Here is a 461,373-nt window from a genome sequence, read left to right on the forward strand (position 1 = left end):
CTCGCCTGCCGTGTCCGCCAGAAGCCCGTCCCGGGGCTTCGTTAGTTCACCAACTCCCTTGATTCCAGGCATGGTTCGCCCGCCAGGGCGCTTCGCCGGCTGTGCCGCACAGGGTCGTCGGTCGTCCGCGGCGTCATCGTGCTTGATCGCGCTCACGCCGCGGAGCCGCATGTCGACACGGCTCGCACCCTTCCGGGGCGCTGCCGAACCGCCTGCGCCGGCGCAACGACGAGAGAGGTTCCGTGCAGGACTTCACGCCCCTCGTGATCGGTATCGACGTCGGCGGCACCAAGACGCATCTCCGCGCGTACGCGGGGGACGGCCTGGTCGCCGATCACGTCCGCACGAGCAGCGGCTGGCGGCCGCACGATCCGGTGGCCGCCGCCGGATGGCTGGCGGCGCTGGTCGCCGGCGCCCTGCCGAAGGGGGTGCGTCCGGCCGCCCTCTCGGTGGGCGGACACGCCTGCGAGACCGCGCGCCAGTGCGCCCAGATCCGTACCGCTCTCCAACTGCACTTCGACGCGCCCGCGTCGGTGGTCGGCGACGCCGAACTGCTCGTTCCCGCCGCCGGGTTGGACAAGGGCGTCGGCCTGGTCGCCGGCACCGGTTCCGTCGCGGTCGGCCGGCTGACCGACGGCACTTCCGTCCAGGTCGGCGGCTGGGGCGCGGTCCTCGGCGACGAGGGCGGCTCGGCCGGTCTCGTCCGCGAGGCCGCACGGGCCGTATGGGCGGCGCACGACCTCGGCGAGGAGCCCGACGCACTGGCGGTCGGGCTCATCGACGCGTTCCAGGTTCCCGAAGTACCCGCGCTCGGCGCGGCGTTGGAGGGCGCGAAGAGCCCTTCCGCGGACTGGGGCCGGCACGCTCCGGTGGTGTTCGCCGCCGCGGCGGCCGGTTCACCGCTCGCCCGCGCGGTGATCGACGAGGGCGGCAGGTCGCTGGCCGCGCTGGTCGAGCAACTCGCCGCGCGCGGGGTGCCGGTGGACGACGTCGTGATCGCGGGCAGCACGATTCTCGCCCAGCCCGGCCTGTACGACGCGTTCGCCGCCGCGCTCGCCGACAGCGTACCGGGGGCACAGCCACGGCCCCTGGAAGTGCCGCCGGTGGAGGGGGCCGTGGCGCTCGCGCGTTCACTCCTGTGACATCCCCCGGACGCCGGGCCATCCCGGGTCCGACACGACCCGCCCGTAGATCTTCGCTCGTAGGACTCGGCCCCGACCGCAGCGCGCCCCGTGCGCCGCACGCCCTTTCGCCGCGTGCCGGCCGGTCGAGCCGATCGTTTCGATCTCCTCCCGGCCGTTCGGCCGGAGAATCCGAGAGAGGCACTCATGCCGTCACCCTCCGGGGACCTGGCCACCCCGACCATCGATAGAAGGCGCTTTCTCCTGACCTCCGCCGGAGGCGGCGCGGCGCTCGTCGTAGTGCCCGCCGTCGCCGGCTGGCTGCCCGCCGCCGATGCCAAGACCGCCGTACAGGCGGCCGCGTTCGTGGACGACTACAGGACCAACGTCGTCGCGAACCAGACGCCCGAGACCAACGCGGTGGTCCGGATCCTCGGCGGCTTCGCGAAGGTGTGGAAGACCGGCGGCGCCTGGAACACCGGCACGCCGTTGATGCCCGAGGTGCTGCGCGCCAACATGCGCTACTGCGCCCGCGTCACCGCCTCGCGCACGGACGCCCAGGCCAGGGAATCCTTCATCGTCGACCGTCAGCACCAGAGCTACTCGGTCATCGCCGGGCTCGGTCCGCTGGCTGAGCTGTACAGGACCGGCGCCAAGGCGGTCACCTCGATCACCGGCGCCCCGGACGGCACGCCCGCCGGGAAGATCAGCGACGCGGTGCCCGCCGGCGCTCCGGCCGGTTCCGCGATCGGCGCCGGTTCCTACGACTCGGACCTCGGCCAGGTGGCCAGGCTGGTCGACACGGTGCGCGGCCCGTTCGCCTCCGGGAACCCGGCCAAGTTCGCCTTCCAGTACCCGCGTCCGTGGCGGATGAACGAGGACAGCGAGGTCGTCGACACCGGGGCGAAGGACGCCTTCGGCTTCCCCGTCTACGACTCGCGGGTGAGCGTCGCCCCGCAGCTGCTGCGCCAGCGGGCCGAGACCCCGGCCGAGGACGGCGGCTTCCCCAGCGGGCACACCAACGCCCTGCACCTGGCGGCCCTGGCGTACGCCTATGCCGTGCCCGAACGCTTCCAGGAGCTGGTCACCGGCGCCTTCGAGCTGAGCCACACCCGGATCGTCGCGGGCATGCACTCCACCGTCGACGTCCTGGGCGGCCGCGTGATGGCCACGGCGTTGGCCGCAGCGGCCCTCACCGACCCGGCCAACGCCGAGCTCAAGGCCGCCGCCCGCACCCAGGCCCTGGCCTACTTCCGGCAGCACACCGGCACCACCGCCGACACGCTGTACGCCTACGCCCACTCGGGCGGCACCGACACCGACCCGTACGCGGACCGCGAGGCCAACGCCCGTACGGTCCGTCCCAAGCTGACCTATGTCCTGACCCGGCAGGGCCGTGACGTGCCGCTGACCGTGCCGAAGGGCGCCGAGGTGCTGCTGGAGACACGCCAGCCCTATCTCACCGCGGCCCAGCGCCGCGAGGTGCTGCGCACGACCGCGCTGCCCGCCGGGTACGTCCTGCTCGACGCCTTCGAACAGTGGGGGCGGCTGGACCTGTTCTCGGCCTCCGACGGCTACGGCGCCTTCGACTCCGACGTGACCGTCACGCTCGACGCGGCCGCCGGGGGCTTCGGCGCGGCGGACAGCTGGCGCAACGACATCCGCGGCGAGGGCGGCCTGACCAAGCGCGGCACCGGCACGCTCACCCTGTCGGGCCACAACCGCTTCCACGGCGGCACGGTCGTCGAGGGCGGCGTGCTCGTCGGGGCGTCCGCGAACGCCCTCGGCCAGGGCGACGTGCGCGTCGTGGGCGGCACGCTGCGCGCGGACGAGGTGCTGCGGGTGCGCGGCGCGTACGTCCAGGAGGGCGACACACGCCTGGAGCTGCCGCTGCGCAGGAACCACGGCCCGGCGCTCGAGGTGTCCGGCCGAGTCGTGCTGGGCCGCGGCGCCGTGCTGTCGCTGCGCCTGGACCCCGAGCGCCCGCCGGTCGCGGGGAGCACGGTTCCCGTCGTCGAGGCGCAGCGGCTGCGCGGCCAGTTCGACCGGATCGAGGTGAACTCACCCGCTCTGCGAGCCGTACCCGTCTACACGACGGAAGGTCTGTCGGTACGACTCCTGAGGCGGTAACCGCGTCCCGGGCGGAAGCTGATGCAGAGTGGGCACATGGGCCGCCCGAGAATCAGCTTCCGCCGTCCCGGGGCCGACGGTGCCGCGGAGCGGATGATGGCGCTCGAACAGCAATCGGCCTCGCAGCCGGTCACGGCCCCGACCACGGCTCCGACTCCTCGGGGACTCGCCGGTCCGCCCGTCGCCCGGCGCCTGCTCGTCCCGCTCCTGGTGGTCCTGCTGCTCGGTCAGATGGCCGTCGCGATGGTGACGACCGCAGTGCGGCAGACGCCGACCATCGACGAACCCGTGTACGTCGGCACGGCGGCCGAGTATCTGCACGAGCACGAGGTGGTCCACAACCCCGAGCATCCGCCGCTCGGCAAGCTGGTCATCGGCGCCGGTGTGGCCCTCGCAGATCCGCGTGTCGATGCCTCCTTCACGGGCGATCAGGGCCGGTTGGGTCGGCATCTGCTGTACGAGTCCGGGAACGACCCGTGGCGGGTGATGCTGTTCGCGCGGCTGCCCGTGATCGCTCTGACGCTCGCGTTCGGGCTGGTCGTGTTCGCCTTCGCCCGGGAACTCGCCGGTGCGGCGGGCGGTTTGGCGGCGCTCGGCCTGTACGCCTTCTCCCCCGACCTCGTCGCGCACGGCTCGCTCGCCACGCTGGACGTGCCGGCGGCCGGTTTCGTGCTGACGTCGGTGTGGCTGCTGTGGCGGGCCCGTCATCGGCCCCGGCTGTACGTTCCCTTGGCCGGGGCAGCGCTCGGGGCGGCCCTGGCGACGAAGATGAGCATGCTCGCGGCGATCCCGGTGCTCATGGCGCTCGCCGGCCTGTCGGTGTGGTGCGCGCGAGCGCCCGCTCAGCCTCGTCGGCGGGCGCTGGGGCGGGCCGCGGCCGGCGCCGGCGTTCTGGTGCTGGTCGCGATCGCGGTCGTATGGGCGTCGTATCTCGTGGTGGATCCGCGGTTGCGCTGGGCGCCGGAGGAGCCCGTGCCCGCGGTGCGCGGATTGCGCGGGCTGGTCGTGGACCTGCTGCCGTTCCCGGAGGCGTACCGGGACGGCATGCGCGTGCAGTTCCACTTCGAGGACTACCCGTGGCAGGGCTTTCTGTTCGGCCGGCTCTACACCGGGTCGCTCTGGTACTACCTGCCGGCGGCGCTGCTGGTGAAGACGCCGCTCGGCATGCTCGCGCTGTGGGCCGCCGGCGCCGTCACCCTGGTGGCCGTGCGGCGGCTGCGGCCCGTGGCGCCGTATCTGCTGGTACCGACGGCCGTGCTGCTCGGCGCGGCCATGCTCGGGTCGCGGGACTTCGGCACGCGGTACGCGGTGTTCGTGCCGATGTTCCTGGCGGTGGCGGCGGGTTGTGTCCTGGTGGTGCGCCGGCGGTGGGTGCAGGCGGCGGTCGGCACGCTGGTGCTGTTCGTCGCCGTGAGCTCGCTGCGCACCTACCCCTACTATCTGCCGTACTCCAACGAGGCGTTCGGCGGTCCGGCGAAGACCCATCTGCGGCTGCACGACTCGAACGTCGACTGGGGACAGGACCTGGGCCGGCTCGCGGACCGGCTGCGTGAGCGCTACCGGGGCGAGCGGATCTGGCTCGTCTACAAGGGCAGCGGGGTGCCGTCGTACTACGGAATCCACGCCTCCGATCCGCGCCGGGCGGACCCCGGTGACGTGCGCGGACTGCTGGTGGTGTCGGACTCCGCGGCGGCCAAGGCGACCGGACGGCTGGCCGAACTGATCGAGGGCAGTCGGCCGATCGACGGCGTCGGTCATTCGATCACGATCTATCGTCGCTGAGTAGAGCGCATGAGGGGACCGGGTCGACACGGTGTGTGAGCTATGTTGAGGCACTGTGGGAGACAAAAGAGGCGCACCGGCGCCATCGCCCCAGCAGGCACGCGCACAGGCATCCGCCATCACCTCCGGAAAGACGGTGCCGGAGACCGGGGTGTCCCCGAGTTCCCAGCTCAGGACGCTCTTCGACCAGCCCCGGCTCTCCCCCGGGCAGCGGCGCATCGCGCAGTACCTGATCGAGCACATCACCGAGGCGGCGTTCCTTTCGATCACCGACCTCGCCGAGCGGGCCGGCGTCAGCCAGCCCTCCGTGACCCGGTTCGCCGCGGCCGTCGGCTTCAGCGGTTACCCGGCGCTACGGGAGAAGCTCCAGGCGATCGCGCTGGGAGCCCTGTCGGGCGGCCCGGTGGCGGCGGAGGAGAACGGCGCCAACGAACTCCAGTCGGCCGTGGACGCCGAGATCGACAACCTGGAGAACCTGCGGCGCGACTTCGCCGACCCGGACCAGTTGATCGACGTCGGCCGAAAGCTGTCGCAGTCGACCCCGCTGACCATCCTCGGGCTGCGCATCTCCGCCTCGCTCGCCGAGTACTTCGCCTACGCCGCACGACGTATCCACCCGGACGTCCGGCTGGTGACGCGGGGCGGCAGTGTCGCCTACGACGCGCTGCTCCAGTCACGGGAGGCCGGCGGCACCTGGGTGCTGGCGTTCTCCATGCCGCGGCACGCCCAGGAGACGCTGACCGCGGTGCGGGTCGCGCGCAGCGCCGGGCTGCGGGTCGCCCTGGTCACGGACCTGGCGCTCGGCCCGGTGGCGGACACGGCCGACGTGGTCTTCGCCACCGGCACCGGATCACGGCTGGTCTTCGACTCGTACGCCGCGCCCGGTGTCATCGCCGCCGCGCTGCTCCAGGCCATGACCGACGCGGACCCGGAGCGGACGCAGGCTCGGCTGGAGGACTACGAGCAGATCTCCGACCAGCACCAGTTCTTCCTGCGCGACTGACCCTCGTACCGCCCGCCCGACAGGGCACCCCTCGCACACCGGCGAATACCGGAGCACACGGGAACCTTTCACATCAAAGCACGCATGAATGTTTTCATACGTCTTGCAAACCAGACGGCATATATAAATACTTCACACCGCACCACCCGCCCGCCGAAAGCAGTCGGACCGCTCATGCGCACGTCACCCCATCCGTCGTGCGACTGCCGTCTGCCTTCCGGGCTCCATTGCGAACAGCCGTGGCCGCCGTCTCCTACCCGCGTCGGCGTTCGGGCTGTTCGGTCGGGCATCGCCTGCGCGAGCGCCCGTGGCGGCGGCCCCGGTCATCCCCTAGGCCGGGGCCGCCCCGACCCCGTCGGACACCCAGACGACGCCGCACACCGGAAGCGATGACCATGCCCCTGACGACCACGCGCATCACCCCGGACTGGCCGTGCCAGGTCAAGACCCCCGGGTCCTACGACTGGGAACGCTCGGCCGCGAAGTGGCTGCGCGAGCTGGTGCCGGCCCGTTACGCCAGCTATCCGGCGCTGATCCGCCACCCCGTCCTACTCGCCCGGCACGCGCAGATCCAGGTCCAGAACGAGATCCGGGTCGCGCGCACCGCCCTCCAGACCGCCCGCGCCGACCTCCCCGCGCTCGGCATGCCCGAGTCGGTCATCGAGCACACCATCAAGATGTACGCGGCCGAGGTCATGCAGCTGCAGCACATCGCCCGCAGCGTGCGCGCCGTGTCCCAGGCGCTGGTCGACCGAGGGCGCTGAGCCGGCGCCCCGGTGCCGACCGCACCGGAGCACTCCGCCGAGCCGTCGGGCGGTCAGGAGTCGCCGGCCGTCGCCGCGCAGGTGACTGTCGCCGACGGCTCCCCGACCTGGCCCGAAGTGGCGGCGAGGAACCCGAAGGTGACGCTCGCGCCGGGTTCCAGGGTGCCGTTCCAGGACGCGTTGGAGACCGTCGCCCTGCCGTCTGCGGTCGTGGCGAGGGTGCCGTCCCAGACCTGGGTGAGCCGGGCACCGGCCGGCGGCACGACCGTCGCCGTCCAGCCGGAGGACGCCCCCGAGGGCGCGTTGGTCACCGTCACCTCGCCCTGGAAGCCGCCCTGCCAGCTGTTGACGGTCCGGAAGGACGCCCTGCAGTCGGGGTCCTGCTGCGCGCCCCCGCCGGGTGCGCCGGACGCGGGAGGCTCGGGCTCGGCCGAGGCGGACGCGCTCGCCGACGGATCCGGCTCGCGGGCCTGCGAGTCGTCCCCACGGCCGGCCAGCAGGAGCGCGCCGCCGAACCCGACCACGGCCGCCGCCGTCACGGCGACCGCGACGGCGGTACGGCGGAATCCGGGACCAGGACCGGTACGGTCACCGCGGCGCCGCGCGCCTTTCATGTCCTCGGCGACGGCGGGCAGTTCCTGGGTCGCGTCCTCGGTGCCGGGCAGCGACCCGGGCACGGCCACCGTCTCGTAGCCGGCGTTGCCTTCCTCCCACTCGCGGAACAGTTCCGCGAGGGCGTCCGTGCGGCGCGGGCGCAGGACGCGGATCGGTTCCAGGACCGGGCCTTCGTCCGGCTCCGCGGGGTCGGGCCGTGTGGACACAACCGCACTCCTTCCGTCCCCGTCTGCACGGGGCTCGCCAATCCCCGAGGAGTGATACGGGGCACACGTCCCGCCGGTTCAGCCCGGCGCGGGCGCGGTTGCCGCGGTCAGGCGGGCGCGGCGAGGAAGCGGTGCAGGGACGTCTTCATCGCGGCCACGAACGCGTCACGGCCGGCGTCGTCCAGGGCGCCGAGCGACAGGTAGGGGTTGAGGTCCTCCAGCTCGACCAGCAGCAGTTCACCGCCCGGCGCGCGGCAGGCGTCCACGCGCTGGATACCGTGGCCGAGGCCGTTCCACTCGACGAAGCGCCGGGCGAACTCCAGGTCGCCGTCGGTCGGTTCGTACCGCTCCAGCTGCCAGCGCCGGTCGGTGTCCGGCGCGTACAGGGCGTATTGGAAGTCGTGGTCGACGAAGTAGAACGAGACCTCGTAGGCGAAGTCGACGCAGGGCTGGACGAGGACGTCCCCCGCGACCGAGTCGCGCACCTCCTTCGCCGGCACGATCCGCAGCCCCATCGAGTCGGCGCCCAGCTTGGGCTTGACGACATAGCGGTCGGCCTCGGGCAGCCGGTGCAGGTCCTCGGCGCGGTCGACGGTGGGGATGACCGGGTATCCGGCGGCGGTCAGGTCGAGCAGGTACTGCTTTCCGGCCATGTCGGCCCTGCCGGAGAGCGGGTTGTACACCCGGGTCCCGTCGGCGCTGGCGCGGCGGCGGAAGTCGTCGTAGGCGTCCTGGTAGGTCAGGACCGGGCCGCTGTTGCGGACGACGACCGCGTCGAAGGCGCCCATGAGCGCGGCCGCGTCCCGGGGGTGGCACAGGGCGAGGTCGAAGTCGTCGCGCAGTCGGGAGGTGAGGAAGATGTCCTCGTCGCAGTAGCGGCGCCCGCGGGCCGGGTAGGCCAGGTCGGTGACGTACAGAATGCGGGGTCGGGCGGACGGCATGCGGGGCTCCTCGGCTGCGGCGGCAGGCGATCGTAGGCAGACGGAGGGCCGCCGGACAAACATCGGATCGCCCGGATGTCCGAAGCACTCAGTTCCCTCCTCTCACTGCACTGAGTGCCATTGACGCAGCTCCGGGTGCTACGTTCCGTCCATGAGCTCCAGCAGCACGAAGCCCCCGATGCGGGACGCCCTGGTCGCGGCGGCCTTCCAGCTGTTCCTGGAGCGGGGCTACGAGCAGACGACCGTCGACGACATCGTCGCGCTGGCCGGCGTCGGACGGCGGTCGTTCTTCCGCTACTTCCCGTCCAAGGAGGACGTGGTCTTCCCGGACCACGAGCGCTGCCTGGCAGACATGACGGCGTTCCTGGCCGCGAGCGGCGAGGAGCACGAGCCGGTGCGCCGGGTGTGCGACGCGGCCCGGCTGGTCTTGCGCATGTACGCGGAGAACCCGACGTTCTCGGTGCAGCGCTACCGGCTCACCAAGCAGGTGCCCGGGCTGCGCGCGTACGAGCTGTCGGTCGTCTGGCGCTACGAGCGGGCCCTGGCCGAGTATCTGCGCGAGCGCTTCGTGGGCCGGCGGGACGGCACGCTCCAGGCCGACGTGATCGCCGCCGCAGTGGTCGCCGCGCACAACAACGCCCTGCGTTCCTGGCTGCGCTCGGACGGCCACGGCGACGCGAGCGCCGGAGTGGACCAGGCCCTGGGCTATGTGCAGTCCACCTTCGGCGTCGCCCCTCCCCCGCCCCCCTTGCGCGCCGAGGGACCCGAGGACGTGGTCGTCGTCGTGTCCCGGCGGGGCGCCCCGCTGTGGCGGGTGGTCCAGGAGATCGAGGCGACGCTCGACCGCGGCTGAACCTTCCGCGGTCGGACCTCGCCGGATTCCTCACCAGATTCAGGGAACGCAGTGCCTTTACCTGTGGCACTCAGTGCCATACGCTGACGGTGTGCACGGTGGCACGGTGAACCGGGCACGTGCGTGCTCGGGCGACCCGCGCACGCGGGATTCCGGCCGAGCGCAGGGAGTTGACAGCGTGTACCACCACTCAGGAAGCGTTGCTCGTCAGGCCGTCGGCTCCGGGGCGGGTGTTCTGGACCGCACGGCGCCCGACACGGAGGCCATCGTCTTCCAGCGCTGTACGTGGTGCGGCACCGCCACGTACCACCGCCTGCTGTGTCCGGTCTGCCAGGGCAGTGAACTGCGGACGGAGCGCAGCGAGGGCGTCGGGACGGTCCGCCACTCCTCGGTGGTGCACCGCAACACCCCCGCCGCGCGCAATGTGTCGCTCATAGAGATGGCCGAGGGGTTCGTCGTGCGCGGCAGGGTCATGGGCCCGCCCATCGGCATCCACAGCGGCGACCGGGTCCGGCTGTCGACGGCGAAGGACCCAGTCCGGGGCGAGCCGGTGTTCCAGCTGGTCGACGAGCCCTACCGGGCCTGGACCTGATCCCCCTGCTCTCCCTCTTCTCCCTGATCCCGGTGCGCCCCTGACTCGCCCCGGATCCCGGGCACCAACTCCGCCACGGCGACGGGCAGTCCGGTCTCGAAGCACCGGTTCGCGGCGAGCCCGACGGCCAGGGCCAGCGCGCCGTCCCGCTCGGTCGCCGTCGGATGCGCCACCGCACCCGGGTCGGCCGGCCGCGCGCCGTCGACCGGGCCGAACAGGGCGTCGAGCATCCGTGGGTCTCCCCCGCCGTGCGCCTCGTGGGCGGTCACGAGGGGGATGTCCAGCGGGGCCCGCCACAACGGCCGCAGGGTGAGCCGCGCCCCGCCCGCGTGCTCGGCGGCCGTTTCCCCGTGCAGCGCGCCGCCGGCGGAGCCCATCCGGGTCGTGGGCCGCTGCCAGCGGCTCTCCTCCACCTCCAGTTCCAGCCGGCCGGCGCTGCCGTTGAACATCACGCGGTAGCCCTCCCACGGGGAGTACGCGGTGAGGTGGTACGTCATGGTGGCGCCGCCGGCGTAGCGGACGAGGACGGCCATGTCGTCCTCGATGGTGACGGGGCCGCCGAAAACGTTCCGGTCGCGCACGTACCCGTCGTCCCGCTCGGCGTCGAGGTAGAGCGCGCGCAGGGTGTCGTTGGCCGACAGGTCCAGGGCGAAGGGGTCGTCGGCGGCCCGGTCGGAGCCGTGGGCGCGGTCGTAGTCCCGGCGCAGCCCGTGGCGTTCGCCCGCGGCACGGCCGTAGAAGCCGAGCCGGCCGTAGCCGAAGACGTCCCGCGGCTCGTCCGCGAGCCACCAGTTGACCAGGTCGAAGTGGTGGCCGGCCTTGTGCACCATCAGTCCGCCGCTGCGGTCCTTCTCCCGGTGCCAGCGGCGGAAGTAGTCGGCGCCGTGGCGTACGTCGAGCAGCCACTCGAAGTGGGCCGAGAGGATCTCGCCGATCGCGCCGTCGGCGAGCAGTTCGCGGACCTTCTCGTGCACGGGGTTGAAGCGGTAGTTGAAGGCGACGGTGAGGGAGTTGCCGGTCGACCGGACCGTGTCGAGGATGCGGGCGCAGCGCTCCGCGTCGACGGTCATCGGCTTCTCGGTGACCACCCGGCAGCCCGCTTCGAGGGCGGGGACGATGTAGCGGTCGTGCTCGGCGTCGACGGTGGTGACGACGACCTCGTCGATGCCCTCCTTGACGAGCAGGTCGGCGAATCGGCCTGGCTCCCACTCGGTGGCGGCGGGCTCGCCCGCGCCGGCCAGCAGCCGGTTGTGGAAGGCCATCCGGGTCGGGCTGGGGTCGCAGAGGGCGGCGACGAGGTGACCGGGGCGTTCGGCGAGGGCGCGGGCAAAAGTCTGGGCGCGGTGGCCGGTGCCGACGACTACGGCGCGGCGCTGGGGAGTTCGGCTCATTGTGGTGGCCTTTCCCGTCGGACGTCCGGCCAGTCATGCCCGCCGACCGGCCGTCCCGCCACTGATCCCTTTTCCCGCTCGCCACAGGCAACGCACGACCAACTCCTTCCGTCCTCCCGGGGTGAGAGCCCGGGACCCTCCGTCCCGGAGCGAACGGAAGGAGGGGCACGTGATTCGTGCCCGGCGAATATGGGTCACCGCCGTGGCGGTGCTCGCGATCGTGGGGGCGTCGCCAGGGTGGGCCCAGGCTCAACCGACGTCCGCGACAAGACCGTTAGCGGACGTTGCCGACAGCGGTGGGAATCTGCCGCCGGACTGGAGCGTCACCGGCGAGGGACCGGCACGCAAGCTGGTCTGGCGCTCGGACGAACGGGTGCCCATGGGGGACGCCCGCGTCGAGTTCTACGCCGGTGACCGGCTGCTCGGCCACCCGGCACCGGCCAAGGACGGCCGGACGTTCCGGCTCGGCCTCGACGGGCTCCGGCTGGACTCCGTGCAGGACCTGCAAGTGCGGGCCGCGGGGCGCAGGTTGGACGCACCCGACGACACCCCCGGCTCTTCCTCCGGCCCCCGGGCGGGATCGGCCGTCCCGCCCCGGCTGCCGGCGAACGCGGTCGACCCCGGCAAGCCGGGCTCGTACCGGACCGTCTCCGGCGAGTACGACCTCGACCCGGTACGGCTGCCCGGCTTCCCCCAGCCGGTCGAGATGCGTGCCGTGGTGGTGGCGCCCAAGGGTGCCGAGGGCCGCCGTCCGCTCGCCCTGTTCCTCCACGGGCGCCACTCCACCTGCTACACCCCGCAGGGCGAGACCACCGGTGACTGGCCCTGCGCGACCGGCTCCAAGCCGATCCCCAGCCACCGCGGCTACCTGCGCGACCAGCGCCTTCTCGCCTCGCAGGGCTATGTGACGGTGTCGATCTCCGCCAACGGCATCAACGGCCAGGACTGGCAGGCCGACGACGGCGGCGCACAGGCCCGTTCGTCGCTGGTGCGGCAGCATCTGGCCCGCTGGGCCGACTGGTCCGCCCGGCCGGGCACGGGCCCGGCGGCCGTACGGCAGGCACCCCGCGCCGATCTGTCCCGGGTGCTGCTCGTGGGGCACTCGCGCGGTGGCGAGGGCGTCAACCGGGCGGCGATGGACAGCCTCTACGCGCCGCCCGCCGCGCAGGACGGCTATCACGGCCCGGTGCGCTGGCGCATCCGCGGCACCGTGCTGATCGGCCCGACGATCTTCGGCCAGAACCCGGTAGCGGACGTGCCGTCGATGACGATCCTGCCGGGCTGCGACGGCGACGTGTCCGACCTCCAGGGCGAGGTGTACGTCGACGGTACCCGCCAGGTCAGTCGCGGGACCGCCCTGCACAGCGCGGTGTACGTGGTGGGCGCCAACCACAACTACTTCAACAGCGAGTGGACGCCCGGCCAGGCCGAGGCGCCCGCCGACGACGACTTCTGGAACGACGAGGAGCAGCGCGACCCGGTGTGCTCCCCCGGCACCGGGACCCGGCTGACCGCCGACCAGCAGCACAAGGCCGGCGCGACCTACATCGCGGCGGCGGCACGGCTGTTCGTCGCCGGTGACGACCGGGTGCGCCCGCTGCTCGACGGCTCGGACCGGCGTGCTCCCTCGGCCGACCCCGCCCGTGTCCTCACCCATGCGGTGGGCGCCCGCCGCGGCGCCGGCTTCCTGCCGGACGGCAAGGTCACCGTGAGCGGAGCCCGGCTGTGCTCTGCGGTGGATCCCGACACGGCGAAGGCCTGTCTGTCGTCGGAGACGGCAGGTGTCTCACCGCACTTCGCGCGCTGGGAGACCGACCGTGAGCCCGGCCGCCGCGCGGTCGCGCTGCGCTGGACGGCGGCCGGATCGGCCGCGCGGATCAGCCCTGACCGGCCGGCGTCCCTCGCCGGTTCGAAGGCGCTGGCGCTGCGCGTCATCGTCCCGCCGAACACCACCGGTACGCAGCTGGACGTCTCCGTCACCGACACCGCCGGACGGCACCGGACCCTCGGCCGCGTCAAGGTCGACGGGCTGCCCGGGACGGACCGGACCGCCTCGTACTGGGCACGTGAGGTGCGCGTGCCGGTCGGGTCCGACGACGCGGCCGCGCTCGACCTGCGGCACGTCAAGTCCCTGACGCTGACCCCGCGCACGCGCTCCGGGAAGGCCTGGCTGATGGACGCCTGGGCCTGGCGGCCTGGCACTCCGGCGGTCTCGGCGGCCCCGCTGCCCCGGGTCGACATCGGCCGGCTGACGGTCAAGGAAGGCGACTCGGGCGTTCGGACCTACCGGGTGCCGGTGAGTGTCTCCGGGCACGGCAGCGGGCAGGTACGACTGTTCGTCCCCGACCCGGTCACCGACCGCGTCACCAGCCGCCTGGTGACGGTCCGGCCCGGCACGAACGTCATCGACGTGCCGGTGAAGGTCGAGGGCAACACGCGCTACGGCTACGACTCGGGCCAGGACATCTTCGTGAAGGCGGTGCGCACCGCCGTGGTCGGCGCCCACCTGGGCGGCGTGACGGTCCAGAACGACGACCCGATGCCGTCGGTCGCGGTGGCACCGCTGGCCGACCGGGTGACCGAGGGACAGCCGCTGAAGTGGCGTGTCTCGCTGTCGGCGGTCGCCGACGCCGACGTCACCGGTGTGTACGCCCTGCTGCCGGTCACGGACGGCCGGGAACTGTCGACGAAGGACGTCGACCCCCGCTGGCTCGACGAGAACACCGGTCAGTCGCCGGACCCGGAACGGCCGTTGTCCAAGGTGGACGGGCTTTCCCTGTGGGTGAACGTCGAGGCGGGCAAGAAGTCCGCCGACTTCGTGATCCCGACGGTGAAGGACCAGGTGGCGGAACAGGCCGAGTCGGTCAGCTTCCAGGCGGTCGACGACTCCGGTCGGCCGCAGCCCGGTGCGCCGGTGATCACGGGCACGGTGCTCGACGCCTCGTGACCCGCTCGCGCTGACGCCCCGGCCCGCCGGGTCAGGGCGTCAGCGTGATCCGCACGCCGACGGTGCCGTTCGCACCGCGGCGCAGTCGGCTGCCGAGGAGCGTGAGGCGGCCGGTGATCCCGTACTTGCGGGCGATGAGCCCCCGGTAGCGGGCGCTGGTCGCCTCGTCGCAGATCTCGGCGGTCGCGGGGACCGAATCGCCCGTGGGCCTGCCGCGCAGGTCGCAGGGGCCGACGAGGACGTCGCCGCGGGCCCTGATCCGCTTGACCTTCCAGGAGTCGGCGACCGTCCACACGCCCAGCGCGTCCCCGTCCCGGACCACCCAGACCGGCGTGGGAACTCCGGTGCCGTTCTTGCGGTAACTGGTCACGAGCAGGTACTTGCCCGCGCCGAGCTGCTCAAGCGACGTGTCGTCCATGGCGGGAAGTGTAGGCCGCGGGGCGGGACACGGAACCCCGGCCCGCCCCGGCCGGCTCAGTCGAGCGCCGCCGCCATCCGCCGTACGCCCTCCTCGATCAGTTCGGGCGATGTCGCCAGGTTGAGCCGTACGTGCCCGGCGCCGCCGGTGCCGAAGGGGATGCCGGAGTTGAGGGCGACCCGGCCCCGGCGCAGGAAGACCTCCGCGGGGTCGTCGCCGAGGCCGAGGGCGCGGCAGTCGAGCCAGGCGAGGTAGGTGGCCTCGGCGGGGCGGTGGGTGACGGCCGGGAGGTGCTCGGCGAGGAGGCCGGCGAGCAGGCGCCGGTTGTCGTCGAGGCCCGCCCGCAGGCTGTCGAGCCAGTCGGTGCCGTCCCGCAGGGCCGCGCTGTGGGCGATGATGCCGAGGTGGCTGGGCCCGTGGCTCACCTCTTCCGGCATACGGGCCAGGTCCGCGGCGGCGCCGGGCCCGGCGATGGCCAGGGCCGCCTTGAGGCCGGCCAGGTTCCAGGCCTTCGACGCCGACATCAGCGACAGCCCGTTCTCGCCGCCGGCGACGCTCAGATAGGGCACGAAGTCGACCCCGGCGGCGGTGATCGGCGCGTGGATCTCGTCGATGACGACCCGTACGCCGTGGCGGTCGGCGAGGTCCGCGACGGCGGCCAGTTCGGCGGCGGTGTGCACGGTGCCGGTCGGGTTGTGGGGGCTGCACAACAGGAAGGCCGCGGCGCGGCCGCCCTCGGTCACCCGCCGAAAGGTTTCCTCCAGTACGTCGAGGTCGATGCGCAGGTCGGCGCCCAGCGGGGCCTCTACCACCTGCCGGTCCATGTGCTCGACGAACTGGAAGAACGGTGGATACACGGGCGAGTTCACCACGACCGGGTCGCCCGGCCCGGTGACCAGCTTGAGCATCTCGACCACGCCGAGCATGACGTCCGGCACGATCGCCGTCCGCTCCACGGCCAGTCCGTCCCAGCCCCAGCGCTTCTCCGCGAAGGCGGCGAGCGCCTCGGCGTAGCCGGTGCCGGCGGGGTAGCCGGTGTCGCCGAGTGCGAGGGCGTCGGTGATGGCGCGGACGACGGGTTCGGCCGGCAGGACGTCCATCTCGGCCACCCACAGCGGCAGGACGTCGTCGGGGTAGGCGCGCCACTTCATGCTCGTACGACATCGCAGGCGGTCGAGGGTCAGGGCGCGCAGGGGATTCGGTTCACCGGACGGCTCGTGCGGGATCCTCGTCATGGATCACAAGATAGGTGGGCTTTACAGGAACCGGGAACGGGCGCGGCGGGCAGTGGCCGGTGGATGCCCGGGAAGTGGCCCGGTGCCCGCCGGCGCCAGAAAGATCACCTGGGCCGTGAACGCGGGCGGGCCGCGCTGCGTATGGAGAGAGGGTGCTCAACTCCGGGAGGGCCCCGCGGCGTTGATGCCGCGCTGTACTTGGTTCGGGAGCCATGCATGAGGCACGCACGACGACGTCTCGTCCGGCGAGTGACACGGCTGGCGGCCGTCGGCGGACTCCTCCTCGGCGGAACGATGGTCACACGCGCCGTGGCGAGCGAGCCGGACGGCACCTCCGTCCCGCGCACCTTCGCCGCCTCGGCAGCCGACACCGGCAGTGAGCTGGTCGCCCGTCTGGGCGCGTCCCGTACGGCGGGCAGCTGGTTGAACGCCGCAGGGAAGCCGGTCGTCGCGGTCACCGACGAGGAGGCCGCGGCCGCGGTCCGCAAGGCCGGTGCCGAGCCGAAGATGGTCGACCACAGCATGGACGATCTGAAGTCGGCGACGTCGACGCTGCGCTCGGCACCCCGGGTGGCCGGTACGGCGTGGGTGATGGACTACCGGTCCAACGAGGTGGTCGTGAAGGGCGACAGCACCGTCTCGGCCTCCGACTGGTCCCGGATGACGCAACTCGCCGACGGCATGGGCGGCTTCGTCCGGATGGAGCGCACCGACGGCACGTTCACGACCCGGCTCAACGGCGCGCTGCCGCTGCTGTCGACCGCCGGGCGCTGTTCGGCCGGGTTCAACGTCACCGACGGGCAGCGCGACTTCATCCTCACGGCCGGGCACTGCGGGCCCGACGGTTCGGTGTGGTTCGCCGACACCCGGGGCACCCAGCAGATCGGGCAGACGGTCAAGCAGAACTTCCCCGGCAGTGACTTCTCGCTGGTGCAGTACGCGAGCGGCAAGGCCGGGGCCGGCGCCGAGGTGGTGTCCATCGGCGAGGGCAAGGGCGTGCGGATCACCGGCGCCGCCGATCCGGCCGTCGGCCAGCGGGTGTTCCGCAGCGGCAGCACCAGCGGACTGCGCGACGGCGAGGTGACGGCACTCAACGCCACGGTCAACTACCCCGAGGGGACGGTCACCGGGCTCATCGAGACGAACGTGTGCGCCGAACCCGGCGACAGCGGTGGCCCGATGTTCTCCGAGGGCGTCGCGCTGGGCGTGACGTCGGGCGGCAGCGGCGACTGCACCTCGGGCGGTACGACGTTCTTCCAGCCCGTGACGAAGGCCATGGCCGCGCTGAACGTCAAGATGATCGTCGCGGCGCCGAACGGCTCGGGTCAGGGCGCCGCGCCGGCACCGTCGGCGACGCAGAGTGCCATCGCCCCCGGTGAGGCGTCCCCCGGCTCGTCGGCGCCGATCACCGGCGAGGGCGCCGCGACGCTGCTGGCCCGGCTGGCGGACCCGAAGAACGCGGGACCCGGCCTGCTGGTCATCGCGGGCAGCCTGTGTGCCCTGGTGGCGACTCGCTTCATCCGCGCGGAGCAGGACCGCAAGGCGTACCGGCGGTACTACTCGACGACCTGGGGGTGATGGGCCCCGGCCCGCGCATCTGGGCCGGCCGAGGTCTGTGTGAGAGAGGTCATCGTGAGAAAGGCACCCCTCGGAACGGGGGTGCCTCGGGAGGATCAGGTACGCGGCGAGGTGGCCGAGGAGAGAGTGCCCGGACCTTTGGTCGAGTGGGCGCTCAGGCCGCCTTCACCGTCTGCGGGGCCGCCTTGGCCCACTCCATGACGAGGCGCTGGTACTCCTCGCGCTGCTCGACGCTCAGTGTCCCGCCCGCCCGGCGCCACAGCGCCCGGATCTCCTCGTTGACCTCGTCAGCCGATCGATCGGAGGCGATTTCAACAGTGGTGGACATGCTGTGAAGCATACGGCCCGGGACGTGAAGGCGCTGTGAGTAAGCACACTCAATACGGACATAACGGACCGTGTTGCTGATCACGTCATATGTCAATGGCGAACGTCGAGTTCAGGCGTCCGCGGCCCCCAACACCAGCACCTGGATGGCGAGAACGGCGGCGCCGCGGGCCCAGTCGTGAAAGTCGGACACCTTCGTCTCCAGGTCGATCGGCGCGGCGAGCGGATGCCGGTGGGCGCGCATGGTGTCCGCCACAGTCCCGCCGGCGACGTCCATCAGGCCCACTCCCTCGCCGGCGAGAAGGATCTTCTGCGGCAGCACGAAGTTGGCGATCTGCGCGACCAGGACGCCCAGCGCACCGGCCGCCTCCCCGATCACCCGGGCGGGCATCGGCTCCCCCGCCGCCGCGAGCTCCAGGATCTCCTCGTACGTACGGTCACGGCCGGTGGCGGCCCGCACCTGATAGCGGATGTTGGGGATGGTCAGCAGTGAGACGGCGCTGCCCCGCGCCCCGTCCGGGGTCAGCGGGCCGTTGGGGTTGATGATCCAGTGCCTGCCGAAGCCACGGTCCTCCTCGGCGTAGGGCACCCGCTTGCCGCCCAGGACCAGCCCGTAGCCGATGCCGGCGCCGATGGTGAGGACGACGAACCGGTCGAGGCCACGGCCGGCGCCGAACCAGGTCTCGGCCTCGACGAGCGCTGCGACGTCGTTCTCCACCACCACCGGCAGTCCGGTGCGCTCCTCCACCAGCTCGGCGAGCGGCACGTCCCGCCAGTGCAGGAACGGCGACTCCCCGACCACGGCACGGTCCTCGACCAGGCCGCCCACGCCGATGCCGATGCCGGCGAGCCGGGGGTGGCTCGCCGCGAGTTCCTCGGTCATCTCACCCAGCAGGGCCACCACTTCGCCCGGTTCGTGGGAGGTCACGGGGCGGTCGTAGCGGGCGACGATCTCGCTGCGGAGGGTGGTCACGACGCCGTAGACCATGTCCTCGGTGATCTTGTAGCCGACGAAGGACCGTGACTCGGCGACGACGTCCAGCGGCTGCGAGGGGCGCCCCTGGCGCACCTCCATCACTCCGCCCGCCTCGGGGACCTCGATCAGGAGGCCCGACTCGATCAGCGGTTTGGTCAGCCGGGTGAGGCTGCCGGCGGAGAGGTCGAGTCGCCGGGCGAGTTCGGTACGCGACAGGGGGCCGGCGAGGAGCACCTCGATCGCCACCGAGCGTTCACCGGGGCTGAGAGGAAGCCAGCTGGCGGCTACTGCGGTCATGGTCGTCAGGCTCCCACATCCGTTATTTCTTTCTCCTCAAAACCAACCAGGCCAGTCTATGGCGATAACGGCGGCTTGAAGAAGATGTTCGCAGGGACTCTTGACGCTGGATTCTTCCGCCGCAAAAGTAAGTGGCCGAGGACGAGCCGCAGACGAGGGAGTCTCCCGATGACCATCGCCTCCAGCAGCCCACCGTCGCGTCTCCCATTGGGCGGCGCCGCGGGGGCAGGGACCGAACAGAGGACACGCCGGGCGGCGACCCGCGAGAACCGGGGCGACGGACGGCTCGCCGCGGTGTTCATCGCCCCGGCGCTGCTGGGCTTCGCCGCCTTCCTGCTCTGGCCCACGCTGCGGGGCGTCTACCTGAGCTTCACCCGCTTCAACCTGCTCACGCCGCCGCAGTGGGTGGGCCTGGACAACTACGTCCGGATGGTCCACGACCCGATCTTCTGGGACTCGCTGCTGGTGACCGTCGAGTACGTGGTCATCAACATCGGCGTGCAGACGATGTCGGCACTCGCCATCGCCGTGCTGCTCCAGCGGCTGACGCAGTCGGCGGTGCTGCGCGGGATCGTGCTCACTCCGTACCTGATGTCCAACGTCGTCGCGGGCATCGTCTGGCTCTGGATGCTCGACACCCAGCTCGGCATCGGCAACGAGATCATCGCCGGACTCGGCTTCGACCGGATCCCGTTCCTCGCGGACGAGACCTGGGCGATCCCGACGATCGCCCTGATCAATGTGTGGCGGCACGTCGGCTACACCGCGCTGCTGCTGTTCGCGGGGCTCATGGCGATCCCGAACGACGTGTACGAGGCCGCGAAGGTGGACGGCGCGAGCGAGTGGCGGATGTTCTGGCGGATCACGATGCCGCTGCTCAGGCCGGTCCTGGCGGTCGTGCTGATCATGACGGTGATCGGTTCGTTCCAGGTCTTCGACACGGTCGCGGTGACGACGGCCGGCGGCCCGGCGAACGCCACCAACGTCCTCCAGTACTACATCTACGGCGCCGCCTTCGGCCGCTTCCAGTTCGGCTACGCCTCGGCGATGTCGGTGGCCCTGCTGGTCGTGCTGAGCGCCATCACCGTCCTCCAGTACCGGATCACCCGGGCCGGACAGAGCGACCTCGGCTGAGGGAAGGAGACACCGACATGGCTGCTGTGGCAGACACGACGACCGTACGGCGCGTCAGGCGCCGGCCCTCTACCGGGCGGATCGTGGCATGGGCGGTGATGGCCGCCATCGTGCTCATCACGCTGTTGCCGTTCTACTGGATCCTGCGCACCGCGCTGTCCTCGAACACCGCGCTCGCCGCCCATCCCGGCGACCTGCTGCCGGTCGACGCGACGACCGGGGGCTTCGAGCGTGCCCTCGGCCTCCAGTCGACCGAGGAGGCGATAGCCCAGGGCGGTTCGGGCGGCGGGCTCAAGTTCTGGCGCTATCTGATCAATTCGGTGGTCGTCTCGACGCTGATCACCGTCTGCCAGATCTTCTTCTCCGCCATGGCCGCGTACGCCTTCGCCCGGCTGCGCTGGCGCGGGCGGGAGAAGGTGTTCGGGCTGTTCCTGGCCGGGCTGATGGTGCCGGCCATCTTCACCCTGCTGCCGAACTTCGTGCTGATCAAGCAACTCGGCCTGGTGGACAGCCTGCTGGGCGTGGCCCTGCCGACGATGTTCATGACTCCGTTCGCGGTGTTCTTCCTGCGCCAGTTCTTCATGAACGTGCCCCGGGAGGTGGAGGAGGCGGCGCTGCTGGACGGCGCCGGGAAGATACGGATCTTCTTCCGGGTGATGCTGCCGATGGCGTCCACGCCGATCCTGACGCTGGGACTGCTGACGTACATCACCGCCTGGAACGACTACTTCTGGCCGCTGATGGTGTCCTACAGCGACAGTTCGCGGGTGCTCACCGTGGCGCTGGCCATCTTCCGGGCCCAGACACCGCAGACCGGTTACGACTGGTCCGGCCTGATGGCGGCCACCCTCATCGCCGCCCTCCCGATGCTCGTGCTGTTCGGCTTCTTCGCACGCCGCATCGTCGGCTCCATCAGCTTCACCGGCATCAAGTAAGGGGACAGGGATGCGAGTTCGTATGCGTACGGTCCTGGCGCTGACCGGGGCGCTGGCGCTGTCCCTGGCCACCGGGTGCGCGCAGGGCGGCACGGCCGGGTCGGGCGGGAACACGGTGACGTACTGGCTGTGGGACGCCAACCAGCTGCCCGCCTACCAGGCCTGTGCCAAGGGGTTCGAGAAGCAGAACCCGGGCCTGAAGGTGAAGATCACCCAGATGGGCTGGGCCGACTACTGGACCAAGCTCACCGCGAGTTTCATCGCGGGCACCGAGCCGGACGTCTTCACCGACCACATCCAGAAGTTCGGCCAGTTCGCCGACCTGAAGGTCCTCGAACCGCTCGACGACCTGGGCCTGGACGACTCCGCCTACCAGACGGGCCTCGCCGCCAACTGGAGGGGCCAGGACGGCCACCGCTACGGAGCGCCCAAGGACTGGGACACCGTCGCCCTCTTCTACAACCAGAAGCTGGTCGAGGAGGCCGGGCTCGGCAGCGAGCAGCTCAACAGCCTCTCCTGGAACCCCGAGGACGGCGGCACCTTCGAGAAGACCATCGCGCATCTGACCGTCGACAGGAACGGCAAGCGCGGTGACGAGGAGGGCTTCGACAAGAACAACGTCAAGGTGTACGGCATGGCGACGGGCGGCGCCGGGGACGCCGACGGCCAGACCACATGGAGCCCGTTCGTCTCCTCGGCGGGCTGGAAGTACACCGACAAGGCGCGCTGGGGCACCGAGTACCAGTACGGCAGCAAGACGTTCCAGTCGGTCGTCGACTGGTACTTCGGCCTGGCGAAGAAGGGCTACCTGGCGCCCTTCACCGACTACACCGACGGCGCCAACCCGGCCAACGCCCAGGTCGCCTCCGGCAAGGCGGCGACCTCGTTCGACGGTGCCTGGATGATCTCCACCTACTACGGCACCAAGGGCCTGAAGGTCGGCACCGCGCCCACGCCGGTCGGCCCGACCGGCAAGCGCGCCACCATGATGAACGGCCTCGCCGACTCCGTCACCAAGAACGCCCGCAACAAGGAGGGCGCGAAGAAGTGGGTGCGGTACCTGGCCTCGAACGAGTGCCAGAAGACCGTCGGCGGCTACGGCATCGTCTTCCCCGCCACCCCCGACGGCACCCGGGCGGCCGTGGCGGCGTACGAGAAGAAGGGCATCGACGTGTCCGCGTTCACCGAACCGGTCACCGACAAGAAGGACTCCGCGACCTTCTCCTTCCCGATCACCGACTACGCGGCGGACGTGTACTCCCTGATGCGTCCCGCCATGCAGGACGTCTACGCGAACGACGCCCCGGTGAGCGGTCTGACCAGGACCAACGACCAGATCAACCTCATCCTCGGCCAGTGAAAGGCACACACTCCATGACGTTCTCCCTCGGCATCGTCGGCGCCGGCCAGTTCTCCGGCCAGTTCGCCACGCTGTTCCAGGCCCACCCCGGTGTCAGCGACGTGTACGTCACCGATCTGCTGCCCGAGCGGGCCGAGCAGCTCGCCGACGCACAGGGACTGGCCGGCACCTTCCCCTCGTACGAGGCGATGCTGGAGTCGAAGGCCGTCGACGCGGTCGCCATCTTCACCCAGCGCTGGACCCACGGCCCGCTGGTGCTCCAGGGCCTGAACGCCGGCAAGCACGTCTACTCCGCGGTCCCCATGGCGATCACCACGCAGGAGATAGCCGCGATCATCGACGCGGTCCGGGCGACCGGCCTGACGTACATGATGGGCGAGACCAGCCAGTACAACCCGGCGACCGTGCACGCCCGCAACCAGATCGCCGAGGGCGCCTTCGGGCGGCTCTTCTACGCCGAGGGCGACTACGTCCACGACATGGACCTGGGGTTCTACGAGGCCTACCAGTACAGCGGCGGCGAGAACTGGAAGGCGACCGCCTCGTATCCCCCGCTGCTGTACCCGACGCACGCGGTGGGCGGGGTGCTGGGCGCCTGGCAGACGCACGCCGTGAGCGTGTCGGCGATCGGCGTCGTGGACGACCGGGGCGACGGGGTCTTCGACAAGGAGGTCAGCCAGTTCGGCAACGACGTGTCGAACGCGACCGCGCTGTTCGAGGTCGCGGGCGGCGGCTCGTTCCGTACGAACGAGTTCCGGCGCGTGGGATACCCGTCCCACATCAGGGAGTCCCGGTTCCGGTTCTTCGGCACCGAGGCGAGCATGGAGCAGCTCGCCACGGTCGCCCTGTGGCAGGACAAGAAGGGCGTCAAGGACATCAGCGAGCTGCTGGAGCCCAAGCCCACCCTGTCGCCGGACGACCCGTCGCTCCAGCACATCGCGCCGGAGCTGCGAGCCGCCTTCACCTCCGGGTCGGCGCCGGTGCACGACCGCGCCCGGCTGCCCAGGCAGTTCGACAACCTGCACAACGGTCACGAGGGCAGCCACCACTTCCTGGTGGACGACTTCGTGACATCGGTCAACTCCCGCACCCTGCCGTCCGTGAACGCCTGGGTGGCGGCCCGCTACACCCTGCCGGGCATCGTCGCGCACGAGTCCGCGCGGCAGGGCGGGGCCAGGCTGGAGATCCCGGACTTCGGGGACGCGCCCGAGGCGTGACGTTTCCCCGAGACCGACCCGCGAGCCGGGTACCTGTCCTGACTCAGGTGCCCGGCTTGCGGCCGTACACGTAGACGTCGTCGCCGTTCTTCAGCAGCGACCAGTACTTCTTGGCGACCGTCTTCGTCATGTTCACGCAGCCGTGGGAGCCCGGCGGGTTCCACATGCTGACGCCGACGGAGTGGAAGGCCTGGCCGCCGTCGAAGAACTGCGCATAGGGCATCGGCACGTTGTAGATGCTCGACACGTGGTCGATGTTGCGCCAGTAGATCTTCTTCAGGCCGGTGCGGGTCTCGTAGCCGTTACGGCCGGTGCGGACCGGGACCGGGCCGTACACGAGCCGGCTGCCGTCCTGGATCCAGCTCAGCTGGAGCGTGAGGTTCACACAGGCGATGCGGCCCTTGTTGACCGGGCACTTGCCGTCCTTGTTGGGGTTGTTGCCGACGGCCTTCTGCTTGTTCATCAGGTTCATCACGCCCCAGGTCACCGGACCTGCGTAGCCGGCGTTCGGGCTGATGCCGTGCTTAGTCTGGAAGGCCTGGATGGCCTTGCAGTCGGCGCTGGACTGCTTGCCGTCGACCGGACGGCCCAGGAACTTCTCCACCTGCTTCTGATACGGGCCGGCCTGGGTCGTGCAGCTCGGCGCCGCCTGCGCCGGAGCGGCGGCGAGCGTGAGCGTGAGCGGTGCGACCAGTCCGCCGGTGATGCCGAGTGCGACGGCGCGCCGTCTGCGTATGTCCCCCATGGCCGGGCCTCTCCCTGACGAGTTCTTTGGACTTCTGCCAGGTAGACCCGTATGTGGGGGCATCGGTTGTGCTGCCGGCCCGGCTGTGACCGAACAGTGAAATTTCGCCGGGCGACAGGGTGGGGTCCGGCCAGGACGCCGGACCCGTCAGGCGTCGTCCGCGCGCCTGACCGCTGCCAGGAATCCGGTGTTCACCGCGGTCAGGCCGCCGTCGACGGTGAGCGTGGTACCGGTGATCCAGGCCGCGTCACGGGACGCCAGGAAGGCGACGGCCGCGGCGATGTCCTCGGGCTCCCCGACCCGGCCCAGCGGGTACAGACCGCGGATCGCGTCGAGCTCCTCGTCCCGCCCCTCCCACGCCGAGGTGCGCACCGTTCCCGGCGTCACGAGGTTGACCCGGACGCCCCGGGCGGCGGCGTGGCCGGCGAGGGTACGGGTGAGGGAGAGGAGGCCGGCCTTGGCCGCGCTGTAGGCGTGGTTGCCGAAATCCTGGAGCCCGTTGACGGAGCCGATGTTCACGACGGCACCGCGGCCGGAGGCGGCCAGGTGCGGCAGCGCGGCGCGGCAGCAGCGGTAGGTGCCGGTGAGGGTGATGTCGAGGTCGAGGGCCCAGGCGTCGTCCGGGCCGTCCTCGAAGAGCTCGGTGTCGGGTGTGCAGGAGGCCGCGCTGTTGACGAGGACGTCCAGCGAGCCGAAGGCGGCGACGGCTCGGGCGACGGCCGCCTCGACGGACACCCGGTCACCGACGTCGCACGCCAGCGCCTCGGCCACGAGCCCGCGTCCGCGCAGCTCCTCCGCCGTCCGCTCGGCCTCGGGTCCGTCCCGGTCGGTCAGCAGGACACGGGCGCCCTCCTCTGCCAAGCGGCGCGCGGTCGCGGCGCCGATACCGCGGGCGGCGCCGGTGATCAGGACTGCGTGGTCTGCGAAGCGCTTCGTGTCCGTCATGGGCGAACCGTAGTGCCGGGACGATCATCCGGGCAGATAGCGTGCGTCCATGTCGGTGTTCCTGCAGCAACTCCCCGCGCTCATAGGCGTCGTGGTCGGCGCCCTCGGTTCCTACGTGGTGGTCGTGCGGGGTGACCGGATGAGGTTCGGACGGGAGCAGGCGGCGCGGTGGGAGGAGCGGCGGCTCGGGGTGTACGCCGACTATGCGCAGTCGGTGAAGAAGACGGTCACGGTGGCCTACCGGATCTCCGCCGGGAACGGCATCGGGCACCATCCGGACCCTCTCACCCTCGCCGATGCCGAGCCGCTGCTGGCCGAGGCCAATCTCGAGCGGGATCCAGCGGGTGAGGCGCTGATCATGCTGGGCAGCGTCGACGTGGCGGAGAAGGGGCGTTCCTGGGTCGTGACGGTGATGGAGATGGAGCGCTTCGTACGCGCGGGCGATCAGGACCAGGAGGCCTGGCGGGCGCTGCTGGACAAGCAGCGCGCCAGGCGTGCGGACTACTACGCGGCCGTGCGGGAGGACCTCGGCCTGCCGCCCGGCCACTCGGCGCGCTGGCCTGTCCGAACGGACGACCCGGTGCCGCCTCAGCGGTAACCCGTCGTGTCCGCCGGCTTCCCCGCGTCCTGTACCTCCACGAGGTACCGCCAGGCGTCGGGGCGGCTGCCGTCGAGGTCCGTGAAGCCGTAGACCTGTGCCAGCTGCCCGCTGGAGAGGGACTCGCCGTTCCAGCGGGCCAGGTCGGGGTCGGCGGCGAGGGCGGCGACGGCCCGGCCGATGTAGCGCGGGGTCTCGGAGATGGCGAAGTGCGGGACGCGTGCGACGGCGTCGCGCCAGTTGTCCTCGCGCACCTCGAAGGCGTCGAGCATCATCTCCGAGCGCAGCCAGCCCGGGGTCAGCGCGACGGCGGTGGCGCCGCGCGGGCCGAGCTCGTGGCCGAGGGAGAAGGCCATGCGCAGTACGGACGTCTTGGCGAGGTCGTAGAAGAAGGAGTTGCGGTAGTTGGCGCTGTTGTAGTCCGCCGTGCCGTCGGTCATCTCGACGACCAGTCCGCCCGGATTGCGGAGGAGCAGGGGCAGGGCGTGGTGGCTGGTGATGGCGTGTGTCTCGACGGCGAGGCGGAGCAGCCTGAGGCCCTTGTCCAGGTCGTGCTCCCAGACGGGGCTGTCCCAGGCGAAGAGCTTCTCGCCGCCCCAGACGTCGTTGACCAGGACGTCGAGGCGGCCCTGTTCGTCGGCGATCCGGTCCACGAGGGTGCGGACCTGCACCGGGTCGAGGTGGTCGGTGGGTACGGCGATGCCCCGGCCGCCGGCCTCGGTGACCAGGTCGGCGGTGTCCTCGATGGTCTCCGGGCGGTCGTACTCCGAGCGCCGGGCGCGGGTGCTGCGTCCCGTCACATAGACCGTGGCGCCGGCCGCTCCGAGTTCGACGGCGATGCCGCGTCCGGCTCCCCGGGTCGCCCCGGCGACCAGTGCGACCTTGTCCTTGAGCGGCTGTGACATGTCCGGCCTCCGGTGCCCTCGTGTGTGGTGTCGTCATCGAGGGTGCCGGGGAAGCCGGACATCTTCTGTCGTCTTTTTCGGGAGGGTGCCGCCTTTCACGGCAGGGTCACCCGGCCGGGTGCCGCCGTACGTCATGGCCCGGCCGTCGGCGCGCTCAGTGGCCCCGGTCGAGCCACTCCTGGAGGTGCGGTGCCTCGTCGCCGATGGTCGTCGGGTCGCCGTGGCCGGTGAGGACCTTCGTCTCGGGCGGCAGGGTGAGCAGCCGGTCGCGGATCGAGCCGATGATCGTCGGGAAGTGGGAGTACGAGCGGCCGGTGGCGCCGGGACCGCCCTGGAAGAGGGTGTCGCCGGTGAAGATCACGCCGAGGCCGGGGTCGTACAGGCAGACCGCGCCCGGCGCGTGCCCCGGGGTGTGCAGGACCGTGAGGTCGGCGCCCGCGGCCTCGATGACCTGGCCGTCCAGGAGGTGCGCGTCGGGGTCGCGGTCCGGGTGGGTCAGCTTCCACAGCGGCATGTCGTCGGGGTGCAGCCAGATCGTGGCGCCGGTGCGGTCCGCCAGGGCGGGCGCGGCGTCGATGTGGTCGTTGTGGGCGTGGGTGCACACGATCGCCGTCAGCCGCCGGTCGCCGACGGCCGTGGCGATGGCGTCGGCGTCGTGGGCGGCGTCGATGACGATCACCTCGTGGTCGTCGCCGACCAGCCAGACATTGTTGTCGACGTCCCAGGCGCCGCCGTCGAGGCTGAACTGCCCGGAGGTGACGAGGCGTTCGATACGGGCGGTCATCAGAACACCACCACCGAGCGCAGGACGTCTCCCTGGTGCATCCGCTCGAAGGCCTTCTCCACGTCGGTGAGTTCGATCGTCTCGGTGACGAACGCCCCGAGGTCCAGCCGGCCCTGCAGATGCAGGTCGATCAGCATCGGGAAGTCCCTGCTCGGCAGGCAGTCGCCGTACCAGGAGGACTTCAGGGACCCGCCGCGCCCGAAGACGTCCAGCAGCGGCAGCTCCAGCTTCATCTCCGGGGTCGGCACGCCGACCAGGACGACGGTGCCGGCGAGGTCGCGGGCGTAGAAGGCCTGCTTGTACGTCTCCGGGCGGCCGACCGCCTCGATCACGACGTCGGCGCCGAAACCGCCGGTCAGCTCGCGGATCGCCTCGACGGGATCGGTCTCGCGCGAGTTGACCGTGTGCGTGGCGCCCATGGAGCGGGCCTTCTCCAGTTTCCGGTCGTCGATGTCCACCGCGATGACCTTCGCCGCGCCGGCCAGGTTCGAGCCCGCGATGGCCGCGTCACCGACCCCTCCGCAGCCGATCACGGCCACGCTGTCGCCGCGGCCGACGTTGCCGGTGTTGATCGCCGCGCCGATGCCGGCCATCACGCCGCAGCCCAGCAGTCCGGCCACTGCCGGGGCTACCGCCGGGTCGACCTTGGTGCACTGTCCCGCCGCGACCAGCGTCTTCTCGGCGAAGGCGCCGATGCCGAGCGCCGGGGAGAGTTCCTGGCCGGTGGCGGCGAGGGTCATCTTCTGGCCGGCGTTGTGGGTGGCGAAGCAGTACCAGGGCCGGCCGCGCAGACAGGCACGGCAGTTCCCGCACACGGCACGCCAGTTGAGGATCACGAAGTCGCCGGGGGCGACGTCCGTGACGCCGTCACCGACGGACTCCACCACGCCCGCCGCCTCATGGCCGAGCAGGAACGGGAAGTCGTCGCTGATGCCGCCCTGCCTGTAGTGGAGGTCGGTGTGACAGACCCCGCAGGCCTGGACCCGTACGACGGCTTCTCCCGGCCCCGGATCCGGCACGACGATCGTCTCCACGCGCACGGCCTCGTCCTTGCCCGGTGCGATCACGCCCCGCACTTCCTGCGCCATGGTGCTCAGCCCTTCCCTCCGCGGATCTCCGTCCACTTCCGACCCTAGACGCAACTGATCAGTAAGGGCACGAAGAGGGGGTCTTCCCATGTGCTTCCGGCCACCTTCCCTCGAATACCCCCGGGGGTACCCTGCTACTGTGGATTACATACCCCCGGGGGTAAATATCCCGCCCGGGGTGGGCACGGGCTTCACCAGGACAGGAGAGGAGTGCTGCCGTGTACTTCGTCGACACCATCGAGGTGCCGGGACTGGGCAACCGCGGCTATCTGGCGGGCGGCGCGCACAGCGCCGTGGTGGTCGATCCGCCGCGGGACATCGACCGTGTGATCACCGCTGCCGCACGGCGGGGTGTGCGCATCACACATGTGGTGGAGACACACGTCCACAACGACTACGTGACCGGCGGCCTGGAGCTGGCCCGGCTCACCGGCGCCGCCTACCTCGTCCCCGCCGCGGCACGGGTCGCCTACGCGCGCGTGCCGGTCGCCGACGGGGACCGCACGCACATCGAGGACGACCTGGTGCTGCGCGCCCTGGCCACCCCCGGGCACACCCCGCACCACACGTCGTACGTGCTGGAGGAGGCCGGGCACGCCGTGGCCGTCTTCACGGGCGGCTCCCTGCTCATCGGCACCGTGGGACGGCCCGACCTGGTCGAGCCGGGGCTGACCGGCGGGCTGGCGCGGGCGCAGTACGACTCGGCGCACCGGCTGGCGGCCGAGCTGCCCGACGAGACGAGGGTCCTGCCCACGCACGGCTTCGGCAGTTTCTGTTCGGCCGGCCAGTCGGCCGGCGGGACGGCGACGACCATCGGGCGTGAGCGGCAGGTCAACGACGCCCTGGTCAAGGACGTCGACACCTTTGTCGCCGAGCTGCTCGCCGCGCTGGACGACGTACCCGCGTACTACGCCCACATGGGGCCCGCCAACACACAGGGCCCTGCTCCTGTGGATCTGACACCGCCCCGTCAGGCCGACGCCGAGGAGATCGCGGCACGGCTGGCCGCCGGGGAGTGGGTGGTGGACCTGCGTCATCGCGTCGCGTTCGCCGAGGGCCATGTCGCCGGGTCGGTCAACTTCGAGGCGGAGGGCCAGCTCGCCACCTATCTGGCCTGGCTGCTGCCCTGGGGCAAGCCGGTGACCCTGCTCGCCGAGTCGCCCGCCCAACTCGCCGAGGCCCAGCGCGAACTGGTCCGCGTCGGCATCGACCGGCCGGCCGCGGCGGCCACCGGTTCCCCGGCGGACTGGGTACGCCCCGGTGAGCGCCCGCGCTCCTTCCCGCGCGGCACCTTCGCCGACCTCGCGGCCCAGGACGGCGTGATCACTCTGGACGTACGGCGCGACTCCGAGCGCCACGCCGGCCACATCAAGGGTTCGCTGCACATACCGGTGCACGAGCTGCGCGGCCGTCTCTCCGAGATACCGGACGGCACCGTGTGGGTGCACTGCGCCGGCGGTATGCGCGCAGGCATCGCCGCCTCGCTCCTGGACGCGGCGGGCCGTGATGTCGTGGCCGTCGACGACTCCTTCGACTCGGCCCGTGCGGCCGGGCTGCCCATGGCCCGGGTCACGCCGGCCGAGGCGCGGGAGCGGACGGACGCGGGCGCGGTCCTCGTGGACGTCCGCGAGGCACCGGAGTGGGCCGAGGGCCACGCCCCCGGCGCCGTCCTCGCTCCCCTCTCCGCCCTGACCGCCGGGGAGCCGCTGCCCGAGTCCGCACGGTCCCGTCCGGTCGTGGCCATCTGCCGCTCCGGCAAGCGCTCCCGCGAGGCGGCGGCCCTGCTCTCCGCGCGTGGCGCGGAGGTCGTGGACGTGGTCGGAGGGATGCGCGCATGGACGGAGGCCGGGCTTCCGGTGGTGGCCGAGGCGGGCTTCTCCGAGGTGGCGGAATCGGGGGCGTCCGGTGCGGAGTGAGGTCCGGGTCCACGGCTCTCATCGCATCGCGCCCGCCCCCGGAGCGACCTCGTGACCACCCTGCTCCTCGGGCTCCTCGCCGGTGGCGCGACCGGGCTCGCGCTCGGGGCGCTGGGCGGGGGCGGCAGCGTGCTGGCGGTGCCGGCGCTGATCTATCTGCTCGACTTCAGTCCGGCCGCCGCGGCCACCGCGAGCCTGCTCGTGGTCGGCGTCACCTCCGCCACCGCGCTCGGCGCGCACGCCCGTGCGGGCACCGTGCGCTGGCGGGGCGGGGCGCTGTTCGCGGCGGCAGGGCTGGTCCCGGCGGCGATCGGCGGCGCGGTGTCCGGGTGGCTGCCCTCCTGGCTGCTCACAGGCGCCTTCGCGGTGATCGCCGCGCTGGCCGCGGTGCGCATGCTGCGGCCGTCGGCGTCCGTACGGGACGAGGACGTGCCGGTGCGCTCCTGGCAGGTCGTCCGGGCCGGGGCGGGCCTCGGCGCGGTGACCGGTGTGCTGGGGGTGGGCGGCGGCTTCCTCGCCGTACCGGCCCTCGTGAACGTCGTCGGGCTGCGGATGCGGGCCGCCGTGGGGACCAGCCTGCTGGTGATCACCGTCAACTCGCTGGTCGCCCTGGTGGCGCGGGCCGGCACGGACGCGCGCATCGACTGGGCCGCCGTGGCACCGTTCGCGGCGGCCGCCGTACTCGGCGCATGGGACGGCAAACGCCTCGCCGGGAAGGTCTCCGGCGACCGGCTGAGGCAGTTGTTCGCCTGGGCCCTGCTGGCGGTGGCCGCCCTCATGCTGGTGGACGCCGTCGTATGACCCGAGTACGGACCGTGGCTACGCCAGGGACAGGAAGAGCTTCTCCAGACGGGCCTTCATCTGCTCCGTCGTCTCGCCGTTGGCGCGCCCCTTCTCGGTGTCGGTGAGGCACTGCTGCAACCCGGTCGCGATGATCGCGAAGCCGGCCCGGTCGAGGGCGCGGGAAGCGGCGGCGAGCTGGGTGACCACGTCCTCGCAGTCACGGCCCTCCTCGATCATCTTGATCACTCCGGAGATCTGCCCCTGTGCCCGGCGCAGCCGGTTGAGCACCGACTTGAGGTCATCGCCCTCGAACTGAAGCTCCACGATCACTCCTCTACATACCCTTGGGGGTATTTTACCCCTCCTCTGAAAGGATCTCACTCCACATGACCTCTCCCCTCGACCCGCGCACCCTCGACGTCGACGCCGCCCGCACCCGGCTGCCCGGAATGACCGTCATCGACGTCCGCACCCCCGGCGAGTACGCCGCCGGACATCTGCCCGGCGCGCTGAACGTCCCCCTGGACCAGCTCGACCGCGCCCTGCCCGCGCTGCGCCGGCACTACGGCGAACTCCTGGTCGTCTGCGCCTCCGGAGCCCGCTCCGAGAACGCCTGCCGGCTCCTCGCCGAGCACGGCATCGCGGCCATGACCCTGACGGGCGGCACCCAGGGCTGGGCGGAGCGCGGGCACGAGCTCGACCGTCCCGCGTCCGGTGCGCGCCGCACGTGGTCCATGGAGCGGCAGGTGCGGTTCACCGCGGGCTCGGTCGTCCTGGTCGGCCTCGCGCTCGGCCTGCTGCACCCGGCCTGGCAGTTGCTGTCCGCCGGTATCGCGGGCGGCCTGGTCTTCTCGGCGCTCACCAACACCTGCGGGATGGCCGCGATGCTCTCGAAGCTGCCCCACAACCGCCCCCGCCCCGCCGACCTGGACGCGACCCTGGCCGCCCTGGCACAGCGCGGATAGACATACACCGCATGCGGCCCCCACCTCCGGGAAACCCGCGGGCCTCGCGGGAGGGAGCCGACGTAGCCTGAATGCTCCGTACGACTCCGGAGGAGCCCCGTGAGCATCGCCGACGCCCAACCCACCCCGCCCACTTGGCGGCTGCTCCTGGTCTATGTACGTCCGCACCGGTGGGCCCTGCTGGCGGGCGCGCTGCTCTCACTGGTCACCGGCGCGACCGGGCTGCTCCTGCCGCTGGTCGCCCGGGAGCTGATCGACGACCTGTCGCACGACCGGACCATAACCGGGACGCTGCTGATCATGTCGGCGCTGGTGGTGGCCAACGCGGCGCTGGGCGGGCTGGGTTCGTACGTGCTGCGGCGCACCGCCGAGTCGGTGGTGCTCGGCGCACGGCGTGCCCTGTCGTCGTATCTGCTGCGGCTGCGCATCACCGCCGTGGACCGCAGCGAACCGGGCGATCTGATGGCCCGCGTCACCTCGGACACCACCCTGCTGCGCGAGGTCACGACCGACTCGCTGGTGGGCCTCGGCACGGGCGGGCTCACGCTCGTGGCCACGGTCGTGATGATGGGCCTGGTGGATCCGGTGCTCCTCGCGGTCACGCTCGCCGTGATCCTGGGCGCCGGCACGGTCCTCGGGGTGATCGTGCCGCGCATCAACCAGGCCAGCCGGCAGGCGCAGGACGCGGTCGGAGTGATGGGCGCCTCGCTGGAGCGGATCCTCGGCGCGCTGCGCACGGTGAAGGCGTCCGGCGCCGAGCACCGCGAGGAGCGCACGCTGCACGAGGCCGCCGAGGAGTCCTGGCGGCAGAGCGTGCGGGCCGCCAAGTGGGCGGCAGCGGCGGGCAACACGGCCGGACTCGCGATGCAGATCGCCTTCATCACGGTGCTCGCGGTCGGCGGGGCGCGGGTGGCGACCGGCGCCATCGACATCGGCACGCTGGTCGCGTTCCTGCTGTACGTCTTCTATCTGATGTCGCCGATCCAGGAGGTCGTCGGCGCGATCACCCAGTACCAGACGGGTTCCGCCGCGCTCGCCCGGATCCAGGAGGCGCTGCGGCTGCCCGCCGAACCGGCCGCCCTGCCCGCGCCGTTGCCCTCCGCCGGGGCCCAGCCCGCCACGCTGGCCTTCGAGGACGTGCGCTTCCGGTACGCCGAGGATCTGCCGTACGTCCATCACGGGGTGACGTTCGACGTGCCCGCGCAGGGCATGACGGCGTTCGTCGGCCCGTCCGGTGCGGGCAAGACCACGGTGTTCTCGCTCATCGAGAGGTTCTACGACCCCGAGGACGGGACCATCACGCTCGACGGGCGGGAGCTGGCGGACTGGGAGCTGGTGCAGCTGCGTTCGGCCATCGGGTACGTCGAGCAGGACGCCCCGGTCCTGTCGGGCTCCCTGCGCGCCAACCTGCTGCTCGGCAATCCGGACGCGGACGAGGACGCCCTGACGCGGGTGCTGAAGACGACCCGGCTGGACGGCCTGGTCTCACGGCTGCCCGACGGTCTGGAGACGCTCGTCGGGCATCGCGGCACCAAGCTGTCGGGCGGCGAACGCCAGCGCGTGGCCATCGCCCGCGCCCTGCTGCGCCGGCCGCGGCTGCTGCTCCTCGACGAGGCCACCTCGCAGCTGGACGCGGTGAACGAGGCGGCACTGCGGGACACGGTCGCCGACGTCGCCCGTACGACCACCGTCCTCGTCGTCGCGCACCGGCTGTCGACGGTGACGATGGCCGACCGGATCGTGGTCATGGACGCGGGCCGGGTGCGCGCGGTGGGCACACATCGCGAACTCGTGGCCGCGGACCCGCTCTACGCGGAGCTGGCGGCGACGCAGTTCCTGGCGACGGCCGAATAGGGCTGCCGACAGCCCGTTTCAGCCTTCGAGGCGACGCAGCCGTTCCGCGTCGCAGGTGCGGGGGCAGGTGGCGCAGGCCTCGTCGGGCCGGATCGCGTAGTACATGCAGCATCCGGCGCGGGTGCGGGTGGGGTGGCGGCGGCCGTCGGCCGTCGTCAGGTGCCGGAAGTCGGCGCCGCCCGGGTACGGGGCCACCGCGGACGGCAGCAGTCGGCCGGCCGCCCGCACGGCCTCGTCCTCGCGGCCCAGCACCCGGCCGAGGTACCAGATGCCGGAGACCAGGTCGTCGGAGACCATGCCCCACAGGGCGCGGGAGCCGCGCCGAGCGACGGGGCCGATCGCGTCAAGCAGGGGCGCCATGTGATCGGCGACCGCGGCACGCAACTCCGCTCGCAGGGCCTCCTCATGAGGGACCGTCAGCACACCGGGCAGGGCCGCCGCCGGATCGTCGGCGAGACAGGCGAGGTCACTTCCGGGCGCCACGGTGAACTCGGCCGTGGCGAGGTCCAGCCGCAGATCCTCGGGCCGGATCCGCGGCACCCGGCGTTCGAGGTACCAGGCGCCGCTCATCAGGAGCGAGACCGACCAGACGTAGTCGTGCAGGGCGCGCGAGGCGGCGACATGGCGACGCGCGACCACCCCGTGACGGTCCTGGATTCGGGCCGTCTCGGCGGCCACGAAGGCGTCGAGCGCGGCTCCGTCCTTCACCAGTTCCGCCGCCGACACGCCGGCTCCGGCGTCGGCCGCTCCGGGTTCGGCGACCCGCACGGACAGCACTTCGCACAGGCCGGTGAGCCGCGCGTAGACGTCACCGAGCGTATGCGCGACGGCGGTGGTCATCGGGGCCAGGGACATCGTTGCTCCCCTGCGTGTTCATCAAGCCAGATAGGTAAGGCTTACCTTACACTTGCGATCAAGCAAGAGAACGCCAGGTGGGCCACTCGCGGGCGAGTCGATCGACTCGAACACCCCAGTGATCGCACGGCATTTGAGAGATAAAGGAAGGCTACCCTAAGCTCACCGTTTGTGACCGCGACCCGACGTGGCGCACCGATCGGTGTGCCCTTCCGTGCCCTCTGGTACGTCCCGCTCTTCCTCCGGCGCCGGCCGCGAACCCGATGACGGTTCCCGGCAGGAACCCTCTCCGGGCGCGGCCCGCGACCCCTCACCCGCTCAGCGGAAGTCAGTTCATCTCCATGCGTCTGTACCTGCTCGCCCTCAATCCGACCGACGCCGTCTCCGAGGGCTTCCTGCCCGCCGCGGCACGGCTCGGCCTGGACGTCACCGTCCTCACCGACCAGCCCGCGGCCCACCGCCGCGCCCACCCGGACATCGAGGTCCTGGAGTGCGACGTGCGTGACTTCCGGGCCGTGATCAGCCGTGTCTCCACCCATCACCGGCCCGACGCCGTCTTCACCAACAGCGACCATCTCCAGACCCAGGCCGCCCTGGCCGCCGACTACTTCGGCCTGCCCGGCAAGGACTGGCGGGCCGCTCTGCGCTGCAAGGACAAGGCGGAGATGCGCCGCCGGCTCGCCGCGGCCGGCGTGGACACCGTGTGGTCGACCGAGCTGACCGAACCGGTCGCGCCCGGCGACGCGCCGTACCCGTGTGTACTCAAGCCGCGCGAGGGCGTGGCCAGCGAGGACGTCGTCCTCGTCGACGGCCCGGAGGAACTCGTGGCGCACGCCAAGGAGATCCTGGAGCGCCGCCCGGGTGCCGCCCTGCTCGTCGAGGAGTACCTCCCCGGCGACCTGTTCACCCTGGAGACCCTCGGCGACGGGCGCGTCCGCCATGTCCTGGGCGGCTTCCGCACCGACCTGTCGCCACCGCCGTACTTCATCGAGGAGCGCCTCACCTACGTCCCCGCCCACCCCGGGCCGGTCGTCGCGCAGGTCTTGGAGCAACTGGACGCGCTGGGCGTCGGGTTCGGGGCGTGCCACACCGAGTTCGTGGTGCGCGCGGGGCGGGCGCGGATCATCGAGGTCAACTACCGCGCGATCGGCGACCAGTGCGACCTGCTGCTGGCGCGGCTGCTGGAGATCCCGCTCTTCGAGCACATCCTGCGCACCCACCTGGGCGAGCCCCTGCCGGCCGACCTCGGCGCCCGCCGGGACGGCGCCGCCCGCCTGGACTACCCGTGTGCCGATCGCGCGGGAACCCTCGTCGACGCTCCCGCGGCCGCGGAACTGGACGTGGAGGGCATGCATCTGACGTACCGTCCGCTGCGTGCGGTCGGCGAGCGGCACGAGCTGTACCGCACCAACCGCGACTACCTCGGCGTCCTGCGCGCAACCGGCATCGACCAGCCGGCGGTGGACCGGGCGGTGGCGGAGTTCCTGGCCGGGCGGCGCTGGGAGATCCAGTCATGACCGCGCCGACCACCACCACGGACACCTGCGAGGCGGAGCTGCTCACCCGCGTCCTCGGCGCCCTCCTGCGCGAGGATGTGGTCGGGCTGCGCAGCCGGGGCACAACGGTGCGGCGCCCCGACGGCGACTGGGTGCGCCTGCCCGTGCCGGACGACGCACTGCTGCTGCCCGTCACCGAGGACGGCTTCCAGGGCGTGTACGCCGCCCGGTTGCCGCTGCTCGTGCGCGAGTCGGACGGCGCCGAACTGTCGTCGTGCGAGAGCGTGCTCCGCGCTCTGCGTGCCCTCGCCGAACCGGAGGACCGGGCGGGCTTCGACGCCTTCGCCGAGGAGTGCCGCCAGACGCTGGTGACGATGCGGCTGCACGCGGAGACGCGGGACGAGGTCATGCGGCGGCTGACCTTCGGGACGGGCCTCGCGGGCAGCCTGGCGTACGACACGCTCGCCGCCCGGCTCGACCATCCCGTCTATCCGGCGGCCCGCGGTCGCTCGGGGCTGGACGAGGAGCAACTGCGGGCATACGCACCGGAGTTCCAACCGTCGTTTCGGCTGCGCTGGATCGCCGTACCGCGAGACGCCGTCTCCTTCTCAGGCACGCTGCCGGAGTTCTGGCCCACGCCCGAGGCACTCGGGCTCACGAATCCGAGCGGCGGCCACGTCATGCTGCCCGTGCATCCGCTGACCGTCGACGCCCTGCGCGCGGCCGGCCTGCCGGACGGGGCGGTGCTCGCCGAGCAGACCCACCTGGCGGTCGTACCGACGCTGTCCATGCGGACGGTGGCCACGGTCGTCGATCCGTCCCTGCATCTCAAACTGCCCCTCGCCACCGCCACGTTGGGGCTGCGCAACAAGCGGACCGTCAAGCCGGGGACGCTCGTCGACGGTGCCGTCGGGCAGCGGCTGATGGAGGCGGTGATCGACCGTGAGCCACGGTTCCGGGGCGTGATCCTGCACGCCGACGAGACGACGTACGCCCATGCCGGGCACGAGCTTCTCGCGGTGCTGTGCCGCCGCTACCCGGCCGGCCTCGACGATGCCGTGGTCGTGCCGATGGCGGCGCTCCTCGCGCAAGCCCCCGACGGGCGACCGGTACTGGACCACCTCGCCGACCGCTTCCACGGCGGCCACCCCCTCGCGCTGCTCGATTCGGTGCTCACCCTGCTGTTCGACTGGCAGACCACGCTGTTCGGCCACGGCATCGCCCTGGAGTCGCACCAGCAGAACATCTCCCTGGTGCTGACGTCCGACGGTCTGCGGCTGCTGTTCAAGGACAACGACGGTCCGCGCGTCAACACCGAGCGGCTGCACGCCGCGCTCCCCGGCCCGTGGGCCTTCGACGACGCCCGGATCCTCGGCACGGACGACGGGCCGGTCGCCGACTTGTTCACGACGATCACCGTGCATCTGTGCGCGGGTGCATACGCCTTCGGACTTCCCCGGCACCGCCGTGCGCTCCTCGATCTCGTACGGAACCGGCTGACGGAGTCCGTCGACCGGCTCGGCGGCGACCCGGCGGACGTCCTGCGCGCACGGGTCCTGCACGCGCCGGAGCTGCCGGTCAAGGCGATGGTGACGGCCGGGACCCTGCTCTCGAAGGAGCGGTCGGGCGCGGCCGACATCAACAAGCACTACACCAGCGGGCCCAACTATCTGCTGCGGAACGGGGGGTCGCCATGAGCGTCGGACCCCGCCGTTTCCCCTCCAAGGCCGGCGCGGTCGCGGGCACCGCCCGCTTCGGGCCGGCCGCACCCGTGCTGACCGGCGGTCACGGCCGGCCCCTTGTCCATCTCGCACCTGCGCACCCGCTGGAGCCGCTGATGCCCTCCCTGACCGACACGCTCCCCGAGCAGGGCACCGCCCCGGTCACCTCCGCCGAACTGCCGGCCGCCGACGAGGTCGTGGCCCACACCCTCCTCAACTGTCTGCTGCGCGAGGTCTCCGGCCCCGAGCGCCAGAGCGTCGTCATCGACGGCCGTCTGCTGCTGCGACTGCCACGCCGGGGCGTGGTGCTGCGCGTCGCCCTGCGCCGGACGTCCCTGCTCGGTGCGCACCGGTTCTCCGGGCCGGTGAGCGAGCAGCGGGGCGGCGTCTGGACGGAGGTGGACTGGCGCGGGCTGGCCGAGTACACGCACGACGAGCTGTGGCTGCGGACGGGTGTGCGCAATGAGGAGTTCCTGGAGCAGATCGCCTCCAGCCACGCGGCCGTCGCGACGGCGCTCACCGTCACGCGCCCGCCCCACGCCCCGCAGGACCGGCTCTCCGCCTATCTCGCCTCCGAGCAGTCCCTCGTCTTCGGCCATCGCTTCCACCCCACCCCGAAGGCCCGCACCGGCGACCCGCGCGCCTGGTCCGCGTACGCCCCCGAGGTGGGCGCGTCCTTCCCGCTGCGGCATCTCGCCGTGCGCAGAGGTCTGATCGCCGAGGAGTACACCGACCCCGCGTCCGTCGCGCCCCTGGACGCGCAGCGCCCGGACGTCCCCGACGGCTACCGGCTGCTGCCCGCGCACCCCTGGCAGTTCGAGACGCTGCGCGGGCATCCGCTGCTGCGGGCCGCCCTGGAGCGGGGCGACGTCCTAGACATGGGCTCCGGCGGCGCTCCGTTCGCCGCCACCGCCTCGGTGCGCACGCTGTACGACGGGGAGACGTTCCTGAAGTTCAGCCTGAATGTGCGCATCACCAACTGCCTGCGCAAGAACAGCAGTTACGAGCTGTCGGGTGCCGTCGCCCTGACCCGCGCCCTGGCCCCGGCGTTCACCGATCTCGCCGCGCGTTTCCCCGGCAGCGACATGCTCCGCGAGCCCGCCTACCGCACGCTCGCCCTGCCCGGCCCCGACGGCACACCGGACCGCGCGCTGCTGGAGGGCTTCGGTGTGATCGTCCGCGAGGGCCTGCGGGACCGGCTCGCCCCGGGCAGCACTCCCCTGCTCGCGGCGGCCGTCGCCGACGAGTACCCGACCGGCGGGGCGCACATCTCACGTCTTCTCGCCGGGGCCGACGAGCGGGCGGCCCTCGACTGGTGGTCGGCGTATCTCGGCCTCCTCGTCCCGCCGGTCCTGTCCGCCTACTTCGACCACGGCATCGTCCTGGAACCGCACCTGCAGAACGTGCTGATCTGCGTCGACGGCGACGGCCGGCCCGCGCAGGTGCTCTTCCGCGACCTGGAGGGCACCAAGCTGGTCCCGGCCCACCACCGGGACACCCTCGACGCGCTGCCGCCCGAGGTCGCGGCCCCGTTGACGTACGACGCGCAGCGCGGCTGGGACCGGGTCGTCTACTGCCTGCTGGTCAACCATGTCGCCGAGCTGCTCGCCTCCCTCGCCGACCTGTACCCGCAGGCGGAGGCCGCACTGTGGGCCCGGGTGCGCGACACGCTCCGGGCGCATGCCGGGGCCCACGGCCGCCCGCCCCGGATGGCCGCTCTCCTCGCCGGGGTGCCACTGCCCGCCAAGGCCAACCTCCTCACCCGCTGGGAGCGCAAGGCCGACCGGGAGGCGGGCTACGTCCGGCTGCCGTCCCCGCTGGCCGAGAACATCCTCCGTGACACGACCGGGAGCGCCGCCCGATGACACAGCCCACCGCCGCGGTCCGCGACCGCGTCCTGTCCCTGCCCCCGACCGAACTACCCGCGTACGTCTACGACTTGGCAGCCTTGCGCGCGCACGCGGCCACCGTCCGGGACGCCCTGCCCGAGCGGGTCGAGCTGTACTACGCCGCCAAGGCGAACCCCGGGCCGGAGATCCTCGCCGCGCTCGGCCCGTTCGTGGACGGCTACGAGGTGGCCTCGGGCGGTGAACTCACCCATGTCGCCACGGCCGTTCCGGGGCGCCCGCTCGCCTTCGGCGGTCCGGGCAAGACACCGGACGAGATCACCGCCGCGCTGGAGCAGGGGGTCGAGCGCTTTCACGTGGAGAGCGAGCACGAGCTGCGGATGCTCGCCGGGCTGGCCCGCCGGGTCGCGCCGGGGCGAAGGGTGGCGGTCCTGCCGCGGGTCAACCTGCGGGTGGCCAACGGCTCACTGACGAACAGCTCGCTCGCCATGGGCGGTCGTCCCACTCCCTTCGGCATGGACCCGGCGCGGGCCGAGCCGGTGATCCGGCAGCTGGCCGACGGCGCGTTCCCGGAGCTCGAACTGCGGGGCATTCACGGCCACTTGGCGAGCGGGCTGGAGGCGGCGGAGCAGGTCGCGGTGGCCGGGACCGTCGTCTCGTGGGCGACGGACCTCGGGGTCCGGCTCGGTGAGGTGAACGTCGGCGGCGGCATGCACGTCGACTACGGCGCCCCCGAGCGCCGCTTCGACTGGGCCGCCTACGGCACCGGGCTCGCCCGGCTCATTGAGCGGCATCCGCGGCTGACCCTGCGCATCGAGCCGGGCCGGGCGCTGACGGCGTACTGCGGCTGGTACGCCACGGAGGTGCTGGACGTGAAACACAGCCATGGTGAGGAGTTCGCCGTGGTCCGGGGCGGCACGCACCATCTGCGGACCCCGGCGACCAAGGGTCACGACCAGCCCTGTTCCGTGCTGCCGGTCGACGCCTGGCCGCATCCCTGGCCGCGGCCGGCGGCCGAGGGCGAGCGGATCACACTGGCCGGGCAGCTGTGCACACCGAAGGACGTGCTCGCCCGCCGCGTGCCGGCGGCCGGGCTGCGGGCCGGGGACCGGGTGGCGTTCGCGCTGGCCGGGGCGTACGCGTGGAACATCTCCCACCACGACTTCCTGATGCACCCGAGGCCCAGCTTCCACTTCCTCGACGCCGACGCCACTGTGTAGACGCCTCGTCACTCTCGGTACACACGAAAGGGCCGCCCGGCGATCGGGCGGCCCTTCCTTGTGCGGGCGTGCGGCGCCTCAGACGTCGACGGCGGGCAGCATCCTGGTGACCGGGGTGTCGACCGGCCGGAACTGCTGCGGCCGCTGCGCCCGGTTCAGTTCCTTGAGCTGGTCGAGGCGGGTCAGCTGCTCGGAGGGCCGGGGCATCTTGGCCCTGCGGTCCGCGGGCACTCCGGTGGCCGCGAGGGAGTCGAGGGTGGTCACGGGGTTGAGCATGCCGGCGTTCGGGGGGTCCACCGGGGCCGCGTTCGCCAACGGAGCGGCGAGGCCGGTGAGGCCGGCCGCGAGACCAACGGCGGTGGCGATACGTCGTGTTGAGATCATGAAAAGACCAACGCCGTCGGTCCGCCGCCGGACACGGCCGGCCGGCGTCCCTCACCCGTCAGGCCCAGCGCACCGGCAGCGCTTGCCGAGCCCCGCGCCTCGGAGGACGCTCGGAGGTGAGGCCCTCGCGGTCGCTCCTAGTCATGCCGCGGGCCTCGGAGGAGGTCACCATGGGCACAACCGCAACTCCGTCGTTCGACACAGAGACACTTCGCCAGGCCGTGGAAGGCCAGAGCGCGGACACGCTTCTTTCCCTGTACACGGACGACGCGCAGATCCGCCTCGTGAACCGCAACGCGCAGCCGAGCCACCCGAAGGTGGTCAGCGGCCGCAACCAGATCGCCGAGATGCTCACCGACGTCTACAGCCGCGACATGACGCACAAGCTGGAGGGATGCGTGGTCCAGGGCGACCGCGCCGCCTACAGCGAGTCCTGCGAGTACGCGGACGGCGTGCGCGTGATGTCCGAGTCGATGATCACGTTGCGTGACGGCAAGATCTCCGAGCAGATCATCATCGAGGCATGGGACGAGTAGGCAGGACGTGGCCGAAGGTCCAGGTCTCGGCCCGGTTGACCTGGACCTTCAGGGCACGAGCGGCAGCGGGCCGGACGCGTCCCGCCCGGCCTCGGCGGGCCTGGCCGATCGCCGTGGCGGGCCGGTTGATGTCCGGCGCCCTGTCCCGCAGGGCGCTGCGGTCGGCCCGGCCCCGGCAGCTGCCCCCGGTCAGCGCATCCAGGCGCTGTACGTCATCACATCGCCGGCTTTCACGCCGAACGGGGGGTCGTCCCTGGTGAAGGTCTGCTCCAGTCCCAGGACGGAACCGTCGGCGGCGTCCATGATCAGCATCCGACGGTTGTCCTCACCGTCGTACACGTACGCCTGTCCGCGCCGGCCCAGGCGGTCCGTGACCTGACCGACGGGCCGTAGCCCCTCGGCGTCCGCCAGCAGGTCGGCCAGCGCGGCCGACTCGCGGGGGCCGAGGGTCCAGTTGTCCAGCAGGATCTTGGTGGCGTCGAGGAGTTCGGCGGTGGACAGCGGCTTCGTGTGGTCCGCCAGGAAGGCGCGCTCGGCCTCCTCCAGGTAGTCGTGCAGGGCAGCCGCGTCGTGCGGCGGCGGGGACGAGGGCGGGGCGTCGCTCCAACTCGGCGGGTAGGTCCGGTTGCTCAGGACATGGCCGTCGTCGACCAGGCGCGGTTTGCCGTCCTCGTCGGTGAGGACCGGCCGGCCGGGGTGGCGCGGGTCGGTCGCGACGACGAGCTCCGTGTGACTGTCGTCGGCGTTCCAGCGCACGATCGTCTCCTGCGGGAGGGTGATCGGTGGCTCCCGGTCGCTCATGGCCAGGCTCCATGACTGCACGTGCGTGCCCTTGCGCAGCGCGGGCGAGTCCGCCGACGCCGCCTGCCCGGCCCGCTCGGCCAGGAGCGCCATGGGCACGGGCGTGGAGTCGGCCCGCACGATCAGCGGGCGCGGTGCGGCGGCCGCGGGGGCGGTGGTCTGGCCGGTGAACAGCAGTGCCGACACCAGCGCGGCGACCACGGCCGAGGCTGCGAGTCCCCAGACCAGCCGGGTGCGGCGGCGAGGAGCGGGCGGGCGCTCGTGCAGCAGCCGGTCGAGGTGTCGTTCGGCGTTGTGGTCCAGCGGGCCGTCGCCGTGGTGCGGGCCGTCGACCGGTACGGGGTTGGCTCGGCGCAACAGTTCGAGTTCGTCAGCCATGGCTTCGTTCCTTGGGCACGGTCGTGGGGCTCACACGGTCGATCTCGGCTCTCAGCCGGCGGCGGGCGCGGTGCAGCCGCATCGAGGCGGCCCGGCTTCCGCAGCCGAGGGCGACGGCGAGTTCGTCGACACCGAGTTCCTCCCAGGCCGTCAGCCGCAGCACCTCCTGGTCGGCCGCCGACAGCCGGGCCAGCGCCTCGTGCACCCAGGCGCCGGGTGCCTCGGTGTCGGGGCTGTCCACGATGTGCCGGCCGTGCGCGGCGTCGTCGTTGCCCATCCGGTCGACCAGCCGCCGCCGGCGTCCGAAGCCGCGTACCGCGTTCGCCAGGCAGTTGCGTGCCACGCCGTACAGCCAGGGCAGCGGGACGGCCGGGAGGTCGGCCCGGCGGCGCCACGCCACGGTGAACACCTCCGCCACCACTTCCTCGACCTCACTCGTACGCCCGTCCAGTCGCCGCGCGACATAGCGGCTGACCGCCCAGTAGTGCTCGCGATAGGCAGCGGCGAAGGTCTCGTCGTTGCTCATGTTCGGTTCGTGTCCGGCACCCGCCGGATCGTCACACCCTCTTCCGTGATTCTCGTCGCGTCCGTCGAGTGTGACGTGCGGGTCGGGTGCGGACACAGGCGGGGCGTGAAGAGGATCAAAGACTTCAAGGCCGTCCAGTGGCTGACCACCACGGATCACAAGACCATCGGCACGCTCTACCTGGTCACGTCGTTCGCCTTTTTCTGCCTCGGTGGCGTGATGGCGCTGTTCATGCGCGCCGAACTCGCGCGGCCCGGTCTTCAGATCATGTCGAACGAGCAGTTCAACCAGGCGTTCACGATGCACGGCACGATCATGCTGCTGATGTTCGCGACGCCGCTGTTCGCCGGTTTCGCGAACTGGATCATGCCGCTCCAGATCGGTGCGCCGGACGTCGCCTTTCCCCGGCTGAACATGTTCGCCTACTGGCTCTACCTGTTCGGCTCCCTCATCGCGGTGGGCGGCTTTCTGACTCCTGAAGGCGCGGCCGACTTCGGCTGGTTCGCCTATTCGCCGCTTTCGGACGCCGTCCGCAGCCCGGGCATCGGTGCCGACCTGTGGATCATGGGTCTGGCCTTCTCCGGCTTCGGCACCATCCTCGGCTCGGTCAACTTCATCACCACGATCATCTGCATGCGTGCGCCGGGCATGACCATGTTCCGCATGCCGATCTTCGTGTGGAACGTGCTGCTGACCGCGGTGCTCGTGCTGCTCGCCTTCCCCGTCCTGGCGGCGGCGCTCTTCGCGCTGGAGGCGGACCGCAAGTTCGGCGCCCACGTCTTCGATGCCTCGAACGGAGGAGCGTTGCTGTGGCAACACCTCTTCTGGTTCTTCGGCCATCCAGAGGTGTACATCATCGCGTTGCCGTTCTTCGGCATCATCAGTGAGGTCATCCCGGTCTTCTCCCGCAAGCCGATGTTCGGCTACATGGGTCTGATCGCGGCGACCATCGCCATCGCGGGTCTGTCCGTGACCGTGTGGGCCCACCACATGTACGTCACCGGCGGCGTCCTACTGCCGTTCTTCTCCTTCATGACGTTCCTCATCGCCGTACCGACCGGCGTGAAGTTCTTCAACTGGATCGGAACGATGTGGAACGGTTCACTGAGTTTCGAGACGCCGATGCTCTGGGCCTTCGGATTCCTGGTTACGTTCGTGTTCGGCGGCCTCACCGGCGTCATGCTCGCCTCGCCGCCGCTGGACTTCCCGACCTCCGACACCTATTTCGTCGTCGCTCACTTCCATTACGTCATCTTCGGCACCGTCGTGTTCGCGATGTTCGCCGGATTCCACTTCTGGTGGCCGAAGTTCACGGGCAAGATGCTCGACGAGCGGCTCGGCAAGATGACCTTCTGGACACTGTTCGTCGGCTTCCACGGCACCTTCCTGGTCCAGCACTGGCTGGGCGTGAACGGCATGCAGCGCCGTATCCCGGACTATCTGGCGGTGGAAGGGCTGACCACGCTCAACTCGCTGTCGTCCGTGTTCTCGTTCGTCCTCGGGGCATCCCTGCTGCCGTTCTTCTACAACATCTGGAAGACCGCGAAATACGGCAAGAAGGTCGAAGTCGACGACCCGTGGGGCTACGGGCGCTCGCTGGAGTGGGCGACGTCCTGCCCGCCGCCGCGGCACAACTTCCGCGCCCTGCCGCGGATCCGGTCCGAATCCCCGGCGTTCGACCTGCATCACGCCCCGGAGCGGCAGAAGGAGCTGACCACTCTGTGAGCCTCACCGATAAGGACCTCACCGGAAAAGGCCTCACCGGCAAGTTCCTCAATGACATCGAGGGGCATCTGCTGCTCGCCGCGACCTGTGAGGAGGGCCGCACGGCCGCCACGCGGTTCAGTACCCCGCTGCACTGGCTGACGGACGCGCAGCGGGGCGAGGTGGAGCGTCGGTTCGAGGCGGAGTACCTCGCACTCGCCCGCGTCTCCTGGCAGCACACCGCGGAGCGTGCCGGGAGACTGCGGGACGAGTACGAGGCGACCTACCGCGACCTGCGACGCCGGCTGCTGGCGGCCTGGCTGCTGACGTGCGCCGTGGCCCTCGGCGTCCTGGTCGTGTGCCTCGCCTAGGCAGACGCTAGCTCACCGTCCACTTCTGGTTGTCCTGGCCGTTGCAGGTCCACAGCACCAGTTTCGTGCCGTTGGCCGCGGCCGCGCCGTACGCGTCGAGACAGAGCCCGGCGTTGACGTTGGTGAGAGTACCGTCGCTGTTCACGTTCCACTTCTGGTTGTTCTGGCCGTTGCAGTCCCAGATGACGACACGGGTGCCGTTGGTGGTGCCGAGGTTGTAGGCGTCGAGGCACTTGTTGCCGTAGACCACGAGTTCCTTGCGGGTGCTGTGGTACTGCCACACCTGGTTCTGGCCGGCGGTGCAGTCCCACAGCTGGGCGTCGGTGCCGTTGGCGATGGTGTTGTCGTCGATGTCCACGCAGCGGCCGGACCCGGTGCCGGTGATCAGGGTGCCGTTCCTGCCGGGCAGCGGCCGGACGGCGATGCCTTCGAGGGGCGGGGCGCCGGTGAAGGCGATCGTGTTGGCGTTGCCCTTGGCCAGGGAGACGTTGACGGAGATGTTGCCCGCGGTGGCCCCGGTCGGCGGGAAGGAGACCTTGGTCGGGGTCTGGCCGTTGACGGTGAGTGTGGCCGCGCGGGCCGTGGAGGTGTTGTTGGTGTAGGAGACCTCGACCGTCTTCAGTCCGGCGCTTCCCGCGACCACGCCGGAGAAACTCGACGTGCCGCTGTAGGTGCTCGCGGACTGTTCGGTACCGCCGGTGACGGTGAGCAGCACGGAACCGCCCGCGGGCACGCTCGTGGTGTGGCTCGTGCCGGTGGTGGCGACGTTCTGCCGGGCCCACAGGTCGCGGACGGTGGCGGAGGCGTTGGTCAGGCCGAGGTCGGACCAGCGCACGGTCATGTTCTGGGTGGTCGAGGTGCGGTTGAGCAGGACGACGGCGCGGTTGCCGCTGCCGGCGAGGACCTTGCCGTACACCTGGAGGCCGGTGGTGTCCTCGGCGACCTCGACGCCCTGGAGGCCGCGCGGGTCCTGGTCGACGGCGATGACCTCGGGGTTGGTGAGGATGCCCGTCGTCTCGGCGGTGAGGGTGGTGAGGTCGACTCCGGCGAGCAGCGGGGCGCCGGAGATCGCCCACAGGTTCATGTGGCTGCGGTTCTGGGCGGTGGTCAGGCCCGTCATGCCGACGACCATCATGTCGGGGTCGTTGTAGTAGCCGGTGTGCTGGGCCGTGGGGTGGATGTTGCGGTCGTAGGCGGTCAGGACGTTGCCGTACGACGGTGTGCCGCCGTGGAAGAAGATGTCCGTGTTCGTGCGCCACATCGGGCCCATGCCGGGGGCCCAGTTCCAGGGGTTGTCGTAGCCCCAGTTGCACAGGGAGAGCGCGAGCGGGCGGCCGGTGGTGGCGGTCGCGGAGGCCACGGCGTCGCTGATCGCCTGGTAGGTCGTCCTCGGGTCGAGGCCCTCGGCGTCGCCGCCGCACCAGTCGACCTTCACGAAGTCGAAGCCCCAGCGGGAGAACTGGAGCATGTCCTGCTGGTAGTGGCCCTCGCTGCCCGAGCCGGGTGCGGCCGGGCGGCCGGTGGGGAAGTAGTAGCCGCAGCCGTCCTTGCCGGCGTCGGTGTAGATGCCGGCCTTCAGGCCCTTGCTGTGGATGTAGTCGGCGATGGCCTTCATCCCGCCCGGCCACTCCGCCTCGTCGACGGTGATGTTGCCGGCGCCGTCACGGGTGCCCTGCCACCAGCCCTCGTCGATGTTGATGTACTCGTAGCCGGCCTCGGGCAGCCCCGCCGCCACGAACGCGTCGACCTGCCGCTTGATCACGTTGTAGTCGACCTTCGCGGCGAACGCGTTCCAGGAGGCCCAGCCCATGGGGGCGGCGGGCACCGGGATCTGCCTGGCCGTCGTCGCCGCCCGGGCCGGGGCGGGAGCGGCGAAGAGCAGCGCGGCCGTGGCGGCGAGCGCGAGCACCAGGACGCGGGTGACGGCGGATCTGAAGCGGCGGGTGAGGCCGGTGCTGAGTGGGGAGTACATGCGGCTCCTTGGCGCGGGAAGGCAGGGATGGGTAGGTTCGTAATTTCGAACGCAATTCGGAACATCGAACACGTGGCGCCGAAGTTAGAACCGCGCCAGGGGGCAAGTCAACGGATCGGACAGACTTGAAGTCGCCCGTTCGCGCGTCCAGTTGGCGCTCGCGCGGGCCCGCGCCGCCATACTGGCGAGGTGAGAGTGGCGATCATGACTGCGGGCTCACGGGGCGATGTGGCTCCCTACACCGGACTCGGGTACGCCTTGTCGCGGACCGGGCACGAGGTGACCCTGGTGACGCACGGCTGCTTCGAGCGGCTGGCCGCGGACTCGGGCGTACGGTTCCATCCCCTGCCGCTGGATCCACGGGCGGAGCTGGAGTCCGAGCGCGGGCGGAACCTGCACCGCAGCGGCACCGGCCTGGGCAAGCTCGTGCGCGTGGTGGGGCTGGCGCGGAGCCTGGCCGGATCGCTGACGGACGACATGCTGGCCGCCGCGCGGTCGAGCGACGCCCTGCTTCTGGCCCCGTCCACCGCTCCGCTGGGACGTGTCATCGCCGAGGGCCTGTCCCTGCCGAGCATCGAGCTGCCGCTCCAACCGCTGGCGCCCACGCGGGAGTTCGCACCGGCGATGCTCGGCGGCGGCTCCTGGGGAAGCCTGCCGAACCGGGTCGGCGGGCATGCCGTGAACCTGGCCATCGAGCGGGTCTTCTCCGCCGCCGTACCCGACGCCCGCGCAAGACTCGGCCTGCCCCGCGACAAGGTCCGCGGCGGGCGGAGGGGCCGGCCCGCCGGCACCGTGCTCCATGGCTTCAGCCCCTTGGTGGTGCCCAAGCCGCACGACTGGGGCCCGCACCTGCGCGTGACGGGATACTGGTGGCCGTACGACGGCCCGGCTCAACTCCCGCCCGAGCTACGCGACTTCCTCGACGCCGGGCCGCCGCCGGTATTCGTGGGGCTGGGCAGCGCGACCGTCCCCGATCCGGCGGGGCTGAGCGCGGAGGTGGTGCGCGCGGTGCGTGCGGCCGGGCTGCGGGCGGTGATCCAGCGGGGCTGGGGCGGCCTCGCCGCTGCCGGGGATGACGTCCTGACCGTCGACGAGGTGCCGCACTCGGCGCTGTTCCCGCGGATGGCGGCAGTGGTCCACCACTGCGGTGCGGGCACGACCGCCGCCGGGCTGCGCGCCGGGGTGCCCGCGGTGCCGGTGCCCATCCAGTTCGACGAGGCTTTCTGGGGAGCCCGCCTGGTCTCGCTCGGTGTGGCGCCGCGCGTCCTGGGGCTGCGGAGGTTCACGGCCGACGCACTGGCAGCGGCGCTACGGCAGGCGACCGGCGACCCGTCCTACGGTCACCGCGCCCGCGCGCTGGCGGACGGGCTGCGCGCCGAGGACGGCACGGCTCCGGTACTGGAGGCCGTGCACCGACTCGGCGGCTGAGGCTCCGTCGACTGAGGCTCCGTCGGCGCCACCGCCCGCCGTCAGGGCCCGGTGAGCCGGGGACCCACCGGTTGCAGGATGCCGAGCAGAATGCGGACGAGTTCGTCGACGACCTCGTCCAGGGTCGCGTCCACCCACCCCGCGCTCCAGTCGTGCAGCAGCCCGTTGACGCTGCCGATGAACGCCGTCACGGCCAGCCGGTAGTCGCGCGGCGCCGCCTCCCCACGGGCCACCGCACCCGCGACCTCGGCGCAGACGAGATCGATCCAGCGGGCGCGGCGCGCGAGGCGCTGTTCCTCGAGGCGGGGGCTGACGCCGATGATCTCGACGAAGGTGATGCGGATGCGCCGCCGGTCGGAGGTGACGTTCGCGGCGTAGGCGCGGAAGATCACGGTGGCGCGTTCGGCGAGCGGCATGTCCTCAGCTTCGGCGACCGCGCCCAGGACGGCCTCCTCCGCCCACCCGTTGACCTGGAGGTGGAGGGCGGCCAGCACATCCTCCAGGGTGCGGAACTCCTCGTAGAACTGACGCGTCGACAGCCCGGCGGCCTCGCTGAGCGCCGCGACGGTCGTCCCCCGGAAGCCGGGGCCGTCGCCGAACAGTTGCAGCGCCGCGTCGAGGAATCGCCGTCGTCTCTCCGCCTGTCGCTCCTCGGCCGACTTGCCGCCGTAGCGGCCGGTGGGCGCCTTGATCCTGCCCGCCACGCTGTCCTCCCGCCGCCTCGCCGTCCCGACGATCAATTTTGTCGTGTACGCAGTCTTGTGGAGAAGGGCACCCCCTCCTTACTTTTCAGTAAGTTGACTCTGAAAGCACGTGTGTTCAGATTCGACGCTCCGCTTTGGCATGCCCCACTCATGACGCCCACCCCCTTTCAGAGGAAGAGAGAGCAGTCATGCCTGCCATCAGAACCAGGCACCTGTGCTCCGTAGCCGCCGCCCTCGCCCTGACCGTCTCCGCCTCCGCGACCGCCGCCACGGCCGCCGACTCCTCCGCCGCCGCCCTGCGCGAGGTGCTCTTCGTCGGCAACAACTGGGACGGCACCGCCGACGTCATCAAGTCGTCCGGCGACTTCGCGAAGATCGGCCGTATCAACGTCGTCCCCGACAAGGACCAGCGGATGGCGGAGATCAACGCGAACCCGATCAAGTGGATCTACTTCATGGCGATCCGCAACAGTGTCGGCGAGGGCCACGACCAGTTCGTCGACGACATGTACTCGACGCCGGACGGGAAGTCGGTCGTCGTCTCGCGCCCCAGCTTCGCCGACGTGGTGTCCCTCGACCTGGCCACGGGTCAGGTCAACTGGCGCTTCCCCGTGTCCGGTTACCGCGCCGACCACATGGCGGTCTCCCCCGACGGCAAGCGGGTGGCCGTGTCGGCCTCGACCTCCAACACCGTGCACGTCCTGGACATCGAGAACGGCAGGGAGCTGGGCAAGTTCGGCACCGGCGACAAGCCGCACGAGAACATCTTCACCCAGGACGGCAAGTACATCTACAACATGGCGATCGGCGACGTGAACACGCAGACCGACGCCCCCTGGCTGGACTGGACGAAGGGCGACCGGCGCATCACGGTCGTCGACGCGAACACGTACCAGCAGGTCAAGGTCATCGACATGCGCCCGAAGCTGGACGCGATCGGCCTGACGGACTACTCCGACGCGGTGCGGCCCGCCGTGTTCTCGCCGGACGAGTCGAAGCTGTACTTCCAGGTGTCGTTCTTCAACGGCTTCTTCGAGTACGACCTGGCCACCGACCGCATCACCCGCACCAAGACCCTGCCGAAGAACCCGGCGACCAGCGACGACCGCACCACGTTCGTCAACGACTCGCGCCACCACGGCATTTCGATGAGTCCCGACGGCAGCAAGCTGTGTGTCGCGGGGACGATGGACGACTACGCCACCGTCGTCAACCGCACCACACTCCAGGAGGGCCCGCTCGTCACCGCCTCCAAGCCCTACTGGGCCACGGTCAGCGGTGACGGCAAGTCCTGTGTGGTCTCCGAGAGCGGCACCGACCAGGTCACGGCCATCGACTTCGCCACCGGGCAGAAGCAGGTGTCCGTCCCGGTCGGCGACCACCCGCAGCGGGTCCGGCTGGGCCATGTGCAGAGCGGCTGGACGAGCCCTTCGGCTCGCTGATCAGCCCAGGGCCTTCAGTACCGCGCCCACCCCGTCCTCGGTCGCCATGTGCCGTGCGGCGACCGAGGCGGCACGGGCGTACGCCTGCTGCCGTACGACACGGCCGAGGGCGTCCGCGAGCCGCCGCGCGGTGAGCGAGGCGAAGGGGATCGGATCGGTGCCGGCGCCGATCGAAGCCAGCCGTGCCGCCCAGAACGGCTGGTCCGCCGTCACCGGCACCGGCACCGAGGGCGCTCCGGCGCGCAACGCGGCCGCCGTGGTGCCGGCCCCGGCGTGATGCACCACCGCGGCGACCCTGGGGAACAGCAGGGTGTGCGGCAGGTCGCCGATCGTCAGGACGTCGTCCGCGTCGACGGCGAGTCCGGCGCTGCCGGCCTGGACGATGCCGCGCAGCCCGGCACTTCGCAGCGCCTCGACGGCGAGCTCGCTCAGCCGCTCGCCGTGACCGGCCGCCATGCTGCCGAACCCCACGAACACCGGGCGCGCTCCGGCCGCGAGGAAGTTCTCCACGCCGGCGGGCAGCCGGCGGTCGGGGGCGAGGTACGGCCACCAGTTCCCGACCACGTCGAGTCCCTCGCGCCAGTCGGACGGACGCGGCACCAGCGCCGTGCTGAAGCCGTGCAGGACTGGCCGGCCGGCCCGCTCCTGGCGTCGGCGCATCCCGGTGGGCGTCAGCGGCGACAGGTCCAGGCGTCGACGGAGCGCGGTGACGGCATCCGTGTAGACACGGTCGGCCATGCGCAGGGCGAAGCGGCCGGCGACGCGGTTGCCGACGCGGCCGAAGGAGCGGGTGCCCATGACCGTGGGCGGGAAGTCGCCGGTCGGCGCGGTGGGTTGGAGGTAGGCGCTGAGGGCCGGGATGCCCATGGCCTCGGCCACGTGCAGGCCGAGCGGGGCCGTGGTGGTCGACAGCACGAGCAGATCCGTGTGCTCGTCCACCGCGTCGGCGAAGCCCTGACCGAGTTCGGTGACGAACTCGGCCGCGGCGCGCATCAGTTCACGCCTGCCCTGGACGCTGCCGTGCCCTTGCGGGCGCGTGGGCAGGCTCCGGAACTCCAGGCCCGCTTCCCTCACGAGGGGTGCGAAGGCGTCCGTCGTGGCCAGGGCGACGTCGTGTCCGGCCTCCCGCAGGCCCGCGCCGAGCCCGGTGTACGGGGCGACGTCGCCGCGTGATCCGGCGGCGGCGATCAGGATCCTCATCCGTCCTCCTCCTCGGGGTCCGCCCGGCGGGCCGCGTTCGCGTGGACGGCCCTGCACAGATAGGCGGCGAGGCCCGGCCGCTGCTGCGACGGCGGCACGACGAGCGCGAAAGCGCGCGGATCGGCGGCGAAGTCGTCCGCTATACGCCGGTGCATGTCCGACGGACAGATGGTGAACCAGCGGGCGATGTGCAGCCGGTGCTCCTCGGCGAGGTCCGTCGCCCGCTCCCCGCCGGCCGGCTCGCCCTCGTCGAAGGCCGCGAGCAGTTCCGCGCGCCAGGCCGCGGCCTCGCCCATGAGCTGCCGCCAGTCCTCCTTGGTGTGCGCGGCGGCACGGGCCATGGACTCCTTCTGCCCCGCCGAGTCCTGCCACTTGAGCTGGGCGTCGGTGGCGTAGGAGAGGTCGAACGCGATCTCTCCGAAGACGTCGAAGCGTTCCTCCGGGGTCAGTGCCACGCCCGTCTGCTGGACCTCGATCGCCTGCTCGGCGACCTCCGCCAGCCGCTGGAGCCGCCCGATCTCCTCGGTCAACCGCCCCACCCGGGACCGGAGATACTCCAGGGCGTTGGCCTGCGGGTCCTTCAGGATCTCGGCGATCTCGTCCAGGGAGAAGCCCAGTTCGCGGTAGAAGAGGATCTGCTGGAGCCGGGCCAGATCGGCGTCGTCGTACAGCCGGTAACCGGCGCCGCTGCGGCCGCTGGGCGAGAGCAGTCCCGCCCGGTCGTAGTGGTGCAGCGTGCGCACGGTCACCCCGGCGAAGGCCGAGACCTGCCCCACGGAGTAGCTCATTCACCTGCCCTTTCGTCGAGGTACAGCGTGCAGCCTGACGTAAGGGGAGGGTCAAACGGCTTTCTCATCCGGCGTTCCGCGCGGCCCAGGTGGAGAGCTCGGACCGTGCGGCGGTCAGCAGTGCGGCCGAGGGGGCAGTCGTCGCTCCGTTCGTGACCAGCGCGTAGTGCAGGACGCCGGAGTCGGTGTCGGTGAGCAGCAGTCGGCGGCTGCCCGTGCCGCCGGGTTCCGCGGCCACGCCGACCGGTGTGGCCGTGCCGTAGGACGGGGGCGCGTACGCCGTGCCGAGGTCGGAGACCACGGTGGTGGACGCGGTCGGGAAGGTGGCCGGCAGGTGCAGTTCGGTCGGTGCCGAGCCGCCGTTCGAGCGCCAGAGCAGCAGCCCGTACTGTCCCGAACCCACCAGCTGCGCCACGTTCGGCAGTGAACCGGGCACCGGATTCCAGGTCAGGGTCGTGGAGCCGTCCCGGGAGCGGTCCTCGTAAGTGAAGGCGACCGTCGTGCCGGAGGTGGCGCTCGGGTAGACCCGGTCGAGCAGCCGGGCGTCCTGCCGCAGCACCGGTGTGCCGGAGTCGTCGAGGCGTACCGCGGAGAGGTCCTCGCCGTTCCAGGCGTCGCCCGAGGTCTGCACCTTGTCCGGGTTGTCGTTCATCAGCTCGTGGTGACGGCCGTTGTAGATGTCCCACTGCCACTGGGAGCCGGAGAGGACGGGACCGGAGCCCGCCGGGTTCGACCACCAACTCGCGCCTTTCACACGGGAGTCGAGGGCCTGGTACATCGCCTTGCAGACCGTCGGCGCCTTGTCGGAGACGGATCCGGTCAGCGGGTGCCCGAACTCGCTGATGATCGCGGTCGTGCCGGTGGCGGCGGCCCGGTCGCGGACGGTCCCGAAGTCGCCCGCGTACTGCCCGTCCGCTGCCTTGCCCCACATGAAGATTCCGGAGATGGCCTTCTGGTCGTAGAAGTGGGTGTTGAAGACGTAGCGCGGGCCGAGGGTGCCCGCGTCGAGCAGTCCGCCCTCCTGCTTCTGGAAGTCGAGGTTGGCGTTCCAGAACAGGTTCGGCTCGGCGAAGAGCGGCTTGTCCTGCCAGCCGGCCGCGTCCATGCGGGCGCGGAACTTCTCGTAGAACGGCCAGAGCACGTCGCGCTCCCAGGTGCGGCTGGTCTGCCCGGAGTCGTAGCTGCCGGCGTGCGGCTCGTTGTACGGGTCGAAGCCGACGACGCCCGCGAACCGGTCGGCGGTGAGGTTCTGCCTCAGGTACGTCATCGCCTTCTGGGCGGTGTCGAGGAAGGCGTCCTGGAGGCCGTACTCGTTGTGCCAGAAGTCGTACGTCGACTGCTTCACGGCTTCGTTCGAGGTGATGTTCTGACCCCAGAACGGGCAGATCCCGCAGTACTCGTCGGGGTAGTCGCCGAGGTCGACGGCCCATTTGGGGGCGCCGTCGCCGGTGTACCAGCTGTCCGTGTCGAACAGCCAGCGGGAGTGGAGGTCCTGGTGGAAGTCCGGGTACACGCGGATCCCGGCGTCCAGGAAGGCACGCATCTGGTCGGTGGCCTTCGCGAGGTAGCCGGTGTCGACCTGGCCGCGCACGGGCTCCGCATAGGCCCAGGAGAGCAGGAAGCGCACCGAGTTGCCGCCGCCGAGGGCGCGCAGCGCGGTCGCGGACTTCTTCGCGTCGGCGGTCGACGCGAAGGGCAGACCGTTGTTCTCCTTCAGTTTCGTCTCGCCGGAGACGTTGTAGCCGCGCAGCACGACCTCGCGGCCGTTGCCGTCGACGAAGCGACCGCTCCGCACGGTGAGCGGCGTTTCGTCGAACCAGAGGGAGTCGGGGAGGGGGGCGGCGGTGGCGGGAGTGGGGCCCGCCACCGTCAGGGATCCGAAGAGGACGACCAGGACAACCAGTAGACGCGTCCGAATGTTCGGCATGTCCACTACAGTCCGGTGATATCAGGACACCGTCAATACTTCTGACTCACGAGTAAGTTGGTTCCCTGTCAGCTCAGTTGCCCACTCTGCGCGTCAGGTTCAACAGGTACTCCTTACGGTTCAGCGGGTTGAGGTCGGTGCGGCGGCGTTCCGGGAGCGTGCCGCGCGGGGCGGGTGCGTAGTGGTCGAAGGCGCTCTCCAGCTCGCCCTCGCCGCGGGTCAGCCCCGGCAACTGCTGTTCCAGTTCGTGCACATGGGCCGCGGGCACCGTCCCCTCCAGCCGGCAGTCGGCGCCCCGGGTCTCAGTGGTCTGCGGTGTGGCACGCAGCCTGGCCAGCACCGGCAGCAGCGCGGCCAGGGTGTCGCTCGGGGCCTCCAGCCGGAAGTGGTGCAGAGGTTCGTGCACCTGGGTACCGGCCCGGCGCAGCGCCTCGATGAGGACCAGCGGGGTCACACCCCGGAAGTCGTAGCCGGTACTGGACATGCTCTTGTCGAAGCCCTGGTGGGCGTGGCTCTGCCGGGGCGAGTAGCCGGAGTGGGTCATGGTGACAGTGCAGTCGGGGACCTGCCAGCCGTGCAGGCCCTGTCCGAGGGTCTCGCGGACGGTTTCCTCGACGGCCTTGAAGAAGGCGTACGGCATGGAGCCGAGCTCCACCTCCAGCCGGAACTCCACACCGGACCCGGCAGGCGCGGGGTCGACGCGCAGGCCGACCGTGGCGAGGAAGGGGTTGCCGTCCTTCTTGTTGAACTCGACCGCCGCGCCCGAGCCGACGGGCCGTTCGACGCACAGCGGTGTCGTCTCGCGGAAGGTGACGTCGAGGCCGAAGTCGTCGGCGAGCGTGGCCTGGATGACCTCCTTCTGCACCTCGCCGTAGAGGGACACGAAGGTCTCCTGGCGGACCTCGTCGTGGCGCAGGTCGATCAGCGGGTCCTGCTCGGCAAGGCGGGTGAGCGCCCGGTGCAGGGCCCGCCGGTCCACGCCGTCGGCCGGCGCGACGATCGTCTCCAGGGTGGGCGGGGAGAAGAAGTGCCCGTACGCCTTGCGGGGTTCGCCGATCGTGTCGCCGATCCTGATGTCGGCCAGGCCCCACAGCTTGGCGATCCGGCCCGCCGGGACCTGGTCGTCCCTGACGTCGGTGCCCCGGTCGAAGACGCTGATGGCGGTGACGCGGCCTTCCGCGCGGGTGTCGTCGGGGTCGGGCGTGGCCTCGCCGTGCGCGAGGTCGACGCCGTCGCCCGCTTCGGCGGACGGGCCGGACTCGCCGAAGCGGATCCGGTCCCGGGTGCGCAGCGTTCCCGAGAACATCCGCGCGAAGGCGACCTTCTCCCCCGCCGGGCCACGCTCCACCTTGAACACGGTGCCGGAGACCGGGCCGTCCCGGTCGCCGCCCGCGGCGGGCAGCAGTTCTCTGATGCCGTCGGTCAGCGCGTCCACGCCGGCACCCGTGATGGCGGAGCCGAAGTACACCGGGTGGACGAGTGCCTGCCGGGTCCGGGCGGCGAGGACGGTACGGAGCCGGTCGTCGGTGACCTCGCCCTCGACGTACGCGGTCAGCAGGTCGTCGTCGAGGTCGGCGAGGACGTCGAGCGCGGCCGTGCCGAGGCCGGGCAGGAAGCCGGCACCGGGGGTGCCGAGTGCGGTGGCCGTGCCCATCGGGACGACGGCCGCGGTGAGCCGTTCGGAGACGGCCCGCAGGACGGCGTCGTACCGGGCACCGCGTCGGTCGATCTTGTTGACGAACACGAGCGTGGGGATGCGCAGGCGTTGCAGCGTGCGCATCAGGACGCGGGTCTGCGGCTGGACGCCCTCGACGGCCGAGACGACCAGCACCGCACCGTCGAGGACCCCGAGCACCCGCTCCACCTCGGCGATGAAGTCCGGGTGGCCCGGGGTGTCGATGAGGTTGACGGTCACGTCGTCCAACGCGAACGACACCACGGCGGACTTGATGGTGATGCCGCGCTGTCGCTCCAGGGCGAGGGAGTCGGTCTGTGTGCTCCCGGCGTCGACGCTGCCGATCTCGTCGATCACGCCGGCCGAGTGCAGCAGGCGCTCGGTCAGGCTGGTCTTACCTGCGTCGACGTGGGCGAGAATTCCGAGGTTGAGCAAGTGCACGAAGCGTCATGTCCTTTGACGAGGGGGTGATTCCTTCCTGAGGGGACATGCACGCAGTTCGCATCTTCGCTCCTGGTCCTCCGACTACGGGTCCGTGCAGTGCAACAGACCCGGCGAGGCGGCGGCAACGCATTTAACGCGGCGGCGCGAGCCCGACGAGGGGGTGCGTCTCCCCCATGACCTGCGTTTCCTCGTGAGGTCGACGGGCACCCGGCGGACATACCTGCGAATCGCGGCCCGATCGCGACCACCCCATCGGCCCCGCGGCGAAGGGACACGCCATGAACCACCGAACGCGCTCCGACGCACACAGCCCCGCGCGGGCCCGCCACACGGGTGCTTCCCTGCTGGGCGTCTACCTCAACGACCATCTGGCGGGCGCCACCGGCGGTGCCGAGCGGGCCCGCCACATGGCCCGGTCGCACCGGGGTACGGACCTCGCGGCGGCGATGGAGCCGATCTCCGACGAGATCACCGAGGACCGGGCCATCCTGATCGAGATCATGGAGCGCCTCGACATCCCGGTGCGGCACTACAAGATCTACGCCGGGCGGGTGGCCGAGCGCGCGGGGCGGTTGAAGAGCAACGGCCGGTTCGTACGGCGCTCCCCGCTGAGCCCGCTGCTGGAGCTGGAGGCGCTGCGGGTGGGCGTGGAGGGCAAGGCGGCCGTATGGCAGACGCTGCGCGACCTCGCCGACGACGAGGACCGCCTCGATCCGGACCTCCTCGACAGCCTCCTCGAACGGGCCCGGCGGCAGCAGGGCACGCTGGAGGAACTGCGCCGCCGCCAGATCGGACCGGCGCTGCGGACGGCGTGAGCGGCGCTCACGGTTCAAGCCGCGCTAGTCGCACTGGAGCACGAGCAGGGCTATGTCGTCGAGGCGCTGGGCGGTGGTCTCGGCCTTGCTCAGGAGCGTGTCGATGAGGCCGTCCAGATCACTGTCGTCGGCGTCGGCGAGGTGCTGCGCGAGGCGGGTGATGGCGTCCTCCAGGTCGGCGCCCGGCCTCTCCACGAGGCCGTCGGTGTAGAGGGCGAGCAGCATGCCCCTGGTCAGCGGGATCTCGACGAGCGGGAAGACGGCGTCGGGGTCGACGCCCAGGAGAGGTCCGGGCGGGACGACGACGGCCCGGGTGGCGCCGTCGGCGAGGCGCAGCAGCGGCGGCGGATGGCCGGCGCCGGCGAGGGACACGCGTTCGCGGGCGAAGTCGAGGTGGACGTAGAGGCAGCTGGTGAACAGGTCGGGGGCGAGGTCGGTGAGCAGCCGGTTGGTCCGGTCGAGGACCTGGTCGGGAGGTGTGCCGAGGGTCGCGTGGGCGTGGACGGCGGTACGCACCTGACCCATCAGGGCCGCGGCGGCGACATCGTGGCCCTGGACGTCGCCGATGACGGCCGCCGCCGCGTCCGCGCTGTCGCCGAGCCGGATCAGATCGTAGAAGTCCCCGCCGATCTCCATGCCCCGGGTGGCGGGCAGGTAGCGGGCGGCGACCCGCAGGCCGTCGAGCGTGGGGAGGCCGCGCGGGAGCAGCGCCTGCTGAAGGCCGTGGGCGAGGTCGTGCTTGACGTCGTACAGCCGGGCGCGGTCGAAGGCCTGGGCGATGAGTCCGGTGAGCGAGGTCAGGACGGCTCGTTCCTCGGCCGGGAACTCGTGCGGGCTGTCGTACGACAGGATGCAGACGCCGACGGGCCGGCTGGAGATGATCAGCGGCAGGAACGCCCAGGCCTTCTTCCCGCTGACCACGGGTGCCTCGGGGTAGGTGCGGCGCATCTCCTCCGGGTTCGCGAAGAACGCGGGGATGCCGCTGCCGAGGGCCTGGCCTGCCGGGGTGAAGGTGGTGTCGAGAGGGAGGCCGTCCAGGCGCCGGATGGTCTCGGCGGGGTAGCCGCGGTGACCGGTGATGCGCAGCCGGCCGGCTTCGGCGGTGGACAGGACCAGGCCCTGGGCGCCGAAGGCGGGCATGATCTGGTCGGCGATCAGATCGACGACGTCCTGCACACCGACGACCTCGGTCAGGCCGGCGGCCAGGTGCGTCAGCTGGTACAGCCGTCCGGCGCGGGCCGGTACGGCGGTGGGCGTGGTCCGGCGGGGCGCCGGTGAGGGCGGCGCGTGGGCGTCACCGGTGGGGACGATACGGGCGCTGATGCCGCTGGCGTCCGGGTACAGGTGGATGTCGAGCCAGTGGTTCGGCGGGCGGCACGCGGTGAACGACACGGGCTCCCGGCTCATCACCGCGGCCCGGTAGCGGTCCTCGTAGGTGGGGTCGTCGAGCCAGCGCACGGACTGCCACGGCAGGGTGCCCAGCAGCTGACCGGCCTCGCGGCCGAGCAGTTCACAGGCGCCGGAGCTGACGTAGGTGATGCGCCCCTCCAGATCCAGGGCGCAGCTGCCACCGGGGAGCCGCTCGACGTAGTCGGCGGCGGCCGGCTCGGGGCTCACCTCCCGCCGGCCGGTCCCCGCGGAGACGGCACGCGGCTGCTCCCGGCGGGCGGCGGCACCGCCGGGCTCGGCGGACTCCTCCAGGAGTCGCGCCAGCCGCCGGCAGCTGGAGTTGATGTTGCCCCGCTCCCGTTGCGTCATGTACGGCGGGCGGGTGGCCGGCCACATCAGCAGCAGGGAGCCCCACCGCCGTGCGCCGGTCACCGGCGCCGCCACCAGCGCCAGCGGGTACGGCAGCGCCATCGCGGTGCGGGGGTAGCAGCGGACCATCTCCTCCTGGCTGCCGATCCACACCAGACGGTCCTCGCGGACGGCGTCGGCCACGGGTGCCGGGGAGGCCAACGGAACCCTCGTCCACGGTGAGGCGAACTCGACCGGCACCCCGCTCAGCACATCCAGGCACAGCAGCTTTCCGTCCGGCGCGAGCAGGTACAGGGCACCGATGGACGCACCGGTCCGGCGCATCGTCTCGGCGAACGCGGCGTCCAGTGCGTCGGCGTCGAGGGCCGGATCTCCCGTAGCGGTCATGCCTTCTGCTCCCCTCGGGACGCGGCGCCGGCTGCGCCGCGTCTGCCCGAGTTCATACATATGGGGACGTTACGCCGATGGGGAGTGCTCGGCACATGGCCGACGGAGCGGTCGGCGGCGGCCCGGAACACGGTCATCCGCTCGGCACAGCGAGCGATGGCGGCCCGGAACGCGGTCGGCGGGATGCGTCCCCCCGCCGCGAACCCCGGAACCGTCAGGCGCGGTCGCCCTTCGGCCTGCCGCGCTGGTCGGGGGTGCCGTGCGGTGGTGGGCTGAAGGGCTGGGCCGCGGTCGCGGGCGACGCCGGGGAACCCGACCGGTGTGCGCCGCTCTCGGGTCGCAGCGCGCCCGGATGGCCGGACGTCGGTTCGGCTCCGGCCTCCAGCTGTCCCAGGCGTGCGGCGAGCAGCGAGGTCACCGGGAGCCGGTCGCCGTGCGAGCGCTCGTAGGCCAGCAGCTCCTCCACCTCTCCGGATGACAGCGACCGTACCCGGCTCTCCAGGCCGCCGATCGGCAGGTGGTCGTAGTCGGGCAGCGGCAGGGTGTTACGGGCGGGATCCGCCATGACGTTCACTTCCCTCGGTACGACGGGACCCGGACCGCGAGGCGGTGCGGGCCCCGGTCGGACGGTCCGTTCCGCGGGTGGCGGTCGGGGTCAGCCCGAGCCTCCGCCGCCGAACGATCCGCTCCTGCCCTCGTTCCAGCGGCGCCGCCCCTTCAACGAGCTGCGCCGTGAGGGCATGTTGCCGTGCCCTGGCAGTTCGTGCGGGGTCAGCCGGCGGTCGCTCCTGGGCACCTCGGCGGGCTCCCGGCGCTCGCGGACCTCCCGGACCGGCCCGCCGTCGGGCAGTCGGGGCTGCTCTTCGGGCCGCGGCGGAGCGGATTCCCGGCGCCTGACCCGGATACCCAGCACGAATGCGCCGAGAAGCAGACCCACGACGACCAGACCGGCGACGACCAGACCGATGCCCAGCGCGCCTTCCGCGGCGATGTCCGTCCATGCGATGTCCATGGGCGCGCGAGTACCCCTGGCGACCCACGTGAACCTGAACGTCCGATCGGCCCGCCGGGACGACGGTCCTCGGACCCCTGCCGGCGCACGTGAACTTCGCCGCCGCAAGGTCGATACTGCTGACGCAGAGACCGTCCGTCGAGCTCACGAGGAGTACCCGCGACCATGCGTGAGATTCTCCCGGCGATCGGTGGCTGGTACGCGGCCCGGTTGCCGTTCGGGCTCGCCACCGTGGTCGCCACGAGCCGCAGCGCGCCGCGCGATCCGGGTGCCGCGATGGCGGTCGGTCCGGGCGACGAGGTCGTCGGCAGTGTGTCGGGCGGGTGCGTGGAAGGTGCCGTGTTCGAGCTCGCGCGCGAGGTGGTGGCGAGCGGCGAGGCCCGGCTGGAGACGTTCGGGTACAGCGACGAGGACGCGTTCGCGGTCGGGCTGACCTGCGGCGGCGAGATCACCCTGCTGGTGCGCCCCGTGACACCGGAGAGCGACCCGTCGTTCGGCGAGGTCGCGGCCTCGGTCGCGGCGGGCCGTCCGGTGACCGTGGCGACGGTGACGGACGGGCCGGCGCCGCGCGGTGCGACGCTCGCCGTGTGGCCCGACCGGGTGGCGGGCACGCTGGGCGCACCCGGCCTGGACATGGCGGTGAGCGCCGACGCACGCGGCGAGCTGGCCCTCGGCGCCACGGGCCTGAGGCACTACGGTCCGCACGGCGAGCGACGCGAGGACGCGGTCACCGTCTTCCTGCACTCGTTCGCTCCGCCGCCCCGGATGCTGGTCTTCGGCGCGATCGACTACGCCGCCGCCGTCGCCCGGATCGGTGACTTCCTGGGCTACCGGGTCACGGTGTGCGACGCGCGGGCCGTCTTCGCCACTCCACAGCGCTTCCCGCAGGGCGTGGAGGTCGTCGTGGACTGGCCGCACCGCTACCTCGCCGCCACCGACACCGACGACCGCACGGTGATCTGCGTGCTCACCCACGACCCGAAGTTCGACGTGCCCCTGCTCGAGGAGGCACTGCGGCGCCCGGCGGCGTACATCGGGGCGATGGGCAGCCGCCGTACCCACGACGACCGGATGAAGCGGCTGGCCGAAGCCGGGCTCGGCGAGCGGGAGTTGGCGCGGCTGCGCTCACCGGTCGGGCTCGACCTCGGGGCCCGTACGCCCGAGGAGGTCGCCGTGTCCGTCGCCGCCGAGATCGTCGCGCTGCGCTGGGGCGGCAGCGGTACCCCGCTGACGGCGACCGCGGGGGCCATCCACCCGCGCGCCACGGACGGCACCACCCCCGGGGAGCCGGGCGGACCCGGCGATGATCGGCCCGCGAATAGGCCGAATCGAGATGTGTAGGGCCGGCCCGAAAGGGTAGTCGCGGCACAACGGAGGCATCTCGTGCCCCCGAACACAGCCTCTGAGCGGGAAGGGGGTCCATGACAGCGCACTTGCAGCGCCCGGGCCGCTTCCCTGCACAAGGAGCGGCCCGGATCCTGTGTGGGGCCGCCGCCCCGCTGAAGCCGGCCGTCAGCGCGACGGAAGCCGGTGCAGCTCCACGTCCGTGAGGCCGTTCTCGGCCACGGTCGCGGTCATGTAGGTGCAGTGGGGCTGTCGGCGACGGTCCGTCGGGGAGCCCGGATTCAGCAGACGCAGACCCGTGGCGGCGGTCGTGTCCCAGGGAATGTGGCTGTGGCCGAAGACCAGGACGTCGAGGTCGGGGAATCGGGCCGCGCAGCGCGCCTCCCGGCCCTGGGCGGAACCGGTCTCGTGGACGACACCGAACCGCAGGCCGCCCAGCTCGACGTGCGCCACCTCGGGGAGCCTGGCCCGCAGGTCGGGGCCGTCGTTGTTGCCGTAGACAGCGACGAGCCGGGCGCTGCGGCTCTCCAGCAGATCGAGCGTGGCCGTGTCCACCCAGTCCCCGGCGTGGAACACCACGTCGGCGCGCGGCAGTTCGGCGAGCAGCGGCTCGGGCAGAGCCTTGGCGCGCTTGGGTAGATGGGTGTCGGACATCAGCAGCAGACGCACGGCGCCAGGCTACCGGCGACGGAGATCGCGGAGCCGGCGGTCCGCGGGCGCGGGCCGCTGACGGCCCGCGTATGCGCGATCTCCGCGTCACCCGTTTCGCCCCGCACGCGCGATCCCTCCCTTCACCCGTTTCGCCGCGCGCACGAGATCTCCGAACCGCGCCCTTCCCCGCGCGTACGAGAGCCCCGAGAAACCTGCTTTCCCGCGCCCGGGGGCCTTCTTGAGCCGCTGCTTGACCGCGCCATGTCGCGTCGTTGAGCGGTGGACAAAAGCCGTGACAGAGTTAGCATTTGGCCACGAGCGCCGAAATCTGACGCAAACGCCCAGCGACCCCTAGGGGGCTCGGAGACCGATGCCGATCAAGGTCAGCGTGGTCGTACCCGTGTACAACCCCGGGGTCTATGTCGAGGACTGCATCGACTCCCTGCTCCGCCAGTCGCTGCCGCCGGACGAGTACGAAGTGATCTTCGTCGACGACGGCTCCACCGACGACACGCCCGCCCGGCTCGACGCCCTAGCCGCCGCGGAGCCCCGGGTCACCGTCCTCCACCAGGAGAACTCCGGCTGGTCGGGCAAGCCCCGCAACGTCGGCATCGACACCGCCCGGGGCGAGTACGTGATGTTCGTCGACAACGACGACCACCTCGGCGACGAAGCCCTGCAGCGGATGTACGACTACGGCACGGCCAACGGCGCCGACGTCGTGGTCGGCAAGATGGCCGGCAAGGGCCGCGGCGTCCCCGTGGAGCTGTTCCGCCGCAACCACCCCCGGGCCACCGTCGAGAACGCGCCGCTGATCGACAGTCTCACCCCGCACAAGATGTTCCGCCGCGCCTTCCTCGACGACATCGGACTGCGTTTCCCCGAGGGCCCACGGCGCCTGGAGGACCACGTCTTCGTCACCGAGGCGTACCTGCGCGCCGCCAACGTCTCGGTGCTCGGCGACTACGTCTGCTACTACCACGTCCGGCGCGACGACGCCTCGAACGCCGGATTCCAGCGCTTCGACCCGGGCGGCTACTTCAAGAACCTCCGCGAGGCCCTCGACGTCGTCGAGCAGTACACCGAGCCGGGGCCGCTGCGGGACCGGCTCTTCCGGCGCTGGCTGCGGGTGGAGATGGTCGAGCGGATGCGCGCGCGGCGCCTGCTCGCCCTGCCCGCGGACTATCGGCGGGAACTGTTCGAGGAGATGCACCAGGTCGTCGTGGAGCGCTTCGGACCGGGCGTGGCGGCCGGGCTCCAGCCGACGCAGCAGGTCGTCGCCGCGCTGATGACCGCCGACCGGTACGACGACGTCGAGGCGTTCGCCGAGTGGGAGGCCGGGATCGCCCTCACGGCCGTGCCCGAGCGCGTGGCCTGGGAGGACGGCACGCTGCGGGTCGGTTTCAGCGCCGAGTTCACGTCCGGCGCCGAGCCGATGACCTTCGTGGCCGGGACGCCCCGCACGCCTCTGGACGGCCCGCCCGAGGACCTGGCCGCCGCGATCGCCTGGGTGAGCGCCGACACCGCCGCCCGGTTCGGGCAGGCCACCGCGGATCTGCTGGTGCGGGAGCGGGCCAGTGCCGCGCAGTACTTCCAGCCGGTGGAGTTCACCCGGGAGGAGGTGCCGGCCGGGGACGACGGCCGGATCCGCCTGGTACTGCACGCGACCGCGGCCGTCGATCCCGCCGCTCTCACCCGCGCCGGTGTGTGGGACGCCCTGGTCCGCGTCCGGCTGGGCGGCTGGACGAAGGAGTGCCGGCTGGGCCCGGCGCCCCGAGGCGCTCGCCCCACTCCTTCCGCCGCGCTGGCCGGCGGTCATGTGGTCCTGCCGTACTGGACCTCACCGCACGCGCAGCTCGCCCTGGACGTCGACCGGGCGACCGGCCGGCTGGGCCTGGGCGCGCTCTCCCTGGACGAGGTCACGGCCTCGGGCGACCGGCTGAGGATCCCGCTCCCCCTCCACGTCCCCGGCGACGGTGCCGAGGCCACCCTGCGCCTCACCTCGTCCCACGGCACCCTGGAGGTGCCCGCGACGCTGTCCCCCCAGATCTCCGGCGCGCTGCTGGAGGCCGTACTGCCCCTCGGCGAACTGCGGGGCGCGGCCTGGCGGGTGGCACTGGGCATGCCGGGACCACGCTTCCTCGCCCTGCCGTTCGTGCTGCGCGGCGGCGTGGGCGGAGTTCGTGTCGTCCGCGTTCCCGGACCCAACGCGCTGCGGCGACTTGTCCGCAGGGTCCGACGCACGCTCGGTACGGCGATGGGCCGCACTGCGACCCGGCTGCGGGCCCGGACCGGGAGGCGGTGACGGGATGCGCTCGCTCGGCATCGAGGGTGCGTGGGCGCTGGAGCCCAAGGTCTTCCCGGACGAACGGGGCAGCTTCCACGAGTGGTACCGGGGCGCGGAGTTCCGCGAGGCCACCGGCTACGACCTGTCCCTGGCGCAGGCCAACTGCTCGGTGTCCCGCTGGGGCGTCCTGCGCGGTGTGCACTTCTCCGACGTGCCGCCGGGGCAGGCCAAGTACGTGACGTGTCTGCACGGCGCCGTGCTGGACGTGGTGGTCGACATCCGCGTCGGCTCACCCACCTTCGGCCGCTGGGAGGCCATGCGCCTCGACGACGACAGCCACCACGCCCTCTTCCTCGCGGAAGGGCTGGGCCACGCCTTCATGGCCCTCACCGACGAGGCGACGGTGGTCTACCTGTGCTCGACCGGCTACGCCCCCGAGCGCGAGCACGGCGTACACCCGCTGGACCCGGAACTGGCCATCGCCTGGCCCGAACACATTCCACCGATCCTGTCCCCGAAGGACGCCGAGGCCCCGTCACTGACCCAGGCACGCAAGGCAGGCCTCCTCCCGAGCTACGAAGCCTGCACCGCGCAGTACAACGACCTGAGAAGCGGCCGGTCCTGACGCCGAGGCCCTGCAACGCCCCTTGAGGGGCGCGGGGAACTGCGCGACCAGCCACAACGGACCCGCAGGCACCCACCGGCAGAACCCGGCACCACCCACAACCGGCTCAACCGCCGGAGGCAACCCTCTCGACGGCCGTACGCAGCGGCTCCCACCCCCGGGACCGCCCGACGCCGAGCCGGCGGGCCCGCGCCAACGGCCGCCAGAAACTCGCCCCGAGCAACGCCTCGGGTGCCACCGCCGCCCCCCGGTCCAGGATCGTCTCGGGCACCTTCTGCGGATCGGGCACGTCGTACTCGGCGATGATCTCGTCGTACCGGTCGCGCAGCACCGTGTTGCGGCGGTCGGCGCCGAACACGACGAGCTGCCCGGTGGGCTGTGTGTCGACGAGCACCGTCACCAGGTCGGGGCGATGACGCCCGAGGATCTCGGCGAGCTTGTAGACGTCGCCGGTCCACGCGCCGGTGTGCCGGTCGCGGGCCGCCTCGTCGACGTTGCGCGGCAGCATGTCGTCGAAGACGATCACACTCGTCCAGTCCGAGTGCCGCTCGATGTTCATGAAGTCCCGCAGCACGTACTCGAACAGGTGCATCCCGTCGATGAACGACAGGTCGAGGACGGTGCGCCGCCAGTACGCGAACGGGCTACGGCCCCGGCGCAGGTTCCGCAGTGGATGGCGGCCGCCCTTGAGGTGGATGAGGGGTTTGGCACGGGCGAAGAAGTCGTCGCTGGTGGCCTTGACCAGATGGACGTCGCAGCGGATCTCCGTGACGACCTTGAAGGCCGGGTCGACGGCGATGGTGGGGACGCGCGAGAGCCGGAGACTGCGGCCGTCGTTGACCCCGATCTCCAGGTAGTTGCGGTTGCCGCTGACCTTGTGCAGTTCCTTCAGGAACTCATGGCGTTTCACGAAGGGTCTCCTTGCGGATCCGGGGCAGTGCTTCGTGCAGGGCGGTGCGCCAGTCGCGTACCGGTGCGGGGCCGAGCCGCTGCCGGCGGCCGTGCGCGAGGACGCTGTACGCGGGGCGGGGAGCGGGCCGGGGGAAGGCCGCGCTGGTGACGGGGCGTACCCGGTCGGGGTCGGCGTCCAAGAGCCGGAACACCTCACGGGCCAGGTCGTACCAGGTGGCCTCGCCGGAGTTGGTGGCGTGCAGGACGCCGTTCGTGTCGCGGCCGACGCGTGGGCCGAGGTCGGCGAGGAACGCGGCGACGTCGGCGCTCCAAGTGGGCTGTCCGCGCTGGTCGTTGACGACGTCTACGGTGTCCAGACGGGCCTCGAGCTCGATCATCGTACGGACGAAGCTGCGGCCGTGGACGCCGTACAGCCAGGCCGTGCGCACCACCGCGCTCGCGCCCGGGAGTTCGTCCGCGACGCCTTGCTCGCCGGCCAGTTTGGTGCGGCCGTAGGCGGTGCGGGGGGACGGGGACTCGTCCTCCGCGTAGGGGGTGTTGGCGTCCCCGGCGAAGACGTAGTCGGTGGAGACATGGATCATTCGGGCGCCGTGCGCGGCGCAGGCTCGGGCGAGGAGGCGTGGGCCGTCGCCGTTGACGCGCAGGGCGCGTGCCTCGTCCTGTTCGGCGTCGTCGACGGCCGTGTAGGCGGCGCAGTTGACGAGCAGGTCGGGGTGGTGGGCGGCGAAGGCGCGCTCGATGGATTCGGGAGCCGTGATGTCGAGGGCGGCGTGGTCGAGGGCGGTCACTTCCTCGCCGCGGGCGCGGAGTTCACCGACCAGGTCGTGGCCGAGCATGCCGCCCGCGCCGGTGACCAGCCACCTCATCCGTGCTCCTCACCGACGCGCCGTTTGAGGGGTTCCCACCAGGCTCGGTGGTCCCGGTACCAGGCGACGGTGGCGGCGAGGCCGGAGGCGAAGTCGTGGCGGGGCCGGTAGCCGAGTTCGGTGCGGGCCTTGCTCCAGTCGACGGAGTAGCGCAGGTCGTGTCCCTTGCGGTCCTCGACCTTGCGCACCCGGTCCCAGTCGGCGCCGCATGCCTTCAGGAGCAGGCCGGTGAGGTCCTTGTTGCTCAGTTCGGTGCCGCCGCCGATGTTGTAGATCTCGCCGGGGCGGCCCTCGGTGCGGACCAGTTCGACGCCCTGGCAGTGGTCGTCGACGTGCAGCCAGTCGCGGACGTTGAGGCCCTCGCCGTAGAGGGGGACCTGCTCTCCGTCGAGGAGGTTGGTGATGAAGAGCGGGATGACCTTCTCGGGGAACTGGTGCGGGCCGTAGTTGTTGGAGCAGCGGGTGACGCGCACGTCCAGGCCGTGGGTGCGGTGGTAGGCGAGGGCGAACAGGTCGGAGGAGGCCTTGGAGGCGGAGTACGGCGAGCTGGGCCGCAGGATGTCCTGCTCGGTGGACGAGCCGGACCCGACGGAGCCGTAGACCTCGTCGGTCGACACGTGCACGAAGGGTTCGACGCGGTAGCGAAGGGCCGCGTCCAGCAGGGTCTGGGTGCCGACGACGTTGGTGAGGACGAAGTCGCCGGCGCCCGCGATCGAACGGTCGACGTGGGACTCGGCGGCGAAGTGGACCACCTGGTCGGCCTCGGCCATCAGCTTGTCGACGAGCTCGGCGTCCCGGATGTCCCCTTGCACGAATTCCAGCCGGGGGTGGTCGAGTTCGAGGTTGTCGAGGGTGCCGGCGTAGGTGAGCTTGTCCAGCACGGTGATCCGGGGCGCGTCGGGCGCGTCCGGTGCGTCGCGGGCGAGCAGGGTGCGGACGTAGGTCGAGCCGATGAAGCCGGCGGCGCCGGTGACGAGAAGGTTCATGTGTGGATCTGCACCTTGCTGTGGTCGCCGAGGACGAGGTGGTGGGCGCTGGGGACGCTGGGCGCGGGCGTGACCTCGACGTGCCGGCCGATGAGCGAGGACTCGATGCGGCCCACCCCGTGGAGGGTGGAGTCCCGCAGCACGATGGAGAACTCCAGTTCGCTGTCGATGACGCGGCAGTTCTCCGCGACGGACGTGAAGGGGCCGACGAAGGAGTCCTCGACCAGGGTGCCGGCGCCGACCACGGCGGGGCCGACGATGCGCGAGTTGATGACGCGAGCGCCCTCCTCGACGACGACGCGGCCGACCGCCTCCGATGCCTCGTCGACCTCGCCGTCGATGCGGCGGCTGAGGCTCTCCAGGACGGTCCGGTTCACCTCCAGCATGTCGGCGACGTTGCCGGTGTCCTTCCAGTAGCCCTGGATGACGGTGCAGCGCACGTCGGCGCGGGCGTCGATCAGGTGCTGGATGGCGTGGGTGATCTCCAGTTCGCCGCGCCAGGACGGGGTGATGGCACGGACCGCGTCATGGATGACCGGGGTGAACAGATAGACGCCGACGAGCGCGAGGTCGCTCTTGGGGTGTTCGGGCTTCTCCTCCAGGCCGAGGACATGGCCGTCGTCGTCGAGTTCGGCGACGCCGAAGGAGCGCGGGTCCTGCACGTGCGTCAGCAGGATCTGGGCGTCGGGGCGGTTGCCGCGGAACTCCTCCACCAGGTCGGCGATGCCGCTGACGATGAAGTTGTCGCCCAGGTACATCACGAAGTCGTCGTCGCCCAGGAAGTCCCGGGCGATGATCACGGCGTGCGCGAGCCCCAGCGGGCGTTCCTGGGGGATGTAGGTGATTTCCAGGCCGAATTTGGAACCGTCGCCCACGGCGTCCTGGATCTCCGCAGCGGTGTCACCGACGATCACACCGACCTCGGTGATGCCGGCCGCTGCGATGGATTCGAGGCCGTAGAAGAGCACGGGTTTGTTTGCCACGGGCACGAGCTGTTTGGCCGAAGTGTGCGTGATCGGCCTCAGGCGCGTACCGGCACCACCGGACAGCACAAGAGCCTTCATCTGCTTCACCTTAGCCGCGATTCGGCCATTTTGACGGGGTCGGTTCGCCTGTGCGATACCCCGGAGCCGTCCCGAGTTCACCGGAATTCAGGCTTCAGTCGCTTGCCGCGATCTCGCTCCACACCTGTTTTCCGCCACTGACGGGCACCGTCCCCCACGCCGCCGACATGGCCTCGACCAGCAGGATTCCGCGCCCGCCCGTGGCCTCCCAGCTGAGACTGGCCGGCTTGACGGGAGTGCGGGGCGAGGCGTCGGCGACCGCGACGCGCACGCGGTGGTTGACGAACGTCAGGTCGAGGCGGACTCGGCCGTCCGTGTGCACGAGGGCGTTGGTGACGAGTTCGGACACGACGAGCAGCACGGTGTCCGCGTCCCGCTGCGGCACTCCCCAGGCCCGCAGGGTGCGGCGGGTGAAGCGGCGGGCGTGGCCCACGGCCTCCGGGACGCGCCAGACCGTCCAGCTCTCGCGCAGGGGCCGTACGGCCATGCCGTCGTAGCGCAGCAGGAGCAGCGCGATGTCGTCGTTGCGGCGGGCGCCGACCAGCAGGGCGTCGGCGACGAGGCCGAGGTGCGCGGGGTCGGAGCGGGCGAGTTCAAGGGCCAGCCGCTCCATCCCGGTGTCGATGTCGTCCTCGGCGGACTCGACGAGGCCGTCGGTGGTCAGGGCGACGATGGTGCCGGGGGTCAGCCCCAGCGGGCTCATCGGGAAGTCGGCCTGCCGCATCACGCCCAGCGGCGGGCCGCCCTCCGCCTCGGCGATCTCCGTCCCGCCGTCCGGCCGGCGCAGGACCGGCGGGAGGTGCCCGGCGCGCACGCACCAGCCTGTGCCCTCCTCCAGGTCGATGTCGACGTAGCAGCAGGTGGCGAAGAGGTCGGTCTCCATGTCCATCAGGAGGCGGTTGGCGTGGTGGACGACCACGTCCGGGGGGTGTCCTTCGGCGGCGTAGGCGCGCAGCGCGGTGCGCATCTGGCCCATGAGGGTGGCGGCCGCCGCGCTGTGGCCCTGGACGTCGCCGATGACGAGGGCGACGTGGTTGTCGGGCAGCAGGATCACGTCGTACCAGTCGCCGCCGACCTCCAGTCCGGCCGTGGTGGGCAGATAGCGGGCGACGGCCTCCGCGCCGGGCAGCCGGGGCAGGCGGCGCGGCAGCAGCTGGCGCTGGAGCATGCCGACGAGCTCGTGCTCGGCGTCGAAGGCGTGGGCGCGCATCAGTGCCTGCCCGGCGAGACCGGCGGAGGCGGTGAGCAGGGCGCGTTCGTCGGGGCCGAACTCGTGCGGGGTGTCCCAGCCGATGAGGCAGGCGCCGGCCATCCGGCCGCCGGCGGGCAGCGGCAGGACGGCCAGCCCGCCGGGGCCGACGTCGGCGAGGGCGGGTTCCAGCGGGGTGCCGGCCGGCCAGATCCGGGCGCGGCCCTCGCGCAGTGCGGCGGCGAGGGTGGGCATGGCGCGCACGGGCGCGTCCGGCCATTCGGTACGCCACTCCAGGCGCCACAACTCCGGCCAGGACTCGGGTTCCGGCGGGTCGAGGACGGTCACGACGAGACGGTCGTGCTCCAGCTCGGCCAGCGCGATGCGGTCGGCGCGCAGCGGCTTGCGCAGGGCGGTGACGACGGCGTGGCTGACGTCGCGGACGGTGCCGGCGGTGGCGAGGGCCGCGGCGAGGCGCTGGACGCGGGTCACGTCGGTGACCTCGGCGCGCAGGGTGGAGGCGTCGGCGACGGTGCCGACGAGGCGGGCGGGCCGGCCCTCGCCACCGGGCAGGAGACGGCCGCGGAGCCTGAGCCATCTGGGCGGGCCGGCGGGCTGCAGGACCCGGAACTCCAGCTCGCGGTCGCCGATGGACATGTGGTCGGCCTCGACGACCGACATCAGTGACGGCAGGTCCTCGGGGACGGTCAGGCCCAGCAGGGTCTCGACCCTGCCGTCGAACTGCTGCGGTCCGATGCCGAACAGCCCGAGGAGGCCGTCGCCGACCTCGACCCGGCCGGTGTCCATGGCGAGGCTGAACGCGTTGACCGGCAGCTCGCCCCCTTCGGCGGCCGCGGCCGGGGCGGGGTAGGCGATCGCCTCGGCGACCAGCTCCAGGCACACGCGGTCCTCGGCGTCGAAGCCGCCGGGCCGCTCGGTCACGGCGAGCAGACAACCGCCGTCGTCCTCGGCGGGCAGGACGGCCAGGGAGAAGTCCCGTGACGGTGCCCGCCGGGATTCCGCGCGGTCGGCGAGCTGCTCCGGGCCGAGCCGGACGGCACGGCCGGTGCGCCGGGCCTCGGCGAGCGGGGAGCGTCCGGTCGGGCTGTAGCCGTCTCGCAGGCCGTAGACGGTGCGGGGTACACCGGCGCACTCGACGAGGCAGAGCAGCTCGCCGTCCTCACTCGGTGTGTACACCGCGGCCAGGGTCGCTCCGGCGAAGACGAGCGCCTGTTCCAGCACCCGCCGGAGCCTCTCGGGCGAGTCCGGCTCGACGGAAAGCGCCTTCAGGGCCTCCTCGGCGCGCAGGCTTCTCGTCCTGCGTCCCGCGGTGCCCTCAGTGACCACGTCCGCCATTACAGCGCTTATGAGCCACCTGCGCAGCCCCTGTGAGCGTTCCGTGCCCGCCAAGGTGCGTGCGGCGCTCGAAAGGAGCCGAACATGACTTTACGCATGCGTTCCGCACGGTGATCTCGTGACAGCCGTGACTGTGCGTGGCCGCCGGCCCGCTGGAAAGCTCGGTGCCGGGCCTGCGGAGGGGGACGTATGGACAAGCGCTACGAGGTGTACGCGCTGGCAGACAGACACTTCTACGAGACGCCGGACCGGCTGTCCGCGGACGGCCAGGAGGCCGCGCCGCTGTACGAGGCGGCACGGCGTGCGGCGCCCGAGGGCTGGAAGGCCGCACGGATCGGCGACTGGCTGACCCTGGCGCCGCTCGGCCCGGACGGGACTCCGCTGCCGGACCGCGCCCAGGGCTGGAAGATCCATGTCTCGGCGACCCTCGCGAACGCCGAGCGGATCGCCGGGATCGTATGGGACTACTGCGTGCCGCGGGGCATCGCCTTCAAGTTCGTGCCGGGCCCGCACCTGGTGCATCTGCGCAACGCCAAGTACGCGGGGCGGGACTCCAGCGGCAAGTTCGTCACCGTCTACCCGGCCGACGACGAGCAGCTCCACACGGTGCTGCGCGAGCTGGGCCGGCTGCTCGAGGGTTTCGAGGGGCCGTACATCCTGACCGACCTGCGCTGGGGCGAGGGTCCGCTGTACGTGCGGTACGGCGCCTTCGCGCGGCTGTTCGTCGTCGACGAGCGCGGTTCGCTGGTGCCTGCGGTGCGGGACGGCGAGGGTCGGCTGGTGCCGGACCGGCGGGCTCCGTCGTTCCAGGTGCCCGAGTGGGTGACGCTGCCGTCGTTCCTCGCCCCGCATCTGGCGGCCCGCAACACCACGACGGTCGGCGAGCTGCCGTACCGCATCGAGAAGGCGCTGCACTTCTCCAACGGCGGCGGGGTGTACGCGGGCACCGACACGCGTGACGGACGCAAGGTGGTGCTGAAGGAGGGCCGGCCGCACGCGGGGCTCGCCGCGGACGGGGCGGACGCAGTGGCCCGGCTGGAGCGGGAGAAGTACGCGCTGGAGCAGCTGGCGGGCACCGGGGTGGTGCCCGAGGTACGGGACTGGTTCCTGCTCGGCGAACACCGCTTCCTGGTCATGGACTTCGTGCCGGGGCGCACCTTGAACTCGTTCTTCGCGGAACGCCACCCGCTGATCGGCCCCGACGCGGACCCGAGCGCGATCGCCGACTACACGGCCTGGGCGCTGCGCATCCACGGGGCGGTCGAACGTGCCGTGGAGGCGGTGCACGCGCGCGGGATCGTCTTCAACGACCTGCACGTCTTCAACATCATGGTCGCCCCCGACGAGGAGTCGGTGTCCCTGCTCGACTTCGAGGCGGCGGCGCCGGTCGGTGAAAACGGCCGCCAGGTCGTCGCCCATCCCGGCTTCATGGCCCCGGCGGACCGAAGAGGCGTGGACGTCGACCGCTACGCACTGGCCTGTCTGCGGCTGGCGATGTTCCTGCCCGTCACCACCCTGTTCGTCGTGGACCGCGGCAAGGCGGCACATCTGGCGGAGGTGATCGCGGACCGGTTCCCGGACGTGCCGCGGCAGTTCCTCGCCGAGGCGGTCGCCGAGATCACCCGGGACGTGCCCGGCGGTCGACCGCCGACGCCGTCCGCAGCGCGCTCCGTCCCGGCGTCGTTCGTGGAGCCCGGCGACTGGCCCTACAGCCGCGACTCGATGGTCAAGGCGCTGCTGGCCTCCGCGACCCCGGAGCGCGAGGACCGGCTCTTCCCCGGCGACATCGGGCAGTTCTCCGACGGCGGCGGACTGGGCCTGGCCCATGGCGCGGCCGGTGTGCTGTACGCCCTGGCCGCGAGCGGCGCCGAACGCTACGAAGAGGGCGAGCGCTGGCTGCTGGACCGCACGGACCCGCCTCCGGCGGGCACGCCGCTTGGCCTGTACGACGGTCTCGCGGGCGTGGCCCACGTCCTCGGCCTGCTCGGTCACCGGCAGCGGGCCCTGGACCTGATGGACACGATCCTGCGCGAGCGGTGGCAGCGGCTCTCCTCCGACCTGCGCGGCGGGCTGGCCGGACTGGGCCTGGTCCTCGACGACCTGGCGCACACCACCGGCGAGCCGGAGCTGCGCGAGCGGGCCGCGGAGGCCGCGGACATCCTCTTGCGGCGCCTCGGCGAACCGGTCGCGGACGGCCAACGCCCGCGTGCCGGGCTGCTGCGGGGCGCGAGCGGGCCCGCACTGTTCCTGCTGCGGCGCTACGAGCGGACCGGCGACCGCCGGCTGCTGGACGCGGCCGGCGAGGCAGTGCGCCGGGATCTCGCCGCCTGCGTCGAGCAGAAGGGCGGCTCGCTGGAGGTCGACGAGGGCTGGCGGAGCATGCCTTACCTGGGCGAGGGCAGTGTGGGCGTGGGAATGGTCCTCGACGACCATCTCGCCCACGCCGACGACGACACGGGCGCCTTCGAGCGGGCCCGCGCCGGCATCCTCACCGCCGCCACCTCCCGCTTCTACGCACAGCCCGGCCTGTTCCAGGGACGTGCCGGGATGATCCTGCACCTCAGCCGTACGACCACGCCGGGCGCGGACGCGGACCGGCTCGCCGCCCAGATCGCCGGGCTCGGCTGGTACGCGATGTCCTACCAGGGCCAACTGGCCTTTCCCGGGCACCAGATGATGCGGCTCTCCATGGACCTGGGCACCGGAACGGCCGGCTGTCTGCTGGCCCTCCGAGCGGCCCTCGGCACCGACGAGGCGGGTGCGGCCCCGGCCCACCTGCCCTTCCTCCCGCCGCCCGCGCGGCACACAGAACGCGGCTCCGCGAACTGACGGAGTCGTGACACAACCCCGTCCCCATGAAGAAGGAGAGGAAACGAGATGGCACTTCTCGACCTGCAGACGATGGAGACCGAGCAGCACACCGGCGGCGGCAGCACGCTCAGCCTGCTGCTCTGCGCCAGCCAGGCGAGCATCAGCCTCTGTCTCTGACACCTGGTGCAGTGACGGCTCCGGGCGGTTCCCCTCCTGCGCGGAGGGGCCGTCCGGGCCTTTTTTCACGACCGCGGAGCGAGGCCGGAGCAGCATGACGACCCCTGCCGACGACCCTTCCCGGACACTGGCCCGCTCGGCCACCGGGCACAGCCGCCCCCGTACCGTGACGCTGTGCCTGGTGAGCACCGCCGCGACCGGTGCGGGGCTGCTGCTGCCCGCCGCGCTCGGCCGCACGCTCGACCTTCTGCTGACGGGCGCCCCGGCTGCGGGCTGGGTGCTGTGCTGCGCCGCGCTCGTACTGTCGCTCGCCCTGCTCGACGCGTGCCAGAGCGTTCTCGTCGGCACCGTCGACGCCCGCACCACGGCCTGGCTGCGGCACCGGGTGACCGGGCACGTCCTGGCCATGGGTCCACGGGCCACCGGCCGCTTCGGGGCGGGCGACCTCGTGGCGCGGCTCGTCGGCAACGCCGCGCAGGCCGGCACCGCGCCGGCCGCCCGTGCCGTACTGGCCGCCGCGCTCGCCGGGCCGGTCGGGGGCGTCGTCGCCCTCGCCCTGATCGACCCCTGGCTCGCCGCCGCGTTCCTCGCCGGGGCCCCGGTACTGGCCCTGCTGCTGCGGGCGTTCGCCCGTGACACCTCCCGCTGCGTGAGCGACTACCAGCGGGAACAGGGCCGGATCGCGGGCGCGCTCGCCGAGGCCGTCGACGGTCACCGCACCGTCGCGGCGGCGGGCACGGCGGACCGGGAGACGGCACGGATCCTGCGGCCGCTGCCCGAACTCTCCCGCGCCGGGCACCGCATGTGGCAGGTGCAGGGCCGGGCCGCCGCCCGGGCCGTCACCGTGGCACCGCTGCTGCAGCTCGGCGTGATCGCCGTCGCCGGTGTGCTGCTCGCCCGCCACCGGCTGTCCGTCGGCGAAGTGCTCGCCGCTTCCCGTTACGTGGTCCTGGCGACCGGAGTCGGGATGCTGGTCGCCCAACTCGCGGGCGTGGCCCGGGCCCGGGCGGCGGCCGGACGCCTCGGCGAGGTCGTCGCCGAGCCCGCGCCCGCCCACGGCACGCGCCGGCTGCCTCCCGGCCCCGGCCGGCTGGAGCTGCGCGGGGTGACCGCACGGCGCAGTGGACGCACCGTCCTTGAAGGCGTCGACCTCGTCGTGCCCGGCGGGAGGACCCTCGCCGTGGTGGGCCGCTCCGGTACGGGCAAGTCGGTGCTCGCGGCTCTCGCGGGACGGCTCGCCGACCCGGACGAGGGCGTGGTCCTGCTCGACGGGGTGCCCCTGAGCGAGCTGACCCACGACGATCTGCGCCGGGCCGTCGCGTACGCCTTCGAACGTCCCGTCCTGCTGGGCGACACCGTCGGGGAGGCGATCGGCCTCGCTCTGACCGCCCCCTCCCCCACCCGTATCCGGCAGGCCGCCCGCACCGCCCGCGCCGACGACTTCGTCAGCCGGCTGCCGCAGGGGTACGCCACCGCCCTGGCCGACGCCCCGCGCTCGGGCGGCGAGTCCCAACGCCTCGGCCTCGCCCGGGCGTTCGCGCACGGTGGCCGCGTGCTGATCCTCGACGACGCGCTGTCCAGCCTGGACACGGTGACGGAGGCCCGCATCACCGAGGCCCTCGCCGGCGACGGCTCGTCCGCCACCCGCCTCCTGATCGCCCACCGCGCCGCCACGGCGGCCCGGGCCGACTCGGTGGCGTGGCTGGACGGCGGACGGGTGCGGGCGGTGGGGCGGCACGAGGAGCTGTGGCGGATCCCGGCGTACCGGGAGACGCTCACGGGGGCACCGGCCGATCCTGCCGCACCAACCGGGCCTGCCGGGCCTGCCGCGCCTGCCGCGCCAACCGATCCCGCCGGACCGACCGAACCGGCCGCGCCAAGCGGTCCTGCCGATCCCGCCCGGCCTGCCGCGCCAACCGATCCCGCCGCGCCTACTGATCCGGCCGCGCCAAGCGGTCCTGCCGCGCCTGCCGCGCCTGCCGCGCCAACCGGACCGACCGATCCCACCGCGCCAACCGATCCGGCCGCGCCAAGCGGTCCTACCGCGCCTGCCGTGCCGACCGGTCGTGCCGGTCCTACCGAGCCCGCCGCCCCAACCGATCCCGCCCGGCCTGCCGCGCCAACCGATCCCACCGGACCGACCGAACCGGCCGCGCCAACCGGCCTCACCCGGCCGACCGACCCCGCCGCGCCGACCAGCCCCGCCGGGGCGACCGGAAAGGCGGCCCCGTGACCGGCCGGCTTCCCGGGCGAGGGGTGCGGTTTCTGCGGGCCCGGTGGCGGGTCGTCGTGCGGCTCGGCCTGTGGTCGGTGCTGGAGACGGGGCAGAGCTTCCTCATCGGGTATGCCCCGGCCCGTGCGCTGGACGGCGGGTTCCTGGCGGGGCGGACGGCGACCGGGCTCACGTGGCTCGGGGTCGCCGGGCTCGGGGTCGTGGTCGGCGCGATCGGCACGGCTCGCGTGTACGCGGCCGTCGCGGCGCTGGTCGAACCGCTCAGGGACCGGCTCGTGCGGCGGGTCGTGGACCGCGGGGTGCGCGAGGCGGACCGCGGGGCGCTGTCCGGGCTCACCCAGCAGGTGGAGATCGCGCGGGACACCTTCGCCGGGCTGGTGATGGTCTCGCGGTCGTTCGTGTTCACCTCCGTCGGAGCGCTCGCGGGCCTGTTCTCGCTGGCCCCGCCTCTCCTGCTCGTGGTCCTGCCGCCACTGGCCGCGGGCATCGGTCTGTTCGCGGCGACGCTGCGGCCGCTGGCCCGCCGGCAGGAGGTGTTCCTCGCGGCCGACGAGGCCCTGGCCGACCGGCTCGGCGCCGTCTGCCCGGGACTGCGGGACATCACGGCGACCGGTGCCCAGGAGCGGACGGCCGCCGACGTGGGGCGCCTGGTGGACGCCGAGGAGCGGGCCGCCCGTTCCCTGGCCCGCTTCGGCGTCGTACGCGTGGCAGCCCTCGCGCTCGGCGGACAGCTCCCGATCGTGCTGCTGCTCGCGACGGCCCCCTGGCTCCTGAAGCACGGCGTCACCACCGGCGCCCTGGTCGGCGCCCTCTCCTACGTCACCCAGTCCCTCCTCCCCGCCCTGCACAACCTCGTCCACGGCCTGGGCACCAGCGGCTCACGCCTGACCGTCGTACTGCGGCGACTGGCGCCGGAGGGAGGACGGGGCGCAGGGGTAGGCCCGAGCGCCGAGAGCGGGGCGGCCGGGCCCCCGGCTCCGACCTCGACTCGACCACCCGCCCTGGCCCTCTCCTCCGTCACCTTCGCCTACGGCCCCACCGCCGTCCCCGTCATCGAGGCCCTCGACCTGACGCTGCCCGCCGGATCCCACCTGGCCGTCGTCGGCCCGAGCGGGATCGGGAAGTCGACACTGACGGCGCTGGTGGCCGGGCTGCTGGAGCCTCGGGGCGGCACGGTGCGGGTGGCCGGGGAGCCCGTGCGCGGGGCGGGCGCCCTCGCTCGGCGGGTGCTCATCCCGCAGGAGGCGTACGTGTTCACCGGCACCCTCGCCGAGAACCTCGCCCATCTGCGGCCGGACCCCGTCCCCGAGGCGGAGCTCCTCGCGGCCGCCGAGGCGGTCGGGCTCCTGCCGTTTCTCGAAGCGCTGGGCGGGCCGGAGGGCCGGGTGGATCCCGCGGCGCTGTCCGCGGGCGAGCGGCAGTTGATCGCGCTGACCCGGGCCCATCTGTCGCACGCCCCGCTGGCGCTGCTCGACGAGGCGACCTGTCACCTGGATCCGCGGGCGGAGGAACGCGCGGAACGCGCCTTCGCGGCCCGCCCCGGCGGCACCCTGGTCGTCGTCGCCCACCGCATCACCTCGGCCCGGCGCGCCGACCGGGTCCTGATGATGGACGGCCGCGACACGGCGTACGGAACGCACGACGAGCTCGTCCGGTGCTCTGCGCGCTACCGCGAACTCGTCGGTGCCTGGGCCCCCGTGCCGCACGAGCGTTCAGACCCATCCCTCGCCCTGCGAGATCCGGATGGCGTCGACGCGGTTGCGGGCGCCGGTCTTGCGGGTGATGGCCGCCATGTAGTTGCGCACGGTCCCGTGGGACAGGTGCAGACTCCCCGCGATCTCGGCGACGGACGCCCCTTCCGCGGCGAGGGATAACACGCTGAGCTCGCGGCGCGTCAGCGGCATCTCGGCGGCCTTGAGGAATCCGAAGCCCAGCGACTCGTCGACGAAACGTTCCCCCTGAGCCACGCGACGTATCGCGCGTACGAGATTGTCCGGTGAGCCCTCCTTGTCGACATAGCCGAGCGCCCCCGCCTCCAGCGCCCGCCGGAGCAGCCCCGGCCGCTTCGCACTGGCCAGTACGAGAAGGTGCGGCGGCGTGCGGCCGAACTCGCGCGCCCGCAGCTCGCCGAGCGGCGGGAGGCCGTACGCGTCGGAGTACTCCAGGTCCACCGCGCACACGTCCGGGCGCACCGACCGCGCCCGCGCCGGCGCGCTGCGCCAGGGCGTGTCGTAGACCCCCAGGTCAGGTGCTCTGCGTAACCACTCCGCCAGTACCGATCGCACGAGACACGCGTCGTGCACCACCAGGACACGGATCACTGCTCCCCCTCCAGATCGCATTCGCCGTTTCCATCGCTTTCATGGTGTTGAGCGCGTGCCCCATTCTTGGCGTTTGCGTCCTGCTACGGGCGCGAAGATCCGGCCATCAGGTTGCGCGGGGGCGCACGCGTGGCGCCCGCACGCCGCTTCGCGCATCGACTGTGGGGGCATGGGCACCCGGCCATGGGGTATGGACGGGCCCTCTCCGGCCTGTGTGGCGCCGCTCGCCGTGCGCGGCGCGACTTCTGGAGGCAGATTTGAGCCCTGGGACTCGTCGCGCGGCTCCGCGGAGGAGGTGGTCGGGGTGTCCGACGGGCAGACGTCCGCCCAGGCGCCTGCGGCCGCGAGGACGCGGGTCGGCCGGCCACTGCTGTCGCTTGCGCTGGCCTCGATGATGGACGAGGTGCACGCGCACGCCGGTGGCGTGTATCTGCTGGCGGCCGACGAGCCGGTCCTGGAGATGGCGGTGATGGCGGGGCTGCCCAGGGCGTTCGCGGCGCCCTGGGAGCGGGTCGGGCTGAGCGCGCCGATCCCGGTCGCCGAGGCGGTGCGCGAGCGGGAGCTCGTCTGGGTCGGCGGCGAGGAGGACATGGCGGCCCGCTTTCCGCGGATCGCGGTCGTGCTGCCGTATCCGTTCGCGCTGGCCGCGCTGCCCGTGGCCACCGAGTCCACCGTGTACGGCGCGATCTTCGTGACCTGGCCGGGTTCGCACCCGCCGCAGCTGTCGGTCCGGGACCGGGACCATCTGATCGCCGCCTGCCGACGGCTCGCGGTGCGGCTGGAGCGGGCCTTCGAGGCGAGCCGCCCGCCGCTGCCGGAGCCCGATCTGCTGGCCGCGCCGGCGTTCAGCGGCTCGGCCGGCCTGTTCGGCACGGTGGAGGCGGCGCGCATGGTGTCGCGGCTGCCGTACGGGCTGTGCTCGCTCGATCTGAACGGGCGGGTCGGTTTCGCCAACCCGGCGGCGGCCGAACTGATCGGCCTCCCCGTCAGCAAACTGCTCGGCAACCAGCTGTGGGCGGCGGTGCCCTGGCTGAACGACCCCATTTACGAGGACCGCTACCGGGCCGCGCTGTTCAGTCAGCAGACCACGTCGTTCGTGGCGCTGCGCCCGCCCGGCGACTGGCTGTCCTTCCGGATGTATCCGAGCACGACCGGTCTGAGCGTGCGGATCAGCAGGGCGCGGGCGGTGGCCGAGATGGCCCGCCGAGGGCCCCAGCCCGGGGACACGCCGTCCCGGCTGGTGACCATCTCCCAGGTGCTGAGCCTGGCGGGCGCGCTGACCGAGGCGGCGAGCGTGCAGGACGTGGTGCAGCTCGTCTCGGACGAGATCGCCCCGGCCGTCGGCAGCCAGGGACTGATCGTCCTCGGCTCGCGGTCCGGGCGGCTCCACGTCCTCGGCCATCGCGGCTATCCCGACCCGCATGCCGTGGAGCGGTTCGACGGGCTGCCGCTCGCCGAACGGACCCCGGGCGCGCAGGTCCTGAGCACCGGTGTGCCCGCGTTCTTCGACTCACGGCAGGAGCTGGAGCGGCTGTATCCGTCGCGGTACGCGGCTCCCGACGGGTTCGCGGCGTGGGCGTACCTGCCGCTCATCGCCTCCGGACGGCCGGTCGGCACGTGCGTGCTCGCCTACGCCGAACCGCATCCCTTCCCGGCGGACGAACGCGCGGTCCTCACCAGTCTGGGCGGCCTCATCGCACAGGCGCTGGAGCGTGCCCAGCTCTACGACGCGAAGCACCAGCTGGCGCACGGACTCCAGGCCGCCCTGCTCCCCCACTCGCTGCCGGAGCTGCCGGGCATCGAGGCGGCCGCGCGCTATCTGCCCGCGACCCAGGGCATGGAGATCGGCGGCGACTTCTACGACCTGGTGCCGATGGAGCCGGGCCTGACCGCGGCGGTGATCGGGGACGTGCAGGGCCACAACGTCACGGCGGCCGGGCTGATGGGCCAGATCCGCACGGCGGTACGGGCGTACACGACGGTCGGGTACTCCCCCGAGGAGGTCATGCGCAGCACCAACCGGCTGCTGATCGACCTCGGTTCGGATCTGTTCGCGAGCTGTCTGTATCTCTGCCTCGATCCGGAGCAGGGGCGCGCGGTGATGGCCCGTGCCGGGCATCCGCCGCCGCTGCTGAGGCGGCCGGACGGACGGGTCCGGGTGCTCGACCGCGCCGGTGGCCCGCTGCTGGGGATCGACGGTTCGCCCACGTACCCGACGGCGGAGGTGGACCTCACGCCCGGCTGTGTGCTGGTCCTGTACACGGACGGGCTGATCGAGTCCCCCGGCGTCGACATCGAGGACGCGCTCGCCGACCTCGGGCAGCTGCTCGCGCAGGCCGGGGACCGTCCGCTGGACGAGCTGGCGGATCTGCTGGTGCAGCACAGTGTGTCGGTGCGCGACCGGGTCGACGATGTCGCGCTGCTGCTGTTGCGTGCGCGGGGCTGAGGAGCCGTAGGAAGAAGGCCCGTGGGATGCCGGGCCGAAGGCCCCCATGAAACGGAGCGGTCCGGCCCTCCCGCCGGAGGGCCGGACCGCCTTGTGTCCGCGTCACTCGGAATGTTTCCGGATCACTTGGATCCGTGTACCGGTGTCAGGGCGTCAGTCGTTGCCCCGACCGTTGCCGACGATCTCGCCGAGGCCGTTGCCCGTGCCCTCGGCGTTGCCGTTGCCGACCTCTTCACCGGCTCCGGCTTCCTCACCGGCACCGGCCTCCTGACCGGCTCCGGCCTCTTCACCCGCACCGGCCTGCTCGCCGGCGCCGGCACCGGCGTCGTCACCGGCGCCCGCCTCGTCGCCCGCACCGGCCTGGTCGCCGGCGCCCGCGCCACCCGCGGCGTCGCCGAGGGTCGCGCCGACCGCCGCCAGGGCGGTGGTCACCGGCTGGAAGAAGGTCTCGCCGCCGACCGTGCAGTCACCGCTGCCGCCGGACGTCAGGCCGATGGCCAGCCCGTCCTGGGTGAACAGGGAGCCGCCGCTGTCGCCGGGCTCGGCGCAGACGTCGGTCTGGATGAGCCCGGTGACCGTGCCCTCCGGGTAGTTCACGGTGGCGTCGAGGCCCGTGACAGCACCGTCGTTCAGGCCGGTGGTGCTGCCCATCCGGAAGACCTGGAGGCCGACCTCGGCGTCCGCGGCCTGGCTGATCGCCAGGGTCTGGTCGCCGAGGTTGACCTCGCTCGGGGCCTGCGTCGCCGGGTCGTCGTACTTGACGAGGGCGAAGTCGCCGTCACCGGGGAAGGTGGCCTGGTCGACGGTGGCGATCGGCTGGCCGCCCTCGGCGTCCGACCACTGCTCGGCCGCGACTCCGCAGTGACCGGCGGTCAGGAAGGCGGGGGTGCCGTCGCCCGCGGTGACGTTGAAGCCCGCGGAGCAGCGTGCGCCGCCGGCGAAGATGGCGTCGCCGCCGGAGAGGAACGTCTTGAAGGTTCCGGCCGACTTCTTGATGGTCGCCATGCCCGAGCCGAGGCTGTCGACGGTCGTCTCCAGCGTGTCCCACTTGTCGCCGGTGACCGTGCTGTCGGCGGTGACGAGGATCTTGTTCGTTCTGGGGTCGACCGCCCAGGCCGTGCCGGGGATGGTCGCCTCGGACTTCAGGGTCTGCGCGCCGGACGCCAGCTCGGACAGGCTGTTCTCGACCTCGCGGACCTTCGCGCCGGCCTTCTTCGCCTGGACGATCACATTGTTGTTGTCGCCGGGGATGACGTTGACGACGAGCTGCTGGCTCTCGGCGTCGTAGTAGGAACCGGCGAAGGCGTCGCCGAGCAGGCCCGCGAGCTGCGAGGCGAGATCCGAGGCGTCCGCGGACTTCAGGGTCTTGGGAGCGGCGGCGGCGTCGTCCGACGCGCCGTCCTGCGAGGCGTTGGCGTTGGGCAGCAGGATCGCGGCCGCTCCGAGCGCCACCACGCTGCCCGCGGCTATCGCGGCCTTGCGCTTCGGGATTCGCTTGTGACTCAAACTTCTCGACCTCCTGGGGGACGGGGTCTGTGCCGCCGTTTCTGCGGCAGCTGTTCGGGGCGCCTGGTTGGCAGTTGGTACGCACGGGCCGGGTGGGGCGTTCAATTCCGTTTACGCGCACCCGACTCGGCACACCGAATCGGCCAGGGATCTCGTCCGGCGGGCCGGCGCCGGGAACAATCCCCCATATGACGATGACCAGCGCCGAAGCCGACAAGATCCTCTCCGCCAACTTCGCCCCCTGGGTGCTCCAGCTCGGGCTGACCGTCCAGACGGTGGCGGACGACCGCGTGATCCTGCGAATGCCCTGGTCGGACGCCTTGGCCCGGGAGGGCGGCGCACTGTCGGGACAGGCTCTGATGGCCGCCGCCGACACCGCGACCGTGATCGCCGTAGCGGCGGCGCGCGGGGCGTACGGCCCGATGACGACGGTGCAGCAGTCGACGTCGTTCCAGCGCGCGGTGATCGGTTCGGATGTCCTGATCGAAGCGGTCGTGACGAAACTGGGCCGCCGTATGGCATTCGCCGATATCGCGATGACGGACGAGAGTTCGGGGGAAATCGCGGCCCGCGCAAGCACCGTGTATGCCCTTCTGGGCTGACACGATCCGCCACCGATCAGTAACGGTCGGTAGAGAATCCCGAGCGGAATCTTGGCTTCAGGGAATCTGCACATTCAATGCTCAACCAAGTCACCGTGCGACGAGGTTCTGCACAAGGGGGCTACCGGCGGTCACCCCCTTGAGGCGGGAGTGTCGGATTCGCCACGCGTCGGGCAGAGGGACCCCGGGCGGACGCAACAGCTTGGCCGAGCCGATGCTGTGACGCATGTGAAGAAGTCGCCGACAAGACGTGCCCGGGTCTGCACGGAACGAGGCTCCTGAGGCTCAAGTTCCCTGGTGGGGCCTACGTTTGATTGGAAGGCCGCACCCGCAGCGTGCTTTGATCCATCGCACCGCGGGGGCCACGAACGGTTCCCGGAAACGGGCGCCGGACGCCCGCGGTTGCGGCCGTCATCTGTCCCCAGAGGGGGCCGCTCCCCCTTGTGAAATACCCATTAGGAAGGGAAGTTCCATCATGAACTCCACCCCCCAGGTTGCGACCGTCGAGATCTCCGACGCCGAGCTCGACAACGTCTCCGGCGGCCTTCAGGTCAACGCCGTGAACGGTGCCCTCGACGCTGTCAACGGCATCGCCCCGGTTTCCGGCCTGGTCGACACGGTCGTCGGCACCGTGGAGGGTGTCACCGGCCTGAACACCGCCCCGGTCACGGGCCTGGTCGCCGGTCTCTGATCGCACCTTTTCGTAACCGCTGAGTCCCGGAGCCGTTCCCCGGCTCCGGGGCTCTTCGGGTGCCGTGGGACGACCAGGCACCGCTCCGCAACACGACCGGTCCACGCGCGCCGGTCTCCACTCATCCTCAGGTGAGGGAAAGTTCCGTGCAGTTCCGCCAACAGGCCCTCGCCAAGCTCCAGTCACCGGAGGAGCTCGACCTCCCGGTGCGCTTCGCCCGCCCGCAGGGCTGGCTGGTGCTCTCCGTGACGGTGGTCGTCATGGCCGCCGCGTCCGTGTGGGCGGTGACCGGCTCGGTCTCCTCCACGGTCGGCGCGCCCGCCATCCTCACCCACGGCCAGGGCAGCTACATCCTCCAGAGCCCGGTTGCCGGCCAGGTCACCGCGGTCCTCGCCAAGCAGGGCCGGCAGCTGAAGGCAGGCGCCCCCGTACTGAAGGTCCGTACCGCCGAGGGCGAGACGGTCGTGCGCACGGTCGCCGCGGGCCGGGTCACCGGACTCGCCGCGACCATCGGGCAGATCATCTCCACCGGCGCGAACGTGGCCGCCATCGAGAAGGTCGCCCGCACCGGGGACCCGCTGTACGCGACGGTGTACGTCCCCGCCGAGAACGCGGCGTCCATCCCCGACAAGGCGGCCGTGGACCTCACCGTCTCCTCCGTGCCCACGCAGGAGTACGGCGTGCTGCGCGGCCATGTGAAGTCGGTGGACCGCTCCGCGCAGTCGGCGCAGCAGATCGCCGCGTTCCTCGGGGACAGCCAGCTGGGCGAGCAGTTCACCAAGGACGGCAGGCCGGTCGCCGTGCTCGTGAAGCTGGACCGCAGGTCGAGCACCGAGAGCGGCTACAAGTGGTCGTCCGCGGACGGACCGCCCTTCTCCCTCACCTCCATGACCATGGCCGACGCCTCGATCCGGCTGGCCGACGAGCGTCCCGTCGATTGGCTACTGCCGTGAGCCCCGCACAGGAGACGCGGAGCAGGCGCCGCGCCGCCCCGCCGAAGCGCCCCGTGCCCAAGGGCCGGGCGAAGACCGTCCGCACCCCCACCGTGCTCCAGATGGAGGCCGTGGAATGCGGCGCCGCCTCCCTGGCGATGGTGCTCGGTCACTACGGCCGCCATGTCCCGCTGGAGGAACTGCGCATCGCGTGCGGTGTCTCGCGCGACGGCTCGCGCGCCAGCAATCTGCTGAAGGCGGCCCGCAGTTACGGTCTGACGGCCAAGGGCATGCAGATGGACACGGCCGCCCTCGCCGAGGTGAAGACCCCGGCCGTCCTGTTCTGGGAGTTCAACCACTACGTCGTCTACGACGGCATGGGCCGCCGTTTCGGACGCCGGGGCGTCTACATCAACGACCCCGCCAAGGGCCGCCGTTTCGTGCCCATGGAGGACTTCGACGGCAGCTTCACCGGCGTCGTCCTGGTGATGGAGCCCGGCGAGGACTTCGCCAAGGGGGGCCGCAAGCCGGGTGTGCTCGGTGCGATGCCGGCCCGGCTGCGCGGCACCGCCGGCACGATGCCCGCCGCCGTTCTCGCGAGCCTGCTCCTGGTGGTGGTCGGCGCGGCGGTGCCCGCGCTGAGCCGCACCTACATCGACATGTTCCTCATCGGCGGCCAGACCTCGCTGCTGGGCGTGCTGTTCGCGTCGATGGGGACCTGCGTCGCGCTCTCGGTGGTGCTGACCTGGCTGCAACAGGCGAATCTGCTGCGCGGCCGCATCATCTCCTCCACCCTGTCCAGCGCCAGGTTCCTGCGCCATCTGCTGCGGCTGCCGGTGACGTTCTTCTCCCAGCGCAGCCCGGCCGACCTGGTCCAACGCCTCCAGTCGAACGACGCCGTCGCGGAGACCCTGGCCCGCGACCTGGCGGCGGCGGGCGTGGACGCGGTGGTCGTCATCCTCTACGCGCTCCTCCTCTACACCTACGACCCGCAGCTCACGTTCGTCGGCATAGGGGTGGCGCTCCTGAACGTGGTCGCCATGCGTGTCGTCATCCGGCTGCGCGCCACCCGCACCGCGAAGCTCCGCGCGGACAACGCCCGGCTGACGAACACCGCCTACACCGGCCTTCAGCTGATCGAGACGATGAAGGCGACCGGCGGTGAGGACGGCTACTTCCGCAAGTGGGCCGGACAGCACGCCACCACGCTGGAGGAACAGCAGCGGCTCGGCGTGCCCAGCGCCTGGCTCGGCGTCGTCGCCCCGACGCTCGCCACCCTGAACAGCGCGCTCATCCTCTGGATAGGCGGCATGCGCGCGATCGAGGGCGGCATATCCGTCGGTCTGCTGGTCGCCTTCCAGGCCCTGGTCACCCGCTTCACCGCCCCGATCACCCGGCTCAACGGCGTCGCGGGCCGCATCCAGGACTTCGCCGCCGACGTGGCGCGCCTGAAGGACGTCGAGAACTTCGAGGCGGATCCCCTCTACGGCCGTCCCGGCACCGGCGACTCCACCCGCCGGCTGCACGGCCACGTCGAACTCCAGAACATCTCCTTCGGCTACAGCCCCCTCGACAAGCCCCTGCTCACGGGCTTCGACCTGACGGTCGGCCCGGGCCAGCAGGTGGCACTGGTCGGCGGCTCGGGCAGCGGCAAGTCGACGGTGTCCCGGCTGATCTCGGGCCTGTACGCCCCCTGGGAGGGCGTCATCCGCATCGACGACCAGCGCATCGACGACATCCCGCGCGGCGCGCTCGCCGCCTCCGTCTCCTTCGTGGACCAGGAGGTGTTCCTCTTCGAGGGCACGGTCCGCGACAACGTGGCGCTGTGGGACCCCTCGATCCCCGACGACGCGGTGGTGGACGCGCTGCGCGACGCGGCGCTGTACGACGTGGTGACGCGCCGCCCCGGCGGCATCCACAGCAGGGTCGAGCAGGACGGCCGCAACTTCTCCGGCGGGCAGCGCCAGCGCCTGGAGATCGCTCGGGCGCTGGTGCGCCGGCCCAGCATCCTGGTCCTCGACGAGGTGACGAGCGCACTGGACGCGGAGACCGAACTGGTCGTGATGGACAACCTGCGCAAGCGCGGCTGTGCCTGTGTGGTGATCGCGCACCGGCTCAGCACCGTGCGCGACAGCGACGAGATCGTCGTACTCGAGCACGGCACGATCGTCGAACGCGGGCGGCACGAGGAGCTGGTGGCGCGCGGTGGCGCGTACGCGGCTCTGGTCAGGGAGCGGTGAGATGACCTCCGTCCACGAGGGTGACCTCGTCCTCGACGCGCTCGGTCAGATGGGCACGCGCATCGACTGCGCCGGTTTCAACCGGATCGACCTCGAAGGCCCGCAGGTGCTGTGGCTGGTCGCGTCCGGTGCGGTGGACCTGTTCGCGGTGGACGCCGGGCAGCAGGGCCACTGGCATCATCTGGGCCGCCTGGAGGCGGGCTCGCTGCTGCTCGGCCCGGTGCCGGGACCGCAGCACACCCTGGTCGCCCGCCCGCTCAGGGACTGCGTCGTGCACCGCATCGGGCTGCGCGAGCTGTACCAGCCCGCGAACACCCAGACCTGGTCCTACGACGAGTACGGCAACCCGCAGTACGTCCCGCCGCAGACCAGCCCCCTGGAGTACGCCCTCGCGCTGGGCGTCGGCCGCAGCCTGACCATCCTCTTCCAGGCGCCGATGGCCACCGAGCGGGCGGCCGAGGTCACCGACGACGACGTCTTCTGGATGCAGGTGCCGCCCGGCAGCGTGCAGTACGGCTCGCTGTACGGCGCGGAGGCGGCGGCCGATCTGCTGATGGATCCGGCGGTCTGGCAGTCCATGGTCGACCAGCAGTACCGCCTGCTGACCACGCTCGACCGCTGGATCGAGCAGCTGGAACGCACCCATGAGAACCGCACCGCCGAGGGCATCAAGGCCGGCGAGGCGGTGCGCGCGCAGGCTGACCGTACGCTGCTGGCGTCCATCGGCAAGCGCGGCGACAAGCGGACGACGGCGGCCGACGCGGACGCCAGCTACGCCGCCTGCAAGCTGGTCGCCGAGGCAGCCGGGATCACCCTGTCCGAGCCCGCGCAGAGCGGCACCGAGAGCGACCGGCTCGACCCGGTGGAGCGCGTGGCCATCGCCTCGCGGGTGCGCACCAGGGCCGTACGCCTGGACGGTCGGTGGTGGCGGGACAACGTCGGACCGCTCGTCGGCCACCGGGCGCTGTCCGGTGCGCCGGTCGCGCTGCTGTGGCGGCGCGGCGGCTATGTCGCCGTGCATCCGGCGACGGGCCGGGAGACGCCGATCGAGAAGGCGAACGCGGAGGAGTTCGAGCCGCGCGCGGTGATGTTCTACCGGCCGCTGCCGGACCGCGTGTTGAGCCCGCTGCGGCTGCTGCGGTTCAGCATGCAGGGCACCGGCGGCGACCTCACCAATCTGATCGCCGGCGGTCTGGTGACCGTCGGGATCGGTGCGCTGGTGCCGATCGCGACCGGCAAGGTGCTCGGTGAGTTCGTGCCGAAGGCGCAGACCGGGCTGATCGTGCAGTTCTGTCTGGCCGTGATGATCAGCAGTGTGGTGGCGGCGGCGTTCATGCTGCTCCAGAACCTGACGATCCTGCGGCTGGAGGGCCGGATCGAGGCGACGCTGCAACCGGCCCTGTGGGACCGGCTGCTGCGGCTGCCCACGAAGTTCTTCACCCAGCGCTCGACCGGTGAGCTGGCCAGCCAGGCCATGGGCATCAGCGCGATCCGCCGGCTGATGGCCGGAGTCGGGCCGGTCGTGGCCTCGTCGGTGACGGTGGGCGCGATGAACCTGACGCTGCTGTTCTGGTACAGCGTGCCGATGGCGCTGGCGGCGATCGGCATGCTCGTCGTCATCGCCGCGGTGTTCCTTGGGCTGGGGCTGTGGCAGGTGCGCTGGCAGCGGCGGCTGGTGGTGCTCAACAACAAGCTCAACAATCAGGCGTTCCAGACCCTGCGCGGACTGCCGAAGCTGCGGGTCGCGGCGGCCGAGAACTACGCGTACGCGGCGTGGGCGTCGCAGTTCGCGCACAGCCGTGAGCTCCAGCAGAGGGTGGGGCGGATCAAGAACCTCACCACGGTGATGGGCGCGGTGTATCTGCCGCTGTGCACCCTGCTGATGTTCATGCTGCTGGCCGGGCCGGCCCGCGGGACGATGTCGGCGGCGGCGTTCCTCACCTTCAACACCTCGGTGACGATGCTGCTGACCTCCGTCACCCAGCTGACGGGCGCGTTCGTCTCGGCGGTGGCCGCGCTGCCGCTGTTCGAGGAGATCAAGCCGGTCCTCGAGGCCACGCCCGAGGTGCGTACGGCGAGCACCCGGCCGGGCCCGCTGACAGGCTCGATCGAGGCGCGCCGCCTGTCCTTCCGGTACTCCGACGACGGTCCCCTCGTCCTGGACGACGTCTCCTTCGACATCCGGCCGGGTGAGTTCGTGGCGATCGTCGGGCCCAGCGGCTGCGGCAAGTCGACGCTGCTGAGGCTCCTGATCGGCTTCGACAAGCCGGTTTCGGGCAGTGTGCTGTACGACGGGCAGGACCTGGCGGCGCTCGACCAGTCGGCCGTGCGCCGCCAGTGCGGGGTCGTGCTCCAGCACGCGCAGCCGTTCACCGGGTCGATCCTGGACGTCATCTGCGGCACCGAGCCGTACACGCCGGAGGAGGCGATGGCGGCGGCCGAGATGGCGGGCCTCGCCGAGGACATCAAGCGGATGCCGATGGGGCTGCACACCATCGTGTCGGGCAGCGGCGCGATCTCCGGTGGGCAGCGCCAGCGTCTGATGATCGCCCAGGCGCTGATCCGCCGGCCGCGCATCCTCTTCTTCGACGAGGCGACCAGCGCCCTCGACAACGAGACGCAGCGCACGGTCATCGAGTCCACGCGGGCGCTGAACGCCACCCGCATCGTCATCGCGCACCGCCTGTCGACGGTGCTGGACGCCGACCGCGTCATCGTGATGGAGGACGGGAAGGTGGCCCAGCAGGGGCCGCCCGCTCAGCTCCTCTCGGACACGGGCGGGCGGCTGCACGAGCTGGTGCGGCGTCAGATGGCCTGAGCCCTCACGCGTCGACGCCGGGGACGGGGGCGCCGGAGGGGAATCCGGCGGCCACGTAGCTGTCGTAGACCCCCTTCCAGGGGGCCTCGGCCCCGGCGTGCGGCTCCTCGCGGCGCTCCCCGCGCGCGTGCGCGTCGAGTGCGGCGAGGCAGACCTCCCAGCCGGCGCCGTTGCGGGCGGCGGTGTTCTCGGCGTCGAGGACGTTGGTGAGGGTGAAGCGGGTGCGGCCCTCGTCCAAGGCCTCCAGGTCGAAGTGCAGTTCGTCGCCGCCCCACTCGAAGGACAGGTGGCGGGGCTCTTCGACGGCGATGACGCGGCCCGTGGAGTCCTCCATGTTCGGGTCGCCGCCGAACTTGATCGTGCCGCCGGGACGCAGCTCGATCTCGGCGCGGGACGGGAACCAGTGGGCCAGTTCGTCGACTTCGGTCACGAACCGCCAGACGCGCTCGACGGGATGGTCGTAGGTGCGGCTGAAGCGGATGGCGGGGCGGCCGTCGTCGAGGGTGAGATACGTGCCGGTGAGGTCGGCGGTCATGTGGATCAGTCCTTCGTGGTGGGTCCCTCGGGGTCGTACGAGGTGTCCTCCGGCGCTGTTCGCGCCGTCTCGTCGAGACGGCGGCCCAGGGCGTCCAGGCTGCGGTTCCACAGCGTTCGGTACGGAGCGAGCCAGGCGTCGAGCGCGGCGATCGGCGCGGGGTCGAGGGCGTAGACACGGCGTTGCGCGTCCTGTCGCACCCGCACCAGGCCGGCCTCGCGCAGCACCTTCAGATGCTTGGAGGTGCTCGGCTGGCTGAGCCCGCACTCCTCCACGATCTCCCCGACGGACCGCGGCCGCTCCAGGAGCAGCGCGACGATGGCCCGTCGGTGCGGATCGGCGAGGGCGCTCCAGAGGGAGGCGTCGTCGGACATGAGTCCAATATGCCTCGACGGTTATATGCCTGTCAAGGCATACAAGGACGAGACGGACGTGCGCCGAGGCGGACTCCCAGCAGGAGTCAATGGCTCACGGGCGAAATTCACCTGGTCGAGTGAACTAGATCTTGCGCAGGGCGTGGCAGGGATGCTCAACCCCGCCCACGGGTAACAACCCGGATCAAATGCGCCCCTGCCGAGGTGGAGCGGACATGACGCCGGACGCCGACGACCGCGCCCGCTATCCGACCGAGGATCCGGCCATGGACCCCACCGGTTCCGCGCCGCCCCCGGCGAATCCGTATGCCCGCACCCGCAGCTGCGGTCCGTTCACGGTCGTCGAGGTGACAGGCGAGATCGATCTGGCGTCGGAGGCGCTGCTCGCCGAGCACCTGAACGCCGCGGCCGGCGAACCGGAGGCGGACGTACTGGTCGATCTGCGGCGGGTGGCCTTCTTCGACTGCTCGGGGCTGCGCGCGCTGTGCCGGGCCGAGCGGCGGGCCAGGGACCACGGCGGCCGCCTGCGCGTCGTCTCGGAGGCGCCGCGGATACGGCGGCTGCTGCACGGCGCGGGCCTGGTGGGCCGTTTCCCCCTCCTCCCCGGGATCCCCGGGAAGGATGTGTGACGGTGCGTCACCACGAGGTGCCGACCGGGCGGCCCCACTCCGCCCGGCCGACCCCCGATACGAGATCGCAGGGGCCTCCTCGGCGCAGCTCGCACTCCCCATCCGCGAGCCTGCGCCGAACTGCACGGGGACCGTGCGATCCCGGTCCCTAGAACGCGAAGAGGCTGGCCCCGTAGGAGCTCTTCACGCACTCGTTCGCGAAGGTGCGCTCATAGGAGACGCGCTGGCCCTGCCAGACCCCGACGACCGTGACCACCACGGGGTCGTACTGCTTGGTGCACAGTGCGCCCTCTCTGGCTCTCAAGGCCTCGAAGTTCCCGTTCACTCCACGCAGTTCGGCACAGGCCGAGCCGGCCGCGGGGTGCGTGCCCGTGGCCGTCGGGGCGCAGCTCAGGGTGACCGCACGTGCCGGGGAGGACATGGCGGCGCTGTCGCCGTAGCCCATGGTGAGCACCAGGGCCGAGGGGGCGTAGAGAGAGGCGGGGGCGGCGTCGGGGGCGGCCAGGGCGGATCCGGTGAGGGGTCCGCATACGGCGGTGGCCGTGAGAGCGAGGGTCGCTGCCCAGCGCGCGGTGTTCCGCATTGTGTGCATCCTTCCGCTTGAGTCGAGGGTGTGTCGGATCCGGCGCGATCGGTGCCGGACGACGAGCGGGAGTCTGCCGAGTCCGGCTCCGAAACTCACATCGACACCACCGGTTTCGGTAACCTTGCGTATTGAATCAGTGGCGTGAAGTAACGGAGTTCGAACGTTCCAACGCCGAAACTTGGCGCCTCTTGATCGTTCCAAGTGGCCAAGTGGCCGGATCTCGCACACTGATTAATAGGCCTGAAACATTCCGGTTGAGCCCTCGGCGGACACGTCCGCCATGCCCTTGTGTGCGCCCGATGAGCGAGTAATGCTGATTACATGATTACCAGCGAACAGACAGAGAAGCTGCGCGGCTGGTTCGCCGGCCGTCTGCCCGACGACCTCTTCGAGGAGCTGACCGAGGTGACGGTCGACCGCGAGGAGATCACGGTGATCGGCCGCATTCCCGCACCCCGGCTGGCCGAGGACGTCTCGGCCACCGAGCGGGCGGCTGCCGTGGAGGGCCGGATCCAGGAGTTCCGGGAGCGCACCCGGGAGTCCCGGATCGAGGTGGCCCGCGAGGCCGAGCACAAGTTCCGCAGGAAGGTGTCCTGGGGCGTGGAGTGCGGCACGGAACGCGCCCTGTTCACCCATGTCGCCGCGCCCGTGATGACCCGGCTGCGGCAGCCCGAGCGACAGGTCCTGGACACGCTGATCGCCGGCGGGGTCGCCCGCAGCCGCAGCGAGGCCCTCGCCTGGTGCGTACGGCTGGTCCAGCGGCACACCGACGACTGGCTGAGCGAACTGCGCGAGTCCCTGGAGAACGTCCACCGGGTGCGGGCACAGGGACCTGACGCCGAACCGGAGGACACCCACCCGGACACCGAGTGATGGAGGAAACGTCCAGTCCCGGCGACGAAGATGGATGAACCGTCCTCTGGTGCGGGTCTTCGGCACGGCCGTACCGTCTGCTGATCCCCGAGAGGACGGCATCCGCGCTGCCCGCACACCCCAGCGGCAGGCACCGGCCGTCACCCACGCCGCGCCACAACGCGCTCCACCGCCCCGCCCCCGCTGGAGCCCCCGTGTCCCCTGAGCCCGAACTCCCCGCCCCCGCTCCCTCCTTGACGGAGGTCGAGTCCCACGGCGTCGACCGCATCCCCGACGCCGAGCGCACCGCGAGCCCGCTGGACCTCTTCCGGCTCGCCTTCGGCGGCGCGAACACCTTCTCCACCTGCGTCCTCGGCGCCTTCCCGATCCTGTTCGGCCTCTCCTTCTGGCAGGGCCTCGCCGCCACGCTCCTCGGAGTCGTCGCGGGCGCGCTGATCCTGTGCCCCATGGCCGTGTTCGGTCCGGTCAACGGCACCAACAACGCCGTCTCCTCCTCCGCGCACCTCGGCGTGCACGGCCGCGTCGTCGGCTCGTTCCTGTCCCTCCTCACCGCGGTCGCGTTCTTCTCGATCTCGGTGTGGAGCTCCGGCGACGCCCTCGTCGGCGGCGCGCACCGGCTGTTCGGCCTGGACCGCGGCAACCTGTCGTACGTCGTCGCGTACGCGCTCTTCGCCGGCCTGGTCCTCGCGGTGTGCGTATACGGCTTCCGCTTCATGCTGTTCGTCAACAAGATCGCCGTACCTTCGGCGAGCCTGCTGTTCCTGATCGGCGCCGTCGCCTTCGCCGGTGACTTCGACCCCTCCTACACGGGCGTGTTCACCGACTCCGCGGACGCGGCGACCCAGTCGCTGTTCTGGCCGTCGTTCATCGGTGCCGCGCTGATCGTGCTGTCCAACCCCGTCTCGTTCGGGGCCTTTCTCGGCGACTGGTCCCGCTACATCCCGGCGAGCACCCCGCGCCGCCGGGTGATCGGCGCCGCGTTCCTGTCGCAGATCGCGACGCTGCTGCCGTTCGTGTTCGGCCTGGCGACCGCGAGCATCATCGCCACCAAGGTCCCCGAGTACGTCGATCCGGCCGCCCCCGACTTCGTAGGCGGGCTGCTGGCGATCTCGCCGGGCTGGTACTTCCTGCCGGTGTGTCTGCTGGCCCTGATCGGCGGCATGGCGACGGGCACGACCGCGCTGTACGGGACCGGCCTCGACTTCTCCTCGGTCTTCCCGCGGCTCACGCGCGTGCAGGCCACGCTGCTGGTCGGCGCGCTGTCGATCGCGTTCATCTTCGTCGGACGGTTCGCGCTCGACCTGGTGCAGTCGATCTCGACCTTCGCCACCATGATCATCACCTGCACCACACCGTGGATGGTCGTGATGATGCTCGGCTACTGGACCCGGCGCGGCTGGTACGACCCCGAGGCCCTCCAGGTCTTCAACCGGCGTCAGCGCGGCGGCCGCTACTGGTTCGCGCACGGCTGGAACTGGCGGGGCATGACGGCCTGGTGGGTGGCCGCGGTGATCGGCGTGTTGTTCACCAACATCCCCGGACAGTTCGTCGGCCCGCTCGGCGATCTGGCCGGCGGGGTGGACATCAGCCTGCCGTTGTCGCTGGCCGTGGCCGCAGTGCTGTTCCTGGCCCTGCTGCGGCTGTTCCCCGAACCCCGGGCGGTCTACGGACCCGACGGCCCACGGCTGGCCCGGACCGCCGAGGTGCCGGTGCCGCCGATCAGCGGGCCCGGGGCGTTGTCAGTGCCGTCGGCTACGTTGCGGGCATGACCGATTTCGTGCTGGTGGCGGGGGCGTGGCTCGGGGCGTGGGCATGGGACGAGGTGGCCGCCGAACTGCGCGCGGGCGGCCACGGCGTCCATCCGCTGACGCTCAGCGGCCTCGCCGAGAGACAGGGCGAGCCGGCGCCCGGGCAGCAGACCCATGTCGAGGACATCGTCGCCGAGGTCGAACGCCTCGATCTGCGGGACGTCGTCCTGGTCGGGCACAGCTACTCGGGCGTCCCGGCCGGGCAGGCGGCCGTGCGGATCGGTGACCGGCTGAGTCGTGTGGTGCTGGTGGACGCGAACGTCCCCGTGGACGGGGAGTCGTTCCTGTCGGGCTGGCCCAGCGACGAGGTACGGGCGGCGATCGCGAAGAACGACGGCTTCTGGCCGCCGCTCACGACCGACGAGTTCGCGGGCCAGGGCCTGACGGACGAGCAGACCGCCCGCATCGTCGACGGCGCGACCCCGCACCCGGGCGCCACGCTCACCGGACCGGCGGTCATGCCCCGCCCGTTGAGCGAGGTCCCGGGCACCTACGTCAAATGCCTGCTCGACGGCGAGGAGCCGTGGGGTGCCGCGGCGGACCTCCTCAAGAGCGACCACTGGACCCTGGTGTACATGGACACCGGCCACTGGCCGATGTTCTCCCAGCCGCACGACCTGGCCCGCAGCCTGCACCTGTCGGTGACCGCCCCCTGATCCACTCGCACCCCTACCGGTCGGTATGGTCTGCGTACAGCGCGTTCTCAGTGACGAGAGGCGGGGCGTACGCATGGGCAAGCACTGGGCGGACTTCCAGTACGAGATCTATCTGAACGGGATGTCGGGAGCGGTACCCCGGCTGCCCACCGATCTGACGCGGCTGGAGGAGCTCACCGAGCAGCGGCTCGGTCCAGGTCCCGTCGGCTATGTCGCGGGCAGCGCGGGTGACGGCAGCACCGCCCGCGCCAACCGGGCGGCGCTGCGACGCCACCGGATCGTGCCCCGCATGCTGCGCGACGTGCACGAACGCGACCTGTCCGTCGAGGTGCTGGGCCGCGCCCTGCCCGCCCCGCTGGCCCTGGCGCCGATCGGCGTGCTGTCGATCATGCACCCGGACGCGGAGTGCGCGGCCGCCCGGGCCGCCGCCGCGCAGGGCGTGCCGTTCACCCTGTCCTCCGCGTCCAGCACGCCCATGGAGCAGGTCGCGGAGGCCATGGGCGACGCCGAGCGCTGGTTCCAGCTGTACTGGCCGAAGGACCCGGAGGTGGCCCGGAGTTTCCTGAACCGGGCGAAGGCCGCCGGGTTCAGCACGCTCGTCGTCACGCTGGACACCCCCATGCTGGCCTGGCGACCCCGCGACCTCGACCAGGCGTACCTGCCGTTCCTGCACGGCGTGGGCACCGCCAACTACTTCTCCGACCCGGCCTTCCAGGCGGGGCTCGCCAAGCCGGTGCACGAGGATCCGAACGCGGCCGTCATGCACTTCGTCGGCATGTTCTCCGACCCCGCGAAGACCTGGCCGGACCTGGCGTTCCTGCGGGAGCACTGGGACGGCCCGATCGTGCTGAAGGGCATCCTGCACCCGGACGACGCCCGCGCCGCCGCCGACGCCGGGATGGACGGCGTCGTCGTCTCCAACCACGGCGGCCGCCAGGTCGCCGGCTCCATCGGCGCGGCCGCCGCCCTGCCCCGCGTCGTGGAGGCCGTCGGCGACCGGCTGACGGTGCTGTTCGACAGCGGCATCCGCACCGGCGACGACATCTTCAAGGCACTCGCCCTCGGCGCGAAGGCAGTCCTCGTCGGACGGCCTTACGCCTACGGGCTGGGCCTCGACGGACAGGCGGGCGTCGAGCACGTCATCCGCTGCCTGCTCGCCGAACTCGACCTCACCCTCGCCCTGTCCGGGCACTCCGGCCCCGCCACGCCCGGCCCCGCCGACCTCATCGAGGAAACCGCATGACCGCCCGGCAGAACGTCCTCGCCGTCATCTCGCCCCACGTGGGCGGCCGCGGCATCGGCGCCGGCCTCGCCACGCTGTTCCCCGCGGACGCGAACGTCACCGTCGTGGAGGCGGCCGACGAGGACCCGGCCGCCCTGCGCTCCGCGCACGTCGTCATCACCGCGCTCTCGCCGGTGAGCGCCGAACACCTCGCCGCCGCACCGGAGTTGCGGCTCGTGCAGTGCGCGAGCCACGGCTTCGACTACGTCGACGTCGACGCGGCAGGCGAGCGCTCGGTACGGGTGTGCAACATCGGCTCCAGCGGCGCCGAGGCGCAGAACGTCGCCGAGCAGACCTTCGCCCTGATGCTCGCGCTCGCCAAGCAGCTGATCCCCGCGCACACCGCGCTCGTCGACGCCGACTGGGCACTCCCCCGCCTGCAGAACTCGCTGACGGAGCTGTGCGGCAAGACGCTCGGCATCGTGGGCCTGGGCCAGATCGGGCGGGAAGTCGCCCGGCGGGCGGTCGCGTTCGACATGAGCGTCGTCTACGCGGGACGCCGCCGGCTGCCGCCGGAGACGGAGGCCGCGTTCGGCCCGGCCCGCCACGTCCCGCTCGACGAACTCCTGAGCACCGCCGACTACGTCTCCCTGCACACCCCGCTCACCGACGAGACCCGGCATCTGCTCGACGCCGAGCAGCTGGCGCTGCTGAAGCCGACGGCGTTCGTCATCAACACCGCGCGCGGCGCCCTGATCGACCAGGACGCCCTCGCCGACGCACTGGAGAAGGGCGCCCTGGCCGGGGCGGGCATCGACGTCTTCGACCCCGAACCGCCCACCCCGGCCCTGCGTCTGCTCCGCGCGCCGAACGTGGTGCTGTCACCGCACGTCGGCGGCGTCACCCGCGAGACCCTGGTCCGTATCGCCCTGGCCGCCGTACAGAACGTGGCGGACTTCCTGGCGGGCGGGACGCCTCGGGACGTCGTGAACTGAGCGCTCCGCCGGGGGGGGCGCCGCATCGGGTTGTCGGTCGTCCGCGGCGCCGTCGTGGCCGGTCGCGCAGTTCCCCGCGCCCCTGGCCCGCGCTGCCGTAGCTGCTCGGACTACGCGTCCTCCTCCCCCAGCCGCACCGCCCGCGCCCCCGGCGTCTCCACCTCCGCGCCGGACAGCGACCCCGGGCTCGGCGAAGTCGCCGGGTCCGTGAACCAGCGCTGGCCCTCGGAGCCGTCGCGGACCTTGACGACGATGTCGGCGCCCGCGTCGGCCGTCGTGGCCGCCAGGGCGAGCTGCTCGTCCCAGCGGGGCAGCAACTCGCCCTGGACGGTGAGGTCGTAGCGCACGTCGTCGGCGCGTTCCGAGTCCTCGTCGACGCACTTGCCGAGGATCACCACACCGGCGTCCGCGTGCGAGTCCAGGCACAGATCGGGCTCCGCCACGCTGCGCAGCAGGCCGTCCTTCTCGTACGACCACTGCTGGGTGTCGTCGTCCGAGCACTTGGCCAGTTCCGTGCCGGCCCAGGCTTCGGCCGCGCCCCGGATGTCGAGGCACAGCTCGGACTCGGCGTTGCGCAGCCTGGTCTGCCGGGGCGCGTTGGGGAGTTGGGCGGTGCCGGGAGGTGCCGTGGACACGGCCGGGGGGAGCCCGGTCGCAGTGCCGCCGCCGGTGGCCGAGGCGGCCGGGTCGACGCCGTCGTCGTCCGAGAGAAGGCCGGCGGCGAGCATGATCGCTATCAGGCCGGCCGAAGCCAGGCCCACCCCCGTCAGCAGCGTCCGTGAGGAGCGCGGTCCGCCGGGCGGCCGGCGCAGCTGCGCCGGGATCCGCGACAGCAGCCGCCGGCGCCCCGCGCCGTGCCGGGCCGAGCCGCGCGCCCGGGCCGCGGCGTCCTTGTTGCGGCCCGGCCGGGTGTCCAGATAGCGGCGTGCGCCCCAGCCGAGCACCGACTCGGCGATGAGCCCGCCCAACGCGCCCTCGAAATGACTCAGTTGTTCGGCGGCGTTGCGGCAGTAACGGCACTCCGTCAGATGCTGCTGCACATCCGGCAGCAGGGCCCCGCCACGGCGAATCGGGACGTCGAGGAGACGGTTGTAGAACCGGCAATCCTTCGTGGGCGCGAGTTCCCGATGGGCATGTACACAACCTTCACGGAATTTATCACGCGCCTGTTCGAGCGCCGCCGCGGCGGTAACGGTGTCCATGCCCAGCAGTCCGGCGGGGACGCTTAGCGGCTCGGCTTCCACCTCGGTGTGCCAGAGGAGACATCGGGCAAGTCCCGGAAGCGCCTGGAATGACCGATCGGCAAGCCTCCGATTTTCGGGCGTCATGGACTTCGCGGCACGCATACCGCGACCGCCCGCGGGTTTCCCCAACTCCGGCAGAACGCCCGCTATTCGGTCGTCGGACGACCAGTGCCGGACGGTCTCCCGGACGGCGACGAGGAGCCTGGGCCGCAGTGCGACGGCCGGTTCGCCGAGCGCCAGACGGTCGAGGACCTGATGGAATGCGGCCGCGGTGACCAAATCCACGACATCGGCCGGGGAAGCGAGACAGATCACCGCGTATTCGCGGGCCGGCTGCCAGTGGCGTGCCATCAGCAGCGCGACGGACGGGCCGGCCTCACCGTCCGGCCGGCCCCGAAGTCTGGCGGCGAGGCCTTCGTCGGATTCCTCGGGAACCCCGCCGGGCGGGGGGTAAGGAGGACGAGGGGGGTGGGGGGTGGGCACTGAACGGATTCCTTCCCACGCGCAAGACACAGAAGTTCTGATCGCCGAAAAGGAGCGGTGACTTGGTGTGTACCTCTTCGACGCGTGCGCGGGGAGCACGAATTCACCGACGCCCATCCGCACCGGTTCCCCCGCGGAACGAATGAGCTACGGCCTTTTCCACCCCCCACGGGTACTTCACCCTTGCACAGCGCACTGATGACCAACAAGGCACTTGGGCAACATCAGCCCCATTGAAAGAAAGTCAGATACGGCGGCAACTCGCCGCACCGGCGCCACCTTTAGGCATTCCATGCACCCCGTGTGAAACCGACGCACACGCCGGAGCACCACGCACGCTCCCCGGCACACGCGCCGGCGTAGTCCACTGGGATCGGCCCTCTCGGAAGGCCCGGCGCAGATTCAGGAGGCTCTCCCCGCGCGCCATGGGCCGCCGACCCCGTTCCTTCCGCCCCCGGACGGCGGCCCCGGAGCGGAAGGAACGGGGATCGCAGGGCCGGCGTCGCCGGGAACCCTCGGGCGACCCCTAGATCTGCCAGGAGCGCAGCCGGTCGGCCGCTCCGTACACGTCCACCTTGCCGGAGATCAGATCACGGGCGAGGTCGACGAGGGCGCCGTAGGGCGGGTCGATGCCGACACCGCTGACGAACATGTAGGCCACCGCGGCCGAGCAGGCGAAGCGGGCGTTGGCCGAGGGCAGCGGCTTGAGCAGGGCGAGGGTGTGCAGCAGCGCGGCGGCCCGCCAGGCCGGGTCGGAGTCGATGCCCAGTCGGGGCGGATCCACGCGATGGCGGGCGACGGCGGCGACCAACGCCGAGAAGTCGTTGATCGTGGGCTGGTCGGGCAGGACCTCTTCGTGCCGCTGGAGCAGCCAGGGCACGTCGATGTGGATGACGGGTGCCATCGGTCAGGCGGCTCGTCCCTCGCCCTTGGCGGGCGGTTCGTCGTCGGGGAAGGCGGCCGCGAACTCGTCGGCGTGCGACGAGAAGAACCGGCGGAACGCCTCGGCACCTTCCTGTAGGGCCCGGTGCCGGGCTATGTCCGCCGCGGCGGCCTCCCGCACGAGCGCCTTCATCGACGTACCGCGTTCCTTGGCGATCTGCCGCAGGTCCTCTAGCTCGCGGTCGCTGAACTCCACGTTGAGAGCTGGCATGCTCCTCACGGTACCGCTCGGGTACTTACGCGTAAATACCAGCAGGTCAAGTGTGATGTACGCCGGTACCGGAGCAGCCGATCAGGCCGACCGGGCGCAGAGCTGCCGGGCGATCTGGCCGAGACCTGGGTCACATTCGGCCGTGAGATGTCACATTCCGGCCCCCGCCACCACTCGCAGTGGTGAGCACGCACCGGGAGGCCCCACGCATGTCCGACAACCCCGCAACCGTCACCGACGACGCGACCGCCGTATTCGTCCGGCATCGTGAGCTGATGTTCGGCGTCGTCTACAACATGCTCGGCAGTGTCGCCGACACCGAGGACGTCCTTCAGGAGACCTGGCTGTCGTGGACGGCACGGGGCGGCGGCGCCCCGCTCGACGGGGTCGAGAACCCGCGGGCCTATCTGGTGCGGGTCGCCGTCAACCACGCCCTGACGCGGCGGGCCGCGATCAGCCGCCGCCGCGAGACGTACGTCGGCCCGTGGCTGCCCGAGCCGCTGGTCGCGGAGGACCAGGCGACCGGCGTCGAGGATCCGGCGCTGCGCACCGAGTCCGTCTCGCTCGCGATGCTGGTGGTCCTGGAGTCGCTGACCCCGCTGGAGCGCGCGGTGTTCGTGCTGCACGAGGTGTTCGGCTACCCGCACACCGAGATCGCGGAGATCATCGAGCGCAGTCCGGCGGCCGTACGGCAACTGGCGCATCGCGCGCGCGAGCACGTGCACGCCCGGCGGCCGTTGTACGAGGCGCATCCGCGGGTGCGGCGGGAGGCGACCGAGCGGTTCGTACGGGCCGCGGTCGGCGGCGACATCGCCGAGCTGATGGAGATCCTCGCGCCCGACGTGACGGTGTGGACGGACGGCGGCGGCAAGCGGAAGCGGGCGGGGCTGCGTCCCGTGCACGGCCGGGACAAGGCGGTCCGGCTCCTGGACTCGTTCGCGCGCCGGGGCGGCGCGGGAGGCGCCCACCTGGACCTGCACTACCGGCGGGTGAACGGCGACGACGCGGCCGTGCTGTTCCAGGGCGAGGAGCCGTACGCCGTCCTGATCCTGGACCTCACGCCGGACGGCGAGCGGGTGTCGGGCGTCTACGTGGTGAGCAACCCCGAGAAGCTCACGCATGTGAAGCGGGGGGAGGCATGAGCACCCGAGAGCTGCCCGGGCGGGGCGAGCGGGTCGCGGACTGGTTCGACGGCCGACTCGGCATCCACACGCTCGGCCGGAAGTATCTGCGCAAGGTCTTCCCGGACCACTGGTCGTTCCTGCTCGGCGAGATATGCCTGTACAGCTTCGTCGTACTGATCCTGACCGGCGTGTACCTGACCCTGTTCTTCCATCCGTCGATGAACGAGGTGACCTACCACGGGAGTTACGTGCCGCTGAACGGCGTCCGGATGTCGGAGGCGTACGCCTCCACGCTGGACATCAGCTTCGACGTGCGCGGCGGGCTGCTGATGCGGCAGGTGCACCACTGGGCGGCGCTGGTCTTCATCGCCGGGATGCTCACGCACATGATGCGGCACTTCTTCACGGGGTCGTTCCGCAAGCCGCGCGAGGTCAACTGGGTGTTCGGCTGGAGCCTGCTGCTCCTCGCCCTGTTCGAGGGCCTGTTCGGCTACTCGCTGCCGGACGACCTGCTCTCGGGGACGGGCATGCGGTTCGTGAACGGGGCGCTGCTGTCCGTCCCGGTCGTCGGGACGTATCTGTCGATGTTCCTGTTCGGCGGCGAGTACCCGGGCCATGACATCGTGGCCCGCTTCTACTCGCTGCACATCCTGGTGATCCCCGGCATCATGGCGGCGCTGGTCGTCGCCCACCTCATCCTGGTCGTTTACCACAAGCACACGCAGTTCGCGGGCCCCGGGCGCACCGAACGCAATGTCGTGGGCACGCCGTTCATGCCGGTGTACCTGGCGAAGGCGGGCGGCTTCTTCTTCCTCGTCTTCGGCGCTCTGGCCCTGATGGCGGCCGTGGCGTCCATCAACCCGGTCTGGTCGTACGGTCCCTACCGTGCGGACCAGGTCTCCACCGGTGCCCAGCCGGACTGGTACCTGGGCTTCGCCGAGGGCCTGGTCCGGATCATGCCGGGCTGGGAGATCACCCTGTGGGGCCACACGCTCGTCCTGGGTGTGCTGATCCCGATCGTGGTCTTCCCGCTCCTGCTGGTCCTCATCGGCGTGTATCCGTTCGTGGAGGCCCGGGTGACGGGCGACAAGGGCGAGCACCACCTCCTGGACCGCCCCCGCAACCGGCCGGTCCGCACCGGGATCGGCGCCGCGTGGATCAGTCTCTATCTGGTGCTGCTGGCGGGCGGCGGCAACGACATCGTGGCGACCCGGCTGCATCTGTCGATCAACACGGTGACATGGGCGATCCGCATCGCCGTCCTCGTCGTCCCGGTGGCCGTGTTCGTCGTCACCCGCCGGATCTGCCTGGGCCTGCAACTCCAGGACAGGGAACGGGTGTTGCACGGCCGGGAGACCGGCGTCATCAAGCGACTCCCGCACGGGGAGTACGTCGAGGTGCACGAGCCGCTGAGTCAGGCCCAGCTCCACACCCTCACGGCACATGAACGGCCCGGCGAGCTCGTGCGGCACGAACCGCGGGGCAACCCGAGGTGAAGGGCGGTCGAACGGCGTGTACCGGGGTCGTACCGGCGATACGGCACCTACAACCCCGGGTGAGGTCCCGCGGTCAGACCCGATACCGACACCACCGGTGTTCCGGGCACCCCAACGGCTCATCTGACCAACGGAGTTCACGTGCACCAGCACTCAACGGCCGCCCGGCCGACCGCCGCCGCCGCTCTCGCCCTGGCCGCCGCCCTGGCCACCCTCGTCGCCGTGCCGCCCGCCCACGCGGCGGACGGCGACGACTATGCGGTGACCCTCGTGAGCGACACCGCCACGACCGACTACACCCACCGCACGGTCGACCTGACCGGCACCCTGACCCGCACCGACGGCACTCCCGTCGCCGACGCACCGGTCCGTCTCGAGGAGTCGGTGCTGTTCGACACCTGGAACCCGTGGGGCGACCCGATCGACCCCACCGAGTGGGAGACCCGCGACGTGGGCACCGTCCGCACCGACGCCGAGGGCAACTTCACCCTCCAGGACGTCCCCGCGGACCGCGTCGAGGACCAGCCCAGCCCCTTCCTCTTCCCGCGCCACCAGGTGATGTTCCGGGCGATCTACGACACCGACCCCACCGACAACCACATGGCGTTCGCCGACACCACGGTCAAGGTGCGGCCCGTGACCAGCGCCATCACCTACCGGGTGAACAAGACCACCGTGCGCAAGGGCGACACCCTCGTGGTGAAGGGCCGGGTCGCCTGGCCGGCCGGGCACGGCCCGATCGCCGGCACCCGGGTGTTCCTGCGGACGTACTACGAGAGCTCCTACAACGCCCGGACGACCACCGACGCGCGCGGCAACTTCACCGTCCGCGCCAAGATCCGGGACTACGACAACGAGTTCGTGGTCTTCTCGGCGCCGACCGACTACTACCTGGCCGGCGCGAGCAAGAACCTGCCGGTCAAGAACGTCACTCCGTGACCCGGACGTCCGGCACAGGGAGGCCCGCCGCCGCACCGGCCGGCAGCGGGCCTCCCGTCCGTCACGGCCCCTTCCTCACCCCTGGTCGGCGACGAAGGAGGCCATGCGGGTCAGGGCGGAGTTCCAGTTGATCGTGTGCTCGTTCGTCGACCAGGACTGGATGTCGTCGATGTAGCAGAACTGGCCCACGCAGCCCTGGAGTTTGCTCTGTGCGTAGGGGTCCTGGATGCTCGAGTTCGGGCCGCCCGCAAGCGTGCCGGCCGGCGGGTTCGGCTGGCTCGGGTCGAGCTGGTGGGCGTACCAACGGGCGTGCTGGTTGTGGGAGTTGACCTCGCCGTAGCCGGTCACGTACGAGATGTTCAGCGCGTTGCGCCCGAAGAGGTAGTCCATGCTCTGCACCGCGCCGTCCCGGTACTTCGAGGCTCCCGTGATGTCGTACGCGGTGGCGATGACGACGGCGTTGTGCAGGATCTGGTGGTTGGAGCCCCAGTCGTAGAGGTTGCCGTCGGGCGCGTACGCCATCCCATATGGCTGCGCCTTCAGCGTCGCGAGGTATCCGTCGGCGCCCTTGACCACGGACTGGCGCACCTTGTCCCTGCCGGGGAGCCTGCTCGGCACGGTCGCCAGGTCCAGCCTGGCCGCGGCGGCCGTCCTGGCCCAGTCGTAGCCCAGGGCGCCGAAGACGTCGGTCGTGTGGACGGGCGAGTTCAGAACGTGGTCCGCGAACTCCCTTTCCCCCGTGCTGAGGTACAGCTCGGCCGCGGCCCAGTAGAACTCGTCGGTGACGTTGTTGTCGGCGTAGGTGCCGCCGCCGATGCCGTCGCTCTCGGAGGCGTACCGGTCGGGGTGCGCGAGCGCGGCCGACCATGCCTTGCGGGCGGCGGCGAGCGCCTTCGCCGCGAACTGCCTGTCGTACGGCTTGTACAGGCGCGCCGCCTGCGCGGCCGTCGCGGCGAGGTTCAGGGTCGCGGCGGTGGACGGCGGGTGCAGTTCACGCTTCTGCGGGTCGTCGCTCGGCAGCAGCGGCAGGCCGGTCCACTGCTCGTCGTGGATCTTGTGGTGGGCCATGCCGGCCAGCGGCTGCCCTGCCGGGACCTGCATCTTCAGCAGGAACTCCAGCTCCCAGCGGACCTCGTCCAGGATGTCGGGGACTTTGTTGCCGCTCTCCGGGATGGCGAGCGTGCCGTCGCCCAGCCGCTCCGACTCGCCGGTGCGGGCGAGCAGTTCGCGCTCGTAGGTGCTCAGCAGCTCCCACACGGAGATGCCGCCGTTGACGACGTACTTGCCGTGGTCGCCGGCGTCGTACCAGCCGCCGGTCACGTCGAGCGCGTAGTCGCACACGCCCGGCTGACAGGGCACCGCGCCGTCGCCCCGGTTGGGTGCGACGTCCACGTGCCCGGCGGGACGGGCGTAGCCGGGGCGCAGGTCGTCGCGGATCGCGATGCCGCTGCGCTGGGTGTAGTAGTACTTCACGGCGTCCAGGCGCAGGCGCTCGTACGCGGCCGTCCCGATGTCGAAGGGGCGGCTCGCCTCTCCGTCGGCGACGAGCGTGAAGTCCTTGCCCTGCTTGCGGTAGGCGCCGAAGTCGATGGAGTGCACGTTCTGCGCGGAGGAGGCGTCGGTGCCGCGCGGCACGGTCCAGCCGTGGGCGACGACGGTCCCGGCGGCGTTCTTCAGCTGCCACGGCAGCTTGCCGCCGGCGTCGGTGACCAGCGTGGCGTTCTTCGGCCCGGCGGGCAGATAGGCGACCTGGTTCACCCGTACCCGCGGCCCGGTGTCGGGCTCGTACACCTCGGGCGGGACGCCGCCCAGCAGCGAGGCGTCGTCCATGCAGAACCGCCACGCGTCCGCACCGCCGCCGACCTGGAAGGCGACCTGGCCCTGCGGGGTGTCGACGGGTGAGGTGAAGGTGTACGAGTAGGAGTTCCCGGAGACGCTCAGCTCCGGGGTGACCTCGAAGTAGGTGTCGTACGGCGCCGCCGACAGTCCGACGATCGCCCGCACGGTATGCCCCTCGGGCGAGCCGTTCGCGGTGAAGGAGAAGCGGTACGACTCGCCCTTCACCAGCGTGATGTCGTTCTGGCCGACGGCGGCGTCCCAGGGGTTGGCGGTGCCGCCGGGCACGTCGGCGCAGAGCTGCCCGTCGGACAGCCCCGCGGTGACGTTGCCGGTGGCCCACCACGGGTCGGTGGTGCTGTCGAACGTCCCGTTCTTGAGCTGCTCGACCTCTTCGGCGCCGGCGGGAGCCGCCGGAACTGCGGTGAGGCCTGCGGCCAGCAGGGCCGACAGGGTCAGCAGGGTGATTCTGCGGCGTTTCACAGCTGGGCTCCTCGGGGGAGGTGCGGGGCGCTCGTCATGGGAGCGCTCCCAGATGCGGGTGCAGCCCATCGTTGTTGGCGACATGACAGTGCGTCAACGGTTCTGACGGCCGGCCTTTTCGTGCGGCGCCGTCGTGGCTGGTCGCGCAGTTCCCCGCGCCCCTTCAGGGACGCGGGTGAGCCCTGCGTCCGTCAGGTGGCCGGTGCCTCCAGTCTGCTGATGCGCATCGCTCCTCGCGCCTCCCCCGGATGGGCGCTGGTCAGGGTGAGTCGCAGCCGGGAGCCGCGTACCAGGTCGAAGGTGACGACCGTCGGGGCGTCCGACGTCGCTGCCCAATCCACGGCCGTGCTCCTCACCGGCACATACCTGCGGCCGTCCCACACCTCCGCCACGACCGACGCCGGCAGCGTGTGCGTCGAATCCACCGTGAAGGAGACCTCCACCCGGTCCAGGTTCCGTGCCCGGCCGAAGTCCACCGAGACCCAGTCCTCCTGCCGGGCTCCGTCGAAGGCGGGAAGCAGGGCCGTGGCCGCCTTGGTGAAGCCGTTGGACCAGCCGGTGGCGGGGTCACCGTCGAGCATCGCGGCCGGGAGGGTGTCCGGCCGTCCGGAGTAACCGGCGTCCGCGTAGGGGTGGTTCGGGGGCGTCGGGTGGTCGGGTTCGAATGCCTCGGCCGGGGTGAGGGCGGCCGACTTCGCGGGTGTCGTCCGCACGGTCGCGGAACCCGCCCGCAGGCCCTCGGCCCGTGCGGTCACCTTGAGGGTGCCGGCCTTCGTGCCGGAGCGGACGATGGCCAGCGCCTTGCCGTGGAAGGCCGTACGAGTACTGGCCTGGTAGCGCTCGGCGCTCTCCTGGCGCCCGTTGTCGAGGCCGGCGAGCGAGCCGCCCCGCACGTCGAAGGAGATCAGGTCCTCGGCGTCGGGCACCACGACACCGTGCGCGTCGACGACCTCGGCGGTCACGAAGAGCAGCGAACGGCCGTCCGCGACAAGGGATTCGCGGTCGGCGGTGAGTCGCACGGACCTCGCCGGGCCGGCCGTGCGCAGCACGTCGGTGGCGACCGCCTTCCCGTCCCGGCGGGCCACCGCCTTCAACTCCCCCGGCCGGTACGGCACCTTCCAGGTGAGGTGGAGTTTGCCCGCGCTGGCGTTGGGGCTGGTGTAGCTGCCGGGGAAGGGGCCGTCGGTGAAGGTCTTGTCGTCGCCGGTCGCCTCGGTGGTCTCCAGGTAGACCCGGCCGTCGACGGTCTTCTTGGTGTCGAAGGTGCGCGTGCCCAGGGACTTGCCGTTGAGGAACAGCTCGACGGTGTCGACGTTGGAGTACGCCCACACCTCGACCGTGTCGCCCTCCGGGTGGTTCCAGGTCATCGGCAGCAGATGGACCATGGGTTCGCCGGTCCACTGGCTCTGGAACAGGTAGTACATGTCCTTGGGGAAGCCGGCGGTGTCGACCGCGCCGAAGAAGGAGGCCTTCACCGGGAAGACGTCGTACGGCGTGGGCTCGCCGATGTAGTCGATGCCCGACCACAGGAACTGCCCGGTGAACCACTTCCGGTCGCGGTCCTTCTTGTGGCCGTACTCGCCGCTCATGGTCCAGGAGGCGAGGTTGTTGTCGTACGACGAGGTGGCCCTGCGGCCGGGCGTGTGGTTCTCGCCGGTGTTGAGGCGTTCGGGCTCCTGGTAGGCGCCGCGCGTGGAGGTCTCGGAGGACGACTCGGACTCGAAGAGGAACAGGTGCGGGTAGGCGGCGTGCAGTTGGTCCACCGACTTGGCGGTGTTGTAGTTCAGGCCGAGGCCGTCCAGCCTGGCCAGCATCAGGTCGGACGCCGAACCCTTGGCGGGCAGCCGGCGGTACTTGTCGGAGCCGATGACCAGGGGGCGGGTGTCGTCGGCGGCCCGGATGGCGTCGATGATCCGGTCGGCCATGGCGAGCCCGGCGGTGGAGGTGGAGTCGGGGACCTCGTTGCCGATGGACCACATGAGGACGGCGGGCGAGTTGCGGGCCGCCAGCACCATCTCGGTGGCGTCCCGCTCGGCCCACTCGTCGAAGAAGCGGCCGTAGTCGTAGCGTGTCTTGCCGGTCCGCCAGCAGTCGAACGCCTCGACCAGCATCACGATGCCGAGTTCCTCGCAGACCTGGACGATCTCCGGCGAGGGCGGGTTGTGGGAGGTGCGGAAGGCGTTGACGCCCATCGACTTCATGATGGTCATCTGCCGCCGGATCGCGTCGACGTTCACGGCGGCGCCCAGGGCGCCGAGGTCGTGGTGCAGGTCGACGCCTTTGATCTTGTGGTGGACGCCGTTGAGGTGGAAACCCTCGTCCGGGTCGAAACGGAAGGTGCGGAAACCGAAGCCCGTGCGGTGGGTGTCGGTCGTCCGGCCGGCCACGCGCAGCTCGGTGTCGAGGGTGTAGCGGTGGTGCGGGGTGGCGAGGTCCCACACCTTCGGTGCGGGGACGGTGAGTTCATGGGTCTCGGTCGCCCTGTCGGTGACGGCGACCGTGGAGGACGTACGGGCGACGGTACGGCCCCGGGGATCGACGATCCGTGAGACGACCTCGACATCGGTGCCGACACCGGCGGCGTTCACCACGGACGTCCGCACCCGGACGAGGCCGCGGTCCTCGGTGAACTCCGGTGTGGTGACGTACGTCCCCCAGCGCTCCACGTGCACCGGCTCGGTGACGACGAGGCGGGCTTCGCGGTAGATGCCGCTGCCCGAGTACCAGCGGCTGCTGGGCAGTCGGTTCTGCACCTTGACCGCGAGGACGTTCTCGGTGCCGCCGTCGGTGTGCAGCAGGTCGGTGAGATCGAGGGCGAATCCGGTGTAGCCGTAGGGGTGGCGGCCGGCCTCCGTGCCGTTGCAGAAGACGTACGCGTCCATGTAGACGCCGTCGAACTCCACCGATATCCGCTTGCCCGCGAGGGCGGCAGGCAGGGTGAAGGCCACGCGGTACCAGCCGAGGCCGCCGGGGAAGAAGCCGGTGCCGCTGGTGGTGCCGTGCTCGGTGGTCGGGGCGAGCTCGATGCTCCAGTCGTGCGGCACCGCCACCTCCCGCCAGCCCGAGTCGTCGTGGGCGGGGTCGGCCGCTTCGGCGAAGTCGCCGGTCGGGTCGGTGATGCCGCCCGGGTTCACCAGGGCGAAGCGCCAGCCGTCACGCAGCGGGACGGTGCGCCGGCCGGACGCGGCACCGGCGCCCTCCGCGGCCCGTGCGGTCGGGATGCCCGCCAGTGCTCCGGCCGCCGGGGCGGCCGTGGAGGCGAGCAGTAACGATCTTCTGGAGACTGTCATGGCGGCTCTCCCTCTTCAGGGCGCAGAAACACTCAGAATTGATCGTGAACAAACAGATTCTGACGCCGTGGTGCGCGGAGCAGTCAAGAGTGCGGTCACGGGTTCGCTCCGTGAATGGCGCCGAAGCACTAGGCTGGAACCCGAGTGAGCACGCTTGTTCACCGTGTGTGTGCGCGTTGGAGTGGCGACCATGAGCCCGGATTATCCGTTCGACGAGGCCGCGACGGCCCGGGCGGTCATCGACGACAGCGGTCTGCTCGTGGAATGGAACGCCGGTGCGGAGCGGCTGCTCGGCCACCCGGCGGACGAGGTCGTGGGGCGCCCGGCCGCGAGTCTGTTGGTCGGCGAGGTCGACCGCCGGACCCTCACCCCGGATGGCGACCGCTGGGACGGCGTCGTCACACTGCGCCATCGCGACGGCGGCACGGTCGCCGTGTGGCTGCTCGCCCATCGCGTACGGCCACAGGAGGACGGCCCCGAGCACTGGCTCGTGGTCACGCCGATCGAGGGCGACGACCCGCGTCCGCCCGGCGATCCGCTGGAGGACGTGGGGCTGCTCGCGTCCCCCTGCGCCATCGCGATCTACGACGACCGGCTCCGGCTGCGCAGAATCAACAACGTCATGGCCGAGGTCCTCAGCCTCTCCGAGGAGAACGTACGCGGGCTGCGGTCGACCGAGCTGACCGGCCGGCGGCAGAGCCACGACATCGAGCGGCGGCTCCTGCGCGTCCTCACCACGGGCCGGGGCACCGACGTACGGACGTACGTCCCCGTCGGCGGCGACAGGACCCATGCCTGGCTGGCCCGGATGGCTCCGATCACCGACGCCAAGGGGCGGGTGCGCGGCGTGTCCGTCGCAGCCCACGACTTCACCGACCAGTACCTGGCCCAGGAGCGGCTCCAGCTGGTCAACGAGGCCAGCGTGCGCATCGGCACCACCCTCGACGTGGCCCGCACCGCGCAGGAGCTGGCGGACGTCTGCGTCCCCGCCCTGGCCGACTTCGTCAGCGTCGATCTGCTGGACCCGCCGGAGCACGGCGGCGAGGCGCCCACGGGCCGGCTGTCCGCACCGATCGGTCTGCGCCGGGCCGCGCACAGCTCCGTCAACCCGGGCAGCCCCGAGGCGGTGGTCAAGCCCGGCCATCTGGACGTGTATCCGACTCCGTCGCCCCAGGCCGACGCGCTGCTGGCCGGCCACACCATCGTGGCCGCGATGTCGACGGGGGACCTCGAGGAGTGGCTCGCCTGGGACCCGGTCCGCTCGGAGCGGATCAGCGAGTACGGCATCCACACGACGATGTCCGTTCCGATCCAGGCCCGCGGCACCACGCTCGGCGTCGCCGTGCTCACCCGGTTCAAGAACCGCCAGCCGTTCACGCCCGACGACGCGCTGCTGGCCGAGGAGGTCACGGCCCGCGCGGCGGTCTGCATCGACAACGCCCGCCGTTACTCGCGCGAACGCGAGACCGCCCTCGCCCTCCAGCGCAGCCTGCTCCCGCGGACCCTGCCGCGCACCGCCGCGGTGGAAGCGGCGTCCCGCTATCTGCCGGCGGCGCGCTCCGGGGTGGGCGGCGACTGGTTCGACGTGATCCCGCTGTCCGGGATGCGGGTGGCGATGGTCGTCGGGGACGTCGTCGGGCACGGCATCCAGGCGTCGGCCACCATGGGCCGGCTGCGTACGGCGGTGCGCACCCTGGCCGACATCGACCTCGCGCCCGACGAGTTGCTCACCCACCTGGACGACCTGGTGGTGCGGCTGTCCGAGGAGGCGGGCACCGAGGCCGGGCCCGGCGAGGTCGGCGCCACCTGTCTGTACGCCGTGTACGACCCGGTCTCCCGGCGCTGCACGCTGGCCCGGGCCGGGCACCCCTCGCCCGTCATGGTCCCGCCCGGCGGCGAGCCGCACGGGATCGAGCTGCCGGCCGGACCGCCGCTGGGCCTTGGCGGGCTGCCGTTCGAGTCCGCCGAGATCGAACTGCGAGAGGGCACGGTGCTGGCGCTCTACACCGACGGCCTGATCGAGACCCGCGAGCGCGACGTCGACGCGAGCCACGCGCTGCTGTGCGACGCGCTGTCCTCCCCGTCCGAGTCGCTGAACGAGACCTGCGACCGCGTCCTGCACGCCCTGCTCCCGCCCGGCGGCGTCGCGGACGACGTGGCCCTGCTGCTGGCCCGCACCCAGGGCCTGCCCACCTCCCGGGTGGCGACCTGGCACATCCCGGCGGACCCGGCGCTCGTCGCGCCCATCCGCAAGCAGGTCGTGGAGCAACTGGAGGTCTGGGACCTGAGCATGGCTTCCTTCACCGCCGAGCTGGTGGTGAGCGAGCTGGTCACGAACGCCATCCGCTACGGCACCCACCCCATCCGGCTCCGCCTCATCCACGACGCGGCGACGCTGATCTGCGAGGTGTCCGACACCAGCCACACGGCACCGCATCTGCGCCGCGCCAAGACCTTCGACGAGGGCGGCCGCGGACTGCTCCTGGTCGCCCAGCTGACCCAGCGCTGGGGCAGCAGGCACACCACGGACGGCAAGACCATCTGGGCGGAGATCGGGCTGCTCGCCGAGGAGTGAGTAGCCGCCCTCAAAACGGGGAGTCGTGATTCATGGGACCTGCACGGGTTTTCCCCTCATTACATCGGGCGACTCCCCTCGTCGGCGCCGTCGCGCTGCTGGGACTGCTCACGGCGTGCGGCGGGGGCGGTGACTCGACGGGCGCGGTACAGACCCCGGCCGGCACCGGCGGCACAGCGACTTCACCGGCCGCGACCGACACCGGGGGCCCGCCGACCGGGCCGGCGTCCAGCGAGCCGGGGACGACCGGGCCGCCGTCCGTCGACACCACCAGCCCCGCGACCCAGTCGGGCGGCCCCGGCACACGCTGCCACACCTCCCAGCTGCGCGCCTCGATCGGCCGTCCCAGTCCCGGCGCGGGACAGCGCAACTTCCCGATCGTGCTGACCAACACCGGCGACCACACCTGCACCGTGCGCGGTTATCCCGGTGCCGCCTTCGTGGACGCCGCCGGCAAGCAGCTCGGCCCGGACCCGAAGCGCTCCCCCGACACACCCACGACCGTGACGCTGACGCCGGGCGGCAGCGCCTGGGCGGGGCTGACCTACGCCAGTCCCGAGATCAGCGGGGCCCGTACGGCGCTGCCGAAGTCGCTGCTCGTGACGCCGCCCGACGAGCGGGATTCGCTGAAGGTGGCGTGGACTGCCGGTGAGGTGCCCGTCGCCGGGAACGAGTCGTCGGTGTTCCTGACGGTGGTTCAGCCGGGCAACGGGGGCTGAGCCGCCGGCTCAGTGGTGACCGCCGCCGTGCCCCCAACCACCGCCGTAACCGCCGCCCCCGTAACCGCCGCCCCCGTACCCGCCGCCCGACCAGCCGTCGTCGCCGTCACCCCACGAGCAGGAGTACGGGTCGTCGTAGCAGGAGTCGTCGGACGGCGACGCGCTCGCGGATCCCGGCTGCGAGGCCGACGGCGTCGCGGAGGGGGTCGGCGTGGCCTTGGGGGTCTTCGACGCCTCGGGAGTCGGAGTCGGGGCCGGCGTGGCCGTCTTCGGCGTCTCGGCGGCCGAGTCCCAGTTCACGACCGCGAGTTGGAGTTCGGTCTGCGACGTGTCGATGACCCAGTGCTGGGCGTCGCTCTCGTCCTCGCGGGTCTTGACGACCAGGGCGCCGGAGCCGTCGGTGGCGGCGGGGCTGAGGGCCAGGTCCTGGTCGAAGCGCGGCACCAGGGTGCCCTGGAGGGTGAAGTCGTAACGGATGTTGTCCGTCTCGGAGTCGGGGATGCCCGTGCAGCGGGCGAGCCGCACCGAGTAACCGAGGTGGGAGTCGAGGCAGAGGCCCGGGTCGGCGCCGCTGCGCATCAGTCCGTCGGTCTCGTACGACCACTGCTGGCCCGGTGCCGAGGAGCACTTGGCGAGTTCGGTCTCGGCGCCCTCCACGGCCTTCCCGTCGGCGATGCCGACACACAGTCCCGAGCCGATGTTGTGCAGCCGGCCCCGCAGATCGCCCTTCGCGGCCTCGGCGGCGCCCGCCCAGGAGGGGTTCCTGGTGGCGGTGCCCGCACCGGAGTCGGGTGCCTCGGAGGGCCGGTCGCCGGCCGCCGCCGAGGAGTCGTCCCCGGATCCGCCGACGGACCAGATGACCAACGGCAGGACCACGAGGGCGCTGACGGTCGCGACGGCGGCGGTGAGATTGCGGCGCCGGGCGGCCCGGCGGGCGGCCTTGAGGGCCGCGCGACCGGTACAGGTGCGGGCGGCGCCGGTGGACGTGCCCGCATCGGTCCGACGGGCTGCACGGCGGGACCTGCGGGGCCCGGGCTCGGCGGGTGAGGAGACGGCGTCGGTGGCGAACGGCTGGTTCGCGGGCGCCTGGTGGGCGGGAGCGGAGAAGGCCTGGTTCGCGGAGGCGGCGAAGGGCCGGCTCGTGGGGGCGGAAGCCTCTCCCGCGGGCGCGAACGCCCCGGCCGCGAAGGGGTCCGCCGGGGAAGCGAAGGGCTCCCCGGCGTGGCTGAAGTCCTCGGCCGCGGGAGCGAAGGACTCGGCCGTGGGAGAGAACGACTCGGCCGACGGGACGAAGGCGTTGCCCGCAGGGGCGAAGTTCTCGGTCGCGGGCGCAAAGGCCTCGGCCGCCGGAGCGGGCGCGTGGCGCGGTCGTGCGGGGATGGGGGCGGGGGCGTCGGCGAAGAAGGATTCGCCCGCGATCGTCGTCGCAGCCGCTGCCGACGTCGGAACCGGCGGCGCCATCGACTCGGCATCGGCCGTCCCGTCCGCGAGGCTCGCCCTCTTCACGAGGTAGTCCCGCGCGCCCCAGCCGAGCACCGCCTCGGCCAGCGCGACGCCGAGCCCCTCGTTGAAGAAGGTGAGCTGGCAGGCGGTGTCACTGCAGTGCGCGCAGCGGTTGAGGTGCCCGCGCAGATCGGGGTCGACGTCGATGCCGCCCCGCCGGTAGGTCACGTCCAGCATTCGCAGGTACTGGCGGCACTCCTGCTCGGGGGCGAGCTCGCGGTGGACCTGGAGGCACTCCTCGCGCAACCGGTCGCAGGCGCGGGCGAGTTCGAGGCGTGCGGACTCCTCGTCGAGGCCGAGCAGTCCGGCCGGCACCGACAGCGGTTCGGCCTCGACCTCGGTGTGCCAGAGCAGACAGCGGGACGCCTGGGGAAGCCGCTGGAAGGCGCCCGACAGCAGCCTGCGGTCCGCCGGCGGCAGCAGTCGGGCGGCGACGCGCTCCGCGCCCTCCCCCTCGGATCTCAGCGCGGGGTGGAGCAGTTCCCGTCTGCGGTCGTTGTCCCACTCCGCCGCGATACGGCGCACGGTGACGAGCAGTTGAGGGCGCCAGGCGGCCGTCGGGCCGGTCTGCCGCAGGGTCTCGCCGAAGAGCCTGGTGAACGCCGCGGTGGTGAGCATGCCCGCCGACCGGGCGTCCGCCGTGCACAGCCGCGCGTAGGCGAAGCCCGCTTCCCAGTGCCGGTCGAGAAGTTCACCGACCGGGTGCAGCGCCGGCGACACCCCCGTCCACTTCTTGAGTTCGGCGCTCAGCTGAGCGTCCGTGACTTCAAAGATGCGGGCGTCGTATGGGGAATTCGACAGGCCTGCGTCATGCACGGCGGCATTCCTCCGGAGGGCATGCGGCATTGAAGGTCCGTACCAAGGGGTATGCTCCGGACACAGCTTGTGTGAACCTTGGGGCTTAAGGGAGCGAGGCACACCTTTGCACAGGTCAGGGGCAGAGAACAAGCGGCTCCGGTTTTTGTGCATTGCGTGCGGGCCGATCGCTATTTGACGACTGGTCAATAGCGCGCCTCGATCATTACGAAATACCGCCGAAGCAATTGGAAACGGTATTCACTCATCGCACCCCGAACGCCGGGACAAACCATTGAACAGCCGCGTTTCCACTTTCATGCCTGGTCATGCGGGCACACCCGTCTTCACCGGCCCTTCACAAGTCACATGCCAACCATTGGACCGCCCGACCGGTACGCCCCCGGCGGCCTTCCGTACCGTTCCCGGAACGCCCGGTTGAAGTGATAGGGGCTGGCGAATCCGGAAGCGGCCGCGACGCGGTCCACGGAGAGCCCGGTGGTCTCCAGCAGCCGGGCGGCGTGCCGCAGCCGTGCCTCGCGCAGCGCGCGCATCGGCGACCGGCCGACCTGCCCGGTGAAGAGATGGGCGAACCGCGAGGGCGAGAGCCTCACGTGCTCCGCGAGCGAGCGCACGGTGTGCGGGGCGGCCGGGTCCGCGTCGATCAGTGCCTGCGCCCGGTGCACCCGGGGGTCGACTCCGGGGTGGGCCGGCGCGGTCCGCGCGGTGCCGGCGGTGAGCAGGACGACCTCTTCCAGCGAGCACAGGGCGAGTTCGCGGGCCGCGGCGCCATGGGCCACGGCGACCGGCTCCTCCCCCGGTGCCGGTGCGGGCGGCGCGTCCGTGCCGGTCCAGCGGGCGTCCGCGAGCATCCGGCGGAACGCGGCCTCGACACGCCCGTGCACGGCGTCCGGCGTCGGCGTGACGACGTACAGCCCCTCACCGACGTCGTACGGGCGCAGCCACGACCGCCAGGTGGGGCGGGCCTGGCAGTGCGCCCACCAGAACTCCCAGTGAGGCGCGCCCTGTTGGACCCCGTAGCCGTGCGGCACTCCCGGTGCGAGCACCACTAGGTCTCCCGCTCCGGCCCGCGCCTCGGTGCTGCCGTGGCGCAGCCGCCCACGCCCGCCGGTGGTCCAGGTGAACAGCCAGCTGTCCGCGCCGCGCGGCCTCTCGACCCGGTACCCCGGCGGCTGGTCGTAGTGCCCGACCACGACCAGGCCGGGCGACGGGGCGGGGTCACCGGGCCCGGCAGCAGTCTGGGGCAATGCGTCAGCGCTCACGGTCATCCTCCTGGAACTGGCCTCGGCCTAGCGTGACAGGCACAGGACACCAGATGGAGGAGTGGACGCATGACAGCCATGGACATCGGAGCCGCCGGCGCTCCCATCCTGCCCGAGGCCGGACTCCGCCAGTTCCGGGAGGAAGGCTTCACCGTCGTACGCGGACTGTTCGGGTACGACGAGATCGACCGGCTGTGCGAGCGGTTCGCGGCGCTGCACGCGGCCGGGCCGGTGACCGGGCACTTCGAGCCCCGGCCGGAAGAGAGCGATCCGCTGCGGGTATATCCGCGGGTGATGCAGCCGCACGAGATCGACGAGCTGTCGCTGCGGGTGCTGCTCGATCCCCGGCTGCGCGGCGCGCTGGAGGCGCTCCTCGGGGAGGAGGTGCTGGCCGCGCAGAGCATGTTCTACTTCAAGCCGCCCGGGGCCCGGGGCCAGGCGCTGCACCAGGACAACTTCTATCTGCGGGTCGAGCCGGGCACGTGCGTGGCGGCATGGATCGCGTGCGATGTGATCGACCGGGACAACGGCGGTCTCGAGGTCGTCCCGGGCACACATGCGATGGACCTTTTCTGCCCGGAGGTGGCCGACGTCGAGGTGTCCTTCGCGCGTGAGTACGTCGCACCACCTCCCGGTCTGGAGGCGGTGCCCGTCGACATGCGGCCGGGGGACGTGCTGTTCTTCAACGGCAGTCTGGTGCACGGGTCGCAGCCCAACCGTACTCAGGACCGCTTCCGCCGCTCGTTCATCGGTCACTACGTGGGGCGTTCGGCCGAGCGGATCGGGGAGTACTACCGGACGGTGTCGATGAGCGGCGACCGGGTGCCGCTGGCCGAGAGCGAGGGTGCGGGGCCGTGCGGCACCGAGTTCGCGCCGCCCGGACCCCACTAGTGCTTCAGTGGCCGATGACCGGATGCGGAGCGTAGGACCGCTCCAGCTCCTCCAACTCCTTCTCGCTCAGCTCCAGTTCGACGGCCGCAGCCGCGTCCTCGATGTGCCGCGGCCGGCCCGCTCCGATGATCGGGGCGGTCACGGTGTCCTGGTGCAGCAGCCAGGCCAGCGCGACCTGGGCGCGTGGGACACCGCGTTCGCTCGCGACGCGGGTGACGGCCTCGACGACCACCTGGTCGCTGTCGACGTACAGCCGGCTGCCGAAGTCGTCATTGGCGCTGCGGTCGGTGACCGTGCCCCAGTCCCGGGTGAGCCGGCCGCGGGCCAGCGGGCTCCACGGCAGGATGCCGACGCCCTGGTCGGCGCAGAGCGGCAGCATCTCGCGCTCCTCCTCGCGGTAGAGGAGGTTGTAGTAGTTCTGCATCGAGACGAACTTGGTCCAGCCGTGCCGCTCGGCGGTGTACTGCATCTTGGAGAACTGCCAGGCGTACATCGAACTCGCCCCGATGTGGCGCACCTTGCCCGCCTTCACCAGGTCGTGCAGCGCCTCCATCGTCTCCTCGACCGGGGTGTGGGGGTCGAAGCGGTGGATCTGGTACAGGTCGACGTAGTCGGTGCCGAGGCGGGCGAGGCTGTGGTCGATCTCCGTCATGATCGCCTTGCGGGAGAGCCCGGCGCCGTTGGGGCCCGGCCGCATCCGGCCGTTGACCTTCGTCGCGAGCACGATCTCGTCCCGGCTCGCGAAGTCGCGGAGCGCCTTGCCGACGATCTCCTCGCTGGTGCCGTCGGAGTAGACGTTGGCGGTGTCGAAGAAGTTGATCCCGGCGTCCAGCGCCTGGCGGATCAGCGGCCGCGACGCCTCCTCGTCGAGCGTCCACTCGTGCGCGCCGCGGTCGGGGAGCCCGTAGGTCATGCAACCCAGACAGATCCGCGAGACGTCCAGGCCCGTCGAACCGAGCTTCACGTACTGCATCGTTGCTGCTCCTGCCTTCGGGGTGGGGTACCAGGGGGAGCGTACGTCGTGGTGCGCGCTCGGGGCCGGTTCGCCGACCGGGGCCGCACCGGTTCTCGTCAGCCGGCGTCCGCGTCGCGCTCCAGCAGGTCCAGCGCGCGTTCCCAGCCGAACTCCGGTCGTCCGCCGTCCTCCCCGGGCTCGCCCGTGTACGGCTCCCCGAAGCGCACGCCCATCCCGCGCAGCCGTATCAGGCTGTCCCCGTAGGCGGGGTGGGCGGCGAGGGCGTCGGCGACGCAGGGCAGGACGGCGATCGGCACGCCGAGGCCGTACGCCTCGCACAGGGTGCCCAGGGCGAGGGTGTCGGAGATGCCGGCGGCCCACTTGTTGATCGTGTTGAAGGTGGCCGGGGCGACGACGACGGCGTCCGGCGGCGGGAAGGGGCGCGGCTCGGCGGGAGTGCGCCACGCCGAGCGGATCGGGCGGCCGGACAGGGCCTCGACGGCGGCGGTGTCGAAGAAGCCGTTCATGGCGACCGGGGTCGCGATGACCCCGGTCTCCCAGTCCCGCTCCTGCGCGGCGCTGATCAGTTTGCTGACGTCCGCGGCGATCCCGGCGGCGCAGACGACGACGTAGAGGAAGGGTTTCCGGGCCTGTTCGGTCACCCGGGAACCCTACTCAACGGGCCTAGCGCACCGGGAAGGTGAGCCCGCGCTCGTTCTCCGGCCGGGGGCCGAGGATGCGGCGCTCCTTCTCCTCGATCGGCACGTCGTTGATGCTCGCCTCGCGACGGGTCATCAGGCCGTGCTCGTCGAACTCCCACAGCTCGTTGCCGTAGGAGCGCCACCACTGGCCGTCGGCGTCCCGGCACTCGTACTGGAAGCGGACCGCGATGCGGTTGCCGTCGAAGGCCCACAGGTCCTTGCGCAGCGCGTACTCCTGCTCGCGCGCCCACTTCGCGGTGAGCAGCTCGACGATCTCGGCGCGGCCGGTGACGAAGGTGTCGCGGTTGCGCCACACGGAGTCCTCCGAGTAGGCGAGCGACACCTTGTGCGGGTCGCGGGTGTTCCAGGCGTCTTCGGCGGCCTGCACCTTCTGCACTGCGGTCTCGTGGGTGAACGGGGGCAGGGGCGGGCGGTCGGTCATGTCTTCCTCCGGGCGGTATCGGCGGTGGGCGTGCGGGAGAACGTGCGTTCTCCGGCTGGCTGCTACCGTAGGAGAACGCACGTTCTCACGTCAAGGAGAGGCCAGCACATGGACAGCGCGACCGCCCGGGAGCAGGCACTGGACGCAGCGGAGGGGCTGTTCTACGGACGCGGCATCCAGTCCGTCGGCATGGACGACATCCGGGGCGCTTCCGGGGTCTCGCTCAAGCGGCTCTATCAGCTCTTCCCGGCGAAGGAGCAGCTGGTCGAGGCGTATCTGGAGCGGCGCGACGTGCGCTGGCGCGGCGGGCTCGCCGCGTACGCGGAGCAGCAGCCGGACCCCGAGCGGCGGATCCTCGCCGTCTTCGACTGGCTGGAGGAGTGGTTCGCCGAGGAGGACTTCCGCGGCTGCGCCTGGATCAACTCCTACGGCGAGCTGGGCGCCCGCTCGGAGCGGGTGGCCAACCAGGTCCGGGCGCACAAGCGGGCGTTCCGCGACTACCTCGCCGCACTGGTCGCCGACGCCGGACTGCCCGGCGCGCTGACCGGACCGCTGTATCTGCTGGCCGAGGGCGCGATGGTCACGGCCGGGATAACGGGTGACACGCGGCCGGCGGGCGAGGCGCGGGAGGCGGCGCGGACACTGCTGGCGGCGGCCCGCTGAGCGGGCGGCCCGCGGCACCCGCCGGTGGGCGGGCCCTGGTACGGACCCGCCCACGGATACGGGCGTACGACGTGGTCGCCCGGCGTCAACTCCCCTCTACCGACACGGTGATGGCGCTGACCGGGCAGGCCCGGGCAGCTTCCCGCACCATGGGGTCGCCGCCGCCGTCCTCCCGGCCGGGGAGCAGGGCGCTGAAGCCGTCGTCGTCCTGGGTGAACACGGACGGGGCGGCCAGGGCGCACTGACCGGCGCCCACGCAGACGTCGTGGTTGATGTCGATGTGGATTTGGCCTGATTCGTGTGTTTCGTTGTCCATGACCGGAGCCTCTTACCAGGTCACGGGGAGTTCCAGCATCCCCTGGATCGTGTCGCCGGGTTTGAAGGGGATTTCCTCCGCCGGGACGGCAAGCCGCAGGGTCGGCAGGCGCTCGAAGAGCGAGTGCAGGGCGATCTCCATCTCGGCGCGGGCCAGGTTCTGGCCCAGGCACTGGTGGATGCCGAACCCGAAGGCGACGTGATGGCGGGTGGGGCGGTGCCAGTCCAGGGCGTCGGGGTCGGGGTAGACGGACTCGTCGCGGTTGATGACCGAGGTCGAGAAAACCACTCCGTCGCCCGCCCGGATCGTGCCGCCGTCCGTGTCGATGTCCTCGACGGCGACGCGCAGCAACCCGTCGGCGATCGACAGCATCCGCATGAGCTCCTCGACCGAGGCGGGCAGCAGCCCGGGGTCGGCGCGCAGCTCGGCCAGCTGTTCGGGGTGCTGGAGGAGGGCGAAGGTGCCCAGCGAGATCATGTTGGCGGTCGTCTCGTGGCCGGCGACCAGCAGGATGGTCGCGAAGGCGACGACCTCCTCGCGGTCGAGGTCGCCGTCGCGCAGCTGCCCGTGAACGAGCTCGTCGAGGACGCCGTCGCCGGGCTCCGGCTCCTTCTGCTTGCGGTCGATCAGCTCGTTGAAGTAGGCCTCCAGCCGGTCGCGGGCGTCCATCGTGTCGGCGGCCCTGGGGCCGCGCAGCAGGCGTCGCGACTGCCCCTCGAAGAAGTCGTGGTCGGCGTACGGCACGCCCAGCAGCGCGCAGATGACCATCGAGGGCACGGGCAGCGCGAAGGCCGTCACCAGGTCGGCGGCCGGCCCCTGGGCGATCATCGCGTCGAGCCGTTCGTCCACGATCCGCTGGATCTGCGGGCGCAGCTCGGCGGCGCGGCGCAGGGTGAAACTGGGGACCATCATCCGCCGCTGGACCCGGTGTTCGGGGTCGTCGACGCCCAGCAGGGCGGACTTCCGGTCGCGCACCGCCGCGAACCGCTCGTTGGGCGCGGGGAATTCGGGCCGGGAGCGGTCCGAGGACAGCCGGGGGTCGGCGAGCAGGGTGCGGGCGAGGGCATGTCCGGTGACCAGCCAGGCCGGACGGCCGTCGTAGAGGGTGATGCGGGCCAGGGGTCGGGTGTCGCGCAGGGGGTCGTAGGCGGTGGGCGGGTGGTAGGGGCAGGTGCGGTTCTGGGGGAAGGCGACGGTGGGGGGTTCCGTCATGTCCGTCATCGAAGACCTCGCAGACGAAGAGTGCGTCGTGCCGATCTTCATTAGATGCCTGGGGCATCTAGCTGACGACGTCAAGTTCGGCCAGATCAGGCGCGCGGGCAATCTGGCCGGGGATCGTCGCACAGAGCTTCGGTCCGGCGGGCGCCGGACCGGTGCCGCGCGGCCCTCCCGCGAAATTCGCTTGTCGGAGGGCCGGGCCCACCCCCAGAATCCGGCCATGCCTACGATCCTCGCCTTCCTGCCGCCGACCGCCGCCGCTCGTCCGGTGCGGTCCCAGCAGCAGCCCGGCCGCCCGTGGAGGCCCTCGCTTCCCACGTCGTGACCGCCGCGCTCGTCGCGGGGCTGCTCGCGGGCTACGGCATCGCCGTCCCGGTCGGAGCGGTCGCGACCTATCTCGTCTCCCTCACCGCCCGTACATCCCTGCGGACCGGGGTCTGCGCCGCGCTCGGCGTCGCGACGGCCGACGGGCTCTACGCGCTGGTGGCCGCCCTCGGCGGTTCCGCGCTGGCCGCCGCTCTGCGTCCGGTGCTGGTGCCGCTGCGCTGGGCCTCCGCCCTGGTGCTGGTGTTCCTCGCGGCACGGGGCGCGGTCACCGCCGTACGCCACTACTGCGGCCACCGGCTCGCCACCCGCTCCACGCCTCCTCCCCCGAGCCCGGCGCGCGCCTATCTGGCGCTGCTCGGCATCACCCTGCTCAACCCGACCACCGTGATCTACTTCGCGGCCCTGGTCCTCGGCACCCGTGCCGCGGATGCCGTCTCCCCTCCGGAACAGGGCGTGTTCGTCCTGGCCGCCTTCGCCGCTTCGGCGAGCTGGCAGCTGCTGCTCGCCGGGGGCGGGGCGCTGCTGGGACGGCTGCTGACGGGGAGCCGGGGACGGCTGGTGACGGCGCTCGTGTCGAGCGGCGTGATCCTGCTGCTGGCTGTGAGGATGCTGCTGTAGGACCGGCAGGATGAATCACGCACCGGCCGGTGTTGAAGCACGGTGTCAGTCAGCACAGGACACGACGATGGGACCGATGACATGCCTCTTGAGGGCGAGTACGAGCCCAGCCCGACCGATTGGGTCCGCAAGCAGGTCGAGTTGTACGAGAGCTCCGGCGGGACCCAGGGCACGACCCTCATGAACACGGGGATGCCCGTGATCCTGCTCACGACCCGCGGTGCCAGGAGCGGCAAGATCCGCAAGACGCCCCTGATGCGCGTCGAGCACGAGGGCAGCTACGCCGCCGTCGCCTCGCTGGGCGGGGCGCCCAAGCACCCGGTCTGGTACCACAACGTCAAGGCCGACCCCCATGTGGAGCTCAGGGACGGCACGGAGCTGCGCGACATGCGGGCCCGCGAGGTCACCGGCACGGAGAAGGCCGAGTGGTGGGAGCGGGCCGTCGCTGCTTATCCGCCGTACGCGGAGTACCAGCAGAAGACGGACCGGGTGATCCCGCTGTTCGTCCTGGAGCCCTTCGACGAGGGCTGATCAGGGCTCCGCAGATTTTTTTCCGACGGGACGCATGAACCCGTGTCCGTGGGGCACACGTGCGTCAGGCCCCGCCGCGCTCCCCCGTCGCGGCGGGGCTTCCGTATGCCTCCTGGGCGGAGCGCTCGGTCACGTCGAGGAAGATCTGGTCGGCCTCCTCCACCTCGTCGCCGACGGCCCGCTTGATGCGGACGGCGACCTCCTCGACCTCTTCGCTGTCCAGCCCGGGCACCAGATCGACGCGGGCCGCCACCAGAGCGGTGTCCAGGCCCGTCTTCATGGTGAACAGGGCCTCCACGCTGTCGATCTCCGGCTGTGCCGCCAGCAGCGCACGGATCCTGGCGTCCGCCTCGGGGTCGGCGGCCTCCCCGATCAGCTGGTCGCGGGCCTCGCGACCGAGCCGGTAGGCGACGTAGACGAGCAGCGCGCCGATCGCCAGCGACGCGGACGCCTCCCACACGACCTGCCCGGTGACCATGTGCAGGGCCATGCCCGCGAAGGCGAGCGTCACGCCGAGCACGGCCGTGGCGTCCTCGGCGACGACCGTGCGCAGGGCCGGGTCGCGCATGCCGCTCGCGAGGCCGCCCTGCCGGCGCACCTGGCGCAGCGCCCGCACCAGCGACACCCCCTCGGCGACGAAGGCGACTCCCAGCACGATCATGCCCACCACATAGCCGCTGAACTGCTCCTCGCCGCCGCCCCGCAGCGCTTCGAAACCCTGGAAGAAGGAGAAGCAGCCGCCCATGACGAAGATGCCGACGGCCGCGAGCAGCGACCAGAAGAAGCGCTCCTTGCCGTAGCCGAAGGGATGGCGGGCGTCGGCGGGACGGCGGCTGCGGCGCAGCGCGGCCAGCAGGAAGACCTCGTTCAGGCTGTCCGCCACGGAGTGCGCCGCCTCCGACAGCAGGGCCGGCGAGTGGGCGAAGATCCCTCCGACGGCCTTGGCGACGGCGATGACGAGATTGGCGGTGAGCGCCACCAGCACGGTGACCCGGGTCCTGCGGTCCGTGTTCGGCGCCTCGTTGTCCCTGCTCATCTATCGCCGAATCCCCAGATCGACCTGCCTCACACCGTGCCGTCGACGGAAATCGGGGGACTCGGTGGGACCAGAGGCGTACGCAGAGAGGGCGAGCACAGCGGAGAGGAGCGCCGGTATGAGCGGCGGGGGCAACACCGAGTACGGGAGGAAACGGTTCCAGCGGTCGAGGGCCCACTTCACGGACCGGATCACGGCGGACGGGCGGGACGGCTGGCCGGTGGAGGCGGGCCGCTACCGCCTGGTGGTCAGCCGTGCCTGTCCGTGGGCGAGCCGGTCCCTGGTGTCACGGCGGCTGCTCGGTCTTGAGGACGCCCTGTCGCTGGCGATCGCCGACCCGATCCAGGACGACCGGAGCTGGCGGTTCACGCTGGATCCCGGCGACCGCGACCCGGTGCTCGGCATCCGCTTCCTCAGCGAGGCGTACGACCGGCGGGAGACCGGCTACCCCGGCGGTGTCAGCGTCCCCGCGATCGTGGACGTGCCCAGCGGCCGGCTCGTCACCAACGACTATCAGCGGATCACCCTCGACCTCGCCACCGAGTGGACGGCACTGCACCGCGACGGCGCGCCCGACCTGTACCCGAAGGCGCTGCGGGACGAGATCGACGCCGTGATGGCGGACGTCTACGAGGACGTCAACAACGGTGTGTACCGGGCGGGGTTCGCCACCGGCCAGGCGCAGTACGAGGGGGCGTACGCCCGGCTCTTCAGGCGGCTGGAACTGCTGGCGGAGCGGCTGGCCGGGCAGCGCTATCTGGTCGGCGACACCATCACCGAGGCGGACATCCGGCTCTTCACCACGCTGGTCCGCTTCGACGCCGTCTATCACGGCCATTTCAAGTGCAACCGCTGGAAGCTGACGGAGAATCGGGTCCTGTGGGCGTACGTCCGCGATCTCCACCAGACGCCGGGCTTCGGTGACACCGTCGACTTCGACCACATCAAACGGCACTACTACCAGGTGCACAGCGGCATCAACCCGACCGGAATCGTGCCTCTCGGGCCCGACCTGGCGGGCTGGGCGGCACCGCACCACCGCGAGGAGCTGGGCGGCAGGCCGTTCGGCGACGGGACGCCGCCCGGGCCGGTGCCCGAGGCCGAGCGGGTCCCGGCGAGCGGACGACCCTGATCGACGAAGGAGGCGCAGGCGCGCATGGCGAAGAAGAACAACAAGCAGAAGAAGCTGAAACTCCCCCTGGCCTACAAGCCCCTGGGATTCGCCCTGGGCTGGGCGAGCGGGGCGCTGGCGGGAATCGCCTTCCGCAAGACCTGGATGGCGATCCGGAACGAGGAGGACGCCCCCGACGCGCTGGACCGTGAGCGCGGCTGGGGCGAGATCCTGCTCGCGGCCGCGGTCCAGGGCGCCCTCTTCGCGGTGGCCCGGAGCCTGGCGGACCGCACGGGAGCCAAGGCGATCGAACGCAAGACGGGCGTGTGGCCGGTCGCCGACCAGGGCGGCCGCGACTGAGGGCCCACCCGCCCGGGGCACCGGGCGGGCGGAACGCTCAGCCCTGCTTCGGCGCGGTCGCCGGCACGCGGCGCAGGGTGAAGGAGTGGCCGGCCGGGTCGGAGTAGCCGCGTTCCTCGTAGGGCCCCGCCGGCTCCTTCGTCTCCACGGGGCGGCCGCCGAGGCCGACGATCCGGCGCTCGGCCTCGTCCAGGTCCTCCACCACGAAGTCCAGATGGGCCTGGAGGGAGTTCTCGGGGCGCGGCCAGCTCGGCGGGGTCGCGTTCATGTCGCGGCGGAACGCGAGCCGGGTCCCGTCGGCGCCCCTGATCTCGACACGGTTGGCGGTCGCGTCCGTCTGCTCGCCTTCCAGGAGTTCCGTGTAAAAGACGGCGAGCTTCTCGGGCTCGGCGCAGTCGAGCACCACGAAGCCCGCTTTCACCACTGGCATGGTTCCTCCGCAGGAGTCCTGGGCGCGGGACGTGCTGCCCCGCCGCCCTGTCCCCCACGGGTGTCCAGGTCAGCGCGTTTCAGTCCGCCACCAGCCACTTCCCGTCCCGCATCAGCTCGCGCCCGTCCAGCTCGTTCGCCTCGCGCCAGGCCTGCACCCGGGTCGGCAGGACGCGGAAGTACAGGTAGGGCGTGCTGAGCCGGCGCGGGTCGAAGCCGGTCTTCGTCGCGAAGCGGTCGCCCTCCTCCTCGGACAGCTCGTCCCGTGTGATCGTCTCGACGGTGCCCTCGACCATGACGACGTCGCAGGTGGGACCGATGCCGAGGCGCGTCCTGCCGGTCGCCCTGAGGTTGCGGCCCGTGGGGCTGGCCGCGGGCGTCGCCAGCAGCAGGGTCGAGCCGTCCCAGAGGAAGGAGAGCGGCACCAGGAACGGCACTCCCCCGCCTGCGTCGGCGGTGGCGACCCACACGTCCTCGTCGTGCTCCAGTCGGTGCAGGGTGTCCTGCTTGCGCTGCTCGGCGGGGCGTGCGGGCGACGGGGCCATCGGCGGACTCTCTCCTCAGGGCTCGGTTGTGACGGACGGGTCCAGTGTGGCCGCCGGGTCCCCGGACCGGGACCGGATTTCCGCGAGCCGGCTCGCCGCGGCGCTGAGCAGCAGGTCCAGGGCCGCCGGATAGGAGCTGCGGGCCATGTCGGCCACGAGATGCCGGGCGGTGGCCGCGATGTGCGGGTGGGTTTCGGCGGGCAGCCGTGCGTATGTGGCCCGCCAGACGGCGTCCTCCGCGTCCCGCGCGGCCTTCGGCATCGCGACGCTCGCCGAGTCGAGGGCGCCGTGCGCGAGGGCCTGGTCGACGAAGACGTGGTAGATCCGCACGGCGTCGGGATCGGGGAAACCGGCGCGGCGCAGCACGCCGAGGATGGTCTCGACGGCCTGGATCTCGTACACCCGGCCGGTCACCCGGTACGAGCTGAGCACCGCGGCCCGGGGGTGCGCGAGGGCGCCCGCGTGCATGCGCAGGCCGAGGCCCCGCAGGTCGGCGCGCCAGTCCCCGGTGGGTCGCCAGGTGCGCAGGGTACGGCCGATGAGTTCGTCGGCGATGGCGAGCATCAGGTCGTCCGTGGTCCGGAAGTACCGGTACAGCGAGCTGGGGTCGGCGCCGAGGGCCCGACCGAGGCGGCGCACCGACAGGGCGTCGGCGCCGTGCTCCTCGATGAGCCGCAAGGCGGTCTCGACGATCAGGTCCTCGGACAGGACCACGCCCTGCTTGGTGGGGCGCCTGCGCTGCCGGGCGGCGGGCGGGACGACTCTCTCGCTCATGGACTGCCTTCCTCGGTCCGGTGCCCCGCACCTTACGACAACACCGTTGACCTGTTAAGCCCCCGTTCAGTTTCATGTCCGCTCATCGGGGCCGACCGGGCCCCCGATGCGAGCGGAGATCCGGCCATGTCCGATCAGCAGCCCCCCAGCGTCGTCGACCCTCCAGCGCGGCCCGAGCTGCGCAAGTCCCTCGGTGTCCTGGACGGCATCGCCATCGCCGCGTCCAGCACGGCCGCGACCACCAGCATCGGCATCGGCCTCGGGGTCACCGCCGGCGTGGTCGGCCTGCATCTGCCGGCGATCATGCTGCTGGCGTTCCTGCCGATCCTCGGCATCGCGGGCGCCTACTCCCGGCTGAACAAGGTCGAGCCCAACGCGGGCAACGGCTATGTGTGGGTGGGCCGTTCGCTCACCCCGTGGCTGGGCTTCATGGTCGGCTGGGTGAACATCGTGGCCGTGGTGGCGTTCCTCGCGTACACCACCGCGGTCACCGGCTCGGCCCTGCTGCAACTGGCGGGCGACGCCGGGCTGCACCGGGTGGGCGGCCTCGCGCTGGACCCCGGTTCGACCGCGCAGACCACGGCCGTCGGCATCGTCGTCCTGGTGGCCGTCACGCTGACCGCCGTGACCGGCATCCGCTCCGCCGCACGGCTCCAGGCCGGACTGCTGGTCTTCGAGTACGTCGTCCTGATCGGCTTCTGCGGCTACGGCATCGTCACCGGCCCGCACGACTTCAGCCTCAGCTGGTTCGACCCGTTCGAGATCCCGTCGGCGACCGCGCTGGCGCAGGGGCTGCTGCTGTCGGTGTTCTGTTACTGGGGCTTCGAGTCGGCGTTCACCGTCAACGAGGAGGTCCGCGACCCGCGCGACGCGTCCCGGGCCGGCACCATCACCCTGTTCACCATGCTCGGAATGTTCCTGCTCGGCTCGATCGCCTTCCAACGCGTCCTGTCCGAGAAGGAGTTGGTCGGTCACGGGCCCGAGGGGCTCGCCTTCTTCGGTGAGCGACTGGCCTCCCAGCCATGGGCTGCGCTCCCCCTGATCGCGCTGATGTTCTCGGCCGTCGCCTCGCTCCAGGCCGGGGTGATCCCGACAGCGCGCGGGATGTTCGCGATGAGCCGCGACCGCACGCTCGGGCCGGTGTGGTCCAAGGTCAGCCCGCGGTACGGGACTCCGGCCGTCGGCACGATGCTGATCGGCGCGCTGGCCGTCGCGGTCGCGGTGCTCGCACTGGTCATCCCGCGGCTGGCCGACATGATCATGGCGACGGTGAACGCCGTGGGCATAGTGGTCGCCCTGTCGTACGCCCTCACCGCCCTCGCGGCAGCCGTCCGCTTCCGCGCCCTGCTGCGCGAGGACCTGTGGCAGGGGGTGCGCGCGGTGGTGCTGCCCACGCTGAGCGCGCTCGCGCTGCTCGGTCTCGGCGGCTATCTCGGCTGGTCGTTCTACACCTCCGCCGACCACTTCGAAGTCAGCGCGGACAACGGGTGGTTCCTGCTCCTCACCCCGCTCGCGATGATCGCGTCCGGCTTCATGGCCGCCGCGTGGGCCAAGTGGGTGCGCAGGTCGCCGTACTTCCGCACCGGCAAGGGCACCGACGCCGACGCGCCCCGGCTGCTCGCCACCTCCCGATAACCCCCGACCAGGAAACGGAACATGTACGCAGATCTCCTCTTCACCGGCGGCCCCGTCCTCACCCCCGAGGGCCGCACCGCGACCGCCGTGGCCGTCACCGGCGACCGCATCACGGCCGTAGGGCGCGAGGAGGTGCACAATCTCGCCGGACCGCGGACCGAGGTGGTGGACCTCGCCGGGCGGCTGCTGCTGCCCGGGTTCCAGGACGCGCACGTGCATCCGGTGCCGGCCGGGCTGGAGCTCACCCAGTGCGATCTGACCGGTACGAGGACGGCGGACGACACCCTCGCGGCGGTGCGTGCCTACGCGGACGCGCATCCGGAGCGGGAGTGGATCACCGGCGGCGGCTGGTCGATGGAGGCCTTCGAGGGCGGTACGCCGACGAAGGAGCTGCTGGACTCGGTGGTGCCCGACCGGCCGGTGTATCTGCCGAACCGGGACCATCACGGGGCCTGGGTCAACAGCCGCGCCCTCGCGCTCGCCGGGATCACCCGGGACACGCCCGACCCGGCCGACGGGCGGATCGAGCGCGACGCCTCCGGCGAGCCGAGCGGGACGCTCCAGGAGGGCGCGATGCAGCTCGTGGGCCGGCTGCCCCCGCCCGCCACGCAGGCCGACCGGGTGGCGGCCCTGCTGCACGCCCAGCGGCATCTGCACGCGCTCGGCATCACCGCCTGGCAGGACGCGCTGGTCGGGGACTTCCTCGGCATGGACAACCCGGCGCAGGCGTATCTGGCGGCCGCGCGGGACGGCTCACTCACCGCGCGGGTGGTCGGCGCGCTGTGGTGGGACCGTGAGCGTGGCTCGGAGCAGATTCCCGAACTGGCCGAGCGGCGCGAGGCGTTGAGTCACGGACGGTTCCGGGCGACCAGCGTCAAACTGATGCTGGACGGCGTAGCCGAGACCGGTACCGCCGCACTGGTGGACCCCTATCTCGACAAGTGCGGCTGCGCCACCGCCAACCGGGGCACCAGCTTCATCGACCCGGAGCAACTGCCCAAGTACGTCACCGAGTTGGACGCGCTCGGCTTCCAGTGCCACTTCCATGCCCTGGGCGACCGGGCCGTACGTGACGCGCTGGACGCGATCGAGGCCGCGCGCGCCGTCAACGGGCCCAGCGACACCCGGCCTCACCTGGCCCATCTCCAGGTGATCCAGCCCGCGGACGTGCCGCGTTTCGCTCGGCTCGGGGCGATCGCGAACGTCCAGCCGCTGTGGGCCGCGCACGAGCCGCAGATGGACGAGCTGACGATCCCCTTCCTCGGACCCGAACGGGCCGCGTGGCAGTACCCGTTCGGCGCCCTGCTGCGCGCAGGCGCACGGCTCGCGGCGGGCAGCGACTGGCCGGTGAGCAGCCCCGATCCGCTGCACGGCGTCCATGTCGCAGTCAACCGGGTGACGCCGGACGCCGATGACGCGCAGGTGTTCCTGCCCGGCGAGCGGATCGGGCTCACCGAGGCACTCACCGCGTACACGGCGGGCTCGGCGCATGTGAACCACCTTGACGACACCGGTGAGGTGCGGGCGGGAGCACTGGCCGATCTCGTCGTCCTGGACCGCGATCCGTTCGTCGGGCCGGCGGAGGAGATCGCGCGGACCCGGGTCGCGCGGACCTATGTGGGAGGCGCGCAGGTGTACGCGGCGCAGGAGGCCTGACCCGTCTGCCGCTTCGCTAGCGGACGCCGGCCGCCTGGAACGTGCGGCGGTACGCCTGCGGTGACACCCCGATCGCTGCGTGCAGGTGCTGCCGCAGCGAGGCGCCGGTGGCGAAGCCGACCTCGATGGCGATCCGGTCGACCGGCAGGTCGCTGGACTCCAGCAGATGGCGGGCCCGGCCGACGCGTTGCTGGATCAGCCAGCGGCCGGGGCTGAGGCCGACCTCGTCGCTGAAGCGGCGGGCGAAGGTGCGCAGGCTCATCCGGGCGTGGGCGGCGAGGTCGGTCAGGGTGAGCGGTTCGTCGAGGCGTTCCAGGGCCCAGGCGCGGGTGGCGGCGGTGCCGGCGGCTCCGCTCTCCGGGACTGGCTGCTCGATGTACTGGGCCTGGCCGCCGTCCCGGAAGGGCGGTACGACGCAGCGCCGGGCGACCGCGTTGGCCAGTCCGCTGCCGTGGTCGGTGCGCACGATGTGCAGGCAGACGTCGACGCCGGAGGCGGCGCCGGCCGAGGTGAGGACCCGGCCGTCGTGGACGAACAGGACGTCCGGGTCGAGTTCGACCTGCGGATAGCGGCGCCGGAACAGGTCGGTCACATGCCAGTGCGTGGTGGCGCGCCGGCCGTCCAGCAGGCCCGCCGCCGCCAGGACGAAGGCGGCCGTGCAGATCGACACGATCCGCGCGTCCGGGCGGATCCGGGCGAGCGCCGCGGCGACCTCGGCGGGCAGCTCCTCGGGGATGTACGCGACGCCGACCGAGGCGACCACCACGGTGTCGGCGGTGGCGAGGATCTCCGGCCCGTGCTGGACACCGATCGTGAAGTCGGCGTTGCTGCGCACCGGATTGCCGTCGACGCTGCACGTCAGCACCTCGTACCGGCCGTCGGCGGCGCCGAAGATCCGGCTGGGGATGCCCAGCTCGAAGGGATAGACGCCGTCCAGGGCCAGCACCACGACCCGTTCCACCTGTCGTTCACCATCCATGGCACGATTCTATCGAAGGTTGGCAATCGTGCCATTTTCTGGAGCGGCGGACCCCGGCAGGCTGTTTCACCATGAGCACTGTGAACACCATGCGAGCCATCAGCCAGGACGTCCTCGGCGGTCCCGAGGTCCTGAAGGAAGTTCAGATCGAGCGCCCGGCGCCGCGCCCGAACGAGGTACTGGTCCGCGTCCGCGCGGCCGGCGTCAACCCGACCGACTGGAAGCACCGCGAGAACGGCGGCTTCCTGGGCGAGCCCCCGTTCGTCCTCGGCTGGGACGTCTCCGGCGTGGTCGAGGCGGTCGGCATCGGCGTCGCCGCCTTCCGCCCCGGCGACGAGGTCTTCGGCATGCTGCCCTACCCCTTCGGCCACGGCTCGCACGCCGAGTACGTCATCGCCCCGGTGCGGGCCCTCACGCACAAGCCGTCCGAGATCGGCCACACGGAGGCGGGGGCCCTGCCGCTGGTGTCCCTGACCGCCTGGCAGGCACTGACCGAGCACTCCGACGTCCGGCCGGGGAAGCGCGTGCTGATCCACGCGGCGGCCGGCGGCGTCGGGCACGTGGCCGTGCAGATCGCCAAGGCGCGCGGCGCCCACGTGATCGGCACGGCCAGCGCGGGCAAGCACCAGTTCCTGCGCGGCCTGGGCGCGGACGAGGTGATCGACTACCGGGAGACGGACTTCACCGAGGCCGTCAAGGACGTCGACGTCGTCCTGGACACCCTGGGCGGTGAGACCTCGGTGCGCTCGCTGCGTGTGCTGCGTCCGGGCGGTGTCGTCGTCTCGATCCTGCCGGTCGGCTCGGACGAGTTCGGCGAGGAGGCCGAGCGGCTCGGGGTGCGGGCCGTTCGGATGCTGCTGGACGCCGACCGTGCCGGTATGCAGGCGATCGCGGAACTGGTCGAGCAGGGCAAGCTGCGACCGGAGATCGCCGGGACCTTCCCGCTGGCCGATGCCGCCGAGGCGCACGCCCTGGGCGAGACCGGCCGGACGACGGGGAAGCTCGTCCTGACGATGGACTGACGCGCGACGGCCGGCGGGGTCAGAAGGTGAGCACGGGCTTGATCGCCTTGCCCGCGCCCATGTCCCTCACGGCCCGGTCGATGTCCGTGAACGGATAGGTGCTGATCAGGCGGTGCAGCGGAAGGCGGCCTTCCTTCACCAGCCGGACCAGGGCCGGTATGAAGGTCTGCGTCTCGGCGTCGCCGAGGGTGAGGCCGACGACCCGCTTGCCGCCGAGCAACCCGTTGACGTCGAGGGCGACTTCGGTGCCGAAGGGCGGGGCGCCCACGACGACCAGGGTGCCCCGGGCGGCGAGCGCGTCGACGCCCCGGCGCAGCACGCCGACGTTGCCGGTGGTCTCGACGACGCCGTCGGCGCCGCGGCCGCCGGTGATGTCGGCGAGCGCCGCGGCGAGGTCGGTCCCGGTCGCGTCGATCGTGTGGGTGGCGCCCAACTCCCTTGCCAGTGACAGACGTTCGGCGACCCGGTCGACGGCGACGATGTCGGTGGCGGGGGTCAGGGCGGCGGCCATGACGGCGGACAGGCCGACCGCTCCGGCGCCGAGGACGACGACGGTGCTGCCGGTGACCGGCTTCAGGACGTTCCAGACGGCACCCACCCCGGTCTGCACCCCGCAGCCCAGCGGGGCGATCGAGGCGAGCGGCACCTCCGGGTCGACCTTCACCAGGCTGCGCTCGTCGACCAACGCCCGCTCGGCGAAGGAGGACTGGCCGAAGAAGTGGCCGCCGAGGTCCTCCCCGGCCCGGCTGATGGTGCCGGTACCGTCGGCCCGCCGGCCGCCGATGAGGTTCAGCGGCAGCCAGGTCGCGCAGTACGCCGGGTGGCCGCCCCGGCAGTCGCGGCAGCCGCCGCACGAGGTGAACGACAGCACGACGTGGTCGCCCGGCGCGACGCCGGTCACGGCGGCGCCGACGGCCTCGACCACGCCCGCGCCCTCATGGCCGAGGACGCCGGGCAGCGGGAAGGGCAGCGCTCCGCTCGCCACGCCGAGGTCGGTGTGGCACAGGCCCGTCGCGACCATACGGACGACGGCCTCGTGCGGTGCGGGCTCGTCGAGCTCCACGTCGGACAGGGCGAACGGGGCTCCGCCCGACTCGACGACGGCGGCACGGGTGGGGATGGACATCGCGTGAATCTCCTTGGCGGTGCGCTCAGTCGAGCGAGACGACGACGGACTTGGTGGTGGTGTAGGCGTCCAGCGCCTCGGGCCCGTACTCGCGGCCGAAGCCGGAGTCCTTGACCCCGCCGAAGGGGACCGCAGGGTCGAGCATCGCCCAGTCGTTGATCCAGACGATCCCGGCGTCCAGCCGTTCGGCGACCCGGTGGGCGCGGGCCAGGTTCCCGGTCTGCACGCCCGAGGCCAGGCCGTACGGAGTGGAGTTGGCGAGTTCGACGGCCTCGTCCTCGGAGTCGAAGGGCTGGACGGTGAGGACCGGGCCGAAGATCTCCTCCTGGATCACCCGGGAGTCGTTCGGCAGGTCGGCAATGACGGTGGGCATGTAGTAGTAGCCGCCGTCGAGATCGAGCCGTTCACCGCCGCAGACGATGGTGCCGCCCTCCTTGCGGGCCAGCTCGACGTACTCCTCGACCTTGCGCAGATGCCGCTCCCCCGCCATCGGGCCGACCACGGTCCCGGCCTCGCGCGGGTCGCCGACCGGGACGCCGGGCACCGCGTCGGCGAGGATGCCGAGCAGGGTGCTGTGGACCTGGCGCGCCACCAGCAGCCGGGGTCCGCCCATGCAGAACTGCCCGGTGTTGAAGACGAAGCCCTTGATGATCGCGCCGACGGCCTTCTCCAGGTCGGCGTCCTCGAAGACGACGTGGGCCGCGTTGCCGCCGAGCTCCATGGTGACCGGCTTGAGCGCCTCGCCTGCGATGGCCGCGACCTTCCGGCCGACGGTGGTCGAGCCGGTGAAGGCGACCTTGTCGACGCCGGAGTGCCGCAGCAGCGCCTCGCCGGCCGCGGGTCCGCCGGTGACGACGTTGACCACGCCGTCGGGGACACCGGCCCGCTTGAAGAGGTCGGCCATGTACAGGGCACTCAGCGGAGTCTCCTCGGCCGGCTTGTGGACCACCGTGTTGCCGGCCGCGAGCGCCGGGGCGATCTTCGAACCGGCCAGGATCAGGGGGAAGTTGTACGGCGTGATCGCCGCCACCACGCCGACCGGCCGGCGTCGGACGTAGGCGACGGCGTTCATGGGGGTGTCGCGGACCGCGCCGTCCAGACCATGGGCGAGGGCGGCGAAGTGCTCGTAGTCGTTGGCCGCGTTCGTGACGTCGACGGCGTGCGCGAGCGTGATCGGCTTGCCGACGTCACGGCTCTCCAGTTCGGCCATCCGGTCGGCGTTCTCCCGGATCAGCTCGGCGACCCGGTGCAGGATCCGGCCGCGTTCCCGGCCGCTCAGCCCGGACCAGGCGCCGTCGTCGAAGGCGTCCCGCGCGGCGCGCACGGCAGCGTCCACGTCGGCGGCGCCGGCGTCCGCGGCGGTGGTGAGGACCGTGCCGCGGGACGGGTCGACCACGTCGGTGCGCGCTCCGTCGGCGGCGTCGCGCCACCGGCCCCCGATGAACAGCCGCCCGGGTTCGATCTCGAAGGTGGTCATCGCCACTCCTCAGCCTCATCGCCAAGATTTCAATAAACAGGATTCCTGTTTGTCTGCAGTCTCTTTACAGACAGGATTCCTGTCAATGCTCTAGGCTGAAGTCATGCTCGACGCCCAGGCAGCCAAGGCACCGCCGTCGCTCCTCTACATGGTCAAACAGGTGGAGCTCGTGGTGCGTTCACACCTGGACGAGCTGGTCAAGCCGTCCGGGATCACCGCGCTCCAGTACACGGCCCTCACCGTGCTCCAGCGGCACGACGGACTGTCCGCCGCCCAGCTGGCCAGGGACTCCTTCGTCACCGCGCAGTCGATCGCCGACCTGGTAAGGAGCCTGGAGACCCGCGGGCTGGTGCGGCGCGAGCGCAATCCGCAGAGCCGCCGCGAGCTGCTGATCCTGCTCACCGACACGGCCCGTGAGCTGCTCGCCCGGCACGAGGGGGAGGTACGGGAGCTGGAGGAGCGGATGGTGCGGGAGCTCACGGCTCATCAGACCGAGCAGTTCCGTCAGGCACTCTCCAAGGCCTGGCACGCGCTGTCGTAGTCACGCCTCACACATCACGCGAAGCATCTGTCGCAAATCGAAGACATATGTCAATCGAACATGCTCAGATTCGCTCAATCGAGGGTAACTTGCAGTGCGGGGACTGGATTTGAGCAGCCGCCGCAAGTGAACAGGTTGGTTGGAGGCGATGTCGTCGTGCAGCTGGATCCTGCGCCGTTCAGCCGGCATCTGCGCGTCCACCGGCACCGCGACCACACGGTGCTGGAGTTGCTCGGCGAGATCGACATCGCGGCCGCGGTGGAGATCGCCCCGTATCTGGACCGGGTGACGGCGCATCCCGGGGCGCGGATCGTGATCGACCTGCGGAGCATCGAGTTCTTCGACTGCTCCGGGCTTCGCCTGCTGTACCGGGCCCTGAGCCGGACCCACGACCACGGCGGGCAGCTGCACCTGGTCTGCACCCACCCGCTGACCCTGCGCGTGCTCAGGATCACCGGCCTGAACCGCCTGCTGCCGCCGCATCCGACACCGGACGCGGCGCTCGGCCAGCCCGAGGCAACGTCCGGCACGTTATGAGGACGCCGTGAGAGCCCCTGGCTACTCGGTTCCCGGCGCATCGAACAGGGCGCTCACGGACTCCCCGTTGTGAATGCGGCGCACGGCCTCGGCGAGCGCCGGAGCGATGGACAGGACCTTCAGCTTCTCGGTGCGCTCCTCGGCCTGGATCGGCACGGTGTTGGTGCACACGATCTCCAGTACGTCCGGCTGCTCGCCGATCCGCTTCAGCGCCCCGGCCGCGAAGAGGCCGTGCGTACAGGCGACACGGATCGAGCGCGGCCCCAACTCCCGCAACCGGTCGAGGAGTTCGATGACCGTGCTGCCCTTGGCGATCTCGTCGTCCAGGATGATGACGTCGCGTCCGGCCACCTCGCCGATGACCGAGCTGATGCTGACCCGGTCGTCCGCGAACCGCTGCTTGGCGCCGGCGGCGACCTGGGCGCCGATCAGCCGCGCGAACGCGGCCGCTTCCTTGGCGTTGCCGAGGTCCGGGGACACGACGGTCGTACGGGAGAGGTCGTACTGCCGGAAGTGCGCGGCGAGCTCGCGCAGAGCGTGCAGGTGGTCGACCGGCACCGTGAAGAAGCCGTGCACCTGGGGCGCGTGCAGGGTCATGGCGAGAACACGGCTCGCGCCGGCCGCGACCATCAGGTCGGCGACCAGCCGGCCGCCGAGTGAGATGCGGGGCGCGTCCTTCTTGTCGGAGCGGGCGTAGGAGTAGTGCGGCATCACGACGGTGATCCGGCTGGCGGACGCCCCGCGGGCCGCGTCGCACATCAGCAGCAGCTCGACGAGGTGCTCCTGGACCGGCCTGACCAGCGGCTGGATCAGGAAGACGTCCCGCTCCCGGCAGTTGGCCTGGAGCTGCACCTCCAGGCAGTCGTTGGCGAACCGGCTGACCCGGGTCGGGCTGAGCGGTACCCCCAGATGCGCGCAGACCTCCGCCGCCAGCTCGGGGTGGGCACTACCGCTGAACACGGCGATCTCTCGCACGATCCGCTCCTCGCATGATCATTCCGGGTGGCGCCCTCATGCTACTTACCTCAGCAGAAACGTTGCTGCCCACCTGTGCGCGCGTCGCGGCCGCCCCTGGTGCGCCGGCCTGCTCCGGGCAGGGGCGCCGATCAGCCAACGCACAGATCTGACAAGGGATTTGGGGGTACTCGGAACATAGGAAGGAGGAACGTCGACATGACGACTTCCATCAAGCGCATCAACAAGCGCATGCCCGGCTGGGCGAAGGCGGTGAGCGCCCTGGTGCTCGTGCTCGTCGTCTTCTTCGCCGGGATCCGGCTGAGCGTGCTCCCCGGCCTGAAGGACCTGTTCGGCACCGAGACCAACGACCGCTCGGGTCCGGCACTGCTCCAGTCCATCCAGGACATGAGCCGTTACGACGCCGCCTCCGGCAACTTCCAGATCGTCGTGGATCTGGAGAAGGACGCCAAGTTCCTGCCCGACGCGATCCGCGGCACCCGCACGCTGTACGTCGGCGCGGGCACCGTGGACGCCTATGTCGACCTCGGAAAGGTCGGCGCCGACGACGTCACGGTCAACGACGACCGTACGTCCGCCACGCTCCGACTGCCGCACGCCGCCCTCGGCGAGCCGTCCCTCGACCCCGACCGCTCCTACGCCGTCTCCAAGCAGCGCGGTCTGCTCGACCGCCTGGGCGACCTCTTCTCGGACAACCCCAACAGCGAGCAGGCGGTCCAGAAGCTCGCGGTGCGGCACATCGGCGACGCCGCCAAGGAGAGCGGGCTGACCAGGCGCGCCGAGACCAACACCACCGACATGCTCCAAGGGCTGCTGCACTCCCTGGGCTTCAAGGAGGTGAAGGTGACGTACACGGCCTGACCCCTATCCCGCCAGGCCGGGCAGTGCCAGCGCCCCGAGCACGGTGGCGCCCACCAGGACCCAGGCCACGTAGTCCCCGACGTGCCCGGACTGGAGGCGTCGCAGCGGCAGTGCCCGGCGCGGGGCGGCGAGCCACCCCGGCCGGGTCACCGCGAGGGCCGCGAGGCCGAGGGCCAGCGCGGTCGCGACGAGGTCGAGCAGCACACCGGCCGGGCTCCAGTGCGGTGCCGGCACCACGGCACCGCCGGACCCGGCCTCGTTGACGGCGTGCGAGAGGACCTCGCCGAAGCCGGGGGCCACGCCGACGGCGAGCGATCCGGCCAGCAGCAGCGCGGGGACTGCGGTCATCGTGTCGGGGATCCGGCTGAGCCGGTGCCGGGTCTCGGGCCGCTCACCGGCGCCGGTCGTCTCGTACTCGGTGTCGTCCTCGGGGGCGGGGCCGAGGCCGAGGAACACCCGGGCCGCGACCCGCAGGACCGCCCCGGCGGTGACCGCGCTCGCGACGACGTAGAGGGCGATCAGCGGCCCGCCCACCGCCTTCTCCGTGACGGCCTTGCCCAGACCCGTGCCGAAGGGCGGGAGTCCGGCGAGCGCCAGCCCGCCGACGGCGTACATCACGGCGACGCCGCGCAGTTCGCGGGCCCTGCCGTGCAGCGCATGCTCGTCGACGTTGCCGTAGCGGTCGAGGAGGATGCCGGTGCAGGCGAACAGCGCGGCCTTCACACCGGCGTGACCGAGGACGTACAGCGCGACCCCGTCGTCGGCCTCGGGACTCAGCACGCCGATGCCGATCAGGAACAGCCCGGTGTGGGCGACCGTCGAGTACGCCAGGAGCCGCTTGATGTGGCGCTGGTACCAGCACATGACGGCGCCGATCATCGCCGTCACCGCGCCGAGCACGAGCAGTGACCGCTCCAGGTCGGCCGCCGGGATGCCGCCGGGTCCGGCGAAGACTGTGCCGTACACCCGCCAGACGCCGTACACGCCGAGTTCGACCATGACGCCCGACAGCAGCATGCACACGGGGGTGGGTGCGACGGCGTGGGCGTCCGGGAGCCAGAAGTGGAAGGGAACGGCGGCGGACTTGATCAGCAGGCCGGTCAGGACGAGGACGAAGGCGGCGAGGACGAGGCCGTCCGGCGGTCCGTGCGCATCGAGGGCTCGGCCGATCTGGGCCATGGAGAGCTCGCCGGTGCGGGCGTAGAGCAGGCCGATGCCCATGAGCATGGCGTACGCGCCGAGCGAGGTGACGACGCCGAAGGTCAGCGCGCCCTGCACGGCCTTGGCCTCCTCGACACGGGTGCCGGTCAGCGCGTAGGCGACGACGCTCATCAGCTCGAACCACACGAACGCGTTGAACAGGTCGCCCGCGATGGCGAACCCGCACATGCCGGCCTGGAGGAGCAGGATCAGCGCGGGGAACGAGCCCGCGTGCCGGCGCGGGGGTTCGTCGAAGTAGCGCCAGGAGTAGGCCAGGGCGGCCAGCGTCAGCACGGAGGCCAGGGCCGCCATGCCGAGCCCGGGGCCGTCGCCGACAAGGACGATTCCCACGCCGTGGCCGTCGACGGGCGTCCAGCCGCCGGCCCATTCGGCCATCGGCGGCGAGGAGTTCAGCAGCAGGGTGATCGCGAGTCCTGCGGTGCCCGCCGAGACGGCGCATCCCACGGACTCCGCGAGGACGCGCGGCACCCGGCGTCCGCCCGCGACCAGGAGGGCGGCCCCGCACAGCGGTACGGCGACGAGCAGCGGGAGCAGGTCGTTCATCAGCCGCGCAGCTCGGAGAGTTCGTCGGGGTCGACGGTGCCGTGCCGCTTGGCGACCTGGATGACGAGCGCGAGGAGCAGGGCGGTGACGGTGGCGCCCACGACGACGTCGGTCAGGGCAAGGGCCTGGACGACCGGGTCGACGACGGGCCGGGAGCCCGGTTCGAGGTCGGAGAAGACGGGCGCGGTGGCGTCGTCGCGGTAGCCGACGGCCAGCAGCAGGACATAGGTGCCGCACTGGCACACGGACAGACAGCCGACGGCGTGGATCAGATTGCGGCTGGTGGCGAGGCCGTAGCAGCCGATGAGGAAGACCCAGGCGGCGACGAGGTAGGGCAGGACGTCCATCACGGTGTTCTCACTTCCCGTTCCCCTCCTCGATCTCGACGGCCTGGTCCAGGAAGCGGGCGAGCAGCACGACGACCGCACAGGCGACCTCCATGCCGACGGCGGCGTTCAGCAGCGGCACGGTGCCGCCCGAGGACAGGGTGTTGAACGTGCCGTACGGCAGCAGGGTGTTGGCCAGGAAGGCCGTCCCGCCGATGAGGCCCGCGAGGCCCGTGACCAGGTAGGCCGAGGCCGCCAGGGCGTCGCCGACCTCGAACAGGCCGACCGTGCGGATCCGTTCCAGGGCGCGGTAGTCGGCGCCGAGGTAGAGCAGGTGCAGGGAGGTCGCGGCGACGACGCCGCCCTGGAAGCCGCCGCCGGGGCTGAGCTGCCCGTGCGCGATGACGTACAGGCCGACGAGCAGCGCGACCGGCAGGACGAGGAGGGCGTACCGGCGCACGGGCGGGGCCACGGCGGCGGGTGCGGGCCGGGCGCGGTGCTCGTCGCGGGTCTGCCGCAGCAGGACCACGCAGCCGACGACGGCCGCGAAGAGGATGGTCGTCTCGCCGAGGGTGTCGAAGGCGCGCTGGTCGAAGTTGACGGAGGCGATGGCGTTCGCGGTGTGCCGGTCGAGGGAGGCGTGCACCGCGCGGTCGCCGTACGGGTGCCGGTCGCCGCCGAAGTGCGGCAGGTCCAGGCTTGCCGCGACGAGGAGCGCGGCGACGCCCGCGAGGCCGACGGCCACGAGCCACAGCCGGGTGCGCGGGTTCACCGCTCGTGTCCTTTGCGCCGTTTGACCTTGCGGACGGACAGGAGCAGCAACAGCGGGGTGAGGGCGCCGCCGACGGCCAGCTGCGACAGGGCGACGTCGGGCGCCTGGAGCACCGTGAACAGCACGGCGAGCGCGACACCGAGGACGGCCAGCACGAGGGCCTGGCGGACGGGGTCGCGGACCATTACGGCCACGGTCGCGCAGCCGGCCACCAGCAGCAGCGCGACGACGATCAGCGCGTCAGCCACCGCGCACCCCCGCGATGCCGCCGGACAGCGCGCGGGAGGCTACGAGGTTCCCGCCGATCAGCAGCGCTCCCGTGACGAGGAGCTTCACCGTCTCCCGGCTCGGTCCGGCCGCCGCGCACAGCGCCAGCACCACCGCGGCGCCGAGTCCCGCCGTCGCCCAGGTCAGGCCCCGGGCGCGCGGTGGGTCGGCGGCGAGTTCGTCGGCCAGCAGCCGGGCGAAGACCAGGGTGCCCACCGGGCCGAGCAGGGCGAGGATCAGGGCGAGGTCGACGTACGCGGGGCGGTCGTGGCCCTGGGCGAGCAGCAGCAGGCCGGGGCAGGCCAGCGCGGTCGAGAGGTTCTGGGCCACGGCTCGGCGGCGCAGCGGGCCGGTGGCGACGCCCCAGAGGGTGGCGCCCACTCCCCCGCCGAGCACGAGGGCCGCCGCGAGCAGCCAGCCGTTCATCGTCCGGTCACCGCCCGGCGGGCCGCGACGGCCGCGAGCGCCGATACGCCGGCGGCGGCCGCACCGACCGCGAGTTCGAGGGTGTCCACGGTGCTGATCAGGACCAGCCAGAGCAGGGCGAGCGCGATCCACCAGGCCAGGAACTCGGCCGCGGCGAGCAGCGTCGTACGCCGGTTCACGCGGCCACCTCCCCGAGCCTGGCTTGTCCGTTTTCTCCAGCTCCGCGCCATCCAAGCACCGCCCCCGCCACCAGGGGCGGCGGCACGCGCGGGTCTCCGCCCGGAGTGCCCCGGCAGCGGGAAGGGAAACCGGTGAGGGTCGTCGGCGAGCGGCCAAAAGCGACCGCATCGCGGACGGGTTCGGGGGTAAGCGGCTAACCACCAAGGGAAGTTGAAGACTGGAGGACAACATGGCCGGTGGATCCCCACCTTCGCGTGTCGCGTTGCACATCGGCAGTCCCAAGACGTCAGGTGCCGCCAAGACCAAGGGCGGTGCGAAATCCAAGGGCGGCGCGAAGTCGAAGGCCGGTGCGAAGTCCAGGGGTGGAGCGGCCAAGCCGAAGCCGAAGAACTCCGCCAAGTCGGGACGCTCCACCTGGTTCGGACGTGCCGACAGGTCCAAGGGCGCCGCCAGGACCAAGCCACCCGGCGGGTCCCGGCCCGCCGCACAACCCGCGCGAAGTCCGCTGCGCGTTCTGACTCGCCTGCTGGCGATGCTGTGCGCCTTCGTCTTCATGGTGGCCTTCGCCGTCGTGCTGGCGAAGCTCACCCTTCAGCCGTCGCCCGCTTCGGAGGCGCTGACGCACACCAATCTCCAGCCGGGCAGCACGCTGCGGGCCTATCTCGACCAGCCCGAACTCCGGGACGCCGTCAAACAGATCGGCGGCAATGTGCTGCTGGGCGCGCCGTTCGGTGTCCTGGTCCCCGTGATCGCCCCGAGGACGCGCGGCGTCCTGCGGGTGCTGCTGCTGACGGCGACGGTGATGCTTCTCGTCGAGTTCGCGCAGGGCGCCCTGGTGACCGGGCGGGCCTTCGACGTCGACGACGTCATCCTCAACACGACCGGCGCGCTGATCGGCTACCTGCTGCTGGGCCGGCGGATGAGCCGCATGGTGCATGCCCGCAAGCCGCGCTCGTCCTAGTGGCCCGCGGACCCCGCCCCTCCTAGCGCAGCACCAGCTGGACTATCGCGCCCGTGCCGACCACGACGATGAACGTGCGCAGTACGGCGGGACGCAGCCGGCGGCCCACGGTGGCTCCGAAGTGGCCGCCGGCCGCGGACCCGACGGCGAGGAGGGCCACGGCCGTCCAGTCGAAGTCGGCGACGACGAGGAAGAACAGCGCGGCGACGGAGTTGACGACGGCGACCAGTACGTTCTTGACGGCGGTGAGGCGTTGCAGTTCGTCGTCGAGGAGCATGCCCATCAGGGCGACGTAGATGATGCCCTGGGCGGCCGAGAAGTAGCCGCCGTAGACGCTGGCCAGGGTCAGACCGACGAGCAGCAGGGGGCCACCGTCGGGGCGGGCGGACCGTCCCGTGCGGGCCCGGCGGTCGCGGAGTCTCCTGCTGATCAGTGGCTGGAGGGCGACCAGTACGAGGGCGAGTCCGACCAGGACCGGCACGATCCGTTCGAACGCCGAGGCGGGCAGGGCCAGCAGCAGCGTCGCGCCGGTGAGCCCGCCGAGCAGGGCGCCGGCGCCCCATTTCAGGACGCGTCGGCGCTGGCCGCGCAGTTCGCGCCGGTACCCGATGGCTCCGCTGATCGAGCCGGGGATCAGGCCGAGCGCGTTGGAGACCGTGGCGGTGACGGGCGGCAGGCCGGTCGCGAGCAGCACCGGGAACGTGATGAGCGTGCCCGACCCGACGGCGGCGTTGACGGCACCGGCGGCTGCGCCGGCGCCCAGGACGGCGAGCAGCTCGCCGATGTGTGCGGCGTCCATGGCGAGAAGCCTAGGAACGCGACAGTTCGGCAATGGACGAAGGGTGCCGGTGGACAGAGCGGCCCGATCCGGGCGGTTGTCGCCCCCGCCAACTACTGGTCCGTACCAAAGTATTGACGCCCCCTTTCCTCACTCCTTAAATCAAGTGGCGACACCTTCACCCCCCACAACGGCCGGCGCACCCGCCCATCGGGTCGCCGCACGGAAGGGAGCACCATGGCCTCCCCACGCCTGCTCCGCAACGTTCTACTGGCCGCGCTGTCCGGCGTACTGGTCGCATCGGCCGCGATCGGGCCCGCCCAGGCGGAACCACCCGAAGTCGCGGCAGCCGCCGTGACGTTCTCCGACAACTTCGACGGGCCCGCGGGTGCCGCGGTCGACTCGTCGAAGTGGCAGATCGAGACCGGCGACAACGTCAACAACCACGAGCGGCAGTACTACACGTCCGGCAACAAGAACGCGGCACTGGACGGCCAGGGCCATCTGGTGATCACGGCCCGGCGCGAGAACCCCTCCAACTACCAGTGCTGGTACGGCACTTGCCAGTACACCTCGGCCCGGCTGAACACCTCCGGGAAGTTCACCGCGCAGTACGGGCACGTCGAGGCCCGGATGAAGGTGCCGCGGGGGCAGGGCATGTGGCCCGCGTTCTGGATGCTCGGCACACCGGTGAACTGGCCGGACTCGGGCGAGATCGACATCATGGAGAACGTCGGCTTCGAGCCCTCGACCGTGCACGGCACCATCCACGGCCCCGGCTACTCCGGGTCGGGCGGCATAGGCGCCGGCTACTCGCTGCCGAACGGCCAGGCCTTCGCCGACGCCTTCCACACCTTCGCCGTGGACTGGGCGCCCGACTCCATCACCTGGTCCGTGGACGGCAACGTCTACCAGCGGCGCACGCCGGCCGACCTGGGCGGCAAGCAGTGGGTCTTCAACAAGCCGTACTTCCTGATCCTGAACCTCGCGGTGGGCGGCTACTGGCCCGGCGACCCGGACGGCTCCACGGTGTTCCCGCAGCAGCTCGTCGTGGACCACGTCTCGGTGACGACCGGTGACAGCGCGAACGGCGGCGCGATCAGGGGGCTCGGCGGCAAGTGCGTCGACGTGGCGGGCGCGAGCTCCGCGAACGGCACACCCGTGCAGCTCTACGACTGCAACGGCACCGGGGCCCAGCAGTGGACCGCCGCCTCGGACGGCACGCTCCGCGCGCTCGGCAAGTGCCTGGACGCCACCGGCAACGGCACGGCGGACGGCACGACGGTCCAGCTGTGGGACTGCACCGGCGGACCGAATCAGAGATGGACCGTCTCGGCGGCGCGCGACATCGTCAATCCACAGGCGAACAAGTGCCTCGACGTGACCGGGAACAACTCGGCCAACGGCACCCGGCTCCAGCTGTGGACCTGCACCGGCGCCGGCAACCAGAAGTGGACGGTCGGGTGACCCGTCCGGCTAGTGGCGGTGCCAGGTGAACTTGTCGCCGCCGACCCAGCGGACCACGTCCGGGTCGTCGAGGTCGTGGACGCTGATGCCGTAGAGAGCGGCCGTCTCCAGGACGTCGGTGACGGCCCTCGCCGAACCGACGACCACGCCGTCGATCTCCATGATGCGGAACGGAGGCGTGCCCGGCTGAACCCCGAGCACCATGATCCGCGGTTGTGTGATGTGCGGACTCGCGCTTTCGGTCATGAATAGAGCGTAGAGCGCGACACGCGTCAACGAGTCCTCCAGGTCGTCCCCGGCGGGCGTCCCCAAGACCGCCGGGCCGCCCGCCCGCCGTGCGGGGGCGGCTCGGCCGGGGAACCCTGGAGGGTGGAGGTGGCGATGGATCCCGTGCAGGCGCTGGACCGGATCGCCTTCCTGCTGGAGCGCTCCCTCGCGCCGACCTATCGCGTACGGGCCTTCCGTACGGCCGCCCGGGTGCTGGCGGAGCTGCCCGCGGACGAGGTGCGGGCGCGGGCCGAGGCCGGGACGCTGGAGTCGCTGCGGGGCGTCGGGCCGAAGACGGCGAAGGTGGTGCGCGAGGCACTGGCCGGACAGGTCCCCGGATACCTCGCGGACCTGGAGGAGCAGCCGGAGGCCGAGCTGCCCGAGGGCGGGCCGCTGTGGGAGCTGCTGCGCGGGGACTGCCATCTGCACTCCGACTGGTCGGACGGCGGCAGCCCGATCGAGGAGATGGGCCGCACGGCGGCCGGCCTCGGCCACGAGTGGGCGGTGCTGACCGACCACTCGCCCCGCTTGACCGTCGCCCGGGGTCTGTCGGCCGACCGGCTCCGCGAGCAGCTGGACGTGGTGACGGAGCTGAATTCGACCTGGGCGCCGTTCCGGCTGCTCACCGGCATCGAGTGCGACATCCTGGAGGACGGCTCCCTCGACCAGGAACCCGAGCTGCTGGAGCGGCTCGACGTGGTCGTGGTTTCGGTGCACTCCAAGCTGCGCATGGAGGCCCGCGCGATGACCCGCCGGATGGTCACCGCCGTACGCGATCCCCACGCCGACGTCCTCGGTCACTGCACCGGCCGCCTGATCACGGGGCGGGGCCGGCCGGAGTCGGAGTTCGACGCGGACGAGGTGTTCGCCGCCTGCGCGGAGTCCGGTACGGCCGTGGAGATCAACAGCCGGCCCGAGCGGCTCGACCCGCCCCGGCGGCTGCTGCGCCGGGCCGTGGACGCGGGCGTGCTGTTCTCCGTCGACACCGACGCGCACGCCCCGGGGCAGCTCGACTGGCAGCGGTACGGCTGTGCCCGCGCCGAGGAGTGCGGGGTGCCCGCCGAGCGGGTCCTGACCACCTGGACCGCGGACGAGCTGCTGGAGTGGACCCGCGAGAAGTGAGTGCGGGAGCCGTGTTCTCAGGCGTGACGCAGATCACCGCGTATCGCGGCGGACTCAGGAACACCCGCCGGTAGTTTCCCGTTGAACCAGCCGTGGGTGCGGATGGGACAGTGTCCCCGGGCCTCACCTTTCGCCCACAGGGAAGATCGTTCGGCTGAAGCCCTGTGGAGCCTTTCGCCGAGAGGCGACCGCCATCCGCGCCCACCTCTGACCGCCCCGACCGGAATCCCCCGTCCGGCCGGGGCTTTCTCTTGCCCCGACGCGTGTCTCCCGGGCTCGGCTTGACTTCGAGAGCACTCCAATTCGTAGCGTTTTGGACATGAGCACTGCACAGCACAAGATCGGCTCCGGCTTCGGGGCGAACAGCACCGCCGACGAGGTCCTCGAGGGCATCGACCTGACCGGGAAGCTCGCGGTCGTCACCGGCGGCTACTCCGGGCTCGGCCTGGAGACCACCCGGTCCCTCACCAAGGCCGGCGCACGGGTCGTCGTCCCGGCCCGCCGCCGGGCCGCCGCCGAGGAGGCGCTGGCCGGCCTCGAAGGCGTCGAGGTGGACGAACTGGACCTCGGCGACCTGAAGAGCGTGCGCGGCTTCGCCGAGCGGTTCCTCGCCTCCGGCCGCACCATCGACTTCATGATCGACAACGCCGGGATCATGGCCTGCCCGGAGACCCGCGTGGGGCCGGGCTGGGAGGCGCAGTTCGCGACCAACCACCTCGGTCACTTCGCACTGGTCAACCGCCTGTGGCCGGCGATCGAGCCGGGCGGCGCCCGCGTGGTGTCCGTGTCGTCGCGCGGCCACCACTTCTCCGGCATCCGCTGGGACGACGTGCACTGGCGGCAGGGCTACGACAAGTGGGAGGCCTACGGCCAGGCCAAGACCGCGAACGTCCTGTTCGCCGTCCACCTGGACCGGCTGGCGGCGGACCGGGGCGTGCGGGCCTTCGCGCTGCACCCCGGCGGCATCATCACCCCGCTGCAGCGCCACCTCCCGAAGGCGGAGATGGTGGAGCGCGGCTGGATCGACGAGCAGGGCAACGTACTGAACCCCGAGGGCTTCAAGAGCCCCCAGCAGGGCGCGGCCACGCAGGTGTGGGCGGCGACGTCCCCGCAGCTGGACGGCATGGGCGGGGTCTACCTGGAGGACTGCGACATCGCCGAACCCGCCGTCGACGGCGGGGAGCGCAGCGGCGTCAAGGCTTGGGCGACCGACCCGGAGCAGGCGGCACGCCTGTGGGCGCTGTCGGCGGAGCTGACGGGCGTGGACGCGTTCGCCGCGTAGCACGGGACCGGGAACGTGCGATCGCCCCGAATCGGGGTACTCGCAGGCTCCCGTCCCCACTCTCCGGGAGGAGCCGCAGGTGAGCAGTGAAGCGGCCCGCAGGATCGTGGTCACCGGCGCCACCGGCAATGTCGGTACCAGCGTGGTGCGACTCCTCTCGGAGGATCCGGAGGTCGGTTCCGTCCTGGGGCTGGCCCGCCGGATCCCCGACTGGTCACCGCCGAAGACCGACTGGGCGGCGGTCGACCTGGCCGACGGACGGGGCGATCTGTCGGACCTGTTCGCGGGCGCCACCGCCGTGATCCATCTGGCCTGGGCGTTCCAGCCCACGCACGATCCGGCGACCACCTGGCGGACCAATGTGCTGGGCGGCCTGCATGTGTTCGAGGCGGCGGCCGCGGCCAGGGTGCCGAAGCTGGTGCACGCGTCGTCGGTCGGCGCCTACTCCCCGGGTCCCAAGGACCACGCGGTGGACGAGTCCTGGCCTACGCACGGCTGGCCGGACGCCGCGTACTGCCGGGAGAAGGCCTATCTGGAACGGGTGCTGGACACCTTCGACCGCGCCCATCCCCGGGTCCGGGTGGTGCGGATGCGGCCGGCGTTCCTGTTCAAGCGGGAGTCGGCGAGCGAGCAGCGCCGCATCTTCGGCGGCCGTTTCCTGCCGGGCCCGCTGGCCCGCCCGGAGCTGCTGCCCTTCCTGCCCGACATCCCGGGACTGCGGGTGCAGGCCCTGCACACCGACGACGCGGCGACGGCGTATCTGCTGGCGGTGAAGTCCGACGTCCGGGGGGCGTTCAATCTCGCGGCCGACCCGCCGGTCGACGCCGCGCTGCTGGGCGAGATGCTCGGGGCTCGCCCAGTCCGGCTCCCACGCACGGCGGCACGGTCGGCGATCGCCGCCGCGTGGGGGCTGCATCTGCTGCCCGCCTCACCGCATCTGTTCGACGCGGTCCTCAGGCTGCCGCTGATGAACTGCACGCGCGCGCGTACCGAGCTGGGCTGGCATCCGAAGCGCACGGCGCCCGAGGTGCTGGAGGAGTTCTTCCAGGGCCTCCAGCAGGGCGCTGGCGCGGCCACCGAACCGCTGCGAGGCCGCAAGGTGGGCTGACGCGGGCCGGGTCAGCCCGGGGACTCCTCGGGTGCCGGATGTTCCGGGTGGACCGTGCCGGACTGCTTCGCCCCCTGCCGGCCCGTGCCCGCCTCGTCCGTGTCGGGCACGTCGTCCGCCTCGGTGGTGTCGTCGGCGGGTTCGACGGGCACCTCCCAAGGGTCCTCCCCGGCGTCGGCCTGCTGGTCCGGCAGGTCCCTCGGCACCGGCTCGTTCGTGCGGTCGGCTGTTCCCCGACGGCCGTCGGTCATGGTGGCACCTCTCCTCGCATCGCCCCGAGGGCCCGCGAGTACCGTCCCCGCCGACGGCGAAACCTCAGTGCGGCACGCGCTCCGCCACCGCGGTGGGCAGGGACGACGAGGGCGCCTCGGGAGCGGGCTCGGCGCGGCGCCCGCCGTGGGCGAAGAAGTCGGCGAGCGGCAGGATCGCGGCGCCGACGGTGACCGCGTCCGGGCCGAGCCTGCCGAGGTCGATGGTGACCTTGTGCGCGGGATGCCGCAGCGAGTAGGAGGCCGCGTGCAGGCGTACGGCGGGCAGGAAGCGGGTGCCGAGCTGGAGACCGGCCCAGCCGCCGATCAGGATCCGCTCGGGCTGGAAGAGGTTGATCAGGTCGGAGAGGCCCGCGCCCACGTACTCGGCGGTCTCCTCCAGCACGGCTACGGCCACCGGGTCGGCCTCCCGGCCCTCGGCCGGATAGGCGCCGGCCAGCATCGCCGTCAGCGCGGTCTCCTCGTCGGCGCCCTCCGGCACGTCCCCGCCCTGTTCGCGCCAGCGGTCGAGCAGCGACTCGGCGCCCGCGTAGGCCTCCAGGCAGCCGAGGGCTCCGCACCGGCAGCGGCGCCCCCTGACCCGTACCGTCAGATGCCCCCACTCGACGGCCCGCCCGTGCTCCACCTCGGGGGTGACCAGGCAGGCGCCGACGCCGGAGCCGAAGAGCACGACGACGGCGTTGCGGGCGCCGCGCCCGCCGCCGAACCACATCTCGGCCTGGCCGAGGGTCCGCGCGCCGTTGTCGATGAAGTACGGCACGTCGTCGGGGAGCTGGGTGCCGTCGCGCAGGAGCTTCTCCAGCGGTACGGCGTCCCAGCCGATGGTCTGCCCGTGTACCACGGCGCCGAGGTCGCCGGTGTCCTCGACGATGCCGGGGACGCCGATGCCGACACCGAGCAGCCGCTCGGGGCCGATGCCGGCCTCCGCGAGCACCTCGGCGATGCCGTCGCGGATGTGTCCGACGATGCCCTCGACCTCGTACCGCTCCCGCGTCAACGGCCGTTCCGCGCGGGCGAGTTCGGTGAGGGTCAGGTCGAACAGGCCGATCCGGACCCGGGTCTCGCCGACGTCGACGCCGATCATGTGGCCGCTGCCGGGGGCGACGCGCAGCAGGATGCGGGGCCGGCCGCCGTCGGAGTCGACGCTGCCGGCCTCCTCGACCAGGCCGTCGGCGATCAGCTCGGCGACGACGTTGCTGACGGAGCCGGAGCTGAGTCCGGTGGCCGGGCCGAGCTCGAAGCGGCTGAGCGGGCCGTCGAAGTACAGGCGCTGAAGTACGGCGGTACGGTTGCCCCGCCTGAGGTCCCGTACCGTGCGCCCATTACGCCCCGCCATGCGGCTCCCTCCGGATCAGCCCTGGTCCCCCGCGTGTTCGGACCGACTCCCATTGTGACCTACGCCGCGTAGACGTCCTCCACGTACCGGCCGTCCGCGATCAGTGCGTCCAGCCAGCGCTCGGCCGCCGCGTCGTCGGCGCCCGGCGTGCGGTCCCGGTACAGGGTACGGAAGGCCTCCCGCACGCCGGGCGCCATCCGGGCGCCGTCGCCGCAGACGTACACGCGGGCGCCCGCGCCGAGCAGCTCCCAGACGTCGTCGGCCTCGGCGGCGATGCGGTGCTGGACGAAGGTTCCGGCGGTGCTGAAGGCGGGGCGCAGCGAGACGGCTCCGGCCGACTCGGCGGCGTACAGCTCGTCGGCGTGCAGGAAGTCGGCGTCGGGGGCGTCGCAGCCGAAGTAGCACAGGGCCGGGGCGAGTTCGGTGCCGGCCGCGAGGGCCGCGGCGCGGTCGGCGACGGCGCCGCGGAACGGGGCGAGGCCGGTACCCGCGGCGACCATCACGACCGGTGCGCCGGTCTCGATGCGGAAGACGTCCCGGCACGGCTGGATGCGGGCGTACACCGTGTCGCCGGGGCGGACGTCGGTGAGGTGGCCGGATCCGGTGCCCCGGTGGATGCCCCTGCCCGAGCGGGCGGGGGCCTGGAGCAGGGAGATCATCAGGTCCGCGTGGCCGGGGTCGACGGCGGGTGAGGAGGAGATCGAGTAGTGGCGCGGGCGCAGCGGTGTGAGCAGGTCGAGGAGGGTGGGCCAGTCCAGGGCGCCGCGCAGGGCCGGGAAGTCCTCGATCACCTCGACCAGGGTGCGCGGATCGTCGGTCAGCTGCGCCAGGGCGATGCGCTCCGGCGGGCACGGGTTGGCGGCGGCGAGGGCGGTGAGCTGGGCGGCGCTCGGGCGTTCCGCCAATTCGACGTGGTGGGTGAGGAGCCGGCGCACGGTCAGGGGCCGGTCGATCGCGAGGCCGTCGCGGCGCGGGCGGGCGGCGCGGATGTCCAGGACGGTGTCGAGGTCGGCGCCGAGCGCGGCGGCGAACCGCTCGACCAGGGCCGGGGCGTTGGCCGGCAGCACCGTGAGGTGGTCGGCGGTGCGGTAGGTGACGCCTTCCGGGAGGGCGAGGCGGACGAAGCGCTTGCGGCGCGGGTGGCCGGGCGCGGTGAGGTCGTACGCCTCGGTGACGGTCATGGGGACGAGTCCGTGCCGTTCGGCGGCGGCGTCCAGCGGGCCGCCGGTCAGGGCGCGGACCTCGTAGGCCGCGGTGGGCTCGTCGGCCGGGGCGGCCGCTTCGGGGTCGCCGTGGCGCTCCAGCAGGGCGGTGCGCAGGCGGGCCGTGAAGTCGCGGACGGCACCGGTGAGGTCGCCCGAGGCGTCCGCGGTGGCGCGCTGAAGGAGGCGGGTGGCACCGAGCTCGGCGAGGCGGTCGTCGATTCGGGTGGGGACCTGCTGATACGTGGCGGCCCAGTTGCGGTCGCCGACGCCGAGGACGGCGTAGCTGACGTCCGTCAGGTCCTGCGGGCCCTCCAGGCGGGCGGTGAAGACGGTGGCGTCGTCGGTGGGGCGGCCGTTGTAGGAGGCGGCGGTGATCACGACGGGCCGGTCGGTGGGCAGGCCGCCGGAGTAGGCGTCCAGGGGCGCGACCTCGGTCTCGCAGCCGACGGCGGCGGCCTCGTCGGCCAGGGACGCGGCGAACTCCCGGCAGGTGCCGTAGTTGCTGCCGTGCAGGAACAGGGCACGGGTGCCGGGGCGGACACGGGCGGGCAGCGCCGCCGACTCGGTGTCGCGGGGCGTCTCGGTCGGCACGCTTCCGGGCAGCGGGGTGTGGTTGCGCTCGGCGGGGGTGCGCGGGGTCAGGGTCAGGGTGAAGCCCTCGGGCTTGAGGGTGAGGGTCTCCTTGACGGTGAGGCGGTAGTCGGCGTGGTCGTGCAGCCGGTAGCGGTGGACGAGCATCGCCAGCAGCATGGTCGCCTCGTGCAGCGCGAACTGCCGCCCGATGCAGGCGCGTTCACCGGTGCCGAACGGCTTGAAGGCGTGCACCGGCCGGGCCGCCTCGGCCTCGGCGGTGAAGCGTGCGGGGTCGAAACGCTCGGGGTTGTCGCCCCAGACGGACTGCCGGTGGAGCATCGGGGTGAGCACGAGGGCGGCCTGCCCGGCGCGCAGCGGGATGCGTCCGCCGAGGAGCGTGTCCTCGCGGGCCTGCCGGGAGAACACGGCTGCCGTCGGCCACAGCCGCAGTGCCTCGTTGAGGACCTGGCGGGTGTACGTCAGCCTGCCGATCTCGTCGTAGGCCGGTTCCGGGTCGGCACGGTCGCCCCACAGGGCGTCGACCTCGCGCCGTACCAGTTCCAGGGCCGTCGGGTGCTTGGCCAGGTAGTACAGCGCGAAGGACATCGCGCCGGAGGTGGTCTCGTGGCCGGCGATCAGGAAGGTGATGACCTGGTTGCGGATGTTGGCGGCGTCGAGGGTGGTGCCGTCGGCGGAGTGCGCGGCGCTGAGCATCAGGCCGAGGAGGTCCTCGGCGGCGCTCTGGTCGGTGCCGGTGCGGGCGGCGATGACGGCGTCGACGACCTGGGCGAGATAGGCGGCGTCGTCCCGGAAGGCCGCGTCGGCCGCCGAGTAGTCCCGGCCGGGGACCCGGGCGAGCCGCTTCATGCTCCACTCCAGGCAGCGGACCATGGACTCGACGAAGGGGTGCGGCTCGGGCCGCTCGAAGGAGCCGAAGTCGTAGTCGAAGCCGGCGAGCCCGATGGTGTCCAGGGTCATGCGGGTCATGTCGTCGGGGACGTTCACCGGCCGTCCGGCGCGGGCGTCGCGGTCCCAGGAGTCGATGAGCCGACGGGCCACCTTCAGCATCACGGGGTGGTAGGTGCGCATCGAGCCGAGCGCGAAGGCGGGCATGAGGATGTCGTGCGCCTTGGCCCAGTTGGGCTCGTCGTTGTACGCGGTGAACAGGCCGTCCGCGGCGAACTCGCGGACGTTCTCCAGACCGGGTCCGATGTGCTTGGCGAACCGCCGCTCGTCGGCGAGCTCGGCCACCAGGTCGGGGTCGCCGACGAACAGGGCGTCCCGCCCGTGGAGCCGCCGCACGAACACGGGCCCGTGCTCCCGCATCAGCGCCATGGCCTGTTGCACGGGGGTGCCGCCGGGTCCGGTGGCGGAGATGTCGACGAGGGGGACGCCGGGGAGGGTGTCTGCGGTCTGCGGGTCGAGCGCGGTGGGGGGCATGGCGCGACAACTGCCTTTCGCGGTACGGGAGTACTGCGATCCAGGTTGGTCGACGGGCCCCGTCCGCCCCAGCACCGGCACTACATGATTATGTAGTGCCCAGTCATGAGTCGCTCTTGCGCCGAGTCACGGGAGGTGCCTGGTGGACCTGACCCACCCGGAAGCGGTCGTGTGGCGCAACCGCGCCCTGATGGTCTTCGACCGTGTCGCCGTGCCGGTGGCGGTGTGCGATGTGTACGGCGCGGTCCAGCTGGCCAATCCGGCGATGGCGGCGGAGTGCGGTACGACTCCGGGTCGGCTGCGTGGCCGGGACGTACTGGAGCTGTTCCGGCCGCAGGAGGCTACGCAGGTCGAGCGGATCGCCGAGGCGCTGCGGCTGCGGCACCGCTCGCGCTACCAGGTGTCCGTGTGCTGGCGCTCGCCCGACGGCACGGAGCGCTACGGGGAGCTGACGGCGGACCCGGTCAGCGACGCCGTGCAGGAGACGCCGGCGCTGCTGGTGATGCTCCGGGTCCTGGGTGACCGCGAGCCGTCCCCCGAAGCGCCGCCCACCCGGGTCACGCCGATGGAGGCCCGCATCCTGGCACTGCTCGCCGGCGGCGCCACCACCGCCCGGGCCGCCCGGGAGACCGACCTCACGGTGGACGGCGTGAACTACCACCTACGCCGCCTGTCGACCCGCTGGAACGCAACCAACCGCACGGAACTGGTCGCTCGGGCCTATGCGCTGGGGGTACTCGCGACGGGGGTGTGGCCGCCGGCCCCCGCACCCTTGCGGCAACGCCCCTAAAGGGGCGCGGGGAACTGCGCGACCAGCCACGATGGCGCCGCAGAGGAACGACGGCACCGCCCGGCACCTCCAGCGGAGCTGCGCGTGGTGCCCCGGGATCGTCGAAATTCACTGGCTCCCTTTCGTCCTGCCTGCCTAATCTAGCTCTTAACCTAGGACCCCTAGGTTTCGCAGATCGACTCCCAGGAGGCTCCCCATGAGGCCACTCGTCGAGCAGGACATCCGCAACTCATTTGTCAACTGCTCGAAAGGGGAGGCCAAGCGCGTGTCCCTCCCCCGCGATCTCGACGAACGCCCCTGGGACGACCTCGACTTCCTGGGCTGGCGGGATCCGGGGGCGCCCGATCGCAGCTATCTGGTGACCGAGCGGGACGGCGGCCTGGTGGGCGTGACCTTCCGTTTCCCGTCCTCCCGGCGCGGGTTCCTGCATCGCAGCATGTGCTCCCTGTGCCTGACGACCCATCCGGGCGGCGGGGTCTCGCTGATGACGGCCCGCAAGACGGGCACGGCAGGACGCGAGGGCAACTCGGTCGGCCTGTACATGTGCACCGACCTCGCGTGTTCCCTCTACGTCCGCGGCAAGAAGGCCCCGGGGCCGGGGAGCCGCTTCGAGGAGAGCCTGACGGTGGAGGAACAGATCGCCCGGACGCGGGGCAACCTGTCCTCCTTCCTGGACAAGCTGTACGCCTGACGGACCCCGCCGCCCTACCGGTCCCGCAGGTGCGCCGCCTCCACCCGGTGCAGGTGGATCAGCACGTCGTGGCTGCGGGCCAGCGCGATGTCGTGCGGGCCGTCCGGGTAGGCCGTGCCGATGCCGCGCGTCGGCCGCGCCTGCCGCAGCCAGTCACGGGCCGGCGCCCCGACGGACCGCAGGTCGAGCACGTAGTCGCGGTACCGCACCCGGTCGAGGGTCCGCTCGTTGCTGCCCGGGCCCGCGGGTCCCAGCGTCCAGCGGCGGATGACGTCGTCGTCCTGGCCGGTGGCGTTGAAGGAGCCGCGGTCGAAGGTCAGGCCGACGCTGACATAGCCCGCGCCGAGGCTCTCGCGCAAGAACGCGCCCTGCACCTTCGGGTTCTGCTCCGGCTCCTCCGGCACATAGCCGACGTGGTTGTTGTGCGCCGACAGCAGCACCTTGGTGCCGGTGTGCTTCTGCCACCACACCACGTTGGCCGCCATCGCCCCGTCGCGGTAGCGCATGGCGGCGGCGATCCCGGTCGGGTCGCTGAAGTCGAAGGCGTACTGCCGGGCGGTTTCGTCGATCACCCTCGCGTGCTGCACGGCCAGGTCGTACGCCTCGCGGTCGGCGCCCGGCGTCTGCCGCTCCAGCAGCCGCAGCGCCTCACCGGTGCGCTCCGCGCGGTCCTTGCGTTCGGCGTACGGCAGGTTCATGTACCGCTCGATGTACTCGCCGGTCTGCACGGTGGGCCGCAGCCCGCGGTACAACTCGGCCAGTCGCGCGGCGAGCTCGGGGTGCGCGCGTGCCGTGCAGTCCTCGACGGCGTCGTACAACTCGGGTCCGGTCCAGGCGATGTCGTCGCCGATGAAGCGGACGGGGTCGTCGGGGTGGCGGACGTTGTACGCGCGCATCCACTCGACGAGCCGCAGATAGTCGGTGTTGTTCCACCACAGGTAGTCCCGCTGGAACTCCTCGCGCATGACGCGCCGGGGGTCGCCCTTGCCGTGCAGGACGTAGTGGTTGAGGCGCAGGCCGGTGCTCCAGGGGGTTTCCAGGGCGAAGGTGCGAAAGCCCTTCTCCCGCACGAGGTGGCGGAAGACGCGGTCCTTGAGGGCGAAGAAGTCGTGCGAGCCGTGCGTGGCCTCGCCCAGGCCGACGACCCGGGCGTCGCCGATCATCCGGCCCAGGGGCCGCAGATCACGGCTGTCGCCGCCCGGCTCGACGGTGCGCAGCGGACGGGCCGCACCATCGAGCGCTCCGACGACGGAGGTGGGGGTCGGCACCGCCGTGGCCGGGATGCCGGTCGTCAGGGCGGCGAGGATGATGAACAGGGTCAGTACTAATCCGGTCCGATGCCGTCTCATGATCCAAGGCTTGCGCTGCGGGCGCGCGGGGACCATCCGGCGGTCCTCCGTCCCCGGATGCGGACAACCACGGGGTGGCGGCGGGGGTTCTCCCCAGTCCCGGACCAGGTCGGCCTCGCACGGGTGTCGACGATCACCGGCCCAGCCTCTTGCCGTGACACGGCCGCGGCGATCAATCTGGGGTTCCTTGCGGACTGTTACGTTCCGCAAGCGGTGTGTGGGACACGTCGGCGAAAGGGAACAGCCCGAGGATGCTTGTGGCACGTGAGGACACGTCCGTCCGGGAGCGGCTGGCGAAGCTGAGCCGCGACCCCGTGGTCGTCCAGACGCTGCGGTCGGCGGCCGCGGCGACGATCGCCTACGTCATCGCGCTGCGGCTGAGCCCCGAGGCGGCGCCGCTGACCGCGCCCCTGACCGCGCTGCTGGTCGTCCAGGTCACCTTCTACGCCACCCTCACCAACGGCATCCGCCGGGTGAACTCCGTGGTGGCCGGCGTCCTGGTGGCCATCGCCTTCAGCCTCCTGGTCGGCCTGACCTGGTGGAGCCTCGCGCTGCTGATCGTGGCGTCACTGGGCGTCGGGCATCTCGTGCGGGTGAACGAGTACGTGCCCGAAGTGGCGATCAGCGCGATGCTGGTCCTCGGTGTCACGACCGTCGGGGACACGGCGTGGGCGCGGGTGCTGGAGACGCTGATCGGCGCGGTGGTCGGGCTCGGCTTCAATCTGCTGCTCGCGCCGCCGGTGTGGGTGGACGAGGCCGGCGAGTCGATGGAGGCACTGGCCCGCCGGCTGCGGCAGTTGATGCTGCGCATCGGCGAGGAGGCCGCAGGCCGGCAGCCCTACGAGCAGGCCGCGGCCCGGCTCCACGAGGCGCGCCGGCTCGACCACGACATCGTCGAGGTGGACGCGGACCTCCGGCAGGCCGAGGACAGCCTGCGGCTCAATCCCCGCGTACGGGACAGCCTGTTGCACCGCGTCGTGCTGCGCACCGGCCTCGACACGCTGGAGATCTGCACGGTCGTCCTGCGAGTGCTCGCGCGCACCCTCACCGACCTCGCCAAGGACCGTGAGCCCGATCCGCTGTTCGCGAACGAGACGGGTGCGGTCCTGGAGCAGCTGCTGTCCGAGATCGCGGACGCGGTGGTCAGCTTCTCGGTGCTGGTCACCACGCACGTCAGCAGCAACGCCGACGCGGCGGAGTCCCGGCTGTCGGCCGAGCTGCGCACGGCGGCGGGCACCCGCGACAAGCTGGCCCTGCTGCTGCGCGAGGAGGCCGACCGCGAGACGGAGCGCTGGCAGCTGCTCGGCGCCGTCCTGACCGAGGTCAACCGCATGATCGACGAGCTCGACACCGAGCACCGCTCGCAGCGGCTGCTGGAAGAACTGGACCGCGTGTCGCAGGAGCAGCGCGTACGGGTGCCGGGGCTGACCCGGCTGCGTGAACGCCTGGGCGTGCAGGAGCAGCTGTGGCGGAACCGTACCGGGATGGACGGGCGTTCTCGCTAGGGGACGCCGGGACGGGCCGGCGCCGGAGCGAGGGAGCGGGCCCATGGCCGACACGACCGTGCGGATCGACGGAAACACCCTGCGGTTGCCGGGCGACGTGGCGGTGCGGTTCATCCGCACGTTGCGGCTGCCGGAGTCGGGCACGCATCCGCTGCCGCCGGGGCTCGGCGAGTTCCCGGTCCGGCGGGTGGCGGACTTCCCTGACACCGTGCCGGAGGCGTGGCGGGCGCGTGGCGGGGTGATGCTCCCGGTGTATCTGCGCGAGGCGATGTGGCTGAGCTTCGGCGGCACCACGGAGCCGGCCGCCCTCCAGGTCGGGGTGGGCAAGGTGTGCGCGGTCTCGGGGAAGCCGTGGAGCGACCGGCTCGGCCGCGAGCCGCAGAACTACGTCGTCCTCCCCCGGCAGCCCTGGCTGGACGGGATCAACTCCGGCAAGGGCACGGTCCGCCAGTTCGTGGCGGTGCCGCTGGGGCTCGGCGCCACCGTCGAGGGCCAGGTCACCGGCGAGGAGGTCTGGGGCGGCGTACAGCTTCAGTCCTTCGCGCTGAAGGAGCCGAAGCTCGCGGCCTGGCGCGAAGAGCAGCGGCGGCAGGCTGCGCAGGCACCCCCGATGCCGCAGTTCGGCGGCTATGGCGCCGCGATGCCGATGGCGGCGCCGCCCGCTCCCGGTGGCGGGGCGCCCCGGGCCGCGGCGGCGATGGGCCTCGGCGTCGGCGGTTCGATGCGCCAGGAGGTCTACGAGGACGACCGTCCGCTGTCGGACTGGGCCGACCGGCCCGGCGGCCGGGTGTTCGTCCATCTGGTGACGCCTCCGGAGTGGCGCCGGATCACCGGTGAGGCTCCCCCGCCGTCGCCGGTCGACCGGGCGGCGTACACCCGGGCGGGGCTGCCGTGGTTCGACTACTACGACGAGGACGCCGGGGATCTCGCCCCGACGGACACGCTGGGTGCGGTGCAGCCGGTCGGTGACTGGCTCGGCGACGACCACGAGCCCTGGCAGGCGCCGACGCCGGGCCAGGTGGTGCCGCTGAAGGACGCGCAGGGCAAGCCGGTGGAGGACGGCGACTGGTAGCCGGCGCGCGCCGGCCCGCCACCTCACCAGCATTGCGCAGAATGCAACGCCTGTTGCTGTTCTTGCGCTCGGCGGGTGATCCACGCCAAGGTTGCTGTCGCGACCACGACGACCGACGACCTGAGGTGTGGACATGGGCAGTGGTGGGCTGAGCAGGCGCCGATTCGTCGGGACCCTCGCGGGGTCGGCCGCGGGAGTGACCCTCCCGGCGGCCACGGCCTGCGACAACGCACCCGCTCCCGCAGACACGGCCGACGCGGCGACCTCCGGGACGTCCGGCCCCGAGACCCGTCCGAGCGCCCAGTCCGAGAGCCGCGGTCCGTCCGGTCCGCGCCCGCTGTATCTCGGCACGTACACCTCCGCCGAGGGCGGCGGCAAGGGCATCGGCCTCGCGACGTACGACCCGGCCACGGGTGCCGTCACGGGCACCGGGACGATCGACGGCGTCGCCGACCCGTCGTATCTGGCGCTGCATCCGGACGGCCGGACCCTGTACGCGGTGAACGAGCGCGAGGACGGCGCCGTGACCGCCGTCCGGGTCGCCGACCGCGAGGTTCTCGGCAGTCGCGGCACCGGCGGCGCGGCGCCCTGTCATCTGTCGGTGCATCCCGGCGGACGCTGGCTGCTGAGCGCCAACTACGGCTCGGGCAGCGTCGCCGTGCACCCGATCGACGCCTCGGGCGCGCTCGGCGAGCGCACCGACCTGGTCACGCACTCCAGTCCGGCGCCCGGTCCGGGCCAGGACGGCCCGCACGCCCACCAGTTCGTCACCAGCCCGGACGGCCGCCACGTACTCGCCGTCGACCTGGGCACGGACACCGTCTACACCTATCGCCTCGACGAGAAGGCGGGCACGCTCAGCGAGGTCGCCCGAGCCCGGACGAAGCCGGGCGCGGGCCCGCGACATCTCACCTTCCACCCGGGCGGCCGCTACGCCTATCTGGCCAACGAGGTCGACAACAGCGTCGCGGTCTGCGGGTACGACCCGTCCACGGGCCGGCTGACCGTCGGCGCCGAGCAGGAGACGGGCACCGGTTCGGGCACCAGCTATCCGGCGCAGATCGTGGTGACGCCGAACGGCCGGTTCGCCTATCTCGCCAACCGGGGCCACAACAGCCTCGCCCGCTACGCGGTGGAGGCGAAGGGCGCCCGGCTCAAGCTGCTCGACACGGTGCAGGTGTCCGGGGACTTCCCGCGGCAGATCGCCCTGTCGCCGGACGGCGCGCTGCTGTTCGCGGCGAACCAGCGGTCGAGCACCGTCAGCGTCTTCCACGTCGACGGGGCGAGCGGTGAACTGCGGCTCGCGGGCGAGCCGTTCGCGTCACCCGTCGCCGTCTGTGCGCTGCCGCTGTAGGGCGGGCGGGCAGGAGGCCGCGCCGGCCTGGGAGAGCAGGACGTGCATGCGCTCGGTGAGCTGGGCGACGTCGTCGGCGGGCCGGTGGAACGGCAGCCGTACGTCACCGTGGGAGCGGGCGCGCTCGATGCGCAGGGTGACTCCGTGCCGGTCGACGGCGAGCGGCTGGACGCGGACGGCACCGTGCAGGCTGTCGGAGTCGACGAGGCGGGTCAGCCGCTCGACGGCGTCCGGGTGGCAGTCGGCGAGATGGGTGAGCAGCCGGGCCTCGGCGGTGGCCAGCGGGTCGGGCGCCGCGGCGGCGAACTCCTCCAGGTCGACGACGACGGCGCCGGACGGCAGCCGCAGCACCACGCGCGTCGCCCGGAAGGCGAGTTTCCCGTCCTCGGGGGTGAACCAGCCGGACAGCCAGAGCCGGGAGCGGATCCGTTTGCGAACGGGCACGGGGGCGACGTCGGCGAACTCCAGGACGGCGGAGGGCTCTCCGCGCGGCGCGCAGATCGCGGCCGTGACGAGCACACTGTCCTCCGGCACCTCCAGCAGGACACGGCCGTCGTCGGTCACCGTGTGCGCGCCGACGAGCTCCTCGCGGCAGCTCTCCGCGGTCACCCCGCAGGACCACGCGCCGGCCAGTACCGACCGGGCCCGTTCCGCCGCGGAAGGCGCGGCCGTCCAGGTTTGGCTGTCACCCATCCCGTTCCTCCTAAGGTAAGGCTTGCCTAACCTATCGAAGATCGGGCCGCAGGCCAACCGGCACCGCCGATCCTGTGCGATGTCTTTGCCGAGGTGAGGGGCGATCAGGGGGAGATGACGCCCAGCAGGGCGCGGGTGCACAGGTCTCGCACCTGGCCCCGGGAGAGGTCGGCGCCGCGCAGCCACTCCAGGCAGACCGCGGTGGTGAACGCCAGCCAGCCCCGCACGGCGAGCGGGACGTCCGGGCGCTGCGCGCAGACCGGACCGAACTCGGGGTCGGCCGCCATCGCCGCGAGGATCTGCTTCTCCTGCGCGGCCAGGGCCCGTTGGTAGACCTTGCGCACGGCCTGGTCCCCGGCCGCGTCGGCGCGATGGAAGGCGCGGTAGCCATGGGCGTGGGCCTCGACGTACTCCAGGAAGGTGTCGAGTCCGGCGCCGAGCTGTTCGCGCACCGGGATGCCGGGCACGGCGGCCGTCATCCGCAGCATGCGCGCGCTCTCGCGCTCGACGACGGCCGCGAAGAAGTCCCGCTTGGTCGGGAAGTAGTGGTACAGCAGCCCGCGGGAGACTCCGGCGATCTCGGCGACCTGCTCGATCCACACCTCGTCGTACGGACTCTCCGAGAACAGCCGCGCCCCGACCGCGAGAAGCTGCTCACGACGCTCCTCGGTGCTGAGCCGGCGTCGTGTGCGCTCACCCTGGTTCGCGGCCATGCCCGCACTTTACTTGACGTGGATTCAATAGCGGGATCAGACTGAACCGCGTTATTGAACCCACGTACAACGAGCGCCGCGTCGCAAGGTGTCAGCGGATCGAGGGAGATCGCGTCATGGCGGAGACGACGACCGGGACCGGACTTCCGAAGGGGTTCCGCAGCGCCGAGCAGGGCTGGCCGGAGCTGTTCCGCATACCCCATCCTCCGCACCGGCTCCCGCTGCTCGGCGACGTGCTGGGCGCGAGCAGGCGTACGCCGCTCCAGGACTCCCTGCGCTTCGCCCGCGAGCTGGGGCCGATCTTCCGACGCCGGGCGTTCGACCGGGAGTTCGTCTTCGTGTGGGGTTCGGAACTCGCGGCCGACATGGCGGACGAGGCGCGCTTCGCCAAGCATGTCGGGCTCGGTGTCGCCAACCTCCGTCCGGTCGCCGGGGACGGCCTGTTCACGGCGTACAACCACGAGCCGAACTGGCAGTTGGCGCACGACGTCCTGGCACCCGGGTTCAGCCGGGAGGCCATGGCCGGCTACCACCCGATGATGCTGGCCGTCGCCGACCGGCTCATGGACCACTGGGACCGCGCGCTCACGGCGGGCCGGTCGGTGGACGTGCCCGGCGACATGACCAAGCTGACCCTGGAGACCATCGCCCGCACCGGGTTCGGGCACGACTTCGGCTCCTTCGAACGCTCCCGTCCGCACCCCTTCGTGTCGGCGATGGTCGGCACGCTCAGCTACGCCCAGCGGCTCAACACCGTGCCGTGGCCGTTCCTGCTGCGGCGGGCCGCGCGCCGCAACGACGCCGACATCGCCCACCTCAACGACACCGTCGACGACCTGGTCCGCGCCCGGATCGCCGACGGACCCGGGGACGGTGACCTGCTCGACCGCATGCTCGGGACCTCGCACCCGGAGACCGGCGAGCGGCTCTCCGCTGAGAACGTCCGCCGGCAGGTGATCACCTTTCTGGTGGCCGGCCACGAGACCACCTCGGGCGCGCTCTCCTTCGCCCTGCACTACCTCTCCCGCCACCCGGACGTCGCGGCCCGCGCCCGCGCCGAGGTCGACCGCGTCTGGGGCCCGACGGCGACGCCCGGCTACGACCAGGTGGCGCGGCTGCGCTATGTGCGCCGCGTGCTGGACGAGGCGCTGCGGCTGTGGCCGACGGCGCCCGCCTTCGCCCGGGAGGCCCGCGAGGACACCGTGCTCGGCGGGGTGCATCCGATGCGGCGGGGCGCCTGGGCGCTGGTGCTCACGGCGATGCTGCACCGCGACCCGGAGGTCTGGGGCGCGGACGCCGAGCGGTTCGACCCGGACCGCTTCGACCCCAAGGCGGTACGGACACGGGCGCCGCACACCTTCAAGCCGTTCGGGACGGGTGCGCGGGCGTGCATCGGGCGCCAGTTCGCGCTGCACGAGGCCACGTTGGTGCTGGGTCTGCTGCTGCGCCGCTACGAGTTCAGGAGCGACCCGGCGTATCGGCTGCGGGTGACGGAACGGCTGACGCTCATGCCGGAGGGGCTGCGGCTGAACCTGGAGCGGCGGGCCGGCGTGCCCGTGCCCGGCCCGGCCGTGCCGCCCCCGGCCGAGGAGGACGCTCCGTCAGCGCTCGGCTGTCCAGTGCGCGGGACGGCCGACTGAGGCGGGCAGCCGGGTGCCCGCGCTGCCCCGGGCCGCGTTCAGCTGGGGCTGGGTCAGGAAGAAGGCGCCGGTCAGATCGGCGTCCGTGAGGTCGGTGTCGCGCAGATCGGCGCCGATGAGGTCCGCCCCACGCAGATCGGCGCCGGTCAGGTCGGCCGCGATGAGGTAGGCACCGCGCAGGTTCGCGCCCCGCAGATCCGCGCCCCGGAGGCGGGCGCCCATGAGGTCCGCGCCCCGGCGTTCCTTCTTGCGGCCCCGCACTCCCGCCCGCGCCAGCTCGCTGGTCCGCAGCAGCAGGACGTTGACCTTCTGCCGGTGCGCTGCCACGTCCAGCGAGGCGATTTCCTCCGCGGTCCGGCGGGTGAGGGCGTCCGTCTCGTCCCGGAGTTCGCGCAGCTCGGCGTGGACGGGACGGGCCGCGGGCAGGGTGAGTGCCTCGGTCAGGTACCAGAGCAGCTCGTGGAGCTGGCGGACGACCGGGAAGACGTCGGACATCCGCCGGGCGTGCTCACGGGAGGCAGCACGCCAGTCCTTCCCGGCGAAGGTGACCTGCGAGACCTTCTGCCCGGCGCCGAAGCAGTCGTAGACCGTGCAACCGCTGAAGCCGCTCTGCCGGAGCCGGGCGTGGATGCCGCAGCGATGGTCGTCCTGGAGATTCCGGCAGGGCGTACCGGCGTCCTTGTCGAGCGCGAAGTCCGCCGAGGCGGTGAAGGGCAGTGCGACACAGCACAGCCCGAAGCAGTTCGCGCAGTCTCCGTGCAGGTCCATGAGGTCGCCGGGGTGATCTTGCATGTCACCAGCCTAATGTCCGGCCCGGCACCGGAACTCACCGATGAGTTTCCGGCGGTGTGGGGGTCCTCTCATACAACGGAAAACAAGTTCGGCTACCACTGGTACAGGAGCCGACGAAAGCAGGAGCAGCACCGCATCGAGGATTCCGAGGAGACGTCATGTGCAGCCACCAGCCCCCGTGCCCGACCGCCGACAGCCCCGACCCGCACGCCGCCGTGATCGTCTCTGCCCACCCCGAACAGGGCTGGAGCCTGCTGTGCAACGGCACCATCGTCTTCGACGACACCGGTGAGCTCCTGCCCGACGGGCGGGTGGTCGGCCCGCGCCGCACGGTCGGCACGCTGGTCGTGGCGGCCTGACTCAGTCGCCGAGGTCCGCCAGGCCTAGCCCGCCGAGCCGCTCGGGGTCCGCGAGGATGTACATGTGCGTGATCCGCCCGTCGGCGACGGTGACGCCCATCACCGACTGCGGCTGTCCCGCCGGCGCGTGCAGCACCCCGATCTCCCCGTTGACCAGCACCAACTGCGCGTACTGCGCCAACTGCGCGAACAGCAGGGCCTGTTCGGCCACCGGCTTCGCACCGCGCACCAGCTTGGACGCCGCCGCGCCCCGCACCAGCGGTCCGGAATCGGCGCGCAGCACCACTTCGGGGTCGAGGACCGCGAGCAGTGCCTCGAAGTCCCCCGCGCGTGCGGCGGCCATGAAGGCGTCGAGGACCTGCCGCTGCCGCCCGAGGTCCGGCTCGCTCGACGGCGTGGCGCCCTTCACCCGGCGCCGGGCACGGCTCGCGAGCTGCCGGGTGGCGGCCGAGGAGCGCTCCACGATCGGCGCGATGTCGTCGAAGGGCACCGCGAACATGTCGTGCAGGACGAACGCGATCCGCTCGGCCGGCTCCAGCGTCTCCAGCACCACGAGCAGGGCCAGGCCCACCGAGTCGGCCTGGAGCACCTCCTGTTCCGGATCGATCTGCGTCAGGGGACGGATCACGGGGTCCGGTACGAAGGTGTCGTCCAGGGGCTCCTCGTGGCGTCGCGTACGGGAGCGGAGCAGGTCCAGGCAGACCCGGCCTACCACCGTGGTCAGCCAGCCGCCGAGGTTGTCGATGGCGTCCGCGTCCGTACGGCTCAGCTTCAGCCATGCCTCCTGGACGGCGTCCTCCGCCTCGGCGAGCGAGCCGAGCATGCGGTAGGCGACCGCCTTGAGGTGGCCCCGATGCTCCTCGAAGCGCACCGCCAGCAACTCGGTGTCGTGCGTGCCGTTCGTGTCGTTCACCGTGCCCCCGTCTCCCGCGTAGCCGGCCGGAACTACCGGCCGAACAGCTCGAACGCCACGGCCGGCCTGCCGCCGAACCGCTCCCCCGTCGACCGGGCGTTCTCGGTGAGGAAGCCGCGGACATACGTCTCGGGGTCCTCGTCGGTCAACACCTCGATGTAGGTGCGGTGTTCGAGCAGGGAGTGCACCGCCCGCTCCAGTCCCGCAGTCGCGTCCACCGCGTGGGTGGGGGTGCTGGAGCCGGCCACCGCGACCCAACGGACGCCGTTCCACGGCTGAAGGCCCTGCTCGATCAGCTCCGGGAAGATCCAGCGGTTACCCGCGTCCCCGGCCGCGTCCAGCGTGGCCCGGCCCACGGCCACATGGTCGGGCGTGTTCCAGGCGACGCCGCCCCAGGTGTCCCGGTGGTTGAGCGTGATCACCAGCTCGGGCCGGTGCCGACGGATCGCGGCGGAGATGTCGCGGCGCAGGGCGGTGCCGTACTCGATCACGCCGTCCTTGTGGTCGAGGAACTCCACCGTCGTCACGCCGACGCGGGCCGCGCTGGCCCGCTGCTCGCGCTCGCGCAGCGGGGCGCACTTCTCGGGGTCCAGGGTGTCGATGCCGGCCTCGCCGCGGGTCGCCAGGACATAGGCGACCTCGCGGCCGGCGTCGGTCCAGGCGGCGATCGCCGCCGAGCAGCCGTACTCGAGGTCGTCCGGGTGCGCGACGACGGCGAGCGCGCGCTGCCAGTCGTCGGGCATGGCTTGGAGCTGAGTGATCGTCGGCTCGGTCATGCCCGCACCTTAACGCGTCACACCGACATCAGGCTTCGTCACGGGTGAGGGCGAGCAGGCGGTCCAGGACGCGGGGGCCGCCGGCCCTGACGCCGTCGTGCTCGAACTCGTCGGTGACCCAGGTCCGCAGGCCCCGCACGGCACGGGCGGTGGCCAGGGAGTGGGCGGTGTCGACGTACATGTCGTCGTGGTAGACGGCCGCCGCGACCGGCACCTCGTTGGCCGCCAGGCGCGCGGAGTCGTACAGGGGCGTCCAGTCGGTGCGGGCGGCGAGGAGTTCGGCGGTCTCGCGCAGCGGGCGCAGCGCCGGGTCGCAGTCGAACATCCAGGGGTGGATCGACTCGCCGGTGAACAGCAGCGGGCCGTCCCCGGCGAGCGTCTTGGCCGCGTCGAACTGCGGGAACTCGGCACGCACCCGCTCCGCGGACCAGTCGGTGGGCCGGTCGTCCTGGCCGTAGATCGCCTCGTGGACGAGGGCGTACAGCGGGTGGCCCGCGTACGACAGCAGGTTCTGCGCCTCTTCCTGGAAGGCGTCCGAGAGGGCGGCGCCCTGCGCGGTGCGGACGAAGGCGTGCTCCAGCAGGTAGTGCAGGCGGTGGCTGCCCTCGCTGCCGCCGAGCAGGATGCCGAGGGACTGGAAGGCCTCCGCGGTGAAGCGGTAGCCGTTCGGCAGGACCACGTCGTTCGCGAGGAGGTGGTCGGCGATCCGGCGGGCGCGCTCGACGTCCTGCGGGTAGCGGGCGTAGTGCGCGGCGACCTTGCGCTCGATGCGCGGGAAGGCCGCCCGGTAGACGTCGTCGGCGTGCGCGTCCAGGGAGGGCAGGCCGCCGGTGATCACGGCGGCGCTCAGGCCCTCGGGTGCGGTGGCCAGGTAGTTGACCGTGCAGAAGCCGCCGAAGCTCTGGCCGAGGACGGTCCAGGGGGCGCCGCCGGTCACCTCCCCGCGGATCAGCTCGCAGTCGCGGACGATCGAGTCGCCGCGGAAGTGCGTGAGGTACTCGGCCTGTTCGGCGGGGCCGCCGCGCAGCGGGAGCGTCTGGCGGTTGGCGGGCGTGGAGTGGCCGGTGCCGCGCTGGTCCAGCAGCAGGACGCGGAACTCCTTCAGCGCGCGGCCGAGCCAGGCCCCCTTGCCGACGAAACGGTTCGCCCCGAAGCCGGGGCCGCCCTGGAGGTAGACCAGCCACGGCTGCTCCTGGTGCGCCTTGTCGCCGGCGACGACCTCACGGGCGTAGAGCTCGATCGTCTCCCCCGCCGGGTCGGCGTGGTCGAGGGGCACGGTGAAGCGGCGGTCGGTGAGGACGACGCCGGGCTGGCGGTAGCTGACGGTCAACGGTGCTCCCGGGACGGAGGGTTTTCGGGCCGCGTCCCAGTTCAGCACATGTTCCTGCGCCGACCGAGCCCCGGGATCATGAAATCGTACTGAACGGCCGATCAGCGGGCCGAGAGACTGGACCGCCGGACCACCAGCTCCGGCTGGAGGACGACCCGCCGGTGCTCGTGCGTCTTAGCCCCGGTCTCCGCCTCCGTCTCCTCCAGCAGCATCTCCGCCGCGAGGGTGCCCATGGTGACCGCGGGCTGCCGCACGGAGGTCAGCGGGACGGCCGCGGCGGCCGCGAACTCGATGTCGTCGTAGCCGACGATGGCCAGGTCGTCGGGGACTCCGACGCCTGCCGCGTACATGGCCTGGAGCACGCCGAGCGCGAGGAGGTCGTTGGCGCAGAAGACGGCGGTGGGGCGTTCGGCGAGGCCGAGCAGGCGGGCGCCCGCGTCCCGGCCTGCGGCGACGTCGAGCCGCTCGGTGGGCAGCTCGCGCAGGTTCTCGGGGCCGAGGCCGGCTTCCCTGAGCGCGTTGAGGGCGCCGGTGCGGCGGTCGCGGACCTGGTTGAGGCCGGGCGGGCCGCTGACGTAGGCGATGGAGCGGTGCCCGGCGTCGACGAGATGGCGTACGGCGAGGGCGCCGCCCGCGACGTCGTCGACGGAGACCGAGCACTCGGTGGTGCCCTCGGCGACCCGGTCGACGAGAACGAAGGGGATGTTGTGCCGGCGGAAGGTCTCGATGTTGCGGCCGGTGGCGTCGGCCGGGGTGAGCAGCACGCCCCGCACCCGCTGCTCGGCGAAGAGCGACAGGTAGTCGGCCTCCTCGCTCGCGCTCTGGGCGCTGTTGCAGACCATCACGCCGAGCCCGGCGTCCCGTGCGGTGCGCTCGGCGCCGCGCGCCACGTCGACGAAGAAGGGGTTGCCCATGTCGAGGACGAGCAGGCCCATGATCCGGCTGCGGCCCGCGCGCAGCTGGCGCGCGGACTCGCTGCGGACGTAGCCCAGCCGGTCTATCGCGGACTGCACCCGCGCCCGGGTCTCGGTCGCGACCGTGTCCGGACGGTTGATGACGTTCGAGACCGTGCCGACGGAGACTCCGGCGGCGCGGGCGACGTCCTTGATACCCACCGACTGGGCCATCGGGCAGGGACCTCCAGAGAGACTTGTGGTGCGTGGGAGCGGCGCGAAGGAACATTACCGTCAAGCCGCCCACAACGGCTGCGATCAGGCAGGCAGGCGGAAGTTGAGGTTGCGCAGGGCCGAGGGCGTAGTACCGCTGGACTTCTCCTGGTACATGATCGACAGGAAGTTGTCCTGCGCGACGCGGGTCTCGTCGATCACGACCTCACCGAAGGCGTTCAGCCCGGCGCCGACACCGTCGTACAGGATCGCCCAGTCCGAGTACCCGGAGGCCTTGGAGGCTCCGGCGATCCGGCAGAACGGGAAGATCGCGTAGGCGTTGTCGTACTTGTCCAGGATCAGCTTGGTGCGCTGGCTGGAGTTCAGCGGGACCGGGATCTCGGTCTTCTGCCAGGTGCCCGAGGCGTTCCTGCGGACATGGAAGGCGCGGCCGTTCGCGGTGCGGTCGGCGACGTAGTTGGTGGTGCACTGCCCGAACCGGCCGGGGACGTAGCTGATGATCGCGTGCGGCAGGCCGGCGGAGTCGGTGAACTGGCTCTCCTGGTTCATCAGGGAGTGGTCCGGGTTGAGCGGGTCGATCACCAGTCCGCTGTCGGTGACGGCGACCTTGTCGGAGCCGCCGGTGGTGCCGACCACGGAGCCCGCGCTGTTGCGCCAGGTGCGGCCGCGGTCGTCGGAGTAGACGTAGCCGGTGTCGTGGTTGGTGATGCCGCCGCCGGAGCACATCACGGCGCCGTTCTGCTCGCGCCAGGTGAAGAAGGAGTGCAGGCGTCCGGCCCGGTCGTAGTCGATGCCGTGCAGGTACATGTTGCGGGCGGTCGAGGAGCCGTGCTCGCTGGTGTAGGTGCCGGTGGAGCTGCTCCACTCCCCCAGATTCGTCCAGGCCGAACCGTCGTACTCGGCCAGGGCGTTGCGGCCGTTGCCGGAGACGGCGACGCGGTAGCTGAGCTGGAGTTTGCCCTCCGGGGTGGAGACGAACTGCGGGTAGGTGAACTGCGAGGTGAGGGCGAGGCCGTCGAGCGTCGACTGGGGTGCGCCGAAGCGGCTGGCGGTCCAGCTCAGGCCGGCCGGGTCGTCGAGCAGTCCGGCGGCCGACTTGATGTAGGTGAAGCCGTCGCTGTGCGAGTCCATGTTGAGGTGGAGGCGGCCGTCGACCTTGGAGATTCCCATCGAGATGACGTTGTGGGAGTCGTTGTAGCGCAGGGTGTGACCGACCTTGAGGGTGGACCAGGTGCCGGCGCCGAGTGCGCGGCGGCCGACGACGGCGCCCCGGTCGGCGGTGTACCAGGCGGCGTACTGATGGCCCTTGTGGGTCAGCAGGCCGTTCTTCTGGAAGGCGTTGTTGTTGACCAGGCCGTCGTACGACACGAAGTAGATGGCCTGGGTGTCGAGGGTGGTGGTGCCCGTCAGGGTGAGGGACGGGCCGGGGTCGGCGGCGCGGGCGGTGCCGGAGGCGAGGGCGGGGGTCACGACGGCTCCGGCGAGTGCGGCGCCCAGCAGGGTACGTCTCTTCATCTCGGGGGACTCCAGGGTCGGCGAGGTGCGAGGCGGGGGTCGTGCGGGGTGGGGGGTCAGGCGAGGTGGAACACTTCCGTGAGGGGCTTCATGGCCTCGTCGGGCCGGGCGCCGTCCAGTGACTCGAAGAACGGCGCCATGTCCGCCTGCCAGCGGGCGTTGACGTCGGTGGCTTCCATGCCGGCCACGGCGGCGGCGAAGTCCTCGGTCTCCAGGTAGCCGACGAGCAGGCCGTCGTCACGCAGGAAGAGCGAGTAGTTGTGCCAGCCGGTGGCCGAGAGCGCTTGGAGCATCTCGGGCCACACGGCCGCGTGCCGCTCGCGGTACTCGTCGAGGCGGTCCGCCCTGACCTTCAGCAGGAAGCACACGCGCTGCATCAACAACCCTCCGGATGTCAGAAGTTGAACTGGTCGATGTTCTTGGCGTCGAAGACGGTCGGCTTGCCGAGGCTGATCACGCCGTCCTTGCCGATGGTGTAGTCACCCATGTCGCCGGCCTTGAAGGTCTCGCCCTCCTTGCCGGTGATCTGCCCGGAGACCAGGGCCACGGAGGTACGGGCGGCCAGCTCGCCGAGCTTCGCCGGGTCCCACAGCTCGAACGCCTCGACCGTGCCGTTCTTGACGTACTTGCGCATGTCGTTGGGGGTGCCGAGGCCGGTCAGCTTGACCTTGCCCTTGTACTTGGAGCCCGACAGGTACTGGGCGGCCGCCTTGATGCCGACCGTGGTCGGGGAGATGATCCCCTTCAGGTTCGGGTATTCCTGGAGCAGGCCCTGGGTCTGCTGGAAGGACTTCTGGGCGTCGTCGTCGCCGTAGGCGACCTTGACGAGCTTCATGTCCTTGTACTTGGGGTCCTTGAGCTCGTCCTTCATGAAGTCGATCCAGGTGTTCTGGTTCGTCGCGGTCTGCGCGGCGGACAGGATCGCGATCTCGCCCTTGTAGTCCAGCTGCTCGGCGAGCAGCTGCACCTCGGTGCGGCCCAGGTCCTCGGCGGAGGCCTGCGAGACGAAGGCGTTGCGGCAGCCGGCGGTGGTGTCGGAGTCGTAGGTGACGACCTTGATGCCGTTCTTCATGGCCTGCTTCAGCGCGGTGCACAGGGCGCCCGGGTCCTGCGCGGACACGGCCATCGCGTCGACCTGCTGCTGGGTGAGCGTGTTGACGTAACTCACCTGCCCGGCGGTGTCGGTGGCACTGCTCGGCCCGACCTCCTTGTAGCTGGACCCCAGCTCCTTCAGGGCCGCCTCGCCGCCCTTGTCCGCGGAGGTGAAGTAGGGGTTGTTGACCTGCTTGGGCAGGAACCCGACGGTCAGCCCCTTCTTCAGCTCGGCATTCGGATCGGCCTTGCCGGCGGTGGCAGCGGAGGCCCCTTCGTCCTTGACGTCCTCCTTGGTGGTACCGCCGCAGGCGGTGGCCGCGAGAGCGAGGGAGGTGACGGCGGCGAGGGTCACACAGACACGCCGGAGGGATGACTTACGCATGACGGTTCCTTCTGACAGAGGTGAGTGGATGCTGTTGGGGGTGCGGGGCCCTGCGCGATCAACCACATGCGGCCTTCAGCCGGATGACTGAGCCCGCACAACGGCGATTTGCCGAGCCACCCGCGGCCCGAGGACGGAAAGCACGAGCAGGACACCCGTGACCACGATTTGCGACTGCGCCGAAACGTCCTGAAGGCTCATCACGTTCTGCAGCGCCCCCAGCAGAAACACCCCGGCGATGGCACCGCCCAACGTGCCCTTGCCTCCGTCGAAGTCGATGCCCCCGAGCAACACAGCGGCAACGACGGAGAGTTCGAGACCTGTGGCGTTGTCATAGCGAGCGCTCGCGTAATGCAGCGCCCAGAAGATCCCGGTGAGCGACGCCATCAGCCCCGTCACCGTGAACAGGATCAGCTTCTGCCGCTTGACGCGGATCCCGGCGAACCGCGCCGCCTCCTCGCTCGCCCCGATCGCGAACAGCGACCGCCCGAACGGCGTGGCGTGCAGCGCCACCACGGCGATGGCGAGCAGGACCAGGAAGGGCAGGAAGGCGTACGGGACGAAGGTGTCGCCGATGCGTCCGGCGGCGAAGTCCAGGTACTGGGTGGGGAAGTCGGTCACCGCGTCGGAACCGAGCACGATCTGCGCGATGCCGCGGTAGGCGGCGAGGGTGCCGATGGTGACGGCGAGGGACGGCAGCCCCAGCCTGGTCACCAGCAGCCCGTTGATCAGGCCGCACACGACACCGAGCAGCAGGCAGATCGGGATGATCGTCTCGATCGTCATGCCCTGGTTCCACAGTGCGCCCATCACCGCGCCCGAGAGGCCCGCCGTGGACGCCACCGACAGATCGATCTCGCCCGAGACCACGAGCAGGGTCATCGGCAGGGCGATCAGTGCGATGGGCAGCGTGTTGCCGATCAGGAACGACAGGTTCAGGGCGTTGCCGAAGCCGTCGACCGTGGTGAAGGACAGCAGGAGCACGACGACGAGGAGGGCGCCGACGACCGTGTCCCAGCGAACGGCGCGCGCGAGCGAGAAGTCAGCCATGGCGGGCGTTCCTCTTCTTCAGGGCGGTGGCCACTCGCAGGGCGACGATCCGGTCGACCGCGATGGCGAGGATGAGCAGGATGCCGTTGATGGCGAGCACCCAGACGGAGCTGACGCCGAGGGCGGGCAGCACGCTGTTGATGGAGGTCAGCAGCAGCGCGCCGAGGGCGGCGCCGTAGACGCTGCCTGAGCCGCCGGTGAAGACGACGCCGCCGACGACGACCGCGCTGACGACGGTGAGTTCGTAGCCGTTGCCGGTGCCGGAGTCGACGTTGCCGAACCGGGCCAGGTACAGCGCGCCCGCGAGTCCGGCGAGCCCGCCGCAGAAGGTGTACGCGGCGAGGATCCGCTTGCGCACCGGGATGCCGGCGAGGCGGGCGGCCTCCGGGTTGGAGCCGAGGGCGTACAGCTCGCGGCCGCTGCCGTAGTGCTTGAGGTAGTACGCGGTGACCACGAGGACCACGATCGCGATGAGTGCCAGCCACGGCACGGCGGAGATGCCGCCGGAGCCGAAGTCGACGAAGCCGTCGGGGAGATCGGCCGCGGTGATCTGGCGGGAGCCGACCCAGATGGAGTCGATGCCGCGGATGATGTAGAGCGTGCCGAGGGTGACCACGAGCGCGGGGACCTGGCCGAGGCTGACGAGCAGGCCGTTCAGCAGGCCGAAGCCGACACCCACCAGGACCGCCAGGAGCACGGCCAGGACCGGGTTCCCGCCGCCCTGGAGGAACGTACCGGCGGCGAAGGCGCTGATGCCGAGCGTGGAGCCGACCGACAGGTCGACGTTCCGTGTGATCACCACCAGGGACTGGCCCGTGGCGACCAGGACGAGGATCGTCGCGTTCAGCAGCAGGTCCTTGATGCCCTGCTCGGTGAGGAACTCGCTGTTGCCCAGCTGGGTGACGACGATCATCACCACGAAGACGGCCAGGATGGCGAGTTCGCGCATCTTGAAGACGCGGTCGACCAGGCGGGTGCCGCTGGACTTGGCCACGTCGGTCGCGGGAGCCTCTTGGGGAGTGGTGACCGTCATGCGGCTGCCCTCCCGGTGGCTGCGGCCATCACGGTTTCCTCGGTTGCTTCGGAGCGCGGGATCTCTGCGGTCAGGCGGCCCTCGTGCATCACGAGCACGCGGTCGGCCATGCCGAGGATCTCGGGCAGGTCGGAGGAGATCATCAGAACGGCCACCCCGTCGGCGGCCAACTCACTGAGCAGCCGGTGCACTTCGGCCTTCGTGCCGACGTCGATCCCCCGGGTGGGTTCGTCGACGATGAGCACCTTGGGGCCGGTGGCGAGCCACTTGGCGAGGACGACCTTCTGCTGGTTGCCGCCGGACAGGGTGTTGACCGTGTCGGCGATCCGCGCGTACTTGACCTGGAGCTTGACGGCCCAGTCGAGGGAGCGGCTGCGTTCGGCGCCGCGGTCCATCAGCCCCGCCCTGACGGTCGTACGCAGTCCGGTGAGGCCGATGTTGCGTTCGATGGACATGTCCATCACCAGGCCCTGGGCGCGCCGGTCCTCGGGGACCAGGGCGAGGCCGGAGGCCATGGCGGTGGAGGGGGCGCCGTTGGTGAGGGCCTTGCCGCCGACGGACACCTCTCCGGCGTCCCAGCGGTCGATGCCGAACACGGCCCGCGCGACTTCGGTACGGCCCGCGCCGACGAGGCCGGCGAGGCCGACGATCTCACCGCGCCGCACGTCGAAGGAGACGTCGGTGAAGACGCCCTCCCGGGTCAACCGGCGCACGCTCAGGGCGATCTCGCCCGGCTTCACGTCCTGCTTGGGGTACAGCTCGTCGAGGTCGCGGCCGACCATCCGGCGCACGAGGTCGTCCTCGGTCATGCCCTCCACCGGCTCGCTGGCGATCCGGGCGCCGTCGCGCAGGGTCGTCACCTGCCGGCAGATCTGGAAGATCTCCTCCAGCCGGTGGGAGATGAACAGGACGGCGGCGCCCTGTTCGCGCAGGGTGCGCACCACTCCGAAGAGGCGGGCGACCTCGCTGCCGGTGAGGGCGGCGGTCGGCTCGTCCATGATCAGGACGCGGGCGTCGAAGGAGAGCGCCTTGGCGATCTCGACGATCTGCTGGTCGGCGATGGACAGGCCGCGCGCGGGCCGGTCGGGGTCGAGTTCGACGCCGAGGCGCCGCATCAGGGCCAGGGTCGCGGTGTGCGTGGCCCTGTGGTCGATGCGGCCGAGGGCGCGTCGCGGTTGGCGGCCCATGAAGATGTTCTCGGCGATCGAAAGGTCGGGGAAGAGGGTCGGCTCCTGGTAGATCACGGCGATGCCGGCGTCGCGGGCGTCGCCGGGGCCGTGGAAGACGACGGGCTCGCCGTCGAGCAGCACCTGGCCGGCGTCGGGCCGGTGCACGCCGGCGAGCGTCTTGATCAGGGTCGACTTGCCCGCGCCGTTCTCCCCGGCGAGGGCGTGCACCTCTCCGGGGAACAGCTCCAGGGAGACGTCCCGCAGGGCACGGACCGCGCCGAAGGACTTGGAGATGTCCCTGAGCGCCAGAACCGGGGCCGGACCCGTGATGGACGGGTGGGTCATGGGGGCTCCTCGACGACGCCGGCGGGACGGGCCTTTCGACGTCGTGAAAGGTTTCAACTTGGTTGCCGGGACGTTAGGCACGGAGCGCATGTCCCGTCAATGGGTCCGTGTCGAAAAAGTTTCGATGAAGGTAGGTCACGGCCGAGTCACAAGAAACGGCCTTGGTCACGGGGCTTGACACCCCTTCGGGGGGCCCATACGTTCCCGTCTTGAATCGTTTCACAGTGAAGCGTTTCAGATGTCCGCCGTCCGACGCTTCCGTCCCGACGTCACAGGAGCCCTGAAGTGACCGAGCTCGCCGCGGTGAAGGCCGCACTCAAGACCCAGGCCGTCGAAACGCCGTCGTGGGCGTACGGGAACTCGGGGACGCGGTTCAAGGTGTTCGCGCAGCAGGGCGTGCCCCGGACGCCTCGGGAGAAGCTGGACGACGCCGCGAAGGTGCACGAGTTCACCGGCGTCGCGCCGACCGTCGCGCTGCACATCCCCTGGGACAGGGTCGACGACTACGCGGCGCTGGCCAAGCACGCCGAGGAGCGCGGGGTGCGGCTGGGCGCGATCAATTCCAACACCTTCCAGGACGACGACTACAGGCTGGGCAGCATCTGCCATCCGGACGCGGCGGTGCGGCGCAAGGCCGTCGGTCATCTGCTGGAGTGCGTCGACATCATGGACGCGACGGGCTCACGGGATCTGAAGCTGTGGTTCGCGGACGGCACGAACTATCCCGGGCAGGACGACATCCGGGGGCGTCAGGACCGGCTGGCCGAGGGGCTGGCCGAGGTGTACGAGCGGCTCGGGGACGGGCAGCGGATGCTGCTGGAGTACAAGTTCTTCGAGCCGGCCTTCTACGCGACGGACGTGCCGGACTGGGGGACGGCGTACGCGCACTGCCTGAAGCTCGGGCCGAAGGCGCAGGTCGTGGTCGACACCGGGCATCACGCGCCCGGCACCAACATCGAGTTCATCGTCGCCACGCTGCTGCGGGAGGGGAAGCTCGGCGGGTTCGACTTCAACTCGCGGTTCTACGCGGACGACGACCTGATGGTGGGCGCGGCCGATCCCTTCCAGCTGTTCCGGATCATGTACGAGGTCGTGCGCGGGGGTGGGTTCACGTCGGACGTGGCTTTCATGCTCGACCAGTGCCACAACATCGAGGCGAAGATCCCGGCGATCATCCGTTCGGTGATGAATGTGCAGGAGGCCACGGCGAAGGCGTTGCTGGTCGATGGTGTCGCTCTGGCCGAGGCCCAGGCTGCGGGGGATGTGCTCGGGGCGAATGCCGTGGTCATGGACGCGTACAACACGGATGTGCGGCCGCTGCTGGCCGATGTGCGCGAGGAGATGGGCCTCGACGCCGACCCGATGGCTGCGTACCGCCGGTCGGGGTGGGCCGAGAAGATCGTGGCCGAGCGAGTCGGTGGGCAGCAGGCCGGGTGGGGGGCGTAACCGTCTGCCGCGTTCTGTCGTCTGCGGACTGCGGGCCGGATGTAACTGGTCGCGCAGTTCCCCGCGCCCCTAAAAGCATCTCCCTCGCTCTTCTAGTTAGGACTGAAGGTTCATGGCCATCCATCCCGAAGCCGCCGCCCTCCTCGCCCGGTCCCAGCGGCTCGGCTCCGATCCCCGTAACACCAACTACGCCGGTGGGAACGCGTCCGCCAAGGGCACCGACGTCGACCCCGTCACCGGGGGTGATGTGGAGCTGATGTGGGTGAAGGGGTCCGGGGGTGATCTGGGGACGCTCACCGAGGCGGGGCTGGCCGTGTTGCGGCTGGACCGTATGCGGGCGCTCGTGGACGTCTACCCCGGCGTCGAGCGCGAGGACGAGATGGTCGCCGCCTTCGACTACTGCCTGCATGGCAAGGGCGGGGCGGCTCCGTCCATCGACACCGCCATGCACGGGCTCGTGGAGGCGGCGCACGTCGATCATCTGCACCCGGACTCGGGCATCGCGCTGGCCTGTGCCGCCGACGGGGAGAAGCTGACCGCCGAGTGCTTCGGGGACACCGTGGTGTGGGTGCCGTGGCGGCGGCCCGGGTTCCAGCTGGGGCTGGACATCGCCGCCGTGAAGGCCGCCAACCCGGGGGCCGTCGGGTGTGTGCTCGGCGGGCACGGGATCACCGCCTGGGGCGACACCTCCGAGGAGTGCGAGCGCAACTCGCTGCACATCATCCGGACCGCCGAGAAGTTCCTGGAGGAGCGCGGCAAGGTCGAGCCCTTCGGGGCCGTGATCGAGGGGTACGGCGCGCTCGGAACTCCTCAGCGCCGTGAGCGGGCCGCCGCCCTCGCGCCGTACGTCCGTGCCATCGCCTCCCAGGACAAGGCCCAGGTCGGGCACTTCGACGACTCCGACGCCGTCCTGGAGTTCCTGGCGCGGGCCGAGCACCCGCGGCTCGCCGCGCTCGGCACCTCCTGCCCGGACCACTTCCTGCGGACCAAGGTGCGCCCGCTCGTCCTCGACCTGCCGCCCACCGCGCCTCTCGAAGAGGCCGTCGCACGCCTGAAGGAGCTGCATGCCGAGTACCGCGAGGAGTACGCCGCCTACTACCGGCGGCACGCCCTGCCCGACTCCCCCGCCATGCGCGGCGCCGACCCGGCGATCGTCCTCGTCCCGGGTGTCGGCATGTTCAGTTTCGGCAAGGACAAGCAGACCGCACGGGTGGCCGGCGAGTTCTACGTCAACGCCATCAATGTGATGCGGGGCGCCGAGGCCGTCTCCACCTACGCGCCCATCGAGGAGTCCGAGAAGTTCCGGATCGAGTACTGGGCGCTGGAAGAGGCCAAGCTGCAGCGGATGCCGAGGCCCAGGCCGCTGGCGACGCGGGTCGCGCTGGTGACCGGCGCGGGCAGCGGGATCGGGAAGGCCATCGCGCGGCGGCTGGTCGCCGAGGGCACGTGCGTGGTCGTCGCCGATCTCGACGCCGAGAACGCCGCGGCCGTCGCCGAGGAGCTCGGCGGGCCCGACAAGGCCGTCGCCGTGACCGTGGACGTCACCTCCGAGGAGCAGATCGCCGACGCCTTCCAGGCGGCCGTGCTCGCCTTCGGCGGCGTGGACCTGGTGGTGAACAACGCCGGCATCTCCATCTCCAAGCCCCTGCTGGAGACCTCCGCCAAGGACTGGGACCTTCAGCACGACATCATGGCCCGCGGTTCCTTCCTCGTCTCCCGCGAGGCGGCCCGGGTGATGATCGCGCAGGGGCTGGGCGGCGACATCGTCTACATCGCCTCCAAGAACGCCGTTTTCGCCGGGCCCAACAACATCGCCTACTCCGCCACCAAGGCCGACCAGGCCCATCAGGTGCGGCTGCTCGCCGCCGAGCTGGGCGAGCACGGCATCCGCGTCAACGGGGTCAACCCGGACGGTGTCGTGCGCGGGTCGGGGATCTTCGCCGGCGGGTGGGGTGCTCAGCGTGCCGCCGTGTACGGGGTCGAGGAGGCGAAGCTCGGTGAGTTCTACGCCCAGCGGACCATCCTCAAGCGCGAGGTACTGCCCGAGCATGTCGCGAACGCCGTCTTCGCCCTCACCGGCGGGGACCTGACGCACACCACCGGGCTGCACATCCCGGTCGACGCCGGCGTCGCGGCCGCGTTCCTGCGATGAGCGCCCGCGTGAAGGCGTACGCCGCGGTCGACCTCGGCGCGTCCAGCGGACGTGTCATGGTCGGCCGCGTCGGCCCCGACAGTCTGGAGCTGACCGAGGCGCACCGGTTCCCGAACCGGCCCGTGCGGACGCCCGAAGGGCTGCGCTGGGACGTCCTCGGACTGTACGCCGGGGTGCTGGACGGGCTGCGGGCGGCCGGGCGGGTCGACTCCGTCGGCATCGACAGCTGGGCCGTGGACTACGGGCTGCTGGACGCGGACGGCGCGCTGCTCGGGAACCCCGTGCACTACCGGGACTCCCGGACGGAGGGGATCGCCGAGAAGGTGTGGGCGACCGTTCCGGCGGAGGAGCTGTATGCCGCGACCGGGTTGCAGTACGCGCCCTTCAACACGCTGTACCAGTTGACGGCGGCGCGTCACTCCGCCCAACTGGCGCACGCCGAGCGGCTTCTGCTCATCCCCGACCTCCTGACGTACTGGCTCACCGGCGAGCAGGGCACCGAACTCACCAACGCCTCCACGACCCAGCTCGTCGATCCGCGCACGCGCGACTGGTCGTACGACCTCGCCTCCCGGCTGGGCATCGACCTGCACCTGTTCGCGCCGCTCAGGCAACCCGGTGATCCGGCGGGCCTGTTGCGTGCCGAGGTGCTGGAGGAGACCGGGCTCGCCGGGCCGGTGCCGGTGACCGCGGTCGGTTCGCACGACACCGCCTCCGCGGTGGCCGCCGTACCGGCCGACGGCGAGCGGTTCGCGTACATCTGCACCGGCACCTGGTCGCTGGCCGGCCTCGAACTGGACGCGCCGGTGCTCACCGAGGAGAGCCGCGCCGCCAACTTCACCAATGAGCTGGGGCTCGACGGCACGGTCCGGTATCTGCGGAACATCATGGGGCTTTGGCTGCTCCAGGAGTGCGTACGGGCCTGGGGCGAGCCGGAGTTGGGCGCGCTGCTGCCGGCGGCCGGCCGGGTGCCGGCGCTGCGGTCGGTCGTGGACGCGGGGGACGCCGCGTTCCTGGCGCCGGGGCGGATGCCGGAGCGGATCGCCGAGGCGTGCCGGGCCTCGGGGCAGCCGGTGCCGGTCTCGCCCGCCGAGGTCACACGGTGCATCCTCGACTCGCTGGCCCTCGCACACCGCAGGGCGATCGACGAGGCGCAGCTGCTCGCCGACCATCCCGTGGACGTCGTGCACGTCGTCGGCGGCGGCACCCGCAACGCTCTGCTGTGCCAGCTGACCGCCGACGCCTGCGGGCTGCCGGTGGTGGCCGGTCCGGCGGAGGCCGCCGCCCTCGGGAACGTCCTGGTCCAGGCGCGGACCCACGGCCTGGTCGGCGACCTCGGCAACGGGCGCCGCCTGCTCACCCGTACCCAACCGCTGACCCGGTACGAGCCGCGCGGGGACGCGGCGCGCTGGCGCGAGGCGGAAGCCCGGCTCACCGACGGGTGACGAGGTCTCCCCCAAGCCGCCGTGCCCTATTACGCTGCACTCATCCGATGATCGATCAGAAGGAGCCGCGATGCGTGTCGCCCTGTTCCTGACCTGCGTCAACGACACGCTCTATCCGGACACCGGTCGCGCGGTGGTGAAACTGCTGACCAGGCTTGGCGTCGAGGTCGACTTCCCGATGGCGCAGACCTGCTGCGGGCAGGCGCACTACAACACCGGATACCGACACGAGGCCGAGCCGCTCGCCCGGCATTTCTCCGATGTCTTCGGGGAGTACGACGCGATCGTCACCCCGTCGGGGTCGTGCGGCGCGATGGTGCGGGAGCTGTATCCGCGGATGGGTGAGCGGGCCCGGGCCGAGGGACGCGGGGACACGCTCGCGGCGACACTGGCGCCGGTGGTGCCGAAGACGTACGAGCTGACGGAGTTCCTGGTGGACGTCCTGGAGGTGACGGACGTGGGCGCCTACTACCCGCACCGGGTGACGTACCACCCGACCTGTCACGGGCTGCGCGGGCTCGGGCTCGGGGACCGGCCCCGGCGGCTGCTCCAGGCCGTGCGGGGGCTGGAGTTGGCGGAGTTGCCGGGGGCCGAGGAGTGCTGCGGCTTCGGCGGCACCTTCGCCCTGAAGAACTCCGATGTCTCGGCGGCGATGGGCGCGGACAAGGTGCGCAACGCCGAGTCGACGGGCGCCGAGGTGCTGTGCGCGGCGGACAACTCCTGTCTGATGCACATCGGCGGGACCATGGCCCGGCTGCGGACGGGCATGCGGCCGGTGCACATCGCGGAGATCCTGGCGAGCACGGAGGAGGAACCGGCCGTATGAGCGGGACGTATCTGGGAATGCCGGCTTTTCCGAAGGCGGCGCACGAGGCCGTGCACGACGCGACGCTGCGGGGCAATCTGCGTCACGCCACGCACACCATCCGCGCCAAGCGGGCGAAGGCCGTCGCGGAGGTCTCCGACTGGACGGAGTTGCGCGAGGCGGGCAAGCGGATCAAGGATCATACGCTGCGTCACCTCGACCGGTATCTGGTTCAGTTGGAGGAGTCGGTCACGGCGGCCGGTGGCACCGTCCACTGGGCCGCCGACGCCGACGAGGCGAACCGGATCGTGGCGGATCTCGTCAAGGCGACCGGGGAGTCGGAGGTCGTCAAAGTCAAGTCGATGGCCACGCAGGAGATCGGGCTGAACGAGGCGCTTCTCGAAGAGGGCATCCACGCCTACGAGACCGATCTCGCCGAGCTGATCGTGCAGTTGGGCAAGGACCGCCCCTCGCACATCCTGGTGCCGGCGATCCATCGCAACCGGGGCGAGATCCGCGACATCTTCGAGCGTGAGATGAGCGAGTGGGGGCGCCCCGCGCCCGAGGGCCTCACCGACACGCCCGCCGAGCTCGCCGAGGCCGCGCGCCTGCACCTGCGGGAGAAGTTCCTGCGCGCCAAGGTCGGCATCTCCGGCGCCAACTTCATGGTCGCCGAGACCGGCACCCTGCTGGTCGTGGAGTCCGAGGGCAACGGGCGGATGTGCCTGACCCTGCCGGAGACACTGATCTCGGTCGTCGGCATCGAGAAGATCGTGCCCACGTGGCAGGACCTGGAGGTGTTCCTGCAGACCCTCCCCCGCTCCTCCACCGCCGAGCGCATGAACCCGTACACCACCATGTGGACCGGTACGACGGACGGCGACGGGCCGAGCACCTTCCATCTGGTGCTCCTCGACAACGGCCGCACCGACACGCTCGCCGACGAGGTCGGCCGCCAGGCCCTGCGCTGCATCCGCTGCTCGGCCTGTCTCAATGTGTGCCCGGTGTACGAGCGGGCCGGCGGGCACGCCTACGGCTCGGTCTATCCGGGCCCGATCGGCGCCATCCTCAGCCCGCAACTGCGGGGCGTGACCAGCGAGATCGACGCCTCGCTGCCGTACGCGTCGTCGCTGTGCGGCGCCTGCTACGAGGTGTGCCCGGTCGCCATCGACATCCCCGAGGTGCTGGTGCATCTGCGGGAGCGGGTCGTGGCGGGCGGCGAGGTGACGTCCAAGGGCAACAAGGTGGTGCTGAAGCCGGCCAAGGGGCATGCCGCCGAGCGGGCCGCGATGCGGGCGGCACGCTGGGCGTTCGGCCGCCCGGGCGCCCTGCGCACCGGCCAGCGGCTCGCCTCGCGCACCCGACGGCTGCATCCGCGCTCACTGCCCGGACCGGGCAGGGCGTGGAGCGGGACGCGGGATCTTCCGGCGGTGCCCGCGGAGCCGTTCCGGGACTGGTGGCAGCGCACGCGGGGCGGAAAGGACGGGGCCAAGTGAGCAGCAGGGAACGGATCCTGGGCCGGGTGCGGCGCGCGCTCGCGGACGTACCGCGCGAGGAAGCGCCGTACGAAGAGGCGGTGCCGCGCGACTATCTGCGCGAGCACGGGGACCGGAGCGTCGCGCAGACCGTCGATCTGCTGGCCGAGAACCTCGCGGACTACCGGGCGATCGTGCACCGGTGCACGCCCGCCGACCTGGCGCCGACGATCGCGGGGATGCTCGCGGCGCGCGGGGCGAAGACCGTGCTCGTGCCGCCCGGCCTGGACACCGGCTGGCTGGCGGCGGCCGACGCCGAGCGGATCGCGGACCGGCCGGAGAGCACCCCGCACGAACTGGACGAGGTCGACAGCGTCGTCACGGCGTGTGCCGTGGCGGTGGCCGAGACCGGCACCATCGTGCTGGACGGCTCCCCCGACCAGGGACGGCGCCGCATCACGCTCGTCCCGGACCACCACATCTGTGTCGTACGGGTTCCGGAGCAGGTCGTGTCGTCGGTGCCGCAGGCTCTCGAACGCCTCGACCCGGTACGCCCGTTGACGTGGATCTCCGGTCCGTCGGCGACCAGCGACATCGAGCTGGACCGGGTCGAGGGGGTGCACGGCCCGCGCACCCTGGAGGTCGTGCTGGTGGGCGAGGATCAGTCGAGCGCGGACGTCACCGCATAGCGGCCGGACGGCAGCCGGTAGGAGGCGACGCCGTCCGCGAAGCCCAGGTACTCGACGCCCTCGGCCTCGGCCAGGGGTGTGCGGCCCTCGCGGACGGTCGACGGGTCGGCGGTGGGGATGCGCAGGGTCGCGGTGCTGTTGGCGGGCACCACAGCCCGGTAGGTCAGCTTCCGGTCGTCCTCGCGCCACTCGCTCACGATCTCGCCGCAGGGCGCGAGATGGGCCCCGCTGACCCGGGTGACCTTGCCCGTCGGGTCGAGGTGGGGCCTGAGGAAGAAGTGCCGGAAGCCCGGGTGGGCCGGGTCCTTGGCGATGCCGGCCATGCTCTCGTACATCCACTCCATGATCGCGCCGTAGGAGTAGTGGTTGAACGAGTTCATGTCGACGGGGCCGAAGCCGTCCTCCTTCGAGTACGAGTTCCAGCGCTCCCAGATGGTGGTGGCGCCGTTGCGCACGGAGTACAGCCAGGACGGCATGGCGTCCTGGTGAAGCAGCCGGTACGCCAGGTCGACGCGGCCCTCGTCGGTGAGGACGGGCGCGAGGACGTTCACGCCGAGGAAGCCGACGGAGAGGGTGTTCTCGGCGTACCTGACGCGTGTGCTGTCGGGGTGGGCCTCCTTGTAGGCCTCGTCGTTGCCGATGTTGTCGGTGAGGTGGGTGACGAGCCGGCGGCGCTGGGCCTCGGTGTCGTAGAAGCCGAGTTTGAGGACCCACAGCAGGGCGGTCTGGCTGTTGTCCTCCGTCTTGCCGCCCGTTGGCGGGGCATCGCCGAGGCTGGAGCGGAGGGTGACCTCTCCGTCGGCGCCGGTGGCCAGGTACTTGGTGATGAACGCCCGCTTGATGCGGGCGAAGAGGTCGTCGTAGGCGCGGGTCTCGGCGGTGCGGCCGGTGGCGCGGGCCATGTCGGCCATCAGGCGGGCGCTGTAGCCGTAGTAGACGTCGCTGATGAGCTGGGTGCTGGTGTCCTGGAAGGCCAGCCAGTCACCGAAGATCGCACCCTGCCCGGCATAGGTGTCGCCGGTGCGGCGCCGGATCCAGTCCATGTACTTCGTCATGGCTGCCCAGCTGCGGTCGACGACCGTGCTGTCGCCGGACATCTGCCACACCGTCCACGGGACGACGACGCCGCAGTCCGCCCAACCGCTCGCGGGGATCGGCTGGTTGTAGCGGGAGCCGGGTGCGACCCAGGTGAACTGGGCGCCGTCCTGGCCGTAGGTCTTCTGCGAGTCGATCAGGATGTCCTCGAAGTGGCTGAGGAAGTTGACCGCGTCGGCGTTGTAGAGGCCGGTGTTGGAGAAGAGCTGGGTGTCGCCGGTCCAGCCGAGGCGTTCGTCGCGCTGGGGGCAGTCGGTGGGCACCCAGAGGTAGTTGCCGCGCTGGCCCCAACGGACGTTGCCGATCAGCTGGTTGACGTCGGTGTCGTCGGTGGTGATGGTGCCGATGTCGCGGAGGGCGGAGGTCGCGACCCGGCCCGTGAACCGGGTCAGGGTGACTGTGTCCGTGGCGGTGACGGAGACGTAGCGGAAGCCGTAGAAGGTCAGCGAGTCCTGATGGGTCTCGCCGTCGGGGTCGCCCTTGAGGATGTAGGTGCTGGTGGCCTTGGCGCTGCGGAGGTTGGCGCGGTACACGGACCCGACGGGGCCGTCGGCGCCCTCGCTGTCGTCGTTGAGCATCTCGCCGGGTTTGAGGACGACTTGGGCGCCGGCCGCGCCGCGCAGGGTGTAGCGGGGCACGCCGACCATGTTCTGGCCGAGGTCGATGACGGCGGTGTCGCCGGGGCGCAGGGTCACGGAGGCGGTGGCGGCGGTGGCCGGGTCGGTGACGGTGCGGGCGGGGTCGACGACGATACGGCCCTTGCCGTTGGGGCTGCCGTTCTGGTCCGTCACGCCGGTGTACACGGTGACGGACCGCGGCCTGAGATCCCATTCGGGCATCACCCGGGCGCTCTCGCCCGGGTAGGCCACCAGCTTCGCGTCGGGGAACCGGGTGTCGTGGTCGTGCTCGGTGACTCCCGCCCAGCCGGAGGCGTCGAAGCCGTTCGCCGTCCAGCCGGCCCGCTCCGCGCGGGCGTCGTAGGTCTGGCCGTCGTAGATGTCGTCGGCTCGGTAGGGGCCGGTGTCGGTGGCCTTCCATTCGTCTCCGGGCGCGGTGACGACCGTCTGCTCGGCCCCGTCGGCGTACCGGATCAGGAGCTTGGCCTTGAGGGCGAGCGGATTGCCGTCGGCGGACCAGTAGGCGCTGTTCTCGGAGACGCGGCCGTTGTACCAGCCGTTGCCGAGCACGGCGGCGAGGGTGACCTGGCCCTGCCGCCCGGAGACCAGGTCCGTGACGTCGTAGGTGAAGTAGTTGACGGTGCTGTCGTAGTTGGTCCAGCCAGGGGTCAGCAGTTCGTGCGTGGTGCCGTCGCCCTGGGGTACGGCGACTCGGTGGCCGTTGATGTGGGCGTCGTACACGCCGAGGGCGGTGATGTAGAGCCGGGCGGCGCTCACTTGACGCCCGGTCAGCCGGGCCTGGCGGCGCAGGAGCGGGGCGCCGGGGGTGTTGGGGCGTTTGCCCGCCATGGCGATCCAGCGGGCCCCTTCCCAGCCGGTGACGCCGTCGGTGGTGAGCAGGCCGGTCTCGAAGCGTGCGGTCGGGGCGGCGGGGGCGGCTCGGCCGGTCTCGTCCCAGACCGTCACCGTCCAGTGGTAGCGGGTGGAGGCGCGCAGGGCGGGGCCGTCGTAGCGAACGGCGATCGAGTCCGGTGAGGTGACACGGCCGCTGTTCCAGATGTCCGCGCGGGAGGGGGTCAGGCGGTCCGGGGTCGTGGCCACCAGGATCCGGTACGCCGACTGCCGGCGACCGCGTACCGGGGAGGTCATGCGCCAGCCGAACCTGGGATGTTCGGCGTCCACGCCGAGGGGATTGTTGCGGTGCTCGACCGTCAGGCCCTCGACCGCGGTGCGGGGCGAGGACGGGGCGGCCACCGCTGGGGTGCCGCCGACGATGCCTCCCGCCACGGCCAGCGGTGCGGCGCCGAGTGCCGTGGTGAGCACGGTACGGCGACGCACGCCTCTGCCCTTCGTGCTGTCGACTCCGTCGTTCATGCCGTAGTCCCTTCGGCTGGGTTCGGTTCGGAGTTGGAACGATTCAGCTCGAACGACGGTTGAAGCTAGTGGCAGAAGTGGCCAGTGTCCATGCCCCGATCAGGACGAGTGGCGTGCAGAATCCAACAGAACTCCCCAATCACTGGAGCCTGTCATTGAAACCGTTCAAAAGCGGAGTCAGGCGTTCTTGCTCGGTCGTCTGGTGGAGTCGCGGCTGAGGATGCCGAACGCCCATCGCTCGTTGAAGCCCGCGACGAAGCCGATGGCGCACCAGAAGCTCCAGAACTCGGTGCCCGCGGCGGCCGATCCCGGGGTGCCCGGGGCGGGGCAGATCTCGGCCGTGGTGGCCGGAGGCTCGAAGACGGTCACAATGCCGCCGCTGAGCAGGAAGTAGACGGCGATGGCGAGGACCCAGCCGACGAACACCCGGTAGACGCCCTCGTGGCGCATGCTGCGGGCCATCTGGCCGGGGACCACGATGCCCTCGCGGCCGTTGGTCTGACGGCGCGCCAGCTGGTCCGCGCTCCCCCGCAGTCGCACCAGCACGCTGAGGACGGCCCCGAACGCGCCGACCCCGCCGCACACGAAGGCGCCCAGCAGGCTCCAGCGGTTGGTGCAGTTCAGCGTCACGCCGAGGACGCCGAGCAGGTCGACGCCCCAGAGGAGCGGGACGACGAGCAGCGACAGGCCCGCGACCGAGCCCATGGCAAGGCCGATGTTGAGGCCCCGGCTGACGGCAGTCGCGCTGTCCTGGGCCAGCCGTCCGCGCAGGTCGGCGATCTCCTGGTCGAGATACTCGGTCAGATGCTCGTTCGCCTTGGCGTCGCCCAGCCGTGGGTCGCTCAGCGCGTTGCCGAGCACCCGCACCACCGTGACCCGTGCCGAGACCCTGGTCCTGCGCTCGAAGGCGCGCTGCGAGGCGCCGTACAGGAGCTGTAATTGGAGCTGCTGGTCGGGATACAGATCACCGAACTGCACATAGGCCGCCTCGAACCCGCCCGGCACCACGTCCGCCAGCCCCTCGGGCCACAGCTCGGTGTCCGCCCCCTGGACCGACTCCCGCATTCCCCGCCACCGTGCCTGGCGGCGTCCCCCGTTTTCCGTCATGGGCAAACCTGTACCGGCGGAGGACGTCCGCGGGGAAGTCTTCCAAGGCACCAGTCCTGTCACCGATTTCACGGAGCGGCGACCTCCGCCCGCGGTCAGGAGTAGACGATCGGGCAGCCGCGTCGGATGGAGTGCTGGGCGGCGCGCAGGTACACCGCCGTGTAGAAGGCCGTGTCCAGGTCGTCGGCCCACGGTCCCGGCCGGGCCGCCGCGGTCCGCTTCGCCTCACCGTCGAGGAACCAGCTGGTCAGCTCCAGGTTGTCGGACGTCGCCGGTATCGCGTCGGTCGGCAGCTCCAGCGCCGTCGCGAGCCGCTCGGTGAGGGCGAGGATCCGCGGGGCTCCGGCGACGGTCGTCGTCAGGTCGTAGGCGGACTCGATCGGCAGCTCGATCTCCTCGTCGAGCGGCACCGGCACCAGCACCGTCCAGCCGAGAAGGAGCCTTTCCTCGGCCTTCGACAGGTGCGCCCGGCACAGTGCTACGAATCCGTCCATGGGCGGGACGAGCTTCTCCTCGAAGGCCGTGCCGGAGCCGCGTGCGAAGTCCGTCTCCTCGGGAACACCGGTGTACGGCGGTAGCCCGCGCCTGCCCAACTCCTCGTTCAGCGCGGCGGCGACGTGCCCCCGGCCGTCCTCCTCCTCGCCGAACCATTCCCGCGCGCCCACGTTCACCAGATAGATCCCCATGCGTCGGAAGGTACAACCCGCCACTGACAACGCGGTCGGTCACCGGGGCCGGCCCCCCGTCGGGGGTGTCGCTGAGTACACCCGGCAAGACGGGTTCTGCGCCCAATGTGCTCCCGCCGCCCGCTCCGTAGCTTCATCGGCAGGGCACAGGGAGTGCCCGGACGGAGAGTGATGACGATGTTTCGCGCAGGTTCGCGACGCACGCACGACACGGGACCCGCCGCGGAGGCGCTGCGGCTGGTCAAGGTCACCAAGACCCATGGCGCGCAGGACAGTTCCGTGACCGCTCTGGACGGGATCACGCTGGGCCTGGGTCGGGGCACTTTCACTGCGGTCATGGGGCCGTCGGGGTCCGGCAAGAGCACCCTGCTGCACTGCGCCGCCGGGCTCGACCGGCCCGACAGCGGCATCGTGCGGGTGGACGGCACCGAGCTGACCGGGGGCGGCGAGGCGGAGCTGACGAAGTTCCGGCGGGGCCGGATCGGGTTCGTGTTCCAGCAGTACAACCTGCTGGAGACGCTGACGGTCGCGCAGAACACCGTGCTGCCGCTCAAGCTCGCCGGGCAGCGCGTCGACCGCGCCCGGGCCAGGGAGGTCCTGACGTCCGTCGGTCTCGGCGACCGGCTCGGGCACCGCCCCGACCAGCTGTCCGGCGGTCAGCGGCAGCGCGTGGCGATCGCCCGCGCGCTGGTGACCGAGCCCCGGGTGATCTTCGCGGACGAGCCGACCGGCGCCCTGGACACCCGCAGCGCCCGTGACGTGCTGCGGCTGCTCCAGCAGGCGGTGCGGGTGCACGGCCGCACCGTGGTGATGGTGACCCACGACCCGGTCGCCGCCTCCTACGCGGACTCGGTGCTGTTCCTGGCGGACGGCCGGCTGGCCGGCCGGATGGACGGGCCGACCCCGGACGCGGTGGCCGAGCGCCTGGCGCACCTGGGTGACGACGTGGCTCTGGGGGTGTGAGCGATGTTCATGCTGTCCCTGCGCTCGATCCGGCATCGCCCCGGACGGTTCCTCGCGACACTGCTGTCCGCGTTCCTGGGCGCGGTCATCATCATGACGTTCAACTCGATGCACGACACGGCGGCGCAGGACGGCGTCGACTCGACCAGCGCGGAGACCCTGTCCACCGCGGCGGGCGTCGTCGGCGGCTACGGCACCCTGCTGGTCTTCTTCGCCGTCGCCTCGACCCTGACGGTCAACGTCCGTCAGCGGGCGGCCGAGTTGGAGCTGCTGCGCTGCTCGGGGGCGACTCCGGCGCAGCTGAAGCGGATGGTCGTCGGTGAGGCCGTGGTCGTGGCCGTGGTGGGTGCGGCGCTGGCGATCGGGCCGGCGATGCTGGGTGGCCGGGCGCTGCTGGACCTGTTCCAGGACAGCGGTCAGGTCGCCGGGTCCGTGCCGCACGACTTCGGCCCGATCGCGTTGATCTCGGGCATCGACATCACGCTGCTGGCGTCGGCCGGCGCCGCCTTCCTCGCCGTACGGCGGGCGACTCGCGGGCAGGTGAAACGGGGCGGGGCACGGAAGTTCCTCGCCTACGCGGCGCTCCTCGCCGGGGCGGCTTCGGTCACCTCCACGTTCGCGTTCTCGGGGTCGGACGCGGCCCTGATGGCGCCGCCCGCCTACGGGGCGATCCTGCTGTCGGTGGGCTTCGCGCTGCTGGCGCCGCGGCTGCTGGAGGGCGTGCTGAACCGGCTGCCGCTGAGCGGCGCGAGGGGCTGGCTGGCGGTGCGCAATCTGCGGGAGCGGGCCGGTCATCTGGCCGGGATCCTGATGTCGCTGATCCTGTTCACGGCAGTGGCCACGGCCACGCTCACCATGCAGGCCGTGGAGAGCGACACCGTCGAGGCCCTCGGCATCACCAAGTCGATCGACGACAAGACCCTGGAGACGCTGAACTTCACGGTCGTCGGGATCATCGTGGTCTTCGTCTGCGTGATGCTCGTCAACTCGCTGTACGCAGCTACGAGTTACCGCTCGCGGGAGTTCGGGCAGCAGCGGCTCGCCGGGGCGACTCCGGGGCAGGTGCTCGGGACGGTGGGTGTCGAAGGGCTGATCCTCACGGTCACGGGCGTCGTGTTCGGCGCGCTGGCCGCGCTCGCGGGGATCATCCCGTTCACCGTGGTCCGCTCCGACGAGGTGCTGCCGGGCGAGGTGTACGGCATCGGGCTCGCGGTCGTCGCCGTCGCGGCGGCGGTGACGCTGGGGACCGGTCTGGTGACGGCCCGGCGGATGCTGCGCACCCCGGCTGTGGGGGCGGTCGCGGTGGCCTCGTGAGGAGGGGTGGGTGTTCGGGGCGGTCGCCGCGGCGGCCGCCCCGTCATTTCACGCCGGCGGCGTCCAGCAGCGTGGCCGCCGTCGCGACGGTCAGCCCGTCCAGCGTCTCGACCCGGGCCCCGGAACGTGCGCTGGCCCCGTCGAAGACCAGCATCAGCTGGCGGGCGAGCAGCTCGGCGTCGCGGGCGCCGCCGTCCTCGGCGTGGGTGCGGAAGTAGCCCTTCATCCAGCCCTTCGCCTCGCGGGCGACCGCGCTCGCGGGGTGCTGCGGATCCTTCAGCTCGACCAGCGCGGCAAGGAAGGGGCAGCCCTGGTAGGCGGGCTCGGCGGACGCCTTCTCCAGCCGCTCGAAGACGTTCAGGATCCGCTCGCGCGGGGTGGCGGCGTCCTCGACGTCCGGCGCCAGCTGGGACTCGTACTCCGGCATCCGCCGGGCCAGGCTGGCCGCGAGGACCTCGTCCTTGCTCGCGAAGAGCTGGTACATGGACCGCTTCGAGACACCGGCCGTCCGGCACAGCGCCTCGACGCCGATGGAGACGCCGTCCCGGTAGAACAGCTCGGCCGCCGCGTCGAGCAGCCGGTCCCTGGTGGACGCCTTGTCTGTAGTGGCCATACCGGCGAGGTTACCTCTCCGGAGGTGAAGAGGAAACCGATCGGTCTACCTCCTTCCGGTACCCCGAATCCCCGTGGCATCATCGCTGAACAAGCGCTTAGATATGTGCTCGGTCCGGCCTGTCCGCCATGACGGTCCTGACCGGACCCGGCAGTCCTGACCGTTCTGACCGTCGCCGCCGAGCTGGAGGCCCCGTTGTTCACATCCGTCGACGACGTCTCCGCGCGCCTGGCCGAGACCGGCTATCTCGCCTCGCCCGCGGTCGCCACGACCGTCTTCCTCGCCGACCGTCTCGGCAAGCCGCTCCTGGTGGAGGGCCCGGCCGGAGTCGGCAAGACGGAACTCGCCAAGGCCGTCGCCCAGGTGGCGCAGGCACAGCTGGTACGGCTCCAGTGCTACGAGGGGGTCGACGAGTCCCGGGCGCTGTACGAGTGGAACCACGCCAAGCAGCTGCTGCGCATCAGCGCCGGTCGCGACGAGACGTGGGACGAGACCCGCACGGACATCTTCAGCGAGGAGTTCCTGCTCACCCGGCCACTGCTCACGGCCATCCGGGGCGAGGACCCCAAGGTGCTGCTGATCGACGAGACCGACAAGGCCGACGTCGAGGTGGAGGGCCTGCTCCTGGAGGTGCTCAGCGACTTCCAGGTCACGGTCCCCGAACTCGGCACCATCACGGCGACCCGCCGCCCCTTCGTCGTGCTCACCTCCAACGCGAGCCGGGAGCTGTCCGAGGCGCTGCGCCGCCGCTGCCTCTTCCTGCACATCGGCTTCCCGGACGAGGAGTTGGAGCGCCGGATCGTACGGCTGAAGGTGCCGGGCCTCGACGAGGCGCTGGCCCGCTCGGTGGTGCGGGTCGTGGGCGCTCTGCGCGCGATGGACCTGCGCAAGGTGCCGTCCGTCGCCGAGACCATCGACTGGGCGCGCACCCTGCTCGCGCTCGGCGCCGACTCGCTGGACGTGACGGTCGTACAGGCCACCCTCGGCGTTCTGCTCAAGCATCAGGACGACGTCCTCAAGGCGACCGCGAAGCTCGACCTGGACGCCCTGTGACCACGCCGACGGGCGTCGCGGAGCGGCTGACGTCCCTGGTCGGCGCGTTGCGCGCGCACGGCATCCGGATCGGCACCGGCGAGACGGTGGACGCGGCGCAGGCCATCGAGGCGCTCGGCCTCGCGGACCGTGAGCTGCTGCGCGAGGGGCTGGCGGCGACGCTGCTGCACGGCACCGGGCAACGGCCGGTGTTCGACCCGGTCTTCGACCTGTACTTCCCGCGCGGCGTCGGCGGCCCGGACCGGAAGGCCGCGGGACGGGACGACCTGCGGGACCGGCTGGCGGCGGCGTTGGCGGCCGACGACCGGGCGTTGATGGGCCGTCTCGCGGTGGAGACCGTGGACGGGTTCGGTGGCTACGGCTCCTCTCCGGAGTCGGACGGCTGGTCGTCGTACCAGGCGCTGGAGCGGCTGCGCCCGCAGACGCTGCTGGCCCGGGTCCGCGACGACGTCCGTGGGCGGGGCGCGAGTTCGGGGTTCGCGGACCGGCTGCTGGAGGACGAGATCCGGCGGCGCATCGAGACCTTCCGCCGGCTGGTGGCCGCGGAGGCGCGGCGCCGGGTCGCCGAGCGGCGCGGGCGCGACGACATCGCCCGGCGCGCCGTGGCCCCGACCGCCGACCGGGTCGACTTCCTGTTCGCCGGGAAGGCCCAACTGGCCGAGCTGCGCAGGGCCGTTCAGCCGCTGGCCCGCAAGCTCGCAACCCGGCTCGCGGCACGTCGCCGTCGCGCCGCGCGAGGCACGATCGACCTGCGCCGCACCCTGCGCGGATCGCTGTCGACGGGCGGGGTGCCGATGAAGCCGGTGCTGCGCAGACGGCGACCGGCCCGCCCCGAACTGGTGCTGCTGTGCGATGTGTCGGGGTCGGTCTCCGGGTTCTCGGACTTCACGATGCTGCTGGTGCAGGCGCTGCACGACCAGTTCAGCAAGGTGCGCGTGTTCGCGTTCGTCAACCGGATCGACGAGGTGACCGGGTTGCTGGAGCGCGGCACCGCCGACCCGGAGGGGCTCGGCAACCGGATCGAGGCGGAGGCCACGCTCACGGGCTATCACGGCAGCAGCGACTACGGCATGGCGCTGGGCGAGTTCGCCGAGCGCTACGGCGACGCGGTCGGCCCGCGCACGACGGTGTTCGTCCTCGGTGACGCCCGCACCAACATGAGCGACCCGAACCTGCCGGCCGTACGGGAGATCGCCGGACAGGCGCGTCGCGTGTACTGGCTGAACCCGGAGCAGCGCTCCAGCTGGGGCACCGGCGACTCCGCCGCGCCCTCCTACGCCGAGCTGGTCGAGATGCACGAGTGCCGCACCGCCCGGCAGCTCAGCGCGCTGGTGGAGAGGCTGCTGCCGGTCTAGTCAGGCGGCGAGCTGCGGGTAGAGGGCGGCCGGATCGGCCGACAGTCCCGCCTTCACCTGCCGGGTGACGTCGTCCGCGAGGACCTCGTAGGCGCCCGAGGCGATCCCGTCGAGGGCCTGTGCGGCAACGCTCTCGGCCGTGGACTTGGGCGCGTCGACATGGGCGGCCAGGTCGGTGTCGACGTAGCCGACGTGCAGGCCGGTGACTTCGATGCCGCGCGGCTTCAGGTCCAGGCGCAGCGAGTTGGTCTGCGACCAGAAGGCGGCCTTGGAGGCGCTGTAGGAGCCGGCGAGGCCGATCCACGACAGCACGGAGTGGACGTTGAGGATGTGGCCGCCGCCGTTGCGCTCGATGACGGGGACGAAGGCCCTGGTGACCAGGAGCGGTCCGTAGAAGTTGGTCTCGAACTCGCGCCGGACGTCGTCGACCGGCGAGTCGAGGAAGTTCGCGTTCACCGAGGCACCCGCGTTGTTGATCAGCAGCGTGACGTCCTGGGCCTGCTCGGCGGCGGCCGCGACGGACGCCGGGTCGGTCACCTCCAGGGCCAGCGGCACGGCGTCGGGGTGGGTGACGGTGTGCGGGTCGCGGGCGGTGGCGTACACCTTCTTCGCGCCCCGCTCGTACAGGGCGGCGACCAGGGCGCGGCCGATGCCGCGGCTGCCGCCGGTGACCAGGGCCACGGAACCTTCGATGGTGGTCATGGGGGTCTCCTCGTAATGCTCAGCGCTTGTCCAGAGATCGGAAACCGATCGGTTTCCGACACCAGAAGCGTAAACCGATCGGTTTCCTCAGGGCAAGGGGAGGGCCGGACCCCGGAGAAAATCAGGGTCCGCCCCCGATGGTCGGGACGGTCCGGCCTCCATACGCTCGGCAGGAGCGGAGGGGGATCCCATGAAGGCAGTGATTCAGGATCGGTACGGCTCGGCGGACGTCCTGGAGTTCCGGGACGTCGACCGGCCGGTGCCGACGGCGGACGAGGTCCTGGTGCGGGTGCACGCGGCCTCGGTCAACGCCTACGACTGGCACCTCATGCACGGCGACCCGGTGATCGGTCGCACCATGATGGGGTTCCGCAGGCCCAAGGCGCCGGTGCGGGGCAGGGACTTCGCGGGTGTGGTGGAGGAGGTGGGCTCCGGCGTCACCGGACTGAAGCCCGGCGACGAGGTGTACGGCGAGGCCGACGGCGCGTTCGCGGAGTACGTGTGCGCCCGGGCCGACAATGTGGGCCCGAAGCCGGCCAACCTCACCTTCGAGCAGGCGGCGGCGATTCCGCTGGCGGGCAACACCGCCCTGATCGGCCTGCGTGACGTCGCCCGGGTGCAGCCGGGGCAGACGCTGCTGGTGAACGGGGCCTCGGGCGGCGTGGGCACGTTCGCCGTGCAGCTCGGCAAGGCGTACGGCACCGAGGTGACGGCCGTGTGCAGCACCCGCAACGTCGACATGGTGCGCTCACTGGGCGCCGACCGGATCATCGACTACACCCAGGAGGACTTCACCCGGGGCGAGGCGCGCTACGACGTGGTGCTGGACCTGGTCGGCAACCACTCGCTCGGGGAGTTCCGGCGTGTGCTGAACCCCGTCGGGACGCTCGTCCTGTCCGGCGGCGGGGTGTACGAGGGCGGCAGCGTCGTCGGACCGATGGGGCTGTTCATCAAGCGGCGGCTGGTGGCTCCGTTCGCACGGAACCACCGGCTGCTGGAGATCGCCGCACGGCAGAGCAGGGCGAACCTCGAGGCGCTGCGGGAACTGGCCGAGTCCGGGAAGATCGCTCCGGTCGTCGAGCGGACGTATCCGCTGAGCGAGGCGGCCGAGGCCATCCGTTACCTGGAGGTGGAGCACGCGCGCGCCAAGGTCGTCGTCACCGTGTGATGTGCCGGCGCGGGGCCGACGGTCGACTCCCGTACGGATGGGCGGCTACTTCTTGGCGAACTCGCGCGCCGTCTGCCCCTGGAAGTCGTAGGTCACGACCTGCTCGTCGCCCACCACCCAGGCGTCGTGCCCGGGGGTGCAGACGAAGACGTCGCCGGGGCCGACGTCGGTCTCGGTGCCGTCGTCCATGCGGATGTGGAGGTGGCCCTGGAGGATGTAGCCGTTGTGGTGCATCTGGCAGGTCTTGGTGCCCGCCAGCGGGGCCACGGACTCCGTCCAGCGCCAGCCGGGCTCGAAGGTCGCCACGGCGAAGTCGAGATCCGGCATATGGACGGCTTCGAGGTGGCCGCGGGGGAAATCACGCCGCTCGTCGGGCTTGTCGAGCGTCTTCACTTCCAACATGACGCGCTCCCTTCCGGCCGTGGGTCACCGCGGCCGGTGCCGGTCTCCCCGGCGGCCCTGGACACCGCCGTCGGCGGCCGGCCTCCTACCCCTCAATCGTCCGCCTGTCCACTCGGGGCCGCCAACCGGGGGACGGCCGGTCGGCCGACCTGGGAATGCCCTCACGCCGACCCGGGGGGCGCCCCCTCAGACGCGGTCTCCGCAGAGCTCGGCGAAGCGTACGGCGTCGACGTTCCCGCCGGAGACGATCACGCCGACCCGGCGCGCGGGCGCCCCCACCCGGCCGGTGAGCAGGGCGGCGAGCGGGCTGGCACCGCTCGGCTCCACGACGATCTTCAGACGCTCGAAGGCGAACCGCATCGCGTCGCGGATCTCGTCGTCGGCGACCAGCGCGATCTCGTCGACGAGCCGCCGGTTCACGGAGAAGGTCAGCTCCCCGGGAATGTGCAGGGCCTGTCCGTCGGCGATGGTGTGCGGCACCGGGATGCTGACGCGCCGCCCCGCCTCCAGGGAGCGCTTGGTGTCGTCTCCGGCCTCCGGCTCCACACCGATCATCCGGATCTCCGGGTGCAGCCCCTTGGCGACGGTGGCGCTGCCGGCCATGAGCCCGCCCCCGCCGACCGGCGTCAGCAGGGCACCCAACTCCCCGACCTCCTCCAGGAGTTCAAGAGCGGCGGTGCCCTGTCCGGCCATCACGTGCGGATGCTCGTACGGCGGGATCAGGGCGAGGCCGCGCTCGGCGGCGAGGGCCTCGGCGATGGCGACCCGATCACCGGTGTAGCGGTCGTAGGTGACGATCTCGGCTCCGTAGCCCTCGGTGGCCGCGCGCTTCGACGGCGGGGCGTCCTCGGGCATGACGATGACCGCCGTGGTGCCGAGTTCCCGGGCGGCCAGGGCGACGGCCTGGGCGTGGTTGCCGGACGAGTAGGCGGCGATGCCACGGCCGAGCTGCTCGGGCGTCAGCCGGGAGGCCGCGTTGTAGGCGCCGCGGAACTTGAAGGCGCCGACCCGCTGGAAGTTCTCGCACTTGAGGAAGACCTCGGCGCCGACGAGTTCGTCGAGCGTGCGCGAGCGCAGCACGGGGGTGCGGTGGGCGACGCCCTTGAGCCGCTCGGCGGCATCACGGACGTCGTCGAGGGTGACCGGCGGGGTTGTGGTCGTCACGCGTGTCCTCCAGGGGTGTCTTGGTGATGGCGGCTCTGCCTGTTGCGGCCGCGCCCGACGCGGCGGGGTCGGAAGTGGCCGGGTCCGACGGGGCTGGGTCCGAAGTGGCCGGGTCCGAAGTGGCCGGGTCCGAAGTGGCCTGGTGCCACATGGCCGGCTCCGACGGGGCTGAGCAGGCCGGCCGTGGTCACGTCCGCCGCGGCTACTCCGCTCTCGCCTGCGACAGATAGCTGTACGCGGACGCCCGGGAGATCCCGAGCCGCCCCGCGACCTGCTCGATCGCACGCCGGACGGCGAACACGCCCCGCTCGTCGAGGCCGCGGAACAGCTCCAGGCGCTGGGTTCGGTCGAGTCCGGCCCAGCTGCCGTTCTGCCGGAGTTGATGGGCGTCGAGGATGGCGTCCACGACGGAGTCGATGTCGTTGCCGAAGGTGGTGACCGGCACCTCGGCCGGGGCGGCGGCGATGCCGGCGAGGGCGCCGAGCAGGGCGTGGGCGTCGTTCACGGCGGTGACGTCGAGGTTCACGCAGAGGGCGCCGAACACCGTGCCCGTCGAGTCGCGCAGCACCATCGTGGAGGCCTTGACCAGCTTGCCGCCGCGGGTCCGCGTGACGTAGTTCAGCTCGTCGCCCGCGCCCTCGCCGCGCGCGACGATCCGCATGCCGATCTCGCTCATCGCACCGCCCACGGCCCGCCCGGTCACCGCACCGGCCACGGCGACCACGGACGTCTCCGGCCGCCGGTAGTCGTGCAGCACGACCTCGCACATCGGCCCGAACGTCGCCGCGAGCCCGTCGGCGACCGGGCCCAGCGCGGCGACGATCGCGTCCCGCTCCGCCTCCAGTGCCTCATCGGCCGCCATCGCGCACTCCTCGCTCCGCCCGCACTCGGCACCGCATGCACCGAGCGACCGCCTCCTAGACTACACGTCCAGACTCTGTACTCACAGTCCAATTCGATTCCCGACCCGCCGCACTCCGCACCCATCCCGTCCCACCCCGACCCGGATCTTGACGAGCGCCGAGATGTTACCGGTAACATCACACGCCATGACGCTGACGTCGGCACCTTCGCACCCGCGGGTCTTCAGTCCCGCCGCCGTGGTCGCCTCGTGCGTGGGCTTCGTGCTCATCGGCGCCCTCCAGGCCCTGTACGGCCCGGCGATCCCCGCCTTCCGCGAGGAGTTCGGCCTGTCGCCTTCCGCCGCCGGTCTCGGGCTGAGCGCGCACTTCGTCGGCGGGGTGGCCGGGGTGCTGCTCTTCGACCGCCTCTACGGCCGGGTCGGCAACCGGGGCATCCTCGGAGCCTCGTATCTGCTGATGGCGATCGGCGCGGCCGGCTTCGCGCTCGCGCCCGACTGGCCTGCCGCCCTGGCCATGTCCCTGCTGGCCGGGCTCGGCTTCGGCGGTATCGACTACGGCCTCAACCAGTTGTTCGCGGTCGGCTTCGGCCACCGTTCGACGGCCATGCTCAACATCCTCAACGCCCATTTCGGCATCGGCGCGATCCTCGGTCCCGCGCTGATCGGAGCGGTGGGTGCCGAGCACTACCCGGCGGTGTTCCTCGGCTTCGCGCTGGCCAATCTGCCGCTGCTGCTGTGCCTTCGAGGCGTGGGCGACCGCGCACCGAAGTCGTCCGGGACAGCCGACGGGGCCGGCGGTCCGGTCCTCGCCCGCAGCCTCGGCTCCGTGCTCGCGGTGTTCGTGGCCCTGTACGTCATGCACGTCGGCATCGAGGCCGGTGTCGGCGGCTGGGAGCCGACCCATCTTCAGACCGTCGGCTACTCGGCGGGGATCGCCGCGACCGCCACGTCCGTCTACTGGTTGATGATGACCGTGGGCCGCTTCCTGGTCGCGCCGATCGCGCTGCGGTTCTCGGCCGAGACCATCATCGCGGTCTCGTGCGCGGGCATGACGGTCTGTCTGCTGCTCGCCGCGGTGCCGGGCCTTGCGCCGTACGCCTATGCCGGTGTCGGTCTGTTCATCGCGCCGATCTTCCCGACCGGACTGCCGTGGCTCAACCGCGCCGCCCCGCGGGCGCGCAGGGCGGGAGCGGTGGTCATCGCGGCGTCGATGGTCGGCGGTGTGGTGGCGGGCCCGGCCCTCGGCAAGGCCATCGAGTGGTCCGGCATCCGCAGTGTCCCCCTCATCCTCGGCGCCGTCTCGGCGCTGTGTCTGACGGCGACCTTCTGGCTGATCCGCGCCACCGACCGGTCCCGCTGATGCCCGAGCCGCGCGCCCGGCTCGGCCCCGGCCTCCGGCGCACCGCACATCCCCCGTACGTCCCCATCGAAGGGAACTTCCGCAATGTCCGCTCTGACGACGTCCGCCGACGGTTTCCTGCTGCGCGGCGAGCCGTTCCGGATCGTCTCCGGCGCCATGCACTACTTCCGCGTCCACCCCGACCAGTGGGCCGACCGGCTGCGCAAGGCCCGTCTGATGGGGCTCAACTCTGTCGAGACGTATGTGCCGTGGAACCTCCACCAGCCCGATCCGGCAGGCCCAATCGTCCTCGACGGCTTCCTCGACCTGCCCCGCTATCTGAGCCTGGCCCGCGCCGAGGGCCTGCACGTCCTGCTGCGCCCGGGACCGTTCATCTGCGCCGAGTGGGACGACGGCGGTCTGCCCGCGTGGCTCATCGCGGACCCGGACATCAAGCTGCGGACGGGCGACCCGCGTTTCACCGGCGCGTTCGACCGGTACCTGGACGAGCTGCTGCCTCCGCTGCTGCCGTTCATGGCGGCGGCCGGCGGTCCGGTGATCGCGGTACAGGTGGAGAACGAGTACGGCGCCTACGGCGACGCCACCGCGTACCTGAAGCACCTCGAATCGGCCTTCCGGAGCAGGGGCGTGGAGGAGCTGCTGTTCACCTGCGACCAGGCCGACCCCGAGCACCTGGCCGCCGGCGGCCTCCCCGGCGTCCTGGCCACCGCCACGTTCGGCAGCCGGGTCGACCGGAACCTCGCCGAGCTGCGCCGGCACCAGCCCGAAGGCCCCCTGATGTGCGCGGAGTTCTGGATCGGCTGGTTCGATCACTGGGGCGGTCCGCATCATGTGCGGGACGCGGCCGACGCCGCCGCCGACCTGGACCGGCTGCTGTCGGCCGGCGCCTCGGTCAACATCTACATGTTCCACGGCGGCACCAACTTCGGCTTCACCAACGGCGCCAACCACAAGCACGCCTACCAGCCCACCGTCACGTCCTACGACTACGACGCGGCCCTCACCGAGTGCGGTGACCCCGGCCCCAAGTACCACGCCTTCCGTGAGGTCATCGCCCGCCATCTGCCGGTCCCCGACGAGCCCGCCCCGGCACCGTCCCGCAAACTCCCGCCCACCGCGGTCGAGTTGGACCGCCGGGCGCCGCTGCTGACTCGTACGAAGGCCCTCGCCGAGCCCGTCCGCACCGAGGACCCGGCGACGATGAACGTCCTGGGCCTGGACACCGGTTACGCGCTCTACCGCACCACCTTCGGCACGGCGGGCGACGGCCTGCTGCACTTCACGGGCGGCGTCGGCGACCGCGCACAGGTCTTCGTCGACGGCGCACCCGTCGGCGTGCTGGAACGCGAGCGCCACGACGAGACCCTGCCCGTCCGTGTCCCGCACCCAGGCGCCACGCTGGAGGTCCTCGTCGAGAACATGGGCGGCGTCAACTACGGCCCCCGCATCGGCGCGCCCAAGGGCCTCCTCGGCCCCGTCACCTTCGACGGCCGCCCGCTGCACGGCTGGGACTGCCACCCCCTGCCCCTGGACGACCTGACCGGACTGCCCTTCGCGCCCGCCGAGGCGGCCACGGCCGTCGAACCCGCCTTCCACCAGGGCACGTTCGAGGTCGACGTCCCGGCGGACTCCTTCCTCGCCCTGCCCGGCTGGACCAAGGGCCAGGCCTGGATCAACGGCTTCCACCTCGGCCGCTACTGGAACCGCGGCCCCCAGCACACCCTCTACGTCCCCGCGCCGATCCTGCGCCCCGGCACCAACGAGCTGATCCTGCTGGAACTGCACGCCACGACAAGCACCCGCGCCAGGCTCACCGACACCGCCGATCTAGGTCCGGAGTCCGACTGATGACCCGCCCGCACCGCCTGCGCATCCCGACGCCGTCCCCTCCCCCGCTGACCGGCCACCTGCCCTTCACCGACGCGCCCGGCGTCCCCGACCCGATCGAGGTCACCAGCCGTTGGCTCACCCGTGGGGGACGGCCGTGGTTCCCGGTGTCCGGCGAGTTCCACTACACCCGCTTCCCGGCCGCCGAGTGGGAGGAGGAACTGCTGAAGATGAAGGCGGGCGGCGTGACGGCCGTCGCGAGCTATGTCATCTGGATCCACCACGAGGAGACCGAGGGCCGAGTCCGCTTCGACGGCGACCGCGACCTGCGCCGTTTCGCCGAGCTGTGCGCCCGCCACGGCCTCGACTTCATCCCCCGCATCGGCCCCTGGTCGCACGCTGAGGTCAGGAACGGCGGCCTCCCCGACTGGCTCATGGCCCGCGACTGCACACCGCGCACCGACGACCCGGCGTATCTCGCGCCCGTACAGGACTGGTTCGCGGCGATCGCAGAGCAACTGCGCGGCCTCGACCGCGCCCACGGCGGCCCGATCGTCGCGATCCAGATCGAGAACGAGCTCTACGACCGGCCGGGCCACCTGCTGACGCTGAAGCGGATGGCCCAGACGGCCGGCCTGAGCGCGCCGCTGTGGACGTCGACCGCATGGGGCGGTGTGCGGCTCCCGCCCGACGAGCTGCTTCCGCTGTACGGGGGCTACCCGGAGGCCTTCTGGACGGAGGCGGACGGCGGCTGGCCCGACACCTGCCGCAAGCACTTCTTCTTCACCCACCAGCGCGACGACGAAGGCATCGGCGCCGATCTGCGACCGACCACCGTCCGGGGCGGCGACCCGGATGCCCTCGCCGGCCGATTCCCCTGGGTCACCTGCGAGTTGGGCGGCGGCATGGCCGTGGCGTATCACCGGCGGCCACGCCTGGAAGCCGCCGACATCGGCGCCCTCGGCCTCACCAAGATCGGCTGCGGCTCGGTGTGGCAGGGCTACTACATGTTCCACGGCGGCACGAACCCGCTCGGCGAGCGATCCACCCTCCAGGAGTCCCACGCCACCGGATACCCCAACGACCTGCCGGTCCTGACGTACGACTTCCAGGCGCCGCTCGGCGAGTACGGCCAGTACCGGCCCTCGTACGGCGAACTCCGACTCCAGCACCTGCTGCTGGCGGACTACGGCCATCTGATCGCCCCGATGGAGTCGGTGCTGCCGGAGCGCCTGCCCGAAGGGCAGCTCGACCGGGACACCCTGCGGTGGGCCGTGCGCGCCGACGGCGACACCGGGTTCCTCTTCGTCAACAACCACCAGCCGCACGAGCCGCTGCCGGACCACCCGGACACGTCGTTCACGGTCGAATTTCCGGGCGAGGCACAGGCGTTGACGCTGCCCGCCACACCGGTGACCGTGCCGGCGGGCGCGTACTTCTGCTGGCCGCTGCGGCTCGAGGTCGCGGGCGTACGGCTGGACTGGGCGACGGCGCAGCCGGTCTGCACTCTCGACGTGGACGGGCGTACGGTCCTGGTGCTCGCGGCCACCGACGGCATCGCGCCCGAACTCGCCCTGGATGCCGCCACGGTGGCGTCGGTCAGCGCGCCGTCCGGGGACATCGCCGAAGTCGGGGGCCGGATCCTGGTGACCGGGCTGCGGCCCGGCACCGACGCGCTGGTCGAGGTGGAGACGGCGGACGGCGGACGGGCCGGTCTGCTGGTGCTGGACGCGGCGACGGCTCGTACTGTCCATCGGGGCATGGCCTGGGGCGCCGAGCGGCTGCTGCTGAGCCCCGACGGGATCGTCTTCGACGGTGACGAGGTGCGGGTGCACAGAGCTGCCGGGCGGACGTCGTTCGCCGTCTTGCCGGCGCCGGACAGCGCGCTGGTGGTGCACGGGGAGACGGTGACCGCCGAGACCGACGGCGTCTTCGCCCGCTACCGCGTCGGAAGCGGCGGCGGCGACGAGCCGCTCCGGGCTTCGCTCACTCTGGTGCGGCCCCCGGGGCCTGCGCCCGAGCCCGCGACCGGCGTGCTGGGACGTGCGAGCGCGCCCGCGGACAAGCACTACGACACGGTGGCCGCCGAGTACCGCGTCGACGTACCGGACGATCTCCCGGAGGGCGCCGTGCTGCGGTTGCACTGGAGCGGGGACACCGGGCGGGCCCATGTGGGAGAGACGTTGGTCGCCGACCAGTTCTTCTCGGGGCGGGTCTGGGACATCGGCCGGCTTCCGGCGGGGGCGGTGCTGCGGGTCAGGGTGCTGCCGTTGCACGCCGATGCCCGCGTCCATGTGCCGCAGGAGGCGGCGGAAGCGGCGCGCTCGGCGGTGGTGACGCGTGCCGAGTGGATCCTCGGTCGTGTCCGGGCCGTGCGGAGGGGTTGAGGCGGCGCCGTACGGGGTTCCGCCCCGCCGACCTGCCTATGCTGGGGGACCTGCCGGGGCGGATGCCGCCGCCGTGACGATGGCGAGGAACAGCGATCATGACCCGAGGCTCCGCCGACGACTCCGCTCCACGGGGGCGCAGCAGACGGAACTTCGCGGGCTCGCGCCCCGTGATGGACGACGTGGCCCGGCTGGCGGGCGTCTCCAAGCAGACCGTCTCCCGCGTCCTCAACGACCATCCGTCGGTGCGGGCCGAGACCCGCGAGACAGTGCTGAGCGCCATGCGCACACTGGGCTACCGGCCGAGCCGCAGCGCGCGTTCGCTGGCCAGCGGGCGGACCCGGATGGTCGGTGTGATCTCCTTCGACGCCGCCCGCTACGGCCCCGCCTCGATCCTGACCGCGATCAACACCGCGGCACAGGAAGCCGGTTACCTGCTCAGCTCGATCGCCCTGGACACCGCCGAACCCGACACGGTGGTCGAGGCCGTGAACCGGCTGTCCGCCGAGGGCGCGGACGGCGTGATCGCCATCGCCCCACAGCTGTGGGTCGGCAAGGCCCTGGCCGACACCCGCCTCGACACCCCGCTGATCGTGCTGGAGAACGGCCTCGACGCCGACACCCAGCAGGTCACCGGCGACTCCCGGGCCGGTGCCCGCAAGGCCGTCGAGTATCTGCTGGGCCTGGGACACCGCACGGTGTGGCACGTCGCGGGCCCGACCGGCTGGACCTCGGCCGATCACCGGCTCGGCAGCTGGCAGGCCTGCCTGGAGGCGGCAGGCGCGGCGGTGCCGACCCCGCTGATCGGCGACTGGAGTGCCGACTCGGGCTACGAGCTGGGCCGGCGGCTGGCCCGGCGCACGGACGTCACAGCCGTGTTCGCCTCGAACGACCAGATGGCCCTCGGTCTGCTGCACGCCCTGCACGAAGCGGGCCGCTCCGTCCCCGGCGACATCAGTGTCGTGGGCTACGACGACATCCCCGAGGCCGCGCATTTCCTTCCGCCGCTGACCACCGTGCGCACGGACTTCGCGGAGATCGGCACGCGCTCGCTCCGGCTGCTCCTGGACCGTCTCGACGGCACAGAGGAACCGTCCCGGACCCGCTCATTGGTCCCGGTCGACCTGGTGCTCCGCGCCAGCAGCGGTCCCCCGCCCGCTGGTTGACGGCCGTCCCCGGGGTTTGCGATACCGGCGCTCACCGTCGGCCCCGGCAGCCGCGGTTGCAGGCACTACAACTCCGCGGCACCCGCCGGGATCAGCCGGTCCCGTCCGCCGCCGCCCGCTTCCAGGCCGCGTCCCGCAGCAGGCGCAGTCCGTTCAGGCCGACGAGGACCGTGGAGCCCTCGTGGCCCGCGACCCCGAGGGGCAGCGGCAGCGTCCAGGCCAGGTCCCAGACGACGAGGCCGGCGATGAACACCCCGGCGATGGCGAGGTTCTGCACCACCAGCTCGCGGGCGCGGCGGGACAGGGCGACGGTGGCGGGTACGGCGGCGAGCTCGTCGCGCACGATCACCGCGTCGGCGGTCTCCAGGGCGAGGTCGGAGCCGGCTCGGCCCATGGCGACGCCGATGTGCGCGGCGGCCAGCGCGGGCGCGTCGTTGACGCCGTCCCCGACGACCATCACCCGGTACCCGGCGCCTTCCAACTCCCGCACCGCGCCCACCTTGTCCTGCGGCAGCAGCCCGGCCCGCACGTCCTCGATCCCGGCCTCGGCGGCCAGGTGCGCGGCGGCAGTGGGGTTGTCGCCGGTGAGGAGGATCGGGGCGGTGCCGGTCAGGACGGTCAGTGCGGCGACGGTCGCGGCCGCGTCGGGACGCAGCCGGTCGGCGATGCCGAGCACACCGGCCGGGGTTCCGTCGACGACCACGAGGACGGCGGTACGGCCGGACTCCTCCAGTTCCCGGGCGAGTGCCGCGACCACGCCGTCGTCATCTGCATCCTCTGCGCACTCGGCCTCGACTTCGGCCTCGCCCACGCCCTCGATCTCGGCTTCGGCGTGCAGCCGCGCCGGAGCGCCCACCTCGACCGTACGGCCCCCGACGACGGCCCGGACGCCGATCCCGGGCGATGACGTGAAGCCCTCGGCGGCCGGCAGGTCGAGGCCACGCTCGCGTGCCGCGTCCACCACCGCGCGGGCCAGCGGATGCTCGCTGGGGTGCTCGGCCGCCGCGGCGAGCATCAGCAACTCGGCCTCGTCCAGGCTGCGTTCGCGCAAGGGTCGTACGTCGACGACGCGCGGCGTCCCCTCGGTGAGCGTGCCGGTCTTGTCCAGCGCCACGGCGTCGATCTGGCCGAGGCGTTCCATCGCCACGGCCGACTTCACCAGCACACCGTGCCGGCCGGCGTTGGCGATGGCCGACAGCAGGGGCGGCATGGTGGCCAGGACCACCGCGCACGGCGAGGCCACGATCATGAAGGTCATCGCGCGCAGCAGCGCCTCGGAGAACGCCTCGCCGAACGCGAGCGGCACACCGAACACGGCGAGCGTCGCGGCCACCATGCCCAGCGAGTAACGCTGTTCGACCTTCTCGATGAACAACTGCGTGGGCGCCTTGGTCTCCGACGCCTCCTCCACCATCCGTACGATGCGGGCGATCACGGAGTCGGAGGCGTCCCGCTCGACACGGACACGCAGCGCGCCGGTGCCGTTGAGGGTGCCCGCAAAGACCTCGTCGCCCGGCTCCTTCGCCGCCGGGAGCGGCTCGCCGGTGATGCTCGCCTGATCCACCTCACTGGCTCCGTCGAGCACCCGTCCGTCCGCTCCGACGCTCTCGCCGGGCCGTACGAGGACGGTGTCGCCGACCGCCAACTCGGCGACGAGGACGGCCTGTTCGGTGCCGTCGGCGGCGATGCGGGTGGCCGTGGCGGGGGCCAGGTCGAGCAGGCCGCGCACCGAGTCGGCGGTGCGGGCGGTGGCGAGCGCCTCCAGCGCGCCCGAGGTCGCGAAGATGACGATCAGCAGGGCGCCGTCCATGACCTGCCCGATCGATGCGGCGCCGAGCGCGGCGACGACCATCAGCAGATCGACGTCGAGGGTCCGGTCCTTGAGCGCCTTGAGCCCCTCCCAGCCCGGCTCCCAGCCGCCGGTGGCGTACGACAGCGCGTACAGCGGACCCCAGATCCAGGCGGGCGCTCCGGCGAGCTGGAGCGGCAGCGCGAGCAGGAACAGCGCGGTGGCCGCGGCGGCCCAACGGACCTCCGGCAGCGCGAGCAGCCGGGTGCGCCGCCGGGGGACGGCTCCGGCGCGCACGGAGGCGGCGGGGCCGGCCGCGGGTGGGGTGAGCGTGGCAGTCATGCCCCCACAATAGAGGAACACATGAAGACCCGTTCATTTCTTCATGTCAGCTCCGTACGCCTGCCCCACCGCCGCGGACCCGTTTGCAGCCGAAACGCCTGCACACGAGATAGATGCCGAACGAGATCGTCGTGACGTACGGGCTGATGGGGATGGAGCTGCCGAGGGCAAGCAGGATGCCGCCCTCGATGGAGGCCACCGCGAACACCGCGCTCAGGACGGGAAGCAGCACCGGCGAGGCCGTGACCCGGGCCGCGGCCGCCGCGGGTGTGACGACGAGGGTGAGGACCAGCAGGGCGCCGACGATCTGGACGGAGAGCGCGACCGCGAGACCGAGCACGATCATGAAGGCGAAGGACAGTCCCCGCACGGGCACGCCCCGCGCCTCGGCCACCTCCGCGTCTGCACTCGCGAAGAGGAGCGGTCGCCACATCACCGCGAGCGCGACCAGCACCACCGCCGACGTACCGAGCAGCCAGGACATCTGCGGGGTGTCGACAGCGACGATCTGCCCGGTCAGCAGGCCGAACTTGTTCGCCGCGCGGCCCTTGTACAGCGCGAGGAACAGCACGCCGAGCCCGAGGCCGAACGGCATGATGACGCCGATCACCGAGTTGCGGTCCCGGGCCCGCGCCCCGAGCAGCCCGATCGCCCCCGCCGCGACGAGCGAGCCGACGATCGACCCGGCCACCACATTCACGCCCAGCAGCAGCGCGGCCGAGGCCCCGGCGAACGACAGCTCGCTGATCCCGTGCACCGCGAACGGCAGGTCCCGCATGGTCACGAACACGCCCACCAGGCCGCCGACCAGCCCGAGCGCGGCCCCGGCGACGAGCGAGTTGCGGACGAGGGCGAGCAGTTCGCCGTAGTGGTCGAAGGCGAAGATCTGCTGCCAGATCCCCTGGGCGAGGGTCATGGCCCTGCTCCGTCGGGCAGTTGGGGATGGCGTGCGGTCTCATCGGGTGCGCCGACGACCACCACGCGGTCGCGGACTCGCACGACGTCGACCTGTGTGCCGTACAGCCGCGACAGCGCCTCGGAGGTGAGGACCTCGTCGGGGGTGCCGACGCGGTGGCCGCCGCGGGCGAGGTACAGCACGCGGTCCACGAGCCCCAGCACGGGGTTGATCTCGTGGGTCACGAAGACCACCGCCGTGCCGTGGGAGCGGCGCCGGGCGTCGACGAGTTCCGTGACGGCCCGCTGGTGGTGCAGGTCGAGGGAGAGCAGCGGTTCGTCGCAGAGCAGGACGCGGGGGTCGGTCGCGAGGGCCTGCCCGATGCGCACGCGCTGCCGTTCGCCGCCGGAGAGCAGGGCGACGGGGACGTCGGCGTACGCCGCGGCCCCGACCGAGGCGAGGATCTCGTCCACGCGGCGTCGTACGGCGCCCGTGCGCCGCCGAGGCCCGAAGCGGTGCCCGTCGACGCCGAGGCGGACGAGATCCCGGGCGCGCAGCATGGCCTGTGCGGACAGGGCCGCCTGCTGGGGGACGTAGCCGATGTGCCGGCTGCCGCGGCCGGGCGGACGGCCCAGCACCGTGAGCGTGCCGGCGGACAGCCGGCGCTGCCCGAGCAGTGCGCGGACGAAGCTGGTCTTGCCTGCCCCGTTGGGCCCGAGCACGGCCAGGAACTCGCCCGGCCGCACGTCGAGATCGAGGTCCCGCCACACCACGCGCTCGCCGTACGACAGGGCCGCTCGCCGCAGACGGATGAGCGCCTCGTCCGTGCCGGGGCGGGAGCCGGTCAGTGCGTCGTCCGCGCCGGGGCGGGGCACGTCGGGGGTTGTCACTTGGCCAGCGCGCTCGCGAGCGCGTCCACGTTGGCGGTCATCCAGGCGAGGTAGTCCTTGCCCTTGGGGAGGGTCTCGGTGACGGGCACGACCGGGATGCCGGCGGCCTCGGCCGCGCGCTCGGCCTTCTCGGTCTGCGGGCCGGAGGTCTGCTCGTTGTAGACCAGCGCCTCGACCTTCTTGCCGGTGAACAGCGCCAGGGTGCTCCGGAGGGTCCGCGGGGAGACGTCGTCGCCCTCCTCGATCGCCTCGCTGAACTCCTCGGGTGTGGCGTTCCTCAGCCCACTCGCCTCGATCATGTACAGCGGGACGGGCTCGGTGATGGCCACGGACTCGCCGCCGTGCTCGGCCTTGATTCGGGCCTCCTTCCGCTCCAGGGGCCGGAGGAGGTGTACGAAGTCCTTCGCGTTCTGGGTGAAGGTCGCGGCGTCGGCCGGGTCGGCCTCGCCCAGTGCGGCGGCGATGCGCTCGGCGAGTTCGGCGACCGTCGGGAAGTCGTACCAGACATGCTCGTTGAGCTCGCCGCCCTTCGGGGCGGTCTTCCCGGAGACCTCTACGGCGTTGATGACGTCGAGGGACGGGCCCGCGCTCTTCAGCATGCGGTCGACGAAGTCGTCGTAGCCGCCGCCGTTCTCGATGACGACCTCGGCCTTGGAGAGCGCCAGTTGATTGCGGGTGCTGGCCTCGTAGGAGTGCGGGTCCTGGTCGGGGTCGCTGATGATCGAGGTGACCTGGACCTTGGCGCCGCCTATTCGCCGGGCCAGGTCTCCGTAGACATTCGTCGAGGCCACGACGGGGATGGCGGAGGCCGCGGCGGGACCGTGAGCTCTGGCGGTGTCCGAGGAGCCGGCGCAGCCGGCGAGGAGGGTGAGGCAGGTACCGGTCAGCAGGGCTGCGGACAGACGGCGTGAGGGCATGGGCATGGATACCTCCGAGCAGGGCGAATGATCCGCCGAGCCCGATCCGTCCCGGCGGCGGCTCCACGCTAAATGAAAATGGATGTCAAAACGGCTCTATTGGCCCCTCCCGGGCCAACCCTTACCGAGAGCTCACCTTCGCCGTGGTCAGGGGGCGGGGACCTCGTCCAGGAGCTGGGGGCCGTTGTTGCTGACGCTGTTCACCGCGGGCGAGACGGGGCGGGCGTCGAGCTGACCGTCGGCCGGCGTGGTGAGCAGGGCGCGCAGGTCGTCCGTGGACCGGTGGTGGGGGTCGAGCCAGGCGTCGTAGTGCTCGGGGGTGAGCGCGAGCGGCATACGGGGGTGGATGCGGCCGGCCGCATCGGTGGCCTCGGTGGTGATGATCGTGCAGGTCAGCAGCCAGGCGGCGGGGTCGTCGCCGTCCTTGACGGCCGGGTCGCGCCAGAACTCGTACAGACCGGCGAGGGCCAGGACCTGCCCGTCCTCGGGGTGGATGAAGTAGGGCTGCTTGCGGACCATGCCGGAATTCGCGTCCTTGACCTGCTCCCACTCGTAGAAGCCGTCGGCCGGCAGCAGGCAGCGGCGTTTGACGAACGCACGGCGGAAGGCGGGCTTCTCGTGCACGGTCTCCACGCGCGCGTTGATCATCCTCGCGCCGATCTTCACGTCCTTCGCCCAGGAGGGCACGAGGCCCCAGCGGAGCGGGCGGAGCCGCCGCTGGGCCGGGGCGTCCTCGTCGGCGCCACGCGGAGCGCGCTCCAGGACCGCCCAGACGTCGTCGGTCGGGGCCACGTTCCAGCTCGGCGCGAGGGTCTCCTCGGGGTGCCACTCCGTGACCTCGAACAGCTGGGCAAGGTCTTGGGGGCTGCGGGTGGAGGCGTAGCGGCCGCACATAGGGCCACTGTGCCACGGTGGGGGGCTTGGGTCCTGGTGGGGTGGTCGGGGGTGTGTCGGCCGGGGTGTGGCGGGCCCAGGTGCGTCGGCGCGGGATGTGTCGGGACGAGGCGTGTCGGCCTGGGTGTGCCGGGTGGAGGCGGGTCGGGCCGAGGTGCCTCAGCCGGGGCGTGTCGGGCCGTCCGGGTCAGACGTCCAGTCCTCCCCGTTTCACGAGCCGGTCGGCGATGATGTTGCGCTGGATCTCGTTGGTGCCCTCTCCGACGATCATCAGCGGCGCGTCCCGGAAGTAGCGCTCGACGTCGAACTCGGTCGAGTAGCCGTAGCCGCCGTGGATGCGGACAGCGTTGAGGGCGATCTGCATGGCCGTCTCGGAGGCGAAGAGCTTCGCCATGCCGGCCTCCATGTCCACCCGGTGTCCGGCCTCCGCCCGACGGGCGGCGTAGAGGGTGAGCTGGCGTGCGGCGGTGAGTGAAGTCGCCATGTCGGCCAGGTAGTTGCCGATGGACTGGTGCTGCCAGATCGGCTTGCCGAAGGATTCGCGTTGCTGCGCGTAGGCGAGCGCGTCCTCCAGGGCGGCCCGTCCCACGCCGAGGGCGCGGGCGGCGACTTGGAGGCGGCCGGTCTCCAGACCTCGCATCATCTGGGTGAAGCCGTGCCCCTCCACTCCCCCGAGCAGCGCGTCAGCGGGTGCGCGGTGGTTCTCGAAGGCCAGCTCGCAGCTCTCGACGCCCTTGTAGCCGAGCTTGGGCAGATCGCGGGAGACGGTCAGGCCCGGTCCGTGCTCGACGAGCAGGACGGACATGCCGCTCTGCGCGGGCTCGGCGTCCGGGTCGGTCTTGCACAGCAGGGCGATGAGCTGCGAGCGGCGGGAGTTGGTGATCCACGTCTTCGCGCCGTTCACCATGTAGCCGTCGCCCTCCCTGTGGGCGACGGTGCGCATCGCCTGGAGGTCGGAGCCACCGCCGGGCTCGGTCAGTGCCATCGTCGCGCGGGTCTCGCCGCTGGCCATCCGGGGCAGGTGGCGCTGCCGCTGCTCCTCGGTGCCGAAGTGCAGCAGCAGCTTGGCGACGACGGTGTGCCCGCCCATCGCGCCGGCCAGGCTCATCCAGCCCCGGGCGAGCTCCTCGGTGACGAGGACGTAGCAGGGCATGGAGACGGGGGTGCCGCCGTACTCCTGCGGGACGGCGAGTCCGAAGACGCCGAGTTCCTTCATCCGCTCGATGAGGGCTTCGGGGTATGTGTCGGTGCGTTCCAGGTCCCGGACGACGGGCTTGACGTCCTTGTCCACGAAGTCGCGCACGGTCCTGACGACGTACCGCTCGTCCTCGGACAGGAGGTCGAGACTGCTCATGGTCCGCTCCTTCGGTGTGCCCGCCGGATCTCCGTTCATGGTCACGCATGAACTGGCCCGCGAGAACGCCCCGACACGGCCGGCCGGGAGCGGGCGCGCGAGGCGCCCGCTCTGCTCAGCCGATGGTGGCGGTGGCGGTGGCGGGATCAGTCCTCGGGTGTGCTGCGGCTGTCCTCCTCACCCGCGGTCTCCTGGGCGGGTTCCGCCCTCGGCGGTGTCGTGAACAGTCCGCACAGCACGGTCGCCGCGATGAGCACGGCGGCCGCGACCAGGAAGGTGATGTGCATGGCGTGGGTGAAGCTCGTCGCGAAGGCGTCGTCGCCCAGGCGCCGGAAGAGGTCGGACTCGCTCACGCTGAGGCCCGAAGGAACGCTGGGCGGACTGAAGTTGCCGGCGCTGTCGGCGGCGGCCAGGAACTGGTCGCGCAGTTCCGAGGGCAGCTGGGCGGCCTGTTCCTGGGCCTCCTCGGGGAGATCGGCGTTGATGCGGGCCGACAGCAGGGCGCCCAGTACGGCGGTGCCGAGGACTCCGCCGACCTGGCGGGTCGTGTTGGAGACGCCCGAGGCGGCACCGGCCAACTGGGGGTCCACACCGTCCATGGTGGCCTGTTGCAGCGGCGCGAAGGTGGCGCCGCTGGCGATGCCGATGATGATCAGGCCGGGCAGCAGACTCCAGGCGTCGCTGTGCGCGTCGGTGGAGGCGACCAGGACGAGCAGGCCGACGGTGAGCATGGCGAGGCCGGCCATGAGGACGTACTTGCCGCCGAACTTGTCGGACAGCCGGCCGGCGTAGGTGGAACCGACCGCGGTCAGGATCGCGTTGGGCAGCATGACGGCGGCGGTTTCCAGGGCGCTGTAGCCGCGGGCCGTCTGGAGATAGAGCACCAGGACGAAGGCGATGGCGATCATCCCGAGCTGGAAGATGAAGCCGACGCCGTTGCCGACCGAGAAGTTACGGGCGTTGAAGAGGGCGAGCGGCATGAGCGAGTCGGTCTTGCGGCGGTGCTGCCACAGGACGAACAGCACGAGCAGCACGACGCCGGCGATGATGACGGACGCGATGCTGATCGGGCCGGTGATGGTTCCCCAGTCGTAGCGCTCGCCCTCGATGAGGCCGAAGACGATGCCGGTGAGGCCGGCGGTGGCCAGGGCGACGCCGGTCAGGTCGAGGCTGTTGCTGCGGCCGGGCCGCATGACCGGGACGTACCGGATGGCCAGCAGGGCGGTGACGATGCCGATCGGCACGTTGATGAAGAAGATCCAGCGCCAGCTGAGGTGGGCGAGGAGGAAACCGCCCACGACCGGGCCGACGATGGGCGCAAAGCCGACGATGGCCCCGAAGAGGCCGAACGCCCGGCCGCGCAGCTGGGGCGGGAAGATCGTCAGGATCGACGAGATCACCTGCGGGAACAGCAGCGCCCCGCCCAGCCCTTGCAGCACACGCGCGGCGAGCAGCCAGTCGGGTGACTCGGACAGCCCGCACAGGGCCGAGGCCACGGTGAAGAGGGTGATGCCGATCAGGAAGAGCCGCCGATACCCGTAGATGTCGCCGAGACGCCCTGTGGTGATCAGCAGTACCGAGAAGACCAGCATGTATCCGTCGATGATCCACAGCACCTGGTCGTAGGACGCGTCCAGGCCGTCGATCAATGTCGGGATGGCGATATTGACGATGCTTCCGTCGAGCAGCGCCATGAAGAAGCCGACGCACATGATGGCGAGGACCAACCATGGCCGCTGCGTGACCGGGGCTTCCGCCGTTTTGACTTCCGTCACTCCGATGACCTCCATGAACTCGGAGCACCGGCCGTGGCTTCGGGGACGTGGCGCAATACCGTACGCTCGCACTCGACGAGCTTGAGCGGAACGCCGATCTCAATGCGCCGCTGAGCCCGAAAACCGTTGGCCGAAGGGAATTCCTGCGCGACGGAGGCACGTTGGGAGCCACCGGAACAGAGATATCCCTTGGTGTATGTGACTCCCACCTTCTCCACGGTCATCGGGACCCGAAGAAGCTGGTTGGCGAGGCATGAGCCCAACGGTGAGAAGCCGAATCGGACTCTAGCAAGGGCAGTGAGGGCCTCGCAACGAGGTCGATCTCGCCGCGGGCCGGGTCAGTCGGGCAGTGCCGGGAGCCCGAGTTGCCGGAGACAGCCCAGGTCGTCGCGCCATTCGCGGTGGTGCCTGATGCGGCCGTCGACGACCTCACACAGGTGCAGTTGTTCGGCCGCGAACCGGCGGCCGGTGGGCGGCAGTCCGACGAGGTCGCCGGTGTGCCGCCCGCTCATGACCAGGTACGCCGTGACGTACCCGCCGCCCTCGCGGTACTCGATCTCCTCCAGATGTAATTCGGAGAACGCGTTGCGCACCCAGTGAACGGAGTCCGTGAAGCTCTCCGGGCCGCGCTTGTCGGAGCGTTCCAGTGTCGCCGGGTTGAAGTATTCCGAGTGGATGTAGTCGGACGCGTCGTCGGTCTTTCCCGTCGCGAATGCCTGGACCATACGACGAACCACATCTATTGCCTCGCTCATCTCCCTCTCCCTTTCCGCCTCGTGGGGCGATTCATTCGTCGCGGCCATCTTTGTCCCGCAGGAGAACGACCACAAGACCTCCCCGTACCGTGCACGGTAATTCCGAGAGCGTGACTCGAGAAATCCTCGACCCGCGCTCATGCGGCGCTCCAGCGTCGAACGCTTATCTCTCAGGAGAACCGACGATGCGGAGGAAGAATGGATTCGACTGCCTACAAGTCCGGGGTGACGAACGCCTTCAAGAACGCCGCCGATTCCTACGACCGGGGCGGGGTCGGGTTCTTCACCCCCATGGGCCGCCGTCTGGTCGAACTCGCGGCGCCGCAGCCGGGTGAGCGGGTGCTCGATGTCGGCTGCGGCCGGGGGGCCGCGCTGTTCCCGGCCGCACGGGCCGTCGGGCCCACGGGGCGGGCCGTCGGCATCGACATCGCCGACACCATGATCGAGGCCGCCCGCGCGGAGGCGGCGCGGGCCGGCGCCGGCAACGTCGAGCTGCTGGTCATGGACGCCGAGCGTCCGAGCTTCGCGCGCCGCTCCTTCGATCTCGTTCTGGGCAGCTACAGCATCCTGTTCCTGCCCGACGCGCCCGCCGCACTGGCCCGTTACCCGCGCATCATGACGGCCGCGGGCAGGCTCGCCTTCACCTGCCCCGTCTTCGAGGCGGACAGCTTCCCGTTCCTGCCGCCGGTGTTCACCCCGATGATCCCGGCGTCGGTGCCCGCGGCCCTGCCCGCCGACTGGCAGCCGAGCGAGCTGCGCCGTCGCTACAACGGCTGGCTGTCGGACGTCGAGTTGCTCCGAGCGACCCTCGGCGAGGCCGGGTTCACCGACGTGGCCGTACGGGATCAGGCCGTTCCCATGACCGCCGAGTCGCCGGCCGCGTGGGTCGACTGGTCGCACACGCAGGGCATGCGGCTCCTGTGGGAGCGGCTTCCGGAGCCGGTCGCCGCGGAGCTGCGTGATTCGCTGGTCGCCGGGCTGTCCGAACTGAGCGGTCCTGACGGCTCGTTGGTGATCGAGACGCCGGTGCGGTTCGTCACCGCTCGCGTCGGCTCCTGACGGGGTCCATCTGCGCGGTGGGGATGCGGCGGGAGCGATGCCCGCCGCATCCCCATCCGCGTGTTCGACGGTCGGTGTCCTGCCCGGCCTCGGCGCATGCTCGACAGCGGACGCCGGGAGCGCGTCCGCTGTCGAGTGGGTTCCGCGTGCCGGTCAGGCGAGCTTTGCGAACAGGGCCCTGCGGAGCGGGGGTACGGCGGATGCGGTCCGGAGCACCGTCTTGAACAGCAGCCGTTGTGTCGTGCTCTCGGACACGAACATCCGGGCGGCGCGCAGCGACTCGGAGACCGCGCGGAAGCCGTCCCGCCGCATCGCGTCCTCGTATCGGCCCACGGCCAGGCGCGTGTCCGCGCTGCCGGTGAGTTCGCGGGCGAGGAGCGCGGCGTCGTTGAGTGCCATGTTCGCGCCCACGCCGCGCAGTGGCGTCATGCTGTGGATGGCGTCGCCGAGGAGGGTCACCCGGGTCGCCGGCCAGGCGGCCGGGGGAACCGAGGTGCGGATGGGCACGGCGTTGACCGTGCCCGGGTCGGTCTCGCGGACCATCGCGCGCAGTGCCGGGTGCCAAGAGCCGGTCAACCCGTCGACCAGCTCCGCCAGTTGTTCACCGGGCAGGATCTCGACGTCCGCGGGATAGCGGTGTGCTGCGGCGCCGTACGCCCACATGAGGTAGCCCTCGTCCGCGCCGGGCTCGTGCCGTGCGACGAACATCCCCGTGCCTCCCGGCGCGACGACCGAGTTGGGGCGGGAGCTCAGGCACTCGGGAAGCAGCCGTTCGGCGACGGGCAGGGCGAGGCGGCCTACGATCGAGACCATCCCGATGTCGACGCGGCGCGCATGCGGCAGATACTGAGCGCGGACACGGGAGTTGGCGCCGTCCGCGCCGACGACGAGGTCGGCCGTGGTGCTGGTGCCGTCGGCGAAGTGGCACTCGAACCGGCCGTCCCGGGTGCGTTCGTACCTCTCGAAGCAGGCCCCGAACCGGACCACGTCCTCCAGCCCCGTCAGCAGGACCTCCCGCAGCATGCCGCGCTCGGCGGAGTAGTGCGGTTCGGCGTCCGGTCCGCCGTCGAGGACGGCGAGTTCCCGCAGCCGTTCGGTGAGGAAGCCGAATTCCTGACCGATGCGCCCGGCCCGGGACAGGAACGTCTCCCACACCGGGGCCGGCAGGCAGCGGCGCAGGGCGCGGGCTCCGGTCGGGTTGATGCGGACCCGGTAGCCGTGCAGCGCGTCGGTCGGAGTGCGGTGCCGTTCATGGACGGTCACCTCGATGCCGGCCGCGTGGAGTGCCTGGGCCAGGCAGAGTCCGCCCGTCCCCGCGCCGATCACCGCGACGTTCGGCATCGGCCCCCGCCTCCCCACTGTTCGGCGGCGAGGGGGTCGCGTGCGCGGGAGGGGCGGGGGTCAGTGGACACCGAAGCCGCCGCACACGTTGAGCGCCTGGCCGGTGACCGAGGCGGCCTTGGGCGAGGCGAGGTAGGAGACCATCCACGCGACCTCCTCCGGCTCGCTGTACCGGCCGATGGGGATGTCGGAGGCCAGCCGGCGCAGGGCCTCCTCCTCGTCCACCTGCCAGATGCCCGCCTGGCAGGCGCGTACGTTGACCGACATCGGCGTCTCGACATATCCGGGGCACACCGCGTTGACCGTGATCCCGGTCTTCGCGAGTTCCAACGCGAGGCAGCGGCTGAATCCGACGACGCCGTGTTTGGCGGCCGCGTAGGGCGCGCCTCCGATCGTTCCCTGCTTTCCCCACACCGAGGCGATGTTGATGATGCGGCCGTTCTGCCGCTCCGTCATGCGCCCTTCGTTGAGCACGGATTTGGACATCAGGAAAACACCGTTGAGATTGGTGTCGATGGTGGCGTACCACAATTCGTTGTCGATGTCCGCGGTGATTCCTCCGCCGGGCCGGCCGGCGTTGTTCACCAGGATGTCCACCGGTCCGTAACGCGCGACGCAGTCGGCCACCATCGCGGTCACCTGGTCGGGCTTGGTGACGTCGCACGCCTGGCCACTGACCTGGCCTCCGTCCGCCCGCAGTTCGGTCACCGTCTTCTCGACGGTTTCGGCGTCCCTGCCGCAGATATGTACGCGTATGCCTTCTGCCGCCAGGGTGGCGGCGATCGCCCGGCCGATTCCACTGCTCGCGCCGGTGACGATGGCTGTCCGCTCGATGTTGTCCGTCATGGGCCCAAGTTCGCAGCCCGGCCTAGCGCCGCACTCGAGGCGGAATGGAAAGCCGAATGAGTCGCAGCCAATGCGATGAGTCGGCTTCGAGTCGTTTTCTAGGCGCTCCCGGCACCTTGAGATGCCCTGTCCGCGAGAAAAAAGAGGAGAGAGCTGCAGCATGCGAGGAATCGTCATCACCGGCGGCGGCACGGGCATCGGCCGTGCCGCCGCGCACGCGTTCGCCGACGCCGGCGACGCGGTACTGATCGTCGGGCGGTCGGCGGACACGCTGGCCGAGACCGCGAAGGGCCGGGACGGCATCCACACCCTGCCGCTCGACCTGACCGAGCCGGACGCGGCCGCCGTCGTCGTCGACACCGCGCGACGTCAGCTCGGGCGGCTCGACGTGCTCGTCAACAACGCCGGGATCGCGAGCTTCGCCGGCCTCGGCTCGCTGGCACCGGCCTCGGTCGAAGCGCAGATCAGGACCAACCTGATCGCGCCGATCCTGCTCACCCAGCAGGCCCTGGACTCGCTGGAGGAGACCGGCGGCCTCGTCGTCAACATCAGTTCGGCCGGGTCGATCGGGCTGCGCACCATCCCGGACAACTCGGTGTACTGCGCCACGAAGGCGGGCCTTGACGTGCTCACCCGTACCTGGTCCGTGGAGCTGGCCCCGCGCGGCATCCGGGTCATCGGCGTCGCGCCGGGTGTCACCGACACGGGTGTTGCGCTGCGGGCCGGTGTTTCCCCGGCCCAGTACGAGGCCTTCATGGAGCGGATGCGGGCGGAGATCCCGCTCGGCCGGGTCGGCGCTCCGGAGGACATCGCCTGGTGGATCGTCACGCTGGCCTCGGCCGACGGGGGGTACCTCAACGGCGCGGTGATCCCGGTGGACGGCGCGCTGTCGGTCACGTGAGCCCCTTCCGCCTCCGTCCATGCCCCGAGGTGCCCTTCTGAGAGGAACGGCCGTGAGCAGCAACGTCGATGTCGTACGGAGGATGGTGCGCGCCTACAACACCGGCGACACCAGTGATGTGGACCAGTACATTCACCCCGACTATCTGAACCCCGCCTCCCTGGAACACATGGCGGACAAGAACTGGCGCGGACCGGCCGTCTTCGCGATGGCGGTGAAGTGGCTCCGGGCGACCTTCTCCGAGGAGGTGCGCCTGGAGGAGATCCGGTACGAGGAGCGCGGCGACTGGGTGCGCGCCTATCTGGCCCTGTACGGCCGCCATGTCGGCGAACTGGTGGGGATGCCCGCGACGGGCCGTCGTTTCTCCGGGGAGCAGATCCATCTGATCAAGCTGGTCGACGGCAGGATCCGGGACCACCGTGACTGGCCGGACTACCTCGGCACGTATCGGCAGCTCGACGAGCCATGGCCGACCGCGGCGGGCTGGCGGGACTGACGCCGGGAACGTTACGCGGCCCCGGGGCTGATGGCCCCGGGGCCGCGCGTGTGTGCTCAGCCGACGAGTTGGGCCCGATGGTCGCGCACCCACTGGTCGAACGGGGTCGCCGGTCGGCCGGTGACCTTCTCGACCGTGGGCAGCGGCGCCGGCGGGTTGGCGACCGACTCGACGAGGTAGCCGAGGACCATGTCGACCACGGGCTCGGGCATGAACCGGATCATCTCCTCCCGCGCGGCCCGCGGTGTCACCTCCTCGAAGCGGATGCCGGTGCCGGTGACCGCGGCGATCCGGGCGACCTGCTCCGGCTGGTCCAGCAGCTCGGGACCGGTCAGCTCGTAGCGGGCGCCGGCGTGACCGTCCGTCATCAGGGCCGCGGCCGCCACCGCCGCCACGTCCCTCTCGTGGATCAGCGCGCGCCGGGCTTCCGGATACGGAGCACGGACCACACCCTCGGTGCGGATCGAGTGCCCCCACTTCCACAGCAGGTTGTTGGCGAACTCGTCGGGCCGTACGAAGGTCCACACAACGCCGCTGTCCTCGACGGCGCGTTCCACCGCCCGGTGGTGGGCCCCGCTGTGAGTGGTCTCGTCGTGCACGGAGCTGGACGACAGCACCACGATGCGCCGCACGCCGGCCCGCACCGCCCGTGCGACGACTTCGGACGCCGTCTCCGGCACCGGGAACAGATAGAGCCGCTCGATCCCCCGCAACGCCTCGCCCAGGCTGTCCGGCCGGGTCAGATCGCCGGCGACCACCTGTACGCCGTCGGGGGCGGGGGTCCGCCCCGGTGTACGGGTCATCGCCCGCACTTCGAGCCCCGCCGCCGCCAATTGCCGTGTCACCTCTCCGCCGACGTGTCCCGACGCGCCGGTCACCAGATACGTCATGCCGCCCGACCTCCTTTCACCCATGGCCATGTCCTCGCCCGTGAGTCTTGCGACCGCTCCTTGATGTGTTCTCAAGGAGCGGTCGCAAGACTTTGGAACCAGCACCGGAGCCGAAGGAGGAAATGAGAGTTGACTGCGGCCGACAACAAGAAACGCTGTCTCGAGATGGTCGACGCATGGAATCGCGGGGAGCTCGGCGGAGTCACGGCGCACTGGTCACCGGACGTCGTCCATCACTCCGAGGAAAGGATCGTGCCGAACGAGGAAATGGTCCTTCGCATGGAATCCGGCCTGACGGCGTTCCCCGATGTGCGTCTCGACGTCAGGAGTGTGCTGGCCGAGGACGATCGGGTCAGCATGCGGATCAGCGTCACCGCCACGCACAAGGGCCCGTTCATGGACATCGCTCCGACGAACCGGACGGTGACCTGGCACACCGCGGAGGAGTTCCGCTTCGTCGACGGCAAGGTCGTCGAGCACTGGGATGTCATCAACTACATGCCGATGCTGCGGGAGTTGAACATGGTCGGCTCCGACGTGCGCGGCTGGGGGACGGCCGAACAGCAGGTCTCCCAATAGCCCTCGGCGGCGAGCCGTATCGCCGCCGGTCTCCCGACAGAGAGGGGAATTACACATGGCCGTGGAACTGAACCACACCATCGTCCTGGTGAAGGACAAGGACGCCTCGGCAACGTTCATGGCCGACCTTCTCGGCCTGCCGAAGCCGAAGGAGATGGGCCCGTTCGCGGTACTCCAACTCGCCAACGACGTGTCGATCGACTTCATGGACTTCCGGGGCGAGGGCGACATAGTTCCGGGACACTGCGCATTCCTGATCAGCGATGAGGAGTTCGACCAGATCTTCGGACGCATTCGCGAGGGCGGCATCGATCACTGGGCGGACCAGTACCACCGGGAACCCGGCCGGATCAACGACCGGGACGGCGGGCGCGGGGTCTACTTCGAGGATCCGAGCGGGCACAACATGGAGATCATGACCCGGCCCTACGGCAGCGGCGGGGCGTAGACGTCACCCGCCGGCGGGCCGCGCGCAGTCGCGGTCGACGAGGGCGGGGTGCACGGGGGCCGTCATCCGGAGGCAGGCTTCGGGTGACGGCCCCGTTCGCACCGGATCGGTCAGGTCTCCTGCAGTAATCGGTCCCTGGAGAGGAACTCGGCGATCCTCCGGGAGGTCTCCCGGGCGATCGCGGGGTCGTTCCGCAGGAACTGCCGGCGCAGTCCCGACAGCCGGACGCGGGCGCGCTGGGAGACCATCACCCCGGCCAGCGACAGGGCTTCCTCGGCGGCCTCGGCGGCTCCGTCGATCTCGTCGCGGCCGAGCCTGGCCTCGGCCAGCGAGGCGGCGTGCAGCATCCGGTTGCGGGGCTGGCAGTCACCGAACAGCGCGAGCCCGTGCGCCAGATAGCTCTCGGCCCGTCGAAAGCACCCGAGCTCCAGCCAGGACCGGCCGGCGTCGGCGAGTATGACGGCCCTGTTCACCCACTGGACCCACGGCTTCGCTGACGCCGGTTCGGCATCGAGGCTCAGTTCCGCCGCCTCCGCGATGGCGTGCTCGCAGCCCGCCCGGTCGCCGAGGGCCGCACGGACCCGTGCCTCGCGGGTCGCCAGCAGCGCCTGGTGGATGCCGCGGTCGTCGCGGTCCGTCCCCTTGCGTGCGATACGGATGAGCCGCAGCCCGGCCTCCGGCTCGCCTTCCCAGATCGACCGGTAGCTCATTCCGGAGAGGATGTACGCGGCCAGCGAGCGATCCCGGGCGATACGGGCCGCGGCGAGCCCGGTCAGCAGGCAGGACCGGGCGAGGCGCAGCAGTCCCAGTTCGGCGGCGAGCCACCCGGCCAGCTGTGCCAGTTCGGCGATGAGGCGGTGCAGTTGCACACCGGTCGGCTCGTCGTAGGCGTGCTCCGCGGCCAGTTTGCGGGCGAGTTGCAGATCCTGGAGCGCCCAGTCCATGGCGAGTCTGGTGCTGGAGATCTCGTCCACCTTCCGCAGCTGCTGGAGGCGGGCGGACAGCATCTGGATCGCCACTTCCGGTACTTCGTCCCCGTACAGCCGGACGGGAAGCGCCGGCTCGTCCTCCACCAGCCAGGCGACAGCCACATTGGTCAGATCGGCCATCGCCACCGGCAGGCTCGGAACGGAGGACACGGTCTGGATGCGGGCGGCCCGGCCCAGCACCCGGTTCGTCGGCGGGGACCCGGGCCACAGTGCCTCCACCGTGATCGGCTCGCCCAGCCGCTCGGCGAGGATCTCGGCCACCACATGAGGCAAATGCCGACGAGGTCGTGCCCCTTTCAACCAATTGTAAGGGGCCTTTTTGCTGATTGTTCCCGCTCCGCACTTCTTGTTGATCTCCAGGGCCAAATGTTCCGGAGACCAGCGAAGTCTGGTCAAGCACGAGGCGAGCAATGAAGACGTCTCATGGACGGTCATCGTTTCCCCCTAATGACGCAAATGATCTCTGGCCAGTGTTTCCAGCCGCGCTCTGCATCAACCCATGATCGGGAACACTGACTTGAACAGTTCGACTCGAAACGACAGGCCGTCGCGGGCCCGGGTCCGCGCGTCGAGGACGCGCTGAAGACCCGGGCCCGGCGGGAGAGGGTGACCGCTACCCGCCCCGTGCGTCGTACGCGCTCTCGACGGCGTCCTTGCGCGACGCCCACCACCAGGGGTTTTCGCGATACCAGTCGATGGTCGCGGCGAGCCCGGAGCGAAGGCTCCGATGACGCGGCTGCCAGCCGAGCCGGGTCCGCAGCTTCGACGAGTCGTTCGCATAGCGAAGATCGTGGCCCGGTCTGTCGAGTATCTCCTCATACCGGTCCACCGGTTTTCCCATGAGATCGAGGAGTATTTTTACAATCGCTTTGTTGCTCATCTCGCAACCGGATCCGATGAGATAGGTCTCGCCGATCCCGCCCTTTTCCAGGATGAGATGGACCGCCTCGTTGTGGTCCTCGACATGCGTCCATTCGCGGACGTTGCGGCCGGTCCCGTACAGCTTCGGCAGCCGGCCGGTGAGGACGTTGGTGACCTGACGCGGGATGAATTTCTCCGCGTGCTGATAGGGCCCGTAATTGTTGGCGCAGTTCGACAGCGTCGCCGCCACCCCGAAGGAGCGCACCCATGCCCGTACCAGCATGTCCGAGCTCGCCTTGGTCGCGGAGTAGGGGCTCGACGGGTTGTAGGGGCTCGCCTCGGTGAACTTCTCCTCGGAGTCGAGCGGGAGGTCGCCGAAGACCTCGTCGGTGGAGATGTGGTGGAAGCGCCGGTCGTGCCGGCGCACGGCCTCCAGCAGGACGTAGGTCCCCATGACGTTGCTGCGGACGAACGGTCCGGGGTCGCGCAGCGAGTTGTCGACGTGCGATTCGGCGGCCAGGTGGACGACGAGGTCGGCGTCGGCGACGAGGCGGTCGACGAGCTCCGTGTCGCAGATGTCCCCTTCGACGAAGCGGATGTCGCCGGCCACGGCCTTGAGGTTGTCGCGGTTGCCGGCGTAGGTCAGCGCGTCCAGGACACAGATCTCGAACTCGGGTCGTGTGGTCAGCGTGTGGTGCACGAAGTTGGCACCGATGAAACCGGCACCGCCGGTCACGAGCAGGCGCGTCATGTCAGCGCCGCGATCGGATCGCGTCGGTCTCGGTGACCACTTCGTAGAACTGAGGCTCGCTGCGCGCCAGTTCACGCAGCCGGCGCGCGTGGTCGTCGAACTCCGGCCCGCGCAGGGCCTCGCGCAGGGCGGCCGCCGTCTCCCATTCGGCCACGTTGGCGTAGGAGTGCGGGTCCTGCGTCGAGCGGATCAGGCGGTACCGGATGAACCCCGGCTGTCGCGCGAGGTGGGCCGCGGTCTCGGCGAAGGCGCGCTCGAACTCGAGCGGATCGCCGCTGACGGTGAACCGGTTGATGAAGACGAGCATCGGCTTCTCTCTCATGGTCGACGGCCTTCTGTCGGATCGATGTGCTCTCGCGGGCCGGTCCGCCGGCTGCGGGGCGCCTGGCACAGAGGGCGGGTGAGGATCTCGCGCACGAGTCCGGCCAGGGTGGTCAGTCCGTCGGCGGGGGCGTGGGCGGGCGGGAAGTCGCCGAGGTCCGGCGCGGGTGCCGCGTGGGACACGGTCTCCAGCGGCTCCGGCACACCCGGCCAGGACCACGAGCGGCGTGTCGCCGCGCTCCGGTCGCCCCTCGCCGGGATGTTCACCGCGCCACCGCCGTGCCGTTCAGCGCACGCCAGGTGCGTTCCAGGCCCACGGCGAGCGGAGTGCGCGCCCGCCAGCCGAGCCGCCGGTGTGCCCTGTCGACGTCGAGGAGGTTGGCGGGCTGATCGAACCCCCTGCCGGGGCACAGCCGGACGGTCAGCTCCCGGTCGGTCACCTCACGGATGACGCCGAGCAGCCGGCCGAGCGTGGTCGCCTCCCCCGACCCGATGTTGACGACGTCGAACGGCAGGTCGACCGCTTCCGGGCCGAGCCCGGCGAGCGCGGTCACCGCGTCGCCGACGTAGAGGTAGTCCCGGGTGGTGTCCGGGTCGCCGTACAGCTCCAGCGGGCGTCCCTGCGCGACGGCGGCCAGCCAGTGGGCGACGACGCCGTACCCGCGGCGCAGCGCGTGCCCCGGGCCGTACACGTTGGTCATCCGCGCCACCATCCCCGGCACCAGCGGTGAGCGGGACAGCAGCTCCCGCTCCAGGGCGAGCTTGGCCCTCGCGTACGCCGACTTGGGCAGGGCCTCCGCGTCCTCGGTGCACGGCCTGCCGTCGCCGGACTCACTGACGGTCAGGCCGGTGCTGGCCAGCACGACCAGCGGCGGGTTCTCGACGGTCGCAAGCGCGTCCAGCGTCCGTACGAACGTCTCGTGGTCCGCCGCTACGCGCTCGGGGTGAGTCTCGGCGAGGCCCGGGGTCACGCTCGTCGCGAGGTAATGGACGACGCCGGCGGCGCGCAGCGCCGGGGCGGGTGTTCCGTCGGGCCGGACCAGCGGGGGTGTGTCGCGCGTGGCGGCGACGGCGTCGGCTCCGCTCGCGCGCAGGCGTTCGCACAGCGCCCGGCCCATGAGCCCGCCCGCACCCACCACCAGGGTGGGCCGCCGCGCGGGCGCTGCCCGGTCCGGCTCCTTTCCCGGCCCGCTCATGAGGCGATCACCACGCTGCTGTCGTCACCGAGGAACACCTCGGCCCCGGCCCCGCCGCCCCGGACGCTGGCCGAGCGGCCCACGACCGACCCCGACAGCCCGCTCACGCCGTGGACGGTGGCGTCCGCCAGCAGGATCGAGTCGGCTATCTCGGCCTCCGTGATGCGGCAGCCGGGGCCGACGGCGGTGTGCGGACCCAGCTTGCTGTCCCGCACCACCGCGCCGGCCGCCACCAGTACGGGGCCCACGAGTTCGGATCCGCTGACGGTGGCGTTCTCCGCCACTACCACCGGACCGCGGATGGTGGACTCCTCGTCCACCTGACCGGTGATGTCGGTGGTCAGCCGTTCCAGCAGGACGCGGTTGCAGGCGAGCAGGTCGGTGAGGCGCCCGGCGTCCTTCCAGTAGCCCGGGCACTCGTGACCGACCACGCGCCGGCCGGTGTCGACGAGCCACTGGATCGCTTCGGTGATCTCCAGCTCGCCGCGGGCGCTGGGCCCGATCGCCCGCACCGCCCGGTGGATCGCCGGTGAGAAGACGTAGGCGCCGACGACGGCGAGATCGCCGACGTAGGTCTCGGGCTTCTCCACCAGCCGCTGGATGCGTCCGGCGTCGTCGACCACGGCGACGCCGTACTCCGACGGGTCGTCGACCTTCCCCAGCAGAAGCATCGCGTCGGCCCGGTTCGACCGGAACTCCGAGACGAGTTGACCGACGCCTTCGAGTACGACGTTGTCGCCGAGGCACATGAGGAAGTCGTCGGATCCGAGGAATTCCCTGGCGATCAGCACGCAATGGGCCAGTCCGTCCGGTCGTTCCTGTTCGATGTAGGTGATGCTCAGACCCATGTCGCGGCCGTCACCCAGAATTCTCCGGAACTGGTCGCCGCGGTCCCCTACGACGATTCCGACCTCGGTGATCCCGGCCTCGCGAATGACGTCGAGGCTGTACCGGACCACGGGTTCACCGCCGACCGGTATCAGTTGTTTCGCGGTGGTGTGGCTCAACGGGCGCAGCCGGATTCCCATTCCCCCGGCGAGAACCAATGCCTTCACAGCTTGCCCCTATCGACTGTCGGGTAGCGTGATACGCGTTTTCCGCGCTATTCGGCTCACGCACCTCATACTCATCGGGGCCACTTGAACTTGTCTCGGACACGGGTCGAAGGCCAGAACCGGGACATCGCACGGGGGGCAAGGAATGAATGGACGGCTGTGCCGGGCATTCCCGGTCGTACGGAAATACCCGGCACGGTCGGTCACTTCCGCTGGGCGCCTGCCAACTGCTCGGCGAGGCCCGCGACTTCGTCGAGGCCGGGCGCGGCGGTGTTCTCCGCCCGCAGCGCGCGGGCGCCCTCGGCGTATCCCGGCTCGCTGCGGACCCGGCGCAGGGCGTCCGCCACGGCGGCGGGGGTGATGTCCTCGCGACGTACGACCGCCGCCGCTCCCGCCGCAGCGAGACGGTCGGCGGTGGCGTGCTGGTCGCCCATGTGGGGCAGGGCGACCTGGGGCAGTCCGAAGGCCAGGGCGGTCAGCGCGGTGCCGATGCCGCCGTGGTGCACGACCGCCGTGCAGTGCGTGAACAGAAGACCGAGCGGCAGCCAGGCGGCCGCCCGCACTCCCGGGGGAAGCGCGCCGAGTTCGTCGGCGAAGCGGTCCGGAACTGCGATGACGGTCTCCACGTCGTTGCCGGAGAGTTCCTCCCCCAGCTCCTTGAGGACCTGCACGCCGTGGATCATCGGCACGACGCTGCCGAGCGTCACGCAGACCCGGGGGCGGTCGGGCTCCTCCAGCAGCCAGGGCGGTGTGTCGCTGGCCCCGCTGTAGGGCACGAACCGCATCCGCTGCGCCGGTCGGGCTCCCGGCCGCTGGAGGCTCTCCGGGCAGATGTCGACCCGCAGTTCGGCCTTCGCCGGCGCGGGCAGGCCGAGGCGGGCGAGGGTGGTGGCCATCTGGTCCGCGGCGATCTCCTCCGTCTCCGGGGGCAGTTCGAGTCCCCAGTTGTGCCGGAGCAGCGGAACTCCGCGGTGGGCCGCGGCGACCGCCCCGGAGTGCTCGGTCGGCTCCGACACGACAAGGTCGGGCGCCCAGCGTTCGGCGACGGCGACGGTGCCCTCGACGGTCAGCTCCGACAGTCGGCCGAAGCCCCGGCCGATGTGCTCCACGGAGGCGTCCCGGGCCCCCTCGCGCTGCGACGGGTGCGGTCCCTCCCCCGAGTCCATCGCGGCGCGCAGGTCGATCGGCGGTACCGAGGCCACCGCGGGGAGACCGGACCGGCCGGCCTCGGCGATGAACTGCTCGGGCATGGTGACCAGGACTTGGTGCCCCCGGGCACGCAGCGCCCAGGCGAAGGGGACGAGTGGGAAGAAGTGCCCCGGGCTCGGGGCGGTGGTGACCAGGATGCGCATACGTCTCTCCATGGGTGGTCGGGTGCCGTCGACCGGCCCCGGCCCGGCTGCCGGGGCCGGTCCCGCTTCGTCAGGCGGCGTCGGCGAGGGCGTTGTTGACCAGGTCCAGCAGGGCCCGGGGGGTCCGGACCTGCCCGACCGCCTCGTCCCCGAAGCTGATGCCGTAGTCCCGCTCCAGCCGGGCCGCGGTCTCCAGCAGCGCGATCGAGTCGTATCCGAGAAGCCCGAACTCGATGTCGCGGATGTCCTCGTCCGGTGCGACGCCGTCCGCCGCACCCGCGCACTCCGTCATGATCGTCCGGAGTTGTTCCAGGGTCAGTTCACTCATGCGTTGATCACCTCGCCGTTCGGTTGTGGGGTGTTCCGATCGGTGCGCCGGTGCCGCCGCGCGAGTCAGTCGCGGGCGTGGGGAGCGCGGACGACCATCGCGGCGTTGAAGCCGCCGTGCCCGCGTGCGAGCACCAGCGCGACACGCAAGGGGGCGGGCCTCGGCCGCACGACCAGGTCGATCGCGTACTCGGGGGCCGGCCGCCCCACGTTGACGGTCGGCGGGACGACGCCCTCGTTCAGCGCGAGCAGGGCGGCGGCCAGGTCCAGGGCGGCGCCGCCCGAGTAGAGCCGTCCGGTCATCGTCTTGGGAGCGGTGACCGGGACGCCGCACGGCCCGAAGACGTCGTTGATCGCCTCGGCCTCCGCCCGGTCCAGGTCGGGCAGGCCGGCGGCGTCGGCGAAGAGGACGTCCACGTCGGACGGGTCGAGCCCGGCGTCGCCGAGCGCGATCTCGATGGCGTCCCTGAGCCGCGACGGCCGCCCGCTGTCCGGGTGCGGGTCGAACGTCGCGCCGTAGCCCGCGATCTCGCCGTACGGCGCATCCTGCCGGCGCCGAGCTGCGGCGCCCGCCTCCTCCAGCACGAGGATCGCGCCGCCCTCGCCGGGGACGTAGCCGCGCGCCGCGGCGCTGAAGGGCACATACGCCGACCGCGGGTCGTCGCCGGTGCTGAGCCGGCCGGTGCTGAGCTGGGCGACCCAGCCCCAGGGGCACAGGCTTCCGTCCACGCCGCCGGAGACGACCAGTGCGAGCCCGTCGCGCACCAGCCGGCGGGCCTGCGCCACGGCGTCCAGCCCGCCCGCCTGGTCGCTCACCAGGACGCCGCTCGGGCCGCGCATGCCGTTCCGGATGGAGATCTGGCCGGTGTTGACGGCGTAGAACCAGGCGAAGGACTGGTACGAGCTGACGTACCGACTGCCCTTGCTCCACAGCTTCTCCAACTCCCGCTGCCCGAACTCGAAGCCTCCGGAGGAACTGGCCGTCACCACTCCCATCGAGAACTCCGCGAGCCGCTCCGGGTCGGCCCGGGCGTCCGCCAGGGCCCAGTCAGCCGCGACCAGCGCCATCCTGGTCATGTGGTCCGTCTGCGGCAGCAGCCGGCCCGGCAGATGCTCGGCCGGTTCAAAGTCGGGTACCTCGCCGGCGAGCCGGGCGGGATAGCCCCGTGCGTCGAACCTCTTCAGCGGGGCTATCCCGCTGCGGCCGCGCAGTGTCGCCTCCCAATAGGCGCGTGTGCCCAGCCCGTTGGGTGCGGCGACGCCGAGCCCGGTGACCACGACCTTGGGGGTCATCGGGCGGCAGCTTCCGGGGCGGCGAGCACCATCGCGCTCTGGAATCCGCCGAAGCCGCTGCCCACCGTCAGCACGGCGTCGGTCCGCTGCTCGCGGGCGGTCTTGGGAACGTAGTCGAGGTCGCAGTCGGGGTCGGGTTCCTCCAGGTTGGCCGTGGGCGGGATGACGTCGTGCTCGATGGCCAGCGCGCACGCCGCGATCTCGATGGCCCCGATGGCGCCCAGCGAGTGCCCGATCATCGACTTGATGGAGCTGACGGGGACGTCGAAGGCGTGTGCGCCGAGGCTGCGCTTGACCGCCGCCGTCTCGTGCCGGTCGTTCTGCCTGGTGCCGGAGCCGTGCGCGTTGACGTAGTCGATGTCGTCGGGCCGCAACCGCGCCTGTCCGAGTGCCGCGGTGATCGCCTCCGCCATCTCCCGGCCGTCCGGCCGCAGACCGGTCATGTGGTAGGCGTTCGACCGGGACGCGAACCCCCGGATCGTGGCGTACACATGGGCGCCTCGGCGCCGTGCGTCCTCCAGCGGTTCCAGGACGAAGAACGCGCTCCCCTCGCCGAGCACGAAGCCGTCCCGGCTGCGGTCGAAGGGGCGGGAGGCGTGCTCCGGGTCGTCGTTGCGTGCCGTGGTGGCCTTGATGGCGTCGAAGCAGGCGACGGTGATCGGGGAGATCGGCGCGTCGGTGGCACCGGCCACGGCGACCTTCGCGGTTCCCTCCCGCAGCAGCCCGCACGCATGGCCGATCGCGTCGAGCCCGGAGGTGCAGCCCGTCGAGACGACCGACACGGGTCCCTCGGCCGCCACGGCCCAGGCCACTTCGGCGGCCAGCGAGCTCGGGACGAAGTAGCCGTACAGGTGCGGTACGGCGTAGGTGTGGTCGACGAGCCACTGCCGGCCGCCGTCGCTGACGGTGGAGTACTCCTGTTCCAGGCCCATGGTGCAGCCGACGGCGCTGCCCACCGTGACGGACACGTCCGCCGGGTCCAGGCCGCCGCCGCCCAGGCCGCTGTCGGCGAGGGCCTCGCGGGCGGCCGCGACGCCCAGTTGCGCGGCGCGGTCCATCCTCCTCAGTTCCTTGGGCGTGAAGCCCTCGGCGCGCGCGTCGAAATCGCACTCGGCCGCGACGCGGGACCGGAACGGGGAGGGATCGAAGAATGATATCGCGCGTGTTGCGGTACGACCGGACGTCAGGAGTTCCCAGAACGCATTGGTGCCGATTCCCCCTGGCGCCCGGACTCCGATTCCGGTTATCGCCACACAGTAGTCCATGGAAATCCTCTCGAGCCGACAAGTGCGGCCCATTGAAAAAGGGCGGACTGCGAGACACTCGCAGCTCAGGCGCACGCCATCCCGATCATTCGAATCATGCGGACCGAGCATGCACAGCAGCTGCTCGAAATGTGCTCGAAGAGGCCTTGACCGATCGGCCGAATCGCGGGGATACCAGTACTGAAGCGCAAAAGTCGCCGGCTGCTTGCCGTCTGCACTGATCAGACGGCCGCTGACCGGAACCGAACGCTCTCCTGACGAAGTTGACCATCCTGACCGGGTCCGCGTATTTAAAACCACCGGACCGCGGCGTAAGAATACCGGCGGAGAAACTATTTTCCGTACCGTGCACCTGGAGTCGGCTTGGAGATACGAATACTCGGCCCCATATCCATCGAACCGATCGGGACGGTCAGCACTCGACTCGCCCCCAAGCCACGCAAGATCCTGGCTCTGCTGCTCCTCAACGCGAACAAGATCGTATCGACTGCTTCACTCATGACCGAGCTCTGGGGTGAGACCCCGCCCAAGAGCGCGACCACGACCTTGCAGACCTATGTCCTGCACCTGCGCAAGGCACTTGGCGCCCTATGGGAAATCGATCTGCCGGACATAGCCAAGAACGTGCTCACCACACACACCAACGGCTACATGCTCAGCATCTCGCCCGGGACGGTCGACCTGCATGTGTACAACAAGCTGGTGGCCGACGGCCGGCGTGCCCTGGAGGAAGGGCAGATCGAACGCGGGGCCGCCCGCTTCGACGAGGCGCTGGCCCTGTGGAGCGGTCCCCCGCTCGCCGACGTGCCCATCGGTCCGCTGCTGGAGGCGGAGGTGATGCGTCTGGAGGAGGACCGGCTCGGCATCCTGGAGGACCGGATCAGCGCCGACCTCCGGCTCGGCCGGCACCATCAACTGCTCGGCGAACTCACCTCGTTGGTCACACAGCACCCGTTCCACGAGGGACTGCACGAGAAGCTGATGGTGGCGCTGCACCGGTCCGGCCGGCGGCACCAGGCCCTGGACGTCTATCAGCGTCTCCGCTCGTCGCTCGTGGACGAGCTCGGCATCGATCCGTCGCCCAGGCTCCAGCGTCTGCACCAGTCCGTCCTCGCCTCCGACCCGAGGCTGGACAACGCGGCGGCCTGAGAACCGCTCCGGGGCCCGGGCGTTCGAGGGAGATCCCCCGACCGCCCGGGCCCCCGGGTTCCGCGTTCCGCAGTCAGCCGGGCCTGCGCGCACCCGCACGGACCGGCCGCTCCCGCGGGAGGAACACCCACTTCCTGTAGCTGAGGAACCGGACCAGTGAGGCCACGGCCACCCCGACGAGCAGCGCCACGTGGTACGACACCGGGTCGTCCCGGTCCAGTACCCGGACGGCGAGGGCGATGGCGAGGAGCTGGATCAGCAGGCCGACGCCGTTCAGGACGAAGAAGACGGCGTACTCCTGGACGAGGTTGCTCCGTCTGCGGTGCCGGAAGGTCCACCAGCGGTTACCGGCGAACGAGAGGGTCGTGGCGAGCAGGGTGGCGATCGCGTTCGAGGTGAGCGGGCCCACCCGCAGACCGACGTGGAGCACGCTGGTGCCGGCTATCGCCACCGTGGAGTTGACGACTCCCATCACTCCGAAGCGGGCGAGTTCACCGACGAGCGGCGCGTGCCGCCGGCCTGCCGGCGGGTCCTGTACGGCGCCGCCGTCAGGAGGCGATGTCATCGCGTGCGACGACGCGGTGCCGCACATGCAGGCCGCCGTCGTCCACCAGGACGTCGTCACACGTGGTCGACATGAGCACCTTCGGTGAGCCGCCGACCTCCGTCTCGATGATCAATGCGTAACTCCCCACCCGCACCGTGCCGTCCGCCGCGGGCTCCACAGCGGACATGCCGATCCAGTGCCGCCGGATCCGGCCGGCCGCGCCCAGTTCGGCGGACGTGAGACGCGCCGCGGCGGCGATGGCCGAGCGCCCGCGCGTGGGCTCGCTGCGCCCGTTGGCCGAGAAGACGGCGTCCTCGGTGAACGTGTCCGCCCATGCCTCCGCCTCCCCCGAATCGAGGAGCCGCATCTGTGCGGCGTAGAACTGCTCCACTCGGGCGCGCAGTTCGCCGATGGTTCCCGGCACCACGGTCTCGGTCATTCGGGCCTCTCCTCGACTCGGGACGTCTGGCTTTCCCTGCGCAGCCTTCCCACCCCTGCTTGAACACGCCTCGATGACGAGTGGAACGCCCCCTCGGCAATGACCCCACCAATTCCCTCCGCCTCGTTTCGACCCGTCCTCGAGGCCCTGTTGGAAAAGTGCGACCGACCCGAACCCCCGACCTGCCCGCGGGCACAGGAGGATGGCAGATGACCGAGGACGCCTCGCGTACCGCGCTGATAACCGGCGCCACCAGTGGAATAGGGCTTTCGGCCGCGCGTGCACTGGCGGCTCGTGGGATGCGAGTCTTCATCTGCTCCCGGAACGCCGACGACGTCGCGCGAACGGTGAAGGAACTGCGCAACCTAGGGGCCCGGGCCGACGGGGCCCAGGCCGACGTACGTGACCGCGAGGACATCGAGGCCCTGGTGAGCAGGGCGGTCGCGGCGTTCGGCGGGGTCGACGTGCTGGTCAACAACGCCGGCCGCAGCGGCGGCGGGGTCACGGCCCGGATCACCGACGAGCTGTGGTCCGACGTGATCGAGACGAACCTCACCAGCGTGTTCCGGCTGACCCGTGAGGTGCTGGTCAACGCCGGAATGCTGGAACGGGGGTGGGGCCGCGTCATCAACATCGCGTCCACCGGCGGAAAGCAGGGCGTGGTGCTGGGCGCCCCCTATTCGGCCTCGAAACACGGCGTCGTGGGATTCACCAAGGCTCTGGGCCTGGAACTCGCCAAGACCGGAGTGACGGTGAACGCGGTGTGCCCCGGGTATGTCGAGACACCGATGGCCGAACGCGTACGGCAGGGATACGCGGCGGCGTGGGAGACGACCGAGGCCGAAGTCCTCGAACGATTCGAGAGCCGTATTCCCCTGGGCCGCTACACGACCCCGGACGAGGTCGCCGGAATCGTCGGATATCTGGTGACCGATTCCGCCGCGCCCATCACGGCGCAGGCCATCAACGTGTGCGGCGGGCTCGGCAACTACTGATCCGGAAAGGGGCGACACCATGACGGCACCGACCATGCGTTCCACCGAGCACTCGATCACCGTGGCGGCTCCGGCCCGGCGCGTGTACGACATCGTGGCCCGCGCCGCCGACTGGCCGCACCACTTCACACCCACCCTGCACGTCGAGGTCCTGGAGTCCGGCGGCGGCGAGGAACGCCTGCGCATCTGGGCCATCGCCAACGGCGAGGTGAAGTGCTGGACGTCCCACCGCGTCCTGGACCCGAGTGCCCTGAGCGTGCGCTTCCGCCAGGAGGTCCCCGCTCCCCCGGTGGCTTTCATGAGCGGCGAATGGCGCATGACGCCCCTCGACGCGCACACCACCCGCGTGACGTTCCTGCACGAGTACGGTGCCGTCGACGACGATCCGCAGTCGCTGCGGTGGATCGACAGGGCCGTCGACAGCAACAGCGCCGAGGAGCTGGCCCGGCTCGGGACCGCCGCCGAACTGGCCGGACGTATCGACGAACTCCTGCTCTCCTTCGAGGACTCGGTGGAGATCGCGGCACCAGCCGGGGCCGTCCACGACTTCCTCCGCGACGCGGGCGAGTGGCCCCGGCGCATTCCGCACGTGGACCGGCTGGAGCTGACCGAGGACGCCGGCGTGCAGCACATGGACATGGACACCCGTACCGCCGACGGCTCCGTGCACACGACGTCCTCGGTGCGGATCTGCCTGCCCCCCGAGCGGATCGTCTACAAACAGGTCGTCACCCCGCTGCTGATGACCGCCCACACCGGTTCCTGGCACGTCACGGCACGCCCGGAGGGCACGCTGGCCACGTCCCGCCACACGGTGCTGCTGGCCCCGGACCGGGTGCGCGAGGTGCTGGGCCCGGACGCCACCCTCGCCACCGCGCGGGACTTCGTCCGCCGGGCCCTGGGCCGCAACAGCACGGTGACGCTGGAGCACGCCAAGGCGTACGCCGAGGCCCTCGAAGCCGGCGCCGAGGAGGGCTCATGCGCCTGATCGACCTGTCCTCCCCGGTCGACGCCACGTCATGGGAGCCGGACCCGATCGAGCACTCGATCATGACTCCGGCGCAGGGGGCCCGGCACCTGGTCGCGGAGATGGAGCAGCACTTCGGGCTGTCCCTGGACACCGACGACCTGCCGGACGGCGAGTTCCTCAACAACGACACGCTGACCCTGACGACCCACGTAGGCACCCATGTCGACGCCCCGACCCACTACGGCTCTACGGCGGCGTACGGGCAGCCGAAGACCATCGACCAGGTACCGCTGGAGTGGTTCTACCGTCCGGGCGTGGTGCTGGACCTCACCGCGGCCGGCGTGGGCAGCGTCGACGCCCGCTTCATCGCCGCCGAGCTCGACCGGGTCGGGCACGAGGTGCGGCCGTACGACATCGTGCTGCTGCGCACGGGAGCCGAGGAATGGAGCGGGACCCAGCGCTACTTCACCGACTTCACGGGGCTGGACGGGTCGGCCGTGCATTACCTCCTCGACCTGGGGGTCCGGGTCATCGGCACGGACGCGTTCAGCCTCGACGCCCCGTTCACCCACATCATGGAGCGCTACGCCGACACCGGGGACCGGACTCTGCTGTGGCCGGCGCACTTCGCGGGCCGGGAGCGGGAGTACTGCCAGATCGAGCGGCTGGCCAACCTCGGCGCGCTGCCCTCCTCCGGCTTCTCGGTCGTCTGCTTCCCGGTGCGGATCGCCCGCGCCGGAGCGGGCTGGGCACGCGCTGTCGCGGTCCTCGATTGAGCCGGCCCGAGCACTCGACGACGGCGCGGGAGAGGAGCCGTATGCGCACCGACGCCGAAACGCCCCAGGCACACGACACGCCCGACCTGTATCGCGCGCTCGCCCTGGGTGACTACGTGCTGGGCCGGACTCCCCTGCACATCGCCGCCCGGACCGCCGGTTTCTCGGCCGACGAGATGCTGCGCCTGGTGCGCGCACGCGTCGACGTTCCCGCCGACCCGGCACCCGGCCGTCCCGGACCCCGGGAGCCGCTGCTGTCGGTGGTCGTCCCGGTCTTCAACAACGCCACCACTCTGCGTGAACTGCACCGCCGGCTGCACGGGGCGCTCACCCCGATCGGCGCCTTCGAGATCCTGTTCGTCGACGACGGCAGCAGCGACGGCTCGTCCGGCCTCATCGGCGAACTGCATCAAGAGGACCCGTCGGTCCGGCTGCTCCGGCTGTCGCGCAACTTCGGCCAGCAGGCGGCGCTGAGCGCCGGGCTGGACGTCGCCCGCGGCGCGGCGGTCGTCATGCTGGACGCCGATCTCCAGGACCCGCCCGAGCTGATCGGGGACCTCGTCGAGCGCTGGCGGGCGGGCCACGAGGTGGTCTACATGGTCCGCAGGAACCGCAAGGAAGGGCCGTTCAAGCGCCTGGCCTACGCGGTCTTCTACCGGGTCTTCCGGTACCTCGCGGACATCGAAGTGCCGCTGTCCAGCGGGGACTTCGCGCTCCTGGACCGCAAGGTCGTGGCCGTGCTGCGCTCGATGCCGGAGCGCAGCAGGTTCCTGCGCGGGCTGCGCAGCTGGTCGGGGTTCCGGCAGACCGCCGTCGAGTACGACCGCGCCCGGCGGCCGTCCGGCGAGTCCCAGTACACCCTGCGCCGGCTGGCCAAACTCGCCGCGGACGGACTGCTCGGGTTCTCCAGCGTCCCGCTGCGGCTGGTGTCCACGCTCGGCCTCGCGACCGCCGCCGCCGGAGCGGTGATGGTGGTCCTGGTGCTGCTGGCCCGGCTCAGCGCCCTGTCGTTGCCGGTGGGCTGGGCCTCCACGATCTCCGTGGTCCTCCTCGTCGGCGGAGCCCAGCTGACCACCATCGGCATGGTCGGCGCCTACATCGCGCGGATCTACCACGAGGTCAAGCAACGTCCCCTGTACATCGTCATGGAACGGCTGGGGTGACGGACATGGACACCGCCATGTACCACGCGTTCGCCGCGGTGGAGAGCCGGCACTGGTGGTTCCAGGGGCGCCGGCGGATCGTCGCCGCGCTGCTGCGGGACCAGCTGAGGGACGCCAGGCGAGCGAAGCCCGGTGGGCTGGACATCCTCGACGTCGGGTCGGGGACGGGCGAAATGGTCGAGATGCTGCGCGAGTTCGGGACCGTCACCGCGCTCGACAGTTCCCCGCACGCCATCGACTACCTGCGGCAGAGACTGCCCGAGGGTGTGTCGGCCCGGCACGCCAGCATCCCCGAGGATCTGCCCCGCGACGAGATGTTCGACCTGGTGACCGCCTTCGACGTGGTCGAGCACCTCACCGACGACCTGGCGGCACTGCGCGCGTTCCGCCGAGTACTGCCCACGGGTGGCCGGATGGCGCTCACCGTCCCCGCCCACCAGATGCTGTGGAGCCACCACGACGTCTACGCCGGGCACGTCAGGCGCTACCACCGTGCCCAGCTGCGGGATCTCGTGCGGCGGGCCGGCGGCTTCGAGGTGGAGCGCCTCGCCTACTTCAACTCGCTGCTGTTCCTGCCGGCCCTCGCTGCCAGGTCGGCGGGCCGCTGGCGGCGCAGGGTGTCGCCACCCGTGGACGAGAGCGTCGATCCGCATCTGGCCCTGCCCTCCCCACTGGTGAACCGGCTCCTGCTCGGGGTCTTCGCCTCCGAGGCCCGTCTGCTGGCACGCGTCGACCCGCCGTTCGGCGTCTCGCTCGTCGCACTGTGCCGCGCTTCCTGAGCGGACCCGGCTCACCGGCCCCTGCCGTCCCCTCCCCGAATCGAGTCAATACATGACGTCCAGTCAGGAAATGGCAGCGCACACGGACCGGGCGGTGAAGCCGTCGCCGTCCGTCGCGGACCGGTGGACGCGGCACCGGTCCTCGCTCCTCGTCGTCGCCACGATCGCCGTCGTCGCCGTCATCGCCCGGTTCGCCTTCCTGGACCACAGGTCCGAGGACTACGTCGACTTCTACCGGCGCTGGTATCAGTTCATCGAGGACAACGGGGGCTACCGCGCGCTGCGGCACCAGTTCTCCAACTACAACGTGCCCTACCTGTATCTCCTCGCGACGACCGTGTGGCTGAAGATCCCGTCGCTGGTCGCGGTGAAGCTGATCCCGGTCGCGTTCGACGTGCTGCTCGGCTGGTACGTGTACCGGATCACCAGGCTCCGGTACCCGACCGGCCGGCTCCCGCTCGCCGCGGCGCTCGTGGTCATGCTGCTTCCGACGGTCGTGCTGAACAGCTCCATGTGGGGTCAGTGCGACTCCGGTTACGCCGCCCTGGCGATCGGCGGGCTGTACCACCTCATGCGGGGCAGGTCGTGGACGGCGTGCGCCCTGTTCGGAGCGGCGTTCGCCTTCAAGCTCCAGGCCGTCTTCCTGTTCCCCGTCCTGCTGCTGATGGTGCTGCGCCGCAAGCTGCCCTGGCAGTGCCTGCTCGCTGTTCCCGGCATGTACCTGCTGCTCGACGTCCCGGCGCTGCTGCTCGGCGCCGAGCCGGGGAAGCTGCTCTCCGTCTACCTGGACCAGGCCTCGCTGCTGCACGGCGAGTTCATCGTGACGGCGCCCAACGCCTTCCAGTACCTGGACTCGACGCCACAGGCCCTTCAGACGCTGGGGATCGTGCTGACCGGGGTGTCGGTGCTCGGACTGGTCGGAGCGGCGGTGCTGCGCCGACCCGATCTGACACACCTGCAGCTGGTCCTGGCGGCCACGGTGTCGGCGCTGCTGGTGCCGTTCCTGCTGCCCAACATGCACGAGCGGTACTTCTACCTCGCCGACGTGCTCACGGTGATCGCCGCGTTCTGGCTGCCCCGCAAGCTCTGGTTCGCGCCGCTCCTCACACAGTTCGCCTCGCTGTTCGCCTACATCCCGTTCCTGCTGCTGCCGTACCGGCTGCGCGACCTCACCGGGAATCCGGACGTGGTGGGCAAATCCGGCTTCGCCGAGCCGGCCCCGGAGGCCGGCTGGCTGGCGTCGGCGATACGTAACGGCCCCAGCCCGCGGGAGGTGCTCGCCAAGCTCTTCGAACCGGTGATCAGCTATCAACTGCTCGCCACGGCGGTGCTGATCGCCCTCGTCGGAACGATCGCCGTGGCCGCCGGTGAGTTCCGGCGGCCACGACCGGATGTGCCGGGCACCTGACCTGTCAGGGACGTTCACGTCATCTGCGGCACGATCGCCACGGGGCAGTGCGCGTGGTGCAGCAGGGTGTGGCCGACGCGGCCGAGTTGCAGGCCGAAGTGGCCGTGCCGGTGGCGCGCTCCGACGACGACGAGGTCGGCGTCGGCCGAGCGGTCCACGAGGATCCGGCGGGCCGGGCCCTCGACGGTGGTCCGGCGTACCCGGGCGCCGGGGCGTTCGGCCATGGCTTCGCCCAGCAGTTCACCGAGCTGGGCCGCCGCTCGTTCCTCGGGCTCCTGTGCGGCGTCCCCGGTGAACACGGCCGCGCCCTCCAGTGCGGGCCGGCGCCAGGCGCGTACGGCGTCCACGGCGCAGCCGCGTTCCTCGGCCTCGCGCAGGGCGAAGCGCACGGCCTGCACGCCGGTGGCCAGGTCTCCGGCACCGAACAGGATCTGCTCGTGCAGGCCGACCAGTCCTGTCTCGTCGCCCCGGACCACGATCACCGGGCAGTGCGCACGGGCGGCGACGCCCAGGCTCACCGATCCGAGGAGCAGTCCCTTGAGCTCGCCACGGCCGCGCTCGCCCGTCACCAGGGCGAAGGCGTTGTTGCCTTCGTGCAGGAGGGCGTCGACCGGGTCCGCTGGGACGATGCCGGTCGTCACCGGCACATCCGGCCGGCGAAGTGCGGCGCGTTCGGCGGCCGACGCCACGATGTGCTCGGCCAGCACGCGCTCGGAGGGGCGTTCACGTCCGGTCGACGGTACGGCGCCCTCGTAGCGCTCCCAGAGGGAGGCGTACACCAGCCGCAGCGGACGGTCACCGCGGGCGGCTTCGTCCACCGCCCAGTCGACGGCCAGCAGACTCGCGTCCGATCCGTCGACGCCAACGACCAGGGGGAGTGTCATCGTCCTCACCACCTCTTGCTCTGATCCCACCGTCGCACCGGACGGAGGAGGCCACGAGAGGCGGATGGGGCACAGGGGAAGGACCTTCGGCCCAACCCGGCGGTCCCGACGGCGGGGGCGCCCCCGATCAGGGAGCTACTCCGCCGGTAGCGGCACGCACCAGGCCAACGTGGTGCCGCCACCCTCCGGGCTGCTCAGTTCCAGGTCGCCGCCCAAGTGGCGGGCCCGCTCGGCCATGTTGCGCAGCCCGCTGCGGCGGCCGCCTTCCGGGATGCCTACGCCGTTGTCGCCGACGGTGAGGCGGACCTGGCGGGAGTCGGCGGTGAGGGCGACGTCGGCGCGGTCGGCACGGGCGTGGCGCGCGATGTTGGTGAGGGCCTCGGAGAGCACGGCGACGACGTGGTCGGCGATCTCGCGCGGCACCTGTGTGTCCACCAGGCCCTCCATCCGCACGCTGGGAGCGAAGCCCAGCACCGGTGCCGCCTCGCCGGCGACCCGCACCACACGCGCCCGCAGTCCCGCGCCCGCGACGCCCTCGCGCGAGCGCAGGCCGAAGATCGTCGACCTGATGATCTTGATGGTTTCGTCGAGGTCGTCGACGGCACGCACCACGCGCTTGGAGGCCTCCGGGTGCTCGATGAAGCGGCCCGCGCTCTGGAGGGTCATCCCGGTGGCGAACAGCCGCTGGATCGCCAGGTCGTGCAGGTCGCGGGCGATGCGGTCGCGGTCCTTGAGCACGGCGACCTCGGCCGCGTCCTGCCGGCGCTCCGCGAGTTCCATGGCGACGGCGGCCTGCGCGGCGAAGCCCTGGAGCGGTTCGATCTCCTTGCCGGCGAACACGGTCTGCCCCGCCGCGCGGACGAGCAGGACGACGCCTCGTACGCCGCCCTCCCCCGTGCCGACGGGGACGGCGACGGCGGGGCCGCTGAGGCTCGGGGGTCCCGCCGAGATCCGCCCCCGGCCTTCGGCCGGGGGGACCCCCATCTCGCTGAGCTCGTCGTGGGAGATGTCCGGGCTGGTGACGGGAGCGGCCGTGGCGAAGGCCTCGCCGAGGAGGCCGCTGTCGCCGGGCAGCACCAGTCCGCGCAGCGACTGCGCCTCCGGTCCGATGGCGAGTTCCACGCTGAGCGAGTCGGTGTCCTCCATGGGCATCGCGACCATGGCCAGCGCCGCGCCCGTGATCTCCCGGGCGCGGTCGGCGATCAGTCCGAGCACCTCACCGCGCTCGGCGCCGGACATCAGACTGTGGGTGATCTCCGCCGTCGCCCGCAGCCAGCGCTCACGCAGCCGGGACTCCTCGTAGAGGCGGGCGTTGTCGATGGCGACGCCGGCCGCCACCGCGAGGGTCGACGTCACGGCGACGTCCTCCTCGTCGAACCGCGCCCCGCCCCGCTTCTCGGTCAGGTACAGGTTGCCGAAGATCTGGTCGCGGACCCGGATGGGGACGCCGAGGAAGGTGTTCATCGGCGGATGGTTCGGCGGGAAGCCGTACGACGCCGGATGCTCGGAGAGTTTGGCCAGGCGCAGCGGCTCCGGGTGGCGGATGAGCTCGCCCAGGATGCCGTGGCCCTCCGGGTAGTGGCCGATCCTGGCGATCTGCTCCTCGGCGATCCCGACGGTGTGGAAGGCGGAGAGCCGCTTTCCGTCGGGCCCGATCACCCCGAGGGCGCCGTACTCGGCGTCGACCAGCACGGCGGCGGCTTCCACGATGCTGTGCAGGGCCTGTTCCAGGTCCAGCTCGCGGCCGACGGAGAGCACCGCCTCCAGCAGGCTGTGCACCCGGTCGCGGGTGCCGCGGGCGGCGTCGAGCCGGGCCTGGAGCTCCTCCAGCAACTCGTCCAGCCTCAGCTGCGGCAGCCGAATGCGGGCCTCCCGGGCCTCCTCGGGGCTTCCCACCTGCGTCTCCTCCAGTCCCGTGGGCGGTCGGACACCGGCCGCTCCGGACACCGGTCACGCTACCGGCCGGGGGCGGCGCGGCGGTGTGGATTCGGACCGCCGGAGCCCTGGACCGCGCCCGGGGCGGTGCCGGTGACGAGGAGTTCCGGGCCGTTCGGCCCTGTCGGGGACCCGTCGGGCGACGGGGCGAGAACCTGGCCGATATGACGCACCCGGGCCGTCCGGACCGTGATCGGGGCCGATCGGCCCTGGCACCCGGCGGTGACACGAGAGATGGTGGAGGGAGGAGCGGCACCGATCCCCCGCGGTGTCGCTCCGTGCCTGTCCACACCGCACCGCAGACCTCGTCCATGAGCAACGCACCCCGACGGAAGCCCGTCATGCTCACCGCGGAGGACTGCTCGGGCGCCGCCTGCCCCCCAACCGGCGACGCCCGGCGTCCTGACCCGCACCCTGCTGTCAGGCGCTGCTCACGGGCACGACCTCCTGGTGCCGCTCCTCCCCCAGCACGACCTTCAGGGCGCCGGTATCGGCGGCGCCCCCGAAGACGTCGTACGCCTCCTCCATCAGGTCCAGCGGGAAGGTGTGGGTGACCAGCTCGGAGGTGGGCAGCCGGCCCGCGGCCGTCATCCGCAGCAGGGTCGGGGTGGAGTACGTGTCGACCAGGCCGGTCGTGATGGTGATGTTCTTGATCCACAGGTCTTCGAGGTGCAGGGTCGCGGGGGCGCCGTGCACGCCGACGTTGGCGACGTGCCCGCCGGGCCGGACCATCCTGGTGCACAGCTCGAAGGTCTCCGGCACGCCGACCGCCTCGATGACGACGTCCGCGCCGAGCCCGTCGGTGAGGTCGGTGACCAGCTGTTCCGGTGCTTCACGGGCGTCGGCCACCGCGTCGGCGCCGAGCTGCCGGGCGGCCTCCAGACGCGCGGGTGCCAGGTCGACGGCGACGATCCGCTCGGGCGAGAACAGCCGGGCCGTGGCGACGGCCGCCAGTCCGATGGGGCCCGCGCCGACCACGACGACGGTGTCGCCGGGCCGGACGTTTCCGTTGAGGACGCCCACCTCGTAGGAGGTCGGCAGGATGTCGGCCAGCAGGACCGCGTCCTTGCTGTCCATGGCGCCCGGCAGCGGGTGCACGGACAGGTCGGCGTACGGCACCCGGACGTACTCGGCCTGCGTGCCGTCGATCAGATGACCGAGGATCCAGCCGCCACCGCCCCGGCACTGCCCGTACGCCCCCTGCCGGCAGTAGGAGCAGCGCCCGCACGAGGTGATGCAGGAGACCAGGACCCGGTCCCCCGGCCGCACCGTGCGCACGTCGCTGCCGACCTCGACGATCTCGCCGACCGCCTCGTGGCCGAGGACGGTGCCGGGCTGTACCTCGGGCACGTCGCCCTTGAGGATGTGCAGGTCCGTGCCGCAGATGGTGACCGCTCCGACGCGCACGATCGCGTCGGTGGGCTCCTTGATGGCCGGGTCCGGGACCTCTTCCCAGGCGGACTCTCCGGCGCCGTGGAACACGTAGCCTTTCATGACGCTCCTCACCCCACTCGACGTGTCGCGGAGCGCGGGCCCGGCGGTGGGGGTCCCTCGGGCGGTTCGCGCCCGCCGGCACCCCTGTGCCGGAATTGCCCCGCACGTCCAGCTTGGCGCGGATGCACGGGCCCCGCTTGGGCCGGACGGGGTGCCCTTCGTACGGCGACCCTCGCTACGCCCCGTTCCTCAGCTCGGCGGCCACGCGCTCCGCCCACGTCTCGATCGCGGTGAAGTCGCGGAAGTCCCCGCCCTTGCCGGACCGCAGGATCATTCCGGCGACCCAGCCCTTGGCGCCTTCCTCCAGGCAGCCGCCGAACGTGACGTGGTCCCTGGCGTCCAGCCGTGCCATGGTCTTCTTCACGCCGGGCACGGGCGGGATGTCCCGCTCGGAGGCCGTGGCGTCGAGGGGCCCGCTGCTGAAGAGCCAGAGCGGGCGCTCGGTCAGGGCCCGGCCGTGTCGCCGCACGAAGCGGCGGGCGTCCTTGTGCCAGCGTCCGGCGTACAGCCCGCCGCCGATCACGACGGCGTCGTACGGGGACACGCTGGGCACGGACCGGGCGGGCAGCGTGTCCACCGCCAGCCCGTCCTCGCGCAGGACGTCGGCGACGGCTTCGGCGATCCGCGCGGTCGATCCATTGGTCGTTCCGTAGGCAACCAGCACCTTGTCGGTCATGACGGTTCGCCTCCTCCACTCCCACCGTGCGACACCCGGCCGCCCGATCCCATGGGCTGCCCGGGACCGACCCGGGGGCCGTTCGGCCCCGGAACACGCGGAGGCAACAGGCTTGAGCGGAGGGGACCGGCGATCGGCGGCGTCGGACCCCTCAGGGTTCAGGTGCTCCAGGTCCAGTCGGCGATCTCCGGCAGGTCGGTGCCGTGTTCGCGGATCCAGTCGTGGTGGCGGGTGCGGGCGTCGGCCATCTCCTGGCGTACGGCGGCGGCGCGCACGGCGAGGCCGGGGACGCGGTCGATGACGTCCATGACCAGGCGGAAACGGTCGAGGTCGTTGCGGACGACCATGTCGAAGGGTGTGGTCGTGGTGCCGGACTCCTTGTAGCCGCGCACATGCAGGTTCTTGTGGCCGGTGCGGCGGTAGGCGAGGCGGTGGATGAGCCACGGGTAGCCGTGGTAGGCGAAGATCACCGGCTTGTCGGCGGTGAACAGGCCGTCGTACTCGAAGTCGGTCATGCCGTGCGGGTGTTCCTCGCGCGGCATGAGCCGGGTCATGTCGACGACGTTGACCACGCGGACCGCGAGCTGCGGCAGGTGCCGGCGCAGCAGCTGCGCGGCGGCCAGCACCTCCTGTGTGGGCACGTCACCGGCGCAGGCGAGCACCACGTCCGGTTCGCCGCCGTTCTCCGTGCCGGCCCAGTCCCAGATGCCGGCGCCGCGTGCGCAGTGGGCGCGGGCGGCGTCCATGGACAGCCAGTCGAAGCAGGGCTGCTTGCCGGCGACGATCACATTGACGTAGTCGCGGCTGCGCAGGGCGTGGTCGGCGACGGAGAGCAGGGTGTTGGCGTCCGGCGGCAGATAGACCCGGACGACCTCGGGGCTCTTGTTGAGGACGTGGTCGACGAACCCGGGGTCCTGGTGGGAGAAGCCGTTGTGGTCCTGCCGCCACACGTGCGAGGTCAGCAGGTAGTTGAGGGAGGCGATGGGCGCACGCCAGGGCAGCCGCCGGGCCGTCCTGAGCCACTTGATGTGCTGGTTGACCATGGAGTCGACGATGTGGACGAAGGCCTCGTAGCAGGAGAACAGTCCGTGCCGTCCGGTGAGGAGGTAGCCCTCCAGCCAGCCCTGGCAGGTGTGTTCGGACAGGATCTCCAGCACGCGGCCGTGCCGGTCGAGGTGTTCGTCGACCGGCAGGGTCTCCGCCTGCCACGCCTTGCCGCTGGCGTCGTAGAGCGCCTGGAGCCGGTTGGACGCGGTCTCGTCGGGGCCCACGACCCGGAAGTCCCGGCGCGTGCGGGTGTCCTGCATGACCTGTCGCAGCAGGTCTCCGAGGACCCGGGTCGGTTCGTGCATGGTCGTGCCGGGCTTGTCGACCGGTACGGCGAAGGAGTCGAGGGAACCGATGGGCAGGTCGCGGACGAGGAGCCCGCCGTTGGCATGTGCGGTGGCACCCAGGCGGCGGGAGCCCTCGGGGACGCAGGCGAGGACCTCGGCGACGGGCCGGCCGTCCGGGCCGAAGAGTTCCTCGGGCCGGTAGGAGCGCAGCCACGCCTCCAGCTGCCGCAGGTGCTCCGGGTTCTCGCGCACGCCGGCGAGCGGCACCTGATGGGCGCGCCAGGTGCCCTCCACGGGCAGACCGTCGACCTCGGCGGGGCCGGTCCAGCCCTTCGGTGTGCGCAGCACGATCATCGGCCAGTGCACGCGCTCGGTGACGCCGCCCTCACGGGCCGACCGCTGCATCAGGGCGATCCGGTCCAGCGCCTCGTCGAGGGCGCGGGCCAGCGCGCGGTGGACGGCCGCGGGGTCGTCACCGGTGACGTGGAGCGGGTCGTGGCCGTAGCCGCGCAGCAGTTGGTCGAGTTCGGCCGCGGGCAGCCGGGACAGCACGGTCGGGTTGGCGATCTTGTAGCCGTTGAGGTGCAGGATCGGCAGGACGGCTCCGTCGTGCACCGGGTCGAGGAACTTGTTGGAGTGCCAGGAGGCGGCCAGCGGCCCGGTCTCGGCCTCACCGTCGCCGATCACGCAGGCGACGAGCAGGTCCGGGTTGTCGAAGGCGGCGCCGTAGGCGTGGGCGAGGGAGTATCCGAGCTCGCCGCCCTCGTGGATGGATCCCGGGACCTCGGGGGCGACATGGCTCGGCACGCCGCCCGGGAAGGAGAACTGCCGGAACAGCCGCTCCATCCCCTCGCCGTCCCGCGGCACGTCCGGGTAGATCTCGCTGTAACTGCCGTCCAGCCAGGACCCGGCGAGCACGGACGGCCCGCCGTGCCCCGGCCCCCATACGCACAGCGCGTCGAGCCCACGCGTCCCGATCACCCGGTTGAGGTGGGTGTACACGAGGTTCAGGCCCGGCGAGGTGCCCCAGTGGCCGAGCAGCCGCGGCTTGATGTGCTCCGGCTTCAGCGGCTCGGTCAGCAGGGGGTTGGACAGCAGATAGATCTGGCCCGCGGCCAGGTAGTTGGCGGCCCGCCAGTGGGCGTCGAGTTCGCGCAGCTCGTCGGCGGAGAGTTCGGGGGCGTCCTGGTGCTCGGCCTTGGACATGAAGGCGACTCCGGAGTCGTCGGTACTTCGAACTGCCGTGATTTCGGGTTCAGTCGGTCGATGGGGGCGGCCGGTCGGCCATCGGGGTCGTCCGGCCGGGTCCCGGACAGAGGGTGGGCCGCGGCGAGGGCCCGGGTACCCCGCCGCACGTCATCCGTCTCGCTCGGGCACGACCGCGACGGGGCAGACGGAGTGATGCAGCACCCCGTGCGCCACACGGCCCAGTTGGAGCCCGAAGTGCCGCGGACGGCGCCGGGCCCCGACTATGAGCAGGTCGGCGGCGCGGGAGGCGTCCGCCAGCACGGTCCGTGCGTGGCCCTCCACGACCCGCCGGCGCACCTCCACATCGGCGGGCATGCCCCGCAGGGCCTTCTCCAGGGCCTGCGCCGCCTCCTGCTCGTGCAGCCGGGCGGGCTCTCCCGCGAGCAGCGGGTGATCGGTGGTCTCCCGCGCCGGGGACCGCCAGGCCCGTACGGCCTCCACCGACGCTCCGCGCAGCCGTGCCTCCTCGAAGGCGAACCGGACGGGCGCCCCTTCGCCGACCCCCACGACGATCCGGCCGCCCGGCCGGACCGCGTTGTCGTTGCCGCCGCGCACGACGACCATCGGGCAGTGCGCGTGCCCGGCGACGGTCAGGGACACGGAGCCGAGCAGCGCCTCCGCCATGCCGCCGCGGCCGCGGGTGCCCGTCACCAGCAGCGCGGCGCTGCGGCTCTCCCGCACCAGCGCGTACTCGGGTTCCTCGGGCAGGGAATCGGTCAGCACCTTCAGGTCGGCCCGGCGGCGATGGGCGCGCCGGGCCGCGGCGGTCACGATGTCCTCGGCCCGCACCTGTTCGGACGGCCTGCCCAGTTCGTGGGCGAGGGCGTCGCCCTCGTACCGCTCCCACAGCGAGGCGTACACCAGCCGAAGCGGCAGGCCGCGCAGCGCGGCCTCGTCGGCCGCCCAGTCGACGGCCCGCAGGCTGGGCTCGGAGCCGTCGACACCGACGACGATCGGCAGGTCCATCGCGTTCATGTCTCAACTCCTCCGGATTTCCGTCAGTTGTGCGGTACGACGGCGACGGGGGCCATGGCGTGGTGGAGCACGGCGTGCGTGACGGGGCCGATGTGGGCGCCGAACGGGCTGCGGCGGATCCGCCGTCCGACGACGACCAGGGAGGCGTCCCGGGAGGCGTCGACGAGATGGCTGCCGGGGGTGCCGTAGTGGGATTCCTCGGTGACCTCGACCTCCGGGAACTTCTTGCGCCACGGGCGCATGACCTCGGTGAGGACCGTGGTCTCGCGCTGTGCGAGGGACGCCTGGAGTTCGAGGTCCGCGGACAGGCCGTAAGCGTAGTACGGGGGCGGGTTCCAGCCGTGTACGACCCGCAGGGTGGTGCCCCGGCGGGCAGCGGCGGCGAACGCGAACTCGATCAGCTCACGGTCGGGGCTGTCGATGTCGAGACCGAGGACGACGGGCCGGAACGCGGTAGCGGCGGACGGTATGCCGACGGGGTCGCTCTCGTGCTCGTCGGCGGCCTGTTCCTCGGCGCGGACCAGGACCACGGGCCGGTCGGCGTGGGCCACGACCGCGAGGGCGACCGAGCCGACGAGGAAGCCGGCGATGCCGCTAAGTCCGCGCGAGCCGAGGACGAGGAGCTCGGCGTCCTTCGCCTCGTCGGCCAGCACCTCGGCGGGCCGCCCGGACAGCTGCTCGACCGTCACGTCGAGGCCGGGGTGCCGCGCTCGGATGCCTTCGGCCGCGTCCCGCGGAATCCTTTCGGTCCAGTGCTGCTGGGTCTCGACGCCGAGGAGCGGCGCCTGGGCCATGGGCTCCGGTACGGGCTCCCACACTTGGATCAGCTTCAGCGGCAGACCGAGCAACTGTGCTTCGCGAGCCGCCCACTCGGCCGCCGCGCGGCTCTCGCGCGAGCCGTCGAGCCCGGCGGTCACGCTGAGAGTGACGGTGCGGGTCATGGTTCCACCTCCTGAATCGGGGGTCCCGAGTCGGGGGTCCCGATACGAGCGTCGCCCACCGGCTGCGTGCCCGGCAGGGGCCGCAAGTCCCTGCAAGGGGCCGACCGGCCCTGGCCGCTTCGGGATCCCGTGGGCTGAACGGAGGTGCCCGAACGGCCCGTTGGGGTGCATGCTCGGCCGGAATCGATTCACCTGTCGCGGCCGTGGGCACGCCGGTGGATCCTGAGGCCCGACGGAGAAGGGTGGCCGATGGAGCAGGGCAAGCGCGGGCGCGTTCCGCAGTGGCGGCACCTGGTGCCGGGAGTCGTCGCCCTCCTCGGCTACCGACGGTCGTGGCTGCGCGGCGACGTCCTGGCCGGCGTCACCGTGGCGGCGTATCTCGTCCCGCAGGTGATGGCGTACGCGGGTGTCGCCGGGCTGCCGCCGGTCGCGGGGCTGTGGGCGATCCTGCCCGCGCTTGCCCTGTACGCGGTGTTCGGGTCCTCGCGCCTGCTGTCGGTCGGCCCGGAGTCCACGACCGCGCTGATGACGGCCACGGTGGTCGCCCCGCTCGCCGCCGGCGACCCCGACCGGTACGCCACCCTGGCCGTCACCCTCGCGGTCACGGTCGGCCTGCTGTGCCTGATCGCCCGGGCGGTGCGGCTCGGCTTCCTCGCGGATCTGCTCTCACGCCCGGTGCTGATCGGCTACATGGCGGGCGTGGCGCTGATCATGATGTCGGACCAGCTGACCAAGCTGACCGGGGTCGAGACGACGGGGTCCAAGTTCTTTCCGCAGGTGTGGTCGTTCGCGGCCGGTGTGACGGAGGCGCACGGGGCCACCGTCGTGCTGTCGGCCGCCGCCCTCGTGCTGCTGTTCCTGATGGCGAAGTACGTCCGTGCCGTGCCCGGTCCGCTGCTCGCCGTGGTCCTCGGCACGCTCGCCGTGGTGCTCTTCGACCTCGACGAGCGGTACGGCGTCAAGGTGATCGGCGACGTCCCCTCGGGTCTGCCCGGCCTCGCCCACCCGGACTGGACCGAGGTGCCTGCTCTGGTGCTGCCCGCCCTCGGCGTACTCCTCGTCGGGTACACGGACTTCATCCTGACCGCACGGGCCTTCTCCGGCCGCGCGGACGACACGGACGACGGCCCCGAGCTCGACGCCAACCAGGAGTTCCTGGCGCTGGGCGCGGCCAACCTCGGTGCCGCCGCCCTGCACGGCTTCCCGGTCAGCAGCAGCGCGAGCCGGACCGCGCTCGCCTCCTCGTCGGGCGCCCGCAGCCAGGTGTACTCGCTGATCGCCGGGGTCGTGGTCCTCGCGGTCCTGCTGTTCCTCAGCCCGCTGCTCAGCCGGACGCCGTCGGCCGTCCTCGGCGCGCTCGTCGTCTACGCGGCGGTCCGCATGATCGACCTCGCGGGCTTCCGCCGCCTCGCGTCCTTCCGCCGCCGCGAACTCCTGCTCGCCCTCGGCTGTCTGGTCGGCGTACTCGCCCTGGACATCCTGTACGGCGTCATCGTCGCGGTCGGCCTGTCGGTGGCCGAGCTGCTGACCCGGGTCGCCCGGCCGCACGACGCGATCCTGGGAGTGGTCCCCGGCATCGCCGGCATGCACGACGTCGACGACTACCCGACCGCCCGCACGATCCCCGGGCTGCTGTTCTACCGCTACGACTCACCGCTCTTCTTCGCCAACGCCGAGGACTTCCGCCGCCGCGCCCTGGGCGCCGTGGACGAGCAGACCGCGCCCGTGCGCTGGTTCGTCCTGAACGCCGAGGCCAACGTGGAGGTCGACATCACCGCGCTGGACGCCCTCGACGAACTGCGCCAGGAGCTCACGGACCGCGGCATCGTGTTCGCCCTCGCCCGTGTGAAGCAGGACCTCAGGGAGGAGCTCCAGGCGTACGGCCTCGCGGACTCCGTGGGGGCGGAGCGGATCTTCCCGACCCTGCCGACCGCCGTTGCCGCGTACCGGGAGTGGTCGGGCGACCGGTAGGCGGCGGCGCGGTCGCGGGAGCCGGGTGGCCCGGCGCGAGGGGCCGGGTGGCCCATGGCCCGGCGCGGCCGGCGGGCGGACGCTGGCAGTGGAAGTCCCTGAACCCGTCGGGAGGCACGCCATGATCACCACACCCACGCCCAGCATGCTGCGCGCGCTGCCGGCCGAACACCGGCAACGGCTCATGCACATGGCACGCGAGGTGTCCTTCCCGGAAGGGACGCGCCTGTTCGAGGAGGGCGACCGGGCGGACCGGTTCTGGATCATCCGCACCGGCACCGTCGAGCTCGACATGCGTGTGCCGGGCCGCCGGCCGGCCGTCATCGAGAGCCTGCGGCACAACGAACTCGTCGGCTGGTCCTGGCTGTTCACCCCGCACGTATGGCACCTGGGCGCCGAGGCGACGACCCCGGTACGGGCGTACGAGTTCGACGCGACGACCGTGCGCACGATGTGCCGGGAGGACCCGGCGCTCGGCAACGCCGTCGCCCAGTGGGTCGGCGACGTGCTCGCGCACCGGCTGCGCTCGGCCCGCACCCGGCTGCTGGACCTGTACGCCCCGTACGGCGCCGGCAGCGCCGTCTGACCCGCCCGCGAGCCCAGTGAGGAGGAGCCGTCATGCTCGGCAACCCGCACATCGTCAGCGACGTCATGACGCACACGGTGGCCGCCGTCGGCCGCCGGGCCACGTTCGTGGAGATCGTGCGGCTGATGCAGGACTGGAAGGTCAGCGCCCTGCCCGTGCTGGAGGGCGAGGGCCGGGTGGTCGGCGTCGTCTCCGAGGCCGACCTGCTGCCCAAGGAGGAGTTCCGCGACAGCGACCCCGACCGGTACACCCAGCTGCGGCGCCTGTCCGACCTGGCGAAGGCCGGCGCGGTCACCGCGGAGGAGCTGATGACCTCCCCCGCGCTCACCACCCGCCCGGACGCGACGCTGGCGCAGGCCGCCCGGACCATGGCCCGCGCCAAGGTCAAGCGGCTGCCGGTGGTCAACGAGCTGGGCATGCTGGAGGGCATCGTCAGCCGGGCCGACCTGCTCAAGGTGTTCCTGCGCGAGGACGACGAGATCGCCGAGGAGGTGCGGCGCGAGGTCGTCGCCCACCTCTTCCCCATGTCGTCCGCGGCGATCCGGGTCGAGGTCCACGACGGCGTGGTGAGCCTCGCCGGGCGGGTCAGGGACACGTCCCTGATCCCGGTCGCCGCTCGTCTGATCCGTGCCGTCGAAGGTGTGGTGGACGTGGACTTCGCCCTGGAGTCCCCCATAGCGGCAGGTGAGAGCGCCGCCTGGGGCCGGTGAGGAAGCCTCCCGGGCCGATCGGGGCGCTTCTCGGGGTTCACCAGGGCCGGTCGGCCCTAGTACGACCGGCCCCGGCGAGCGATGATCGATACGAGAAGCAGTCCGTGAGCCACAGGGAACAAGGGGTCGTCATGACAGGGCCAGGCACCTTCTCGGAGCAGAACCCGATCCGCGTGTTCCTGCTGGACGACCACGAGGTCGTACGTCGGGGCCTGACCGACCTGCTCGACGCCGAACCGGACATCTCCGTGGTCGGCGACGCCGACACCGTCGAGCACGCCCTGGTCCGCGGACCGGCCCTGCGCCCGCACGTCGCGGTGCTCGACGTACGTCTCCCGGACGGCGACGGCATCACCGTCTGCCGTGAGCTGCGCAGCCAGATGCCGGAGCTGGCCTGTCTGATGCTGACGTCGTTCGACGACGAGGACGCCCTGCTCGACGCCATCATGGCCGGCGCCTCGGGCTACGTCCTCAAGCAGATCAGGGGCTCCGACCTGGTCTCGGCGGTGCGCACCGTCGCCTCGGGCCAGTCCATGCTGGACCCCGCGACGACGGCGCGGCTGATGCGCTCGCTGCGGGCCGACCCCGCCGAGACCCCGTCCGTGCCCCCGGAGCTGGCGAGCCTGTCGCCGCGCGAGCGGGACATTCTCGCCCTGATCGGCGACGGTCTGACCAACCGCGAGATCGGCAGGAAGCTCTATCTCTCGGAGAAGACCGTCAAGAACCACATCTCGCGGCTGCTGGCCAAGCTGGGCGTCCAGCGCCGCGTCCAGGCCGCGGTGCTGGCCTCCCACCTGGAACAGCCGGACACCGGGGACCGCCCCACCCGGTGAGCGCTCCGCACGGGGCCTGCGCCGGTCAGACGGGGGCGGGCTCGGGCCGGCGCCCGGCGGTGAGCCTGCCGGTGTGGGCGAGGGCGGTGACGGCGGCGGCGCAGGCGAGGCCGATGGCGGTCAGGGCCGTCCAGGTCAGCCAGAGGGCGTGGTGCCGCTGGGCGAAGTCCCACAGCGCTCCGGTGACGAGGTTGCCCAGCGTGATGCCCAGGCCGGAGATGGTGTTGTAGAGGCCGTAGTGGGTGGCGACCAGTCGGTTGCCGGACAGGGCGACGATGGTGTCCATCTCGAACGGGTAGACCACGGCGGAGCCCACCGCGAGCAGGACCACCGCGACGACCAGTGCGGCCAGCGCCGCCGTCGAGGAGCCGCGCGGGACCAGCGCCAGCGGCAGGAAGGCCAGCCCCATCGCGGCCAGTCCCCGTGTCAGTGCCTGGTCGGATCGCCAGCGCCGTCCGGCCCAGCCGGTCAGGCGCAACTGGCCGACGACGGCGACCGCGGCCGAGACGACGAACAGTCCGCTGGTGACCGCGGTGGCGTTGGTGCCGAGGGCGTCGGCGGCCGCCAGCGGGAGCGCCAGGTAGACCTGGAAGGTCAGCACGTACGAGCCGATCATCGCGGCGGCGAAGAGCAGGAACGGCCGGTTGGCGGCGACCTTCCGCCACTGCGAGAGCACCCCCTCCCGGCGGGCCGTGCCCGGGGTATGACCGGGACGGGCGGGCAGGCGGCGCCACTGGAGCCCGGTCAGCGCGGCGAAGACGGCCGCGGCGGTCGTGCACACGAGCCGGAAGTCGGCGGCGAGCAGCGCGAGTCCGACCAGCGGGCCCATGAGCATCCCGGCCTGGTAGTGGACGTTGAACACGGCGAACGCGTCCACCCGCCGCTCGCCCGCCTCGGCGGCCAGGTAGGCGCGGACCGCCGGGTTGAACAGGGCGCCGGCGAAGCCGGTGGCGGCGGACGCCACGATCAGGGTGGCGAGATTGTCGACCCAGCCGAGCAGCGCGAAGCCCACGGTACGCAGCAGGCAGCCCGCCATGATCGGGATCTTGTGACCGAGGCGGTCGGCGAGGGTGCCGCCGATGAGGAACATGCCCTGCTGCGAGAAGTTGCGTACGCCCAGCACGAGACCCACGGCCCAGGCCGCCAGGCCGACTCCGTCGGACAGATGGGCGGCGAGGTAGGGCATCAGCATGTAGAAGGCGAGGTTGATGGCGAACTGATTGGCCATCAACAGCCGTACGGCTGGCGGGAAGGAGCGGGTCTGCCGCCACAGCGTCCTCATCGGGCGGCTCCCGTCAGCCCCGAGGGGCGGGCGGTGGCGAGAGGGTCGGTGACGTGGGTGCAGCGGGTCCAGCGGGTGACGGTCCGTTCCCCGGGGTGGGCGATCTCGTCCGGGTCGTCGGCCGGCGGATGCCCGAGGAGGCCGTGCTCACGGCAGTAGGGGTCGTCGAAGACGGTGCCGACGTAGCGCTGCGGGCCGTCCGGGAAGACGGCGACGATCCGTTCCTCCGGGGGCAGCACGCGGGCCAGCCAGCGGGCGACGAGCGCCACGGCCCCGACGCTCCAGCCGCCGGTGGCGTAGTGGTCGCGGGCCAGCCGCCGGGCGGCCCACACCGCCTCGGGCGCGGCGACCCAGTGGACCTCGTCGAAGAGGTCGTAGGCGACGTTGCGGGGGTAGATGCTGGAGCCCAGTCCCCGCATGATGCGGGGCGCGTTGGGCTGTCCGAAGATCGTCGAGCCCGTGGTGTCCACGCCGACCACCCGCAGGTCGGGGAAGAATCCCCGCAGGACGGAGGCGATCCCGGCGGAGTGACCGCCCGTGCCCACGGACACCACGAGGCTGTCGACGCGGCCGAGTTGGGCGACGATCTCGTGGGCGAGCGGGGCGTAGGCGGAGACGTTGTCCGGGTTGTTGTACTGGTCGGGGCACCAGGCGTCGGGCCGGCCGGCCAGGAGTTCCTCGACCCGCAGACGGCGCGCCTCCTGCCAGCCGCCGGTGGGGTGAGGCGTGTCGACGAGTTCGACCTCGGCGCCGTAGGCGGTGAGCAGGCCCGTCATCAGCGGTTCCATGCCCGGGTCGGTGACGACGGTGACGGGGTGACCGAAGGTGGCGCCGGCGAGTGCCAGGCCGAGGCCGAGCGTGCCCGAGGTGGACTCCACGATCCGGGCACCGGGCAGCAGCAGGCCCCGTTCACGTGCCGCCCGGACCATGTACAGGGCGGTGCGGTCCTTGATGCCGCCGGGATTGTGGCCTTCGAGCTTCACCCAGAAGCCACGGCCGGTGGCGGTGAAGGGTTCCCCGATCCACAACACGGGGGTGTCGCCGACCAGTCCGGCGACGGTGTGCATCGGACGTTTGGCGTCGGCCAGGAGCTGTGCCGGGGAAAGGGGGACGGAGGTACGGCTGGGGTGGTTCATGACGTGCTTCTCCTGCGGCCGGTGCCGTGAAGGGGCCGTCGGCCGTGTGCTCGGGGAAGGGGGCGGAGCTGATCGGCTGCCGTACACCCGGGTCAGGGATCGGGGTCGGCAGCGGGGCCGATCAGGTCCGCCACACGCCGAAGAGGGCCCGCGCGTGCCCGGCCGACGGCCCGCCGGAGGCCGGAGGAACCGGACTGGGGCGCGAGGGAGGTGCGAGGACGACCGTGTGTCCGCCGGGCAGGGCGTCATGCACCACGGGCAGCGCCAGCGTGACGTCACGCGGAGGCTGCACCGTCGGCTCGTCGCCGCCCCAGCAGTGCGCGCCGCTGTCGTGATACGGCGACGACTGCCCGGTGCCGGCCTGCTGCCGGTCGTGCGGTGTCTGTCCGCAGGCGGCAGCGGCGACGAGCGGGGTGTCCGCACGCGCGTCGCCGGCGAGGGTCGGGCCGTGGGCGCAGGCCAGCACATGCAGGAGCGCGGCCAGCAGCACGAGCACCGCTCCGGTCCGTGACGCGGAGCGGTGGTGTCGAGGGGCTGACACGGCCGACATGAGAACAAACCGTAATCAGTCGCGTACGCAAAGCTCACCGCACCGACGACGGCTCACCGCATCAGGTGACGCATGGCCCTGATTGGCCCTATGCCCCGCCGTGACGCGATCCACCGACCGGCGGTGGTCCCGCCCCGCGGGCGACGGCGTCAGCCGGTGAGGCCGGTCAGTCGGCCAGCCGGTCCTCGATGAGGGCCTTGAACTCCTTGTAGGTACTGGGGTTCTGGATCCTGGTGCCGTCGAAGAAGAAGGTCGGTGTGCCCTGGACGCCGAGGCCGATGCCGTCGCGCTGGTCCTCCCGCACGCGCCCGGCTACCTTCGGATCGGCCAGGGCCGCGTCGAACTGGCCCATGTCCAGGCCGAGTTCCCGGGCGTAGCCGCGGAAGACGTCCTTCTTCGGCTCCTGCGACTCGCCCCACTCCTTCTGCGTGGTGAACAGCTTGTTGTACATGGCCTCGAACCGGCCCTGCCGGGCGGCGGCTTCGGCGGTGCGGGCGGCGAGTTCGCCGTTGCGATGGCCCGGCATCGGGAAGTAGCGGGCGACGAAGGTGACGCGGTCGCCGTACTCCTCGCGCAGCTGCTCCACGGCCGGGTAGTACGCGCCGCACGCCTCGCACTCGAAGTCGAGGAACTCCACGATCGTCAGCTCGCTCTTCGCCGGGTCGCTGAGCCGGTGGCTGGAGTCCCGTACCGGCAGGGCCTCCGCGGCGGGCTGCACGTCGAGGCCACCGCCGCCGCGTTTGTCGTCGGGGGCGAGCAGCAGGTAGGAGCCGAACGCGGCGGCGAAGCCGGCCAGGAGCACGGCGGCGACGATCAGCTGCTTCTTGAGTTTGTTCATGCCTGTTTCCTCGGGGTGTCGGGGGACGGGGATGACTCCGGTGGCCCGGGCGATGGCGCCGGCGTCGTACTGGTCGGCCATCGGGTCCTCGACCCAGGGCCGCTCGAGCCGCGACCACCAGCCCTCGCCGATCCGCGCGGTGGAGCTCATCAGGGAGATGCTGAACCAGGAGTGGAACGGCATCGTCAGGGACCAGCGCGAACAGCCGTCCGAGGAACGGCGGTCGGCGCGTCGTGCCCGTCAGGGCAGGAGCAGGCCGCCGATCGGCATCGGCCGGAAGGGGGCGAAGGAGACACGGACGCTCAGAGGAGGCGCCCTACCCGTGTGCCGCCGTACCGGCGTCGCCGACCGCGGCGGTGTCCTGTCCTCGCTGATGACGGCCGCCGGCCCGGTGCCGTGCACCCGGCCGAGGAACGGCCACACGAACAGCAGCAGCCGATGTACGGCGTCCAGCATCGGCCTGCTCTGCCACAACAGCCGTTCGGTCACGCCGAGAAGCCGGGCGGCGACGACCACGGTGACGAGATGCCCGGCGAGCACGACGCCCGCGGGCGGGCTCGCGTCGGCGCCGTGCTCGACCAGTGAGAACAGACCGGACGACGGCACCGCCCCGCCGGTCATCGCCTGGCAGGCACCGGGCAGTGCGTAGGCGAGATGCGAGGCGATCTGCGCGGCCGCGAGGGCGCCGACGACCTGAGTGTCGGTCAGCCGGCGCCGGGTCAGCAGCATCGCGCCGGGCACTGCCACGGCCGCCACGGCGGCGACGATGATCCACCGGGGTGCGTGACACCGGGTCAGGACGTGCCCGACGAGCGGCAGCAGCACGCACACCGCCGCGAGCACACCGGACCGCAACCCGCGCATCGCACCGGACGCCGGGGAGGCGTTGCCGGTGGGGCGGAGCGGTCGCATCGGGATCCGGCCTTCGAGAAGTCCGGCGCGCGACCGGAGCGGAGGTGCGGCGCGGGATGGCCCCGGCACGCCTCATGCAGCGTGGCGGGATGTGCCCCGGCACGCCTCATGCAGCGTACTCACCCCGCCCGCCGGTCACGCCTCCGGGTTGACCGCCCGGCAACCCTCGGCCCGTACGGCGCCGATCGCGCGGCCCGTCACGCCTTGTGCTGCATGGAGCGCCGTGCGGGGTTGGCCTGTTCGGCGGCCTTGGGGTCCTTCTCGTCGGCCTTGGCCCGTACACCGTCGGCGATGCGTTTGCCGATGGTCTCGTCGATGTTGGACCAGTACTCGAAGGCCCGCTCGAGGACCGGTTCGCTCACTCCGTTGAGGAGATGTCCGACGACATTGTCGACCAGACGGTCCCGGGCGGCATCGTCCAGGACCTCGCGCACCATGGTGCCGGGCTGGCCCCAGTCGTCGTCCTCCGGGTGGGAGACGTAGGCGGCGCGGGTGATCTCGCCGTCGGCCGCCCAGCTGGGCGGCTGCCCGTAACGCTCAGTGTCCGCGGCGGGACCGCCCTTGGAGTTCGGGGCGTACACCGGGTCGGTGGTGTTCCGATAGGCCATCGCGCCGTCCTTGGAGTACGTGTGGACGTCGACGACGGGGGCGTTCACCGGCAGCTGCTGGTAGTTGCCGCCGATGCGGTGGCGGTGGGCGTCCGCGTAGGAGAACAACCGGGCCAGCAGCATGCGGTCCGGGCTCGGTCCGATGCCCGGGACGAGGTTGTTGGGCTGGAACGCCGCCTGCTCGATCTGGGCGTGGTTGTCGGTGGGGTTCCGGTCGAGCGTCATGCGGCCGACCGGGATGAGCGGGTAGTCACCGTGCGGCCACACCTTGGTGAGGTCGAACGGGTTGAACCGGTAGCCCGCGGCCTCCTCGTACGGCATCACCTGCACGTACAGGGTCCAGCTCGGGTGGTCACCGTCCCGGATGTGCTCGAAGAGATCCCGTGTGTGGTAGTCAGTGTCGGCCGCGGCCATCTGATCGGCCTCGTGCTGGGTGAAGTACTCGATGCCCTGATCGGTCTTGAAGTGGTACTTCACCCAGAATCGCTCGCCGACGGCGTTGATCCACATGTAGGTGTGGGAGGTGTAGCCGTTCATGTGGCGCCAGGTCCGCGGGATGCCCCGGTCCCCCATCAGCCAGGTCACCTGGTGGGCGGATTCCGGGGAGAGGGTCCAGAAGTCCCACTGCATGTCGTGGTCGCGCAAGTTGTTGTCCGCGCGGCGCTTCTGGGACCGGATGAAGTGCTGGAACTTCATCGGGTCCTTCACGAAGAAGACCGGCGTGTTGTTGCCGACCATGTCGTAGTTGCCTTCGCTGGTGTAGAACTTCACCGCGAAGCCGCGCGGGTCACGCCAGGTGTCCGGGCTGCCACGCTCGCCGGCGACGGTCGAGAAGCGGATGACCAGGTCGGTGCGGGTGCCCGGCTGGAACAGGGCCGCTTTCGTGTAGGCACTGACATCGTGCGTGACCTCGAAGCGGCCGAACGCACCGCTTCCCTTGGCGTGCGGCTGGCGCTCGGGAATCCGTTCCCGGTTGAACTGCGCCATCTGCTCGATCAGGTAGGCGTCCTGGAGCAGGATCGGCCCCCCGGGGCCCACGGTGAGTGAGTGTTCGTCGCTCTCCACCGGCGCGCCGGAGTCGGTCGTGGTGGCGGGTCGGATCTCCGTCATGAGTCTGCCTTTCGTGGTGCGCCAGCAGTGACGTCGCCCTTCCTGGGGGCATTGCCTCACGCCCACTGGTCGCGTGATCCTGAGCGGCAGGGATAAACACCCTCAGGGATCAAAAACGGGAGGCAGCACCCGACCGTGCGCCTATCCGTACAGGTCAGCGGCGTTCCAGTCCGCCGAGCGACAGCACCAACACGATCATTGCGGTTTCAACACACCTTGCCGGGTCGTGCAGCAGTGGCCTTGAGGAGATCCCGCAACAGCTCGAAGTCGATGTTCTCGGACTTACGGAATCGCAAGCACCCCTTGCCCATGTCGTGCCCCGCCAGCCGTTCCTCGAATGCCTCGCGCACGTCACTGCGCATGAGATAGAACGAGATGTATTGCTTCTGGCTGGCAAACGCGATCTCGCAGGCACCGTCCCGCTCATATGCGGGCATCCCGTAGGCCATGACCTCGTCGAAGCCCACCAGCTCGTCCCGACACAGCTGCCGCACTTTGGCCAGCGCGACCCTGCGGTCCTCGGGAGCCTCGGTCAGGTAACCGTCGACGTCGACTGCATTGCTCTGCACCATTCCGTGAGGCTATGCCGAATTCGAAGCCCCGTGCCTCACGCAGCCTCCCTGGCTCACCCTTGAAAGTTATAGGTACTTCGCGAGCCGCAGGGTCACTACGTTGCCCGCAGTGTCACCTCGACACCGACACGTGAGACACGAACAGGGGAGGAACCCTCGTGCGCAAGCGCATCGTCACAGTCCTCGGCACTCTCGCGGCAGCCTTCATGCTCGCCATCACCCCGGCTTCCGCCCGGAGCCAGGACCCATCCGACACGATCAAGATCGACCGCGCGGGCACGTTCCAGTACGAGCGCTCGTGCAACAACATCTACACGCTCTACGTCACCTCGAAGTCGGCCCGGGCCATTAAGGGCGACAACCCCGCCGATGGGACGGCCTGGTGCGACGGCCACGCCTGGCTCCGGGTAATGGGTGACAGTTTGGGCGAGTGGCGCAACGATGCGAGAGAGGTCAAGCTCACCAGCCCCAACGGCAAGTTCCGCTGGGCGTACATCAAGGGCTGCAGCGACTGCTACACCTACATCGTGTACCCGTAGGTCGTACCGAGGCTTCGGACGAGCCACGTCATCTTCCGCGACGTGGCCCGTCCGCAAAGTCAACGACGCCTGCCTCTCACGCAGGTCGACCACGCCGCCGTGCGGCGGTCAGTCCGACTTCTGTCGGTGTTCCAGGGCCTCGGCCGCCCGGCGGCGTCGTTTGTCCGTGACGTCCACCGGGGTTCCGGGTCCCGCGGCGGGGTCGTCGGCCCAGCGGCGGAGCCTGGCCACGAGTTTGGTCAGGCGCTCATCGTCGGGTCGTACGTCGATGGAGAACAGGGCCTCGTACGGGCGGTCGTCGTCGCCGCCCCAGCGGACGACTCCGTCGCACTCGGCGAGGATGTCGCGGACCACCGCGAGCTGGGCCGGGAAGAAGCCGCCGCGCGCGCCGGGTGGGTAGGAGCCGGGGCGGATCGCGACGGCCGTACCGGAGGCCTGGTTGCCTTCCGGCCGGTCCAGTCGGACCCGGGACGGGGCGCGCCAACCGGTCAGATCGCCGGTGCGCAGTTCGTCGATCTCGTAGTGGAAGCGGCGTACGACATGCGTCAGGACGGTGGCCGCGTCGCCGAGACGGACATCCAGGTCGCACGGGGTGCCCTGGATCCTGCGGGTCCACACCGTGGAGACGTCGTTGGCCCTCTCCTCGATCTCCCAGCCGTTGGGCGATGTCGGCCGGCCGGGTGTGCCGTCGGGCCCGGAGCGTTCGGCGGCCGACGCGGCGGTGGGCAGGGCCAGTAGTGAGCCGCCGCCGGTCAGTGCGACGGTACCGAGGACCGCGGTGTGTCTGACGACGTCGCGTCTTGTCATGCCTGCAATGCCGGTCATGCCTGTCATGCCTGTGGTCATCTCGTGGTCTCTTTCACGAACGTCACTGGTTCCGGGAGAGGCGGTAGTACTTCTCCAGCACCCGGTAGAGGCCGAGGAGTTGACGGCCGTACTCGAGGGCCGGGCCGTTCGGCTGGCCGTCCACGATGAGCGGGCCGTTGTAGCGGGCCAGGAGCAGCTCCGAGGCGGAGTCGGAGGTCTCGAGACCCGGGCGCGGGTGGCCGATCTGGTGGGCGTTGAAGATGGTCAGGTACGCGGCCGTCTTCATGTTGTAGATCGGGTCCTCGTTCAGCTGGGTCCACACCGCGTCCAGATCCTGCCCCCTGTCCAGGATCTGGCCGTTGATGATGCCCTGCCGTACACAGTGGTTCCTGGCCTCGATCGCCACCCAGGCGAAGATCTGCCCCCAGCCGGTGCTGCAGTCGTCGTCCAGCCCGGTCTTCACCGCCGTGTCCGCGGCGAAGTCCAGCGGGTTCAGCTTGCGCAGCTCCCACAGCACCGGGGTCTGGATCAGGGCCTTGCGGAGCCTGAGTTGGCGGGCGAGCGAGGTGAACAGCCAGTCGGCGGAGACGACCAGCTCGAACGCCTTGGTGTTGGAGATGCCGCCCAGGGTCGCCCAGTCCGTGTCGGTCCAGCCGTCGCCGCCGGTCTCCGGGACGCCGATGGACTCCAGGTACGAGCGCACCTCCCCGAGCATCGCGTCGCGGTACGCCGGGTTGAAGTCGACGTCCAGACCGGCGATGTCGGCGCCGGGATCGAAGCTGTTCTGCCCGATGTCGCGGCCGGACGCGATGTTCTTGTCGATCTCGATGGCGCCCGCGCCGCTGCCCACCGAGACGGTGGCGATCTGGTCGAAGGCCCAGTCGCCGGGCATCGGGAAGCCGAGGTTGCCGGAGAACCCGCTGGACATGTCGGAGACGAAGCTGGCGTCGGTGTACCCGGCCTCGCGCACCCGGCGGCACACGTTGCGCGGGCCGTAGATGCCCACCCGGTAGCGGGAGTTCTCCAGCACCGCCCGGGAGATCCCCCTGAAGTGCGGGAGGATGTTGGACGTCACCTCGTGGTCGTAGGCGTCGTAGTCGACGGCGAAGTAGATCCGGGTGCCGTCCTTGAAGCCGTGGTACTTCGCCCAGTCGATCGCGTCGAGGCCGTCGCGGGTGCCCTGGTTGTAGGTGAAGTACGAGGCGCCGTCGCTGGACGTCTGGTAGATCGGGAAGCAGTGCATGCCGTTCGACGCAATGGTCTGGAGCTCGCCCGGCTTGATCATCTTGTCCCGGCCGCCGGGGACGTTGCACAGGTAGCGGCCGACGTACACGTATCCGGCACTGGTCAACGCCTGTGCGCGGGCCGCCGTGATGGTGGTGATGCAGTCGCAGGCGGCGCCTGGGCGGGACTGGTCGCCGTAGGAGATCAGCAGGGACGCCCAGGTCCGGTAGTCGCCGTCGCCGTTCACGGAGAGTCCGACGAAGTCCTGGAACTCGAAGACGGCCGAGGACAGGTCCGAGGTGAAAGTTCCGCTGAAGGCCACGTGGGGCCGCTGGTTGAGGATCATGGCGGCGGTGAACAGGCTGACCCAGGTGCCCGTGGAGCCGACCGTGAGCGTGTGCTGCCTCAGGCCGGCCTGGGTCGCGGGGCCGAAGGAACCGTTGGCGACGCCGTCCGCCATGCCCAGCTCGTACTGGATGGCGAACAGCATCGACTTGGCGACATCGCGCGAGTGGTGGCCGTCGCAGGGCATCACGAAGAAGTCCTGACGGTGGATGTACCGCCCGTTGAGCCAGCGCTGGATCGCCCGGACGTCCTCGTCGCCGGGCCGGTCCCCGTACCGGACGACGACGTAGGGGTCCATGTTGAGCAGGCCCTTGAAGACCTTCGGGGTCAGGTCCGAGCCGGGGTAGACCCCGTCGACACCCATGTCCTGCTTGAGCCGGGTGATACCGGCCTGGACGGTCGCGTTGTAGACGCCGTCCAGGTCGCCGCCGTCGTAGCCCTTGCAGTACATCGCGGCCTGGATGATGCGGCAGAAGTCCGGCGACGGAACCGTGTCGGCATTGAGCCGGGGGAACTTCTGGGTCAGTGTCCGCAGGGTCGTGGGGCCGAAGGAGTCCGCTACCGGGCTGATGCCCAGCTCCCACTGGAGCGCCCGGGTGAGCGCGTACATGGTGCTCCACCCGGTCCTGCCGTTCTCCTCGACGGTGACACCGATCTTGCCGCCGTAGGTCTGGTTGACGAATCTCTGGGCGCGCAGGACGTACTCGTCTGCCATCTGGATGCGTTCCTTCGGTGGGGGCAGGAGCCTGGCGTGAGCTCTAGCAGAGCGGGAGGCCGGGGATACGGCCGTCGTTCACGCCGCCGCTGATGTAGACGACGGGCAGCCAGACCCGCTTGTTGCCGCTGTCGTCGTCGGTCTGCGCCCAGTAGTGGTTGTAGTAGCTGCCGTAGCGGTACTCGTGGCCCCACTGCTGGCAGTAGAAGTAGTTGGTGCCCGCGCGGAGGATTCCGGCCGGGACGCCGTTGCAGCTGTCGGTCTGGTCGGTCGTGGTGCACCACCAGGTGGACGCCGTCTTCCAGACGTTGCAGTTGTACTTGCCGCCGCCGATGGACGTGCAGCCGCCGGCGGCCTGGGCGGTGCCGCCCAGGCCGGCCAGCGAGGCCGCGGCGAGCATCGCGGCGGATGACAGAACGGTGATGAGTCGGCGCAGGGCCATGGCTGTTTCCCCCTGATCGGTGTGGCCTCCGGCAGTGGCACGGCCTCGCCCGCGCGTCCGGCCGGGCGTACGGGCCGGCACGGGCGACGTGCCCGACGGCATGGGGGGCGGTCAAGCCCCCATGCGTCCCTCACAGCTTGCGGGTTGGCACACCGGACGAGCCAAGGGTTTCAGCGGAGGCCAAAACTTCCAGGTGAGGACTCCGACGGCAGACGAGTGCCGGACAGCAGGGCCGCACCGAGCGGCGTCAGCGTGTGCAGCACCTGATTGCCGACGCGCTGGCTGTGGACCAGGTTGGCGGCGGCGAGGACGTGCACGTGCTGGCTGGCGGAGGCGGGCGAGATCCGTAGCCTGCGGGCGAGTTCGCCCGTGGTGGCGGTGTCGTGCAGCGCCGCCAGCGTACGTGCCCGGGTGCGGCCCAGCAGGGCGGACAGGGCCTGCGGCTTGGTGCCGGACAGGTCGGACGAGGGCCGGACGGTGCTGTGGTCGACGGGGTAGACGAGAACCGGGCGCAGTTCGGGATCGGCCAGGGCGATGGGCGTGCGGCGGCAGAAGTACGACGGGATCAGCCGCAGCCCTCGCCCGCCGAGGCTCAGGTCGCGGTCGACGGGGTAGTCCACGTGCAGCACGGGCGGTTGCCACCGCACGAGCGGGCCGAGGGAACCGAGCAGCCCGTGCACTCCGGCGTCCCGCACGGTCCGGGCACGCCGGGCGCGGTCTCCTTCGACGCGGGCCTCGGCCTCCGTCCACTCCGGGACGATCACGCTGTCGTGCACGGTACGGATGGCGGCGGTGAGGTCGGCCATCCGGTCGCGGTCGCCGCCGGCGAGGTTCCTCATCCAGACGGGCGCGGAGCGGCGCCGGGCCGGGCCGCTGCCGGTGAGCTGCACGAGCTCGTCCCTCAGCCTCCGGGGCGGGGTGCCGCGGATCGCCTCCAGCCCGACGTCGAGGCCTTCCTCGGCCGCGGTGGGGGTGAGGAAGTCCGGGAAGTAGCCGCGGGCCGGCAGCAGCGCGCTGAGCATCCGCAGGGACCCGTGAGGCCCGCCCTGCCCGACGACGCTCCTGGCGCGCCGCCGCCAGCCCTGCATGGCAGGCATCACCTGCACGGAATAGGCCAGTTGCTGGACGCCGAGCATCGTCTCCCACAGCGGGTCCAGTCTCGTCGCGACGGTGACTCTTGCCAGATCCTCGGCGGTGAAGTGGACACGTAACAAAGCGTGTTCCCCCTTGAAGCGCCTCGCGTGTCGGTGATGTGTGAGACTCCCGGAGGCGCCCGAAAGGTTGTACGAAAACCCGATCGAAGGCGCACCGCGCCCGCTGGCCTCGCTTTCGATGAAGCGAGCCGTCCGACAGGCCGCCGGGCAAGGGGACGAACCCTGACGGCACGTCACCCGCCCATCGCCGGCGATCGAGCCATTCCGCAGGTCAGCGAACCCTCCCCCGCGGCTTCAGCGGAACCGCCGGCAGAACGGGGGCCGGCAGCGGGTCCCCGTCGTAGCCCTTCACCTCGCCGAAGCGGGAGCCCCGCATCCAGTCCTCGCGGGCCTGCTCGATCTCCGCCTGGGTGCGTCCGATCCAGTTCCAGAACATGATCAGTTCCTCCTCGAACGGCTCGCCGCCGAGGAGCATCAGGTCGGCGTCCGACTCGGCGCGCAGCGGGAGTTCGGTGCGGCCGCAGCCGAGGTAGAGCATGGAGCCGGGCACTACCGGCACGCCGTCCACGTGGGCCTCGCCGGACATGGACAGGACGGCGTACTCGAAGTCCGGCTCCAGCGGGAGGCGTACGTCGGCGCCGCGCGTCAGGGCCAGGTCCGCGCCGACGATCGGGCTGTACGTCGTGCCCGGCGAGGTCGCCCCGTCGAGGCTGCCGAGGATCAGCGTGGCATTCAGGCCCGGTGCCGTGACGGTCGGCAGTTCGCCGTGGTGTTCGAAGTGTGGGTCGGTGTGCCGGTGGCTGTCCGGGAGGGCGACCCAGAGCTGTGCGCCGTGCAGGAGACGCGCGTGCGACTTCGGGCTCTCCTCGGAGTGGCTGATCGCCCGGCCCGAGGTCATCAGGCCCAGCTCGCGCGGGCGGATCGTCTGGAGGCTGCCCGTCGAGTCGCGGTGCAGCACCTCGCCCTCGTGCAGCCAGCTCACCGTCTGGAGACCCATGTGGGGGTGCGGCGGCACCTGCATGCCGGGCTCTTCGGCGATGTCGTCGGGACCGTAGTGATCGACGAAGCACCAGGCGCCGACCATGCGACGGCCCAGGTTGGGCAGCAGGCGACGGACTTCGGTGGATTCGCCGAGCTTGACGCGGCGAGGGCTGAGAAGTTCGCGTACGGGCTCCGCCACGACGAAACCGCGGCCGCCGCAGACGGCGGGCACCGCTTCGCGATCAAGATTGCTCATGAGGCCCAACCTAGCCCCGCCGGGGCCACCTCGTCAGTCCGTAACCCGGGGCTGGCTCGATGCGTTCGCGAAATAGTAGCCATGGATATAATAGCTATGTACTCTATTCCGCATGAGCAAGGGTTCCGAGAACGCCTCACCCGGGTTCCTGGTGTGGCGTCTGTCCACGAAGTGGCGGGTCGCGGTCGACCGGGCCGTCACCCCGCTGGGGCTCACCCACGCGCAGTACGCGCTGGTGGCCTCGCTGTACGGCATGCAGCGCCACGGAGAACGCCCCAGTCAGCGGCGCCTCGCCGACCACACCGGGCTGGAACCGCTGTACGTCTCCAAGCTGGCGCGCTCCCTGGAATCGGCCGGGCTCCTCGAACGCACCCGGGACCCCCGCGACCCGCGCGCCGTACAGCTGGCGCTGACCGAACAGGGGCAGGCGCGGACCCGGCAGGCGATCGAGGTCGTCCAGGGGCTCCTGCAACAGCTGCTGGCACCGCTCGGCGGGCTCGGCAGCGCACGCACCCGGGACTTCACCCGCGAGTTGACGACCCTGCTCGACGTACCCCTTGACCCGTTCGTGAACGACAGCGAGTCCGACGCCGACATCAAGACCCACGACAGCGCGTCCGAACACAGACAGTCCGACGACGGACAGTCCGACAAGGAGCAGTCATGACGACCACCACTTCCCCGGTCGATCCTCTCGTCGACCCCCGGGTCATAGCCCTGGCCCACTACGCCGGCCGCGCGCTGCTCGAGCACGTGCTGGCCCGCCACGGTTCCACCTTCCAGCAGTCCGTCACACTCCGGCTCGTCGCCGTGGCCGAGGGGCCGGTCGGGCGCGACGCCCTGGTCGACGGCGTCGTCGGCGCGCTGAAGATCGACGCGGCGGAGGCCCACTCCGTGGTCGACGAGCTGATCGCGGCGGAGCTGCTGGCCGCCGAGGAGCCGTCCGCGGTTCGGATCACGGATGCCGGACGGGAGCGCTGGGCGAGCACGTCCGCCGCGACCGCCCCCATCACCGCCCGTGTCTACGACGGCATCCCGAAGGAGGACCTGGCCGTCGCCGGACGGGTGCTGACCCTCATCACCCAGCGCGCCGACGCCGAGTTCGCCGCCATGACAGCCACCGTCGCCAAGTAGTGGAATATTGAACCACTGGCCTTCGTTGAGCGCGACGAAGGAGGTCAGAGTGGAGACGATGTACTACGACCACGGAACACCGGCCGAGCGCTGGGAGCGCGCGCAGCTGTTCTTCGACGCCAAGGACTACGCGGGTGCCGCGCGGGTCCTCGGCACGCTGGTCGAGGAGGTGCCGGAGCAGACGGGTCCGCGGCTGCTGCTGGCGCGCGCCTACTACCACTCGGCCCAACTGCGGCGGGCGGAGGCCGAGTTGCGCGTGATCGTCGAGCGCGACCCCGTCGAGCACTACGCCCGGCTGATGCTGGGTCGCACCCTCCAGCGTCAGGGACGGGACGAGGAGGCGGAGCCGCACATGCGCCTCGCTTCCGCGCTGACGGGCGACTTCGAGCAGTTCTGATCGGCGAGGGCCGAACAGGCGACGCAAGGGGCCCGGTTCCTCCAGGAACCGGGCCCCTTCCCCATGCCTTCGAGCTAGCTCGCGTCTACCGGAGTCCGCTTGCCCCGCCGATGGGAGACCTCGCCGAGCACGACGTCCACGGCGATGAAGGCCGCCAGCGAGATGCCGAGCAGCGGCACGAAGTAGCCGATCACCACGACGACCACCACCAGCGGGACCAGGATCTGCGGTGGTATCTGCTGCCAGGCGCCGCGCGGGATGGGCCGGCCGAAGGCGGAGTCGCGGCCGCGCTGCCACCACATGCGGTAGCCCCACACGATCAGCAGGATCAGGGCGAGCGTGAGCGCCATCAGGAGGATCTGGTTCACCAGGCCGAACAGGACCCCGGTGTGCAGGTCGATGCCCCAGCGGGTCAGCTTGGCGAGCACCGGGTAGTCGGCGAACCGCAGCACGTCGGTCACCTCGCCGCTCGCCGGGTCGACGGCGACCGAGTCCTGCTTGGTCGGCCAGCTGCGCTGAACCTGGCGCACGACGTACGCGGAGGAGGCGTCGGCGGGCGGCACGATCTCCACCGGGTCGCCCAGCCCCTCGGCGCGCGCGGCGGCCAGGACCTTGTCGAGGCCGACGCCGTGGTCGCCGCTGCCGCCCGCACCGGCGGCGCCGCCGTGACCCCCGTGCTCGCCGCCCGCCGAGGCCGAGATGGACGGGGTGGCCTGGCGCAGCGAGGTGCGCAGTTCGTCGATGTTGGCGCCCGCGTACGTCGACCAGGTCAGGCCGGTGGCCGAGAGGAAGAGGAAGCCGAGGGCGGCCCAGACGCCGACGGTGCCGTGCAGGCCGAGCGTGCGGCGGCGGCCGCTGGTGCCGCGCACCTTGCGCAGGGCGCGGCGGCGGGAGAACCACAGAACCAGGCCGCCGGCCGCGATCACCCACAGCCAGCTGGCCGCCAACTCGCTGTAGAGACGGCCGGTTTCACCGAGGTGGAGGTCGCGGTGGAACTCGTCGATCCAGGTGCGCAGCGGCAACGCGCCGGTCGAGCCGTACTGTTCGAGGGCGCCGCGCACTTCGGCGGTGTACGGGTCGACGAACACGGCCAGTGCGTGGTCGGCGTCGATGCCCTCGACCCCGGACAGCATGACCCGGGTGGACTCGTCGTCGGCCGGGGAGGGCCGTACCGCGGAGATCGTGCCCTCGGGGTGGGCCTTGCGCGCGGCGGCGACCTGCTCGGATATCGGCAGCTTCGTGTCGCCGACCGGGACGGTCATCTCGTGGGAGTAGACGAGCTTCTCGGCCTGGAAGGCCCCGGCGTACAGGAATCCGGTGGTCGCGGCGACGAGGAGGAACGGCGCGACGAGAATTCCGGCGTAGAAGTGCAGACGCAGGATCAGCGGGCGCAGGGGTGCCCATCTGCGGGGCGACGACGCCGGGGCGTCGGGTGGGGACGCCTCCGCCTCGGTGGTGGTGGGAGCGGTCGACATCGGCGGCTTCTCCGGGGAGTGGGGAGTTCGGGGAGTTTCTCTGCTGTGGCGGTCCAGTAGTCGGAGCGCGGGACCGCCGAGTTCCCGGCACCTCAAGTGACGTACGCCACAAGGAAGTCCGCCCGTCGTGCGGGCGCCGTGGCATTCTGGCGCGATGGCACTTCCGAACCATCGCGCACCGCTCGCCGAGCAGGTCGAGCAACTTCTGGCCACCGAGGGCCCGTTGCCCATCGTGGCGGCCGGCGACCCGGTGCTGCGGCGCCCCACCGAGCGCTTCGACGGTCAGCTGGACCCCGCGCTGCTGGCCCGCTTCGTGGAGGCCCTGCGCATCACGATGCACGCGGCGCCGGGCGTCGGCGTCGCCGCGCCGCAGGTGGGCGTGTCGCTGCGGATCGCGGTGATCGAGGATCCGGCTCCGGTGCCGGAGGAGGTACGGCTGCTGCGCGGGCGGGTGCCGCAGCCGTTCCGGGTGCTGGTGAACCCGTCGTACGAAGGAGTCGGCGAGGGGCGTGCCGCGTTCTTCGAGGGCTGTCTGAGCGTCCCGGGCTATCAGGCGGTGGTCGCCCGGCACGCCGAGGTGCGGCTGACCTGCGAGGACGAGCACGGGCACGCCGTCGACGAGGTGTTCTCGGGGTGGCCCGCCCGCATCGTGCAGCACGAGACGGACCACCTCGACGGTGTGCTCTATCTGGACCGGGCCGAACTTCGCTCGCTGTCGTCCAATCAGGCGATGGCGGAGTACTGGGCCCAGCCGGCTCCGGACGGGGCGGCCAGGGCCCTCGGCTTCACGCTGCCGGAGTGAGCCCTGGCGTTCTCGGCGGGTGCGTCAGTTGTCGCGGTACGACTCCAGCAGCCGCAGCCACACCTCGCTGATCGTCGGATACGACGGGACCGCGTGCCAGAGCCTGCTGATCGGCACCTGGCCGGCGACCGCGATCGTCGCCGAGTGGATGAGCTCGCCGACGCCGGGGCCGACGAAGGTCACGCCGAGGAGGATCTCCCGCTCCAGGTCGACGACCATGCGGGCGCGGCCGCGGTAGTCGTCGCCGTACAGCGAGGCGCCCGCGACCGAGCCGAGGTCGTAGTCGACGGCGCGCACCCGGTGGCCGGCCTGCTCCGCCTCCGCCAGGGACAGACCGACGGCGGCGGCCTCCGGGTCGGTGAAGACGACCTGGGGGACCGCGGAGTGGTCGGCGGTGGCGGCGTGGGCGCTCCACGGGTCCGAGTCGAGCAGGGACACGCCGGAGGCGCGGGCGGCGATGGCCGCGCCCGCGATACGGGCCTGGTACTTGCCCTGGTGGGTGAGCAGCGCCCGGTGGTTCACGTCGCCGACCGCGTACAGCCACTCGCTGCCGGTGACGCGCAGGCTGTCATCGACCTCCAGCCACGAGCCGGGCTCCAGGCCGATCGTGTCCAGGCCGATGTCGTCGGTGCGCGGGGCACGGCCGGTGGCGAAGAGGATCTCGTCGGCCTCGATGCGGTCGCCGCTGTCGGTGACGGCCACGACGGTGCCGTTCTCCCTGGTCACCGAGGTGACCGAGGTGCCGGTGCGGACGTCCACGCCCGCCTCGGTGAGGGCCTCGGCGATCATTTCGCCGGCGAAGGGCTCCATCCGGTTCAGCAGGCCCTTGCCGCGCACGAGGAGCGTGACCTTCGAGCCGAGGGCGTGCCAGGCCGTGGCCATCTCGGTGGCGACCACTCCCCCGCCGATCACGATGAGCCGTCCGGGCACGGTCTGCGAACTGGTGGCCTCGCGGCTGGTCCAGGGCTTGATGTCGGCGAGTCCCGGCAGGTCGGGCAGGACGGCCCGGCTGCCGGTGGACACGGAGACGGCGTGCCGGGCGGTCAGGACGTGCCGGGCGCCGTCCGCGCCGGTCACCTCCACCGTCCGGGGTCCGGCGAGGCGGCCGTGGCCGCGGTAGAAGTCGGCGCCGATACCGGACAGCCACTGGATCTGACCGTCGTCGTTCCAGTTCCCGGTGAATGCGTTGCGCCGGGCGAGGACAGCGGCCGCGTCGAGCGGGCCCTGCACGGCCTGCGAGAGGCCCGGGAGGCGGCGTGCGTCGGCCTGGGCGAGACCGGGGCGTAGAAGGGCCTTGCTGGGCATGCAGGCCCAGTACGAGCATTCGCCGCCGACGAGCTCGCTCTCCACGACCGCGGTGGACAGACCGGCCGCACGGGTGCGGTCCGCGACGTTCTCCCCCACAGGCCCTGCACCGAGCACCACGACGTCGTAAGCGATGGAATCCGTTTCCGTCATGGGCTCAGTCTTACGGGTGGTGTGCGGCGTGGCCACACGGGTACGCGCGCGGAATACGTGACCGTACGGTCGTGTTGTCGCCGACGGCTTCGCCCCCGACACCAGGAAGAGGGAAATACGCCATGAGCAGCACCGTGGAGCTCACCAAGGAGAACTTCGACGAGACGGTCACGGACAACGAGTTCGTCCTGATCGACTTCTGGGCGTCCTGGTGCGGGCCCTGCCGTCAGTTCGCCCCCGTCTACGAGAAGGCGGCCGAGGAGAACCCGGACCTTGTGTTCGGCAAGGTCGACACCGAGGCGCAGCCCGAGCTGGCCGCCGCCTTCGGTATCCAGTCGATCCCGACGCTGATGATCGTGCGTGACCGGGTCGCCGTGTTCGCGCAGCCGGGTGCCCTGCCCGAGGCCGCGCTCACGGACGTCATCGGGCAGGCCCGCAAGCTCGACATGGACGAGGTCCGCAAGGCCGTCGCCGCCCAGGAGGCGCAGGCGGAGCAGGACGGCCAGTAGGGACCGCGGGGACCGGATCCGGAAGGCGGCCTCCAGGGGCCGGGCCTAGAAGGGGTACGGCGCCACGTCGCCGCGCACCGTCGTCCAGCGCACGTCGGTGAACGCCTCCAGGTTGGCCTCGCCACCGAACCGGGCGCCGGTCCCGGAGGCGGCGACGCCTCCGAAGGGGGCGACGGCTTCGTCGTTCACGGTCTGGTCGTTGATGTGCACGATGCCGGTCGGGATCCGTTCGGCCAGGTCGAGGCCCCGGGCGGTGTCCCGGGTGACGATGCCAAGGGAGAGGCCGTAGGCACTCGCCGCCGCGAGGGCCGCGGCCTCGTCGGCTGTCGCGAAGGAACGGACCGGGGCGACCGGACCGAAGACCTCCTCGGCGTACGCGGGGGTCTCGTCGTCCGTCCCGGCGAGCACGGTCGGCCGGTAGAAGAGCTGCTCGTGGGTACCGCCCGCGGCCAGCTTGGCTCCCCTTGAGGTGCTGGCCTCGACCAGGCCGTGCACCTTGTTCAACTGGCCGGAGTCGATGAGCGGGCCCAGGTGGACCTCGGTGCGGTGCGGGTCGCCGACGGCGAGGGAGTCCGCCTTGGCGGCGAGCCTCTCGACGTACTCCTCGTACAGCGACCGGTGGACGAGATGGCGGCCGGTCGTCATGCAGATCTGGCCCTGGTGGAAGAAGGAGCCCCAGGCGGCGGTGGAGATCACGGCGTCGAGGTCGGCGTCCTCCAGCACGATCAGGGCCGAGTTGCCGCCGAGTTCCAGATGCGCCCGCTTGAGGTGGCGCCCTGCGGCCTCGCCGACGGCACGGCCCGCGGCCGTGGAGCCGGTGAAGGAGATGACCGGCACGCGCGGGTCCGCGACCAGCGCCTGGCCCGCCTCCGGGCCGCCCGGCAGCACATGCAGCAGCCCTTCCGGCAGACCGGCCTCCGCGAAGACCGCGGCGAGCGACAGTCCGCCGCAGATCGCCGTGCGCGGGTCCGGCTTCAGCACCACGGCGTTGCCGAGCGCGAGGGCCGGGGCGACGGAGCGGATGGAGAGGATCAGCGGGGCGTTGAACGGCGCGATCACGCCGACGACGCCGACGGGGACCCGGCGCGTGTACGACAGCCGGGGTGCCTCGCTGGGCAGGACCTGGCCGGCCGGGCGGGAGGCGAGAGCGGCGGCCTCGTAGCACTCCTGGGCGGCGACGTGCAGCTCGAAGTCGGCCTTGCCGGGGATGGATCCGGACTCCCGGACGAGCCATCCGCGCAGTTCGTCGGCGTGCGCGGTGAACAGGTCGCCGGCCTTGCGCAGCACCGCCGCCCTCCCGAAGTGCGGGACGCGGGCCCATTCCGTCTGTGCGGCTCGGCCGACCTGAGCCGCCGTGCCGACGTCCTCGGCGGTGGCCAGGGTGACGGTGCCGAGCCTGTCGCCCGTGGCGGGCTCGGTGACGGCGTACTCGCCTCCCGACAGGGAGGGGGACTGCCAGGTGCTGGGGTCGAGCAACGGCATGGCGACTCTCCGTTCGATCACCGGCGGGACTCACAACGGGAGCGGAAGTCCCGAGTAGTTCACCGCCAGTTCGGCGGCGGCGTGGCGGGATGCGGTGATCCGGCGCAGACGTGCGAGCTGCATCCGGTGGTCGAACGCATCCCCATCTGGTTGAGCGTGCAACATCCTAGTCATGTCGTCCGAGAACCGGGTGGCCTGCCACACCCGCTGGAGGCACAACTCCGAATACCTGTCGAGGAGTTGTGCGCTCCCCGTGCGGTGCAGCTCGATGAGGGCGCGGGCCAGCACCCGCACGTCGGACACGGCGAGGTTGAGGCCCTTGGCGCCCGTCGGCGGGACGATGTGCGCGGCGTCCCCGGCGAGCAGCAGGCGACCGTGCCGCATCGGTTCGTGGACGTAACTGCGCATGGAGGTAACCGACTTGGCGGTGATGGGGCCGCGCTCCAGGGTCCAGTCGCCGTCGATCGCGAAGCGGGCGGCGAGCTCGTCCCAGATGCGTTCGTCGGGCCAGTCGTCGGGGGCGGTGCCGTTGGGGACCTGGAGGTAGAGCCGGGAGACGGTCGGTGAGCGCATGCTGTGCAGCGCGAAGCCTCGTTCACCGCGCGCGTAGATCAACTCGTCTCCGGAGGGGGCGACTTCGGCCATGACGCCGAGCCAGGAGTACGGGTACTCGTGCGCGTACGAGCGGCCGGCTCCGGCCGGGAAGGCGTCGCGGGCGATGCCGTGGAAGCCGTCGCAGCCGGCGATCCAGTCGCAGGTCAGGGTGTGCTCGCGGCCCTCGTGCACGAACCGCACGGCGGGCGTGGCGCTCTCCGGATCCTCCACGGCGATCGCCTCGGCCTCGAAGAACAACCGCGGCCCGTCGGCGAGTTGCAGGGCGACGAGGTCTTTCACGATCTCGGTCTGCGCGTAGATCGTCACCGTACGGCCGCCGGTCAGGGCCGGGAAGTCGATGTGGTGGCGTTCCCGGTCGAAGCGCAGCTCGATGCCCTGGTGCACCAGGCCCTCGGCCGTCAGCCGTTCGGCGGCGCCGGCCTCTCGCAGCGCGTCGACCGTGCCCTGCTCCAGCATGCCGGCCCGCTGGCGTGCCTCGACGTACTCGCGGGTCCTGGCCTCCAGGACCACGCAGTCGATGCCCGCGCGGTGCAGCAGCCGGGCCAGGAGCAGCCCTGCGGGGCCACCGCCGATGATGCCGACCGTCGTGCGCATTCCACGCCTCCCTGAGTTCGACGGTACGTCGGCCGGGCCGATGAGGGCCTGCTGGAGACCGGGGCGCGGGCGGGATGCACCGGTCGGGGCCCTGCGGCCTCAGCTGGAGTCTCGGTGCACCACCGTCGCACCCAGCACCTTGTGCGTCCCGGGCGGGGTGCCGGGGTTGCGCACCGCACGGTCGACCAGCTCCGCGAGGTCACGGCCGGACGGCAGCTCGATGTGGACGGTGCTCAGCCTAGGCCGCAGCAGCCGGCCGAGCATCAGGTCGTCGGCGCCGATGACGGCGGTGTCGGCGGGGACGCGGACGCCCTCGTCCTGGAGGGCGCGCGTCAGCAGCATCGCGTACTCGTCGTTGTAGGCGAACACGGCGTCGAGGCCCAGGTCGCGCCAGCGGGCGGCGAGCCGTGCCGCGGACTCCTCCTCGTAGGCGAGGGGCAGCTCGGTGAGGGTGGCGTCGGTCCCGTACAGGGCGCGGCGCACGCCTTGCAGACGGGGCGCCGAGAAGGACTCCAGGCCCTCCTCCTCGGGCACGACGACGCCGATACGGCGCCTGCCGCGGTCGTAGAGGTGACGGGCCGCGCAGTGGCCGACGGCCTCGTAGTCCATGAGCAGGGCGTGCGCCCCGTCGACGGACTCGGGACCGAGGGTGACCACGGCCCGGGCGCCGGAGCGCTTGAGGACCGTCACGCCCTTCGGGCCGAGGCCGGCGCCCGACACCAGGACGGCGACGGGGCGCAGCTCGGCCCAGGCGCGGGCGGCCTCGTCACCGTGCAGACCGACGCTGCCGTGCTGGACGACGGTGTAGTCGAGGCGGCCGAGGGCCAGCTGGAGTTCGCTGAGGAAGCGGCTGTACAGGGAGCCGACGGTGAAGCTCGGTGCGGGCATCAGGACCATGCGGCTGTGCCCGGCGCGCAGGCTGCGGGCGGCGGCGTGCGGGACGTACCCGAGTTCCTTGGCGGCCTCGTGGACGCGGCGGCGGGTGGGCTCGCTGATGCGGACGGCACTGGTGTTGTTGAGGACGTAGGAGACGGTCGCGCGCGAGACGCCGGCCAGGCGGGCCACATCGGCGCTCGTGGGTACCGAGCGCTGTGCGGGGGAAGCGGGCGCGGGCGTTTTCGGTATCTGCACCATGACGTACGGCATCTTTGCAGAACCTGTGCGCGCGGTTCCGATTAGGGTCCGCAGCCGCCCGGTTGACGTGTTCCGGAGACCCCCGGAACGTTCACACCTGTGCGCGTGTCACCCGGTCCACGAGGTCGAGCCAGCCCGTCTCCAGCCGGTCCATCGGCATACCGCACTGCCTGGTCAGGTGGTGTATCAGGGCGGGGTCGAGATACGCCAGCAGGGTCTGGGCGAGGAGGTCGCAGTCGGCCTCCGGCTGTATCTGCCGCAGCAGCACCGTCACGTGGGTGTGCAGTGCCGTGACCGAGGGGTGGCTGAAGCGGCGGGTCGGCTCGGGCTGGGCCGCCAGTTGCAGGTCCAGCTGCTCCGCCGAGCGGTAGAGCACCGCCACGCCGAACGCGCGCAGCCGGTCGGCCGGGGGCGCCCCGGGGCCCAGCGGCGGCGGTCCGCCGAGGAAGTCGCCCTGGAGCTTGCGCGCGGAGTGGTCCAGCAGCGCCGTCAGCAGGCCGGTGCGGTCGCCAAAGCGGCGGAAGACGGTCCCCTTGCCGACGCCGGCCGCGGCCGCCACCGCCTCCATGGTGACCCCGGCCGCGCCGTGCTCGGCGATCAGCTCGGAGGCGGCCTCCAGCAGCCGGGCGCGGTTGCGGGCCGCGTCGGCGCGCAGGCAGGGCTCGTCGGCGGCGGAACCGACCTCCAGCAACCGGGGCGTGCCGTCGGGCTCCTCGGGCTTCGGGAAGGGGGGCAGGGCGGCGGACATGAAGCCAGCGTAAAGCATCGGGAATGAAACTGGACCGCGGTCCGCTTAGGATGCTAGAAACGTAAGCGGACCTCGGTCCGGTTTCGTAACGGCAGTGTTTCATCCCCCCTGGAGTTCGCATGTCTGTTCGCATCCTCGCGCTCGTCGGCAGCCTTCGCGCCGGTTCGCACAACCGTCAGCTGGCCGAGGCGGCCGTCAAGCTCGCTCCCGAGGGCGCCGAGGTCGTGCTCTTCGAGGGCCTCGCCGACATCCCCTTCTACAACGAGGACATCGACGTCGAGGGCGGTGTCCCGGCCGCCGCCGCGAAGCTGCGTGAGGCCGCGCAGGCGTCCGACGCGTTCCTGCTCTTCTCCCCCGAGTACAACGGCACGATCCCGGCCGTCCTGAAGAACGCCATCGACTGGCTGTCCCGCCCGTACGGCTCCGGCGCCTTCGGCGGCAAGCCGGTCGCCGTGGTCGGCACCGCCTTCGGCCAGTTCGGCGGCGTGTGGGCGCAGGACGAGACCCGCAAGGCCGTGGGCATCGCCGGCGGCAAGGTGCTCGAGGACGTCAAGCTCTCCATCCCCGGCTCGGTCACCCGCTTCGCCGAGACCCACCCGGCCGACGACGCCGAGGTCGCTGCCCAGCTGACCGAGGTCATCGCGCGCGTCCACGGCCACGCGGGCGAGGCGGTCGCCGCCTGACCCCACCACGGGTCGTCACGAAGGGCCGGAGCCTGGCGCTCCGGCCCTTTTCCCGTGTCTCAGGCCACCGCCTTCGGCGCCAGCTCGCGCAGTTCCGCCAGCGCGGCCGCGACCGCCGGGCGCTCGTGTCTGCCGCCCCGGGTGCAGGTCAGGAGCTTGCGGTGCGGGTTGCCCGTGCAGCGGACCCGGGTGATCGGCAGGTCCGGGGTCAGATGGGCGAGGCGCGGGATCAGGGCGACGCCGAGCCGGTGCGCGATGAGGTGGGCCATGACATCCCACTCCATCGCGTGATGGACGATGTCCGGGGTGAATCCGGCCTCTCCGCACGCCGAGAGCACATGCGGGCGGCAGGGACTCTCCGGCACCGGAGCGATCCAGTCCTCGCGGGCCGCCTCCGCCAGGTCGACGCCGTCCCGTCCGGCGAGAGGGTGGTCCTCGTGGACGACGAGGTCGAACGGGTCGTCCAGGAGCGGCTGTTGGTCGAAGCGGGTGTCGCCGAGCGGCGGGTTGAAGATCGTCGCCTCGACGACGGCCAGGTCGGTCTCCCCTTCGAAGAGCAGGTCGAAGCTGGCCGGCACCTTCGTCTCCTGGATCCGGACACTCAGGCGCGGATGACGTGTGCGCAGCAGGGCCGCCATGGGCGCGAGCAACACCGACACGGCCAGCGGGAAACCGCTCACGCGCAACAGCCCCGCCGGCGCGCCATGGTCGGCCCGCAGATCCAGCTCGGCCTGCTCCCAGCGGGCCTGGATCGCGTCGGCGTGCGCCAGCAGGCTCTCGGCCGCCGAGGTGAGGCGCACGCCGCGGCCCTGCGGCTCCAGCAGGTCGACGCCGAGGTCGCGGGCCAGCTGACGGATCTGCTGGGAGGCGGCGGACGTCGTGAAGTGCAGGGCGCTGGCGGCCGCGGTGACCGTGCCGTAGTGGGCGACCGCCCTCAGTACATGCAGTCGGCGCAGGTCAATCATGAAGCCCACGCTTCAAGGTGAGGTCCAGAAAGTCAACCTGGACGTGTACGGAGGCTCATCGCACGCTTGATGGTGTCGCGACGGTCGATCAGCCACACGACGAACGAGGAGTCACCATGACCAGCACGACCGGCACCGTCTGCCCGCACTGCGGATGGCCCGACGGCGCCGAGCCCTTCCGGATCATCTCCCGGCACAACACGGCGGCGGGCAGCACGATGTGGACGCGGTGCGGCTGCGGTTCGCTGCAGGTCCGGGTCGTCGACGCCCGCGGGATGCGGATCGTCTCCCGCAGCCGCCCCGCCGACGCGGACACCCCTCGGTCGAGCACGCCGTGCGGGTAGCCGCCGGGGCTCAGCCGAGCCCGGCCAGCCGCTGTACGGCGGGAGCCGCGAAGTTCTCGATGAACGCCGCCGGCTCCCCCGTACGAGGGCCGAGGATCACCGTGTCGATGCCGAGCTTGGTGTAGCCCGCGATCTCCCGGGTGAAGGCGTCGAGGTCGCCCTTCATGGCGGGCTCGCCCGAGTAGACGACGGTCTTGCGGATCTCGTCGTAGTCGCGCCCCTCGGTGTCGCAGTGGCCGCGCAGCACGTCGAGCTTGTGCCCGACCTCCTCCGGCGAGGTCATGAACAGGTTGCACGCGTCGCCGTACCGGGCCACCAGCCGCAGCGTCTTCTTCTCCCCGCCCCCGCCGATCATGATCTCGGGGTGCGGGGCGCTGACCGGCGCCGGGATGCCGAGGGTCTCGGCGAGCCGGTAGTGCCTGCCCTCGAACGGACCGTTCGTCGCCGGGTCCCACATCTGCAGGCAGATCCGCAGCGTCTCCTCCAGCCGCTCGAACCGCTCGGCGACCGGCGGGAACGGCACGCCGAGGCCCGCGTGCTCCCGGTCGTACCAGGCGGCGCCGATCCCGAGGGTGGCGCGGCCTCCGGAGAGCACGTCGAGCGTGGTGGCGATCTTGGCGAGCAGGCCGGGGTGACGGTACGTCACACCCGTGACCAGCGCGCCGAGGCGGACCGTGGAGGTGTGCCCGGCGAGGAAGCCGAGGGTCGTGTAGGCCTCCAGCATGGGGTCCTCGGCCCGGTCGTTGAACTCCATCTGGAAGTAGTGGTCCATCACCGACAGCCAGCTCACGCCCGCCGCCTCGGCCGCGGCACCCGCGGCGGCCAGCTCGGCGCCGAGCGCGGGACCTCCTCCGGGATGGTCGAACCGGTTGATGTGCACGCCGACCCGCATGTCCTGTCTCCGTTCGCCCGGTTCCTGCCCCGTCCCTGACGACGCTAGGACTTGGAGCGCTCTCGAAGTCAAGCCCGGTCGGCCAACTGGTCGCCGAGTCCGGTGCGCCGGTAGAGCACGCGCCGCCCGTCGCGGGCCCGGGTGACCAGCCCCGTCGCGTGCAGCACCTGCAGATGCTGGGAGACCGCGCTGGGCGTCACGCCGAGGCGGCGGGCGAGTTCGACCGTGGGCAGCGGTTCGGCGAGGAGGCGCAGGACGGTGGTGCGGGGTGCGCCGAGCAGGGCGGTGAGCGCGGAGGCGTCGGGGTCGGGCCGCGGTTCCCACAGGGTCGCGGCGCCCCGGCCCGGGTAGGCGAGCATCGGCGGTTCGTCGGCGCTGACCGGGGGCGCGGGTTTGTGGGCGAAAAGGGACGGCACCAGTCGCAGTCCGCGCCCGGATCCGTCCACCTCGTGCCGGCCGATCATCTGCCCGACGTGCAGCACTCCGTCCCGCCAGCGCACATTGTGGTGCAGATCGGAGAAAAGGAGCTGGGCACCTCCGGTGGCCAGCTGCCGGGCACGGTGGGTGATGTCGGCCTCCAGCACCAGCCGCATCCTCGGCCAGTGCGGGGCGATGGCCGACTCCCAGTAGCGCAGCAGCAGTTCGGACAGCTCCTCCAGCAGCTCCGTCACCGGCTCGTCGCCGGGTGCGGTGATCTGCCGCAGCGCGTCGGGCAGGGGGTGCGGGGCGTGGGTGGCGAGCAGGTCGCGCCGTACGAGTTCGGGTGGCGTCGCCCGTACGACGGCGAGCTGGTCCTCCAGCGCGGGCGCGAAGGTCGTCGGGCGCGGGGTGAGGAAGTCGGGCAGGACCAGGGTCTGTCCGACGAGGGCTCGCAGCAGCAGCGCGTCGGCGGGGTCGAGTCGGTCGAGCACCGTGCGGCGCCACGGGGTGTGCAGGGGAAAGAGGGCGGGGGCGCGCAGGGCTCGCAGGCTGCCCATGACCTCGCGCAGCGGCGAGATCGCGAACCGGGTGTCCGCGAGGTCGTCGACGTCGAGCAGGAAGCTGATCATTAAGCCCCGGGCTACATCCTTTGGCAACGGATCGTCGCCGACGTGGACTTCGGTACATGACGGATCTCAACCACCGGCAGACTACCTCCGCGGTCGCGCTGCTGGCCTTCGCCTGCGGGGTCGCCGTGGGCAATGTCTACTTCCCGCAGGCGATCGGCCCGTTGGTGGCCTCCGGCCTCGGTGTCTCCCCCGACGCGGCGACCACGGTGGTGACGGCGACCCAGTTCGGCTACGCGGCCGGCATCTACCTGCTCGTCCCGCTCGGCGACCGGCTGCGGCCCCGCCGGCTGCTCGTCACCCTGCTCACCGTGACCGGTGCCGGACTGTTCGCGGCGTCCACCGCGCAGGCGCTGATGCCGCTCGTCGCCGCGAGTGTCCTAGTCGGAACGGCGACGGTGATCGCCCCGCTGGCAGGACCGCTGGCGGCCGGCCTGGTGCCCGCCGAACGGCAGGGCGTGGTCGGTGGCACCCTGCTCAGCGGCTGCCTCGCCGGCATGCTGCTGTCCCGGGCGCTCGGCGGCGCGCTCGGCGACTGGCTGGGCTGGCGGGCGCCGTACGTCGTGGCCGCCGTGCTCTCCCTCACGGTCGCCGCGCTGCTGGCCCGCATGCTGCCGTCGCCGGCGCCGTCCACCGCGGCCCCCTACCCGGCGCTGCTCGCCGCGCCGCTGCGACTGCTGCGCACCGAGCCCGAGCTGCGCCGCTCGTGCCTGTACCAGGCCATGGTGTTCGCCGGGTTCTCCGCAGTGTGGACGGGCGTGGCACTGCTGCTCACCGGCCCGGTGTACGGCCTGGACGCGACGGCGGCCGGACTGCTGGCCCTGGTCAACGCGGCGACGATGGTGTGCACGCCGGTCGCGGGACGACTCGTCGACCGCCACGGCCCGGACCGCGTCACCCTCGTGTGCCTGCTCGTCGTCGGTGCGGCGGCGCCGGTCCTGGCCCTCGGCGGTCTCGGCGGCGTACCCGGGCTGAGCGCGCTGGTCGTCGGCACGCTGCTGCTCGACGTCGGCATGCAGTCCGGCCAGGTGGCCAACCTGGTCCGGGTCTACGGCCTCGGCGCCGATGTCCGCGCCCGGCTGAGCACCGCGTACATGACCTGCGTCTATCTCGGCGGCACCGCGGGCTCGTGGCTGGGGGCGCGTGCGTACGGCGGCTTCGGGTGGCTCGGTGTGTGCGCGCTGGTCGCTGTGCTGACGGCAGTGGCGCTGGGACGCCATCTGCTCGTACGGGTTCGGCCGTTGCCCGCTGCCGTCTCCTCGAAGCTCGCAGGCCGGTCAGCGTCGTGACCGCTGGGACGGGCACGATGAAGCCGAGCGAGAAGGGGGTGCTGAGCCGGTCATGGCCTGGCAGGCTCCCGGTCACGGGTGTGCCACCCGCCGGACGGCGGGCAGCTTCCGCCGTCCGGCGGCCCCCGCGGGCGGGGTCGGTGCGCGGATGCTGACCGCAGAGCCGCGAGGCACGTGAGTGCCCCCTGTGTGAGGAGTAGCCATGACCCAGGCCCCGCCCCCGTTCGATCCCGAGCTCGCCGCCGCGCTGGAGCTCATCAAGGACGTGATCTCACCCGGCCTGACGATGGACGAGATAGCCGAGGTGCGTCAGGGTGCGGGGATCCAGTTGCTGGCCGAGCTGGACCTGACGATGGACGGGTACTTCGAGGTCGAGGACCGTGCGGTGCCGGGTCCTGTCGGCGCGCCGGAGATCTCGTTGCTGATCTGCCGGCCGGCCGCGCCGGTGGACGCCGGGCCGCGGCCCGTGATCTATCACGTCCACGGCGGGGGGATGATCATCGGCAACAACCGTGTCGGCGTGGACGCTCCGCTGGCGTGGGCGAAGGAACTGGACGCGGTGGTGGTGTCGGTGGAGTACCGGCTGGCGCCCGAGCATCCGCATCCGGCGCCGATCGAGGACGTGTACGCCGGGCTGGAGTGGACGGCGGCGCATGCGGGTGAGTTCGGTGGTGACGCGGAGCGGGTCGTGGTGGCGGGGGCCAGTGCGGGTGGGGGGCTCTCGGCGGCGCTGGCGTTGCTGGCGCGGGACCGTAAGGGGCCGGAGCTGATCGGGCAGATGCTGATGTGTCCGATGCTGGACGACCGGAACGACAGTCCGTCCACGTATCAGATGGCGGGGCTCGGTGTGTGGGACCGGACGGCGAACGAGACCGGGTGGACCGCGCTGCTCGGGGAGCGGCGGGGTGGACCCGACGTGTCCGCGTACGCCGCGCCGGCTCGGGCCGAGGATCTGTCCGGGTTGCCGCCGGCGTTCCTGGATGTCGGTTCGGCGGAGACCTTCCGGGACGAGGTCGTGGCGTACGCGTCGCGGATCTGGCAGGCGGGGGGTGTGGCGGAGCTGCATGTCTGGCCCGGGGGGTTCCATGGGTTCGACGGGTTTGCTCCGCAGGCGGGGGTGTCTCGGGCATGCCGGGGGGCGCATGTGGGGTGGTTGCGGCGGTTGTTGGGGCGGTGAGTGACGGGGGGCCGTTGCGGGTGCGGGTTGTGGGCGGGGGGTGCCGTTGCGGGTGCGGGTTGTGGGCGGGGGTGCCGTTGCGGGTGCGGGTTGTGGGTGGCTGGTCGCGCAGTTCCCCGCGCCCCTTCAGGGTGGTCGGCGTGGGCGGCTGAGGGCGGTGCGTCTGCCGCGTTCGGTGGCTCTTCGGGTGCGGGCTGTATGTGGCTGGTCGCGCAGTTCCCCGCGCCCCTTCAGGGTGGTCGGCGTGGGCGGCTGAGAGCTGTGCGTGGGGCCCTTCAGGTCGGCTGGGGACTCGGGGCTTGACCGTGTGCCGCACCATTGGCCTATGAAAGAGCTGGCCGGGCGGTTGACTGCGCTTGATCCGGATGCGGGGGCCGCTGTTCGGGTCATTGCCTACTTTGATCGGCTTGCTGAAGGGCGGGCCGGGCTTGAGGCGTTGGTGCGTGGGGCTGCCGTGCTGGCGGGGGTGCCGGCGCGGCTGGTGGATGTGGAGCGGCGGGTGCGTGTCCGGGTCGAGGCGGACGGGACGCGTCGGGAGAGCGAGGCGGCGGCCGACCCCGCCTGGCCGTCGGTCGCGCTGACGCCGGGCGGGGTCGCCGCGCTGTGGCTGGAGCGAGCCGGGCAGGCGGAGCCGAGTGTCGTGGACGCGGTGATCCTGGAGCGGGCCGCGGGAGTCATCCGCGTCGTGCTCGACCGGACCCGTGGGCGGGCGCCCGCAGATGATCCGGCGTTGGTCGAGACCGTCCTCGACGCCTCGGCGCCGGAGGCGGCACGGCTGCACGCGGCACGGGGACTGGGACTCGACCCCGCCGCCCCGGCCCGCGTCCTGGCCCCGCTGGAGGGCCGCCCGGTGGTCGTCCCCGCGTACCCCGACGCCGTGCCGCCCGTCGGTCGCGTCGGCGTCGGACCCGCGGTTCAAGTGCTCGAACTACCGCGCTCCTGGTCCGAGGCCCGCGTCGCCCTGCGGTTCTCGGCCGAGGGCACCGCTCAGGACCCGGGCCCCGGTGTCGTCCACGCCGACGAGCTGGGCGGCATCGCGCTCCTCGCCGACCTCGTCGTACCGGGCGCCGAGCCGCCGCCCGACGTACGGGCCCTGGAGGCGGCCTCGGCGGCGGCGCCCTGGCTGCTCGGCACGCTGCACGCGGTCGCCTCGACGGTGAGCCTGCGGGCGGCGGCGGCCGAGATAAACGTCCACCACTCCACGCTCCAGGAACGGCTGGCACACGCCGAACACCTGCTGGGCTGGCCACTGCGCACACCGCAAGGCCGATTCAGACTTGGCCTGGCACTGGCGATGAGGCACCTCGCACGGGGCTAGCCATGCCGGAGGCCCGGCACGGGCTGCCGGCACGGTCGGGCCGGTTCAGCGGAACTCGCGCACGACCTCGATCGTCCCGACGATGTGCTCGTTGAACTCGTCCAACTCCTCGGCCGGCACCCACAGTTCGAGGATCGTCTCGCCGCCCGCCTGCCGGACGGGGTACCGGGACAGGAACTCCGAGTCGACCTCGAAGCGCGTGACGTACCCGGCGCCGTCGTGCTTGACGTTCCAGTCCCGGGCGATCCGCACCGCGTAGACCTCGTTGAGCACCGGGTAGAAGATCGGCTGCTCGGGGAGCCGGGGCGGCCAGGCGCGCCACTTCAGCTCGCGCACCAGGTCCAGCTCCTTGGGGCCGGCGGGACGCCAGAGCGTGGTGGTCGAGGGCCGGTTGATCATGGGAGGGGACGATACCCAGGCCGTGGGGGTGGCGGCCATGGAGTTTTGCCGGCACTCCTCCCAAGCGCTCCAATCCTTGCAAGCGCGCTCTACACGCAATCGCTGGAAATTTCGCAGATGCCCTATCCTGAAGGTCATTCACATCGGACGGAGGACACCGGCGCCATGACCGCGACGGATCCCGCGCTGACCGCGCTCGCCCAGGGCTGGTGCGCGCTCTCCCTGCTGCACGGCAGGATCGAGACACACATCGAGCGCGCCCTACAGGCCGGCCACGACCTCAGCGTGCGCGAGTACTCCCTGCTCGACGTCCTCAGCCGCCAGCACAACGGCGAAGGCGGCCACCTCCAGATGAAGCAGGTCGCCGACGCCGTCGTCCTCAGCCAGAGCGCCACCACCCGCCTCGTCACCCGCCTCGAAGACCGCGGGCTGCTCTCCCGCTACCTCTGCCCCACCGACCGCCGCGGCATCTACACCGACGTCACCGAAGCAGGCCTCAAGCTGCTGCGGGAGGCCCGTCCGACGAACGAGTCGGCGCTGCGCGAGGCTCTGGACGCGGCGGCGGAGGATCCCGAACTGGCGCCGCTCGTCCGGGCCGTCGAGACGCTTCGCGTGCCGGTCTGACGCGGCACCGCGCCCGCCGCCGCCCCGGTCACCCGACCGACAGCACCAGCTTTCCGCGCACCCGCCCCTCACGGCTGATCCGCCACGCCTCGGCCGCCTCCGCGAGCGGCAGCACCCGCTCGACATGCACGGCGAGCCGGCCCGCGTCGGCCAGTTCGGCGAGGGCCGTCAGATCGGCCGGGTCGGGGCGCACCCACAGCAGATGGGCACCCTTCGCGAGGGCGTCCTGGTCGGCGATGGACACCACCCGGTCCCGTTGCTTCAGAACCTCCTGGGAGACGTCCACCGCGTCGCCGCCGACGAAGTCGAGGGCCGCGTCCACGCCGTCCGGCGCCAGCTCGCGGATCCGGTCGGCCAGGCCCTCGCCGTAGGAGACGGGCTCGGCGCCCAGCTGCCGTACGAAGTCGTGGTTGCGTTCGCTCGCGGTGCCGATGACGCGGGCGCCGAGCGCGGCGGCGATCTGCGCGCCGAACATGCCGACCCCGCCCGCCGCGGCGTGGACCAGGACGGTCTCGCCCTCGCGCACCCCCACGCGCTTGATCGACTGATAGCCGGTCAGCCCCGCGAGCGGCACGCCCGCGGCCTGCTCCCAGGTCGGCGAGGCCGGCTTGCGGGCCGGCATCCGCACATGCGCGGACACCAGCTGGGCGTAGGCGCCGAGCTGCACGGAGTCCTTGCGGACATAGCCGTGGACCTCGTCGCCGGGCGCGAACTCGGCGACGTTCGGTCCGACCGCTCGACGACGCCCGAGACGTCCCAGCCGGGGATGAGGGGGAAGTGCGTCTCCATGAAGCGGGTCGAGGTAGCCCGCCCCGGGCTTCCAGGTGGCACCCGTGCAACCACACGAGTGTTACCCGCCTACGCAATAGATGTACTCACATGAACGTGTCGCGGTATTCGCCGGGGTGCCGTTGACGGGATCTTGGCCGGGGCCGTACGAATGGCCTCATGAACGCGCCCCGTCTCCCCCTGTCCGGCATCACCGTCGTCAGCCTCGAACAGGCCGTGGCGGCCCCGTACGCCACCCGGCAGCTGGCCGATCTCGGGGCCCGGGTGATCAAGGTCGAGCGGCCGGGCGACGGGGACTTCGCCCGCCGGTACGACACCACCGTGCACGGGCAGTCCAGCTATTTCGTCTGGCTCAACCGGTCGAAGGAGTCGCTCACGCTGGATCTGAAGGCCCCGCGGGGCCAGGAGATCCTGCACCGGCTCCTCGACACCGCGGACGTGTTCGTGCAGAACCTCGCCCCTGGCGCCGCCGACCGTCTCGGCCTCGGTGCGGAGGCGCTCGGCGAGCGGTGGCCGCGGCTTATCCCGTGCACGATCTCCGGGTACGGCACGTCCGGACCGTGGGCCGGACGGAAGTCGTACGACCTGCTGGTGCAGTGCCAGACAGGGCTGGTGTCCCTGACGGGGACCGCCGAGGAGACCGCGCGCGTCGGCATCTCCGTCGCCGACATCGCCGCCGGGATGTACGCCTACAGCGGCATCCTCACCGCCCTGTTCACACGCGCCACCACAGGTACGGCCCACCCCGTGGAGGTGTCCCTCTTCGAGGCGCTGGCGGAGTGGATGGGCCAGCCCGCCTATTACACGGAGTACGGCGGCACCCAGCCTCCCCGGCTCGGCACCCAGCACCCCACCCTCGCCCCGTACGGCGCCTACCCGGCCGCCGACGGCAAGGAGGTGCTGTTCTCCATCCAGAACGAGCGGGAGTGGGCCGTGCTGTGCGCGGAGTTCCTCGGCCGGGCCGACCTGACCGACGACCCGCGCTTCGCCACCAGCTCGGCCCGTGTCGCCCATCGCGAGGAGCTCAACGCCGTCGTCGCCGAGCGCTGCGCCCGCTCCGACGCCGACGAGATCCTCAAGGACCTGGAGTCCATGAACATCGCCTGTGCCGGGGTCAACGACGTCGCTGCGTTCCTGGACCACCCGGTCCTGGCCGGCCGTGACCGCTGGCGCGACGTGGCGGTGCCCGGTGGTGCGACGGCGCGGGCCCTGCTGCCGCCCGCCGACCTCATGGGAGTGCCCGCGCGCATGGACCCGGTGCCCGCGGTGGGCGAGCACACCGAGGCGATCCTGACCGAACTCGGCCGTACCGCCGAGGAGATCGCGGCCCTGCGCGCCGACGGCGTCGTCTGAGGGACCACGTCACCGGCGGGCCGGCCTCGTCACCAGGGAAGCGGCCCGTTCACGTCCAGGTAGCCGCCGGTCGGGCCGTCCGGGCCGACCTGTGCCATCCGGACGATGATCTCGGCGCCCTCCGCGACGGTCTGGGTGCCGGTGCGCCCGTTGAGGTCCGTGTTGGTGAAGCCGGGCTCGACGGCGTTGATCCGCATCCGCGGGAACGCCTTCGCGTACTGGACGGTGATCATGTTGACCGCCGTCTTCGAGGTCGGGTACGAGACGGCCTGGTAGAAGTGGGCCGGCGAGTCCGGGTCGGACAGTGTGGTCAGCGAGGCGAGGCCGCTGCTGACGTTCACCACGACGGGCGCGCCGGACCGCTGGAGCAGCGGCAGGAAGGCGTGCAGGACTCGGACGACGCCGAAGACGTTCGTCTCGAAGACCGTGCGTATCTCGTCGGCGGTGGTGTCCGCGGCGGCGGGGATGCCGTTGTTCTCGCCCCTGACCTCGATCCCGGCGTTGTTGATCAGGACGTCGAGTCCGCCGTCGGCCTCGATGGTCTTCACGGCTGCCTGGACGGAGGCGTCGTCGGTGACGTCGAGCTGCACGAACCGGGCACCGAGCTCTTCGGCGGCGCGGCGGCCGCGCTCGGCGTCGCGGGCGCCGATGTAGACGGTGTGACCCGCTTCGGTGAGCCGGCGTGCGGTCTCGAAGCCGAGTCCCTTGTTCGCTCCGGTGATGAGTGTTGTCGTCATGTCCTCAGCGTGCTGCGCCGCGCGCGGGTCAGCCAGCCGTCCCGTCTTCCTGGGACTGCCGGTACCAGGCACGCGTCTGCCCGACGGTGTTCACTGGGGAGCATGACGGCGACTGAGCTCGGACAGGCCCTGCGCCGCTGGCGCGACCGGGTCGCGCCCGAGTCGGCGGGTCTGCCCTCGGGTGGGCACCGGCGTGCGGCGGGGCTGCGCCGGGAGGAGCTGGCGCTGCTGGCCGGGATCTCGGTCGACTACGTCACGCGTCTCGAACAGGGCCGGGCGAGCAGTCCGTCCGGGCAGATCGTGGAGGCCCTGGCCCGGGCGCTGCGGCTGTCGGCGGACGAGCGCGTGCACCTGTTCCGGCTGGCGGGCCTGGCGCCGCCCGGCCCGGACGCGGTCCCCGCCCACATCACGCCGAGCGTGCAGCGCCTGCTGGACCGGCTGAACGGCACTCCCGTCGGGGTGTACGACGCGGCCTGGACGCTGCTGCTGGCCAATCCCCATTACGCCGCGCTCATGGGCGACCCCTCCGGATGGCGCGGCTTCGAACGCAACGGCGTGTGGCGGGCCTTCCTCGGCCCCCGCGGCCGGGCCCGGCAGACCCCGCAGGAGAGGGCCGCGTTCGAGTCCGGCCTCGTCGCCGACCTTCGCGCGACCGCGAGCCGCTACCCGTCGGACCCCCAACTGCGGCGGCTGATAGCGGAGTTGCGTGCGAACAGCCCGCGCTTCTCGGAGCTGTGGGACACGGGCAGGGTCGGCCGTCACGAGACCGGCCACAAGATCATCGATCATCCGCAGGTCGGACCGCTGACCCTGGACTGCGACATCCTCGCGGTGGCGGGCAGCGATCTGCGGCTGATGGTCTACACGGCCGCACCCGGCACCGAGGACGCCGAGCGCCTCGCGCTGCTGGCCGTGCTCGGCACGCAGTCCCTGGTCTGACCGAACGCGGCGCGCGCTTCGTGCGTCTGAGTGACGGGCTGTGCGCCGACACCGCCCCGACCGGCTCGTCGCCGTCCACTCGGGGGTTTCCATGCGTACGACCGCTTCCCGCACCGCCCTGTCCCTCGCCGCCCTCGGTCTGCTCGTCGCCGGGTGCGGTGACGACTCGAAGGGCTCGGGCGCGTCCGAGCCGGCACCGCACACCAGGTCCCGCGCGCTCGAGGTGGCGAAGGCCTGGGACGGTTCGTCGGCCGCCGAGACCTGGCGCGCGGGCTACTACCCGCTGGGCGATCCGGTGCAACTGCCCGACAGGGCCTTCCACAGCGGCGCCGACAAGGAGGCGTACCTCAGCCGGAACTTCGCCCTGCGCGGCGACCTTCCCAAGACTTCCCGGAAGGACGCGAAGGTGACCTGGCGGGACGGCGACTCCCTGACCCTCCCCCTCATGGATGCGCGCGCGGCGTACGACAAGTTGGGCGGCGGCAACGGTCCCGGGCCGCGTCTCACGGTCACCGGGGCGAGGCTGGGCGAGACGACGGTGGCGACCAGTCGCGGCCCGGCGACCGTCCCGGCTTGGCTGTTCACGATCGACGGCTACGACACTCCGCTCAAGCGCGTCGCGCTCGCCCCGTCGAAGCCGCCCAAGTCGCCCATCAGCGCGGTCGACTCCCCCACGAACGAGCTGTGGGAGCTGAACCGGGTGGTCGCGGTGGCCGCCGACGGCCGGTCCGTCACCGTGCGGGCCCACCACGGGGCATGCGACGACGGACCGGCCGTGGACGTGCTGGAGACGGACGACAGCGTGGTGCTGTCCGGCTACATGGTCGGAACGAAGGACGGGATCTGCACGGCGCAGCTGCTGGCCGAGAAGGTGACGGTCGAACTGGACCGGCCCCTCGGCGACCGGATCCTGCTGGACGCGTTCACGGGCCGCCCCGTGCGCGGCGCCGAGTGATCCGCCTTCTCCCCTGCCCGCTCGGTCAGCTCCTCAGGGCCGATCCGGCTGCCGCGAGGGCCTGTTCGGCGTAGCCGCGGCCGAAGAGCACGGCGTGCACCAGGAGCGGGAACAGCTGGTGCAGGGCGATGCGGTCGGCCCAGCCGTCGGCGAGGGGCGCGGCGTCCTGGTAGCCGTCGAGGATCCGGTCCAGGTGGGGGCAGCCGAAGAGGTGGAGCATGGCCAGGTCGGTCTCGCGGTGCCCGCCGTGCGCGGCCGGGTCGATGAGCCAGGCGTGGCCGTCGGTACCCCACAGGACGTTGCCGTTCCAGAGGTCGCCGTGCAGCCGGGCGGGCGGCTCGGCGGGGCCGGCCAGTTCGGGGAGCCGCTCGCAGACCCGCTCGATGACGGGCGCCTCGGCGCTGCGGATCGTGCCGTCGTCGACCGCGCCGCGCAGATACGGCAGCACCCGGTGCTCGGCGTACCAGCGGGGCCAGTCGGGGCCGGTGACGTTGCGCATCGGGGCGAGACCGATGTACGCGTCCTCGGGGCCGCCCGGCGGTGGGGCGCCGAACGCGGGTGCCCCACAGGCGTGCAGGGCCGCCAGTTCACGGCCGAACCGCTCGGCCGACCGGGCATCGGGCCCGCCGGTCGGCACCTGGTCCGTGACGAGCCACCCGGCGTCCTCACCGTGCACCGCAGGAACACGCACGGTGCCGGCCTCGGCCAGCCAGCGCAGCCCCGCCGCCTCGGCCCGCGCGGCCCGGTCGCCGTCGCCGCGCTTGACCATGACCACCCGGCCGTCGTCGAGAGTGACTTCGGCGAGCGACGGGGACAGACGGCGTTCCCCGGCCATCGCGATCCCGGTGAGCCGAGCCGCCACGGCGCCCGGACCTGCGGAGCTGTTGCGCACGGGCCTCAGCGTACGACGGCCCGGGGCCTTGGCCGGGTCAGCCGTTGGCGGCGGCCTTCTCGATCGCCTCGCGGATCCGGGAGTAGGTGCCGCACCGGCAGACGTTCTCGATCCTGTCGATGTCGGCGTCCGTCGGCTTGGGCGTCTTCTTCAGCAGGGCCGCCGCGGCCATGATCTGGCCCGGCTGGCAGAAGCCGCACTGGGCGACGTCGCAGTCGAGCCAGGCCTGCTGCACGGGATGCAGCCGGCCGCCGTCGGCGAGGCCCTCGATGGTGGTGACCTCACGGTCCACGCAGTCGGCGACCTTGACGACGCAGGGCTGGATCTCGTCGCCGTCGAGGTGACTGGTGCAGGCACGGCAGGCGCCGACGCCACAGCCGTACTTGGGGCCGGTGACGTTCAGCAGGTCGCGCAGCACCCACAGCAGGGGCATGTCGGCGGGTGCCTCGACGGTGACCCGCTTCCCGTTGAGGGTGAAGGAGTAGGAGGGCATGGGGACCTTCTCTTCGGGTGGCTCAGAAGTTCGGGTGGCTCAGAAGTTCAGGGGGAAGCGGCGCGGCTTGGTGCCGGTCGCCCGCGCGTAGGCGTTGGCGACGGCTCCGGCCGCGGCGGGGACGCCGAGTTCACCGGCTCCGCCGGGCTCGCGCCGGGAGGGCAGGATGTGCGCCTCGAAGTGCTGCGGGGCGTGCCGCTGGCGGGCGTAGTGGAAGTCGGCGAAGCTGCTCTCGCGGACGGCGCCCTTGTCGATGTGCAGCCCTGCTCGCAGCACGGTGGAGATGCCGTCGACGGCGGTGCCCATGAGCTGGGCCTCGAGTCCGCGCGGGTTGACGGCGGTTCCGACGTCGGCCGCCATCACCACCTTGGTCACCCTCGGGTTCTTCGGGTCGACGGCGTCGATCTCGACCAGGCAGGCAACACAGGAGCCGTACTCCTCGTGCACGGCGACCCCTTGGGCATGACCCCTTGGCAGGTTGCGGCCCCATTGCCCCGCGGTCGCGACCTTGTCCAGTACGGCCTTGACCGCCTTGCTCCGCAGTGTCGTACGGCGGAAGGCGACCGGGTCCTTGCCGAGAGCGCGGGCGACCTCGTCGACGACGATCTCCTCGGCCGTGCGGACGGTGCCGGAGTCCACCGAGCGCCAGGCGCCGAGGGGCACCGCCAGCTCGACGGAGCCCGAATCGCCGGAGAGACGGCCGAAGTTGTAGAGGCCGCTCTCGCTGGGGAGCGGTGCCGCCGCGGGGCCGCGCACGGCGGAGCGGGCGCCGCCCTGGGCGGACAGGCCCCGGGCGTCGAAGGACTCGCTGACCGAGGCGGTCGCGTGGGCGAAGGCCACCACGCGGCCCTGGGCATGGCTGGCGCGGACGCGGTGGTGGGAGGCCGGGCGCATCCGGCCGTGCCGGATGTCGTCGGTCCGGCTCCACATCAGCTTCACCGGGAGGCGCGCCTTCTTGGAGATGACGGCCGCCTCGATCGCGGCGTCGTGGTTGAGCCGCCGTCCGAACGAGCCGCCGCCGCGCATCACATGGATCCGCACCTTCGACGCGGGCAGGCCGATCGTCGAGGCGATGTCCTCCCGCGCGGACATGGGCGTCTGGGAGGAGAACCAGATCTCGGCCCGCTGCGGCCGTACGTCCGCCACGGCCGTGAGGACCTCCATCGGCGCGTGGCTGACGAAGGCGAACTCGAACTCGGCCTCGGTCTGCTCCGATCCGCTGGGCGGGTTCCCCAGCTTCGGGACGGCGGCGCGCAGCCGGGAGCGGATCTGGCTGTCGGAGACGCCGGCCAGCGGTCCCGGCGCCCACTTGATGCGCAGGGCGTCGCGGGCCTGCAGGGCGTGGTGGAAGGTCTCCGCGACCACGGCGACACCGCCGCCGAACCGGACGACCGCGTGGACGCCGGGCATGGCGCGGGCGGCCGTGGAGTCGACCGAGACGATCTTCCCGGCGAGCGTCGGCGGCCGGGCCACGACCGTCGGCTTCGCTCCCGCCACCGCGAGGTCTCCGGTGTACTCGGCCTTCCCGGTGACGATGTCGCGGGCGTCGATGCGGTTCGTCGGCCGGCCGATCAGCCGGTGCTGGGACGCCGGTTTGGGCGTGGCGGGCACGGTGGGTCTGGTGATCGGGGCGGCGCTCCTGGTCAGCGAACCGAAGGTGGCCATGCGGCCGTCCGGTGCGATGACCCGGGTACCGCGGGTGCGCAGGGTCCGCGCGGGGACGTGCCAGCGTCGGGAGGCCGCGGTCACCAGCTTGGCGCGTGCCATGGCGGCGAGTTCCCGGGCCGGGCCGTATAGCGAACTGACCGAACTGGAGCCGCCGGTGTACTGGTTGCCCTTGCTGCGGGCCTCCGCGAGCGGGATCTCGACGTCGGCGAGCCGGGCGTCGAGCTCCTCGGCGATCATCATGGCGACGGCGGTGGTGACGCCTTGGCCGACCTCGACACGAGGCAGCCGTACGACGACCTTGTTGGCCTGGGTGACCTCCAGGACCAGCATTTCCTCGTCGGTTGCGGTGACCAGGACGTCGGACGAGCGGCGTGCGCCGTCCGCGCCGTCGGCGGGTTTCTCGGCTCCCTCGGCGGTGGAGCCGTCGCAGCCGAGCGGCGCCGCGACGGTCAGGGTGGTCGCCGCGAGCGAATAGACCACGAACTGTCGACGGGACAACTGACGGGCCAACAGGTGCTCCTCTCGGCGAACCCTGGGTGGTTCGACCTCTATGAGGGGCCTGTGCGCTGCGGGGTTGCGCCGGTTGGCCACTGCATCGACTTAAGTCGCGGGCAGCCGCAGCTCGGTGTCCCACTCCAGGTGCCCCGCGAGCTCGTCGTCACCGGGGCGGGTCGGGGCGCCGCCTCCGGGACGGCGCTCGGACGGGTTGTGGGTGCCTCGGGAGATGTTGCCGCTGACGGTGACGTTGTGCTCCACCCGGGGGCGGCGCAGGGTCTCGTAGAGGGACAGCCCGGTGTCCGTGTCCGGCGCGTCCCGCAGGGACTTGGCGAGGACGACGGCGTCCTCCAGTGCCATGGACGCGCCCTGCCCGGTGGCCGGGGACGCCGCGTGGGCCGCGTCGCCGATGAGCAGGGTCCGGCCGGAGCGCCAGGGGGTGCCGGTGGGCAGTTCGGTGGCGTTGGTGACCATGAGGTCGTCGGAGGTGGCGGCGACGAGGTCCGCGGCCGGGGTGCTGTCCTTGCCGAGCAGGGGCAGCAGCAGGTCGCGCAGGTGGGCCGGGCCGGCGTGCTCGATGTCGGCCGCGGCGAGGGGTTCGCCGGCGACGCGTGCGAACCAGTACGTCTCTCCCTCGGGCGAGACCGCGTAACCGAAGGCGACGGCGCTGCCGCGCACCATGGTGATGGTCTCGGGCCGGGCTGCCGGGGGCGCTTGGCGGGTGTAGCCGTAGAAGACCTGCTGCCCGGAGTAGACCGGCCGCCGGTCGGGGGCGGTGAGTCCGCGGACGGTGGAGCTGAGGCCGTCGGCGCCGATGAGGAGGTCGCCGGTCGCCGTGGTGCCGTCGGCGAAGTGGGCGGTGACGCCGTTTTCGGGGCCGTCGTCGACCGAGACCAGGCGCATGTCGTGCCGGATGCCGATGCCGCGGCCGGTCACCTCGGCCTGCAAGGCGGCGTTGAGGTCACCTCGCCGCACGCACCGGTACCGCAGATGCGGTGTTCCGGCTTCGCCGAGGGGCACTTGGGCGATCTCGGCGCCCGTGTCGTCGAGGACGCGCATCGAGGTCAGCGGGAAGCCGATCGAGGTCACCGCCGCCGAGGCGTCCACCTCCGCCAGCGCGCGCATGCCGTTACTGGCGAGGGTGAGGAAGGCGCCAATGTCCTCCGCGGAGTCCGGGTGCGCCTCGTACACGGCGACGTCATGTCCGGCCTTGTGCAGGGCGAGTGCCGCCCCGGTGCCGGCGATTCCGCCCCCTACGACCAGTAACCGCGTCACATTGCCCCCTGACAGGTTTCGCACAGATCCTCCGCGCCCGCTGATCGCGGCCGTCCCTCGTAGAACGTCCCAGGTCCGGCACCGGTTCCCGAGCTGGCGGTCGATCGCGGAAAAGTCCGGACGACCGGGCTCCGTAACCGTGCAACCATTGGGCCAAGACGGTTGTCTCCCCTAATATCAGGCACATCACCTCTCGGGGGACGCAATGGTACGAAACAGAACCGCATGGGCGACTGCGGCACTCATGGTCGCCACGCTGGGTGTGGCAGCGGTCCCGGCCGAAGCCACCGCCGGCACCACCGCCACGCAGGCCACGGCCTGTCCGACCGGCTGGGGCAGCCAGGCCGAGACCCGCTCGGCGGGCACGCTGGAGCCGCTGACGAACGTCAGGACGGGCCGGCACGCCTGCTTCGACCGCATGGTCGTCGACGTCCCCGGCGCGGGCAGCAGTGAACTCGGCTATTCCGTCCGGTACGTCAGCCGTCTCTACCAGGACGGCTCGGGCCGGCAGATCACCGTCGGCGGCGGCGCCATTCTCGAGGTGCGCGTGACGGCGCCCGCGTACGACCCCGACACCGGCAAGCCCACCTATCCGGCGAAGGCCGGTCAGCGTCTGACGGGCGTGAACCTCACGGGGTACCGCACGTTCCGGGACGCCCGGTTCGTGGGCAGCTTCGAAGGGGACACGCAGATCGGGCTCGGCGTCCGCGCGCGGCTGCCGTTCCGGGTGTGGGTGGCCGCCGGTCGCGTCGTCATCGACGTCGCGCACAACTGGACCGGAGCCCGCTGAACACCGCGCAGGTCAGGGACGCTCAGGGCCTCGGCCCGTTCTGGGCGTCCCGGCCCTGGTACTCACGCAGCTTCCGGTAGAGGGTCGCGCGGCCGATTCCCAGCGCTGTCGCGGCGCGCGCCTTGTTGCCGCCGTGGCGGCGCAGCGCCTCCAGAATCGCGGACCGTTCGGCCAGCTCCATCGGGCTGAGGGTGCGTCCCGCGGGCCCTTCGCGCACGGGGTCGGGCAGTTCGCCGCGCCGCACCGGCCCGAAGACCCGGCGTCCGCCCGCCAAGGCCCGTACGAGATGGGCGAGTTCGGTGACGTTCCCCGGCCATGAATGCTGCTCCAGCGCGCGCAGTGCGTCCAGCGTCCAGGTCAGCGGTGGACTGCCGGGTGCCGGCCCGGGCGTGAGGGCGGGCAGCAACTCCCTGATGTCCTCGGGGCGTTCGCGCAGCGCGGGCAGGGTCACGGAGCGGGCCGCGAGGGTGTCCAGGAGGCGCTGGAGGCAGGGGCCCGGCGAGGTTCCGGGAGTGTGGGTGGCGATCAGGCGGGCGTCCGGGTGCTGTTCCAGGAGTGAGTTCAGGGCGGCGACGTCCGGCTGGGAGAGGCGTTCGGCGTGGCGCAGCAGGAGGGGGCGGTCGCCGGTCCTCCCCCACTCTCCGGCCGAGGGGACCTCCCACTCGCCGTCCTTGAGGCCGAGTTCGGGTGACTCGGCGGCGTCCACGACCAACGGGTCCGTGCCGTCGAGGAGTCCGAGGGCGAGGGCCGTCTTGCCCGTCCCCCGCTCGCCCGTCACCAGCACGGGTCCCGGCGCGCGGAACAGCTCCGTCGCCCGTGCGACCGCGTGCCGCCAGGCCACCGAGCCTCCGACCAGCGCGCCCCCGGGGCCCGGCGCCGACGGCTCGGGCTCCACGGGACGCGGGGCGAGCACGGCGACCAGGCCGAGGACGCGGCCCTCGTGCCGTACCGGAGTGATCTCGGCGGTACAGCCGGCGCCCTCGGGGAGCGGGACGCCGTAGGACTCGCAGGCGTCCTCGGGCGACGGGACGCCGTACGACTCCCCGGTGCCCCTCCCCCGGACCCGTGCGCCGCGCTCCAGTGCCTCCAGGACCTGTGGCGAGGCGAGGCCGGCCGCCGCCTCGCTGATCAGGCGGTTGCGGCCGTCCAGTGCGACCACCGCCCGCTCCCGTCCCCGCGCGGCCCGCTCGTAGGCGTCGAGCAGTGCCCGTTCCTCGGTACGCGCGCGTGCCCGCAGTTCGGCCTCCACCGCGGCGGCGGCCGCCTCGGCGAGGGCGGCGCCCGGATGCGGCCGGCAGCCCGCCCACAGGGCGCGGGCCACCGTCAGCGTGCCGAGCACCTGCCCCGTCTCCGGGGAGAACAGCGGCACGCTGACCGCGGAGACGTCCTGCCAGACGTCGAGGAAGTGCTCGGGACCGTGCACCTCGGCACGGCGCCGGGTGCGCAGGGCGAGCGCGGCGCTGTTGTGGCCGACCTCCCGCTCGGACAGGTCGGCGCAGGTGTCGTCGCCGGGCGCGCTGCCGGTCGACCAGAGCACCCTGAGCCGTTCGTCGGTGAGCACGAGCGCGGTGCGGCCGGCGTCGAGGGCGGGGGCGATCCGGGTCAGCGCAGGGCGGGCGGCCTCCAGCAGGGGTGAGTCGGCCGGCTGGGGCGACTCCCGTACGGGGCCGTCGAGATCGGGGCGTACGCCGAAGAAGCGGGCGCGCCGCCAGGCGGCCACGACGTCGTCCGGTACGCCGTCCGGGAGGGGACGCCCCGTCAGGAACCGTTCGCGGGCCTGGCGCAGCGGGGCGAGGGCAGGGGATTGTTCCGCGGTGGTCATGGCGCCCTCACCGTATCCGGGGCGTCGCACAGCCGGCGACGGCGGGTCGCCCCGCTCCCGCTCCGTCCCCCGCGGGCGACCGGCGGGTTGTCTCGTATTGAGACACCCGTGAAGGGCCGCCCCGCTCCATGATCTTGAAGGACCCGGGTCGGTTCTCATCTTCTGGAGCGTTCTGTCGTGCACACCGTCGTCGAGACCGATGTACTGATCGTGGGCAGCGGCCCGGCGGGCGCGTCGGCCGCGCTGGCGCTGAGCACGTACGGCGTGCCCAACATGGTCGTCACGCGGTACGCGAGCCTCGCGGACACGCCCCGCGCCCACATCACCAACCAGCGCACCATGGAGGTGCTGCGGGATCTGGGCGTCGAGCAGGACGTGATCGCGCGGGCGACGCCCCAGCATCTGATGGGCAACACGACGTTCTGCACGAGCCTCGCGGGCGAGGAGCTCGGCCGGGTCCGCTCGTGGGGCAACGATCCGCTCGTGCAGGCCGCGCACGAGCTGGCCAGCCCGACCCGGATGTGCGACATGCCGCAGCATCTGATGGAGCCGGTGCTGGTGAACGCGGCGATCGCCCGCGGCACCGACTTCCGCTTCAGCACGGTCTACAAGTCCTTCGTCCAGGACGACTCGGGCGTCACGGTCACCGTCGAGGACCGGCTGCGCGGTGACGAGTACAGCATCCGTGCCCGGTATCTGATCGGCGCCGACGGCGGACGCTCCCAGGTCGCCGAGGACGCCGGGCTGCCGATGGGCGGTCAGATGGGTGTCGCGGGCAGCATCAACATCGTCTTCGACGCGGACCTCGGCAAGTACACCGCGCACCGCCCCTCCACCCTGTACTGGGTGCTCGCGCCCGGCGCCAGGGTCGGCGGCATCGGCGCGGGCCTGGTGCGCTGCGTTCGGCCCTGGAACGAGTGGCTGATCGTGTGGGGCTACGACGTGACGGCGGGCGCCCCCGACCTCACCGAGGAGTACGCCCTTTCCGTCGTACGGCAGTTGGTCGGCGACGACGAGATCCCGGTGACGATCAAGTCGTCCTCGGCGTGGACGGTCAACGAGATGTACGCCGAGACGTACTCCGCCGGGCGGGTGTTCTGCGCCGGGGACGCCGTGCACCGTCACCCGCCGTCCAACGGGCTCGGCTCCAACACGTCCGTCCAGGACTCCTACAACCTGGCGTGGAAGCTGAAGCTCGTCCTCGGCGGGGAGGCCTCGCCGCGGCTCCTCGACACCTACACCGCGGAGCGCGCGCCGGTCGGCAGGCAGATCGTGACGCGCGCCAACAAGTCCATCGCCGAGACCGCGCCGATCTTCGAGGCGCTCGACGGGCTGTCCCCGCAGACGCCCGAGCAGCTGTGGGCCAACATCGCCGCCCGCAAGGACGCCACCGAGGCCGCCGCGAAGCAGCGGGCCGCGCTGCGCGAGGCCATCGCCTTCAAGGTGTACGAGTTCAACGCGCACGGTGTCGACCTCAACCAGCGCTACACGTCCGCCGCGATCGTCCCCGACGGCACGCCGGACCCCGGTTGCGCCCGCGATCCCGAGCTGCACCACCAGCCGTCCTCCTGCCCCGGCGCAAAGCTCCCGCACGCCTGGATCACCTCCGGGACGCGCACGCTGTCCACCCTCGACACCGTCGGAAAGGGCCGTTTCACGCTGCTCACCGGCATAGGGGGCGAGGCATGGCTGCGGGCCGCCGAGGCCCAGCCCCTCGACATCGCGACGGTCGTCGTCGGCCCCGGGCAGGAGTACGAGGACCCCTACGGCGACTGGGCCGCCCTGAGCGGGATCTCCGACGGGGGTGCTCTCCTCGTCCGCCCCGACGGCTATGTGACGTTCCGGCACGCCGACGCGACCGCGGACGCCGAACCGCTGCTCACGGACGCACTGCGGCGAATCCTCGGGCACGGTTGAAAAGACACGGTTGAAAGACACGTTCGAGAGGCACGGCCGGGATGCGTGCGGCTGGGATGAGTGCGACCGATCCGGGCACGGATGGGACGGGCGCACAGGACGACGAAGAGGGAGCGGACATGGCGGACGAGCCGACGGTCACCGACGAGGTCGTCGCCGCTCTGCGGGACACCGGCGATCCGCGGCTGCGGGAGCTGCTCACCGGACTCGTGCGGCATCTGCACGCCTTCGCCCGGGAGACGGGGCTGACGCAGGAGGAGTGGGAGCGGGCGATCGGGTTCCTCACGGAGACCGGGCAGATGTGCACGGACACCCGGCAGGAGTTCATCCTGCTGTCCGACGTGCTCGGCCTGTCGATGCTGGTGGAGACGATCAACGACCGGCACGGCCCCGGCACCACCGAGTCGACCGTCCTGGGCCCCTTCCACATGACCGCCTCGCCCGTGCGCGAGCTCGGCGCGGACATCGACCTGGTGGGCGGCGGCGAGGCGTGCGTGGTCAGTGGGCAGGTGCTGTCCCGGGACGGCACGCCGCTGCCCGGCGCGGTGGTCGATGTCTGGCAGGCCGACGGCAACGGCTTCTACGACGTGCAGCAGCCGGACGTACAGCCCGCCGGGAACGGCCGCGGCCTGTTCACCGCGGACGACGAGGGCCGGTTCTGGTTCCGTACGTGCGTGCCGAGCCCGTATCCGATCCCGACGGACGGGCCGGTCGGCGGGCTGCTGCGGGCCACGGGACGGCATCCCTACCGGCCCGCGCACATCCATTTCATCGCCTCCGCCGCCGGACACGCTCCGGTGACCACGCACATCTTCGTGGCGGGCAGCGACTACCTGGAATCGGACGCGGTGTTCGCCGTCAAGCCGGGCCTCGTCACCGACTTCGCCCCCGTCGACGACCCGTCCGCGGCAGGCGGGTTCGGCGTGGCCAACCCGTTCCGGCAGGCCCGATTCGACCTCGTGCTGGAGCCGTCGTGACGAACGCCCTCGACTTCTCCTACGAGAGCCGGCCCGGCCGGGTCGTCTTCCGCGCCGGCGCGGCCGTGTCCGCGACGCCCGGCGAGGTGGAACGGCTCGGGCTGCGGCGGGTGCTGGTGGTGTGCGGGACGCGGGGCGCGGACACCGCGCGGGCGGTCGCCGACGCGCTCGGTCCGGCCTGCGCCGGGCTGCACGACCGGGCCCGGATGCACGTGCCCGCCGAGGTCGCGGACGCCGCCGTGCAGACGGCTCGCGCGGTCGGCGCGGACGGGTGCGTGGCCGTGGGCGGCGGTTCGTCGATCGGGCTGGGCAAGGCGATCGCGCTGCGCACCGGCCTGCCGCTGATCGCCGTGCCCTCGACGTACTCCGGCTCGGAGATGACCCCGGTGTGGGGCCTGACCGAGAACGGCGTCAAGCGCACCGGCCGCGATACGAAGGTGCTGCCCCGCAGCGTGGTCTACGACCCCGAACTCACCCTCTCGCTGCCCGTGCCGCTCTCGGTGACCAGCGGCGTCAACGCGATCGCGCACGCCGTGGAGGCCCTGTACGCGCCGGACACCTCGCCGCTGATCGCGCTGATGGCCGAGGAGGGCGTACGGGCGATGGCGGGGGCGCTCCCGGCGGTGGCCTCGGACCCGGCGTCGCGTGCGGCGCGCGGGCGTGCCCTGTACGGGGCCTGGCTGTGCGGGTCCTGTCTGGGCGCGACCACCATGGGCCTGCATCACAAGCTGTGCCATGTCCTGGGCGGCACCTTCGGGCTGCCGCACGCGGAGACGCACACGGTGGTGCTGCCGTACGCCCTGGCGTACAACGCCTCGGCGGCCCCGGAGGCGGCAGCGGCCGTGGCCCGCGCGCTGGACGCGGCCGACGCGCCGACGGCCCTGTGGGAGCTGGCCGGACGCCTCGGCGCGCCCCGCTCGCTCGCCGAACTGGGCCTCACCGAGGCCGACCTGGCGACCGCGGCCGAGCAGGCCACGAACCAGGCGTACGCCAACCCCCGACCGGTGACGGCCGACGGCGTGCTCGCAGTGCTGCGGGCCGCCCACGAGGGCGCACCACCGGCCACGGTCGCCGGCTGACCCTCCCCCGAACCCACCCCCCACCGTTCGAAGTTTCCCCCCACGCCGGAAGAAAAGGTGATCAGCATGCCCCTCGGTCTGCTCAGGAGTCGACGCTCCCGAGGAGCCCCGGGTGTTCCCCTGCCCGTGCCGCCCGGAGCGGGCGTCGTGGGCCGCGAGGTCGTGGATCCGATGGGGCTGCCGCTGCGCGGCGCCGACGTGACCGTGACCGCGCTGGACTCGCACCAGGTCGTGGCGTCGGGTACGACGGACCCGTACGGCCTCTTCTTCGCGGCCCTGCCCCCGGGCCGCTACAGCCTCATGATCACGGCCGAGGGCCTGTCGCCGTACCGCGAACCCCTGGACGTGGTCGCCGATCCGGCCCGGCCCACCGTCCGCGTGCAGCTGGCGTCGGCCCGGCAGCTGGAGCTGCCGACGCCCGGCACCTGGCTGTTCGACCCGCCGCACACGGCGATCCGGTTCATCGCCAAGCACGTCGGCATGGCCCATGTCCACGGCCGCTTCGAACGGTTCACGGGCGGCATCCGGGTGGCGCCCGACATGGCCGAGTCGAGGGTGTCCGTGCGGATCGACGCGGCCAGCATCACGACGGGCAACAACACCCGGGACGCGCATCTGCGTTCGGGTGACTTCCTGGACGTCGAGCGCTACCCGTACATCGACTTCACCAGCACCCGCTTCGCCTACCGGGGCGGCGCCAAGTGGACGCTTCACGGTTCGCTGACCATGCACGGCGTGAGCCGCTCCGTGGATCTGGACACCACCTACCTGGGTTCGGTCAACGGCGGCTACGGCGAGGAGCTGCGGTGCGCGGCGCTCGCGAAGGCGGAGCTGCACCGGGAGGACTTCACCCTGAACTGGCGCAGCATGCTGGCCCGTGGCATCGCGGTGGTCGGGCCGACGGTGCAGCTGGAGCTGGACGTACAGGCCATGTACCGCACCCACGACACCCCGACGCCGCCGGAGTAGGAGCTGCTCACAGCGGACGGAGGGCGGCTGTCAGACACCTCACACACCGGTTACGAATCGCTCAACCTCTGGTTGCGAAGCGGTGATCGGGTGACTATGGGGCTATGACACCGGCCCAACGTGCCATCGAACGACTGCAAGCCTGGCCCGACCTCAGCTCGGGCCCGGCCGGTTGCGGCACCGGGCGGGCACTGCGCACCGTCCACAGCGAGATCGTGCACTTCCACTCCGACCGGGACGTGGACCTGCATCTGACGGTGCCGGCCATCCGGCGGCTGCGCGACGATCTTCAGGTCTCCACCGCGATCCGGCTCGTCCCGGATTCGGACTGGGTGACCGTGCACCTCGACTGCGACACGGACGTCGATCTGCTGATGAGCCTGGTCAGCGCCGCGCTCAAGGCCCATCAGCAGCGGCCCGCCCCCGCCGGGCAGCCGGCGGAGAAGACCTGCAACTTCCGTCGTGTGACGGTGCTCCCCCGCGGCTAGGTGCCCTCAGCTCCCGTCCGCGGTGTCGTCCTCGCCGGCCTCCAGCAGACCGGCGGCGGCACCGATGATGCGGGGGTCGGGGGCGCCGACGACCTCCTCGTCCTTGTCGTCGTAGTCGAATCGGGCGAGCACGCTGCGCATGGCCTCGACCCTGGCCCGCTTCTTGTCGTTGCTCTTCACCACCGTCCAGGGCGCGTGGTCGGTGTCCGTCTCACGGAACATGGCGACCTTGGCGGCGGTGTAGTCGTCCCAGCGGTCCAGCGAGGCCAGGTCCATGGGGCTGAGCTTCCACTGCCGTACGGGGTCGACCTGGCGGATGGTGAAGCGGGTGCGCTGCTCGCTCTGGGACACCGAGAACCAGAACTTCACCAGGTCGACGCCGTCGTCCACGAGCATCCGCTCGAAGGCCGGGGCCTGCCGCATGAAGCGCCGGTACTCGTCGTCGGTGCAGAAGTCCATCACGCGCTCCACGCCGGCCCGGTTGTACCAGGACCGGTCGAACAGCACGATCTCGCCGGCGGTCGGCAGATGCTCGACGTACCGCTGGAAGTACCACTGACCGCGTTCCCGCTCGGTCGGCTTCTCCAGCGCGACCACCCGGGCGCCGCGCGGGTTCAGGTGCTCGGTGAAGCGCTTGATGGTGCCGCCCTTGCCGGCCGCGTCGCGTCCCTCGAAGACGATCACGAGCCGGCGGCCGGACTCCTTGATCCAGCTCTGGAGCTTCAGGAGCTCGATCTGCTGGAGCCGCTTGTGCCACTCGTACTCGGGACGCTCCATGCGTTCCTGGTACGGGTAGTTCTCCCGCCAGGTGTCCACCGGGCTGCCGTCCGGCCTGATCAGTACGGGGTCGTCCTGGTCGGTGTAGTCGACGCGCAGCCCTGACAGCAGTTCGGTGTCCATACTTCCGCATGGAAGCGAGCGGTTTCGTACGCTCGGCGAACTCCAGACGAAGATCACGTAAACGAAGACGGCGGTGTGCTCTCCACGAGCCGGGCCAGGTTGGCCAGGGCCATGACTGTGCCGGTCTCGTTGTCCTCGGGGCGCACGACGTCGGGGAGGCCCTCGTGCGCGATCGTGACGTCGGTGCCGCCGCCCGCGGCGTCGGCCAGGGTGGTCGTCATGGTCATCGTGCCGTGCAGGGCGGGGTCGTCGCTCTCGAACTCGACCTCCTCGACCACCAGCTCGTCCGCCACCAGCCGCACGAAGCGGCCGTGGTAGGTGTCGGTCTGCGCGTCCGACTTGCCGGTGCCGGTGGGCAGGTCGTAGACGAGCGAGACACGGAACGCCCCGCCTTCCCGGCCGTCGAACTCGTGCACCCGCGCGGTCATGCCGTCCGGTACCCGCCAACGGGACACGGAATCCGCGTCCAGCAGGGCTCGGTAGACGGCCGCACGCGGGGCGTCGACGTGCCGGGAGACTCGCGTCGAGTTCATGGGCTCACGATAGTGGCGGCGCGGGCGACGGCAGTCGGCCTCCGCCGGTTCCGGGCCCCGGTCACCCGCCCGCGTCGGGCGCCTCCCACTGGGCCAGCGCGCGCATCGCCGCCGCGGTCTGTGCGAACCCGTCCTCCCCGAGCAGCGCCCGTGCCTCGGCGTTGAAGCGGTCGACCTCCGGTTGCGCGGCGTCGAGCGCGGCGGCGCCCTCTTCGGTCAACTCCAGCACCACAGCCCGGTGTTCACGCGGATGCGCCCGTCTGGCGACCAGGCCGGCCGCGGTGAGCCGGCCGACCAGTCCGGTGACGGCGGACTCGCGCAGCCCGAGGACCCGGGCCAGCCCCTGCTGGGTGATGCCGGGCTCGTCGCGAACCGCGTACAGCGCGCCGAGTTGGGCCGTGGTGATCCCGGCGGCGGCCACCAGTCGCCGGTCGGAGGCGACGCGCAGCTGGTGTGCCGCGCGCTGGAGCAGGAAGTACAGACGCTGATCGGGCTCGGACATGGACCGATGTTGACAGACCCGACGGGGCGGCGCCATGCTCACTTCACTGGTGAAGTGAGGTCGTGCGCGGGACTCCGCGCTCCCGCGCCCGCGCAGAGAGGCCGCCCCCCATGCCCGTCATCGACGCCTGGATGCAGCACCCGACCCCGCGCCACGCCAACCACGAGATGTTCGAGTCGCTGCGCCGGTGGACCGGCATGGAGCGGCTGGAGAAGCCGCTGCCGGTCGAGGTCACCGTGGCGGCACTGGAGGCCGCGGACGTCGAGGTCGGCCTCGCCTCCGCCTGGTACGGCCCGCAGGGGACGCTGGTCGACAACGACGAGGTGGCCGGCTTCGTCGAACAGGCCGGCGGACGGCTGCGCGGGGTGGCGGGGGCCGACCTCGCCCGCCCGATGGCGGCGGTGCGGGAACTGCGGCGCGCCGTCGAGGAGCTGGGCTTCGTGGCGCTGCGCGTGGTGCCGTGGCTGTGGGGGCTGGCGCCCACCGACCGGCTGTACTACCCGCTGTACGCCGCCTGCGTGGACCTCGGTGTGCCGTTCTGCACGCAGGTCGGGCACACCGGCCCGCTGCGGCCGTCGGAGACCGGGCGGCCCATCCCCTACATCGACCAGGTGGCGCTGGACTTCCCCGAGCTGACGATCGTGTGCGGGCACATCGGCTACCCGTGGACGACGGAGATGATCGCGGTCGCCGACAAGCACGAGAACGTCTTCATCGACACCAGCGCCTACACCGTCCGCCGCTATCCGCCGGAGCTGGTGGACTACCTGCGCGGACGGGGCCGCCGCAAGGTGCTGTTCGGCTCCAACTACCCGATGATCACGCCGAGTCGGGCCCTGGAGCACCTCGACACACTGGGCCTGGACGAGGAGACGCGGGAGCTTTTCCTGCACGGCAACGCCCGCCGCGTCTTCGCCCTCTGACGGCGGTCCGGGAGCGTTTCAGCGCACGAGGCAGGGCCGCTTGGCGTCGAAGGTCCAGCCCTCGACCAGGTACCGCATGCCCGCGGCGTCGTCCCGCCCGGACAGCGCCTTGTCCTGGTAGAGCTCGTGCGCCGCGAGGAGCCGGTCCATGTCCAGGTCGACGCCCAGTCCGGGTGTGTCCGGTACGGCGACCTCGCCGCCGGTGATGCGCGGCGGCTCGACGGTGAGCCGTTCCCGTCCCTCCTGCCAGATCCAGTGCGTGTCCAGGGCGTTGTACTCACCGGGGGCGGCGGCTCCGCAGTGCGCCATCATCGCGAGCGAGATGTCGAAGTGGTTGTTGGAGTGGCAGCCCCAGGTCAGGCCCATCGCGTTGCACAGCTGGGCGACGCGGACCGAGCCCTGCATGGTCCAGAAGTGGGGGTCGGCGAGCGGGATCGACACGGACTGGAGTGCCAGGGCGTGGGTCAGCTGGCGCCAGTCCGTGGCGATCATGTTGGTGGCCGTGGGCAGGCCGGTGGCCCGGCGGAACTCCGCGAGGATCTCGCGGCCGGAGTAGCCGTCCTCCGCCCCGCAGGGGTCCTCGGCATAGGCGAGGGTGCCCAGGAGGGGGCCGCACAGTTCGACGGCCTCGCGCAGGGACCAGGCTCCGTTCGGGTCGAGGGTGATCCGCGCGTCGGGGAAGCGTTCCTTCAGGGCGGTCACGGCCTTGACCTCCTCCTCGCCGGCCAGGACGCCGCCCTTGAGCTTGAAGTCGCGGAACCCGTAGTGGTCGTAGGTGGCCTCTGCCTGCCGGACGATCGCCTCAGGAGTCAGCGCCTCCTCGTGCCGGACGCGGTACCACTCGACGTCCGCGCCGGGTGCGCGGACGTAGTCCAGGTCGGTGCGGTCCGGGTCGCCGACGTAGAAGAGGTAGCCGAGCACCCGTACGGCGTCGCGTTGCCTGCCGTCGCCCAGGAGGGCGGCGACCGGGATCTCCAGGTGCTGTCCGAGCAGGTCGAGCAGGGCGGACTCGACGGCGGTGACCGCGTGCACCGTCGTGCGCAGGTCGAAGGTCTGCGCGCCGCGACCGCCCGCGTCACGGTCGGCGAAGGTGGCCCCGATCGCCCGCAGGACGTTCTTGTAGTCACCCACGCGGGCGCCGACGACCAGGGGTTCGGCGTCGCGCAGGGTCCGCGTGATCTTCTCACCGCCGGGTACTTCGCCGAGGCCGGTGCGGCCCTCGGAGTCCTCCAGGACGACGACGTTGCGGGTGAAGTACGGGGCGTGGGCGCCGGAGAGGTTGAGGAGCATCGAGTCCCGGCCGGCGACCGGATACACGGAGAAGCGGGTGACGACGGGCTGGCTCATGGCGGGAGTTGCCGTTCTCGTGAGGGCGGGCGATGGGTCAGACCTTGAGGGCGTCGAGGACCTGTTCCAGGACCAGTACGCCACCGAGGCCCAGGATCGCGAGGACCGTCGTGTAGGTGGTGCGGGCCTTGATGGCGTCGAGGACGGACAGGTTGAAGTACTCCTTGAACATCCAGAAGCCCGGGTCGTTGACGTGGGACAGGGCGATCGAGCCGCAGGAGACGGCGAGGACCATGACCTCGGGGTGGACGCCGCTGCCCGCGAGCAGGGGCAGGGCGACGCCGGAGGCGGTGACGACGGCGACGGTCGCGGAGCCGAGGGCGACGCGGAGGATGGCGGCGATCAGCCAGGCGAGGATGATCGGGGAGATCGACCAGCCGTCGGTGGCGCCCTTGATGTAGTCGGATATCCCGCCCTCGACGAGGACGTTCTTGAAGGCGCCGCCCGCGCCGATCACGAGCAGGATCATCGCCATCGCCTGGGCGGCCTCCTTGCAGGAGGCGCTGACCTCGGCCAGGCTGCGGCCGATGCGCGGCCCGAACGCCCAGATCGCGACGAGCAGGGTGAGCAGCAGCGCGATCGGCGCGGAGCCGATGAACGCGACGAAGTGCATCGGGCCGCCGTCGCCGGCCCCTGCCAGGTCCGCCACGGCCGCCCCGGCGATCAGCACGACGGGCAGCAGGGCGACGGACAGCGACCAGCCCATGCCGGGCATCTCGTCGTCCTCGAAGACGCGTTCGCTGACCAGGCCCTTGGGGATGCTGGGGTTCATGGCCCGCACGAACGGCAGGCGCGGCCACAGCAGGGCGATGAACGCGCCGACCGGGACGGCGATGAACAGGCCGTAGAACAGGGTCAGTCCGACGGAGGCGTGGAAGGTGGCGGCCACCGCGGTGGGGCCGGGGTGGGGCGGCAGAAAGCTGTGCATGGTGGACAGGGCGATCGACATCGGCAGCCCCACCCACAGCAGGTTCGCGCGGGTCACCCGCACGAGGGTGAAGGCGATCGGCACGATGATGACGAAGGCCACCTCGTAGAACATCGTCACGCCGATGAGCATGGCGGTCAGCACCATGGCCACCTGCACCCAGCGCGGCCCGCACACCTCGAGGAGCCGGCCGGCTATTCGCTGGGCGGCGCCGGAGTCGCCCAGCACCCGGCCGACCATCGCGCCGAGCCCGATGGTGAGCATCGTGTCGCCTATCTGGCCGCCGATGCCCTCGGCCAGGACGTCGGGGATCTTCTCCATCGCGATGCCCTGGACCAGGGCGACGCCCACGGCCACCAGGAGCAGGGCCGCGAAGCCGTTCAGTTTGAGCCTGGTCATCAGGACGAGCAGGACCAGGACGCTGATCCCGACCACCACGAGCGGCATATGCCAGTTCTCCTTTGAACGCCGGCCGCTTACGTTCACCCCAATGAATGGGGTCCTCACATGAAGACGTCGTCTACATATGAAGACGGAGATTATGTTCGTGGATGGTCAAGGTCAATGGGTCTGCCGCCGCGGATTGCCGCGGGGTGGGGTCACGCGCCGCCCGACACCGCCCGCCAGCCGCTCCAGTGCAGGACGGTGATCACGATGACGGCGCCCTCCGGGGGCTCCTGCCGGTACTGGGGGTACTTCCGCCGCAGCCGTTCCACGGCCTCGGCGTACTCGGCGCGGGTGGCCTCGTCCGCCGCGTCGGGCGGCAGGATCCGGGCGCCGCCGTCCGCCCTGACCCACCACAGCCGGTCCCAGTCGGCGTCGTACTCGTCCGCCAGCAGGCAGACCGCCGGGCGCACGGCGATGTTGTGCAGCCGCTTGAGCCCCTTCGACCGCTTCGGCTTGGCGTCCACGGCGCTGACGATCTCGTCGCCGTCCGCCGCGAACACGACCGGCACCAGGTGCGGCCGGCCCTCCGGGTCGACCGTGGCCAGCCGTGCGACCTGTGCCGCGGCGAACCGCGCGCGTGCTTCGTCCTGCTCCATGTCCGGCATGTCGGCTCCTTCGGCCTCGGCGGCGGTACACCGTGCCCCGTGTCGGGTATCCCTGTCCGTGTAGCACTCCTCGGGACAGACGCGGTGGATCAGGTGGTGCCGATGGTCGGCGACACGGACGACGTCATTCAGGCGCGGCGGCGCGGCGAGAGCGGCCATCGGGCCGTGCCGCACCCGGACGACGTACGGATCGAGGCGTGGGCGGTGAGTCGCGAGCGGTGTCTGGTGGAGGCCGCGCTGGGGATGGTGGAGTGCTTCGCCGACGTCACCACGGTACGACCCACCTCGGTGGAGCGGGTGCGGCTCGCCGAGGACACCGACGAGGGGCTCCTGACGGCGCTCCTCGACGAGGTCGCCGTACGTCTCGACGAGGACGGCCGGGTGCCGGTGGACCTGGAGGCCGACGCCGCGGAGGGCGAACTCGACGTAAGGCTCGCCCTCGCCGAACTCACCGACGTGCAGGTCACCGGGATCGATCCGAGGGGCGTGTCCTGGCACGGGCTGCGCATCGGGCCGGATCCGTACGGATGGTCCTGCGCGGTGACCGTGGACGTGTGAGGGGTACGGGTCGGCGGCGGCGCGCGGGGCTCGTACCGTGGAGGCATGAGCGGCGGCACGGTGACGCTGTTCGTCTGCGGCGATGTGATGCTCGGACGCGGTGTCGACCAGATCCTGGCCCGGCCCGGCGACCCGGTGCTGCGGGAGGGGTACATCACGGACGCCCGCGCCTACGTGAACATGGCGGAGTCGGTGAGCGGCCCGATCCCGGCCCCCGTGGACGCGGCGTGGCCGTGGGGCGAGGCGCTGCGGCTGCTGGAGGCGGTCGGCCCGGATGTGCGGATCGTCAACCTGGAGACGTCCGTGACGCGCAGTGACGCGTTCGAGCCCGGCAAGGCCGTCCACTACCGCATGCACCCGGCCAACCTGCCGGCCCTCACCGTCGCCCGGCCCGACGTCTGCGTCCTGGCCAACAACCATGTGCAGGACTTCGGCCGCGCGGGCCTGAAGGAGACGCTCGACGTGCTGCACGGGGCGGGCCTGCGCACGGCCGGCGCGGGACGCGGCTCGGAGGAGGCGTACGCGCCCGTGGCGCTGCCGCTCCCCCACGGCGGCCGTGTGCTGGTCTTCGCGCTGGGCGCCGCCGACAGCGGCATCCCGGCGGGCTGGGCGGCGACCGGCGACCGGCCCGGTGTCGCCTACGTCCCCGAGCTGTCACCCGCCCCGGCCGCCGCGGCGGTCCGGCGGATACGGCAGGTGAAGCAGGCCGGCGACCTCGTGGTGGTGTCCGTGCACTGGGGCTCCAACTGGGGCTACCCGGTCCCCCGGGAACAGCGGCGCTTCGCCCACGCCCTGGTGGACGGCGGCGCCGATGTCGTCCACGGCCACTCCTCGCACCACCCGCGCGCCGTCGAGGTCTACCGGGGCCGGCTGATCCTGCACGGCTGCGGGGACTTCATCGACGACTACGAGGGCATACCCGGCTACGAGCAGTACCGCGACGACCTGCGCATCGCCTACTTCGTGACCCTGACGGCGGACACGGGCGAACTCGCCGGGCTGCGCATGGAGCCCCTGCTGGCCCGTCGTATGCGTCTTGAGCCGGCGCCGGCGGAGGCCCGCGGCTGGCTGCACACGACCCTCGACCGCATCGGCTACGGCGTCCATGTCACCCTCGGCCCGGACGGCGCGCTCGCGCTCGGCAAGCCCGCCGCCCTGGGATGAGCCTCAGTCACCCCGCAGCACCTGAAGCACATCGGCGTCGGTGAGCTGCCGGAAGTCCTCGTACCACTCGCCGACCGCGCTGAACAGCCGCGGCTCGTGCAGGCAGACGAACTCGTCCACCTCCCGGCGCAGTTCCTCTGCCGCCTCCGGGGCGCAGACGGGCACGGCGAGAACCAGCCGCTCGGGCGACCGGTTGCGTACGGCGCGCACCGCGACGCGTGCGGTGTTGCCGGTCGCCACCCCGTCGTCCACCACGACGGCGGTACGGCCGCGCAGCTCCGGCGCCGGGCGGCCCTGCCGATAGCGTTCCTCGCGGCGCCGCAGCTCCTTGCGCTCCCGCTCCACCACCGGCGCGAGGTCGGCCTCGCCCAGCCCCAGCCGGTACAGGGTCCCCTCGTCGAAGACCGGAGGGTCCTCGCCCGCGAGCGCGCCGACCCCGAACTCCTCGTGGAACGGCGCTCCGATCTTGCGTACGACGAGCACATCGAGGGGGGCCTGAAGGACCTCGGCGATCTCCCGGGCGACCGCGACGCCGCCGCGGGGCAGTGCGAGGACGACCGGGTGCGGGAGCTCCCCCTTGTCCTGACGGATGCGCAGTTGCTCCGCCAGCTCCCGCCCGGCCTCGGCGCGGTCACGGAACCGCATGGGTCTCCCCTTCCGTCCGTCGCCGCGTACCCAGCGCTCCGGTATCGGACACCCCACCGTCGGCCCGCTACTGGATGGTCCAGCCGACGCTGCCGACGCCCGAGCTGTAGATCGCGCAGACGCCGGACGACTCGCCGTACTGACCCGGCGCCAGCGTCACCCACTGGCCGGAGACGTCCGGTGCCCAGCCGCAGACGATCTCGGCCCGGAAGGTGACGGTGCGGTCGGTGTTGTTGTGGCAGCCGGCGATGCCGTGGTCAGGGTTGTTGTTGTGCACCCAGCCGTCGCAGTCGACCGTGCCGGCCGCCTGCGCGGGGGCGGCGAGGCCGCCCAGGGTGAGGGCGACGGCGGCGAAGGCGGTGGTCAGGCCTGCCGCGACGATGTTCTTCCTGCGGTTCATGTCGGTCCCCGTGAAGTCGTGATCCGTTCGGACTTGCCGACTTCAGTGAAGGCCACGGGCTCTTCGCCGGGAACCTCGGACTTACCAGGGTGGCACTCGCCCCTCACCCCTTGGCCTTGTCGGAGGGGTCCGGGCTGTTCCAGTCGTACGGCCCGCCGCCGCGCCACTCGATCAGCTCGGGGTCGTCGACGGCCCGGTCCTCGGTGGGCAGGCCCGCGCGGTGCACCAGGTCCATGACGTCGAACAGGCTGTAGGCGGTGCCCGTCGGCTCGTCACGGATCGTCACCTGACGCCCGCCGTCCGGCTCCGGCGGCGACACCACCACGGGGGGACGCGTGCTCATGCCACCACCATGCGCTCTGAGTGGCGCATACGCAGCCCGGCGTACCGGCCACAGTTGAATCGTCATCAATTTGGGTTGTCGGAGTTCGGCGTACGGGTGCAGAGGAGTCGAGGATCGGTCGGGCCGGGGGGCCGCTCCGGAAGTCGGCCGCTTTCCGCGGTGCCGCCCGTTTCCCCGTAGGCCGGGCCGGGCACTCGGCGGCTGCGCAGATCGGGAGGGAGGAGTCCCGTGCCATTCCCCGACCGTACCCACGCCGGACAGGCGCTCGGCCTGCGGCTGGTCGAGTGGGCCGGGCCGGACCACCTCGGCAACGTGCTGGTGCTGGCCCTGCCCCCGGGCGGCGTGCCCGTGGCCTCCGAGGTCGCACGTGCCCTGCACGCCCCGCTCGACGTGCTGATCGCCGGCGAGATCAGCACCCCGATCCGGCCGGAGACGCCGATCGGTGCCATCGTCGCCGACGACCCGCCGCTGTACGACCGGCGGAGCCTGGCCATGATGCATCTGTCCGAGGACCGGCTCGGTGACGTCGTCGTGCACCGGCGCAACGAACTGCACCGCCTCGAATACCTCTACCGCGGCCGCCGCCCGCCCCCGTCCGTGGGCGGACGCACGGTCGTCCTCGTCGACGACGGCCTCACCACCGGCCTGACCGCCACGGCCGCGCTGCGCTTCCTGCGCCGCCACGGCCCGGCGCGGCTCGTCCTGGCGGTCCCCGTCGGTGCCGCGCGTACCGTCACCGCCATGCGGCCCGAGTGCGACGACCTCGTGTGCCTCGAACAGCCGCCGGGCCTGCACATGGTCGGCGAGTGGTACGAGGACTTCGGCCAGGTCCCCGACCTGCAGATCACGAAGACACTGCACGCGTTCCACGCCACGGCGTGACGCGTCTTCGGGCCGGCCTCGGCGCCCGCGCGGGTCCCGTGAAAGGGTGATGCCATGGCCATAGAAGTCCGCCCGGCATCCGTCTTCGAGGACGTACGCCCGGTCCTCGGCCCGAAGTCGCCCACGGCGAACGTCTGTTGGTGCCTGAGCTACCGCATCCCCTCGAAGTTGAACAACGAGCTGTTCGGACCGGCCCGTGGCGAGTACGTCGCGGAGCTGTGCCACGCCGATCCCCCGCCGGGAGTGCTCGCCTACGACGGTGACGAGCCGGTCGGCTGGGCCGCGGTGGCGCCGCGCTCGGCCACGTCCTTCGCCCGCAACCGCAAGATCCCGCACATCGACGACCTGCCGGTGTGGTCGCTGTGGTGCGTCCGCGTCCGCCCCGGCCACCGCAAGCAGGGCATCAGCCACGCCCTGATCGCCGGAGCGGTCGAGTTCGCCCGCGACCGGGGTGCCCCGGTGATCGAGGCGTACCCGCTCGACAACGGCGACGCCCGGGTCGACCTGACGATGGCGTACGCCGGCATCCGCAAGAACTTCGAGCGCGCGGGGTTCGTGCATGTCGCCGACACGACCTCGGTGCTGGCCGGTCATCCGCGGATCCTGATGCGGCTCGACCTGCGCTGACCGGCCGGGGCCGCACGGGCTCAGTGGACCGAGAACCCGCCGTCCACGAAGATCGACTGTCCGGTGACGTAGGCGGAGGCGCTGCTCGCGAGGAACACGGCCGCGCCTGCGAAATCCTCGGCGAGGCCGTTGCGCCCGACCATGGTGCGCGCGGCGAGCGCCGCCACCTTGTCCGGGTCGGACGACAGGCGGGTGTTGAGCGGCGTCATGACGAACCCGGGCACGAGCGTGTTGCAGGTGACGCCGTACGGCGACCACGCCTCAGCCTGGGAGCGGGCCAGCGATTCCAGCGCCCCCTTGGAGACGCCGTAGGCGCCGCTCTGGACGAACGCGCGGTGCGCCTGCTGCGAGGTGATGTGGATGATCCGTCCGAAGCCGCGCTCGGCCATGCCGGGTCCGAAGCGCTGTCCGAGCAGGTGGGGCGCGTCGAGGTTGAGGGCCATGGTGGTGTCCCAGACGTCCTCGCCGAGCTCGCCCATCGGGGGCCGCAGGTTGATCCCGGCGCAGTTCACCAGGATGTCGGGCTCGCCGAACGCCTCCACGGCGGCCTCGGCCGCGGCGCGCACGCCGTCGCGGGTGCCCAGGTCCGCGCTGACCCGGGCCGCGCGGCAGCCCACGGCCTCCAGCTCGCCGACGGTCACGGCCAGTTCCGCCTCCCTGCGGGCCACGACCACGACGCTCGCGCCCGCCCGGGCGAGTGCCTCGGTGATGGCGCGGCCGATGCCGGAACTGCCACCGGTCACCACGGCGACCCGGCCTTCCAGCGAGAACAGTTCGGAGAGGTATGCCTGCGAGCTCATGCCCGCACCCTAGGCCGCACACGCACGGTGCCGACGCCCGGGGCGGTGTCGTGTGAGCCCGCCCGCTACGGGCACTCGATGCCCACGGCGGCCCGTCCGGGCCGCCGACCGGGACTGGAGGTGGCGAACATGGGTCATGGCGGGAACGTCATCGACGAGCTGATGACCGATCACGGTGAGGTCGAGGAGCTCTTCGGCCGGATAGAGGGGCTCGCGCCCGGCAGCGCGGACCGCAAGCTGTACGCCGACCAGGTCACGATGGAGCTGGTGCGGCACTCGGTGGCCGAGGAGGCCTATCTGTACCCGGCCGTGCGGCGGCACGTGGCGGGCGGCGACGCGATCGCCGACCGGGAGATCGAGGACCACTCCACGGCCGAGCGCATCATGAAGGACCTGGAGCGCTGCGACGCAGGTGATCCCGAGTTCGACCGGCTGATCGGGATGCTGATGTCGGAGGTCCGCTCCCACATCGCCGACGAGGAGGGGAACCTCTTCCCGCAGCTCCGGGCGGCCTGTCCGCCGGACGCGCTCGACGACCTCGGCGACAAGGTGCGCCAGGCCAAGAAGGTCGCGCCGACCCGGCCGCACCCGGCCGCCCCGGACAAGCCGCCGGCCAACAAGCTGCTGGCGCCCGGCGCCGGACTCGTCGACCGTCTGCGCGACGCGCTGACGGGCCGCGGCAAGAAGGCCTGAGGCCCCCTCCGGATCTGACGCGGCGTGAACTCGCGTCCTCCGCGGGCGCCTTGCGTCCGTCTCAGGCGATCAGCGCCTGCCCCGGGCCGAGGAGTTCGTCCAGTGCCGTGCGGTGCAGGGCCGCCACGGGGGCGAGGAGGTCGGGGTGGCGCAGCAGGGCGGCCGCCCGGCGGTCGTCGGCGTCGGGGGACAGCAGACGCCGGAATTCGACCGGGGCGGCGGCGAGGCCGCCGTCGGCGACGGTGGCGACCGCGAGCCTGGCCAGGTCGGCGTCGATGAGCAGGCAGGCGGCCCAGCTTGCGACGACCTCGTCGACCCAGGTGCGCCAGGCGAACTCGTCCGGATCCTCGTGCGCGGCGGTGTCCGCGCCGGTGATCCAGTCCAGTCCGGCCGAACCGCCGGGGCCCGCCATCCGGACCAGCGCGGCGTCGGTCGGCGTCGGGTAGCGCAGCCAGGCGGCGACCGTGACCGCCTGGCGGGCCTGCACCTCGCCCAGGGCGGCGGCCAGGGCACCGCCGTACGCCGGGTAGGAGCGGGTCAGCCACTGGGTGGTCGCCGCGATGAGCGGGGAGAGGTCTGCGAGCACTGCCGGACCGTCCGAGGTACTGGCGATGGGCGAAGGCCATCAGGGGAAGGGGGGTCCCGAAAACGGTAACCCGGCCGCCCCGGCGCGGAACATGCCCGCGATCTCACCGGCGGCGTGGCCTCCCCCACACCGGGCCGGCGTGTTCAGGCCGCCAGGGCGACGGCGCTCACGCGGCGCTGTATCCGAGCTGGCGCCTCATGTAGGGCGTCATCAGGTTCTTCGCCTTGGCCACGGTCGTGGTGCGGCTGCCGAGGACGGCTGATTCGCCGCCCGGCACCGGCAGGACCGTCACACCGTCGGCCGCGCCGAACGGGACGATGAGCGGGGTGCGGTGCATCGGCCGGTAGAAGCGGGGCTGCTTGCGGTGCTTGCCGTTGCTGTTGAGGTAGGCGCGGATGTTGTGGGCGGCCAGGTCGGCCTGGGCGAGCGCGGCCGGGGTGATCTTGAGGTCGGTCGCGTCATTGACGTCGCCGACCGCGAACACGTCCAGCCAACCCCGGAGGCGGAGCGCCTCGTCGACCTTGACGTGGCCCGTGCCGTTCAGCCAGTCGCCGTGTCCGGCCAGCCGCAGCCAGAGGGTGTTGGGCGTGGTGCCGGTCGCCCAGAAGGAACGATCCGCCTCGATGATGTTGCCGCGGGCGTCGCGGTAGGTGCCGAAGTCGTTGCCCGGGGACATGAAGGAGTCCAGCCACACCTGCACGTCGTGGGACTCCAGCCAGCCCCGCGCCTTGCGTCCGGCCCGCGCGCTGCCCGTGGCGTGCAGCAGTTCCGGCCCGGAGTGCGCGAGGGTGACCCGGGCGCCGGGCCGGGCAAGGCGTATCTCGGCGGCGAGTTCCACGCCGGAGGGCCCGCCTCCGACGACCAGGACGTGCTCGGCGGTGGCGATGTGCTGCTGGTGCGTGGCGAAGGACTTCGCCGCCTCCTCGGTGGTGGTGCCGCTGAAGCGGGCCGGCTCGGGGTAGTCGGCGCCGGTCGCGATCGCCAGCACGTCGTAACGGAGCCGCTCGCCGGTGCCGAGGACGACCTGCCGCTCGCCGGTGTCGATGCGGACCGCCTTGCCCACGGCCACGCGGCCGTTGCGAAGCAGCCGGTCGTAGGGGATGAACGGGCTGTGCGACCAGTCCGGACGCACTCCGGCGCGCAGGGCGGCGATGCGGTGGAAGAAGACCTCTTTGCGGTCCACCAGCGTGACCCGCGCGGTCGTGTCGAGCCGCTTGGCCAGACGGACGCCGGCGTAGCCGCCGCCGATCACCACTACGTCGCCGTCAACCACGCCGAGTCTCCTGAAACCTCGTTCGGCCTCTGTCCGGATTCGGCGAGCCTATAGCTTGAAATCTAAATAATTGATGGTGCGGGGTGTGCGTTCTGTGAAAGACGTCCGGGCCGACCCCAGCGGGCCGGCCCGGACGTCTCACGGGGACTGATCAGACGAGGTCGAACCGGTCCAGGTCCATGACCTTGGCCCAGGCGGCGACGAAGTCCTTGACGAACTTCTCCTTCGCGTCGTCGCTCGCGTAGACCTCGGCGAGGGCGCGCAGCTCGGAGTTGGAGCCGAACACGAGGTCGGCACGGGTGCCGGTCCACTTGACCTGGCCCGAGGCGTCACGGCCCTCGAACGTGGTCTGGTCCTCGGAGGTGGACTTCCACGTCGTGCCCAGGTCGAGCAGGTTGACGAAGAAGTCGTTGGTCAGCTTGCCCGGGGTCTCGGTGAGGACGCCGTGCTTGGACCCGTTCTGGTTGGCACCCAGGACGCGCAGACCGCCGACCAGGGCGGTCATCTCGGGGGCGCTCAGCGCGAGCAGGTTGGCGCGGTCCAGCAGCAGGTACTCGGCCGGCAGGCGGTTGCCCTTGCCGAGGTAGTTGCGGAACCCGTCGTACGCCGGCTCCAGCGCCGCGAACGACTCGACGTCCGTGTGCTCCTCGGTCGCGTCGACACGGCCCGCGGTGAACGGCACCTCGACCGTGACACCGGCGTCCTTCGCGGCCTTCTCCACGGCGGCGGAGCCACCGAGGACGATCAGATCGGCCAGGGAGACCTTCTTGGCGCCCGAGTTGAACTCGCCCTGGATGTTCTCCAGGGTGCGCAGGACCTGGGCGAGCTCGTCCGGGTCGTTGACCTCCCAGCCGCGCTGCGGCTCCAGGCGGATACGGCCGCCGTTGGCACCGCCGCGCTTGTCGCTGGCGCGGTGCGTGGCTGCGGACGCCCACGCGGCCTTGACCAGCTCCGGGACGGTCAGACCCGAGTCGAGGATCTTGGCCTTGAGCGCGGTCGCGTCGGCGGCGTCGATGGCCTGGCCCTCGGCGGCGGGCAGCGGGTCCTGCCACAGCAGGGTCTCGGCCGGGACCTCCGGGCCGAGGTACAGGGACTTCGGGCCCAGGTCACGGTGGGTGAGCTTGTACCAGGCGCGGGCGAAGGCGTCCGCGAACTCGGCCGGGTTCTCGTGGAAGCGCTTCGAGATGGGGCCGTAGATCGGGTCGAAGCGCAGCGAGAGGTCCGTGGTGAGCATCGTGGGCAGACGCTTCTTCGACGGGTCGTGCGCGTCGGGGATGATCTCCTGCGCGTCCTTGGCCACCCACTGGTTGGCGCCGGCCGGGGACTGGGTCAGCTCCCACTCGTAGCCGAAGAGGATGTCGAAGAAGTCGTTGCTCCACTGGGTGGGCTTGGTGGTCCAGGTGACCTCCAGACCACTGGTGATCGCGTCGCCGGCCTTGCCGGAGGCGTAGGTCGACTTCCAGCCCAGGCCCTGCTGCTCCATGTCGGCGGCCTCGGGGTCGTTGCCGACCGCGTCGGCCGGGCCGGCGCCGTGGGTCTTGCCGAAGGTGTGGCCACCGGCGATCAGGGCGACGGTCTCCTCGTCGTTCATCGCCATGCGGCGGAACGTCTCGCGGATGTCGCGGGCCGCGGCGATCGGGTCCGGGTTGCCGTTCGGGCCCTCGGGGTTGACGTAGATCAGACCCATCTGGACGGCGCCGAGCGGGTTCTCCAGCTCACGGTCGCCGGTGTAGCGCTGGTCGTCGAGCCAGGTGGTCTCGGGACCCCAGTACACGTCCTCGTCGGCCTCCCAGACGTCGGCGCGGCCGCCGCCGAAGCCGAAGGTCTCGAAGCCCATCTGCTCCAGGGCGACGTTGCCGGTGAGGATCATGAGGTCGGCCCAGGAGATGGACTGGCCGTACTTCTTCTTGACCGGCCACAGCAGACGGCGGGCCTTGTCGAGGTTGCCGTTGTCCGGCCAGCTGTTCAGGGGCGCGAAGCGCTGCTGACCGCGGCCGCCACCGCCGCGGCCGTCGCTGATGCGGTAGGTGCCGGCGCTGTGCCAGGCCATACGGATCATCAGCGGGCCGTAGTTGCCGAAGTCCGCGGGCCACCAGTCCTGCGAGTTGGTCAGCACCTCGGCGATGTCCTGTTTCACGGCCGCCAGGTCGAGGGCGTTGAACGCCTCCGCGTAGTCGAAGTCCGCACCGAGCGGGTTCGCGACGACGGGGTCCTTGGCGAGGATCTTCAGGTTGAGCCGTTCCGGCCACCACTGACGGTTGCCGCCGCCCTGCGTGGGGTGCGCGGCGCGACCGTGCGCGACGGGGCAGCCACCGGTGCCCTCAGTCTTCGCGTCAGTGACGATCGCATCGGGGTTCTCAGCCATGGGAAACCTTCCGAACTAGGTGGATCACAGTGCTCGGGGTGCACTGTTGGCGGTGGAGCAGTCGGGGCACAGGCCCCAGTAGATGACCTCGGCCTCGTCGATCGCGAAGCCGTGGTCGTCGGACGCGGTCAGGCAGGGCGCCTCGCCGACCTCGCAGTCGACGTCGGCGACGACACCGCAGGAGCGGCACACGATGTGGTGGTGGTTGTCGCCGACACGCCCCTCGAACCGGGCCGGACTCCCGGCCGGTTCGATACGACGTATGAGTCCCGCCGCGGTGAGCGCGTGGAGGCCCTCGTACACGGCTTGCAGGGAGACATGACCTACGCGATCACGCACCCCGGAGGCGATGGCCTCGACACCGAGGTGGTCGCCGGCCCGGACGGCGTCGAGCAGCGCGACACGCGCCGCGGTCACCCTCAGGCCGGCACCGCGGAGCTCCTCGGCGGGGGTCGGAGTCTGGGATGCGGTCATGCGGCCAACCTACCTCTGCAAACACGAACGATTCAAGAAAACGAACGATGAAACTCTGGTGATCGTCCCGCTGGCGCACATGGCAGCCAACGGCACCCCCCAAAGCGCTAAAAATCATCTTTTCTGACATTGGCGCATGTCTTTGCGTCAAGGCCTCCATCTGGTCGGAATCCCACGCGTACTCGATGGAGGCACATCGCATGCTCCTCAGACATACCGCGGCCGGTCGCCGCGCCGCCCTGACCGCTCTCGGCGCCCTCGTGCTCACCGGCGTCACCACGGCCGCCACGGCCGCGCCGCCGCCGGCGCCCGCGTCCACCGCAGCGCAGACGCTCGGTGCCGACCGGCCGCCGGCCGCGGTGGTGCGCGCCATGGAGCGTGACCTGAAACTCAAGCCGGGACAGGCGGCCGAGCGGCTCGTCAACGAGGCGGAGGCCGGGGTCCGCGCGGGGCGCCTGCGCAACTCGCTCGGCAAGCGCTTCGCGGGCGCTTGGCTCCGGGGCGCGACCTCCGCCGAGCTCGCGGTCGCGACGACGCACGCCGACGACGTGACCGCGATTCAGGCGCAGGGCGCGAAGGCCGTCGTCGTCAAGCACCCCTTGAGCGAACTCCAGGCCGTCAAGGAGAAGCTGGACAAGGCCGCGAACGGCGCCAACACGCGTGACACACCGGTCTGGTACGTCGACGTGCCGACGAACCGGGTGGTCGTCCGGGCGGTCAAGAAGCCGGCCGCGACCGCGTTCATCAAGGCCGCCGGTGTCCAGGACAAGGGCGTGACCGTCCTGGTGTCGGCGGCACGGCCGCGGCCGCTGGCGGACCTCGTCGGCGGCGAGGCCTATTACATCGAGGGCTCGGCGCGCTGCTCCATCGGGTTCTCCGTCACCAAGGACACCCAGCAGGGCTTCGCCTCGGCGGGCCACTGCGGCAACGCCGACGACTCGACCACCGGGTTCAACATGGCGGCGCAGGGCACCTTCGAGGCGTCCACGTTCCCCGGCAAGGACATGTCGTGGGTGAGCGTGAACAGCAACTGGACCGCAACGCCGGACGTGAAGGGCGAGGGCGGCCAGCGGACGCAGGTCACCGGCTCGGTCCAGGCCCTTGTCGGCGCGTCGATCTGCCGCTCCGGTTCCACCACGGGCTGGCACTGCGGGACCATCGAGCAGCACGGCACAAGTGTCAGCTACTCCGAGGGCACCGTGAACGGCGTCACCGAGACGACGGTGTGCGCCGAGCCGGGTGACTCCGGCGGCCCGTACATCTCCGGCTCCCAGGCGCAGGGCGTGACCTCGGGCGGCTCGGGCGACTGCACGAGCGGCGGGACCACCTTCTATCAGCCGGTCAACCCGATCCTCAGCGACTTCGGTCTGGTCCTGAAGACCGCGACCGCGCAGGCCGGCTCCCCCGCGCCGGCGGACAACGGGGCGGCCACCGCATGGGCCGCGGGCCGGGTCTACGAGGCCGGCACCACGGTGACCCACGCGGGCGTGCGCTACCAGTGCATCCAGAGCCACCAGGCGCAGGGACGCTGGTCGCCGGGTGCCACCCCGGCCCTGTGGCAACGGCTGTAGGCGGATACAGGAGTCGTACGGCTTCCGGTGCGGGGCGCGAGCCCCGCACCGTTCGTCTTTCCGACGGTGCGGCCCGGTCACTGGTCGGCCAGCAAGGCGTACGCGGTGGCGATGAAGGCGTCGCGGGAACGGAAGCGGCGGGTGCACAGCGCGGCCAGGGCGGTGCCCGTGTCGGGCCTGAAGCCCAGGAAGGCCTGCTGGCCGAGGGTCGCCCCGCTGTGGAAGTACAGCGGCCCGCCGTCCGTGGGGTGCCGGAACCAGGCCATCGTGTGCACGTGCCGGTGGCCGAGGCCGCGGCGCAGTACAGGGGTGCGGACCGCGCTCAGGGCTCCGGCCAGCGGGGAGCCGGCCGGGTCGAGGTGGGCCTCCAGGAACGTCAGGAGATCGTGCGGTGTCGCGCGAACCGCGCCGGCCGCCGCGAAGCCTCCGGCGTCGAAGGCGAGCGCGGGCGTGCGCCCGTCCTTGCCGTGGCCCACGGCGTCGGTCTTCGGGTCCTCCGGCCGCAGCGCGGTGCCGTCGAGGCCGAGCGGGCGCAGCACATGGGTGCCGAGGAGTTCCTCCCACGCCGTGCCGGCCGCGCCGGCGAGGGCGTGACCGAGGACGGCGACGCCGAAGTTGGAGTACTGCCAGCGGGTGCCGGGCCGGTGCCGGGGGCGGTGGCGCAGGAAGGCGTCGACCACCCGCTCGGCGGGGTAGCGGCCGTAGGGGTTGGTGCGCCAGGCGGGCAGTGCGCGCCGGTAGAAGTCGGCGGGCAGCGTGGGCAGTCCTGCCGTGTGCGTGAGGAGGTGCGCGAGGGTCGCCGGGGACGCGCCGGTGCGGCGCCCCGGGTCGAGCCAGGCGGCGGCCGGCTCGCCCCCGGTGAGCACGCCGCGCCGGATGAGCCGGGCCAGCAGCAGCCCAGTGAACGTCTTCGAGGCCGAGCCGATCTCGTACCGCAGGTCCTCCCGGGGCACGGGAGGGTGCGGGGTGCTGCCACCGCAGTGCAGGGTGCGCCGACCGTTGCGGGAGACGGCGAAGACCACGTCGGGCGCGTCGATGGCCGCGACGGCCCGCGCCGCACGCTCGCGCAGGGCGTCCTCGGCGTCGGCCGAAGTGGGCCGGCCCGTACCGGCGTTGCCGAGGACGCCGCCCTCGGCCGTCGCGTCCGTGTCGTCGTCGATGCCCGGCCAGGGCGACGGACCGGCGGTCATGTCGTCGCGTGGGTCAGTTCGGACAGGGCCCGCGAGGTGGCCAGGAACGAGGCGAACGCGGCGACCAGGGTGGGGTGGTACACCATGTCGAACAGCTCGTCCGGCTCGCCCTCCGGCATCGACCGTACGGCCGGCATGGCACCGTCGGCCTGCTGCGCGGCGGCGAAGCCCTCCCAGCCCCGCTCGTCCAGCGTCGGCCGCGGCAGACAGGCGTCGACGACGAGGAGTTCGCCGAGCAGGTCCCAGCGCTTCAGGTCCAGCCAGTCGTCGATCCAGACCGGCAGCCAGGTGGCGAGGTAGTCGGCGATCTCCGGCGGCAGCGCCTCCGGGTGCGCGCCCCAGTCGGTGAGGTGGAACACCGTGTGCGTGACGTCGTAGGCGATGTGCCCGCTGACCGTCCACGGCTCGGGCCTGCGGGCGAGCCAGGTCGGAGCCACGAGGGCCGACTCGGGCGGGCGCGGCGTGAGGCCGAAGCGGCGCTGGAACGCGGCCAGTCCGAGGCGCCGGGTCGGGTCGAGTTCGAGGGCCGCCCAGCTCTCCAGCCGGTGGTAGAGCACGGTCGCGCGCTCCACCTCGGGCTCGCTGTACCCGAGTTCCTTGTACGGCAGGTACACCTCGAAGGGGATGGGCGACATCGGCTCGATGCGCTGGCCGCGCGCCAGCATGCGACCGCCGTCCAGGGTGTGCCGCCAGGTGTGGTCGAGCAGCCGCCGGGCCAGGTCGGCCTGCCGGGACCCGGCGACGCCCTCGCGGAACAGCACCCGGCAGATCAGGGCGAGTTCACCGACGGGCTTGAAGCGTTCCAGGAAGCCGATCTCCGGATCGACGTCGGGCTCCAGGCGGAACCCGTCGCGGTGGGCCCACAGCCACTCCAGGGCGCGCACGCCGACGGTGTGCATCAGACGGGTGTCGGTCATCCGGGCACTCCTTGTCCGTCGTGGCGGGTCCGCGCGCGGCCCGCTCGCGATCGGTGACCGTCACCGCCCGCGTCGATGTCGTCGTCGCCCTCGTCGGTGAGGCGCTTGACGGTCTGTGCCGCCGCGAAGGCGGCCATCAGGGTGGAGTGGTAACAGCGCAGGAAGTCCGGCTCCGGGCCGGCGGCGTCGGCGCCGGGGCCTTCCTGCGGCAGCGCGCCGGAGTCGTACTGGGCCCCCGCGATGCGGGTCCAGGCGGACCGGAAGGCCGGCAGGTCGGGCGGGGCCGGCAAGCTACCGGCCACGACCAGCAGTTCGCAGCTCAGGTCCCACATCGTGGCGTCCAGGCAGGTGTCGAGCCAGGACGGCAGCCAGTGGCCCAGATAGGCGGCGAGGTCGGCGGGGACGCCGGTCGGGACGCGGCCCCAGTCGGTGAGGTGGAAGACGACGTGGGTGAGCGCGTACCCCGAGGAGCGCTCGAACGTCCAGGGCTCCGGCAGGCCGCCGAGCCAGGTGCGCCGCAGCACCTGGGCGGACTCGTCGGGCCGTTCGATGCCGCTGCGCCGCTCGGCCTTCAGCACGCCGAGGCGGCGGGTGGGTTCCTGTTCGGTGAGCCGCCAGCCCCGGGTGCGGGCCGTCGTGGTGGCGGCCGCCTCGTACCCGGGGTGCCGCAGCCCGGCCGCGGCGAACACCGAGTAGACCTCCAGGGGGTAGGTCGCGAAGGGCTCCGACCGCTGGAGGCGGAGGAAGAGTTCGCCGCGGCCGGTCTGCTGCCAGGCGAACCGCAGCAGGTCCGACGCGCACCCGTGCAGCGGGTCCGACGGCGGCAGGTGCGTCCGTACGCTCTGGCAGGTCTGGGCCAGTTCCCCGAGTGGTTTCCAGGTGACGTCGACGTGGGCGTCCTCGGTGAACGCGTCCTCGTCCAGCGCGAAGTCGGCGGTGTGCGCGGACAGCCAGGCGAACGCGGCGGCGCCCACCTCGCGGATGTCCCCGACGCCCATGGCGGTCGCCGTCATACGAGTGCTCCGGCTGCCCGCATGACCCGTGCCGCCTGCACCTGGAGGGTCACCCGGGGATCGCTGCCGCCCATCAACTCCACGAAGTCCAGGCCGGTTTCGAGGCCCAGCGTGTCCGGTACGCCGTCCAGCAGGGTCAGCCAGCGCCCGGCGCCGGCCGCCTGTTGCCAGTCCCTGCGGCGTACCGCCCTCACGAAGCCCCGGGCCACGTCGACCGGGCGACGACGGGCCGCGCGGGCCACGGCGCAGTCCTCGCCGGGCAGGGCGAGGGGTGCCAGGACCGCGAGTTGGTGGGTCAGTGTCTGCCACGGCGCCTCGTCGAGCCAGTCGGCTCCGGGTTCGGTGTCGTGGTCGCCGGTCGGGGGTGGGTCGAACCGCACCAGGGTGCGGCGCATGGCCCAGTGGCTCCACAGCACGGTGGGTGCCGCGTCGGGACGCGGCGGGAATGCCTCCACCGTTCTGCGGAACGTCTCAAGTGCCTCCGGGGCGGGCGGAGTCGGGAAGAGGACGTGCGGCAGCAGCAGATCCGCTCCCACCACGCGTACGGCCGCGAGGGCCATGCCTCCTTCGACGTCGTTCATCGCCGCGGTGCCTGACATGCGCACGTGGTCTCCGCCCCGAAGGGCGGAGACCACGTCGGACGCAATGTCCTGCACAGCGCCCTGCAAGAGGGCCGAAGTGCCTGACTGCTCCATTCAGTCGCTCCCGTTCGTCCGCTCAGCCCTTCTTGGGGCGAGGGGTCGGCGGGGACAGCAGCAGCTTGGTGTCCGCGGAGAGCAGCGCCAGTGCTGCGCACTCGCGGCTGTCGCGGAAGACGCCGTCGGGTTCGGCCGGGTCGAGTGCCGCTTCGAGGTCGGTCCGCACGCCGGTCGTTTCCTCGATCGCCTTGATGGAAGGCATATCACCATCTCCTCTGGGGTCAGCCATAGCCTCCACAACCAAGAGCACCACACAGTCACAAAGCGCGCATCTTTTCCCACAGGGCGCATACGCCACTTGTTCAACAGCGCGGGATCCGGGCGCGCGGGCCCCCACAACGGGGCCGCCCGGACGCCCCGAGGCACCGCAGGGCCGCCCGCCAGGTATCCGTCCGGGGAATTGGAATCCAAGTCAACTGAACGGATGTCAGAAATCCATCCCTGAGCTGCCTGGATTCGTTTTAACTCCACTGGGTACGGATGAAGCCCCAACTATGGCCCCCGGAGCGGGAATCCAGTGTTCACCCGAGTTACCGGCCAGTTTCTCGCAGATGACCCGTCGATGGCTGGAGCGGGACCAAGTGCCCGTCCTGAACAGCCCGGTTGGCCGGAGAGTAACGACGGAGGGGCCGCCGCGGGATTCAACCAACCCGTTCCGTCGCCACCGTTCCGCTTATCAACGCGTGTTGATTCCTCAGTAACCTCAAAAAAAGCTCAGGGATCCCCGGGTAAACCTGTAATGGGGGTGCGTGGCTCGCTAATCTCCGATTCGAAGGAAGAGCAGGTCACCCACTGTCATCAGACGAGAGGTGCGCATGCGAAACCGTCCGCGGCTCGCCGACCGACCCCCCACCGCCCCCCACCTGGTGCGTGCCGCGACCCCCCACCAGGGTCGCCCATGACCGCCACACCCGCTTTCGTCCCCGCTCAACTCGTCGGCCGGCAGGCCGTGCTCGACACCCTCGACGGGTTCGTTCGACGACTCGAGGACGGTGTCTCCGACATCGCCGTCGTCACCGGTCCCGTCGGCTCCGGCCGCAGCGCGGTCCTCGACCGGGTCGTCGACCGGGCCCGTGCCGCGGGTCTCGCCGTCGGGGTCGCCCGCTGTTCACCGCGTGAGTCCCAGCTCCCGTACGGTGCCATCACCCAGCTCCTGGGCACCCTGTGCCGGCCATCCAGGATCGGTGCCCTCGCCTCCGGCATCGGCCCCACGAGCAGGCCCACGGACACCGTGGCCCGGATGTGCGACACCCTGCTGACCCTGTCGGCCGGCCGGCCCGTGCTGCTGGCCGTGGACGACCTGCACCTCGCCGACCCCCACTCCCTGCGCCGCCTGGTCGATCTGATCCACCGCGCCCGGCAGGGCGCGGTGCTGGGCCTCGTCACCTCCCCCGTGCCGGTCCGTCAGGTCCTCGACGCCGCGGGCGCCCGGCCCGCGGCGCCCAGTTCGGTGCACACCCTGCGCCTCGACGCGCTCACCACCGCCGAGGCGCGCAGCGTGGTCGAGGCCCGCGTCGGCCACCCCGTACAGCGGTCCGTGCTCACGGTGGCCGGGGTCGCCGGCTGGTCCCCCGCCGTGCTGCACGCCGTCGCCGACCGGATCACCGGGCTCGGACGTCCCCTGGACACGGACGCGGTGCCGCAGCTCATCGCCGCCGCCCGCACCGCCTGGTCCACCCGCGCCCTCACCACCCTGCACGGTCTGCCCAAGAACGTGGTGGCCCTGCTGCGGGCCACCGCGGTCGGCGGGCACCAGCTGGAGCCGGCCCGGCTCGCGGCCCTCGCCGGTCTCGACGCGACCGCGTTCGCCGACGCCGTGGACGCCCTGCGGGCGTGCGGGCTGCTCGCCGACACCGACATTCCCCGGCTGCGCCACCCCTGGTTCGCCGACGACGTCCTGGCGGGCATGACCGGGCCCGAGCGCGACCGGCTGCACCGCCGCGCGGCGTCGCTGCACGGCCAGGAGGGCGCGCGCGTGGGCACCGTCGCCGACATGCTCGGCGACGTCACCTCGCTCGTGCGTTCCTGGACCGCCTCGGACCTCGCCGCGTCCTCCCGCCCCCGGCACACCGCCGACGTCACCACCGCGTCGCTGCGGCACTCGCTGTGCGAGCCGGTGACCGAGGCCGAACGGGCCCGGCGTCTGATCCGGCTGGCCACGGCCGAGGCGGTCACCGCCCCGCAGGCCGCGGACGGCCGGCTGCGTCAGGTGATGCTCCGTCACCTCAGCCGCGAGACCTGGCCCGACGTGCTCAACGCCGCCGATCTGCTGCTCAGCCGGGGCGACGCCGAGACCGCGCGCTGGGTGATCGCCGACGTGCACCAGCGGGCCCTGACCAAGATCCCCGACGAGGAGCTGCGCCCGCTGCGCGCCCTCGGCCGGCTCGCCCACAAGGAGAAGGGCGGACTCCCGCTCGTCGCCCCGCCCCCCGTCCACTCCGACCGGACCGGGCACCCCGCCCAGTCGGCCGTGCTCGCCTGGACCCTCGCCACCCGCGGTGACGAGCGGGACCGGGTCCTCGAACTCGCCCGCACGGCGCTCGACGAACCCGCGACCGTGCCGTTCATGTGCCGCATAGCCGCGGCGCGGGCCCTGCTGAGCGCGGACGACATACCCGCCGGCCTCGACCGTCTGGACGCCGTCGCCGCGGACGCGCGTGGCGCCGACGCCCTCGCGGCGGCCGCACAGGCCCTGCTGAGCCGTGCGGAGGAGCAGATACGCCTCGGTCACGGCGAGGAGGCGCTGCGCGAGCTGACCGCCGCCACCCGGGCCCTGCCCCCGGCGTCGTGGCACAGCCTCCTCGCCCCGCGCCTGGCCGCCGCCGAGGTCCTCGCCCTGCTCCGCTGCGGCCGCGTGGACGAGGCCCGGCGCGCCTCGGAACGCGCCCGGAGCAGGCCCGAGGGCCACAGCGTCACCACGGCGTTCCTGCTGTACGCCCGTGCCGAACTCGCCCTCATCGACCAGGACCCGGCCCGTGCGCTGCTCCTGCTGGAGGAATGCGGCCGCATGCTGCGGGCCAAGCGCTGGCGCAACCCCATGCTCATACCGTGGCGCAGCGCCGCGGCCGTCGCCCACCACCACCTGGGCGCCGCAGCCACCGCGGACGACCTGCTCGTGAAGGAACGCGAGGTCGCCGAGCGCTGGGGCACGCCCGGTGCCTTCACGGCGTTGCGCGCCCGCACCCTCGAGGCGCTGGCAGGCAACGGCGTCGAAATCCCTCGGGCATACGCCGGGTCCGCCCCCTCGCCACGGTCCTCCCACGACGCTCCGGCAGCGTTGCCCGACGTGACCGCCCCGGCGCCGGACCCGCTCACGCCGTCCGAGCGCGACGTGGCGGACCTCGTCCTGGCCGGGCTCGTCAACCGTGAGATCGCCCGCCGTCTGGGCCTTGCCACCCGCACCGTCGAGCTCCGGCTGACGCACACCTACCGCAAGCTCGGCGTGAAGGGCCGTGCCGCCCTCGTCGCGCATCTGCGCGCCCGGCAGGAGGACGACTGAGCCATGCTGCTGGAGCGCGAGCAGGAGCTGGCCGTACTCAACGAGGCGGTCGCCGAGGCCCGGGCGGGCACCGGCGTCCTCGTCGTCGTCGAGGGCGGCACCGGCGCCGGCACCACGGCCCTGCTGAACCGGCTGGCCGAGCGGGCCACGGCGACCGGCGCCCTGGTGCTGCGCTCCGGCGGCATCCCCGCCGAACGCACCGTCCCCTTCGGTGTGCTGCGCCGGCTCGTGCTTCCGCTGGTCGCCGAACGCGATCTGCCCGCTCCCCTGCTCACCGCGGTGCCGCCCATCGCCGCCGGCCCGGACCACGCGGGCCCAGAAGGCGAGGCGGGTGCCGTCGTGCGCGCCGACACGCTCCACTGGCTGCACATCCTGTTCGCCGGCCTCAGCGCCGAGCGGTCCGTGGTCCTCGCCGTCGACGACCTGGGCTGGGTCGACGACGACTCCCTGGAGGCCCTCGCCCATCTCGCGGCGCGCCTCGACGGCCTGCGCATGCTGCTGGCCGTGGTCCGCAAGGACGGCCTCGGCACCCGCGACCCGCTCGTCGGCGAGATCACGGCGGCCGCCACCCACCGCGTGCGGGCCTGCGGCCTGTCCCGTCGCGGCACCGCGGCGCTGGTGACCCGTCATCTCGGGGACGGCTGCCCCGAGGAGTTCCGCCGGACCTGCCACGACATCACAGCGGGCCGGCCCAAGGACCTGCGGGTGCTGTGCGACCGGGCCCGGTTGCGGCGGCTGGGCGCACCCCACTGGCACACGCAACGCCTGCGCGGGCTGGGCGAGTCGCTGCGCCGCGAGCGGCTGCTGTCGATGCTGCGGCGCGAACCCGTCCTCGACGCCTTCCTCAAGGCCACCGCCGTGCTCGCCGACCAGGCCACGGACGACCTCGTCGCCCGGCTCGCGGGTCTGACCGGGCAGCAGTGCGCGTACGCCCTTGAAGTCCTCACGCACACCTGGCCGCCCGAGCCCGGCCACGACCGGGCCGCCCACACGCGCGCGGCCTGCGCCGTCGTACTCCAGGCCATGGGTGACGAGGAGAGTTCCCGCCGCCACCGGCAGGCGTCCGCCGTGCTCGACGCGTGCGGCGCCGGACCGGAGGAGGTCGCTCTGCCGCTGCTGCACGTCGACCGGCTGGGCGACCCGTGGGAGATCCACCAGCTGCGCGCCGCCGCCGCGGCCGCCCGCCGCCGGGGCGCGCCGGAGACGGCCGTGCGCTATCTCGGCCGTGCCCTCGTCGACGTACCGGCCGGCAGTCACGTCCGTGCCGAGTTGCTGTACGAGCTCGGGGTCACCGAGCTGGACCTCGAGTCCCCGGTGGCGGGCCGCCACTTCGTGCAGGCGGCGCGGCTGATGCCGAGGCTGCGGCGTCGCGCCGAGGTGGTCTCCAGCACCCCGATGGACATCGTGCGCAGCGATCCCGAGGTCGCCGCGCTGGTCAGGGAGACCGCCGCCGGTCTCGGGACTCCGCGGGAGGGCGACCGGCAGGGCAGCTACCTCGCGATGCGGCTGGAGGCCCGCGCACGGTACGCGGGGCTGGAGGATCCCGGCCTGGTGACATCGGCGACGCGCCGGCTGCTCGACCTCGACGAACAGCGCCACGTCGCCTCCGCGGCCGAACGCGAGTTGCGCACCGTCCTCGTGTTCTCGGCCGCCATGGGCGGGCAGTCCGACCACCGGACAGTGGCCGGGATGGCCCGGCAGGTCCTGGAGGAGGAGCCGGCGCACAGCGCCCTGTCCGGTCTGGCGCTCGAACTGCTGCCTCCGGTGCTCTACTGCACGGACAGCCCGCAGGTCGTCGCGTCCTGGCTGGCCGCGGCCCGTCTGCATGCCGCGCAGGAGGGCAACGCCACGACGCTGTCCCGGATCGAGGCGGTGCAAGGGCTCGCGCTGCTGTCGCGGGGCGAGGTCGGCGCGGCCCGGGAGTGCGGGGTGCGCGCGCTCGCGCTGGCCGAGGGCGGGACGCCCAGGGACCGGGTGCACGCCACTCTCGTCCAGGGCCACGTCGCCCTCGCGGTGAGCGACGCCGCCCTTGCCGAACGGCTCCTCGAAGGCGCCGAACCGGCCGCCGACCTGCGGATGTTCGCCCTGTTCGGGGCACTGAAGGGGATGCTCGCGGAGGACCGCGGGAATCTGCCGGTGGCCCTCGCGCACTACCTGGACTGCGGGCGGGTCCTGGAACGCGCCGGGTGGGTGAACCCGGCGTTCGCGCACTGGCAGGTCAGGGTCGCCCTCATTCATCACCGCGCGGCCCGGACCGCCGACGCCCTGGCCGCCGCCCGCACCCATCACGAGCGTGCGCTCGCCTGGGGCGCGCCGACCGCGCTGAGCCGGGCGCTGCGTCTGCTCGGCACGGTCACCGAGGGAGCGCCGGGAATCGAGTTTCTGCGACAGGCCGTGGACATCGTGGAAACGGAAGGCAGCCGGCTGGAGTTGGCCCACTCCCTCATCGAATTGGGCAGACGTCTGCAACGGGAATCCCTCCCGGAGGGCGATCGGCTCTTCCGGCGCGGCCGCCGGCTGGCCGCCGAATTGGTCAACGCGCCGGTCGACGCCGGGGACGGCGGCCCGGCACGCACCGAGCAGGCCCTCACCGCCGGGCTCACCCCGGCCGAGACGAGAGTCGCGGAGCGCGCGGCACGCGGGCTGAGCAATAGAGAGATCGCAGAGGAACTCGAAACGAGTCTACGGGCCGTTGAAAGACACCTCACGAGCTCCTACCGCAAATTCCGGATTACCGGCCGGGAACAACTGGCCCACGCCATGGGAATGGACGCGACCCGCTAACCTGCCCAGGACGGCATTGATCCGTGCTTGCCGACCTGCGCGGAGTTTTGTTCATTGTGTTCACGGAATCCTGGGAACTCAAAGTCGCACTTTTTCCATCATCTTCACCACCGCACACTCCGCCGGACCCGCCGGCAGCCGAGCAACCGCTCTGACGTGCACAGATGCTCACTTCGGCGCCGCCCGCAGGTCGTGTTCACCGGTTACCGAACGGTACTCGAAGGCATCCGCATACGGGACCGCAATGTGCACCGAACCACCGCCGGCGGGTACCGCAGTCTTAACGGTGAATAGGGCCTTGCGAACCCTGCATGCCTTGACATGTATTTTCTCTCGATGGCAATGTCATAGGTGAAGGAACACTCCCCGCTGCGGGATGCACCACTGGTCATGAGCGCTGAGAGAGAGTGGCCCACCCCCCATGAAAAACGCCGGCCTAGACTCCGCAGAAATCCTCCCCGACGCACCGCGGAACTGGTCTCCGGAACCGTATCGCGACAATTATTTGGCGCTTTTCGAGCAGTCCCTCGTTTGCATCGCGAACCTTGATCTGGAATTCCGGATAATGGAGGCCAACCAGTCCTTCGCCCAGCAATTCGCCTGGAGCCCCGGGCAGGGCACGGGAAGGGACTTCTGTGAACTCCTGCACCCCAGTGTGCAGGGCAAGCTGAAGAACGAGCTGATCCGTCTGGCGGACGGTCAGAGTCCCCGGTTCGCGGACCACTTGGTCGCGCTGGGCGCGCAGGACGCCGTATTCCGTGGCGAGATGACCGGAATCGCCGTACGAAGCGGTGTCGGCCGGGTGGACCGCATACTGGTGCTGGTCGACCCGGAGGAGTCCGAGAACGGTCCGCAGATCGCCAACGCACGGCGCAAACTCTTCAGCCCGATGCACGCTCGGATTCTGGAGGGAGTGGCATCAGGCGAGTCGACGGTACAGCTCGCCACGAAACTGTTCCTGAGCCGCGGCGGGGTCGAGTATCACGTCTCCTCTCTGCTGCGGAAGCTGAAAGTGACCAACCGGCCGGCATTGATATCGAAGAGCTATTCCCTCGGTGTCTTCGCCGTCGGTCAGTGGCCACCGCGGGTACGCCCGGAGTTCGTGTCCGAGTGACCGCGGCCGGTTCACCGCTTCGAAGGCCCCGCCGTTTTCGCCGGCGGGGCCTTCGGGGCTTTTCAGGAGCCGGCCGCACGGGCCGCGTCGAGCTCCGTGAGGATCTCGTCGTACACCTCGCTCAGGTGGCCGGTGAGGAAGAAGTGGCCGCCGGAGAAGACCCGCATCCGGAAGGCGCCCTCGGTGTGGTCACGCCAGGCCTCGGCCTCCGCGAGGGTCGTGCGCGGGTCGGAGTCGCCGGTGAGGACCGTCAGCGGTCCGCGCATCCGGCGCTCGGGCGGGCAGGTGTAGGTCTCGATGGCGCGGTAGTCGCCGCGGATCGCGGGCAGCGCCATTCGCAGCAGTTCGTCGTTGCCGAAGACGGCCGCGTCGGTGCCGTTGAGGAGCCGCAGTTCGTTGATCACTCCCTTGTCGTCCTGCTGGTGCACCCGCTCGTCGCGGTGGGAGGAAGGAGAACGCCGGCCCGACGCGATCACGGCACGCGGCGGGTTGGCGCCGAGTTCCTCCAGCCGCAGCGCCGTCTCGAAGGCGAGGACGGCGCCCATGCTGTGGCCGAAGAACACCGTGGGCTTGTCGCTCAGTTCGCGGATCTCCTCGCACAGCAGGTCCGCGAGCTTGCCGATGTCCTCGACGCACGGCTCGGTGCGCCGGTCCTGGCGTCCCGGGTACTGGAGCGCGACCACGTCGGCCTCCGGGGCGAAGCGCACCGACACGGGGTGGAAGAAGCTGGCCGAACCGCCCGCGTGCGGAAAGCAGACCAGCCGTACGGCGCTGGAGGCGGCGGGGTGGTAGCGGCGGATCCACGCCGTGGTGGCGTCGTCGGCGATACGCGACATGGGCGTCCTTTCCAGAGCTTTCGTCGGTGCGGCGGCGGCAACCGGCCCGCCGTCGCCGCCCATTGAACGCAAGGCGCCACCTGCAAAACCCTAAACTTCGCCGCCGAGGTGGGGCGCCACGACCGGTCCGGGCGCGGCGCCCGTCCGCGTCTCAGCCGACGGGCCTGCGCTCGGCGGCGAGGACAGCGGCGAGTTCGCCCCGCCCGCGGATGCCGAGCTTGCGGTACACGCTCGTGAGGTGGAACTCCACGGTGCGCTGGGTGAGGAAGAGGGCCTCGGCGATCTCCCGGTTGGTGGCTCCGGCGGCGGCCCGCTCGGCGACCTGGCGTTCGCTGCCGCTCAGCGCGTCGGTGGGCGACTCGGTGCCGCTGCGCAGGCGGCCGCCGGCCGCGCCGAGGGCGGGCACCGCCTGGTCGAGGAGCTGCCGGTCGCCGCACAGTACGGCGATGTCGATGGCACGGCGCAGCCGTTCGCGCGCGCCCTCGAAGTCGCCGCGCTCCAGCAGCCGCCGGCCGAGCAGGTACTCGGCGCGGGCGTGCTCCAGGCGGCCGGGGCTGCCGTCGAGGAGACGGGTGGCCTCGGTCAGTTCGTCGATGCCGGTGTCGCCGGGCGTGAGGACACCGCGGGAGACGGCGAGCATGCCCTGGGCCCGGGGTGTGCCCCAGCGCAGCACCGCCGGCGCCACCCGGTCGACGACGTCCCGTCCCTCGCCGAACCGGCCGAGGTCGGCGAGCACTTGCGCGGCGTCGTACCACCAGGGCGCCAGCACGGGGTTGCCGATGCCCGCCTCGGCGAGGCTGTCGCCGCAGCGCACGAGATGGCCGAGGGCGCCCTCCAGGTCACCGAGTGCGGCGCGGGTGCGGGCCCGGCTCATCATGTAGGTGTGGGACTCCAGCGTGAACTGGTCCAGGCGTGGCCGGCGCACCAGATCGAGGAGTTCCTCGGCCTTGCGGGCGTCGCCGCGCAGGACCAGGACGTCCGCGAGGGTGCAGTGCGGGCCGACGGCGCTCTTCACATGCAGGTCGCGGTGGACGAGGTCGAAGGCGAGCTGTGCGTCGGACAGGGCCTGGGCTATGTTGCCGGCCCACATGTGCACCTGGGCGCGGGTGGTGGAGACGAGGGCGCTGTTCCAGGCCTGGCCGCGCTTCTGTGCGTGTTCGAGCAAGGTGGTGAGCACCAGCTCGACGGGCCTGATCTCGTCGGCGAGGTACAGGGTGAGGCTCGCGCCGAGGGCGCCCCAGCCGCCCAGCGACACGTCGCCGACCCGCAGGACTCGTTCGGCGGCCGGGACCAGTTCGGCGGCAGGGCGGCCCTCCAGGGTGCCGAGGGCGCACAGCATGCCGAGCAGCAGTCGTTCCTCGGCGGTCTCGCCGGGCGGCAGGGTGTGGTCGCGGAACCGTTCGCTGACGCGGCGCACGGTGGACTTCTCGTCGAGCCCGGAGACCAGCGCCATCGCCTCGACGAGGGTGCGCAGGGCCTGTTCGTCCGGGGCGTCGCCCAGTTCGGCCTCGACCATGGGCAGTGTCTCGCCGACCAGCTCGAAGGCCCGCAGCGAGTTCTGGGCGCCGAGGGAGGTGATGACGTACTGGAGGACGAGTCGGCAGCGCGGACGCGGGTCGGTGGCGAGGGTCAGCGCGTGTTCCAGGCGGCTGAGCGCGGTGGGGTGGTCGGAGTGGGCGAGGACCCGGGCGGAGGCAGACAGCAGTTCGATGTCGTCGAGGTCGTGCCGCAGGGCGCGGGAGAGGTACTGGCCGGCGGTGGCGGGTGCGCCGCGCTGCTCGGCGCCGAGGGCGGCGGAGCGCAGGACGGTGACCATCCAGGGCTCGGGCACCTCGGGCAGGTGCATCAGCTGGACGGCGACCTGGTCGCTGGGGTGCCCGGAGTCGTTGAGCAGGCGTGCGGCGCGCTCGCGCAGCGCGAGGAGTTGCTCGGCCGGTGTCGCGTCCAGGACGGCCTGGCGCATGAGGTCGTGGCGGTAGGCGAGGGAGTCCGGGTACAGCAGCCCGGCGGTGCGCAGGGCCTCGACGGCGCCGGCGGCGGGGCCGGGGGTGGTGCCGGCGAGGGCCGCGACGGTTTCGATGTCGTCGGACTCCAGGACCGCGAGGGCCTTGGCGACGGCGAGTCGTTCGGGGGTGAGCCGGTCGAGGTGGAAGCGGGCGATGGTCCCGTGCCCGAGGCCGTCGTGCAGTGCGTCGGCGTCCAGCGCGGCATCCCGGGTGCGTCCCTTCAGCTCGCGCACGAGGAGCTGGACCAGGAACGGGATGCCGCCGGTCAGTTCCATGCAGCGTGCGACGACGGCGGCGTCGGGTGTGACGGCCAGGGACGCGGCGAGCATCTCGCGCACGGCATGGTCGGTGAGCGGCTCGACGTCGACGGTGAGGCAGGAGGAGGCGTCCGTCATCTCGTCCAGTACGTCGGGGCGCGCGGGCTCGACCTCGGTGCGCAGGGTGAGGAGCAGGGAGACCGGCAGGCCCTCGGCCCGTCGCAGCAGGAAACCGAGCCAGCTCAGCGACGCCTCGTCGCACCACTGGAGGTCGTCGACGGCCAGGACGACGGGACGTTCCGCGGCGAGCGAGGCGGTGAGCCAGTACAGGCCGTGCATGACGCCGTACATGTCGGCGGGCCGGCCGTCGGGGTCGCCGTCCGTGGTGAGGGCGGGCAGGGCGAGGGCGGCGCTGCCCGCCAGCGCGGCACTGCCGGCGAGCAGTGGATGCCGGGCGGGGTCGCCGTCGGTGAGTCCGAGGGGCGCGAACAGTCCGCGCACGGCGGCGTAGGCGGCGCCGCCGCTCGCCTGGCACTTGACGGTGAGGACACGGGCGTCCGAGTCCAGGTCGGTGAGCACCTCGTGCATCAGCCGGGTCTTGCCGATTCCGGCGGGGCCGCGCAGCAGGACCGCACGGCCTTCGCCCGTTCCGTGGAGGTGCTCACGGATCAGGGCCAGTTCCAGGTCTCGACCGACGAGCGTCGGCTCGTCTTCCGACTTGAGGCCGGAGGTTAAAGCCACCGCGTCTCCTGTATTGCGCCGCCACTCGGAACAGTTGGCGGAATGTACGAACCGAACGACCGTTTTCTCGTCCGATCATACGCACGAGCAGGGGTGATCCTCGCCCGCGCGCGATGCGGTCGCGCGCCCCCCAGGGGCCACATTCACACGTTTACGAATGCCAACCCGAGGTCACCTCACAGCACCCTTCCGCCGGTCAGGAGGTGGACCGGAACTATATGTTCCGGTTCATTCGACGCACGCAGCAAGGAAGGTGAGCGGCATTCACATTTGAGTGTGGCGCACCACACATGAGTGGAGTGGTGCGCACCGCCCCGAACTCTCGGGAAATCGTCAGTGCGGGGGCGGCAGGCTCGGCCCCATGCCGCACACACCGCCGTTACCCGTGCTCGACACCGACTCGCGCCCCGTGTTCGCGCCCAGCCCGCTGCGGGCGCTGAGGGACGAGGCACCCGTCCGCCGCGTGCGTACCCCGGCCGGCGACGAGGCCTGGCTCGTCACCCGGCACGCCGAGACGAAGGCACTCCTCCACGACGAGCGGCTGGGCCGCTTCCACCCCGCCCCCGCAACCGCGCCCAAGTACGTCGACAGCCCGCTCGTCCAGTTGCTGATCATCGACGACGCCGACACGGCCCGCGAGATGCACCGCCGGTCCCGTGCCCTGCTCGGCCCGCAGTTCGCCGCGCGCCGTATGCAGGAGCTGAGACCCCGCGTGGCCGGCGCCGCGCGGGCGATCGCCGAGGTCTTCGCGTGCCGCGAGCAACCCGCCGATCTGCACGGGCACTTCGCGCTGCCGTACTCGCTGAGCATCCTGCACGAGCTGATCGGCGTGCCCGCCGAGCAGCGGGAACGCGCCACGCAGCTCCTCGCCGACATCGGCCGGATCGGGAAGGACGGGGAGGCCGCACCCGGCCCGGGCCCGCTGTTCGCCCTCTTCGGGGCGCTCGCCGAGGCCAAGCGAACCGCACCGGGCGACGACGTCCTGACCCGGCTCGTCACCGCCGACGTCCCCACCGAGCAGGCCGCCGCGCTCGCCGCGACCCTGCTGATGGCGGGCCTGGAGAGCGTGGCGAGCTTCATCACCCTGGGCGTCGCACTGCTCAGCCGCCACCCGGAGCGGCTGCGGACGGCGCTGGACGACCCGGAGGCGATGGCCGGGCTCGTGGAGGAAGTCCTGCGCAACGGCAAGCAGTCCGGCTCCGTCCTGCCCCGCTACGCCGCCGCCGACATCGACATCGCCGGCGTCACCGTCCGGGCCGGCGACCTGGTGCTGCTGGACTTCGCGCTGGCCAACCACGACGACCGCGTCTTCGAGCAGGCCGGGGAGTTCGACCCGCGCCGTGCGCCCAACCCGCACCTGTCGTTCGGGCACGGCATCTGGCACTGCCTCGGCGCCTCGCTGGCCCGGATCGAGCTGGCGGAGGCGTTCACCGCACTGTTCACGCGCATGCCTCAACTGCGTCCCGTGGTCCCGCACGAGCAGCTCATGACCAGTGCCGGGCGGCTCGTCGGAGGGCCGGCTGAACTGCCGGTGCGGTGGTAGCGAACCACCACCGCCAGTCGGCCGCCTCATGACCGACGCGGTCCCGGCCCCGAACCCCGCACCGGGGTTTCCGATCCCGTGCCAGAACTAGGGATTTGCCCGCCGTGAGCGGCCCATCCTTCGTCTCACATCGGGGTCCGGAAGTCCCGGTGCACCTCCCGGTGAGAGGGGACGGCACGTGACAGCGACCGACATGAAGGACGACGCCGCACGGCAGGTCGACTTCCCGTTCCGCCGGCCCGGCGAGCCCTTCCCCCCGCCCGGCTACGCCGAGTTGCGCGGGCGGGACGGACTGGCCTGGTCGATGATGCCGGGCGGCCAGCGCGTCTGGCTGCTGACCCGGTTCGAGGACGTGCGCGAGGCCCTGCTCCACCCGCACCTCAGCTCGGACTCCCGCAACGAGGGGTTCCCCACCCCGGGCCGTACCGGCGGACCGCCCGCGCAGACCCAGATTCCCGGCTGGTTCGCCACCCTCGACCCGCCCGAGCACGACCGCTACCGCAAGATCCTGATGCAGGACTTCACCGCCCGCAGGATGAAGGAGCTGCGGCCCCGCATCCAGAAGGTCGTCGAGGATTGCGTGGAGGCGCTGGTCGCCAAGGGCAGCCCGGCCGATCTGGTCGCGGACTACGCCGTACCGATTCCGTCACTGGTGATCTGCGAGCTGCTGGGCGTGCCCAACGCCGACCGGGCCTTCTTCGAGTCCCGGATCTCGGTCCTGGTCACCCTGTCGGCCACCGACGAGGAGCGGGACCGGGCGACCACGGAACTCCTGCGCTATCTGGGGCGGATGGTCACCATCAAGCGGCACCGGCCCGGCGACGACATGATCAGCACGATGCTCGCCGCCGGGGAACTTGCCCCGATGGAGGTCGGCGGGGCGGCCCTGCTGCTGCTCATCGCCGGTCAGGAGACCACCGCCAACAACATCGCCCTGGGCGCGGTGCCCCTCATGACGCATCCGGAGTGGATCGGCGACCCGGGCATCGTGGACGAGCTGCTGAGGTTCTACTCCGTCGCCGATCTGGTGCCGCTGCGGGTGGCCGTGGCGGACGTGGAGATCGGCGGCCAGCTCATCAGGGCGGGCGAGGGCGTGGCACCGCTGGTGGCCGCCGCCAACTACGACGACGGCAAGTTCGCCTGCCCGCACGCCTTCGACCCCGGCCGCTCGGCCCAGGGCCATGTCGCCTTCGGCCACGGCCGGCACAAGTGCCTCGGCCAGCATCTCGTGCGCGTCGAGATGGAGTTGGCCTACCGCGTCCTGTTCGAGCGGCTGCCCGGCATCCGGCTCGACCGCGCCGTCGAGGACCTCGACCACAAGGACAACGGCGTGCTGTTTGGGCTCGCCGAACTCCCGGTGCGCTGGTGACCCTCCGGCCACCCGGCCGGTTCGCGCGACTCCGCCCGGGCCACTTCGCCGACCGAACCCCACAGAACCAGGATCCCGCATGCCCGCAGACCTGACCCGGCTTCCCGCCACCGCACCGGTGTCCGACGTCACCGCCGTCCTGGAGCGCGACGGCGGTGTGATCGTGGAGGACCTCGTCGACGAGACGACCCTGAAGGGTCTGTGGGACGACCTCGGCCCTGCGCTCGACGGCGTCGGCTACGGCGACAGCTCGTTCACCGGCCAGCGCACCAAGCGGCTCAGCTCGCTCTTCGCCCGCTCCCGGCACATGGAGCGCATCGCCCTCGATCCGCTGTACCTGGGCACCGCGCGGGATCTGATCGAGCGCCCCTCGACGAACTGGTTCGGCCGGCAGCGCACCGACCTCGCCCCGAACGTCCAGGTCAGCATCACCCAGTTGATCCAGATCTGGCCCGGCGAGACCGCTCAGCCGCCGCACCGCGACGACATCGCGCATCTGCTGCCCAGCCCCGGCCCGACGAACCGGGTGCAGATCATGCTGGCGATGAGCGAGTTCACCGAGGAGAACGGCGCCACGATGGTCTACCCGGGCAGCCATCTGTGGGAGGCGGAGCGCGGGCCTCGCCCGGAGGAGGCGGTACAGGCGGAGATGGATCCGGGGTCCTGTCTGATCTGGGTGGGCGGCCTGTTCCACGGCGGCGGCGCGAACCTCGCCGACGACGCCCGCACCGGCCTCACGCTCGCGCTGGTGCGCGGCAATCTGCGCCAGGAGGAGAACCAGTATCTGGCCGTGCCGCGGGAGATCGTCCGTGAGTACCCCGAGGAGCTCCAGCGGCTGCTCGGCTGGGGCCTGTGCCCGCCGTTCCTGGGCTGGTACGAGCAGGAGGACCCGATCCGCCTGCTCGACGACTGACCACCGTCGCCGATCGGCGTCACCACGGCGAGGGCCGCCGCGCACACCGCGCGACGGCCCTCGCCGTGTTCAGCGCTCCAGCAGCCAGGCGTGCACGGCGCGTGCGGTGGTGTCGGCGTCGCCGTCCAGCAGGCTGATGTGGGTGCCGGGCACTTCGACCGCCTCGTGCGGCAGCGGCCACTGGGGCCGGCCGGCGCCCAGGAGCAGCGCCGGGTCGTGGTGCGCGGCGGACACGAACAACGTCCGCGGCGCCTCGGCGGCGGCCACGGGCCGCCACCCGTCGAACAGGCGGCCGTAGTGGGCGGTCGCGGTGAGCTGGTCGGCGACGACGGGGACGTCCGGGTGGTCCCGCATGAGCCGGCAGGAGGTGGCGACCATGGCGAGCGCGAGGTTCTGGTCGGGCGTCTCCGGCGAGTCGAGCAGCACCAGGGCACGCGGGGGTGCGCCCGCCTCGGTGAGTACCGCGGCCAGGAGGTGGGCCTGCCAGCCGCCGGAGGAGTAGCCGACGAGGGTCAGCGGCTTGTCCCCGAAGGCGGCGAGGACGGCCTCCGCCTGCCGGGCGGCGGCGGCCTCGGGGCTGTCGGGCAGTGCCTCGCCGGCCGCGTAGCCCGGCGCGGGCAGCACCCAGACGTCACGGCTGCCGTGCAGGGCGGCGGCGAACCGGGAGTACTGGTAGGCGGTGACGGGTGCGACCAGCGACGGCAGACACAGCAGGGCCTCGCCCTCACTGCCGGTGGCGAGCCGGACCGGCCGCGGTGCGGGGGCACTCGCGCCGGGGCGGGCGTCGGAGTGGGTCGCCCCGCCGGACGGCGTGTCCTGCGGCGTTCCCGGCGCCGTGCCGTCCGGTGTGTCGGGCAGGCCGAACGCCGGGCGCATCGCGGCCGCGAGGTGCAGCATGTCCAGTCCCTTGTCGTACTGCTTCCGCTCGAAGGCGTACCGCACGAGCGCGGTCACGGAGTCGGCGGATACGGCCGACTGCCGCTGCCTGTCCCCGAGTTGGCCACCGACGTGGGCGGCGAGGGCACGCGGTGTGGCGTGCTCGTAGAGGGCGGACGTCGACAGTTCGACGCCGCAGGCGCGGGCGACGCGGTTGCCGAGGTCGGCCAGGGACAGTGAGGTGAAGCCCAGTTCGAGGAACCGCTGCGTGGCGCCGACCTCTCCGGTGTCGGAGTGCCCGAGGATCTGGGCCACTTGGGCGACGACGAGCTCCAGGACGGCACTCTCGCGCTCGGCCGGGGGCAGCGAGCGAAGGCGGTTGACGGGCGCTGCGGACGACGGCTGTTCGTAGGCCGTGGGCAGCGGCTCGCGGGACACGGGCAGCTCCCGCGGAGCCTCCGGAATGCCGAGGAAGCTCATCGCGCCGCCCTCACCCGTGCGGTCGGGCAGCCAGTACCGCCGCCGCTGGAAGGCGTACGTCGGCAGGTCGACCCGGCGCGCGCCGGTCCCGGCGAACACGGCGCCCCAGTCGACGTCCGTGCCAGAGACGAAGACCTCGGCGAGGGCGGTGAGCAGTGCGGCGACCTCCGCCCGGTCGCGGCGCAGGGCACTCACGGCGACGGCTGTCCCGGCGGGCGCCTGCGAGCTGAGCACCGGGTCGGGTCCGATCTCCAGGAGCCGGACGGCCCCTTGGCCGGCGGTGACGGTGGTGAGCGCGTCGTGGAAGCGCACCGGCTCGACGATCTGATTCGCCCAGTAGCGCGCGGTGGTCCAGTCGCCGTCCTCCAGCGCCTGCCCGGTGACGGTACTGACGGCGGGCACGGCCGGCGTGCGGTAGGTGATGCCGTCGGCCACGGCGGCGAAGTCGTCGAGCACCGGCTTCATCAGGGGTGAGTGGAAGGCGTGGCTGACACGGAGCCGGCTCGTACGGCACCCGCGCTCCCGGAACTCGGCGAGCACGGCCTCCACGGCGCTCTCCGTGCCCGACACGACGACGGACCGCGGCCCGTTCACAGCAGCGATCACCACGTCCCCGGCACCTTCGTGCCGTTCAAGCACCCCGGCGACCTCATCCTCCCCGGCCTCGACGGCGGCCATCGCGCCGCCCTCGGGCAGCGCCTGCATCAGCCGGGCCCGCGCCCCCACCAGCCGTACCGCATCGGGGAGTTCGAAGACACCGGCCGCATAAGCAGCCGCAAACTCGCCGACGGAGTGTCCGACCACGCAGTCCGGCTCGGTGCCCCAGGAGCGCAGCAGCTCCACCAGGGACACCTGTACGGCGAACAGCGCGGCCTGCGCATAGCCGGTACGGTCCAGCAGCGCGGCCTCCGCAGAGCCCTCGGGCGCGAAGACCGCTGCCCGTACGCCCGCTGTGAAACCGGCGGCCCCGTCGAACTCCCCGTCGAGGTGCGCGCACACCTCGTCGAAGGCCCGCGCGAACACGGGGAACCTGGCGTACAACTCCCGTCCCATACCCGGGCGCTGGCTCCCCTGGCCGGTGAACAACCAGGCCGTACCGCCCTCGGTGACGGTGCCGCTGATGATGTCCGGGGGCGTGGTGCCGGTGCCGAAGGACGTGAGGGCGGCGGCCAGCGTCGGGGTGTCGGGGCCGAGGGCGACTGCGCGGTGGGCCAGGGCGGCGCGGGTGGTGGCGAGGGAGTGGCCGATGTCGTGTGCCGCGTGGTCGTCGGTGAGGGCCGTCGCGAGACGGGCTGCCTGCTGGGTGAGCGCCTCGGGGCGGTGGGCTGACAGCACCCAGGGCACGAGCGGGAGCGAAGCCTTTGGTGCCGGCCGGGCAGGCTGCTCCGGTTCGGGGGCTTCTTCGAGGATGACGTGGGCGTTGGTCCCGCTGATACCGAAGGCCGAGACGCCTGCCCGCCTGGTCCGCTCGCCCCGCGGCCACGCCCGTGACTCCGTCAGCAGCCGGACCTGCCCTGCCTCCCAGTCCACGTGCGAGGAAGGCCGATCCACGTGCAGCGTCGCCGGCAGCGCTTCCCGCTGCATCGCCAGCACCATCTTGATCACGCCAGCGACACCGGCCGCGGCCTGCGTATGCCCCAGATTCGACTTCACCGACCCCAGCCACAGGGGCCCTTCGGTGCGTTCCTGGCCGTAGGTGGAGAGCAGGGCCTGCGCCTCGATCGGGTCACCGAGCGTCGTACCCGTGCCATGGGCCTCGACCACATCGACGTCGGCAGCGGAGATTCCGGCCGCCTTCAATGCCTGGCGGATAACGCGCTGTTGGGAAGGCCCGTTCGGCGCGGTCAGCCCATTCGACGCACCATCCTGATTGACCGCACTCCCCCGCACCACCGCCAACACCGGATGATTGTTGCGCCGGGCATCGGACAGCCGCTCCAAAACCAGAACCCCACCCCCCTCACCCCACACCGTCCCATCCGCACCCTCACCAAAAGCCTTGCACCGCCCATCCACCGCAAGACCCCGCTGCCGGGAAAACTCCACAAACGCAGCAGGCGTCGACATCACCGTCACCCCACCCGCCAACGCCAGACCACACTCACCCGAACGCAACGCACCCACCGCAAGATGAACCGCCACCAACGCCGACGAACACGCCGTATCCACCGTCACCGCCGGCCCCTCCAACCCCAACGCATACGCAACCCGCCCCGACATCACACTCGCAGCAGACCCCGTCCCCACAAACCCCTCAACCCCACCAAACCCACCCCGCGACGCCAACAAATAATCCTGACCATTCGTCCCCACAAACACACCCGACACCGACCCCCGCACCGACACCGGATCCACACCAGCCCGCTCCAACGCCTCCCACGACACCTCCAACAACAACCGCTGCTGCGGATCCATCGCCAACGCCTCACGCGGCGAAATACCAAACAACCCCGCATCAAACTCCGCCACACCCGACACAAACCCACCGCAATTCACGTACGAAGTCCCGGAATTCTCGGGGTCGGGGTGGTAGACGCGCTCGATGTCCCAGCCACGATCGGCGGGGAACGGAACCACCCCGTCACGACCGGCGGCGAGCATCTCCCACAACTCCTCCGGGGAGGACACATCACCCGGGAAACGGCACGCCATTCCGACGATCGCCACGGCGTCGTCGTCGAGGGCGTCTCCCGTGGCAATGCCCGCGGCCGTGTCCCGGGCCTCGATGTCGGTGTCGGAGCCGGGGAGTTGGGCGCGGATGTGGGACGCGAGGGCGGCGGGGGTCGGGTGGTCGTAGACGAGGGTGGCGGGCAGGCGCAGCCCGGTCGCGGCGCCGAGGCGGTTGCGCAGTTCGACCGAGGTGAGGGAGTCGAAGCCTAGGTCGTTGAAGGGGCGGTCGGCGGCGATCGCGGCGGCGGAGCCGTGCCCGAGGACCTCGGCGACGGTCGACCGTACATGGGCGAGGACGAGGCGTTCCCGCTCCGCGGGCGGGCGGCGGTGCACGGCGGTCGCGAGTTCGCCGGTGCCTGCGGTGGGGCGCTCGGGGTCGTGGGCGGTGCGGGCGTCCTGCTGTGCGGGGGCGGTGAGTTCGCGCAGGAGTGAGCCCTGGCGGGCGTAGGCGGTGGTCTCGGCGAAGCGGGCCCAGTCGGCGTCGAGGACGGTGACGCAGGTGCGGTCGTCGTCGAGGATGCGCCCGAGGACGTCGAGGGCGGTGTCGGGGGTGAGCGGCCTGATGCCGAGCCGGGCCAGGTGCGTGGTGACGACCGGGTCGGCGGCCATGCCGTCCCCGGCCCAGGGCCCCCAGGCGACGGACGTGGCCGGCAGACCGGCGGCACGGCGGTGCTGGGCGAGCGCGTCGAGGCGGGCGTTGGCGGCGGAGTATGCGGACTGGCCGGCGTTGCCGGTGACGCCGGCCGTGGACGAGAAGAGCACGAAGGCGTCGAGGGCACGGTCGGCGGTCAGTTCGTGCAGATGCCGGGCGGCGTCGGCCTTCGCGGCGAGGACGCGGGCCAGCCGTTCGGGGGTGAGGTCGGCGGCGAGGCCGTCGTCGAGGATGCCTGCCGCGTGGACGACGACGGTGGGCGGGTGGGCGTCCAGGAGGCCGGCGAGGGCTGCGCGGTCGGCGACGTCGCAGGCGGCGAGCGTGACGTCGGCTCCGCGGTCACGCAGTTCGTCGCGCAGGTCCTGGGCGCCGGGTGCGTCGGCACCGCGCCGCGAGACCAGGACGACATGCTCGGCGCCCTGGTCGGCGAGCCAGTGGGCGATGTGCCGGCCGAGTGCGCCGGTGCCTCCGGTGACGAGGGCGGTGCCGTGGAAACGGGCACCGCGGGGCTGTCCGCCGGAGGTGGCGGTGGACTGCCCGTTCGCGCCGGTGTCGCGGACGAGGCGGGCCGCGAGGACTCCGGTGGGACGCAGGGCGAGTTGGTCCTCGTCGCCGGGCTCGGCCAGCAGGTGCGCGAGGCGCCGCGCGTCGTCGGAGTCGGGGTGCGCGGGGAGGTCGACGAGGCCGCCCCAGCGGTCGGGCTGTTCGAGGGAGAGCGTGCGTCCGAGGCCCCATACGGCGGCCTCGTCGGGCCGGGACGGTGCGTCGCCGGCGCCCACCGACTGCGCGGAACGCGTGGCGCACCACAGGCGGGCGGACGGGGCGCTGTCGAAGAGGGCCTGCCACAGGGCGAGCACGGCACTCGGCGTCGGCACCAGGGACAGGACGTGGGTGGGCTCCTGGCCGATGTCGCGGATGCGACGTGTCAGGTCGGCGCGGGTGTCGGCGGCGGTGACGGTGATCAGGTCGACCTCGGCGCCGGCCCGGTTCAGTGCAGCGGTGATGTCTGCCGCGGCACGGTCGTCCGGGTCGGGCGTGGCCACCAGCCAGCGTCCAGGGAGGGCGCCCGGGTCGGCGGCGAGGCGGACGGGACGCCACCGAACGCGGTAACGGCGGGCCGCCTGCTCCAGCTCCAGGCGGCCCTGTCGGCGCCAGGCGGACAGCGCGGGCACGACGGTGTCCAGTGCCTGGTCGCCGGACACACCGAGCCGCTCGGCGAGCACGTCGACGTCGCCCCGCTCCACGAGGTCCCAGAAGCGTGCCTCGACACCGTCGGGGCCGGTCCCCGTGCCCCGCTCCGCGACGACGTGGTCGGGCAGCCAGTACCGCTCGCGGCTGAACGCGTACGTCGGCAGGTCCACCCGCCGCGCACCCGTCCCTTCGAAGAGCGCGGGCCAACGGACGTCGGCGCCACGGACGTACATCTCGGCGACCGCCGTCAGGACGGCCTGCGGCTCCGGCTGTCCGGCGCGGAGCATGGCCGCGGCGTCGTGTCCGTCCTCCCGGGCGAGCGCGGTGAGGACGGCGTCGGGCCCGATCTCCAGGAGCCGGACGGCTCCCTGGGGGCCGGTGACGGTGGTGAGCGCGTCGTGGAACCGTACGGGCCGGCGGACCTGCTCGATCCAGTACGTCGGGGTCGTCCAGTCCCCGTCGCGCAGCACCTCACCGGTGAGGGTGCTGACGGCGGGCAGGGTCGGCGTGCGGTAGGTGACACCGGCCGCGACTGTGGTGAACTCGGCCAGCATCGGGGCCATCAGCGGTGAGTGGAAGGCATGGCTGACCCGCAGTCGCTTCGTACGGCAGCCACGGTCGTGGAACTCGGCGACCACGGCATCGACGGCACCCTCCGTGCCCGACACCACGACGGACCGCGGCCCGTTCACGGCGGCGACGGCCACGTCCCCGATGCGGTCGTCCCGCTCGAGCACCTCGGCGACCTCGTCCTCGCCGGCCTCGATCGCGGCCATCGCGCCGCCCTCGGGCAGCGCCTGCATCAGCCGGGCACGTGCCGCCACCAGCCGTACCGCATCCGGGAGTTCGAAGACTCCCGCCGCGTACGCCGCCGCGAACTCGCCAACCGAATGACCGAGGACGGAGTCCGGCCGCATGCCCCAGGAGCGGAGGAGAGCGATGAGGGCCACTTGCAGGGCGAAGAGGGCGGGTTGGGCGTGGCCGGTGCGGGACAGGGTCGCCGGGTCGCCGGTGAACATGGTCTCGCGCAGGGGGATGTGGTCGGGGTCGTCCGCGCCGAGTTCGGCGTCCAGGAGATCGCAGACCTCGTCCAGGGCTCGGCGGAACTCCGGGAAGGCGGAATGCAGTTCGCGCCCCATGCCGGGCCGCTGACTGCCCTGCCCGGTGAACACCCATGCCGTACGGCCCTTGAGGGTGTGCCCGGTGACGACCGCCGGGTGCTGTTCCCCGTCGGCGAGGGCACGTACACCCTCGCTCAGTTCGTCGAGGGCCGGGCCGAGTACGACAGCTCGGTGGGTCAGGACGGCACGGGTGGTGGCCAGGGAGTGGCCGAGGTCGGTCGGAGAAGCCGGGTGCGCGGTGAGGCGGGTGGCGAGGCGTTCGGCCTGGGCACGAAGGCTGTCGGCGTCGTGTCCGGCCAACAGCCACGGCGTGATGGGGAGTTGGGTGGATGGGGCGGACTCGGTCCTGTTGCTCTTCTCGGCCGGGGCTTCTTCGAGGATGACGTGGGCGTTGGTCCCGCTGATACCGAAGGCCGAGACGCCGGCCCGCCTGGTCCGCTCGCCTCGCGGCCATGACCGGAACTCGGTCAGCAGCCGGACCTGCCCCGCCTCCCAGTCCACGTGCGAGGAAGGCCGATCCACGTGCAGCGTCGCGGGCAACGCCTCGCGCTGCATCGCCAGCACCATCTTGATGACACCCGCGACACCCGCCGCCGCCTGCGTATGCCCCAGGTTCGACTTCACGGAGCCGAGCCAGAGCGGCTCGCCGTGCTCACCCCGATCTCGGCCGTACGCCGTCAGCAGCGCCTGCGCCTCGATCGGATCCCCGAGCGCGGTCCCCGTACCGTGCGCCTCGACCACATCGACGTCCGCGGCTCCCACGCCCGCATTCCGCAATGCCTGGCGAATAACGCGCTGTTGGGAAGGGCCGTTCGGCGCGGTCAGCCCATTCGACGCACCATCCTGGTTGACCGCACTCCCCCGCACCACCGCCAACACGGGGTGATTGTTACGGCGGGCATCCGAAAGCCGCTCCAAAACCAGAACCCCACCCCCCTCACCCCACACCGTCCCATCCGCACCCTCACCAAAAGCCTTGCACCGCCCATCCACCGCAAGACCCCGCTGCCGGGAAAACTCCACAAACGCAGCAGGCGTCGACATCACCGTCACCCCACCCGCCAACGCCAAACCACACTCACCCGAACGCAACGCACGCACCGCAAGATGAACCGCCACCAACGCCGACGAACACGCCGTATCCACCGTCACCGCCGGCCCCTCCAAACCCAACGCATACGCAACCCGCCCCGACATCACACTCGCAGCAGACCCCGTCCCCACAAACCCCTCAACCCCACCAAACCCACCCCGCGACGCCAACAAATAGTCCTGACCATTCGTCCCCACAAACACACCCGACACCGACCCCCGCACCGACACCGGATCCACACCAGCCCGCTCCAACGCCTCCCACGACACCTCCAACAACAACCGCTGCTGCGGATCCATCGCCAACGCCTCACGCGGCGAAATACCAAACAACCCCGCATCAAACTCCGCCACACCCGACACAAACCCACCAGAATTCACGTAGGTACGGCCGGGCTGTCCGGGAACGGGGTCGTAAAGGTCGTCGATGTCCCAGCCGCGGTCCTGAGGGAACGGGACCATTCCGTCGCGGCCGGCGGCGAGCATCTCCCACAATTCCTCGGGGGAGGAAACGTCACCGGGGAATCGGCAGGCCATTCCGACTATCGCGATGGGTTCGCGGGAGGCCGCGACGAGTTGGCGGTTGCGCTTCTTCAGCGTCTCGGTCTCCTCCAGGGACTTGCGCAGAGCCTGGACGACCTTTTCGTACGGTGCGCTCATCGATGCCTCTGTCAGTCTCGTGGGTCGGAGTCGAAGCCGAAGTCGTCGTCGGCCGAGGGGCCCGCCGCGTCGGTCGGGTCGGTGATGTCGCCGAGTGCGAGGTTCACGAGGTCGTCGACGGCGAGGTCGGCGATGGTGGTGTCGTCGTCCGGGGTGTCGTCGGACCAGGTCGCGCCCTCTTCCTCGGCGCGCCGTTCCGCGTCCTCGGCTTCCGTGAGCAGGGTGCGCAGGCCGGGCAGGAGGCCGGCGTCGCGCAGCCGGCTGAGCGGGGCCGCGGCGAGGACGCGGCGCAGGCGGGCCTCGTCGAGGTCCGTGAGGTCGTGCGCGGAGGTGTCCGCGGTGTCGTCGGGGAAGAGCTCGGTGTGGAGGTGGCGGCCGAGGGCGGCCGGGGTGGGGTGGTCGAAGACGAGGGTGGTCGCGAGGCGGAGTCCGGTCGCGGCCATCAGCTGGTTGCGCAGGTCGACGGCGGTGAGGGAGTCGAAGCCGAAGTCCTTGAAGGCACGGTCGGCGTCGATCGCGGCGGAGGTCTCGTGGCCGAGCACCGCGGCGACGCGGGACTGTACGAAGTCGCCCAGGGCGCGCTCCCGTTCGCCGGACGGCAGGGCGCGCAGCCGTGCGAGGAGTTCGCCGGCCTCGGCGCCGGGGATGCCGGTGCCGTTGCGGGTGGCGGTGCTCGCGTCGGGCAGGTCGGCGAGCAGGGAGCTGGGCCGTGCCAGGGCGAAGGCGGTCGCGAAGCGATCCCAGGAGACGTCGAGCACGGCGGTGCAGGGGCGGTCGTCGGCGAGCACCTGGTCGAGTGCGGCGAGCGCGCGCTCGGGCGGCAGGGGGCGCAGTCCGGAGCGGCGGATACGTTCCTCGGCGGCCCGGTCCGCTGCCATGCCGTCCCCTGCCCAGGGCCCCCAGGCGACGGACGTGGCCGGCATACCGGCGGCACGGCGGTGCTGGGCGAGCGCGTCGAGGTGGGCGTTGGCGGCGGCGTAGGCGGACTGGCCGGCGTTGCCGAGGACGCCGGTCACGGACGCGAACAGCACGAAGAGTCCGAGGTCGCGGTCGGCGGTCAGTTCGTGCAGCAGGTCTGCCGCGCGGGCCTTGGCGGCGAGGGCGTCGGCGAGGTGGCGTGGGGTGAGGTCGGCGAGGACGCCGTTGGCGGGGATGCCGGCCGCGTGCACGACACCGGTGAGCGGGGTGTCCTCGGGGATCCCGTCGATCAATGCACGGACCTCGTCCCGGTCGGTGAGGTCGCAAGCGGCCAAGGTGACGTGGGCGCCGAACCTGGCGAGTTCGTCACGCAGTTCGGTTGCACCCGGGGCGTCCGCGCCGCGTCGGGAGACGAGCAGCAGATGCCGGGCGCCTTGTCGAGCGAGCCGTCGGGCGACGTGCCGGCCGAGGGCGCCGGTGCCGCCGGTGATCAGTACGGTGCCGCCCAGGCCGTCCACCCGTGACTCGTCGGGGTGAGCGGTGCCGGGGGCGTCGTCCCGTAGGAAGCGCGCGGCGAAGACTCCGCCCGCGCGGACGGCGAGCTGGTCCTCGGCCCAGGTGCTGGAGCGGCCGTGGGCGAGTAGCTGGGCGAGCCGGGCCAGGTCCCGGTGTCCGGGCCGGACCGGAAGGTCGGTCAACCCGCCCCAGATGTCGGGGTGTTCGAGGGCGAGGCTGCGGCCGAGCCCCCACAGCTGTGCCTGGGCGGGGTGGCGGAGCGGGTCCCCGGTGCCGACGGACACCGCCGACCGGGTCACGCACCACAGCGGCGCACCGGTCCCACCGGCCGCGTCGGCCCACACCTGGGCGAGCAGAAGGGTCAGAGCGGTCGCGACGGGCGGCTGCCCATCGGGCGTGGCTCGGTGCCCGTCGGCTACGGCTTCGGCCTGCTGCCCGTCGGCCATGGCTCGATGCCCATCAGCCGTTGCTTCCGCTCGCTGCCCATCAGCTGTGGCTTCGCCTTGCCGCTCATCCGCCCAAGCAAGGAGCGACACCGCACCGTCCGGGGCGAGTTCACGCACCCTGGCGGCGAGGGCCGTGCGACTGTCGTGGCTGCCGACGGTCAGTACGGTGACCCGGGCTCCGGCGTCCCGCAGGGCACGCGCGCACTGCTCGACGAAGCCGGCCTGGTCGGCCGGGACCTGTTCGGGGGCGACGACCAGCCAGTTCCCGGTGAGCGTGGCGGCCGGTACGCCGACCGGCTTCCAGGTGACCGTGTAGCGCCAGGCCGCGAGTTCGGACGCCTCGCTCTGCCGCCTGCGCCAGTCGGACAGCACCGGCAGCAGGGAGCCGAGGGACGCGTCGGCGCCGACGCCGAGCCGCTCGGCGAGCACGGCCGGGTCTCCGCCCTCGACGAGGCTCCAGAACCCGGCGTCGGCTTCGTGCTGCCGTGCGGCGAGAGGCCGCTGTGCCCGACGGTCGCGCAGCCAGTAACGGCGCCGCTGGAAGGCGTACGTGGGCAGTTCGACGCGTGCGGCGGCTCCGACGTCGGTGGGGTCGGCGGCTGCCGTGACGGCGGCCCAGTCGGTGCGCATGCCGCGGACGAAGAGCTCGGCCACGGCCGTCAGCAGCGTCTCGGCCTCGGGGCGCCCGGCCCGCAGTGCGGCGGCCGCGGTGAAGCGCCCGTCGGAGGCGGAACGGGCGAGCGCGGTGAGGACCGGGTCGGGGCCGAGTTCCAGGAGCCTGGTCGCTCCGATGTCTCCCGTGGCGGTGGTGAGGGCGTCGTGGAAGCGCACGGGACGGCGCACCTGGTCCACCCAGTAGGCGGCGGACGCCCACTGCGCGGTGACGGACTCGCCGGTGGCGGTGCTCACGGCCGGGGTAGTCGGGCGGCGGTAGGTGATGGTCCCGGCGACGGTGGCGAAGTCGGCGAGCATCGGGTCCATCAGCGGCGAGTGGAAGGCGTGGCTGACCCGCAGCCGGGACACCCTGCGCCCCTGTCCGCGCGCCGCGTCCATCGCCTCGACGACCAGTTCCTCGTCACCCGAAACCACCACGGACGAGGGCCCGTTGACGACGGCGACGGCGATCTGGCCGCTGCCGGTCAGCTCCTTCAGCAGCTCGGTCACCTCGGCCTCGCCGCCCTCCACTGCGGCCATCGCACCGCCCTCGGGCAGCGCCTGCATCAGCCGGGCCCGCGCGGCCACCAGCCTTACCGCGTCAGGGAGTTCGAAGACCCCGGCGGCGTACGCGGCTGCCAGCTCGCCCACCGAGTGCCCGAGCACGAGGTCGGGGCGGACGCCCCAGGACCTGAGGAGTTCGACGAGGGCGACTTGCAGGGCGAAGAGGGCCGACTGCGCGTATCCGGTGGCGTTCAGCGGGTTCGCGTCCCCCTGCCGGTCGGCGGGCTCGGCGAGCAGCATCTCGCGCAGCGGGTGGGCGAATCCGTTCTCGGATCCTCCCAGTTCGGCTTCCAGCAGCTCGCACACGGCGTCCAGAGTCTGCGCGAACACCGGGTAGGCGGCGTGCAGTTCCCGCCCCATGCCGGGCCGCTGGCTGCCCTGCCCGGTGAACATCCATGCCGTACGGCCGTCGCCGACCGTGCCGCTGACGACCGTGGCGGAGCCGGGTGCGGGGGCGCCGTCGGCGGCCAACGCGGCCAGCCCGGCGCGGAGTTGGCCGAGATCGGCGCCGAGCACGATGGCACGGTGGTCGAGCACGGCACGGGACGTCGCCAGCGCGTGCGCCACGTCGCCGGGGTGGGCCGGCTCGTCCAGGCCGGCGAGGAAGCCCGTCAGCCGGGCCGCCTGGGCGCGGGTCGCCCGGTCGGTACGGCCGGACACCACCCAGGGCACGAGCGGCGCACCGGAGTCCTGGCCCCCCGCTCCCCGCGTGCCACCCGGCTCGCGCCCGCTCACGCGCTCGCCGTCCGGTGCCTCCTCCAGGATCACGTGGGCGTTCGTACCGCTGATGCCGAACGAGGACACACCGGCCCGGCGCGGGTGCCCGGCGGCCTCCCAGTCCCGGGTTTCGGTGAGCAGTCGTACCGCTCCGGACCCCCACTCGATGTGCTCGGAGGGCCGGTCGACGTGCAGGGTGCGGGGCAGGTGGCGGCGCTGGAGCGCCATGACCATCTTGATGACGCTCGCCGCGGCGGCGCCCGCCTGGGCGTGCCCGATGTTGGACTTGATCGAGCCGAGCCACAGCGGCTCGTCGTCGGTGCGCGCCTGGCCGTACGTCGCGAGCAGGGCGTGCGCCTCGATCGGGTCGCCGAGCCGGGTGCCGGTACCGTGCGCCTCGACCACGTCGACCTCGGCGGGCGAGACGCGCGCCGCCTTCAGTGCCTGTCGGATGACGCGCTGCTGGGACGGGCCGTTCGGCGCGGTCAGCCCATTGGACGCACCGTCCTGATTGACGGCGCTGCCCCGCACCACGGCCAGCACCGGATGGTTGTTGCGCCGGGCGTCGGACAGCCGCTCCAGGACGAGCATGCCCCCGCCCTCGCTCCAGCCGGTCCCGTCCGCGCTGTCGGCGAAGGACTTGCAGCGCCCGTCCCCGGCAAGGCCGCCCTGCCGCGCGAACTCCAGGAACATGCCCGGCGTCGCCATCACGGTGGCCCCGCCGGCCAGAGCCATGTCGCACTCGCCGGCCCGCAGCGCCTGGGCGGCCAGATGCAGGGCGACGAGCGCGGACGAGCACGCGGTGTCCACGGACACGGCCGGGCCCTCCAGCCCGAACACGTACGACAGCCGGCCCGACGCCACGCTCGGCGTACTGCCGGTCAGCAGATAGCCGTCCGTCTCCGGGTCGGCGTCGTCGTCCTCCTGCCCGCTGGCGTACCCGTTCGCGGACACACCCGCGTAGACGCCGGTCGACGATCCCTGGAGGGACAGCGGGTCGATGCCCGCGCGCTCCAGCGCCTCCCACGCCGTCTCCAGCAGCAACCGCTGCTGCGGGTCCATGGCGACGGCCTCGCGCGGCGAGATCCCGAACAGCTCGGCGTCGAACTCCGTCGCACCGTCGACGAATCCGCCGACCGCTGCGAGGCCCTCCAGCGTCTTCATGTTCCAGCCTCGGTCGAGGGGGAACGGCGTGATGCCGTCGCCGCCGTCCGCCACCAGCGACCACAGCGCCTCCGGCGAGTCGACGCCCCCGGGGTAGCGGCACCCCATGCCGATGACGGCGATGGGCTCGTCGGCGGGTACGGCGCCGTACTCCTCCGTCGGTTCGTCGGCCGGCGCACCGACCAGTTGCTGCCGCAGGGACGCGGCCAGCGCGGCCGGCGTCGGGTGGTCGAAGATGACGGTCACCGGGAGGGTGACGCCGGTGGCGGAGCCGAGCCGGTTGCGCAGCTCGACTGCGGTCAGCGAGTCGAACCCGAGGTCCTTGAACGCTCGGGACGCGTCCACCGACCCCGCGGAAGCATGCCCGAGCACCGCCGCCACCTGCGCCTGCACCAGGTCGAGCAGTTCGCGGTCCTGCTCCTCCACGGACAGCGCCCGCAGCCGACCGGCCAGGGCACCCCCGGCCGCGCTCGACCCGGCGGCACGGCGTCGCCGGTCGGCCGCGGGCACGAGCCCATGCAGGATGCCGGGCAGGCTGTCCCGTACGGCTGCCAGGGCGGACGTACGCAGGGCGACGGGAACGGCATTCGGCTCGTCGACAGCGAGCGCCGCGTCGAGGAGGGCCAGCCCTTCGCCTGTCTCCAGCGCCGGGAAGCCCTGCCGCGCGAGCCGCTCCAACTCCGGCCCACCGAGAGTGCCACCCATGCCCGCCTGCCACATGCCCCAGGCCAGCGATACGGCGGGCAGCCCCTGGGCGCGGCGGGTGGCGGCGAGGGCGTCGAGGATGTTGTTCGCGGCGGAGTAGGCGGCCTGCCCGGCATTGCCCACGACGCCCGCGAAGGAAGAGAAGAGCACGAAGGCCGACAGGTCACGATCGGCCGTCAACTCATGCAGATGCAGGGCCGATTCGACCTTCGCGGCCATGACCCGGGCCAGACGCTCCGGCGTCAGATCGGCGACCAGACCGTCATCCAGCACACCCGCCGCATGCACCACACCCGACAGGTCAACACCATCGAGCACGGCAGCCAGCGCGGCGCGGTCGGAGACGTCACACGCACGCACATCGATCCGCGCGCCCAACTCCCTCAGCTCCGAAGCGAGTTCGCAGGCACCCGGAGCCTCCGGCCCCCGCCGGGAAACGAGCAGCAAGTCCCGTACCCCATGCTCGGTGACCAGGTGCCGGGCGACCTCCGCACCCAGCCCACCGGTCCCACCGGTGATCAGCACCGTGTCCTCGCCGCCCCACGGCGACGGCACCGAGATGACGACCTTGCCGACGTGCTTGGCCTGCCCCAGCAGGCGCAGCGCCTCCGGTGCGCGCGAGATCGGGTAGGCGGCGACCGGGGCGGGCCGCAGGGCGCCGTCCTCGAAGAGGTTCAGCAGGGCGGCGAACATCTCGGCGATCCGGTCGGGGCCGGCGTCGATGAGGTCGAAGGCGGTGTAGTCGATGCCGTGCTCGGCCCGTACCTCCTCGGCATCGCGGATGTCGGTCTTGCCCATCTCCACGAACCGGCCACCGGGCCGAACCAACCGCAGCGACGCGTCCACGAACTCACCGGCCAGGGAGTCCAGCACCACATCGACACCCGACTGGAACCGCTGCTCGAACTCGGTGGTCCGCGAGGAGGCGATCCGCTCGTCCGGGACCCCGAGCTCGCGTACGACCGGCCACTTCGGCTCGCTCGCCGTCGCATACACCTCGGCCCCCAGGTGGCGCGCGAGTTGCACGGCCGCCGTGCCGACACCGCCGGCGGCGGAGTGGACAAGCACCGACTCCCCCGCCTCAAGACCGGCCAGGTCGACCAGGGCGTAGTAGGCGGTCAGGAACACGATCGGCACCGACGCCGCCTGCTCGAACGACCACCCCTCCGGGATCCGGGTGAGCAGGCGCCCGTCGGTCACGGCCGTCGGAGCGAACGCCCCGTCGAGCAGACCCATCACCCGGTCCCCGACGACCAGGTCGGTCACCCCGGCGCCGGTCTCGACGACCACGCCGGCGCCCTCGTGCCCGAGCCGGCCGGCATCACCCGGGTACATGCCGAGGACGTTCAGTACGTCACGGAAGTTGACGCCCGCGGCCCGTACCCCGACCCGCACCTCGCCGGGGCCGAGAGCACGCGGTTCCTCGGGAACGAGCGCGACCCCGTCCAGTCGCCCCTGAGCCACCACGTCCATCCGCCAGCCGACACCCACACCCACCGGCGGCACCAGCACCCCGCCCGACGTCATCCGCACCATCCGCGGCACCCAGAGCTGACCGGCGCGAATGGCGACCTGCTGGTCGTCGATGGAGGCGGCGGCGAGGCGATACGAGGCCGGGTCGTCGTCGACGTCCACGAGGGCGAAGCGGCCCGGGTGCTCGTTCATGGCGGAGCGGACCAGTCCCCAGACTCCGGCGCCTCCTGTATCGGGGGTCTCGCCGCCCCGTACGGCCACGGCTCCGTTGGTCACGACCACGAGGCGTGCACCGGCGAAACGCTCGTCCGTCGCCCACTCTCGGACGGCGTCCAGGACCTCGGTCACCGCGGCAGTGCCCGCCCCACGGCGGACCGGGAGCAGGGCGGTGCCGGTCACGGACGCGTCGCCATCACCGCCGTACGGCACGAGGGTCAGTCCCGCTTCGTGCCAGGGCTCGGCGTCGTCCGGCATGCGCAGGACCGGCACCCGCCCGGCGGCGGCAGCGGGCTCGGCGTCGGCCGGTGTCCACTCCACGCGGTAGAGGTGCTCGGCCTTCGTGGCGGCGGCACCGGCGGCGAACCGGGCGGGCGACGCCGGGCGCAGCAGCAGTGACTCGACGGCGGCGACGGGAGCGCCGGTGGCGTCGGCGACGTGCAGGGCGTAGGTGCCGGAGCCGCGCGGGACGATCCGGACGCGGACGATGTCGGCGCCGACGGCGTGGCAGGACACGCCCGTCCAGGCGAACGGCAGCAGCGCGCCCTGCTGTTCGTCGGCGCGCAGGGCCAGGGCGTGCAGCACCGAGTCCAGCAGGGCGGGGTGCAGGGCGAAGGCGTTCGCCTCGGGGTCCGTGCCTTCGGGCAGCGCGGCCTCGACGTACAGTTCCTCGCCCCGGGCCCAGACCTGTCGCAGGCCACGGAAGGCGCTGCCGTAACGCAGGCCGGTCTCGGCCAGCCTGTCGTACAGCCCGGTCGTGTCGATCCGCTGGGCGTCGGCGGGAGGCCAGGTCCGCAGCTCGGCGGACCCGGCCGGTGCCTCGCTGTCGCTGACCGTTCCCTCGGCGTGCAGGGTCCAGATGGAGTCGTCGTCCTGGGTGCGGTCGGGGCGCCCGTACAGACGGAGCGGGCGCGCGCCAGTGCCGTCAGGGGCGTCGAGGGCGATCTGGATCTGGATCGAGCCCTGCTCGGGGAGGATCAGCGGGGCCTGGAGGGTGAGTTCGTCGACGCGGTCGCAGCCTGCTCGGTCGGCCGCCGCCAGGGCGAGTTCGACCAGTGCCGTGCCCGGTACGACGATCGTCTCGCCCACGACGTGGTCCGCGAGCCAAGGCGCGACGGCCGTCGACAGCCGGGCGGTCAGCAGGACGGCGTCCGATCCGGCGACCGGGACGGCCGCGCCGAGCAGCGGGTGGTCGGCGGCCCTGAGACCCAGGCCGCGCGCGTCGCCGGCCGAGCCCACGTCGCGCAGCCAGTACCGCTCGCGCTGGAACGCGTACGTCGGCAGCGCCGTCCGTACGGCACCGCTGCCCTCGAACACGGCCGGCCAGTGGACGGCGGTGCCCCGCACGTACAGCTCGGCGACGGCACGCAGAGCTGCCTCCGCCTCCGGGAGGTTCCTGCGCAGCGCGGAGAGCGCGAACGCCGGTTCCACCATGGTGGACAGGACGGGATCGGGGCCGACTTCGAGGAACCGTACGGCGCCGAGTTCGTCCGCGGCCGTGCGCACCGCGTCGTGGAAGCGGACGGCCTCTCGCACCTGTCGCACCCAGTAGTCGGGGGTGGTCCAGTCGCCGTCACCGAGGGTGGCGCCGGTCAGGGTGCTCACGGCGGGCAGCGACGGCCGGTGGTAGGTGATCTGTTCGGCGACGGTGGTGAACTCGTCGAGCATCGGCTCCATGAGCGGTGAGTGGAAGGCGTGCGAGACGCGGAGGCGGGTGACCCGGCGCCCGCGTTCACGGACCGCCGCCATGACCCGCTCGACACCTTCCTCGGTGCCGGAGACCACTACGGCGGTAGGTCCATTGACCGCGGCGATCGTCACGTCGGCGGTGAGCAGGTCGGCGATCTCCGTCTCGTCTGCCTCTACGGCAGCCATCGCGCCACCCTCGGGAAGGGCCTGCATGAGACGGGCGCGAGCTGCCACCAGCCTTACGGCATCGGGGAGTTCGAAGACCCCGGCCGTGTACGCGGCGGCGTACTCACCGATGGAGTGACCCAGCACCAGGTCGGGGCGCAGACCCCACGAGCCCAGGAGTGCCGCGAGCGCGGCCTCGACCGCGAACAGGGCTGCTTGGGCGTAGCCGGTGCGGTCGAGGAGAGCGGCGGCTTCTGAGTCCTCGTCCGCGAAGAGGACGGCGCGCAGCGGGAGGGGGAAGCCGTCGGCGCCGGACAGCTCGGCCCCCAGCAGCGCCGCCGTCTCGTCGAAGGCGCGGGCGAACTGCGGGTAGGAGGCGTGCAGTTCGCGGCCCATGCCGAGGCGCTGACTGCCCTGACCGGTGAACATCCAGGCGGTACGGCCCTCGGTGACGACACCGGTCACGGCGGGCATGTCGAGCCCGGACCGCAGCTCGTCGGCGTCCCGGCCCAGCACGACGGCCCGGTGGTCAAGGGCGGCCCGGGTCGTGGCCAGGGACAGTCCGATGTCGAGCGGCGACAGCTCGGGCCGCTCGGCGAGGAAGGTGGCGAGCCTGTCCGACTGGGCGTCGATGGCCTGCCGACTGCGACCCGACAAGGCCCACGGAATGACCGGCACCGGGGTCGGGGACTCCGGCCGGCGAGGGGACGCCCCGATCGGAGCTTCTTCGAGGATGACGTGGGCGTTGGTCCCGCTGATGCCGAAGGACGAGACACCCGCCCGACGCGGACGCTCCCCCCGCGGCCAAGCCCGCTCCTCCGTCAGCAACTCCACCGCACCCGCCGACCAGTCCACGTGAGACGACGGCTCATCGACATGCAACGTGCGCGGCAGAGTCTGCTCACGCAGGGCCATCACCATCTTGACCACGCTCGCGACACCGGCTGCCGCCTGCGCGTGCCCGATGTTCGACTTGATCGAGCCGAGCCACAGGGGATCGTCATCGGCATGCGCCTGGCCGTAGGTCGCCAGGAGGGCCTGAGCCTCGATGGGGTCACCGAGACGCGTGCCCGTGCCGTGCGCCTCGACAGCGTCGACCTCGGCGGCGTCCACTCCCGCCGCCGCCAACGCCTGCCGGATCACCCGCTGCTGCGACGGACCGTTCGGCGCAGTCAGCCCATTCGACGCACCGTCCTGATTGACCGCCGAGCCCCGCACGACCGCCAGCACCGGATGGTTGTTCCGCCGGGCATCGGACAGGCGCTCCAGGACCAGAACACCGCCGCCCTCGGCCCAGCCCGTCCCATCAGCGCCGTCGGCGAACGACTTGCACCGACCGTCACCCGCCAACCCACCCTGCCGCGCGAACTCCAGGAAGATACCCGGCGTCGCCATGACCGTGGCCCCACCGGCCAGGGCGAGGTCACACTCACCCGACCGCAACGCCTGGCACGCCAGATGCAGAGCGACCAGAGCCGACGAGCAGGCGGTGTCCACCGACACTGCGGGCCCCTCCAGCCCGAACACATACGACAGCCGACCCGACGCCACACTCGGCGTACTGCCGGTCAGCAGATACCCACCGGTCTCGCCCTGCGGGCTCTGCATGTTCCCGCCGTAGCCACTCCCGGAAACGCCGGCATAGACGCCGGTCGAGCTTCCGCGCAGCGACGACGGGTCGATCCCCGCGTCCTCCAACGCCTCCCACGCCGTCTCCAACAGCAACCGCTGCTGCGGATCCATCGCCAGCGCCTCACGCGGCGAGATCCCGAACAACTCCGCGTCAAAGAACGCAGCACCGTCAACGAAGCCGCCAACCGCGGCCAGACCCTCCAACAGGGCCGGGTCCCAGCCACGATCCGCCGGCAGCGACGACAGCCCGTCCCTGCCCTCCACGACCAGATCCCACAAACCCACAGCGGAATCCGCCCCACCCGGGAAACGACAGCCCAAACCCACGATCGCCACCGGCTCATCGACGGCCGTGCGTGTGCGGCCGGCGCCCGTCACGGTGTCGTCCGTGGTATCCGCCGCGCCCAGCAGTTGGGTCTTGAGGAAGCCGGCGAGGGCGGAGGGCGTCGGGTGGTCGAAGACGAGGGTGGCGGGGAGCGTGACGCCGGTCGCGGAACCGAGTCGGTTGCGCAGGTCGACAGCGGTCAGCGAGTCGAACCCGAGGTCCTTGAAGGCGCGGGAGGTGTCGATCGACCCCGCCGACGCATGGCCCAGCACAGCGGCGACCTGCGCCTGCACCACGTCCAGCAACTGTCGTTCCTGCTCGGCCGGCTGGAGCCCGGCCAGCTTCCGGGCCAGGCCGGAGGCAGCCGCCGCGCCCACCTGGCCGGCGGCACGACGCCGACGGTCAGCGGCGGGCACGAGACCTTGCAGGATGCCGGGGAGGCTGTCCCGTACGGCTGCGAGGGCGGGCGTACGCAGGGCTACGGGGACGGAGTTCGGTTCGTTCACGAGCAACGCGGCGTCGAGAAGGGCGAGCCCCTCACCCGTCTCCAGCGCCGGGAAGCCTTGGCGGGCCATGCGCTCCAGTTCGGCATCGCCAAGGGTGCCGCCCATGCCGTCGGCGTTCGCCCACATGCCCCACGCCAGCGACACGGCAGGCAGACCTTGGGCCCTGCGATTCAGGGCCAAGGCATCCAGCACATTGTTGGCCGCCGAGTACGCGGCCTGACCGGCGTTGCCGACGACTCCGGCGAAGGACGAGAACAGCACGAACGCCGACAGCTCGCGGTCAGCCGTCAACTCGTGCAGATGCAGGGCCGATTCAGCCTTCGCGGCCACCACACGGCCCACACGCTCAGCCGACAGATCACCGATCAGACCGTCGTCGAGTACGCCCGCCGCATGCACGACACCCGACAGGTCAACCCCATCCAGGACCGCGGCCAGCGACTCACGATCGGCCACATCACATGCGCGTACCGTGGCACGGGCGCCCAACTGCGCCAGTTCGGACACGAGTTGACCCGCACCCGGAGCTTCGGAACCGCGCCGGGACACCAGCAGCAGGTCCCGTACACCGTGCACAGCGACCAGGTGCCGGGCGACCTCCGCACCCAGCCCACCCGTACCGCCCGTGATCAGCACCGTGCCCTCGCCGCCCCACGGCGACGGCACCCGCAGCACGACCTTGCCGACATGCTTGGCCTGCCCGAGCAGGCGTAGGGCCTCCGGGGCGCGGGAGAGGTCGTACGAGGTCACCGTCACCGGTTGCAGCGCGCCCTGCTCGAACAGTTCCAGCAGCGCGGTCCACATCTCGGCGATGCGGTCGGGGCCGGCGTCCATCAGGTCGAACGAGCGGTACGACACCCCGTGTTCGGCCCGAACCTCGTCGGCGTCGCGAACGTCGGTCTTGCCCATCTCCACGAACCGGCCACCGGGCCGCACCAACCGAAGCGACGCGTCCACGAACTCACCGGCGAGCGAGTCCAGGACGACATCGACGCCCGGCTGGAATCGGCCCTCGAAGTCCGTTGTCCGCGACGAGGCGATCCGCTCCTCCGGGACCCCCAACCCCCGCACCACAGACCACTTCGGCTCGCTCGCCGTCCCGTACACCTCGCCGCCCAAGTGCTGGGCCAGCTGCACGGCAGCCATCCCCACGCCACCGGCCGCGGAGTGGATCAGAACCGACTCCCCGGCCTGAAGCTCGGCGAGGTCCATCAGGGCGTAGTAGGCGGTCAGGAACACGATCGGGACGGACGCCGCCTGCTCGAAGGACCACCCGGCCGGTAGCCGTGTGACCAGCCTGGCGTCGGTGGTGGCCACCGGTCCGAAGGCCCCGTCCAGCAGGCCCATGACCCGGTCGCCGACGGCGAGTCCGGTCACGTCGGGTGCCACCTCGATGACGACACCGGCGCCCTCGTGCCCGAGCCGTCCGGCATCACCCGGATACATGCCGAGGACGTTCAGTACGTCACGGAAGTTCACGCCCGCCGCCCGCACCGCGACCCGCACCTCACCGGCTCGCAGCGCACGCGGCTCCTCCGGAACCAGGGCCACGCCGTCCAGCCGCCCCTGAGCCACCACATCCATCCGCCAGCCGGCACCCACACCCACCGGCGGCACGAGCACCCCGCCCGAGGCCATCCGCACCATGCGCGGCACCCACACCTGGCCGTCCCGGAGGGCGACTTGGTCCGTGTCGTCGTCGGTGTGGAGGGCCGAACTCGGCCCGTCGGTGTCGACGAGGGCGAAGCGGCCCGGGTGCTCGTTCATGGCGGAGCGGACCAGGCCCCAGACTCCCGCGGCGGACGGGATGGGCGTCTCGTCCGGGGTCACGGCGACGCCGCCCGAGGTCAGGACGACCAGGCGGGAGTTCGCGAACTTAGGCTCGGCGAGCCAGCGTTGGACCGTCGCGAGGGTCTCGGTGAGGACGTCCGTGACAGGGCCGTCGGCGATGGGCAGCAGTACTCGGCGCGGGGTCGGGGCGCCCGCTTCGAGGGTGGTGAGCAGTGCGTCCAGGTCGGGGTGGGTCGGGCCGGCGTCGGAAGCGTGCAGCTGCGAGTCGTCCTCGACATCGCCTATGACGACGATGTCAGTCATCCGGTGCTCGGTGGACGGTGCGGTGACGGGGGTCCACTCCACCCGATAGAGGTGCTCGGGGCCCTGGGGCGTTCGCCGGGCGGCGAGTTCCGTGGTGGAGACGGGGCGCAGCAGCAGGGAGTCGACGGTGGCGACCGGGTCGCCGGTCGCGTCGGCGATCCGCAGGCCGATCTCGCCCTCGCCGCGCATGCGGAGCCGGGCCCGGACCGAGGTGGCGCCGACGGCCGTGAGCGTGACGCCGGACCAGAGGAACGGCAGGAGCGCGGTTCGGTCGTCGTCGCTGCCGCGCAGGGCGAGGGTGTGGAGGACCGTGTCGAGGAGGGCGGGGTGGAGGCCGAAGGAGCCGGCGTCGTCGGCGAGGGGTTCGGGGAGGGTGGCCTCGACGTACCAGTCGTCGGCGTCGCGCCAGACGCGGGTGATGCCGCGGAAGGCGGGGCCGTACTGGAGGCCGACGTCGGTGAGGCGGTCGTAGAGCCCTGTGAGGTCGGCGGGTTCGGCGTCGGCGGGCGGCCAGGCACGCAGGTCCCAGGGGGCGTCGGTCGTGGCGCGGGCACTGTCTCCGACCGTGCCGGTGGCGTGCAGGGTCCAGGCCTGTTCGACTTCGGCGTCGTCGGCGCGGGAGTAGACGCGGACGGCGCGGCGGCCGTCGTCGGTGGCGGTGTCGATGACGATCTGGACCTGGGCGGCGCCCTGCTCGGGGAGGATCAGCGGGGCCTGGAGGGTGAGTTCGTCGAGGTGGTCGCAGTCGACGCGTAGGCCTGCCTGGACGGCGAGCTCGACCAGGGCGGTGCCGGGGACGACGGCGAGTCCGCCGACGAGGTGGTCGGCCAGCCAGGGTGTGGTGGCGACGGACAGGCGGGCGGTGAGCAGGACGTTGTCGGAGCCGGCCACGGCGACCGCGGCGCCCAGCAGCGGGTGCCCGGCGACTCCGAGGCCGAGGCCGCGGGCGTCGGTGGTGGGCCGGGTGGCGTCGAGCCAGTAGCGGTGCCGCTGGAAGGCGTAGGTGGGCAGGTCGGTGCGGCGGGCGCCGGTGCCGTGGAACACCGCGGCCCAGTCGGCGGCGGCGCCTCGTACGAACATCTCGGCGAGCGCGGTCAGTACCGAGCCGCACTCGTCGCGGCCCTCGCGCAGGGTGGCCACGGCGGTGGTGTCGGGGTCGGCGGCCTGGACCAGGCCGGTGAGGACGGGGTCGGCGCCGATCTCCAGGAAGCGTGTGACGCCGAGTTCGGTGGTGGCGGTGCGGACGGCGGCGTGGAAGCGTACGGCGTCTCGCACCTGCCGTACCCAGTAGTCGGGGCTCGCCCAGTCGTCGCCGTCGGCGGCGCGTCCGGTGAGGGTGCTGACGGCGGGTACGACGGGCCGGCGGTGGCCGGTGCCGGCGACGATCCCGGCGAACTCGTCCGCCATGGGGGCCATGAGCGGGGAGTGGAAGGCGTGGCTGACGCGCAGGCGGGTGACGCGCAGGTCGCGTTCGCGGGCCGCTTCCATGACCTGCTCGACGGCCTGTTCGGTGCCGGAGACGACGACCGCGCGCGGGCCGTTGACGGCGGCGATGACGGCGCCCTGGGCAAGGAGTGTGGTGGCCTCGGCCTCGTCGGCCTCGATCGCGGCCATGGCGCCGCCGTCCGGGAGCGCCTGCATCAGCCGGGCGCGGGCCGCCACCAGCCGTACGGCGTCGGGGAGTTCGAGGGCTCCGGCGGCGTGGGCCGCGACGATCTCGCCGATCGAGTGGCCGATGACGACGTCGGGTTCGGCGCCCCAGCCGCGCAGCAGGGCGACGAGGGCGGCCTCGATGGCGAAGATCGCCGTCTGGGCGTAGCCGGTGCGGTCGAGGAGCGCGGCCTCGGGTGTGCCCGGTTCGGCGAAGCAGACCTCGCGCACGGGCGTGTCGAAGCCGGGGGCTCCGGCGAGCTCGGTGTCCAGCAGGGCGCAGATCTCGTCGAAGGCGCGGGCGTAGACGGGGTGGGCGGCATACAGTTCGCGGCCCATGCCGGGGCGCTGGCTGCCCTGACCGGTGAACAGCCAGGCGGTACGGCCCTCGGTGACCGTGCCCTTGACGGTGGTGGCGGTGCCCGTGATGCCGGTGACGGCGTCGAGGGCCGTGCGCAGGGTGTCGCGGTCGGGGCCGAGGACGACGGCACGGTGGTCGAGGACGGCTCGGCCGGTGGCCAGGCTGTGGCCGATGTCGAGAGCGGAGGCGTCGGTGCCGGTGACGTGGGCGGCGAGGCGTTCGGCCGCCGCTTCCAGGGCGGGTGCGCTGCGGGCGGTCAGGACCCAGGGGATGTGCGGGAGGGGGTGGGGCGGTTCCTGGGTGGTGCCGTGGGCCGGGAGTCGGGAGTCGGCTTCAGCTTCAACTTCAGCCCCAGGGTCCGACTCGGTCTCGGGTGCGCGATCCGATGCTGCCTCGTTTGTGGCTTCCTCAAGAACGACATGGGCGTTGGTGCCGCTGATGCCGAAGGAGGACACGGCGGACCTGCGGGGGCGGTCGGTTTCGGGCCAGGGGCGCGGCTCGGTGAGGAGGCGTACGGCGCCGGCGGACCAGTCGACGTGGGAGCTGGGCCGGTCCGCGTGCAGGGTGGGCGGCAGCCGGCGGGCGCGCAGTGCCATGACCATCTTGATGACCCCGGCGACACCGGCCGCCGCCTGGGTGTGCCCGATGTTGGACTTCACGGAGCCGAGCCAGACGGGGTTCGTCCCGTCCCGTCCCTTGCCGTAGGTGGCAAGCAGGGCCTGGGCCTCGATGGGGTCGCCGAGCCGGGTGCCGGTGCCGTGTGCCTCGACGGCGTCGACGTCGGCCGGCGTGAGGCGGGCGCTGGCGAGGGCCTGGCGGATGACGCGCTGCTGTGCGGGCCCGTTGGGTGCGCTGAGGCCGTTGGAGGCGCCGTCCTGGTTGACGGCGGAGCCCCGGATCACGGCGAGGACGGGGTGGCCGAGGCGCCGTGCCTCGGAGAGGCGCTCCAGGACGAGGACGCCGGCGCCCTCCGCCCATCCGGTGCCGTCGGCGTCGTCGGCGAACGCCTTGCAGCGGCCGTCGCCGGCCAGCCCGCCCTGCCGGGAGAACTCCACGAACGTCGTCGGCGCCGCCATCACCGTCACACCGCCCGCGAGCGCCGTCGCGCACTCGCCGGAGCGCAGGGACTGGCAGGCCAGGTGCAGGGCGACGAGGGAGGAGGAGCAGGCGGTGTCGATGGTGACGGCCGGTCCCTCGAAGCCGAAGACGTAGGCGATACGTCCGGAGAACACGCTGCCCGCGTTGCCGTTGGCGAGGAACCCGGCGACGTCCTTCGGCACTTCCTGGAGCCGGGAGGCGTAGTCGTGGTACATGAGCCCGGCGAACACGCCGGTCGCCGTGCCGCGCAGGGACAGCGGGTCGATGCCGGCGCGCTCCAGGGCCTCCCACGACGTCTCCAGCAGCAGCCGCTGCTGCGGGTCCATCGCGAGGGCCTCGCGGGGGCTGATGCCGAACGCCTCCGCGTCGAACTCGGCGGCCTCGTGCAGGAAGCCGCCCTTCCGGGTGGCCGAGGTGCCGGCCGCCCGCTCCGCGTCGGTCGCGAACAGGGCGTCGAGGTCCCAGCCGCGGTCGGTGGGGAACGACGTGATGCCGTCCCCGCCACCGCTCACCAGCCCCCACAGGTCCTCCGGCGAGGCGACTCCGCCGGGGAAGCGGCAGCCCATGCCGACGATGGCGATCGGCTCGTGGTCCTTCGCCTCGGCCTCACGCAGACGAAGGTGGGCGCCCTGCGCGTCGGCGATCGCACGCTTGAGGTATTCGCGGAGCTTTTCCTCGTTCGCCATCTGTTCCTTGTCCTTCGAAAGAGCGCGGAGTGCCGAATCAGGGCGCCTGAAGTGCGGCCGGGGCGGGGTCGGGGACCTCTGCCCGGCAGCCGGGGCGGGGCGGAGCGGGGTGCGGCGGGCCGGTCATTCGGCGACCCAGGGCTTGTCGTCGAGCAGGGCGAAGAGCTCGTCGTCGGTGGCGTCGTCGAGTACGACCCGGTTGTCCGCGTCCTGCCCGCTGCCTTCGCCGGCGCCCGCCGACCAGGTGGCGAGCAGTTGCTGGAGCCGGTCGCCGATCGCGGCGCGAACGTTGTCGTCAGCGGCCGGCGCGGTCTCGGCGAGGACCGTCCGCAGCTTGTCCAACTCGCCCATGAGGAAGGTGGTGTCCCCGTCGTCGGCGGGGACGAGTTCCGCGCCGAGGTGGTCGCGCAGGGACAGGATCGTGGGGTGGTCGAAGATGAGGGTGGCCGGCAGCTGCAGCCCGGTCACGCCGTTCAGTCGGTTACGGAGGTCCACGGCCGTGAGCGAGTCGAAGCCCAGCTCCTTGAACGCCCGAGACGCATCCACCGCCCCGGCCGAGGCATGCCCCAGCACGCCGGCGACCTCCGCCAGCACCGTGTCCAGGAGCACACGGTCCCGCTCGACCGAGCCCAGCCCACGCAGCCGCTCGACCAGGCCACCACCATCGGCGGCGCCACCCGACGCAGCGGCACCCCAACGCCGCCCCGCCGACGTCACCAAGTCCCGCAGCACGGAAGGCACCGGGCCCCCCGAGAGCGCCGAGGCGCGCAGGGCGACGGGGACGGCGTTCGGCTCGTTCACGACGAGCGCGGCATCCATCAGCGCCAACGCCTCGCTCGCGGCCAGCGGCGGCAGCCCCCCACGCCGCAACCGCGCGACATCAGCCTGCGGCAACCGCCCGCCCATACCGGCCTCCCACATGCCCCAGGCCAGGGAGACCGCAGGCAGTCCCTGGGCGCGGCGGGTGGCGGCGAGTGCGTCGAGGATGTTGTTCGCGGCGGAGTAGGCGGCCTGCCCGGCATTGCCCACAACACCAGCGAAGGAGGAGAAGAGAACAAAGGCGGACAGGTCACGATCGGCCGTCAACTCATGCAGATACAGGGCCGAATCGGCCTTCGCGGCCATCACACCGGCCAGACGCTCCGGCGTTAGATCGGCGACTAGACCGTCATCCAGTACGCCCGCCGCATGCACGACACCCGCTATCTCGACACCGTCGAGAACGGCAGCCAGCGCCGCGCGATCGGAGACGTCACACGCCCGCACCTCCACCTGGGCACCCAACTCCGCCAATTCATCGCGCAGTTCAGCCGCCCCGGCGGCGTTCAGCCCGCTCCGGGAGACCAGCAGCAGATCTTGCACGCCGTGCTCGGTGACCAGGTGCCGGGCGACCTCAGCGCCCAGGCCACCCGTCCCACCGGTGATCAGCACGGCACCCTCGCCGCCCCACGGCGACGGCACCCGCAGCACGACCTTCCCGACGTGCTTGGCCTGCCCCAGCAGTCGTAGAGCCTCCGGCGCCCGGGACAGGTCGTACGAAGTCACCGGGACCGGCCGCAGCACGCCCTGGTCGAACAGCTCCAGCAGCGCCGCCCACATCCCGGCGATCCGCTCCGGACCCGCGTCGAACGTGTCGAACGCCCGGTAGGTGACGCCACGGTGGGTGGCCGCCACCTGCTCCGGGTCGCGTACGTCCGCCTTGCCCATCTCGATGAAGCGGCCACCGGGCCGCACCAGCCGCAGCGAGGCATCCACGAACTCGCCCGCGAGCGCGTCCAGCACCACATCGACGCCCGACTTGAAGCGCTGCTCGAACTCGGTCGTCCGGGAGGAGGCGATCCGCTCGTCATCGATTCCGAGGTCCCGCAGGACCGGCCACTTCGGCTCGCTCGCCGTCGCGTACACCTCGGCCCCCAGGTGGCGGGCGAGCTGCACCGCGGCCATGCCGACACCGCCGGCGGCGGCGTGGATCAGTACGGACTCGCCCTGCTTGAGCCCGGCGAGGTCGACCAAGGCGTAGTAGGCGGTCAGGAACACGATCGGCACGGACGCCGCCTGCTCGAAGGACCACCCCTCCGGCACCCGCGCCAGCAGCCGTGCGTCCGAGACGGCGAGCGGGCCGAACGCCCCGTCGAGAAGGCCCATCACCCGATCACCGACCACCAGGCCGGTCACCTCCGGGCCCACTTCCACGACCACACCGGCACCTTCGTGCCCGAGCCGCCCGGCGTCCCCGGGGTAGGTGCCCAGCACGTTCAGCACGTCACGGAAGTTCACACCCGCGGCCCGCACGGCGACCCGCACCTCGGTGGGGCCGAGGGGGCGCGGCTCCTCGGTGATCGGTGCGACGCCGTCGAGACGGCCCTGCCCGGCCACCTCCATGCGCCAGGTCCTGCCCGGGGTCGCGGCCGGCGGCACGAGGATGCCGCCGGAGGCCATCCGGACCAGGCGCGGTACCCACGTCTCGCCGTCGCGGAGAGCGAGTTGGGGTTCGTCGAGGGGGGCGAGCCGTTCGGCGAGGGTGCGGAACGAGGCCGCGGTGCCGTCGATGTCGGCGAGGGCGAGGCGGCCGGGGTGCTCGCTGATCGCCGACCGGACCAGGCCCCAGGCGCCGGCGCCGGACAGGTCCGGGGCGTCGGTGCCGGAAGCGTGGTGCGGGGCGACCGCGCCGGTGGTCAGTGCCACCAGGGGCGTGTCGGCCCATCGCTCGTGTGCGAGCCAGGTCCGCATGGCACCCAGGAGATCAGCAACCGGACTTAGGACTTCACCAGAGTTGGCCGCGACCACCAGTCCGACGGCCGCCGGTGCGGCCTCGCCCGCCTCCATGGCGGAGATGAGGTCGTCCAGGTCGGCGTAGTGCTTGGTCGGCACGCCGGACTCGCGCCATGCGGCCGTGACCCGATCGCCGACCACGGCCCAGTGGCCAGTGCGCGCGGTCTCAGCCCAGTGGCCAGTGCGGGCGGTCTCGGCCCAGTGACCGGTGCGCGCGGTCTCGGGTCGGTCGGTGGGGGGCGCCGGCACCCAGTCGAGGCGGAACAGGCCGTCCGGGCCGGTGGCCGCGCGGGTCAGGTCGGCCGCCGAGACGGGCCGCAGCACCAGCGAGTCGACGACGGCGACGGGGGCGCCGGCCGCGTCGGCGACATGCAGCGCGTACGTGTCGGATCCGCGCGGGGTGAGCCGGGCCCGGACGACGCCGGCGCCGGCGGTGTGGAACGCGGCACCGGACCAGAGGAACGGCAGCAGCGCCCCCTGCTCGTCCCCCGCGCGCAACGCGAGGGCGTGCAGCACGCTGTCGAGGAGCGCCGGGTGCAGGCCGAAGGCCGTGGCCTCGCCCGTGGCGGGCTCAGGAAGGGCCGCTTCGACGAGCAGGTCGCCGCCGGAGGCCCAGGCGCGAGCAAGGCCGCGGAAGGTGGGGCCGTAGGAGAGCCCCGACTGGTGAAGTCGCTCGTAGAGGCCGTCGAGGTCGAGTTCACGGGCCCCGGCGGGCGGCCAGGCGCGCAGCTCGGGTGCGGCCGGAGGCATGGTTGCCGCGTCGTCCAGGAGGCCGGTGGCGTGCTCGGTCCAGGGCTGGTCGGGGGTGGCGTCATCGGGCCGGGCGTAGATGCGGAGGGTCCTCGCCTCGACGTCGTCCGCCGCCGGGGTCTCCACGGTGATCTGGACGGTGACGTCTCCGGCCGGCGGCAGGACGAGGGGCGCCTGGAGGGTGAGTTCGGCCAGGCGCCCGCAACCGGCACGGTCACCGGCCTGGAGGGCGAGCTCGACGAACGCCGTGCCCGGTACGACGACGTTACCGGCCACGACATGGTCGGCGAGCCAAGGATGTGTACGGACCGACAGGCGGGACGTCAGCAGCAGCGTGTCGGACCCGGCGACCGTGACGGCCGCGCCGAGCAGCGGATGTTCCGCGGGGGCGAGGCCCAGACCGCGTGCGTCGGCGGCGGCGCGGGACGGCTCCAGCCAGTAGCGCTGCCGCTGGAAGGCGTACGTCGGCAGCGCCACCCGGCGCGCACCGCTGCCCTCGAACAGGGCGGCCCAGTCGACGCGTGTGCCCCGGACGAAGAGCTCGGCGAGTCCCGTGAGCAGCGTCTCGGCCTCCGGGCGCCCCTTGCGCAGCACGGAGAAGGACGGCGCGGTCGCCGGGTCCACGAGCCCGCTCAGCACCGGGTCGGGACCGATCTCCAGCAGCCGTCCGGTACCCAGCGATCCTGTGGCGGCGGCCAGGGCGTCGCGGAAGAGGACGGGGCGACGTACCTGCTGGACCCAGTAGGAGGGGGTCGTCCAGTCGGTCTCGCCGACGACCTCACCCGTGACCGATGAGGCCGCCGCGAGCAGGGGGCGACGGTAGGTGATCTGTTCGGCGACGGTGGTGAACTCGTCGAGCATCGGCTCCATGAGCGGTGAGTGGAAGGCGTGCGAGACGCGGAGACGGGTGACCCGGCGCCCGCGTTCACGAACCGCCGCCATGACCCGCTCGACACCTTCCTCGGTGCCGGAGACGACCACGGCAGTAGGGCCGTTGACGGCGGCGATCGTCACGTCAGCGGTGAGCAGGTCGGCGATCTCCGACTCGTCGGCCTCGACGGCGGCCATCGCGCCACCCTCGGGCAACGCCTGCATCAGGCGGGCGCGAGCTGCCACCAGCCTTACGGCATCGGGGAGTTCGAAGACCCCGGCCGTGTACGCGGCCGCGTACTCACCGATCGAGTGACCCAACACCACATCCGGCGCCACACCCCACGACCGCAGCAGCTCAACGCACGCCACCTGAACCGCGAACAACGCCGCCTGCGCATAACCCGTGCGATCGAGAAGACCACCATCCGCGAACAACACCTCACGCAACGGCAGCGGGAAACCGTCCACGCCCGACAGCTCGGCCTCCAGCAGCGCCACCGTCTCATCGAAGGCACGGGCGAACTGCGGGTAGGCGGAGCGCAGTTCACGCCCCATACCGGGCCGCTGACTGCCCTGACCGGTGAACATCCAGGCCGTACGGCCCTCCGTGACCACACCGCTCACCGTGAGCCCCGACCCCAGCACGTCACCGTCACGGCCAAGGAGCACCGCCCGGTGTTCCAGCGCGGCCCGGGTCGTCGCCAGCGACAACCCGACGTCCTCCGAACTGCCGTCATGGGCGTGCGCTACCAGCCGTGCCGTAGCAGCACGCAAGGCATCGGCAGTGCGAGCCGACACGACCCACGGAGTCACCGGGAGGTCGGACGCGGCGTCCGGCTTGCGCGGCGAAGTAGCCGCCGGGGCCTCTTCGAGGATGACGTGGGCGTTGGTCCCGCTGATCCCGAAGGACGACACGCCTGCCCGACGCGGACGCTCACCGCGCGGCCAAGCCCGCTCCTCCGTCAGCAACTCCACCGCACCCGCCGACCAGTCCACGTGAGACGACGGCTCATCGACATGCAACGTGCGCGGCAGAGTCTGCTCACGCAGGGCCATCACCATCTTGACCACGCTCGCGACACCGGCTGCCGCCTGCGCGTGCCCGATGTTCGACTTGATCGAGCCGAGCCAGAGGGGATCGTCGTCGGTGCGGGCCTGACCATAAGTGGCGAGCAGCGCCTGAGCCTCGATGGGATCACCGAGCCGGGTACCCGTGCCGTGCGCCTCGACGGCATCGACCTCGGCAGCGTCCACTCCCGCGGCAGCCAATGCCTGCCGGATCACCCGCTGCTGCGACGGACCGTTCGGCGCGGTCAGCCCATTGGACGCACCGTCCTGATTGACCGCCGAGCCCCGCACCACAGCCAGCACCGGATGGTTGTTCAGCCGGGCATCGGACAGGCGCTCCAGAACCAGAACACCGCCACCCTCGGCCCAGCCCGTCCCATCGGCGCCGTCGGCGAACGACTTGCACCGACCGTCACCCGCCAACCCACCCTGCCGCGCGAACTCCAGGAAGATCGTCGGCGTCGCCATGACGGTCGCGCCGCCGGCCAAGGCAAGATCACACTCACCCGACCGCAACGCCTGGCACGCCAGATGCAGAGCGACCAGAGCCGACGAGCAGGCCGTGTCCACGGACATCGCCGGGCCCTCCAGCCCCAGGGCGTAAGCCAGGCGACCGGACGCGACGCTGGGTGTGCTGCCCGTCAGCAGGTACCCCTCAGTGTTGCCCTGCGGATCGTCGACCGTGCCGCTGCCGTAGCCGTTGGCGGAAACGCCGGCGTAGACACCCGTAGCGGTTCCGCGTAGCGACGACGGGTCGATCCCCGCGTCCTCCAACGCCTCCCACGCCGTCTCCAACAGCAACCGCTGCTGCGGATCCATCGCCAGCGCCTCACGCGGCGAGATCCCGAACAACTCTGCGTCAAAGAGCGCAGCACCCTCAACGAAGCCGCCAACCGCGGCCAGACCCTCCAACAGGGCAGGGTCCCAGCCACGATCCGCCGGCAGCGACGACAGCCCGTCCCTGCCCTCCACGAGCAGATCCCACAAACCCACAGCGGAATCCGCCCCACCCGGGAAACGACAGCCCATGCCCACGATCGCCACCGGCTCATCGACAGCAGTCGCCGCATGACCACGCGCTTGCGAGGGAGTCTGTGCGCTGATCTCGCCGAGGACCTGTTCGAGGAGGTAGTCGGTCAGTGAGTTGGGGTTCGGGTGGTCGAAGACGAGCGTGGCGGGGAGCGTGACGCCGGTCGCGGAACCGAGTCGGTTACGCAGGTCGACGGCGGTCAGCGAGTCGAACCCGAGGTCCTTGAAACTGCGGGTCTCGTCCACGGACGCAGCCGAGGCATGACCGAGCGCCACGGCAACCTGCGCCTGGACCAACTCCAGTACGGCCCTGCGCTGTTCAGCAGGCGCCAACCCGCCGAGTCGACGCGCCAGCTCACCACCGGCCGCAGTGGCAGCGCCGACAGCACGACGACGTGCCCGGAGCGGCACCAGGTCGTGCAGGACGGCAGGCAGAGCACCGTGGCCGGCCTCGCCGAGCGCCGAAGTGCGCAGGGCTACGGGGACGGCGATCGGGTCGTTCACGAGCAGCGCGGCGTCGAGGAGAGCGAGCCCCTCGCCCGTCTCCAGCGCAGGGAAGCCCTGCCGGGCCATCCGCTCCAGCTCGGCCCGGCCCAAAGTTCCGCCCATACCGTCGGCGTTCGCCCACATGCCCCACGCCAGCGACACGGCAGGCAGACCTTGGGCCCTGCGATTCAGGGCCAAGGCATCCAGCACGTTGTTCGCCGCCGAGTACGCCGCCTGACCCGCATTACCCACCACACCCGCGAACGACGAGAACAGCACGAACGCCGACAGCTCACGATCAGCCGTCAACTCATGCAGATGCAGGGCCGATTCAGCCTTCGCGGCCACCACACGGCCCACACGCTCAGCCGACAGATCACCGATCAGACCGTCGTCGAGTACGCCCGCCGCATGCACGACACCCGACAGGTCAACCCCATCCAGGACCGCGGCCAGCGACTCACGATCAGCCACATCACAAGCCCGCACACCGACCCGAGCACCCAACTGTTCGAGCTCAGCCACGAGTTCACAGGCGCCCGGAGCCGCCGCACCACGCCGCGACACCAGCAGCAGGTCCCGTACACCGTGCACAGCGACCAGGTGCCGGGCGACCTCCGCACCCAGCCCACCCGTACCGCCCGTGATCAGCACCGTGCCCGCGCCGCCCCACGGCGACGGCACCCGCAGCACGACCTTCCCGACATGCTTGGCCTGCCCCAGCAGGCGCAGCGCCTCCGGCGCCCGACCCACGTCGAAGGTCGTCACCGGGTTCGGCCGCAGCGCACTCCGCTCGAACAGCTCCAGCAGGGCGGCCCACATCTCGGCGATCCGGTCGGGACCCGCGTCGATGAGATCGAAGGCGGTGTAGTCGATGCCGTACTCGGCCCGTACCTCCTCGGCGTCACGGATGTCGGTCTTGCCCATCTCCACGAACCGGCCACCGGGCCGAACCAACCGCAGCGACGCGTCCACGAACTCACCGGCGAGCGAGTCCAGCACCACATCCACACCCGACTGGAACCGCTGCTCGAACTCCGTGGTCCGCGACGAAGCGATCCGCTCCTCCGCAACCCCAAGCTCACGCACGACCGGCCACTTCGGCTCGCTCGCCGTTCCGTACACCTCGCCGCCCAAGTGCTGGGCCAGCTGCACGGCAGCCATCCCCACACCACCGGCGGCCGAGTGCACCAGCACCGACTCCCCGGCCTGCAACCCGGCCAGGTCCACCAGGGCGTAGTAGGCGGTCAGGAACACGATCGGCACCGACGCCGCCTGCTCGAACGACCACCCCTCCGGGATCCGGGTGAGCAGGCGGCCGTCGGTCACGGCCGTCGGTGTGAACGCCCCGTCCAGCAGACCCATCACGCGATCCCCGGCCGCAAGGCCGGTCACCTCCGGGCCCACCTCCACGACGACGCCAGCGCCCTCGTGCCCGAGCCGTCCGGCATCACCCGGATACATGCCGAGGACGTTCAGTACGTCACGGAAGTTCACGCCCGCCGCCCGTACCGCGACCCGCACCTCACCGGCTCGCAGCGCACGCGGCTCCTCCGGAACCAGAGCCACACCGTCCAGCCGCCCCTGGGTCACCACATCCATCCGCCAACCGGCACCCGCGCCCACCGGCGGCACGAGCACATCCCCGCCGGCGAGGCGGGCCAAGCGCGGCACCCGGGCACTCCCCCGGCGGATCAACACCTCGCCCACCGTCTCCGGCACCGCCGCGAGCGTCTCCCAGGAGGTGGGGTCGAGGTCGAGGTCGGCGAGGGCGATACGGCCCGGGTATTCGGTCATGGCCGTGCGGACCAGGCCGCGTACGGCGGCCGCCGAAGGGTCGGTGAGGGGTTCCTCGTCGTCGGTCGGACCCGAGAGCACGATCAGCAGGCGGGAGTCGGCGAGGCGCGGCTCCCGCAGCCAGTCCTGGATGATGCCGAGTGTCTCGGTGACGGTCTTTCGGAGGGGGCGGGCTGGGGCCGTCGTGACCGGGAAGGCAACGGTGCTCGGCGTCTGCGCGCCGGCGTCGAGTGCCGTACGCAGAGCCTCCAGGTCGGTGTACGGGGTGCCGTAACGGGCCGTGTCCCCGCCGAGGACGGCCCATTCGGTGCTCCGGGCGTCCCCGGTCTGGCCCAGCGGGCGCCAGTCGACGCGGAACAGGGCATCCCGGACGAACGAGTCGCCGCGCTCCAGCTCCGTCGGGGCGACCGGGCGCAGCAGGAGGCTGTCGATGGTGGCGACCGGTTCGCCGGTGGCGTCGGCGACGCGGAGTTCGACCGTGTCGTCGCCTCGCGGTGTGAGTCGGACGCGGATCGTGGACGCGCCCACGGCGGACACTTCCACGCCGGACCACAGGAAGGGCAGTCGGGTGCCGTCGTGCTCCCAGAGGCCCAGGACGTGCAGCACCGAGTCCAGCAGCGCCGGGTGCACGCCGTATCCCTCGCCGCCGTCGGTGGCCGCTTCGGGCAGCGTGGCCTGGACGAACCAGTCCTCACCTGAGCGCCATACGGCTTCCAGGCCGCGGAACGCCGGGCCGTAGGACAGGCCCGCCGACTCCAATCGCTCGTACAGTCCGTCGAGTTCGATCTGCTCCGCGTCCTGCGGCGGCCACACACGCAGGTCCCAGGGCTCTGCCGTCGGCGCGGTCTCGGCGATGGTCCCGGAGGCGTGGAGCGTCCAGGGCAGTTCGTCGGCCGTGTCGTGCGGGCGGGCATGGATGCGCAGGGCCCGGTGTCCGGCGGCGTCCGGGGACTCCACGCCCACCTGGAGTTCGACCGGCCGGTCCGTCGGGAGGACGAGAGGGGCGTGGAGGGTGAGGTCGTCGATGCGGTCGCAGCCGGCCCGTTCCCCGGCGGCCAGCGCCAGTTCCAGCAGCGCGGTGCCGGGGACGATCACCGTGCCGGCCACGACGTGGCCCGCCAGCCACGGCTGGTCGGCGACGGACAGCCGTGCCGTCAGCAGCAGCGTGTCGGTGTCGGCGACGGACACGGCGGCGCCGAGCAGCGGGTGCCGGACCGGGCGCAGGCCGAGGCCCGCGGCGTCGGCGGTGGTGCGCGGTGCTTCGAGCCAGTAGCGGCGGCGCTGGAAGGCGTACGTCGGCAGGGGCACCTCGCGTGCGCCCGTGCCGGCGAAGACGGCCGTCCAGTCGACCGTGGTGCCGCGTACGAACAGCTCGGCCACGGCGGTGAGGGCCGTCTCCCGTTCGTCGCGGTCGCGGCGCAGCACACATGCCGCCGGGACCGTGTCCACGAGCGCGGACAGGACGGGGTCGGGGCCGAGTTCGAGGAAGCGGGCGACGCCGAGTTCGTCCACTGCGCTGCGGGCGGCGGTGTGGAAGCGTACGGCCTCCCGCACCTGCCGTACCCAGTAGTCCGGCGTCGTCCAGTCGTCGCCGTCGAGCACGGCGCCGGTCAGGGTGCTCACCGCGTGGAGGGTGGGGCGGTGGTAGGTCACCTGGGCGGCGATGCCCGCGAACTCCGCCAGCATCGGTTCCATGAGCGGCGAGTGGAATGCGTGCGAGACGTGCAGCGGTGTGGCCCTGCGGCCCTGTTGACGTGCCGCGTCGAGCAGTTGTCGTACGGCGTCGTCGTGCCCGGAGACGACGACCGAGGTGGCGCTGTTGACGGCGGCGATGACGACGCCGTCCGTGAGGAGCTCGGTGACCTCCGCCTCCGTGCCCTCGATCGCGGCCATCGCACCGCCCTCGGGCAGGGCCCGCATGAGCCGTGCGCGGGCCGCCACCAGCCGTACCGCGTCAGGGAGTTCAAGTACTCCGGCCGCGTGGGCGGCGGCGAACTCGCCCACCGAATGGCCCAAGACGACCTCGGGTTCGGTGCCCCAGGAGCGCAGGAGTCGGATGAGGGCCACTTGCAGGGCGAAGAGGGCGGACTGGGCGTAGCCGGTGTCCTGGAGGGCCTTCTCGTCGTCGCCGAAGAGGACGGAGCGCAGGGGCTCCTGCGGGAAGGCCAGTTCGGTGTCGAGGAGTGCGCAGACCTCGTCGAGGGCGGCGGCGAACTCGGGGAAGGTGGCGGCGAGTTCCCGTCCCATGCCGGGGCGCTGGCTGCCCTGACCGGTGAACATCCAGGCCGTACGGCCCTCCGTCGCCGCGCCCTTGATCACGGGTGCGGCGAGCTGTGCGCGCAGGTCGTCGAGGTCGCGGCCGAGGACGACCGCTCGATGGTCGAGGGCGGCGCGGGTGGCCGCCAGGGAGAAGCCGGTGTCCAGGGGGTCGCCGTCGACCGAGGCGAGTCGTTCGATCTGGCCGTGCAGGGCATCGGCCCCGCGTGCGGAGACCACCCACGGAATCACGGGGAGTTCGACCGCCTGGGACGGGACAGCCGGTGCCTCGGTCTCCTCGACAGCGGACTCGTCGGGCTCCGGGGCGCCTTCGGATGCCGTCGCGGCAGTGGCCGAGGCCTCCTCGATGACGACATGGGCGTTCGTGCCGCTGATGCCGAACGACGACACCCCCGCCCGACGCGGACGCGCGCCTCGCGGCCACGCCCGCTCCTCGGTCAGCAGCCGTACCGCACCCGCCTCCCAGTCCACGTGGGAGGACGGCCGGTCGGCGTGCAGGGTGCGGGGCATGCGTTCGGCGCGCAGCGCCATGACCATCTTGATGACGCCGGCGGCGCCCGCGGCGGCCTGCGTGTGCCCGAGGTTCGACTTCACGGACCCCAGCCACACCGGCTCGCCGTCGTCGTCACGTGCCTGGCCGTAGGTGGCGAGGAGGGCCTGGGCCTCGATGGGGTCGCCGAGCCGCGTGCCCGTGCCGTGCGCCTCGACCGCGTCGACCTCGGCCGGTGACAGGCCGGCGTTGGCGAGGGCCTGGCGGATCACCCGCTGCTGGGACGGTCCGTTGGGCGCGGTGAGGCCGTTGGACGCGCCGTCCTGGTTGACGGCCGTCCCCCGCACCACGGCGAGCACCGGTCGCCCTTGCCTGCGCGCCTCGCTCAGCCTCATCAGCACGAGCACACCGGCGCCCTCGGACCACCCCGTGCCGTCGGCCGACTCCGCGAACGCCTTGCAGCGGCCGTCCGACGCGAGCCCGCCCTGCCGGGAGAACTCCACGAAGGTGGCCGGGGTGGCCATGACCGTCACACCGGCGGCGAGAGCCGTGTCGCACTCCCCCGACCTCAGGGACTGGCACGCCAGATGCATCGCCACCAGCGAGGACGAGCACGCCGTGTCGACGGTCACCGCCGGGCCCTCGAAGCCGAAGACGTACGCCACCCGCCCGGAGAAGACGCTGCCCGCGTTGCCGTTGGCGAGCAGCCCCTCGACCTCGTCCGGCGTCGCCGGCAGCCGGGAGGCGTAGTCGTGGTACATCAGTCCCGCGAACACGCCCGTGCGCGAGCCGCGCAGGGACAGCGGGTCGACGCCGGCCCGTTCCAGGGCCTCCCACGAGGTCTCCAGCAGCAGGCGCTGCTGCGGGTCCATCGCGAGGGCCTCGCGCGGCGAGATCCCGAACAGCTCGGCGTCGAAGTCGGCGCCGTCGTGAAGGAAGCCGCCCTGCCGCGACGACGACTGGCCGGGCCCGTCCCCGAACAGTCCCGTCAGGTCCCAGCCGCGGTTCGCCGGGAACTCCGACACACCCTCGCCACCGGACGCCACCAGGTCCCACAACGACTCCGGGGAGTCCACCCCGCCCGGGAACCGGCAGCCCATCCCCACGATCGCGATCGGCTCGTGGTCCCGGGCCTCGACCTCGCGCAGCCGCTGACGGGTCTGGCGAAGGTCGGTGGTCAGCCGCTTGAGATACGTCAGAGTCTTGTCGTCAGTGGGCACGCGAATCCTGTCCCTTTGTCACCTGAGGGGCACGCCAAGACCCGGCGTCAGCCCTCGAGTTCCCGATCGATGATCGCGAACATCGAGTCCAGCGAGGCGGAGTCGATGTCGTCGTTGTCCTGCTCGATTGCTGCTGTGCCGGTTTCGTCGTCGAGGCGGGCCGTCATGGCCCGCAGTCGGTCGCGCAGTTCCTTGCGCGCCGCTTCGTCCTGTTCGGCCATCGCCAGGACGGCCGCCTCCAGCCGGTCCAGATCGGACAGGCTCGGCGCGGCGCCGCCGTCGGCCCGGTCGAACTCGGTGCTCACACGGGCCGCGAGATCCGCGACGGTCGGGTGGTCGAAGATGAGGGTGGCGGGCAACTGCAACCCGGTCACGGCCTTCAGTCGGTTACGGAGGTCCACGGCCGTGAGCGAGTCGAAGCCCAGCTCCTTGAACGCCCGAGACGCATCCACCACCCCGGCGGAGACATGCCCCAGCACGCCGGCGACCTCCGTCAGCACCGCGTCCAGCACCATGCGGTCCCGTTCGACGGAGCCCAGCCCACGCAGCCGCTCGACAAAGCCGCTGTCGACGGCACCGCCGGAAGCGGCCGCCTCCCAGTACCGCCCCGTCTTCGGCACCAAGTTCCGCAGCACGAAGGGAACTTGGGCGCTCACCAGTGCGGAGGTACGCAGGGCGACGGGAACGACGTGCGGCTCGTCCACGACCAGCGCCGCGTCGAGGAGGGCCAGCCCTTCGCCGGTCTCCAGCGCCGGGAAGCCCTGCCGCGCGAGCCGCTCCAACTCCGGCCCGCCGAGAGTGCCACCCATGCCCGCCTGCCACATGCCCCAGGCCAGCGATACGGCGGGCAGCCCCTGAGCGCGGCGGGTGGCGGCAAGTGCGTCGAGGATGTTGTTCGCGGCAGAGTAGGCGGCCTGCCCGGCATTGCCCACGACGCCCGCGAAGGAAGAGAAGAGCACAAAGGCCGACAGGTCACGATCGGCCGTCAACTCATGCAGATGCAGGGCCGATTCGACCTTCGCGGCCATGACCCGGGCCAGACGCTCCGGCGTCAGATCGGCGACCAGACCGTCATCCAGTACGCCCGCCCCATGCACCACAGCGGACAGCTCGACGCCATCCAGTACGGCCGCCAGCGCGGCACGGTCGGAGATGTCACACGCCCGCACATCGATCCGCGCACCCAACTCCCGTAGCTCTGCAGTGAGTTCGTGGGCACCTGGAGCGTCGGATCCCCGCCGGGAGACGAGCAGCAAATCTCGTACCCCATGCTCGGTGACCAAGTGCCGGGCGACCTCCGCGCCCAGCCCACCCGTACCGCCCGTGATCAGCACCGCACCCTCGCCGCTCCACGGCGACGGCACCCGCAGCACGACCTTCCCGACATGCCTGGCCTGCCCCAGCATCCGCAACGCCTCCGGCGCCCGGCACAGGTCGTACGAAGTCACCGTCACCGGCCGCAGCGCGTCCTGCTCGAACAGGTCGAGCAGTACCGCCCATATGCCGGCGATCCGCTCCGGACCCGCGTCCATGACGTCGAAGGCGCTGTAGTCGATGCCGTGCTCGGCCCGTACTCGCTCGGCATCGCGGATGTCGGCCTTGCCCATCTCCACGAACCGGCCACCGGGCCGCACCAACCGCAGCGAGGCATCCACGAACTCGCCCGCGAGCGCGTCGAGTACGACATCCACGCCCGGACGGAACCGGTCCGCGAACTCGGTCGTGCGCGAGGAAGCGATCCGCTCCTCCGCCAGCCCCAGCTCACGCAGCACGGGCCACTTCGGCTCGCTCGCCGTCGCATAGACCTCGCCGCCGAGGTGCTGGGCGAGCTGCACAGCGGCCATGCCGACACCGCCGGCGGCGGCGTGGATCAGCACGGACTCACTCTCCTTGAGCCCGGCGAGGTCGACCAGGGCGTAGTAGGCGGTCAGGAACACGATCGGTACAGAAGCCGCCTGCTCGAACGACCACCCGTCCGGCACCCGCGCCAGCAGCCGTGCGTCGGTGACGGCCAGCGGGCCGAACGCGCCGTCCAGCAGGCCCATCACCCGGTCACCGGCCACCAGGCCGGTCACCTCGGGGCCCACTTCCACGACCACACCGGCACCTTCGTGCCCGAGTCGCCCGGCGTCCCCGGGGTAGGTGCCGAGCACGTTCAGCACGTCACGGAAGTTCATGCCGGCGGCGCGTACCGCCACCCGTACGTCACCGGCCCGCAGGGTTCGGCGCTCCTCGGTGATCATCGCTACGCCGTCCAGGCGGCCCTGCTCGGCGACCTCCACGCGCCAGGTCGTGTCGGGGGTCGCGGGCGGCGGCACCAGCAGGCCGTCCGAGGCCATCGGGGTGAGGTGCGGAAGCAGGATCCGGCCCTCGCGGACGGCGAGTTGGGGTTCCTCGCCGTGTGCGAGGTGCTGGGCGAGGGTGCGGTGGGAGCCAGGGTCGTCGTCCAGGTCGGCGAGGAGGAACCGGTCGGGGTGCTCGCTGATCGACGACCGGACCAGGCCCCAGGCGCCGGCACCGGTCAGGTCGGTGCCGTGCGTGTCCGGGGCAGCTCCGGCCGGGACCGCGTCGTGGGTCGTGACGACCAGACGCGTTCCGGTCAGGCGCTCGTCCGCCAGGCAGGTCCGCATGGTCCCCAGGAGACCAGCGATCGGGCTGAGGACTTCACCAGAGTTGACGGTGATCTCCGGCCGCGACGCGGTGCCGTCGCGCCTGCCCGCAATGGGCACTATCACCGCGTCGGGCACCTCTGCGCCCGTGTCGAGGGCAGCGAGGAGAGCTGCCAGGTCGTGGTGCCGGGTGATCGGGACATCGGCGGCGGCCCACGGTTGCTCGGCTTGGACGTCCGGTGAGAGCAGCACCAGGCTTTGTCCGACGGCGAGTTCGTCGGTGTCCGGGGTGTGGGTAGCGGGTGCCCAGGCCAGGCGGTACAGGTGGTCGCCGCCGACCGGCGTGCGCAGAGCGGCGGCCGACACCGGTCGCAGCAGCAGGGACTCCACGGCGACCACGGGGGCGCCGACGGCGTCGGCCACGCGCAGGGCGACTTCGCCGTCGCCGGTCGGGTGGAGGTGGGCACGCAGAGTCGTGGCACCGGCGGCCGTGACGGTGACGCCCGACCACAGGAAGGGCAGCAGGGCCTCACCGTCGTCGCCGTCAGTGCGCAGGGCGAGCGCGTGCAGGACGCTGTCCAGCAGCGCGGGGTGCACTGCGTAGGCGGTGGCCTCGGTGGCGCCGGGCTCGGGCAGTACGGACTCGACGTAGAGGTCGTCGCCCTGCCGCCAGGCGCGGCTCAGTCCGCGGAACGTGGGGCCGTAGTCGAGTCCGGCCGTGGCCAGTCGCTCGTGGAGGCCGTCGAGCGGCAGCGGCTCGGCGTCGGCCGGCGGCCATGCGCGCAGGTCCCAGCCGGGCTCGGTCTGGCGGGTGGCGAGGGTGGCGGTGGCGTGCAGGGTCCAGGGCGTGTCCACAGCGGCGCCCTCGGCGCGGGCGTGGATGCGCAGGGCGCGGTTCTCGTCGGCCTCGGGCGCTGCCACGGAGATCTGCACCTGTGCGGCGCCGCCTTCCGCCAGGACGAGCGGCGCGTGCAGGGCGAGGTCGGCGACATGGTCGCGGCCGACCCGGTGCCCGGCCTGGACGGCGAGTTCGAGCAGGGCCGTGCCGGGGACGACGACCAGTCCGGCGACCACGTGCTCGGCCAGCCAGGGGTGACTGTCGGTGGACAGCCGTGAGGTCAGCAGCAGGGTGTCCGACCCGGCGACGGGCAGTGCCGCGCCGAGCAGCGGATGGCCGGGGTCGCCGAGGCCGAGGCGGTCGGCGGCGGCGTTGGTCCGGCTGGGCCGCAGCCAGTACCGCTGCCGCTGGAAGGCGTACGTCGGCAGCGGGACCTTGCGCGCCCCGCTCCCGTGGAGGACGGCGGCCCAGTCGACGTCGGTGCCCCGGACGAACAACTCGGCCACCGCGCCGAGGAACGTCTCCGCCTCGGGCCTGTCCTTGCGCAGCACGGACACCGCCGTGCCTCCGGCACCGGGGTCGGCGAGGCTGCTCAGCACCGGGTCGGGGCCGATCTCCAGCAGCCGGACGGCGCCTTCGGCGGTGACCGCCGCGGTGGCGGCCTCGTGGAACCGGACCGGCTGCCGGATCTGCCGCACCCAGTAGCCGGCGCTGGTCCAGTCGCCGTCGGCGAGCGGGGCACCGCTGACGGTGCTGATCGCCGTGCACCGCGGGGTCCCGTAGTCGATCTGTTCGGCGACGGCGGTGAACTCGTCGAGCATCGGCTCCATGAGCGGTGAGTGGAAGGCGTGCGAGACGCGGAGACGGGTGACCCGGCGCCCGCGATCACGGACCGCCGCCATGACCCGCTCGACACCCTCCTCGCTCCCCGAGACGACCACGGCGGTAGGGCCGTTGACGGCGGCGATCGTCACGTCAGCGGTGAGCAGGTCGGCGATCTCCGTCTCGTCGGCCTCGACGGCGGCCATCGCGCCACCCTCGGGAAGGGCCTGCATGAGACGGGCGCGAGCTGCCACCAGCCTTACGGCATCGGGGAGTTCGAAGACACCGGCCGCGTACGCGGCCGCGTACTCACCGATGGAATGACCCAGCACCACATCCGGCGCCACACCCCACGACCGCAGCAACTCGACACACGCCACCTGAACCGCGAACAACGCCGCCTGCGCGTAACCGGTGCGATCGAGAAGGCCATCATCCGCGAACAGCACCTCACGCAACGGCAGCGGGAAACCGTCCACGCCCGACAGCTCGGCCTCCAGCAGCGCCACCGTCTCATCGAAGGCACGGGCGAACTGCGGGTAGGCGGAGCGCAGTTCACGCCCCATACCGGGCCGCTGACTGCCCTGACCGGTGAACATCCAGGCCGTACGGCCCTCCGTGACCACACCGCTCACCGTGAGCCCCGACCCCAGCACGTCACCGTCACGGCCAAGGAGCACCGCCCGGTGTTCCAGCGCGGCCCGGGTCGTCGCCAGCGACAGTCCGACGTCCACCGGGTCGAGCTCGCGTGCGTCGAGGTCGTGGGAGAGGCGCGCGAGCTGGCCGCGCAGGGCTTCGGCGCTTCGGCCGGACACGGGCCACGGGACGACCGGCGGAGCCGTCACCGTGCGCTGCTCGGGCTCCTGGACGGCCGGGGCCTCTTCGAGGATGACGTGGGCGTTCGTGCCGCTGATCCCGAAGGACGACACGCCCGCCCGGCGCGGACGCTCACCGCGCGGCCAGGTCCGCTGGGTCGTGAGCAGCCGTACGGCTCCGGAGTCCCAGTCGACGTGGGTCGAGGGCTCCTCGGCGTGCAGCGTGCGCGGCAGGGTCTCCGCCCGCAGCGCCATCACCATCTTGACCACGCTCGCGACTCCGGCAGCCGCCTGCGGGTGGCTGATGTTCGACTTGATGGAGCCGAGCCAGAGGGGATCGTCGTCGGTCCTGGCCTGCCCGTACGTCGCGAGGAGGGCCTGGGCCTCGATCGGGTCGCCGAGCCGGGTGCCGGTGCCGTGGGCCTCGACCGCGTCGACCTCGGCGGGATCGAGTCGAGCCGCGGCGAGCGCCTGCCGGATCACCCGCTGCTGCGACGGACCGTTCGGCGCGGTGAGCCCATTGGAGGCTCCGTCCTGATTGATCGCCGAGCCCCGCACCACGGCCAGGACGCGGCGGCCGTTGCGCAGCGCGTCGGAGAGGCGTTCGACGACGATGATGCCGGCGCCCTCGGACCAGCCGGTGCCGTCGGCGTCGTCGGCGAAGGACTTGCAGCGGCCGTCGCCGGCAAGGCCGCCCTGTCGGGCGAACTCCAGGAACATGCCCGGGTTGGCCATGACGGTGGCGCCGCCCGCGAGGGCCATGTCGCACTCGCCGGAGCGCAGCGCCTGGCAGGCCAGGTGCAGGGCCACGAGCGCGGAGGAGCAGGCGGTGTCGACGGAGACGGCCGGGCCCTCCAGACCGAGCAGATACGACAGCCGGCCGGAAGCGACGCTCGGGGTGCTGCCGGTGAGCAGGTAACCCTCGGTCTCGGCGGTCGTCTCGTGGAGGTGGCCGCCGTAGCCGTTGGCGGAGACGCCCGCGTAGACGCCGGTCGCCGTGCCCCGCAGCGAGGTCGGGTCGATGCCCGCGCGTTCCAGTGCCTCCCACGCGGTCTCCAGCAGCAGCCGCTGCTGCGGGTCCATCGCGAGGGCCTCGCGCGGGGAGATACCGAACAGCTCGGCGTCGAAGTCGCCGGCTTCCGCGACGAAGCCGCCGACGGCCGCGATGCCGTCGAGGGCACGGGTGTCCCAGCCGCGGTCGGACGGGATCGGGGTGATCGCGTCCTTGCCGGTGACGACCAGGTCCCACAGCGCCTCGGGCGAGTCCGCGCCGCCGGGGAACCGGCAGCCGAGGCCCACGATCGCGATGGGGTCGTCGGTGGCGGCGAGCCCGGGGGCATGGGTCCTGCCGGGCGCGTCGTCGTCGCCCAGCAGTTGGGTGCGGAGGTGGGCGACGAGGGCGCCGGGCGTGGGGTGGTCGAAGACGAGGGTGGCGGGCAGGGCGATGCCGGTGGCGGTGCGCAGTCGGTTGCGCAGGTCGACGGCGGTGAGCGAGTCGAAGCCGAGGTCCTTGAAGGCGCGGTCGGGGTCGATCTGCGCGGGCGAGGCGTGTCCGAGGACGGCCGCGACCTGGGCGCGAACCGTGTCGAGCAACAGGCGTTCCCGCTCGTCGGGCCGCAACCCGCGCAGCCGGTCGACGAGTTCACCGCCCCCGGTGCCGAGCGAGCGGCGGGCGTCCCGGCGGCGGCGGGCGGCGGGGAGCAGGTCGTGCAGGACTCCGGGCAGGGTGTCGTGTCCGGCCTCGGCGAGCGCGGGCACGCGCAGGGCCACGGGGACGGCGGTCGGCTCGTCGAGCAGCAGAGCGGCGTCCAGCAGGGCGAGGCCGTGGCCGGTCTCCAGCGCGGGGTAGCCCTGCCGGGCCATCCGCTCCAGCTCGGCCGCGTCCAGTGTTCCGCCCATGCCGTTGCCGGTCGCCCACATGCCCCAGGCCAGCGACACGGCGGGCAGTCCCGCGGCGCGGCGGGCCGCCGCGAGGGCGTCCAGGGCGTTGTTGGCGGCGGCGTAGGCCGCCTGGCCCGGGTTGCCGACCACGCCGGCGAACGACGAGAACAGCACGAACGCCGACAGCTCACGATCAGCCGTCAACTCATGCAGATGCAGGGCCGATTCGGCCTTCGCGGCCACGGCACGCCCGAGCCGTTCGGCCGACAGGTCACCGATCAGACCGTCGTCCAACACGCCCGCCGCGTGCACCACCGCGGTCAGGTCCACCCCGTCCAGGACAGCGGCGAGGGCATCGCGATCGGCCACATCGCAGGCGGCCACGGAGACGCGGGCGCCCAACTGCTCCAGCCCTGCCGTGAGTTCGGCGGCACCTGGAGCCTCGGGCCCTCGCCGGGAGACGAGCAGCAAGTCCCGTACCCCATGCCCGGCGACCAGGTGCCGGGCGACCTCCGCGCCCAGCCCACCCGTCCCGCCGGTGATCAGCACCGTGCCCGCGCCGCCCCACGGCGACGGCACCCGCAGCACGACCTTCCCGACATGCCTGGCCTGCCCCAGCAGACGCAACGCCTCCGGCGCCCGGGAGATCCCGTAGGCGGTGACGGGGGCGGGCCGCAGTGCGCCCTGCTCGAAGAGTTCCAGCAGTGCCGCGAACATCTCGGCGATACGGTCGGGGCCTGCGTCCATCAGGTCGAACGAGCGGTACGACACCCCGTACTCGGCCCGCACCTGCTCCGCATCGCGGATGTCGGTCTTGCCCATCTCGACGAACCGGCCACCGCCCCGCACCAGCCGAAGCGACGCGTCCACGAACTCACCGGCGAGCGAGTCCAGCACCACATCCACACCCGGCCGGAACCGCTGCTCGAACTCCGTGGTCCGCGACGAGGAGATCCGTTCCTCCGCAACCCCGAGCTCACGCACGACCGGCCACTTCGGCTCACTCGCCGTCGCGTGGACCTCGCCGCCCAAGTGCTGGGCCAATTGCACGGCAGCCACGCCGACGCCACCGGCCGCGGCGTGGATCAGAACCGACTCCCCGGCCTGAAGCTCGGCGAGGTCCATCAGGGCGTAATAGGCGGTCAGGAAAACGATCGGGACTGACGCCGCCTGATCGAACGACCACCCGTCCGGCACCCGCGCCAGTAGCCGCGCATCCGTCACGGCCGAAGGACCGAACGCGCCGTCCAGCAGCCCCATCACCCGGTCACCGACCGCCAGCCCGGTCACCTCCGGACCGATCTCCACGACCACGCCGGCACCCTCGTGCCCCAGCCGGCCGGGGTCGCCGGGATACATGCCGAGGACGTTCAGTACGTCGCGGAAGTTCACGCCCGCCGCCCGCACCGCGACCCGGACCTCGCCCGGTTCCAGGGGCCGTCGGTCCTCCGGGACGAGTGCGACGCCGTTGAGGCGTCCCTGGGCGACGACGTCCATCCGCCACCCGTCGCTCGATCCGGCGGGCGGGAGCAGCACGTCGTCGGTGACCGCCCTGACGAGGCGCGGGACGCGCACCGTGCCCTGCCGGGCGAGCAGTTCGGGCTGGTCGGGGCAGTCGGCCAGCGCCCGGTACGACTCCGCCGAACCGTCGACGTCCGCGAGCCGGAACCGGCCCGGGTTCTCGCCGGCCGCGGAGCGCACCAGGCCCCATACGGTCGCGCCCGCGGGATCCGTGACGTCGTCGCCGACGGCTCGGGAGGTGACGAACATCAGGCGAGAGCCCGTGAGTCGGGGTTCGGCGAGCCAGCCCTGGACGAGCGCGAGGGCGGCCGAGGACACGTCGGTGAGGGAGCGGTCGTTCGTGACGACGGGGGCGAGGACCGTGTGCGGTGCCTCCTCCCCGGCGTCGAGCGCCGAGGTGAGGGCGGCGAGGTCGGCGTGGACGCGGGCGGGGGTGTCGGGCAGGAGGCCGGGGTCGCCGAGCACGGTCCATGCCTCTGTGCTTGCGTTCGCCGCGGCCTCGGTTTCCGTCAGGGGCCGCCAGTCCAGGCGGAACAGGCTGTCGCGGAAGGCGCTGTCGGTGGTGGTGAGCGCGCCAGGTGACAGGGGGCGCAGGGTCAGGGCGTCGGCGTGGGCGATCGGTTCGCCGGTCGCGTCGGCCATGTGCAGCGTGACGGTGTCGTTGCCGCGGCGTGAGATCCGGACGCGGAGCGCATCGGCGCCGACGGCCGACACTTCGACTCCGGACCACAGGAACGGCAGCAGCGCGCCCGCGTCCTCGCGCTCCCAGAGCCCCAGGGTGTGCAGGACGGCGTCCAACAGGGCGGGGTGGACCCCGAATCCGTCGGTGCCGCCCGCGACGGCTTCCGGCAGCGCGGCCTGGACGAACCAGTCGTCGCCGGAGCGCCATACGGCCTCCAGGCCGCGGAACGCCGGGCCGTACGCCAGTCCGGCCGTCCCCAACCTCTCGTACAGGCCGTCCATTTCGACGGGCTCGGCTCCCGGCGGGGGCCAGGCCCGCAGGTCCCATTCCTCGCCCGCGGGCTCGCCTGCGGCCAGTACGCCGGAGGCGTGGACCGTCCAGGCGTCGTCGGTGGCGGTCTCGGGGCGGCCGTACAGGTACAGCTGTCGGCGGCCGTCGGTGCCGGGGGCCTCGATGCCGAGCTGGAGCTGTACCGGGCTCGTGCCGGGGAGGACGAGTGGGGTGTGGAGGGTGAGTTCGTCGACACGGTCGAGGCCGACGCGGTCGCCGGCCGCCAGGGCCAGTTCGAGTACGGCCGTGCCGGGCAGGATCACCGAGCCCGCCACGGTGTGGTCGGCGAGCCAGGGCTGGTCGGCGGTGGACAGCCGGGCCGTCAGCAGGACGGCGTCCGAACCGGCGACGGGTACGGTGGCGCCGAGCAGCGGGTGTCCGGTGGCGCCGAGGCCGAGGTCACCGGCGGCGACGGTGGCACGCGGCGCGTCGAGCCAGTACCGGCGGCGCTGGAAGGCGTACGTCGGCAGGGGCACCTCGCGTGCGCCCGTGCCGGCGAAGACGGCGGCCCAGTCGACCGTGGTGCCGCGCACGAACAGCTCGGCTACGGCCCGCAGCAGGGTCTCCGTCTCGGGGCGGTCCCTGCGCAGGGTCGCCGCGGCCGGTACCTCATCGGCGAGCGCGGTCAGGACGGGGTCGGGGCCGATCTCCAGGAAACGGGCGGCGCCTTGGGTCCGGGCCGCGGTGAAGGCTTCCTGGAAGCGGACGGGGCTGACGATCTGGCCGGCCCAGTAGGCAGGCGTCGTCCAGTCGCCCTCGCCGAGCGGGGCGCCGGTGACACTGCTGACGGCGGCGACCTTCGGCGTGCGATAGGTGATCTCGGCGGCGACCTGGGTGAACTCGGCGAGGACCGGCTGCATCAGCGGTGAGTGGAAGGCGTGCGAGACCCGCAGCCGGGTCGCTCGGCGTCCTTCTTCGCGTACCTGTTCGACGACCGCGTCCACGGCGGCCTCCGTACCGGAGACGACCACCGACGTGGGTCCGTTGACGGCGGCGAGTACCGCACCCTCCGGAAGCCGGCCGACCAGGTCCGCCTCGGCGATCTCCACGGCTGCCATCGCGCCGCCCTCGGGCAGTGCCTGCATCAGCCGGGCACGGGCCGCGACCAGCCGTACCGCATCGCGCAGTTCGAAGACTCCGGCCGTGTGGGCGGCTGCGAACTCGCCGACCGAATGGCCCAGTACGGCCTCCGGGGCCATTCCCCAGGACCGCAGCAGCGCCACCAGCGCCACCTGGACCGCGAACAGCGCGGGCTGCGCGTAGCCGGTGCTGTTCAGCAGCCCGGCGTCGTCCGCGAACAGGACCTCCCTCAGCGGTCGGTCGAAGCCGAGCTGCGCGTCCAGCAGCTCGCAGACCTCGTCCAGCGCGGCGGCGAACATGGAGTGCGTGTCGTACAACTCCCTGCCCATACCCGCCCGTTGGCTGCCCTGGCCGGTGAACATCCATGCCGTACGGCCGTCGGTGACGGACCCGGTGATGCCGGGTCCGGCGAGCTGCGCGTGCAGGGCGTCCAGGTCGGGGCCGAGCAGCACGGCGCGGTGTTCCAGTACGGCTCGGGTCGTGGCGAGGGACAGGCCGGTGTCCAGCGGGTCCGCGTCCACCGAGGTCAGTCGGGCGAGTTGGGCGCGCAGGGCGTCGGCCGAGCGTGCCGAGACCACCCAGGGCACGGTCGGCAGCCGGTGCTCCGGTCGGGGCGCGGATGCGGGGCGCGGGGCCGGGGCCTCCTCGATGACGACGTGGGCGTTGGTGCCGCTGATGCCGAACGACGAGACACCCGCGCGGCGGGGCCGGTCGCTCTGTGGCCAGGCTCGCTCCTCGTGCAGGAGCCGCACGGCGCCGGCTTCCCAGTCCACGTGGGTGGACGGCCGGTCGGCGTGCAGGGTGCGGGGCATGCGTTCGGCGCGCAGCGCCATGACCATCTTGATGACGCCGGCGGCGCCCGCGGCGGCCTGCGTGTGGCCGATGTTGGACTTGACGGCGCCCAGCCAGAGCGGCTCGTCGCGGTCCTGGCCGTAGGTGGCGAGGAGGGCCTGGGCCTCGATGGGGTCGCCGAGGCGGGTGCCGGTGCCGTGCGCCTCGACCGCGTCGACCTCGGCGGGTGAGACGCCGGCGTTGGCGAGTGCCTGGCGGATCACCCGTTGCTGGGAGGGTCCGTTGGGTGCGGTGAGGCCGTTGGACGCGCCGTCCTGGTTGACTGCGCTGCCCCGGACGACCGCGAGCACCGGCCGCTCCTGCCTGCGTGCCTCGCTCAGGCGCATCAGCACGAGCACGCCCGCGCCCTCGGCCCAGCCCGTGCCGTCCGCCGTGTCGGCGAATGCCTTGCAGCGGCCGTCGGCGGCGAGTCCGCCCTGCCGGGAGAACTCCACGAAGGTGGTCGGCGAGGCCATGACGGTGACGCCGCCCGCGAGGGCCGTGTCGCACTCCCCCGACCTGAGCGACTGGCACGCCAGATGAAGTGCCACGAGGGACGACGAGCACGCCGTGTCCACGGTCACCGCGGGGCCCTCGAAGCCGAAGACGTAGGAGACGCGCCCCGAGAAGACGCTGCCCGCGTTGCCGTTCGCGAGGAGGCCCCCGACCTCGCTGGGCACGGTGTGCAGACGGGCGTGGTAGTCGTGGTACATCAGGCCCGCGAACACGCCGGTGCGCGAGCCGCGCAGCGACATAGGGTCGACGCCGGCCCGTTCCAGGGCCTCCCACGAGGTCTCCAGCAGCAGGCGCTGCTGCGGGTCCATCGCGAGGGCCTCACGCGGCGAGATTCCGAACAGCTCGGCGTCGAAGTCGGCGGCGTCGTGCAGGAAGCCGCCCTCGCGGGTGGCGGAGCTGCCGGGGCCCTCGCCGTGCAGGACGGTCAGGTCCCAGCCGCGGTCGGTCGGGAAGTCCGAGACTCCGTCGGCGCCGGTCGCCACCAGATCCCACAGCGCTTCCGGCGAGTCCACCCCGCCCGGGAAGCGGCAGCCCATGCCCACGATCGCGATCGGCTCGTCGGTGCCGGCCGTGGTGCCGGCGGCGGTGGCCGGGAGGTCCGCCGTGCCGAGGAGTTCGGTGCGCAGCCGAGTGGTGAGGGCGAGCGGACTGGGGTGGTCGAAGACGAGGGTGGCGGGGAGTTGGAGGCCGGTGACGGTCTTGAGGCGGTTGCGCAGGTCGACGGCGGTCAGGGAGTCGAAGCCGAGGTCCTTGAAGGCGCGGGTGGGTTCGACGGCCGCCGTGCCGGTGTGACCGAGGACTCCGGCCACCGCTGTCTGGACGAGGTCGAGCAGCAGCCGGTGCTGTTCGTCGGCGGGCAGCGTGAGCAGGCGGCGGGCGAGGGCGTTGCCAGTGTCGGAGCCGGCGGCGGCCTGACGGCGGGTGGCGGGCAGCAGGCCGTGCAGGACGGCGGGGGCCGTGTCGCGGTGTGCGGCGAGGGCCGTCGTGTCGAGCGCGAAGGGCAGTGCGAGCGGGTGCTCGGTGTGCAGGGCGGCGTCGAAGAGCGCGAGGGCGTCGTCGGTGGGCAGGGGCGGGAAGCCGTGGCGGCGCAGGCGTGCGACGTCCGCCTCGGCCGTGCGTCCGCCCATGCCGTCGGCCGTCTCCCACATGCCCCACGCCAGGGACAGCGCGGGCAGCCCCTCGGCGCGGCGGGCCGTGGCCAGGGTGTCCAGCACGGTGTTCGCGGCGGCGTAGGCGGCCTGGCCGGGGTTGCCGAAGATGCCGGCGACGGAGGAGAACAGCACGAAGGCGTGCAGGTCCTGATGTGCCGTCAGTTCGTGCAGGTTCAGGGCGGCGGTCGCCTTGGCGGCGAGTACGCGGGTCAGCCGGTCGGGGGTGAGGTCGGTGAGCAGGCCGTCGTCGAGCACTCCGGCCGCGTGGATCACTCCGCTGAGCCGTACGTCGTCCAGGGCGGCGGCGAGCGTGCTCCGGTCGGCGGCGTCGCAGGCGACGATCCGGGCGCGGGCCCCGGCCTCGGCGAGTTCGGCGACGAGGTCCTCGGCTCCCGGTGCCTCGGGGCCGCGGCGGGACATGAGCAGCAGGTCGCGGACGCCGTGCTCGGCGACGAGGTGCCGGGCGACGAGCGCGCCCAGTCCGCCCGTGCCGCCGGTGATGAGGACGGTCCCGGTCTCCGACGGCCAGGCGCCCGGCTCGGTGACCGCCGGTTCGGTGGTGCGGGTGACGCGCGGCAGCAGGACCTGCTCGCCGCGGACGACGAGTTGGTCGGCGTCGAGGGTGGTCAACGCGGTACGGAGGGTGCGGTGCCCCTCCGGGGTGCCGTCGATGTCGGCGACGGCGAAGCGGCCGGGGTGTTCGCCCGCCGCGGTGTGCAGCAGGCCCCATACGGCGGCGGAGACGGGGTCTTCGGCGTCGTCGCCGGCAGCCCGGGTGGTGACCGGCACCAGTCGGGCGTGCGCGAAGCGGTCGTCGGCGAGCCATGCCTGCACGGCGGCCAGGACGGCGACCGCACGGTCGTGGGTGGTCGTGCCGGAGTCGACCGGGAGGAGCACCGTCGTCGGGTTGGCCGCGGCGAGGGAGTCGAGGGTCGCGCCGTGCGTGAACTGCGGGTCGGCGGCGGTCCACGAGGACGGGTCGTCGGTCAGTACGGCGACGACGGGGGCGGCTTCGGCCGGGCTGTCCGGCGACGGCAGCGTGACCGGCGTCCACTCCACCCGGAAGAGGCTGCCCGTGCGAGGGGTGTCGTCGCTGACGGCGGTCGGCGGGCGCAGGACCAGGCCCTCGACGTCGGCGACCGGGGCGCCGGTCTCGTCGGCGGCGTACAGAGTCACCGTGTCGTCGGTGTGCCGGGTGAGGCGGGCGCGCAGACCGGCGGCGCCGACGGCGTGCAGGCGTACGCCGCTCCACAGGAATGGCAGCCTGGCTCGCTCGGCGGTGTCCTGCGGCAGCGCGAGGGCGTGGAGGACGGCGTCGAGCAGGGCCGGGTGCAGGCCGAAGGCCGTGGCGTCTCCGGCGCCGTCCGGCAGGGCGGCCTCGACGAGGAGGTCGTCGCCGTGCCGCCAGGCGGCGGTGAGGCCGCGGAACGCGGGGCCGTACGCGAGACCGGCGGCTGCGAGCCGGTCGTACAAGCCGTCCAGCGGGAGCGGTTCCGCTCCGGCGGGCGGCCAGGCCCGCAGGTCCCAGGAAGGGGAAGGACCCGCGGGGGCGAGGGTGCCGGCGGCGTGCAGCGTCCAGGGCGCGTCGGCGGGTGCGCCGTCGGGCCGCGCGTGGACGCGCACGGCGCGGGTGCCGTCGGCCGCGGCCGGTTCGACGGCGATCTGGACGTGCGCGGTGCCGTGCTCGGGCAGGACGAGAGGGGTGTGCAGGGCGAGTTCGGTGAGGGTGCCGCAGTCGGCCTGGTCGCCTGCCTGTACGGCGAGTTCGACGAGGGCGGTGCCGGGCACGACGACGCGTCCGGTGACCGTGTGGTCGGCGAGCCAGGGGTGGGCGTCGGCCGACAGGGCGGCGGTGAGCAGGACGGTGTCGGTGCCCGCGGGGCGCAGGGTGGCGCCGAGCAGCGGGTGGCCGACGCTGCCGAGGCCGAGGCGGCCGACGTCGGTGACGGTGCGGGTGGGCCGTAGCCAGAACCGTCGGTGGTGGAAGGCGTAGGTGGGCAGGTCGACGCGGCGTGCGCCGGTGCCGTCGAACAGGGCGGCCCAGCCGACGGTGGCGCCGTGGACGTACATCTCGGCCAGCGCGGTGAGCAGGGACTCGGGTTCGGGTGTGTCCTTGCGCAGGACCGAGGCGGCGGGGGTGTCGCCGGTCGTGCGGGCGAGGGCGGTGAGGACCGGGTCGGGGCCGATCTCCAGCAGGCGGCTCGCGGCCTGGCGGTCGGTGGCGGTGGTGAGGGCGTCGTGGAAGCGGACGGGGCGGACGATCTGGTCGGCCCAGTAGCCGGGGGTGGCCCAGTCTGCGGCGGTGACCGGGGCGCCGGTGACGGTGCTGACGGCGGCGAGGGTCGGCGGGCGGAAGGTGACGGTCTCGGCGACGCGGGTGAACTCGGCGACGGCGGGGGCCATGTGGGGCGAGTGGAAGGCGTGCGAGACGCGCAGCCGGGTGACGCGCCGGCCCAGCTCGCGGGCGGCGTTCATGACCTGCTCGACGGCATCCTCGGTCCCGGAGACGACGACCGCGCGGGCTCCGTTGAAGGCGGCGATCGTGGCCGCGGTGCCGTCGAGCAGGTCGGCGACCTCGGCCTCGTCGGCTTCCAGGGCGGCCATGGCGCCGCCCTCGGGCAGGGCCTGCATGACGCGGGCGCGGGCGGCGACCAGGCGTGCCGCGTCGGAGAGGTCGAACACTCCGGCGACGTACGCGGCTGCGTACTCGCCGATGGAGTGGCCGAGGACGATGTCGGGACGGGTGTCCCAGGAGCGCAGGAGTTCGGCGGTGGCGGTCTGGAGGGCGAAGAGGGTGGTCTGCGCGTAGCCGGTGCGGTCGAGGAGGGCGGCTTCGGGGGTGCCCTCGGCGGCGAACATGACGTCACGGACGGAGAGTTCGAAGCCGGGTGCGCCCACGAGCGCGGTGTCGAGAGTTTCGCAGACGACGTCCAGGACGGCCGCGAAGACCGGGTGGGCGTCGTACACCTCCCGTCCCATCGCGGGTCGTTGGCTGCCCTGGCCGGTGAACATCCATGCCGTACGGCCGTCGGTGACCGTTGCTGCGACCGTGCCGGGGGTGGGGTCGCCGGCGGCGAGGGCGGCGGTGCGCTCGCGCAGGGTGCCGGGGTCGGCGCCGAGGACGACGGCGCGGTGGTCGAGGCGGGCGCGGCCGGTGACGAGGGTCAGGCCGGTGTCGGTGTGGTCGGCGTCGTGGGCGGCGAGGCGGGCGGCCTGGGCGGTGAGGGCGTCCTGGCTGCGGGCCGACAGCACCCAGGGCACGACCGGCGGCGCGGTCACCGTGTGCGACTCGGGCTCGGGGTCGGCGGGGGCCGGGGCCTCCTCGACGATGACGTGGGCGTTGGTGCCGCTGATGCCGAAGGCGGAGACGCCGGCCCGGCGGGGGCGTTCGCCGCGTGGCCAGGGGCGGGACTCGGTGAGCAGGCGGACGTCGCCCTCGGTCCAGTCGACCCGGGTGGAGCGGGTCCCGGAGTGCAGGGAGCGGGGCAGGAGTTCGGCCCGCAGCGACATGACGGTCTTGATGAGTCCGGCGACTCCGGCGGCGGACTGGGTGTGGCCGATGTTGGACTTCACGGAGCCGAGCCACAGGGGTTCGGTGCGGTCGCGCCCGTAGGTGGCCATGAGGGCCTGGGCCTCGATGGGGTCGCCGAGCCGGGTGCCGGTGCCGTGCGCCTCGACGGTGTCGACGTCGGCGGTGGTAAGGGCGGCGGCCTCCAGGGCCTGGCGGATGACGCGTTGCTGGGAGGGGCCGTTGGGGGCGGTGAGCCCGTTGGAGGCGCCGTCCTGGTTGACGGCGCTGCCGCGGATCACGGCGAGGACCGGGTGGCCGAGTCGCTGGGCGTCGGAGAGGCGTTCGAGGACGAGGACGCCGGCGCCCTCGGACCAGCCGGTGCCGTCGGCGTCGTCGGCGAAGGACTTGCAGCGGCCGTCGCCCGCGAGGCCGCCCTGCCGGGCGAACTCCAGGAACATGCCCGGGTTGGCCATGACGGTGGCACCGCCCGCGAGGGCCGCGTCGCACTCGCCGGACCGCAGCGCCTGGCAGGCCAGGTGCAGGGCGACGAGCGCGGAGGAGCAGGCGGTGTCGACGGTGACGGCCGGGCCTTCGAGGCCGAGGGTGTAGGCGATGCGGCCGGAGGCGACGCTGGGGATGCTGCCGGTGAGCAGGTAGCCCTCGGTCTCCGGGGTGGCTTCGTGGAGGTGGCCGCCGTAGCCGTTGCCGGAGACGCCCGTGAACACACCGGTACGAGAGCCGCGCAGCGAGGTCGGGTCGAGGCCGGCCCGTTCGAGCGCTTCCCAGGAGGTCTCCAGCAGCAGGCGCTGCTGCGGGTCCATGGCGAGGGCCTCGCGCGGACTGATGCCGAAGAGGTCCGGGTCGAACAGGGGCGCGTCGTGGAGGAAGCCGCCGGCGGCGGTGGTCTCGCCGAGGGCGCTCAGGTCCCAGCCGCGGTCCTCGGGCACGGCCGTGATGCCGTCCCGTTCGCCGGCGACCAGCTCCCACAGCGCCTCCGGCGTGCTCGCGCCGCCGGGGAAGCGGCAGCCCATGCCGACGACGGCGACTGGCTCCCGGGACGCCGTGACGAGGTCCTGGTAGCGCTGCCAGAGCCGGTCGTTCTCCTTGAGGGACTCGCGCAGGGCTTCGACGAGCTCTTCGGAGGATGCAGTCATGTCCTTCTCCACGGTCGCGGTGAACGAGCCGGGCGTGCCGGGTGCCGGCCGGTGCTGGACCGGCCGGCGCCTCGGGTCACGCCGGTCGCTGCACTCGCTTCAGGGCCAGCTGGACGAGGCTGTCGGCGCCCATCGCGTCCAGGGATTCGGGCTGTCGGGGCTGTTCGGCGGGGGTGGCGGGCCGCGTGTCGTCGGGGCCGGTGGCGGCGGCCGGCGGGTCGGCGAGGCGGCGCAGCATGTCGAGCACGCCGGACTCACGGAGCCGGGTCGTCGGGATCGCGGTCAGCAGGTCCCGTACCTGGGGGTCGATGCCGGCGTCGGCGGAGTCGGCCGCCAAGGGTGCGGCCGTGTCGGCGAGGAGCCGGTCGCGCAGGAGCCGTACCAGGTCCTCGGGGGTGGGGTGGTCGAAGACGAGCGTCGCCGGGAGGGTCAGGGCGGTGGCGGAGCCGATCCGGTTGCGCAGGTCGACGGCGGTGAGCGAGTCGAAGCCGATGTCCTTGAAGGCGCGGGTGGGTTCGACGGAGGCGGGCGAGGAGTGGCCGAGTACGGCGGCCACCTGGGCGCGGACCAGGTCGAGCAGGAGCTGGTCCTGTTCGGGGGCGGTCAGGGCGGCGAGGCGCGCGGTGAGGTTCTCGGCCGTGCCGGACGCGTCGCGTGCGGCGGCCCTGCGCCTGCGGGTGGCGGGCACGAGGTCGCGCAGTACGCCGGCCAGGTCGTCGGCGTGTTCGGCGAGCGCGGCCGGGCGCAGGGCGACGGGGACGGCGACGGGCTCGTTGACGCGCAGGGCGGTGTCGAGCAGGGCGAGGGCTTCGTCACCGGGCAGGGCGGGGAAGCCTGGCGGCGCATACGGGCGAGTTCGGCCCGCGACAGCGTGCCGCCCATGCCGGCCTCGGTCTCCCACATGCCCCAGGCGAGGGACACCGCGGGCAGCCCCTGCGCGCGGCGGGCACCGGCCAGCGCGTCGAGCGCGGCGTTGGCGGCGGCGTAGGCGGCCTGGCCGGCGGAGCCGATGACTCCGGCGACGGACGAGTACAGCACGAAGGCGTCCAGGCGGTGCCCGGCGGTCAGCTCGTGCAGATGCCGGGCGGCGTCCGTCTTCGCGGCCAGGACACGGGCGAGGCGTTCGCCGGTGAGGCCGGTGAGGATGCCGTCGTCGAGGACGCCGGCGGTGTGCACCACGGCGCTCAGCGGGACGCCGTCCAGGACGGCGGCGAGCTGCTCGCGGTCGCTGACATCGCAGGCGACGACATCGACGCGGGCTCCGGACTCGGCAAGTGCGGCGCACAGTTCGGCGGCGCCGGGGGCCTCGGCGCCGCGGCGGGACAGCAGCAGCAGGTCGCGGACACCGTGCCGTTCGACGAGGTGCCGGGCGAGCAGTGCGCCGAGGCCGCCGGTGCCGCCGGTGATCAGCACGCTGCCGGTCCGGGACCAGGGGGCGGGCACGGTCAGGACGACCTTGCCGACGTGCCTGGCCTGCTGGAGCAGCCGCAGCGCCTCGGGAGCGCGGGCGATGTCGAAGGCGGTCACCGGAATCGGCCGCAGCGCGCCCTGCTCGAACAGCTCCAGCAGGGCGCCGAGCATCTCGCCGATCCGGTCGGGCCCGGCCTCCACCAGGTCGAACGCCCGGTACGACACCCCGTGCCCGGCGGCGACGTCGGCCGCCTCGCGGATGTCGGTCTTGCCCATCTCGACGAACCGTCCGCCCGGCCGCAGCAGCCGCAGCGACGCGTCCACGAACTCGCCGGCGAGCGAGTCGAGTACGACGTCGACGCCGCCTCCGTCCGCGCGGAAGCGGTGCTCGAACTCGGTCGTACGGGAGGAGGCGACACGGTCGGCGGGAACGCCGAGCTCGTGCACGGCCGGCCACTTGCCCTCGCTCGCCGTGGCGTACACCTCGGCCCCGAGATGCCGGGCCAGCTGCACGGCGGCCATGCCGACACCGCCGGCGGCGGCGTGGATCAGCACGGACTCGCCGCCCTGGAGCCCGGCGAGGTCAACCAGGGCGTAGTAGGCGGTGAGGAACACGATCGGCACGGACGCCGCCTGCTCGTACGTCCAGCCCTTCGGGATCGGCGCGAGCGTGCGGGCGTCGGCCACGGCCGTGGGGCCGAAGGCGGCGTCGAGCATGCCCATCACCCGGTCCCCGACCGCCGGTCGGTGCACGCCGGGCCCGGTCTCGACGACGACGCCCGCGCCTTCCAGGCCCATCCGGCCGGCGTCCCCGGGGTACATGCCCAGGACGTTCAGCACATCGCGGAAGTTGACGCCCGCCGCCCGCATCGCGACCCGGACCTCGCCGGGGCCGAGCGGACGCCGTTCCTCGGGGACGAGGGCGATGCCGTCGAGACGGCCCTGGTCGACGATGTCCAACCGCCACGCGTCACCGTCACCGGCGGGCGGGGCGAGCACCCCGTCGACGGCCATTTTGACGAGCCGCGGCAGCCACACACGACCGCCACGCACCGCGAACTGCGTCTCGTCGGTGGCACGCAGGACCGAGGCGAGGGCGTCCAGGGAGGCCGGGTCGCCGTCGGTGTCGGCGAGGGCGAACCGCCCGGGGTTCTCACTGATCGCGGAACGCACCAGCCCCCACACACCGGCCGACGCGACATCCGGCGCCCCGTCCGAGGCGCTCTCGACGCGTACGGCTCCCTCGGTCAGCACGACGAGGCGCGAGGCGGCGAACCGCTCGTCGGCCAGCCACTGCTGAAGCCGGGAGAGGACGGGAGCGACCGTGGCGGCCACGTCACCTCCGTCGCCCGCGGCGACCGGCAGCAGCACCGTGTCCGGTACGTCGCCGGTCGCGGCCAGCGCGTCGAAGTCGGCGTGGGCGACGGCGGGGACACCGTCGAGGGCACTCCCGACGACCGTCCACACCGTCCGCTCGGGCACGGCCGCTGTCTCGGGGGCCGGGGTCCAGTGCGGTCGGTACAGGTTGTCGGGGCCGGTGGCGGTGAGGTGTCGCGGGGACTGGGCCCGCAGTACGAGGGAGTCGATCTCCGCGACCGGTTCGCCGGTCGCGTCCGCGATCAGCAGGGCGACGTCCCCGGCGCCGCGCGGGGTCAGCCGGGCCCGGACGGTACCCGCGCCCACGGCGGCCAGGCGGACGCCGGACCACAGGAAGGGCAGCGAGCCGTCGGTGGTCTCCGCGTGCAGACCGAGGCCGTGCAGGACGGTGTCCAGGAGCGCCGGATGCAGGCCGTAGGAGGCGGCGTCCCCGGCCACGGGCTCGGGCAGTCCGGCCTCCGCATACAGCCGGCCCTCGTGCCGCCAGACCCGGCGCAGACCGCGGAAGGCGGGACCGTAGTCGAGGCCGGACGCGGTGAGCCGGTCGTACAGGTCCCCGAACTCCACGGGCTCGGCACCGGCGGGCGGCCAGGTCCTCAAGTCCCAGTCGGGAGCGGGAGGTTCGGCCGTGTCGAGGCTGCCTGTGGCGTGCAGAGTCCAGGGCTCGTCGGGTCCGGCCTCCTGCGGGCGGGCGTACACGTGGAGCGTGCGGCCGGCGTCCTCCTCGGCTCCCACCGCCACCTGAAGCTGTACGGCGCCGTGCTCCGGCAGCACGATCGGAGCACTCAGGGCCAACTCGGCCAACTGCCCTGCGTCCACCCGCTCCCCGGCCTGGAGCGCGAGTTCCACGAGGACCGTACCCGGCACCACGACCGAACCCGTCACGGCGTGATCCGCCAGCCAAGGGTGCGTCCGCACCGACAGGCTCGACGTGAGCAGCACGGCGTCCGAACCGGCCACCGGCACCGCGGCACCCAGCAGCGGGTGGTCCGTGCGTGCCAGCCCGAGACCGTCGGCGTCCGCGGCGGCGGCCGGCGCGTCGAGCCAGTAGCGTTGCCGCTGGAAGGGGTAGGTCGGCAGATCGATGCGGTGGGCGCCGGTTCCTTCGAAGAAGGCGGACCAGTCGAAGTCGGCGCCTCGGACGTAGAGTTCGGCGCAGGCGGTGAGCAGCGTCTCGGGTTCCGGGCGGTCCTTGCGCAGGGTCGCTGCGGCGGACACGTCACCGGCCAGCGCGGTCAGCACCGGGTCCGGGCCGATCTCCAGGAAACGCGCGGCACCCTGGGCGCGAGCGGACTCCAATGCGTCATGGAACAGGACGGGCTTGATGATCTGCTCGGCCCAGTAGGCGGCACTCGTCCAGTCCCCGTCGGACAGCGGGGCACCGGTCATGGTGCTGACGGCGGCCACGGTCGGCCCGTGGAAGGTCACCTGCTCGGCCACCGTGGTGAACTCGGCGAGCACCGGCTCCATCAGCGGCGAGTGGAACGCGTGGGAGACCCGGAGTCGCCTGGCTCGCAGCCCCGTATCCCGGGCCCGCTCGGCGACCGTCTGGACGGCGGCCTCGGTGCCGGACACCACGATCGCGGTGGGTGAGTTGACGGCCGCGATCACCGCACCGTCCACCAGCCATCCAGAGACCTCGACCTCGGACGCCTCCACGGCGACCATCGCGCCGCCCTCGGGCAACGCCTGCATCAACCGAGCACGAGCACCCACCAGCCGTACCGCATCAGCGAGTTCGAGCACCCCAGCGGCATACGCGGCGGCGAACTCACCCACCGAATGCCCCAACACCAGCTCCGGCCGCATCCCCCACGACCGCAGAAGCGCAACCAGCGCCGACTGCAAAGCGAACAACGCCGACTGCGCGTACCCAGTCCCGTCCTCCGCCTCCTCGGCGAACAGCACATCCTTGAGCAACCGATCAAACCCGAGCTCGGCATCCAGCAGCCCGCACACCTCGTCCAACGCCGCCGCGAACACCGGGAAGGCCGCATACAACTCCAGCCCCATCCCCGGCCGTTGACTCCCCTGCCCCGTGAACATCCACGCCGTACGCCCCTCGATCGCCGCGCCGCTGACCACGGGCTCGGTGAGTGCGGCCTGCAGGGCGGTGGTGTCGGGGCCGAGGACTACGGCCCGGTGTTCGAGCCGGGCCCGTGTCGTGGCCAGGGAGAGGCCGATGTCGAGGGGGGCGCCGGTCGTGGACGTCAGACGCTCGGTCTGGGCGCGCAGGGCGTCGGCCGTGTGGGCGGAGACGATCCAGGGGATGAGCGGGAGCCCGGCCGTGGGGGCCGGTGTCCACTCGGCGAGCGGGGGTTCCTCGACGACGACATGGGCGTTGGTGCCGCTGATGCCGAAGGAGGAGACGCCGGCGCGGCGCGGGCGTTCGCCGCGTGTCCAGGGGCGTTCCTCGGTGAGCAGGGCGACGGCGCCTGCCTCCCAGTCGACGTGCGACGACGGCTCGTCCACGTGCAGGGTGCGCGGCAGGCGCTCGGCGCGCATGGCCATCACCATCTTGATGACACCGGCGACTCCGGCGGCGGCCTGCGTGTGGCCGATGTTCGACTTGATCGACCCGAGGTAGAGGGGTTCGTCGCGGTCCTGGCCGTAGGCGGCGAGCAGGGCCTGTGCCTCGATCGGGTCGCCGAGGCGGGTGCCGGTGCCGTGGGCCTCGACGGCGTCCACATCGGCGGGACGCAGACCGGCCGCCGACAGGGCCTGCCGGATCACCCGCTGCTGCGAGGGCCCGTTGGGCGCGGTCAATCCGTTGGAGGCACCGTCCTGGTTGACGGCGGTCCCTCGGACCACGCCGAGGACGCGGTGTCCCCGGCGGCGGGCCTCGGACAGGCGCATGAGCACCAGGACGCCGGCGCCCTCGGCCCAGCCCGTGCCGTCGGCGCCGTCCGCGAAGGACTTGCAGCGGCCGTCGGCGGCCAGGCCGCGCTGGCGGGAGAACTCCACGAAGGTCTGCGGGGTGGCCATCACGGTCACGCCGCCGGCGAGTGCCGTACCGCATTCGCCGGAGCGCAGGGCCTGGCAGGCCAGGTGCAGGGCGACGAGGGAGGAGGAGCAGGCGGTGTCGACGGTGACCGCCGGTCCCTCGAACCCGAAGACGTAGGCGATACGGCCGGAGAAGACGCTGCCCGCGTTGCCGTTGCCGAGGTAGCCCTCGACCTCGTCGGGGACGGTGTGCAGCCGGGCGGCGTAGTCGTGGTACATGAGGCCCGCGTAGACGCCGGTGTCGGTGCCGCGCAGGGAGGTCGGGTCGATGCCCGCGCGCTCCAGTGCCTCCCAGGCGGTCTCCAGCAGCAGGCGCTGCTGGGGGTCCATGGCGAGGGCCTCTCGCGGGGAAATACCGAACAGTTCGGCGTCGAAGTCGGCGGCGTCGTGCAGGAATCCGCCTTCGCGGACGTAGGCGGTGCCCGGTCGGTCGGGGTCGGGGTCGTAGAGCCCGTCGAGGTCCCAGCCGCGGTCGGTGGGGAAGCCGGTGATGCCGTCGGCGCCGTCGGCGACCAGGCGCCACAGGTCCTCCGGGGAGGTGATGCCGCCGGGGTAGCGGCAGCCCATGCCGACGATCGCGATGGGTTCGTCGGAGCCGGCCGGGCGCGCGGCCGGTGCGGCGGGTTCGTCGGCCGGGTCCTCGCCGAGGAGTTCGCGGTGCACGAACGCGGCGAGGGCGCTGGGACTCGGGTGGTCGAAGACGAGGGTCGCCGGGAGGCGCAGGCCGGTCGCGCTGCCGAGGTGGTTGCGCAGGTCGACGGCGGTGAGCGAGTCGAAGCCGATGTCCTTGAAGGCGCGGGAGGGGTCCACGGCGGCGGCGTCCACATGGCCGAGCACGGCGGCGACCTGGGTCTGCACCAGGTCGAGCAGGGCGCGGTCCTGCTCGGCGCGGGGCAGGCCACGCAGTCGGGCGGCGAGCGGCACGTCCGCGCCGGCGGTGCGGTGGGCCGGGCGCCTGCGGCGGGCCGCGGGAACGAGGCCGTGCAGTACGGCGGGCAGGGCATCGCCGCGTGCGGCCAGCGCGGCGGTGTCGAGGGCGGCGGGCACGAGGGCCGGCTCCCCGGTGCGCAGCGCGTCGTCGAGGAGGGCGAGCGCGTCCTCGGTGGCCAGTGCCGGGTAGCCGAGGCGGCGCATGCGGGCCACGTCGACGTCGGTCAGCCGGCCGCCCATGCCCGCGGTGTGTTCCCACATGCCCCAGGCCAAAGAGGTGGCGGGCAGGCCGCGCGCGTGGCGGCGGGCGGCGAGGGCGTCGAGCGCGGCGTTGGCGGCGGCGTATGCGGCCTGTCCGGCGGAGCCGACGACTCCGGCGACGGCGGAGAACAGCACGAACGCGCGCAGGTCGCGGTCAGCCGTCAACTCCTCTAGATGCAGGGCCGATTCGGTCTTCGCGGCGAGGACGCGCGCCAGCCGGTCGGGGGTGAGGTCGGTGAGGACGCCGTCGTCGAGGACGCCCGCCGTGTGCACGACGGCGCTCAACGGCACGCCTGACAGGGCCGCTTCGAGCGCGGCGCGGTCGGTCACGTCGCAGGCGGTGACGGCGACCCTGGCCCCGTGGCCGGCGAGTTCGCTGACCAGATGGTCGGCGCCGGGCGCCTCGGGGCCGCTGCGCGAGAGCAGCAGCAGATCGCGTACGCCGTGTGCGGTCACGAGATGCCGGGCGACCAGGGCCCCCAGCCCGCCCGTGCCGCCGGTGATCAGTACGGTGCCGTCGCCGGGCCAGCCCGGGGCGCCGGTCACCGTGTCCGTCACCCGGCCGAGGCGGGGCTGGAGCACCTGCCCGTCGTGGAAGGCGAGTTGGGTCTCTCCGGCGTCGATGAGCGCCCCGAGCCGTTCGGTCAGCGCCTGCCACGACTCGGGCGTTCCGTCGGTGTCGGCCAGCACGAACCGGTCGGGGTGCTCACTGATCGCCGTACGGACGAGTCCCCATACGGCGGCTGCCACCGGGTCGGTGCGCATACCGGTGGTGATGACGGCCAACCGGGCGCCGGCGAGGCCTGGTTCGGCGAGCCAGGCCTGGAGGGCGGTGAGCACATCGGACGCCTCCTGCCCCGCGAGGACGGGCAGCAGGACGAGCGCCGGGGCGGTCTCGGCGGTGGTGAGAGCGGCGAGGTCGGGGACGACGGTGACCCCGTTCGCGGCCGTGAGGGACCCGGCGTCCCCCAGCACGGCGAGTTCCGTGGACGTCCCTGCCGGTACAGCGGCCACAGGCGTCCATCGCATCCGGTACAGATGCCGGGCCCTGCCGGTACCGACCTCTCCGGCCGCCACGGGCCGCAGTACCAACTGCGTGATGTCGGCGACGGGTTCACCGGCGGCGTCCGCGATCCGCAGGGCGACCTCGCCGGGGGCACGGACGCTCAGCCGGGCCCGTACGGCGGACGCTCCGACGGCCGTCGGCTGCACGCCGGACCACAGGAACGGCAGAAGTGCCTTCCGGCGACCCTTCCCCGCCTGGGCGTCGGCCTCGGTGTCGTCGATGCCGAGCGCGTGCAGCACGGCGTCGAGGAGAGCCGGGTGCAGTGCGAAGCCGGACGCGTCGTCGGCCGTGTGCTCGGGCAGCTCCGCCTCGACGAACAGATCGTCGCCCGCCCGCCACAGCGCACGCAGGCCCTGGAACGCCGGGCCGTAGACCATCCCGGTCTCGGCCAGACGCGCGTACAGGCCGTCGACCTCGACGGGCTCGGCCCCGTCGGGCGGCCAGACCCGCAGGTCCCAGTCGGCCACGGCTGGCCGGGCCGCCCCGAGGGTGCCGGTGGCGTGCAGCGTCCACGGCTCGACGTCGGGCGCTCCGTCCGGCCGGGCGTGGATACGGACGGTGCGCGTCCCCTCGGCCTCGGCCGGGTCGACCGACGTCTGCACCTGTACGGCACCGTCGTGTGCGAGCACCAGCGGGGCGCGCAGCGTCAGCTCGTCCACGCCGTGGAGACCGACGTGGTCGGCGGCCTGGACGGCGAGTTCGAGCAGCGCGGTGCCGGGGACGACGACCGTGCCGTCGACCGTGTGATCGCCGAGCCAGGGGTGCGTGCGGACCGACAGCCGCGACGTGAGGACGGCGGTGTCGGAACCCGCCAGCCGTACGGCGGCCCCGAGCATCGGATGCCGGGTCGCACCGAGGCCGAGCCCACCGGCGTCGAGGACCGGGCGGGTGGGTTCGAGCCAGTAGCGTTGCCGCTGGAAGGGGTAGGTGGGCAGGTCGACGCGGTGGGCGCCGGTTCCTTCGAAGAGGGCGGACCAGTCGAAGTCGGCGCCCCGGACGAAGAGTTCGGCGCAGGCGGTGAGCAGCGTCTCGGGTTCGGGGCGGTCCTTGCGCAGGGTCGCGGCGGCGGACACGTCACCGGCCAGCGCGGTCAGCACCGGGTCCGGGCCGATCTCCAGGAAACGCGCGGCACCTTGGACGCGAGCCGACTCCAATGCGTCGTGGAATCGCACCGGCTTGATGATCTGCTCGGCCCAGTAGGCGGCACTCGTCCAGTCCCCGTCGGACAGCGGGGCGCCGGTGAGGGTGCTGATCGCCGCGATGGTCGGTCGGTTGTAGGTCACCTGCTCGGCCACCGTGGTGAACTCGGCCAGCACCGGCTCCATCAGCGGCGAGTGGAACGCGTGCGACACCTTCAGGCGGCTCGTCCGCCGCCCCGCGTCCCGGGCCCGCTCGGCGACCGTCTGGACGGCGGCCTCGGTACCGGACACCACGATCGCCGTGGGCGAGTTGACGGCCGCGATCACCGCACCGTCCACCAACCATCCAGAGACCTCGACCTCCGACGCCTCCACGGCCGCCATCGCGCCACCCTCGGGCAACGCCTGCATCAACCGAGCACGAGCACCCACCAGCCCTACCGCATCAGCGAGTTCGAGCACCCCGGCCGCATACGCGGCGGCGAACTCACCCACCGAATGCCCCAACACCAGCTCCGGCCCCATCCCCCACGACCGCAGAAGCACCACCAGCGCCGACTGCAAAGCGAACAACGCCGACTGCGCGTACCCAGTCCCGTCCTCCGCCTCCTCCGCGAACAGCACATCCTTGAGCAACCGATCAAACCCGAGCTCGGCATCCAGCAGCCCGCACACCTCGTCCAGAGCCTCCGCGAACACCGGGAAGGCCGCATACAACTCCCGCCCCATCCCCGGCCGTTGACTCCCCTGCCCCGTGAACATCCACGCCGTACGCCCCTCGACGACCGAGCCCATGACCGCCGTGTCGGTCAGGCCGAGCACCGCGCGGTGTTCGAGGGTGGCGCGGCCGGTGGCAAGGGAGAGGCCGATGTGGAGGGGGTCGGCGTCGAGGGAGGTCAGTCGTTCGATGTGGGCCTTCAGGGCGGTGGCCGTGCGTGCGGACGCGACCCAGGGCACGACGGGCGGTGTGCTGTGCCCCTGCTCCGGCTCCACCGCCGGGGCGGGCGGGGCCTCTTCGACGATGACGTGGGCGTTGGTGCCGCTGATGCCGAAGGAGGAGACGCCGGCGCGGCGCGGGCGTTCGCCGCAAGGCCAGTCGTGCTCGTCGGTGAGCAGGCGTACCGCGCCGGCCTCCCAGTCGACGTGCGAGGACGGGGCGTCGACGTGCAGGGTGCGTGGCAGGCGCTGGGCGTGGAGCGCCATGACCATCTTGATGATGCCGGCGACTCCGGCGGCGGACTGGGTGTGGCCGATGTTGGACTTCACGGACCCGAGGTAGAGGGGTTCGTCGCGGTCTTGGCCGTAGGTCGCGAGGAGCGCTTGCGCCTCGATCGGGTCACCGAGGCGGGTGCCCGTGCCGTGCGCCTCGACGGCGTCCACGTCGGCGGGGTTCAGGCCGGCCGCCGACAGGGCCTGCCGGATCACCCGCTGCTGGGAGGGACCGTTGGGCGCGGTCAGGCCGTTGGAGGCACCGTCCTGGTTGACGGCGGAGCCTCGGACGAGGGCGAGGATCCGGTGGCCGCGGCGTTCGGCCTCGGACCGGCGCATGAGGACCAGCACACCGGCGCCTTCGGACCAGCCGGTGCCGTCGGCCGCCTCGGCGAAGGGCTTGCAGTTTCCGTCGGGGGCGAGGCCGCGCTGGCGGGAGAACTCCACGAACGCCGTGGGGTTGGCCATGACGGTGGCGCCGCCCGCGAGTGCCGTGTCGCACTCGCCGGAGCGCAGGGCCTGGCAGGCGAGATGCAGGGCGACCAGAGCGGAGGAGCAGGCGGTGTCGACGGAGACGGCGGGGCCTTCGAGGCCGAGGACGTAGGAAAGGCGGCCGGAGGCGACGCTGGGGGTGCTTCCGGTGAGCAGGTAGCCGGCGGAGTCGCCGTCGGCCTCGTGCACGGAACCGCCATAGCCGTTGGCGGAGACGCCCGCGTATACGCCGGTCGCCGTGCCGCGCAGCGAGGTCGGGTCGATACCGGCGCGCTCCAGCGCCTCCCAGGCGGTTTCCAGGAGCAGGCGCTGCTGGGGGTCCATGGCGAGGGCCTCGCGCGGGGAGATACCGAACAGTTCGGCGTCGAAGCCCGCGACGTCGGGGATGAAGCCGCCGCGTCCGGCGAAGGGGGTGCCGAGGGCCGCCGAGGTGGACTCCAGCAGGCCGGGGACGTCCCAGCCGCGGTCGTCCGGGAACGGCGACATGCGGTCCTCGCCGGCGGTCAGGACGTCCCAGAGGTCTTCCGGTGACTGGATGCCGCCGGGGAAGCGGCAGCCCATGCCGATGACGGCGATGGGTTCGTCGTCGGCCGAGGGAGCGGATGCGGCGGCGGTCGAGCCCGGGGCGGTGTCCGTGCCGAGGAGGCGGTCGCGCAGGTGGGTGGTGAGGGCGCTCGGGGTGGGGTGGTCGAAGACGAGCGTGGTGGGCAGAGCGACCTCGGTGCTCGCGGCGAGCCGGTTGCGCAGGTCGACCGCGGTGAGGGAGTCGAAGCCGAGGTCCTTGAAGGCGCGTTCGGGGTCGATGCCGGCCGGGGAGGCATGGCCGAGGACGGCGGCGACCTGGGACTGGACCAGGTCGAGGAGGGTGCGGTGCTGCTCGGCCGGGGGAAGGTCGCGCAGGGCGCGGGCGAGTTCGCCCTCGGGGCGATCGTAGGTGTCGGTTGTCGCGGCCTGGGCGGTGGTGACCTCGGGCAGGTCGGCGATGAGCGGGCTGGGCCGGGTGAAGGTGAAGGTGGGGGCGAAGCGTTCCCAGTCGACGTCCGCGACGGTCACGCAGGTGCGGTCCGTGAGGAGCGCCTGTTCCAGGGCGGTGAGGGCGCTGTCCGGCGTGAGGAGGGCGAGACCGCGTCCGGTGAGATGGTCGGCGACCTCTTCGTCGGCTGCCATGCCGCCGCCGCTCCACGGGCCCCAGGCGACGGAGGTCGCGGGCAGGCCGAGGGCACGCCGGTGCTGGGCGAGGGCGTCGAGGTAGGCGTTGCCCGCGGCGTAGGCGGCCTGGCCGCCGCTGCCCCAGACGGCGGCCACGGACGAGAACAGCACGAACAGGTCGAGGTCGAGGCCGGCGGTCAGTTCGTGGAGGTGCCTCGCCCCGGTGACCTTGGCGGAGACCACCTGGGCGAGGCTGTTCGGGGTGGTGTCGGTGAGCGGGGTGTTCTGGGGGAGCCCGGCCGTGTGGACGACGCCGGTCAGCGGTGTCTCGGCGGGGATCGCGGCGATCAGCTCGGCCAGTGCGTCGCGGTCGCACACGTCGCAGGCGGCGAGGGTGACGCGGGTGCCGTGGGCGGTGAGTTCGTCGCGCAGCGCGTCGGCGCCGGGCGCGTGGGCGCCGCTGCGGGAGACCAGCAGCAGGTGTGGGGCGCCGCGCTCGGCGAGGCGTCGGGCTACGTGGGCGCCGAGTGCGCCGGTGCCGCCGGTGATCAGTACGGTTCCGCGCGGCGCCGGCAGTCCGGGGGCACCGGTGTTCTTCGCCTCGTCGTGGGCGAGGCGGGCGGCGTGGACGCCGGAGGCGCGGACGGCGAGCTGGTCCCCGGAACCGGGGGCGGCGAGGGCGGCGGCGAGGCGCTGCCAGTCGCCGGGGCCGGCGTCGTCAGGGAGGTCGACGAGGCCGCCCCACAGGCCGGGCAGTTCGAGGGCGGCCGAGCGGCCGAAGCCCCAGATCTGCGCCTGGTCGGGGTGGGTGAGGGGTTCCCCGGCGACGGCTACGGCGGACCGGGTGACGGCCCACACCGGGATCGCCGGTTCGCCGGTGGCCAGCGCCTGGAGGAGGTTGAGGTGGGGTGTGGGGAGCGCATCGCCGCTGTCCGGGAGGACGACGATGCCGTCCGGGCCGTACTCGTGGATGTGCGCGGCGAGTTCCGCGGTCTCCGTCTGCGCGGGCAGGGTGAGGAGTTCGGCGTCGGCGCCCGCGGTGCGCAGTGCGTCGAGGCAGGCGTCGGTGTCCTGTGCGCCGGCGGGGGCGGCGATCAGCCAGCGGCCGGTGAGGCGCGCCGTGCGCGGTGTCGGCACCGGCTTCCAGACCACGCGGTAGCGCCTGCGGTCCTGCGCGGCACGCTCCTCGTGCCGGCGTCGCCACTGCGTCAGGGCCGGGAGCAGCGCGCCCAGCGAGGCGCCTTCGGGCAGGCCGAGTTCGTGGGCCACGGCGGCGGGGTCGGCGGTGTCGACGAGCTGCCAGAACTCGTCCTTGGAACCCTCGTCGGCGGGCCGGTGGGCGGCGCGGTCGGGGAGCCAGAAGCGCTCGCGCTGGAAGGCGTAGGTGGGCAAGTCGGTCAGCTGGGCGTTCGTGTCACGGAAGACTTCCGCCCAGTCCACCCGGGTGCCGCGGACGAAGAGTTCGCCGACTGCGGTGAGCAGGCTGTCGGGCTCGGCCCGGCCGGCGCGCAGGGCGGCGACAGCCACGGTCAGGTCGGGGGCGGTGCGCTGGGCGAGGGCGGCGAGTACCGGGTCGGGGCCGAGTTCGAGCAGGCGGGTGGCGCCGAGTTCGCCGGTGACGGTGCGTACGGCGTCGTGGAAGAGGACGGGCCGGCGCACCTGGCGTACCCAGTAGTCGGCGCTCGCCCAGTCGTCGGCGGCGAGGGGCCGGCCGGTGACGGTGCTGACGGCCGGTATTCGGGGCCGCCGGTAGGTGAGGTCGTTCGCCACGGCGGCGAACTCGGCCGGCATCGGCTCCATCAGCGGCGAGTGGAAGGCGTGCGACACCTTGAGCCGGGTGACGCGCCGGCCCTGCTCGCGCGCGATGGTCAGCACGGCGTCCACGGCGGTCTCCGTGCCGGAGACCACGACGGCGGCGGGCCCGTTCACGGCGGCGACGACCGCGCCGTCGGTCAGCCAGGGCTCGACCTCCTCGGGGTCGGCCTCCACGGCGGCCATCGCGCCGCCCTCGGGCAGCGCCTGCATCAGCCGGGCACGGGCGGCCACCAGCCGTACGGCGTCGGGGAGTTCGAGGACACCGGCGGTGTGGGCGGCGGCCAGCTCGCCGATGGAGTGACCTACGAGCGCGTCGGGGGCGAGGCCCCAGGACCGCAGCAGTTCGGTGAGGGCGATCTGGAGGGCGAACAGAGCGGCCTGCGCGTATCCGGTACGGCCCAGCAGGGCGGCCTCGGGGCTGTCCGGTGTGGCGAACATCGCGGCGCGCAGCGGGGTGTCGAAGCCGTCGGCGCCGCCGAGTTCGGCGTCGAGCAGTGCGCAGGTGTCGTCGAGGCTGCGGGCGAAGAGCGGGTGGGCGTCGTACAGTTCGCGGCCCATGCCGGGACGCTGGCTGCCCTGCCCGGTGAAGGCCCACACCGTGCGGCCCTCGCCCGCGACGGAGGTGACCTGGGCGGTGGGGTCGCCGTCGGCGAGGGCGGTGGCGGCCGCGATCAGGGCGGCCGGGTCGTCGCCGACCAGGACGGCACGGTGGTCGAGGGCGGCACGGGCGGTGGCCAGCGTGCGGCCCACGTCCGCCGGGTCGTGGCCGGGCCGTTCGGCGAGGTGCTCGACGAGCCGGGCGGCCTGCGCCCGCAGGGCCTGACGGGTCCGGCCGGAGAGGATCCAGGGCACGGCGCCGACGGGGCCGGGTGGGGCGGCGACGGTCGAAGTGCCTGCGTGCGATGCCTCGTGGGCGGAAGCGTCGACGGCCGGCACGCCTGCTCGACCTGCACCGGGGACCGGCGCGTCCTCCAGGTCGGCGGCGAGCGCGCCGACGGTCGGCGTGCCCGCTCGCGGTGCCTCGGCGGCGGGGCCGCCCAGAGCAGCCGTGTCCGACCGCGGCGCCTCCTCCACGATCACGTGCGCATTGGTCCCGCTGATCCCGAACGCCGACACACCGGCCCGGCGCGGGCGTTCGCCGTGTGCCCAGGGTCGCGCCTCGGTGAGCAGCCTCACGGCGCCGGAGTCCCAGTCGACGCGGCTGGAGGGGGCGTCGACGTACAGGGTCGGCGGCAGTTGCCCGGCGCGCAGGGCGAGGACCATCTTCATGACGCCTGCCGCGCCGGCCGCCGCCTGGGTGTGGCCGATGTTGGACTTCACCGACCCGAGCCACAGCGGCTCCTCGCGGTCCTGGCCGTAGGTCGCGAGCAGGGCCTGCGCCTCGATCGGGTCTCCGAGGCTCGTGCCGGTGCCGTGCGCCTCGACGGCGTCCACGTCCGCGGGACGCAGACCCGCCGCCGACAGGGCCTGCCGGATCACCCGCTGCTGCGAGGGCCCGTTGGGCGCGGTCAGGCCGTTGGACGCGCCGTCCTGGTTGACGGCGGAGCCGCGCAGCACCGCGAGCACGGGGTGGCCTGCGCGGCGCGCGTCGGAGAGGCGTTCCAGTACGAGGACGGCGGCACCCTCGGACCAGCCGGTGCCGTCGGCGCCCTCGGCGAAGGCCTTGCAGCGGCCGTCGGCGGACAGGGCGCGCTGGCGGGAGAACTCGACGAAGATGCCCGGCGTGGCCATCACGGTCACACCGCCGGCGAGGGCGGTGCGGCATTCGCCCTGCCGGATGGCCTGCGCGGCGAGGTGGAGCGCGACCAGCGCGGAGGAGCAGGCGGTGTCGACGGTGAGTGCGGGGCCCTCCAGGCCGAGGGTGTAACTGACGCGCCCGGACAGGACGCTGGCGGCCGAGCCGGTGGCGACGTAGCCCTCGACGTCCTCGCCCGGGGCGTGGGCGGTGTCGCGGTAGTCCTGGCCGTTGGTGCCGGCGAAGACGCCGGTGGCCGTTCCGCGCAGGGACAGCGGGTCGATGCCGGCGCGCTCCAGTGCCTCCCAGGCGGTCTCCAGCAGCAGGCGCTGCTGGGGGTCCATGGCGAGGGCCTCGCGCGGGGAGATGCCGAAGAGCTCGGCGTCGAAGTCGGCGGCGTCGTGCAGGAATCCGCCGACGCGGGCGTAGGTGGTGCCGGAGTGGCCGGGGTCCGGGTGGTAGAGGCGCTCGACGTCCCAGCCGCGGTCCCGGGGGAACGGCGTGAGGCCGTCCGTGCCGGAGGAGAGCAGGTCCCACAGCTGGTCGGGGGTGGTCACGCCGCCGGGGAAGCGGCAGCCCATGCCGACGATGACGACCGGGTCGTCGTCGGCGCCGACGGGCGCGAGGGCCCGGCCGCCGCGCTCGATCTCGTCGGTGGTGACGCCGAGGACCTGCGTGCGCAGGAACGCGGCGAGCGCGGTCGGGGTGGGGTGGTCGAAGACGAGGGTGGCGGGCAGGGCCAGCCCGGTCGCGGCGGCGAGCCGGTGGCGCAGGGCGACGCCGGTCAGCGAGTCGAAGCCCAGGTCCTTGAAGGCGCGGCCAGCGTCGACGGCACTCCGGTCGGCGTGTCCGAGGACGGCGGCGACCTGGTCGAGGACGACGTCGAGCAGCAGCCGGTTCTGCTCCGCCGGTGTGCGACCGGACAGTTCGGTGCCGAGAGTCCCCGCTGCCGGTGTGCCAGGTCCGGCGTCGATGGCGGGCGGGGCGGCCTCGGGCAGGTCGGCGAGGAGCGGTCGCGGGGTGTAGGCCGCGGCGGCGAAGCGCTGCCAGTCGACGTCGACGACGGTCGTGCAGGTGACGTCCTCGTCGAGGACGCGGTTGAGCACGTCGAGGGCGCGGGCCGGCTCCAGGGACCGTATGCCCTGGCGGCGGAAGTGCTCGGCGACGGTCTCGTCGGCCGCCATGCCGGCGCCGCCCCACGGGCCCCAGGCGAGGGACGTCGCGGGCAGTCCGGCGGCGCGGCGGTGCTGGGCGAGCGCGTCGAGGCGGGCGTTGGCGGCGGCGTAGGCGGCCTGTCCGGCGTTGCCGAGGACGGCGGTGACGGACGAGAACAGGACGAAGGCGTCCAGTTCCCGCTCCCGGGTCAGCTCGTGCAGATGCTGGGCGGCCCCGGCCTTCACGGCGAGGACGCGGGTGAGGCGTTCGGGGGTGAGGTCGGCGGCGAGTCCGTCGTCGAGGATGCCAGCGGCGTGCACGACGGCCGTCGGCGCGTAGGTGTCCAGGACGGACGCGACGGTCTCCCGGTCGGCGACGTCGCCCGCGACGAACGTGACGGCGGTGCCCGACCGGCCGAGTTCCGCGCCAAGTTCGGCGGCACCGGGGGCGTCGGCTCCGCGCCGCGACACGAGTACGAGGTGGTCCGCGCCGCCGACCGCCAGCCACCGGGTGAGGTGTCCGCCCAGGGCGCCGGTCGCGCCGGTGACCAGGACGGTGCCGCGCGGCTGCCAGGACCGCGTGGGCCGCGCCGAGCGGTCGCGCACCAGGCGGGCGGCGTGGACGCCGCTCACGCGCACGGCGAGCTGGTCCTCCCCCGCTCCCCCGGCGGCGAGCACGGCCGCGACCCGCTGCCAGAGCCGGGCCAGCGGCTCGTCCGGCATGTCGATGAGCCCGCCCCAACGGTCGGGCTGCTCCAGCGCCATGACCCGGCCCAGCCCCCACACGGCGGCCTGCTCCGGACGTACGGGCCCCTCGCGCCCGGACACCGCGACGGCACCGAAGGTCACGCACCACAGCCGACTCTCCGGGTGCGCCTGCGCGAGCGCCAGGACATGCGCGGGGTCGGCGAGCAGGGACAGCACGCCCGCGTACGGCGCCTCAGGGTCGGCGGCCGGTCCCGTCGTGACCGTCGCGTCCGCCTCGGGTTCGGCGGCCGATCCGGTCCCGGCTGTCACACCCGCCTCGGGGCCGACAACCGAACCGGCCCTCACTGTCACGTCGGCACCGACGGCTCGCAGCGAGGCCGCGGCCGCGTCGGCCAGTTCGGCCGGGGTGTTCTCGTCGACGGCGATCAGCCAGGTGCCGTTCAGACGGCCCGGGGCCGGGGTCCGGACCGGCCGCCAGGTGATCCGGTAGCGCAGCCCGGCCAGTCGCGACTCCTCGCGGCGCTTGCGGCGCCAGTCGGCGAGCACCGGCAGAACCGCGTCCAGCGGGGCACCGCTGTCCACGCCGAGCTCTCCTGCCAGGGAGTCGGCGTCCCCCTGGTCGACCAGTTCCCAGAACCCCCCGTCGGCGACGCCCTCCACGCTCCCGGCCGGCCGGGCATGGTCGCCCAGCCAGTACCGCTGCCGTTGGAAGGCGTACGTGGGCAGGTCCACCCGGCGCGCGCCGGTCCCCGTGAACAGCGCGGCCCAGTCGATCTCGGCTCCTCGGACGTAGAGTTCGGCGCAGGCGGTGAGCAGCGTCTCGGGTTCCGGGCGGTCCTTGCGCAGGGTCGCTGCGGCGGACACGTCACCGGCCAGCGCGGTCAGCACCGGGTCCGGGCCGATCTCCAGGAAACGCGCGGCACCCTGGGCGCGAGCCGACTCCAATGCGTCGTGGAATCGCACCGGCTTGACGATCTGCTCGGCCCAGTAGGCGGCACTCGTCCAGTCCCGGTCGGACAGCGGGGCACCGGTCAGCGTGCTGACTGCCGCCACGGTCGGCCGGTTGAACCGGACCTCTTCGGCCACGGCAGTGAACTCCGCCAGCAGCGGCTCCATCAGCGGCGAGTGGAACGCGTGCGACACCTTCAGCCGACTCGTCCGCCGCCCCGCCTCCCGCGCCCGCTCGGCAACGGCGTCAACCGCCCCCTCTACCCCCGAGACCACCACGGCGGACGGCCCGTTGACAGCGGCGATCACCGCACCGTCCACCAGCCATCCAGAGACCTCGGCCTCGGACGCCTCCACGGCCGCCATCGCGCCACCCTCGGGCAACGCCTGCATCAACCGAGCACGAGCACCCACCAGCCGTACCGCATCAGCGAGTTCGAGCACCCCAGCGGCATACGCGGCGGCGAACTCACCCACCGAATGCCCCAACACCAGCTCCGGCCGCATCCCCCACGACCGCAGAAGCGCAACCAGCGCCGACTGCAAAGCGAACAACGCCGACTGCGCGTACCCAGTCCCGTCCTCCGCCTCCTCCGCGAACAGCACATCCTTGAGCGACCGATCAAACCCGAGCTCGGCATCCAGCAGCCCGCACACCTCGTCCAACGCCGCCGCGAACACCGGGAAGGCCGCATACAACTCCCGGCCCATTCCCGGCCGTTGACTCCCCTGCCCCGTGAACATCCACGCCGTACGACCCTCCGTGGCCGTCCCCGAGACGACGGGGCCGGGGTGCAGGGCGACGGTGCGGTGTTCCAGGGTCGCGCGGGTGGTGGCCAGTGACCGGGCCACGTCGAGCGGGGCCGCGTCGAGTGCTGTCAGTCGGTCCAGCTGGTCCCGCAGGGCCCGCTCGCTGCGGGCAGACACGACCCACGGCACCACGGGAAGCCGCGTGAGCGGTTCCTCGGAGGCCAAGTCCTCGGTGGCGGGGGCCTCTTCGAGGACCAGATGGGCGTTGGTGCCGCTGATGCCGAACGACGAGACACCCGCGCGGCGCGGACGCTCACCGCGGGTCCAGGGCCGGTCTTCGCGGAGGAGTCGCAGGGTGCCGTCCGACCAGTCGATGTGGGCGGACGGCTCGTCGGCGTGCAGGGTGCGCGGGAGGTGTTCCGCGCGCAGGGCCATGACCATCTTGATGACGCCGGCGACGCCCGCGGCGGCCTGCGTGTGGCCGATGTTGGACTTCACGGAGCCGACCCACAGGGGCTGCTCGCGGTCGTGGCCGTAGGCGGCGGCGAGGGCGTGTGCCTCGATGGGGTCGCCGAGCCGGGTGCCCGTGCCGTGCGCCTCGACGGCGTCCACGTCGGCGGGGCGCAGTCCGGCGTTGGCGAGGGCCTGGCGGACGACGCGCTGCTGGGCGGGGCCGCTCGGGGCCGTGAGCCCGTTGGAGGCGCCGTCCTGGTTGATGGCGCTGCCGCGGATCACGGCGAGGACCTCGTGGCCCTGGCGGTGGGCCTCGGACAGGGGCATCAGGACGAGCATGCCGGCGCCTTCGCTGAGCGCGAATCCGTCGGCCCGTGCGGAGAACGCCTTGCAGCGGCCGTCGGGGGCGAGTGCCCGCTGGCGGGAGAACTCGGCGAACATCTCCAGGCTCGGCAGGACCGTCGCGCCGCCGGCGAGGGCGGTGGTGGCGGCGCCGCTGCGCAGGGCCTCGCAGGCCAGGTGCAGGGCGACGAGGGAGGAGGAGCAGGCGGTGTCGACGGTGAGGGCTGGGCCCTCCAGCCCGAGGGTGTAGGAGATGCGCCCGGAGGCCACGCTGACGGCGTTGCCGGTCAGGACGTGGCCGGCGACGTCGGTGGAGGCGTGCGCGGCGGCACGGTCGTAGTCGACGGTCATGAGGCCGAGGTAGACGCCGGTGGTGGTGCCCCGCAGCGTCGTCGGGTCGATGCCGGCGCGCTCCAGCGCCTCCCAGGTCGTCTCCAGGAGCAGCCGCTGCTGGGGGTCCATGGCGAGGGCCTCGCGCGGGCTGATGCCGAAGAAGGCGGCGTCGAAGTCGGCGGCGGCGCGCAGGAATCCGCCCTCGCGCTGGAGGTAGCCGCCGGGTGCGGTGCCGCTGGGGTCGTAGCGGCCCTCGATGTCCCAGCCCCGGTCGTCGGGCAGCGGGGTGACGGCGTCGGTGCCGTCCAGCAGGAGCTGCCACAGGGCCTCGGGCGAGTCGGCGTCGCCGGCGAAGCGGCAGGCCATGCCGACGACGGCGATCGGCTCGTCGGAGTGCGCTTGCCCGGCGGTGGTGCCGGGGTCGGCGGTGGCGCCGTAGAGCTGTTCGTAGAGGTGGTGCCCGAGGGCGGCGGGGGTCGGGTAGTCGAAGGCCGCGGTCGGGGCGAGGGGCAGTCCGGTCGCCGCGCGCAGGCGGTCGCGCAGGGCGACGGCGGTGGCCGATTCGACGCCCTGGTCGCGGAAGGAGATGTGCGCGGGCGCGCCGCCGGGCAGTTCCAGCAGGTCGGCGAGCTGGGTGCGGACGAGGTCGACGAGGGCGCCGCGCCGGTCGGGTTCGGGCAGGTCGCCGAGGCGGTCGCGGAGGGCTGCCGCCTGGACGCCGAGGGGGGTGCCGGTGGTGCCGGGGTCCTCTACGGCTGCCGCGGCGGCGAGTTCGGCGGGCAGGTCGGCCGGGTCGGTGCCGGGGGCGTGCAGCGCCGTCCAGTCGGGGTCGCCGCCGGTGGACCAGTACTCGGCCATGGCGCACTGGAAGCGTTCGGCGTTCCCGGCGTCCCGGCGGAGTGTGCTGTGGACGGTGCCGGTGACGCCCGCCCGGGTGAGGACGGTCTCCAGTCCGGTGGTGAGCAGCGGGTGCGGGCTGATCTCCAGGAAGTGGCGGTGGCCCGCGTCGAGTGCGGTGCCGACGGCGGCGACGAACTCGACGGGGTCGCGCAGGGCGGCGGCCCAGTGGTCCGCGTCGAGGGTCACTCCGTCGAGGGCGGTGCCGGCCGAGGCGGCGTAGAGGGGGATGCGGGCCGGGCTTGGGGTGAGGGCGGCGAGGTCGGCGCGGATGCGGTCGGTGATCTCGTCGATGTGCGGTGAGTGGGCGGCGACGCCGTAGTCGACGGTGCGGGCGCGGACGCCTTCGGCGGTCAGTTCGGCGAGGAGTTCGGCGGCGGCGTCGGTGTCGCCGGAGACCACGCCGTTGTCGGGGCCGTTGACGGCCGCGAGGTGGAGCCTGCCGTGCCAGGGCGTGAGGCGTTCGCGGAGCTGTTCCACGGGCATCAGGGCGGACACCATGGCGCCGCGCCCGTGCAGGTCGAGCTGGGCGGTGCCCCAGCTCGCGGCGACACGTGCGGCGTCGTCGAGGGTGAGGGCGCCCGCGACGCAGGCTGCGGCGATCTCGCCGAGGCTGTGCCCGACGACGGCCGCGGGCCGTACGCCGACGCTCTCCCAGAGGGCGGCCAGCGACACCATGACGGCGAAGAGGGCGGGCTGGGTGACGTCGGGTGTGGTCAGCGCGTGCGCGCCGCGCAGGATGTCGACGGGGTTGTGGTCGAGGTGCGGGGCGAGGGCGTCGGCGCACTCGTCCATGCGGCGGGCGAACACCGGGGAGGCGTCGAGGAGTTCGCGGGCCATGCCGGGCCACTGCGAGCCGTGGCCGGGGAAGACGAAGACGGGTCCGCTCTCGCGGGCGGTGGTCCGGCCCTCGGTGACCCGGTCGGTGGGGGTGCCGTCGGCCAGGGCGTCCAGGGCCGCGGCGAGTTCGCCGGGGCCGGTCGCGGTGACGGCGACGCGGCAGGGGTGGGCCGGGTCGAGGCCGGGCAGCAGGGCGGCCGCGATCCGGTCCGGCGCTCCGTCGTGGACGAGGGTGCGCAGGATGCGGGCCTGTTCCCGTACGGCCCGGGTGCCTCGTCCGGTGAGGAGCCAGGGGCGTGGGGTGCCCGCGATCGGGCGGGTGGCCGAGGTGGAGCGAGCTTGATCGGACACGTTCTCTCCCGCGGATGACTCGTCGCCACGTCTTCGGATGCTGGACCGGGCCTGTGGGGGACGTCGGCGTGCGGCGGCCGGGAAAGTGGGGGTGGCCTGATCCGTTCGTCCAACTGGTTCGATTATTCGGACGGACGACTGGGGGAAACACAAGGAGATGGAGCGCCCGTCGCGATCACGACGACGCCGACGGGGCCACGGGGGCCGCGTCGGCGTCGGTGCGGATCTGCGGAAGGGGCCGTCAGCCGGCGGCCAGGAGTTCCAGGTGGGTGACTGCGGCGTCGATGCCGGGCAGGGCGAGCATCTCCTTCTGGGCACGCCGGGCCTCGTCGGTGACGTTCTCGTCGGCCAGGAGCCGGTGGCAGGTCTCCACCATGGGTTCGGCGCCCCGGTTCGCGATGTGCTCGCCGAGTCCGAGGCCGGCGACGCGCAGCGCGTTGTACTGCTGGTCGCCGAACATGGGCCGGACCGCCATGGGGACGCCGGCGCGCACGGCCTCGCGGATGCTGTTGTAGCCGCCGTGGGTGACGAACAGCGCGGCGTGCTCGAGGAGGAGTTGCTGCGGGAAGCGGTCGACGACGCGGACGTGGGGTGCGGCCTTCGCGGTGTCCACGGGCATGCCGAGCGTGGAGACGACGGCGGCGCAGTCCAGTGCGGACAGCGCCTCGACGACCGTGTCGAGGGGCTCTGCCGGGTCGTAGACGGGGATGGGGGCGCCGAACTCGCGGGCCTTGTCGAGGAATTCGAGGACGGTGCCGGGCAGTCCCGTGCCGAGTGAGGCGAGTACGAGGGGCTTGTCGGCGGGCAGTTCGTCGAACCAGTCGGGCAGGCTCTCGCCGCGGGTGACGGTGCGGGGCTGGCGGTAGGCGACGGCGCCGGGGGCGAGGGGGCGGGCGAAGGAGTAGGGGGCGGGCATGCAGTCGAGGCGTCCGTGCCGGTAGACGGCCACCGGGTCGTCGCTCTCGGGCAGGCCGAGGGCGCGGCGGCGGTCGTTCAGCAGCGGGAGCAGCAGTTCCGGGTCGAGGAACTGGCCCGAGCCGGAGGGCGCGGGGACATGGGGTACGCCGAGGGTCTCGGCGACGAGGAGCGCGGCGAACTCGTAGCCGTCGCGCAGGATGACGTCGGGCCGGAACTCGCGGGCGAGTGGCAGCAACAGGTCGTAGGCGTCGTCGAGTTGGGGTCCGGCGCCGAGGGTGGCCCACAGGTCGTGGGCGAAGCGGCTGAACTCCTCGGGGATGGGCAGCTTGCCCTCGAACAGCAGCCGCATGCCCTGGGCGGTGATGTCGGTGTAGACGCCCTCGACGCGGGCCCGCTCGCCGGCGAGGACGGGCGCGAGTTTGTCGGCGGTGACGACGAGGACTTCATGTCCGGCGTCGCCGAGGGCCCGCACGAGCGGCAGGCAGGCGCGCGCGTGGGAGGGCGAGCCGGTGATGCTGCACAGCACCCGCATGGTGACGGACCTTTCTTCGCGGCTCTGGAGGGTCTATACGGCGGTCAGGGCGGGCTCGACCGGGCTGGTGCCGGTGCCGTGCCAGGCGAGGCCGGCGGCGCTGAGGGCGGCCGGGTCGAGGTGGTTGCGGGTGTCGACGACGACCGGGTGGTGCAGGTCGGCGGCGATCCGGGGCCAGTCGAGGTCGCGGTAGTGCGGCCATTCGGTGCACAGGACCAGCGCGGATGCGCCCTTGGCGGCCTGGTGGGGGTCGTCGACGACGTTGATGTCGGCGGGGAGTTCGGTGTGCCGGGTCGCGGGGACGGCCGGGTCGTGGGCGGTGAGTTCGGCGCCGCGGCCGGCGAGTTCGGCGGCGAGGGCGAGGGCGGGCGAGTCGCGCAGGTCGTCGGTGCCGGCCTTGAAGGTGAGGCCGAGCAGCCCGATCCGGACCCCGGCGAGGGAGCCGTCCTCGTCGCCGCACAGGCGGGCGATCCGGTCGGCGATCCGGGTGCGCTGGCGGGCGTTGGTGTCGATGGCCGCCCGCACCAGCGGGAAGTCGACGCCGAGCGCGTCGGCCGTGCCGAGCAGGGCGCGGGTGTCCTTGGGCAGGCAGGAGCCGCCCCAGCCGGGTCCGGGGCGCAGGAACGCGCCGCCGATGCGGTGGTCCTGGCCGAGTGCGGCGGTGACCCGGCCGATGTCGGCGCCGACCTCCTCGCACAGTTCGGCGAGGGTGTTGACGTAGGACAGCTTGACGGCGAGGAAGCAGTTCGCGGCGTACTTGACGACCTCGGCGCTGGCGGCGTCGGCGATGACGACGGGTGCGTCGACGCCGGCGTACAGCTCGGCGACCTGGGCGGCGGCCCAGGGGCTGGCGGAGCCGATGACGACCCGGTCGGGCTGCAGGAAGTCGGCGACGGAGGTGCCCTCGCGCAGGAACTCGGGGTTGCTGACGACGCCGACGTCGGGCCGGCCGAGTGCGGCGGTGACGCGGGCGGCGGTGCCGACAGGCACGGTCGACTTGGTGACCAGGACGCTGTCGGGTTCCAGCAGGGTCCGGATCTCCTCGACGACCGCGTCGACGGCGGTGAGGTCGGCGCGCCCGTCGGGTCCGGTGGGGGTGCCGACGCAGATGAACACGGTGCGGGCGCCGCGTACGGCGTCGGGGGCGCCGACGACGAACCGGAGCCGGCCCGTGTCGAGGCCGGCCCGCACCAGTTCGGGCAGGCCGTCCTCCAGGATGCGCACTTCGCCGCGGCCCAGTTCCGCGACCTTGACCGGGTCCAGGTCGGCGCAGACCACCCGGTGTCCGAGCGACGCCAGGCAGGCTCCGGCGGTGAGTCCGACATAACCGGTGCCGATGACGGCGATGGTGTGGCGGTGCACGGCGGCCACCTCGATTCTCGGTTGGTTCGCTGCGGTCAGACGCCGATGAGCCGGGCGCTGATGGACGCCGCGGCACGGACGGCCAGGGCGACGCTGTACAGCGTCGGGTTGACGGCGGTGGCGGTCGGGATGACCCCGTTGCCGCCGACGTAGAGGTTGTCGAAGCCCCAGACGCGGCTGTCGGTGTCGCACACCGAGGTGCCGTCGTCGGCGGGGCCCATGCGCACGGTGCCCTGGTAGTGCTTGGAGCTGCCGGCGGGGAACAGTTCGGGCCGTTCCAGGAACTCGCCGCCGAGGGCCTCGGCGACGGCTTCCTGGTCGGCGCGGGCCTGTTCGGCGTTTTCGAGGTCCGCTTCGGTGAGGTCGTAGTGGACGGTCATGTCGGGCATGCCGTAGGCGTCGGCCTCGCTGGTGGAGAACTCGATGCGGTCCTCGGCGCGGATCTCCTTGGCGCCGTACCAGACCATGCCGACGAACAGCGCCGGGTCGACGCCTTCCAGGGGTGAGGTGTCGATGGTCATGACCTGGCCGTGGTTGCGGCGGCCGGGGTCGGAGAACGGCACCCAGAAGCGGCCGGTCTCCAGGTCGCGGATGTCGCCGCCGAACTCGACGGTGCCGCGGGCGGCGAGCCCGGCGGTCGGGCCGTCCTTGACGTGGACGGAACTGACGGTCTTGGGCTGGTCGTTGAGATGACGGCCGAGGGCGTCGGGGCGGATGCCGGAGGCCCACAGCAGCTGCGGGGTGCGCAGCGCGTCGGCGCACACGGCGACGGCGGAGGCGCGGACGGCGAACTCGGTGCCGGTCGGCAGGTGTTCGAGGAGGGCGCCGGTGACCTTGCGTCCGCTGAACAGCAGGCGCCGGCACATGGTCTCGTCGGCGATGCGGAACCGTCCGTCGCCGGCGGTTGCGCCGGCGTGGGTGAGCGGGCCGAGGACGGTGTCGGGCCCGCCCCACAGCGGGCGGCGACCCGGGCGGGGGGTGCAGGCGAGTGGCATGGTGCCGACGCCGCGACCGACCGGGTAGTCGCCGTCGAAGAGCTGGCCGAGCGTCTTCAGGACGAGGTCGCCGGCCTCGGTGGCCGGGTAGGCGTCGCGGGTGACGCTCAGCAGGTGTTCGGCGACGGACAGGGCGGCGTCGAGGTCGTCGGCGGGCAGGAACGGCAGCCGTTCGCTGTCCAGCGGGCGGGGGGCGGTGCAGGCCCAGTGCACGCCCATCCCGCCGATGTTGCTGGACATGACCGCTGCGGGCATGCCGAACTGCTCCGGTTCGTCGTCGCGGCGGGGCCGCAGCAGATGGGTGCCGCGGTCCGCGTACTTCTTGACCAGGGCGCCGTCCTCACCGGGCGCGGTCTCGGGATCGCGGCCCTGGGAACGGGCCTGGGCCGCGGCCCGTTCCGGTGCGGGCAGGTTGCCGAGGTGCAGCCCGGCCTGCCCGGTCAGGCGCGGCCCGAGGTCGGCGATCAGGATCCGGGCGTGCGGTACGGCGTCGTACACACGGCGGGCGACGGCCGACCCCACCGGGCCGCTTCCGACGACGAGCAGGTCGACCGTCGGCGGAAGTTCGGGACAGCTCATGGTGACGCGACGCTCCTTCAGTTCATTGCGGTGGGGGGTGACGACAGCGCCCCAAAGGGGCGCGGGGAACTGCGCGACCAGCCACGACGCGGCCGCGGACGACCGACGACCTGGCGCGGCACTTCCCGCGCGCAGCGCTCAGCGGGCGGCGCGGCTCGCCGCGTAATACTCGCGGACCTGCTGGGCGAAGGCCGGGTTCATCTGGGCCTTGGCGAGGATCTCGGCGGGCGGGGTGAACTCGTCGTCGAGGGCGTCGGCGAACTTGGTGAATCCGGCGCGCAGTTGGGCCTCGATGACGGCCGGCCAGGCGTTGGGGATCTTCCACTCGTCCTCGTAGCCGGTGGCTAGCAGGTGGGTGACGGCGGTCTCGACGACGTCGGTGCGGCTGTGCGCCTGGGTGGGCCTGCGGACGGGCTGGAACACGGACAGATCGTGGCGGGTGTCGTCGCCGAGGATGCGTCGGGCCATCTCGTCGGCGAGCAGCGGCGACAGGTGCAGGCCGTCGCGGTAGGTGCCGGTCATCATCCACAGCCCGTCGAGCCCGGCGTCGCCGACCAGCGGGAAGCCGTCGAAGGCGACGGGCCGGTTGCCGACCTGGATCTTCTCGATGCCGGCGGTGTCGAGGTCGCGGCGCAACTGCCGCAGGGCGCAGCCGAGCAGGAAGGTGGCGTCGCGGATGGACGGCACGTCGGCGGGCTCGGGCTCGATGGCGTTGGTGGCGCCGAGGTAGACGTGGCCCTGGCCGCGCGGCACGAGGTGCAGGCCGCAGGCGAAGGCACGGTTGGGGGTGCGCAGCACGCTGGTGGGGCCGGGCACGGCCGGGTCGACGCGGGCGACGACGGAGACGCCGACGCCGGCGCACAGCCGCGGGATGCTGCCGGTCAGGGCGGGCACGGTGTCGAGGAGGGTCTGGGAGGCGGCACCCGCGGCGAGGACGACCTGGCCGGCGGTGAGGGTGTCGCCGCTGGTGAGCTTGACGCCGGTGATGCGTTCGCCCTCGGTGACCAGGCTCTCGCCGAAGCCGTCGAGGAGGGTGCCGCCTGCCTTCAGCAGGGCGCTCTGGAGGCGGGCCAGCAGCCGGCCGGAGTCGACGGCGTGCTCGCCGGGGATGAACATGCCCATCAGGGGCCGGGCCAGCGGGTCGGGGTCGAGCCAGCCGAGCTCGGCCGGGTCGATGTCCTCGTACGGCTCCTTGTACTCGTCGAGGGTCTTGCGGATGGCGGCGTAGTTGGCGGAGTCGATGCCGGGTACGCCGACCGAGTTCAGCAGCATCACGGTGCCGTCGGCGCAGCGCAGGTCGTCGTGCTCGCCGGTGTCCTCGGCCAGTTGGTCCAGCCAGTCGTCCCACAGGCGGGTGGCCTGGACGCCGAGGTCGAGCTTGGCGCGGCCCTGCTCGCTGGCTATGAGGGTGGAGGTGACCTCGCCGAAGGTGCCGAGCATGGCGCCGGCGGCGGTGGAGGCGGCCCAGGGCCGGTCGGTGCGGCCGAGGACGGCCACCTTGGTGCCACGGCGGGCGAGGGTCAGGCCCAGGGACAGGCCGAGCACACCGTTGCCGACGACGAGGACCTCGAAGGTCCGGCCGGCCGGGTTGTCGCTGGTCATCGCTTTCGTTCCCATCCTGTGAACCGCCGCGCCGGGCGCGGGGTGTGCGAAGTCGGTGTCGGGGTCGTCGGGGGCGGCGGGGTCAGCCGGCCGCGGGGGTGCCGTCGCGCGGCAGTTCGTCCAGGACCTTGGCGACGGCGGTGGCGACGTCGTCGACGTCCTGGCGGGTGCCGAGCAGGGCCTGGTGCGGGACGAGCACGCCGTCACGGCCGACGCGTTCGGCGTTGGGGCAGCGTTCGGCGAGTTCCTCGGGCCGGGCGCCCCCGGTGGCGCCGGTCCAGAAGGCGTCGGTGCGGTGCAGGGGCTGGTGGCTGCCGAAGGCGGGGATGCCCTCCATCAGCAGCGCGAGGGCGACGGTGTCGCGGTCGAGACCGCCGAGCTCGTCCTGGTCGAGGACGAACGTCGTCATGTAGTGCGGGGTTCCGGTGCAGCGCGGGTCGCGGCCCTGGAGGCGGATGCCGGGGATCTCGCCCAGCGCGGCGGCGAGTTCGGTGTGCCGGGCGGCGCGGCGGGCGTTCTGGTCGGCGAAGCGGGCCAGTTGGGCGCGCAGCAGGGCTGCGGTGAGTTCGGAGACGCGGAAGTTGGAGGAGCCGGTGGCGAGGTTCAGTTCACGGTCACGGCCGCAGTTGTGCCGTGTCCAGGCGGCCTCGTAGGTCTCCTCGTCGGGCAGCAGCAGGGCGCCGCCCTCGCCCGCGGTGATCACCTTGGTGCTCTGGAAGGAGAATGTGGCGATCGAGCCGAGGGCGCCGAGACCCTTGCCGCGCCAGGTGGCGCCGTGGGCCTGGGCGGCGTCCTGCACGACGGTGACACCGCGGGCGGCGGCCCAGGCGGTGATGGCGTCCATGTCGGCGACGTGGCCGCCGATGTGGACGGGGATCACCGCGCGGGTGCGGTCGGTGGCGGCGGCGTCGAGGCCGGCGGGGTCGAGGCAGAAGGTGTCCGGGGTGACGTCGACGGGCACCGGGACGCCGCCGCGCCGCTGTACGGCGGTGGAGGTGGCGACGAAGGTGTAGGCGGGGACGATCACCTCGTCGCCGGGTTCGATCCCGGCGAGTTCCAGGGCGAGTTCGAGGGCGTGCGAGCCGTTGGTGACGGCGAGCGCGGCGGGCGCGCCGCCGAACTCGGCGAACTCGCGCTCGAACGCCTGGACCTCCTTGCCGCCGTGCCGTCCCCATTCGCCCTGCTGGAGGGCGCGGGCGAGGGCGAGGCTCTCGGTCTCGTCGTACTCGGGCCAGCGCGGGAACGGTTGCGTCCGCACCTTGGGCCCGCCGTTCAGGGCCAGCATCGGCCTCTCCTTCCGGGGGAGGTGGCGCCGGTCAGCCGGGGAGGTTGCCGAACGCGGTGCGGGTGCCGTAGGGGTCGAGCTGCATGGTGAGGCCGCACTCGTCCTCCCAGCGCTTGGTGATCTCCACGCCCTCGGAGCGGTTGACGTCGTCGAGCATCACGGTGGCGCCGGGCGCCAAGTGGTCCTTGAGGGCGGGTACGGCCGGGTAGCGGGCCATCTTGCGGCCCTGCTCCCAGCCGGGCGGGCCGTCGACGAGCAACAGGTCGATCTTGCCGTGCTTTTCGGTGAAGGCGCCGATCTCGTCCTCGACGACGGCGGGCTCGTACCACTCGACGCGCTTGACGGCCGCCGGGTGCTCGGCGAGCGGGGCGTGCACGACACGGGCGACGTCGGTCAGGCCCTCCTGCGCCAGCTGGTCGTTGACCCACCGGGCCCACTTCTCGTCGTGCTCCAGGGAGAGCACGTTGCCGTGGCCGCGCTGGGCGAGGTAGCGGGCGAAGACGATCGTGGAGGTGCCGCTGCCGCATTCGACGAGGACCTTGCGGTCGCCCAGGGCGATGTCGTCGAGCAGCTTGATCAGGGCGCCGGGGCGCAGCGACCACGCGGAGAACGGCAGGTAGGGGCCGTTCAGCAGCGGGGACAGCCGGATCCACGAGGCCAGGTCGTAGAACGCCCGGAGGAACTGCGTGTCCATCTTCCTGCTCCTGTCTGGGTTCCGGTTCAGTGGCCGGCGAGGGCGACGAGGTGGTCGACGGCGGCGGTGACCTGGGGCAGCGCGAGCATGTGGCGCTGCGCGGTGCGGGCCGCGTGGGTGTGGCCCGGGTCGCCGAGCAGCCGCTCGACGGTGCCGGCGACGTCGTCGGCGCCCGCGCTGGGCACGCGCAGCCCGAGCCCGAGCTCCGTGACGCGGCTCGCGTTGTGCGCCTGGTCGCTGAGTTCGGGCAGGACGGCCATGGGGACGCCGGCGCGGACGGCCTCGCGGACGCTGTTGTAGCCGCCGTGCGTGAACAGCAGCTGGGCGGTCTCCAGCAGCAGCGGCTGCGGGATGCTCTCGAAGAGGTGCACGTTGTCGCCGACGGCGGCCGGGTCGACGGGCATGCCGCGGGTGGCGACGACGGCGGTGCAGTCCACCTGGGACAGGCCCTTGACGATGGTGGTGAGCGGGTTGGCGTCACCGGGCATCAGCGCGCCCACGACGAGCGCCGGGTCGGCCTCGATGTCAAGGCCCTCGAAGAGGTGTCCGGCGACGACGCCGTCGAAGAACAGGTCGAGGATGCGCGGGAAGACGGAGTGCTGCATCAGCGAGGCGAACACGTTGGTGCTGGAGACCACGACGAGCGGCTTGTCGCCGGGGAGGTCGCGCAGCCACTCGGGGCCGGTCTCGCCGCGCACGATGGCGGACGGCTGCTGGTAGGCGAAGGTGCCGCCCATGTCGTGCGCGGTGAAGGCGTACTCGGGCGGCATGCAGTCGAAGCGGCCGTGCGCGTGGATCGCGTCGGCCGAGTCGCTCTCGGGCAGGCCGAGTTCGGCGCGGCGCAGGTTCAGCTCGGTGAGGGCCAGCTTCGCGTCGAGGTACTGGCCGCCGCCGGAGGGCGCGGTGACGTGCGGGACGCCGAGGGTCTCGGCGACGAGGTAGCCGGCGAACTCGACGCCGCTGCGAAGGATCACGTCCGGCTTGAACTCCTGTGCCACGTCGAGGAGTTGCCGGTAGGCGTCGGTGACGTGCGGGCCGCAGGCGGTGGCGAGGAGGGTCTGCGGCGAGAACGGGTCGGAGGGGGCGAAGTCGATGCGCTTCTGCTGGAGCAGGCTGAGCACGATCTCGGCCATGTCGGTGAACAGCGGCAGGACGCGGATGTCCTCGCCCTCGAAGACACCGGCCATCTCCGGCGGGGAGACCACGGTGACCTCGTGGCCGGCCTCCGCCGCGGCTCGGGCCAGCGGCAGCAGAGCACGTGCGTTGGAGGGCGACAGCGCGAGGCTGCAGAGAATGCGCACAACCATTCCTTTCGTGCGGAAGCGACGTCCGGACACGTCATGATGTGCCGCCGGTCTCGGTGTTTTCCCGAGTCTTCGGCGCACTTTCCGCGCCGCTCGATGACGAACTTATGCGCTGGGCGCACATGGACCCAGTTGGGTGTTTCCATCGGCGGGTAATTCGATGGAATGGGCACACGAATTCCCCGGCCATTGTCGGTCGTTCGGGGAAATGACGTGCCGGGTAACCGGATCACACGGTCAGCTGGGCCGCGGTGCTTTCGGTCCAGGCCTCGGCGCGGCGCCTGCGGTCCTCACGGACGGTACGCGGCACGAGCGCGTCGACGGCCTCGCGGGTGGCCGGATGCCGGAAGGCGTAGCGCAGGGCACCGGTGGCGGAGGGGTGCCGGGAGCGGCGCAGGAAGTCCCGGCGCTCCAGGTGGTCGAGCCAGTGCGCGGCCTCGCTGCGGTCCACGCCGCCGACCGCGGCGACTCCGTCGGCGCAGCACACGCCGCCCAGGGCGGAGGCGCACACGAGGACGGCCTTGGCGAGCGGCGGGAGGGTGTCGAGGTGGGCGGCGACGACCTGCCGCACATGACGGGGCATCGCCGGCGGCCCGAAATCACGGCCGGCCAGTTCCCGGGCGTACTCCAGGGCATAGAGGGGGTTGCCGCCGATCCGGGCGAGGACGTCACGCCGCAGTTCGGCGGGGAGCGCGCCGCCGCCGACGGCGAGGAGGGCGTCCAGCAGCGCGGCGGAGGACGCCTCGTCGAGCGGGTCGAGGGTGAGGGCGAGGGCGTCGCGCCGGCCGCCGCCCCAGGTGGGCCTGCGGTCGAGGAGTTCGGGGCGTGCGGTGACGGCGAGGAGGAGGGGTACGGGTCCGGCGGCGTCGGCGAGTTCGGTGACGAGGTCCAGGACCGGGTCGGGTGCGGAGTGCAGGTCCTCCAGGACGAGGAGCAGGGGGCGTTCGGCGGCGAGTCCGGTGAGCAGGAGCCGCCAGGCGGTGGCGAGGTCGGGCCAGTCGGCGGGGGCGGGCGGCTCCGCGCGCAGGAGCGGGCCGAGCCGGTCGAGCAGCCAGGTGCCGCGGTCGCCGGTGCCGAAGAGGGCGTGGACGGTGCGGGCGAGGGCGTCGTGGGCACAGTCGCCGGTGCCGGTGTCTGTCACCCTGGCGGAGGCTGTGCCGGTGGCCGAGGCGAGGGTGCGGTCGAGGAGGGCGAGCGGCCTGTCGCGGTCGCACCAGGAGCTGTGGCCGGTGACGACCCGGTATCCGTGCGGGGAGCGGCGGGCGAGCCGGGCGAGTTCGGCCATGAGCCGGGTCTTTCCGGCGCCGGGTTCGCCGAGTGCGGTGAGCAGGCAGGGGCGCTGCCGGCGGGCCACGTCGTCGAGCGCTCCGCCCAGTTGGGCCAACTCGCGGTCCCGGCCCACCAGGGCGGGCGGGGTGTCCGTGCGGGCGCTGCGGGTGCCGAGCGGTTCGGCCGCGCCGTCGGGTCCGGCGGGGCCGTAGACGAGGGAGCGTTCGGTGCCGGAGCGGGTCGTGGCGCACACCCGGATGCCGCCGGGCGGCACGGTCCGAAGCAGGTCGGCGCAGCTCTGCGGAACGGCGCCGTTCACGATGGGCACGGCTCCGGTGCCGTCGGCGGCGCAGGTGACGACGACGTCGCCGGTGGCCACGGCCACGCGGGGCGCGGAGCCGCCGTGCACGGGGACGGGGCCGCCCGCGCCGTACTGGCGGAGTCTGCGCAGGATCGCCCGGCCGGCCCGGACCGCGCGTTCGGCGTCGTCCTCGCGGGTGCGGACGACGCCGAACAGGGCGAAGGTGACCGGTCCGAGGACGCCGGAGACCTTTCCGCCGTGCCGGGCGACCTCGTCGCGGATGGCGACGGCCAGTTCCCCGGAGAGCCGGGCGGCGTCTTCCGGGTCGCCGCCGAGTCCCTTTCCGAGGGTGGTCCGCACGAGCAGCATCGACAGTTGTTTGTGCTGCTCGGTGAGGACGCCGGCGGGCGCGGCGGGATACGGGAAGGCGGTGGCGCGTGGCGGTGCGGGCAGCGCCGGGTGCCTGGGCGCCGGAGGGCTGTCGAAGCCGACCAGGGCGGCCGGGGCGACGGCCGCCGGACCGGGCGTGCCCGCTGCCGGCCGCGGGCGGCGGGGTTCGCCGTCGAGGGCCATGATGGCGAGCGCGTCGGGCTGGCCGAGGACGGGATCGTGGTCGAGGACGGCGCGCTCCACGGCACGCAGGACCCGGCCCGGCTCCAGGCCGAGCCGGGAGGCCAGCGCGGTCCTGGTGCGGCGGTAGGCGTCCAGGGCGTCGGACTGGTGGCCGCGCCGGTAGAGGGCGAGCATCAGCTGGGCGCACAGCCGCTCGCGCTCGGGTTCGCGCTCGGCGTGGGTGCGGAGTTCCTCCAGCACGTCGTCGTGCCGTCCGCAGGCGAGTTCGGCCTCGTACAGGTCCTCGCGGGTGGCCGTGCGGGCCTGGGCGAGGGTGCGCAGTTCGGGCCAGTCGGTGCCCGACTCGGCGAGGTCGGCGAGGACGGGGCCGCGCCACAGGTCGAGGGCGGCGCGCAGGGTACGGGCGGCGGAGGACCAGGCTCCGGCGGCGAGGTCGGCGTGGCCTCGGTCGGCGAGGGCCCGGTAGGCGGTGAGGTCGAGGTCGTCGCCGTCGACGCGCAGCAGATAGCCGGGGGCATGGGTAAGGAGTACGGGGCCGCCGTGGGCGTCCTCGGTGTCGTCGGCGGCGAGGAGTCCGCGCAGGGCGGAGACCGCGTTCTGGAGCATCTTGCGGGCGGTGGGCGGTGGTTCGCCGGCCCACAGGGCACGCATCAGGGCGCTGGTCGCGACGACCTCGTTGGCGTGCAGCAGCAGATGGCCGAGGGTGGCGCGCTGTTTGACGCCGCTCAGCGCGACCGGGCCGCTGTCGCCGAGGACCGTCAGCGGGCCCAGCACCTGGAATTTCATGCCGGTGTCGCTCCCGTTCGCTCCGGCCCGGGAACAGCCGGAGGACCGGAAGGAGACGAAAGGGACGATGAAAAGGGACGGCTCCCTCTCCCGGTGTTCCCGCCGGTTTCCCGAATGCGCCGAACCGATTTTCCGGTGCCGTTCTTGCCGTACTCCGCAATGATTCCGAGGGACCCGTACGGCCGTTCTCCGGTCTCGCACCAGGCCCGGAGAACGGCCGTCGGACATTCACCCTCTGGATCCGGAATGGATGCTATCGGCGTCCCGGTGGGGCGGTCACTGGGGAAAACACTGGTCCTGCGCGGGCGTCAGGAGGCGCGCCAGCGCAGCGCCCGGTCGGCGATCCACAGCGAAGCCACCGAGGCGACGGCGAGGACGGCCACGTCCAGGGCGAACGTGCCGTCGATGTCGCCGGTGACGCTGTGCCGGATGGCGTCGGCGCCGTAGCTGGTCGGCATGACGTAGCTGATGACGCGCAGCGCGACCGGCAGGGACTCCATCGGGATGAGCAGCGGGGCGCCCAGCAGCAGCAGGAAGTTGAGCATGTAGGTGACGATGGAGATGAGCTCGATCTTGTCGATGAGGCTGCCGATGACGAGGCCGAGCGCGGCGAGCGGCAGGGCGGTCAGCGGATACACGAACAGCAGCGTCGGCGACAGCGTGAGCTCGATGTCGTAGAGCACCTCCACGGCGAGCAGGGAGGTGACCAGGCCGGGCGCGATGAGCAGCAGCCGGGCGGCGACGAACGCCGTCACGAAGGCCACTTTGCTGATGGGCAGCGAGGCGTAGTACATCATCGAGCCCTCGGCCTTGATGGCGCCGATCCGCTGGGCGATGGCGGTGGTGCCGAGCGCGGCGATGGAGAACACGCCGGAGCCGCTCGCGATGTACAGCAGGCTGGCCTGGTCGGTGAGGCCGCTGCCGATGCGGGAGAACCCGAACACCATGGTCAGCGGCATGAAGATGCCGAAGACCATGTGGACGTGCCAGGACGTCCGCACGATCAGCATGTGCTCGAACCACAGGTACTTGAAGGACGTGCCGAAGGTGGCCAGCCGGGCCCCGAGGGTGCGCCGTGGGACCCGGGTGGGGGCCGGGGCGGTCGAGGGCGCCGGCCGGGGTGTACGGGCGGCGGGCAGGGGGCCGCGCCGGGTGGCGGGCGAGGTGGTCGTGGGCGCGGCGGCGTCGGGTTCGGCACCCGGGGCACCGACGGTGGCGAGTTCCTTGACGGGAGGCGGCTGTTCGGGCGAGTCGGGCGCCCGGTGGGCCGGCTCGGGCTCGGCCGGCTTCTCCGGCTCGCCGACGGGTTCCGGCTTGAGGCTGAGGTAGACGTCCTCCAGCGTGGGCCGGGCGAACCGGAAGTCGTCGACGCGGGTCACCCCGACATCGGTGACCAGGACCTCCAGCAGGGGCTGGATCCGGTCGGGCGGCGCGGTGACGAGGTAGCTGCCGCTGCGGTCGCCCGGCGAGACGACACCGATCCGGCCGAGCCGCGCGGCCTCCGCCTCGGTGAGGCTGCCGCCGTCACGGACGAACAGCTCCAGCCGCGCCTGGGCGCCGGTCTGCTCCTTGAGTTCGCCGGGCGTGCCCATGGCGGTGATACGGCCGCCGTGCATGACGGCTACGCGGTGGACGGCCTTCTCCGCCTCCAGCACGTTGTGGGTGACGAGGACGATCGTCGTGCCGTCCTCGGCGGCCCGGCGCTGCACGATGTCCCAGATCAACCGCCGGTTGTGCGGGTCGAGTTCGTTGGTGGGCTCGTCCAGCACGATGAGTTCGGGGCGTCCCATCAGGGTCATGCCGAAGTTCACCAGCCGCATCAAACCACCGCTGAGCCGCTCCACCTGCCGGTCGGCGTACGGCCCGAGACCCAGCTCCTCGATCAGCTCGTCGGTCTGGCGCCGGGCGTCCGCCTCGCTCTGCCCGCGCAGCCGCCCCGTGTAGTGCAGGGCCCGGCGTGCCTCGATCAGCCGCATCGACAGGCCGCGCTGCGGCAGGAACCCGACGGTGGACTTCACCAGCTCGGGGTGGCGCACCACGTCGATGCCGTTCACGGTGATGGAGCCCGACGTCGGACGCACCAGACCCAGCATCTGGAGGACCAGTGTCGTCTTGCCGGCGCCGTTGGCGCCGAACAGGCCGAACACCTGCCCGCGCGGCACGTTGAACGTCAACCCGTCGTTGGCCTTGATGAGTTCACCGCCCCGGCCACGATAGGCGCGCACCAGATCACGCACCTCCACGGCCGGACCGTCGTCCGTCTTGACCATGCCCACGTCTCATCGCCTCTTCGGCTCAGGGACCCGGCCGAGCCGCTGGTCCGCCGTTCGTGTACCGGTTTCGCCCACGCTAGGCGGGGCGTGGCAGGGGACATCAGTGGAAGTTCTCCACCTCTCGGTCACCCGTCGCCGAGTTCGTCGTCGAGGAAGGCGAACATCTCGTCGTCCGACAGCTTGTCCATGTCGAGCTCCGCGGCCTTCTCCGGTTCGTTCACGTCCGCTTCCGCGTGCGGTGCGGCGAGTGCCGACCAGCGTGTGCGCAGGACGTCGAGCCGTCCGGCGATCTGCCGGTGCGCGGCCCCGTCGGCGGTCGGCTCCGGCAGAGCCGCGATCATCTGCTCGACCCGCTCCAGGGCGACCAGCAGGCCGTCGGCCCCGGTCCGCTCCGCCTGCGGGGCGAGCAGCGTGTACAGATGCCCGGCGACCGCCTCCGGAGTCGGATGGTCGAGGGCCAGCGTGGCGGGCAGCCGCAGACCGGTGGCGGTGCTCAGCGCGTTGCGCAGCTCCACCGACATCAGCGAGTCGAAGCCGAGATCACGGAAGGCCCGCGCCGGCCCGACCTCGCCGGTGCCGCCGGGCCGGTGCCCGAGCACCCTGGCGGCCTGCTCCCGCACCGACTCCAGTACTGCCGCCCGCCCTTCGTCCTCGTCGAGCGCCGCCAGCCGCGCCACGAGTCCCGGGTCGGTCGACCGGGCCACCGACCGGCGCACCGGCACCAGACCGTGCAGCAGCGGGGGTACGTCGTCGCGGGCACGCAGCGCCGCGACGTCGATCCGCACCGGCAGCAGAACGGGTTCGGCGGCGGAGACGGCCCGGTCGAAGAGCGCCAGCCCCTCATCGGTGCTCAGCGGCGGGAACCCGGCCGCCCGCATCCGCTCGACGTCCCGTGCGCTCAGCGCGCCGGCCATGCCCTCCGCTTGCTGCCACGGCCCCCAGGCCAGGGACCGCCCCGGCAGCCCGGCCCGGTGCCGATGCCGTACGAGGGCGTCGAGGAAGGCGTTCGCGGCGGCGTACGCGCCCTGCCCGGCGTTGCCGAAGGTACCGGCGGCCGAGGAGAACACCGTGAACGAGCGCACGTCCGGCAGCAGTTCGTGCAGATGCCAGGCGGCGTCGGCCTTGGGCCGCAGCACGGCGGCGACCCGCTCGGGCGTCAGATGCGCGACGGTCGCGTCGTCGAGTACGCCGGCCGCGTGCACGACATGTCCGACCCGATGCCCGGCGAGAGCGGCACCGAGCGCGTCCCGGTCCGCGACGTCGCAGGCCACGGCCTCGACGCGGGCACCCTGCCCGGTCAGCTCGGCGACGAGGTCCCCGGCGCCGGGCGCGTCGGCGCCGCGCCGGGACAGCAGAAGCAGATCGCGTACGCCGTGCCGGGCGACGAGATGACGGGCGAGAAGGGCACCGAGACCGCCGGTGCCGCCGGTGATGAGGACGGCTCCCCCGTCGCCGAGGGAGATCGAGGCATCGTCCTCCGGCCTGCACTCAGGGCTGTCCATGGACACCCTCTCCAGCCGTGGCACCAGCACCTCGCCGCCCACCACGGCAACTTCCGGCTCCACGACGTTCAACGCACGGGCAAGGCCGCCCGGATCCCCGGGCACGTCGAGCAGACAGATCCGGCCGGGATGCTCGCTCTGCACCGACCGCAGCAGCCCCCACGCCGCGGCGGCACCGGGCTCCGCCCCTGTCGTGGCCCCTCGCACCAGCACGACGAGTCGTGCCCCGGTGAGGCGTTCGTCGTCCAGCCAGGACCGCGCGAGCGACAGCGCTGCACGCGCGTGTGCATGGGCGGACCCGGCCGGATCGACACCGGTGTCCCCCATCGGAGCCAGCACCACGCCGTGATGCCCGGCTACGGCGGCGAGATCGTCGTACGCCACCGTCTTGACGCCGGCCGTGACCAGCTCCCCCGCGAGGTCCTCGGGCAGCTGTCCGAGCACGGCGACCTCGGCGGGCACGTCGGCCGTGCGCTCGCCCACCGCTGTCCACACCGTCCGCAGCAGCGCGTCCGGTGCGGCACCGGCACCGGCCATCTGATCGCCGTCGACGGGCCGTACGGTCAGCCCACCGACGCTCAGGACGGCACCGCCCTCGGTGTCGGCCACCGCGATACGCACGGTTCGCTCGCCCGTCCGCTCCAGCCGGGCCCGCACGGTCCTGGCGCCCGAGGCGAAGAGGGCCACGTCCTCCCAGGCGAAGGGGAGGGCCGCACCTTCGTCACCGCCCGCGCCTGTGAAGCCGGCGGCGTGCAGTACGGCGTCGAGGAGGGCCGGGTGGAGGCCGTATCCGTCGGTGTCCACGGGCGGGAACGTGGCTGATCCTGAGTCGGAATCCACGAGGGCGCCCTCGTCCAGGGACACCTCCGCGAACACTTCGTCGCCCTTGCGCCAGGCTCGACGCAGCGCGCGGAAGGACGGGCCGTAGTCGAACCCGGCGTCGGCCAACTTTTCGTAATGAGCGCCGAGTTCGATGCTCTCGGCACCCGCCGGAGGCCACACGTCCGTCCCCAGCGCCGCCGCCTCGGCAGGGGCATGGGTGAGCGTGCCGTGCGCGTACGCCGTCCAGGAGGCATCGGCGCCGGCCCGCTCGGGTCGTCCGTGCAGCGCGAAGGTGCGCCGGCCGTCGTCGGCGCCGCCGATCCGCACCTGCAATCTGACGGGAGCGCCGTCGTCGGGCAGCACGAGCGGGGCGACCGTCGTCAGTTCCTCGACACACCCGGCGCCGAGTTCGTCACCGGCCCGGATCGCCAGGTCGACCAGGGCCGCACCGGGCACCAGGGTGCTGCCGAGCACGGTGTGGTCGGTGAGCCACGGCTGAGCCTGCGGCGACAGGAGGCCGGTGAAGACCGCGCCGTCGCCGTCCGCGAGCAACATCGCCGCACCGAGCACGGCGTGCCCGGCCGGGACGAGCCCGGCGGACCGTACGTCACCGGAACCAAGGCCGCTGCGGGGCTCGGGCCAGAAGCGCTGTCGTTGGAAGGGGTAGGTGGGGAGGGCGTCCGTGAGTCGGGCGCCGGTTCCGGCGAAGTAGGCGGCCCAGTCGACGGGGACACCGTGCACGAACAGCCGACCCATCGCGACGGCCAGGGCCTCTTCTTCCGGCCCGATCTTGCGGAGCGCGGCGACCGCCACTGCTGTTTCGTGGGCGGTCTGTGCGATGAGGGGGGTGAGGGTGCCGTCGGGGCCGATCTCCAGGAAGCGGGTGACGCCGTGGTCGGTCAGGGTGCGGATGTTGTCCGCGAAGCGGACGGTGTCGCGGACGTGTTGGACCCAGTAGTCGGGCGTGTTCGGGCTGGTCCCGGAGACGAAGGGGATGTTCGGCTCACCGAAGTGGAGGTCGGCGATGGCGACCCGGAAGTCCTCCAGCATCGGGTCCATAAGGGGTGAGTGGAAGGCGTGGGAGACGCGCAGGCGGGTGGTGCGGCGGTCGGGGAGGGCGGCGGCGACCGCGAGGACGGTCTCTTCCGTGCCGGAGAGCACCAGCGAGGTCGGGCCGTTGATCGCGGCGATGCTCACCTGGTCGGTGAGGTGCGGGGTGACCTCGTCCTCGGTTGCCTCGATCGCGAGCATGAGGCCGCCCTCGGGCAGGGCCTGCATGAGCCGGGCCCGCGTGGACACCAGCGTGCACGCGTCCGCGAGCGACAACACCCCCGCGACATGGGCGGCGGCGATCTCACCGACGGAGTGACCGGCCACGAAATCCGCCCGCACACCGAGTGATTCGGCGAGACGGTAGAGCGCCACCTCGACGGCGAACAGCGCGGGCTGGGTGAACTCGGTCCGGTTCAGGGCGGTTTCATCGTCGCCCCAGATGACGTCGCGCAGACCCGGGTCCAGTGCAGTCAGGGTCTCGTCCAGCGCCTGGGCGAACACCGGGAAACGGCCGTACAGCTCCCGCCCCATGCCGAGACGCTGAGCGCCCTGACCGGAGAACACGAAGGCCAACGACCCCTCGGCCGCCACTCCCCTGGCCGCCTCGGTGGCACCCTCCGCCGACGCCAGCAACACAGCGCGGTGAGTGAAGGAAGCGCGGCCGGTCGCCGCTGTCAATCCGACGTGTACCGACGGTTCGCAGGACTGGAGCTGCCGTATTCGCGCGTCCAGTGCCGCTTCCGAGCGTGCCGTGACGACCAGGGGGACTATGTGCTCCCGATCGTCGGCGGGAGTCTCCTGTTCGGGGCCGGCTTCGAGAATGACGTGGGCGTTGGTGCCGCTCAGCCCGAACGAGGAGACTGCCGACCGGCGCGGGCGGTCACCGTCCGGCCAAGGAACCGGCTCGCGGACCAGTTCCACCGCACCGGCCGACCAGTCCACGTGAGACGACGGCTCATCCACATGCAGCGTGCGCGGGACGACACCGTGCCGCATCGCCAACACGCTCTTGATCACACCCGCCACACCGGCAGCGGCCTGAGTGTGACCCAGGTTGGACTTCACCGAGCCCAGCAGCAGCGGCCGTTCACGATCCTGGCCATAGGTCGCCAGCAGCGCCTGCGCCTCGATCGGATCACCGAGCGTCGTACCCGTACCGTGCGCCTCGACCGCATCCACCTCGCCGGCCGACAACCCGGCCGACGCCAGCGCCTGCCGAATCACCCGCTGCTGAGACGGCCCATTCGGCGCGGTCAGCCCATTCGACGCACCGTCCTGGTTCACCGCGCTACCCCGCACCACAGCGAGGATCCGATGCCCGTTGCGCACGGCATCCGACTGCCGCTCCAACAGCAGTACGCCCACGCCCTCGGCCCAACCGACACCGTCAGCCGCATCCGAGAACGCCTTGCACCTGCCGTCGACCGCGAGGCCTCCCTGTCGCGAGAACTCCACGAAGGTCGTCGGCGTAGACATCACCGTCACACCACCGGCCACCGCCAGCGAACACTCACCACCCCGCAACGCCTGCGCAGCCAGATGCAGAGCCACCAACGACGACGAACACGCCGTATCAATCGTCACCGTCGGCCCCTCAAGGCCCAGCGCGTAGGCCACCCGCCCCGAAGCGATGCTCGGTGCGCTGCCGTTGCCCCGGAAGGCCTCGAACTCCTCCCCCGTCAGCAACTCCCGATAGTCGTTGTACATCACACCCGCGAAGACGCCCGTCCGGCTGCCTCGCAGGGACGTCGGGTCGATACCGGCCCGTTCGACGGCCTCCCACACCGACTCCAGCAGCAACCGCTGCTGCGCATCCGTCGCCAACGCCTCACGCGGACTCATCCCGAAGAACTCCGGATCGAACCCGGCGACGTCGGTCAGGAAGCCACCGGCCCGGGTCGAGGAGGTGCCGGTGTGGTTCGGATCAGGGTGGTAGAGGCGTTCCAGGTCCCAGCCGCGGTCGGACGGGAAGTCGCCCACCGCGTCCACGCCCTCCGACACCACCCGCCACAGATCCTCCGGCGACGAGACACCACCGGGGTAGCGGCACGCCATCCCCACGATCACCACCGGATCGTCGGCGAGGGACATCCCGGTGGGAGTCGCCTCCGGCTCCGACTCGGTGCCCGCCAGCTGCTCATGCAGGTGGGCGGCCAGTTTCTCGGCCGACGGGTGGTCGAAGACGAGGGTGGCGGGCAGACGCAGCCCTGTCGCCGCCGCGAGGGCGTTGCGCAGTTCCACCGCCGTCAGGGAGTCGAAGCCCAGGTCCCGGAAAGGACGTCGGGGTTCTATGGAGGCGGAGTCCTGCTCGTCGTGCCCCAGGACTGCTGCGGCGCGGGCGCGCACCACGGCGAGGAGCAGGGCCCGCTGTTCCTCCGCGGTCTTCCCGGCGAGGCGGCGCTGAAGGTCGCCCGCCCCGGCGGTTGCCGTACGGCTCCGGAACAGGCCCCGGAGCAGCGGCGGGACGTCGCCGCGCGACCGCAGTGCCGCGTGGTCGAGTCGTACGGGCAGTAGTAGTGAGGCGGTCGCATCGGCTGTCGCCGCGTCGAACAGGGCCAAGCCCTCGTCCACGTCGAGGGGTCGGAATCCGGAGCGTGCGAGGCGTTCGCGGTCGGTGCGGTCGAGTTCACCGGTCATGCCGTCGGTCATCGCCCAGGGCCCGTAGGCGAGGGAGGTCGCGGGCAGGCCGAGGGCGCGGCGGTGGGCGGCGAGGCCGTCCAGGTAGGCGTTGGCGGCGGCGTAGTTGGCCTGGCCCGTGCCTCCGAAGCTGCCGGCCGCCGAGGAGAGCATGACGAACGCCCGTACGTCCGGTAGTAGTTCGTGCAGGTGGCGGGCGGCGTCGGCCTTGGGGTGGAGGACTGCGGAGAGGCGTTCGGGGGTGAGGGCTGTGAGGACGCCGTCGTCGAGGACACCGGCCGTGTGGACGACGGCTACGACGGTGCGGCCGGTGAGCAGGTCTGCCAGTGCGTCGCGGTCGGACACGTCGCAGGCGGCGATCTCCACGTGGGCGCCGAACTCCGTCAGCTGGCTGCGTAGTTCTGCGGCGCCGGGGGCGTCCTTCCCTCGCCGGGACACGAGCAGTAGGTCGCGGGTGCCGTGCCGGGTGACGAGGTGGCGTGCCAGGGCCGCGCCGATGCCGCCCGTGCCGCCGGTGATGAGCACGCTGCCCGGGCCTGTCCAGGTGTCCGGGGCGTCTTCCGGAGTGTGGAGCTCTTGTCGGGTCAGGCGGGGTGCGAGCAGGTCCGTGCCGCGTACGGCGAACTCCGTCTCGCCCGTCTCGTAGGCGCTCAGGAGGCTGGACGGGAGCGGGAGTTGGGGCTCGGTGGCGTCGCGGGCGAGCAGGGCCAGGCGGCCGGGGTGTTCGTTCGCCGCCGAGCGGATCAGGCCCCGGACGGCTTCGAGGACAGGGGATTCCTCGGCGGCGGTCACGACGACCAGGCGGGAAGTCGCGAACGGCGTGGCGGCGAGCCAGGTGTGGAGGAGGTCGAGGGTGTGGCGGAGTGTGGTGTGCAGTTCCCCGGCGGTGATCTCCGTGAGGACGAGGTCGGGAGCCGACGGGTTGCCGTCGAGGCCGGGCAGGATCTCGGCGTCCTGCGGCGCCCAGGCCGGGAGGGAGCCTGTGGTCAGTACGGCGAGACGAGGCGTTCGCGACGTCTCCGGGTACGTCGCCGGCGCCCAGGCGCGCCGGAACAGGGCGTTGGGGAGCGTGGCGCTCGTGGTCCGGGACGGCGGCCTGGTGACGAGTGAACCCACGGAGGCAACCGGGGTGCCCGAAGGGTCGGTGACCGTCAGCCGCACGGCGTCAGCGACACCAACCGTCTCCGTGTCGCGGACGATGTGGGCCCGCAGCACCCGTGCGCCCGTGGCGCTGCCGTGCGGATGCAGGTCCACGTCACGCCACGCGAACGGCAGCCCCGGCGTCCCACCCGTGAACGCGGCTGCGTGCAGCAGGGAATCGAGCAGGGCGGGGTGCAGGCCGAAGCCGTCGATGTCCGTGTCGTCGGGGAGGGCGGCCTCGGCGAACACCTCCGCGCCGCGCCGCCAGACTGCGGTGAGAATCCCGAACGGCGGGCCGTAGGTGAGGCCCGTGTCGGCCAGTTCGGCGTAGAAGGCGTCGAGGTCGACCGTCTCCGTGCCGGCCGGCGGCCACTGGACGGTGGCGGCCGGTTCCGGGGCGGTGCCGGGTACGGCGGTGGTGTCGTCGGTGAGGAGGCCGACCGCGTGTCGCAGCCAGGGTGCGTCGGGGTCGCCGTCGTGCCGGGAGGAGACGGTGACGCGGCGCAGGCCGGTGTCGTCGGGCTCGGCGACCGAGACCTGGAGGGTCAGGGCGTCGGTGTCGGGCAGGAACAGGGGCTGTTCGAGGGTGAGTTCGGCGATGTGTCCGTGGCCGAGTTCGGCGCCGGCTCGGGCGACGAGTTCGGCGAGGGCGGTACCGGGCAGGACGACCCGGCCGGCGACGCGATGCCCTGTCGTCCAGGGGTGGGTCGCCGTCGAGACGCGGCCGGTGAACAGGGCGGCGTCGGTGTCGGCGAGGCGGACCGCCGCTCCCAGCAGCGGATGGTGCACGGCCGTCAGTCCGGAGCCGCGGACGTCACCGCGGGTGGCTCCGGCTGCGGGCCAGTAGTGACGGTGCTGGAAGGGGTAGCCGGGCAATCGCGTACGAAGGGCGCCCGTCCCCGCGAAGAGCTCGGGCCAGTCGATGCGCGTACCGGCCGTGAACAGCCGGGCCAGCGCGGTGACCAGCGTGCTCTCCTCGGGGCGCCCGGACCGAAGCACCGGCACGGCGACCACGTCCGGGGCGCCCTCGGTGTGCGTGCCGGCGTGCTCCGACAGGATCGACTCGACCAGTGCCGTGAGGGCAGCGGTGGGGCCGACCTCGACATACGTCCGTATCCCGGTGTCGGCCATGGTCCGGACGGCGTCGGCGAAACGGACGGTCTCGCGCACCTGGCGTACCCAGCGGCCGGGGTCGGTCAACTCGCCGTCCAGGTCGGACACGACGGGCAGGCGCGGCGCCCGGAACTCCAGGGTGTCCATTACGGCACGGAAGTCGGACAGCATCGGGTCCATGTGCGCCGAGTGGAAGGCATGGCTGACCGGGAGGCGGGTGGTGCGTCGGCCGGGGAGCGCGGCGACGGTGGCCTCGACGGCTTCGGGGGCGCCGGAGACGACCACTGCGGCGGGGCCGTTGATTGCGCCGAGCGAGGCTCCGGCGGCGAGGTGGGGCCGTACGTCGTCCTCGGCGGCCTCGACGGCGACCATGACGCCGCCTTCCGGCAGGGCGTCCATCAGGGTGGCCCGGGCCGTGACCAGGTGGCATGCGTCGGGCAGGGTCAGCACCCCGGCGACATGGGCCGCGGCGATCTCGCCGACGGAGTGCCCGGCCACCGCGTCGGGGCGCAGGCCGAGGGACTCCAGCAGCCGGTACAGGGCGACCTCGACGGCGAAGAGGGCGGGCTGGGCGGCGCCGGTCCGGTTGAGCGCCGCCTCGTCGGTGCCCCACAGCACGTCCCGCAGACCTGGGTCGAGCAGTGCGAGCGTCTCGTCGAGGGCTGCTCGGAAGGCGGGGAAGCGGTCGTACAACTCGCGCCCCATGCCGAGGCGTTGGGCGCCCTGGCCGGAGAAGAGGAAGGCTGTCGGGCCGGGTTCGGCGGCGACCGCGCGGGCGATCTCGACGGGGCTGCCGGTGTCCGAGGCAAGGACCACGGCACGGTGCGGGAAGGCGGTGCGGGCGGTGGCGGCCAGGGTGAGGCCGACGTCCAGGATGTCGTCGCGGTGGGCGAGCCGGGCCGTACGGGCGTCGAGGGCGGCCACGGTGCGCGCCGACAGCACCCACGGAACCACTGCCGGTGTCACGGCGGCCGGCTCCCGCTCGGCCTCCTGCGGCCGGGGCGGGGCGGCTTCCAGGATGAGGTGAGCGTTGGTGCCGCTGACGCCGAAGGAGGAGACGGCTGCCCGGCGCGGCCGGTCCGTCTGCGGCCACACTGTGTCCGTACACACCGGGAGCACCGCGCCCGACTCCCAGTCGACGTGCGTCGACGGCGTGTCGGCGTGCAGGGAGCGCGGCACGATGCCGTGTCGCAGGGCCAGGACCGTCTTGATGACCCCGGCGACTCCGGCGGCGGCCTGGGTGTGCCCGATGTTGGACTTCACCGAGCCCAGCAGCAGCGGATGCGCCCGCTCCTGTCCGTACGTCGCGAGCAGGGCCTGGGCCTCGATGGGGTCGCCGAGCCGGGTGCCGGTGCCATGGCCCTCGACGGCGTCGACGTCGGCCGGGGAGAGTCCGGCGGCGGCCAACGCCTGCCGGATGACGCGCTGTTGGGCCGGTCCGTTGGGCGCGGTGAGGCCGTTCGAGGCGCCGTCCTGATTGACGGCGGAGCCGCGCAGGACCGCCAGCACGGGGTGCCCGTTGCGGCGTGCGTCGGACAGCCGCTCCAGCACGACCAGGCCCACGCCCTCGCCCCAGCCGACGCCGTCGGCCGTGTCGGAGTACGCCTTGCAGCGGCCGTCGGCGGCCAGGCCGCCCTGGCGGTCGAACTCCACGTAGGTCGAAGGGGTCGCCATCACCGTCACGCCGCCGGCCAGGGCGAGGGTGCACTCGCCGCCGCGCAGCGCCTGGGCGGCCAGGTGCAGCGCCACGAGCGAGGAGGAGCAGGCGGTGTCGACGCTGACGGCCGGTCCTTCCAGACCGAGGGTGTACGCCACCCGTCCGGAGGCCACGCTGTGGGCGCTGCCGGCGCCGCGCAGGCCCGCGAACCGCTCGTCGGCGAGCAGCGTGCCGTAGTCGCCGTACATGACACCGGCGAACACTCCGGTGCGGCTGTCGCGCAGCGTCACCGGGTCGATGCCGGCGTCCTCGACGGCCTCCCAGGAGACCTCCAGGAGGAGCCGCTGCTGCGCGTCGGTGGCGAGCGCCTCGCGCGGGCTCATGCCGAAGAAGTCGGCGTCGAAGTCACCCGCGCGGCTGAGGAATCCGCCGCGCCTGGCCTCCTCCCAGCCGCGCTCCGCCGGTACGTCGCCGATCGCGTCCACGCCTTCGGTCACGAGGCGCCACAGGTCGTCCGGGGAGGCGACGTCTCCGGGGAAGCGGCAGGCCATGCCCACGATCGCCACGAGATCGTCAGTGGCGGCGGCCGGCCGGGCGACCGCGTCCACGGCGCGGTCCGGGCCGCCGAGCAGCCGCTCGTGGAGATGCGTGGCGAGATCGGCGGGGGTCGGGTGGTCGAAGACGAGGGTCGCGGACAGGCGCAGGCCGGTGGTGGCGGCGATGCCGTTGCGCAGTTCGACGGCCGTGAGCGAGTCGAACCCCAGCTCGCGGAAGGGCCGCCGGGGCTCGACGGCGTCGGCACGGCGGTGCCCGAGCACGCGGGCGACCTGCCCGCGCACCAGGCCGAGCAGCTCACGTGCCTGCTCCTCGGGCCCGAGCCGCCTCAGTGTCGCCGCGAGCCCCGTATCACCCGAGGTGAGCGACGCGGCGGCACGCCGCCTGTCGACCCGGTGTCGCACGAGTCCGCGAAGCACGGCCGGTGCGTCGGGACCGGCCTCGGCCAGTGCCCGTGTGTCGAGGCTCAGGGGCAGCACGACCGGTTCGTCGTGGGCCAGGGCGGCGTCGAAGTGGGCGAGCGCGGACGCGTTGGACAGTGGCAGCAGCCCGGTGCGTGCCATGCGGGCCCGGTCGGCGTCGGTGAGCTGCCGCGTCATTCCGGCGGCCGCCTCCCACGGGCCCCAGGCGAGCGACATCCCGGGCAGCCCGGCGCCGCGCCGCTCTCGCATCAGCGCGTCCAGGCCGGCGTTGGCGGCGGCGTAGTTCCCCTGACCGGCGCTACCGAGCACTCCGGCGGCCGACGAGAACACCACGAACGGCACGTCGGAGTCGACGAGTTCGTGCAGATGCCGGGCGGCCTCCACCTTCGGCCGCAGTACGGCCGCCACCCGCTCCTCGGTCAGCGCGGTGACCACACCGTCGTCGAGAACTCCGGCCGCGTGCACCACACCACCGACCGTCCGCCCGGCCAGCAACGCCGCCAGCGCGTCACGATCGCCCACGTCACAGGCGATGGCCTCGGCAAGGGCGCCGGCCTCCGTCAGCTCGGCGACCAGCTCGCCGGCCCCCGGCGCGTCCGGCCCTCGGCGCGAGACCAGCAGCAGATCCCGCACACCGTGCCGGGCGACGAGATGCCGCGCAACGGCAGCGCCGAGCCCACCGGTACCGCCGGTGACCAGCACACTCCCCCGGCCCCAAGCGGTTTCCCGTCCTGCACCCTCGGACACCCGCACCGGCCCCAACCGGGGCACCAGCGCTTCGCCGCCCCGAACGGCGACCTCCGGCTCGGCCCCGTCCCGGAGCAACCCGAATGCGGCGCGGAGCGTCTGCGGTGCCGGATCGGTGAGGGCGAGCACGGCCAGGCGGCCGGGGTGCTCGGCGGCGGCCGACCGCAACAGCCCGCGTACGGCGGCCCCGGCGGGATCGTCGTCGTCCCGGGTGACCAACACGATGCGGCGCTCGGACTCGTCAGCCAGCGCTCGCTGCAACAGCGCCAGGGCATCGGCGACGGCGGACGGCACCTCCGACGCGGGCGGCGGCAGCACGAGAATCTCCGCCTCGGCATCGTCCCCGCCCACAGCGAGGCCGGCCTCACGCAACATCGCGGTGAGTGTGCCGTCATCGTCGCCGGAGACGCACAGAGTGCCGAAGTCGCCGGCCACGTCGGCGGTTGGCACGACCCAATCGACCCGGTAGAGCGTTGCGGGGTCCAACTGCCCCGCCGTGACGGCGCGTACAGCCAGCGCCTCGGCACTGGCCACGAGCCGCCCGGTCGGGTCGGCGAGGGTCACGCGCACGCGGTCCGGTGCGACGAGCGACAACCGGCCCCGCACCGCCGCGGCCCCTTCGACGTGCAGCGCGAGGCCCTCCCACGAGAACGGCACCACACCGTCCCCCACCAGCAGCGACGTACCGTGCAGGGCGGCGTCGAACAGGGCCGGATGCAGCACAAACCCACCCGGCTCCGTGCCTTCGGGCAACTCGGCCTCGACAAAGACGTCGTCACCACGCCGCCAGGCGGCACGCAGCCCCTGGAAAGCAGGCCCGTATCCGAATCCGGTCAAGGCCCGGTCGGCGTAGAAGGAGTCGAGTACGACCGGCTCGGCACCGGGCGGCGGCCAGGCCGTCAACTCCGTTTCGAGCTCCGGTACTTCCTCCCCACGCTCCAACAGCCCGGTCGCGTTGACGGCCCAGGAGGCGCCCGGCTCGCCTTCCGGGCAGGACTGCACGGTCACGGGCCGTCGTCCGTCCGCGTCGGCCGGGCCGACGGTGACCTGAAGGCGTACGGCACCCTCGTCGGGCGCGATCAGCGGTGTGCCCAGCGTCAGCTCGGCGAGGCGTCGGCAGGCGTACTCCTCGCCGGCGCGCAGGGCGAGTTCGGCCAGCGCGGCGCCGGGCAGCAACGAGCGGCCGTGCACCGTGTGGTCGGCGAGCCAGGGGTGCGAGGCGAGCGAGAGCCGACCGGTCAGCACGACGCCGTCCGAACCGGCCGGCGACACGACCGCGCCGAGCAACGAATGCCCGACCGGCTCCAGGCCCAGCGCGATGGCGTCCTTCACCGACAGGGAGGGCTCCGGCCAGAAGCGGCGCCGCTGGAAGGGGTAGGTGGGGACGACCTCGGGGAGTCGGGGTTCTGTCCCGGCGAAGAGGGGCGCCCAGTCGACGGACACACCGTGTGTGAACAGGCGGCCCAGAGCCGTGAGAACGGCTTCCTCTTCTGGCTGGGTCTTGCGAAGCGCCGGGACGACGAGGGTGTCCTCGGAGGCGGTCTGTGCGATGAGGGCGGTGAGGGTGCCGTCGGGGCCGATCTCCAGGAAGCGGGTGACGCCGTGGTCGGTCAGGGTGCGGATGTTGTCCGCGAAGCGGACGGTGTCGCGGACGTGCTGGACCCAGTAGTCGGGCCTGTTCGGGCTGGTCCCGGAGACGAAGGGGATGTTCGGCTCACCGAAACGGAGATCGGCGATGGCGGCCCGGAAGTCCTCCAGCATCGGGTCCATAAGGGGTGAGTGGAAGGCGTGGGAGACGCGCAGGCGGGTGGTGCGGCGGTCGGGGAGGGCGGCGGCGAGGACCGCATCCTCCGTGCCCGAGAGCACCAGCGAGGTCGGGCTGTTGATCGCTGCGATGCTCACCTGGTCGGTGAGGTGCGGGGTGACCTCGTCCTCGGTGGCCTCGACCGCGAGCATGAGGCCGCCCTCGGGCAGGGCCTGCATGAGCCGGGCCCGCGTGGACACCAGCGTGCACGCGTCCGCGAGCGACAACACCCCCGCGACATGGGCGGCGGCGATCTCACCCACAGAGTGACCGGCCACGAAATCCGGCCGCACACCGAGTGATTCGGCGAGACGGTAAAGCGCCACCTCGATGGCGAACAGCGCGGGCTGAGTGAACTCCGTGCGGTTGAGCGCCTGTTCGTCGTCGCCCCAGATCACCTCCCGCAGTGCGGGGTCGAGCCCGGCAAGCACCTCGTCCAGCGCCTGGGCGAAGACCGGGAAACGGCCGTACAGCTCGCGACCCATGCCAAGACGCTGGGCGCCCTGACCGGAGAACACGAAGGCCAACGGCCCCTCGGCCGCCACTCCCCTGGCCGCCTCGGAGATGCCCTCCGCCGACGCCAGCAACACAGCCCGATGCGCGAACCGGGTCCGACCGGTGGCAAGTACGGGACCGAGTTTGGCTGCCTCAACGTCCGAGTGCAGTGGGGCCAGTTGAGCGTCGAGTGCGTCGGCCGTCTTGCCGGACACCACCAGCGGGACGATCGCGGACGGTTCCGCGGCCTCCGGCTCTACGGGCCCCTCTTCGAGAATCAGGTGGGCATTGGTGCCGCTCACGCCGAACGAGGAAACGCCGACGCGGCGCGGACGATCACTGTCCGGCCACGCAATCGGCTCGCGGACCAGCTCCACCGCACCGGCCGACCAGTCCACGTGAGACGACGGCTCATCCACGTGCAGCGTGCGCGGGACGACACCGTGCCGCATCGCCAGCACGCTCTTGATCACACCCGCCACACCGGCAGCGGCCTGAGTGTGACCCAGGTTGGACTTCACCGAGCCCAGCAGCAGCGGCCGTTCACGATCCTGGCCATAGGTCGCCAGCAACGCCTGCGCCTCGATCGGGTCACCGAGCGTGGTGCCAGTGCCGTGCGCCTCGACGACATCGACATCCCCGGCGCCAAGCCCCGCCGACGCGAGCGCCTGCCGGATCACCCGCTGCTGAGACGGCCCATTCGGCGCGGTCAGCCCATTCGACGCACCGTCCTGATTGACGGCACTCCCCCGAACAACCGCCAGAATCCGATGCCCATTACGCACCGCATCCGACCGCCGCTCCAACAGCAGTACACCCACACCCTCGGCCCAACCGACACCATCAGCCGAGTCCGAGAACGCCTTGCACCGCCCATCCGGCGCCAACCCACCCTGCCGCGAGAACTCCACAAAGGTCGTCGGCGTCGACATCACCGTCACACCACCGGCCACCGCAAGCGAACACTCACCACCCCGCAACGCCTGCGCAGCCAAATGCAGAGCCACCAACGACGACGAACAAGCCGTGTCCACAGACACCGCAGGCCCTTCAAGGCCCAGCGCGTAGGCCACCCGGCCCGAAGCGATGCTCGGTGCGCTGCCGTTGCCCCGGAAGGCCTCGAACTCGTCCCCCGTCAGCAACTCCCGATAGTCGTTGTACATCACACCCGCGAAGACGCCCGTCCGGCTGCCTCGCAGGGACGTCGGGTCGATACCCGCCCGCTCGATCGCCTCCCACACCGACTCCAGCAGCAGCCGCTGCTGCGCATCCGTGGCCAACGCCTCACGCGGACTCATCCCGAAGAAGTCCGCGTCGAATTCGCCGGCGTCGTGGAGGAAGCCGCCCGCCCGGGTCGAGGAGGTGCCCGGGTTCTCGGGGTCGGGGTGGTAGAGGCGATCGAGGTCCCAGCCGCGGTCGGACGGGAAGTCACCTACCGCGTCCACACCCTCCGACACCAGCCGCCACAGGTCCTCCGGGGAGCGGACTCCGCCGGGGTAGCGGCACGCCATCCCGACGACCACGACCGGATCGTCGGCCGGGGTCGTCGTGGATGGCGCTACCTGTGCCGTGGTGCCCGTGGCGGTGTCCGGGAACAGGTTCGACAGCAGGTGCTCGGCCAGTGCCCGGGGTGTGGGGTGGTCGAAGATCAGGGTGGCGGGGAGGCGGAGTCCGGTCGCCGTGCCGAGGGCGTTGCGCAGTTCCACCGCCGTCAGGGAGTCGAAGCCCAGGTCGCGGAAGGCCCGGCCGGGCTCGACGCGTCCGGCGTCCTGGTGGCCCAGGACGGCGGCCACCTGTTCGCGGACCAGGTCGAGGAGCGCGGCCCTGCGGTCGGCGGGGTCGAGCGGGGCGAGCCGTTGGACTAGGGAGTCCGTCGGAGTGGTGGCGGAGGTGGCCGTGGTCAGTGTCGTGCGGCCCGTCGTGGTGCGGCGGGCGGCCAGGCCGGTGAGGAGTGCGGGGACGTCGTCCCGGGCGCGCAGCGCGGCGAGGTCGATGCGGATGGGCAGGACGGTGGTGTGGCCGGTGGCGGGGGCGGCGTCGAGGAGGGCCAGGCCGTCGTCGGGGGTGAGGAAGGGGAAGCCGGAGCGGGCGAGGCGTGCCCGGTCGACGTCGGTGAGTTCGCCGGTCATGGCGCTGCCCTCGGCGTCCCAGGGGCCCCAGGCGAGGGAGAGCGCGGGCAGACCGAGGGTGTGGCGGTGGGCGGCGAGGGCGTCGAGGAAGGCGTTGGCGGCGGCGTAGTTGGCCTGGCCGGCACCGCCCAGGGTGCCGGCGGCGGAGGAGAACAGGACGAACGTGCCGACGTCGGGGGCGAGTTCGTGGAGGTGCCAGGCGGCGTCGGCCTTGGGCCGCAGGACGGTGTCGAGGCGTTCGGCGGTGAGGGCGCCGAGGACGCCGTCGTCGACGGTGCCGGCGGCGTGGACGACCGCGGTGAGGTGCTCGCCGTCGAGGAGTCGGGCGAGGGCGTCGCGGTCGGCGATGTCGCAGGCGGCGACGCGGACTCGGGCGCCGAGTTCGGTCAGGTCGGTGGTGAGCCGGTCGGCGCCGGGGGCGTCCGGGCCCCGGCGGGAGACGAGCAGGAGGTCGCGGGCGCCGTGCCGGGTGACGAGGTGGCGGGCGACGAGGGCGCCCAGGCCGCCGGTCCCGCCGGTGACGAGGACGGTGCCGGGGACTTCCCACGCCGGCTGCTGTGCCGTGGCGCGCGGGGCCCGGACGAGTCTGGGGACGCGCAGGCCCTCGGCGTCGGCGCGTACTTCGGGCTCGGTCGTGGTCAGAGCGCGGCGCAGTCGTTCGGCGTCGAGGGGGCCGTCGAGGTGGAGGACGGTGATGCGGCCGGGGTTCTCGGTCTGGGCGGTGCGCAGGAGGCCGCGGGCGGCGGCGGCCGGGAGGTCGCCGGTGGCGGGGGTGGCGACGACGAGTCGGGAGTCGGCGAAGCGGGGGTCCGCCAGCCATGAGTGGACGAGGTCGAGGGCGCGCTCGGTGGTTGAGCGGAGGGCGGTGGGGATCGGTGAGTCGTCGGGTTCGCTGGTGATGCGGGTGAGGACTACCGGGGGTGCCGTTTCGAGCGCGGCGAGGTCGGGAGCGACGGTCACCGTGGTGTCGGGGGTGCGCAGGGCGTCGGCCAGGTCGGCGGCGTCGGCGCCGATGACGGCGAGGTGGAGGTCGGTGGCCGTGGTGTCGCCCAGGGTCTGCCAGTCGACGGTGAACAGGGCGTCGGGGGCGGTGCGGGTGGTCGTTGTCGCGGGGCGTGTGACCAGGGCGTCCACTGTCAGGACCGGGTTGCCCGCGGGGTCCGTGGCCGTGAGGGTGACGGTGTCGTCGTCCAGGCGGGTGATGCGGGTGCGCAGGGCCGTGGCGCCGGTGGCGTGCAGACGGACCCCCTCCCAGGAGAAGGGCAGGCCGCCTTCGCTGAGGGTGCCGAGGTCGCCGTAGGTCACGGCGTGCTGGGCGGCGTCCGCCAGGGCCGGGTGGAGCAGGAAGGCCGTGGCGTCGGCGTGCCCGGGGCCGGGGAGGGTGGCCTCGGTGAAGAGTTCGGTGCCGCGTCGCCAGGCGGCGCTCAGGCCACGGAAGACCGGCCCGAAGTCGAAGCCGAGCTCGGCGAGGTGGTCGTAGCAGTCGGCGAGGTCGATGGGTTCTGCGCCGGGCGGCGGCCATGGGGTGTCGAGGGCCGGGTCCGCCGGGCTGCCCGGCGCCGTGCCGGATGACGGGTTCTCACGGCTGTCCGGCCCCGTGTCGAGTCGGCCCGTGGCGTGGACCGTCCACTCGGCAACGGGGTCGGCGTTGTCAGGGCGAGAGTGGACCGTGACGGGACGGCGGCCGTCGGTGGCCGGTGGGCCGACTCGTACCTGGAGGTGGACGGCCTCGCGTTCGGCGATTTCGAGCGGTGCCGTGAGGGTGAGGTCGTGGACGCGGTCGCAGCCGGCTTCGTCGCCGGCCCGCAGCGCGAGTTCCAGGAAGGCGGTGCCGGGCAGCAGGGCGCGGCCGTGGACGACATGGTCGGCGAGCCAGGGTTGCCGGGCGGGGGTCAGGCGGCCGGTGAGGACGACGCCGTCGCCGTCGGCGAGGTCGACGGTGGCAGCAAGCAGCGGGTGGCCGGACGGGCCGAGGCCGAGGCCGGCGGCGTCGCGGGCGCGGCCCGTGCCGGTGGGCCAGTAGGGCTGTCGTTCGAAGGCGGTGGTGGGCAGGTCGACGCGGCGGGCGCCGGTGTCCCGGTAGAGGGCGGCCCAGTCGACGGTTCCGGCGGCGCAGGCGGTGTGCAGCCGGGCGAGGCCGGTGATGAGGGACAGTTCCTCGGGGCGGCCGGCCCGCAGGAGGGGTACGGCGATCACCCCGGGGTCGGTGATCGTCTCCGGGTCGGTGAGGGTTTCGTCGATGAGAGGGCTGAGGACGGCGTCGGGGCCGAGTTCGAGGTGGGCGCGTACGCCTTGGGCGGCGAGGGTGCGTACGGCGTCGGCGAACCGCACGGTGGCGACGGTGTGCCGGGTCCAGTGGTCCGGGTCGCTCAGTTCGCGGGCGGTGGCGGTGCGGCCGGTGACCGTCGAGACGACGGGCAGCCGCGCGTCGTTGAAGGTGAGCCCGGCGACGACGGTACGGAAGTCGTCGAGGACCGGCGTCATCAGCGGTGAGTGGAAGGCGTGCGAGACCGCCAGCCGGTGCGTGCGGTGCCCGGCGTCGCGCAGCCGCTCGGCGGCGGTGAGTACGGCCTCCTCGGCGCCGGAGAGGACCACGGAGGCCGGGCCGTTGACGGCGGCGAGGGCGATGTCGTCCCCGAGCAGCGGGCGCACCGTGTCCTCGGACGCGGCCACCGCGACCATGGCGCCGCCCTCGGGCAGCGCCTGCATCAAACGGCCTCGGGCGGTGACGAGCGCGCAGGCGTCCTTGGCGGACAGCACTCCGGCGACGTGCGCTGCGGTGATCTCGCCGACGGAGTGCCCGGCGACGAAGCCGGGGCGCACGCCCAGCGATTCGGCGAGCCGGTACAGGGCGGCCTCGACGGCGAAGAGGGCGGGCTGGGCGTGTTCGGTGCGGTTGAGCGCGGTCTCGTCGCCGCCCCACATCACGTCCCGCAGTGCGGGGTCGAGGTGGCCTAGCAGCTCGTCGAGGGCTTCGGCGAAGGCGGGGAAACGGTCGTACAACTCGCGTCCCATGCCAGGGCGTTGACTGCCCTGGCCGGTGAAGAGAACCGCGAGGCCGCCCTCCCCCGACGTGCCGCGGGCCAGTTCCTGCACCCCGTCCTCGTGCGGCAGGAGCACGGCGCGGTGTTCCAGGTGGCCGCGTCCGGTGGCGAGGGAGTGGCCGACGTCCAGGGCGGTCAGGTCGGCGGCGGCGGTCGTGATCCGGTGGAGCTGGGTGTCGAGGCCGGTGGCGGTGCGGGCGGACACGGGCCACGGCGTCAGGGCCTGGACGGCCGTGCGCTCGGGTTCCTCGGCGGGTGGGGCCTGTTCGAGGACGATGTGGGCGTTGGTGCCGCTGATGCCGAAGGAGGACACGCCGGCGCGGCGCGGGGCGTCGGTGTCCGGCCAGGGCGTGTTGGCGGTGAGGAGCCGTACGGAACCGGCGGTCCAGTCGACGTCGGGGGTCGGCTGCTCGGCGTGCAGGCTGCGTGGGAGCACGCCGGCTCGCAGCGCCATCACGGTCTTGATGACCCCGGCGACTCCGGCGGCGCCCTGGGTGTGCCCGATGTTGGACTTCACCGAGCCCAGCAGCAGGGGCCGTTCGCGGTCCTGGCCGTAGGCGGCGAGGAGGGCCTGTGCCTCGATCGGGTCGCCCAGGGTGGTGCCCGTGCCGTGGGCCTCCACGGCGTCGATCTGGTCAGGGGTGAGGCCGGCGTTGTCGAGGGCGGCGCGGATGACGCGTTGCTGTGCGGGCCCGTTGGGGGCGCTGATGCCGTTGGAGGCGCCGTCCTGGTTGAGGGCGGTGCCGCGGACCACGGCGAGCACGGGGTGGCCGTTGCGCCGGGCATCGGCGAGGCGTTCCAGTACGAGGACGCCGGCGCCCTCGCTCCAGCCGACGCCGTCGGCGGCGGCGGAGAACGGCTTGCAGCGGCCGTCGGAGGCGAGGCCGCCCTGCGCGGTGAACGACACGAAGGTGCCCGGGGTGCACATGACGGTGGCGCCGCAGGCGAGGGCGAGCGCGGACTCGCCGGCGCGCAAGGACTGCACGGCCCAGTGCAGGGCGACGAGGGAGGAGGAGCAGCCGGTGTCGACGGTGACGGCGGGCCCCTCCAGGCCGAGGACGTAGGAGATGCGTCCGGAGATCACGCCGGCGGCGTGGCCGGTGGTGGCGTAGACGTCCATGTTCTCGCGGGCTTCGGCGACGACCTTGCCGTAGTCCTGGATGGTGGTGCCCGCGAAGACGCCGGTTCGGGTGCCGCGCAGTGCGGTGGGGGCGATGCCGGCGCGTTCGAGGGCCTCCCATGCGGTCTCCAGCAGGAGCCGTTGCTGGGGGTCCATGGCGAGGGCCTCGCGGGGGGCGATGCCGAAGAACGCGGGGTCGAACTCGGTCATCGCGTCGAGGAAGCCGCCTTCGTGGGCGCGGCTGCGGCCGGGTCCGTCGCCGGTGAGGCGGGCCAGGTCCCAGCCGCGGTCGGCGGGGAACGGGCCGATGGCGTCCCGGCCGTCGACGACGAGGTCCCAGAGGTCCTCCGGGGAGGCGACGCCGCCTGGGTAGCGGCAGCCCATGCCGACGACGGCGATGGGCTCCACGGCGGCCGAGATCAGCTGCTGGTTGTGCCGCCGCAGCCGCTCGTTCTCCTTCAGGGAGGTCCGCAGCGCCTCGACGTAGGGGTTGGGTGTGTTCAAGGCGGGCTCTCTCAAGTCGGGCGGGGCGTCAGTCCGAGGTGGTCTCGGCCGCGAGCCGCAGCAGGCTCTCGCCGTCGAGGGCGTCCAGGTCGTGTGCGTCGCTCCCGCCGGTGGGGGCGTCGGTGGTCGCGGGGTCACCGTCGGCGAGTTGCAGGATCAGCTCCAGCAGTCCGGCCTTGCGCAGCCGCGCGGGCGGCACGGCGGCGAGGGCGGCGCGGACCGCGGCGTCCGGGTCGTCGCCCGCGTCGGTTGCGGCGGGGGCGTCGGGGAAGAGCTCGGTGCGCAGGTGGGCGGCGACCGCGGTGGCGTTGGGGTGGTCGAAGACGAGGGAGGCGGGCAGGGCGAGGCCGGTGACGGCCTTGAGCCGGTTACGCAGGTCGACGGCGCTGACGGAGTCGAAGCCGAGGTCTCGCAGGGCGCGTTCGGCGGGTACGGCGTCGGCGCCGGAGTGGCCCAGGGTGGCGGCGGCCTCGGTGCGGACCAGGTCGAGGAGCAGCCGGGTGCGTTCGACGTCGGGCAGCTCGGCGAGCCGGTCGCGCAGGCCGGGGCCGTCCTCGGGTTCGGGGGTGTCGGCGGGACCGGGGTCGGTGGCCCGTGCCAGTTCGGACAGCAGGGAGCTGGGCCGGGCGGCGGTGAAGGCGGGCAGGAACGCCGCCCAGTCGGTGGCCGTCACGGTCAGGCCGCTCACGTCCTCGTCGAGGGCGCGTTGCAGGGCGGCGAGCGCGGTGGCGGGGTCCATGGGGTGGACGCCGCGGCGGGCGAGTTCGGCGGCGAGGCCGGGTTCGGTGGCCATGCCGGTCTCGCCCCACGCGCCCCACGCGACGGACGTGGCGGGCAGCCCGGCGGCGCGGCGGTGGGCGGCGAGCGCGTCCAGGTAGGCGTTGGCGGCGGCGTAGGCGGGCTGGCCTCCGCTGCCCCAGGAGGCGGCGCCGGAGGAGAACAGCACGAACGCGTCGAGGTCGCGGCCCGCGGTGAGTTCATGGAGGTGCCGGGCCCCGAGGAGTTTGGCGCTGAGCAGCGTCTGGAGGGTGTCCGGGGTGAGGGCGGTGGTGTCGCTGTCCCCGTCGGAGACACCGGCGGCGTGGACGACGGCGGTCAGCGGCTGCTCGGCGGGCAGGGCGTCGAGGTGGGCGGCGAGCGCGTCCCGGTCGGCGATGTCACAGGCGGCGACGGTGACACGGGCACCGAGTTCGGCGAGCTGCTTGGCGAGGGTGTCGGCGCCGGGAGCATCGGGCCCACGTCGGCTGAGCAGCAGCACGTGCGCGGCACCCCGGGCCACGGCCCAGTGAGCGAGACGACTGCCGAGGGCACCGGTACCGCCGGTGACGAGGACGGTGCCGCTGGTACGCCAGGGGTTGGCTGCGGAGGGTTCGCGAGCGGGGGCGGGACGGTGGCCGGTATCGGAGGCTGTGCCGCCGGGAACGAGCACGGTGCGGCTGGTGCGCCGGGGGTTGGCTGCGGAGGATTCGCCGGCGGGGAGCAGAGGGCTTTTGGTGCCGCCGGTGGGCATGGCCTCGTCCGCGCCGGCTTCCCCGGCTGCGTCGAGACGGCGGCCGGTGCCGCCGGTGACCGAGGTGCCGCCGGTATCCGCGGCGGTACCGCCGGTGGGCATGGGCTCGGCCGCGCCGGCTTCCCCGGCTGCGTCGAGACGGCGGCCGGTATCGCCGGTGACCGAGGTGCCGCCGGTATCCGCGGCGGTCCGGCCGGTCCGCCCGGACTTGACCGCGGTGGGCTCCCCGGCTGCGACGAGGCGTCGTGCGTAAGCTCCGGACGCCCGGAGCGCCAGCTGGTCCTCCGGGGTGTCGGCCGTGAGCAGCGTGGCCAGCAGCGTCCCGCAGTGGGTGTCGACGGTGTCCGGCAGGTCCGCCAGGCCGCCCCACAGCGCGGGGTGTTCGAGGGCGGCGACCCGGCCGAACCCCCACAGGGTGCCCTGGGCCGGGTGGCGGACGAGGTCGCCGGGTACGGCGGCGACGGCCTCGCGGGTGAGGCACCACAGACGGGGTCCGGCGGGCCGGTCGGCGAGGGCCTGGAGCAGGGCGACGGTCGCCGCCAGCCCGACGGGCACCGCCGGGTGACGGACGTCGGCGGGGTCTTCGGCGAGGCCCAGCAGGGATACGACGACGCCGGGTTGGGTCGGCAGCACCGCCGCCATCGAGGTGCGGTCGGCCGTGGCGGGGTAGACCTCGATGCGGGTCGTTCCGGGGCCGAGGGCGCGGACCACGGTGGTCACCCAGGGGTCGTCGGCGTGGGTGGCCGGGACGACGACGAGGCGTTGGTCGGCGCCCCGAAGGGGCGCGGGGAACTGCGCGACCGGCCCCGACGCGCCCGCAGACGACGGCCGGCCACCGGCGGCACTCTGCGCCGGGCGCCCCGTGGCCAGCGGATGCCAGGCGTCGCGGTAGCTCCACGACGCGGCGAGCGCCCGGCGCCGGGACCGCTGCCGCCAGTCGGCGAGGGCGGGCAGGACGGCGGCGAGTTCGGGCTCGCCGGCGCCCGTCTCGGCGGCGAGCCCGACGGCGTCCGCGTCGTCGACGAGGTCCCAGAAGGCACTGTCCTCACCGCTGCCGGACCGCACGGGCGCGGTGTCGGCGGTGGGCCAGTAGCGGCGGCGCTGGAAGGGGTAGGTGGGCAGTTCGACGGCCGGTTCGGAGCGGGCGGCGGAGGGGAAGCAGGGCCGCCAGTCGACGGGCAGGCCCGCCGCCCAGCCGCCCGCCGCCGACAGCAGGAACGTCCGGGCGTCACCGGCCTGCCGGCGCACGGAGCCGAGGACGACGGCGTCTTCCGCTCCCGCCGCCTCACACGTCTCGCCGATCGCACCGGCCAGTACGGGATGCGGGCTGCTCTCGACGAAGACCCGGTGCCCGGCCGCGAGCAGCGCACGGGTGGCAGCCTCCATGCGCACGGTCTGCCGCAGGTTGCGATACCAGTAACCGGCGTCCAGGGCGGTGGTGTCGAGCCGGCCACCGGTCACCGTGGAATAGAACGGGACGCGGGCCGGGCGGGGGCTCAACTCGCCCAGGACCGAGAGCAGTTGGTCCCTCACCGCCTCGGTCTGCGGGCCGTGCCCGGCGATGTCGGACTTGACGTCCTTGGTGCGCAGGTCCATGCGTGCGCACACCTCGCGCAGTTCGTCGAGGACGGCGTCCTCCCCGGAGACGACGACCGTCGCGGGCCCGTTGAGGACGGCCACGCCGACCCGTCCGGGCCAGGCGTCCAGGAGGGGTTCGACCCGGTCGACGGGTGCGAACACCGTCATCAGGCCGCCCAGTCCGCCGAGTTCGAGCATCGTCCGGCCACGCAGGGCCACCAGCCGGGCCGCCTCCTCCAGGCTGAACGCGCCCGCCACATGGGCGGCGGCGATCTCGCCCTGCGAGTGCCCGACGACCGCCCCCGGTTCGACGCCGAGGGAGCGCCAGAGGGCGGCGAGGGAGACCATGGTGGAGAACAGGGCGGGCTGGACGACGTCTGCCCTGTGCAGTACGTCGGGGTCGGCGCCGTCGCCGCGCAGCAGGTCGACGGGCGACCAGTCGACGTAAGGGCCCAGGGCGTCGGCGCAGTCGTCGACCGTGGCGCGGAACACCCGTGAGGAGTCGTACAGTTCGCGGCCCATGCCCCACCACTGGGAGCCCTGGCCGGGGAAGACGAACACCGGTCCGGTGGCGCTGTCGGCGGCGGTGCCGCGTACGACGGCAGGGTCGGCGGTGCCGGTGGCCAGGGCGTCCAGCGAGTCGAGGAGCCCGGCGCGGTCCGGGCCGAGGACGACGGCACGGTGCTGGTGGGCGGCACGGGTCGTGGCGAGCGACCAGCCGGCCGCCGCGGGGTCGGTCTCGGGGTGGGAGCGCAGGAACCGGGCGGTGCGGGCGGCCTGTTCGGCCAGCGCGGGCACGGTCCGGGCGGAGAGGAGCAGGGGTACGTCGGGGGTCTCGACCGGTGGGGTCACCGAACCGGCGGGCTCTGTGACGGACCGCGGAGGCGCCTGCTCCAGTACGACATGGGCGTTGGTGCCGCTGATGCCGAACGCGGACACGGCGGCCCGGCGGGGGCATCCGGTGTCGGGCCACTCCTGGGCGGACCGCAGGAGGCGTACGGCGCCCGTGGTCCAGTCGACTCGGGTGGAGGGCGTGTCGGCGTGCAGGGTGCGCGGCGCGGTGCCGTGTTCGAGGGCCAGGACCGTCTTGATGACGCCGACCGCGCCGGCCGCCGCCTGCGTATGGCCGATGTTGGACTTCACGGACCCCAGCAGCAGGGGCCGTTCGCGGTCCTGGCCGTAGGCGGCGAGGAGTGCCTCGGCCTCGATGGGGTCGCCGAGCCGGGTGCCGGTGCCGTGCGCCTCGACGGCGTCCACGTCGGCCGGCCCGAGGCGGGCGTCGGCGAGCGCCTCGCGGATGACGCGCTGCTGGGCGGGCCCGTTGGGCGCGGTGAGCCCGTTGGAGGCGCCGTCCTGGTTCACGGCGGACCCGCGGATCACGGCCCGTACCCGATGGCCCCGGCGCCGGGCCTCGCTGAGCCGTTCCACGACGAGGAGGGCGACACCCTCGGAGTAGCCGGTGCCGTCGGCGTCCTCGGAGAACGCCTTGGAGCGGCCGTCGCGGGCGATGGCGCCCAGCCGTTGGATGCGGGCGAAGCTCGCCGAGTCGGTCATGACGGTGACCCCGCCGGCGAGGGCGAGCGCGCACTCGCCGGCGCGGACCGCGCGGACCGCCTGGTGCAGGGCGACCAGCGAGGAGGAGCAGGCGGTGTCGACGGTGACCGCGGGGCCGTTCAGGCCGAGGGTGTAGGAGACACGGCCGGACAGGGCGCTGGCGGCAAGACCGGTGGCGGCGTGGCTCTCGGCGCGTTCGGCGGAGCCGCTGACGACATGGGCGTAGTCCTGGCCGTTGCTGCCGACGAAGACTCCGGTGCGGGTGCCGCGCAGGGTCTGCGGGTCGATGCCGGCCCGCTCCACGGCCTCCCAGGCGGTCTCCAGGAGCAGCCGCTGCTGCGGGTCCATGGTGACCGCCTCGCGCGGGGAGATACCGAAGAAGGCCGCGTCGAAGTCGTGGGCGTCGTAGAGGAATCCGCCTTCGAGGCGCCCGCCGTCCGCGAACTCGGTGAGGTCCCAGCCGCGGTCGCCGGGGAAGGGGCCGATGGCGTCGCGTTCCTCGGTGAGCAGATCCCACAGGAGCTGCGGGGAGTCGGCGCCGCCGGGCAGCCGGCAGGCCATGCCGACGATCACGACCGGGTCGTCGGCGTCATCGACGGCGGAGGCGGCTTCAGCGGTGTTGTCCTCAATGCCGGACGGTTCGGCGAGGGC

At 72.1% G+C, this 461,373-nt stretch carries 326 protein-coding genes and 4 pseudogenes (1 of these 330 running past the window's edge); 142 read left to right on the top strand and 188 right to left on the bottom strand.

Features of this window, described 5'->3' with window-relative positions; translation table 11 throughout:
• Window positions 1-242: 242 nt before the first annotated feature.
• The 5 genes from CP983_RS02605 to CP983_RS02625 all read left to right on the top strand — a co-directional run bounded on the left by CP983_RS02605 (window position 243) and on the right by CP983_RS02625 (window position 6,800).
• Window positions 243-1,142, top strand: coding sequence for an N-acetylglucosamine kinase (locus CP983_RS02605; RefSeq protein WP_150498362.1), 900 nt, complete (start codon window positions 243-245; stop codon window positions 1,140-1,142).
• A 186-nt stretch (window positions 1,143-1,328) separates the two neighbouring features.
• Complete coding sequence (locus tag CP983_RS02610) at window positions 1,329-3,251, top strand: phosphatase PAP2 family protein (protein WP_150498363.1); 1,923 nt, start codon at window positions 1,329-1,331, stop codon at window positions 3,249-3,251.
• 93 nt (window positions 3,252-3,344) lie between these two features.
• Complete coding sequence (locus CP983_RS02615) at window positions 3,345-5,033, top strand: phospholipid carrier-dependent glycosyltransferase (RefSeq protein WP_150506345.1); 1,689 nt, start codon at window positions 3,345-3,347, stop codon at window positions 5,031-5,033.
• Between the two features lie 55 nt (window positions 5,034-5,088).
• Window positions 5,089-6,036, top strand: a complete 948-nt coding sequence (locus tag CP983_RS02620) for a MurR/RpiR family transcriptional regulator (protein ID WP_150498364.1) — start codon at window positions 5,089-5,091, stop codon at window positions 6,034-6,036.
• Between the two features lie 389 nt (window positions 6,037-6,425).
• A complete protein-coding gene (locus tag CP983_RS02625; RefSeq protein WP_030959331.1) occupies window positions 6,426-6,800 on the top strand; it encodes a hypothetical protein in 375 nt (124 codons plus the stop codon).
• A 53-nt stretch (window positions 6,801-6,853) separates the two neighbouring features.
• Here CP983_RS02625 and CP983_RS45045 read toward each other — a convergent pair whose 3' ends face one another.
• Window positions 6,854-7,621: a cellulose binding domain-containing protein gene (locus CP983_RS45045; protein ID WP_341874890.1), complete on the bottom strand. Its 768-nt coding sequence runs from the start codon at window positions 7,619-7,621 to the stop codon at window positions 6,854-6,856.
• Window positions 7,622-7,728: 107 nt separating this feature from the next.
• Window positions 7,729-8,562 (bottom strand): ATP-grasp domain-containing protein, encoded by an 834-nt coding sequence (locus CP983_RS02635; protein ID WP_150498365.1) that lies wholly within the window; start codon window positions 8,560-8,562, stop codon window positions 7,729-7,731.
• Window positions 8,563-8,740: 178 nt separating this feature from the next.
• Between CP983_RS02635 and CP983_RS02640 the strand changes: the two genes are divergently transcribed.
• Both CP983_RS02640 and CP983_RS02645 read left to right on the top strand, forming a co-directional pair.
• Window positions 8,741-9,415, top strand: coding sequence for a TetR family transcriptional regulator (locus CP983_RS02640; protein ID WP_189748570.1), 675 nt, complete (start codon window positions 8,741-8,743; stop codon window positions 9,413-9,415).
• Window positions 9,416-9,593: 178 nt separating this feature from the next.
• A complete protein-coding gene (locus CP983_RS02645; RefSeq protein WP_030963616.1) occupies window positions 9,594-10,007 on the top strand; it encodes a Zn-ribbon domain-containing OB-fold protein in 414 nt (137 codons plus the stop codon).
• Here CP983_RS02645 and CP983_RS02650 read toward each other — a convergent pair.
• Window positions 9,989-11,398: a Gfo/Idh/MocA family protein gene (locus tag CP983_RS02650; protein WP_150498367.1), complete on the bottom strand. Its 1,410-nt coding sequence runs from the start codon at window positions 11,396-11,398 to the stop codon at window positions 9,989-9,991. The genes CP983_RS02645 and CP983_RS02650 overlap by 19 nt on opposite strands.
• Before the next feature lie 169 nt (window positions 11,399-11,567).
• Here CP983_RS02650 and CP983_RS02655 point away from each other — a divergent pair, with 169 nt between their 5' ends.
• Window positions 11,568-14,345, top strand: a complete 2,778-nt coding sequence (locus tag CP983_RS02655) for an alpha/beta hydrolase (RefSeq protein ID WP_150498368.1) — start codon at window positions 11,568-11,570, stop codon at window positions 14,343-14,345.
• A 31-nt stretch (window positions 14,346-14,376) separates the two neighbouring features.
• On the opposite strand, the gene CP983_RS02660 is transcribed toward CP983_RS02655, so the two are convergent.
• Window positions 14,377-14,763: a PPOX class F420-dependent oxidoreductase gene (locus CP983_RS02660; protein ID WP_150498369.1), complete on the bottom strand. Its 387-nt coding sequence runs from the start codon at window positions 14,761-14,763 to the stop codon at window positions 14,377-14,379.
• Window positions 14,764-14,819: 56 nt separating this feature from the next.
• Entirely contained in the window at window positions 14,820-15,998 is a 1,179-nt protein-coding gene (locus tag CP983_RS02665) for a MalY/PatB family protein (RefSeq protein ID WP_150498370.1), read from the bottom strand.
• A gap of 216 nt (window positions 15,999-16,214) precedes the next feature.
• On the opposite strand from CP983_RS02665, the gene CP983_RS02670 reads away from it, so the two are divergent.
• Window positions 16,215-17,576, top strand: a complete 1,362-nt coding sequence (locus CP983_RS02670) for a S1 family peptidase (protein ID WP_150498371.1) — start codon at window positions 16,215-16,217, stop codon at window positions 17,574-17,576.
• 154 nt (window positions 17,577-17,730) lie between these two features.
• Here the strand turns inward: CP983_RS02670 and CP983_RS02675 are convergent, their stop codons facing one another.
• On the bottom strand, window positions 17,731-17,916 hold the full coding sequence (locus tag CP983_RS02675; RefSeq protein WP_107911128.1) for a hypothetical protein: 186 nt from the start codon (window positions 17,914-17,916) through the stop codon (window positions 17,731-17,733).
• A 99-nt stretch (window positions 17,917-18,015) separates the two neighbouring features.
• Window positions 18,016-19,176 carry an ROK family transcriptional regulator gene (locus tag CP983_RS02680; RefSeq protein WP_150498372.1) on the bottom strand — a complete coding sequence of 387 codons (1,161 nt, stop codon included), beginning with the start codon at window positions 19,174-19,176 and terminating at the stop codon, window positions 18,016-18,018.
• 168 nt (window positions 19,177-19,344) lie between these two features.
• Here CP983_RS02680 and CP983_RS02685 point away from each other — a divergent pair, with 168 nt between their 5' ends.
• From CP983_RS02685 to CP983_RS02700, 4 genes are read left to right on the top strand one after another with little or no spacing between them, the layout of a single operon-like run.
• The gene (locus CP983_RS02685; RefSeq protein WP_150498373.1) at window positions 19,345-20,310 is read left to right on the top strand and encodes a carbohydrate ABC transporter permease; all 966 of its coding nucleotides are present in this window, start codon (window positions 19,345-19,347) and stop codon (window positions 20,308-20,310) included.
• Between the two features lie 17 nt (window positions 20,311-20,327).
• The gene (locus tag CP983_RS02690; RefSeq protein ID WP_150498374.1) at window positions 20,328-21,245 is read left to right on the top strand and encodes a carbohydrate ABC transporter permease; all 918 of its coding nucleotides are present in this window, start codon (window positions 20,328-20,330) and stop codon (window positions 21,243-21,245) included.
• Between the two features lie 22 nt (window positions 21,246-21,267).
• Entirely contained in the window at window positions 21,268-22,605 is a 1,338-nt protein-coding gene (locus CP983_RS02695; protein ID WP_229914622.1) for an ABC transporter substrate-binding protein, read from the top strand.
• Window positions 22,606-22,619: 14 nt separating this feature from the next.
• The gene (locus tag CP983_RS02700; RefSeq protein ID WP_150498375.1) at window positions 22,620-23,822 is read left to right on the top strand and encodes a Gfo/Idh/MocA family protein; all 1,203 of its coding nucleotides are present in this window, start codon (window positions 22,620-22,622) and stop codon (window positions 23,820-23,822) included.
• Window positions 23,823-23,865: 43 nt separating this feature from the next.
• Here the strand turns inward: CP983_RS02700 and CP983_RS02705 are convergent, their stop codons facing one another.
• Window positions 23,866-24,567 carry a L,D-transpeptidase family protein gene (locus CP983_RS02705; RefSeq protein WP_107910278.1) on the bottom strand — a complete coding sequence of 234 codons (702 nt, stop codon included), beginning with the start codon at window positions 24,565-24,567 and terminating at the stop codon, window positions 23,866-23,868.
• Window positions 24,568-24,714: 147 nt separating this feature from the next.
• Window positions 24,715-25,512 carry an SDR family NAD(P)-dependent oxidoreductase gene (locus CP983_RS02710; protein ID WP_150498376.1) on the bottom strand — a complete coding sequence of 266 codons (798 nt, stop codon included), beginning with the start codon at window positions 25,510-25,512 and terminating at the stop codon, window positions 24,715-24,717.
• Window positions 25,513-25,561: 49 nt separating this feature from the next.
• Here CP983_RS02710 and CP983_RS02715 point away from each other — a divergent pair, with 49 nt between their 5' ends.
• Window positions 25,562-26,110 carry a hypothetical protein gene (locus tag CP983_RS02715; RefSeq protein ID WP_150498377.1) on the top strand — a complete coding sequence of 183 codons (549 nt, stop codon included), beginning with the start codon at window positions 25,562-25,564 and terminating at the stop codon, window positions 26,108-26,110.
• Here the strand turns inward: CP983_RS02715 and CP983_RS02720 are convergent.
• From CP983_RS02720 to CP983_RS02730, 3 genes are all read right to left on the bottom strand, one after another.
• Complete coding sequence (locus CP983_RS02720) at window positions 26,101-27,015, bottom strand: SDR family oxidoreductase (RefSeq protein WP_150498378.1); 915 nt, start codon at window positions 27,013-27,015, stop codon at window positions 26,101-26,103. The genes CP983_RS02715 and CP983_RS02720 overlap by 10 nt on opposite strands.
• 154 nt (window positions 27,016-27,169) lie before the next feature.
• Entirely contained in the window at window positions 27,170-27,799 is a 630-nt protein-coding gene (locus CP983_RS02725; RefSeq protein WP_150498379.1) for an MBL fold metallo-hydrolase, read from the bottom strand.
• Window positions 27,799-28,887: an S-(hydroxymethyl)mycothiol dehydrogenase gene (locus tag CP983_RS02730; RefSeq protein WP_150498380.1), complete on the bottom strand. Its 1,089-nt coding sequence runs from the start codon at window positions 28,885-28,887 to the stop codon at window positions 27,799-27,801. Before CP983_RS02730 ends, CP983_RS02725 begins: the two co-directional genes overlap by 1 nt.
• 218 nt (window positions 28,888-29,105) lie before the next feature.
• On the opposite strand from CP983_RS02730, the gene CP983_RS02735 reads away from it, so the two are divergent.
• Both CP983_RS02735 and CP983_RS02740 read left to right on the top strand, forming a co-directional pair.
• Window positions 29,106-30,803 (top strand): MBL fold metallo-hydrolase, encoded by a 1,698-nt coding sequence (locus CP983_RS02735; protein WP_150498381.1) that lies wholly within the window; start codon window positions 29,106-29,108, stop codon window positions 30,801-30,803.
• Window positions 30,804-30,854: 51 nt separating this feature from the next.
• Window positions 30,855-31,604: a sulfite exporter TauE/SafE family protein gene (locus CP983_RS02740; protein ID WP_150498382.1), complete on the top strand. Its 750-nt coding sequence runs from the start codon at window positions 30,855-30,857 to the stop codon at window positions 31,602-31,604.
• A gap of 18 nt (window positions 31,605-31,622) precedes the next feature.
• Here the strand turns inward: CP983_RS02740 and CP983_RS02745 are convergent, their stop codons facing one another.
• Window positions 31,623-31,910 carry a metal-sensitive transcriptional regulator gene (locus tag CP983_RS02745; protein ID WP_107911123.1) on the bottom strand — a complete coding sequence of 96 codons (288 nt, stop codon included), beginning with the start codon at window positions 31,908-31,910 and terminating at the stop codon, window positions 31,623-31,625.
• A 62-nt stretch (window positions 31,911-31,972) separates the two neighbouring features.
• Between CP983_RS02745 and CP983_RS02750 the strand changes: the two genes are divergently transcribed.
• Both CP983_RS02750 and CP983_RS02755 read left to right on the top strand, forming a co-directional pair.
• Complete coding sequence (locus CP983_RS02750; RefSeq protein ID WP_150498383.1) at window positions 31,973-32,551, top strand: rhodanese-like domain-containing protein; 579 nt, start codon at window positions 31,973-31,975, stop codon at window positions 32,549-32,551.
• A gap of 99 nt (window positions 32,552-32,650) precedes the next feature.
• Window positions 32,651-34,405, top strand: a complete 1,755-nt coding sequence (locus CP983_RS02755; protein ID WP_150498384.1) for an ABC transporter ATP-binding protein — start codon at window positions 32,651-32,653, stop codon at window positions 34,403-34,405.
• An 18-nt stretch (window positions 34,406-34,423) separates the two neighbouring features.
• Here CP983_RS02755 and CP983_RS02760 read toward each other — a convergent pair whose 3' ends face one another.
• Entirely contained in the window at window positions 34,424-35,260 is an 837-nt protein-coding gene (locus CP983_RS02760) for a (2Fe-2S)-binding protein (RefSeq protein WP_150498385.1), read from the bottom strand.
• 341 nt (window positions 35,261-35,601) lie between these two features.
• On the opposite strand from CP983_RS02760, the gene CP983_RS02765 reads away from it, so the two are divergent.
• The 4 genes from CP983_RS02765 (at window position 35,602) to CP983_RS02780 (ending at window position 41,544) form a co-directional block, all read left to right on the top strand.
• On the top strand, window positions 35,602-36,777 hold the full coding sequence (locus CP983_RS02765) for an ATP-grasp domain-containing protein (protein WP_150498386.1): 1,176 nt from the start codon (window positions 35,602-35,604) through the stop codon (window positions 36,775-36,777).
• Window positions 36,774-38,453, top strand: coding sequence for an IucA/IucC family protein (locus CP983_RS02770; protein WP_150498387.1), 1,680 nt, complete (start codon window positions 36,774-36,776; stop codon window positions 38,451-38,453). The genes CP983_RS02765 and CP983_RS02770 overlap by 4 nt, the downstream gene beginning before the upstream one ends.
• A gap of 140 nt (window positions 38,454-38,593) precedes the next feature.
• Entirely contained in the window at window positions 38,594-40,342 is a 1,749-nt protein-coding gene (locus CP983_RS02775; RefSeq protein WP_150506351.1) for an IucA/IucC family protein, read from the top strand.
• The gene (locus tag CP983_RS02780; protein ID WP_150498388.1) at window positions 40,339-41,544 is read left to right on the top strand and encodes a type III PLP-dependent enzyme; all 1,206 of its coding nucleotides are present in this window, start codon (window positions 40,339-40,341) and stop codon (window positions 41,542-41,544) included. Before CP983_RS02775 ends, CP983_RS02780 begins: the two co-directional genes overlap by 4 nt.
• A gap of 78 nt (window positions 41,545-41,622) precedes the next feature.
• Here the strand turns inward: CP983_RS02780 and CP983_RS02785 are convergent, their stop codons facing one another.
• Window positions 41,623-41,928 (bottom strand): hypothetical protein, encoded by a 306-nt coding sequence (locus CP983_RS02785; RefSeq protein WP_030959550.1) that lies wholly within the window; start codon window positions 41,926-41,928, stop codon window positions 41,623-41,625.
• A gap of 170 nt (window positions 41,929-42,098) precedes the next feature.
• Here CP983_RS02785 and CP983_RS02790 point away from each other — a divergent pair, with 170 nt between their 5' ends.
• Window positions 42,099-42,464, top strand: coding sequence for a nuclear transport factor 2 family protein (locus tag CP983_RS02790; RefSeq protein WP_150498389.1), 366 nt, complete (start codon window positions 42,099-42,101; stop codon window positions 42,462-42,464).
• A gap of 189 nt (window positions 42,465-42,653) precedes the next feature.
• On the opposite strand, the gene CP983_RS02795 is transcribed toward CP983_RS02790, so the two are convergent.
• Window positions 42,654-43,643 (bottom strand): CU044_5270 family protein, encoded by a 990-nt coding sequence (locus tag CP983_RS02795; RefSeq protein WP_150498390.1) that lies wholly within the window; start codon window positions 43,641-43,643, stop codon window positions 42,654-42,656.
• Entirely contained in the window at window positions 43,636-44,169 is a 534-nt protein-coding gene (locus CP983_RS02800) for an RNA polymerase sigma factor (protein WP_125523921.1), read from the bottom strand. The genes CP983_RS02795 and CP983_RS02800 overlap by 8 nt, the downstream gene beginning before the upstream one ends.
• A gap of 105 nt (window positions 44,170-44,274) precedes the next feature.
• On the opposite strand from CP983_RS02800, the gene ctaD reads away from it, so the two are divergent.
• Both ctaD and CP983_RS02810 read left to right on the top strand, forming a co-directional pair.
• Window positions 44,275-45,894, top strand: a complete 1,620-nt coding sequence (gene ctaD / locus CP983_RS02805; protein WP_150498391.1) for an aa3-type cytochrome oxidase subunit I — start codon at window positions 44,275-44,277, stop codon at window positions 45,892-45,894.
• Window positions 45,891-46,244, top strand: coding sequence for a hypothetical protein (locus CP983_RS02810; protein ID WP_150498392.1), 354 nt, complete (start codon window positions 45,891-45,893; stop codon window positions 46,242-46,244). The genes ctaD and CP983_RS02810 overlap by 4 nt, the downstream gene beginning before the upstream one ends.
• Before the next feature lie 7 nt (window positions 46,245-46,251).
• Here CP983_RS02810 and CP983_RS02815 read toward each other — a convergent pair whose 3' ends face one another.
• Window positions 46,252-48,216 (bottom strand): RICIN domain-containing protein, encoded by a 1,965-nt coding sequence (locus tag CP983_RS02815; RefSeq protein WP_150498393.1) that lies wholly within the window; start codon window positions 48,214-48,216, stop codon window positions 46,252-46,254.
• A gap of 204 nt (window positions 48,217-48,420) precedes the next feature.
• On the opposite strand from CP983_RS02815, the gene CP983_RS02820 reads away from it, so the two are divergent.
• Window positions 48,421-49,644, top strand: coding sequence for a glycosyltransferase (locus tag CP983_RS02820; RefSeq protein ID WP_150498394.1), 1,224 nt, complete (start codon window positions 48,421-48,423; stop codon window positions 49,642-49,644).
• Window positions 49,645-49,685: 41 nt separating this feature from the next.
• Here CP983_RS02820 and CP983_RS02825 read toward each other — a convergent pair whose 3' ends face one another.
• On the bottom strand, window positions 49,686-50,348 hold the full coding sequence (locus CP983_RS02825) for a TetR/AcrR family transcriptional regulator (protein ID WP_125523926.1): 663 nt from the start codon (window positions 50,346-50,348) through the stop codon (window positions 49,686-49,688).
• A 188-nt stretch (window positions 50,349-50,536) separates the two neighbouring features.
• Here CP983_RS02825 and CP983_RS02830 point away from each other — a divergent pair, with 188 nt between their 5' ends.
• Window positions 50,537-51,790: a YncE family protein gene (locus CP983_RS02830; protein WP_125523927.1), complete on the top strand. Its 1,254-nt coding sequence runs from the start codon at window positions 50,537-50,539 to the stop codon at window positions 51,788-51,790.
• Here CP983_RS02830 and CP983_RS02835 read toward each other — a convergent pair whose 3' ends face one another.
• The 4 genes from CP983_RS02835 to CP983_RS02850 form a co-directional block, all read right to left on the bottom strand.
• Window positions 51,791-52,990, bottom strand: a complete 1,200-nt coding sequence (locus tag CP983_RS02835; protein ID WP_150498395.1) for a glycosyltransferase — start codon at window positions 52,988-52,990, stop codon at window positions 51,791-51,793.
• On the bottom strand, window positions 52,987-53,778 hold the full coding sequence (locus CP983_RS02840; RefSeq protein WP_150498396.1) for a MerR family transcriptional regulator: 792 nt from the start codon (window positions 53,776-53,778) through the stop codon (window positions 52,987-52,989). Before CP983_RS02840 ends, CP983_RS02835 begins: the two co-directional genes overlap by 4 nt.
• A gap of 64 nt (window positions 53,779-53,842) precedes the next feature.
• Window positions 53,843-55,705 carry a cellulase family glycosylhydrolase gene (locus CP983_RS02845; RefSeq protein ID WP_150498397.1) on the bottom strand — a complete coding sequence of 621 codons (1,863 nt, stop codon included), beginning with the start codon at window positions 55,703-55,705 and terminating at the stop codon, window positions 53,843-53,845.
• Window positions 55,706-55,778: 73 nt separating this feature from the next.
• The gene (locus CP983_RS02850; RefSeq protein WP_150498398.1) at window positions 55,779-57,821 is read right to left on the bottom strand and encodes an elongation factor G; all 2,043 of its coding nucleotides are present in this window, start codon (window positions 57,819-57,821) and stop codon (window positions 55,779-55,781) included.
• Between the two features lie 281 nt (window positions 57,822-58,102).
• On the opposite strand from CP983_RS02850, the gene CP983_RS02855 reads away from it, so the two are divergent.
• Complete coding sequence (locus CP983_RS02855) at window positions 58,103-58,639, top strand: hypothetical protein (protein ID WP_189748424.1); 537 nt, start codon at window positions 58,103-58,105, stop codon at window positions 58,637-58,639.
• A gap of 24 nt (window positions 58,640-58,663) precedes the next feature.
• Here CP983_RS02855 and CP983_RS02860 read toward each other — a convergent pair whose 3' ends face one another.
• From CP983_RS02860 to CP983_RS02870, 3 genes are all read right to left on the bottom strand, one after another.
• Window positions 58,664-60,784, bottom strand: coding sequence for a SpoIIE family protein phosphatase (locus CP983_RS02860; protein WP_150498399.1), 2,121 nt, complete (start codon window positions 60,782-60,784; stop codon window positions 58,664-58,666).
• A gap of 214 nt (window positions 60,785-60,998) precedes the next feature.
• On the bottom strand, window positions 60,999-61,349 hold the full coding sequence (locus CP983_RS02865) for a DUF8129 domain-containing protein (RefSeq protein WP_107910234.1): 351 nt from the start codon (window positions 61,347-61,349) through the stop codon (window positions 60,999-61,001).
• A 90-nt stretch (window positions 61,350-61,439) separates the two neighbouring features.
• On the bottom strand, window positions 61,440-61,796 hold the full coding sequence (locus tag CP983_RS02870) for a DUF6479 family protein (RefSeq protein WP_150498400.1): 357 nt from the start codon (window positions 61,794-61,796) through the stop codon (window positions 61,440-61,442).
• A gap of 165 nt (window positions 61,797-61,961) precedes the next feature.
• Here CP983_RS02870 and CP983_RS02875 point away from each other — a divergent pair, with 165 nt between their 5' ends.
• Entirely contained in the window at window positions 61,962-63,137 is a 1,176-nt protein-coding gene (locus CP983_RS02875) for an XdhC family protein (RefSeq protein WP_229914623.1), read from the top strand.
• Between the two features lie 171 nt (window positions 63,138-63,308).
• On the opposite strand, the gene CP983_RS02880 is transcribed toward CP983_RS02875, so the two are convergent.
• Entirely contained in the window at window positions 63,309-63,809 is a 501-nt protein-coding gene (locus CP983_RS02880; RefSeq protein WP_150498401.1) for a metallophosphoesterase family protein, read from the bottom strand.
• A gap of 352 nt (window positions 63,810-64,161) precedes the next feature.
• Here CP983_RS02880 and CP983_RS02885 point away from each other — a divergent pair, with 352 nt between their 5' ends.
• Together CP983_RS02885 and rfbC are read left to right on the top strand one after the other, a co-directional pair.
• A complete protein-coding gene (locus CP983_RS02885) occupies window positions 64,162-66,096 on the top strand; it encodes a glycosyltransferase family 2 protein (RefSeq protein WP_150498402.1) in 1,935 nt (644 codons plus the stop codon).
• 4 nt (window positions 66,097-66,100) lie between these two features.
• Window positions 66,101-66,703 (top strand): dTDP-4-dehydrorhamnose 3,5-epimerase, encoded by a 603-nt coding sequence (gene rfbC, locus CP983_RS02890; protein WP_150498403.1) that lies wholly within the window; start codon window positions 66,101-66,103, stop codon window positions 66,701-66,703.
• Window positions 66,704-66,809: 106 nt separating this feature from the next.
• Here the strand turns inward: rfbC and CP983_RS02895 are convergent, their stop codons facing one another.
• The 5 genes from CP983_RS02895 to CP983_RS02915 all read right to left on the bottom strand — a co-directional run bounded on the left by CP983_RS02895 (window position 66,810) and on the right by CP983_RS02915 (window position 73,076).
• The gene (locus CP983_RS02895; protein WP_150498404.1) at window positions 66,810-67,613 is read right to left on the bottom strand and encodes a class I SAM-dependent methyltransferase; all 804 of its coding nucleotides are present in this window, start codon (window positions 67,611-67,613) and stop codon (window positions 66,810-66,812) included.
• Window positions 67,600-68,481: a dTDP-4-dehydrorhamnose reductase gene (rfbD, locus tag CP983_RS02900; RefSeq protein ID WP_150498405.1), complete on the bottom strand. Its 882-nt coding sequence runs from the start codon at window positions 68,479-68,481 to the stop codon at window positions 67,600-67,602. The genes CP983_RS02895 and rfbD overlap by 14 nt, the downstream gene beginning before the upstream one ends.
• Window positions 68,478-69,467: a dTDP-glucose 4,6-dehydratase gene (gene rfbB, locus CP983_RS02905; protein WP_107910217.1), complete on the bottom strand. Its 990-nt coding sequence runs from the start codon at window positions 69,465-69,467 to the stop codon at window positions 68,478-68,480. The genes rfbD and rfbB (CP983_RS02905) overlap by 4 nt, the downstream gene beginning before the upstream one ends.
• Window positions 69,464-70,531, bottom strand: coding sequence for a glucose-1-phosphate thymidylyltransferase (locus CP983_RS02910; RefSeq protein WP_150498406.1), 1,068 nt, complete (start codon window positions 70,529-70,531; stop codon window positions 69,464-69,466). The genes rfbB (CP983_RS02905) and CP983_RS02910 overlap by 4 nt, the downstream gene beginning before the upstream one ends.
• A gap of 94 nt (window positions 70,532-70,625) precedes the next feature.
• Entirely contained in the window at window positions 70,626-73,076 is a 2,451-nt protein-coding gene (locus tag CP983_RS02915; RefSeq protein WP_150498407.1) for a SpoIIE family protein phosphatase, read from the bottom strand.
• A 189-nt stretch (window positions 73,077-73,265) separates the two neighbouring features.
• Between CP983_RS02915 and lanKC the strand changes: the two genes are divergently transcribed.
• From lanKC to CP983_RS45050, 4 genes and pseudogenes are all read left to right on the top strand, one after another.
• The gene (gene lanKC / locus CP983_RS02920) at window positions 73,266-75,905 is read left to right on the top strand and encodes a class III lanthionine synthetase LanKC (protein WP_150498408.1); all 2,640 of its coding nucleotides are present in this window, start codon (window positions 73,266-73,268) and stop codon (window positions 75,903-75,905) included.
• A gap of 48 nt (window positions 75,906-75,953) precedes the next feature.
• The gene (locus CP983_RS02925; RefSeq protein ID WP_030956464.1) at window positions 75,954-76,064 is read left to right on the top strand and encodes a SapB/AmfS family lanthipeptide; all 111 of its coding nucleotides are present in this window, start codon (window positions 75,954-75,956) and stop codon (window positions 76,062-76,064) included.
• Window positions 76,065-76,158: 94 nt separating this feature from the next.
• Window positions 76,159-77,865: pseudogene (locus tag CP983_RS02930) on the top strand (ABC transporter ATP-binding protein); the annotation flags it as partial.
• Between the two features lie 428 nt (window positions 77,866-78,293).
• Entirely contained in the window at window positions 78,294-80,171 is a 1,878-nt protein-coding gene (locus CP983_RS45050; RefSeq protein ID WP_308436536.1) for an ATP-binding cassette domain-containing protein, read from the top strand.
• Here the strand turns inward: CP983_RS45050 and CP983_RS02945 are convergent.
• Window positions 80,094-80,639: pseudogene (locus CP983_RS02945) on the bottom strand (LuxR C-terminal-related transcriptional regulator); the annotation flags it as partial. The gene CP983_RS45050 and the pseudogene CP983_RS02945 sit on opposite strands and share 78 nt — an antisense overlap.
• Before the next feature lie 274 nt (window positions 80,640-80,913).
• Between CP983_RS02945 and CP983_RS02950 the strand changes: the two are divergent.
• Window positions 80,914-83,064 (top strand): SpoIIE family protein phosphatase, encoded by a 2,151-nt coding sequence (locus CP983_RS02950; RefSeq protein WP_150506355.1) that lies wholly within the window; start codon window positions 80,914-80,916, stop codon window positions 83,062-83,064.
• 153 nt (window positions 83,065-83,217) lie between these two features.
• Here the strand turns inward: CP983_RS02950 and CP983_RS02955 are convergent, their stop codons facing one another.
• Entirely contained in the window at window positions 83,218-84,570 is a 1,353-nt protein-coding gene (locus CP983_RS02955; RefSeq protein WP_150498410.1) for a S1 family peptidase, read from the bottom strand.
• Between the two features lie 188 nt (window positions 84,571-84,758).
• Between CP983_RS02955 and CP983_RS02960 the strand changes: the two genes are divergently transcribed.
• The 5 genes from CP983_RS02960 (at window position 84,759) to CP983_RS02980 (ending at window position 91,853) form a co-directional block, all read left to right on the top strand.
• On the top strand, window positions 84,759-85,172 hold the full coding sequence (locus CP983_RS02960) for a PaaI family thioesterase (protein ID WP_107910204.1): 414 nt from the start codon (window positions 84,759-84,761) through the stop codon (window positions 85,170-85,172).
• Window positions 85,173-85,647: 475 nt separating this feature from the next.
• Window positions 85,648-85,863, top strand: a complete 216-nt coding sequence (locus tag CP983_RS02965) for a hypothetical protein (protein WP_030950723.1) — start codon at window positions 85,648-85,650, stop codon at window positions 85,861-85,863.
• Between the two features lie 146 nt (window positions 85,864-86,009).
• Window positions 86,010-86,816 carry an HlyD family efflux transporter periplasmic adaptor subunit gene (locus tag CP983_RS02970; RefSeq protein WP_150498411.1) on the top strand — a complete coding sequence of 269 codons (807 nt, stop codon included), beginning with the start codon at window positions 86,010-86,012 and terminating at the stop codon, window positions 86,814-86,816.
• Window positions 86,813-89,035, top strand: a complete 2,223-nt coding sequence (locus tag CP983_RS02975) for an NHLP family bacteriocin export ABC transporter peptidase/permease/ATPase subunit (protein WP_150498412.1) — start codon at window positions 86,813-86,815, stop codon at window positions 89,033-89,035. The genes CP983_RS02970 and CP983_RS02975 overlap by 4 nt, the downstream gene beginning before the upstream one ends.
• Window position 89,036: 1 nt before the next feature.
• On the top strand, window positions 89,037-91,853 hold the full coding sequence (locus CP983_RS02980; RefSeq protein WP_125528334.1) for an NHLP bacteriocin export ABC transporter permease/ATPase subunit: 2,817 nt from the start codon (window positions 89,037-89,039) through the stop codon (window positions 91,851-91,853).
• 4 nt (window positions 91,854-91,857) lie between these two features.
• Here the strand turns inward: CP983_RS02980 and CP983_RS02985 are convergent, their stop codons facing one another.
• Window positions 91,858-92,388: an SRPBCC family protein gene (locus CP983_RS02985; protein WP_150498413.1), complete on the bottom strand. Its 531-nt coding sequence runs from the start codon at window positions 92,386-92,388 to the stop codon at window positions 91,858-91,860.
• Window positions 92,389-92,393: 5 nt separating this feature from the next.
• A complete protein-coding gene (locus tag CP983_RS02990) occupies window positions 92,394-92,762 on the bottom strand; it encodes an ArsR/SmtB family transcription factor (RefSeq protein WP_150498414.1) in 369 nt (122 codons plus the stop codon).
• A gap of 215 nt (window positions 92,763-92,977) precedes the next feature.
• On the opposite strand from CP983_RS02990, the gene CP983_RS02995 reads away from it, so the two are divergent.
• Window positions 92,978-93,391, top strand: coding sequence for an STAS domain-containing protein (locus tag CP983_RS02995; RefSeq protein WP_150498415.1), 414 nt, complete (start codon window positions 92,978-92,980; stop codon window positions 93,389-93,391).
• A gap of 148 nt (window positions 93,392-93,539) precedes the next feature.
• On the opposite strand, the gene CP983_RS03000 is transcribed toward CP983_RS02995, so the two are convergent.
• The gene (locus CP983_RS03000) at window positions 93,540-93,974 is read right to left on the bottom strand and encodes a protease inhibitor (RefSeq protein ID WP_107910194.1); all 435 of its coding nucleotides are present in this window, start codon (window positions 93,972-93,974) and stop codon (window positions 93,540-93,542) included.
• A gap of 324 nt (window positions 93,975-94,298) precedes the next feature.
• On the opposite strand from CP983_RS03000, the gene CP983_RS03005 reads away from it, so the two are divergent.
• From CP983_RS03005 to CP983_RS03025, 5 genes are all read left to right on the top strand, one after another.
• On the top strand, window positions 94,299-94,850 hold the full coding sequence (locus CP983_RS03005) for a hypothetical protein (protein WP_150498416.1): 552 nt from the start codon (window positions 94,299-94,301) through the stop codon (window positions 94,848-94,850).
• A 194-nt stretch (window positions 94,851-95,044) separates the two neighbouring features.
• The gene (locus tag CP983_RS03010; RefSeq protein ID WP_150498417.1) at window positions 95,045-96,619 is read left to right on the top strand and encodes a purine-cytosine permease family protein; all 1,575 of its coding nucleotides are present in this window, start codon (window positions 95,045-95,047) and stop codon (window positions 96,617-96,619) included.
• Window positions 96,616-97,314: an alpha/beta fold hydrolase gene (locus CP983_RS03015; protein ID WP_150498418.1), complete on the top strand. Its 699-nt coding sequence runs from the start codon at window positions 96,616-96,618 to the stop codon at window positions 97,312-97,314. Before CP983_RS03010 ends, CP983_RS03015 begins: the two co-directional genes overlap by 4 nt.
• A gap of 73 nt (window positions 97,315-97,387) precedes the next feature.
• Window positions 97,388-98,557 carry a lactate 2-monooxygenase gene (locus CP983_RS03020; RefSeq protein ID WP_150498419.1) on the top strand — a complete coding sequence of 390 codons (1,170 nt, stop codon included), beginning with the start codon at window positions 97,388-97,390 and terminating at the stop codon, window positions 98,555-98,557.
• Window positions 98,554-99,531 (top strand): 2-hydroxyacid dehydrogenase, encoded by a 978-nt coding sequence (locus tag CP983_RS03025; protein ID WP_150498420.1) that lies wholly within the window; start codon window positions 98,554-98,556, stop codon window positions 99,529-99,531. Before CP983_RS03020 ends, CP983_RS03025 begins: the two co-directional genes overlap by 4 nt.
• A 110-nt stretch (window positions 99,532-99,641) precedes the next feature.
• On the opposite strand, the gene CP983_RS03030 is transcribed toward CP983_RS03025, so the two are convergent.
• From CP983_RS03030 to CP983_RS03040, 3 genes are all read right to left on the bottom strand, one after another.
• Entirely contained in the window at window positions 99,642-101,258 is a 1,617-nt protein-coding gene (locus CP983_RS03030; RefSeq protein WP_150498421.1) for an RICIN domain-containing protein, read from the bottom strand.
• Window positions 101,259-101,784: 526 nt separating this feature from the next.
• Window positions 101,785-102,162: a hypothetical protein gene (locus tag CP983_RS03035; protein ID WP_030950043.1), complete on the bottom strand. Its 378-nt coding sequence runs from the start codon at window positions 102,160-102,162 to the stop codon at window positions 101,785-101,787.
• 3 nt (window positions 102,163-102,165) lie between these two features.
• Window positions 102,166-102,411 (bottom strand): hypothetical protein, encoded by a 246-nt coding sequence (locus tag CP983_RS03040; RefSeq protein WP_015655829.1) that lies wholly within the window; start codon window positions 102,409-102,411, stop codon window positions 102,166-102,168.
• Window positions 102,412-102,620: 209 nt separating this feature from the next.
• Between CP983_RS03040 and sigJ (CP983_RS03045) the strand changes: the two genes are divergently transcribed.
• From sigJ (CP983_RS03045) to CP983_RS03055, 3 genes are all read left to right on the top strand, one after another.
• On the top strand, window positions 102,621-103,553 hold the full coding sequence (sigJ, locus tag CP983_RS03045; RefSeq protein ID WP_150498422.1) for an RNA polymerase sigma factor SigJ: 933 nt from the start codon (window positions 102,621-102,623) through the stop codon (window positions 103,551-103,553).
• Complete coding sequence (gene qcrB / locus CP983_RS03050) at window positions 103,550-105,031, top strand: cytochrome bc1 complex cytochrome b subunit (RefSeq protein ID WP_125528457.1); 1,482 nt, start codon at window positions 103,550-103,552, stop codon at window positions 105,029-105,031. Before sigJ (CP983_RS03045) ends, qcrB begins: the two co-directional genes overlap by 4 nt.
• A 141-nt stretch (window positions 105,032-105,172) precedes the next feature.
• Window positions 105,173-105,970 carry a peptidase associated/transthyretin-like domain-containing protein gene (locus tag CP983_RS03055; RefSeq protein WP_150498423.1) on the top strand — a complete coding sequence of 266 codons (798 nt, stop codon included), beginning with the start codon at window positions 105,173-105,175 and terminating at the stop codon, window positions 105,968-105,970.
• A gap of 75 nt (window positions 105,971-106,045) precedes the next feature.
• On the opposite strand, the gene CP983_RS03060 is transcribed toward CP983_RS03055, so the two are convergent.
• Together CP983_RS03060 and CP983_RS03065 are read right to left on the bottom strand one after the other, a co-directional pair.
• Window positions 106,046-108,289: a glycoside hydrolase family 9 protein gene (locus tag CP983_RS03060; RefSeq protein WP_150498424.1), complete on the bottom strand. Its 2,244-nt coding sequence runs from the start codon at window positions 108,287-108,289 to the stop codon at window positions 106,046-106,048.
• A 191-nt stretch (window positions 108,290-108,480) separates the two neighbouring features.
• Complete coding sequence (locus tag CP983_RS03065) at window positions 108,481-111,579, bottom strand: glycoside hydrolase family 2 TIM barrel-domain containing protein (protein WP_150498425.1); 3,099 nt, start codon at window positions 111,577-111,579, stop codon at window positions 108,481-108,483.
• A 190-nt stretch (window positions 111,580-111,769) separates the two neighbouring features.
• On the opposite strand from CP983_RS03065, the gene CP983_RS03070 reads away from it, so the two are divergent.
• Window positions 111,770-114,154 carry a SpoIIE family protein phosphatase gene (locus tag CP983_RS03070; RefSeq protein WP_150498426.1) on the top strand — a complete coding sequence of 795 codons (2,385 nt, stop codon included), beginning with the start codon at window positions 111,770-111,772 and terminating at the stop codon, window positions 114,152-114,154.
• Window positions 114,155-114,186: 32 nt separating this feature from the next.
• Window positions 114,187-114,873, top strand: coding sequence for a DUF4232 domain-containing protein (locus CP983_RS03075; protein ID WP_150498427.1), 687 nt, complete (start codon window positions 114,187-114,189; stop codon window positions 114,871-114,873).
• Window positions 114,874-114,882: 9 nt separating this feature from the next.
• Here CP983_RS03075 and CP983_RS03080 read toward each other — a convergent pair whose 3' ends face one another.
• Together CP983_RS03080 and CP983_RS03085 are read right to left on the bottom strand one after the other, a co-directional pair.
• Window positions 114,883-117,192: an RICIN domain-containing protein gene (locus tag CP983_RS03080; RefSeq protein ID WP_229914624.1), complete on the bottom strand. Its 2,310-nt coding sequence runs from the start codon at window positions 117,190-117,192 to the stop codon at window positions 114,883-114,885.
• Between the two features lie 344 nt (window positions 117,193-117,536).
• Window positions 117,537-118,460 (bottom strand): helix-turn-helix domain-containing protein, encoded by a 924-nt coding sequence (locus tag CP983_RS03085; RefSeq protein WP_150498429.1) that lies wholly within the window; start codon window positions 118,458-118,460, stop codon window positions 117,537-117,539.
• 63 nt (window positions 118,461-118,523) lie between these two features.
• Between CP983_RS03085 and CP983_RS03090 the strand changes: the two genes are divergently transcribed.
• Window positions 118,524-119,345 (top strand): phytanoyl-CoA dioxygenase family protein, encoded by an 822-nt coding sequence (locus tag CP983_RS03090; protein WP_189748426.1) that lies wholly within the window; start codon window positions 118,524-118,526, stop codon window positions 119,343-119,345.
• 4 nt (window positions 119,346-119,349) lie between these two features.
• Here CP983_RS03090 and CP983_RS03095 read toward each other — a convergent pair whose 3' ends face one another.
• From CP983_RS03095 to CP983_RS03105, 3 genes are all read right to left on the bottom strand, one after another.
• Window positions 119,350-120,318: an aldo/keto reductase gene (locus tag CP983_RS03095; RefSeq protein WP_125529101.1), complete on the bottom strand. Its 969-nt coding sequence runs from the start codon at window positions 120,316-120,318 to the stop codon at window positions 119,350-119,352.
• A gap of 98 nt (window positions 120,319-120,416) precedes the next feature.
• Window positions 120,417-120,962, bottom strand: a complete 546-nt coding sequence (locus CP983_RS03100) for a flavoprotein (RefSeq protein ID WP_150498430.1) — start codon at window positions 120,960-120,962, stop codon at window positions 120,417-120,419.
• Window positions 120,963-120,984: 22 nt separating this feature from the next.
• Window positions 120,985-121,443 carry a nuclear transport factor 2 family protein gene (locus CP983_RS03105; protein WP_125529103.1) on the bottom strand — a complete coding sequence of 153 codons (459 nt, stop codon included), beginning with the start codon at window positions 121,441-121,443 and terminating at the stop codon, window positions 120,985-120,987.
• Between the two features lie 108 nt (window positions 121,444-121,551).
• On the opposite strand from CP983_RS03105, the gene CP983_RS03110 reads away from it, so the two are divergent.
• Window positions 121,552-122,106, top strand: a complete 555-nt coding sequence (locus tag CP983_RS03110; protein ID WP_107906402.1) for a TetR/AcrR family transcriptional regulator — start codon at window positions 121,552-121,554, stop codon at window positions 122,104-122,106.
• An 85-nt stretch (window positions 122,107-122,191) separates the two neighbouring features.
• On the opposite strand, the gene CP983_RS03115 is transcribed toward CP983_RS03110, so the two are convergent.
• Complete coding sequence (locus CP983_RS03115) at window positions 122,192-122,392, bottom strand: ferredoxin (protein WP_125529106.1); 201 nt, start codon at window positions 122,390-122,392, stop codon at window positions 122,192-122,194.
• 42 nt (window positions 122,393-122,434) lie between these two features.
• The gene (locus CP983_RS03120; RefSeq protein ID WP_189748429.1) at window positions 122,435-123,643 is read right to left on the bottom strand and encodes a cytochrome P450; all 1,209 of its coding nucleotides are present in this window, start codon (window positions 123,641-123,643) and stop codon (window positions 122,435-122,437) included.
• Here CP983_RS03120 and CP983_RS03125 point away from each other — a divergent pair.
• The 3 genes from CP983_RS03125 to CP983_RS03135 all read left to right on the top strand — a co-directional run bounded on the left by CP983_RS03125 (window position 123,633) and on the right by CP983_RS03135 (window position 125,116).
• Window positions 123,633-123,965, top strand: a complete 333-nt coding sequence (locus tag CP983_RS03125; RefSeq protein ID WP_150498432.1) for a hypothetical protein — start codon at window positions 123,633-123,635, stop codon at window positions 123,963-123,965. The genes CP983_RS03120 and CP983_RS03125 overlap by 11 nt on opposite strands.
• Window positions 123,962-124,585 (top strand): LysE family transporter, encoded by a 624-nt coding sequence (locus CP983_RS03130; RefSeq protein WP_150498433.1) that lies wholly within the window; start codon window positions 123,962-123,964, stop codon window positions 124,583-124,585. Before CP983_RS03125 ends, CP983_RS03130 begins: the two co-directional genes overlap by 4 nt.
• An 81-nt stretch (window positions 124,586-124,666) precedes the next feature.
• Window positions 124,667-125,116: a nitroreductase family deazaflavin-dependent oxidoreductase gene (locus CP983_RS03135; protein WP_125525802.1), complete on the top strand. Its 450-nt coding sequence runs from the start codon at window positions 124,667-124,669 to the stop codon at window positions 125,114-125,116.
• A gap of 64 nt (window positions 125,117-125,180) precedes the next feature.
• Here CP983_RS03135 and CP983_RS03140 read toward each other — a convergent pair whose 3' ends face one another.
• Window positions 125,181-126,152 carry a cation diffusion facilitator family transporter gene (locus tag CP983_RS03140; RefSeq protein WP_107906406.1) on the bottom strand — a complete coding sequence of 324 codons (972 nt, stop codon included), beginning with the start codon at window positions 126,150-126,152 and terminating at the stop codon, window positions 125,181-125,183.
• Between the two features lie 118 nt (window positions 126,153-126,270).
• Here CP983_RS03140 and CP983_RS03145 point away from each other — a divergent pair, with 118 nt between their 5' ends.
• Window positions 126,271-127,284 carry a glutathione S-transferase family protein gene (locus CP983_RS03145; protein ID WP_150498434.1) on the top strand — a complete coding sequence of 338 codons (1,014 nt, stop codon included), beginning with the start codon at window positions 126,271-126,273 and terminating at the stop codon, window positions 127,282-127,284.
• A gap of 24 nt (window positions 127,285-127,308) precedes the next feature.
• Entirely contained in the window at window positions 127,309-127,623 is a 315-nt protein-coding gene (locus CP983_RS03150) for a DUF4235 domain-containing protein (protein WP_107906408.1), read from the top strand.
• 37 nt (window positions 127,624-127,660) lie between these two features.
• Here the strand turns inward: CP983_RS03150 and CP983_RS03155 are convergent, their stop codons facing one another.
• From CP983_RS03155 to CP983_RS03165, 3 genes are all read right to left on the bottom strand, one after another.
• Window positions 127,661-128,053, bottom strand: a complete 393-nt coding sequence (locus tag CP983_RS03155) for a VOC family protein (protein ID WP_030963269.1) — start codon at window positions 128,051-128,053, stop codon at window positions 127,661-127,663.
• A 79-nt stretch (window positions 128,054-128,132) separates the two neighbouring features.
• Window positions 128,133-128,597: a pyridoxamine 5'-phosphate oxidase family protein gene (locus tag CP983_RS03160; protein WP_150498435.1), complete on the bottom strand. Its 465-nt coding sequence runs from the start codon at window positions 128,595-128,597 to the stop codon at window positions 128,133-128,135.
• Window positions 128,598-128,612: 15 nt separating this feature from the next.
• On the bottom strand, window positions 128,613-129,371 hold the full coding sequence (locus tag CP983_RS03165) for a TetR/AcrR family transcriptional regulator (RefSeq protein WP_150498436.1): 759 nt from the start codon (window positions 129,369-129,371) through the stop codon (window positions 128,613-128,615).
• Between the two features lie 126 nt (window positions 129,372-129,497).
• Between CP983_RS03165 and CP983_RS03170 the strand changes: the two genes are divergently transcribed.
• Together CP983_RS03170 and CP983_RS03175 are read left to right on the top strand one after the other, a co-directional pair.
• On the top strand, window positions 129,498-131,006 hold the full coding sequence (locus CP983_RS03170) for an APC family permease (protein ID WP_150498437.1): 1,509 nt from the start codon (window positions 129,498-129,500) through the stop codon (window positions 131,004-131,006).
• Between the two features lie 21 nt (window positions 131,007-131,027).
• Window positions 131,028-132,662, top strand: a complete 1,635-nt coding sequence (locus tag CP983_RS03175) for an amidohydrolase (protein WP_150498438.1) — start codon at window positions 131,028-131,030, stop codon at window positions 132,660-132,662.
• 16 nt (window positions 132,663-132,678) lie between these two features.
• Here CP983_RS03175 and CP983_RS03180 read toward each other — a convergent pair whose 3' ends face one another.
• The gene (locus tag CP983_RS03180; protein WP_150498439.1) at window positions 132,679-133,641 is read right to left on the bottom strand and encodes a GlxA family transcriptional regulator; all 963 of its coding nucleotides are present in this window, start codon (window positions 133,639-133,641) and stop codon (window positions 132,679-132,681) included.
• A gap of 71 nt (window positions 133,642-133,712) precedes the next feature.
• Here CP983_RS03180 and CP983_RS03185 point away from each other — a divergent pair, with 71 nt between their 5' ends.
• Window positions 133,713-134,663, top strand: coding sequence for an NADP-dependent oxidoreductase (locus CP983_RS03185; RefSeq protein ID WP_150498440.1), 951 nt, complete (start codon window positions 133,713-133,715; stop codon window positions 134,661-134,663).
• Window positions 134,664-134,682: 19 nt separating this feature from the next.
• On the opposite strand, the gene CP983_RS03190 is transcribed toward CP983_RS03185, so the two are convergent.
• Complete coding sequence (locus CP983_RS03190) at window positions 134,683-135,789, bottom strand: NAD(P)-dependent alcohol dehydrogenase (RefSeq protein WP_150498441.1); 1,107 nt, start codon at window positions 135,787-135,789, stop codon at window positions 134,683-134,685.
• A 25-nt stretch (window positions 135,790-135,814) separates the two neighbouring features.
• A complete protein-coding gene (locus CP983_RS03195; RefSeq protein WP_150498442.1) occupies window positions 135,815-137,266 on the bottom strand; it encodes an aldehyde dehydrogenase family protein in 1,452 nt (483 codons plus the stop codon).
• A 103-nt stretch (window positions 137,267-137,369) separates the two neighbouring features.
• Between CP983_RS03195 and CP983_RS03200 the strand changes: the two genes are divergently transcribed.
• Window positions 137,370-137,807, top strand: coding sequence for a MarR family winged helix-turn-helix transcriptional regulator (locus CP983_RS03200; RefSeq protein WP_150498443.1), 438 nt, complete (start codon window positions 137,370-137,372; stop codon window positions 137,805-137,807).
• Window positions 137,808-137,963: 156 nt separating this feature from the next.
• On the top strand, window positions 137,964-138,344 hold the full coding sequence (locus CP983_RS03205; RefSeq protein WP_030955726.1) for an anti-sigma factor antagonist: 381 nt from the start codon (window positions 137,964-137,966) through the stop codon (window positions 138,342-138,344).
• A gap of 21 nt (window positions 138,345-138,365) precedes the next feature.
• Here the strand turns inward: CP983_RS03205 and CP983_RS03210 are convergent, their stop codons facing one another.
• Window positions 138,366-139,319 (bottom strand): ribose-phosphate diphosphokinase, encoded by a 954-nt coding sequence (locus CP983_RS03210; protein WP_125525818.1) that lies wholly within the window; start codon window positions 139,317-139,319, stop codon window positions 138,366-138,368.
• Between the two features lie 198 nt (window positions 139,320-139,517).
• On the opposite strand from CP983_RS03210, the gene CP983_RS03215 reads away from it, so the two are divergent.
• The gene (locus CP983_RS03215) at window positions 139,518-140,180 is read left to right on the top strand and encodes a DUF4230 domain-containing protein (protein ID WP_150498444.1); all 663 of its coding nucleotides are present in this window, start codon (window positions 139,518-139,520) and stop codon (window positions 140,178-140,180) included.
• A 3-nt stretch (window positions 140,181-140,183) separates the two neighbouring features.
• Here CP983_RS03215 and CP983_RS03220 read toward each other — a convergent pair whose 3' ends face one another.
• Genes CP983_RS03220 through CP983_RS03245 form a run of 6 tightly spaced genes read right to left on the bottom strand, consistent with a single transcriptional unit; the run spans window position 140,184 to window position 143,914 of the window.
• Complete coding sequence (locus CP983_RS03220) at window positions 140,184-141,944, bottom strand: complex I subunit 5 family protein (RefSeq protein WP_150498445.1); 1,761 nt, start codon at window positions 141,942-141,944, stop codon at window positions 140,184-140,186.
• Window positions 141,944-142,291, bottom strand: a complete 348-nt coding sequence (locus CP983_RS03225) for a sodium:proton antiporter (protein WP_125525832.1) — start codon at window positions 142,289-142,291, stop codon at window positions 141,944-141,946. Before CP983_RS03225 ends, CP983_RS03220 begins: the two co-directional genes overlap by 1 nt.
• Window positions 142,292-142,301: 10 nt before the next feature.
• Window positions 142,302-143,042, bottom strand: coding sequence for an MnhB domain-containing protein (locus CP983_RS03230; RefSeq protein ID WP_150498446.1), 741 nt, complete (start codon window positions 143,040-143,042; stop codon window positions 142,302-142,304).
• The gene (locus tag CP983_RS03235; RefSeq protein ID WP_150498447.1) at window positions 143,039-143,290 is read right to left on the bottom strand and encodes a Na(+)/H(+) antiporter subunit B; all 252 of its coding nucleotides are present in this window, start codon (window positions 143,288-143,290) and stop codon (window positions 143,039-143,041) included. The genes CP983_RS03230 and CP983_RS03235 overlap by 4 nt, the downstream gene beginning before the upstream one ends.
• On the bottom strand, window positions 143,283-143,735 hold the full coding sequence (locus CP983_RS03240) for an MrpF/PhaF family protein (protein WP_150498448.1): 453 nt from the start codon (window positions 143,733-143,735) through the stop codon (window positions 143,283-143,285). The genes CP983_RS03235 and CP983_RS03240 overlap by 8 nt, the downstream gene beginning before the upstream one ends.
• The gene (locus CP983_RS03245) at window positions 143,732-143,914 is read right to left on the bottom strand and encodes a hypothetical protein (RefSeq protein ID WP_107906424.1); all 183 of its coding nucleotides are present in this window, start codon (window positions 143,912-143,914) and stop codon (window positions 143,732-143,734) included. Before CP983_RS03245 ends, CP983_RS03240 begins: the two co-directional genes overlap by 4 nt.
• 506 nt (window positions 143,915-144,420) lie before the next feature.
• On the opposite strand from CP983_RS03245, the gene CP983_RS03250 reads away from it, so the two are divergent.
• The gene (locus CP983_RS03250) at window positions 144,421-144,876 is read left to right on the top strand and encodes a VanZ family protein (protein WP_229914706.1); all 456 of its coding nucleotides are present in this window, start codon (window positions 144,421-144,423) and stop codon (window positions 144,874-144,876) included.
• Between the two features lie 22 nt (window positions 144,877-144,898).
• On the opposite strand, the gene CP983_RS03255 is transcribed toward CP983_RS03250, so the two are convergent.
• Window positions 144,899-145,675: a sulfite exporter TauE/SafE family protein gene (locus CP983_RS03255; RefSeq protein WP_125525825.1), complete on the bottom strand. Its 777-nt coding sequence runs from the start codon at window positions 145,673-145,675 to the stop codon at window positions 144,899-144,901.
• A gap of 216 nt (window positions 145,676-145,891) precedes the next feature.
• On the opposite strand from CP983_RS03255, the gene CP983_RS03260 reads away from it, so the two are divergent.
• Complete coding sequence (locus tag CP983_RS03260; RefSeq protein WP_150498449.1) at window positions 145,892-147,121, top strand: ricin-type beta-trefoil lectin domain protein; 1,230 nt, start codon at window positions 145,892-145,894, stop codon at window positions 147,119-147,121.
• A gap of 9 nt (window positions 147,122-147,130) precedes the next feature.
• Here CP983_RS03260 and CP983_RS03265 read toward each other — a convergent pair whose 3' ends face one another.
• The gene (locus tag CP983_RS03265; protein WP_030954907.1) at window positions 147,131-147,367 is read right to left on the bottom strand and encodes a hypothetical protein; all 237 of its coding nucleotides are present in this window, start codon (window positions 147,365-147,367) and stop codon (window positions 147,131-147,133) included.
• 135 nt (window positions 147,368-147,502) lie between these two features.
• Between CP983_RS03265 and CP983_RS03270 the strand changes: the two genes are divergently transcribed.
• The 3 genes from CP983_RS03270 to CP983_RS03280 all read left to right on the top strand — a co-directional run bounded on the left by CP983_RS03270 (window position 147,503) and on the right by CP983_RS03280 (window position 150,900).
• A complete protein-coding gene (locus tag CP983_RS03270) occupies window positions 147,503-148,510 on the top strand; it encodes a PHP domain-containing protein (protein ID WP_150498450.1) in 1,008 nt (335 codons plus the stop codon).
• A gap of 319 nt (window positions 148,511-148,829) precedes the next feature.
• A complete protein-coding gene (locus tag CP983_RS03275) occupies window positions 148,830-149,792 on the top strand; it encodes an SDR family NAD(P)-dependent oxidoreductase (RefSeq protein ID WP_150498451.1) in 963 nt (320 codons plus the stop codon).
• 79 nt (window positions 149,793-149,871) lie between these two features.
• Entirely contained in the window at window positions 149,872-150,900 is a 1,029-nt protein-coding gene (locus CP983_RS03280) for an SDR family oxidoreductase (RefSeq protein WP_150498452.1), read from the top strand.
• Window positions 150,901-150,911: 11 nt separating this feature from the next.
• Here CP983_RS03280 and CP983_RS03285 read toward each other — a convergent pair whose 3' ends face one another.
• The 3 genes from CP983_RS03285 to CP983_RS03295 form a co-directional block, all read right to left on the bottom strand.
• Window positions 150,912-151,151, bottom strand: a complete 240-nt coding sequence (locus tag CP983_RS03285; RefSeq protein WP_107906428.1) for a hypothetical protein — start codon at window positions 151,149-151,151, stop codon at window positions 150,912-150,914.
• Between the two features lie 64 nt (window positions 151,152-151,215).
• Window positions 151,216-152,505, bottom strand: a complete 1,290-nt coding sequence (locus tag CP983_RS03290) for an ROK family transcriptional regulator (protein ID WP_150498453.1) — start codon at window positions 152,503-152,505, stop codon at window positions 151,216-151,218.
• Window positions 152,506-152,564: 59 nt separating this feature from the next.
• Window positions 152,565-155,723, bottom strand: a complete 3,159-nt coding sequence (locus CP983_RS03295; protein WP_150498454.1) for a cytochrome P450 — start codon at window positions 155,721-155,723, stop codon at window positions 152,565-152,567.
• 190 nt (window positions 155,724-155,913) lie between these two features.
• Between CP983_RS03295 and CP983_RS03300 the strand changes: the two genes are divergently transcribed.
• Window positions 155,914-156,513, top strand: coding sequence for a PAS domain S-box protein (locus CP983_RS03300; RefSeq protein WP_150506359.1), 600 nt, complete (start codon window positions 155,914-155,916; stop codon window positions 156,511-156,513).
• 196 nt (window positions 156,514-156,709) lie between these two features.
• A complete protein-coding gene (locus CP983_RS03305) occupies window positions 156,710-157,204 on the top strand; it encodes an FBP domain-containing protein (RefSeq protein WP_150498455.1) in 495 nt (164 codons plus the stop codon).
• A gap of 14 nt (window positions 157,205-157,218) precedes the next feature.
• Here the strand turns inward: CP983_RS03305 and CP983_RS03310 are convergent, their stop codons facing one another.
• Window positions 157,219-158,553: an erythromycin esterase family protein gene (locus CP983_RS03310; RefSeq protein ID WP_150498456.1), complete on the bottom strand. Its 1,335-nt coding sequence runs from the start codon at window positions 158,551-158,553 to the stop codon at window positions 157,219-157,221.
• Between the two features lie 251 nt (window positions 158,554-158,804).
• Between CP983_RS03310 and CP983_RS03315 the strand changes: the two genes are divergently transcribed.
• From CP983_RS03315 to CP983_RS03325, 3 genes are all read left to right on the top strand, one after another.
• The gene (locus CP983_RS03315) at window positions 158,805-160,058 is read left to right on the top strand and encodes an FUSC family protein (RefSeq protein ID WP_125528739.1); all 1,254 of its coding nucleotides are present in this window, start codon (window positions 158,805-158,807) and stop codon (window positions 160,056-160,058) included.
• Window positions 160,059-160,101: 43 nt separating this feature from the next.
• Window positions 160,102-161,130, top strand: a complete 1,029-nt coding sequence (locus tag CP983_RS03320) for a hypothetical protein (protein WP_150498457.1) — start codon at window positions 160,102-160,104, stop codon at window positions 161,128-161,130.
• Window positions 161,131-161,257: 127 nt separating this feature from the next.
• Window positions 161,258-162,484 (top strand): lactonase family protein, encoded by a 1,227-nt coding sequence (locus CP983_RS03325; RefSeq protein WP_373309783.1) that lies wholly within the window; start codon window positions 161,258-161,260, stop codon window positions 162,482-162,484.
• Here CP983_RS03325 and CP983_RS03330 read toward each other — a convergent pair.
• Both CP983_RS03330 and CP983_RS03335 read right to left on the bottom strand, forming a co-directional pair.
• Window positions 162,452-163,177 carry a DUF2470 domain-containing protein gene (locus CP983_RS03330; protein WP_150498459.1) on the bottom strand — a complete coding sequence of 242 codons (726 nt, stop codon included), beginning with the start codon at window positions 163,175-163,177 and terminating at the stop codon, window positions 162,452-162,454. The two genes, CP983_RS03325 and CP983_RS03330, sit on opposite strands and share 33 nt — an antisense overlap.
• A 104-nt stretch (window positions 163,178-163,281) precedes the next feature.
• Entirely contained in the window at window positions 163,282-163,890 is a 609-nt protein-coding gene (locus CP983_RS03335; protein ID WP_150498460.1) for a TetR/AcrR family transcriptional regulator, read from the bottom strand.
• 116 nt (window positions 163,891-164,006) lie between these two features.
• Between CP983_RS03335 and CP983_RS03340 the strand changes: the two genes are divergently transcribed.
• Window positions 164,007-165,530, top strand: coding sequence for a cytochrome P450 (locus CP983_RS03340; protein WP_150498461.1), 1,524 nt, complete (start codon window positions 164,007-164,009; stop codon window positions 165,528-165,530).
• Here the strand turns inward: CP983_RS03340 and CP983_RS03345 are convergent.
• Window positions 165,492-166,322 carry a pentapeptide repeat-containing protein gene (locus CP983_RS03345; protein WP_150498462.1) on the bottom strand — a complete coding sequence of 277 codons (831 nt, stop codon included), beginning with the start codon at window positions 166,320-166,322 and terminating at the stop codon, window positions 165,492-165,494. The genes CP983_RS03340 and CP983_RS03345 overlap by 39 nt on opposite strands.
• Before the next feature lie 158 nt (window positions 166,323-166,480).
• Here CP983_RS03345 and CP983_RS03350 point away from each other — a divergent pair, with 158 nt between their 5' ends.
• Window positions 166,481-166,681 (top strand): DUF5999 family protein, encoded by a 201-nt coding sequence (locus CP983_RS03350; RefSeq protein ID WP_107906439.1) that lies wholly within the window; start codon window positions 166,481-166,483, stop codon window positions 166,679-166,681.
• A gap of 1 nt (window position 166,682) precedes the next feature.
• On the opposite strand, the gene sigJ (CP983_RS03355) is transcribed toward CP983_RS03350, so the two are convergent.
• The 10 genes from sigJ (CP983_RS03355) to CP983_RS03400 all read right to left on the bottom strand — a co-directional run bounded on the left by sigJ (CP983_RS03355) (window position 166,683) and on the right by CP983_RS03400 (window position 177,416).
• The gene (gene sigJ / locus CP983_RS03355) at window positions 166,683-167,594 is read right to left on the bottom strand and encodes an RNA polymerase sigma factor SigJ (RefSeq protein ID WP_107906440.1); all 912 of its coding nucleotides are present in this window, start codon (window positions 167,592-167,594) and stop codon (window positions 166,683-166,685) included.
• 32 nt (window positions 167,595-167,626) lie between these two features.
• Window positions 167,627-168,370, bottom strand: coding sequence for a PIG-L deacetylase family protein (locus CP983_RS03360; RefSeq protein ID WP_107906441.1), 744 nt, complete (start codon window positions 168,368-168,370; stop codon window positions 167,627-167,629).
• A 28-nt stretch (window positions 168,371-168,398) separates the two neighbouring features.
• Window positions 168,399-169,700, bottom strand: coding sequence for an alpha/beta fold hydrolase (locus CP983_RS03365; protein WP_150498463.1), 1,302 nt, complete (start codon window positions 169,698-169,700; stop codon window positions 168,399-168,401).
• 101 nt (window positions 169,701-169,801) lie between these two features.
• On the bottom strand, window positions 169,802-170,827 hold the full coding sequence (locus CP983_RS03370; protein ID WP_125529539.1) for a LacI family DNA-binding transcriptional regulator: 1,026 nt from the start codon (window positions 170,825-170,827) through the stop codon (window positions 169,802-169,804).
• Window positions 170,828-170,911: 84 nt separating this feature from the next.
• Window positions 170,912-172,342 carry a BNR repeat-containing protein gene (locus CP983_RS03375; RefSeq protein WP_150498464.1) on the bottom strand — a complete coding sequence of 477 codons (1,431 nt, stop codon included), beginning with the start codon at window positions 172,340-172,342 and terminating at the stop codon, window positions 170,912-170,914.
• Window positions 172,343-172,398: 56 nt separating this feature from the next.
• Window positions 172,399-172,719 carry an L-rhamnose mutarotase gene (locus tag CP983_RS03380; RefSeq protein ID WP_107906445.1) on the bottom strand — a complete coding sequence of 107 codons (321 nt, stop codon included), beginning with the start codon at window positions 172,717-172,719 and terminating at the stop codon, window positions 172,399-172,401.
• Window positions 172,720-172,736: 17 nt separating this feature from the next.
• Window positions 172,737-173,819 (bottom strand): rhamnose ABC transporter substrate-binding protein, encoded by a 1,083-nt coding sequence (gene rhaS / locus CP983_RS03385; protein WP_150498465.1) that lies wholly within the window; start codon window positions 173,817-173,819, stop codon window positions 172,737-172,739.
• Between the two features lie 75 nt (window positions 173,820-173,894).
• Window positions 173,895-174,869, bottom strand: coding sequence for an ABC transporter permease (locus CP983_RS03390; protein WP_150498466.1), 975 nt, complete (start codon window positions 174,867-174,869; stop codon window positions 173,895-173,897).
• Window positions 174,862-175,902, bottom strand: coding sequence for an ABC transporter permease (locus CP983_RS03395; RefSeq protein ID WP_150498467.1), 1,041 nt, complete (start codon window positions 175,900-175,902; stop codon window positions 174,862-174,864). Before CP983_RS03395 ends, CP983_RS03390 begins: the two co-directional genes overlap by 8 nt.
• Window positions 175,899-177,416, bottom strand: coding sequence for a sugar ABC transporter ATP-binding protein (locus CP983_RS03400; RefSeq protein ID WP_150498468.1), 1,518 nt, complete (start codon window positions 177,414-177,416; stop codon window positions 175,899-175,901). The genes CP983_RS03395 and CP983_RS03400 overlap by 4 nt, the downstream gene beginning before the upstream one ends.
• A 285-nt stretch (window positions 177,417-177,701) precedes the next feature.
• On the opposite strand from CP983_RS03400, the gene rhaI reads away from it, so the two are divergent.
• From rhaI to CP983_RS03430, 6 genes are all read left to right on the top strand, one after another.
• Window positions 177,702-178,862: an L-rhamnose isomerase gene (rhaI, locus tag CP983_RS03405; protein WP_150498469.1), complete on the top strand. Its 1,161-nt coding sequence runs from the start codon at window positions 177,702-177,704 to the stop codon at window positions 178,860-178,862.
• A 112-nt stretch (window positions 178,863-178,974) separates the two neighbouring features.
• Entirely contained in the window at window positions 178,975-181,014 is a 2,040-nt protein-coding gene (locus CP983_RS03410) for a bifunctional aldolase/short-chain dehydrogenase (protein ID WP_150498470.1), read from the top strand.
• Between the two features lie 8 nt (window positions 181,015-181,022).
• A complete protein-coding gene (locus tag CP983_RS03415) occupies window positions 181,023-182,459 on the top strand; it encodes a rhamnulokinase (protein WP_150506361.1) in 1,437 nt (478 codons plus the stop codon).
• Window positions 182,460-182,529: 70 nt separating this feature from the next.
• Entirely contained in the window at window positions 182,530-183,285 is a 756-nt protein-coding gene (locus CP983_RS03420) for a (Fe-S)-binding protein (RefSeq protein ID WP_125528155.1), read from the top strand.
• A complete protein-coding gene (locus CP983_RS03425) occupies window positions 183,282-184,760 on the top strand; it encodes a LutB/LldF family L-lactate oxidation iron-sulfur protein (protein WP_150498471.1) in 1,479 nt (492 codons plus the stop codon). Before CP983_RS03420 ends, CP983_RS03425 begins: the two co-directional genes overlap by 4 nt.
• Window positions 184,757-185,428: a LutC/YkgG family protein gene (locus CP983_RS03430; RefSeq protein WP_150498472.1), complete on the top strand. Its 672-nt coding sequence runs from the start codon at window positions 184,757-184,759 to the stop codon at window positions 185,426-185,428. The genes CP983_RS03425 and CP983_RS03430 overlap by 4 nt, the downstream gene beginning before the upstream one ends.
• Here the strand turns inward: CP983_RS03430 and CP983_RS03435 are convergent.
• The 3 genes from CP983_RS03435 to CP983_RS03445 form a co-directional block, all read right to left on the bottom strand.
• Entirely contained in the window at window positions 185,401-188,514 is a 3,114-nt protein-coding gene (locus CP983_RS03435) for an alpha-L-rhamnosidase (RefSeq protein WP_150498473.1), read from the bottom strand. The genes CP983_RS03430 and CP983_RS03435 overlap by 28 nt on opposite strands.
• Window positions 188,515-188,691: 177 nt before the next feature.
• Entirely contained in the window at window positions 188,692-189,621 is a 930-nt protein-coding gene (locus tag CP983_RS03440; RefSeq protein WP_150498474.1) for a hypothetical protein, read from the bottom strand.
• Between the two features lie 95 nt (window positions 189,622-189,716).
• Window positions 189,717-190,307: a hypothetical protein gene (locus CP983_RS03445; RefSeq protein ID WP_150498475.1), complete on the bottom strand. Its 591-nt coding sequence runs from the start codon at window positions 190,305-190,307 to the stop codon at window positions 189,717-189,719.
• A gap of 171 nt (window positions 190,308-190,478) precedes the next feature.
• Between CP983_RS03445 and CP983_RS03450 the strand changes: the two genes are divergently transcribed.
• Together CP983_RS03450 and CP983_RS03455 are read left to right on the top strand one after the other, a co-directional pair.
• Window positions 190,479-191,270 (top strand): ABC transporter ATP-binding protein, encoded by a 792-nt coding sequence (locus tag CP983_RS03450; RefSeq protein ID WP_167537634.1) that lies wholly within the window; start codon window positions 190,479-190,481, stop codon window positions 191,268-191,270.
• Between the two features lie 3 nt (window positions 191,271-191,273).
• Window positions 191,274-192,584, top strand: coding sequence for an FtsX-like permease family protein (locus CP983_RS03455; RefSeq protein WP_150498477.1), 1,311 nt, complete (start codon window positions 191,274-191,276; stop codon window positions 192,582-192,584).
• A gap of 43 nt (window positions 192,585-192,627) precedes the next feature.
• Here the strand turns inward: CP983_RS03455 and CP983_RS03460 are convergent, their stop codons facing one another.
• Window positions 192,628-193,197 (bottom strand): TetR/AcrR family transcriptional regulator, encoded by a 570-nt coding sequence (locus CP983_RS03460; protein WP_150498478.1) that lies wholly within the window; start codon window positions 193,195-193,197, stop codon window positions 192,628-192,630.
• A 195-nt stretch (window positions 193,198-193,392) separates the two neighbouring features.
• Between CP983_RS03460 and CP983_RS03465 the strand changes: the two genes are divergently transcribed.
• Both CP983_RS03465 and CP983_RS03470 read left to right on the top strand, forming a co-directional pair.
• Window positions 193,393-194,250: an AAA family ATPase gene (locus CP983_RS03465; protein WP_107906462.1), complete on the top strand. Its 858-nt coding sequence runs from the start codon at window positions 193,393-193,395 to the stop codon at window positions 194,248-194,250.
• Window positions 194,247-195,605, top strand: a complete 1,359-nt coding sequence (locus CP983_RS03470; protein WP_150498479.1) for a vWA domain-containing protein — start codon at window positions 194,247-194,249, stop codon at window positions 195,603-195,605. Before CP983_RS03465 ends, CP983_RS03470 begins: the two co-directional genes overlap by 4 nt.
• Here CP983_RS03470 and CP983_RS03475 read toward each other — a convergent pair whose 3' ends face one another.
• On the bottom strand, window positions 195,606-196,307 hold the full coding sequence (locus CP983_RS03475; protein ID WP_150498480.1) for an SDR family oxidoreductase: 702 nt from the start codon (window positions 196,305-196,307) through the stop codon (window positions 195,606-195,608).
• 190 nt (window positions 196,308-196,497) lie between these two features.
• Between CP983_RS03475 and CP983_RS03480 the strand changes: the two genes are divergently transcribed.
• Window positions 196,498-197,475 (top strand): NAD(P)-dependent alcohol dehydrogenase, encoded by a 978-nt coding sequence (locus tag CP983_RS03480; RefSeq protein WP_150498481.1) that lies wholly within the window; start codon window positions 196,498-196,500, stop codon window positions 197,473-197,475.
• A gap of 45 nt (window positions 197,476-197,520) precedes the next feature.
• Here the strand turns inward: CP983_RS03480 and CP983_RS03485 are convergent, their stop codons facing one another.
• From CP983_RS03485 to CP983_RS03495, 3 genes are all read right to left on the bottom strand, one after another.
• Window positions 197,521-197,877 carry a cupin domain-containing protein gene (locus CP983_RS03485; RefSeq protein ID WP_125528392.1) on the bottom strand — a complete coding sequence of 119 codons (357 nt, stop codon included), beginning with the start codon at window positions 197,875-197,877 and terminating at the stop codon, window positions 197,521-197,523.
• A gap of 186 nt (window positions 197,878-198,063) precedes the next feature.
• The gene (locus CP983_RS03490; RefSeq protein ID WP_150498482.1) at window positions 198,064-199,041 is read right to left on the bottom strand and encodes a threo-3-hydroxy-L-aspartate ammonia-lyase; all 978 of its coding nucleotides are present in this window, start codon (window positions 199,039-199,041) and stop codon (window positions 198,064-198,066) included.
• Between the two features lie 202 nt (window positions 199,042-199,243).
• Complete coding sequence (locus CP983_RS03495) at window positions 199,244-199,903, bottom strand: helix-turn-helix transcriptional regulator (protein ID WP_150498483.1); 660 nt, start codon at window positions 199,901-199,903, stop codon at window positions 199,244-199,246.
• Between the two features lie 187 nt (window positions 199,904-200,090).
• Between CP983_RS03495 and CP983_RS03500 the strand changes: the two genes are divergently transcribed.
• The 4 genes from CP983_RS03500 to CP983_RS03515 all read left to right on the top strand — a co-directional run bounded on the left by CP983_RS03500 (window position 200,091) and on the right by CP983_RS03515 (window position 206,643).
• Entirely contained in the window at window positions 200,091-201,263 is a 1,173-nt protein-coding gene (locus tag CP983_RS03500; RefSeq protein WP_150498484.1) for an MFS transporter, read from the top strand.
• A gap of 84 nt (window positions 201,264-201,347) precedes the next feature.
• On the top strand, window positions 201,348-203,111 hold the full coding sequence (locus CP983_RS03505; RefSeq protein WP_150498485.1) for a beta-galactosidase: 1,764 nt from the start codon (window positions 201,348-201,350) through the stop codon (window positions 203,109-203,111).
• Window positions 203,111-205,477, top strand: coding sequence for a beta-galactosidase (locus CP983_RS03510; protein ID WP_150498486.1), 2,367 nt, complete (start codon window positions 203,111-203,113; stop codon window positions 205,475-205,477). The genes CP983_RS03505 and CP983_RS03510 overlap by 1 nt, the downstream gene beginning before the upstream one ends.
• Before the next feature lie 98 nt (window positions 205,478-205,575).
• Complete coding sequence (locus CP983_RS03515; RefSeq protein WP_150498487.1) at window positions 205,576-206,643, top strand: LacI family DNA-binding transcriptional regulator; 1,068 nt, start codon at window positions 205,576-205,578, stop codon at window positions 206,641-206,643.
• A 91-nt stretch (window positions 206,644-206,734) separates the two neighbouring features.
• On the opposite strand, the gene CP983_RS03520 is transcribed toward CP983_RS03515, so the two are convergent.
• The 8 genes from CP983_RS03520 to CP983_RS03555 form a co-directional block, all read right to left on the bottom strand.
• On the bottom strand, window positions 206,735-208,774 hold the full coding sequence (locus tag CP983_RS03520) for a heavy metal translocating P-type ATPase (RefSeq protein ID WP_150498488.1): 2,040 nt from the start codon (window positions 208,772-208,774) through the stop codon (window positions 206,735-206,737).
• Window positions 208,775-208,820: 46 nt separating this feature from the next.
• Window positions 208,821-209,690 carry a metal ABC transporter permease gene (locus CP983_RS03525; RefSeq protein WP_150498489.1) on the bottom strand — a complete coding sequence of 290 codons (870 nt, stop codon included), beginning with the start codon at window positions 209,688-209,690 and terminating at the stop codon, window positions 208,821-208,823.
• Window positions 209,687-210,517, bottom strand: a complete 831-nt coding sequence (locus CP983_RS03530) for a metal ABC transporter ATP-binding protein (RefSeq protein WP_189748575.1) — start codon at window positions 210,515-210,517, stop codon at window positions 209,687-209,689. The genes CP983_RS03525 and CP983_RS03530 overlap by 4 nt, the downstream gene beginning before the upstream one ends.
• A gap of 38 nt (window positions 210,518-210,555) precedes the next feature.
• Window positions 210,556-211,482: a metal ABC transporter solute-binding protein, Zn/Mn family gene (locus tag CP983_RS03535; RefSeq protein WP_150498491.1), complete on the bottom strand. Its 927-nt coding sequence runs from the start codon at window positions 211,480-211,482 to the stop codon at window positions 210,556-210,558.
• 141 nt (window positions 211,483-211,623) lie between these two features.
• A complete protein-coding gene (locus tag CP983_RS03540) occupies window positions 211,624-212,370 on the bottom strand; it encodes an SOS response-associated peptidase (RefSeq protein ID WP_150498492.1) in 747 nt (248 codons plus the stop codon).
• A gap of 187 nt (window positions 212,371-212,557) precedes the next feature.
• Window positions 212,558-213,724, bottom strand: coding sequence for an acyl-CoA dehydrogenase family protein (locus CP983_RS03545; RefSeq protein ID WP_150498493.1), 1,167 nt, complete (start codon window positions 213,722-213,724; stop codon window positions 212,558-212,560).
• A gap of 146 nt (window positions 213,725-213,870) precedes the next feature.
• On the bottom strand, window positions 213,871-215,499 hold the full coding sequence (locus tag CP983_RS03550; RefSeq protein WP_167537635.1) for an MFS transporter: 1,629 nt from the start codon (window positions 215,497-215,499) through the stop codon (window positions 213,871-213,873).
• Between the two features lie 338 nt (window positions 215,500-215,837).
• Window positions 215,838-216,254, bottom strand: a complete 417-nt coding sequence (locus CP983_RS03555) for a SnoaL/DnrD family polyketide biosynthesis methyl ester cyclase (protein ID WP_150498495.1) — start codon at window positions 216,252-216,254, stop codon at window positions 215,838-215,840.
• A gap of 198 nt (window positions 216,255-216,452) precedes the next feature.
• On the opposite strand from CP983_RS03555, the gene CP983_RS03560 reads away from it, so the two are divergent.
• Complete coding sequence (locus tag CP983_RS03560) at window positions 216,453-217,313, top strand: class I SAM-dependent methyltransferase (RefSeq protein WP_150498496.1); 861 nt, start codon at window positions 216,453-216,455, stop codon at window positions 217,311-217,313.
• Window positions 217,314-217,466: 153 nt separating this feature from the next.
• Here the strand turns inward: CP983_RS03560 and CP983_RS03565 are convergent, their stop codons facing one another.
• Both CP983_RS03565 and fabG read right to left on the bottom strand, forming a co-directional pair.
• The gene (locus CP983_RS03565; protein WP_150498497.1) at window positions 217,467-218,654 is read right to left on the bottom strand and encodes an FAD-dependent oxidoreductase; all 1,188 of its coding nucleotides are present in this window, start codon (window positions 218,652-218,654) and stop codon (window positions 217,467-217,469) included.
• A gap of 60 nt (window positions 218,655-218,714) precedes the next feature.
• Window positions 218,715-219,500, bottom strand: a complete 786-nt coding sequence (fabG, locus tag CP983_RS03570; protein WP_150498498.1) for a 3-oxoacyl-ACP reductase FabG — start codon at window positions 219,498-219,500, stop codon at window positions 218,715-218,717.
• A 160-nt stretch (window positions 219,501-219,660) separates the two neighbouring features.
• Between fabG and CP983_RS03575 the strand changes: the two genes are divergently transcribed.
• A complete protein-coding gene (locus tag CP983_RS03575; RefSeq protein ID WP_208852827.1) occupies window positions 219,661-220,401 on the top strand; it encodes an SDR family NAD(P)-dependent oxidoreductase in 741 nt (246 codons plus the stop codon).
• Between the two features lie 52 nt (window positions 220,402-220,453).
• Entirely contained in the window at window positions 220,454-220,897 is a 444-nt protein-coding gene (locus CP983_RS03580; protein WP_030956395.1) for an ester cyclase, read from the top strand.
• A 56-nt stretch (window positions 220,898-220,953) separates the two neighbouring features.
• Here the strand turns inward: CP983_RS03580 and CP983_RS03585 are convergent, their stop codons facing one another.
• On the bottom strand, window positions 220,954-221,787 hold the full coding sequence (locus tag CP983_RS03585) for an NAD(P)H-binding protein (protein ID WP_150498499.1): 834 nt from the start codon (window positions 221,785-221,787) through the stop codon (window positions 220,954-220,956).
• 165 nt (window positions 221,788-221,952) lie between these two features.
• Between CP983_RS03585 and CP983_RS03590 the strand changes: the two genes are divergently transcribed.
• Both CP983_RS03590 and CP983_RS03595 read left to right on the top strand, forming a co-directional pair.
• Window positions 221,953-222,366: an ester cyclase gene (locus tag CP983_RS03590; protein WP_107906495.1), complete on the top strand. Its 414-nt coding sequence runs from the start codon at window positions 221,953-221,955 to the stop codon at window positions 222,364-222,366.
• Window positions 222,367-222,421: 55 nt separating this feature from the next.
• Window positions 222,422-222,814: a VOC family protein gene (locus tag CP983_RS03595; RefSeq protein WP_150498500.1), complete on the top strand. Its 393-nt coding sequence runs from the start codon at window positions 222,422-222,424 to the stop codon at window positions 222,812-222,814.
• Window positions 222,815-222,924: 110 nt separating this feature from the next.
• On the opposite strand, the gene CP983_RS03600 is transcribed toward CP983_RS03595, so the two are convergent.
• From CP983_RS03600 to CP983_RS03645, 10 genes are all read right to left on the bottom strand, one after another.
• Entirely contained in the window at window positions 222,925-224,238 is a 1,314-nt protein-coding gene (locus CP983_RS03600; RefSeq protein WP_107906483.1) for an NsdA family TPR-like regulatory protein, read from the bottom strand.
• 178 nt (window positions 224,239-224,416) lie between these two features.
• Window positions 224,417-225,415: a dTDP-glucose 4,6-dehydratase gene (gene rfbB, locus CP983_RS03605; RefSeq protein WP_176574326.1), complete on the bottom strand. Its 999-nt coding sequence runs from the start codon at window positions 225,413-225,415 to the stop codon at window positions 224,417-224,419.
• 1 nt (window position 225,416) lies between these two features.
• Complete coding sequence (locus tag CP983_RS03610) at window positions 225,417-225,737, bottom strand: antibiotic biosynthesis monooxygenase family protein (RefSeq protein ID WP_229914627.1); 321 nt, start codon at window positions 225,735-225,737, stop codon at window positions 225,417-225,419.
• Window positions 225,734-226,003, bottom strand: coding sequence for a hypothetical protein (locus CP983_RS03615; protein ID WP_150498501.1), 270 nt, complete (start codon window positions 226,001-226,003; stop codon window positions 225,734-225,736). Before CP983_RS03615 ends, CP983_RS03610 begins: the two co-directional genes overlap by 4 nt.
• Window positions 226,000-226,932 (bottom strand): NAD-dependent epimerase/dehydratase family protein, encoded by a 933-nt coding sequence (locus CP983_RS03620; protein ID WP_150498502.1) that lies wholly within the window; start codon window positions 226,930-226,932, stop codon window positions 226,000-226,002. The genes CP983_RS03615 and CP983_RS03620 overlap by 4 nt, the downstream gene beginning before the upstream one ends.
• Window positions 226,929-227,987 carry a glucose-1-phosphate thymidylyltransferase gene (locus CP983_RS03625; RefSeq protein WP_150498503.1) on the bottom strand — a complete coding sequence of 353 codons (1,059 nt, stop codon included), beginning with the start codon at window positions 227,985-227,987 and terminating at the stop codon, window positions 226,929-226,931. Before CP983_RS03625 ends, CP983_RS03620 begins: the two co-directional genes overlap by 4 nt.
• Before the next feature lie 203 nt (window positions 227,988-228,190).
• Window positions 228,191-229,339 (bottom strand): nucleotide disphospho-sugar-binding domain-containing protein, encoded by a 1,149-nt coding sequence (locus tag CP983_RS03630; protein WP_167537636.1) that lies wholly within the window; start codon window positions 229,337-229,339, stop codon window positions 228,191-228,193.
• A gap of 70 nt (window positions 229,340-229,409) precedes the next feature.
• Window positions 229,410-229,667: an acyl carrier protein gene (locus CP983_RS03635; RefSeq protein ID WP_150498505.1), complete on the bottom strand. Its 258-nt coding sequence runs from the start codon at window positions 229,665-229,667 to the stop codon at window positions 229,410-229,412.
• Window positions 229,668-229,732: 65 nt separating this feature from the next.
• Window positions 229,733-230,959 carry a ketosynthase chain-length factor gene (locus CP983_RS03640; protein ID WP_150498506.1) on the bottom strand — a complete coding sequence of 409 codons (1,227 nt, stop codon included), beginning with the start codon at window positions 230,957-230,959 and terminating at the stop codon, window positions 229,733-229,735.
• Window positions 230,956-232,224: a beta-ketoacyl-[acyl-carrier-protein] synthase family protein gene (locus tag CP983_RS03645; RefSeq protein ID WP_125525194.1), complete on the bottom strand. Its 1,269-nt coding sequence runs from the start codon at window positions 232,222-232,224 to the stop codon at window positions 230,956-230,958. Before CP983_RS03645 ends, CP983_RS03640 begins: the two co-directional genes overlap by 4 nt.
• 363 nt (window positions 232,225-232,587) lie before the next feature.
• On the opposite strand from CP983_RS03645, the gene CP983_RS03650 reads away from it, so the two are divergent.
• Window positions 232,588-233,373, top strand: coding sequence for an AfsR/SARP family transcriptional regulator (locus CP983_RS03650; RefSeq protein WP_125525193.1), 786 nt, complete (start codon window positions 232,588-232,590; stop codon window positions 233,371-233,373).
• Window positions 233,374-233,446: 73 nt separating this feature from the next.
• Here CP983_RS03650 and CP983_RS03655 read toward each other — a convergent pair whose 3' ends face one another.
• Window positions 233,447-233,938 (bottom strand): GtrA family protein, encoded by a 492-nt coding sequence (locus tag CP983_RS03655; RefSeq protein ID WP_167537637.1) that lies wholly within the window; start codon window positions 233,936-233,938, stop codon window positions 233,447-233,449.
• A complete protein-coding gene (locus CP983_RS03660) occupies window positions 233,922-234,359 on the bottom strand; it encodes a nuclear transport factor 2 family protein (protein ID WP_150498508.1) in 438 nt (145 codons plus the stop codon). Before CP983_RS03660 ends, CP983_RS03655 begins: the two co-directional genes overlap by 17 nt.
• A gap of 209 nt (window positions 234,360-234,568) precedes the next feature.
• Here CP983_RS03660 and CP983_RS03665 point away from each other — a divergent pair, with 209 nt between their 5' ends.
• The 6 genes from CP983_RS03665 (at window position 234,569) to CP983_RS03690 (ending at window position 240,450) form a co-directional block, all read left to right on the top strand.
• Window positions 234,569-235,354 carry an SDR family NAD(P)-dependent oxidoreductase gene (locus tag CP983_RS03665; RefSeq protein ID WP_150498509.1) on the top strand — a complete coding sequence of 262 codons (786 nt, stop codon included), beginning with the start codon at window positions 234,569-234,571 and terminating at the stop codon, window positions 235,352-235,354.
• 19 nt (window positions 235,355-235,373) lie between these two features.
• Window positions 235,374-236,342, top strand: coding sequence for an aromatase/cyclase (locus CP983_RS03670; RefSeq protein WP_150498510.1), 969 nt, complete (start codon window positions 235,374-235,376; stop codon window positions 236,340-236,342).
• Window positions 236,333-237,100: a cyclase family protein gene (locus CP983_RS03675; RefSeq protein WP_125525188.1), complete on the top strand. Its 768-nt coding sequence runs from the start codon at window positions 236,333-236,335 to the stop codon at window positions 237,098-237,100. The genes CP983_RS03670 and CP983_RS03675 overlap by 10 nt, the downstream gene beginning before the upstream one ends.
• A gap of 41 nt (window positions 237,101-237,141) precedes the next feature.
• Window positions 237,142-238,263: a glycosyltransferase family 2 protein gene (locus CP983_RS03680; protein ID WP_150498511.1), complete on the top strand. Its 1,122-nt coding sequence runs from the start codon at window positions 237,142-237,144 to the stop codon at window positions 238,261-238,263.
• Between the two features lie 5 nt (window positions 238,264-238,268).
• Window positions 238,269-239,042, top strand: a complete 774-nt coding sequence (locus CP983_RS03685; RefSeq protein ID WP_150498512.1) for a class I SAM-dependent methyltransferase — start codon at window positions 238,269-238,271, stop codon at window positions 239,040-239,042.
• Between the two features lie 70 nt (window positions 239,043-239,112).
• Entirely contained in the window at window positions 239,113-240,450 is a 1,338-nt protein-coding gene (locus CP983_RS03690) for a hypothetical protein (protein WP_150498513.1), read from the top strand.
• A 14-nt stretch (window positions 240,451-240,464) separates the two neighbouring features.
• On the opposite strand, the gene CP983_RS03695 is transcribed toward CP983_RS03690, so the two are convergent.
• The 7 genes from CP983_RS03695 to CP983_RS03725 form a co-directional block, all read right to left on the bottom strand.
• Window positions 240,465-241,334 (bottom strand): universal stress protein, encoded by an 870-nt coding sequence (locus CP983_RS03695; RefSeq protein ID WP_150498514.1) that lies wholly within the window; start codon window positions 241,332-241,334, stop codon window positions 240,465-240,467.
• Window positions 241,335-241,469: 135 nt separating this feature from the next.
• Entirely contained in the window at window positions 241,470-243,230 is a 1,761-nt protein-coding gene (locus tag CP983_RS03700) for a GAF domain-containing sensor histidine kinase (RefSeq protein ID WP_150498515.1), read from the bottom strand.
• A gap of 459 nt (window positions 243,231-243,689) precedes the next feature.
• A complete protein-coding gene (locus tag CP983_RS03705; RefSeq protein WP_107908487.1) occupies window positions 243,690-244,763 on the bottom strand; it encodes a zinc-dependent alcohol dehydrogenase family protein in 1,074 nt (357 codons plus the stop codon).
• Window positions 244,764-244,938: 175 nt separating this feature from the next.
• Window positions 244,939-245,439, bottom strand: a complete 501-nt coding sequence (locus CP983_RS03710) for a flavodoxin domain-containing protein (protein ID WP_150498516.1) — start codon at window positions 245,437-245,439, stop codon at window positions 244,939-244,941.
• A 158-nt stretch (window positions 245,440-245,597) separates the two neighbouring features.
• The gene (locus CP983_RS03715; protein WP_150498517.1) at window positions 245,598-247,979 is read right to left on the bottom strand and encodes a phosphoketolase family protein; all 2,382 of its coding nucleotides are present in this window, start codon (window positions 247,977-247,979) and stop codon (window positions 245,598-245,600) included.
• Window positions 247,980-248,129: 150 nt separating this feature from the next.
• Window positions 248,130-248,996, bottom strand: a complete 867-nt coding sequence (locus CP983_RS03720) for a universal stress protein (RefSeq protein ID WP_150498518.1) — start codon at window positions 248,994-248,996, stop codon at window positions 248,130-248,132.
• A 23-nt stretch (window positions 248,997-249,019) separates the two neighbouring features.
• The gene (locus CP983_RS03725; RefSeq protein ID WP_150498519.1) at window positions 249,020-249,937 is read right to left on the bottom strand and encodes a universal stress protein; all 918 of its coding nucleotides are present in this window, start codon (window positions 249,935-249,937) and stop codon (window positions 249,020-249,022) included.
• A 249-nt stretch (window positions 249,938-250,186) separates the two neighbouring features.
• On the opposite strand from CP983_RS03725, the gene CP983_RS03730 reads away from it, so the two are divergent.
• From CP983_RS03730 to CP983_RS03745, 4 genes are all read left to right on the top strand, one after another.
• Window positions 250,187-251,908: a SulP family inorganic anion transporter gene (locus CP983_RS03730; protein WP_150498520.1), complete on the top strand. Its 1,722-nt coding sequence runs from the start codon at window positions 250,187-250,189 to the stop codon at window positions 251,906-251,908.
• A gap of 121 nt (window positions 251,909-252,029) precedes the next feature.
• Complete coding sequence (locus CP983_RS03735; RefSeq protein ID WP_107908482.1) at window positions 252,030-252,494, top strand: cyclic nucleotide-binding domain-containing protein; 465 nt, start codon at window positions 252,030-252,032, stop codon at window positions 252,492-252,494.
• A 32-nt stretch (window positions 252,495-252,526) separates the two neighbouring features.
• Window positions 252,527-253,204: a CBS domain-containing protein gene (locus CP983_RS03740; RefSeq protein WP_150498521.1), complete on the top strand. Its 678-nt coding sequence runs from the start codon at window positions 252,527-252,529 to the stop codon at window positions 253,202-253,204.
• A gap of 131 nt (window positions 253,205-253,335) precedes the next feature.
• The gene (locus tag CP983_RS03745) at window positions 253,336-254,037 is read left to right on the top strand and encodes a response regulator (protein WP_150498522.1); all 702 of its coding nucleotides are present in this window, start codon (window positions 253,336-253,338) and stop codon (window positions 254,035-254,037) included.
• Window positions 254,038-254,062: 25 nt separating this feature from the next.
• Here the strand turns inward: CP983_RS03745 and CP983_RS03750 are convergent, their stop codons facing one another.
• The 7 genes from CP983_RS03750 to CP983_RS03780 all read right to left on the bottom strand — a co-directional run bounded on the left by CP983_RS03750 (window position 254,063) and on the right by CP983_RS03780 (window position 261,045).
• A complete protein-coding gene (locus CP983_RS03750) occupies window positions 254,063-255,319 on the bottom strand; it encodes an MFS transporter (RefSeq protein WP_150498523.1) in 1,257 nt (418 codons plus the stop codon).
• Entirely contained in the window at window positions 255,316-256,455 is a 1,140-nt protein-coding gene (locus tag CP983_RS03755; protein ID WP_150498524.1) for a PLP-dependent cysteine synthase family protein, read from the bottom strand. Before CP983_RS03755 ends, CP983_RS03750 begins: the two co-directional genes overlap by 4 nt.
• Window positions 256,456-256,576: 121 nt before the next feature.
• On the bottom strand, window positions 256,577-256,996 hold the full coding sequence (locus CP983_RS03760; protein WP_150498525.1) for a hypothetical protein: 420 nt from the start codon (window positions 256,994-256,996) through the stop codon (window positions 256,577-256,579).
• Between the two features lie 175 nt (window positions 256,997-257,171).
• On the bottom strand, window positions 257,172-258,026 hold the full coding sequence (locus CP983_RS03765) for a DsbA family protein (RefSeq protein ID WP_341874891.1): 855 nt from the start codon (window positions 258,024-258,026) through the stop codon (window positions 257,172-257,174).
• A 57-nt stretch (window positions 258,027-258,083) separates the two neighbouring features.
• Entirely contained in the window at window positions 258,084-258,755 is a 672-nt protein-coding gene (locus tag CP983_RS03770) for a hypothetical protein (RefSeq protein WP_150498526.1), read from the bottom strand.
• Window positions 258,756-258,952: 197 nt separating this feature from the next.
• Window positions 258,953-260,473 (bottom strand): catalase, encoded by a 1,521-nt coding sequence (locus CP983_RS03775; protein WP_150498527.1) that lies wholly within the window; start codon window positions 260,471-260,473, stop codon window positions 258,953-258,955.
• A gap of 206 nt (window positions 260,474-260,679) precedes the next feature.
• On the bottom strand, window positions 260,680-261,045 hold the full coding sequence (locus CP983_RS03780; RefSeq protein ID WP_150498528.1) for an iron chaperone: 366 nt from the start codon (window positions 261,043-261,045) through the stop codon (window positions 260,680-260,682).
• A gap of 158 nt (window positions 261,046-261,203) precedes the next feature.
• Here CP983_RS03780 and CP983_RS03785 point away from each other — a divergent pair, with 158 nt between their 5' ends.
• The gene (locus CP983_RS03785; RefSeq protein ID WP_107908473.1) at window positions 261,204-261,584 is read left to right on the top strand and encodes a hypothetical protein; all 381 of its coding nucleotides are present in this window, start codon (window positions 261,204-261,206) and stop codon (window positions 261,582-261,584) included.
• A 108-nt stretch (window positions 261,585-261,692) separates the two neighbouring features.
• Here the strand turns inward: CP983_RS03785 and CP983_RS03790 are convergent, their stop codons facing one another.
• From CP983_RS03790 to CP983_RS03810, 5 genes are all read right to left on the bottom strand, one after another.
• Window positions 261,693-262,391, bottom strand: a complete 699-nt coding sequence (locus CP983_RS03790) for a hypothetical protein (RefSeq protein WP_229914628.1) — start codon at window positions 262,389-262,391, stop codon at window positions 261,693-261,695.
• A 61-nt stretch (window positions 262,392-262,452) separates the two neighbouring features.
• On the bottom strand, window positions 262,453-264,675 hold the full coding sequence (locus tag CP983_RS03795) for a glycoside hydrolase domain-containing protein (protein WP_150498530.1): 2,223 nt from the start codon (window positions 264,673-264,675) through the stop codon (window positions 262,453-262,455).
• A gap of 43 nt (window positions 264,676-264,718) precedes the next feature.
• The gene (locus CP983_RS03800) at window positions 264,719-265,117 is read right to left on the bottom strand and encodes a hypothetical protein (protein ID WP_107908470.1); all 399 of its coding nucleotides are present in this window, start codon (window positions 265,115-265,117) and stop codon (window positions 264,719-264,721) included.
• A gap of 170 nt (window positions 265,118-265,287) precedes the next feature.
• On the bottom strand, window positions 265,288-266,331 hold the full coding sequence (locus CP983_RS03805) for an ArsR/SmtB family transcription factor (RefSeq protein WP_208852828.1): 1,044 nt from the start codon (window positions 266,329-266,331) through the stop codon (window positions 265,288-265,290).
• Window positions 266,332-266,542: 211 nt separating this feature from the next.
• Complete coding sequence (locus CP983_RS03810) at window positions 266,543-267,508, bottom strand: pirin family protein (protein ID WP_150498531.1); 966 nt, start codon at window positions 267,506-267,508, stop codon at window positions 266,543-266,545.
• A 112-nt stretch (window positions 267,509-267,620) separates the two neighbouring features.
• Between CP983_RS03810 and CP983_RS03815 the strand changes: the two genes are divergently transcribed.
• Genes CP983_RS03815 through CP983_RS03825 form a run of 3 tightly spaced genes read left to right on the top strand, consistent with a single transcriptional unit; the run spans window position 267,621 to window position 269,039 of the window.
• On the top strand, window positions 267,621-268,175 hold the full coding sequence (locus tag CP983_RS03815) for a MarR family winged helix-turn-helix transcriptional regulator (protein ID WP_229914629.1): 555 nt from the start codon (window positions 267,621-267,623) through the stop codon (window positions 268,173-268,175).
• A complete protein-coding gene (locus CP983_RS03820; RefSeq protein WP_150498532.1) occupies window positions 268,172-268,642 on the top strand; it encodes a winged helix DNA-binding protein in 471 nt (156 codons plus the stop codon). Before CP983_RS03815 ends, CP983_RS03820 begins: the two co-directional genes overlap by 4 nt.
• A 49-nt stretch (window positions 268,643-268,691) precedes the next feature.
• Window positions 268,692-269,039 (top strand): tetratricopeptide repeat protein, encoded by a 348-nt coding sequence (locus tag CP983_RS03825; protein WP_107908466.1) that lies wholly within the window; start codon window positions 268,692-268,694, stop codon window positions 269,037-269,039.
• Window positions 269,040-269,113: 74 nt separating this feature from the next.
• On the opposite strand, the gene CP983_RS03830 is transcribed toward CP983_RS03825, so the two are convergent.
• A complete protein-coding gene (locus tag CP983_RS03830; protein ID WP_150498533.1) occupies window positions 269,114-270,514 on the bottom strand; it encodes a PepSY-associated TM helix domain-containing protein in 1,401 nt (466 codons plus the stop codon).
• Window positions 270,515-270,668: 154 nt separating this feature from the next.
• Here CP983_RS03830 and CP983_RS03835 point away from each other — a divergent pair, with 154 nt between their 5' ends.
• Window positions 270,669-271,316, top strand: coding sequence for a peptide deformylase (locus CP983_RS03835; RefSeq protein ID WP_150498534.1), 648 nt, complete (start codon window positions 270,669-270,671; stop codon window positions 271,314-271,316).
• 24 nt (window positions 271,317-271,340) lie between these two features.
• Here CP983_RS03835 and CP983_RS03840 read toward each other — a convergent pair whose 3' ends face one another.
• Window positions 271,341-272,774 carry a dihydrolipoyl dehydrogenase family protein gene (locus tag CP983_RS03840; protein ID WP_150498535.1) on the bottom strand — a complete coding sequence of 478 codons (1,434 nt, stop codon included), beginning with the start codon at window positions 272,772-272,774 and terminating at the stop codon, window positions 271,341-271,343.
• Between the two features lie 122 nt (window positions 272,775-272,896).
• Between CP983_RS03840 and trxA the strand changes: the two genes are divergently transcribed.
• Window positions 272,897-273,283 carry a thioredoxin gene (gene trxA, locus CP983_RS03845; protein ID WP_107908463.1) on the top strand — a complete coding sequence of 129 codons (387 nt, stop codon included), beginning with the start codon at window positions 272,897-272,899 and terminating at the stop codon, window positions 273,281-273,283.
• A 45-nt stretch (window positions 273,284-273,328) separates the two neighbouring features.
• On the opposite strand, the gene CP983_RS03850 is transcribed toward trxA, so the two are convergent.
• From CP983_RS03850 to CP983_RS03865, 4 genes are all read right to left on the bottom strand, one after another.
• Window positions 273,329-274,765, bottom strand: a complete 1,437-nt coding sequence (locus CP983_RS03850) for a benzaldehyde dehydrogenase (RefSeq protein ID WP_150498536.1) — start codon at window positions 274,763-274,765, stop codon at window positions 273,329-273,331.
• A 30-nt stretch (window positions 274,766-274,795) separates the two neighbouring features.
• Entirely contained in the window at window positions 274,796-275,974 is a 1,179-nt protein-coding gene (locus tag CP983_RS03855) for a 4-hydroxybenzoate 3-monooxygenase (protein WP_150498537.1), read from the bottom strand.
• 99 nt (window positions 275,975-276,073) lie between these two features.
• Complete coding sequence (locus CP983_RS03860) at window positions 276,074-277,120, bottom strand: LacI family DNA-binding transcriptional regulator (protein WP_150498538.1); 1,047 nt, start codon at window positions 277,118-277,120, stop codon at window positions 276,074-276,076.
• A gap of 79 nt (window positions 277,121-277,199) precedes the next feature.
• Window positions 277,200-277,874, bottom strand: coding sequence for a TetR/AcrR family transcriptional regulator (locus tag CP983_RS03865; protein WP_176574361.1), 675 nt, complete (start codon window positions 277,872-277,874; stop codon window positions 277,200-277,202).
• 101 nt (window positions 277,875-277,975) lie between these two features.
• On the opposite strand from CP983_RS03865, the gene CP983_RS03870 reads away from it, so the two are divergent.
• Entirely contained in the window at window positions 277,976-278,539 is a 564-nt protein-coding gene (locus tag CP983_RS03870; protein WP_030960260.1) for an NAD(P)H-dependent oxidoreductase, read from the top strand.
• A 59-nt stretch (window positions 278,540-278,598) separates the two neighbouring features.
• On the opposite strand, the gene CP983_RS03875 is transcribed toward CP983_RS03870, so the two are convergent.
• Window positions 278,599-279,504, bottom strand: a complete 906-nt coding sequence (locus CP983_RS03875) for a LysR family transcriptional regulator (RefSeq protein WP_150506371.1) — start codon at window positions 279,502-279,504, stop codon at window positions 278,599-278,601.
• Window positions 279,505-279,620: 116 nt separating this feature from the next.
• On the opposite strand from CP983_RS03875, the gene CP983_RS03880 reads away from it, so the two are divergent.
• Window positions 279,621-279,848 (top strand): hypothetical protein, encoded by a 228-nt coding sequence (locus CP983_RS03880; protein ID WP_107908460.1) that lies wholly within the window; start codon window positions 279,621-279,623, stop codon window positions 279,846-279,848.
• Between the two features lie 10 nt (window positions 279,849-279,858).
• Here CP983_RS03880 and CP983_RS03885 read toward each other — a convergent pair whose 3' ends face one another.
• A complete protein-coding gene (locus CP983_RS03885; RefSeq protein WP_150498539.1) occupies window positions 279,859-280,740 on the bottom strand; it encodes an LLM class F420-dependent oxidoreductase in 882 nt (293 codons plus the stop codon).
• Window positions 280,741-280,808: 68 nt separating this feature from the next.
• Window positions 280,809-281,789, bottom strand: coding sequence for an ArsR/SmtB family transcription factor (locus tag CP983_RS03890; protein WP_150498540.1), 981 nt, complete (start codon window positions 281,787-281,789; stop codon window positions 280,809-280,811).
• 56 nt (window positions 281,790-281,845) lie between these two features.
• Here CP983_RS03890 and CP983_RS03895 point away from each other — a divergent pair, with 56 nt between their 5' ends.
• From CP983_RS03895 to CP983_RS03905, 3 genes are all read left to right on the top strand, one after another.
• On the top strand, window positions 281,846-283,075 hold the full coding sequence (locus CP983_RS03895) for an MFS transporter (protein WP_150498541.1): 1,230 nt from the start codon (window positions 281,846-281,848) through the stop codon (window positions 283,073-283,075).
• 202 nt (window positions 283,076-283,277) lie between these two features.
• Window positions 283,278-284,252, top strand: coding sequence for an alpha/beta hydrolase (locus tag CP983_RS03900; protein WP_150498542.1), 975 nt, complete (start codon window positions 283,278-283,280; stop codon window positions 284,250-284,252).
• Window positions 284,253-284,577: 325 nt separating this feature from the next.
• Entirely contained in the window at window positions 284,578-285,570 is a 993-nt protein-coding gene (locus CP983_RS03905) for a helix-turn-helix domain-containing protein (RefSeq protein ID WP_150498543.1), read from the top strand.
• Between the two features lie 45 nt (window positions 285,571-285,615).
• On the opposite strand, the gene CP983_RS03910 is transcribed toward CP983_RS03905, so the two are convergent.
• Window positions 285,616-285,969 carry a hypothetical protein gene (locus CP983_RS03910; RefSeq protein ID WP_150498544.1) on the bottom strand — a complete coding sequence of 118 codons (354 nt, stop codon included), beginning with the start codon at window positions 285,967-285,969 and terminating at the stop codon, window positions 285,616-285,618.
• A 165-nt stretch (window positions 285,970-286,134) separates the two neighbouring features.
• Between CP983_RS03910 and CP983_RS03915 the strand changes: the two genes are divergently transcribed.
• A complete protein-coding gene (locus CP983_RS03915; protein WP_093748185.1) occupies window positions 286,135-286,593 on the top strand; it encodes a MarR family winged helix-turn-helix transcriptional regulator in 459 nt (152 codons plus the stop codon).
• A 28-nt stretch (window positions 286,594-286,621) separates the two neighbouring features.
• On the opposite strand, the pseudogene CP983_RS03920 reads toward CP983_RS03915, so the two are convergent.
• Window positions 286,622-287,416 (bottom strand): annotated as a pseudogene (locus CP983_RS03920) (NADP-dependent oxidoreductase); the annotation flags it as partial.
• A 125-nt stretch (window positions 287,417-287,541) separates the two neighbouring features.
• On the opposite strand from CP983_RS03920, the gene CP983_RS03925 reads away from it, so the two are divergent.
• Complete coding sequence (locus tag CP983_RS03925; protein WP_150498545.1) at window positions 287,542-288,735, top strand: CaiB/BaiF CoA transferase family protein; 1,194 nt, start codon at window positions 287,542-287,544, stop codon at window positions 288,733-288,735.
• Window positions 288,736-288,764: 29 nt separating this feature from the next.
• Here the strand turns inward: CP983_RS03925 and CP983_RS03930 are convergent, their stop codons facing one another.
• A complete protein-coding gene (locus CP983_RS03930; RefSeq protein WP_150498546.1) occupies window positions 288,765-289,472 on the bottom strand; it encodes an SDR family NAD(P)-dependent oxidoreductase in 708 nt (235 codons plus the stop codon).
• Window positions 289,473-289,574: 102 nt separating this feature from the next.
• On the opposite strand from CP983_RS03930, the gene CP983_RS03935 reads away from it, so the two are divergent.
• Window positions 289,575-290,411 carry a helix-turn-helix transcriptional regulator gene (locus CP983_RS03935; RefSeq protein ID WP_150498547.1) on the top strand — a complete coding sequence of 279 codons (837 nt, stop codon included), beginning with the start codon at window positions 289,575-289,577 and terminating at the stop codon, window positions 290,409-290,411.
• Window positions 290,412-290,502: 91 nt separating this feature from the next.
• Window positions 290,503-291,366, top strand: a complete 864-nt coding sequence (locus CP983_RS03940; RefSeq protein WP_150498548.1) for a hypothetical protein — start codon at window positions 290,503-290,505, stop codon at window positions 291,364-291,366.
• A 25-nt stretch (window positions 291,367-291,391) separates the two neighbouring features.
• On the opposite strand, the gene CP983_RS03945 is transcribed toward CP983_RS03940, so the two are convergent.
• From CP983_RS03945 to CP983_RS03960, 4 genes are all read right to left on the bottom strand, one after another.
• Complete coding sequence (locus CP983_RS03945) at window positions 291,392-292,201, bottom strand: fructosamine kinase family protein (RefSeq protein ID WP_150506373.1); 810 nt, start codon at window positions 292,199-292,201, stop codon at window positions 291,392-291,394.
• Between the two features lie 94 nt (window positions 292,202-292,295).
• Complete coding sequence (locus CP983_RS03950) at window positions 292,296-292,751, bottom strand: (2Fe-2S)-binding protein (RefSeq protein WP_150498549.1); 456 nt, start codon at window positions 292,749-292,751, stop codon at window positions 292,296-292,298.
• 39 nt (window positions 292,752-292,790) lie between these two features.
• On the bottom strand, window positions 292,791-294,899 hold the full coding sequence (locus CP983_RS03955) for a xanthine dehydrogenase family protein molybdopterin-binding subunit (RefSeq protein WP_150506375.1): 2,109 nt from the start codon (window positions 294,897-294,899) through the stop codon (window positions 292,791-292,793).
• Between the two features lie 120 nt (window positions 294,900-295,019).
• Window positions 295,020-296,189, bottom strand: coding sequence for an FAD-dependent oxidoreductase (locus CP983_RS03960; RefSeq protein WP_150498550.1), 1,170 nt, complete (start codon window positions 296,187-296,189; stop codon window positions 295,020-295,022).
• 205 nt (window positions 296,190-296,394) lie between these two features.
• Between CP983_RS03960 and CP983_RS03965 the strand changes: the two genes are divergently transcribed.
• Window positions 296,395-296,979, top strand: coding sequence for an AMIN-like domain-containing (lipo)protein (locus CP983_RS03965; RefSeq protein WP_107908450.1), 585 nt, complete (start codon window positions 296,395-296,397; stop codon window positions 296,977-296,979).
• 22 nt (window positions 296,980-297,001) lie between these two features.
• On the opposite strand, the gene CP983_RS03970 is transcribed toward CP983_RS03965, so the two are convergent.
• The gene (locus CP983_RS03970; RefSeq protein WP_150498551.1) at window positions 297,002-298,801 is read right to left on the bottom strand and encodes a sigma-54-dependent Fis family transcriptional regulator; all 1,800 of its coding nucleotides are present in this window, start codon (window positions 298,799-298,801) and stop codon (window positions 297,002-297,004) included.
• A gap of 177 nt (window positions 298,802-298,978) precedes the next feature.
• On the opposite strand from CP983_RS03970, the gene CP983_RS03975 reads away from it, so the two are divergent.
• The 5 genes from CP983_RS03975 to CP983_RS03995 all read left to right on the top strand — a co-directional run bounded on the left by CP983_RS03975 (window position 298,979) and on the right by CP983_RS03995 (window position 304,231).
• On the top strand, window positions 298,979-300,718 hold the full coding sequence (locus CP983_RS03975; RefSeq protein WP_150498552.1) for an FAD-dependent oxidoreductase: 1,740 nt from the start codon (window positions 298,979-298,981) through the stop codon (window positions 300,716-300,718).
• Between the two features lie 119 nt (window positions 300,719-300,837).
• A complete protein-coding gene (locus tag CP983_RS03980) occupies window positions 300,838-301,695 on the top strand; it encodes an intradiol ring-cleavage dioxygenase (RefSeq protein WP_150498553.1) in 858 nt (285 codons plus the stop codon).
• A complete protein-coding gene (locus tag CP983_RS03985) occupies window positions 301,692-302,774 on the top strand; it encodes a maleylacetate reductase (RefSeq protein WP_150498554.1) in 1,083 nt (360 codons plus the stop codon). Before CP983_RS03980 ends, CP983_RS03985 begins: the two co-directional genes overlap by 4 nt.
• A gap of 66 nt (window positions 302,775-302,840) precedes the next feature.
• A complete protein-coding gene (locus tag CP983_RS03990) occupies window positions 302,841-303,743 on the top strand; it encodes a YceI family protein (protein WP_150498555.1) in 903 nt (300 codons plus the stop codon).
• A 104-nt stretch (window positions 303,744-303,847) separates the two neighbouring features.
• Entirely contained in the window at window positions 303,848-304,231 is a 384-nt protein-coding gene (locus tag CP983_RS03995; RefSeq protein ID WP_150498556.1) for a luciferase domain-containing protein, read from the top strand.
• A 6-nt stretch (window positions 304,232-304,237) separates the two neighbouring features.
• On the opposite strand, the gene ppk2 is transcribed toward CP983_RS03995, so the two are convergent.
• From ppk2 to CP983_RS04010, 3 genes are all read right to left on the bottom strand, one after another.
• On the bottom strand, window positions 304,238-305,131 hold the full coding sequence (gene ppk2 / locus CP983_RS04000; protein ID WP_107908443.1) for a polyphosphate kinase 2: 894 nt from the start codon (window positions 305,129-305,131) through the stop codon (window positions 304,238-304,240).
• Window positions 305,132-305,184: 53 nt separating this feature from the next.
• On the bottom strand, window positions 305,185-305,664 hold the full coding sequence (locus CP983_RS04005) for an SRPBCC domain-containing protein (RefSeq protein WP_150498557.1): 480 nt from the start codon (window positions 305,662-305,664) through the stop codon (window positions 305,185-305,187).
• Window positions 305,665-305,725: 61 nt separating this feature from the next.
• Window positions 305,726-306,166 carry a MarR family winged helix-turn-helix transcriptional regulator gene (locus CP983_RS04010; protein WP_150498558.1) on the bottom strand — a complete coding sequence of 147 codons (441 nt, stop codon included), beginning with the start codon at window positions 306,164-306,166 and terminating at the stop codon, window positions 305,726-305,728.
• 110 nt (window positions 306,167-306,276) lie between these two features.
• Here CP983_RS04010 and CP983_RS04015 point away from each other — a divergent pair, with 110 nt between their 5' ends.
• Window positions 306,277-307,089 (top strand): amidohydrolase family protein, encoded by an 813-nt coding sequence (locus tag CP983_RS04015; RefSeq protein ID WP_125524306.1) that lies wholly within the window; start codon window positions 306,277-306,279, stop codon window positions 307,087-307,089.
• Between the two features lie 18 nt (window positions 307,090-307,107).
• Here CP983_RS04015 and CP983_RS04020 read toward each other — a convergent pair whose 3' ends face one another.
• From CP983_RS04020 to CP983_RS04030, 3 genes are all read right to left on the bottom strand, one after another.
• Window positions 307,108-308,436 carry an enolase C-terminal domain-like protein gene (locus tag CP983_RS04020; protein WP_150498559.1) on the bottom strand — a complete coding sequence of 443 codons (1,329 nt, stop codon included), beginning with the start codon at window positions 308,434-308,436 and terminating at the stop codon, window positions 307,108-307,110.
• 37 nt (window positions 308,437-308,473) lie between these two features.
• Entirely contained in the window at window positions 308,474-309,850 is a 1,377-nt protein-coding gene (locus CP983_RS04025; protein WP_268256179.1) for a gluconate:H+ symporter, read from the bottom strand.
• A 113-nt stretch (window positions 309,851-309,963) separates the two neighbouring features.
• On the bottom strand, window positions 309,964-310,416 hold the full coding sequence (locus CP983_RS04030) for a TIGR03668 family PPOX class F420-dependent oxidoreductase (protein ID WP_150498561.1): 453 nt from the start codon (window positions 310,414-310,416) through the stop codon (window positions 309,964-309,966).
• 102 nt (window positions 310,417-310,518) lie between these two features.
• On the opposite strand from CP983_RS04030, the gene CP983_RS04035 reads away from it, so the two are divergent.
• Window positions 310,519-310,974 carry an archease gene (locus CP983_RS04035; protein ID WP_150498562.1) on the top strand — a complete coding sequence of 152 codons (456 nt, stop codon included), beginning with the start codon at window positions 310,519-310,521 and terminating at the stop codon, window positions 310,972-310,974.
• 45 nt (window positions 310,975-311,019) lie between these two features.
• The gene (locus CP983_RS04040) at window positions 311,020-312,138 is read left to right on the top strand and encodes a CapA family protein (RefSeq protein ID WP_150498563.1); all 1,119 of its coding nucleotides are present in this window, start codon (window positions 311,020-311,022) and stop codon (window positions 312,136-312,138) included.
• Window positions 312,139-312,141: 3 nt separating this feature from the next.
• Here CP983_RS04040 and CP983_RS04045 read toward each other — a convergent pair whose 3' ends face one another.
• From CP983_RS04045 to CP983_RS04055, 3 genes are all read right to left on the bottom strand, one after another.
• Window positions 312,142-312,783: a phosphoribosyltransferase gene (locus CP983_RS04045; protein WP_150498564.1), complete on the bottom strand. Its 642-nt coding sequence runs from the start codon at window positions 312,781-312,783 to the stop codon at window positions 312,142-312,144.
• A 67-nt stretch (window positions 312,784-312,850) separates the two neighbouring features.
• Entirely contained in the window at window positions 312,851-313,183 is a 333-nt protein-coding gene (locus CP983_RS04050) for a hypothetical protein (protein WP_107908435.1), read from the bottom strand.
• 103 nt (window positions 313,184-313,286) lie between these two features.
• A complete protein-coding gene (locus CP983_RS04055) occupies window positions 313,287-313,526 on the bottom strand; it encodes a hypothetical protein (protein ID WP_030958220.1) in 240 nt (79 codons plus the stop codon).
• A 228-nt stretch (window positions 313,527-313,754) separates the two neighbouring features.
• Between CP983_RS04055 and CP983_RS04060 the strand changes: the two genes are divergently transcribed.
• On the top strand, window positions 313,755-314,408 hold the full coding sequence (locus CP983_RS04060; protein WP_150498565.1) for a phosphoribosyltransferase: 654 nt from the start codon (window positions 313,755-313,757) through the stop codon (window positions 314,406-314,408).
• Window positions 314,409-314,462: 54 nt separating this feature from the next.
• Entirely contained in the window at window positions 314,463-315,035 is a 573-nt protein-coding gene (locus CP983_RS04065) for a GNAT family N-acetyltransferase (RefSeq protein WP_150498566.1), read from the top strand.
• 20 nt (window positions 315,036-315,055) lie between these two features.
• Here the strand turns inward: CP983_RS04065 and CP983_RS04070 are convergent, their stop codons facing one another.
• Complete coding sequence (locus CP983_RS04070) at window positions 315,056-315,835, bottom strand: SDR family NAD(P)-dependent oxidoreductase (RefSeq protein ID WP_150498567.1); 780 nt, start codon at window positions 315,833-315,835, stop codon at window positions 315,056-315,058.
• 129 nt (window positions 315,836-315,964) lie between these two features.
• Here CP983_RS04070 and CP983_RS04075 point away from each other — a divergent pair, with 129 nt between their 5' ends.
• Window positions 315,965-316,528, top strand: a complete 564-nt coding sequence (locus CP983_RS04075) for a hemerythrin domain-containing protein (RefSeq protein ID WP_150498568.1) — start codon at window positions 315,965-315,967, stop codon at window positions 316,526-316,528.
• Window positions 316,529-316,589: 61 nt separating this feature from the next.
• Here CP983_RS04075 and CP983_RS04080 read toward each other — a convergent pair whose 3' ends face one another.
• The 4 genes from CP983_RS04080 to CP983_RS04095 form a co-directional block, all read right to left on the bottom strand.
• Complete coding sequence (locus CP983_RS04080; RefSeq protein ID WP_125524297.1) at window positions 316,590-317,114, bottom strand: hypothetical protein; 525 nt, start codon at window positions 317,112-317,114, stop codon at window positions 316,590-316,592.
• A gap of 166 nt (window positions 317,115-317,280) precedes the next feature.
• The gene (locus tag CP983_RS04085; RefSeq protein WP_150498569.1) at window positions 317,281-318,387 is read right to left on the bottom strand and encodes an NAD(P)/FAD-dependent oxidoreductase; all 1,107 of its coding nucleotides are present in this window, start codon (window positions 318,385-318,387) and stop codon (window positions 317,281-317,283) included.
• 151 nt (window positions 318,388-318,538) lie between these two features.
• On the bottom strand, window positions 318,539-320,752 hold the full coding sequence (gene katG / locus CP983_RS04090) for a catalase/peroxidase HPI (protein ID WP_150498570.1): 2,214 nt from the start codon (window positions 320,750-320,752) through the stop codon (window positions 318,539-318,541).
• A 24-nt stretch (window positions 320,753-320,776) separates the two neighbouring features.
• Complete coding sequence (locus CP983_RS04095) at window positions 320,777-321,226, bottom strand: Fur family transcriptional regulator (protein ID WP_093748167.1); 450 nt, start codon at window positions 321,224-321,226, stop codon at window positions 320,777-320,779.
• Between the two features lie 200 nt (window positions 321,227-321,426).
• Here CP983_RS04095 and CP983_RS04100 point away from each other — a divergent pair, with 200 nt between their 5' ends.
• Entirely contained in the window at window positions 321,427-322,797 is a 1,371-nt protein-coding gene (locus CP983_RS04100) for an alpha-lytic protease prodomain-containing protein (protein ID WP_107908429.1), read from the top strand.
• 77 nt (window positions 322,798-322,874) lie between these two features.
• On the opposite strand, the gene CP983_RS04105 is transcribed toward CP983_RS04100, so the two are convergent.
• Genes CP983_RS04105 through CP983_RS04125 form a run of 5 tightly spaced genes read right to left on the bottom strand, consistent with a single transcriptional unit; the run spans window position 322,875 to window position 326,817 of the window.
• Window positions 322,875-323,987 (bottom strand): serine hydrolase domain-containing protein, encoded by a 1,113-nt coding sequence (locus CP983_RS04105; RefSeq protein ID WP_150498571.1) that lies wholly within the window; start codon window positions 323,985-323,987, stop codon window positions 322,875-322,877.
• Window positions 323,984-324,904: a DUF6895 family protein gene (locus CP983_RS04110; RefSeq protein ID WP_150498572.1), complete on the bottom strand. Its 921-nt coding sequence runs from the start codon at window positions 324,902-324,904 to the stop codon at window positions 323,984-323,986. The genes CP983_RS04105 and CP983_RS04110 overlap by 4 nt, the downstream gene beginning before the upstream one ends.
• On the bottom strand, window positions 324,901-325,917 hold the full coding sequence (locus tag CP983_RS04115; protein ID WP_229914631.1) for a DUF6895 family protein: 1,017 nt from the start codon (window positions 325,915-325,917) through the stop codon (window positions 324,901-324,903). Before CP983_RS04115 ends, CP983_RS04110 begins: the two co-directional genes overlap by 4 nt.
• Window positions 325,914-326,612, bottom strand: coding sequence for a hypothetical protein (locus CP983_RS04120; protein ID WP_125524292.1), 699 nt, complete (start codon window positions 326,610-326,612; stop codon window positions 325,914-325,916). Before CP983_RS04120 ends, CP983_RS04115 begins: the two co-directional genes overlap by 4 nt.
• A gap of 22 nt (window positions 326,613-326,634) precedes the next feature.
• The gene (locus CP983_RS04125; protein ID WP_030958898.1) at window positions 326,635-326,817 is read right to left on the bottom strand and encodes a hypothetical protein; all 183 of its coding nucleotides are present in this window, start codon (window positions 326,815-326,817) and stop codon (window positions 326,635-326,637) included.
• 696 nt (window positions 326,818-327,513) lie between these two features.
• Between CP983_RS04125 and CP983_RS04130 the strand changes: the two genes are divergently transcribed.
• The 3 genes from CP983_RS04130 (at window position 327,514) to CP983_RS04140 (ending at window position 334,012) form a co-directional block, all read left to right on the top strand.
• Entirely contained in the window at window positions 327,514-330,114 is a 2,601-nt protein-coding gene (locus CP983_RS04130) for an AAA family ATPase (RefSeq protein ID WP_167537639.1), read from the top strand.
• A 3-nt stretch (window positions 330,115-330,117) separates the two neighbouring features.
• A complete protein-coding gene (locus tag CP983_RS04135; protein WP_150498574.1) occupies window positions 330,118-332,898 on the top strand; it encodes an AAA family ATPase in 2,781 nt (926 codons plus the stop codon).
• 421 nt (window positions 332,899-333,319) lie between these two features.
• Complete coding sequence (locus CP983_RS04140) at window positions 333,320-334,012, top strand: LuxR C-terminal-related transcriptional regulator (RefSeq protein ID WP_150498575.1); 693 nt, start codon at window positions 333,320-333,322, stop codon at window positions 334,010-334,012.
• 62 nt (window positions 334,013-334,074) lie between these two features.
• Here the strand turns inward: CP983_RS04140 and CP983_RS04145 are convergent, their stop codons facing one another.
• Both CP983_RS04145 and CP983_RS44925 read right to left on the bottom strand, forming a co-directional pair.
• Window positions 334,075-334,848 (bottom strand): thioesterase II family protein, encoded by a 774-nt coding sequence (locus CP983_RS04145; protein ID WP_107908422.1) that lies wholly within the window; start codon window positions 334,846-334,848, stop codon window positions 334,075-334,077.
• A gap of 151 nt (window positions 334,849-334,999) precedes the next feature.
• The gene (locus CP983_RS44925) at window positions 335,000-337,852 is read right to left on the bottom strand and encodes an ATP-binding protein (RefSeq protein ID WP_150498576.1); all 2,853 of its coding nucleotides are present in this window, start codon (window positions 337,850-337,852) and stop codon (window positions 335,000-335,002) included.
• 361 nt (window positions 337,853-338,213) lie between these two features.
• Between CP983_RS44925 and CP983_RS04155 the strand changes: the two genes are divergently transcribed.
• The 3 genes from CP983_RS04155 to CP983_RS04165 all read left to right on the top strand — a co-directional run bounded on the left by CP983_RS04155 (window position 338,214) and on the right by CP983_RS04165 (window position 341,677).
• Window positions 338,214-339,395, top strand: coding sequence for a cytochrome P450 (locus tag CP983_RS04155; protein ID WP_150498577.1), 1,182 nt, complete (start codon window positions 338,214-338,216; stop codon window positions 339,393-339,395).
• Between the two features lie 178 nt (window positions 339,396-339,573).
• A complete protein-coding gene (locus tag CP983_RS04160) occupies window positions 339,574-340,764 on the top strand; it encodes a cytochrome P450 (protein WP_308436537.1) in 1,191 nt (396 codons plus the stop codon).
• A 79-nt stretch (window positions 340,765-340,843) separates the two neighbouring features.
• Window positions 340,844-341,677: a phytanoyl-CoA dioxygenase family protein gene (locus CP983_RS04165; RefSeq protein ID WP_150498578.1), complete on the top strand. Its 834-nt coding sequence runs from the start codon at window positions 340,844-340,846 to the stop codon at window positions 341,675-341,677.
• A gap of 69 nt (window positions 341,678-341,746) precedes the next feature.
• On the opposite strand, the gene CP983_RS04170 is transcribed toward CP983_RS04165, so the two are convergent.
• The 18 genes and pseudogenes from CP983_RS04170 to CP983_RS44620 all read right to left on the bottom strand — a co-directional run.
• On the bottom strand, window positions 341,747-350,434 hold the full coding sequence (locus tag CP983_RS04170; protein WP_425282260.1) for a type I polyketide synthase: 8,688 nt from the start codon (window positions 350,432-350,434) through the stop codon (window positions 341,747-341,749).
• Window positions 350,431-367,998: a type I polyketide synthase gene (locus CP983_RS44605; protein ID WP_229914633.1), complete on the bottom strand. Its 17,568-nt coding sequence runs from the start codon at window positions 367,996-367,998 to the stop codon at window positions 350,431-350,433. Before CP983_RS44605 ends, CP983_RS04170 begins: the two co-directional genes overlap by 4 nt.
• Window positions 367,999-368,121: 123 nt before the next feature.
• Complete coding sequence (locus tag CP983_RS44280) at window positions 368,122-380,760, bottom strand: type I polyketide synthase (protein ID WP_150498580.1); 12,639 nt, start codon at window positions 380,758-380,760, stop codon at window positions 368,122-368,124.
• Window positions 380,761-380,807: 47 nt separating this feature from the next.
• Window positions 380,808-398,501, bottom strand: a complete 17,694-nt coding sequence (locus CP983_RS04235; RefSeq protein WP_150498581.1) for a type I polyketide synthase — start codon at window positions 398,499-398,501, stop codon at window positions 380,808-380,810.
• Between the two features lie 76 nt (window positions 398,502-398,577).
• Entirely contained in the window at window positions 398,578-399,189 is a 612-nt protein-coding gene (locus tag CP983_RS45310; protein ID WP_189748436.1) for a phosphopantetheine-binding protein, read from the bottom strand.
• Window positions 399,105-419,156, bottom strand: a complete 20,052-nt coding sequence (locus CP983_RS44930; protein WP_483025212.1) for a type I polyketide synthase — start codon at window positions 419,154-419,156, stop codon at window positions 399,105-399,107. Before CP983_RS44930 ends, CP983_RS45310 begins: the two co-directional genes overlap by 85 nt.
• 81 nt (window positions 419,157-419,237) lie before the next feature.
• Window positions 419,238-421,181 (bottom strand): annotated as a pseudogene (locus CP983_RS45170) (acyltransferase domain-containing protein); the annotation flags it as partial.
• Window positions 421,105-422,313: a glycosyltransferase gene (locus CP983_RS04290; protein WP_150498584.1), complete on the bottom strand. Its 1,209-nt coding sequence runs from the start codon at window positions 422,311-422,313 to the stop codon at window positions 421,105-421,107. The gene CP983_RS04290 and the pseudogene CP983_RS45170, both read right to left, overlap by 77 nt.
• Before the next feature lie 33 nt (window positions 422,314-422,346).
• Complete coding sequence (locus CP983_RS04295) at window positions 422,347-423,675, bottom strand: UDP-glucose dehydrogenase family protein (protein ID WP_150498585.1); 1,329 nt, start codon at window positions 423,673-423,675, stop codon at window positions 422,347-422,349.
• A gap of 35 nt (window positions 423,676-423,710) precedes the next feature.
• Window positions 423,711-425,249: a GMC oxidoreductase gene (locus CP983_RS04300; RefSeq protein WP_150498586.1), complete on the bottom strand. Its 1,539-nt coding sequence runs from the start codon at window positions 425,247-425,249 to the stop codon at window positions 423,711-423,713.
• 138 nt (window positions 425,250-425,387) lie between these two features.
• Complete coding sequence (locus CP983_RS04305; protein WP_150498587.1) at window positions 425,388-426,851, bottom strand: NAD(P)/FAD-dependent oxidoreductase; 1,464 nt, start codon at window positions 426,849-426,851, stop codon at window positions 425,388-425,390.
• 82 nt (window positions 426,852-426,933) lie between these two features.
• Window positions 426,934-428,136 (bottom strand): DegT/DnrJ/EryC1/StrS family aminotransferase, encoded by a 1,203-nt coding sequence (locus CP983_RS04310; protein ID WP_189748439.1) that lies wholly within the window; start codon window positions 428,134-428,136, stop codon window positions 426,934-426,936.
• 31 nt (window positions 428,137-428,167) lie between these two features.
• Window positions 428,168-428,830 carry a class I SAM-dependent methyltransferase gene (locus CP983_RS04315; protein WP_150498588.1) on the bottom strand — a complete coding sequence of 221 codons (663 nt, stop codon included), beginning with the start codon at window positions 428,828-428,830 and terminating at the stop codon, window positions 428,168-428,170.
• Window positions 428,831-428,856: 26 nt separating this feature from the next.
• A complete protein-coding gene (locus CP983_RS04320) occupies window positions 428,857-430,131 on the bottom strand; it encodes a glycosyltransferase (protein WP_150498589.1) in 1,275 nt (424 codons plus the stop codon).
• A gap of 232 nt (window positions 430,132-430,363) precedes the next feature.
• The gene (locus CP983_RS04325) at window positions 430,364-433,063 is read right to left on the bottom strand and encodes an ATP-binding protein (protein ID WP_167537640.1); all 2,700 of its coding nucleotides are present in this window, start codon (window positions 433,061-433,063) and stop codon (window positions 430,364-430,366) included.
• Window positions 433,064-433,371: 308 nt separating this feature from the next.
• Window positions 433,372-435,333 carry an ABC transporter ATP-binding protein/permease gene (locus CP983_RS04330; RefSeq protein WP_150498591.1) on the bottom strand — a complete coding sequence of 654 codons (1,962 nt, stop codon included), beginning with the start codon at window positions 435,331-435,333 and terminating at the stop codon, window positions 433,372-433,374.
• A 128-nt stretch (window positions 435,334-435,461) separates the two neighbouring features.
• On the bottom strand, window positions 435,462-456,080 hold the full coding sequence (locus tag CP983_RS44615) for a type I polyketide synthase (protein WP_229914635.1): 20,619 nt from the start codon (window positions 456,078-456,080) through the stop codon (window positions 435,462-435,464).
• 28 nt (window positions 456,081-456,108) lie between these two features.
• On the bottom strand, window positions 456,109-461,373 hold the 3' portion of the coding sequence (locus CP983_RS44620) for a type I polyketide synthase (RefSeq protein WP_229914636.1). Its footprint extends 4,518 nt past the window's final position; 5,265 of the gene's 9,783 nt are visible here — the last part of the coding sequence; the start codon falls outside the window, past its right edge; it ends in the stop codon at window positions 456,109-456,111.

This window comes from Streptomyces chartreusis, assembly GCF_008704715.1.
Lineage (GTDB): Bacteria > Actinomycetota > Actinomycetes > Streptomycetales > Streptomycetaceae > Streptomyces > Streptomyces chartreusis.

Bases quoted from the DNA above. Each gene is read 5' to 3' on its own strand.
- CP983_RS02610 (WP_150498363.1), top strand. From the start codon at position 1,329: ATGCCGTCACCCTCCGGGGACCTGGCCACCCCGACCATCGATAGAAGG.
- CP983_RS02615 (WP_150506345.1), top strand. From the start codon at position 3,345: ATGATGGCGCTCGAACAGCAATCGGCCTCGCAGCCGGTCACGGCCCCG.
- CP983_RS02625 (WP_030959331.1), top strand. From the start codon at position 6,426: ATGACCATGCCCCTGACGACCACGCGCATCACCCCGGACTGGCCGTGC.
- CP983_RS02635 (WP_150498365.1), bottom strand. From the start codon at position 8,562: ATGCCGTCCGCCCGACCCCGCATTCTGTACGTCACCGACCTGGCCTAC.
- CP983_RS02640 (WP_189748570.1), top strand. From the start codon at position 8,741: ATGCGGGACGCCCTGGTCGCGGCGGCCTTCCAGCTGTTCCTGGAGCGG.
- CP983_RS02650 (WP_150498367.1), bottom strand. From the start codon at position 11,398: ATGAGCCGAACTCCCCAGCGCCGCGCCGTAGTCGTCGGCACCGGCCAC.
- CP983_RS02660 (WP_150498369.1), bottom strand. From the start codon at position 14,763: ATGGACGACACGTCGCTTGAGCAGCTCGGCGCGGGCAAGTACCTGCTC.
- CP983_RS02665 (WP_150498370.1), bottom strand. From the start codon at position 15,998: ATGACGAGGATCCCGCACGAGCCGTCCGGTGAACCGAATCCCCTGCGC.
- CP983_RS02670 (WP_150498371.1), top strand. From the start codon at position 16,215: ATGAGGCACGCACGACGACGTCTCGTCCGGCGAGTGACACGGCTGGCG.
- CP983_RS02675 (WP_107911128.1), bottom strand. From the start codon at position 17,916: ATGCTTCACAGCATGTCCACCACTGTTGAAATCGCCTCCGATCGATCG.
- CP983_RS02680 (WP_150498372.1), bottom strand. From the start codon at position 19,176: ATGACCGCAGTAGCCGCCAGCTGGCTTCCTCTCAGCCCCGGTGAACGC.
- CP983_RS02685 (WP_150498373.1), top strand. From the start codon at position 19,345: ATGACCATCGCCTCCAGCAGCCCACCGTCGCGTCTCCCATTGGGCGGC.
- CP983_RS02690 (WP_150498374.1), top strand. From the start codon at position 20,328: ATGGCTGCTGTGGCAGACACGACGACCGTACGGCGCGTCAGGCGCCGG.
- CP983_RS02695 (WP_229914622.1), top strand. From the start codon at position 21,268: ATGCGTACGGTCCTGGCGCTGACCGGGGCGCTGGCGCTGTCCCTGGCC.
- CP983_RS02700 (WP_150498375.1), top strand. From the start codon at position 22,620: ATGACGTTCTCCCTCGGCATCGTCGGCGCCGGCCAGTTCTCCGGCCAG.
- CP983_RS02705 (WP_107910278.1), bottom strand. From the start codon at position 24,567: ATGGGGGACATACGCAGACGGCGCGCCGTCGCACTCGGCATCACCGGC.
- CP983_RS02710 (WP_150498376.1), bottom strand. From the start codon at position 25,512: ATGACGGACACGAAGCGCTTCGCAGACCACGCAGTCCTGATCACCGGC.
- CP983_RS02715 (WP_150498377.1), top strand. From the start codon at position 25,562: ATGTCGGTGTTCCTGCAGCAACTCCCCGCGCTCATAGGCGTCGTGGTC.
- CP983_RS02720 (WP_150498378.1), bottom strand. From the start codon at position 27,015: ATGTCACAGCCGCTCAAGGACAAGGTCGCACTGGTCGCCGGGGCGACC.
- CP983_RS02725 (WP_150498379.1), bottom strand. From the start codon at position 27,799: ATGACCGCCCGTATCGAACGCCTCGTCACCTCCGGGCAGTTCAGCCTC.
- CP983_RS02730 (WP_150498380.1), bottom strand. From the start codon at position 28,887: ATGGCGCAGGAAGTGCGGGGCGTGATCGCACCGGGCAAGGACGAGGCC.
- CP983_RS02750 (WP_150498383.1), top strand. From the start codon at position 31,973: ATGACCTCTCCCCTCGACCCGCGCACCCTCGACGTCGACGCCGCCCGC.
- CP983_RS02760 (WP_150498385.1), bottom strand. From the start codon at position 35,260: ATGTCCCTGGCCCCGATGACCACCGCCGTCGCGCATACGCTCGGTGAC.
- CP983_RS02765 (WP_150498386.1), top strand. From the start codon at position 35,602: ATGCGTCTGTACCTGCTCGCCCTCAATCCGACCGACGCCGTCTCCGAG.
- CP983_RS02770 (WP_150498387.1), top strand. From the start codon at position 36,774: ATGACCGCGCCGACCACCACCACGGACACCTGCGAGGCGGAGCTGCTC.
- CP983_RS02775 (WP_150506351.1), top strand. From the start codon at position 38,594: ATGCCCTCCCTGACCGACACGCTCCCCGAGCAGGGCACCGCCCCGGTC.
- CP983_RS02780 (WP_150498388.1), top strand. From the start codon at position 40,339: ATGACACAGCCCACCGCCGCGGTCCGCGACCGCGTCCTGTCCCTGCCC.
- CP983_RS02785 (WP_030959550.1), bottom strand. From the start codon at position 41,928: ATGATCTCAACACGACGTATCGCCACCGCCGTTGGTCTCGCGGCCGGC.
- CP983_RS02790 (WP_150498389.1), top strand. From the start codon at position 42,099: ATGGGCACAACCGCAACTCCGTCGTTCGACACAGAGACACTTCGCCAG.
- CP983_RS02795 (WP_150498390.1), bottom strand. From the start codon at position 43,643: ATGGCTGACGAACTCGAACTGTTGCGCCGAGCCAACCCCGTACCGGTC.
- CP983_RS02800 (WP_125523921.1), bottom strand. From the start codon at position 44,169: ATGAGCAACGACGAGACCTTCGCCGCTGCCTATCGCGAGCACTACTGG.
- CP983_RS02815 (WP_150498393.1), bottom strand. From the start codon at position 48,216: ATGTACTCCCCACTCAGCACCGGCCTCACCCGCCGCTTCAGATCCGCC.
- CP983_RS02820 (WP_150498394.1), top strand. From the start codon at position 48,421: ATGACTGCGGGCTCACGGGGCGATGTGGCTCCCTACACCGGACTCGGG.
- CP983_RS02830 (WP_125523927.1), top strand. From the start codon at position 50,537: ATGCCTGCCATCAGAACCAGGCACCTGTGCTCCGTAGCCGCCGCCCTC.
- CP983_RS02835 (WP_150498395.1), bottom strand. From the start codon at position 52,990: ATGAGGATCCTGATCGCCGCCGCCGGATCACGCGGCGACGTCGCCCCG.
- CP983_RS02840 (WP_150498396.1), bottom strand. From the start codon at position 53,778: ATGAGCTACTCCGTGGGGCAGGTCTCGGCCTTCGCCGGGGTGACCGTG.
- CP983_RS02845 (WP_150498397.1), bottom strand. From the start codon at position 55,705: ATGCCGAACATTCGGACGCGTCTACTGGTTGTCCTGGTCGTCCTCTTC.
- CP983_RS02855 (WP_189748424.1), top strand. From the start codon at position 58,103: ATGAACCACCGAACGCGCTCCGACGCACACAGCCCCGCGCGGGCCCGC.
- CP983_RS02860 (WP_150498399.1), bottom strand. From the start codon at position 60,784: ATGACCGCTACGGGAGATCCGGCCCTCGACGCCGACGCACTGGACGCC.
- CP983_RS02865 (WP_107910234.1), bottom strand. From the start codon at position 61,349: ATGGCGGATCCCGCCCGTAACACCCTGCCGCTGCCCGACTACGACCAC.
- CP983_RS02870 (WP_150498400.1), bottom strand. From the start codon at position 61,796: ATGGACATCGCATGGACGGACATCGCCGCGGAAGGCGCGCTGGGCATC.
- CP983_RS02875 (WP_229914623.1), top strand. From the start codon at position 61,962: ATGCGTGAGATTCTCCCGGCGATCGGTGGCTGGTACGCGGCCCGGTTG.
- CP983_RS02885 (WP_150498402.1), top strand. From the start codon at position 64,162: ATGCCGATCAAGGTCAGCGTGGTCGTACCCGTGTACAACCCCGGGGTC.
- rfbC (WP_150498403.1), top strand. From the start codon at position 66,101: ATGCGCTCGCTCGGCATCGAGGGTGCGTGGGCGCTGGAGCCCAAGGTC.
- rfbD (WP_150498405.1), bottom strand. From the start codon at position 68,481: ATGAGGTGGCTGGTCACCGGCGCGGGCGGCATGCTCGGCCACGACCTG.
- rfbB (WP_107910217.1), bottom strand. From the start codon at position 69,467: ATGAACCTTCTCGTCACCGGCGCCGCCGGCTTCATCGGCTCGACCTAC.
- CP983_RS02910 (WP_150498406.1), bottom strand. From the start codon at position 70,531: ATGAAGGCTCTTGTGCTGTCCGGTGGTGCCGGTACGCGCCTGAGGCCG.
- CP983_RS02915 (WP_150498407.1), bottom strand. From the start codon at position 73,076: ATGGCGGACGTGGTCACTGAGGGCACCGCGGGACGCAGGACGAGAAGC.
- lanKC (WP_150498408.1), top strand. From the start codon at position 73,266: ATGGACAAGCGCTACGAGGTGTACGCGCTGGCAGACAGACACTTCTAC.
- CP983_RS02925 (WP_030956464.1), top strand. From the start codon at position 75,954: ATGGCACTTCTCGACCTGCAGACGATGGAGACCGAGCAGCACACCGGC.
- CP983_RS02960 (WP_107910204.1), top strand. From the start codon at position 84,759: ATGACGATGACCAGCGCCGAAGCCGACAAGATCCTCTCCGCCAACTTC.
- CP983_RS02965 (WP_030950723.1), top strand. From the start codon at position 85,648: ATGAACTCCACCCCCCAGGTTGCGACCGTCGAGATCTCCGACGCCGAG.
- CP983_RS02980 (WP_125528334.1), top strand. From the start codon at position 89,037: ATGACCTCCGTCCACGAGGGTGACCTCGTCCTCGACGCGCTCGGTCAG.
- CP983_RS02985 (WP_150498413.1), bottom strand. From the start codon at position 92,388: ATGACCGCCGACCTCACCGGCACGTATCTCACCCTCGACGACGGCCGC.
- CP983_RS02990 (WP_150498414.1), bottom strand. From the start codon at position 92,762: ATGTCCGACGACGCCTCCCTCTGGAGCGCCCTCGCCGATCCGCACCGA.
- CP983_RS02995 (WP_150498415.1), top strand. From the start codon at position 92,978: ATGACGCCGGACGCCGACGACCGCGCCCGCTATCCGACCGAGGATCCG.
- CP983_RS03000 (WP_107910194.1), bottom strand. From the start codon at position 93,974: ATGCGGAACACCGCGCGCTGGGCAGCGACCCTCGCTCTCACGGCCACC.
- CP983_RS03005 (WP_150498416.1), top strand. From the start codon at position 94,299: ATGATTACCAGCGAACAGACAGAGAAGCTGCGCGGCTGGTTCGCCGGC.
- CP983_RS03015 (WP_150498418.1), top strand. From the start codon at position 96,616: ATGACCGATTTCGTGCTGGTGGCGGGGGCGTGGCTCGGGGCGTGGGCA.
- CP983_RS03020 (WP_150498419.1), top strand. From the start codon at position 97,388: ATGGGCAAGCACTGGGCGGACTTCCAGTACGAGATCTATCTGAACGGG.
- CP983_RS03025 (WP_150498420.1), top strand. From the start codon at position 98,554: ATGACCGCCCGGCAGAACGTCCTCGCCGTCATCTCGCCCCACGTGGGC.
- CP983_RS03035 (WP_030950043.1), bottom strand. From the start codon at position 102,162: ATGGCACCCGTCATCCACATCGACGTGCCCTGGCTGCTCCAGCGGCAC.
- CP983_RS03040 (WP_015655829.1), bottom strand. From the start codon at position 102,411: ATGCCAGCTCTCAACGTGGAGTTCAGCGACCGCGAGCTAGAGGACCTG.
- sigJ (WP_150498422.1), top strand. From the start codon at position 102,621: ATGTCCGACAACCCCGCAACCGTCACCGACGACGCGACCGCCGTATTC.
- qcrB (WP_125528457.1), top strand. From the start codon at position 103,550: ATGAGCACCCGAGAGCTGCCCGGGCGGGGCGAGCGGGTCGCGGACTGG.
- CP983_RS03065 (WP_150498425.1), bottom strand. From the start codon at position 111,579: ATGACAGTCTCCAGAAGATCGTTACTGCTCGCCTCCACGGCCGCCCCG.
- CP983_RS03070 (WP_150498426.1), top strand. From the start codon at position 111,770: ATGAGCCCGGATTATCCGTTCGACGAGGCCGCGACGGCCCGGGCGGTC.
- CP983_RS03075 (WP_150498427.1), top strand. From the start codon at position 114,187: ATGGGACCTGCACGGGTTTTCCCCTCATTACATCGGGCGACTCCCCTC.
- CP983_RS03085 (WP_150498429.1), bottom strand. From the start codon at position 118,460: ATGACCGTGAGCGCTGACGCATTGCCCCAGACTGCTGCCGGGCCCGGT.
- CP983_RS03090 (WP_189748426.1), top strand. From the start codon at position 118,524: ATGACAGCCATGGACATCGGAGCCGCCGGCGCTCCCATCCTGCCCGAG.
- CP983_RS03095 (WP_125529101.1), bottom strand. From the start codon at position 120,318: ATGCAGTACGTGAAGCTCGGTTCGACGGGCCTGGACGTCTCGCGGATC.
- CP983_RS03105 (WP_125529103.1), bottom strand. From the start codon at position 121,443: ATGACCGACCGCCCGCCCCTGCCCCCGTTCACCCACGAGACCGCAGTG.
- CP983_RS03110 (WP_107906402.1), top strand. From the start codon at position 121,552: ATGGACAGCGCGACCGCCCGGGAGCAGGCACTGGACGCAGCGGAGGGG.
- CP983_RS03125 (WP_150498432.1), top strand. From the start codon at position 123,633: ATGTCCGTCATCGAAGACCTCGCAGACGAAGAGTGCGTCGTGCCGATC.
- CP983_RS03120 (WP_189748429.1), bottom strand. From the start codon at position 123,643: ATGACGGACATGACGGAACCCCCCACCGTCGCCTTCCCCCAGAACCGC.
- CP983_RS03135 (WP_125525802.1), top strand. From the start codon at position 124,667: ATGCCTCTTGAGGGCGAGTACGAGCCCAGCCCGACCGATTGGGTCCGC.
- CP983_RS03140 (WP_107906406.1), bottom strand. From the start codon at position 126,152: ATGAGCAGGGACAACGAGGCGCCGAACACGGACCGCAGGACCCGGGTC.
- CP983_RS03145 (WP_150498434.1), top strand. From the start codon at position 126,271: ATGAGCGGCGGGGGCAACACCGAGTACGGGAGGAAACGGTTCCAGCGG.
- CP983_RS03150 (WP_107906408.1), top strand. From the start codon at position 127,309: ATGGCGAAGAAGAACAACAAGCAGAAGAAGCTGAAACTCCCCCTGGCC.
- CP983_RS03155 (WP_030963269.1), bottom strand. From the start codon at position 128,053: ATGCCAGTGGTGAAAGCGGGCTTCGTGGTGCTCGACTGCGCCGAGCCC.
- CP983_RS03160 (WP_150498435.1), bottom strand. From the start codon at position 128,597: ATGGCCCCGTCGCCCGCACGCCCCGCCGAGCAGCGCAAGCAGGACACC.
- CP983_RS03165 (WP_150498436.1), bottom strand. From the start codon at position 129,371: ATGAGCGAGAGAGTCGTCCCGCCCGCCGCCCGGCAGCGCAGGCGCCCC.
- CP983_RS03170 (WP_150498437.1), top strand. From the start codon at position 129,498: ATGTCCGATCAGCAGCCCCCCAGCGTCGTCGACCCTCCAGCGCGGCCC.
- CP983_RS03175 (WP_150498438.1), top strand. From the start codon at position 131,028: ATGTACGCAGATCTCCTCTTCACCGGCGGCCCCGTCCTCACCCCCGAG.
- CP983_RS03180 (WP_150498439.1), bottom strand. From the start codon at position 133,641: ATGGATGGTGAACGACAGGTGGAACGGGTCGTGGTGCTGGCCCTGGAC.
- CP983_RS03185 (WP_150498440.1), top strand. From the start codon at position 133,713: ATGAGCACTGTGAACACCATGCGAGCCATCAGCCAGGACGTCCTCGGC.
- CP983_RS03190 (WP_150498441.1), bottom strand. From the start codon at position 135,789: ATGTCCATCCCCACCCGTGCCGCCGTCGTCGAGTCGGGCGGAGCCCCG.
- CP983_RS03195 (WP_150498442.1), bottom strand. From the start codon at position 137,266: ATGACCACCTTCGAGATCGAACCCGGGCGGCTGTTCATCGGGGGCCGG.
- CP983_RS03200 (WP_150498443.1), top strand. From the start codon at position 137,370: ATGCTCGACGCCCAGGCAGCCAAGGCACCGCCGTCGCTCCTCTACATG.
- CP983_RS03215 (WP_150498444.1), top strand. From the start codon at position 139,518: ATGACGACTTCCATCAAGCGCATCAACAAGCGCATGCCCGGCTGGGCG.
- CP983_RS03220 (WP_150498445.1), bottom strand. From the start codon at position 141,944: ATGAACGACCTGCTCCCGCTGCTCGTCGCCGTACCGCTGTGCGGGGCC.
- CP983_RS03225 (WP_125525832.1), bottom strand. From the start codon at position 142,291: ATGGACGTCCTGCCCTACCTCGTCGCCGCCTGGGTCTTCCTCATCGGC.
- CP983_RS03240 (WP_150498448.1), bottom strand. From the start codon at position 143,735: ATGAACGGCTGGCTGCTCGCGGCGGCCCTCGTGCTCGGCGGGGGAGTG.
- CP983_RS03255 (WP_125525825.1), bottom strand. From the start codon at position 145,675: ATGGACGCCGCACACATCGGCGAGCTGCTCGCCGTCCTGGGCGCCGGC.
- CP983_RS03260 (WP_150498449.1), top strand. From the start codon at position 145,892: ATGGCCTCCCCACGCCTGCTCCGCAACGTTCTACTGGCCGCGCTGTCC.
- CP983_RS03265 (WP_030954907.1), bottom strand. From the start codon at position 147,367: ATGACCGAAAGCGCGAGTCCGCACATCACACAACCGCGGATCATGGTG.
- CP983_RS03270 (WP_150498450.1), top strand. From the start codon at position 147,503: ATGGATCCCGTGCAGGCGCTGGACCGGATCGCCTTCCTGCTGGAGCGC.
- CP983_RS03275 (WP_150498451.1), top strand. From the start codon at position 148,830: ATGAGCACTGCACAGCACAAGATCGGCTCCGGCTTCGGGGCGAACAGC.
- CP983_RS03285 (WP_107906428.1), bottom strand. From the start codon at position 151,151: ATGACCGACGGCCGTCGGGGAACAGCCGACCGCACGAACGAGCCGGTG.
- CP983_RS03290 (WP_150498453.1), bottom strand. From the start codon at position 152,505: ATGGCGGGGCGTAATGGGCGCACGGTACGGGACCTCAGGCGGGGCAAC.
- CP983_RS03295 (WP_150498454.1), bottom strand. From the start codon at position 155,723: ATGCCCCCCACCGCGCTCGACCCGCAGACCGCAGACACCCTCCCCGGC.
- CP983_RS03300 (WP_150506359.1), top strand. From the start codon at position 155,914: ATGGTCTTCGACCGTGTCGCCGTGCCGGTGGCGGTGTGCGATGTGTAC.
- CP983_RS03305 (WP_150498455.1), top strand. From the start codon at position 156,710: ATGAGGCCACTCGTCGAGCAGGACATCCGCAACTCATTTGTCAACTGC.
- CP983_RS03310 (WP_150498456.1), bottom strand. From the start codon at position 158,553: ATGAGACGGCATCGGACCGGATTAGTACTGACCCTGTTCATCATCCTC.
- CP983_RS03315 (WP_125528739.1), top strand. From the start codon at position 158,805: ATGCTTGTGGCACGTGAGGACACGTCCGTCCGGGAGCGGCTGGCGAAG.
- CP983_RS03320 (WP_150498457.1), top strand. From the start codon at position 160,102: ATGGCCGACACGACCGTGCGGATCGACGGAAACACCCTGCGGTTGCCG.
- CP983_RS03330 (WP_150498459.1), bottom strand. From the start codon at position 163,177: ATGGGTGACAGCCAAACCTGGACGGCCGCGCCTTCCGCGGCGGAACGG.
- CP983_RS03335 (WP_150498460.1), bottom strand. From the start codon at position 163,890: ATGGCCGCGAACCAGGGTGAGCGCACACGACGCCGGCTCAGCACCGAG.
- CP983_RS03340 (WP_150498461.1), top strand. From the start codon at position 164,007: ATGGCGGAGACGACGACCGGGACCGGACTTCCGAAGGGGTTCCGCAGC.
- CP983_RS03345 (WP_150498462.1), bottom strand. From the start codon at position 166,322: ATGCAAGATCACCCCGGCGACCTCATGGACCTGCACGGAGACTGCGCG.
- CP983_RS03350 (WP_107906439.1), top strand. From the start codon at position 166,481: ATGTGCAGCCACCAGCCCCCGTGCCCGACCGCCGACAGCCCCGACCCG.
- CP983_RS03360 (WP_107906441.1), bottom strand. From the start codon at position 168,370: ATGACCGAGCCGACGATCACTCAGCTCCAAGCCATGCCCGACGACTGG.
- CP983_RS03370 (WP_125529539.1), bottom strand. From the start codon at position 170,827: ATGGCCCAGTCGGTGGGTATCAAGGACGTCGCCCGCGCCGCCGGAGTC.
- CP983_RS03375 (WP_150498464.1), bottom strand. From the start codon at position 172,342: ATGAAGAGACGTACCCTGCTGGGCGCCGCACTCGCCGGAGCCGTCGTG.
- CP983_RS03380 (WP_107906445.1), bottom strand. From the start codon at position 172,719: ATGCAGCGCGTGTGCTTCCTGCTGAAGGTCAGGGCGGACCGCCTCGAC.
- rhaS (WP_150498465.1), bottom strand. From the start codon at position 173,819: ATGCGTAAGTCATCCCTCCGGCGTGTCTGTGTGACCCTCGCCGCCGTC.
- CP983_RS03390 (WP_150498466.1), bottom strand. From the start codon at position 174,869: ATGGCTGACTTCTCGCTCGCGCGCGCCGTTCGCTGGGACACGGTCGTC.
- CP983_RS03395 (WP_150498467.1), bottom strand. From the start codon at position 175,902: ATGACGGTCACCACTCCCCAAGAGGCTCCCGCGACCGACGTGGCCAAG.
- CP983_RS03400 (WP_150498468.1), bottom strand. From the start codon at position 177,416: ATGACCCACCCGTCCATCACGGGTCCGGCCCCGGTTCTGGCGCTCAGG.
- CP983_RS03410 (WP_150498470.1), top strand. From the start codon at position 178,975: ATGGCCATCCATCCCGAAGCCGCCGCCCTCCTCGCCCGGTCCCAGCGG.
- CP983_RS03420 (WP_125528155.1), top strand. From the start codon at position 182,530: ATGCGTGTCGCCCTGTTCCTGACCTGCGTCAACGACACGCTCTATCCG.
- CP983_RS03425 (WP_150498471.1), top strand. From the start codon at position 183,282: ATGAGCGGGACGTATCTGGGAATGCCGGCTTTTCCGAAGGCGGCGCAC.
- CP983_RS03435 (WP_150498473.1), bottom strand. From the start codon at position 188,514: ATGAACGACGGAGTCGACAGCACGAAGGGCAGAGGCGTGCGTCGCCGT.
- CP983_RS03440 (WP_150498474.1), bottom strand. From the start codon at position 189,621: ATGACGGAAAACGGGGGACGCCGCCAGGCACGGTGGCGGGGAATGCGG.
- CP983_RS03445 (WP_150498475.1), bottom strand. From the start codon at position 190,307: ATGGGGATCTATCTGGTGAACGTGGGCGCGCGGGAATGGTTCGGCGAG.
- CP983_RS03450 (WP_167537634.1), top strand. From the start codon at position 190,479: ATGACGATGTTTCGCGCAGGTTCGCGACGCACGCACGACACGGGACCC.
- CP983_RS03455 (WP_150498477.1), top strand. From the start codon at position 191,274: ATGTTCATGCTGTCCCTGCGCTCGATCCGGCATCGCCCCGGACGGTTC.
- CP983_RS03460 (WP_150498478.1), bottom strand. From the start codon at position 193,197: ATGGCCACTACAGACAAGGCGTCCACCAGGGACCGGCTGCTCGACGCG.
- CP983_RS03475 (WP_150498480.1), bottom strand. From the start codon at position 196,307: ATGACCACCATCGAAGGTTCCGTGGCCCTGGTCACCGGCGGCAGCCGC.
- CP983_RS03480 (WP_150498481.1), top strand. From the start codon at position 196,498: ATGAAGGCAGTGATTCAGGATCGGTACGGCTCGGCGGACGTCCTGGAG.
- CP983_RS03485 (WP_125528392.1), bottom strand. From the start codon at position 197,877: ATGTTGGAAGTGAAGACGCTCGACAAGCCCGACGAGCGGCGTGATTTC.
- CP983_RS03495 (WP_150498483.1), bottom strand. From the start codon at position 199,903: ATGGCGGCCGATGAGGCACTGGAGGCGGAGCGGGACGCGATCGTCGCC.
- CP983_RS03500 (WP_150498484.1), top strand. From the start codon at position 200,091: ATGACGCTGACGTCGGCACCTTCGCACCCGCGGGTCTTCAGTCCCGCC.
- CP983_RS03505 (WP_150498485.1), top strand. From the start codon at position 201,348: ATGTCCGCTCTGACGACGTCCGCCGACGGTTTCCTGCTGCGCGGCGAG.
- CP983_RS03510 (WP_150498486.1), top strand. From the start codon at position 203,111: ATGACCCGCCCGCACCGCCTGCGCATCCCGACGCCGTCCCCTCCCCCG.
- CP983_RS03515 (WP_150498487.1), top strand. From the start codon at position 205,576: ATGACCCGAGGCTCCGCCGACGACTCCGCTCCACGGGGGCGCAGCAGA.
- CP983_RS03520 (WP_150498488.1), bottom strand. From the start codon at position 208,774: ATGACTGCCACGCTCACCCCACCCGCGGCCGGCCCCGCCGCCTCCGTG.
- CP983_RS03525 (WP_150498489.1), bottom strand. From the start codon at position 209,690: ATGACCCTCGCCCAGGGGATCTGGCAGCAGATCTTCGCCTTCGACCAC.
- CP983_RS03535 (WP_150498491.1), bottom strand. From the start codon at position 211,482: ATGCCCATGCCCTCACGCCGTCTGTCCGCAGCCCTGCTGACCGGTACC.
- CP983_RS03540 (WP_150498492.1), bottom strand. From the start codon at position 212,370: ATGTGCGGCCGCTACGCCTCCACCCGCAGCCCCCAAGACCTTGCCCAG.
- CP983_RS03545 (WP_150498493.1), bottom strand. From the start codon at position 213,724: ATGAGCAGTCTCGACCTCCTGTCCGAGGACGAGCGGTACGTCGTCAGG.
- CP983_RS03555 (WP_150498495.1), bottom strand. From the start codon at position 216,254: ATGAGCGAGGCAATAGATGTGGTTCGTCGTATGGTCCAGGCATTCGCG.
- CP983_RS03560 (WP_150498496.1), top strand. From the start codon at position 216,453: ATGGATTCGACTGCCTACAAGTCCGGGGTGACGAACGCCTTCAAGAAC.
- CP983_RS03565 (WP_150498497.1), bottom strand. From the start codon at position 218,654: ATGCCGAACGTCGCGGTGATCGGCGCGGGGACGGGCGGACTCTGCCTG.
- fabG (WP_150498498.1), bottom strand. From the start codon at position 219,500: ATGACGGACAACATCGAGCGGACAGCCATCGTCACCGGCGCGAGCAGT.
- CP983_RS03575 (WP_208852827.1), top strand. From the start codon at position 219,661: ATGCGAGGAATCGTCATCACCGGCGGCGGCACGGGCATCGGCCGTGCC.
- CP983_RS03585 (WP_150498499.1), bottom strand. From the start codon at position 221,787: ATGACGTATCTGGTGACCGGCGCGTCGGGACACGTCGGCGGAGAGGTG.
- CP983_RS03590 (WP_107906495.1), top strand. From the start codon at position 221,953: ATGGTCGACGCATGGAATCGCGGGGAGCTCGGCGGAGTCACGGCGCAC.
- CP983_RS03595 (WP_150498500.1), top strand. From the start codon at position 222,422: ATGGCCGTGGAACTGAACCACACCATCGTCCTGGTGAAGGACAAGGAC.
- CP983_RS03600 (WP_107906483.1), bottom strand. From the start codon at position 224,238: ATGACCGTCCATGAGACGTCTTCATTGCTCGCCTCGTGCTTGACCAGA.
- rfbB (WP_176574326.1), bottom strand. From the start codon at position 225,415: ATGACGCGCCTGCTCGTGACCGGCGGTGCCGGTTTCATCGGTGCCAAC.
- CP983_RS03610 (WP_229914627.1), bottom strand. From the start codon at position 225,737: ATGAGAGAGAAGCCGATGCTCGTCTTCATCAACCGGTTCACCGTCAGC.
- CP983_RS03620 (WP_150498502.1), bottom strand. From the start codon at position 226,932: ATGAGCGGGCCGGGAAAGGAGCCGGACCGGGCAGCGCCCGCGCGGCGG.
- CP983_RS03630 (WP_167537636.1), bottom strand. From the start codon at position 229,339: ATGCGCATCCTGGTCACCACCGCCCCGAGCCCGGGGCACTTCTTCCCA.
- CP983_RS03635 (WP_150498505.1), bottom strand. From the start codon at position 229,667: ATGAGTGAACTGACCCTGGAACAACTCCGGACGATCATGACGGAGTGC.
- CP983_RS03640 (WP_150498506.1), bottom strand. From the start codon at position 230,959: ATGACCCCCAAGGTCGTGGTCACCGGGCTCGGCGTCGCCGCACCCAAC.
- CP983_RS03645 (WP_125525194.1), bottom strand. From the start codon at position 232,224: ATGGACTACTGTGTGGCGATAACCGGAATCGGAGTCCGGGCGCCAGGG.
- CP983_RS03655 (WP_167537637.1), bottom strand. From the start codon at position 233,938: ATGACATCGCCTCCTGACGGCGGCGCCGTACAGGACCCGCCGGCAGGC.
- CP983_RS03660 (WP_150498508.1), bottom strand. From the start codon at position 234,359: ATGACCGAGACCGTGGTGCCGGGAACCATCGGCGAACTGCGCGCCCGA.
- CP983_RS03665 (WP_150498509.1), top strand. From the start codon at position 234,569: ATGACCGAGGACGCCTCGCGTACCGCGCTGATAACCGGCGCCACCAGT.
- CP983_RS03670 (WP_150498510.1), top strand. From the start codon at position 235,374: ATGACGGCACCGACCATGCGTTCCACCGAGCACTCGATCACCGTGGCG.
- CP983_RS03675 (WP_125525188.1), top strand. From the start codon at position 236,333: ATGCGCCTGATCGACCTGTCCTCCCCGGTCGACGCCACGTCATGGGAG.
- CP983_RS03680 (WP_150498511.1), top strand. From the start codon at position 237,142: ATGCGCACCGACGCCGAAACGCCCCAGGCACACGACACGCCCGACCTG.
- CP983_RS03685 (WP_150498512.1), top strand. From the start codon at position 238,269: ATGGACACCGCCATGTACCACGCGTTCGCCGCGGTGGAGAGCCGGCAC.
- CP983_RS03690 (WP_150498513.1), top strand. From the start codon at position 239,113: ATGGCAGCGCACACGGACCGGGCGGTGAAGCCGTCGCCGTCCGTCGCG.
- CP983_RS03695 (WP_150498514.1), bottom strand. From the start codon at position 241,334: ATGACACTCCCCCTGGTCGTTGGCGTCGACGGATCGGACGCGAGTCTG.
- CP983_RS03705 (WP_107908487.1), bottom strand. From the start codon at position 244,763: ATGAAAGGCTACGTGTTCCACGGCGCCGGAGAGTCCGCCTGGGAAGAG.
- CP983_RS03710 (WP_150498516.1), bottom strand. From the start codon at position 245,439: ATGACCGACAAGGTGCTGGTTGCCTACGGAACGACCAATGGATCGACC.
- CP983_RS03715 (WP_150498517.1), bottom strand. From the start codon at position 247,979: ATGTCCAAGGCCGAGCACCAGGACGCCCCCGAACTCTCCGCCGACGAG.
- CP983_RS03720 (WP_150498518.1), bottom strand. From the start codon at position 248,996: ATGAACGCGATGGACCTGCCGATCGTCGTCGGTGTCGACGGCTCCGAG.
- CP983_RS03725 (WP_150498519.1), bottom strand. From the start codon at position 249,937: ATGACCCGCACCGTCACTCTCAGCGTGACCGCCGGGCTCGACGGCTCG.
- CP983_RS03730 (WP_150498520.1), top strand. From the start codon at position 250,187: ATGGAGCAGGGCAAGCGCGGGCGCGTTCCGCAGTGGCGGCACCTGGTG.
- CP983_RS03735 (WP_107908482.1), top strand. From the start codon at position 252,030: ATGATCACCACACCCACGCCCAGCATGCTGCGCGCGCTGCCGGCCGAA.
- CP983_RS03740 (WP_150498521.1), top strand. From the start codon at position 252,527: ATGCTCGGCAACCCGCACATCGTCAGCGACGTCATGACGCACACGGTG.
- CP983_RS03745 (WP_150498522.1), top strand. From the start codon at position 253,336: ATGACAGGGCCAGGCACCTTCTCGGAGCAGAACCCGATCCGCGTGTTC.
- CP983_RS03750 (WP_150498523.1), bottom strand. From the start codon at position 255,319: ATGAGGACGCTGTGGCGGCAGACCCGCTCCTTCCCGCCAGCCGTACGG.
- CP983_RS03755 (WP_150498524.1), bottom strand. From the start codon at position 256,455: ATGAACCACCCCAGCCGTACCTCCGTCCCCCTTTCCCCGGCACAGCTC.
- CP983_RS03765 (WP_341874891.1), bottom strand. From the start codon at position 258,026: ATGCCGTTCCACTCCTGGTTCAGCATCTCCCTGATGAGCTCCACCGCG.
- CP983_RS03770 (WP_150498526.1), bottom strand. From the start codon at position 258,755: ATGCGACCGCTCCGCCCCACCGGCAACGCCTCCCCGGCGTCCGGTGCG.
- CP983_RS03775 (WP_150498527.1), bottom strand. From the start codon at position 260,473: ATGACGGAGATCCGACCCGCCACCACGACCGACTCCGGCGCGCCGGTG.
- CP983_RS03780 (WP_150498528.1), bottom strand. From the start codon at position 261,045: ATGGTGCAGAGCAATGCAGTCGACGTCGACGGTTACCTGACCGAGGCT.
- CP983_RS03790 (WP_229914628.1), bottom strand. From the start codon at position 262,391: ATGACAAGACGCGACGTCGTCAGACACACCGCGGTCCTCGGTACCGTC.
- CP983_RS03795 (WP_150498530.1), bottom strand. From the start codon at position 264,675: ATGGCAGACGAGTACGTCCTGCGCGCCCAGAGATTCGTCAACCAGACC.
- CP983_RS03800 (WP_107908470.1), bottom strand. From the start codon at position 265,117: ATGGCCCTGCGCCGACTCATCACCGTTCTGTCATCCGCCGCGATGCTC.
- CP983_RS03810 (WP_150498531.1), bottom strand. From the start codon at position 267,508: ATGAGCAATCTTGATCGCGAAGCGGTGCCCGCCGTCTGCGGCGGCCGC.
- CP983_RS03815 (WP_229914629.1), top strand. From the start codon at position 267,621: ATGAGCAAGGGTTCCGAGAACGCCTCACCCGGGTTCCTGGTGTGGCGT.
- CP983_RS03820 (WP_150498532.1), top strand. From the start codon at position 268,172: ATGACGACCACCACTTCCCCGGTCGATCCTCTCGTCGACCCCCGGGTC.
- CP983_RS03830 (WP_150498533.1), bottom strand. From the start codon at position 270,514: ATGTCGACCGCTCCCACCACCACCGAGGCGGAGGCGTCCCCACCCGAC.
- CP983_RS03835 (WP_150498534.1), top strand. From the start codon at position 270,669: ATGGCACTTCCGAACCATCGCGCACCGCTCGCCGAGCAGGTCGAGCAA.
- CP983_RS03840 (WP_150498535.1), bottom strand. From the start codon at position 272,774: ATGACGGAAACGGATTCCATCGCTTACGACGTCGTGGTGCTCGGTGCA.
- trxA (WP_107908463.1), top strand. From the start codon at position 272,897: ATGAGCAGCACCGTGGAGCTCACCAAGGAGAACTTCGACGAGACGGTC.
- CP983_RS03850 (WP_150498536.1), bottom strand. From the start codon at position 274,765: ATGCCGTTGCTCGACCCCAGCACCTGGCAGTCCCCCTCCCTGTCGGGA.
- CP983_RS03855 (WP_150498537.1), bottom strand. From the start codon at position 275,974: ATGCGCACGACGGTCGGCATCATCGGCGGTGGCCCCGCAGGGCTGCTC.
- CP983_RS03860 (WP_150498538.1), bottom strand. From the start codon at position 277,120: ATGCCGTACGTCATGGTGCAGATACCGAAAACGCCCGCGCCCGCTTCC.
- CP983_RS03865 (WP_176574361.1), bottom strand. From the start codon at position 277,874: ATGCTTTACGCTGGCTTCATGTCCGCCGCCCTGCCCCCCTTCCCGAAG.
- CP983_RS03870 (WP_030960260.1), top strand. From the start codon at position 277,976: ATGTCTGTTCGCATCCTCGCGCTCGTCGGCAGCCTTCGCGCCGGTTCG.
- CP983_RS03875 (WP_150506371.1), bottom strand. From the start codon at position 279,504: ATGATTGACCTGCGCCGACTGCATGTACTGAGGGCGGTCGCCCACTAC.
- CP983_RS03880 (WP_107908460.1), top strand. From the start codon at position 279,621: ATGACCAGCACGACCGGCACCGTCTGCCCGCACTGCGGATGGCCCGAC.
- CP983_RS03885 (WP_150498539.1), bottom strand. From the start codon at position 280,740: ATGCGGGTCGGCGTGCACATCAACCGGTTCGACCATCCCGGAGGAGGT.
- CP983_RS03890 (WP_150498540.1), bottom strand. From the start codon at position 281,789: ATGATCAGCTTCCTGCTCGACGTCGACGACCTCGCGGACACCCGGTTC.
- CP983_RS03895 (WP_150498541.1), top strand. From the start codon at position 281,846: ATGACGGATCTCAACCACCGGCAGACTACCTCCGCGGTCGCGCTGCTG.
- CP983_RS03900 (WP_150498542.1), top strand. From the start codon at position 283,278: ATGACCCAGGCCCCGCCCCCGTTCGATCCCGAGCTCGCCGCCGCGCTG.
- CP983_RS03905 (WP_150498543.1), top strand. From the start codon at position 284,578: ATGAAAGAGCTGGCCGGGCGGTTGACTGCGCTTGATCCGGATGCGGGG.
- CP983_RS03910 (WP_150498544.1), bottom strand. From the start codon at position 285,969: ATGATCAACCGGCCCTCGACCACCACGCTCTGGCGTCCCGCCGGCCCC.
- CP983_RS03915 (WP_093748185.1), top strand. From the start codon at position 286,135: ATGACCGCGACGGATCCCGCGCTGACCGCGCTCGCCCAGGGCTGGTGC.
- CP983_RS03925 (WP_150498545.1), top strand. From the start codon at position 287,542: ATGAACGCGCCCCGTCTCCCCCTGTCCGGCATCACCGTCGTCAGCCTC.
- CP983_RS03930 (WP_150498546.1), bottom strand. From the start codon at position 289,472: ATGACGACAACACTCATCACCGGAGCGAACAAGGGACTCGGCTTCGAG.
- CP983_RS03935 (WP_150498547.1), top strand. From the start codon at position 289,575: ATGACGGCGACTGAGCTCGGACAGGCCCTGCGCCGCTGGCGCGACCGG.
- CP983_RS03940 (WP_150498548.1), top strand. From the start codon at position 290,503: ATGCGTACGACCGCTTCCCGCACCGCCCTGTCCCTCGCCGCCCTCGGT.
- CP983_RS03945 (WP_150506373.1), bottom strand. From the start codon at position 292,201: ATGGCCGGGGAACGCCGTCTGTCCCCGTCGCTCGCCGAAGTCACTCTC.
- CP983_RS03950 (WP_150498549.1), bottom strand. From the start codon at position 292,751: ATGCCCTCCTACTCCTTCACCCTCAACGGGAAGCGGGTCACCGTCGAG.
- CP983_RS03965 (WP_107908450.1), top strand. From the start codon at position 296,395: ATGGTACGAAACAGAACCGCATGGGCGACTGCGGCACTCATGGTCGCC.
- CP983_RS03970 (WP_150498551.1), bottom strand. From the start codon at position 298,801: ATGACCACCGCGGAACAATCCCCTGCCCTCGCCCCGCTGCGCCAGGCC.
- CP983_RS03980 (WP_150498553.1), top strand. From the start codon at position 300,838: ATGGCGGACGAGCCGACGGTCACCGACGAGGTCGTCGCCGCTCTGCGG.
- CP983_RS03990 (WP_150498555.1), top strand. From the start codon at position 302,841: ATGCCCCTCGGTCTGCTCAGGAGTCGACGCTCCCGAGGAGCCCCGGGT.
- CP983_RS03995 (WP_150498556.1), top strand. From the start codon at position 303,848: ATGACACCGGCCCAACGTGCCATCGAACGACTGCAAGCCTGGCCCGAC.
- ppk2 (WP_107908443.1), bottom strand. From the start codon at position 305,131: ATGGACACCGAACTGCTGTCAGGGCTGCGCGTCGACTACACCGACCAG.
- CP983_RS04005 (WP_150498557.1), bottom strand. From the start codon at position 305,664: ATGAACTCGACGCGAGTCTCCCGGCACGTCGACGCCCCGCGTGCGGCC.
- CP983_RS04010 (WP_150498558.1), bottom strand. From the start codon at position 306,166: ATGTCCGAGCCCGATCAGCGTCTGTACTTCCTGCTCCAGCGCGCGGCA.
- CP983_RS04015 (WP_125524306.1), top strand. From the start codon at position 306,277: ATGCCCGTCATCGACGCCTGGATGCAGCACCCGACCCCGCGCCACGCC.
- CP983_RS04020 (WP_150498559.1), bottom strand. From the start codon at position 308,436: ATGAGCCAGCCCGTCGTCACCCGCTTCTCCGTGTATCCGGTCGCCGGC.
- CP983_RS04030 (WP_150498561.1), bottom strand. From the start codon at position 310,416: ATGCCGGACATGGAGCAGGACGAAGCACGCGCGCGGTTCGCCGCGGCA.
- CP983_RS04035 (WP_150498562.1), top strand. From the start codon at position 310,519: ATGGTCGGCGACACGGACGACGTCATTCAGGCGCGGCGGCGCGGCGAG.
- CP983_RS04040 (WP_150498563.1), top strand. From the start codon at position 311,020: ATGAGCGGCGGCACGGTGACGCTGTTCGTCTGCGGCGATGTGATGCTC.
- CP983_RS04045 (WP_150498564.1), bottom strand. From the start codon at position 312,783: ATGCGGTTCCGTGACCGCGCCGAGGCCGGGCGGGAGCTGGCGGAGCAA.
- CP983_RS04050 (WP_107908435.1), bottom strand. From the start codon at position 313,183: ATGAACCGCAGGAAGAACATCGTCGCGGCAGGCCTGACCACCGCCTTC.
- CP983_RS04055 (WP_030958220.1), bottom strand. From the start codon at position 313,526: ATGAGCACGCGTCCCCCCGTGGTGGTGTCGCCGCCGGAGCCGGACGGC.
- CP983_RS04065 (WP_150498566.1), top strand. From the start codon at position 314,463: ATGGCCATAGAAGTCCGCCCGGCATCCGTCTTCGAGGACGTACGCCCG.
- CP983_RS04070 (WP_150498567.1), bottom strand. From the start codon at position 315,835: ATGAGCTCGCAGGCATACCTCTCCGAACTGTTCTCGCTGGAAGGCCGG.
- CP983_RS04075 (WP_150498568.1), top strand. From the start codon at position 315,965: ATGGGTCATGGCGGGAACGTCATCGACGAGCTGATGACCGATCACGGT.
- katG (WP_150498570.1), bottom strand. From the start codon at position 320,752: ATGGCTGAGAACCCCGATGCGATCGTCACTGACGCGAAGACTGAGGGC.
- CP983_RS04095 (WP_093748167.1), bottom strand. From the start codon at position 321,226: ATGACCGCATCCCAGACTCCGACCCCCGCCGAGGAGCTCCGCGGTGCC.
- CP983_RS04100 (WP_107908429.1), top strand. From the start codon at position 321,427: ATGCTCCTCAGACATACCGCGGCCGGTCGCCGCGCCGCCCTGACCGCT.
- CP983_RS04105 (WP_150498571.1), bottom strand. From the start codon at position 323,987: ATGACCGCCGGTCCGTCGCCCTGGCCGGGCATCGACGACGACACGGAC.
- CP983_RS04110 (WP_150498572.1), bottom strand. From the start codon at position 324,904: ATGACCGACACCCGTCTGATGCACACCGTCGGCGTGCGCGCCCTGGAG.
- CP983_RS04115 (WP_229914631.1), bottom strand. From the start codon at position 325,917: ATGACGGCGACCGCCATGGGCGTCGGGGACATCCGCGAGGTGGGCGCC.
- CP983_RS04120 (WP_125524292.1), bottom strand. From the start codon at position 326,612: ATGGAGCAGTCAGGCACTTCGGCCCTCTTGCAGGGCGCTGTGCAGGAC.
- CP983_RS04125 (WP_030958898.1), bottom strand. From the start codon at position 326,817: ATGCCTTCCATCAAGGCGATCGAGGAAACGACCGGCGTGCGGACCGAC.
- CP983_RS04130 (WP_167537639.1), top strand. From the start codon at position 327,514: ATGACCGCCACACCCGCTTTCGTCCCCGCTCAACTCGTCGGCCGGCAG.
- CP983_RS04135 (WP_150498574.1), top strand. From the start codon at position 330,118: ATGCTGCTGGAGCGCGAGCAGGAGCTGGCCGTACTCAACGAGGCGGTC.
- CP983_RS04140 (WP_150498575.1), top strand. From the start codon at position 333,320: ATGAAAAACGCCGGCCTAGACTCCGCAGAAATCCTCCCCGACGCACCG.
- CP983_RS04145 (WP_107908422.1), bottom strand. From the start codon at position 334,848: ATGTCGCGTATCGCCGACGACGCCACCACGGCGTGGATCCGCCGCTAC.
- CP983_RS04155 (WP_150498577.1), top strand. From the start codon at position 338,214: ATGCCGCACACACCGCCGTTACCCGTGCTCGACACCGACTCGCGCCCC.
- CP983_RS04165 (WP_150498578.1), top strand. From the start codon at position 340,844: ATGCCCGCAGACCTGACCCGGCTTCCCGCCACCGCACCGGTGTCCGAC.
- CP983_RS44605 (WP_229914633.1), bottom strand. From the start codon at position 367,998: ATGGCGAACGAGGAAAAGCTCCGCGAATACCTCAAGCGTGCGATCGCC.
- CP983_RS04235 (WP_150498581.1), bottom strand. From the start codon at position 398,501: ATGACTGCATCCTCCGAAGAGCTCGTCGAAGCCCTGCGCGAGTCCCTC.
- CP983_RS04290 (WP_150498584.1), bottom strand. From the start codon at position 422,313: ATGCGGGTGCTGTGCAGCATCACCGGCTCGCCCTCCCACGCGCGCGCC.
- CP983_RS04300 (WP_150498586.1), bottom strand. From the start codon at position 425,249: ATGAGCTGTCCCGAACTTCCGCCGACGGTCGACCTGCTCGTCGTCGGA.
- CP983_RS04305 (WP_150498587.1), bottom strand. From the start codon at position 426,851: ATGACCAGCGACAACCCGGCCGGCCGGACCTTCGAGGTCCTCGTCGTC.
- CP983_RS04310 (WP_189748439.1), bottom strand. From the start codon at position 428,136: ATGCTGGCCCTGAACGGCGGGCCCAAGGTGCGGACGCAACCGTTCCCG.
- CP983_RS04315 (WP_150498588.1), bottom strand. From the start codon at position 428,830: ATGGACACGCAGTTCCTCCGGGCGTTCTACGACCTGGCCTCGTGGATC.
- CP983_RS04325 (WP_167537640.1), bottom strand. From the start codon at position 433,063: ATGAAATTCCAGGTGCTGGGCCCGCTGACGGTCCTCGGCGACAGCGGC.
- CP983_RS04330 (WP_150498591.1), bottom strand. From the start codon at position 435,333: ATGGTCAAGACGGACGACGGTCCGGCCGTGGAGGTGCGTGATCTGGTG.